The organism is Kocuria sp. KKT182 (genome assembly GCF_055635395.1).
Genome location: NZ_CM145757.1, coordinates 285,785 through 740,298 on the forward strand (window position 1 = coordinate 285,785; position 454,514 = coordinate 740,298).

The 454,514-nt window shown below is 73.3% G+C and carries 402 protein-coding genes, 6 tRNA genes, 4 pseudogenes and 1 riboswitch (2 of these 413 running past the window's edge); of the genes and pseudogenes, 222 read left to right on the forward strand and 190 right to left on the reverse strand.

Annotated elements, in window-relative coordinates:
- The 3 genes in view from dnaE to nrdR are tightly spaced (at most 58 nt apart) and all read left to right on the forward strand, a layout consistent with a single transcriptional unit that may run on beyond the window.
- Positions 1-200, forward strand: partial view of a DNA polymerase III subunit alpha gene (gene dnaE, locus ACZ2G1_RS01240; protein WP_017833675.1) — the 3' end only. 3,349 nt of this gene lie to the left of the window's left edge; only the last 200 of its 3,549 coding nucleotides appear in the window; the start codon falls outside the window, past its left edge; its stop codon occupies positions 198-200.
- A gap of 58 nt (positions 201-258) precedes the next feature.
- Positions 259-1,614 (forward strand): histidinol dehydrogenase, encoded by a 1,356-nt coding sequence (gene hisD, locus ACZ2G1_RS01245; RefSeq protein ID WP_470377355.1) that lies wholly within the window; start codon positions 259-261, stop codon positions 1,612-1,614.
- 7 nt (positions 1,615-1,621) lie between these two features.
- Positions 1,622-2,191: a transcriptional regulator NrdR gene (gene nrdR, locus ACZ2G1_RS01250; RefSeq protein WP_081994156.1), complete on the forward strand. Its 570-nt coding sequence runs from the start codon at positions 1,622-1,624 to the stop codon at positions 2,189-2,191.
- A 237-nt stretch (positions 2,192-2,428) separates the two neighbouring features.
- Here the strand turns inward: nrdR and ppgK are convergent, their stop codons facing one another.
- Both ppgK and map read right to left on the reverse strand, forming a co-directional pair.
- Positions 2,429-3,241: a polyphosphate--glucose phosphotransferase gene (ppgK, locus tag ACZ2G1_RS01255; protein WP_017834143.1), complete on the reverse strand. Its 813-nt coding sequence runs from the start codon at positions 3,239-3,241 to the stop codon at positions 2,429-2,431.
- 58 nt (positions 3,242-3,299) lie between these two features.
- Positions 3,300-4,199 (reverse strand): type I methionyl aminopeptidase, encoded by a 900-nt coding sequence (gene map / locus ACZ2G1_RS01260; protein ID WP_272027493.1) that lies wholly within the window; start codon positions 4,197-4,199, stop codon positions 3,300-3,302.
- A 131-nt stretch (positions 4,200-4,330) separates the two neighbouring features.
- On the opposite strand from map, the gene ACZ2G1_RS01265 reads away from it, so the two are divergent.
- On the forward strand, positions 4,331-4,507 hold the full coding sequence (locus tag ACZ2G1_RS01265; protein ID WP_017834145.1) for an SPOR domain-containing protein: 177 nt from the start codon (positions 4,331-4,333) through the stop codon (positions 4,505-4,507).
- 64 nt (positions 4,508-4,571) lie between these two features.
- Here ACZ2G1_RS01265 and panB read toward each other — a convergent pair whose 3' ends face one another.
- On the reverse strand, positions 4,572-5,408 hold the full coding sequence (gene panB / locus ACZ2G1_RS01270; RefSeq protein WP_470377356.1) for a 3-methyl-2-oxobutanoate hydroxymethyltransferase: 837 nt from the start codon (positions 5,406-5,408) through the stop codon (positions 4,572-4,574).
- A gap of 137 nt (positions 5,409-5,545) precedes the next feature.
- Between panB and glnA (ACZ2G1_RS01275) the strand changes: the two genes are divergently transcribed.
- A complete protein-coding gene (gene glnA / locus ACZ2G1_RS01275) occupies positions 5,546-6,886 on the forward strand; it encodes a type I glutamate--ammonia ligase (protein ID WP_017834147.1) in 1,341 nt (446 codons plus the stop codon).
- An 18-nt stretch (positions 6,887-6,904) separates the two neighbouring features.
- Positions 6,905-9,970 carry a bifunctional [glutamine synthetase] adenylyltransferase/[glutamine synthetase]-adenylyl-L-tyrosine phosphorylase gene (locus ACZ2G1_RS01280; RefSeq protein WP_229587776.1) on the forward strand — a complete coding sequence of 1,022 codons (3,066 nt, stop codon included), beginning with the start codon at positions 6,905-6,907 and terminating at the stop codon, positions 9,968-9,970.
- Positions 9,971-10,091: 121 nt separating this feature from the next.
- On the opposite strand, the gene glnA (ACZ2G1_RS01285) is transcribed toward ACZ2G1_RS01280, so the two are convergent.
- Positions 10,092-11,516 carry a type I glutamate--ammonia ligase gene (gene glnA / locus ACZ2G1_RS01285; RefSeq protein ID WP_017834149.1) on the reverse strand — a complete coding sequence of 475 codons (1,425 nt, stop codon included), beginning with the start codon at positions 11,514-11,516 and terminating at the stop codon, positions 10,092-10,094.
- A gap of 196 nt (positions 11,517-11,712) precedes the next feature.
- On the opposite strand from glnA (ACZ2G1_RS01285), the gene ACZ2G1_RS01290 reads away from it, so the two are divergent.
- The gene (locus tag ACZ2G1_RS01290) at positions 11,713-12,159 is read left to right on the forward strand and encodes an RDD family protein (RefSeq protein WP_109243797.1); all 447 of its coding nucleotides are present in this window, start codon (positions 11,713-11,715) and stop codon (positions 12,157-12,159) included.
- A 108-nt stretch (positions 12,160-12,267) separates the two neighbouring features.
- Here ACZ2G1_RS01290 and ACZ2G1_RS01295 read toward each other — a convergent pair whose 3' ends face one another.
- The 3 genes from ACZ2G1_RS01295 to lipB all read right to left on the reverse strand — a co-directional run bounded on the left by ACZ2G1_RS01295 (position 12,268) and on the right by lipB (position 14,971).
- On the reverse strand, positions 12,268-13,065 hold the full coding sequence (locus tag ACZ2G1_RS01295; protein ID WP_470377357.1) for a DUF4191 domain-containing protein: 798 nt from the start codon (positions 13,063-13,065) through the stop codon (positions 12,268-12,270).
- Between the two features lie 126 nt (positions 13,066-13,191).
- Positions 13,192-14,199, reverse strand: a complete 1,008-nt coding sequence (gene lipA / locus ACZ2G1_RS01300; protein ID WP_017834152.1) for a lipoyl synthase — start codon at positions 14,197-14,199, stop codon at positions 13,192-13,194.
- Positions 14,200-14,269: 70 nt separating this feature from the next.
- The gene (gene lipB, locus ACZ2G1_RS01305; protein WP_035924040.1) at positions 14,270-14,971 is read right to left on the reverse strand and encodes a lipoyl(octanoyl) transferase LipB; all 702 of its coding nucleotides are present in this window, start codon (positions 14,969-14,971) and stop codon (positions 14,270-14,272) included.
- Positions 14,972-15,066: 95 nt separating this feature from the next.
- Between lipB and ACZ2G1_RS01310 the strand changes: the two genes are divergently transcribed.
- Entirely contained in the window at positions 15,067-16,722 is a 1,656-nt protein-coding gene (locus ACZ2G1_RS01310) for a serine/threonine-protein kinase (RefSeq protein WP_470377358.1), read from the forward strand.
- A 49-nt stretch (positions 16,723-16,771) separates the two neighbouring features.
- Here the strand turns inward: ACZ2G1_RS01310 and ACZ2G1_RS01315 are convergent, their stop codons facing one another.
- From ACZ2G1_RS01315 to ACZ2G1_RS01330, 4 genes are all read right to left on the reverse strand, one after another.
- Complete coding sequence (locus tag ACZ2G1_RS01315; protein WP_035924038.1) at positions 16,772-17,119, reverse strand: hypothetical protein; 348 nt, start codon at positions 17,117-17,119, stop codon at positions 16,772-16,774.
- Between the two features lie 132 nt (positions 17,120-17,251).
- The gene (sucB, locus tag ACZ2G1_RS01320) at positions 17,252-19,546 is read right to left on the reverse strand and encodes a 2-oxoglutarate dehydrogenase, E2 component, dihydrolipoamide succinyltransferase (RefSeq protein ID WP_470377359.1); all 2,295 of its coding nucleotides are present in this window, start codon (positions 19,544-19,546) and stop codon (positions 17,252-17,254) included.
- 109 nt (positions 19,547-19,655) lie between these two features.
- Positions 19,656-21,023 carry a dihydrolipoyl dehydrogenase gene (gene lpdA, locus ACZ2G1_RS01325; RefSeq protein ID WP_017834157.1) on the reverse strand — a complete coding sequence of 456 codons (1,368 nt, stop codon included), beginning with the start codon at positions 21,021-21,023 and terminating at the stop codon, positions 19,656-19,658.
- A gap of 143 nt (positions 21,024-21,166) precedes the next feature.
- Positions 21,167-22,720, reverse strand: coding sequence for a leucyl aminopeptidase (locus tag ACZ2G1_RS01330; RefSeq protein ID WP_470377360.1), 1,554 nt, complete (start codon positions 22,718-22,720; stop codon positions 21,167-21,169).
- A gap of 267 nt (positions 22,721-22,987) precedes the next feature.
- Here ACZ2G1_RS01330 and ACZ2G1_RS01335 point away from each other — a divergent pair, with 267 nt between their 5' ends.
- The 4 genes from ACZ2G1_RS01335 to ACZ2G1_RS01350 all read left to right on the forward strand — a co-directional run bounded on the left by ACZ2G1_RS01335 (position 22,988) and on the right by ACZ2G1_RS01350 (position 28,547).
- Entirely contained in the window at positions 22,988-23,905 is a 918-nt protein-coding gene (locus ACZ2G1_RS01335) for a proteasome assembly chaperone family protein (RefSeq protein WP_017834159.1), read from the forward strand.
- 93 nt (positions 23,906-23,998) lie between these two features.
- Positions 23,999-25,294, forward strand: a complete 1,296-nt coding sequence (locus tag ACZ2G1_RS01340) for an MFS transporter (RefSeq protein WP_470377361.1) — start codon at positions 23,999-24,001, stop codon at positions 25,292-25,294.
- Positions 25,295-25,414: 120 nt separating this feature from the next.
- Positions 25,415-26,863, forward strand: coding sequence for a DUF4192 family protein (locus ACZ2G1_RS01345; protein ID WP_470377362.1), 1,449 nt, complete (start codon positions 25,415-25,417; stop codon positions 26,861-26,863).
- 187 nt (positions 26,864-27,050) lie between these two features.
- A complete protein-coding gene (locus ACZ2G1_RS01350; protein ID WP_031283343.1) occupies positions 27,051-28,547 on the forward strand; it encodes an RNA polymerase sigma factor in 1,497 nt (498 codons plus the stop codon).
- A 159-nt stretch (positions 28,548-28,706) separates the two neighbouring features.
- Here the strand turns inward: ACZ2G1_RS01350 and ACZ2G1_RS01355 are convergent, their stop codons facing one another.
- Complete coding sequence (locus ACZ2G1_RS01355; RefSeq protein WP_017834164.1) at positions 28,707-28,907, reverse strand: DUF7455 domain-containing protein; 201 nt, start codon at positions 28,905-28,907, stop codon at positions 28,707-28,709.
- A 266-nt stretch (positions 28,908-29,173) separates the two neighbouring features.
- On the opposite strand from ACZ2G1_RS01355, the gene ACZ2G1_RS01360 reads away from it, so the two are divergent.
- Together ACZ2G1_RS01360 and ACZ2G1_RS01365 are read left to right on the forward strand one after the other, a co-directional pair.
- Entirely contained in the window at positions 29,174-31,282 is a 2,109-nt protein-coding gene (locus ACZ2G1_RS01360) for a DNA gyrase/topoisomerase IV subunit B (RefSeq protein WP_095651741.1), read from the forward strand.
- Between the two features lie 94 nt (positions 31,283-31,376).
- Positions 31,377-32,429: a malate dehydrogenase gene (locus ACZ2G1_RS01365; RefSeq protein WP_017834166.1), complete on the forward strand. Its 1,053-nt coding sequence runs from the start codon at positions 31,377-31,379 to the stop codon at positions 32,427-32,429.
- 3 nt (positions 32,430-32,432) lie between these two features.
- Here the strand turns inward: ACZ2G1_RS01365 and ACZ2G1_RS01370 are convergent, their stop codons facing one another.
- Positions 32,433-34,934, reverse strand: coding sequence for a DNA gyrase/topoisomerase IV subunit A (locus ACZ2G1_RS01370; protein ID WP_017834167.1), 2,502 nt, complete (start codon positions 34,932-34,934; stop codon positions 32,433-32,435).
- Positions 34,935-35,061: 127 nt separating this feature from the next.
- Between ACZ2G1_RS01370 and ACZ2G1_RS01375 the strand changes: the two genes are divergently transcribed.
- From ACZ2G1_RS01375 to ACZ2G1_RS01390, 4 genes are read left to right on the forward strand one after another with little or no spacing between them, the layout of a single operon-like run.
- Entirely contained in the window at positions 35,062-37,758 is a 2,697-nt protein-coding gene (locus tag ACZ2G1_RS01375) for a bifunctional acetate--CoA ligase family protein/GNAT family N-acetyltransferase (RefSeq protein ID WP_017834168.1), read from the forward strand.
- Positions 37,759-37,773: 15 nt separating this feature from the next.
- On the forward strand, positions 37,774-39,369 hold the full coding sequence (locus tag ACZ2G1_RS01380; RefSeq protein ID WP_051063801.1) for a serine/threonine-protein kinase: 1,596 nt from the start codon (positions 37,774-37,776) through the stop codon (positions 39,367-39,369).
- Between the two features lie 46 nt (positions 39,370-39,415).
- Positions 39,416-40,126 carry a DUF5998 family protein gene (locus ACZ2G1_RS01385; RefSeq protein WP_035924032.1) on the forward strand — a complete coding sequence of 237 codons (711 nt, stop codon included), beginning with the start codon at positions 39,416-39,418 and terminating at the stop codon, positions 40,124-40,126.
- Between the two features lie 5 nt (positions 40,127-40,131).
- Positions 40,132-41,298: an alkaline phosphatase family protein gene (locus ACZ2G1_RS01390; RefSeq protein ID WP_109243803.1), complete on the forward strand. Its 1,167-nt coding sequence runs from the start codon at positions 40,132-40,134 to the stop codon at positions 41,296-41,298.
- 160 nt (positions 41,299-41,458) lie between these two features.
- Here ACZ2G1_RS01390 and ACZ2G1_RS01395 read toward each other — a convergent pair whose 3' ends face one another.
- Together ACZ2G1_RS01395 and sepH are read right to left on the reverse strand one after the other, a co-directional pair.
- Positions 41,459-42,190 (reverse strand): hypothetical protein, encoded by a 732-nt coding sequence (locus ACZ2G1_RS01395; protein WP_368827937.1) that lies wholly within the window; start codon positions 42,188-42,190, stop codon positions 41,459-41,461.
- A 157-nt stretch (positions 42,191-42,347) separates the two neighbouring features.
- Positions 42,348-43,781, reverse strand: coding sequence for a septation protein SepH (gene sepH / locus ACZ2G1_RS01400; RefSeq protein ID WP_470377363.1), 1,434 nt, complete (start codon positions 43,779-43,781; stop codon positions 42,348-42,350).
- Positions 43,782-44,080: 299 nt separating this feature from the next.
- On the opposite strand from sepH, the gene ACZ2G1_RS01405 reads away from it, so the two are divergent.
- Positions 44,081-44,380 (forward strand): DUF4193 domain-containing protein, encoded by a 300-nt coding sequence (locus ACZ2G1_RS01405; RefSeq protein WP_017834172.1) that lies wholly within the window; start codon positions 44,081-44,083, stop codon positions 44,378-44,380.
- 94 nt (positions 44,381-44,474) lie between these two features.
- On the opposite strand, the gene ACZ2G1_RS01410 is transcribed toward ACZ2G1_RS01405, so the two are convergent.
- Positions 44,475-44,996, reverse strand: coding sequence for a DUF3093 domain-containing protein (locus tag ACZ2G1_RS01410; RefSeq protein ID WP_017834173.1), 522 nt, complete (start codon positions 44,994-44,996; stop codon positions 44,475-44,477).
- 111 nt (positions 44,997-45,107) lie between these two features.
- On the opposite strand from ACZ2G1_RS01410, the gene dut reads away from it, so the two are divergent.
- The 4 genes from dut to ACZ2G1_RS01430 all read left to right on the forward strand — a co-directional run bounded on the left by dut (position 45,108) and on the right by ACZ2G1_RS01430 (position 47,469).
- A complete protein-coding gene (dut, locus tag ACZ2G1_RS01415) occupies positions 45,108-45,536 on the forward strand; it encodes a dUTP diphosphatase (protein ID WP_031283352.1) in 429 nt (142 codons plus the stop codon).
- A gap of 71 nt (positions 45,537-45,607) precedes the next feature.
- Complete coding sequence (locus tag ACZ2G1_RS01420) at positions 45,608-46,339, forward strand: DUF3710 domain-containing protein (RefSeq protein ID WP_031283353.1); 732 nt, start codon at positions 45,608-45,610, stop codon at positions 46,337-46,339.
- A 3-nt stretch (positions 46,340-46,342) separates the two neighbouring features.
- Positions 46,343-46,747: a single stranded DNA-binding domain-containing protein gene (locus tag ACZ2G1_RS01425; protein ID WP_232035311.1), complete on the forward strand. Its 405-nt coding sequence runs from the start codon at positions 46,343-46,345 to the stop codon at positions 46,745-46,747.
- The gene (locus ACZ2G1_RS01430; protein WP_017834177.1) at positions 46,744-47,469 is read left to right on the forward strand and encodes a DUF3159 domain-containing protein; all 726 of its coding nucleotides are present in this window, start codon (positions 46,744-46,746) and stop codon (positions 47,467-47,469) included. Before ACZ2G1_RS01425 ends, ACZ2G1_RS01430 begins: the two co-directional genes overlap by 4 nt.
- 15 nt (positions 47,470-47,484) lie before the next feature.
- Here ACZ2G1_RS01430 and ACZ2G1_RS01435 read toward each other — a convergent pair whose 3' ends face one another.
- Complete coding sequence (locus tag ACZ2G1_RS01435; protein ID WP_017834178.1) at positions 47,485-48,168, reverse strand: potassium channel family protein; 684 nt, start codon at positions 48,166-48,168, stop codon at positions 47,485-47,487.
- Positions 48,168-48,914 (reverse strand): potassium channel family protein, encoded by a 747-nt coding sequence (locus ACZ2G1_RS01440; RefSeq protein WP_017834179.1) that lies wholly within the window; start codon positions 48,912-48,914, stop codon positions 48,168-48,170. Before ACZ2G1_RS01440 ends, ACZ2G1_RS01435 begins: the two co-directional genes overlap by 1 nt.
- Positions 48,915-49,001: 87 nt before the next feature.
- Here ACZ2G1_RS01440 and ACZ2G1_RS01445 point away from each other — a divergent pair, with 87 nt between their 5' ends.
- From ACZ2G1_RS01445 to dxs, 4 genes are all read left to right on the forward strand, one after another.
- On the forward strand, positions 49,002-51,002 hold the full coding sequence (locus tag ACZ2G1_RS01445; RefSeq protein ID WP_017834180.1) for an APC family permease: 2,001 nt from the start codon (positions 49,002-49,004) through the stop codon (positions 51,000-51,002).
- The gene (locus tag ACZ2G1_RS01450) at positions 50,999-52,420 is read left to right on the forward strand and encodes a class I SAM-dependent RNA methyltransferase (protein WP_035924028.1); all 1,422 of its coding nucleotides are present in this window, start codon (positions 50,999-51,001) and stop codon (positions 52,418-52,420) included. The genes ACZ2G1_RS01445 and ACZ2G1_RS01450 overlap by 4 nt, the downstream gene beginning before the upstream one ends.
- A gap of 167 nt (positions 52,421-52,587) precedes the next feature.
- Positions 52,588-55,413, forward strand: a complete 2,826-nt coding sequence (locus ACZ2G1_RS01455; RefSeq protein WP_017834182.1) for an aconitate hydratase — start codon at positions 52,588-52,590, stop codon at positions 55,411-55,413.
- 167 nt (positions 55,414-55,580) lie between these two features.
- Entirely contained in the window at positions 55,581-57,620 is a 2,040-nt protein-coding gene (gene dxs, locus ACZ2G1_RS01460; RefSeq protein ID WP_470377364.1) for a 1-deoxy-D-xylulose-5-phosphate synthase, read from the forward strand.
- 7 nt (positions 57,621-57,627) lie between these two features.
- Here the strand turns inward: dxs and ACZ2G1_RS01465 are convergent, their stop codons facing one another.
- Positions 57,628-58,065: a Rieske (2Fe-2S) protein gene (locus ACZ2G1_RS01465; protein ID WP_470377365.1), complete on the reverse strand. Its 438-nt coding sequence runs from the start codon at positions 58,063-58,065 to the stop codon at positions 57,628-57,630.
- A gap of 246 nt (positions 58,066-58,311) precedes the next feature.
- Between ACZ2G1_RS01465 and ACZ2G1_RS01470 the strand changes: the two genes are divergently transcribed.
- On the forward strand, positions 58,312-58,755 hold the full coding sequence (locus ACZ2G1_RS01470; RefSeq protein WP_470377366.1) for a hypothetical protein: 444 nt from the start codon (positions 58,312-58,314) through the stop codon (positions 58,753-58,755).
- Positions 58,756-58,885: 130 nt separating this feature from the next.
- Here ACZ2G1_RS01470 and ACZ2G1_RS01475 read toward each other — a convergent pair whose 3' ends face one another.
- The 3 genes from ACZ2G1_RS01475 to msrB form a co-directional block, all read right to left on the reverse strand.
- The gene (locus tag ACZ2G1_RS01475) at positions 58,886-60,232 is read right to left on the reverse strand and encodes an HRDC domain-containing protein (RefSeq protein WP_470377367.1); all 1,347 of its coding nucleotides are present in this window, start codon (positions 60,230-60,232) and stop codon (positions 58,886-58,888) included.
- A gap of 52 nt (positions 60,233-60,284) precedes the next feature.
- A complete protein-coding gene (locus ACZ2G1_RS01480) occupies positions 60,285-60,953 on the reverse strand; it encodes a DUF3000 family protein (protein WP_470377368.1) in 669 nt (222 codons plus the stop codon).
- A gap of 103 nt (positions 60,954-61,056) precedes the next feature.
- On the reverse strand, positions 61,057-61,491 hold the full coding sequence (msrB, locus tag ACZ2G1_RS01485; RefSeq protein ID WP_017834188.1) for a peptide-methionine (R)-S-oxide reductase MsrB: 435 nt from the start codon (positions 61,489-61,491) through the stop codon (positions 61,057-61,059).
- A 168-nt stretch (positions 61,492-61,659) separates the two neighbouring features.
- On the opposite strand from msrB, the gene ACZ2G1_RS01490 reads away from it, so the two are divergent.
- On the forward strand, positions 61,660-62,973 hold the full coding sequence (locus tag ACZ2G1_RS01490; protein ID WP_470377369.1) for an alpha/beta hydrolase family protein: 1,314 nt from the start codon (positions 61,660-61,662) through the stop codon (positions 62,971-62,973).
- A 25-nt stretch (positions 62,974-62,998) separates the two neighbouring features.
- On the opposite strand, the gene ybaK is transcribed toward ACZ2G1_RS01490, so the two are convergent.
- Genes ybaK through ACZ2G1_RS01505 form a run of 3 tightly spaced genes read right to left on the reverse strand, consistent with a single transcriptional unit; the run spans position 62,999 to position 64,868 of the window.
- Positions 62,999-63,490 (reverse strand): Cys-tRNA(Pro) deacylase, encoded by a 492-nt coding sequence (ybaK, locus tag ACZ2G1_RS01495; RefSeq protein ID WP_115162582.1) that lies wholly within the window; start codon positions 63,488-63,490, stop codon positions 62,999-63,001.
- A 17-nt stretch (positions 63,491-63,507) separates the two neighbouring features.
- Positions 63,508-63,963 (reverse strand): SufE family protein, encoded by a 456-nt coding sequence (locus ACZ2G1_RS01500; RefSeq protein WP_035924019.1) that lies wholly within the window; start codon positions 63,961-63,963, stop codon positions 63,508-63,510.
- Positions 63,960-64,868, reverse strand: a complete 909-nt coding sequence (locus tag ACZ2G1_RS01505) for a sulfurtransferase (RefSeq protein ID WP_470377370.1) — start codon at positions 64,866-64,868, stop codon at positions 63,960-63,962. Before ACZ2G1_RS01505 ends, ACZ2G1_RS01500 begins: the two co-directional genes overlap by 4 nt.
- Positions 64,869-65,148: 280 nt before the next feature.
- On the opposite strand from ACZ2G1_RS01505, the gene zapE reads away from it, so the two are divergent.
- The gene (gene zapE / locus ACZ2G1_RS01510) at positions 65,149-66,210 is read left to right on the forward strand and encodes a cell division protein ZapE (protein WP_115162584.1); all 1,062 of its coding nucleotides are present in this window, start codon (positions 65,149-65,151) and stop codon (positions 66,208-66,210) included.
- A gap of 124 nt (positions 66,211-66,334) precedes the next feature.
- On the opposite strand, the gene ACZ2G1_RS01515 is transcribed toward zapE, so the two are convergent.
- A tRNA-Val gene (locus ACZ2G1_RS01515) sits at positions 66,335-66,406 on the reverse strand.
- Between the two features lie 298 nt (positions 66,407-66,704).
- On the opposite strand from ACZ2G1_RS01515, the gene ACZ2G1_RS01520 reads away from it, so the two are divergent.
- The 16 genes from ACZ2G1_RS01520 (at position 66,705) to hisF (ending at position 78,043) form a co-directional block, all read left to right on the forward strand.
- A tRNA-Gly gene (locus ACZ2G1_RS01520) sits at positions 66,705-66,777 on the forward strand.
- 60 nt (positions 66,778-66,837) lie between these two features.
- Positions 66,838-66,908 (forward strand) — tRNA-Cys (locus tag ACZ2G1_RS01525).
- A gap of 50 nt (positions 66,909-66,958) precedes the next feature.
- Positions 66,959-67,033 (forward strand) — tRNA-Val (locus ACZ2G1_RS01530).
- A 164-nt stretch (positions 67,034-67,197) separates the two neighbouring features.
- Entirely contained in the window at positions 67,198-68,052 is an 855-nt protein-coding gene (locus ACZ2G1_RS01535; protein ID WP_035924018.1) for a hypothetical protein, read from the forward strand.
- 74 nt (positions 68,053-68,126) lie between these two features.
- Positions 68,127-68,699 (forward strand): peptide deformylase, encoded by a 573-nt coding sequence (gene def, locus ACZ2G1_RS01540; protein WP_470377371.1) that lies wholly within the window; start codon positions 68,127-68,129, stop codon positions 68,697-68,699.
- Positions 68,700-68,732: 33 nt separating this feature from the next.
- Entirely contained in the window at positions 68,733-69,656 is a 924-nt protein-coding gene (gene fmt, locus ACZ2G1_RS01545; protein ID WP_470377372.1) for a methionyl-tRNA formyltransferase, read from the forward strand.
- Positions 69,653-71,242 (forward strand): RsmB/NOP family class I SAM-dependent RNA methyltransferase, encoded by a 1,590-nt coding sequence (locus tag ACZ2G1_RS01550; RefSeq protein WP_470377373.1) that lies wholly within the window; start codon positions 69,653-69,655, stop codon positions 71,240-71,242. Before fmt ends, ACZ2G1_RS01550 begins: the two co-directional genes overlap by 4 nt.
- Before the next feature lie 31 nt (positions 71,243-71,273).
- Positions 71,274-71,939, forward strand: coding sequence for a ribulose-phosphate 3-epimerase (rpe, locus tag ACZ2G1_RS01555; RefSeq protein WP_017833942.1), 666 nt, complete (start codon positions 71,274-71,276; stop codon positions 71,937-71,939).
- A gap of 55 nt (positions 71,940-71,994) precedes the next feature.
- Positions 71,995-72,158: riboswitch (FMN riboswitch) on the forward strand.
- 117 nt (positions 72,159-72,275) lie between these two features.
- Entirely contained in the window at positions 72,276-73,334 is a 1,059-nt protein-coding gene (ribD, locus tag ACZ2G1_RS01560) for a bifunctional diaminohydroxyphosphoribosylaminopyrimidine deaminase/5-amino-6-(5-phosphoribosylamino)uracil reductase RibD (RefSeq protein WP_035924014.1), read from the forward strand.
- Positions 73,335-73,410: 76 nt separating this feature from the next.
- Positions 73,411-74,088 carry a riboflavin synthase gene (locus ACZ2G1_RS01565; protein WP_017833944.1) on the forward strand — a complete coding sequence of 226 codons (678 nt, stop codon included), beginning with the start codon at positions 73,411-73,413 and terminating at the stop codon, positions 74,086-74,088.
- Entirely contained in the window at positions 74,088-74,762 is a 675-nt protein-coding gene (ribB, locus tag ACZ2G1_RS01570) for a 3,4-dihydroxy-2-butanone-4-phosphate synthase (protein ID WP_081994146.1), read from the forward strand. The genes ACZ2G1_RS01565 and ribB overlap by 1 nt, the downstream gene beginning before the upstream one ends.
- Positions 74,759-75,520, forward strand: coding sequence for a GTP cyclohydrolase II (locus ACZ2G1_RS01575; RefSeq protein ID WP_144836576.1), 762 nt, complete (start codon positions 74,759-74,761; stop codon positions 75,518-75,520). The genes ribB and ACZ2G1_RS01575 overlap by 4 nt, the downstream gene beginning before the upstream one ends.
- Positions 75,517-75,996, forward strand: coding sequence for a 6,7-dimethyl-8-ribityllumazine synthase (gene ribH, locus ACZ2G1_RS01580; RefSeq protein WP_109222602.1), 480 nt, complete (start codon positions 75,517-75,519; stop codon positions 75,994-75,996). Before ACZ2G1_RS01575 ends, ribH begins: the two co-directional genes overlap by 4 nt.
- Positions 75,997-76,066: 70 nt before the next feature.
- Complete coding sequence (locus tag ACZ2G1_RS01585) at positions 76,067-76,330, forward strand: phosphoribosyl-ATP diphosphatase (RefSeq protein WP_017833948.1); 264 nt, start codon at positions 76,067-76,069, stop codon at positions 76,328-76,330.
- Positions 76,331-76,390: 60 nt separating this feature from the next.
- The gene (hisG, locus tag ACZ2G1_RS01590) at positions 76,391-77,236 is read left to right on the forward strand and encodes an ATP phosphoribosyltransferase (RefSeq protein ID WP_115162587.1); all 846 of its coding nucleotides are present in this window, start codon (positions 76,391-76,393) and stop codon (positions 77,234-77,236) included.
- A 42-nt stretch (positions 77,237-77,278) separates the two neighbouring features.
- Complete coding sequence (hisF, locus tag ACZ2G1_RS01595; RefSeq protein WP_470377374.1) at positions 77,279-78,043, forward strand: imidazole glycerol phosphate synthase subunit HisF; 765 nt, start codon at positions 77,279-77,281, stop codon at positions 78,041-78,043.
- A gap of 444 nt (positions 78,044-78,487) precedes the next feature.
- Here the strand turns inward: hisF and ACZ2G1_RS01600 are convergent, their stop codons facing one another.
- Positions 78,488-78,694, reverse strand: coding sequence for a hypothetical protein (locus ACZ2G1_RS01600; RefSeq protein ID WP_136341564.1), 207 nt, complete (start codon positions 78,692-78,694; stop codon positions 78,488-78,490).
- Positions 78,695-78,867: 173 nt separating this feature from the next.
- On the opposite strand from ACZ2G1_RS01600, the gene ACZ2G1_RS01605 reads away from it, so the two are divergent.
- The gene (locus ACZ2G1_RS01605) at positions 78,868-79,374 is read left to right on the forward strand and encodes a helix-turn-helix domain-containing protein (protein WP_109243825.1); all 507 of its coding nucleotides are present in this window, start codon (positions 78,868-78,870) and stop codon (positions 79,372-79,374) included.
- Between the two features lie 4 nt (positions 79,375-79,378).
- Here the strand turns inward: ACZ2G1_RS01605 and ACZ2G1_RS01610 are convergent, their stop codons facing one another.
- Positions 79,379-79,885, reverse strand: coding sequence for a hypothetical protein (locus ACZ2G1_RS01610; protein ID WP_109243818.1), 507 nt, complete (start codon positions 79,883-79,885; stop codon positions 79,379-79,381).
- Positions 79,886-80,035: 150 nt separating this feature from the next.
- Between ACZ2G1_RS01610 and ACZ2G1_RS01615 the strand changes: the two genes are divergently transcribed.
- From ACZ2G1_RS01615 to ACZ2G1_RS01675, 13 genes are all read left to right on the forward strand, one after another.
- Positions 80,036-80,701, forward strand: coding sequence for a Pr6Pr family membrane protein (locus ACZ2G1_RS01615; RefSeq protein ID WP_017833954.1), 666 nt, complete (start codon positions 80,036-80,038; stop codon positions 80,699-80,701).
- Positions 80,667-82,157 (forward strand): AAA family ATPase, encoded by a 1,491-nt coding sequence (locus tag ACZ2G1_RS01620; RefSeq protein ID WP_470377375.1) that lies wholly within the window; start codon positions 80,667-80,669, stop codon positions 82,155-82,157. Before ACZ2G1_RS01615 ends, ACZ2G1_RS01620 begins: the two co-directional genes overlap by 35 nt.
- A gap of 78 nt (positions 82,158-82,235) precedes the next feature.
- A complete protein-coding gene (gene hisI / locus ACZ2G1_RS01625) occupies positions 82,236-82,616 on the forward strand; it encodes a phosphoribosyl-AMP cyclohydrolase (RefSeq protein ID WP_470377376.1) in 381 nt (126 codons plus the stop codon).
- 53 nt (positions 82,617-82,669) lie between these two features.
- On the forward strand, positions 82,670-84,268 hold the full coding sequence (locus ACZ2G1_RS01630; RefSeq protein ID WP_470377377.1) for an anthranilate synthase component I: 1,599 nt from the start codon (positions 82,670-82,672) through the stop codon (positions 84,266-84,268).
- Complete coding sequence (locus ACZ2G1_RS01635; RefSeq protein ID WP_470377378.1) at positions 84,261-84,860, forward strand: Trp biosynthesis-associated membrane protein; 600 nt, start codon at positions 84,261-84,263, stop codon at positions 84,858-84,860. Before ACZ2G1_RS01630 ends, ACZ2G1_RS01635 begins: the two co-directional genes overlap by 8 nt.
- Before the next feature lie 195 nt (positions 84,861-85,055).
- Positions 85,056-85,319, forward strand: a complete 264-nt coding sequence (locus tag ACZ2G1_RS01640) for an HGxxPAAW family protein (RefSeq protein WP_017833959.1) — start codon at positions 85,056-85,058, stop codon at positions 85,317-85,319.
- 149 nt (positions 85,320-85,468) lie between these two features.
- Positions 85,469-87,595, forward strand: coding sequence for a tryptophan synthase subunit beta (gene trpB / locus ACZ2G1_RS01645; protein ID WP_095651005.1), 2,127 nt, complete (start codon positions 85,469-85,471; stop codon positions 87,593-87,595).
- Between the two features lie 59 nt (positions 87,596-87,654).
- Entirely contained in the window at positions 87,655-88,446 is a 792-nt protein-coding gene (trpA, locus tag ACZ2G1_RS01650; protein ID WP_237740451.1) for a tryptophan synthase subunit alpha, read from the forward strand.
- A 77-nt stretch (positions 88,447-88,523) separates the two neighbouring features.
- A complete protein-coding gene (lgt, locus tag ACZ2G1_RS01655; protein WP_017833962.1) occupies positions 88,524-89,414 on the forward strand; it encodes a prolipoprotein diacylglyceryl transferase in 891 nt (296 codons plus the stop codon).
- A 303-nt stretch (positions 89,415-89,717) separates the two neighbouring features.
- Positions 89,718-94,388, forward strand: coding sequence for a glutamate synthase large subunit (gene gltB, locus ACZ2G1_RS01660; protein WP_109222607.1), 4,671 nt, complete (start codon positions 89,718-89,720; stop codon positions 94,386-94,388).
- Positions 94,381-95,844 carry a glutamate synthase subunit beta gene (locus ACZ2G1_RS01665; protein ID WP_031283259.1) on the forward strand — a complete coding sequence of 488 codons (1,464 nt, stop codon included), beginning with the start codon at positions 94,381-94,383 and terminating at the stop codon, positions 95,842-95,844. The genes gltB and ACZ2G1_RS01665 overlap by 8 nt, the downstream gene beginning before the upstream one ends.
- A 229-nt stretch (positions 95,845-96,073) precedes the next feature.
- Complete coding sequence (pyk, locus tag ACZ2G1_RS01670) at positions 96,074-97,552, forward strand: pyruvate kinase (RefSeq protein ID WP_109268782.1); 1,479 nt, start codon at positions 96,074-96,076, stop codon at positions 97,550-97,552.
- The gene (locus ACZ2G1_RS01675; protein WP_017832866.1) at positions 97,549-98,025 is read left to right on the forward strand and encodes a PaaI family thioesterase; all 477 of its coding nucleotides are present in this window, start codon (positions 97,549-97,551) and stop codon (positions 98,023-98,025) included. The genes pyk and ACZ2G1_RS01675 overlap by 4 nt, the downstream gene beginning before the upstream one ends.
- Before the next feature lie 49 nt (positions 98,026-98,074).
- Here ACZ2G1_RS01675 and ACZ2G1_RS01680 read toward each other — a convergent pair.
- Positions 98,075-98,158, reverse strand: a tRNA-Leu gene (locus tag ACZ2G1_RS01680).
- Positions 98,159-98,385: 227 nt separating this feature from the next.
- Between ACZ2G1_RS01680 and ACZ2G1_RS01685 the strand changes: the two genes are divergently transcribed.
- The 4 genes from ACZ2G1_RS01685 to rpsA all read left to right on the forward strand — a co-directional run bounded on the left by ACZ2G1_RS01685 (position 98,386) and on the right by rpsA (position 105,099).
- Positions 98,386-98,988 (forward strand): ANTAR domain-containing response regulator, encoded by a 603-nt coding sequence (locus ACZ2G1_RS01685; protein ID WP_031282683.1) that lies wholly within the window; start codon positions 98,386-98,388, stop codon positions 98,986-98,988.
- 84 nt (positions 98,989-99,072) lie between these two features.
- Positions 99,073-101,961: a DNA polymerase I gene (gene polA, locus ACZ2G1_RS01690; RefSeq protein WP_470377379.1), complete on the forward strand. Its 2,889-nt coding sequence runs from the start codon at positions 99,073-99,075 to the stop codon at positions 101,959-101,961.
- Between the two features lie 62 nt (positions 101,962-102,023).
- Positions 102,024-103,436 carry a GNAT family N-acetyltransferase gene (locus tag ACZ2G1_RS01695; RefSeq protein WP_095650999.1) on the forward strand — a complete coding sequence of 471 codons (1,413 nt, stop codon included), beginning with the start codon at positions 102,024-102,026 and terminating at the stop codon, positions 103,434-103,436.
- Positions 103,437-103,608: 172 nt separating this feature from the next.
- On the forward strand, positions 103,609-105,099 hold the full coding sequence (rpsA, locus tag ACZ2G1_RS01700; protein WP_035924005.1) for a 30S ribosomal protein S1: 1,491 nt from the start codon (positions 103,609-103,611) through the stop codon (positions 105,097-105,099).
- 114 nt (positions 105,100-105,213) lie between these two features.
- Here the strand turns inward: rpsA and ACZ2G1_RS01705 are convergent, their stop codons facing one another.
- Positions 105,214-105,933 carry an IMPACT family protein gene (locus ACZ2G1_RS01705; protein WP_144836585.1) on the reverse strand — a complete coding sequence of 240 codons (720 nt, stop codon included), beginning with the start codon at positions 105,931-105,933 and terminating at the stop codon, positions 105,214-105,216.
- A gap of 90 nt (positions 105,934-106,023) precedes the next feature.
- Here ACZ2G1_RS01705 and ACZ2G1_RS01710 point away from each other — a divergent pair, with 90 nt between their 5' ends.
- The 5 genes from ACZ2G1_RS01710 (at position 106,024) to ACZ2G1_RS01730 (ending at position 112,091) form a co-directional block, all read left to right on the forward strand.
- Positions 106,024-107,745 carry an alpha-amylase family protein gene (locus ACZ2G1_RS01710; RefSeq protein ID WP_470377380.1) on the forward strand — a complete coding sequence of 574 codons (1,722 nt, stop codon included), beginning with the start codon at positions 106,024-106,026 and terminating at the stop codon, positions 107,743-107,745.
- A 44-nt stretch (positions 107,746-107,789) separates the two neighbouring features.
- Positions 107,790-108,407 (forward strand): dephospho-CoA kinase, encoded by a 618-nt coding sequence (gene coaE, locus ACZ2G1_RS01715; RefSeq protein WP_035924002.1) that lies wholly within the window; start codon positions 107,790-107,792, stop codon positions 108,405-108,407.
- A gap of 137 nt (positions 108,408-108,544) precedes the next feature.
- The gene (locus ACZ2G1_RS01720; RefSeq protein WP_017832858.1) at positions 108,545-110,302 is read left to right on the forward strand and encodes a BCCT family transporter; all 1,758 of its coding nucleotides are present in this window, start codon (positions 108,545-108,547) and stop codon (positions 110,300-110,302) included.
- Between the two features lie 121 nt (positions 110,303-110,423).
- The gene (locus ACZ2G1_RS01725; RefSeq protein WP_017832857.1) at positions 110,424-110,693 is read left to right on the forward strand and encodes a hypothetical protein; all 270 of its coding nucleotides are present in this window, start codon (positions 110,424-110,426) and stop codon (positions 110,691-110,693) included.
- Positions 110,694-110,921: 228 nt separating this feature from the next.
- Positions 110,922-112,091 carry a hypothetical protein gene (locus ACZ2G1_RS01730; RefSeq protein ID WP_470377381.1) on the forward strand — a complete coding sequence of 390 codons (1,170 nt, stop codon included), beginning with the start codon at positions 110,922-110,924 and terminating at the stop codon, positions 112,089-112,091.
- Positions 112,092-112,194: 103 nt separating this feature from the next.
- Here the strand turns inward: ACZ2G1_RS01730 and ACZ2G1_RS01735 are convergent, their stop codons facing one another.
- From ACZ2G1_RS01735 to ACZ2G1_RS01745, 3 genes are read right to left on the reverse strand one after another with little or no spacing between them, the layout of a single operon-like run.
- Positions 112,195-113,253: a LacI family DNA-binding transcriptional regulator gene (locus ACZ2G1_RS01735; protein WP_470377382.1), complete on the reverse strand. Its 1,059-nt coding sequence runs from the start codon at positions 113,251-113,253 to the stop codon at positions 112,195-112,197.
- Positions 113,250-114,038 carry a TIM barrel protein gene (locus ACZ2G1_RS01740; RefSeq protein ID WP_109268789.1) on the reverse strand — a complete coding sequence of 263 codons (789 nt, stop codon included), beginning with the start codon at positions 114,036-114,038 and terminating at the stop codon, positions 113,250-113,252. The genes ACZ2G1_RS01735 and ACZ2G1_RS01740 overlap by 4 nt, the downstream gene beginning before the upstream one ends.
- On the reverse strand, positions 114,035-115,063 hold the full coding sequence (locus tag ACZ2G1_RS01745; protein ID WP_272027529.1) for a Gfo/Idh/MocA family oxidoreductase: 1,029 nt from the start codon (positions 115,061-115,063) through the stop codon (positions 114,035-114,037). The genes ACZ2G1_RS01740 and ACZ2G1_RS01745 overlap by 4 nt, the downstream gene beginning before the upstream one ends.
- A gap of 186 nt (positions 115,064-115,249) precedes the next feature.
- Here ACZ2G1_RS01745 and ACZ2G1_RS01750 point away from each other — a divergent pair, with 186 nt between their 5' ends.
- Both ACZ2G1_RS01750 and ACZ2G1_RS01755 read left to right on the forward strand, forming a co-directional pair.
- Complete coding sequence (locus tag ACZ2G1_RS01750; protein WP_272027530.1) at positions 115,250-115,549, forward strand: GntR family transcriptional regulator; 300 nt, start codon at positions 115,250-115,252, stop codon at positions 115,547-115,549.
- A 224-nt stretch (positions 115,550-115,773) separates the two neighbouring features.
- Positions 115,774-117,270, forward strand: coding sequence for a sugar porter family MFS transporter (locus ACZ2G1_RS01755; RefSeq protein WP_470377383.1), 1,497 nt, complete (start codon positions 115,774-115,776; stop codon positions 117,268-117,270).
- Between the two features lie 42 nt (positions 117,271-117,312).
- Here the strand turns inward: ACZ2G1_RS01755 and ACZ2G1_RS01760 are convergent, their stop codons facing one another.
- The 4 genes from ACZ2G1_RS01760 to ACZ2G1_RS01775 all read right to left on the reverse strand — a co-directional run bounded on the left by ACZ2G1_RS01760 (position 117,313) and on the right by ACZ2G1_RS01775 (position 122,721).
- On the reverse strand, positions 117,313-118,392 hold the full coding sequence (locus ACZ2G1_RS01760) for a tartrate dehydrogenase (RefSeq protein WP_470377384.1): 1,080 nt from the start codon (positions 118,390-118,392) through the stop codon (positions 117,313-117,315).
- A 53-nt stretch (positions 118,393-118,445) separates the two neighbouring features.
- Positions 118,446-119,390 (reverse strand): phosphoglycerate dehydrogenase, encoded by a 945-nt coding sequence (locus ACZ2G1_RS01765; RefSeq protein WP_470377385.1) that lies wholly within the window; start codon positions 119,388-119,390, stop codon positions 118,446-118,448.
- Between the two features lie 208 nt (positions 119,391-119,598).
- A complete protein-coding gene (locus ACZ2G1_RS01770) occupies positions 119,599-121,206 on the reverse strand; it encodes an SLC13 family permease (RefSeq protein WP_470377386.1) in 1,608 nt (535 codons plus the stop codon).
- A gap of 348 nt (positions 121,207-121,554) precedes the next feature.
- Positions 121,555-122,721 carry a mandelate racemase/muconate lactonizing enzyme family protein gene (locus ACZ2G1_RS01775; RefSeq protein WP_470377387.1) on the reverse strand — a complete coding sequence of 389 codons (1,167 nt, stop codon included), beginning with the start codon at positions 122,719-122,721 and terminating at the stop codon, positions 121,555-121,557.
- A 116-nt stretch (positions 122,722-122,837) separates the two neighbouring features.
- On the opposite strand from ACZ2G1_RS01775, the gene ACZ2G1_RS01780 reads away from it, so the two are divergent.
- From ACZ2G1_RS01780 to ACZ2G1_RS01795, 4 genes and pseudogenes are all read left to right on the forward strand, one after another.
- Complete coding sequence (locus ACZ2G1_RS01780; RefSeq protein WP_109243938.1) at positions 122,838-123,545, forward strand: GntR family transcriptional regulator; 708 nt, start codon at positions 122,838-122,840, stop codon at positions 123,543-123,545.
- Positions 123,546-124,120: 575 nt separating this feature from the next.
- Positions 124,121-125,140 carry a glycosyltransferase family 2 protein gene (locus ACZ2G1_RS01785; protein WP_272026889.1) on the forward strand — a complete coding sequence of 340 codons (1,020 nt, stop codon included), beginning with the start codon at positions 124,121-124,123 and terminating at the stop codon, positions 125,138-125,140.
- A 146-nt stretch (positions 125,141-125,286) separates the two neighbouring features.
- Positions 125,287-125,460: pseudogene (locus tag ACZ2G1_RS01790) on the forward strand (FRG domain-containing protein); the annotation flags it as partial.
- Between the two features lie 91 nt (positions 125,461-125,551).
- On the forward strand, positions 125,552-126,052 hold the full coding sequence (locus ACZ2G1_RS01795) for a hypothetical protein (RefSeq protein WP_272026888.1): 501 nt from the start codon (positions 125,552-125,554) through the stop codon (positions 126,050-126,052).
- A 151-nt stretch (positions 126,053-126,203) separates the two neighbouring features.
- Here the strand turns inward: ACZ2G1_RS01795 and ACZ2G1_RS01800 are convergent, their stop codons facing one another.
- Positions 126,204-127,085 carry a manganese catalase gene (locus tag ACZ2G1_RS01800; protein WP_470377388.1) on the reverse strand — a complete coding sequence of 294 codons (882 nt, stop codon included), beginning with the start codon at positions 127,083-127,085 and terminating at the stop codon, positions 126,204-126,206.
- A gap of 431 nt (positions 127,086-127,516) precedes the next feature.
- On the opposite strand from ACZ2G1_RS01800, the gene ACZ2G1_RS01805 reads away from it, so the two are divergent.
- Complete coding sequence (locus tag ACZ2G1_RS01805; RefSeq protein WP_470377389.1) at positions 127,517-128,356, forward strand: SDR family oxidoreductase; 840 nt, start codon at positions 127,517-127,519, stop codon at positions 128,354-128,356.
- A 251-nt stretch (positions 128,357-128,607) separates the two neighbouring features.
- On the opposite strand, the gene ACZ2G1_RS01810 is transcribed toward ACZ2G1_RS01805, so the two are convergent.
- Positions 128,608-128,832 carry a hypothetical protein gene (locus tag ACZ2G1_RS01810; RefSeq protein WP_470377390.1) on the reverse strand — a complete coding sequence of 75 codons (225 nt, stop codon included), beginning with the start codon at positions 128,830-128,832 and terminating at the stop codon, positions 128,608-128,610.
- 19 nt (positions 128,833-128,851) lie between these two features.
- On the reverse strand, positions 128,852-129,133 hold the full coding sequence (locus ACZ2G1_RS01815) for a hypothetical protein (RefSeq protein ID WP_470377391.1): 282 nt from the start codon (positions 129,131-129,133) through the stop codon (positions 128,852-128,854).
- 211 nt (positions 129,134-129,344) lie between these two features.
- On the opposite strand from ACZ2G1_RS01815, the gene ACZ2G1_RS01820 reads away from it, so the two are divergent.
- Positions 129,345-129,839 carry an NUDIX hydrolase gene (locus ACZ2G1_RS01820; RefSeq protein ID WP_426119192.1) on the forward strand — a complete coding sequence of 165 codons (495 nt, stop codon included), beginning with the start codon at positions 129,345-129,347 and terminating at the stop codon, positions 129,837-129,839.
- A gap of 346 nt (positions 129,840-130,185) precedes the next feature.
- A complete protein-coding gene (locus ACZ2G1_RS01825; RefSeq protein ID WP_470377392.1) occupies positions 130,186-131,532 on the forward strand; it encodes a vWA domain-containing protein in 1,347 nt (448 codons plus the stop codon).
- A gap of 84 nt (positions 131,533-131,616) precedes the next feature.
- Here the strand turns inward: ACZ2G1_RS01825 and ACZ2G1_RS01830 are convergent, their stop codons facing one another.
- Positions 131,617-132,837 (reverse strand): ROK family transcriptional regulator, encoded by a 1,221-nt coding sequence (locus ACZ2G1_RS01830; RefSeq protein WP_470377393.1) that lies wholly within the window; start codon positions 132,835-132,837, stop codon positions 131,617-131,619.
- A gap of 115 nt (positions 132,838-132,952) precedes the next feature.
- On the opposite strand from ACZ2G1_RS01830, the pseudogene ACZ2G1_RS01835 reads away from it, so the two are divergent.
- The 9 genes and pseudogenes from ACZ2G1_RS01835 to ACZ2G1_RS01875 all read left to right on the forward strand — a co-directional run bounded on the left by ACZ2G1_RS01835 (position 132,953) and on the right by ACZ2G1_RS01875 (position 142,316).
- Positions 132,953-134,461 (forward strand): annotated as a pseudogene (locus ACZ2G1_RS01835) (sugar ABC transporter ATP-binding protein).
- Positions 134,458-135,465: an ABC transporter permease gene (locus ACZ2G1_RS01840; RefSeq protein WP_470377394.1), complete on the forward strand. Its 1,008-nt coding sequence runs from the start codon at positions 134,458-134,460 to the stop codon at positions 135,463-135,465. Before ACZ2G1_RS01835 ends, ACZ2G1_RS01840 begins: the two are co-directional and overlap by 4 nt.
- Positions 135,462-136,559 carry an ABC transporter permease gene (locus ACZ2G1_RS01845; protein ID WP_017832833.1) on the forward strand — a complete coding sequence of 366 codons (1,098 nt, stop codon included), beginning with the start codon at positions 135,462-135,464 and terminating at the stop codon, positions 136,557-136,559. Before ACZ2G1_RS01840 ends, ACZ2G1_RS01845 begins: the two co-directional genes overlap by 4 nt.
- A complete protein-coding gene (locus ACZ2G1_RS01850) occupies positions 136,559-137,791 on the forward strand; it encodes a substrate-binding domain-containing protein (protein WP_035924109.1) in 1,233 nt (410 codons plus the stop codon). The genes ACZ2G1_RS01845 and ACZ2G1_RS01850 overlap by 1 nt, the downstream gene beginning before the upstream one ends.
- Before the next feature lie 100 nt (positions 137,792-137,891).
- Positions 137,892-138,761, forward strand: a complete 870-nt coding sequence (locus ACZ2G1_RS01855) for a sugar phosphate isomerase/epimerase family protein (RefSeq protein WP_136341063.1) — start codon at positions 137,892-137,894, stop codon at positions 138,759-138,761.
- The gene (locus ACZ2G1_RS01860) at positions 138,758-139,927 is read left to right on the forward strand and encodes a Gfo/Idh/MocA family protein (RefSeq protein ID WP_470377395.1); all 1,170 of its coding nucleotides are present in this window, start codon (positions 138,758-138,760) and stop codon (positions 139,925-139,927) included. Before ACZ2G1_RS01855 ends, ACZ2G1_RS01860 begins: the two co-directional genes overlap by 4 nt.
- Positions 139,928-139,973: 46 nt before the next feature.
- Positions 139,974-140,975, forward strand: coding sequence for a sugar phosphate isomerase/epimerase family protein (locus ACZ2G1_RS01865; protein WP_035923987.1), 1,002 nt, complete (start codon positions 139,974-139,976; stop codon positions 140,973-140,975).
- Between the two features lie 122 nt (positions 140,976-141,097).
- Positions 141,098-141,925: a DUF1206 domain-containing protein gene (locus tag ACZ2G1_RS01870; RefSeq protein ID WP_251356389.1), complete on the forward strand. Its 828-nt coding sequence runs from the start codon at positions 141,098-141,100 to the stop codon at positions 141,923-141,925.
- A 118-nt stretch (positions 141,926-142,043) separates the two neighbouring features.
- Complete coding sequence (locus tag ACZ2G1_RS01875; protein WP_017832827.1) at positions 142,044-142,316, forward strand: hypothetical protein; 273 nt, start codon at positions 142,044-142,046, stop codon at positions 142,314-142,316.
- Between the two features lie 24 nt (positions 142,317-142,340).
- Here ACZ2G1_RS01875 and ACZ2G1_RS01880 read toward each other — a convergent pair whose 3' ends face one another.
- Entirely contained in the window at positions 142,341-143,195 is an 855-nt protein-coding gene (locus tag ACZ2G1_RS01880; RefSeq protein WP_031282667.1) for an SDR family oxidoreductase, read from the reverse strand.
- A 200-nt stretch (positions 143,196-143,395) separates the two neighbouring features.
- On the opposite strand from ACZ2G1_RS01880, the gene uvrB reads away from it, so the two are divergent.
- The 3 genes and pseudogenes from uvrB (at position 143,396) to ACZ2G1_RS01895 (ending at position 148,630) form a co-directional block, all read left to right on the forward strand.
- Positions 143,396-145,516: an excinuclease ABC subunit UvrB gene (uvrB, locus tag ACZ2G1_RS01885; protein WP_126346355.1), complete on the forward strand. Its 2,121-nt coding sequence runs from the start codon at positions 143,396-143,398 to the stop codon at positions 145,514-145,516.
- A 363-nt stretch (positions 145,517-145,879) separates the two neighbouring features.
- Positions 145,880-146,791: pseudogene (locus ACZ2G1_RS01890) on the forward strand (TerC family protein); the annotation flags it as partial.
- A gap of 510 nt (positions 146,792-147,301) precedes the next feature.
- Complete coding sequence (locus tag ACZ2G1_RS01895) at positions 147,302-148,630, forward strand: TerC family protein (RefSeq protein ID WP_017832823.1); 1,329 nt, start codon at positions 147,302-147,304, stop codon at positions 148,628-148,630.
- A 112-nt stretch (positions 148,631-148,742) separates the two neighbouring features.
- Here the strand turns inward: ACZ2G1_RS01895 and ACZ2G1_RS01900 are convergent, their stop codons facing one another.
- Complete coding sequence (locus tag ACZ2G1_RS01900) at positions 148,743-151,355, reverse strand: DEAD/DEAH box helicase (RefSeq protein ID WP_017832822.1); 2,613 nt, start codon at positions 151,353-151,355, stop codon at positions 148,743-148,745.
- A 117-nt stretch (positions 151,356-151,472) separates the two neighbouring features.
- Between ACZ2G1_RS01900 and ACZ2G1_RS01905 the strand changes: the two genes are divergently transcribed.
- Positions 151,473-153,209, forward strand: coding sequence for a formate--tetrahydrofolate ligase (locus ACZ2G1_RS01905; RefSeq protein WP_470377396.1), 1,737 nt, complete (start codon positions 151,473-151,475; stop codon positions 153,207-153,209).
- Between the two features lie 96 nt (positions 153,210-153,305).
- Here ACZ2G1_RS01905 and ACZ2G1_RS01910 read toward each other — a convergent pair whose 3' ends face one another.
- From ACZ2G1_RS01910 to ACZ2G1_RS01930, 5 genes are read right to left on the reverse strand one after another with little or no spacing between them, the layout of a single operon-like run.
- A complete protein-coding gene (locus ACZ2G1_RS01910; protein ID WP_470377397.1) occupies positions 153,306-156,818 on the reverse strand; it encodes a DUF3376 domain-containing protein in 3,513 nt (1,170 codons plus the stop codon).
- Positions 156,808-158,106, reverse strand: coding sequence for a glycosyltransferase (locus ACZ2G1_RS01915; RefSeq protein ID WP_426119221.1), 1,299 nt, complete (start codon positions 158,104-158,106; stop codon positions 156,808-156,810). Before ACZ2G1_RS01915 ends, ACZ2G1_RS01910 begins: the two co-directional genes overlap by 11 nt.
- The gene (locus tag ACZ2G1_RS01920; protein ID WP_426119223.1) at positions 158,103-160,295 is read right to left on the reverse strand and encodes a glycosyltransferase; all 2,193 of its coding nucleotides are present in this window, start codon (positions 160,293-160,295) and stop codon (positions 158,103-158,105) included. Before ACZ2G1_RS01920 ends, ACZ2G1_RS01915 begins: the two co-directional genes overlap by 4 nt.
- 53 nt (positions 160,296-160,348) lie before the next feature.
- A complete protein-coding gene (locus tag ACZ2G1_RS01925) occupies positions 160,349-161,332 on the reverse strand; it encodes a bile acid:sodium symporter family protein (RefSeq protein WP_043738780.1) in 984 nt (327 codons plus the stop codon).
- Positions 161,326-161,985 carry an MBL fold metallo-hydrolase gene (locus ACZ2G1_RS01930; protein ID WP_017832815.1) on the reverse strand — a complete coding sequence of 220 codons (660 nt, stop codon included), beginning with the start codon at positions 161,983-161,985 and terminating at the stop codon, positions 161,326-161,328. Before ACZ2G1_RS01930 ends, ACZ2G1_RS01925 begins: the two co-directional genes overlap by 7 nt.
- Before the next feature lie 263 nt (positions 161,986-162,248).
- Here ACZ2G1_RS01930 and ACZ2G1_RS01935 point away from each other — a divergent pair, with 263 nt between their 5' ends.
- The 12 genes from ACZ2G1_RS01935 (at position 162,249) to secG (ending at position 177,210) form a co-directional block, all read left to right on the forward strand.
- The gene (locus tag ACZ2G1_RS01935) at positions 162,249-162,785 is read left to right on the forward strand and encodes a MarR family winged helix-turn-helix transcriptional regulator (RefSeq protein WP_470377398.1); all 537 of its coding nucleotides are present in this window, start codon (positions 162,249-162,251) and stop codon (positions 162,783-162,785) included.
- Complete coding sequence (locus tag ACZ2G1_RS01940) at positions 162,782-164,518, forward strand: MDR family MFS transporter (protein ID WP_470377399.1); 1,737 nt, start codon at positions 162,782-162,784, stop codon at positions 164,516-164,518. The genes ACZ2G1_RS01935 and ACZ2G1_RS01940 overlap by 4 nt, the downstream gene beginning before the upstream one ends.
- Before the next feature lie 44 nt (positions 164,519-164,562).
- Positions 164,563-167,568 (forward strand): excinuclease ABC subunit UvrA, encoded by a 3,006-nt coding sequence (gene uvrA, locus ACZ2G1_RS01945; protein WP_017832812.1) that lies wholly within the window; start codon positions 164,563-164,565, stop codon positions 167,566-167,568.
- Positions 167,565-168,260 carry an HAD hydrolase-like protein gene (locus ACZ2G1_RS01950; RefSeq protein ID WP_229586527.1) on the forward strand — a complete coding sequence of 232 codons (696 nt, stop codon included), beginning with the start codon at positions 167,565-167,567 and terminating at the stop codon, positions 168,258-168,260. The genes uvrA and ACZ2G1_RS01950 overlap by 4 nt, the downstream gene beginning before the upstream one ends.
- Positions 168,261-168,272: 12 nt before the next feature.
- Positions 168,273-170,321: an excinuclease ABC subunit UvrC gene (uvrC, locus tag ACZ2G1_RS01955; protein ID WP_470377400.1), complete on the forward strand. Its 2,049-nt coding sequence runs from the start codon at positions 168,273-168,275 to the stop codon at positions 170,319-170,321.
- A gap of 101 nt (positions 170,322-170,422) precedes the next feature.
- Complete coding sequence (rapZ, locus tag ACZ2G1_RS01960; RefSeq protein ID WP_126346345.1) at positions 170,423-171,349, forward strand: RNase adapter RapZ; 927 nt, start codon at positions 170,423-170,425, stop codon at positions 171,347-171,349.
- Positions 171,350-171,380: 31 nt separating this feature from the next.
- The gene (locus tag ACZ2G1_RS01965) at positions 171,381-172,460 is read left to right on the forward strand and encodes a gluconeogenesis factor YvcK family protein (RefSeq protein ID WP_017832808.1); all 1,080 of its coding nucleotides are present in this window, start codon (positions 171,381-171,383) and stop codon (positions 172,458-172,460) included.
- 50 nt (positions 172,461-172,510) lie between these two features.
- Positions 172,511-173,491, forward strand: coding sequence for a DNA-binding protein WhiA (gene whiA, locus ACZ2G1_RS01970; protein ID WP_470377401.1), 981 nt, complete (start codon positions 172,511-172,513; stop codon positions 173,489-173,491).
- A 230-nt stretch (positions 173,492-173,721) separates the two neighbouring features.
- Positions 173,722-174,726, forward strand: coding sequence for a type I glyceraldehyde-3-phosphate dehydrogenase (gene gap / locus ACZ2G1_RS01975; protein ID WP_031282661.1), 1,005 nt, complete (start codon positions 173,722-173,724; stop codon positions 174,724-174,726).
- A gap of 40 nt (positions 174,727-174,766) precedes the next feature.
- Positions 174,767-175,990, forward strand: a complete 1,224-nt coding sequence (locus ACZ2G1_RS01980; RefSeq protein ID WP_470377402.1) for a phosphoglycerate kinase — start codon at positions 174,767-174,769, stop codon at positions 175,988-175,990.
- Between the two features lie 79 nt (positions 175,991-176,069).
- A complete protein-coding gene (tpiA, locus tag ACZ2G1_RS01985) occupies positions 176,070-176,885 on the forward strand; it encodes a triose-phosphate isomerase (RefSeq protein ID WP_017832804.1) in 816 nt (271 codons plus the stop codon).
- 70 nt (positions 176,886-176,955) lie between these two features.
- On the forward strand, positions 176,956-177,210 hold the full coding sequence (gene secG / locus ACZ2G1_RS01990; protein ID WP_035923973.1) for a preprotein translocase subunit SecG: 255 nt from the start codon (positions 176,956-176,958) through the stop codon (positions 177,208-177,210).
- Positions 177,211-177,345: 135 nt separating this feature from the next.
- Here the strand turns inward: secG and ACZ2G1_RS01995 are convergent, their stop codons facing one another.
- The 8 genes from ACZ2G1_RS01995 to tkt all read right to left on the reverse strand — a co-directional run bounded on the left by ACZ2G1_RS01995 (position 177,346) and on the right by tkt (position 188,036).
- Positions 177,346-178,209, reverse strand: a complete 864-nt coding sequence (locus tag ACZ2G1_RS01995) for a hypothetical protein (RefSeq protein ID WP_470377403.1) — start codon at positions 178,207-178,209, stop codon at positions 177,346-177,348.
- A 34-nt stretch (positions 178,210-178,243) separates the two neighbouring features.
- Positions 178,244-179,323, reverse strand: coding sequence for a hypothetical protein (locus tag ACZ2G1_RS02000; RefSeq protein ID WP_470377404.1), 1,080 nt, complete (start codon positions 179,321-179,323; stop codon positions 178,244-178,246).
- Positions 179,324-179,513: 190 nt separating this feature from the next.
- On the reverse strand, positions 179,514-180,263 hold the full coding sequence (gene pgl / locus ACZ2G1_RS02005) for a 6-phosphogluconolactonase (RefSeq protein WP_470377405.1): 750 nt from the start codon (positions 180,261-180,263) through the stop codon (positions 179,514-179,516).
- Positions 180,260-181,393 carry a glucose-6-phosphate dehydrogenase assembly protein OpcA gene (locus ACZ2G1_RS02010; protein ID WP_109268939.1) on the reverse strand — a complete coding sequence of 378 codons (1,134 nt, stop codon included), beginning with the start codon at positions 181,391-181,393 and terminating at the stop codon, positions 180,260-180,262. Before ACZ2G1_RS02010 ends, pgl begins: the two co-directional genes overlap by 4 nt.
- Positions 181,390-182,901 (reverse strand): glucose-6-phosphate dehydrogenase, encoded by a 1,512-nt coding sequence (gene zwf / locus ACZ2G1_RS02015; RefSeq protein WP_017832799.1) that lies wholly within the window; start codon positions 182,899-182,901, stop codon positions 181,390-181,392. Before zwf ends, ACZ2G1_RS02010 begins: the two co-directional genes overlap by 4 nt.
- A 164-nt stretch (positions 182,902-183,065) precedes the next feature.
- Complete coding sequence (locus ACZ2G1_RS02020; protein WP_470377406.1) at positions 183,066-184,682, reverse strand: glucose-6-phosphate isomerase; 1,617 nt, start codon at positions 184,680-184,682, stop codon at positions 183,066-183,068.
- A gap of 56 nt (positions 184,683-184,738) precedes the next feature.
- Entirely contained in the window at positions 184,739-185,845 is a 1,107-nt protein-coding gene (gene tal / locus ACZ2G1_RS02025; protein ID WP_017832797.1) for a transaldolase, read from the reverse strand.
- A 55-nt stretch (positions 185,846-185,900) separates the two neighbouring features.
- Positions 185,901-188,036, reverse strand: coding sequence for a transketolase (tkt, locus tag ACZ2G1_RS02030; protein WP_470377407.1), 2,136 nt, complete (start codon positions 188,034-188,036; stop codon positions 185,901-185,903).
- A gap of 408 nt (positions 188,037-188,444) precedes the next feature.
- Between tkt and ACZ2G1_RS02035 the strand changes: the two genes are divergently transcribed.
- Entirely contained in the window at positions 188,445-189,341 is an 897-nt protein-coding gene (locus ACZ2G1_RS02035) for a heme o synthase (RefSeq protein WP_017832795.1), read from the forward strand.
- A gap of 71 nt (positions 189,342-189,412) precedes the next feature.
- On the forward strand, positions 189,413-190,330 hold the full coding sequence (locus ACZ2G1_RS02040; RefSeq protein ID WP_017832794.1) for a dihydrodipicolinate synthase family protein: 918 nt from the start codon (positions 189,413-189,415) through the stop codon (positions 190,328-190,330).
- A 5-nt stretch (positions 190,331-190,335) separates the two neighbouring features.
- Here the strand turns inward: ACZ2G1_RS02040 and ACZ2G1_RS02045 are convergent, their stop codons facing one another.
- The 3 genes from ACZ2G1_RS02045 to ACZ2G1_RS02055 form a co-directional block, all read right to left on the reverse strand.
- Entirely contained in the window at positions 190,336-191,361 is a 1,026-nt protein-coding gene (locus ACZ2G1_RS02045) for a COX15/CtaA family protein (protein WP_470377408.1), read from the reverse strand.
- Between the two features lie 119 nt (positions 191,362-191,480).
- The gene (locus tag ACZ2G1_RS02050; RefSeq protein WP_035923967.1) at positions 191,481-192,269 is read right to left on the reverse strand and encodes an ABC transporter permease; all 789 of its coding nucleotides are present in this window, start codon (positions 192,267-192,269) and stop codon (positions 191,481-191,483) included.
- Positions 192,266-193,273, reverse strand: a complete 1,008-nt coding sequence (locus tag ACZ2G1_RS02055) for an ABC transporter ATP-binding protein (protein WP_470377409.1) — start codon at positions 193,271-193,273, stop codon at positions 192,266-192,268. The genes ACZ2G1_RS02050 and ACZ2G1_RS02055 overlap by 4 nt, the downstream gene beginning before the upstream one ends.
- A 232-nt stretch (positions 193,274-193,505) precedes the next feature.
- On the opposite strand from ACZ2G1_RS02055, the gene ACZ2G1_RS02060 reads away from it, so the two are divergent.
- The 8 genes from ACZ2G1_RS02060 to ACZ2G1_RS02095 all read left to right on the forward strand — a co-directional run bounded on the left by ACZ2G1_RS02060 (position 193,506) and on the right by ACZ2G1_RS02095 (position 201,439).
- On the forward strand, positions 193,506-194,303 hold the full coding sequence (locus ACZ2G1_RS02060) for a helix-turn-helix transcriptional regulator (RefSeq protein WP_017832790.1): 798 nt from the start codon (positions 193,506-193,508) through the stop codon (positions 194,301-194,303).
- A complete protein-coding gene (gene sufB, locus ACZ2G1_RS02065) occupies positions 194,296-195,750 on the forward strand; it encodes a Fe-S cluster assembly protein SufB (protein WP_035923965.1) in 1,455 nt (484 codons plus the stop codon). The genes ACZ2G1_RS02060 and sufB overlap by 8 nt, the downstream gene beginning before the upstream one ends.
- 166 nt (positions 195,751-195,916) lie before the next feature.
- A complete protein-coding gene (gene sufD / locus ACZ2G1_RS02070; RefSeq protein WP_043739415.1) occupies positions 195,917-197,116 on the forward strand; it encodes a Fe-S cluster assembly protein SufD in 1,200 nt (399 codons plus the stop codon).
- A gap of 61 nt (positions 197,117-197,177) precedes the next feature.
- On the forward strand, positions 197,178-197,939 hold the full coding sequence (gene sufC / locus ACZ2G1_RS02075; RefSeq protein ID WP_017834303.1) for a Fe-S cluster assembly ATPase SufC: 762 nt from the start codon (positions 197,178-197,180) through the stop codon (positions 197,937-197,939).
- Between the two features lie 39 nt (positions 197,940-197,978).
- On the forward strand, positions 197,979-198,335 hold the full coding sequence (locus ACZ2G1_RS02080; RefSeq protein WP_035923963.1) for a metal-sulfur cluster assembly factor: 357 nt from the start codon (positions 197,979-197,981) through the stop codon (positions 198,333-198,335).
- Positions 198,336-198,468: 133 nt separating this feature from the next.
- Positions 198,469-199,260 (forward strand): ZIP family metal transporter, encoded by a 792-nt coding sequence (locus ACZ2G1_RS02085; RefSeq protein ID WP_095651528.1) that lies wholly within the window; start codon positions 198,469-198,471, stop codon positions 199,258-199,260.
- An 81-nt stretch (positions 199,261-199,341) separates the two neighbouring features.
- Complete coding sequence (locus ACZ2G1_RS02090; RefSeq protein WP_017834300.1) at positions 199,342-200,064, forward strand: NYN domain-containing protein; 723 nt, start codon at positions 199,342-199,344, stop codon at positions 200,062-200,064.
- Positions 200,065-200,749: 685 nt separating this feature from the next.
- On the forward strand, positions 200,750-201,439 hold the full coding sequence (locus ACZ2G1_RS02095; RefSeq protein ID WP_017834299.1) for a DUF6994 family protein: 690 nt from the start codon (positions 200,750-200,752) through the stop codon (positions 201,437-201,439).
- Positions 201,440-201,751: 312 nt separating this feature from the next.
- On the opposite strand, the gene ypfJ is transcribed toward ACZ2G1_RS02095, so the two are convergent.
- The 9 genes from ypfJ to ACZ2G1_RS02140 all read right to left on the reverse strand — a co-directional run bounded on the left by ypfJ (position 201,752) and on the right by ACZ2G1_RS02140 (position 210,474).
- The gene (gene ypfJ, locus ACZ2G1_RS02100) at positions 201,752-202,660 is read right to left on the reverse strand and encodes a KPN_02809 family neutral zinc metallopeptidase (protein WP_470377410.1); all 909 of its coding nucleotides are present in this window, start codon (positions 202,658-202,660) and stop codon (positions 201,752-201,754) included.
- A 43-nt stretch (positions 202,661-202,703) separates the two neighbouring features.
- Positions 202,704-203,315, reverse strand: coding sequence for an energy-coupling factor transporter transmembrane component T family protein (locus ACZ2G1_RS02105; RefSeq protein ID WP_035924101.1), 612 nt, complete (start codon positions 203,313-203,315; stop codon positions 202,704-202,706).
- Positions 203,312-204,049: an energy-coupling factor ABC transporter ATP-binding protein gene (locus tag ACZ2G1_RS02110; RefSeq protein ID WP_017834296.1), complete on the reverse strand. Its 738-nt coding sequence runs from the start codon at positions 204,047-204,049 to the stop codon at positions 203,312-203,314. The genes ACZ2G1_RS02105 and ACZ2G1_RS02110 overlap by 4 nt, the downstream gene beginning before the upstream one ends.
- 3 nt (positions 204,050-204,052) lie before the next feature.
- A complete protein-coding gene (locus ACZ2G1_RS02115; protein ID WP_017834295.1) occupies positions 204,053-204,676 on the reverse strand; it encodes a biotin transporter BioY in 624 nt (207 codons plus the stop codon).
- Positions 204,677-204,686: 10 nt separating this feature from the next.
- Positions 204,687-206,135, reverse strand: a complete 1,449-nt coding sequence (locus ACZ2G1_RS02120) for an AI-2E family transporter (RefSeq protein ID WP_017834294.1) — start codon at positions 206,133-206,135, stop codon at positions 204,687-204,689.
- Between the two features lie 130 nt (positions 206,136-206,265).
- Positions 206,266-207,360: a zinc-dependent alcohol dehydrogenase gene (locus tag ACZ2G1_RS02125; protein ID WP_095651525.1), complete on the reverse strand. Its 1,095-nt coding sequence runs from the start codon at positions 207,358-207,360 to the stop codon at positions 206,266-206,268.
- Complete coding sequence (locus ACZ2G1_RS02130; protein WP_017834292.1) at positions 207,357-208,373, reverse strand: Gfo/Idh/MocA family protein; 1,017 nt, start codon at positions 208,371-208,373, stop codon at positions 207,357-207,359. Before ACZ2G1_RS02130 ends, ACZ2G1_RS02125 begins: the two co-directional genes overlap by 4 nt.
- Positions 208,370-209,509, reverse strand: coding sequence for a glycosyltransferase (locus tag ACZ2G1_RS02135; RefSeq protein WP_470377411.1), 1,140 nt, complete (start codon positions 209,507-209,509; stop codon positions 208,370-208,372). The genes ACZ2G1_RS02130 and ACZ2G1_RS02135 overlap by 4 nt, the downstream gene beginning before the upstream one ends.
- Positions 209,506-210,474, reverse strand: coding sequence for a glucosyl-3-phosphoglycerate synthase (locus ACZ2G1_RS02140; RefSeq protein WP_017834290.1), 969 nt, complete (start codon positions 210,472-210,474; stop codon positions 209,506-209,508). The genes ACZ2G1_RS02135 and ACZ2G1_RS02140 overlap by 4 nt, the downstream gene beginning before the upstream one ends.
- A gap of 308 nt (positions 210,475-210,782) precedes the next feature.
- Here ACZ2G1_RS02140 and abc-f point away from each other — a divergent pair, with 308 nt between their 5' ends.
- Positions 210,783-212,381: a ribosomal protection-like ABC-F family protein gene (gene abc-f, locus ACZ2G1_RS02145; RefSeq protein ID WP_017834289.1), complete on the forward strand. Its 1,599-nt coding sequence runs from the start codon at positions 210,783-210,785 to the stop codon at positions 212,379-212,381.
- A gap of 21 nt (positions 212,382-212,402) precedes the next feature.
- Here abc-f and ACZ2G1_RS02150 read toward each other — a convergent pair whose 3' ends face one another.
- The 3 genes from ACZ2G1_RS02150 to ACZ2G1_RS02160 are packed head-to-tail and all read right to left on the reverse strand — an operon-like array spanning position 212,403 to position 214,213.
- On the reverse strand, positions 212,403-213,389 hold the full coding sequence (locus tag ACZ2G1_RS02150; RefSeq protein WP_126346334.1) for an SURF1 family cytochrome oxidase biogenesis protein: 987 nt from the start codon (positions 213,387-213,389) through the stop codon (positions 212,403-212,405).
- Positions 213,386-213,664 (reverse strand): hypothetical protein, encoded by a 279-nt coding sequence (locus ACZ2G1_RS02155; protein WP_126350125.1) that lies wholly within the window; start codon positions 213,662-213,664, stop codon positions 213,386-213,388. Before ACZ2G1_RS02155 ends, ACZ2G1_RS02150 begins: the two co-directional genes overlap by 4 nt.
- A gap of 54 nt (positions 213,665-213,718) precedes the next feature.
- Entirely contained in the window at positions 213,719-214,213 is a 495-nt protein-coding gene (locus ACZ2G1_RS02160; protein WP_470377412.1) for a DUF3099 domain-containing protein, read from the reverse strand.
- Positions 214,214-214,390: 177 nt separating this feature from the next.
- On the opposite strand from ACZ2G1_RS02160, the gene ACZ2G1_RS02165 reads away from it, so the two are divergent.
- The 3 genes from ACZ2G1_RS02165 to ACZ2G1_RS02175 all read left to right on the forward strand — a co-directional run bounded on the left by ACZ2G1_RS02165 (position 214,391) and on the right by ACZ2G1_RS02175 (position 216,649).
- Positions 214,391-215,119, forward strand: a complete 729-nt coding sequence (locus tag ACZ2G1_RS02165; RefSeq protein ID WP_470377413.1) for a beta-ketoacyl-ACP reductase — start codon at positions 214,391-214,393, stop codon at positions 215,117-215,119.
- 45 nt (positions 215,120-215,164) lie between these two features.
- On the forward strand, positions 215,165-215,923 hold the full coding sequence (locus ACZ2G1_RS02170; RefSeq protein WP_470377414.1) for an SDR family oxidoreductase: 759 nt from the start codon (positions 215,165-215,167) through the stop codon (positions 215,921-215,923).
- A gap of 216 nt (positions 215,924-216,139) precedes the next feature.
- A complete protein-coding gene (locus ACZ2G1_RS02175) occupies positions 216,140-216,649 on the forward strand; it encodes an SRPBCC family protein (protein WP_470377415.1) in 510 nt (169 codons plus the stop codon).
- 17 nt (positions 216,650-216,666) lie between these two features.
- Here ACZ2G1_RS02175 and ACZ2G1_RS02180 read toward each other — a convergent pair whose 3' ends face one another.
- Positions 216,667-217,059 carry a VOC family protein gene (locus tag ACZ2G1_RS02180; protein ID WP_017834359.1) on the reverse strand — a complete coding sequence of 131 codons (393 nt, stop codon included), beginning with the start codon at positions 217,057-217,059 and terminating at the stop codon, positions 216,667-216,669.
- A 37-nt stretch (positions 217,060-217,096) separates the two neighbouring features.
- Positions 217,097-217,513: a VOC family protein gene (locus ACZ2G1_RS02185; protein ID WP_035923955.1), complete on the reverse strand. Its 417-nt coding sequence runs from the start codon at positions 217,511-217,513 to the stop codon at positions 217,097-217,099.
- Positions 217,514-217,620: 107 nt separating this feature from the next.
- On the opposite strand from ACZ2G1_RS02185, the gene ACZ2G1_RS02190 reads away from it, so the two are divergent.
- Positions 217,621-218,175: a dihydrofolate reductase family protein gene (locus ACZ2G1_RS02190; RefSeq protein ID WP_470377416.1), complete on the forward strand. Its 555-nt coding sequence runs from the start codon at positions 217,621-217,623 to the stop codon at positions 218,173-218,175.
- On the opposite strand, the gene ACZ2G1_RS02195 is transcribed toward ACZ2G1_RS02190, so the two are convergent.
- Positions 218,133-218,957 (reverse strand): amidohydrolase family protein, encoded by an 825-nt coding sequence (locus tag ACZ2G1_RS02195; RefSeq protein ID WP_470377417.1) that lies wholly within the window; start codon positions 218,955-218,957, stop codon positions 218,133-218,135. The genes ACZ2G1_RS02190 and ACZ2G1_RS02195 overlap by 43 nt on opposite strands.
- Positions 218,958-219,070: 113 nt before the next feature.
- On the opposite strand from ACZ2G1_RS02195, the gene ACZ2G1_RS02200 reads away from it, so the two are divergent.
- Positions 219,071-219,481: a hypothetical protein gene (locus ACZ2G1_RS02200; RefSeq protein WP_470377418.1), complete on the forward strand. Its 411-nt coding sequence runs from the start codon at positions 219,071-219,073 to the stop codon at positions 219,479-219,481.
- A gap of 54 nt (positions 219,482-219,535) precedes the next feature.
- Here ACZ2G1_RS02200 and ACZ2G1_RS02205 read toward each other — a convergent pair whose 3' ends face one another.
- The 5 genes from ACZ2G1_RS02205 to ACZ2G1_RS02225 form a co-directional block, all read right to left on the reverse strand.
- Positions 219,536-219,811, reverse strand: a complete 276-nt coding sequence (locus ACZ2G1_RS02205; protein WP_095651514.1) for a helix-turn-helix domain-containing protein — start codon at positions 219,809-219,811, stop codon at positions 219,536-219,538.
- A 41-nt stretch (positions 219,812-219,852) separates the two neighbouring features.
- Entirely contained in the window at positions 219,853-220,518 is a 666-nt protein-coding gene (locus tag ACZ2G1_RS02210; RefSeq protein ID WP_017834353.1) for a response regulator, read from the reverse strand.
- The gene (locus tag ACZ2G1_RS02215; protein ID WP_470377419.1) at positions 220,515-222,314 is read right to left on the reverse strand and encodes a sensor histidine kinase; all 1,800 of its coding nucleotides are present in this window, start codon (positions 222,312-222,314) and stop codon (positions 220,515-220,517) included. The genes ACZ2G1_RS02210 and ACZ2G1_RS02215 overlap by 4 nt, the downstream gene beginning before the upstream one ends.
- Before the next feature lie 111 nt (positions 222,315-222,425).
- The gene (gene serB / locus ACZ2G1_RS02220) at positions 222,426-223,355 is read right to left on the reverse strand and encodes a phosphoserine phosphatase SerB (protein ID WP_017834351.1); all 930 of its coding nucleotides are present in this window, start codon (positions 223,353-223,355) and stop codon (positions 222,426-222,428) included.
- A 46-nt stretch (positions 223,356-223,401) separates the two neighbouring features.
- Positions 223,402-224,100: a FadR/GntR family transcriptional regulator gene (locus tag ACZ2G1_RS02225; protein ID WP_017834350.1), complete on the reverse strand. Its 699-nt coding sequence runs from the start codon at positions 224,098-224,100 to the stop codon at positions 223,402-223,404.
- 206 nt (positions 224,101-224,306) lie between these two features.
- Between ACZ2G1_RS02225 and ACZ2G1_RS02230 the strand changes: the two genes are divergently transcribed.
- The 11 genes from ACZ2G1_RS02230 to ACZ2G1_RS02280 all read left to right on the forward strand — a co-directional run bounded on the left by ACZ2G1_RS02230 (position 224,307) and on the right by ACZ2G1_RS02280 (position 236,039).
- Entirely contained in the window at positions 224,307-225,689 is a 1,383-nt protein-coding gene (locus ACZ2G1_RS02230; protein ID WP_470377420.1) for an SLC13 family permease, read from the forward strand.
- Positions 225,690-225,742: 53 nt separating this feature from the next.
- Positions 225,743-227,035: a CaiB/BaiF CoA transferase family protein gene (locus ACZ2G1_RS02235; protein ID WP_229586553.1), complete on the forward strand. Its 1,293-nt coding sequence runs from the start codon at positions 225,743-225,745 to the stop codon at positions 227,033-227,035.
- Positions 227,032-227,955: an enoyl-CoA hydratase/isomerase family protein gene (locus tag ACZ2G1_RS02240; protein WP_052132714.1), complete on the forward strand. Its 924-nt coding sequence runs from the start codon at positions 227,032-227,034 to the stop codon at positions 227,953-227,955. The genes ACZ2G1_RS02235 and ACZ2G1_RS02240 overlap by 4 nt, the downstream gene beginning before the upstream one ends.
- Before the next feature lie 60 nt (positions 227,956-228,015).
- The gene (locus tag ACZ2G1_RS02245) at positions 228,016-228,801 is read left to right on the forward strand and encodes an ABC transporter ATP-binding protein (protein ID WP_031283465.1); all 786 of its coding nucleotides are present in this window, start codon (positions 228,016-228,018) and stop codon (positions 228,799-228,801) included.
- Positions 228,802-228,810: 9 nt separating this feature from the next.
- Complete coding sequence (locus ACZ2G1_RS02250) at positions 228,811-229,680, forward strand: sulfite exporter TauE/SafE family protein (protein WP_051063812.1); 870 nt, start codon at positions 228,811-228,813, stop codon at positions 229,678-229,680.
- Between the two features lie 119 nt (positions 229,681-229,799).
- Positions 229,800-230,603 carry a TrmH family RNA methyltransferase gene (locus tag ACZ2G1_RS02255; protein ID WP_470377707.1) on the forward strand — a complete coding sequence of 268 codons (804 nt, stop codon included), beginning with the start codon at positions 229,800-229,802 and terminating at the stop codon, positions 230,601-230,603.
- A 127-nt stretch (positions 230,604-230,730) separates the two neighbouring features.
- Positions 230,731-231,285 carry an AMIN-like domain-containing (lipo)protein gene (locus ACZ2G1_RS02260; RefSeq protein ID WP_167508885.1) on the forward strand — a complete coding sequence of 185 codons (555 nt, stop codon included), beginning with the start codon at positions 230,731-230,733 and terminating at the stop codon, positions 231,283-231,285.
- Positions 231,286-231,511: 226 nt separating this feature from the next.
- The gene (locus ACZ2G1_RS02265) at positions 231,512-231,772 is read left to right on the forward strand and encodes a type B 50S ribosomal protein L31 (RefSeq protein WP_017834341.1); all 261 of its coding nucleotides are present in this window, start codon (positions 231,512-231,514) and stop codon (positions 231,770-231,772) included.
- A 133-nt stretch (positions 231,773-231,905) separates the two neighbouring features.
- The gene (locus tag ACZ2G1_RS02270; protein ID WP_095651509.1) at positions 231,906-232,970 is read left to right on the forward strand and encodes a lipoate--protein ligase family protein; all 1,065 of its coding nucleotides are present in this window, start codon (positions 231,906-231,908) and stop codon (positions 232,968-232,970) included.
- Between the two features lie 142 nt (positions 232,971-233,112).
- Positions 233,113-234,165 (forward strand): LCP family protein, encoded by a 1,053-nt coding sequence (locus tag ACZ2G1_RS02275; protein ID WP_144836095.1) that lies wholly within the window; start codon positions 233,113-233,115, stop codon positions 234,163-234,165.
- A 101-nt stretch (positions 234,166-234,266) separates the two neighbouring features.
- Positions 234,267-236,039, forward strand: coding sequence for a glycosyltransferase family 4 protein (locus ACZ2G1_RS02280; protein WP_426119280.1), 1,773 nt, complete (start codon positions 234,267-234,269; stop codon positions 236,037-236,039).
- A 13-nt stretch (positions 236,040-236,052) separates the two neighbouring features.
- Here the strand turns inward: ACZ2G1_RS02280 and ACZ2G1_RS02285 are convergent, their stop codons facing one another.
- From ACZ2G1_RS02285 to ACZ2G1_RS02295, 3 genes are all read right to left on the reverse strand, one after another.
- Positions 236,053-236,943: an oxygenase MpaB family protein gene (locus ACZ2G1_RS02285; RefSeq protein WP_272026894.1), complete on the reverse strand. Its 891-nt coding sequence runs from the start codon at positions 236,941-236,943 to the stop codon at positions 236,053-236,055.
- 143 nt (positions 236,944-237,086) lie between these two features.
- Positions 237,087-237,761 carry a hypothetical protein gene (locus ACZ2G1_RS02290; RefSeq protein ID WP_115162635.1) on the reverse strand — a complete coding sequence of 225 codons (675 nt, stop codon included), beginning with the start codon at positions 237,759-237,761 and terminating at the stop codon, positions 237,087-237,089.
- Between the two features lie 181 nt (positions 237,762-237,942).
- Positions 237,943-238,644: an SDR family oxidoreductase gene (locus ACZ2G1_RS02295; RefSeq protein ID WP_470377421.1), complete on the reverse strand. Its 702-nt coding sequence runs from the start codon at positions 238,642-238,644 to the stop codon at positions 237,943-237,945.
- 221 nt (positions 238,645-238,865) lie between these two features.
- Between ACZ2G1_RS02295 and ACZ2G1_RS02300 the strand changes: the two genes are divergently transcribed.
- Entirely contained in the window at positions 238,866-240,260 is a 1,395-nt protein-coding gene (locus tag ACZ2G1_RS02300; RefSeq protein WP_035923949.1) for an aldehyde dehydrogenase family protein, read from the forward strand.
- A 46-nt stretch (positions 240,261-240,306) separates the two neighbouring features.
- Here ACZ2G1_RS02300 and ACZ2G1_RS02305 read toward each other — a convergent pair whose 3' ends face one another.
- The 3 genes from ACZ2G1_RS02305 to ACZ2G1_RS02315 form a co-directional block, all read right to left on the reverse strand.
- Complete coding sequence (locus ACZ2G1_RS02305) at positions 240,307-241,014, reverse strand: AfsR/SARP family transcriptional regulator (RefSeq protein ID WP_470377422.1); 708 nt, start codon at positions 241,012-241,014, stop codon at positions 240,307-240,309.
- Positions 241,015-241,202: 188 nt separating this feature from the next.
- Positions 241,203-242,885 (reverse strand): ABC1 kinase family protein, encoded by a 1,683-nt coding sequence (locus ACZ2G1_RS02310; protein ID WP_017834333.1) that lies wholly within the window; start codon positions 242,883-242,885, stop codon positions 241,203-241,205.
- A complete protein-coding gene (locus tag ACZ2G1_RS02315) occupies positions 242,882-244,039 on the reverse strand; it encodes a hypothetical protein (RefSeq protein ID WP_017834332.1) in 1,158 nt (385 codons plus the stop codon). The genes ACZ2G1_RS02310 and ACZ2G1_RS02315 overlap by 4 nt, the downstream gene beginning before the upstream one ends.
- A gap of 191 nt (positions 244,040-244,230) precedes the next feature.
- Between ACZ2G1_RS02315 and ACZ2G1_RS02320 the strand changes: the two genes are divergently transcribed.
- Both ACZ2G1_RS02320 and ACZ2G1_RS02325 read left to right on the forward strand, forming a co-directional pair.
- Positions 244,231-245,655, forward strand: coding sequence for a hypothetical protein (locus ACZ2G1_RS02320; RefSeq protein WP_136341423.1), 1,425 nt, complete (start codon positions 244,231-244,233; stop codon positions 245,653-245,655).
- Between the two features lie 66 nt (positions 245,656-245,721).
- Positions 245,722-245,925, forward strand: a complete 204-nt coding sequence (locus ACZ2G1_RS02325) for a hypothetical protein (RefSeq protein WP_017834330.1) — start codon at positions 245,722-245,724, stop codon at positions 245,923-245,925.
- 112 nt (positions 245,926-246,037) lie between these two features.
- Here ACZ2G1_RS02325 and pepN read toward each other — a convergent pair whose 3' ends face one another.
- Entirely contained in the window at positions 246,038-248,662 is a 2,625-nt protein-coding gene (gene pepN, locus ACZ2G1_RS02330) for an aminopeptidase N (protein WP_035923946.1), read from the reverse strand.
- 139 nt (positions 248,663-248,801) lie between these two features.
- On the opposite strand from pepN, the gene ACZ2G1_RS02335 reads away from it, so the two are divergent.
- Complete coding sequence (locus ACZ2G1_RS02335; RefSeq protein WP_115162641.1) at positions 248,802-249,260, forward strand: DUF2243 domain-containing protein; 459 nt, start codon at positions 248,802-248,804, stop codon at positions 249,258-249,260.
- On the forward strand, positions 249,257-250,042 hold the full coding sequence (locus ACZ2G1_RS02340) for a cytochrome c oxidase assembly protein (RefSeq protein ID WP_115162642.1): 786 nt from the start codon (positions 249,257-249,259) through the stop codon (positions 250,040-250,042). The genes ACZ2G1_RS02335 and ACZ2G1_RS02340 overlap by 4 nt, the downstream gene beginning before the upstream one ends.
- Positions 250,043-250,049: 7 nt before the next feature.
- Here ACZ2G1_RS02340 and ACZ2G1_RS02345 read toward each other — a convergent pair whose 3' ends face one another.
- Both ACZ2G1_RS02345 and ACZ2G1_RS02350 read right to left on the reverse strand, forming a co-directional pair.
- On the reverse strand, positions 250,050-250,322 hold the full coding sequence (locus ACZ2G1_RS02345; RefSeq protein WP_115162643.1) for a hypothetical protein: 273 nt from the start codon (positions 250,320-250,322) through the stop codon (positions 250,050-250,052).
- Entirely contained in the window at positions 250,319-250,690 is a 372-nt protein-coding gene (locus ACZ2G1_RS02350) for a hypothetical protein (RefSeq protein WP_115162644.1), read from the reverse strand. The genes ACZ2G1_RS02345 and ACZ2G1_RS02350 overlap by 4 nt, the downstream gene beginning before the upstream one ends.
- A 213-nt stretch (positions 250,691-250,903) precedes the next feature.
- Between ACZ2G1_RS02350 and ACZ2G1_RS02355 the strand changes: the two genes are divergently transcribed.
- The 9 genes and pseudogenes from ACZ2G1_RS02355 (at position 250,904) to ACZ2G1_RS02395 (ending at position 261,563) form a co-directional block, all read left to right on the forward strand.
- Complete coding sequence (locus ACZ2G1_RS02355) at positions 250,904-252,541, forward strand: carbamoyltransferase family protein (protein WP_470377423.1); 1,638 nt, start codon at positions 250,904-250,906, stop codon at positions 252,539-252,541.
- Positions 252,538-254,181, forward strand: coding sequence for an HAD-IIIA family hydrolase (locus ACZ2G1_RS02360; RefSeq protein WP_172604867.1), 1,644 nt, complete (start codon positions 252,538-252,540; stop codon positions 254,179-254,181). Before ACZ2G1_RS02355 ends, ACZ2G1_RS02360 begins: the two co-directional genes overlap by 4 nt.
- A 2-nt stretch (positions 254,182-254,183) precedes the next feature.
- Positions 254,184-255,287 (forward strand): glycosyltransferase family 9 protein, encoded by a 1,104-nt coding sequence (locus ACZ2G1_RS02365; RefSeq protein WP_017834322.1) that lies wholly within the window; start codon positions 254,184-254,186, stop codon positions 255,285-255,287.
- On the forward strand, positions 255,275-256,234 hold the full coding sequence (locus ACZ2G1_RS02370; protein ID WP_470377424.1) for a glycosyltransferase: 960 nt from the start codon (positions 255,275-255,277) through the stop codon (positions 256,232-256,234). Before ACZ2G1_RS02365 ends, ACZ2G1_RS02370 begins: the two co-directional genes overlap by 13 nt.
- Positions 256,231-257,409 (forward strand): annotated as a pseudogene (locus tag ACZ2G1_RS02375) (glycosyltransferase); the annotation flags it as partial. The gene ACZ2G1_RS02370 and the pseudogene ACZ2G1_RS02375, both read left to right, overlap by 4 nt.
- 141 nt (positions 257,410-257,550) lie before the next feature.
- Positions 257,551-258,090 (forward strand): D-sedoheptulose-7-phosphate isomerase, encoded by a 540-nt coding sequence (locus ACZ2G1_RS02380; protein WP_431606357.1) that lies wholly within the window; start codon positions 257,551-257,553, stop codon positions 258,088-258,090.
- Positions 258,087-259,499, forward strand: coding sequence for a PfkB family carbohydrate kinase (locus tag ACZ2G1_RS02385; protein WP_470377425.1), 1,413 nt, complete (start codon positions 258,087-258,089; stop codon positions 259,497-259,499). Before ACZ2G1_RS02380 ends, ACZ2G1_RS02385 begins: the two co-directional genes overlap by 4 nt.
- Complete coding sequence (locus tag ACZ2G1_RS02390) at positions 259,489-260,484, forward strand: glycosyltransferase family 9 protein (protein WP_470377426.1); 996 nt, start codon at positions 259,489-259,491, stop codon at positions 260,482-260,484. The genes ACZ2G1_RS02385 and ACZ2G1_RS02390 overlap by 11 nt, the downstream gene beginning before the upstream one ends.
- Positions 260,485-260,552: 68 nt before the next feature.
- A complete protein-coding gene (locus ACZ2G1_RS02395) occupies positions 260,553-261,563 on the forward strand; it encodes an NAD-dependent epimerase/dehydratase family protein (protein ID WP_470377427.1) in 1,011 nt (336 codons plus the stop codon).
- 72 nt (positions 261,564-261,635) lie between these two features.
- On the opposite strand, the gene ACZ2G1_RS02400 is transcribed toward ACZ2G1_RS02395, so the two are convergent.
- Positions 261,636-262,568: a glycosyltransferase family 2 protein gene (locus tag ACZ2G1_RS02400; protein WP_017834316.1), complete on the reverse strand. Its 933-nt coding sequence runs from the start codon at positions 262,566-262,568 to the stop codon at positions 261,636-261,638.
- Complete coding sequence (locus ACZ2G1_RS02405; protein ID WP_017834315.1) at positions 262,565-263,455, reverse strand: glycosyltransferase family 2 protein; 891 nt, start codon at positions 263,453-263,455, stop codon at positions 262,565-262,567. Before ACZ2G1_RS02405 ends, ACZ2G1_RS02400 begins: the two co-directional genes overlap by 4 nt.
- A 234-nt stretch (positions 263,456-263,689) precedes the next feature.
- Here ACZ2G1_RS02405 and ACZ2G1_RS02410 point away from each other — a divergent pair, with 234 nt between their 5' ends.
- From ACZ2G1_RS02410 to ACZ2G1_RS02420, 3 genes are read left to right on the forward strand one after another with little or no spacing between them, the layout of a single operon-like run.
- Complete coding sequence (locus ACZ2G1_RS02410; RefSeq protein WP_017834314.1) at positions 263,690-265,324, forward strand: circularly permuted type 2 ATP-grasp protein; 1,635 nt, start codon at positions 263,690-263,692, stop codon at positions 265,322-265,324.
- The gene (locus tag ACZ2G1_RS02415) at positions 265,318-266,244 is read left to right on the forward strand and encodes an alpha-E domain-containing protein (protein WP_017834313.1); all 927 of its coding nucleotides are present in this window, start codon (positions 265,318-265,320) and stop codon (positions 266,242-266,244) included. The genes ACZ2G1_RS02410 and ACZ2G1_RS02415 overlap by 7 nt, the downstream gene beginning before the upstream one ends.
- The gene (locus ACZ2G1_RS02420; protein WP_017834312.1) at positions 266,241-267,095 is read left to right on the forward strand and encodes a transglutaminase family protein; all 855 of its coding nucleotides are present in this window, start codon (positions 266,241-266,243) and stop codon (positions 267,093-267,095) included. The genes ACZ2G1_RS02415 and ACZ2G1_RS02420 overlap by 4 nt, the downstream gene beginning before the upstream one ends.
- A gap of 59 nt (positions 267,096-267,154) precedes the next feature.
- On the opposite strand, the gene glgC is transcribed toward ACZ2G1_RS02420, so the two are convergent.
- Positions 267,155-268,399 (reverse strand): glucose-1-phosphate adenylyltransferase, encoded by a 1,245-nt coding sequence (gene glgC, locus ACZ2G1_RS02425; RefSeq protein ID WP_017834311.1) that lies wholly within the window; start codon positions 268,397-268,399, stop codon positions 267,155-267,157.
- A gap of 212 nt (positions 268,400-268,611) precedes the next feature.
- On the opposite strand from glgC, the gene glgA reads away from it, so the two are divergent.
- Positions 268,612-269,805: a glycogen synthase gene (glgA, locus tag ACZ2G1_RS02430; RefSeq protein WP_031283439.1), complete on the forward strand. Its 1,194-nt coding sequence runs from the start codon at positions 268,612-268,614 to the stop codon at positions 269,803-269,805.
- 446 nt (positions 269,806-270,251) lie between these two features.
- Positions 270,252-270,337: transfer RNA gene (locus tag ACZ2G1_RS02435), tRNA-Leu, on the forward strand.
- Between the two features lie 297 nt (positions 270,338-270,634).
- On the opposite strand, the gene ACZ2G1_RS02440 is transcribed toward ACZ2G1_RS02435, so the two are convergent.
- Together ACZ2G1_RS02440 and ACZ2G1_RS02445 are read right to left on the reverse strand one after the other, a co-directional pair.
- Positions 270,635-271,111 carry a VOC family protein gene (locus ACZ2G1_RS02440; RefSeq protein WP_426119297.1) on the reverse strand — a complete coding sequence of 159 codons (477 nt, stop codon included), beginning with the start codon at positions 271,109-271,111 and terminating at the stop codon, positions 270,635-270,637.
- 405 nt (positions 271,112-271,516) lie between these two features.
- A complete protein-coding gene (locus ACZ2G1_RS02445; RefSeq protein WP_058857733.1) occupies positions 271,517-272,743 on the reverse strand; it encodes an IS110 family RNA-guided transposase in 1,227 nt (408 codons plus the stop codon).
- 272 nt (positions 272,744-273,015) lie between these two features.
- Between ACZ2G1_RS02445 and ACZ2G1_RS02450 the strand changes: the two genes are divergently transcribed.
- On the forward strand, positions 273,016-273,942 hold the full coding sequence (locus tag ACZ2G1_RS02450; RefSeq protein ID WP_158279225.1) for an alpha/beta hydrolase: 927 nt from the start codon (positions 273,016-273,018) through the stop codon (positions 273,940-273,942).
- Positions 273,943-274,433: 491 nt separating this feature from the next.
- Here the strand turns inward: ACZ2G1_RS02450 and ACZ2G1_RS02455 are convergent, their stop codons facing one another.
- Both ACZ2G1_RS02455 and ACZ2G1_RS02460 read right to left on the reverse strand, forming a co-directional pair.
- Complete coding sequence (locus tag ACZ2G1_RS02455) at positions 274,434-274,856, reverse strand: hypothetical protein (RefSeq protein WP_095651125.1); 423 nt, start codon at positions 274,854-274,856, stop codon at positions 274,434-274,436.
- Between the two features lie 230 nt (positions 274,857-275,086).
- Positions 275,087-275,500: a hypothetical protein gene (locus tag ACZ2G1_RS02460; RefSeq protein WP_126346323.1), complete on the reverse strand. Its 414-nt coding sequence runs from the start codon at positions 275,498-275,500 to the stop codon at positions 275,087-275,089.
- 958 nt (positions 275,501-276,458) lie between these two features.
- Here ACZ2G1_RS02460 and ACZ2G1_RS02465 point away from each other — a divergent pair.
- The 4 genes from ACZ2G1_RS02465 (at position 276,459) to ACZ2G1_RS02480 (ending at position 280,690) form a co-directional block, all read left to right on the forward strand.
- The gene (locus ACZ2G1_RS02465) at positions 276,459-277,052 is read left to right on the forward strand and encodes a recombinase family protein (protein ID WP_095651130.1); all 594 of its coding nucleotides are present in this window, start codon (positions 276,459-276,461) and stop codon (positions 277,050-277,052) included.
- A 187-nt stretch (positions 277,053-277,239) separates the two neighbouring features.
- The gene (locus ACZ2G1_RS02470) at positions 277,240-278,448 is read left to right on the forward strand and encodes a heparan-alpha-glucosaminide N-acetyltransferase domain-containing protein (RefSeq protein WP_470377428.1); all 1,209 of its coding nucleotides are present in this window, start codon (positions 277,240-277,242) and stop codon (positions 278,446-278,448) included.
- 504 nt (positions 278,449-278,952) lie between these two features.
- Positions 278,953-280,053: an IS30 family transposase gene (locus ACZ2G1_RS02475; RefSeq protein ID WP_255219435.1), complete on the forward strand. Its 1,101-nt coding sequence runs from the start codon at positions 278,953-278,955 to the stop codon at positions 280,051-280,053.
- 70 nt (positions 280,054-280,123) lie between these two features.
- Positions 280,124-280,690: a hypothetical protein gene (locus ACZ2G1_RS02480; protein WP_126346322.1), complete on the forward strand. Its 567-nt coding sequence runs from the start codon at positions 280,124-280,126 to the stop codon at positions 280,688-280,690.
- Positions 280,691-280,795: 105 nt separating this feature from the next.
- Here ACZ2G1_RS02480 and ACZ2G1_RS02485 read toward each other — a convergent pair whose 3' ends face one another.
- From ACZ2G1_RS02485 to ACZ2G1_RS02495, 3 genes are all read right to left on the reverse strand, one after another.
- Entirely contained in the window at positions 280,796-281,023 is a 228-nt protein-coding gene (locus ACZ2G1_RS02485) for a hypothetical protein (protein ID WP_470377429.1), read from the reverse strand.
- Between the two features lie 30 nt (positions 281,024-281,053).
- Positions 281,054-281,503, reverse strand: a complete 450-nt coding sequence (locus ACZ2G1_RS02490) for a hypothetical protein (protein WP_109269358.1) — start codon at positions 281,501-281,503, stop codon at positions 281,054-281,056.
- Positions 281,504-281,666: 163 nt separating this feature from the next.
- Positions 281,667-282,164: a hypothetical protein gene (locus ACZ2G1_RS02495; protein WP_126346321.1), complete on the reverse strand. Its 498-nt coding sequence runs from the start codon at positions 282,162-282,164 to the stop codon at positions 281,667-281,669.
- A gap of 657 nt (positions 282,165-282,821) precedes the next feature.
- Here ACZ2G1_RS02495 and ACZ2G1_RS02500 point away from each other — a divergent pair.
- On the forward strand, positions 282,822-283,868 hold the full coding sequence (locus ACZ2G1_RS02500) for a serine hydrolase domain-containing protein (protein ID WP_470377430.1): 1,047 nt from the start codon (positions 282,822-282,824) through the stop codon (positions 283,866-283,868).
- Positions 283,869-283,972: 104 nt separating this feature from the next.
- Here ACZ2G1_RS02500 and ACZ2G1_RS02505 read toward each other — a convergent pair whose 3' ends face one another.
- The 4 genes from ACZ2G1_RS02505 to ACZ2G1_RS02520 form a co-directional block, all read right to left on the reverse strand.
- Positions 283,973-284,377 (reverse strand): hypothetical protein, encoded by a 405-nt coding sequence (locus tag ACZ2G1_RS02505; protein WP_470377431.1) that lies wholly within the window; start codon positions 284,375-284,377, stop codon positions 283,973-283,975.
- 104 nt (positions 284,378-284,481) lie between these two features.
- The gene (locus ACZ2G1_RS02510) at positions 284,482-285,219 is read right to left on the reverse strand and encodes a hypothetical protein (protein WP_470377432.1); all 738 of its coding nucleotides are present in this window, start codon (positions 285,217-285,219) and stop codon (positions 284,482-284,484) included.
- A gap of 53 nt (positions 285,220-285,272) precedes the next feature.
- Entirely contained in the window at positions 285,273-285,425 is a 153-nt protein-coding gene (locus ACZ2G1_RS02515; RefSeq protein ID WP_290467380.1) for a hypothetical protein, read from the reverse strand.
- A gap of 107 nt (positions 285,426-285,532) precedes the next feature.
- Positions 285,533-286,000: a hypothetical protein gene (locus ACZ2G1_RS02520; protein ID WP_470377433.1), complete on the reverse strand. Its 468-nt coding sequence runs from the start codon at positions 285,998-286,000 to the stop codon at positions 285,533-285,535.
- Between the two features lie 90 nt (positions 286,001-286,090).
- On the opposite strand from ACZ2G1_RS02520, the gene ACZ2G1_RS02525 reads away from it, so the two are divergent.
- Together ACZ2G1_RS02525 and ACZ2G1_RS02530 are read left to right on the forward strand one after the other, a co-directional pair.
- Positions 286,091-286,615: a flavodoxin domain-containing protein gene (locus ACZ2G1_RS02525; RefSeq protein ID WP_426119312.1), complete on the forward strand. Its 525-nt coding sequence runs from the start codon at positions 286,091-286,093 to the stop codon at positions 286,613-286,615.
- Positions 286,616-286,811: 196 nt separating this feature from the next.
- Positions 286,812-287,480, forward strand: a complete 669-nt coding sequence (locus tag ACZ2G1_RS02530; protein WP_470377434.1) for a GAP family protein — start codon at positions 286,812-286,814, stop codon at positions 287,478-287,480.
- Positions 287,481-287,782: 302 nt separating this feature from the next.
- On the opposite strand, the gene ACZ2G1_RS02535 is transcribed toward ACZ2G1_RS02530, so the two are convergent.
- Positions 287,783-288,298, reverse strand: coding sequence for a hypothetical protein (locus ACZ2G1_RS02535; protein WP_470377435.1), 516 nt, complete (start codon positions 288,296-288,298; stop codon positions 287,783-287,785).
- Positions 288,299-288,513: 215 nt separating this feature from the next.
- On the opposite strand from ACZ2G1_RS02535, the gene ACZ2G1_RS02540 reads away from it, so the two are divergent.
- Positions 288,514-289,077 carry a DinB family protein gene (locus tag ACZ2G1_RS02540; protein ID WP_368828395.1) on the forward strand — a complete coding sequence of 188 codons (564 nt, stop codon included), beginning with the start codon at positions 288,514-288,516 and terminating at the stop codon, positions 289,075-289,077.
- A 33-nt stretch (positions 289,078-289,110) separates the two neighbouring features.
- On the forward strand, positions 289,111-289,683 hold the full coding sequence (locus ACZ2G1_RS02545) for a mycothiol transferase (protein WP_470377436.1): 573 nt from the start codon (positions 289,111-289,113) through the stop codon (positions 289,681-289,683).
- 14 nt (positions 289,684-289,697) lie between these two features.
- On the opposite strand, the gene ACZ2G1_RS02550 is transcribed toward ACZ2G1_RS02545, so the two are convergent.
- A complete protein-coding gene (locus ACZ2G1_RS02550) occupies positions 289,698-289,907 on the reverse strand; it encodes a hypothetical protein (RefSeq protein ID WP_017833796.1) in 210 nt (69 codons plus the stop codon).
- Between the two features lie 94 nt (positions 289,908-290,001).
- The gene (locus ACZ2G1_RS02555) at positions 290,002-290,733 is read right to left on the reverse strand and encodes a DUF72 domain-containing protein (protein ID WP_470377437.1); all 732 of its coding nucleotides are present in this window, start codon (positions 290,731-290,733) and stop codon (positions 290,002-290,004) included.
- 176 nt (positions 290,734-290,909) lie between these two features.
- Here ACZ2G1_RS02555 and ACZ2G1_RS02560 point away from each other — a divergent pair, with 176 nt between their 5' ends.
- Positions 290,910-291,500, forward strand: coding sequence for a thymidine kinase (locus ACZ2G1_RS02560; RefSeq protein WP_017833798.1), 591 nt, complete (start codon positions 290,910-290,912; stop codon positions 291,498-291,500).
- A gap of 33 nt (positions 291,501-291,533) precedes the next feature.
- Here ACZ2G1_RS02560 and ACZ2G1_RS02565 read toward each other — a convergent pair whose 3' ends face one another.
- From ACZ2G1_RS02565 to ACZ2G1_RS02575, 3 genes are all read right to left on the reverse strand, one after another.
- Positions 291,534-292,031 carry a hypothetical protein gene (locus ACZ2G1_RS02565; protein ID WP_017833799.1) on the reverse strand — a complete coding sequence of 166 codons (498 nt, stop codon included), beginning with the start codon at positions 292,029-292,031 and terminating at the stop codon, positions 291,534-291,536.
- Between the two features lie 404 nt (positions 292,032-292,435).
- Positions 292,436-294,145, reverse strand: a complete 1,710-nt coding sequence (locus ACZ2G1_RS02570; RefSeq protein ID WP_470377438.1) for an MDR family MFS transporter — start codon at positions 294,143-294,145, stop codon at positions 292,436-292,438.
- On the reverse strand, positions 294,142-294,843 hold the full coding sequence (locus tag ACZ2G1_RS02575; protein ID WP_052132710.1) for a TetR/AcrR family transcriptional regulator: 702 nt from the start codon (positions 294,841-294,843) through the stop codon (positions 294,142-294,144). The genes ACZ2G1_RS02570 and ACZ2G1_RS02575 overlap by 4 nt, the downstream gene beginning before the upstream one ends.
- A 163-nt stretch (positions 294,844-295,006) precedes the next feature.
- Here ACZ2G1_RS02575 and ACZ2G1_RS02580 point away from each other — a divergent pair, with 163 nt between their 5' ends.
- Complete coding sequence (locus ACZ2G1_RS02580; protein WP_470377439.1) at positions 295,007-295,618, forward strand: deoxynucleotide monophosphate kinase family protein; 612 nt, start codon at positions 295,007-295,009, stop codon at positions 295,616-295,618.
- On the opposite strand, the gene ACZ2G1_RS02585 is transcribed toward ACZ2G1_RS02580, so the two are convergent.
- On the reverse strand, positions 295,593-296,486 hold the full coding sequence (locus ACZ2G1_RS02585) for an SDR family NAD(P)-dependent oxidoreductase (RefSeq protein WP_470377440.1): 894 nt from the start codon (positions 296,484-296,486) through the stop codon (positions 295,593-295,595). The genes ACZ2G1_RS02580 and ACZ2G1_RS02585 overlap by 26 nt on opposite strands.
- Before the next feature lie 146 nt (positions 296,487-296,632).
- Here ACZ2G1_RS02585 and ACZ2G1_RS02590 point away from each other — a divergent pair, with 146 nt between their 5' ends.
- The gene (locus tag ACZ2G1_RS02590) at positions 296,633-297,331 is read left to right on the forward strand and encodes a type 1 glutamine amidotransferase domain-containing protein (protein ID WP_144836100.1); all 699 of its coding nucleotides are present in this window, start codon (positions 296,633-296,635) and stop codon (positions 297,329-297,331) included.
- A gap of 43 nt (positions 297,332-297,374) precedes the next feature.
- Here the strand turns inward: ACZ2G1_RS02590 and ACZ2G1_RS02595 are convergent, their stop codons facing one another.
- Positions 297,375-297,578 carry a hypothetical protein gene (locus ACZ2G1_RS02595; protein WP_017833806.1) on the reverse strand — a complete coding sequence of 68 codons (204 nt, stop codon included), beginning with the start codon at positions 297,576-297,578 and terminating at the stop codon, positions 297,375-297,377.
- Between the two features lie 186 nt (positions 297,579-297,764).
- On the opposite strand from ACZ2G1_RS02595, the gene ACZ2G1_RS02600 reads away from it, so the two are divergent.
- Both ACZ2G1_RS02600 and ACZ2G1_RS02605 read left to right on the forward strand, forming a co-directional pair.
- The gene (locus ACZ2G1_RS02600; RefSeq protein ID WP_035923923.1) at positions 297,765-298,508 is read left to right on the forward strand and encodes an MBL fold metallo-hydrolase; all 744 of its coding nucleotides are present in this window, start codon (positions 297,765-297,767) and stop codon (positions 298,506-298,508) included.
- Between the two features lie 154 nt (positions 298,509-298,662).
- Positions 298,663-299,670, forward strand: coding sequence for a zinc-dependent alcohol dehydrogenase family protein (locus ACZ2G1_RS02605; protein WP_017833808.1), 1,008 nt, complete (start codon positions 298,663-298,665; stop codon positions 299,668-299,670).
- A gap of 42 nt (positions 299,671-299,712) precedes the next feature.
- On the opposite strand, the gene ACZ2G1_RS02610 is transcribed toward ACZ2G1_RS02605, so the two are convergent.
- Positions 299,713-300,891, reverse strand: a complete 1,179-nt coding sequence (locus tag ACZ2G1_RS02610) for a CAP domain-containing protein (protein ID WP_031283166.1) — start codon at positions 300,889-300,891, stop codon at positions 299,713-299,715.
- 322 nt (positions 300,892-301,213) lie between these two features.
- Between ACZ2G1_RS02610 and ACZ2G1_RS02615 the strand changes: the two genes are divergently transcribed.
- The 3 genes from ACZ2G1_RS02615 to ACZ2G1_RS02625 all read left to right on the forward strand — a co-directional run bounded on the left by ACZ2G1_RS02615 (position 301,214) and on the right by ACZ2G1_RS02625 (position 304,360).
- Positions 301,214-301,648, forward strand: coding sequence for a hypothetical protein (locus ACZ2G1_RS02615; RefSeq protein WP_017833810.1), 435 nt, complete (start codon positions 301,214-301,216; stop codon positions 301,646-301,648).
- Positions 301,649-301,686: 38 nt separating this feature from the next.
- On the forward strand, positions 301,687-303,024 hold the full coding sequence (locus tag ACZ2G1_RS02620; protein ID WP_017833811.1) for a M20/M25/M40 family metallo-hydrolase: 1,338 nt from the start codon (positions 301,687-301,689) through the stop codon (positions 303,022-303,024).
- A 79-nt stretch (positions 303,025-303,103) separates the two neighbouring features.
- Entirely contained in the window at positions 303,104-304,360 is a 1,257-nt protein-coding gene (locus tag ACZ2G1_RS02625; protein ID WP_470377441.1) for an acyl-CoA dehydrogenase family protein, read from the forward strand.
- 28 nt (positions 304,361-304,388) lie between these two features.
- On the opposite strand, the gene ACZ2G1_RS02630 is transcribed toward ACZ2G1_RS02625, so the two are convergent.
- Entirely contained in the window at positions 304,389-304,622 is a 234-nt protein-coding gene (locus tag ACZ2G1_RS02630) for a DUF5703 family protein (protein WP_035923920.1), read from the reverse strand.
- Between the two features lie 40 nt (positions 304,623-304,662).
- Here ACZ2G1_RS02630 and ACZ2G1_RS02635 point away from each other — a divergent pair, with 40 nt between their 5' ends.
- The 3 genes from ACZ2G1_RS02635 (at position 304,663) to mshC (ending at position 307,366) form a co-directional block, all read left to right on the forward strand.
- Positions 304,663-305,043 (forward strand): primosomal protein, encoded by a 381-nt coding sequence (locus ACZ2G1_RS02635; protein ID WP_181821094.1) that lies wholly within the window; start codon positions 304,663-304,665, stop codon positions 305,041-305,043.
- Between the two features lie 111 nt (positions 305,044-305,154).
- Positions 305,155-305,985 carry an undecaprenyl-diphosphate phosphatase gene (locus ACZ2G1_RS02640; protein WP_336649419.1) on the forward strand — a complete coding sequence of 277 codons (831 nt, stop codon included), beginning with the start codon at positions 305,155-305,157 and terminating at the stop codon, positions 305,983-305,985.
- 97 nt (positions 305,986-306,082) lie between these two features.
- Positions 306,083-307,366: a cysteine--1-D-myo-inosityl 2-amino-2-deoxy-alpha-D-glucopyranoside ligase gene (mshC, locus tag ACZ2G1_RS02645; protein ID WP_470377442.1), complete on the forward strand. Its 1,284-nt coding sequence runs from the start codon at positions 306,083-306,085 to the stop codon at positions 307,364-307,366.
- A gap of 130 nt (positions 307,367-307,496) precedes the next feature.
- On the opposite strand, the gene ACZ2G1_RS02650 is transcribed toward mshC, so the two are convergent.
- Entirely contained in the window at positions 307,497-308,405 is a 909-nt protein-coding gene (locus ACZ2G1_RS02650; RefSeq protein ID WP_017833504.1) for a PAC2 family protein, read from the reverse strand.
- 75 nt (positions 308,406-308,480) lie between these two features.
- Here ACZ2G1_RS02650 and ACZ2G1_RS02655 point away from each other — a divergent pair, with 75 nt between their 5' ends.
- The 16 genes from ACZ2G1_RS02655 to ACZ2G1_RS02730 all read left to right on the forward strand — a co-directional run bounded on the left by ACZ2G1_RS02655 (position 308,481) and on the right by ACZ2G1_RS02730 (position 327,698).
- On the forward strand, positions 308,481-309,191 hold the full coding sequence (locus ACZ2G1_RS02655) for an HAD family hydrolase (RefSeq protein ID WP_017833505.1): 711 nt from the start codon (positions 308,481-308,483) through the stop codon (positions 309,189-309,191).
- The gene (locus tag ACZ2G1_RS02660) at positions 309,188-310,321 is read left to right on the forward strand and encodes a site-2 protease family protein (RefSeq protein ID WP_109269371.1); all 1,134 of its coding nucleotides are present in this window, start codon (positions 309,188-309,190) and stop codon (positions 310,319-310,321) included. The genes ACZ2G1_RS02655 and ACZ2G1_RS02660 overlap by 4 nt, the downstream gene beginning before the upstream one ends.
- 124 nt (positions 310,322-310,445) lie before the next feature.
- Positions 310,446-311,573, forward strand: coding sequence for a tRNA (adenine-N1)-methyltransferase (locus ACZ2G1_RS02665; protein ID WP_017833507.1), 1,128 nt, complete (start codon positions 310,446-310,448; stop codon positions 311,571-311,573).
- On the forward strand, positions 311,570-313,372 hold the full coding sequence (gene arc / locus ACZ2G1_RS02670) for a proteasome ATPase (RefSeq protein WP_470377443.1): 1,803 nt from the start codon (positions 311,570-311,572) through the stop codon (positions 313,370-313,372). The genes ACZ2G1_RS02665 and arc overlap by 4 nt, the downstream gene beginning before the upstream one ends.
- The gene (dop, locus tag ACZ2G1_RS02675; RefSeq protein WP_470377444.1) at positions 313,369-315,006 is read left to right on the forward strand and encodes a depupylase/deamidase Dop; all 1,638 of its coding nucleotides are present in this window, start codon (positions 313,369-313,371) and stop codon (positions 315,004-315,006) included. Before arc ends, dop begins: the two co-directional genes overlap by 4 nt.
- A gap of 35 nt (positions 315,007-315,041) precedes the next feature.
- Positions 315,042-315,251: a ubiquitin-like protein Pup gene (locus tag ACZ2G1_RS02680; protein WP_470377445.1), complete on the forward strand. Its 210-nt coding sequence runs from the start codon at positions 315,042-315,044 to the stop codon at positions 315,249-315,251.
- Positions 315,252-315,256: 5 nt separating this feature from the next.
- Positions 315,257-316,702, forward strand: coding sequence for a Pup--protein ligase (gene pafA / locus ACZ2G1_RS02685; RefSeq protein ID WP_470377446.1), 1,446 nt, complete (start codon positions 315,257-315,259; stop codon positions 316,700-316,702).
- 124 nt (positions 316,703-316,826) lie between these two features.
- On the forward strand, positions 316,827-317,786 hold the full coding sequence (locus ACZ2G1_RS02690) for an FKBP-type peptidyl-prolyl cis-trans isomerase (protein WP_470377447.1): 960 nt from the start codon (positions 316,827-316,829) through the stop codon (positions 317,784-317,786).
- An 89-nt stretch (positions 317,787-317,875) separates the two neighbouring features.
- Positions 317,876-318,271 carry an FKBP-type peptidyl-prolyl cis-trans isomerase gene (locus ACZ2G1_RS02695; RefSeq protein WP_017833513.1) on the forward strand — a complete coding sequence of 132 codons (396 nt, stop codon included), beginning with the start codon at positions 317,876-317,878 and terminating at the stop codon, positions 318,269-318,271.
- An 11-nt stretch (positions 318,272-318,282) separates the two neighbouring features.
- A complete protein-coding gene (locus ACZ2G1_RS02700; RefSeq protein WP_017833514.1) occupies positions 318,283-320,358 on the forward strand; it encodes a helix-turn-helix transcriptional regulator in 2,076 nt (691 codons plus the stop codon).
- A gap of 23 nt (positions 320,359-320,381) precedes the next feature.
- On the forward strand, positions 320,382-320,750 hold the full coding sequence (locus ACZ2G1_RS02705) for a hypothetical protein (RefSeq protein ID WP_017833515.1): 369 nt from the start codon (positions 320,382-320,384) through the stop codon (positions 320,748-320,750).
- Positions 320,743-321,051, forward strand: a complete 309-nt coding sequence (tatA, locus tag ACZ2G1_RS02710; RefSeq protein ID WP_470377448.1) for a Sec-independent protein translocase subunit TatA — start codon at positions 320,743-320,745, stop codon at positions 321,049-321,051. The genes ACZ2G1_RS02705 and tatA overlap by 8 nt, the downstream gene beginning before the upstream one ends.
- 132 nt (positions 321,052-321,183) lie before the next feature.
- A complete protein-coding gene (tatC, locus tag ACZ2G1_RS02715) occupies positions 321,184-322,077 on the forward strand; it encodes a twin-arginine translocase subunit TatC (RefSeq protein WP_017833517.1) in 894 nt (297 codons plus the stop codon).
- A gap of 71 nt (positions 322,078-322,148) precedes the next feature.
- Positions 322,149-324,986 carry a DEAD/DEAH box helicase gene (locus tag ACZ2G1_RS02720; protein ID WP_017833518.1) on the forward strand — a complete coding sequence of 946 codons (2,838 nt, stop codon included), beginning with the start codon at positions 322,149-322,151 and terminating at the stop codon, positions 324,984-324,986.
- Between the two features lie 89 nt (positions 324,987-325,075).
- Positions 325,076-326,764 carry an amidohydrolase gene (locus ACZ2G1_RS02725; protein WP_017833519.1) on the forward strand — a complete coding sequence of 563 codons (1,689 nt, stop codon included), beginning with the start codon at positions 325,076-325,078 and terminating at the stop codon, positions 326,762-326,764.
- A 196-nt stretch (positions 326,765-326,960) separates the two neighbouring features.
- Positions 326,961-327,698, forward strand: a complete 738-nt coding sequence (locus tag ACZ2G1_RS02730) for a polyprenol monophosphomannose synthase (RefSeq protein ID WP_017833520.1) — start codon at positions 326,961-326,963, stop codon at positions 327,696-327,698.
- An 84-nt stretch (positions 327,699-327,782) separates the two neighbouring features.
- Here ACZ2G1_RS02730 and ACZ2G1_RS02735 read toward each other — a convergent pair whose 3' ends face one another.
- From ACZ2G1_RS02735 to ACZ2G1_RS02745, 3 genes are all read right to left on the reverse strand, one after another.
- Positions 327,783-328,118 (reverse strand): RNA polymerase-binding protein RbpA, encoded by a 336-nt coding sequence (locus ACZ2G1_RS02735; protein ID WP_031283042.1) that lies wholly within the window; start codon positions 328,116-328,118, stop codon positions 327,783-327,785.
- A 139-nt stretch (positions 328,119-328,257) separates the two neighbouring features.
- Positions 328,258-329,373 carry an SPFH domain-containing protein gene (locus ACZ2G1_RS02740; protein WP_017833522.1) on the reverse strand — a complete coding sequence of 372 codons (1,116 nt, stop codon included), beginning with the start codon at positions 329,371-329,373 and terminating at the stop codon, positions 328,258-328,260.
- Positions 329,374-329,437: 64 nt separating this feature from the next.
- Complete coding sequence (locus tag ACZ2G1_RS02745; RefSeq protein ID WP_017833523.1) at positions 329,438-329,929, reverse strand: NfeD family protein; 492 nt, start codon at positions 329,927-329,929, stop codon at positions 329,438-329,440.
- A 263-nt stretch (positions 329,930-330,192) separates the two neighbouring features.
- Here ACZ2G1_RS02745 and ACZ2G1_RS02750 point away from each other — a divergent pair, with 263 nt between their 5' ends.
- Entirely contained in the window at positions 330,193-330,567 is a 375-nt protein-coding gene (locus ACZ2G1_RS02750; protein ID WP_109222706.1) for a hypothetical protein, read from the forward strand.
- Positions 330,568-330,577: 10 nt separating this feature from the next.
- On the opposite strand, the gene ACZ2G1_RS02755 is transcribed toward ACZ2G1_RS02750, so the two are convergent.
- On the reverse strand, positions 330,578-331,999 hold the full coding sequence (locus ACZ2G1_RS02755; protein WP_197722630.1) for an alanine racemase: 1,422 nt from the start codon (positions 331,997-331,999) through the stop codon (positions 330,578-330,580).
- A gap of 806 nt (positions 332,000-332,805) precedes the next feature.
- Between ACZ2G1_RS02755 and ACZ2G1_RS02760 the strand changes: the two genes are divergently transcribed.
- The 5 genes from ACZ2G1_RS02760 to ACZ2G1_RS02780 all read left to right on the forward strand — a co-directional run bounded on the left by ACZ2G1_RS02760 (position 332,806) and on the right by ACZ2G1_RS02780 (position 336,906).
- Complete coding sequence (locus tag ACZ2G1_RS02760; RefSeq protein WP_251356356.1) at positions 332,806-333,942, forward strand: tyrosine-type recombinase/integrase; 1,137 nt, start codon at positions 332,806-332,808, stop codon at positions 333,940-333,942.
- Between the two features lie 3 nt (positions 333,943-333,945).
- Complete coding sequence (locus ACZ2G1_RS02765) at positions 333,946-334,278, forward strand: helix-turn-helix domain-containing protein (protein WP_062737342.1); 333 nt, start codon at positions 333,946-333,948, stop codon at positions 334,276-334,278.
- Positions 334,275-335,732, forward strand: coding sequence for a hypothetical protein (locus ACZ2G1_RS02770; RefSeq protein WP_470377449.1), 1,458 nt, complete (start codon positions 334,275-334,277; stop codon positions 335,730-335,732). Before ACZ2G1_RS02765 ends, ACZ2G1_RS02770 begins: the two co-directional genes overlap by 4 nt.
- Positions 335,733-336,160: 428 nt before the next feature.
- Entirely contained in the window at positions 336,161-336,577 is a 417-nt protein-coding gene (locus tag ACZ2G1_RS02775; protein WP_470377450.1) for a DUF3054 domain-containing protein, read from the forward strand.
- 50 nt (positions 336,578-336,627) lie between these two features.
- Positions 336,628-336,906: an Lrp/AsnC family transcriptional regulator gene (locus tag ACZ2G1_RS02780; RefSeq protein WP_017833527.1), complete on the forward strand. Its 279-nt coding sequence runs from the start codon at positions 336,628-336,630 to the stop codon at positions 336,904-336,906.
- A gap of 133 nt (positions 336,907-337,039) precedes the next feature.
- On the opposite strand, the gene trpD is transcribed toward ACZ2G1_RS02780, so the two are convergent.
- Positions 337,040-338,098, reverse strand: a complete 1,059-nt coding sequence (trpD, locus tag ACZ2G1_RS02785; RefSeq protein ID WP_470377451.1) for an anthranilate phosphoribosyltransferase — start codon at positions 338,096-338,098, stop codon at positions 337,040-337,042.
- A 249-nt stretch (positions 338,099-338,347) separates the two neighbouring features.
- Between trpD and ctaE the strand changes: the two genes are divergently transcribed.
- The 4 genes from ctaE (at position 338,348) to qcrB (ending at position 342,666) form a co-directional block, all read left to right on the forward strand.
- Entirely contained in the window at positions 338,348-338,986 is a 639-nt protein-coding gene (gene ctaE / locus ACZ2G1_RS02790; protein ID WP_031283044.1) for an aa3-type cytochrome oxidase subunit III, read from the forward strand.
- Between the two features lie 59 nt (positions 338,987-339,045).
- Positions 339,046-339,837, forward strand: coding sequence for a cytochrome bc1 complex diheme cytochrome c subunit (gene qcrC, locus ACZ2G1_RS02795; protein WP_017833530.1), 792 nt, complete (start codon positions 339,046-339,048; stop codon positions 339,835-339,837).
- A gap of 73 nt (positions 339,838-339,910) precedes the next feature.
- The gene (gene qcrA, locus ACZ2G1_RS02800; RefSeq protein ID WP_336649427.1) at positions 339,911-341,005 is read left to right on the forward strand and encodes a cytochrome bc1 complex Rieske iron-sulfur subunit; all 1,095 of its coding nucleotides are present in this window, start codon (positions 339,911-339,913) and stop codon (positions 341,003-341,005) included.
- Entirely contained in the window at positions 341,005-342,666 is a 1,662-nt protein-coding gene (qcrB, locus tag ACZ2G1_RS02805) for a cytochrome bc1 complex cytochrome b subunit (protein ID WP_470377452.1), read from the forward strand. The genes qcrA and qcrB overlap by 1 nt, the downstream gene beginning before the upstream one ends.
- Before the next feature lie 1,085 nt (positions 342,667-343,751).
- On the opposite strand, the gene ACZ2G1_RS02810 is transcribed toward qcrB, so the two are convergent.
- From ACZ2G1_RS02810 to ACZ2G1_RS02830, 5 genes are all read right to left on the reverse strand, one after another.
- A complete protein-coding gene (locus tag ACZ2G1_RS02810) occupies positions 343,752-344,156 on the reverse strand; it encodes a cytochrome c oxidase subunit 4 (RefSeq protein WP_017834559.1) in 405 nt (134 codons plus the stop codon).
- Positions 344,157-344,158: 2 nt separating this feature from the next.
- Entirely contained in the window at positions 344,159-345,871 is a 1,713-nt protein-coding gene (gene ctaD, locus ACZ2G1_RS02815) for an aa3-type cytochrome oxidase subunit I (protein WP_115155982.1), read from the reverse strand.
- A gap of 9 nt (positions 345,872-345,880) precedes the next feature.
- Positions 345,881-346,762, reverse strand: a complete 882-nt coding sequence (gene ctaC / locus ACZ2G1_RS02820) for an aa3-type cytochrome oxidase subunit II (RefSeq protein WP_031283271.1) — start codon at positions 346,760-346,762, stop codon at positions 345,881-345,883.
- A 250-nt stretch (positions 346,763-347,012) separates the two neighbouring features.
- Positions 347,013-347,384 carry a HesB/IscA family protein gene (locus tag ACZ2G1_RS02825; protein WP_017833990.1) on the reverse strand — a complete coding sequence of 124 codons (372 nt, stop codon included), beginning with the start codon at positions 347,382-347,384 and terminating at the stop codon, positions 347,013-347,015.
- 84 nt (positions 347,385-347,468) lie between these two features.
- A complete protein-coding gene (locus tag ACZ2G1_RS02830) occupies positions 347,469-348,890 on the reverse strand; it encodes a M20/M25/M40 family metallo-hydrolase (protein ID WP_470377453.1) in 1,422 nt (473 codons plus the stop codon).
- Between the two features lie 62 nt (positions 348,891-348,952).
- Here ACZ2G1_RS02830 and ACZ2G1_RS02835 point away from each other — a divergent pair, with 62 nt between their 5' ends.
- Positions 348,953-349,558 (forward strand): DUF3043 domain-containing protein, encoded by a 606-nt coding sequence (locus ACZ2G1_RS02835; RefSeq protein ID WP_031283270.1) that lies wholly within the window; start codon positions 348,953-348,955, stop codon positions 349,556-349,558.
- A 147-nt stretch (positions 349,559-349,705) separates the two neighbouring features.
- On the opposite strand, the gene ACZ2G1_RS02840 is transcribed toward ACZ2G1_RS02835, so the two are convergent.
- Positions 349,706-350,794 carry a quinone-dependent dihydroorotate dehydrogenase gene (locus ACZ2G1_RS02840; protein ID WP_095651086.1) on the reverse strand — a complete coding sequence of 363 codons (1,089 nt, stop codon included), beginning with the start codon at positions 350,792-350,794 and terminating at the stop codon, positions 349,706-349,708.
- Between the two features lie 96 nt (positions 350,795-350,890).
- On the opposite strand from ACZ2G1_RS02840, the gene ACZ2G1_RS02845 reads away from it, so the two are divergent.
- Complete coding sequence (locus ACZ2G1_RS02845; RefSeq protein ID WP_017833986.1) at positions 350,891-351,949, forward strand: alpha/beta hydrolase; 1,059 nt, start codon at positions 350,891-350,893, stop codon at positions 351,947-351,949.
- Here the strand turns inward: ACZ2G1_RS02845 and ACZ2G1_RS02850 are convergent.
- The 8 genes from ACZ2G1_RS02850 to ACZ2G1_RS02885 form a co-directional block, all read right to left on the reverse strand.
- Positions 351,901-352,695: an isoprenyl transferase gene (locus tag ACZ2G1_RS02850; RefSeq protein ID WP_470377454.1), complete on the reverse strand. Its 795-nt coding sequence runs from the start codon at positions 352,693-352,695 to the stop codon at positions 351,901-351,903. The two genes, ACZ2G1_RS02845 and ACZ2G1_RS02850, sit on opposite strands and share 49 nt — an antisense overlap.
- Before the next feature lie 2 nt (positions 352,696-352,697).
- Positions 352,698-353,450, reverse strand: coding sequence for a DNA repair protein RecO (gene recO / locus ACZ2G1_RS02855; protein ID WP_470377455.1), 753 nt, complete (start codon positions 353,448-353,450; stop codon positions 352,698-352,700).
- 126 nt (positions 353,451-353,576) lie between these two features.
- Complete coding sequence (gene leuA, locus ACZ2G1_RS02860; protein ID WP_017833983.1) at positions 353,577-355,322, reverse strand: 2-isopropylmalate synthase; 1,746 nt, start codon at positions 355,320-355,322, stop codon at positions 353,577-353,579.
- A 178-nt stretch (positions 355,323-355,500) separates the two neighbouring features.
- Complete coding sequence (locus tag ACZ2G1_RS02865) at positions 355,501-356,970, reverse strand: LCP family protein (protein ID WP_470377456.1); 1,470 nt, start codon at positions 356,968-356,970, stop codon at positions 355,501-355,503.
- Between the two features lie 153 nt (positions 356,971-357,123).
- Positions 357,124-358,200 (reverse strand): GTPase Era, encoded by a 1,077-nt coding sequence (locus tag ACZ2G1_RS02870; RefSeq protein ID WP_470377457.1) that lies wholly within the window; start codon positions 358,198-358,200, stop codon positions 357,124-357,126.
- Entirely contained in the window at positions 358,193-359,521 is a 1,329-nt protein-coding gene (locus ACZ2G1_RS02875; protein ID WP_341273785.1) for a hemolysin family protein, read from the reverse strand. The genes ACZ2G1_RS02870 and ACZ2G1_RS02875 overlap by 8 nt, the downstream gene beginning before the upstream one ends.
- A 9-nt stretch (positions 359,522-359,530) precedes the next feature.
- On the reverse strand, positions 359,531-360,037 hold the full coding sequence (ybeY, locus tag ACZ2G1_RS02880; protein WP_017833979.1) for an rRNA maturation RNase YbeY: 507 nt from the start codon (positions 360,035-360,037) through the stop codon (positions 359,531-359,533).
- Entirely contained in the window at positions 360,037-361,122 is a 1,086-nt protein-coding gene (locus tag ACZ2G1_RS02885; RefSeq protein ID WP_470377458.1) for a PhoH family protein, read from the reverse strand. Before ACZ2G1_RS02885 ends, ybeY begins: the two co-directional genes overlap by 1 nt.
- Positions 361,123-361,412: 290 nt before the next feature.
- On the opposite strand from ACZ2G1_RS02885, the gene ACZ2G1_RS02890 reads away from it, so the two are divergent.
- A complete protein-coding gene (locus tag ACZ2G1_RS02890) occupies positions 361,413-362,339 on the forward strand; it encodes a GerMN domain-containing protein (RefSeq protein WP_470377459.1) in 927 nt (308 codons plus the stop codon).
- 19 nt (positions 362,340-362,358) lie between these two features.
- Here the strand turns inward: ACZ2G1_RS02890 and ACZ2G1_RS02895 are convergent, their stop codons facing one another.
- The 3 genes from ACZ2G1_RS02895 to hrcA all read right to left on the reverse strand — a co-directional run bounded on the left by ACZ2G1_RS02895 (position 362,359) and on the right by hrcA (position 365,362).
- The gene (locus ACZ2G1_RS02895; RefSeq protein WP_017833976.1) at positions 362,359-363,135 is read right to left on the reverse strand and encodes a 16S rRNA (uracil(1498)-N(3))-methyltransferase; all 777 of its coding nucleotides are present in this window, start codon (positions 363,133-363,135) and stop codon (positions 362,359-362,361) included.
- Positions 363,132-364,283 (reverse strand): molecular chaperone DnaJ, encoded by a 1,152-nt coding sequence (dnaJ, locus tag ACZ2G1_RS02900; protein ID WP_017833975.1) that lies wholly within the window; start codon positions 364,281-364,283, stop codon positions 363,132-363,134. Before dnaJ ends, ACZ2G1_RS02895 begins: the two co-directional genes overlap by 4 nt.
- Positions 364,284-364,354: 71 nt before the next feature.
- Positions 364,355-365,362 carry a heat-inducible transcriptional repressor HrcA gene (hrcA, locus tag ACZ2G1_RS02905; protein WP_470377460.1) on the reverse strand — a complete coding sequence of 336 codons (1,008 nt, stop codon included), beginning with the start codon at positions 365,360-365,362 and terminating at the stop codon, positions 364,355-364,357.
- Between the two features lie 174 nt (positions 365,363-365,536).
- Here hrcA and ACZ2G1_RS02910 point away from each other — a divergent pair, with 174 nt between their 5' ends.
- Together ACZ2G1_RS02910 and ACZ2G1_RS02915 are read left to right on the forward strand one after the other, a co-directional pair.
- Positions 365,537-366,400: a DUF3097 domain-containing protein gene (locus tag ACZ2G1_RS02910; protein WP_017833973.1), complete on the forward strand. Its 864-nt coding sequence runs from the start codon at positions 365,537-365,539 to the stop codon at positions 366,398-366,400.
- Between the two features lie 155 nt (positions 366,401-366,555).
- Positions 366,556-367,020 carry a DUF4870 domain-containing protein gene (locus ACZ2G1_RS02915; RefSeq protein ID WP_109244398.1) on the forward strand — a complete coding sequence of 155 codons (465 nt, stop codon included), beginning with the start codon at positions 366,556-366,558 and terminating at the stop codon, positions 367,018-367,020.
- Positions 367,021-367,095: 75 nt separating this feature from the next.
- Here ACZ2G1_RS02915 and hemW read toward each other — a convergent pair whose 3' ends face one another.
- Positions 367,096-368,340 (reverse strand): radical SAM family heme chaperone HemW, encoded by a 1,245-nt coding sequence (gene hemW, locus ACZ2G1_RS02920; RefSeq protein WP_109244397.1) that lies wholly within the window; start codon positions 368,338-368,340, stop codon positions 367,096-367,098.
- Positions 368,340-370,196 carry a translation elongation factor 4 gene (lepA, locus tag ACZ2G1_RS02925; RefSeq protein ID WP_035928464.1) on the reverse strand — a complete coding sequence of 619 codons (1,857 nt, stop codon included), beginning with the start codon at positions 370,194-370,196 and terminating at the stop codon, positions 368,340-368,342. Before lepA ends, hemW begins: the two co-directional genes overlap by 1 nt.
- A gap of 169 nt (positions 370,197-370,365) precedes the next feature.
- Between lepA and ACZ2G1_RS02930 the strand changes: the two genes are divergently transcribed.
- Positions 370,366-370,941 carry a type II toxin-antitoxin system PemK/MazF family toxin gene (locus tag ACZ2G1_RS02930; protein WP_470377461.1) on the forward strand — a complete coding sequence of 192 codons (576 nt, stop codon included), beginning with the start codon at positions 370,366-370,368 and terminating at the stop codon, positions 370,939-370,941.
- Between the two features lie 200 nt (positions 370,942-371,141).
- Complete coding sequence (rpsT, locus tag ACZ2G1_RS02935) at positions 371,142-371,402, forward strand: 30S ribosomal protein S20 (RefSeq protein ID WP_017833968.1); 261 nt, start codon at positions 371,142-371,144, stop codon at positions 371,400-371,402.
- A gap of 114 nt (positions 371,403-371,516) precedes the next feature.
- Here rpsT and holA read toward each other — a convergent pair whose 3' ends face one another.
- On the reverse strand, positions 371,517-372,518 hold the full coding sequence (holA, locus tag ACZ2G1_RS02940; RefSeq protein WP_470377462.1) for a DNA polymerase III subunit delta: 1,002 nt from the start codon (positions 372,516-372,518) through the stop codon (positions 371,517-371,519).
- Between the two features lie 122 nt (positions 372,519-372,640).
- On the opposite strand from holA, the gene ACZ2G1_RS02945 reads away from it, so the two are divergent.
- The gene (locus ACZ2G1_RS02945) at positions 372,641-373,444 is read left to right on the forward strand and encodes a potassium channel family protein (RefSeq protein WP_470377463.1); all 804 of its coding nucleotides are present in this window, start codon (positions 372,641-372,643) and stop codon (positions 373,442-373,444) included.
- On the opposite strand, the gene ACZ2G1_RS02950 is transcribed toward ACZ2G1_RS02945, so the two are convergent.
- The 3 genes from ACZ2G1_RS02950 to leuS form a co-directional block, all read right to left on the reverse strand.
- Complete coding sequence (locus ACZ2G1_RS02950) at positions 373,441-376,023, reverse strand: ComEC/Rec2 family competence protein (RefSeq protein ID WP_272026787.1); 2,583 nt, start codon at positions 376,021-376,023, stop codon at positions 373,441-373,443. The two genes, ACZ2G1_RS02945 and ACZ2G1_RS02950, sit on opposite strands and share 4 nt — an antisense overlap.
- Positions 376,020-376,943, reverse strand: a complete 924-nt coding sequence (locus ACZ2G1_RS02955; RefSeq protein WP_470377464.1) for a ComEA family DNA-binding protein — start codon at positions 376,941-376,943, stop codon at positions 376,020-376,022. Before ACZ2G1_RS02955 ends, ACZ2G1_RS02950 begins: the two co-directional genes overlap by 4 nt.
- Before the next feature lie 374 nt (positions 376,944-377,317).
- Positions 377,318-379,810 carry a leucine--tRNA ligase gene (gene leuS, locus ACZ2G1_RS02960; RefSeq protein WP_095650971.1) on the reverse strand — a complete coding sequence of 831 codons (2,493 nt, stop codon included), beginning with the start codon at positions 379,808-379,810 and terminating at the stop codon, positions 377,318-377,320.
- A 221-nt stretch (positions 379,811-380,031) separates the two neighbouring features.
- Here leuS and ACZ2G1_RS02965 point away from each other — a divergent pair, with 221 nt between their 5' ends.
- The 5 genes from ACZ2G1_RS02965 to betT all read left to right on the forward strand — a co-directional run bounded on the left by ACZ2G1_RS02965 (position 380,032) and on the right by betT (position 386,010).
- Positions 380,032-381,189 carry an alpha/beta fold hydrolase gene (locus ACZ2G1_RS02965; RefSeq protein ID WP_115162680.1) on the forward strand — a complete coding sequence of 386 codons (1,158 nt, stop codon included), beginning with the start codon at positions 380,032-380,034 and terminating at the stop codon, positions 381,187-381,189.
- The gene (locus ACZ2G1_RS02970) at positions 381,186-382,307 is read left to right on the forward strand and encodes a glycosyltransferase family 4 protein (RefSeq protein ID WP_109244392.1); all 1,122 of its coding nucleotides are present in this window, start codon (positions 381,186-381,188) and stop codon (positions 382,305-382,307) included. Before ACZ2G1_RS02965 ends, ACZ2G1_RS02970 begins: the two co-directional genes overlap by 4 nt.
- A gap of 65 nt (positions 382,308-382,372) precedes the next feature.
- Positions 382,373-383,269 carry a LysR family transcriptional regulator gene (locus ACZ2G1_RS02975; protein WP_470377465.1) on the forward strand — a complete coding sequence of 299 codons (897 nt, stop codon included), beginning with the start codon at positions 382,373-382,375 and terminating at the stop codon, positions 383,267-383,269.
- 483 nt (positions 383,270-383,752) lie between these two features.
- On the forward strand, positions 383,753-383,893 hold the full coding sequence (locus ACZ2G1_RS02980) for a hypothetical protein (RefSeq protein ID WP_470377745.1): 141 nt from the start codon (positions 383,753-383,755) through the stop codon (positions 383,891-383,893).
- The gene (gene betT, locus ACZ2G1_RS02985; protein ID WP_470377708.1) at positions 383,890-386,010 is read left to right on the forward strand and encodes a choline BCCT transporter BetT; all 2,121 of its coding nucleotides are present in this window, start codon (positions 383,890-383,892) and stop codon (positions 386,008-386,010) included. The genes ACZ2G1_RS02980 and betT overlap by 4 nt, the downstream gene beginning before the upstream one ends.
- Positions 386,011-386,055: 45 nt before the next feature.
- Here betT and ACZ2G1_RS02990 read toward each other — a convergent pair whose 3' ends face one another.
- From ACZ2G1_RS02990 to ACZ2G1_RS03140, 31 genes are all read right to left on the reverse strand, one after another.
- The gene (locus ACZ2G1_RS02990; protein ID WP_109222642.1) at positions 386,056-387,537 is read right to left on the reverse strand and encodes a glutamate-cysteine ligase family protein; all 1,482 of its coding nucleotides are present in this window, start codon (positions 387,535-387,537) and stop codon (positions 386,056-386,058) included.
- A gap of 128 nt (positions 387,538-387,665) precedes the next feature.
- Entirely contained in the window at positions 387,666-389,780 is a 2,115-nt protein-coding gene (locus tag ACZ2G1_RS02995) for a primosomal protein N' family DNA-binding protein (protein ID WP_035928487.1), read from the reverse strand.
- A 2-nt stretch (positions 389,781-389,782) separates the two neighbouring features.
- Positions 389,783-390,988, reverse strand: coding sequence for a methionine adenosyltransferase (gene metK / locus ACZ2G1_RS03000; RefSeq protein ID WP_035928490.1), 1,206 nt, complete (start codon positions 390,986-390,988; stop codon positions 389,783-389,785).
- 70 nt (positions 390,989-391,058) lie between these two features.
- The gene (gene coaBC, locus ACZ2G1_RS03005) at positions 391,059-392,291 is read right to left on the reverse strand and encodes a bifunctional phosphopantothenoylcysteine decarboxylase/phosphopantothenate--cysteine ligase CoaBC (protein WP_017832310.1); all 1,233 of its coding nucleotides are present in this window, start codon (positions 392,289-392,291) and stop codon (positions 391,059-391,061) included.
- Positions 392,292-392,325: 34 nt separating this feature from the next.
- Positions 392,326-392,883, reverse strand: coding sequence for a DNA-directed RNA polymerase subunit omega (gene rpoZ / locus ACZ2G1_RS03010; RefSeq protein ID WP_017832309.1), 558 nt, complete (start codon positions 392,881-392,883; stop codon positions 392,326-392,328).
- Positions 392,884-392,912: 29 nt separating this feature from the next.
- Positions 392,913-393,512 carry a guanylate kinase gene (gmk, locus tag ACZ2G1_RS03015; RefSeq protein ID WP_031282390.1) on the reverse strand — a complete coding sequence of 200 codons (600 nt, stop codon included), beginning with the start codon at positions 393,510-393,512 and terminating at the stop codon, positions 392,913-392,915.
- A 68-nt stretch (positions 393,513-393,580) separates the two neighbouring features.
- Complete coding sequence (mihF, locus tag ACZ2G1_RS03020) at positions 393,581-393,895, reverse strand: integration host factor, actinobacterial type (protein WP_017832307.1); 315 nt, start codon at positions 393,893-393,895, stop codon at positions 393,581-393,583.
- Positions 393,896-394,071: 176 nt separating this feature from the next.
- Entirely contained in the window at positions 394,072-394,989 is a 918-nt protein-coding gene (pyrF, locus tag ACZ2G1_RS03025) for an orotidine-5'-phosphate decarboxylase (protein WP_470377466.1), read from the reverse strand.
- Positions 394,982-398,302, reverse strand: coding sequence for a carbamoyl-phosphate synthase large subunit (gene carB, locus ACZ2G1_RS03030; protein WP_035928498.1), 3,321 nt, complete (start codon positions 398,300-398,302; stop codon positions 394,982-394,984). Before carB ends, pyrF begins: the two co-directional genes overlap by 8 nt.
- Position 398,303: 1 nt before the next feature.
- Positions 398,304-399,560 (reverse strand): glutamine-hydrolyzing carbamoyl-phosphate synthase small subunit, encoded by a 1,257-nt coding sequence (gene carA, locus ACZ2G1_RS03035; RefSeq protein WP_017832304.1) that lies wholly within the window; start codon positions 399,558-399,560, stop codon positions 398,304-398,306.
- 61 nt (positions 399,561-399,621) lie between these two features.
- Positions 399,622-400,125: a PH-like domain-containing protein gene (locus ACZ2G1_RS03040; protein WP_017832303.1), complete on the reverse strand. Its 504-nt coding sequence runs from the start codon at positions 400,123-400,125 to the stop codon at positions 399,622-399,624.
- A gap of 40 nt (positions 400,126-400,165) precedes the next feature.
- A complete protein-coding gene (locus ACZ2G1_RS03045; RefSeq protein WP_470377467.1) occupies positions 400,166-401,482 on the reverse strand; it encodes a dihydroorotase in 1,317 nt (438 codons plus the stop codon).
- Positions 401,483-401,488: 6 nt separating this feature from the next.
- On the reverse strand, positions 401,489-402,487 hold the full coding sequence (locus ACZ2G1_RS03050) for an aspartate carbamoyltransferase catalytic subunit (RefSeq protein ID WP_017832301.1): 999 nt from the start codon (positions 402,485-402,487) through the stop codon (positions 401,489-401,491).
- Entirely contained in the window at positions 402,484-403,107 is a 624-nt protein-coding gene (pyrR, locus tag ACZ2G1_RS03055) for a bifunctional pyr operon transcriptional regulator/uracil phosphoribosyltransferase PyrR (RefSeq protein WP_017832300.1), read from the reverse strand. Before pyrR ends, ACZ2G1_RS03050 begins: the two co-directional genes overlap by 4 nt.
- Before the next feature lie 127 nt (positions 403,108-403,234).
- Complete coding sequence (locus ACZ2G1_RS03060) at positions 403,235-403,528, reverse strand: hypothetical protein (protein WP_470377468.1); 294 nt, start codon at positions 403,526-403,528, stop codon at positions 403,235-403,237.
- A complete protein-coding gene (locus ACZ2G1_RS03065; protein WP_470377469.1) occupies positions 403,525-403,902 on the reverse strand; it encodes an ATP-binding cassette domain-containing protein in 378 nt (125 codons plus the stop codon). The genes ACZ2G1_RS03060 and ACZ2G1_RS03065 overlap by 4 nt, the downstream gene beginning before the upstream one ends.
- A 74-nt stretch (positions 403,903-403,976) precedes the next feature.
- A complete protein-coding gene (gene nusB / locus ACZ2G1_RS03070) occupies positions 403,977-404,387 on the reverse strand; it encodes a transcription antitermination factor NusB (RefSeq protein ID WP_284563770.1) in 411 nt (136 codons plus the stop codon).
- On the reverse strand, positions 404,384-404,947 hold the full coding sequence (gene efp, locus ACZ2G1_RS03075; RefSeq protein WP_133410212.1) for an elongation factor P: 564 nt from the start codon (positions 404,945-404,947) through the stop codon (positions 404,384-404,386). Before efp ends, nusB begins: the two co-directional genes overlap by 4 nt.
- A gap of 77 nt (positions 404,948-405,024) precedes the next feature.
- Positions 405,025-406,140, reverse strand: a complete 1,116-nt coding sequence (gene aroB, locus ACZ2G1_RS03080) for a 3-dehydroquinate synthase (protein WP_470377470.1) — start codon at positions 406,138-406,140, stop codon at positions 405,025-405,027.
- A complete protein-coding gene (locus ACZ2G1_RS03085; protein WP_017832293.1) occupies positions 406,137-406,748 on the reverse strand; it encodes a shikimate kinase in 612 nt (203 codons plus the stop codon). Before ACZ2G1_RS03085 ends, aroB begins: the two co-directional genes overlap by 4 nt.
- Positions 406,745-408,073, reverse strand: coding sequence for a chorismate synthase (gene aroC / locus ACZ2G1_RS03090; protein WP_017832292.1), 1,329 nt, complete (start codon positions 408,071-408,073; stop codon positions 406,745-406,747). The genes ACZ2G1_RS03085 and aroC overlap by 4 nt, the downstream gene beginning before the upstream one ends.
- A 63-nt stretch (positions 408,074-408,136) precedes the next feature.
- Positions 408,137-409,051: a shikimate dehydrogenase gene (locus tag ACZ2G1_RS03095; RefSeq protein ID WP_419966979.1), complete on the reverse strand. Its 915-nt coding sequence runs from the start codon at positions 409,049-409,051 to the stop codon at positions 408,137-408,139.
- A complete protein-coding gene (locus ACZ2G1_RS03100) occupies positions 409,021-410,244 on the reverse strand; it encodes an endolytic transglycosylase MltG (RefSeq protein ID WP_052133031.1) in 1,224 nt (407 codons plus the stop codon). The genes ACZ2G1_RS03095 and ACZ2G1_RS03100 overlap by 31 nt, the downstream gene beginning before the upstream one ends.
- Positions 410,241-410,933: a Holliday junction resolvase RuvX gene (gene ruvX / locus ACZ2G1_RS03105; protein ID WP_470377471.1), complete on the reverse strand. Its 693-nt coding sequence runs from the start codon at positions 410,931-410,933 to the stop codon at positions 410,241-410,243. Before ruvX ends, ACZ2G1_RS03100 begins: the two co-directional genes overlap by 4 nt.
- Positions 410,930-413,626 (reverse strand): alanine--tRNA ligase, encoded by a 2,697-nt coding sequence (alaS, locus tag ACZ2G1_RS03110; RefSeq protein ID WP_336649439.1) that lies wholly within the window; start codon positions 413,624-413,626, stop codon positions 410,930-410,932. Before alaS ends, ruvX begins: the two co-directional genes overlap by 4 nt.
- Positions 413,626-413,997, reverse strand: coding sequence for a hypothetical protein (locus ACZ2G1_RS03115; RefSeq protein WP_109244404.1), 372 nt, complete (start codon positions 413,995-413,997; stop codon positions 413,626-413,628). Before ACZ2G1_RS03115 ends, alaS begins: the two co-directional genes overlap by 1 nt.
- Complete coding sequence (locus tag ACZ2G1_RS03120; RefSeq protein WP_031282383.1) at positions 413,994-414,422, reverse strand: DUF948 domain-containing protein; 429 nt, start codon at positions 414,420-414,422, stop codon at positions 413,994-413,996. Before ACZ2G1_RS03120 ends, ACZ2G1_RS03115 begins: the two co-directional genes overlap by 4 nt.
- A 194-nt stretch (positions 414,423-414,616) precedes the next feature.
- Positions 414,617-415,249 carry a 30S ribosomal protein S4 gene (gene rpsD / locus ACZ2G1_RS03125; protein WP_017832285.1) on the reverse strand — a complete coding sequence of 211 codons (633 nt, stop codon included), beginning with the start codon at positions 415,247-415,249 and terminating at the stop codon, positions 414,617-414,619.
- A 361-nt stretch (positions 415,250-415,610) separates the two neighbouring features.
- The gene (gene glpK, locus ACZ2G1_RS03130) at positions 415,611-417,134 is read right to left on the reverse strand and encodes a glycerol kinase GlpK (RefSeq protein ID WP_109244405.1); all 1,524 of its coding nucleotides are present in this window, start codon (positions 417,132-417,134) and stop codon (positions 415,611-415,613) included.
- Positions 417,135-417,193: 59 nt separating this feature from the next.
- Positions 417,194-417,976 (reverse strand): MIP/aquaporin family protein, encoded by a 783-nt coding sequence (locus ACZ2G1_RS03135; RefSeq protein WP_368795954.1) that lies wholly within the window; start codon positions 417,974-417,976, stop codon positions 417,194-417,196.
- A 112-nt stretch (positions 417,977-418,088) separates the two neighbouring features.
- Positions 418,089-419,888, reverse strand: coding sequence for a glycerol-3-phosphate dehydrogenase/oxidase (locus tag ACZ2G1_RS03140; protein WP_095650959.1), 1,800 nt, complete (start codon positions 419,886-419,888; stop codon positions 418,089-418,091).
- Positions 419,889-419,956: 68 nt separating this feature from the next.
- Between ACZ2G1_RS03140 and ACZ2G1_RS03145 the strand changes: the two genes are divergently transcribed.
- Positions 419,957-420,913: a sugar-binding transcriptional regulator gene (locus tag ACZ2G1_RS03145; RefSeq protein ID WP_470377472.1), complete on the forward strand. Its 957-nt coding sequence runs from the start codon at positions 419,957-419,959 to the stop codon at positions 420,911-420,913.
- A gap of 9 nt (positions 420,914-420,922) precedes the next feature.
- On the opposite strand, the gene ACZ2G1_RS03150 is transcribed toward ACZ2G1_RS03145, so the two are convergent.
- On the reverse strand, positions 420,923-422,395 hold the full coding sequence (locus ACZ2G1_RS03150; protein WP_229588369.1) for a replication-associated recombination protein A: 1,473 nt from the start codon (positions 422,393-422,395) through the stop codon (positions 420,923-420,925).
- Positions 422,396-422,576: 181 nt separating this feature from the next.
- Here ACZ2G1_RS03150 and ACZ2G1_RS03155 point away from each other — a divergent pair, with 181 nt between their 5' ends.
- Positions 422,577-423,881 carry a cation:proton antiporter domain-containing protein gene (locus tag ACZ2G1_RS03155; RefSeq protein WP_229588367.1) on the forward strand — a complete coding sequence of 435 codons (1,305 nt, stop codon included), beginning with the start codon at positions 422,577-422,579 and terminating at the stop codon, positions 423,879-423,881.
- A gap of 21 nt (positions 423,882-423,902) precedes the next feature.
- Here ACZ2G1_RS03155 and dtd read toward each other — a convergent pair whose 3' ends face one another.
- Positions 423,903-424,355: a D-aminoacyl-tRNA deacylase gene (gene dtd / locus ACZ2G1_RS03160; RefSeq protein WP_095650955.1), complete on the reverse strand. Its 453-nt coding sequence runs from the start codon at positions 424,353-424,355 to the stop codon at positions 423,903-423,905.
- 55 nt (positions 424,356-424,410) lie between these two features.
- On the opposite strand from dtd, the gene ACZ2G1_RS03165 reads away from it, so the two are divergent.
- Complete coding sequence (locus ACZ2G1_RS03165) at positions 424,411-425,010, forward strand: phosphatase PAP2 family protein (RefSeq protein WP_095650954.1); 600 nt, start codon at positions 424,411-424,413, stop codon at positions 425,008-425,010.
- A gap of 17 nt (positions 425,011-425,027) precedes the next feature.
- On the opposite strand, the gene ACZ2G1_RS03170 is transcribed toward ACZ2G1_RS03165, so the two are convergent.
- Entirely contained in the window at positions 425,028-425,654 is a 627-nt protein-coding gene (locus ACZ2G1_RS03170; protein ID WP_290467935.1) for a maleylpyruvate isomerase N-terminal domain-containing protein, read from the reverse strand.
- A 341-nt stretch (positions 425,655-425,995) separates the two neighbouring features.
- Here ACZ2G1_RS03170 and ACZ2G1_RS03175 point away from each other — a divergent pair, with 341 nt between their 5' ends.
- The 4 genes from ACZ2G1_RS03175 (at position 425,996) to ACZ2G1_RS03190 (ending at position 430,334) form a co-directional block, all read left to right on the forward strand.
- The gene (locus ACZ2G1_RS03175) at positions 425,996-426,424 is read left to right on the forward strand and encodes a hypothetical protein (protein ID WP_126346302.1); all 429 of its coding nucleotides are present in this window, start codon (positions 425,996-425,998) and stop codon (positions 426,422-426,424) included.
- Entirely contained in the window at positions 426,424-427,662 is a 1,239-nt protein-coding gene (locus tag ACZ2G1_RS03180) for a glutathionylspermidine synthase family protein (protein ID WP_095650952.1), read from the forward strand. The genes ACZ2G1_RS03175 and ACZ2G1_RS03180 overlap by 1 nt, the downstream gene beginning before the upstream one ends.
- Positions 427,659-428,951, forward strand: a complete 1,293-nt coding sequence (locus ACZ2G1_RS03185; protein ID WP_470377473.1) for an amino acid permease — start codon at positions 427,659-427,661, stop codon at positions 428,949-428,951. Before ACZ2G1_RS03180 ends, ACZ2G1_RS03185 begins: the two co-directional genes overlap by 4 nt.
- Positions 428,952-429,032: 81 nt before the next feature.
- Positions 429,033-430,334 (forward strand): winged helix-turn-helix domain-containing protein, encoded by a 1,302-nt coding sequence (locus ACZ2G1_RS03190; protein WP_470377474.1) that lies wholly within the window; start codon positions 429,033-429,035, stop codon positions 430,332-430,334.
- Between the two features lie 167 nt (positions 430,335-430,501).
- On the opposite strand, the gene aspS is transcribed toward ACZ2G1_RS03190, so the two are convergent.
- On the reverse strand, positions 430,502-432,304 hold the full coding sequence (aspS, locus tag ACZ2G1_RS03195) for an aspartate--tRNA ligase (protein ID WP_109222659.1): 1,803 nt from the start codon (positions 432,302-432,304) through the stop codon (positions 430,502-430,504).
- 144 nt (positions 432,305-432,448) lie between these two features.
- On the opposite strand from aspS, the gene ACZ2G1_RS03200 reads away from it, so the two are divergent.
- Complete coding sequence (locus ACZ2G1_RS03200; RefSeq protein WP_470377475.1) at positions 432,449-433,747, forward strand: APC family permease; 1,299 nt, start codon at positions 432,449-432,451, stop codon at positions 433,745-433,747.
- Between the two features lie 15 nt (positions 433,748-433,762).
- On the opposite strand, the gene hisS is transcribed toward ACZ2G1_RS03200, so the two are convergent.
- A complete protein-coding gene (gene hisS, locus ACZ2G1_RS03205; protein WP_470377476.1) occupies positions 433,763-435,118 on the reverse strand; it encodes a histidine--tRNA ligase in 1,356 nt (451 codons plus the stop codon).
- Positions 435,119-435,512: 394 nt separating this feature from the next.
- On the opposite strand from hisS, the gene ACZ2G1_RS03210 reads away from it, so the two are divergent.
- Both ACZ2G1_RS03210 and ACZ2G1_RS03215 read left to right on the forward strand, forming a co-directional pair.
- On the forward strand, positions 435,513-436,904 hold the full coding sequence (locus ACZ2G1_RS03210; RefSeq protein WP_470377709.1) for a DUF349 domain-containing protein: 1,392 nt from the start codon (positions 435,513-435,515) through the stop codon (positions 436,902-436,904).
- Between the two features lie 91 nt (positions 436,905-436,995).
- Complete coding sequence (locus tag ACZ2G1_RS03215; RefSeq protein ID WP_035928559.1) at positions 436,996-437,592, forward strand: type IV toxin-antitoxin system AbiEi family antitoxin; 597 nt, start codon at positions 436,996-436,998, stop codon at positions 437,590-437,592.
- Between the two features lie 18 nt (positions 437,593-437,610).
- Here ACZ2G1_RS03215 and ACZ2G1_RS03220 read toward each other — a convergent pair whose 3' ends face one another.
- The 10 genes from ACZ2G1_RS03220 to ACZ2G1_RS03265 form a co-directional block, all read right to left on the reverse strand.
- Entirely contained in the window at positions 437,611-439,935 is a 2,325-nt protein-coding gene (locus ACZ2G1_RS03220) for a RelA/SpoT family protein (RefSeq protein WP_414467488.1), read from the reverse strand.
- A gap of 212 nt (positions 439,936-440,147) precedes the next feature.
- Positions 440,148-441,167, reverse strand: a complete 1,020-nt coding sequence (gene secF / locus ACZ2G1_RS03225) for a protein translocase subunit SecF (protein ID WP_170122830.1) — start codon at positions 441,165-441,167, stop codon at positions 440,148-440,150.
- Positions 441,167-443,008, reverse strand: a complete 1,842-nt coding sequence (secD, locus tag ACZ2G1_RS03230) for a protein translocase subunit SecD (RefSeq protein ID WP_470377477.1) — start codon at positions 443,006-443,008, stop codon at positions 441,167-441,169. The genes secF and secD overlap by 1 nt, the downstream gene beginning before the upstream one ends.
- Before the next feature lie 90 nt (positions 443,009-443,098).
- On the reverse strand, positions 443,099-443,551 hold the full coding sequence (gene yajC / locus ACZ2G1_RS03235) for a preprotein translocase subunit YajC (RefSeq protein WP_035928567.1): 453 nt from the start codon (positions 443,549-443,551) through the stop codon (positions 443,099-443,101).
- Between the two features lie 106 nt (positions 443,552-443,657).
- Positions 443,658-444,755, reverse strand: coding sequence for a Holliday junction branch migration DNA helicase RuvB (ruvB, locus tag ACZ2G1_RS03240; protein ID WP_035928767.1), 1,098 nt, complete (start codon positions 444,753-444,755; stop codon positions 443,658-443,660).
- Between the two features lie 26 nt (positions 444,756-444,781).
- Positions 444,782-445,426 carry a Holliday junction branch migration protein RuvA gene (gene ruvA, locus ACZ2G1_RS03245; protein WP_017832261.1) on the reverse strand — a complete coding sequence of 215 codons (645 nt, stop codon included), beginning with the start codon at positions 445,424-445,426 and terminating at the stop codon, positions 444,782-444,784.
- 90 nt (positions 445,427-445,516) lie between these two features.
- The gene (gene ruvC, locus ACZ2G1_RS03250; protein WP_017832260.1) at positions 445,517-446,113 is read right to left on the reverse strand and encodes a crossover junction endodeoxyribonuclease RuvC; all 597 of its coding nucleotides are present in this window, start codon (positions 446,111-446,113) and stop codon (positions 445,517-445,519) included.
- Positions 446,114-446,139: 26 nt separating this feature from the next.
- Entirely contained in the window at positions 446,140-446,901 is a 762-nt protein-coding gene (locus ACZ2G1_RS03255) for a YebC/PmpR family DNA-binding transcriptional regulator (RefSeq protein ID WP_017832259.1), read from the reverse strand.
- A 141-nt stretch (positions 446,902-447,042) separates the two neighbouring features.
- Positions 447,043-447,720, reverse strand: a complete 678-nt coding sequence (locus tag ACZ2G1_RS03260) for a type 1 glutamine amidotransferase (RefSeq protein ID WP_095650975.1) — start codon at positions 447,718-447,720, stop codon at positions 447,043-447,045.
- A gap of 56 nt (positions 447,721-447,776) precedes the next feature.
- A complete protein-coding gene (locus ACZ2G1_RS03265; RefSeq protein ID WP_095650940.1) occupies positions 447,777-449,084 on the reverse strand; it encodes a Mur ligase family protein in 1,308 nt (435 codons plus the stop codon).
- Between the two features lie 162 nt (positions 449,085-449,246).
- Between ACZ2G1_RS03265 and ACZ2G1_RS03270 the strand changes: the two genes are divergently transcribed.
- On the forward strand, positions 449,247-449,549 hold the full coding sequence (locus ACZ2G1_RS03270; RefSeq protein WP_017832256.1) for a hypothetical protein: 303 nt from the start codon (positions 449,247-449,249) through the stop codon (positions 449,547-449,549).
- A gap of 76 nt (positions 449,550-449,625) precedes the next feature.
- Here the strand turns inward: ACZ2G1_RS03270 and ACZ2G1_RS03275 are convergent, their stop codons facing one another.
- On the reverse strand, positions 449,626-450,420 hold the full coding sequence (locus ACZ2G1_RS03275; protein WP_272026769.1) for a hypothetical protein: 795 nt from the start codon (positions 450,418-450,420) through the stop codon (positions 449,626-449,628).
- Positions 450,421-450,456: 36 nt separating this feature from the next.
- On the opposite strand from ACZ2G1_RS03275, the gene ACZ2G1_RS03280 reads away from it, so the two are divergent.
- Positions 450,457-450,849, forward strand: coding sequence for a VOC family protein (locus tag ACZ2G1_RS03280; RefSeq protein WP_126346298.1), 393 nt, complete (start codon positions 450,457-450,459; stop codon positions 450,847-450,849).
- 262 nt (positions 450,850-451,111) lie between these two features.
- Positions 451,112-451,654 (forward strand): hypothetical protein, encoded by a 543-nt coding sequence (locus ACZ2G1_RS03285; protein WP_109222669.1) that lies wholly within the window; start codon positions 451,112-451,114, stop codon positions 451,652-451,654.
- A gap of 37 nt (positions 451,655-451,691) precedes the next feature.
- Here the strand turns inward: ACZ2G1_RS03285 and ACZ2G1_RS03290 are convergent, their stop codons facing one another.
- Positions 451,692-453,224 carry an amino acid permease gene (locus ACZ2G1_RS03290; protein ID WP_232035299.1) on the reverse strand — a complete coding sequence of 511 codons (1,533 nt, stop codon included), beginning with the start codon at positions 453,222-453,224 and terminating at the stop codon, positions 451,692-451,694.
- A 42-nt stretch (positions 453,225-453,266) separates the two neighbouring features.
- On the reverse strand, positions 453,267-454,514 hold the 3' portion of the coding sequence (locus tag ACZ2G1_RS03295) for an aspartate ammonia-lyase (RefSeq protein ID WP_017832251.1). Its footprint extends 156 nt past the window's final position; only the last 1,248 of its 1,404 coding nucleotides appear in the window; the start codon falls outside the window, past its right edge — the gene reads right to left on this strand; its stop codon occupies positions 453,267-453,269.

Here is a 454,514-nt window from a genome sequence, read left to right on the forward strand (position 1 = left end):
TCCGCGCCACGGAGGAGACGGTCAAGGAGATCGGCGCGGTGCTGCGCAACCACCGCGGGGACTCCGAGGTGCGCATCCACCTCGAGACCCGCCAGAAGGTGCAGGTCCTGCGTCTGGGCCCCGATCTGCGGGTGAACCCCTCACCGGCGCTGTTCGGGGACCTCAAGGTGCTGCTCGGCCCGACCTGCCTGGAGGTGTAGCCCACCGGGCGGCTGAGCGCAAGGCCCGGCACCCGGCCGGGCGCCGCGGTGGAATACCATGGAGAGCGTGACTACTGCTGAGACGACCACGACTCCCGTCCTGCGAACGATCGACCTGCGCGGCCGGCACCTGTCCTGGTCCGAGCTGCGGGCGGCAGTGCCCCGGCAGAGCTCCACGTCGCTCGCCTCGGCGCAGCAGGCCGTGGAGGAGATCATCGCCGCGGTCCGCACCGAGGGCGCCGTCGCCCTGCGCCGCTACGCGCAGCGCTTCGACGGCGTGGCCCAGGACCGGCTGCGCGTCGACCCGGCGGAGATCCGGCGGGCGGTCGACGAGCTGGACCCGGCCGTGCGCCGGGGCCTGGAGACCGCCATCGAGCGCACCCGGGCCTTCGCGCAGGCGCAGCGCCCGGCCGACGCCCGCGTCGAGGTCGCGCCCGGCGCCGTGCTCGTGCACCGGTGGACGCCCCTGCGCCGGGCGGGGCTCTACGTGCCCGGCGGGCTGGCCGTCTACCCCTCGTCCGTGGTCATGAACGTCGTCCCGGCCCAGGCGGCCGGGGTCGGCTCCGTGGTGCTGTGCAGCCCGCCGCAGAAGGAGTTCGGGGGCCTGCCGCACCCCACGATCCTCGCGGCCGCGGGGCTGCTCGGGGTGGACGAGGTCTGGGCCATCGGCGGCGCCCAGTCGCTGGCCGCCATGGCCCACGGGGTCACGGACGGCGACGACGTCCTCGAGCCGGTCGACACCGTGACCGGTCCGGGCAACGTCTACGTCGCCACCGCCAAGCGCCTGCTCCGCTCCGTGGTCGGCGTGGACGCCGAGGCGGGGACCACCGAGATCGCCGTGCTGGCCGACGACACCGCCGTGCCGGCCTACGTGGCCGCCGACCTGATCTCCCAGGCCGAGCACGACCCCGCCGCCGGCGCGGTGCTGATCACCCACTCGCCCGGGCTCGCCGAGCGGGTCGCCGCGGAGCTCGCCGTCCAGGTCCCCGAGGCGAAGCACCGGGAGCGGATCACCACCGCCCTGTCCGGGCCGCAGTCCGGGATCGTGCTCACCGACGACCTCGACTCCTCGATCGCCGTGGCCGACGCCTACGCCGCCGAGCACCTCGAGATCCACACCGCCGACCCGCAGGAGGTGGCCGCCCGGGTGCGCAACGCGGGGGCGATCTTCCTGGGGCCCTACAGCCCCGTCCCGCTCGGCGACTACGCGGCGGGCTCGAACCACGTGCTGCCCACGGGCGGGACGGCGGTGCACGCCCAGGGCCTGTCCACCACCGCCTTCATGAAGGCGGTGCAGATCGTCGAGTACACCCAGGACGCGCTCGCCGTGATCGGGGAGGACATCGTGGCCGTCGCGCGCTCCGAGGACCTGCCCGCGCACGGCCGGGCCATCACGATCCGCACCGGGAGCTGATCCGACCGTGCACTGCCCGTTCTGCCGTCACACCGACTCCCGCGTCGTCGACAGCCGCACCACGGACGACGGGACGGCGATCCGCCGCCGCCGCCAGTGCTCCGAGTGCGGCCGGCGCTTCACCACGCTCGAGACCACGACCATCTCGGTCATCAAGCGCTCGGGCGTCACCGAGCCCTTCGACCGGCAGAAGATCGTCAACGGGGTGCGCAAGGCCTGCCAGGGGCGGCCGGTGAGCGAGGACGACCTCGCGATGCTCGCCCAGGAGGTCGAGGAGACGATCCGGGCGCTGGGCGCCGCGGAGATCGAGGCGCACGAGGTGGGGCTCGCGATCCTGGCCCCGCTCCGCCGGCTGGACGTCGTGGCGTACCTGCGCTTCGCCAGCGTCTACCAGGCCTTCGACGGCCTGGGGGACTTCGAGGAGGCGATCGACCTCCTGCGCCGGCAGCAGGCCGAGCAGACCGGGCAGCAGACCATCCCCGCCACCGTGGAGCCCATCGGCGCCGCCCGGAAGCGCAGCGGCCGGCGGCCGCGGGGCAAGGGCCTCGAGGGCGTGTCCCAGCCGAGGCTGCTCTGACGACCCGCCCGTGCGGTGCACCGGCTCCGGCCGCCACGTCCCGGCGTGTCCCTTGCCGCAGGCCGGATGAGGACCGTAGAGTGGGGTCCACAACAAGCTCCCGCCGGGGGCTGCGGAGGGGAAGCCGCGGCCCCCGGCGGGTTTTTTTCTGCCCCCGGCCGGATCGTTCCCGCCCGGTCACGACGCCGCCCGGTCACCTCCTCGCGGAGGTGACCGGGCGTCGTCGTCGGACCGGGCTCAGCTCTCGGGCGCGTGCGGGATGCCGGCCCACAGGGCGGCGCCCACGATCCCGGCGTTGTTGCGGAGCTCGGCGACCTTCACGGGCGTGCGCAGCTCGATGAAGGGGAGGAACTTCTCCGCCTTCTTCGACACCCCGCCGCCGACCACGAACAGGTTGGGCGAGAACAGGAACTCCACGTGGCTGAAGTAGCGCTGCAGGCGGGTGGTCGCCCACTTCTTCCACGGCATGTCCTCGCGCTCGCGCGCGGCGGCGGACGCCTTCGTCTCGGCGTCGTGGCCGTCGATCTCCAGGTGCCCCAGCTCGGCGTTCGGGACGAGCTTGCCGTTGAGGATCAGGGCGGAGCCGATCCCGGTGCCCAGGGTGATCACGATGACCAGACCCTTGACGCCCCGTCCGGCGCCGTAGACGGCCTCGGCCAGCCCCGCGGCGTCGGCGTCGTTGAGGGCCTCGACCGGACGGCCGAGCCGTTCGGTCATGAGGCCGTCGACGTCCGTGCCGATCCAGGACTTGTCGATGTTCGCCGCGGACAGGGCCACGCCCTCCTTGATGATCGCCGGGAAGACGATGCCCACGGGCGAGTCGGGGGCGGGAGCCTCGGGACGGGACTGCAGCTCCGCGACGATCTGCTGCATCACCTCCGCGACCTTCTCGGGGGTGGCCGGGCGGGGCGTGGCGATCCGGAAGCGCTCGCCGACGAGCTCGCCCGTGTCGAGGTCCACGATCCCGCCCTTGGTCCCGGTGCCGCCGAAGTCGATGCCGATGACGCGGCGGTTCGGGACGGCGGCGACGTCGCGGTCTGGTGTGGTCATGGGGCGGTCCTCTCGTGGGGCCGTGGTCGGATGATCAGTGGGCAGTCTACGGCAGGGCCTACGGAAGGGTGAGGACGTCCACCCCGTCCTCGGTGACGGCCATGGTGTGCTCGAACTGCGCGCTGCGCCGCCGGTCGCGCGTGGTCACGGTCCAGTCGTCGTCCCACTGCTCCCACTGGATCGTGCCCAGGGTCAGCATGGGCTCGATCGTGAAGACCATGCCCGGGACCATCGGGGTGGAGTAGGACGGCGCGGCGTCGTAGTGGGGGACGATCAGCCCGGAGTGGAACTCCCGGCCCACCCCGTGGCCGGTGAAGTCCCGCACCACGCCGTAGTCGAAGCGCCGGGCGTACTTCTCGATGACGCGGCCGATGACATTGATCTCCCGGCCCGGGCGGACGGCCTTGACGGCCCGGTTCAGGGCCTCCTCGGTGCGCTCGACCAGCAGGCGGGACTGCTCGTCGACCTCGCCCACCAGGAACATCCGGTTGGTGTCGCCGTGGAAGCCGTCCTTGTAGGCCGTGACGTCCAGGTTGATGATGTCGCCCTCCTCCAGCACCGTGGAGTCGGGGATGCCGTGGCAGATCACCTCGTTGAGGGACGTGCAGATGGACTTGGGGAAGCCCCGGTACCCCAGGCAGGAGGGGTAGGCCCCGTGGTCGCACAGGTACTCGTGGGCGATCCGGTCGAGCTCGTCCGTGGTCGTGCCCGGCACGGCGGCCCGGCCGGCCTCCTGCAGGGCGCGCGCCGCGATCCGGCCCGCCGCGCGGATGAGCTCGATCTCGTCCGGGGTGTAGACGTTGCCGCCGCGGCCCTCGTCCGGCTCCGCCCGGCCCACGTACTCGGGGCGGGGGATGGACGCCGGCACGGGCCGGCCGGGGGTCACGGCGCCGGGGGCGAGGGCGCCGACGGGGGCGGTGCCGCCGGGGGCGGGAGCGGTGAGGTTGTGCGTGGGCACGGGGGTCTGGACCTCCTGGATCGGGTGGGCCGGCCCCGTCCGGGCCGGTCCGGGCCTAGGATCTACCCTAGCGCGCCGGGCACGGGGCCGGTCCGGTCACCGGGGCCCGGCGGCCGTCGAGAGGAGAGGTCATGGCCGAGTACTGGTTTAACACCTACACCCACCAGGTCGAGGAGGGCCCGCAGTCGGACTACCGCAAGCTGCTCGGGCCCTACGCCACGCGCGAGGAGGCGCAGAACGCGCTGAAGCTCGCCGCGGAGCGCACCCGGCAGTGGGACGAGGAGGACCGCGCCTTCGAGGAGGGCTGATCCGCCGCGGGCGCAGCACCCCGACGGCCGGGGCGCCCCGGAACGGTGCGCCGGGCGCGGCGGCTCAGAAGCCGTGCTCCGGGGCCGGGAAGGCCCCCGAGCGCACGTCCTCGACGTAGCGGCCCACGGCGTCGGAGACCACCCCGTGCAGGTCCGCGTACTGCCGGACGAAGCGCGGCATCCGGCCCCGGCGCAGCCCCAGCATGTCCTGCCACACGAGCACCTGGCCGGTGGTCGCGGGCCCGGCCCCGATGCCCACGGTCGGGATCTCCAGGGCGGCGTCCACGGCCGCGGCGGCCTCCGCCGGGACCATCTCCATCACCAGGCAGAAGGCCCCGGCGGCCTCGAGGGCGCGGGCGTCCTCCACGAGCGTGCGCGCGGCGTCGCCGCGCCCCTGCACCCGGTACCCGCCCAGGGCGTGCTCGCTCTGCGGGGTGAAGCCGATGTGGGCCACGACGGGCACCCCGGCCTGGACCATGGCCCGGACGTGGGGGGCGAACCACGCCCCGCCCTCGAGCTTCACCGCGTGCGCGCAGCCCTCCTTGAGGAAGCGCACCGCGGTGGCCACCGCCTGCTCGGGGGAGGCCTCGTAGGAGCCGAAGGGCAGGTCCACCACCACGAACGCGCGCTCGACGGCGCCGGACACGGCACGGCACATCGGCAGCAGCTCGTCCACGGTGACGGGCAGGGTGCTGGAGTGGCCCAGGACGTTGTTGCCCGCGGAGTCCCCGACCAGCAGCGAGTCGACGCCGGCCGCGTCGAAGATCGCCGCCGTCAGGGCGTCGTAGCACGTGAGCATCGTGAACTTCTCGTCACGGCGCTTGGCCTCGCGCAGGTGGTGCGTGCGCACCCGGCGCACGTCCAGCGCGCCCGGTGCCGGACGGGGTGTCTCCTGGGTCATGGCCCCACCCTATCGGGCGCGCCCGTCCGCGCCGTCCGGTCCGGCGGGCGCGGCGGGACAGCGCGTTAGAGTGGGCGGGACAGCAGGCGTGCCCGGGCGGCACAGCACTCCCGGGCAGGAAGACGAGGAAGACAACCATGGACCGTCAGCAGGAGTTCGTCCTCAGGACCATCGAGGAGCGCGACGTGCGCTTCGTGCGCATGTGGTTCACGGACGTCGTCGGGAGCCTCAAGTCGGTGGCCCTGGCCCCCGCCGAGGTCGAGGCGGCCTTCGAGGAGGGGCTCGGCTTCGACGGCTCCTCCATCGAGGGCCTGTCGCGGGTCTCCGAGGCGGACATGCTCCTGCAGCCGGACCCGTCCACGTTCCAGATCCTGCCCTGGCGCAGCGAGACGGAGCCCACCGCCCGGATGTTCTGCAACATCCTCACCCCGGACGGCGAGCCCTCCTCCTCGGACCCGCGCGGGGTGCTCAAGCGGGTCCTGGAGAAGGCCTCGGACATGGGCTTCACCTGCTACACGGCGCCGGAGATCGAGTTCTACCTGCTGAAGTCCGCGGACCTCGACGCCGAGGGCCGGCCCACGCCCGTGGACCACGAGGGGTACTTCGACCACGTGCCGGGCGGCGTGGTGCAGGACTTCCGGCGCAAGGCCGTGAACATGCTGGAGGCCGTCGGGATCTCCGTCGAGTTCTCCCACCACGAGGCCGGCCCCGGGCAGAACGAGATCGACCTGCGCTACGCCGACGCCCTGCAGACGGCCGACAACATCATGACGTTCCGCACGGTCATCAAGGAGGTCGCGCTCTCGCAGGGGCTGTACGCGACCTTCATGCCCAAGCCGTTCACCGAGCACCCCGGCTCCGGCATGCACACCCACTTCTCGCTCTTCGAGGGGGACACCAACGCCTTCTTCGAGGCCGGGTCCGAGTTCCGCCTCTCCCGCACGGCCGGGCACTTCATCGCCGGCATCCTGCGTCACGCCCCCGAGTTCACGTCGGTGACCAACCAGTTCGTCAACTCCTACAAGCGGCTGTGGGGCGGGGGAGAGGCCCCCTCCTACCAGTCCTGGGGCCACAACAACCGCTCCGCGCTCGTGCGGGTGCCCCTGTCCAAGCCGGACAAGGTGCAGGCCGCGCGCATCGAGTACCGCGGCATCGACTCCGCCACGAACCCCTACCTCTCCTACGCCGCGCTGCTGGCCGCGGGTCTGCGGGGCATCGAGAACGAGTACGAGCTCCCGCCCGTGGAGCTGGACGACGTCGCGGCGATGAGCTCCGCGGAGCGCCGCGCCCTCGGCCACAACCCGCTGCCCTCGAGCCTGTACGACGCCATCCGGGAGACCGAGGAGTCGGAGTTCATGGCCGAGCTGCTCGGGGAGCAGGTCTACGACTACTTCCTGCGCAACAAGCGCCGCGACTGGAACGACTACCGCCGGGTCGTCACGCACTTCGAGCTCAAGAACAACCTCGGCATCCTCTGACCCCGGACGGACCGTCCCATGACACACCCTCCCCAGTCCGCGGCCCCGGCGGGCACCGTCCCGTCCGGCCGTCTCATCAAGGTCGGCTTCGCGGACACGGGCAACGCCCAGCGCTGGCTCGGCTTCCCGGAGCTCGCCGAGGTCGACCTCGACCGGCTGCTGGAGGGTCTGGCCCTGGCGGCCTCGCCCGATGTCGCCCTGCGGCTCACCGTCCGGCTCCTCGAGGGCTCCCCGGAGCTCGCCGAGCGGATCAACGCCGGCCCGGAGGCCTCCGAGGCCATGTTCCGGCTCCTGGGCTCCTCCGAGGCGCTCGGGGAGTTCCTGCTCCGGCGCCCCGAGCACCTGGACCTGCTCGCGGAGCCCGCCGCCGCCGAGCCGGCGGAGATCCCCGGCGAGCAGTTCCGCGACGCGCTGCTGACGGCGGTCGGCGCGGACCCCGCCGCGCGGACCCCGGTGGCCTCCGGGACCGGTGACGCCGCCTGCAGCGCCCTGCGCGCGGCCTACCGGCGGGAGCTGACGCGCATCGCGATCCGGGACGTCGGGGCCCTCTACCCCGCCGACCACATGCCCGCGGTGGGCCGCCAGCTCGCCGACCTGGCCGCCGCGGCCCTCGAGGGGGCGCTCGCCGTCTCCCGGGCGGAGGCGGCGGGGACCTGGGCCCCCGAGACCGTCGACCGGGTGCGGCTCGCCGTGATCGGGATGGGCAAGTGCGGCGCCCGGGAGCTCAACTACATCTCCGACGTCGACGTCGTCCACGTCATGGCCGTCGAGGACCCGGACGGCGCGGAGCCCCTGGACGGGGCGGAGGCCACCGTCATCGCCACGGCCCTCGCCACGGGCACCGCCCGGGCGCTCATGGCCCGCGGCGCGGAGCCCCCGCTGTGGGAGGTGGACGCCAACCTCCGGCCCGAGGGCAAGGACGGGCCGCTCGTGCGCACCCTGGACTCGCACGTGCGCTACTACGAGCGGTGGGCCGAGTCCTGGGAGTTCCAGGCCCTGCTCAAGGCCCGGCCCGTGGCCGGGGACCCGGAGCTCGGGGCGGCCTACCGCAAGGCCATCGAGCCTTTCGTGTGGCGCAGCTCCGGGCGCGAGGGCTTCGTCGAGTCCGTGCAGGCCATGCGTCGGCGGGTCACCGACAACATCCCGGCCGCCGAGGGCGAGCGCCAGATCAAGCTGGGCCCCGGCGGGCTGCGCGACGTCGAGTTCACCGTCCAGCTCCTCCAGCTGGTGCACGGGCGCACGGACGAGCGGGTCCGGACCCAGGCCACGACCGAGTCCCTGGCCGCGCTCTCCGAGGGCGGGTACATCGGCCGCCGGGACAGCGAGCAGTTCTCCGCCCACTACCGCTGGCTGCGCCTCCTGGAGCACCGCATCCAGCTGTTCCGGCTTCGCCGCACCCACCTCATGCCGCGGGGCGAGCAGGAGCTCACGGTCATCGCCCGCTCCCTGCGCGGCGCCGCGGACACCGCCCGCCCCTCCGGCGACTCGCTGCTCGAGGAGTGGCGCAAGGTCAAGCGCAGCGTCCGGGGGATGCACGAGCGGATCTTCTACCGGCCGCTGCTGGCCGCGCTCGCCCACCTGCCCGAGACCGACACCCAGCTCTCGGCGGAGTCGGTGCGGGACCGGCTCGCCGCGCTCGGCTACCGGGACCCGAAGGCCGCCGTGCGCCACATCGAGGCGCTCACCCGCGGCGTCAGCCGGCGGGCCGAGATCCTGCGCACCCTGCTGCCCGTGCTCCTGGCCTGGCTGGCCGACGGCGTCGACGCCGACGCCGGGCTGCTGGGCTTCCGGCGGCTCTCCGAGTCCCTCGGGACCACCCCATGGTTCCTGCGCCTGCTCCGCGACTCGAACGCCGCCGCCGAACGCCTGTGCCAGATCCTCTCCAGCTCCCGGTACGTCACCGACCTGCTGGAGAACTCTCCGGAGGCGACCGCCTGGCTCGGCCAGGACGACGAGCTGTGCCCGGTGTCCTTCGAGACGCTGTGGAGCGAGATCCGCGCCCAGATGGCCCGCCACCCCGACCCCGGGGAGGCCGTGCGGATGATCCGCCTCATCCGCCGCCGCGAGGAGCTGCGCGTGGCGCTCGCGGACACCTCCGGGCTGCTCGACGTCGAGCAGGTCGTGGCGGCGCTGTCCGACATCGACCGGGTCTGCGTCCTGGGCGCCCTGCACGTGGCCGAGCGGGAGGTCTACGACCGCGCCGGCCGGCTCGCCGACGTCCTCGTCGTCGCGATGGGCCGGCAGGGCGGGCGGGAGATCGGCTACGGCTCCGACGCCGACGTCATGTACGTCTACGCCCCGGTGGGGGACGCGGACCCCGCCGCGGCCCGGGAGCAGGCCGAGACCCTGTTGCAGCGGATGGTGCAGCTGCTCAAGGCGCCCTGCACGCCGCCCATCGTGGCGGAGCGCGTGCTGGAGATCGACAACGACCTGCGCCCCGAGGGCAAGCAGGGGCCCATGGTGCGCTCCGTCGAGTCCTACGCCGAGTACTACGCCCGGTGGGCGCAGACCTGGGAGTTCCAGGCGCTCACCCGGGCGCTGCCCCTGGCCGGCAGCGACGAGCTGGCCGACGCGTTCCGGCGGGTCGTGGACCCGCTGCGCTACCCGGCGGAGTTCACGGAGCGCCAGCTGCTGGAGATCCGGCGGATGAAGGCCCGCGTGGAGAACGAGCGGATGCCGCGCGGCGCGGACCCGGCCCGGCACCTGAAGCTGGGCCGCGGCGGGCTCTCGGACGTCGAGTGGCTCGTCCAGACGCTGCAGCTCCAGCACGGGCACCGCGTCCAGGGGCTGCGGACCACGAGCACCCTGCGGGCCCTGCACGCCGCCGAGGAGGCCGGTCTCGTGACCGCCGAGGACGCCCTGGCCCTGTCCGCCGCGTGGCGGCTGGCCACGGCCGTGCGCAACGGCAACGTCCTGCGGACCGGGCGCCGCTCCGACGCCCTGCCCGCCAAGCGGGCCGACCTCGAGGCGGTGGCCCGCTGGTGCGGGTACCCCCACGGTGGCGCCGGCCGGCTCGAGGAGGACTACCTGCGCACCACCCGCAAGGCCCGCGCCGTGTTCGAGCGGCTCTTCTACGGCCACTGACGGCGGCCATCGTCGGCGGCTACCGACGGCGTCGTCGTCGGACTGCCGGCGGCATGGGAAAGGCCCCGGACCTCTTCGTGGGGTCCGGGGCCTTCCCGGTGCGGTGGCCGATCCGTGCGGATCAGACGCCGTAGTACATCGAGAACTCCAGCGGGTGCGGGACCACGGACAGCGGCTTGAGCTCGAACTCGCGCTTGTACTCGATCCAGGACTGGATGGTGTCCTCGGTGAAGACGTCACCGGCGAGCAGGAACTCGTGGTCCGCCTCGAGGGCCAGCAGCGCCTCCTCGAGCGAGGCCGGGGCCTTCTTGATGTCCTTGGCCTCCTCGGCGGGCAGCTCGTAGAGGTCCTTGTCGATCGGGTCGGCCGGCTCGATGCGGTTGCGGATGCCGTCGAGGCCCGCCATCAGCTGGGCGGCGAACGCCAGGTACGGGTTGCACGAGGGGTCCGGGGCGCGGAACTCGAGGCGCTTGGCCTTCGGGTTGGTGCCCGTGATCGGGATGCGGATGCCGGCCGAGCGGTTGCCCTGCGAGTACACCATGTTGACCGGCGCCTCGAAGCCCTTGACCAGGCGACGGTAGGAGTTCACCGTCGGGTTGGTGAAGGCCAGCACGGCCGAGGAGTGCTCCAGGAGGCCGCCGATGTACCAACGCGCGATGTCGGACAGGCCCGCGTAGCCCTTCTCGTCGTAGAACAGCGGCTCGCTGCCCTTCCACAGGGACTGGTGGCAGTGCATCCCGGAGCCGTTGTCGTTGTAGACGGGCTTGGGCATGAACGTGGCCGACTTGCCGAAGGCGTCCGCGGTGTTCTTGATGACGTACTTGAACTTCTGCAGGTCGTCGGCCGCCCGGGTGAGCGTGCTGAACTTGTAGTTGATCTCGGCCTGGCCGGGAGCGCCCACCTCGTGGTGGGAGCGCTCGACCTCGAGGCCCACCTCGTCCAGGGCCACGCACATCGCGTCGCGCAGGTCGGCCTGCTTGTCGACCGGGGAGACCGGGAAGTAGCCGCCCTTGGTGGCGGTCTTGTTGCCCAGGTTGCCGCCCTCCTCCTTGCGCCCGGTGTTCCAGGCGGCCTCGTCGGAGTCGATGGCGTAGAAGGATCCCTGGGGCTGGATGTCGTAGCGGACGTCCTCGAAGATGAAGAACTCGGCCTCGGAGGCGAAGTTGGCGACGTCCGCGATGCCGGTCGACGCCATGTACGCCTCGGCGCGCTCGGCGACGCCGCGGGGGTCGCGGTGGTAGGGCTCCCCGGTGCGGGGGTTCACGATGGAGCAGGTGACCACGAGGGTCTTCTCGACGCGGAACGGGTCCACGAAGGCCGACGTCGGGTCCGGGATGAGCTGCATGTCGGACTCGGCGATGCCCTGGAAGCCCCGGATGGAGGAGCCGTCGAACAGCTGCCCGTGCTCGAAGAAGTCGTCGTCCACGGACTTGGCGGGGAGGTTGAAGTGCTGCTGCACGCCGGGCATGTCCGTGAACCGGACGTCGACGAAGACGATCTCCTCGTCCTTGATGAACGTGAGGACTTCCTCGGGTGTCTGGAACATGTGCTGTTCTCCTTGTTAGGTGGGCTGGACCGCCGTGCCGGGAATGCTCGTGCGGCGTCCGTTTCCGGGGACAACGCTACGGACCGGGCATGAAGCCCCCGTGTCCCGGGTGTTTCCTCGGTGTTACGCGGCGGACCTCCGGGGAGCCACGGTCTCCCGTCAGTCTAGGGGAGTCCCGCCCCGATACCCTGAGGGGATGATCGACAGACGTGACGTGGGCTCGTGGCTCGAGGGACCGGGGACCGGCCGGCAGCAGTACCCGGGGCAGCGCCTCGGGCGACCGGAGCAGGGGCCGGGCTCCGTGGGACGCGTGGGGCGGCGGATCGTGGCCCTGGTGGTGGACTGGTTCCTGTGCTGGGGCCTCGCCGAGTGGCTCGTGCCCCAGTGGAACGAGCAGGGCCTGATGACCCTGGCGTTCCTGTTCGTGCTCAACGTGCTGCTGGTCGGCGCGACCGGCCACACCCCCGGGCACCTGCTCCTGGGCCTCCAGGTGCAGGCGCTGGCGGGGCGGCCGGCAGGGTTCGCCCGCGCCGCTGTCCGCGCCCTCCTGCTGTGCCTCGTGATCCCGGCGGTCGTGTTCGACCCGGACCAGCGCGGCCTGCACGACCGGGCGGCGGAGACGATCCTCGTCCGCACGCGCTGAGCGCAGCGCCGGGCGCGGCACCCGGCACCACGACGACGGAGCCCCCCGCCTTCCGAGGAAGGCGGGGGGCTCCGTGCGTGTCGTGGTGCGTGTCGCGGGGCCTGCGGCTCAGCGGCCGCGCATGGCCCGGCGGTCCGGGCGGGCGCGCATCGGGTCCACGCCCTTGGGGATCGGCAGGCGGTTGCCCAGGGTGCTGATCCGCTTGTGCACGGTCTGCACCTCCTGCTGGGTGAGCTTCTTGTCGAGCTTCTTCATCCGCTTGGACAGCTCCCGCAGCGGGACCTGCCCCTCGCCCTTGCCGGTCTTGATGACGTGGATCGGCACGTTCTGGATCACGGGGCCGATCCGGCGGCGCTCCTTGGCGACGAGCTTGTCGACCCGCCCCGCGGGGCCCTCGGTCACGAGGACCACCCCGGGCCGGCCGATGGCCCGGAAGATGAGGTCGCGGGTGCGCGGGTCCATGGCGGCCGGCTGGTCCTCCACGATCCAGCCGCGACGCAGCGCGGACAGCGCGGCGCCGGCGGCCCCGGGCTGGTCCTCGATCCGGGCGAACGCGGCGCGCTCGGCCCGCCGGGACAGGTAGAAGGAGGCGGCCAGCAGGGCGAACGGCAGGCCGATGAGCAGCCCGGTGATCCAGTTGCCGAGGAGCGCGCCGATGAGCAGGAAGACCAGCAGCACCCCGAGGCCGATCAGCAGCATCCACCAGCCGATGTTGGGCTCGACCTCGCGGGTCATCTTGAAGACCTGCTTGATCTGGCCGAGGAACCCGGGCCCCTTGGTCGCCTTCCGCTGCTTCTTCGCCTCGCGCTTCTGCGCCCGGGTGAGCTTCCCGGACGGCTTGCCCGCCGGCTTCCCGGGGGAGGTGGATCGCGACGCGGGGCGCGACTTGGCGTGGGAAGGTGACACGGTGAGACCTCGTCCTGTGGTGCGGTGGCGGTGTTCCGGGGGACCCGCGGCGTCAGGGCGTCAGGGCGCCCGGCCGTGGTCCGTCCTCCAGTTTAGCGGGTGGGCGGGGCCACGCCCCGCCGGACCTCAGCGGAGTCGCTGGACGAGCGAGGAGGCCTCCTGGGAGGCGCTGCCGGTGTCCTCGATGTGCGCCAGGTGCTCCGGGATCGCCCGGCCCGACTTCTCCATGGCGCGGGCCCACAGCCGGCCGGCGCGGTAGGAGGAGCGGACCATGGGGCCGGCCATGACGCCCAGGAAGCCGATCTCCTCGGCCATCTCGGAGAGCTCCACGAACTCCTCGGGCTTGACCCACCGGTCGATCGGGTGGAACAGCGGGGAGGGGCGCAGGTACTGGGTGAGCGTGATGATGTCGCACCCGGCGTCGTTGAGGTCGCACAGCGCCTCGTAGATCTCCTGGTTCGTCTCGCCCATGCCGAGGATGAGGTTGGACTTGGTGATCATCCCGGCGTCCTTGCCCTGGGTGATGACGTCCAGGGAGCGCTCGTAGGTGAACGCGGGCCGGATCTGGCGGAAGATGCGCGGGACCGTCTCGACGTTGTGCGCGAAGACCTCCGGCGCGGCGTCGATGACCTGCTGCAGCCGGTCCGGCTTGCCCTGGAAGTCGGGGATCAGGATCTCCACACCGGTGTTCGGGTTCAGCGTGTGGATCGCGCGGATCGTCTCCGCGTAGAGCCAGGCGCCGCCGTCGTCGAGGTCGTCACGGGCCACGCCCGTCACGGTCGCGTAGCGCAGGCCCAGCTCCTTGACGGACTCGGCCACCTTGCGGGGCTCGGTGACGTCCAGCAGGTCCGGCTTGCCGGTGGCGATGTCGCAGAAGTCGCAGCGGCGGGTGCACTTGGATCCGCCGATCAGGAACGTGGCCTCCCGGTCCTCCCAGCACTCGTAGATGTTGGGACAGCCCGCCTCCTCGCACACGGTGTGCAGGCCCTTGCCGCGGGCCAGCGACTTCAGCTCCTGGAACTCGGGGCCCATCCGTGCGGTGTTCTTCAGCCAGGACGGCTTCTTCTCGATCGGCGTCTCGGCGTTGCGCGCCTCGACGCGCAGCAGGCGGCGGCCCTCGGGGGCAACGGTCATGGTCGGTCTCCTTGTCGAGATGTCGACGGTGGTGCGCTCACGGTCCCGGCGGTCCCGGGGGCGGCGCGGGTCAGCTGACGGCGGTGGGCCAGGGCAGCGGACCCGGGGTCCCTGACGGGACGAACTGTTCGCACAACTCGTCCCGGCGGGCGGATATTTCCTGCTCCACGCGCGCGACCACCGTCTCCGGGGTCACGAGCCGGCCCGTCTCCTGCGAGAGGCTCGTGACGGAGGCATCGGTGATGCCGCAGGGGATGATCCTGCCGAACGGCCGCAGGTCGTTGGAGCAGTTCAGGGCGAAGCCGTGCATGGTGGCCCGCTTGGAGACCTGCACGCCGATGGCGGCGATCTTGCGGTCCGGCCCGTGCTCGTCCGCGAGCACCCAGGCCCCGGAGCGTCCCGCCACGGTGGTGGCCTCCACCCCGAGGTCCGCGACGACGGCGATGATGATCTCCTCGAGCAGGCGCACGAAGCGCACGACGTCGATGGGCGTGGTCAGCCGGACGACGGGATAGCCCACGAGCATCCCCGGGCCGTGGTAGGTGAGCTTGCCCCCGCGTCCGATCTCCACGACCTCGGTCCCGTCGGTGGGGTACTCGTGGGGCTCGGCGCGCCGTCCAGCCGTGTAGACCGGGGGGTGCTCCAGCAGCAGCACGGTGTTGTCCCGCTCGCCCGCGACGACCTCCCGGTGCACGTTCTTCTGCAGCTCGAGCGCCGAGCGGTAGTCGACGAGGTGCGGGTCGAAGCCGAGCCGTTCGAAGCAGATGGACATGTCCCCAGCCTATCGCGCGGCGGGGACAACGCGCGCCGGACGGGGGCTGTGGACGGCGCCCACGGCCCGGGGCGACGGGCGGGCATGCTGGGGGCATGGAGCAGCGCCCCGCCGCGCACGGCGGCCACCACGAGCCCTCCCGGGCCCCGTCAGTCTCCGCCCGGACGCGGCTCGCCGCGGCCGTCCGGGACGACGGGGCGGGCCCCCTCCCCGGCACGCGGATCGAGGACACGCCTCCGCGGCTCCCGCCGGAGGACGGCCTGGAGCCGGTGCGCCGCCTGGGCGGCCGATCGTGGCTGGTGCGGGAGGCCCGGTCGGGGGAGCACTTCGTCCTGCGGCCCTGCCCGGAGGAGCCCGGACCGGAGCGCGACCGGTCGAGGGCCGCGCTCCGGTCGCTCGCGGTCGCCCTGGCAGGCCGGGACGAGGCCTGTCTCGTGGCCGTGCGCGGCCTGCTGGGCCCGGCGGCGGCACCGGTCGGGCTGGTCGAGGACTTCCTGCGGGGCGGCTCCGTCGCCGACCGGCTGGCCGAGCGCGGCCGGCTGACGCCCGCCGAGGCCGCCGCGGTGCTGCGGGACGCCGCGACCGGCCTGGCCGCCCTGCACGCCCTCGGCCGGTGCCACGGGGAGCTCTCCGCCCGGCAGGTCCTGTTCCGCGGCACCGTGGCCCCTCCGGAGAGCCCGGCTGCGGGCCCGGCGGCCGCGGACGGCGCGGGGCACGTCGCCGCGGTGCGCGCGGGCACCGCGGCGGGGAGCCCGGAGGAGGACGTCCGCGCTCTCGGGGCCCTCGGGTGGGCGGCGCTCACCGGGCGGGCCCCGGCCCGGGAGGCGCGGCGGGCGCCCCTGTCCCTGCTGTGCCCCGGCGCCCCGCCCGGCCTCGTGCGGGCGGTCGAGGCGGCCCTCGACCCCGACGTCTCGGCCCGGCCCACGGCGGCGGAACTGGCCGACCGGTTCGCGCGGGCCCAGGAGCCGGACCCCGGCGGGCGGCGGGTCGCCGCCGCCCGTCCGGAGCCGGTCCGGACGGGCGGCGGTCGCCGGGCCGCGCTCGTCGGGGCGGCGCTGCTGCTGGCCGCCGGGGGCGCGGTCCTGCTCCCCCTGGGCGGGGCCGGCCCGTCGCCGGAACCGGCGGCCGATCCGGCGAACACGCCGGCGGCCACGACGCCCCCGGCGCGGTTCCCCTCTGCGGCGCGGTCGGGCCCGGTGGCGCCGGGGTCCGTCGTCGACCCGCCGCAGGACTCCGTCGAGGACGCGGACCCCCGGCGGGCGCTGGGAGAGCTGGTGGCGCGGCGGGGAGAGGCCCTGCGCACCGGTGACGCCCGGCTGCTGGACGAGGTGTACGCCCCCGGCGCCCGGGCCGCGGCGGCGGACCGGGACACCATCGCCCGGGCGGACGGCGGTTTTCCCGGCCTCGTCCTCGAGGCCGAGAGCGTCCGCGACGGGCCGGCGGGGTCCGCGCCGCCGGGCGGGGTCGTGCTGGTGGCCGAGGTGCGGGTGGACGGCCACCGCGGCGGGCCGGGCACGGTCCCGTCCGTGGTGCCGGCCGGGGACGGGTGGGTGCAGACGGTCCTCGTCGAGCTGGTCCACGGGGAGCAGGGCTGGCGGCTGGCCGAGGTGGAACCTGCGGCGGGGGCGACGGCCCCGCCGGGAACCGGCTCGGACGGGCAGCCGCGGAACGGACGGGGGCCGGACGGGCAGGGGCCGGACGGGCAGGGGCCGGACGGACAGGAACCGGCACGGCCGGACCCCCGGGGCTGACGGGCAGCGCCGGGGGTCCGGTCCTCGATGGTGCGGTGGCGGGCGGGGCTCACCAGAGGGTGGCGACCGCCATGTTGATCAGCGCCAGCCCGCCCACGGCGTGGGCGAGACCGGTCGAGACCGTCTCCCCGCGCCTGGTCCTCCGCTGGCCCACGAAGGCGGCGACCGCCACGGCGAGGGCGACCAGCAGCTTCACGGCGACCTTGGCGTGGTTGACGTCGGCCTCGCCCATTTCGTGGACCGCCACGAGCAGGAGACCGGTCACCAGGCTCAGCAGCGAGGCGTGGAACTGGCCGGGGGACACCGTCGGTCGCTTCATGGTGTAGATCCAGGTGCCCACGATGATCGCGGCGCCGACGAGGTGCAGGAAGACGAGGAGTCCGGTCAGGAAGGTCATGCCGTCGAGCCTATCGGAGCGCCGCCGGCGGACGCCGAGAGGGCGTGCCCCTGTGACCAGGAACACGCCCTCTCGGCGTCCGCCGGCTCTCCGCAGGTGCTCAGCGGGGGCCGTGGACCGGCACGGGGCCGGTCAGAGGCCGACCTCGGACTCGAAGCGGCCCTCCTCCAGGCGCGCCTTGAGCGCCTGGAGGAAGCGGCCGGCGTCCGCGCCGTCGACCAGGCGGTGGTCGTAGGTCAGCGACAGGTAGCACATCTGGCGGATGGCGATGGTGTCGTTGCCGTCGGCGTCGGAGACCACCATGGGGCGCTTCACGATCGATCCTGTGCCGAGGATCGCGACCTGCGGCTGGTTGATGATCGGGGTGTCGAACAGGGCTCCGAACGACCCGAGGTTCGTGATCGTGAAGGTGCCGCCGGTGAGGTCGTCCGGCGTGATGTTGCCGTCCTTGGCCCGGGAGCCGAGGTCCGCGATCTGCTTGGCCAGGCCGCCGAGGTTGAGGTCGCCGGCGTTCTTGATGACCGGCACCAGCAGGCCCTTCGGGGTGTCCACCGCGATGGCGATGTTCTCCGAGCCGTTGTAGACGATCTCCTTCTCGGCCTCCTTGAAGGTGGCGTTGAGCTTCGGGTGGGCCTGCAGGGCCTCCGCCACGGCCTTGGCGAAGAACGGCAGGTAGGTGAGCTTGGCGCCCTCCCGCTCCTGGAACTTCGCCTTCGCCCGGCCGCGCAGCACGGCCACCCGGGTCATGTCGACCTCGGTCACCTGGGTCAGCTGAGCGGCCTCCTGCAGCGACTCGCGCATGCGCTGGGCGATCGTCATCCGGATCCGCGGGGCCTTCTCGGTGGTCCCGCGCTTGGCGTCCGCCTTCGGCGCGGCCGGGGCGGCCTCCTTCGCCGGGGCGGCCGCGGCCGTCTCGGCCGGGGCCTCGGCGGCCGGTGCGGCCGCGCTCTTCTGCTGCTCGGCGGCGGCGAGCACGTCCTGCTTGCGGATGCGGCCGCCCACACCGGTGCCGGTGAGCGCGGAGAGGTCCACGCCCTCCTTCTTGGCGAGCTTGCGCACCAGCGGGGTCACGTAGGACGAGTTGTCGCCCGTCGGCGCCTCCGCGTTCTCGGTGCGGGCGCCGTCGCGCTGGGCGGCGTCCTGCTGCTCGTCCCCGGAGGTGTCGGCCAGCACGGGCTCGTCGGTCTCGACCATGGCCTCGTCGCGGGACGGCGCCTTCTCCTGCTTCCCGGAGGAGGAACCCTCGTAGCCCTCGCCGCCGGCGGAGGACTGCTTCGCCGGCTTCTCCTCGGCGGAGGTGTCCGCGGCGGGCTTCTCGGCGGGCTTGTCCCCGGACGGGGCGGAGCCGGAGCCGATGACCGCCAGGACCTGGCCGACCTCGGCGTCCTCGTCCTCCTGCACCCGGATCTCCAGCAGGGTCCCGGCCACGGGGGAGGGGACCTCGGTGTCGACCTTGTCGGTGGAGACCTCCAGCAGCGGCTCGTCGACGGCGACCTCGTCACCGACCTGCTTGAGCCACCGGGTCACGGTGCCCTCGGTCACGGACTCGCCCAGGGCGGGCAGGGTGATCTCGCTGCCCTCGCCCGTCTGCTGGGCCTCGGCCTGCGGGGCCTGCTCCTGACCGGAGGACTCCTGGCCGGAGGACTTCTGCTCGGCGGCCTCGTCGGTCGCCTCGGGGGTCTCGGCCTCGGTCGCGGCGTCCTCGGCCTCCTGGGCGGAGGTGTCCGCGGCGGGCTTCTCGGCGGGCTTGTCCCCGGACGGGGTGGAGCCGGAGCCGATGACCGCCAGGACCTGGCCGACCTCGGCGTCCTCGTCCTCCTGCACCCGGATCTCCAGCAGGGTCCCGGCCACGGGGGAGGGGACCTCGGTGTCGACCTTGTCGGTGGAGACCTCCAGCAGCGGCTCGTCGACGGCGACCTCGTCACCGACCTGCTTGAGCCAACGGGTCACGGTGCCCTCGGTCACGGACTCGCCCAGGGCGGGCAGGGTGATCTCGCTGCCCTCGCCCGTCTGCTGGGCCTCGGCCTGCGGGGCTTGCTCCTGACCGGAGGACTCCTGGCCGGAGGACTTCTGCTCGGCGGCCTCGTCGGTCGCCTCGGGGGTCTCGGCCTCGGTCGCGGCGTCCTCGGCCTCCTGGGCGGAGGTGTCCGCGGCGGCACCGTCCTGGCCGGACCCGCCGCCGGAGCCCGAGCCGTCACCGATGACGACCAGCGGCGCGCCGACCTCGACGTCCTCGTCCTCCTCGACGAGGATCTCCTCGATCACGCCCGCCACGGGGGAGGGGATCTCGGTGTCGACCTTGTCGGTGGAGACCTCGACCAGGGGCTCGTCGACGGCGACCTCGTCACCGACCTGCTTGAGCCACCGGGTCACGGTGCCCTCGGTCACGGATTCGCCCAGTGCGGGCAGGTTTACGGTTTCTGACATGGTCCGACCGTCTCTCTTTCGGTGCCTTCGATGGTGCGGTCCGGGCGCCGGGCCCGGGTCCGGGGTAGTGGGGGAGGCCCCGCCCGGGAGGGGCGGGGCCTCGACGCGGTCAGCCGTGCAGCGGCGTGCCCGCGAGTGCCATGGCGGCCTCGCCGATGGCCTCGTTCTGGGTGGGGTGCGCGTGCACGAACGCGGCGACGTCCTCGGGGTAGGCCTCCCAGTTGACGATGAGCTGGCCCTCGCCGATCTGCTCGCTGATGCGCTTGCCGATGGCGTGGAAGCCGATGATCGGCCCGTCCTTCTCGCGCACCAGCTTGATGATGCCGCCGGTGCCCAGGATCGAGCTCTTGCCGTTGCCGGCGAGGTTGTACTCGGCGACCTCGACGTTGTCCTCGCCGAACTTCTCCTTCGCCTTCGGCTCGGTGTAGCCGACCGAGGCGATCTCCGGCTCGGTGAAGGTCACCTTGGGGATGTTCACGTCGTCGACGACGGCGGGGTTCAGGCCGGCGATCTCCTCGGCCACGAACCGCCCCTGCTGGTAGCCGCGGTGGGCGAGCTGGACCCCGGGGACGATGTCGCCGATCGCGTAGATGTTGCCGACGCCGGTGTGCAGGCGCTCGTTCGGGGTGACGAAGCCGCGGTCCATGGGGATGCCCTGCTCCTCGTAGCCCATGTCGGCGGTGTTCGGGCCGCGGCCCACGGCGACCAGCACGATGTCGGCCTCGAAGACCTTGCCGTCGGCCAGGGTGACCTTCGCCCCGTTGTCGTCCTGCTCGACCTTCTCGAAGAAGGTCCCGAGGCTGGACTTGATGCCGCGCTTCTTGAACTCCCGCTCGAGGATCTTGATGAGCGCGGGGTCCTCGTTGGCGACCAGGTGGGGGAGGCCCTCGATGACGGTGACGTCCACGCCGAAGGACTTCCACATGGAGGCGAACTCGCAGCCGATCACGCCGCCGCCGAGGACGATGGCGCTCTTGGGCACGAAGTCGATCTCCAGCGCCTCGGTGGAGGTCATGATCCGTCCGCCGATCTCGACGCCCAGGGTCTTGGAGATCGAGCCGGAGGCCAGCACGATGTGCTTGCCGGTGTAGGTGGTGCCGTCGACCTCGACGGTGTTCTCGCCCGTGAGCTTGCCGACGCCCTCGATGACCTTGATCTTGCGCATCTTCATCAGACCCGTGAGGCCCTTGAACTTGCCGGCGACGATCTTGTCCTTGTACTCCCGCACGGCCGCCATGTCGATGGAGTCCAGCGTGGTGTGGATGCCGTACTTGGAGCTCTCGCGGGCGTCCTCGGCCAGCTCGGCGGAGTGCAGGTACGCCTTGGTCGGGATGCACCCCCAGTGGAGGCACGTGCCCCCGAGCTTGTTCTTCTCCACCAGCGCCACGGTGAAGCCGAGCTGGACGGCCCGCAGCGCGGCGGCGTAGCCGGCACTCCCTCCGCCGAGGACGAGGATGTCGAATTCGTTGTCGGCCACGTGTTTGGCTCCCTTGCGCGTTGACGTCGTTCCGGGTGGGTCGCACCCGTCCCGTGACGGGTTCGTTTCGTACATACCTTAGCCCTACGCCGGAGGGAGCGACCAGGCGGGCGCTCCCTCCGGCGCAGGGGTGTCGCGGGACCTCAGCCGCGGTCGGCGGCCGCGTCCTCGAGCAGCCGCACGAGCGTGCGCACGCCCGCGCCGGTGCCCTCCGCCGGGGTGTAGCCGTAGGGCGATCCCTCGTTGAAGGAGGGGCCGGCGATGTCCACGTGCGCCCAGGGCACCCGTGCCCCGTCGGTGCCGCCGACGAACTCGCGCAGGAAGATCCCGGCGACGAGCATCCCGCCGTTCTTGTCCCCGATGTTCTTGAGGTCGGCGACCTTGGAGTCCAGGGACGGGCGCAGGTGCTCGGGCAGCGGCATGGGCCAGCCGTCCTCGCCGGCGGCGCGGGCGGCCTCGGCCACGGCGGTGCGCACCGTCTCGTCGCCCATGATCCCGAACGTCCGTGCGCCGAGGGCCACCATCTGCGCGCCGGTCAGCGTGGCGATGTCGACGACGGCGTCCGGGGCCTCCTCGCACGCGGCCACGAGACCGTCGGCCAGCACCAGGCGCCCCTCGGCGTCGGTGTTGAGCACCTCGACGGTGCGGCCGCCGCGGATGGTGATGACGTCGCCGGGGCGGGTGGCGGTCGACGAGGGCAGGTTCTCGGCCAGGCACAGCCACCCCGTGACCTTCACGGGCAGGCCCAGCTCGGCGGCGGTGAGGACGGTCGCGAGCACGGCGGCGGCGCCGGCCATGTCCGACTTCATGGTCATCATCGAGGCCGGGGGCTTGAGGGAGAGGCCGCCGGAGTCGAAGGTGATGCCCTTGCCCACGTAGGCGTAGTGCTTCGCGGCGCGCGCCGGGGCGTACTCCAGCTTGACGAGGCGCGGGCCGTGCACGGAGCCCTGTCCCACCCCCAGGAGCCCCCCGTAGCCGCCCTTGGCGAGCTCCTTCTCGGCGAGCACGGTCACGGAGACCTTGGTGCCCCTGGCGGCCCGGCGGGCGTAGTCCGCCACGGCCTCCGGGTACATGACGTTGGGGGAGAGGTCCACGAGGGTGCGGGCCGCGCGGACGCCGCGGCCCAGGGCGGCGGCGCGGTCGAGGCACCGGCCCAGCGCGGCGCGCGCCACGCCCGGGGCGTGCACGACGGCGGAGGCCAGCGGGTCCTGCACGGCACCGGCGGTCGCCGCGCGCTGGTGGGCGAAGGCGAAGGCGCCGAGGGCGGCGCCCTCGGCGACCGCCGCGGCGTCCTGCTCGGAGTCCACGGGCAGGGCGAGCACCGCGGAGTCGGTGCCGGCGAGCCGCCGCACGGCGGCGCCCACGGCCCGGCGCAGCACCTCGGCGCGCTCCGCGGTCCCGGCGGGCAGGGCGCCGACCCCGGTGAGGACCACCACGGTGAACGGCAGCCCGGACGGGGCCGGCACCACGGTCACCTCGTCGGCGGCACCCTTCACGCGCAGCGCCGCCGCGGCCTCCACCACGGGGGCGAGCCGTCGCTGCTCACCGGCGGGGAGCAGGACACGGCCCGAGCCGTCGCCGTCCTGTCCCTTCGCCACCCCGAGCACGAGCGCGTGGGCCGGCGTCCGGCCCAGGGCCTTGTGCGTGGCGGTGAGCTCGATGCCACGGGGTTCGAGCAGGTCCTGTACGTCGGGCATGGATCGTCCTTTCGCTGAGGTCTGGACCGGCGGGGCCGGTCCGGTCCGCGGTCGGCGGACCGGACCGGTCCAGCAGGCGTGCTGTCGATCCTATCCTCGGCCGGCGCGCCGCCGGGGCCCGGACGCACGGGGCGGGCCCCGCGGGATCGGCGGGGAATAACGCGGTGCCCGCGGACGGTTGACATGATCCGGGCCCGCCGTCGCAGGCGTGCTCCCACCGGTCTCCCCACGGACGCCCGGAACCGACCCACCCCAGGAGGAAGAGCTGTGCTGGACCCCACCTCGCTGTACCTGAGCAACCCCGCTCTGCTCGAGGACGCCCGGGTTCGCGGACTGCCGCTGATCGTCGCCCTGTCCGGCTACGCGGAGGCGGGGCACGTGGCCGTGCAGATCGAGCACACCATCACCGAGGCCCTCCCGCACGAGGTCGTGGCCCGTTTCGACCTGGACCAGCTCTACGACTACCGGGCCCGCCGCCCGCACGTGAGCTTCGTGGAGGACCACTTCGAGGGCTTCCAGACCCCCGAGCTGTCCCTCCGGCTCGTCACGGACGGTCTGGGGCGCAGCTTCGCGCTGCTGACGGGCCCCGAGCCGGATCTGCAGTGGAACCGGTTCACCGAGGCCGTCGTGGGCCTGGCCCGGCGGATGGACGTGTCCCTCGTGGCCATCGTCTCGGGAATCCCCATGCCCGTCCCGCACACCCGTCCGTTCATCGTCTCGGTGCACGGCAACCGGGCCGACCTGCTGCCCGCCGAGCACGCGTGGAAGCCGGTCGTGGAGATGAGCTCGTCGGCCGCGCAGCTCCTCGAGATCCGGCTGGGCGAGGCGGGGATCGACAACATCGGCTTCACCGTGCACGTCCCGCAGTACCTGGCCGAGGCGCACCTGCCGCACGCCGCCGTGGCCGCCCTCGAGCACATCAGCGCCGTGACCTCTCTGACCCTGCCCTCGGACGAGCTGCGCGAGGCGGCCCGCGAGATCGAGCGCCAGATCGACCAGCAGGTCGGCGCCTCGCCCGAGGTACAGGCGGTCGTGGCAGGACTGGAACAGCGCTACGATGACGTCGTCGACGCCTCGGTCCCGCGCTCCCTGCTGGTGGGGGACGAGTCCGAGCTCCCCGACGCCGACGAGATCGGCGCCGCGGCCGAGGCCTTCCTCGCCGCCCAGGAGGACGACCAGGACTGAGCCCGGCCGGCGCGCGGGGCGGTCCGGCGCCGTCCGGGGCGGTCCCGCCGTCCCGGGTCCCGGCCCGGTCCCGTCCCCCCGAGAGCGAAGTGCATGCCGTCCGACCGGTACCGGGCCCACGAGCCCGGCAAGGACTCCCGCCGCGCCTACCTGGTCTTCGCGGTCGGCACCTTCGCCTACTTCAGCGCCGTGGCGCAGCGCACCAGCTTCGGCGTGGCGTCGGTCGACGCGGCCGAGCGCTTCGGCACCGCGGCCTCCGCGCTGTCGATGTTCTCGCTCATGCAGGTCCTCGTCTACGCGGCGCTGCAGATCCCCGTCGGCGTGCTCGTGGACCGCTTCGGCTCCCGCGTCATGGTCGCCGCCGGGGCGCTGCTCATGACGGCCGGGCAGGTCCAGCTGGCCCTGGCCGACACGGTCGGCGAGGGCGTGGCCGCCCGCGTGCTCGTGGGCGCGGGCGACGCGACCACCTTCGTGTGCGTGATGCGCCTGATCCCCGCCTGGTTCTCCGCGCTGCGCGTGCCGCCACTGACCCAGTTCCTGGGCGTGGTCGGCAACCTCGGCCAGCTGGTGTCCGTCATCCCGTTCGCGTGGCTGCTCGAGCTCACCGGGTGGTTCCCGTCCTTCGCGGCGCTGGCCTCCCTCGCGCTGCTCGCCGCCGTGCTCGCCGCGACCCTGCTGCGCAACGCGCCCCCCGGGGTGGAGGTCCTGAACCCGGCGCTGGGCCTGCGGCGGACCGGCCGGGTGCTCCGGGAGAGCGTGGCCGAGCCCGGCACCCGGCTCGGCTTCTGGGTGCACTTCACCACCCAGTTCGCGGGCAACACGTTCGTGCTGATGTGGGGCTACCCCTATCTCGAGTACGCCCAGGACCTGTCGGACACCACGATCTCCCTGGTGATGACCTCCTTCGTGGTGACCAACCTGGCCGTGGCCCTCGGCCTCGGCGGGCTCTCCGCCCGCCACCCGCACCGCCGGGTGCGGCTGTCGCTGGGGGTGACCGCCATGATCTTCGCGGCGTGGACGGTCCTGCTGATCTGGCCCGGGACGGCCCCCGTCCCGGTGGTGCTGGCCGCCGTGTGCGTCATCGCGATCAGCATGCCGGCCTCCATGATCGCCTTCGACATCACCCGCAGCTTCAACCCGGCCCGCCGCTCGGGCACCGCCACGGGCATCGTCAACGTCGGTGGCTTCACGGCCTCGGTGCTGGCCATCTTCGTCACCGGTTTCGTGCTCGACGTGCTCCACGCCGCGGGCTTCCGCGACGAGCTGTACGCTCCCGACGCGTTCCGGGTCGCGATCGCGGCGCAGTTCCTGGTCGCTGCGGCGGGCGCCGCGGGCGTGCTGGCCACCGTCCGGCGGGTGCGCCGGCAGCACGGGCACGACGCCGCCTGACCGGCCGGCCGGTCCCGTCGGCACTGCACCGCGCCGGGCGCCGGGCCCCCGACCCGCCGGCCGTCCACAGACCGCGCCCCGGCGCGTGCCCCTGTACCGGCCGGTGCCCAGGCTGGGCGCATGAGACAGCACCCCATCCGAGACCCCTTCGTCCCCGTCGTCCGGTGCGCGGCCGACCTGCTCGCCGTCGTGCCGCACACGCTCGGCTACTGGCCCGCCGACTCCCTCGTCCTGTTCGCCGCCGGCGGCGGGACGGCAGGGGCGTGCGTGCGCGTCGACCTCCCGGCCGGCCCGTCCGACGAACGCCTCGGGGAGGCCTTCGTCGCCGAGCTCGCCGACCTCGTCGCCCACGACACCCTGAGCGACCGGGTCTTCGTCATCGTGTACACGTCGCCGCCGCCCGGGGACCCGTCCGGGGCCGCGGCGCCACCCGCCGCGGTGGACGGTGTGCTCGCCGTCGTGGACGAGGCCGCCCGACGCGCGGGGCGGGCGGTGGCGGCGCGCTGGATCGTGGCCGGCGACCGCTGGTGGCCGGCCGAGGACCCGGCCGACGTCCAGGACGTCGCGGACATCGAGGACAGCGCCGTCAACGCCGCGCTCGTGGCCTCGGGCAGCTCCTACGCGGCGGCCCCGCGGCTCGCCATGGACCAGGAGTACGGGGCGCTGCCCGCCGGCACCGCCCGTGCCGCCGGGCAGGCCGCGGTCCGCTGGGCACGGGCCGGTGCGGACGTATGGCACCACCTGGACCGCCTCGGGCCCGCACTGTCCGTCTGGACCGACGTGCTCGCCACGGTCCGGGGCGCGCCGGGGGATGCGGTGCCCGCGGTGCTGGACCACGACGACGACCTGCTCGGCTTCCTGGCCGCGAGCCTGGCCGACCCCGTGCTCGCAGACCTGCTCCTGGCCGCCTGCGCCACGGACGACCTCGACGGCGTCCTCGCGGCCGCCGCGATGTGGGCCGAGCTGTGCGACGACGTCGACGACCGGGTGGACGGACCCGACGCCCCGGGCGTTCCGATCGGACCGACCCGGGCGCCCCTCCCTCCGGGCGTCCCGCCGGTGCCCCGCCGACCGGCGGCCGGTCGCGGCGGCACCACGTCCGGCCCGGCCGCCGCCCGGGTGCCCGTGCCGGACGCGGGGGAGCTGGTCCGGCTCTCCCGCGTGCTCTCCGGCGAGTGGGCGGAGACCCCGCACTGGTCGCTGCTCGACACCCTCTACCGGGTGCTCCAGGTGCTCGGCTGGCTCCTGGAGCCCACGGGGCTGGGACCGGGGCCCGGACCGGAGCCCGGTGCGGGGGCGGCCGGCGGAGCGGCCGAGGACTCCGCGGGGACGGGCGACGCGGCGCGGACGGACGACGAGGCGCGGGGCCGGGCCGTGCTCGCGGGCGTGCTGGTCGAGCTCGCGCAGCTCAACCGGTTCCGGGCGCGCGGCTCCCACACCGCGCACTTCGTGCGCCGGGCCACGGCGCTGCTCCCCGGACACCCGCCCGCGCTGCGCGTGCTCCGCCTCGCCGACGCCCGGCCCGTGCCGCTCTGGGCCCGGGACCGTGCCACCGCCTGGCACTCCTGAGCCCCGCGCGACGAGCTTTTTCGGGTCCGTCCGGTCGAGCGGGAACAAATCCCGCCCACGGGTGGTTCCGGCTGTCAGGACCCTTCAAGCCCGCCGCGCCGGACACTGCCCGGCGCACGGACTTGACAGGGTCATAGGCGTGTTGCCCCGAGGGCGGACGCCGTGACCGCTCAACGAAAGGCTCTCAGTGTCACCTGCCGCCAGCAACAAGACGACGGACACCGCCGCCGAGACCCCGGGCACCGGGGACGCTCGGTCGCCGTCCGGCACCACGGGCACGTCGCCGCGGGCGAAGACCGCCGCTGCGAAGTCGACCGCGACCAAGAAGACCGTGGCCGCGAAGAAGACCACGGCGGCGAAGTCCACCGCCGCGAAGTCCACCGCTCCCAAGAGCGCCACCGCGGCCGCCTCGACGAAGTCCACCGCCGGCCGGTCGACCGCGACCAGGACCGCCGCGAGCAAGCCCCCGGCCGCACCGAAGGCCGCGGGCCGCAAGAAAGCCGCGGCCCCGGCGGACAAGGACGCCCTGGCCGTCGCCGGGGAGCCCGAGGAGGACGTCGTCGTCACCGACGACGCCGACATCGAGACCGCCCTGACCGACGAGGCCGGGGTGATCGAGCCCGACGTGGACGAGGACGCCGACGCGGAGGAGGAGGCCGCGCCCGAGGACGCGCCGGCCGTCCCAGCGCCCAAGGACGAGAAGACCTCCGGCTTCGTCATCACCAACAACGACGACGACGACGCCCCGGCCCAGCAGGTCGTCTCCGCCGGCGCCACCGCCGACCCGGTCAAGGACTACCTCAAGCAGATCGGCAAGGTCGCGCTGCTGAACGCCGAGCAGGAGGTGGACCTGGCGCTGCGGATCGAGGCCGGCCTGTACGCGGAGCACAAGCTCGCGGACGGGAAGGACAGCCTCGACCCGCAGACCCGCAAGGAGCTGCGCTGGGTCATCCACGACGGCAAGCGCGCCAAGAACCACCTGCTCGAGGCCAACCTGCGCCTGGTCGTCTCGCTCGCGAAGCGCTACACCGGTCGCGGCATGCTGTTCCTGGACCTCATCCAGGAGGGCAACCTCGGACTGATCCGCGCGGTCGAGAAGTTCGACTACACCAAGGGCTTCAAGTTCTCCACGTACGCCACCTGGTGGATCCGCCAGGCCATCACCCGTGCCATGGCCGACCAGGCCCGCACCATCCGCATCCCGGTGCACATGGTCGAGGTCATCAACAAGCTCGCCCGCGTCCAGCGCCAGATGCTGCAGGACCTCGGCAGGGAGCCGACCCCGGAGGAGCTGGCGAACGAGCTCGACATGACGCCCGAGAAGGTCGTCGAGGTGCAGAAGTACGGCCGTGAGCCGATCTCGCTGCACACCCCGCTGGGGGAGGACGGCGACTCGGAGTTCGGCGACCTCATCGAGGACTCCGAGGCCGTGGTCCCCGCGGACGCCGTGAGCTTCACGCTCCTGCAGGAGCAGCTGCACTCGGTCCTGGACACCCTCTCCGAGCGGGAGGCGGGGGTCGTGGCGATGCGCTTCGGCCTGACCGACGGCCAGCCCAAGACGCTCGACGAGATCGGCAAGGTCTACGGCGTGACGCGTGAGCGCATCCGGCAGATAGAGTCCAAGACGATGTCCAAGCTGCGCCACCCGTCCCGCTCGCAGGTGCTGCGCGACTACCTCGACTGACAGGCCGTCCCCGCGCCCGGAGATCCTCCGGGCGCGGGGCGACCACGTCCGGGACCCGCGCACCGCTCCGGTGACCGGGGCGAGGACCGGACACGCAGGAGGGCCCCGACACCAGGTGTCGGGGCCCTCCTGCGTCGACCGCCCTGGGCGGTCGCCCGGTCAGGAACCGATGCGCTCGGTCTCGTCCTGCCAGGTGGCGGCCAGCGGCCGCAGCTTCTGCTCGTTCTTGCGCGCGTGGTGAGCGCAGAACAGCAGCTCACCGCCCGTCGACTCGAGGATCACTCGGACGTAGGCCTGGGCGCCGCACGCGTCGCAGCGGTCGGTCGCATTGAGCTCTCGGCTCTCCAATGTTGCGTTCACGGGATCCTCCTCCTGGGTCGTACTCGTTGCACGGGGCACGGGGCCGCCGGTGCGGGTACCCGGGGTCTCGTGGACGCGTCGGGGTACTGCTCTATACAACCACGACCCTCGGACAATCGATTCCGGCGGAGGCCGTTTTTCGCCCCGGGCGTAGGTCACGGTGCCGGCCGGGGTCGCGTCCGCGTGACCCGCGCCCGGGCCTGCGGTGTCCGCCGCCGGGACTACAGTGGTGGGGAATCCCGCCGTCCCCCAGGAGTCGTATCCCCGTGACACCGTCCCGTTCCGAGTACAACGCCCGCCACCTCTCCGTCCTCGAGGGCCTCGAGGCCGTCCGGAAGCGGCCGGGCATGTACATCGGCTCCACCGACTCCCGCGGGCTGATGCACTGCATGTGGGAGATCATCGACAACTCCGTGGACGAGGCCCTCGCCGGCTTCGGCCACCAGATCACGGTGGTCCTGCACGCCGACGGCGCCGTGGAGGTCCACGACGACGGCCGCGGCATCCCCATCGACCTCGAGCCGCGCACCGGGCTGACCGGCGTGGAGGTCGTCTTCACCAAGCTGCACGCGGGCGGGAAGTTCGGCGGCGGCTCCTACAGCGCCTCCGGCGGCCTGCACGGCGTGGGCGCCTCGGTGGTCAACGCGCTCTCCGCCCGCCTGGACGTCCAGGTGGACCGCGGCGGGAAGACCTACCAGATGTCCTTCCGGCACGGCGAGCCCGGCCGCTTCGTGGACCAGGGCCGGCCCTCCCCGCACGCCCGGTTCGAGCCGTTCGTGGAGGGGTCGGTGCTCGACGTCGTCGGCAAGGCCAAGCGGGGCGTCACCGGCACCCGGATCCGGTACTGGGCGGACGAGCAGATCTTCACGGCGGACGCCCGGTTCAGCTACGAGGAGCTCGCCAAGCGGGCCCGCCAGACCTCGTTCCTGATCCCCGGGCTGCGCATCACCGTGCGCGACCAGCGGGGCCTGCCCGGCACACCGGGGGAGTTCGGGACCCACGAGGAGGTGTTCCAGCACGACGGCGGGATCTCCGAGTTCGTGGAGTACCTCGCCGCCGACAGCTCGGTCACCGACGTGTGGCGGTTCCAGGGCGAGGGCCGGTTCAAGGAGAACGTCCCGGTCCTGGACGAGAACGGCCGCTCCAAGCTCACGGAGCTGGACCGCACGTGCGAGGTCGACGTCGCCCTGCGCTGGGGCATCGGCTACGACACGTCCCTGCGCTCGTTCGTGAACATCATCGCGACCCCCAAGGGCGGCACCCACCAGGCCGGCTTCGAGGCGGCCCTGCTGAAGACGTTCCGGAAGCAGATCGAGGCCAACGCCCGCAAGCTCAAGGCCGGCAGCGACAAGATCGAGAAGGACGACGTCCTGGCCGGGCTCACGGCCGTGCTCACGGTGCGGCTGGCGGAGCCGCAGTTCGAGGGCCAGACCAAGGAGGTCCTGGGCACCCCGGCCGTGCGCCAGATCGTGAGCCGGGTGATCGAGAAGGAGCTGACCGCCAAGCTCACGGCCACCGGCCGCCACGACAAGCAGCAGGCCGGGCAGCTGCTCGAGAAGGTCGTGGCGGAGATGAAGTCCCGCATCTCCGCGCGGGTGCACAAGGAGACCCAGCGGCGCAAGAACGCCCTGGAGACCTCCTCGATGCCGGCCAAGCTCGTCGAGTGCCGCTCGAACGACGTGGAGCGCTCCGAGCTGTTCATCGTGGAGGGCGACTCCGCGCTCGGCACGGCGCGGCTGGCCCGGTCCTCCAACTACCAGGCGCTGCTGCCGATCCGCGGCAAGATCCTCAACGTGCAGAAGGCGTCCATCACGGACATGCTCGCCAACACGGAGTGCGCCGCGCTCATCCAGGTCATCGGCGCCGGCTCGGGGCGCACCTTCGACCTCACCGCCGCCCGCTACGGCAAGGTCATCATGATGACGGACGCCGACGTCGACGGCGCGCACATCCGCACCCTGCTGCTCACGCTGTTCTACCGCTACATGCGCCCGCTCGTGGAGGCCGGGCGGGTCTACGCGGCGGTGCCCCCGCTGCACCGGGTGGAGATCGTCAACGCCGGCGGCAAGGCCAACGAGATGGTCTACACGTACTCCGAGCGCGAGCTCACGGACCTGCTCGCCCGGCTCGAGGCGGAGGGGCGGCGGTACAAGGAGCCCATCCAGCGCTACAAGGGCCTGGGCGAGATGGACGCGGACCAGCTCGCGGAGACGACCATGGACGTCCGGCACCGGATGCTGCGCCGGATCCGGGTGGAGGACGCCGAGGCCGCCGAGCACGCCTTCTCCCTGCTCATGGGCTCCGAGGTGGCCCCGCGCAAGGACTTCATCATCGAGGGCGCCACGCACCTGGACCAGGAGCGCATCGACGCCTGAGCGCGCGGGACGGCGGGCGCACCGAGGGCCGGTGCCCTGGTGCGGCCGCTACGCTGGGCAGGGACGAGCGACCGTCCCCGAGGAAGGACCCCGCATGACCGCCACCGGCCCGCACACCCCGTCCCCCGCACCCGGCCGGCCCCGGCCGGTCACCGTCACCGTGACCGGTGCCGCGGGCCAGATCGGCTACGCCACCGTCTTCCGGGCCGCGGCGGGCGACCTCCTCGGCCCCGGCACCCCCGTCCGCCTGCACCTGCTCGAGCTCCCGCAGGCGCGGCGGGCCGCGGAGGGCACCGCCCTGGAGCTGCAGGACGGGGCGTTCCCGCTGCTCGACGGCGTGGAGGTCTTCGAGGACGCGGACGCCGCGTTCGACGGCGCCTCGGTGGGGCTGCTCATCGGGGCCCGCCCCCGGTCCCAGGGCATGGAGCGGGCCGACCTGCTCGAGGCCAACGCCGGGATCTTCTCGGTCCAGGGGCGGGCCGTCAACCGCGGCGCCGCCGAGGACTTCCGGGCCGTGGTGGTCGGCAACCCCGCCAACACCAACGCCTACATCGCCGCCTCGCACGCCCCGGACGTCCCGCGCGAGCGCTTCACCGCCCTCACCCGGCTCGACCACCACCGCGCGCTGGCCCAGCTCGCCGCGGCCACCGGGGCCCGCGTCGACGAGATCGACGGCGTGGCCGTGTGGGGCAACCACTCGGCGAGCCAGTACCCGGACCTGACCCACGCCACGGTCGGGGGCCGGCCGGCGCTCGAGGTGCTGGCCGGGGGAGGCCACGACCTCGCCTGGGTGGACGACACCTTCATCCCCCGGGTGGCGCGCCGCGGCGCGGAGATCATCGACGTGCGCGGCGGGTCCTCGGTGGCCTCGGCGGCCCACGCGGCCCTGTGCCACGTCCGCGACTGGGTCCTGGGCACCCCCGAGGGCACGTGGACGTCCATGGCGGTCGCGTCCGACGGCTCCTACGGCGTGCCGGAGGGACTCGTCAGCTCGTTCCCGGTGGTCTGCCGGGACGGCCGGGCCGCGATCGTGCCGGACCTCGAGCTGGACGAGTTCTCCCGCGCCCGCATCGACCGCTCCGTCCGGGAGCTCGAGGAGGAGCGGGCGGCGGTGGAGCAGATGGGGCTGCTCGGGCCCCGCCGCTGAGCCTCAGCCGTAGGCCGGGCCCACCGCGTCGATCACCTGGTCGGTGGGCACGCCCGAGCCGTCCCGGCGGCCGTGCTCGGTGGGCAGGGCCCGGGCCACGCCCGAGGCCGCGACCGCCTTGGCCGGTCCGTGCCCCACCCAGGCCAGGGCCAGTCCCGTCTCGCCCTTGAGGAACCGGTGCGCGCGCACCCCTCCGGTGGCCCGGCCCTTGGGCGGGTACTCCGAGAACGGGGTGACCTTCACCGAGTACTGCGACATGCCGGGCAGCACCTCGTCGGCGCGGGCGAGGGTCACGACCACGGGCGTCTCGTCCGCGGCGCGGACCGCCCCGAAGAAGACCACGGCGTCCCCCGCGACCAGCTTGACCCCGGCGACGCCGCCCGCGGTCCGGCCCTGGGGGCGCACCGCACCGGCCTCGAAGTGCAGCAGCTTCCCGTCCCGGGTCACGAACACCAGCTCGTCCTCCGCGGCGGCGGACTCGGCGAGGCCGACCACCTCGTCGTCGTCCTTGAGCGTGATGACCTCCCAGTCCTCGCGGTTGAGCGGATACTCGGGGCTGACCCGCTTGACCACGCCGTTGCGGGTGCCCAGGGCCAGCACCGCGTTGAGCGGCGCGAGCCCCACGAGCCGCTCCCCGCGGCCGAGGGTGAGGAAGTCCTTGACCGGGACGCCGTCGCCCAGCTTCGGGGTGCCCTCGAAGGCGGTCAGCACGGGCACGTCCATCACCTGGACGCGCAGCATGCGCCCGGTGGACGTGACCGCCCCGATCTCCCCGCGGGCGGTGGCGCGCACCGCGGAGACCAGGGCGTCGTGCTTGATCCGCCGGGGCGGGTCCACCAGCGGGACCTGGGAGGGCGTGCGGGCGAGCTGGCCCGAGGTGGACAGGAAGACCCAGCAGGGGTCGTCGGCGATCTCGAGCGCGAGCCCGCCCGCCGCCGTCCGCCCCGGTGCGGGGGCCGCCGCCGCGGCGACGGGCGCCGGCAGGGCCTCCGACTCGAGCAGCTCGGTGCGCCGGTCGTCGCCGTGGACCTCCGCGACCTCCGCGAGCTCCGCGGAGACCAGGGCCCGCAGCCGCGAGTCCGAGGCGAGGGTCTCCTCGAGCTCGGCGATCTCCCGGCGCAGCTCCTCCTGCTCCTTCTCGAGCTCGATCCGCGAGTACTTGGTCAGCTGCCGCAGCCGCAGCTCGAGGATGTGGTCGGCCTGCACGCGGCTGAGGTCGTACACGGCCATGAGCCGTTCCCGGGCCACGGCGGTCTCGTCGGAGGAGCGGATGATCTGGATGACCTCGTCGATGTCGACGATCGCCACGAGCAGGCCCTCGACCAGGTGCAGGCGGTCGCGCCGCTTGGCCAGCCGGAAGCCGGTGCGCCGCCGGACCACCGACAGCCGGTGCTCCACGTAGACCCGCAGCAGCTCGAGGAGGCCCATGGTGCGGGGCCGTCCGTCCACGAGGGCAACGTTGTTGATCCCGAAGGAGTCCTCCATGGGCGTGTACTTGTAGAGCTGCTGGAGGACCGCCTGCGGGTTGAAGCCGTTCTTGACCTCGATGACCAGCCGCAGGCCGTTCTTGCGGTCGGTCAGGTCCACGACGTCGGAGACGCCCTGGAGCTTCTTGGCCTGCGCCGCCTCCTTGATCTTCTCGGTGACCTTCTCGGGCCCCACCATGTAGGGCAGCTGGGTGACGACGATGCCCTGCTTGCGGGGGGAGATCTGCTCGACCGAGACCTTCGCGCGGGTCTTGAAGGAGCCGCGCCCGGTCCGGTAGGCGTCCCGGATCCCGTCGAGGCCCACGATCCGCCCGCCCGAGGGCAGGTCCGGGCCCGGCACGAAGCGCATGAGCTCCTCGAGCGTCGCCTCGGGGTGCTCCACGAGGTGCCGGGCGCCCGCGACGACCTCGCGCAGGTTGTGCGGGGCCATGTTCGTGGCCATGCCCACCGCGATGCCGGAGGAGCCGTTGACCAGCAGGTTGGGGAACGCCGCGGGCAGCACGCCCGGCTGGGTGAACTGGTTGTCGTAGTTGGGCACGAAGTCGACGACGTCCTCGTCGAGGTCGGCCGTCAGCGCCAGGGCGGCCGGGGCCATCCGGGCCTCGGTGTAGCGGGAGGCGGCGGGGCCGTCGTCGAGGGAGCCGAAGTTGCCGTGCCCGTCCACGAGCGGCAGGCGCATCGCGAAGGACTGGGCGAGCCGGACCATCGCGTCGTAGATGGCGGAGTCGCCGTGCGGGTGCAGCTTGCCCATCACCTCGCCCACGACGCGGGCGCTCTTGACGTGGCCGCGGTCCGGGCGCAGCCCCATCTGGTTCATCATGAACAGGATGCGCCGCTGCACGGGCTTGAGACCGTCCCGGGCGTCGGGCAGGGCGCGGGAGTAGATGACGGAGTACGAGTACTCGAGGAAGCTCGTCTCCATCTCGGAGGTCACGTCGATGTCGACGATGTTCTCCCGGAAGTCGGGGGGCAGCTCGTCCTCGGCGGACGGGCGGGAGGGCGCACGGCGGCGTGCCATCACAGCGGGGGGTCCTTCGGTCGTGGGTCGGTCCGGGGCGGGCCCGGCGGCTCGGCGTTCGAGATCGTGCGGGGACGCACCGGGACGCACCGTTGACGGTGCAGGTTTGTCTACTAGCCTGAAGTCTATGGTTCCAGAGACCGCGGACACGGACGACGCCGGGCAGTACCCCGAGTACTGGGAGGCCGACGTCATCCTCCGCGACGGCGCGACGGCGCAGCTGCGCCCGATCTCCCCGGAGGACAAGGACGCGCTCCTGGCCTTCCACCAGTCGCAGTCCGAGAACTCCATCTACCTGCGCTTCTTCTCCTACAAGCCCACCCTCTCCGCCCGGGAGCTGGAGCGGTTCACCCGCGTGGACCACCGGGACCGCGTCTGCTTCGTGCTGGTGCTGGCGGACCGGATCATCGGCGTGGGCCGCTACGACCGCACGGACCGGCACGACGACGCCGAGGTCGCGTTCATGATCTCGGACGCCCACCAGGGGCGGGGCATCGGCTCGATCCTGCTGGAGCACCTCGCCGCGGCCGCGCGCGAGAACGGGATCGACCACTTCTCCGCGGAGGTCCTGCCCGAGAACCGCAAGATGCTCCGCGTGTTCGCGGAGGCGGGCTACGAGCTCACCCGCAAGTTCGACGACGGCGTGGTGGTGGTCGGCTTCGACATCGACCCGACCGAGAAGTCGCTGGCCGTGATGGCCGCGCGGGAGCACCGCGCCGAGGCCCTCTCCATGGCCGACCTCCTCTCCCCGTCCTCGATCGCCGTGATCGGGGCGTCGCGGGACCCCGGCCACGCCGGGCACGCGCTGGTCGAGCACCTCGTCGCCTCCGGGTTCGCCGGCCGGCTCAGCGGGGTGAGCCCCACGCCCTTCGAGCGGGAGGGCATGACCCACGCCACCTCGATCGGGGAGGTCCCCGAGCCCGTGGACCTCGCCGTGGTCGCCGTGCCCGTCGACCAGGTGGCCGACGTCGTGGACCAGTGCGGCGCGGCGGGCGTGCGCGCCGTCGTGGTGGTCACGGGCGGGTACGCCGAGGCCGGCGCGGCGGGCCGGGCCCGGCAGACCGAGCTGGTGCGCCGCGCTCGCTCCTACGGGATGCGCGTGGTCGGCCCGGCGAGCCTGGGCCTCTACAGCACGGCCCCGGAGTCCCGCTTCAACGCCTCCATCCTGCCCACCGTGCCGCGGGAGGGCCCGCTGGGGCTGTTCAGCCAGTCCGGGGCCATCGGCATGATGCTCAACGCGGCCGCGCTGCGCCACGACGTGGGCGTGTCCACGTACCTCTCCGCCGGCAACCGGGCCGACGTCTCCGGCAACGACATGATGCAGTACTGGGAGGACGACGCCGCGACCCGCGCGTGCGGGCTCTACCTGCAGTCCGTGGGCAACCCGCGCAAGTTCTCCCGGATCGCCCGCCGGCTGTCCCTGACCAAGCCCGTGATCGTGGCCAAGAGCGAGGTCACCGGTCTCCGGCTGCCGCCCGGCCACACCGGGCGCACCACCCAGGCCCCGCCGGGGGCCCTGGACGCGATGTTCCGGCAGGCCGGCGTGATCCGCGCGGACACGAGCGAGCACCTCATGGACGTGGCCGGGATCCTCGCCGGCCAGCCCCTGCCCGCGGGCGCCCGCACGGCCCTCGTCTCCAACGCGCTGGCCCTGGGCCAGCTCATGGAGGACCGGTGCATGCAGCTGGGGCTGGACGTCGCGGTGACCCAGGCGGGGGTCCGGACCGCGGACGGCGGGGAGGACGCCCTCGAGGCGCTGCGGGCGGCCGTCGACAGCTGCCTCGGCGCCGAGGCCGTCGACTCCGCCGTGGTCACGCTGATGCCGATCCCGGGCGCCACGCCGGAGCGCGTGGCCGAGCTCGTGGGCCGGGTGGGGCGGGAGCACGGCAAGACCGTGGTGGTTGTCTTCACGGGCAGCACCGAGCCCGGAGCGGTCTCCGCCCTGCACCACGCCGAGGACGGACTGGACGTGCCCTGCTTCGACTCCCCGGGGGCGGCCCTGCGCGCGCTCGCCAAGGTCGTGGACTACACCCGGTGGCGCGCCCAGGACCAGGGCAGCCTCGCCGAGCCGAAGGGCATCGACGCGGAGGCGGCGGAGACCTTCGTGGAGAAGATCCTGCCCAGCGTCACCGGCGACGAGCTGCTCGAGCTGGACGGGGACCAGGCGCGGGAGCTGCTGGAGACCTACGGGGTGGGCCTGCTGCCCAGCGAGCGGTTCACCGATCCCGAGGACGCCCTGGCCGCCGCCGACCGGCTCGGCTACCCCGTGGCCCTCAAGACCACCGACCCCAACCTCCGGCACCGCCTGGACCTGGGCGGCGTGCAGCTCAACATCCAGGACGACGCGCAGCTGCGGGCGGCCATCGAGACCATGCACCGGGCGCTCGCCCCCTTCGGCACCTTCGACCTCGAGGTGCAGGCCATGGCCCCCACCGGCCAGTCGGTGGTGCTCCGGGCCATCGAGGACCCCCTGATCGGCCCCGTGGTCTCGTTCGGGATGGCGGGGGACGCGGTGAACCTCCTCGAGGACTGGGCCCACCGGGTCCCGCCGCTCACCGACCAGGACGTGCGGCGGATGGTCCGCGAGCCCAAGGCCTCGCGCAAGCTCTTCGGCCACCAGGGGGTCCCGGCCGCGGACGTCGACCGGCTCGAGGACCTCGTCGCCCGGGTGGCGCTGCTCAAGGACCGGCACCCCGAGATCGCCCGCGTGGAGCTGAACCCCGTGCTCGTCTCCAGCGGCTCCGTGACCGTGCTGGGGGCCTCGGTCGGCATCGGCAACGCCCGGCAGCGGACGGACAGCGCGCGCCGGGCCATGCGCAGCTAGGCGGGCCCGGACTTCGTGGCGGACACCATAGCCGGTCGGTACACCCTCATCGACCCCATCGCGCGCGGCGGCAGCGGCTCCGTGTGGCGGGCCTGGGACGGCCGGCTCCAGCAGCTGTGCGCGGCCAAGGTGCTGCGCCAGCGCGACTCCGCGGACCTGCTGCGCTTCGCGCGGGAGCAGTCGGTGAAGCTGGACCACCCGCACGTGCTCGCCCCCTACGGGTGGGCCGCGGAGGACGCGCACGTGGTCATCGCGATGCCCCTCGTGCACGGCGGCACCCTGGAGTCCGCGCTGCTCGACAACGGGGCCGCCTCGGTGGAGCTGACCGAGGAGGTTCTCGCCCAGCTGCTCCAGGCCCTGCAGTTCGTGCACGCCCAGGGCTGGGTGCACCGGGACGTGAAGCCGGGCAACCTCATGCTGGACAGCACCGGGACGGGCCGCCCCCACGTCCTCCTCTCCGACTTCGGCATCGCCGTGCGCGTCCAGGACGCCCGGCTGACCCGGACGGGCACCGTGGTGGGCACGCCCGGCTACCTGCCCCCGGAGGCCTACGAGCTCACCGACCCGAACCCCGCGCAGGACCTCTACGCGGCGGGCATCACCGCGCTGCGGATGCTCGACCCCTCGCTGGAGCCGCAGGAGAGCCTGGGGCCCAACGATGCGCGCGCCGTGGTGGGGGAGCAGGGCGACCTCGCGGAGCACCTCGCCGCCCTCCTCACCCCGGACCCCGCCCAGCGCCGCGACGCGGCCGTCACCGTGCTCCACGAGCTCACCGCGGGAGCGGCGAGACGGCGCTTCGACCCTGCCCGCACCCGGGACGGCGAGCCGTTCGAGGTCTTCGACGTCCTCGAGCCGCTGCCGGAGCCGTGGGCGAGCCGGGTGCTGACCGGGTGGGACGGCACGGAGGGGACGGACGGGACGACCGGCGCCGGGCTCGGCGGCGGAGCCGCCGCGGGCGCGGAGGCCGGCGGCCGGTTCCCGGACGGCCCCGACACCCTGGACGCCGGCTCCGGGAGCACCGACTCCGCCGGCACCGCTCCCGGCAGCACCGGGCAGCGGACGGCCGGGACCACGGTGGGCGGCGGCGGGCTGGCCGACGCCGGCGGCGCCGGCAGCGGGACGACCGGCAGTGGGAGAACCGGTGCCGGGGGAGTCGACACCGGGGGAGTCCACACCGGGTCGGGCGACGACGAGGTGCCGGACCCTGCCGGGTCCGGGCGCGACGGCTCCGGGCACGGCGGGTCCGGCGACGGCGACGGCGGGGGCACCGGGAACGACCCCGGCCGGGACCGGGCGGGCCGCCGGCCCGCCGGGGGGAGGGCCACGGAGGCGCTCCCGCGGCCGGCGCGGACCGGGCGGCGCCGCGGCGGCCGAGCCGTGACCGGCGTGTTCGTGGTCCTCGTGGGGATGACTGCGCTGCTGAGCGGATATCTGCTGCTCGATCCCCTGGGCTCCGCGGAGCGGGTGCCCGGTCCCGGGAGCTCGCCCACGGTCACGCGCAGCGCCGACACGACCCCGAGCCCGGCGCCGGAGGAGAGCCCCGTGGTGCTGGAACGGGTCTGCGAGGACGTGGGCGGCGGGGAGGAGCGGTGCTACTTCCGGGTGCCCTGAGGGCCCGTGTTGGGCACTGGCGCGGCCGTGGGGGAAAATGGCCCCCATGACGTATTCAGGTGAGCGCGGCCAGCGGCTGGTCGAGGACATCAACAAGGCCGGCTTCTACCCGCAGCTGGTGATCGACGTGGTCCAGGACTCCCTGGACGGCCGGTCCCCGGTCTCCCACCTCGTGCAGCTGGAGACCCACATCGACCGGACGGAGGTGCACCGCCACACCACCGTGCTGGTGCTCGCCGAGGACGTGCTGCACGTGACGCACGTGGACGACGAGGAGTTCGACGAGGGCGGCCGGGACGTGGTGGCACGGGTCTCCACGGAGACGGTCGGCATCTCGCAGATCCGCTCGGTCACGCTGAGCTACTCGTACTACCAGCCGGCCAACTACCGGCCGGACAGCCCGATCTCCGAGGTGACGCTCGCCATCGCGTGGACGGGCACCCTGCACGTGGACCTGGCGCCCGCACTGTGCGAGGACCCCCAGTGCCAGGCCGACCACGGCTACACCGGCACGGCCGCCCGGGAGGACATCGTGCTGCGGATCAGCGCGGAGGCCGACGGCCCGACCGCCGTGGAGGGCGCGCGGGAGTTCGCGCGCACACTGCGCCGGGCCAACCTCTCCCCGCTGACCGACGGCGCGCAGATCGCCCAGCCGGCCCACGGGCGCACGCCGGCTCCGCGGCGGGCGGCCGCCGCCACACCGCGCACCCGGTTCACCGACCGGTTCACCGGCCGGGACAGCGGCGCCGCCCGGTGAGGGCGGTGCAGGAGGTCCTGGCCGCGCTGCCCGCCGACCTGCCGGGGCCGCCGCGCTACGGCAGCCGCTCGGTCGCGGAGGTCATGTCCTCGGCCGCGGCGTCCCTGGGCGTGCCCGGCTTCCGGGACGCGCTGGGGCTGCCCGCCGCCCGGAGGGTCGTCGTCGTCATGGTGGACGGCCTGGGACGGGCCCAGCTGCGGGCCCGCGCCGGGCACGCCCCGGGCCTGGCCGGCGCGCAGGGCCTGGCCACCCTGGACGCGGCGTTCCCCACGACCACGGCGGCCTCGCTGGCGTCCCTCGGCACGGGCGCGGCCCCCGGGGCGCACGGACTCGTGGGCTACGACGTGCTGGACCCCGACCGGGACCGGGTCGTGAACCAGCTCGGCGGCTGGGACGCCGCCGTGGACCCCCGGGCGTGGCAGCCGCTGCCCACGGTGCTCGAGCGCGCCGCCGAGCACGTGGACGTGGTCACGGTCAGCCGGCAGCGCTTCGCCGGCTCCGGGCTCACCGACGCGGCCCTGCGCGGGGGCCGGTTCGTGGCCGCGGAGGGGCCGGCCGCGCGGGTCAGCACCGCACTCGACCAGCTCGCGGCGGGACGCGACGCCCTCATGTACTTCTACTGGGACGAGCTCGACCGCACCGGCCATGCCCGGGGCTGGGAGTCCTGGGAGTGGACGGCCCAGCTCGAGGAGCTCGACGCGTCGCTGCGCCGTCTGGTCGCGCGCGTGCCGGCCGGCACCACGGTGCTGGTGACCGGTGACCACGGCATGGTGGACGTCCCGCGGGACGCGCGCGTCGACTTCTCCGAGCTCCCGGGGCTGCTGGACGGTGTCCGGCACACGGCCGGCGAGCCCCGCGCGGTGCAGCTGCACCTGGAGCCGGACGCGACGGCGCAGGACGTCCGGGCGCTCGTGGCCGCCTGGCGGGAGCAGTTCGGGTCCCGCGTGTGGATCCTCTCCCGGGAGGCGGCCCTCGACGCGGGCTACTTCGGCCCGCCGGCGCTCGTGCGCGACGCGGTGCGCGGGCGCATCGGCGACCTCCTCGTGCTGGGGCGGGAGCCCCTGGCGCTGTTCGACCTGGGCCGGGTCCGCCCGAGCGTCCTGTCCATGGTCGGCCAGCACGGCTCGCTGACGCGCGCCGAGCGGGAGGTCCCGCTGCTGCGCCTGGCCTGAGCGCCCGCCCACCGCGAGCCGGCGCAGGGACGCCGCGACCGGGGTGCCGGGTCGGGTGGGCCGTCACGGGGCCGCCGCGCCGGATGAGCCGCCACGGGGCCGCCGCGCAGCGCGGCGATCCGGCTGCCGCGCCGGGTGGACCGCGGCCGGGGGATTGCGCTCAGGGTGCCGGCGAGGCGTCCTCGGCCGCGTCCTCCGTGGTGGCCCCCTCGGTCCCCGCCTCTGCGGCGGCCGGGCCGGCGTCCTCCTCGGCCGCGTCCTCCTCGTCCGGGTCGACGTCCTCCGCGCCGGCCTCGTCGTCCTTCGCGGGCGCTCCCGGGGTGGTCGGACCGGGATCCGCCGGGGCCGGTGCGGACGGGGCCGGCGCCGGGGGCGCGGGGACCACGGGCTGCGGCGGGACCGGGGCGGGCACCACGGGTTCGGGCACGACGGGCTCGGGGACCACGGGTGCCGGGGGGACGTACGGCGCCGGGGGCGCCACGGGCTCCGGGGCCGGGGGTGGCGGTGCCGGCTCCTCCGCCGAGGGGCTCGGCGTGGGGGAGGGCGTGCGCGAGCGCGACGGCGTGGGCGACGCGGTGGGCGTGCTGGTGCGCGTGGCGGACGGCGAGCTGGTCACCGCAGGGGCCGGGGTGAACTCGGCCTCCCGGCCGGCGCCGAAGAGGTCGCGACCGACGCCGCCCAGGTAGAGCGCACCCGCGCCGACCAGGACCACGAGCACGACCGCGCCGAGGACCAGCCCGGCGACGAACCGTCCCGGCCCGGAGCCGCGGACCAGCTCGGCCGGCGCCTCCGGAGCGGCGGAGGCGCCGCGGACACCGGGGTCGCCGGGGTCCGCGGCTGCGGCGTCGCGCTCGTCGTCCCCGAAGAGGTCGTCCTGGATGGAATTGCCCATGTCGTGCTGCCCCTGACGTGGTGTCGTCCGTCCGGGCCGCGCGCGGGATGGGGGAGCGCACGAGCCCGGAGGGACGGCGCGGAGCCGTCCCCTGCTGCGTGCACTCTAGCGTGTGCCGGGCCGGCGGCGCCGGACGGCGCGCACCGGCGCCGGGGGCTCAGTCGGACGAGCTGCCGAAGACGATCTCGTCCCAGCTGGGCACCGAGGACCGCGCGGGGCGCCGTGCCTTGGCGGTCTTGTTGCGCGGGCGGGGCCGTTCGGGCGCGGTCTCCTCGGCGGGGCCGGAGTCCTCGGGCTCCTCGCCGGGGACCGCGGGGGCCGGGCCGGCGGAGCGGTCGCCCCGGACGTCGTCGTCCCGGGAGCTCCCGGTCGCGGAGTCCTGGGTCGCGGAGCCCTGGGGCGCGGAGTCCTGGGCGGCGGAGTCCCCGGCCGCGGGCGCCTCGTCCCGGGAGGCGGCGGTGTCCGGTCGCGCCGCGGACCGCTCGGTGCCGTCGTCGACGCCCCGCTCCCGTCCGGCCTCCCGGAAGGTCTCCGAAGCCCTCTCCTGAACGGTGTCCCGGGCGCCGGCGCGAGCGGCGGGCGCAGCGGGCGCGGTGGGCTCGACGACGGGATCGTCGGCGGGCAGCACGGTGGCGGGCCCGTCCGTCCGGGGCGCGGGCTCACCGGCCGGTGCCGGCTCCGGTGCGGGACCCGGCTCGGGGAACCGGGTGGCCGGCTGGAAGGGGCGGTCGAAGACGGAGCTGTCCTCGGGTGCGGCCAGGGGGCGGGGCCGCCGCTCGACGTGCCCCATGCCGCGGCCCAGGATCTCGGCGAGGGCGTCGTCCCCCTCGGCGTCCTCCCCGATGCGCTGCCCGCGGCGGGCCTGCAGGACGTCGAGCAGGTCGTCGGCCTCCACGGCGGACCGGCGCAGCTGCGTGAGCTCGGGGTCGAGGCCCCCGTCCAGGACGCCGAGGCCCGTGCCGAGCGGCGTGTCCGGGGTGCCGGCCTCCGTGAGGGCCTCCGCCCACGCGTTCGTGGGACGGACGCTCTGGTTCGCCGGGTTGTAGAGCCACTCGGCCAGCGGCTCGTCGTGGGCGGGCGCGGCGGCGCTGTCGATCACGGAGAACCGGGCGACCACCGCCCACAGGTGGTCCTCCCGCTGCCAGGAGTCCCACTCGAGGGAGGAGGGGTCCACCCCGAGGTCGGCGGCCCGGTGGGCGACGGCGCGGCCCAGGGTGAGGGGTTCGCCCTCGAAGACGGAGTGGTAGCCGCGGTGCGCGGAGCGGTCCTCGATCTCGACCTTCTGGGCCTCGGTGGCGATGTGGGCGCGCTCGGCGAGGATCGGCCACTCGTAGCGGCGGACCCGGGAGGCCTCCCACCCGCTCTCGGCCACGATCTCCTCGACCGTGGCCCCGGAGCGGAACCGGGCCTGGATCTCACGCGGCCCGAACTGGCCCGTTCCCCGCTGGCGGGCGCCCGGCAGCCGCCGGGCGCGCTGGACGGCCAGGCGCAGCTCCTGGTCGATCCGCAACAGGTGGCGGGTGCCTGCCTCGTCCTCGACGACCAGGTGCTCACCGTCGTCGTGCACACCTGCCAGGCGCAACTGCTCCATGCTGTCATTCCTCCGGGTGGTTCTCGGGTGCGCTCGGGGTCGTCGAGCGGGCGCTGCGGGGCGGGTCCGTCGGTCGCGGCCGATGTGCCGGCCCGGACCCGCCCCCAATCCTACTGGCCGTCGCGCGCCCCGGCCGGAGGCCGCCCGCGGACGGGCCCGGCCGCGTGTTCGCGGGCCCGGGACGGGGTTGGATTTTTGCCCACGGATGGTGAACAATCTACGCGACACAGAGCCCGGAGGGCGGCGCACAGCCGTGCCGGAGCCCGCCCTCGGACCCCGCATTGGAGCGAAGACCGGACATGGCCACTGATTACGACGCGCCGCGCAAGCAGGAGGACGAGCTCAAGGAGGACTCGATCGAGGAGCTGCAGACGCGCCGCACCGATGCGCAGTCCGGCACCGTCGACGAGGACGAGGCGGCCGCGGCCGAGAGCTTCGAGCTGCCGGGCGCGGACCTCTCCAACGAGGAGCTGTCCGTCGTCGTGCTGCCGGCCCAGGAGGACGAGTTCACCTGCGGCTCGTGCTTCCTGGTGCGCCACCGCTCCCAGATCGCCGAGGAGCGGGGCGGGGTCAAGTACTGCGTCGAGTGCGTGGGCTGAGCCCCGCAGGGCCGAGCTCGTCCGGAGGACCGGAAGAACCCCGTCGCGACGGTCGTCGCGGCGGGGTTCTTCCGTGCGGTGGCGGCGGGCGCGCTCACGGGCGCGCGGACAGCACCTCGACGATCCGCTCCGGGTGCCGGGTGGAGGTGAGCCAGTACGGCGTGGGGTCCACGGGGTCGGTGATCCGGATCCGCACCACCGGGCCCACGGACGCCCGGAAGTTCATGAAGGCCCGCCCGTCCAGCTCGGGGCCGCGGACCCGGCGGACGTCGTCGCCGCGGAAGGCCTCGGCCTCGCCCACGAACCGTCGCTCGATGCGGGCCCGGCCGACCTGCAGGGACTCGTCGGTGACGACGATGGTGGTGCTGGAGGCGACGAGGGCCACGGCCGTGCCGCCGCCGACCACGACGGCCGCCGCTCCGGCCACCCACGGGTCGATGGGGGCGAGCGCGACGAGGGCGACGACGCCGGCGAAGAGCACGAGCAGCCACATCCACCACGCGGGGGTGAGCTTCTCCTGGTAGAGGATCTCGGCGCCGGGCCGCTCGGAGGAGGACCGGCGGGGTTCGCGGGGGCCGTCGGCCGGGGACGCACTGGAGGACGCAGGACGGGACATGCCTCTAGCGTCTCACGACTGCGCCCGGGGTCCGGCGCGTTAGAGTGGGGCACTGTGAACGACCAGTCGACAGGCCACCGGCCGCCGTCGGGCAACGGGCGCCCGCTCAGCATCGCGCTGCAGGCCCTCGACCCGGACCTTCCCCTGCCCGTGTACGCGAAGCCCGGAGACGCGGGCGCCGACCTGCGCTCGCGCGAGGACGTGGTCCTCGGCCCCGGTCAGCGGGCCCTGGTGCCCACGGGGGTGGCGATCGCGCTGCCCGAGGGGTACGCCGGATTCGTGCACCCCCGCTCGGGGCTGGCGGCCCGGCACGGGATCACGGTGGTCAACGCCCCGGGCACGGTGGACTCCGGCTACCGGGGCGAGATCATGGTCACCCTGCTCAACACGGACGGCGCCGAGCCCTTCACCGTCCGCCGCGGCGACCGCATCGCCCAGCTCGTCGTCCAGCGCGTCGAGCAGGCCGTCTTCGAGCTCGTCGACGTGCTGCCCGGCTCGGCGCGCGGCGGGACGGGGTTCGGCTCCAGCGGCACCGCCTGAATCCACGAGCAGACCCCCCACGAGCTCACGCCACGAGCCGGCACCGCGTGCCGGCGGAGGAGAACGACACCATGTTCGGTCGCAAGAAGAAGAAGGCCGCGGCGCAGGACGCCGCCCCGCAGCAGCCGGAGGCCGCGCCGAGCGCGGAGGACGCCGCGGCGGCGCGGCGGCGCGAGCCGCAGGGCCCGCTCGACGTCTCCCAGGTGGAGGACCGGGACGGCTACCTCGATCTCGGCGCCGTGCTCGTGCGTCCCCGCCCGGGGCTGGGGGTGCGGCTCGAGGTGGACGAGCGCACGCAGCGCCCCCGTGCCGTCGCCCTCGACCTCGACGGCGGCTCGGTCCAGGTCCAGGCGTTCGCCGCGCCCCGCTCCGAGGGGCTGTGGGACGAGGTCCGCCGCGAGCTGGTGCAGTCGCTGCGCTCGAGCAACGGCGAGCCGACGGTCGAGGAGGGCCCGTTCGGGCTCCAGGTCGTCACCCGCTTCCCCGCCACCGCCTCCGACGGGACCCGCGGCTTCCGCCTCGCCCGCTTCGTGGGCGTCGACGGGCCGCGCTGGTTCGTGCGGGCCGTGTTCACGGGCACCGCCGCGGTGACCGCGGAGTCGGCCGCGGCCCTCGACGAGGTCGTGCGCGAGCTCGTGGTGGTGCGCGGCGACCGGCCCATGCCCCCCCGGGAGCTGCTGACGCTGGTCGTGCCCGAGGACGCGGTCCGTTCCCCCGCCCCGGACACGGAGCCTGAGCCGGAGCCGGCGCCGGAGCCCGTGCGGCCGCCGCGGCGCGGACCCGAGATCACCGAGATCGGCTGAGCCGTGACGAGAACAGGCACCGGCGAGTTCCGGCCGACACCGGGAACGGGGTCCATCGACGTGGTCGCCGAGGCGCCCGTGTGCGCGGGCGACCTCGACCCCTCGACCGCCGCCGGGAGCCGGCGCCGGGTGATGGCGACCGGCCTCGTGGTGGAGGTGACCGTGCCCCCGGTGACCGGCGCGCAGAACTACACCGCCCTGCTCGCCCCGGACTGCCCGCAGGCGCCGGGGGACGAGGGCGTGACCGCCCCCCGGCCGCTGCGCCTCGTGTGGCACGGCCAGCGCACCGTGCCGGGCGTCACCGCGGGGACGCGGCTGCGCTGCGTGGGCGTGGTGAGCTTCCGGGACGGGCGCCCCTCGATGTTCAACCCGCGCTACGAGATCATCGCGAAGCAGGTCAGCAGATGACGGATCCCCAGGAGCCCGGCAGCGCCGCGGACGGGCCGGGGCGCGGCCACGACGTGGAGCGCTCGATGGCCGCCTACGCCGCGCGCTCGGGCATGCGCCGCAAGGACAACGGGCAGCTCGACGTGCTGCACGCCGTCGGCGGCTGGCGCGGTCTGGCCGAGACGATCCTGCCGGGCTTCGTGTTCCTCGCCGTGCTGCTCGTCGGCAACACCCTCGGGGTCGCGCTCGCCGCGTCCCTGGGCACGGCCGCCCTGTTCACCGTGCTGCGCCTGGTCCAGCGCCAGAGCCTGGTCCAGGCCGTGTCCGGGTTCGTGGGCGTGGGCGTCTGCGCGCTGTTCGCGCGGGCCACCGGCGAGGCGCTGGACTACTACGTCCCCGGCTTCTGGATCAACGCGGCCTGGTTCGCGGGCCTGGGCGCGTCCCTGCTCCTGCGCTGGCCGCTGCTCGGCGTCTTCTACGGCTACATCCGCGGGGAGGGCGCGCAGTGGCGCGACGTCCCGGTGCGCCGCCGCGCCTACCAGGTGGCCACGGTCATGCTCATGGCGATGTTCGCGGCCCGCCTGCTCGTGCAGGTGCCCCTGTACTTCGCGGAGAACCTCACCGGCCTGGGCGTGGCGCGGCTGGTCATGGGCGTGCCGCTGTACGCGCTGACCCTGTGGCTCGCCTGGCTCGTCTCCCGGCCCCCGGAGCAGATCGCCGCCCAGGAGCAGGACACCCCCTGAGGCCCCGGGCCGCGCTCAGCTCCGGTGCGGCTCGTGCCGGCCGGCCGTCGTGAACATCGCGCGCAGCTGCGCCTCGCCCTCCGTGGTGGAGACGAAGAACAGCTGGTCGGCGCCCTCCACCACGTCGTCCCCCGAGGGGGTGATGGGCACCCCGTCGCGCAGGATGGCCACGAGGGTCACGTCCGGCGGCCACGGCACCTGGGAGACCATCGTGGCGATGATGGGGTGCTCGTGCGGCACCGTGTAGGCGGAGAGGGTCGCCCCGCCCGTCTGCAGGGTCAGCAGGCGCACCACGTCGCCGACCTCGACCGCCTCCTCCACGAGCGCGGTCATCAGTCGCGGCGTGGACACGGCCACGTCCACCCCCCACGCGTCGTCGAAGAGCCACTCGTTCTTGGGGTTGTTGACCCGGCCCACCGTGCGGGGCACGCCGAACTCGCTGCGGGCCAGGAGGGAGACCACCAGGTTCGCCTTGTCGTCGCCCGTGGCGGCGACGACGACGTCGGTCTCCTCCAGCCCGCCCTCCCGCAGCGTGGAGAGCTCGCAGGCGTCGCCGATGATCCACTGGGCCCCGCGCAGGTCCGAGCGGCCGATGACCTCGGGCTTCTCGTCGAAGATCACCACCTCGTGCTGGTGGGACAGCAGCTCCCGGGCGATCGAGGCGCCCACGGCGCCCGCGCCCACGATGACCACGCGCATCAGGATCCTCCCCGGGAGGTGTCGTCGGAGCCGGGCGCGTCGTCGGACTCCCGGCGCAGGGAGTTGGCGAAGTCGAGCACGTCCGGGCCGGGCGGGCGGGACAGGACGCGGGACACGGCCTCGACGTCGTCGGTGCGCATCATGGCGTGCACCACGTCCCCCTGCTGGTAGCTCATGTCGGGACCCGGCAGCACGCCCTCCCCGAAGCGCGTCACGAACGCGATCCGCACCCCCGTGGCCTCCTGGATCGCGTCCAGGTGCAGCCCGGACCACGAGTCGTCCAGGGACAGCTCGCCCAGCTGCAGCCGTCCCGAGGCCTCGCGGAAGTCGGCCGTGATCGTCTGCTCGGGCAGGATCCGGCGCAGCGCCTGGTCGGCGCTCCAGCGCACGGCGGCGACGGTGGGGATCCCCAGCCGCTGGTAGAACTCCGCCCGGGAGGGGTCGTAGATGCGGGCCACCACGTGGCGGACCTTGAACGTCTCGCGCGCCACGCGCGCCGCGATGATGTTGGAGTTGTCCCCGCTCGAGACGGCCGCGAAGGCGTAGGCCTCCTCGATCCCGGCCCGGCGCAGCACCTCCTGGTCGAAGCCGAGGCCGGTGACCTTCTTGCCCTCGAAGGACTTGCGCAGCCGCCGGAAGGCGCGGTCGTCCTGGTCGATCACCGCCACGGTGTGCCCGGAGTCCTCGAGGGTGTGGGCGACCATCACGCCGACGCGCCCCACTCCCATGATCACGAAATGCGCCATGCCTCTCAGCCTAGGTCACCCCGGGGGGGCGCGGCCCGCACGGGGCGCGGCGGACAATCGGTGCGGGACGGACTACCGTGGGGAGCCGTGCAGAGCATTCCCCGGGCGCTGAGGCGAGCCCTCGTCGGCAAGCCCATCCACAACGAGCGGTTCAGCGACGCCGTGCTGCCCAAGCGCACGGCGCTGCCGGTGTTCTCGGCGGACGCCCTCTCCTCGGTGGCCTACGCCCCCGACGAGATCATCCTCACCCTCGCGCTCGCGGGGACCACCGCCGTGGCGGTCTCCCCGTGGGTGGGCCTGGCCGTGCTCGTGGTGCTCACCGTGGTGATCACCGCCTACCGGCAGAACGTGCGCGCCTACCCCTCCGGCGGCGGCGACTACGAGATCGTCTCCAAGAACCTCGGCCGCACCGCGGGGGTGGGCGTGGGCGCGGCCCTGATGGCCGACTACGCCCTCGTCGTGGCGGTGTCCATGGCCACCGCCGCCCAGTACGTCACCGCGGCGCTGCCCGCGCTCGCCGGGCGGCGGGTGGAGCTGGCCGTGGCCGGGATCCTCTTCGTGGGACTGCTCAACCTGCGCGGGCTGAAATTCATGGGCCGGGCCGCGGCCGTGCCCACCTACTTCTTCCTCGCGGTCCTGACCGCGCTGCTGCTCGTGGGCCTGGGCCAGGACCTCACCGGCTCCCTGGGGGACGCCCCCAGCGCCGGCCGGGAGGTCCTGCCGGCCGCCGGATTCGACGCGGGGCTGGCCGGTCTCGCGGGGGCCCTGCTGGTGCTGCGGGCCTTCTCGTCCGGGGCCGTGGCGCTGACCGGCGTGGAGACCATCACCAACTCGGTGCCCTACTTCCGCAAGCCCCGCGCCGCCAACGCCGCGGCCACCCTGGGCGTGCTCGGGGCGATCTCGGCGGCCCTGCTGGCCGGGGTGCTGTACCTCGCGGACCGCACGGACGTCGTGGTCGTCGGCGACCCGGAGGAGCAGCTGCTCGTCGACGGCCGGCTCCCCGGCCCCGACTTCTTCCAGGACCCCGTGCTGGGCCAGCTCGCGAAGACCGTCTTCGGCACCGACTCCCTGTGGTTCTTCGTGCTCGTGGCCGCGACGGTGGGCGTGCTGATCCTCGCCGCGAACACCGCCTTCTCCGGCTTCCCCACGCTGGCGTCCCGGCTGGCGCGGGACGCCTTCCTGCCCCGGCAGCTGCAGGCGCGCGGGGACCGCTTCGCGTTCACCAACGGCATCCTGCTGCTGCTGCTCGTCGCCGTGGTGCTCACCGTGGCGTTCGGGGCCAACGTCAACAGCCTCATCCAGCTCTACATCGTGGGCGTGTTCGTCTCCTTCACGCTCACCCAGGCCGGCATGGTCCGGCACTGGGCGCGCGTCCGGCGGATGCGCCCGCACCCCGGGGTCCGCCGCGAGCTGTTCGTGCGCCGGGCCGTGGCCCTGGTCGCCTTCGTGCTGTGCGCGGCGGTGCTCGTCGTCGTCCTCGTCACCAAGCTCACCCAGGGCGCGTGGATCACCATCGTGGCCATCGTGGTCCTCAGCGCGGTCATGGCGGGGGTCCGGCGGCACTACGACGCCGTGGACGCGGAGCTCGCGCTGCAGCCCGACTCCCCGGTCCGGGCCCTGCCCTCGCGGGTGCACGCCATCATCTACGTCTCCTCCGTCCGCAAGCCCCTCATGCGCGCCCTGGCCTACGCCCGGGCGTCCCGGCCCTCGACCCTCGAGGCCGTCGTCGTGGACACGAACGCCGCCGCCACCCGCCGGATCCTCGACGAGTGGCGCCGCCTCGAGATCCCGGTGCCCGTCACCGTGCTCCACGCGCCCTACCGGGACACCATCGGCCCGGTCCTCGACCACGTGCGCGGGGTGCGCCGCAAGTCGCCCCGGGACCTGGTCGTGGTGTACCTGCCCGAGTACGTCGTGCGGCACCGGTGGGAGCGGCTGCTGCACAACCAGGCCATCCGGCCGCTGCGGGCCCGCCTGCACCAGGAGCGCGGGGTCATGACGGCCTCCGTGCCCTGGCACCTGTCCTCCGCCTCCGGCCAGGACACGGGCCCCGAGTCCGCCCCCGAGCAGAGAGCGTCCCGCCCGTGACCCCGTCCCACCCCCCGGCCCCCGCCGAGCCCGCCGTGCCCGCCGTCCCCGTCGAGCTCGAGCTGCGCCTGGGCCCCGTCGCCCACGGCGGCCACACCGTGGCCCGCACCGGCGAGGGGCGCGTGGTGTTCGTCCGCCACGGCCTGCCCGGCGAGCTCGTCCGCGTCCGCCTCACCGACAGCGGCCCCGAGGCCCGGTTCTGGCGCGGCGACGTCGTGGCCGTCCTCGAGGCGGACCCCCACCGGCGGACCGAGCACGTGTGGGCCCCGGCCGACCCCCTGCTGACCTGGCGGCGCGGCGAGCCGCCCGTCGGCGGCGCGGAGTTCGGCCACGCCGAGCTGGAGGCCCAGCGCGCCCTCAAGGCCGCGGTGGTGACCGAGCAGCTCACCCGACTGGCCGGGCTCGAGACCGAGCTCGTCGTCGAGGCCGTGCCGGGGGAGGACCCGCAGGGCCTCGGCTGGCGCACCCGGGCGCACTTCGCGGTCGATCCCGCGGGGCGGATCGGGATGCACCCCCACCGCAGCGCGGCCGTCGTCCCGGTGGACGGCTTCCCGCTCGTGGTCCCCGCCATCGACGCCCTGCGGCTCGGGCGGCTCGACCTGCGCGGGGCGGAACGGGTCGACGTCGCGGCCCCCGCCGACGGCGGGACGCCGCTGGTGCACCTGAGCCTGGCCGCCGGGGCCGACCCGCACCGGCTGCGCCGCGAGCTGGCACGGCTCACCGCGGACCAGGACGTCTCCGTCACCGCCCGCGCCGAGGGGCAGCGCGAGCCCGAGACGTGGGCGGGCCGGCCGTCGGTCGCCGAACACGTGGGCCCGCACCGGTGGGAGGTCTCCGCCGAGGGGTTCTGGCAGATCCACCGCGCCGCCCCCGCCCTGCTGCACCGGGAGGTGCCCGCGGCCGCCGCGGCGCGCCCCGGGGAGCACGCCCTCGACCTCTACGCCGGCGCCGGACTGTTCACGGCCGCGCTCGCGGACGCCGTGGGGGAGACGGGCACGGTCCTGGCCGTCGAGGGCTCGCCGGTCACCAGCGCCGACGCCCGCCGCGCCTTCGCCGGCCGGCCGGGGGTCCGCGTCGAGCGCGGGAGCGTCGACAAGGTGCTCGCCCGGACCTGGCCGCAGGCGGCGCCGGCCCGTGGCCGCCGGCCGGCGCGGGGCGGCCGCCCGGCCCGGAGCGGCGCGGCCCGCCCCGACGTCGTGGTCCTGGACCCGCCCCGGGCGGGCGCCGGGCGGACCGTCGTGGACCAGCTCGTGGCGCTGGCCCCGCGCCGGATCGTCTACCTCGCGTGCGACCCGGCCACACTGGCGCGGGACCTGGGCCGGTTCCGCCGCGCCGGGTGGCACGTGCGGTCGGTGCGCGCCTTCGACATGTACCCCAACACCCATCACGTCGAGACGCTCGCGGTCCTGGAGCCCTGACGGACGCCGCCGTCCGCTGCGTGACGGCGACCGCCGGGAGTCGTTCGGAGTCACCGGGCTCACACGGGCTACACTGGCGGATGACTGTTCACGGGAGAACCTCCGGCCCTTCGCCGGTGTCCTCCCGCGGGCGTTTCCAAGACGGTGGCGAGAGGAGTTCCACGCATATGAGCACAGTGGACAGCTTCGGGGCCAAGGGCGTACTCGACGTCAAAGGCACCGAATACGAGATTTTCCGACTGAACACGCTGGAGGGTGCGCAGAAGCTCCCGTACAGCCTGAAGGTTCTGCTCGAGAACCTGTTGCGCACCGAGGACGGCGCCAACATCACCTCCGAGCACATCGAGGCCCTGGCCAACTGGGACCCCACGGCCGAGCCCAGCATCGAGATCCAGTTCACCCCGGGTCGCGTGATCATGCAGGACTTCACGGGCGTGCCCTGCATCGTGGACCTCGCGACGATGCGCGAGGCCATCGCGGACCTCGGCGGCGACCCCGCCCGCGTGAACCCGCTCGCCCCGGCCGAGCTCGTGATCGACCACTCCGTGCAGATCGACTCCTTCGGGACCTCGGACTCGATCGGGATCAACATGGACATCGAGTACCAGCGCAACGGGGAGCGCTACCAGTTCCTGCGCTGGGGCCAGACGGCGTTCGACGACTTCAAGGTCGTCCCCCCGGGCATGGGCATCGTCCACCAGGTCAACATCGAAAACCTGGCGCGCGTCGTGATGACCCGCGAGGTCGACGGCGTGCTGCGCGCCTACCCGGACACCTGCGTGGGCACCGACTCGCACACCACCATGGAGAACGGCCTGGGCGTGCTCGGCTGGGGCGTGGGCGGCATCGAGGCCGAGGCCGCGATGCTCGGCCAGCCCATCTCCATGCTCATCCCGCGCGTGGTCGGCTTCAAGCTGACCGGCCAGATCCCGTCCGGGGCCACCGCCACCGACGTGGTGCTGACCATCACCGAGATGCTCCGCGAGCACGGCGTGGTCGGCAAGTTCGTCGAGTTCTACGGCGAGGGCGTCGGCGCCGTGCCTCTGGCCAACCGCGCCACCATCGGCAACATGAGCCCCGAGTTCGGCTCCACCGCCGCGATCTTCCCGATCGACGACGTCACCCTCGAGTACCTGCGCCTGACCGGCCGCTCCGACGAGCAGATCGACCTCGTCGAGGCGTACGTCAAGGAACAGGGCATGTGGCACGACCCGTCCGAGGAGATCACCTTCTCGGAGTACCTCGAGCTGGACCTCTCCACCGTGGTCCCCTCGATCTCCGGGCCGAAGCGGCCGCAGGACCGCATCTCGCTCACCGACGCGAAGGCGCAGTTCCACGAGGACATCAAGAACTACGCCACGCACGTCGACGACAACGCCTCCGGCGACACCGTGGACGACGTCGCGGCGCAGTCCTTCCCGGCCTCGGACGCCCCCGGCTACACCGCGGACGACCACCAGTCGGAGGCGGACCGCCCGCGCGAGCACCACGCCTTCGCCGAGGACGGCCGCCCGAGCAAGCAGGTCCCCGTGACCATGCCCGACGGCCGCGAGTTCGAGCTCGACCACGGCGCGGTCTCGATCGCGTCGATCACCTCGTGCACCAACACCTCGAACCCGTCGGTCATGATGGCCGCCGCGGTGCTGGCGCGCAACGCCGTCGAGAAGGGGCTCAAGGCCAAGCCCTGGGTCAAGACCTCGATCGCCCCGGGCTCGAAGGTCGTCACCGACTACTACGAGAAGTCCGGTCTGGTGCCGGCGCTCGAGGAGCTCGGCTTCTTCATCGTGGGCTACGGCTGCACCACCTGCATCGGCAACTCCGGTCCCCTCGAGGACGAGATCTCCCAGGCCATCCAGGACAACGACCTGGCCGTGACCTCGGTGCTCTCCGGCAACCGCAACTTCGAGGGCCGCATCAACCCGGACGTGAAGATGAACTACCTGGCGTCCCCGCCGCTGGTCATCGCCTACGCCCTGGCCGGCAACATGGACTTCGACTTCGAGAGCGAGTCCCTGGGCCAGGACGCCGACGGCAACGAGGTGTACCTCAAGGACATCTGGCCGGACCCGGCCGAGGTGCAGAAGATCATCGACGCGTCCATCGACACGGAGATGTTCACCCGCGAGTACGGCACCATCTTCGACGGCGACGAGCGCTGGCAGAACCTGGACACCCCCACCGGAAAGACGTTCGAGTGGAACCCCGAGTCCACCTACGTCCGCAAGCCCCCGTACTTCGAGGGCATGACGATGGAGACGACCCCGGTCGAGGACATCACGGGCGCCCGCGTGCTGCTGAAGCTGGGCGACTCGGTCACGACCGACCACATCTCCCCGGCGGGCTCGTTCAAGTCCGACACCCCGGCCGGCAAGTACCTCATCGAGAACGGGGTCCAGCGCAAGGACTTCAACTCGTACGGCTCCCGCCGCGGCAACCACGAGGTCATGATCCGCGGCACCTTCGCCAACATCCGGATCAAGAACCAGCTCCTGGACGGCGTGGAGGGCGGCTACACCCGCGACTTCACGCAGGAGGGCGGCCCGCAGGCCGCCGTCTACGACGCCTCGATCAACTACCAGGAGGCCGGCGTCCCGCTGGTCGTGCTGGGCGGCAAGGAGTACGGCTCCGGGTCCTCCCGCGACTGGGCCGCGAAGGGCACCTCCCTGCTGGGCGTCAAGGCCGTCATCGCCGAGAGCTACGAGCGCATCCACCGCTCGAACCTCATCGGCATGGGCGTGCTCCCGCTGCAGTACCCGGCCGGGGAGTCCGCGGACTCCCTCGGCCTGGAGGGCACGGAGACCTTCGACATCCAGGGCGTGACCGGGCTCAACGAGGGCACCACCCCGAAGACGCTCAAGGTCACCGCCACGAAGGAGGACGGCTCCACCGTCGAGTTCGACGCGGTCCTGCGCATCGACACGCCGGGCGAGGCGGACTACTACCGCAACGGCGGCATCCTGCAGTACGTGCTCAGGAACATCGCGAAGTCCTGATCCCAGGGCGTTCGCAGCGCGCAGGGGCCCGGTCCGGGAACGGACCGGGCCCCTGCGCGTCGTCGGCCCTGTCGGGGCGAACGAGTAGGATCGGGGGAGCGCGCCGCCCCGGCCCCCCGGGACCGACGGCGCGAGCGACCACGACGCCGAGGACTGCGGGAGAAACCATGAGCGTGCTGGAGCGGGTGTCCGGGCCCGAGGACCTCGCGGGACTGAGCCGCGCGGAGCTGGGCCGGCTGGCCGAGGAGATCCGCGAGTTCCTCGTCACCCACGTCTCCGCGACGGGCGGCCACCTGGGACCCAACCTGGGCGTCGTCGAGCTGACCCTCGCGGTGCACCGGGTCTTCGACTCGCCCAAGGACTCCGTCGTCTTCGACACCGGGCACCAGTCCTACGTGCACAAGCTGCTCACCGGCCGCAAGAACTTCGAGACCCTGCGCCAGGAGGGCGGTCTCGCCGGCTACCCGGACCGGCGCGAGTCGGAGCACGACATCGTCGAGTCCTCCCACGCGTCCTCCTCCCTGTCCTGGGCCGACGGCATCTCGCGCGGCTACGCGATGACCGGTCAGCACGACCGGCACACGGTGGTGCTGGTGGGGGACGGGGCGCTCACCGGCGGGATGGCCTGGGAGGCCGTCAACAACATCGCCTCCGACCGCGACCGCAAGGTCGTCATCGTGGTCAACGACAACGGCCGCTCCTACGCCCCGACCGTCGGCGGCTTCGCCAACCACCTCGCGGAGCTCCAGGCCAGCGTGCAGCAGGGCGTGGACGCCGTGCGCACCGACCGCCGCTACGAGCAGACCCTCGAGACCGTGAAGGACCTGCTGAAGCACTCCGGCCCCGTCGGGGAGATGTTCTACCGCGGTCTGCACGGGATGAAGCAGGGCATCAAGGACGTCGTGGTGCCCCAGGGCATCTTCGAGGACCTCGGCATGAAGTACGTCGGCCCCGTCGACGGGCACGACCTCGAGGCCGTCGAGCAGGCCCTGGGCAACGCCAAGAACTACGGCGGACCGGTCATCGTGCACGCGATCACCGAGAAGGGCCACGGCTACGGGCCCGCCACCGCGAACGTGGACGACCAGTTCCACGCCGTGGGCGTCATCGACCCCGTCACCGGCCGCTCCACGGCCACGAGCTCCGAGCGCAGCTGGACGGCCGTGTTCCGCGACGAGATCGCCCGGATCGCCGACGAGCGCGAGGACGTCGTCGGCATCACCGGCGCCATGCTCATCCCCGTGGGGCTGCAGAAGATGCAGGCCGCCCACCCCGACCGGGTCGTGGACGTGGGCATCGCCGAGCAGCACGCCATCGCCATGGCCGCCGGCATGGCCTACGGCGGCCTCCACCCCGTGGTGGCCCTCTACGCGACGTTCCTCAACCGCGGCTTCGACCAGCTCCTCATGGACGTGGCGCTGCACCGGGCCGGCGTCACGGTCGTCCTCGACCGGGCCGGGGTCACCGGCCCGGACGGCCCCAGCCACCACGGCATGTGGGACCTCGCGCTGCTCCAGATCGTGCCCGGGCTCCACCTGGCCGCACCGCGCGACGAGCCCACCCTGACCGAGGAGCTGCGCGAGGCGGTGGCCGTCGACGACGCCCCCACCGTCATCCGGTACCCCAAGGGCGCCGTGGGCGCCCCCGTCCCGGCCGTCGAGCGGCTGGCGGACGGGGTGGACGTGCTCGCGCGCCGCGGCGGCGAGAGCGGGACCGAGGGCGCCCGCCGGGACGTCCTGCTCGTGTCCGTCGGCGCCATGAGCGCTCTGGCGCTGGACGTGGCCGACCGGCTCGAGGCCCACGGCGTCACCTCCACCGTGGTCGACCCCCGCTGGGTGCTGCCCGTGCCGGCCTCGGTCATCGAGCTCGCCGCCCAGCACCGGATCGTGGTGGTCGTCGAGGACGGCGTGCGCGCCGGCGGGATCGGCTCCCGGATCCGCCAGGAGATGCGGGCGGCGGGCGTCGACACCGCCCTCAACGAGGTGGGGCTGCCCACGGAGTTCCTCCTGCACGGCTCCCGCTCCCAGGTCCTCACGCGGGTCGGCCTGACCGCCCAGCGCGTCGCCCAGGACACGCTGGCCTCCGTGCTCGGCACCCGGGTGCCCTACGCGCGCCCGGTGCAGGGCGCGGCCGCCGGCCAGGGTGCCGTGCCCGACACGGCCGAGGACGCCCGCGGGGCGTCGCTGCCGCGGTCGCACCGGGGCTGAGCCCCGCTCAGCCGAGCAGGATCCGCCCGTCCGCCACGCTCGCGGGGTACGGCTCCAGCCCGGACTCGGCGGGTCCGGCCAGGACCTCGCCGGTCGTGAGGTCGAACTGCGAGGAGTGGCACGGGCAGACGTAGAGCTCCTCCTGCGGGGCCACCATGCACCCCTGGTGCGGGCACACGGGGGAGAACGCGACGACCGTGTCCGGGTCCGGGCGGCTCACGACGGCCTGTACGCCGTCCCGGTCGAACTTCACTGCTGAGCCCACCGGCAGGTCCTCGAGGGCGCCCGCGTCCACGGGGCCGGACGCTGCGGCGGCGGGGCCGCCGCCCGTCGACGGCGGGGCGTCGGCGGCGCACGCGGTGAGCGCCGCGGTCGAGCCGGCCCCGGCCAGGCCGAGGACCGCGCGCCGGGACGGGGCGGACGGGGTGGTCGGGCGCTCGGGCATCGGGGTCCTCTCGACGGCGGGGTGCGGGTCCGCCGTCAGTCTAGGCGCCGGGCCCCACCCCCGGGTGCTGCCTGCCCGAGGGCGCCCCGTGCGGTGATCGCTGTGAGCGGAGCCGCACGGGGCCGGTGTCCGCCGCGCCGGTTCATCAGTAGGATGATGAAGACATCAGTCAGCGGGACGGTCCGTGCACGACCGGCTCGTCCTCGGGCCCGGCCGCCGCGCCGGGACGGACGGAAGGACAGCACCATGATCAAGCGACTCATCTTCGTCACCGGATTCGGGGTCGGCTTCGTGGTCGGCTCGGCCTCGGGCCGCAAGAGCTACGAGGCCCTCAAGCAGAACGCCGTGAAGACGTGGCACGACCCCAAGGTCCAGGAGAAGGTCTCCGAGGGCACCGACTGGGTGAAGTCCGAGGTGCCCGTGGTCGGCGGGAAGCTGGCCGACAGCGCCAAGAAGGCGGCGGACACCGTGGGCACCAAGGCCGCCGACGCCTCCTCGTCCGTCAAGGAGAAGGTCTCCGGGTCCTCGGCCGGCACGGGATCCTCCAGCGGTGCCGCCGCCACGGGGGCTTCGACCGCCGGGACCTCGACCACCGGTTACGCCGACCTGCAGGACGCGAAGCCGGTGACCCCGGAGAGCCCCCTGGACCCGGCCGAGCCGCACCCGACCCCCGGCGACACGCAGCACTGACCCGCCGGCGCCCGCCCGCAGCACCGCTGCCGCAGGGCGCGGGCCGCGGGGCGAGCGGAGCCCGGCCCGCACAGGAGGAAGGGCCCCGGCCGTCGGCCGGGGCCCTTCCTCCGTCCCCGGAGGGAGCGGCTCACGCTGCGGGCTCGTCCTCGTCCCCGGCCGGCGGCTGGTCGCGCTCCACCTGGCGCGCCGCGCGCTTGCGGGCCCGCAGCTCCCGCCAGGCCGGGCCGAGGACCGGGGCCGTCAGCTCGACCTGCCACCGGCGCGCCCCGAGGTCCCGCAGGCGGTCCGCCACCGCCTGGTCGGTGGTGCTCTTCGGCGGCTGCCAGCAGAAGCGCCGCAGGTGCTCGGGGGTGAGCAGGTTCTCGGTCGGCAGCTCGTGCGCCTCGGCGAGCTCGGCCACGAGCGGCTTCAGGACCCGCAGCCGTGCTGCGGCCTCGGGGCGCTTGACCTCCCACGCCTTCACGGGCGGCAGGGCGTCGGACTTCACGGTGAAGGGGACGAGCTCCGTGGCCGTGCGGGCCTCGGCGATCGCCCGCAGCCACCGGGGCGCCTCCCGCGCCGCGAGCCGGCCGTGGAAGCCGGGGGTGTCGAGGAGCTGCGGCACGGTGCGCGGCATGGCGGCCGCGGCGGCGACCAGGGCGGCGTCGGGCAGCAGCCGGCCGGGGGCGACGTCCTTGTGCTGGGCGAGCCGCTCCCGCTCCTCCCACAGCCCGCGCAGCGCGGTGAGCTGGCGCCGGCCCTTCACCTTGTTGATCCCCGACGTCCGGCGCCACGGGTCCTGGCGCGGGGGAGCGGGCTCGGCGGTGCGCACGGCCTCGAACTCCTGGAGCGCCCAGTCCAGCTTGCCCCTCTCCCGCAGCAGCTCCTCCATGGCCCAGCGCAGCTGGATGAGCATCTCCACGTCGAGCGCGGCGTAGTTCAGCCAGTCCCTCGGCAGGGGCCGCTTCGACCAGTCCACGGCGGAGTGCTCCTTGGCCAGCGTGTAGCCCAGCAGCTCCTCCGTCTCCGCGGCCAGGCCCACGCGCCGGAGCCCGGCGATGCGCCCGCCCAGCTCGGTGTCGAAGAGCCGGTCCGGCTCCATGCCGAGGGCGCGCAGGGAGGGCAGGTCCTGGGTGGCAGCGTGCAGCACCCACTCGACGCCGGAGAGCGCCTCGCCCAGCACGGCCAGCGAACCGGTGGCCTCCGGGTCGATCAGCACGGTGCCCACGCCCTCGCGCCGCAGCTGCACGAGGAAGGCGCGCTGCCCGTAGCGGAAGCCCGACGCCCGCTCGGTGTCGATCGCCGCCGGGCCGGAGCCCGCGGCGACGGCGGCGGCGGCCCGCTCCAGTCCTGCCACGGTGTCGATGACGGGAGGGATCCCGTCGAACGGCGCCGCGAGGTGGACGCTGTCGGGGATCTCGAAGTCCTCGAAGCCGGCGACCACGGGGGTCGAGGGCTCGTCGGGCGCGGATCGGCGGTCGGCTGGGCTGGTCAAGGAGCGTCTTCGATTCTGTGTCGGCCCCGGCGGGGCGCGGTCGGTTCGGTGGTCAGCGGCGCGGGTGCAGCACGGTCACGCCCCGGGGGTACGGCGGCAGGCCCGCGAAGGTGCAGACCGTGTCCGCCCAGGCCGCCAGGTGCGGTGCCACGTCGGAGCCGTCGGGGGTCCAGGAGGCCCGCAGCTCGACGTCGGCCCCCTCCTCCTGGTCGCCGAGCAGACCGAAGCCCTCGGCGAGGACCCGGGACGCGGTGCCGCCCTCCCGAGAATATCCGGCCCGGTGGCGTTCCAGGGCCTCGAGGAGCCAGGTCCACGCGTTCGCGCCCGCCGTGTCGTCGCAGCCGATCTCGCGGCTCGCGGCCGCGCGGGCCCAGGTGACGATTCGGAACGGTCCGCCCCACGCCGTCGGCTCGGACGGGTCGTGCAGGAGCACGAAGCGTCCCGTGGCGAGCTCGTCCTCCGGGGCGCCGGGCGCCCGGTCCGGGACGGCGGCCGCGCCGGCGTCCCGCGCCGCTGCCGGACCGGCCGTGAGGGCCGGGGCGCGGGACGGTGCGGGCGGTCGCCGCACCTCGGCGCGCACCGCGGCCGCGAACGGCGCGAGGTGCGTCGGGGCCGGGATCGCCGTGAGCTCGACGCCCTCCCGGTGGCCGGTGCGGCGCAGCTGCTCGAGGGCGTCCTGGAAGTCCTGGTACACCTCGGTCAGGCCGTTCACCGCGCTCACACTGGAAGGGTAGGCCGTCGGGGCGTCCCGGCCCGTCGTGCCACGCCGCGAGCGCGCGATCGGCGTGGTCCCGGTCACCCCGGTCCCGTCCGGGCGGGACCGCTCAGGAGCCGGCGGGCACGAGGCGGACGGAGACGGAGTTGATGCAGTACCGGAGGTCCGTGGGGGTCGGGAAGCCCTCGCCGCCGAAGACGTGGCCCATGTGCGAGTCGCAGGCGGCGCACCGTACCTCCACCCGCTCCATGCCCAGGGCGGTGTCCTTGATGTAGCGGACCCGGTCCTCGGCCAGCGGCGCGTAGAAGGAGGGCCAGCCGCAGTGCGCGTCGAACTTGGTGTCGGAGCGGAAGAGCTCCGCCCCGCACGCGCGGCACTCGTAGACGCCCTCGGCCTTCGTCTCCCAGTACTCGCCGGTGAAGGGCCGCTCCGTGCCCGCCTCGCGCAGCACGTGGTACTCCTCCGGGGACAGGATGGAGCGCCAGTCCTCCTCGGTCCGTCCGGTGGCGTCGGGGCGGTCGCCGTGCCTGGTGGTCTCGCTCATGGTGTGGTCCTCCGGGATGTGGTCGGTGCTCCGGGCGGCGGTCCCCGCACGGGGCCCGCCCGGCGGTCCGCACGGGGCGGCGCGGGGCCTGCGGGGCGCGGACCGCCCGGCCAGCACAACGACGCGTCCCTCCCGGTTATGCCCGGGCTGCGTGGAAGACTGGGGGGCATGCCCCGTCGCCCCCTGCCGGTCCCCGCCGCCTTCGAGCCCCAGTCCGCGACGCAGTGGGCGCGCGGCGCCGTGGTGGGCGCGGCCGTCACGGTGGGGGCGGCGTCCCTGTCCTTCGGGCTCTCGAGCGCGGCGGCCGCCTACTTCGCGCGGCAGGTGGTGGTCCCGCCGAAGTACCGCTCCGAGGACCTGCACATCCTCGGCGTCACCCGTACCGGCGAGGACGGCGACCCGTCCGCGACGACGCTCGTGCGGCTCCCCGCCACGGTGGACACGACCGTGGCGGGGACCTACAGCCTGCGCTTCGACGCGGGCCGCGGTCACGCCCGGATCGGCGCCATCCGCTCCTACTCCCCCCGGGAGGGCACCGTGACCCGGGTGGTCGAGGAGGTCTACTCGGGGGACCTCTCCCGGGCGACCCGCGGCTTCTGGTCCGGGACGGTCTACCCGGACCCAGGGGCGGCGGGCCTGCCGTTCGAGGAGGTGGAGATCCCGATCGAGGTCGGGCCGGCGCCCTGCTGGGTGGTCCCCGCGGAGGGCGGGCCGACCCCGGAGGGTGAGCGGCCCCGGGTGCTCCCGGGTCCGTGGGCGATCATGGTGCACGGGCGCGGCGCCAACCGGATGGAGACGGTCCGTGCCGTGCCGGTGGCGCGGGAGCTCGGGCTGACCTCCCTGCTGATCTCCTACCGCAACGACCGGGAGGCGCCGCCCACGCACGACTTCCGGTACGGGCTGGGCTTCACGGAGTGGAAGGACGTGCAGACGGCGATCAGCTACGCGAAATCCCGCGGCGCCACCCAGATCGTGCTCTTCGGCTGGTCCATGGGCGGGGCGATCTCGCTGCAGACGGCTGACCTGTCCTTCTACCGGGACGACATCGCGGCCCTCGTGCTCACCGGCCCGGTGGTCGACTGGTTCGAGCTGATCGCCCACCACTCCCGCTCCCGCCGGATCCCCTCGGGGATCGGCCGGCTGGCCACGAACCTGATCTCCCACCCGGCGGGGCGGATGCTGACCGGTCTCGCCGCTCCGGTGGACCTCCAGGCCCTCGACTGGCTCTCCCGGTCCGAGCACCTGCGCACGCCCACCCTGGTGCTGCACTCCGTGGACGACGAGTTCGTCCCGGCCGCCAGCTCCCGCCGGCTCGCGGAGCTCAACCGGCTCGTGGAGTTCGTGCCCTTCGCCCGCGCCCGGCACACCAAGGAGTGGAACGTGGACCCGCAGCGCTGGGAGGACGCCGTGCGGCGCTGGCTGCCCGCCCGGCTGGCCCAGGACGCCAGGACCCTCGGGCCCGTGCGCGCGCAGCGGAGCTGAGGTCCGGTCCGGACCGCGGCGCGGGTCAGGAGCGCAGCGCGGCGGTGCGCCCGCCCGTGAGCCGCAGCAGCTCGGCCGGGGGCAGCTCGACGTCGAGCCCGCGCCGCCCGCCGGAGACGAGGACCGTGGGCCATGTCTCCGCGGAGTCGTCGAGCAGGGTGGGGGAGGGTGTCTTCTGCCCGAGGGGCGAGATCCCGCCCACCACGTAGCCGGTGCGCCGCTCCGCGAGCCGGGGCTCGGCCAGGGCGGCCCGCTTCCAGCCCAGGGCGGCCGCGGCCGCGCGCAGGGACAGCCGCGCGGAGACGGGCAGCACCGCGACCGCCCAGTCCCGCTCGTGCACGACCAGCAGCGTCTTGAACACCTGGTCCGGGTCGCGCCCCAGCGCGGCGGCGGCCTCCAGCCCGTAGGACGCGGCCGCAGGGTCGTGGGCGTACTCGTGCACGGTGAAGGCCACGCGCTCCCGCGCCAGGAGCGCGACGGCTGCGGTGGGGCCCGCACCGCGGGACGCCTTCGCCATGCCGGTGCCCCGGGGCCTCAGGCGTCCTGGAGCTCGCGGACGCGCCGCTTGATCCGGGCCAGCATCGCGGACATCCCGCGCATCCGCAGGGGCGAGACCAGCTGGGTGAGCCCGAAGCGCTCCGGCAGGTCGTCGGGGACGTCCAGGACCTGCTGGGCCGGGAGCCCGTCGAGGCCCTCGTGCAGGATCGAGGCGAAGCCGCGGGTGGTCGGGGCCTCCGCCGGGGCGGAGAAGAACAGCCGCACCGGGGCGCCGGGGCCGGGGACGGCGCCCTCCTCCCACTCGACGGTCAGGAACAGCGGCGACTGGCACTCGACCACCTGCTCGAGCTCCTCCGGGTGCTCGCCCAGGCGGTCCGGCAGCGCCGGCAGGGAGCGGGAGAAGTCGAGCAGCAGCTCGAGCTTGTCCTCCTGCGGCACGGCCGTGAAGTCCGCGACGAGCTCCTCGAGCTGGGCGGGCAGGGCCCCGCTCATCGGGCCGCCCCCGGGACCTCGCCGGGCTCCTCGCCGCGGACGATCGGCACGCGCACGGAGTTGCCCCACTCGGTCCAGGAGCCGTCGTAGTTGCGGACCCTGTCGTAGCCCAGCAGGTGCTTGAGCACGAACCACGTGTGGCTGGAGCGCTCGCCGATGCGGCAGTACGCGATGATGTCGTCGTCGGGGGAGAGCCCGACCTCGTCGCGGTAGATCGCCTCGAGCTCCTCGCGCGAGCGGAACGTGGCGTCCTCGGCGGCGGCCCGCGCCCACGGCACGGACGCCGCGGTCGGGATGTGCCCGCCGCGCAGCGTGCCCTCCTGGGGGTACTCGGGCATGTGCGTGCGCTCGCCCGTGTACTCCGGCAGGGACCGGACGTCGATCAGCGGCTGCTCGCCCAGGTGGGCCAGCACGTCCTCCTGGAAGGCGCGGATCGGGGCGTCGTCGCGCTCGACCACGGGGTAGTCGGCGCGCTCGGGCACGACCTTCTCCGTGGACAGCTCACGGCCCTCGGCGACCCACTTGTCCCGCCCGCCGTTCATGAGCCGCACGTCCGGGTGGCCGAACAGCTCGAACACCCACAGCGCGTAGGCGGCCCACCAGTTGGACTTGTCCCCGTAGACCACGATCGTGGTGTCGCGGGAGATGCCCTTGCGCGCCATGAGCTCGGCGAACTCCGCGGCGTCGACGTAGTCCCGGGTGTCGGGACGGTTCAGGTCGGTGTGCCAGTCGATCTTCACGGCGCCGGGCACGTGGCCGGTCTCGTAGAGCAGGACGTCCTCGTCCGACTCGACCACGACGACCCCGGGGTCGTCCAGGTGCTCGGCGACCCACTGGGTGGACACGAGTCGTTCGGGGTGCGCGTACTGCGCGAATTCTTCGTTGTTCTCCACGGCAACGCCCATGGGGACTCCTTCCGGGGTGGGGATCAGGGGAACGGGTCCTCGCGGACCGGCTTCCCCTCCAGGGTAGTGGTCCCGGCGGCGGACCGCCCCCGCCGGGGAGCCGCCGGGGCCCCGGCCCGGCCCTGCCGCGACCCCGTCGCGGCGGTGCCGCCGCCCTGATGACGCGGCGGGCGCGTCCCGGGCGACGGGGAGCCGGTAAAATCGCCGGAGCACGCGCGTGCGCCGCTCGGCGCGCCGAACCAGCGAACCGCCGGGCGCGGCGGACAGAGAGGTCTCCCAAGTGAGCATCCAGATCGAACACCTCACCGAGCGGCGCCCCCAGGTGTCGGCCGACGAACTGCTGTCGGCGTTCCGGCCCTCGGAGCGCTTCGGGGAGGTCTCGTTCGACACCTACCGCCCCGACCCGCAGCAGCCGTCCCAAGCGGAGGCGGTGCGGGAGCTGCGGAAGTTCGCGGAGTCCGTCAACCGCTCGACCGGCTCCGGCGGCGGGTTCTTCACGAGGCTCTTCGGCGGAGGCCCCCGCAAGGACGAGGTCCGGACGGGGATCTACCTCGACGGCGGCTTCGGGGTGGGCAAGACCCACCTGCTCGCGTCCCTGTGGCACGCGGTCCCCGGTCCCAAGGCGTTCGGCACCTTCGTGGAGTACACCAACCTCGTGGGGGCCCTGACCTTCCGCAAGGCCGTCGACGCCCTGAGCGCCTACAGCCTCGTGTGCATCGACGAGTTCGAGCTCGACGACCCCGGGGACACGGTCCTCATGTCCCGGCTGATGCGCGAGCTCGCCGACTCCGGCGTGCGGATCGCGGCGACGTCCAACACCCTGCCCGGATCGCTCGGCGAGGGCCGCTTCGCCGCGCAGGACTTCCAGCGGGAGATCCAGGTGCTGGCCGACCAGTTCGAGGTGCTGCGCATCGACGGCGAGGACTTCCGCCACCGGGGCCTGCCGCAGGCCCCGGCGCCGCTGTCCGACGGCGAGCTCGACCGGGCCGTGGAGGAGCACTTCCCGGGCCGCGTCGTGGCCGCCGACCGGTTCGCCGACCTCGTGGAGCACCTCGCGAGCGTGCACCCCTCCCGGTACCGCAAGCTCCTCGAGGGGATCGACGCCGTGGTCTGGCGCGACGTGCACACCATCGAGCAGCAGGCCGTCGCCCTGCGCTTCGTGGTGCTGGCGGACCGGCTCTACGACAAGAACCTGCCGATCATCGCCTCCGGCCGGCCCTTCGACGAGGTCTTCACGGCCGAGATGATGGCCGGCGGCTACCAGAAGAAGTACTTCCGCGCCGTCTCCCGCCTCACGGCGCTGGCCCGCGAGGGCATCCTCGGGGACGTCTCCGCGGTCTGAGCGCCCGCACCCCCTCCGGGCGCCGCGGCGCCCGGAGGGACGGGCCCGCGCGTCGTCAGGGCGCACCGACGACGACAGAGGGCCCCGGCTGGAATTCCAGCCGGGGCCCTCTGTGCACTGCTCGTGCGCGATACTGGGTTCGAACCAGTGACCTCTTCGGTGTGAACGAAGCGCGCTACCACTGCGCCAATCGCGCTCACTGCTCGAAAACCATAACCCACATCCCGGCCGCGGGCCAATTCGGGGGCGGGCACGGTCCGCCGGCACCCACCGCGCCGCGGCTCCCCGGGGGATTTGGCGTTTCGGAAAAGGGTCCCGTAAAGTCTCCACCTGTCAGGAACACCGACGGGTTCCGGCGAGCGGAGCGGCTACGAGGCCGCCCAGGACACCGATCCCGTCGACGCCTGCACGCCTCGGACCGGCGCGAACACCGCCGGAACGGTTGTGCTAGAGTTCCTGATCGGAAGATCGAGAGATCGACCGAAGCAAGACATGCGGACGTAGCTCAGCTGGTAGAGCACCACCTTGCCATGGTGGATGTCGCGGGTTCGACTCCCGTCGTCCGCTCGCAGTGATCGGCATGAACGATGTCGTGACCGACGGCCCTGTCCGCAAGGACCAGGTCCCGGTGGGGTGGCCGAGTGGTTAGGCAGCGGCCTGCAAAGCCGTCTACGCGGGTTCGAATCCCGTCTCCACCTCGGTGCACACCCACCACGCTTGACGGTCTCCCTCGGGAACCGCCGGTCGAGCGCGATTGGCGCAGCGGTAGCGCGCTTCCCTGACACGGAAGAGGTCACTGGTTCGATCCCAGTATCGCGCACCACCTGGAAGGCCCCGGCTCCACGAGCCGGGGCCTTCGTCGTGCCCGGACACGGCACCGCCCGGCGGGCGCCGTGTCCGAGGCGGTCGGTAGCCTGCGGGGCAGGACCCGGAGCACCGGGACCGCCCCGGGCCCCGGGGCGAGGCGAGGGAGAGGCGACGAGCAGCGTGACACAGCCCAGGCTGGCGGAACAGACCGAGTACGGGCGGATGTACGCGAGGTCCGTGGCGGACCAGGCGACCGTCCCCTCCATCACCACGGTCCTCTCCCGGGCCGCCACGGACCTGGACGGGTGGTACGGCTACTCCGCCGCGCAGGCCGCCGTGCGGGACGACCGGCTGCGCGCGGCCCTGGGCTCGCCGGCACAGCTGCGCGCCGTGGTGCGCGACGCGGCCAAGGCCGCCGAGCGGCACCGCGACGAGGCCGCGGCGCGCGGGGACCGCGTGCACACCTACGCCGAGCAGATCGCCCTGCGGGCCCTCGGCCGGCCCCACCGGGCCGCGGAGGCGCGGGCCGCGCTGGCCGAGCACGGCGAGGAGCGCTTCGCCTCGCGCTTCGACGAGTGGTGGGACCTCTACGCCCCCGAGCCGCTGGCCGTGGAGGTCACGGTGTGGAACTCCACCGTGGGCTACGCGGGGACCCTCGACCTCGTGGCCCGGATCGCGGGCAAGGTGTGCCTGATCGACTACAAGACGAAGGGCACGGACCGGGACGGGCGCGTGAAGTCCCTGGACCCCAAGGTCGTGACCCAGCTCGTGGCCGGGCTCAAGGCGGAGGAGTCCCTCGTGGACGCGGACGCCGGCACCTGGGAGCCGTGGGCGTACGGCGGCGCGGACCTGCTGCTGGGCGTGGCGGTCGGCGAGACGGAGGTCGTGCCCGTGCAGGCCGTCCCGGCGGTGCTCGAGCAGCACTGGTACAAGTTCTGCGCCCTGCACCGGCTGTGGACCCAGGAGACGGCCCTCGCCGCGGCCGGCCCCGCCCTGCGCCCCGTGCCGCCCCCGCCGCTGCGCGAGCAGGCGTAGGCCGGGAGCGCCCCGCGTGCCCGCGGGGGGACGGGCGGCCCGTAGACTTGCCGGGTCGAGAGCGAGGTCCCGCCATGTCCGTCCTGCCCATCCGCACCATCGGTGATCCCGTCCTGCGCACCCGCGCGGAGGAGGTCACGGCCTTCGACGACGCCCTGCGCCGGCTCGTCGCCGACATGCACGAGACGATGCTGGACGTCGGCGGCGTCGGCCTCGCCGCGCCCCAGGTGGGCGTCAGCGTGCGGCTGTTCACCTGGGCGGTCGAGGGCAGCGCGGGGCACGTGGTCAACCCGGTCCTGGAGGTGGGCGAGGAGCCCCAGGAGGGCGGCGAGGGCTGCCTCTCCGTCCCGGGACTGGCCTACGACACCCCGCGCCGGAACTGGGCCCGGGTCACCGGCCTCGACCAGCACGGCGCCCCCTTGACCGTCGAGGGCACCGGCCTGCTGGCGCGCTGCCTGCAGCACGAGACCGACCACCTGGACGGGCGGCTCTACGTCGACCGGCTGACCGGCGCCGAGAAGCGGGACGCGATGCGGGCCATCCGCGCCGCCGGCTACGACGGCGTGGTGCGCGGCGTGGCCGGGCAGCGCGCCGCGCACGTCGGAACCTCCTTCGGGGCCGGCTCCTTCGGCGCCGGCCCGGCCTGAATCCCGCCCCCGTCCCCACCCGTCAGGAGAGCCGTGAAGATCCTCTACGCCGGCACGCCGTCCGTCGCCGTGCCGCCCCTGGTCCACCTGGCCGAGCGGCCCGACGTCGAGATCGTGGCCGTCCTCACCCGCACCGACGCCCCCGTGGGGCGCAAGAGGGTGCTCACCCCCTCACCCGTGGCCGAGGAGGCCGGGCGGCGGGGGCTGCCCGTGCTCAAGGCCAACCGGGTGGACGCCGAGCTGACCGAGCGGATCCGGGGGCTGGGCGCGGACGTCGCCGCCGTCGTCGCCTACGGGGCCCTGGTCCCGCAGGCGGCCCTGGACGCCGTGCCGCACGGCTGGATCAACCTGCACTTCTCCCTGCTGCCGCAGTGGCGCGGCGCCGCCCCCGTCCAGCGGGCCCTGATGGCCGGGGACACGGTGGTCGGGGCCAGCACCTTCCTGCTGGAGGCCGGCCTGGACACCGGGCCCGTCCTCGGCACGATGACCGACGAGGTCCGTCCCGACGACACGGCCGGGACGGTCCTGGAGCGCCTGTCCCGCACCGCGGCGCCGCTGCTGGCGGACTCCCTGCGCGCCGTGGTCGACGGCTCCGCGCGCCCGGCCCCGCAGCAGGGCGACGTGACCCACGCCCCGAAGCTCACCGCCGAGGACGGGCGGGTCCGCTGGTCGGACCCCGCCGTGGCCGTGGCCCACCGGGTGCGCGGGGCGACCCCCGAGCCCGGGGCGTGGACCCGGCTCGACGAGCGCCGGCTCAAGCTCGACCTCGTGCTGCCCCGCCCCGACGTCCGGGACCTCGCCCCGGGCCGGTGCGTCCTGCGCGGGGACGCCGTGCTCGTGGGCACGGGCTCGTACGCCGTCCAGCTGACCCGGGTGCAGCCGGCGGGGAAGAAGACCATGGAGGCCACCGCCTGGGCGCGGGGCCGCAGCACGGAAGAGGAAGTGGTGTTCCAGTGAGCGGGCACGAGGACAGGCAGGGCGGCGACCGGCGGGGCGACCGCGACCGGCGACCGGGAGGCCCGCGGCGCAGCGCGAGGGGCCACGAGCGCAACCGGCGGGCGCAGTCCGACCGCTCCTTCTCCTCGGCGGCGCCCGCGGGGCGCACGCGGCGGGCCGACCCGGCCCGGCTGGCGGCGTTCGAGACCCTGCGCGCGGTGTCCGAGGAGGGTGCCTACGGCAACCTCGTGCTCCCCAAGCTGGTCCGGGCCCACCGCCTGGACCGGCGGGACGCGGGCTTCGCCACGGAGCTGGCCTACGGGGCGCTGCGCTGGCAGGGCACCTGGGACGCCGTGCTCGCCCGGTGCGTCGACCGGCCCCTGGGCGAGCTCGACGGCGCGGTGCTGGACGCCCTGCGCCTGGGCACCCACCAGCTGCTCGCGATGCGGGTGCCCGACCACGCGGCCCTCGACCAGACGGTGGGCCTCGTCCGGGCCGTCGTCGGCGCGGGCCCCGGCGGGCTCGTCAACGCGGTGCTGCGCAAGGTCGCGGCCCGGGACCTGCCCGCGTGGATCGCGGAGCTGACCGTCGAGGCCGTCGACGAGACCGCCCGCCTGGGCCTGGCCCACGCCCACCCGGCGTGGGTGGTCCGGGCCCTGCGCCAGGCGCTCACCGCCCACGGGCGGGACGCCGCCGAGCTCGAGGCGCTGCTCGAGGCGGACAACGCCGCCCCCGTGGTCAACCTCGTGGCCCTGCCCGGTCTCGGCGACCTCGACGAGGCCCTCGCCGCCGGCGCGGAGCAGGGGACGCTCGTCCCGGGCTCGGCGCTGAGCAGCGGCGGCGACCTGCACCGGCTCGCCTCCGTCCGGGAGGGCGGGGTCCGCGTCCAGGACGCCGGGTCCCAGCTCGTCGCCCGCGCCCTGCTCGCCGCCGGCCAGGACGCCGACGGCGTCGCCGGGGGCGGGCGCTGGCTGGACATGTGCGCCGGCCCGGGCGGGAAGGCGGCCCTGCTGGCGGCGCTCGCCGACCGGCAGGGGGCGCACCTGACGGCCAACGAGGTGGCCCCGCACCGGGCCGAGCTCGTGCGCCGGGCCCTGCGGCCGGTCCCGGAGCGCGCCTGGACGGTGCGCACGGGGGACGGGCGCGCCGCCGACGAGCTGCTCGGCGGCCGCCCCGTCGAGGAGGCCGGCTTCGACCGGGTCCTCGTCGACGCCCCGTGCACCGGCCTCGGGGCGCTGCGCCGCCGCCCGGAGTCGCGCTGGCGGCGCACCCCTCGCGACCTGGCGGAGCTCGGGCCGCTGCAGCGGGAGCTGCTGCACGCCGCCCTGGACGTCGCCCGCCCCGGCGGCCTGGTCGCCTACGCGACCTGCTCCCCGCACGCGGCCGAGACCCTCGCCGTGGTCCAGGACGTGCTGGCCCGCCGCGAGGACGCCGAGCTGGTCGACGCCCTGGCGCCGGTCCGGGCCGCGGCCCTGCCCGGCAGCCTCGACGGGGACCGCGACCCGTCCCGCCCGTGGGCGGGGGACGCCGGCCCCGCGACCGTCCAGCTGTGGCCGCACGTCCACGGCACGGACGCCATGTTCCTGGCCCTGCTGCGCAAGCGCTGAGCCCCCGACCGCCCGACCACCAGGAGTCCCCGTGCCCCGCACCTGCATCCACCCCTCGATCCTCTCCGCCGACTTCGTCAACCTCGAGACCGAGCTGGGCCGGATCGCCGCCGCCGACGCCGTGCACGTGGACGTCATGGACAACCACTTCGTCCCGAACCTGACGCTGGGCATGCCCCTCGTGGAACGGATCCTCGCCGTCAGCCCCCTCCCGCTGGACGTGCACCTGATGATCGAGGACGCGGACCGCTGGGCCGCGGGCTACGCCGAGCTCGGCTGCGAGTCGGTCACCTTCCACGCCGAGGCCGCGCGCGCCCCGCTGAAGCTGGCCCGCGAGCTGCGCGCCCACGGCGCCCGCGCCGGGATGGCCCTGCGCCCCGCGACCCCCGTGGAGCCGTACCTCGACCTGCTGCCCGAGCTGGACATGCTCCTGGTCATGACGGTGGAGCCCGGCTTCGGCGGCCAGGCCTTCCTCGACGTCACGCTGCCGAAGATCCGCCGGGCCGCCGAGGCGATCCGGGCCGGCGGGGGACGGGTGGCGCTGCAGGTGGACGGCGGGATCACCGAGGAGACCATCGTGCGGGCCGCGGAGGCCGGGGCCGACACGTTCGTGGCGGGCTCCGCCGTCTACGGCGCGGAGGACCCCGGGGCCGCGATCACGGCCCTGCGCGGGGCGGCCCGCTCCGCGCAGTCCTGAGCCGGCCGGCCGCGGGCCGCCGCGGGCACGCCCTGTGACATAATCGGGGCACGAACAACGTGTTCCGGGGTCGGTGGAAGTCCGAACCGGCGGTCACAGTCCGCGAACCGGACGACCACGTCCCTGCGGGCGCCCAGCGCCCGCACCGACGGGTCGCCCGGCCGAACCGGTGGAACTCCGGTACCGACAGTCACAGTCTGGATGGAAGGCAACACGTTCAACGGCCCTCGTGGCGTGCCGTCGACGGCACCCGCCACGGCGCCGTCCGGACCCGTGGGTCCCGACGGCGGCACCGTTGTCCTGCGCCCCGGTTCCGCCCCGGGAAAGGACGACGTGATGGACCCGCAGCACCGGACCGGCGACGACGCCGAGCGCTCGGTCATGCGGACCGCCCTGCACGCGGCGGCGCGCGGCCCGCGCGGGGCCAACCCCCTCGTCGGAGCCGTCCTCGTCGACGCCGAGGGGCGGATCCTGCACGTCGGCCACCACCGCGGGGCGGGCACCGTCCACGCCGAGGTCGACGTCCTGGAGCGCGCCGGGTCCGCCGGCACCGACCTCCGGGGCACCACCATGTACGTCACACTCGAGCCGTGCAACCACTGGGGCCGCACCGGCCCGTGCGCCGAGGCGATCGTGGAGGCCGGTGTGCCCCGCGTGGTCTACGGCGCCCCCGACCGCACCGCCGCCGCCGCCGGCGGAGCCGCCACCCTGCGCGCCGCGGGCCTCGAGGTCCGCTCGGGGCTGCTGGCCGAGGACGCCGAGCGGCTCAACGACCGCTGGGGCGAGACCGTGCGCGCCCAGCGCCCGTTCGTGACCCTGAAGGTCGCCCAGAGCCTCGACGCCCGGATCGCCGCCGCGGACGGGACCAGCCGGTGGATCACGTCGTCGTCGGCCCGCGAGCACGGGCACGACCTGCGCGCCCGCGCCGACGCGGTCCTCGTGGGCAGCGGCACGGTCCTGGCCGACGACCCCCGGCTCACCGCCCGCACCGGCGACGGCGGCGTGGTCCCGCGGCAGCCCCTGCGCGTGGCCATGGGCCTGCGCCCCGTGCCCCGGGACGCCGCGATCCGCGGGACCGACGGGCGGTTCCGGCACGTCGCCACCCACGACCCCCACTCCGCCCTGGCCGAGCTCTACGACGCCGGCGTGCGCCACGTGCTGATCGAGGGCGGGGCCACCGTCGCCGCCGGCTTCCTGCGCGCGGGGCTCGTCGACGAGCTCAGCCTCTACCAGGCGCCCCTCGTGCTCGGGGCGGGACGGCCCGCCTTCGAGGAGCTGGGCATCGGCACCCTCGCGGACGCCTCCCGGTGGCGGCTCGACCCCGCCGGCGGCGGGCCCGTGCAGCAGCTCGGCCCCGACCTGTGGATCCACCTGCGGCCCGTCCCGCCGGACTGAGCGGACCGCCGGCCCCGAAGACCGACAGACAGACAGACAGAGTCAGAGACCAGGACAGAGACAGAGGTAGCACCGCATGTTCACAGGAATCGTCGCCGGCCAGGGCACCGTGCGCTCGGTCGACCCCCGCCCCGACGGCACGAGCGCCCGCCTCCTCGTGGACGCCGGCCCGCTCGTGGCCGACCTGCCGCACGGCGGCTCCCTCGCCGTCAACGGGGTCTGCCTCACGGCCACGCGCACCGAGGAGATCGGCCCCGGGCAGTTCCTGGCCGACGTCATCGGCGAGACGCTCGTGCGCACCAACCTCGGGGCGCTGGCCGCCGGGGACACCGTGAACCTGGAGCGCTGCGTGCCCGCCGGCGGTCGGCTGGACGGGCACGTGGTCCAGGGCCACGTCGACGGCACGGGCACCGTCACGGTCCGCGAGGACCTGGGGGAGTGGGAGCGGGTCCGGGTCGCCGTGCCCGCCGAGCTCGCCCCGTTCCTCGCCGAGAAGGGGTCGATCGCCGTGGACGGCGTGTCCCTCACGGTGACGGCGGTCAGCTCCCCCGGCGCCGGGGAGCACTGGTTCGAGGTCGGGCTCATCCCGGCCACCCTCGCCGAGACCACCCTCGGACGCCGCCCCGTCGGCGCGTCCGTCAACCTCGAGGTCGACGTCCTCGCGAAGTACGCCCAGCGCCTGCTGGCCTTCGCCCGGACCGACAGCACCCCGGCGCCGGAGACGGCCCGGACCACGGCAGGAGAAGGAGCATGATGCGGACCAGCAGCACCCACGAGGGGACCGGCCGCGGGGGCGACGGGACGACCGGGGAGATCCGGCTCGACCCCGTGGGGGCGGCCGTCGAGGCCATGGCCCAGGGCCGGCCCGTCGTCGTCGTGGACGACGCCGACCGGGAGAACGAGGGCGACATCGTCTTCGCGGCCGAGCACGCCACGCCCGCGCTGATGGGCTTCACCATCCGGCACAGCTCCGGCGTCGTGTGCGTGCCCATGACCGGGGCGCGGGCCGACGCGATGCGGCTGCCCCCGATGGTCGACGTCAACGAGGACTCGAAGGGCACCGCCTACACCGTCACGTGCGACGCCCGCCTCGGGGTGAGCACCGGCATCAGCGCCGCCGACCGCGCGCTCACCGCCCGGGTGCTGGCCGACCCCGCCGCCGGGCCCGGGGACATCACCCGGCCCGGGCACGTGCTGCCCCTCCGGGCCGCCGAGGGCGGGGTCGCCGTGCGCCGCGGGCACACCGAGGCCGCCGTCGAGCTGTGCTCCCTCGCCGGGCTCGAGCCGGTCGGCGTGATCGCCGAGCTCGTCCACGACGAGGGCGAGATGATGCGGCTGCCCGCCCTGCGCGCCTTCGCCGACCGGCACGGCATCCCGCTCGTGAGCATCGAGGACCTGGCGGCGCAGCTGCAGGAGGACCGCCGATGAGGCCGGACGCCCCTCTGGTCAGCTCCGAGCCCGTGGTGGTGCCCACGCCCGAGGGCCGGTTCGAGGTCATCGGCTGGCAGCTGCCGGGCGGGCCCAGGGACGCGGTCGCCGAGCACCTCAGCCTCACCGCGCCCTCCTCGGACCGCGTGCCCGTGGGCCGGCCCCCGCTCGTGCGGCTGCACTCCGAGTGCCTCACGGGGGACGTCTTCGGCTCCTACCGGTGCGACTGCGGGCCCCAGCTGCACCTGGCGCTGCGCCGGATCTCCGACGACGGCGGCACCCTCATCTACCTGCGCAACCACGAGGGCCGGGGGATCGGGCTGGTGAACAAGCTGCGCGCCTACAAGCTCCAGGACGGCGGGGCGGACACGGTCGAGGCCAACGAGCTGCTCGGCCTGCCCGCCGACGCCCGGGACTACACCGCCGCGGCGGCCATCCTGCACCGGCTCGGGCTGACCCGGATCCGGCTGCTGAGCAACAACCCCGCCAAGGCCGAGCGCCTGGCCGACCTGGGGATCGAGGTGGTCGCCATGGTGCCGAACGAGGTGCCGGCCCGCCCGGAGAACCACGACTACCTCGTGACCAAGCGGGACCGCATGCGGCACCGCCTGCGCCACGTCGACGACCCCACCGCCCACCGCGGCCCTGCGGCGGAGCCCGGCGGCCGGGCCGACCGCAGCACCGACAGCACGACCGACCGCACGTACGACAGCACCACCGACAGCACCACCAACGGCACAGGAGACCACACCCCATGAGCGGACACGGCGCCCCCGACATCGACCTCAGCACCGACGACGCGAGCGGCCTGCGCGTCGCCGTCGTCGCCTCCAGCTGGCACACCGAGATCATGGACGGGCTGGTCGACGGCGCCCGCCGTGCGCTCGCCGACGCCGGCGTGCGGGACGCGCCGGTCGTGCGCGTGCCCGGCAGCTTCGAGCTGCCCGTCGCTGCGGCCCGCCTCGCCCCGGGCCTCGACGCCGTGGTGGCCCTCGGCGTGGTCGTGCGCGGCGGCACCCCGCACTTCGACTACGTGTGCTCGGCGGCCACGCAGGGCCTCACGGACGTGTCGGTGCGCACCGGCGTGCCCGTGGGCTTCGGCGTGCTCACGTGCGACACCGAGCAGCAGGGCCTGGACCGCGCCGGGCTCGAGGGCTCCCACGAGGACAAGGGCTACGAGGCCACGGCCGCCGCGGTGCGCACCGCGCTGCTGCTGCGCTCCCTCGGGGTCTGAGCCCCGTCCCGCGGGGCGTGCGGGCCCGCGCCGGTCCGGAGGCCGTCGCGGACCCATTACCCTGGTAGTCGTGAAAACCTTCGAGACCCTCTTCGCCGAGATCAGCGACAAAGCCGTGACCCGACCGGAGGGCTCCGGCACGGTCCGGGAGCTCGACACCGGCGTGCACGGCATCGGCAAGAAGGTCGTCGAGGAGGCCGCCGAGGTCTGGATGGCCTGCGAGTACGAGACCTCGGAGCAGGCCGCGGAGGAGATCTCGCAGCTGCTCTACCACGTGCAGGTGATGATGGTCGCGAAGGGTCTGCGGCTCGAGGACGTCTACCGCCACCTCTGAGCCCCCCGCCGCACCGTCCGTCCCCGCCCCACCGAACTCCCTGAGCCGAGAAGGAACCCCATGCTGCGTGTCGCAGTGCCCAACAAGGGCGCCCTGTCCGAGTCCTCCGTCACCATGCTCAAGGAGGCCGGCTACCGGCAGCGGCGGGACTCCCGCGAGCTGGTGCTCGTGGACCCCGAGAACAACGTCGAGTTCTTCTACCTGCGCCCCCGGGACATCGCGGTGTACGTGGGCGGGGGCATCCTCGACGTCGGGATCACCGGCCGGGACCTGCTCCTGGACTCCGGGGCCCACGCCGACGAGGACCTCGGGCTGGACTTCGCCCGCTCCACGTTCCGGTTCGCGGGCCCGGCGGGCGAGTTCTCCTCGATCGCCGAGCTGGCGGGCCGGCGGATCGCCACGAGCTACGACGGCCTGCTGCGCGACTACCTCGCCGAGCAGGGCGTGGAGGCCTCCGTGGTCCGCCTCGACGGCGCCGTGGAGTCCTCCATCCGGCTGGGCGTGGCGGACGCGATCGCCGACGTCGTGGAGACCGGCAACACCCTGCGCGCCGCGGGCCTGCAGGTCTTCGGCGACCCCATCATGACCTCCGAGGCGCTGCTCATCCGCAGCCGTGCGGCCGGGGAGCCCGAGGGCCTGGCCGTGCTCCGGCGGCGCCTGCAGGGCGTGCTCGTGGCCCGGCAGTACGTGCTGATGGACTACGACGTCGCCGAGGAGTACGTCGAGGCCGCCACCCGGATCACCCCCGGAATGGAGGGGCCCACCATCTCCCGGCTCGGCCGCGGCAACGCCTGGGCCGTGCGCGCCATGGTCCCCAAGTCCGAGACCAACAAGGTCATGGACGCCCTCTACGACGTCGGGGCCCGCGCCATCCTGGTCTCCCCGATCCAGGCCGCCCGGATCTGACCCCCTTCCCGCCCCATCCCCGCAGCCGAGGAGGTGCCGCCCGTGGGCGTTGCCGTACGTGTCATCCCCTGCCTGGACGTCGACGCCGGTCGAGTCGTCAAGGGCGTGAACTTCGAGAACCTGCGCGACGCCGGTGACCCGGTGGAGCTCGCCAAGCGCTACAACGAGGCCGGTGCGGACGAGCTGACGTTCCTCGACGTCACGGCCTCCTCGGCGGCCCGGGCCACGACCTTCGACGTGGTCTCCCACACGGCCGAGCAGGTCTTCATCCCGCTCACGGTGGGCGGCGGCGTCCGCGCGGTCGCCGACGTCGACCGGCTGCTGCGCTGCGGCGCGGACAAGGCGTCCATCAACACCGCCGCGGTCGCCCGGCCCGGCGTGATCGACGAGATCACCGGGCACTTCGGCAGCCAGGTGCTCGTCCTCTCCCTCGACGCCCGCCGCACGGGCAACACGCCCTCCGGCTTCGAGGTCACGACCCACGGGGGGCGCACGCTGACCGGTCTCGACGCCCTGGACTGGGCGCAGGAGGCCGAGGACCGCGGCGTGGGGGAGATCCTGCTCAACTCCATGGACGCGGACGGCACCCGGGCGGGCTTCGACCTGGAGATGATCCAAGCCGTGCGCGCCCGGGTGCACGTGCCCCTCATCGCCTCCGGCGGCGCGGGCGCCCCCGAGCACTTCCCGCCGGCGGTGGACGCGGGCGCGGACGCCGTGCTCGCCGCCTCGATCTTCCACTTCGGTCCCGTGCACGCGATCGCCGAGGTCAAGGACGCGCTGCGCGCGGCCGGCCACGAGGTCCGCTGAACGGCCCCGTGGTCCGGGACGGCCACCGGGCGTAGAGTCGACAGTGAGCTGACGACAGTCGCTCGACAGGCCGACCCGAAGGAGAGTCCACCGTGGGACTGAACAGCATCATCAGGAGCTTCACCGGACGTGCCGGGGGGACCGCCGGCCGTCCCGCCGGCGGACGCCGGGGCACCCGCGGAATGAACGCCGCCGGCCAGGCGGGCGCGGGCAGGAGCGGCCGCGGTCTGGGCGGCATGCTGCGCGGCCTCCTCAACCGCCGATAGCGCACCGAACCAGGAGCGGCCCCGGAACGGGGCCGCTCCTGCACGTGCCGAGGACATCCATGACCACGACCGAGCCGTCCGCCCCGGGCGAGAACTCCGGCCCCGCGGCGGACCCGGTCCGCCGGACGTCGTTCGCCACGAACGACGCCGACCGGGGCATCGCCGCCATGTCCGAGCTCTACACGGGTCTCGGCATGCGCCCACCCACCGACGCCTCGTTCGAGCTGCGCATGGCGGCGGCCTCGACGGGCCCGCTCCTGGCGCACCGGTTCCGGCTGTCCACCTCGGAGTCCTCCGGCACGGGCGACGTCTCGGGCACGTACTCGGTCGTGCACGTGCTGACCGGGCGGCTGACGGTCAGCTCCGGGAAGGAGCGCATCGGCACGACCCTGCCGTTCCTGCTGCCCCAGGGTCTGTACGGCGGCCGGTGGGACGGGCTGCTGGAGCTGAGCACCGTGGTCCTGGACGCCCGCTCGGTCGAGGCGATCGCGCGCAACCTGCTCGGCCGGCCGGACTTCGCGCTGCGCGGACACGGGCAGCACGCCCGTGTCCGCGCAGATGACGCGGTACTGGCTGGCCCAGGTCCGGCACTTCCACCGGGACCTGCTGCCCAACGCGGAGGCGCTGCGCACGCCCCTGGTGCGGGCCGAGGCGTTCCGGTCGCTGGCCGGTGCCCTGCTGCACTGCTTCCCGAACACCTTCCTGGCGCAGCCGGCGCCGTCGGAGAGCGCACGGGCGCTGCCGGCGCAGGTGCGCCGGGCGGTCGCCTTCGTCGACGAGCACCTGCACGAGGACGTCGGTCTCGCCGAGATCGCCGCGGCGGCACGGATGAGCCCCCGGGGGCTGCAGGCCGCGTTCCGCCGGGAGCTCGGGCGCACCCCCGTCGGCTACCTGCGGGAGGCCCGCCTGGACGCCGCCCAGCAGGAGCTGCTCCGGGCCGACCCGGCCGGGGGCGTGACGGTCGCGGCCGTCGCCGCCCGCTGGGGCTTCGGCCATCCCGGGCGCTTCGCGACCGCCTACCGGGCCCGGTTCGGGGAGCCGCCCGCCGCCACGCTGCGCCGCTGAGACCTCAGGCTCGGTCGCCGTCCCGGCAGGTCCCCTCCAACCAGTCCCGCACCGGGACGAGCGCCTCGTCGAGCGCCTGCCCGTCGAACCGCGCCGAGGGGTCCTCCGCCAGGTCCTCCCCGTAGGAGTCGACCAGCAGCTGCACCCGCGCGTAGTCCGCGGCCAGCGCCGGAGGAGCGGCCCCGCGCACGGCCTCGACCTCGTCCTCGACGTCCTGCACCTCCGCCACGGTCGGGCCCGCCGAGAGGCCGGCCGGCAGCAGCGCGAGCACCAGGATGTCGTCGGCGACCGCCGCGCACGCCTCCCGGCGGTCCGGATAGGCGCCCCACGTGACGTCCGTGGCGGGAGCGGTCGACGCAGCGGGGGAGGCCGGGGGCGCCGCGGCCGTGGGGGAGCCGGTCGGCGGGCCCGGGGCGCCGGGGCTCCCGCATCCGCACAGCACCGCGACGACGAGCGCGGCCACCGCCGTGCCGGGGGCGGCGCGCCGCCCCGTCGCCGCCCTGGGATGCATCGTCTCGGTCCCGCCCGCCGTCGCCGCTCTGGTCCTGCTCCCACCATAGGCGCCGCCGACCCGACCTGGCAGGGCCACGGGCGGGCGGGCACGGCCTGGGGGTGCCGGAACTCCTATCCTGGAGCCCGGAGGGCCGGGAGGAGGACGAACGTGCGAGTCGTCGTCGTCGCCGCCCGGGCCTGCGCCCTGGCCGTCGCGGTCTGGGCCCTGGTCTCGCGGGCGGACTGCGCCTTCGTGACGCGCACCTGCCTGGGGTCGAACCTGTTCAGCTACTTCACGGTCCACAGCGCCGTGCTGCTGATCCTGGCCGTGCTGCTGGCCCTCCTGCACACCGCCGCCGGGGCGCAGGAGCCGGGCTGGCTGACCGGGCTCCGGGCGATGGCCACCACCTACACCGTGGTCTCCGGGGCGGTGTTCGGGGTGCTGCTGGCCAACGCAGAGCTGTTCGGCCACCTCTTCCTCGTCCCGCTGTCCTCGCAGGTGCTGCACTTCGTGCTGCCGGTCTACGCCGTGGCCGACTTCCTGCTGTGCCCGGGCCGCCGGCGGCTGCGCTGGGCCGCCACCTGGGCGTCCACCGTGTTCCCGGCGCTGTGGGCCGTGTACACCCTGGTCCGCGGGCAGCTGGTGGGCTGGTACCCGTACTTCTTCCTCGACCCCGCCCTGGTGGGCGGCTATCGCGCGGTGGGCACCTACGCCCTCGGGCTGTCCGTGCTGATCCTCGCGGTGTCCTTCCTGACCGTCGCCGCCACCCGTCTGCCCACCGTCCCGGTAGGGTCGGCCCATGGACGACTCCTCTCCCGCCGGCCCGGTCCCTGATCCGGACGACGCCCAGCTCCTGCGCTCGGTCCGGCGCCTGGTGGACCGCCTCGCCGCCCTGCCGCCCGAGCGCGGGGACGAGCCCACGCCGCTCGGGCGGCACCTGTCCGCGGTGCTCGGCGCGGACGTGCGCACCCTGCCCGTGGTCTCGGAGGACTTCGCCCCGCACCGCCTGGCGGACGTCGACATCGCCCTCGCCGAGCTGGCGGGGGACGGGCCGGGCTCCCTCCTCGGCGTCAGCGGCGGCCGGAGCCGCGACGACCTCGGCCTCGCCGAGCTGCTCACGGCCCCGTACTCCGGGGCCGACATCGGCCCCGTCGACTACGCGACCCGGGCCACGGGCCCGGCCACCGAGCGGCAGGTCGTCGCGTTCGGCATCCGGTGCCTCACCGTGGACGGGGTGCCGGTGGCCGTGCTCCAGCGCATGCCCCGGCCCGAGTACGGCCGGTCGCAGGTGGTCCTGGAGGTGCTCGCCGCGGACCCCGCCGTCTGCGCCACGTTCCTCGCCCGGCTGCGGGCGCTGATGCTCGAGCGCAGCGTGCTGCGCGGCCAGGTGCTCTCGTTCGCCGCCACCGAGTACGGCAGCGAGGCCGGGGCCACGTTCCTGCCGCGCCCGCACGTGCCCGCCGACGAGATCGTGCTGCCCCCGGGCCTGCTGGAGCAGGTGGTGGGGCACGTCGTGGGCATCGGGGAGCACCGCGACGCGCTCCGGGCCGCGGGCCAGCACCTCAAGCGCGGGATCCTGCTCCACGGCCCGCCGGGGACCGGCAAGACCCTCACGGTCCGGCACCTGCTCTCCGTCACCCCGGGGACCACGGCGATCCTGCTGACCGGGTCGGGCCTGCACCTCATCGGGGCCGCCGCCGAGGTGGCCCGCACCTTCCAGCCGTCGATCGTGGTGCTCGAGGACGTCGACCTCGTGGCGATGGACCGGGACCTCGGGCCCGGGCCCCAGCCGATGCTCTTCGAGGTGCTCGACGCCCTGGACGGGCTCGACGGCGACGCCGACGTCGCGTTCGTCCTCACGACGAACCGCGTGGCCGTGCTGGAGCGGGCGCTCGCCGAGCGCCCCGGGCGCGTGGACCTCGCGGTCGAGGTGCCGCTGCCGGACGCGGACGCCCGGTCCCGGCTGTTCCGGCGGTACGCGGGGGAGCAGCGGTTCTCCGCCGCCGCCCTCGACGCCGCGGCGGTGCGCGCGGAGGGGACCACCGGCTCCTTCCCGAAGGAGCTGGTCCGCCGGGCCGTCCTCGCGGCGGCCGTCCGGGGCGAGGACGCGGCGGACGCGGACCTGTCCGCCGCCCTCGACGAGATCCTCTCCGGCCGGGAGGCGCTGACCCGCCGGCTGCTCGGCCACGCGGACACCGGGGGGTCCCCCGACGAGTACGAGGACACGGGCGAAGACACGGGCGAGGACACGGACGGGCTCCGGTGGTGCGCCCGGCCGGAGGCCCCCTGACGGCTCCGGCGCCCCCCGGCGGACGCCGGGGGGCGCCGGGGGCCGGGCCGCCCGGACAGGTCGATAGGATGGGTGGCGATGAGCGAGCAGACCCCCGACACCGGAACCGACGTCCTCGACCCCGCCGTGGCCCGGCGGCTCAAGCGCGACCCCTTGGGCCTCGTGGCCGCCGTGGTGCAGCAGCACGACACCCTCGAGGTGCTCATGCTGGGCTGGATGGACGACGAGGCCCTGCGCCGCACCCTCACGGAGGGCCGCGTGACGTTCTGGTCCCGCTCCCGCCAGGAGTACTGGCGCAAGGGCGACACGTCCGGGCACATCCAGGCCGTGCACAGCGTGAGCCTCGACTGCGACGGCGACGCCCTCCTCGTCCGGGTCGACCAGACCGGGGCGGCCTGCCACACCGGCACCCGCAGCTGCTTCGACGGCCGCGACCTCGGCGCCGTCGCCGCCGTCTGAGCCCCGCCACCCTCCTCCCTCCCGTCCGCCACCAGGAAGTCAGGTCGACACCCATGCAGGACCTGGGCAGCATCAGCCCCACGCTCGAGGAGTTCCGCGCGCTCGCCGCGGAGCGCCGCGTCATCCCCGTCCGCGTCAAGATCCTCGCGGACGCCATGACCCCGATCGGTCTCTACCGGGCCCTCGCCCTCGAGGACGGGGCGGCCCGGGCGGGCACGTTCCTCCTCGAGTCCGCCGCCGAGGGCGGCGTCTGGTCCCGCTACTCCTTCATCGGCGCCGACTCGCGGGCCACGCTCACCGCCCGGAACGGAGAGGCGCACTGGATCGGGCAGGCCCCGGCCGGCGCCCCCACCGGCGGCAATCCCGTCGAGGCGCTGCGGGACACCATGGCGCTGCTGCACACGGAGCGCTTCGAGGACGTCCCCCCGCTGACCTCCGGGCTCGTGGGCTTCGTCGGCTGGGAGGCCGTGCGCCGCTGGGAGAAGCTCCCGCACCCGCCGGAGGACGACCTGCGCATCCCCGAGCTGGCCATGAACCTGGTCTCGGACATCGCTGTCCACGACAACACGGACGGCACCGTGATGCTCGTGGCCAACGCGATCAACTTCGACGACACCGACGAGCGCGTCGACGAGGCCTGGGCCGACGCGGTGGACCGGGTGCACGCGATGCTGGAGCGGCTCGCCCGGCCCCTCGGCCACGGCACGGCCTCGACGCTCACCGGCAGCGACGAGATCCGGGGGGACCTGGAGTCCAAGGTCGACCAGAGCTGGGACCGCACCCTGTTCATGAACTCCATCGTGGAGGGCAAGAAGGCCATCGTGGACGGGGACATCTTCCAGGTGGTCGTCTCCCGGCGCTTCGAGACCGGGTGCACGGCCGACTCCCTCGACGTCTACCGCATGCTGCGCGCCATCAACCCCAGCCCGTACATGTACCTGTACAGCTTCGAGGACGCCGGCGGCCGTCCCTTCTCGATCGTCGGCTCCTCCCCGGAGGCGCTCGTGACCGTCACGGGGGACCAGGCGGTGACCCACCCCATCGCCGGGTCCCGCCCGCGCGGGCGCACGGTCGAGGAGGACCTGGCGCTGGAGCGGGACCTGCTCCAGGACGAGAAGGAGCGCTCCGAGCACCTCATGCTCGTGGACCTCGCGCGCAACGACATCTCCAAGATCGCCGTCCCGGGCTCGGTGGAGGTCACGGAGTTCATGGAGGTGGAGCGCTTCAGCCACATCATGCACCTGTGCTCCAACGTCGTCGGCCGGATGCGCCCGGACGCCACCGCCTACGACGTGCTCGCCGCGACGTTCCCCGCCGGCACCCTCTCCGGGGCGCCCAAGCCCCGGGCCCTGCGCCTGCTCGACGAGTACGAGCCCCTGCGCCGCGCCGTCTACGGCGGCGTGGTCGGCTACCTCGACTTCGCGGGGGACATGGACATGGCCATCGCCATCCGCACGGCCCTGCTCGTCGACGGCAAGGCCTACGTCCAGGCCGGCGGCGGGATCGTCGCCGACTCCGACCCCGAGACCGAGGCCCTCGAGTCCCTCAACAAGGCCACCGCACCGCTGCGGGCGGTGCTGCTCGCCGAGCGGCTGCACGCCCTGGACCTCGACCGGGTGGCCGTGCCGGAGACGGGCGCCGGGCGTGCCTGAGGCCCGCGGCTCCCGGCGGGCGGCGCTGTCCCGGCGGTCCACGGTGGTGCTCGCCACTCTGGTCGCCGCCCTGGCCGTGTTCGCCTGCTCGGCCGCCACCTGGGTCTCCGCCACGGTGCAGACCACGCTCGAGCCCGTGACCGTGGACGTCGCCGGGTCCGACGCCGCGCCGGCCGTCACCGCCCTCGGGCTCGTCGCGGCCGCCGGCGCCCTCACCACGGCGATCTCCGGCCGGGTGCTGCGCACCGTGGTGTCCGTGGTGGTCGTGCTCGCCGGCCTCGGCGCACTGGCCGCGTCCGTGGCCGTGCTGGCCGATCCGGCCGGGGCCGCGCAGACCGCCGTGGGCGAGGCCACCGGCATGATCAACGCCGGCGGCGACTTGGCCGTCACCGCCTGGCCCCCGCTCGCGGCGGCCGCCTCGGCGCTCGTGGCGCTGTGCGGCGCCTGGGCCCTCGTGGCCGGCCGCACCTGGACCGCGGCCCGGCGCTACGAGCGCTCCGGGGCGGACGGGCCCCCGGCCGGGACGGCCCGCTCCGGCGACGAGATCGACTCGTGGGACGCCCTCACCGAGGGCCGCGACCCCACCGCCTGAGCACCCTGCCCGCCCCGGGGCCCGGGCCCGCCGCGGCGGGGGAGCGGGCGCCCCGGGGCCCCGTGGGGCGTGCGCGGGCGCGGGCCGAGGGGTGGCACAATGGGACGGGACAGACTGTCAGCAACCGCCGCGCCCCGCCGGGGCCGTGCGCGCGGAGCCGGCCGGCTCCGGCAGGGAAATCGGGAGTGCAACAACATGGCAAACGGAAACGAGATCGTCCTCGACCACACCGGCTTCGTGGGGCACGGCAACACGCTGGCCGCGTGGGTGACCGTCGGCATCATGTCGGTGGGCGTCATCGTGGGCGTGGTGGGCTTCACGGTGGGCAGCACCGCCCTGCTGATCGCGGGCATCGTGCTGGTCGTCGTCGGGCTCGTCGCCGGCGCCGTGCTGAGCAGGATGGGCCACGGCAGCGGCTCCGAGCAGCGCAAGCACGAGGCGCGCCAGCACCAGGGCTGAGACCGGGGCCGGCACGGGCCGGCCCCGGGAGCGCGGCACGCGCACGGGCCGACCGGTCCCCGGAAGGGACCGGTCGCCGTCCCCGCCCGGTCCGGGCGCGGCCCACGAACGCACCAGCGCGGCCAGCGCCGCCGAGAGGACAGGAAACCATGTCGCAACAGAGCACCGGGACGGTCCTGGACGCCATCATCGAGGGCGTCCGGGCGGATCTCGCGGAGCGCCGTGAGCGCGTCGGCCTCGACGAGCTCCGCCGGGCCGCCGCGCAGCGGCCGCCGGCCCTGGACGCCGAGTCGGCGCTCCGGGGACCCAGCACGGACGCCGTGCAGGTCATCGCCGAGGTCAAGCGCTCGAGCCCCTCCAAGGGCGCGCTGGCCCCGATCGAGGACCCGGCGCGCCTGGCCGCGGCCTACGAGCACGGCGGGGCCTCGGTGATCTCCGTGCTGACGGAGCAGCGGCGCTTCAACGGCTCCCTGGCGGACCTCGACGCCGTGCGCGCGGCCGTGGGGGTGCCCGTGCTGCGCAAGGACTTCACGGTCGACGAGTACCAGATCTGGGAGGCGCGCGCCCACGGGGCCGACCTCGTCCTGCTGATCGTCGCCGCCCTCTCCGACGACGAGCTGCGCCGCTTCCTCGCGCTGACCCACGAGCTGGGCATGCACGCCCTGGTGGAGACGCACACGCCCGAGGAGATCGAGCGGGCGGTCGCCGTGGGCGCCCGCATCGTGGGCGTCAACGTCCGCAACCTCAAGACCCTCGACACCGACGTCGAGACCTTCGGCCGGCTCGCCGGCCTCCTGCCCCAGGACGCGGTGATCGTGGCCGAGTCCGGCGTCGAGGGCGAGGAGCAGATCGCCCTCTACGCCTCGCACGGTGCCAAGGCCGTCCTGGTCGGCGAGGCCCTCGTGCGCAGCGCCGAGCCCGCGTCCACCATCGCGGCCTTCCGCGCCGCCGGTGCCGCCGCGCGCGCCCGGCGGCACGTCCCCGAGGCCGAGGCGGAGGCCGTCGCCGCGGAGGCCGCCTCCCTGCGCGAGGCCCCCGGACCGTACTTCGGGGACTTCGGGGGCCGGTGGATGCCCGAGTCCCTCATCGCCGCGCTCGACGAGCTCACGGACGTGTTCGAGAAGGCGAAGGCCGACCCGGAGTTCACCGCGGAGTTCCAGCGGCTCTCCCGCGACTACTCGAACCGGCCCTCCCTGCTCACCGAGGCCCAGCGCTTCGCCGCCGAGGCCGGGTGCCGGATCTTCCTCAAGCGGGAGGACCTCAACCACACCGGCTCGCACAAGATCAACAACGTGCTCGGCCAGGCCCTGCTGGCGCGCCGGATGGGCAAGACCCGGCTGATCGCCGAGACCGGCGCCGGCCAGCACGGCGTGGCCTCGGCCACCGCCGCCGCCCTGTTCGGCATGGAGTGCGTGGTCTACATGGGCGAGGAGGACACCCGGCGCCAGGCCCTCAACGTCGCGCGCATGGAGCTGCTGGGAGCCACCGTGGTGCCCGTGACCAACGGCTCCCGCACGCTGAAGGACGCGATCAACGAGGCCCTGCGGGACTGGGTCGCCTCCGTCGAGCACACCCACTACCTGCTGGGCACCGCGGCGGGGCCGTACCCGTTCCCCGCGATGGTCCGCTACTTCCACGAGCAGATCGGCGAGGAGACCCGCGAGCAGATCCTGGCCCAGGCCGGGCGCCTCCCGGACGCCGTCGCGGCCTGCGTGGGCGGCGGGTCCAACGCGATCGGCATCTTCCACGGCTTCCTGGACGACCCCTCGGTGGAGCTCTACGGCCTCGAGGCCGGCGGGGACGGCGTGGAGTCCGGACGCCACGCCGCCACGATCTCGCTGGGCCGCCCCGGGGTGCTGCACGGCGCCCGGACCTACCTCATGCAGGACGAGGACGGGCAGACGCTCGAGTCCCACTCGATCTCCGCGGGCCTGGACTACCCGGCCGTGGGCCCCGAGCACTCCTACCTGCACGACATCGGGCGGGCGCGCTACGAGGCGATCACCGACGTGGAGGCGATGGAGTCCTTCCGGCTCCTGTGCCGCACCGAGGGCATCATCCCCGCCATCGAGACCTCCCACGCCCTGGCCGGCGCGCTGAAGATCGGCCGGCGCTGGGTGGAGGAGCTCGGGCCGGAGGCGGCCGCGGAGAAGATCATCGTGGTCTCCCTCTCCGGGCGCGGCGACAAGGACGTGGCGACCGCCGCGGAATGGTTCGGGATGCTACCGGACGACAGCGCCGAGGCCGAGCTCGGCGAGAAGGGCGAGCGACTGTGAGCACCACCCGACACGAGACCCCCGGGGCGGACCTCGCCTCCCGCCTCCTGCCGCCGGGCCTGAGCGCCGACCCCGGCTCGCGGCTCGCCGCGCGCATCGCCGAGTGCCGGGACCATGGCCGGCCGGCCCTCGTCGGCTACCTCCCCGCCGGCTTCCCGACCGTCGACGAGTCCATCGAGGCGGCCGTGGCCCTGGGCACCAGCGGCGCCGACGTCATCGAGATCGGCATCCCGTACTCGGACCCCGTCATGGACGGGCCGGTGATCCAGCACGCGACCACCACGGCCCTCGCCAACGGGTTCCGGGTGGCCGACGTGTTCCGCGTGGTCCGTGCCGTGGCCGAGCGGACCGACGCGGTGCCCGTGGTGATGACCTACTGGAACCCCGTCCTGCAGATGGGCGTCGACACGTTCGCCCGCCGGCTCGCCGAGGCCGGGGGAGCGGGGATGATCACCCCCGACCTGATCCCCGACGAGGCCCGGGAGTGGTTCGCCGCGTCCCAGGCCCACGGCCTGGACCGGATCTTCCTGGTGGCGCCCTCCTCCTCGCGGGAGCGGCTCGACCTGGTGGTCAAGGCCGCGAGCGGCTTCGTCTACGCGGTCTCCGTGATGGGCGTCACCGGCGCCCGGGACGCCGTCTCCGACGTCGCCGAGAAGCTCGTGGCGGACACCCGCGCCGCCGGGGCCCAGCACGTGTGCGTGGGCCTGGGCGTCTCCCGCCGGGAGCACGTCGAGGAGATCGGGGCCTATGCGGACGGCGTCATCGTGGGCACCGCCCTCGTGCAGGCGCTGGCCGACGGCGGCCCCGAGGCCGTGGGCGCGCTGGCCCGGGAACTGGCCGGGCGCGCCTGATAGCGTGACGTGGCGCCCCGCCCTCCTCCGGGCGGGGCCGCCCGTCCCGACGACCCCACGAGCCGAGGCCCCACCGCATGCTGCTGAGCGCCGTTCCCCCCGTGCCCGCCCTGATGAGCGCCCCGCTCCGGCAGGGCATTCCCTCCCCGGACTGGTCCGGCTTCTCGCTCGGCCCGCTGACCGTGCACGCCTACGCGCTGTGCATCCTCGCGGGCATCGCCGCGGCGCTGTGGCTGACCACGCGCCGCTGGGCGGCCCGGGGGCTGGACCCGGAGATCGTGTGGGACATCGTGATGTGGGCCGTTCCCGCCGGGATCGTGGGCGCCCGCGCCTACCACGTGCTCATCACCGACCCGGCAGGCTACTTCGGCCCGGGCGCCGACCCCGTCGACGCGCTGCGGATCTGGGAGGGCGGCCTCGGGATCATGGGGGCCGTGGCCTTCGGCGCGGCGGCCGCGTGGTGGGTGTGCCGCCGCAACAACGTCTCCCTGGCCGTCTTCGCCGACGCCGCGGCACCCGGCCTGCTCCTCGCGCAGGCGATCGGGCGCTGGGGCAACTGGTTCAACCAGGAGCTCTTCGGCCGGCCCACCACCCTGCCGTGGGGCCTCGAGATCGACCCCGGCAGCCCGAACTTCCCGGCCGGGCTGCCGGCCGACACGCTCTTCCACCCCACGTTCCTCTACGAGTCCCTGTGGAACCTGCTCGGCGTGGTGCTCCTGCTGGCCCTGGACCGGCGGTTCCGCCTGGACGGCGGCCGCCTCTTCGCGCTCTACCTGGTCCACTACGGCCTGGGCCGGATGCTCATCGAGCTGTTCCTGCGGATCGACCCGTCCCTCATGGTGCTGGGCCTGCGCGTGCACGTGTGGACCGCCCTGGGGCTCGTGCTGCTCGGGCTGGCCCTCTTCGCGGCGGTGGTGCTCCGCCGCCGCAGGGCCCGCGGCGCCGCGGTGGAGTCCTCGCGCGCCTGATACCGCACCGGGGGCCGCACCGGGGCTCCTGGCCGGAGAGTTTTCAGAGCTGTAACATCTGAGTGCTAGATTTTTCCAGCGCCTGACCGGCGGACGGGTGAACCACGTCCACCGCTCCGGTGCACGCCACGATCGTCCATCGTCGGACATTCCTGGAACGGGGCCCTTCCGCCGCCCGGCACCTCTTCGACCACTGCTCGAGGACGTCGGCGGCAGCTCACGATCCGGCGGCACCTCCCGACCGGAGCTCTGCCGCGGGGGCCGCTCCTGTTGACCGCATCCCATGGTGAGGAGACGTCAGTCATGACCTCTACCCCGGCCGGCACCCCCGGTGACACTTCCGCCCAGGGCGGCACGGACCCGCGTCCGGCCGATCCCGCCGAGACCGCGCAGGAGCAGCCGGAGTCCCCGTTCGAGCAGTTCTCCAACGCGCCCGAGGAGCAGGGCCTCTACCACCCGGACGAGGAGAAGGACGCGTGCGGCCTCGCCGTGGTCGCGACCCTCAACGGCGCCCCGAGCCACGAGATCGTCGACGCGGCGCTGACGGCACTGCGCAACCTGGAGCACCGCGGCGCCGTGGGCGGCGACGAGGGCACCGGTGACGGCGCCGGGCTGCTGACCCAGCTGCCGGACGCGTTCTTCCGCGCCGTGCTGGACTTCGAGCTGCCGCCCCTGGGCGGCTACGCCGTGGGCACCGCGTTCCTCCCGCACGGCGGGGAGAACGCGGAGCGGATCCAGGGCGCCCTCGAGGAGCTCGCGCGCTCCGAGGATTTGCAGGTCCTCGGCTGGCGGCCCGTCCCGATCGCCGAGTCCGTGGTGGGCCGGTCCGCGCGGGAAGTCATGCCCTACTTCGTGCAGCTGTTCGTGGCCGAGACCACGCCGGCCCCCGAGGACGAGGCCGCCCGGCGGCGCCTGGACCAGAAGGCGTTCCGGCTGCGCAAGCGCGCCCAGAACCGGTCCGGCGTCTACTTCCCCTCGCTGTCCTCGCGCACGATCGTCTACAAGGGCATGCTGACCACCCAGCAGCTCGAGCCCTTCTACCCGGACCTGTCCGACGAGCGGTTCACCACCGAGCTCGCGATCGTGCACTCCCGGTTCTCCACCAACACCTTCCCCTCGTGGCCGCTGGCCCAGCCCATGCGCACGCTCGCGCACAACGGCGAGATCAACACCGTCAAGGGCAACCGGAACTGGATGCGCGCCCGCCAGTCGCAGCTGAAGTCCCCGCTGCTGGGCCGCAACCCCGAGGAGCTGTTCCCGATCTGCTCGGAGGGCGCCTCCGACTCGCAGTCCCTGGACGAGGTCGCCGAGCTGCTCGTGCTCTCCGGCCGGCCGGTCACCCAGGCCATGATGATGATGATCCCGGAGGCCTGGGAGAACCACGAGACCATGGACCCCGCCCGCAAGGCGTTCTACCGCTACCACGCCTCCTTCATGGAGCCGTGGGACGGGCCCGCCGCGGTGGCCTTCACCGACGGCGTGCAGGTCGGGTCCCTGCTGGACCGCAACGGGCTGCGCCCCGGCCGGTTCTGGGTCACGGACGACGGCCTGGTCGTCTTCGCCTCGGAGGTCGGCGTCGTCGACGTCGGGGACCGCAAGATCGTGCGCAAGGGCCGCGTGTCCCCGGGCACGATGTTCCTCGTGGACACCGCGCAGGGCCGGATCGTCGAGGACGCCGAGATCAAGGCCCAGATCGCCTCCGCCGCCCCGTGGGAGGAGTGGGCCGACAGCAACATCGTCGACATCACGGACCTCCCCGAGCGCGAGCACATGATCCACCCGCGCTCCTCCATCACCCTGCGCCAGAAGACCTTCGGGTACACGCAGGAGGAGCTGAAGATGATCGTGGGGCCCATGGCGGCCAAGGGCGCCGAGCCCATCTACGCGATGGGCACCGACACCCCGATCGCCGTGCTCTCCGAGAAGTCCCGCACCCTGTTCGACTACTTCGTGCAGTCCTTCGCCCAGGTCACCAACCCCCCGCTGGACGCCATCCGCGAGGAGCTCGTGACGAGCCTGCGCGGCTCCGTGGGCCCCTCCGGCAACCTGCTGACCACCGAGCGGGTGCGCACCCGCCAGGTCGCGGTGGACTTCCCGGTCATCGACAACGACCAGCTGGACCAGTTCCTGCACCTGGAGGGCGAGGACGGGATGCCCGCGGCCCTCAAGGTGCGGGGCCTGTACCGCCCCGACGGCGGCGCGGAGTCCCTGCGCGCCCGGATCGCGGAGATCTGCGAGAAGGTCTCCGCGGCCGTGGCCCGCGGCGTCGAGTACGTGATCGTCTCCGACCGCGACTCCAACGGCGCGTGGGCCCCGATCCCGTCGCTGCTGCTCACCTCGGCCGTGCACCACCACCTCCTGCGCTCCGCGACCCGCACCAAGGTGGCGCTGGTCGTGGAGGCCGGCGACGTGCGCGAGGTCCACCACGTGGCGCTGCTCATCGGCTACGGCGCGTCCGCGGTGAACCCCTACCTGGCGATGGAGTCCGCGGAGGAGCTGGTCCGCTCGGGCGACCTCACCGGGATCACCACCGAGCACGCGGTGCACAACCTGATCAAGGCCCTGGGCAAGGGCGTGCAGAAGATCATGTCCAAGATGGGCATCTCCACGGTCTCCTCCTACTGCGGCGCCCAGGTCTTCGAGGCCCTCGGCCTGTCGCGCGAGCTCGTGGACGACTACTTCACCGGCACCCACACCCAGATCGGCGGCATCGGCCTCGACGTGATCGCGGAGGAGACGGCCTCCCGCCACCGCCGGGCGTACCCGGCGGACGGCGTGACCGAGCCCCACCGGGACCTCGAGACCGGCGGCGAGTACGACTGGCGCCGGGACGGCCCGCCGCACCTGTTCAACCCCCAGACCGTCTTCCGGCTGCAGCACGCCACCCGCACCGGCCGCTACGACATCTTCAAGTCCTACACGAAGCTCGTGGACGACCAGACGAAGAAGCTGCTGACCCTGCGCGGGCTGCTCGGCTTCACCGCGGACCGCAAGCCGGTGCCGCTCGAGGAGGTCGAGCCCGTCAGCTCGATCGTCAAGCGCTTCCAGACCGGGGCGATGAGCTACGGCTCCATCTCCCAGGAGGCGCACGAGACCCTGGCGATCGCGATGAACCGGCTCGGCGCGAAGTCCAACACCGGTGAGGGCGGCGAGGACGTCGACCGGCTGCTCGACCCGCAGCGGCGCTCGGCGATCAAGCAGGTGGCCTCCGGCCGGTTCGGCGTCACGAGCCTGTACCTGACCAACGCCGACGACATCCAGATCAAGATGGCCCAGGGCGCGAAGCCCGGCGAGGGCGGCCAGCTCATGGCCCAGAAGCTGTACCCGTGGATCGCCCGCACGCGCCACTCCACCCCGGGCGTGTCCCTGATCTCGCCGCCGCCGCACCACGACATCTACTCGATCGAGGACCTGGCGCAGCTGATCTACGACCTCAAGCGCTCCAACCCGCAGGCCCGGGTGCACGTCAAGCTGGTCTCCGAGATCGGCATCGGCACCGTGGCCTCGGGTGTCACCAAGGCCAAGGCGGACGTGGTGCTCGTCTCCGGGCACGACGGCGGCACGGGCGCGGCCCCGCTGAACTCCCTCAAGCACGCCGGCGCCCCCTGGGAGCTCGGCCTCGCCGAGACCCAGCAGACGCTGATGCTCAACGGGCTGCGGGACCGCGTGGTCGTCCAGGCGGACGGGCAGATGAAGACCGGCCGGGACGTGATCGTCGCCGCGCTGCTCGGCGCGGAGGAGTTCGGCTTCGCCACGGCGCCGCTGATCGTCGAGGGCTGCATCATGATGCGCAAGTGCCACCTGGACACCTGCCCGGTGGGCGTGGCCACCCAGAACCCGGAGCTGCGCAAGCGGTTCACGGGGCGGGCCGAGCACGTGGTGAACTTCTTCGAGTTCATCGCCGAGGAGGTCCGGGAGTACCTGGCCCAGCTCGGGTTCCGCTCGATCGAGGAGGCCGTCGGGCACGCCGAGGTCCTCGAGACCAAGGACGCCATCGACCACTGGAAGGCGCACGGGCTGGACCTCTCGCCGATCCTGCACTCCACGGTGCTCGAGCACCGGGGCGCGGCGGTGCGCAACATGCGCGGCCAGGACCACGAGCTGGAGAAGCACTTCGACAACGAGCTGATCCGGCTCTCCCGGGCCGCCCTGGAGAAGCGCGAGCCCGTGCGGATCCAGCAGCACATCATCAACACGGACCGTGCGGTCGGCACGATGCTCGGCCACGTGGTGACGCGGACGTTCGGCACGGACGTCCTCGCCCACGACACCATCGACGTGACGCTCACAGGCCAGGCCGGCCAGTCCCTCGGCGCGTTCCTCCCGCAGGGCATCACCCTGCGGCTCGAGGGCGACGCCAACGACTACAGCGGCAAGGGCCTGTCCGGGGGGCGGATCATCGTGCGCCCCGAGCGGGACGCGGTGTTCGAGGCCTCCGAGAACGTCATCGCGGGCAACGTGATCGGCTACGGCGCCACGAGCGGGGAGATCTTCCTGCGCGGCACCGTGGGCGAGCGGTTCCTGGTGCGCAACTCGGGCGCCACGGCGGTGGTCGAGGGCATCGGCGACCACGGCTGCGAGTACATGACCGGCGGCACCGCCCTGGTGCTCGGCCGCACGGGGCGCAACTTCGGCGCCGGCATGTCCGGCGGCGTGGCCTACGTCATCGACCTCGCCGAGACCTCGGTCAACAAGCAGGCGCGCGACGGCGGCGAGCTGCAGCTGCTGCCCCTGGACGAGGCGGACGCCGAAGTCGTGCTGGCGCTCATCACGAAGCACGCCGAGGAGACGGGCTCCGAGCTCGCGGACCGGCTCCTGGCCGACCCCGTGGCCACGCTCGGGCGTTTCACCAAGGTCCTGCCGCGGGAGTACGCCGCCGTGCAGGGCATCCGCGAAGAGGCCCGGACCCAGGGGCAGGACCCCGACGGCGACGAGGCCTGGCACAAGATCCTGGAGGTGACGACCCGTGGCTGATCCGCGCGGTTTCATGAAGGTGACCGAGCGCGTCGACCGCCCCAAGCGGCCGGTGCCCGTCCGGATCATGGACTGGAAGGAGGTCCAGGAGGCCCAGGACCGGGGGGTCCTGCAGAAGCAGGCCGGCCGGTGCATGGACTGCGGGATCCCCTTCTGCCACGAGGGCTGCCCCCTCGGCAACCTGATCCCCGAGTGGAACGACCTCGTGTGGCGGGGCCTCGACGCCGAGGCGGTCGAGCGCATGCACGCCACCAACAACTTCCCGGAGTTCACCGGGCGGGTCTGCCCGGCCCCGTGCGAGTCCTCGTGCGTGCTCGGCATCAACCAGCCGGCGGTGACCATCAAGCAGATCGAGTACTCGATCGGGGAGATGGGCTTCGACGAGGGCATCGTCAAGCCGTACGTGCCCCAGCGCCTGGTCGGCAAGACCGTGGCGGTCGTGGGCTCCGGGCCCGGCGGCCTCGCGGTCGCCCAGCAGCTGACCCAGGCCGGGTTCACGGTGGCGGTCTACGAGCGCGACGACCGCATCGGCGGGCTGCTGCGCTACGGCATCCCCGACTTCAAGATGGAGAAGGAGGTCCTCGACCGGCGCCTCGACGTGATGCGCGCCGAGGGCACCCGCTTCCGCCCCGGGGTGGAGATCGGCAAGGACATCACCTGGGACCAGCTCAAGCGCCGCTACGACGCCGTGGTGGTCGCCACCGGCGCCACCCGGCCGCGGGACCTCGAGATCCCGGGCCGGGACCTGGACGGCGTCCACTTCGCGATGGACTACCTGGTGCAGGGCAACCGCGTGGTGGCCGGGGACGAGGTCGAGGACCAGATCTCCGCGGCGGGCAAGCACGTCATCGTCCTGGGCGGCGGCGACACCGGCTCGGACTGCATCGGCACCGCCAACCGCCAGGGCGCGGCGTCGATCACGTCCCTGGCGATCGGGCGCAAGCCCGCCGCGGACCGCTCCGACGCCGACCCGTGGCCGATGATGCCCAAGGTCTTCGAGGTCTCGACCTCCCACGAGGAGGGCGGCGACCGCACCTACATGGCCTCCACCGTGGAGTTCGTGGGGGAGGGCGGCAGGCTCACCGGCCTGAAGGTCGCCGAGACCGAGTACCTGCCCGACGGCCGGCGCGCCCCCAAGGGCGGCACCGAGCGGGTGATCCCGGCGGACCTCGTCTTCCTGGCCCTGGGCTTCACCGGCAACGAGTCCGAGGACATCACCGAGCAGATCGGCGCCGAGCTGGACGGCCGGACCAACCTGGCCCGGGACGACCGGTACATGACCAGCGTGGACGGCGTCTTCGCGTGCGGCGACGCCGGCCGCGGCCAGTCCCTCGTCGTCTGGGCGATCGCCGAGGGCCGCGCCTGCGCGGCCGCCGTCGAACGGTTCCTCATGGGCTCGACCCGTCTGCCCGAGCCCGTGGCCCCGACCGACCGGGCCATCGACCTCACCCTGTAGGACGGCACCGGGCCCCACGGCCCGCGCCGTCGCACGTCCGGGGCGGGCCGACGGGCCGGGCGCCTCGACACCGGCGGCGGCGTTGGTAGGCTGGGAACGACCTCCCGCCCCAGGGCGGACATCCAGGCAGTGCGGCCGGGAGCTGCGTCGTGTCCTGCGCGACGGAGCCCCCGGCCGCAGTGCTGTGCGCGTCCTCCCCGGTGGCATCCCTCGACCCAAGGCGGCACACATGCGACGAGCAAAGATCGTGGCCACGATCGGCCCGGCCATCTCCTCGTACGAGAACCTCTCCCAGGCGATCCGGTCCGGCATGAACGTGGCCCGGCTCAACATGAGCCACGGCGACCACTCCGTGCACGACGCGTCCTACGAGAACCTGCGGCGCGCCTCGGCGGACGCCGGGCAGACGGTCGCGATCCTCGCGGACCTGCAGGGACCGAAGATCCGGCTCGGCCGCTTCGCGGACGGCCCGCACGAGCTGCTCCCCGGCGATGTGTTCTCCATCACCGTCGAGGACGTCGAGGGCACCGCGAGCCTGTGCTCCACCACGCACAAGGCCCTGCCGGGCGACGTCAACGTGGGCGACCCGCTGCTCATCGACGACGGCCGGGTCGCCCTGCGCGCCACCGCCGTCTCGGACACCACCGTCACCACCGAGGTGGTCGTGGGCGGGGCGGTGTCCAACAACAAGGGCATCAACCTTCCCGGCGTGGCCGTGAACGTCCCGGCCCTGTCGGAGAAGGACGAGGACGACCTGCGCTGGGCCCTGCGCCGCGGCGTGGACCTGATCGCCCTGTCCTTCGTGCGCGACGCCAAGGACATCGTGCGGGTGCACGAGATCATGGACGAGGAGGGCCGGCGGCTGCCGGTGATCGCCAAGATCGAGAAGCCGCAGGCGGTGGACGCCCTGCACGAGATCATCGACGCGTTCGACGGCATCATGGTGGCCCGCGGGGACCTCGGCGTGGAGCTGCCGCTGGAGCAGGTCCCGATCGTGCAGAAGCGCGCCATCGAGCTCGCCCGGCGCTGGGCCAAGCCCGTGATCGTCGCGACCCAGGTGCTCGAGTCGATGATCGACAGCCCCCGCCCCACCCGGGCCGAGGCCTCCGACTGCGCCAACGCCGTGCTCGACGGCGCCGACGCGGTCATGCTCTCCGGGGAGACCTCGGTGGGCAAGTACCCGATCGAGACGATCGAGACGATGGCCCGCATCATCGAGGCCATCGAGTCCCAGGCCCTCGAGCGCGTCCCGGCGCTGGGCACGGAGCCCCGAACCCGCGGTGGCGCGGTGACGCGGGCGGCGGTGACCATCGCCCGGCAGCTCGACGTCAGCTACCTCTGCACGTTCACCCAGTCCGGGGACTCCGCCCGCCGGCTCTCCCGGCTGCGCCCGGCCCACCCGATCCTGGCGTTCACCCCGGAGCCCCTCGTCACGGCGCTCATGTCCCTGCTGTGGGGCGTGCAGCCGATCCAGGTCGCGAAGGTCGACCACACCGACGAGATGACCCGGCAGGTCGACCTGCACCTCCAGGAGCAGGGCCTCGCGGGCAAGGACGACCTCGTGGTGATCTGCGCCGGCTCGCCCCCCGGGGTCGCCGGCACCACGAACCTCGTCAAGGTGCACCGCGTGGGCGACGTCGCCGACGCCGGGGAGCTGCTGGGCAGCGGTCAGCGGCGCGAGCGCGTGGGACCGTGGCGGGAGGGGTGAGCAGCCCCCCGGCCATGACCCCCGAGGAGCACTCCCGGGACCTGCGCGAGCACGGGGTCCCCGAGGAGCTGCACGCCGCCTTCCCCGGGCACGGGATGGGCGGTCTCGCCCGGGCGATGGGCATCCGGTTCACGGAGCTCACGCCCGGGCGGGCGGTCGCCACGATGCCGGTCGAGCCGAACACGCAGCCGGGCGGGATCCTGCACGGGGGAGCGCACTGCGTCCTCGCCGAGACGCTCGCCTCGACCGCGGCCAGCGTGCACGCCGGTCCGGGGCGGTACGCGGTGGGTGTCGACGTCAACGCGACGCACCAGCGCGGCGTGGCCTCCGGGACGGTCACCGGCACGTGCACGGCGCTGCACCTGGGCGCCACGCTCACCGTCCACGAGGTCGTGATGACCGACGAGCGGGGGCGGCGGCTGTCCACCGCCCGGGTCACCAACCTGGTGCGGGAGCGGGGCGCCGCGGGCTGACGGCACGGGGGCGGGACGAGAAGACCCCGGACCGAGAGGTCCGGGGTGCTGGTGCCCAAGGTGGGACTCGAACCCACACTCCAGGGGAACCGCATTTTGAGTGCGGCGCGTCTGCCAATTCCGCCACTTGGGCCTGCGGTCGCAGTCCGCGCCGCCTCGGGAGGGCGGCTCCTGCGCTCGACCACTCTACAACAGTTATAGGCTGGGGCTGATCGGACGGAACGCGCGGCGCCGGGCAGTCGGGCGCCGCCGGCCCCGCTGCCCGCGCGGCGCGGGCAACGACGCACCAGCAGCCAAGGAGTCAGCGTGACGGAGCAGCCGAACCCCTCCCCGGCGGAGGAGCCCGAGACCCGCGACGACCTGTCCGGCGAGGCGGCGGAGAACGACCTGCGCCCGGCCCGCCGGGTGGTGGTCGCCGAGGACGAGACCCTGATCCGCCTGGACATCGTGGAGATGCTCCAAGACGCGGGCTACGAGGTGGTCGCGGAGGCCGACAACGGCCAGCGCGCCGTGGAGCTCGCCCGCGAGCACCGCCCCGACCTCGTGCTCATGGACGTGAAGATGCCCGTCCTCGACGGGATCACCGCGGCGGAGCAGATCGCCTCGGACCGGATCGCCCCGGTGGTCCTGCTGACGGCCTTCAGCCAGCGGGAACTCGTGGAGCGCGCCCGCGAGGCGGGGGCCATGGCCTACGTGGTCAAGCCGTTCACGGTGGACGACCTCGTGCCCGCGATCGAGATCGCGATCTCCCGCGCCGAGGAGATCGCCGCGCTCGAGCGCGAGGTCTCGGACATGAAGGAGCAGTTCGCCACCCGCAAGCTCGTGGAGCGCGCGAAGTCGCTGCTGACCACCAAGATGGGCCTCACCGAGCCCGAGGCGTTCCGCTGGATCCAGAAGACCTCCATGGACCGCCGGCTCTCCATGCGGGAGGTCGCCGAGGCCATCATCAACCAGGTCGCCTGAGCGCACTGTCCGGCCGCGCCGGCTGACCCGCCGGGCCCCGGCGGACCGCCGGCCCCTGCTCCCGCCCGGCCCTAGGATGGGTCCGTGGAGAAAACGACGCAGCACACGCAGACCGACCCGAGCCCCGAGACCGCTGTCCGCACGGTGACCGTCGGGACCGACACCGACCACCCCGTCGACGTCGAGATCCCCCACCCGGTCTCCCGGCCCGAGCGGAAGCTGCTGCTGGTCGACGGTCACTCCCTGGCGTTCCGCGCGTTCTTCGCGCTGTCCCGCGCCGCGGAGTACGGCGGCGGGCCCGCCTTCGTGACCTCCGACGGCCGGCACACCGAGGCCGTCTACGGCTTCGTGAACACGCTCGTGAAGCTGATCCGCGAGCAGAGGCCCACCCACCTGGTGGTCTCCTTCGACCTCGACGGCCCCACCCTGCGCTCCCAGGAGTACGAGGAGTACAAGGGCGGGCGGGACGAGACGCCCGAGGAGTTCCACGGGCAGGTCCCGCAGATCCGCCGGATCCTCGACGCCCTGGGCGTGCCCGTGGTGACCGCCGAGGGCCACGAGGCCGACGACGTCCTCGCCACCCTCGCCCGCCGCGGCGCCGAGCAGGACTACGAGGTGCTGGTCTTCTCCGGGGACCGGGACGCCTTCCAGATGATCGACGAGCACGTCACGGTGGTCTACCCCGGGCGCACCCCGTCCGACCTCAAGCACATGGACGCCGCCGCCGTGGTGGAGAAGTACAAGGTGCCGCCCCAGCACTACCCGGACCTCGCGGCCCTGACCGGGGAGCAGGCCGACAACCTCCCCGGGATCCCCGGCGTGGGCGCGGGGTTCGCGGCCAAGTGGATCCTCGCCTACGGCGGCGTCGACGCGATCCTCGCGCACGCGGACCGCGTCAAGGGCAAGAAGGGCGAGGCGCTGCGCGAGCACCGCGCCGACGTCGAGCGCAACCGCCGGCTCAACCGTCTGATCACCGATCTCGCGCTGGACGTCGACCTCGCCGACGCCGGCCTGCCCGTGCCCGACGCCCAGGCGGTGGGGGAGGTCTTCGACGACCTCGAGTTCGGCGACGGCCTGCGCAACCGGCTCTTCGACGCCTTCGGGCGTCCCGCCGAGGAGGCGGCCCCGCCGGCCGACCTCGGCCTGGGCGAGGTGGAGCGCCCCGGCACCGCCGAGGACCTCGAGCAGTGGCTGGCCGGCGGGGAGGGCCCCGTGGTGCTGCACGCCCTGCACCGCGACGACGACCCCGTGCTGCCGGGAGCCCGCGAGCTCTCCGGGGCGGTCCTCGCCCGCGGCGGCCACCAGCCGTCCGCGCTGTTCCTGGACCTCGCGGCCGCCGACTCCGGCCTCGAGTCCGCACTGGCCCGCTGGCTGGCCGACGCGGACCGGCCCAAGATCGTGGACGGGCTCAAGGACGTCTGGAAGTCCCTCGCGGTGCGCGGCCTGCCGCTGGCCGGGGTCGTGGACGACCCCCAGCTCTCGGCCTACCTGCTGCAGCCGGCGCGGCGCAGCTACGAGCTCCCCGCGCTGCTCGAGGACCGGCTGGGCCTGGCGGTGGCCCCCGCCGCGGACGGCCCCGCCGCCGAGGGGCAGCAGCAGCTCGCCCTGGACGCCGAGCCCTGGCCCGCCCCGGCGGTGCTGCGGCGGGAGGCGGAGCTGGCGGTCGTCACCGTCCAGCTCTCCGAGCACCTGTTGGAGAAGCTGGCCGAGACCCACCAGACCGCCCTCCTCACGGACCTCGAGCTGCCCCTGGCCGTGGTGCTGGGCCGGATGGAGCTCGCCGGGATCGCCGTGGACCCCGAGGGGGTGCAGGTCCTGCTCGACGACTTCGCCCGGGTGATCGAGCAGGCGCAGCAGGAGGCGCACGCCCAGATCGCGGAGCCCGTGAACCTCGGCTCCACCAAGCAGCTGCAGCAGGTGATGTTCGAGGAGCTGGGGCTGCCGAAGACCAAGAAGATCAAGTCCGGCTTCACCACCGATGCCGACGCCGTGGCGGAGCTGCTCACCCGCACCGACCCGGACTCCAAGGGGCACCGCTTCCTCGCCGGCCTGCTGGCCTACCGGGACGCCAACAAGCTCCGCCAGACCGTCGAGGGCCTGCAGAAGGCCATCGCCGAGGACGGCCGCGTGCACACCACCTACATGCAGAACGTCGCCGCCACCGGCCGGCTGTCCTCCACCAACCCCAACCTGCAGAACATCCCCGTGCGCACCGAGGAGGGCCGCCGCATCCGCGGGCTGTTCGTGGTCGGGCGCCCGGAGGACGGGCGGGCCTACGAGCAGCTGCTCACCGCCGACTACTCCCAGATCGAGATGCGCATCATGGCGCACCTGTCCGGGGACGAGGCGCTGATCGAGGCGTTCCGCAGCGGCGAGGACCTGCACCGCTTCGTCGGCTCGAAGATCTTCGGCGTGGCCCCGGAGGAGGTCACCGCGCCCATGCGCTCCAAGGTCAAGGCCATGAGCTACGGGCTGGTCTACGGGCTGAGCTCCTTCGGGCTCTCCAAGCAGCTGCGGATCCCCGTCGACGAGGCCCGCACCCTGATGAGCGACTACTTCACCCGGTTCGGGGCGGTGCGCGACTACCTGCGCGGCGTCGTGGAGCAGGCCCGCGAGGACGGCTACACGGCCACGATCGACGGCCGCCGCCGGTACCTCCCGGACCTCTCCAGCGACAACCGGCAGCTGCGCTCCATGGCCGAGCGCGCCGCCCTCAACGCCCCCATCCAGGGCTCGGCCGCCGACATCATCAAGAAGGCGATGCTCGGGGTGGACCGGCGCTTCACCGACGAGGGCCTCGGCTCCCGGATGCTCCTGCAGGTCCACGACGAGCTCGTGGTGGAGGTCGTGCGCGGGGAGCGCGAGACCGTGGAGCGGGTGCTGCGCGAGGAGATGGGCGGCGCCGCCGAGCTGTCCGTGCCGCTGGAGGTCAACGTCGGCGCGGGCCGCTCCTGGCACGAGGCGGCCCACTGACCGGCCGGACCGGCGCCCCGGCCGGCCCGCTCCCCGAACCCACCGCGAACGAGGAACCCACCATGGACCCCCAGCACGACGCTCCGACGACACCGTCCACCCCCGGCACCGTGACCGAGTCCTACTCGGCCGGCGGGCACGACTACACCTTCGCGGAGTTCGGCGTGGGCCCCGGCGGCGTCGCGGCCAACCCGGCCGCCGTGGAGTGGGTGCGGGCCATCCGGCAGGGCTTCCACCAGGCGGAGCCGACCGACGAGACCCTCGAGCGCACCCTGTCCTGGATGCACGCCGAGCGGGTGCGACTGCGAGCGGCGTACCCGCACGCCGTGCCGGAGGCGGCGCTCCCCACCCGGCGGCCCGTGGCGACCTTCACCTCCTGGGAGGGCTCGCTCAACGCGGGCCGCGGCCGGCTGCTGCGGGCCCGGCTCATCTCCGAGGTCACCGTGCGGCCCACGCACAGCCGCCGCGGGCTGCTGCGCCGGCTCATGACGGGAGAGCTCGACCGCGCCCGGCGGGACGGCTACCCCGTGGCGCTGCTGACCGCGACCGAGGCCACCATCTACGGCCGGTTCGGCTTCGGCGCGGCCACGTTCAACCGCGAGGTCACCGTGGACGCCACGACCCGCCTGCAGCTCAAGGCCCCGACCGTGGGCAGCGTGGAGATGGCCGACGGCGAGGCGGTGCGCCAGCTCGCCCCCGTGCTCTTCCAGCGCTTCCACGAGAGCTCCCACGGGTCGGTGAGCCGGGTGGCCTACCACTGGCCCGAGTACACGGGGGAGTACGCCATCACCCCGCAGAAGGCGGACCCCGAGGTGCGCTGCGCCGTGCACTACGACGACGCGATGCGCCCGGACGGCTACGTGACCTACCGGTTCGAGCCCAACACCTCCTACCCGCTGACCCTGACGGTGCTCGACCTCGTGGGCGCCTCCCCGGACGTGTCGATCGCCCTGTGGGAGTTCGTGACCTCCCTGGACCTCGTGGACCAGGTCCGCTTCGGCCGCGCCCCCGTGGAGGACCCGCTGGTGTGGGCGATGGCGGACCGGGCCAAGTACCGCGTCACCGCGGAGTCCGACAAGGTGTGGGTGCGGGTCCTGGACCCCGCCGCCGCGCTGGAGGCCCGCCCGTACACCTTCCGCGGGCGGATCGTGATCTCCCTCGTGGACTCGATGGGCTACGCCGACGGCGTCTGGGCACTGGACACCAGCAGCGGCACGCCCGTGGTCGAGCGGCTGGGCGACCGGCCCCGCACCGCCGACGACGACGCCGGGCGGTCGGTCCCCGCGGTGGAGCTGCCCGACGGGGCCGACGTGGCGATGCGGGTGGACGTGCTCGGGTCCCTGTACCTCGGGGCGGTGAAGGCGAGCACCCTCGCGCAGGCGGGACTGATCGTGGCCCGGGACGAGGACTCGCTACGGGACCTGCAGGACTTCATGGAGACCCCGACCGCCCCGTACGGCGTCACACAGTTCTGAGCCCGCGCGGCACGGCGGGTCGCGTGTTGCGCCCCTTTTCCTCCGTCCGTAGACTGACCCGGTGCGTGCTCTGCACGTGCCCTGTCCAGCAATCCTTCGGAACGGCCGCGGTCCGGCCGGACAATCTCCGTTCCGACTGATCACAAACTATCCCCATCGGAGCCCCTACTACATGACCACCACCACCCCGCAGGTTGCCGTCAACGACATCGGGTCCGCCGAGGACTTCCTCGCCGCTGTCGACGCGACCATCAAGTACTTCAACGACGGCGACCTCGTCGAGGGCACCGTCGTCAAGGTCGACCGCGACGAGGTCCTTCTCGACATCGGCTACAAGACCGAGGGCGTCATCCCGTCCCGCGAGCTGTCCATCAAGCACGATGTCGACCCGGACGAGGTCGTGACCGTGGGTGATGAGGTCGAGGCTCTGGTCCTCACCAAGGAGGACAAGGAAGGCCGCTTGATCCTGTCCAAGAAGCGGGCTCAGTACGAGCGCGCCTGGGGCGACATCGAGAAGATCAAGGAGGACGACGGCGTCGTCACCGGCACCGTCATCGAGGTCGTCAAGGGCGGCCTCATCCTCGACATCGGCCTGCGCGGCTTCCTCCCCGCCTCCCTCGTCGAGATGCGCCGCGTGCGCGACCTCGCGCCGTACATCGGCCAGCAGATCGAGGCGAAGATCATCGAGCTGGACAAGAACCGCAACAACGTGGTCCTGTCCCGCCGTGCCTGGCTCGAGCAGACCCAGTCCGAGGTCCGCTCGAACTTCCTGCACAAGCTCGAGAAGGGCCAGGTCCGCACGGGCACGGTCTCCTCGATCGTCAACTTCGGTGCCTTCGTGGACCTGGGCGGCGTCGACGGCCTCGTGCACGTCTCCGAGCTGTCCTGGAAGCACATCGACCACCCCTCCGAGGTCGTCGAGGTCGGCCAGGAGGTCACCGTCGAGGTCCTGGACGTCGACATGGACCGCGAGCGCGTCTCCCTGTCGCTGAAGGCGACCCAGGAGGACCCGTGGCAGCTGTTCGCCCGCACCCACGCCCTCGGGCAGGTCGTGCCGGGCAAGGTCACCAAGCTCGTCCCCTTCGGCGCGTTCGTGCGCGTCGAGGACGGCATCGAGGGCCTGGTGCACATCTCCGAGCTGGCCCAGCGCCACGTGGACATGGCCGAGCAGGTCGTCTCCGTGGGCGACGAGCTGTTCGTCAAGGTCATCGACATCGACCTGGACCGCCGCCGCATCTCGCTGTCGCTCAAGCAGGCCAACGAGGGCGTGGACCCGGACTCCACCGAGTTCGACCCGGCCCAGTACGGCATGGCCGCCGAGTACGACGACCAGGGCAACTACAAGTACCCCGAGGGCTTCGATCCCGAGACCAACGAGTGGATCGAGGGCTACGAGACCCAGCGCGCCGCCTGGGAGCAGCAGTACGCCGACGCCCAGTCGCGCTGGGAGGCGCACAAGGAGCAGGTCCGGAAGTCGATCGCCGAGGACGCCGAGGCCGCCGCCGGCGGCACGACGAGCTCCTCGTCCTCGTCCTCCTCGTCCTCCTCCTCGTCCGCGCCGGCCCCGACCAGCTACTCCTCCGAGGCCCCGGCCGCCGACTCCGGCACCCTGGCCTCCGACGAGGCCCTGGCCGCTCTGCGCGAGAAGCTGACCGGAGCCTGATCCGACAGGCACCGCCAGGCCGTTCCGCACGGCGCTGACCACGACGGCCCCCACCCTTCGCAGGGCGGGGGCCGTCGTGCTGTTCCCGGGGCCGCCGGACCGGCCGGGCGCCGCTCAGGGCCGGCTGCCGGCGGGGGTGTCCACCCAGTCCGTGCCGACGGGCCGCAGGACACCGGCGCCGGCGGTCAGCGAGGCCACGCGGGAGTGCAGCGCGGCGACGGCCGCGTCGTCGTCGGGCAGGGCGAGGCCCAGCTCCGCGCCGGCCGCCCCGTAGGCGGTGTCCAGGACCGTGGTCCCGGCCGCGCGCAGCTCGTTCTCGATCCGGCCCGCGTCCGCGTGGGAGGCGGGGAGCCGGTAGAGCCGCTGCCGCCGGCGGACCACCAGGGACGCGCCGTCGAGGGCCTGGGACACGGCCTCGGAGTAGGCCCGGACCAGCCCGCCGGCGCCGAGCAGGGTGCCGCCGAACCAGCGGACCACCACGGCGCTCACGTCCGAGAGGTCGGTGACGTCCCGGCCGGCGGCGTCCGTGGCGGTGCGCCGCAGCACGAGGGCCTCGAGCATCGGCAGGCCCGCGGTGCCGGCGGGCTCGCCGTCGTCCGAGGAGCGCTGCACGTCCCGGTCCGGGCCCAGGACGAACGCCGAGCAGTGGTGGCGGGCGTCGTGGAATCCGCGCCGCAGCTCCTCGACCAGGGCCCGGGCCTCGGCCTCCGTGGACGCCCGCCGCAGCACCGCCAGGAAGCGGGAGCGCTTGATCTCCAGCTCGGCCACCGCCTCCGTGCCCGCGGCGAGCGTCGTGTACCGGGTCGCGCGGCTGAGCAGTGGGTCCGGGTCCATGCTCCCCACTCTAGGCCGGGCACCGCGCACCCTCGACGGGACCGGGACGGGGTGCTAGACAGGGGAGCAGCCGCGACCGAGGGAGCAGACATGCGCATCGCCGACACCTCCGACCTCTGGTGGAAGCAGGCGGTCGTGTACTGCGTGGACGTCGAGCGGTTCCTGGACACGGACGGCAACGGCGTCGGCGACATCGCCGGGCTGGCCGAGAGGGTGGACTACCTGGCGGAGCTCGGCGTCACCTGCCTGTGGCTCATGCCGTTCTACCCTTCACCGAACCGGGACGACGGCTACGACATCACCGACTTCTACGGCGTGGATCGGCGGCTGGGCAGCTTCGGCGACCTCGTGGAGCTCGTCCGCACCGCCCAGGACCGCGGTCTGCGGGTCATCGCCGACCTCGTGGTCAACCACACCTCCGACCAGCACCCGTGGTTCCAGGCCGCGCGCTCGAGCACGGACAGCCCGTACCGCGACTACTACGTGTGGCGGGCCGACGAGCCGCCGGACACCTCCGGGAAGGCCGTGTTCCCCGACCAGGAGGGCGGCATCTGGACCCGGGACGAGATCACCGGGCACTGGTACCTGCACCGCTTCTACCGCCACCAGCCCGACCTCAACCTCTCCCACCCCAAGGTGCGGGACGAGATCGCGAAGATCGTCGGGTTCTGGCTGCACCTGGGCCTCGACGGCTTCCGCGTGGACGGGATCCCCCAGCTGCTCACGCTGGCGCAGGGCGACGACTTCGAGAACCAGGGCGGGTTCACGGACCCGCACGGGTTCCTGCGCTCGCTGCGCAGGTTCGCCAACCGCCGCAACGGCCGGGCCGCCCTGCTGGGCGAGGTCAATCTGCCCTACCAGCAGCAGCTCGAGCTGTTCGGCACGGAGGACGCGGGGGAGCTGACCATGATCTTCGACTTCGTGGCCATGCAGAACCTCTACCTCTCGTTGGCCCGCCGGGACGCCGGGCCGCTGGCGACCGCCCTGAAGAACCGGCCCCGCATCCCGCAGGACGCCCAGTGGGCCAACTTCGTGCGCAACCACGACGAGCTCACCCTCGATCAGCTCTCCGCGTCCGAGCGGGAGGAGGTCTTCGCCGCCTTCGGGCCCGAGGAGCGCATGCAGATCTACGGCCGGGGCCTCACCCGGCGGCTGCCGCCCATGCTGGACGGGGACCGGCAGCGCATCCGGATGGTCTACTCGCTGCTCTTCTCCCTGCCGGGCACCCCGGTGCTGTACTACGGCGAGGAGATCGGCATGGGCGAGAATCTCGCCGCCGAGGGCCGCATGGCCGTCCGCACGCCCATGCAGTGGACCTCCGGGCGCAACGGGGGGTTCTCCTCCGCCGGCGCCGAGGACCTCTCCGGCCCCGTCGTCGAGGGGGAGTTCGGCCCCGCGGCCGTGAACGTGGCCGACGCCAAGCGGGACCCGGACTCCCTGCTGAACTTCGTCACCACCCTGGCCCGCCGCTACCGCGAGTGCACCGAGCTGGCCTGGGGGCCCGCCGAGGTCCTGGACCAGCCGCGGCGGGAGGTCCTCGCCCACCGGTGCTCGTGGGAGGGCTCCGGCATCGTGGCGCTGCACAACTTCTCCGCCGAGCCCACCACGGTGCCGCTGCGGCTGCCGGACGAGGAGGAGGGCACCGAGCTGCTGGACCTGCTGGGCAGCGGGACGTGCACCCTCGACGCCGACTCCTCGGCCGAGCTGGCCCTGGAGGGCTACGGGTACCGCTGGCTGCGGGTGCAGCGGGCGCACGGGCCCGGCACGCTGCCGGACGTCATGACCACCGTGGCCGGGGCCGGGGAGGCCTGAGCGCCCGGCGGGGCGCGGCCGGGACCGGCCGATAGCATGGTCCCATGCTGACCATCGGACTCACCGGCGGGATCGCCTCGGGCAAGTCCACGGTCTCCCGGCGGCTCATGGAGCTCGGGGCCACCGTGGTCGACGCCGACGCGATCGCCCGCGCCCTGCAGGAGCCGGGCCGGCCCGGCCTCGAGGGGATCGTGGAGGAGTTCGGACCCTCCGTGCTGACCCCGGACGGCCGCCTGGACCGGGCCGCGCTCGGCGCCCGCGTGTTCGCGGACCCGGAGGCGCGCGCCCGGCTCAACGCGATCATCCACCCCCTCGTCCGGGCGGAGGCCGAGCGGCTCGCGGCCGCGGCCGGGGAGGACGCCGTCCTGGTCGAGGACATCCCGCTGCTCGTGGAGACCGGCCAGCACGGGCGCTTCGACCTCGTCCTCACGGTCCAGGCCCCGGCAGAGGAGCGCGTGCGGCGGATGGTCGAGGACCGCGGCATGACGGAGGCCGACGCCCGCGCCCGGATCGCCGCCCAGGCCACCGACGAGGAGCGGGCAGCCGTCTCCAGCACCGTGCTGGTCAACGACGGCACCGTGCAGCGCCTGCGCGACCGCGTGGACGCGTGGTGGGAGTGGCACGTGGAGCCGCGCCTGGCGTCCACGCCGTCCCCGGAGTGAGCCTCCGCCTCAGGACGACCACGCGGTAGGGTCGTAGCAACCAGAACGCACCACCGATCCACACGACCGACGCACACAACCGAGACACGGCGGCCGTCCGCTCGTCCGAGGCCGAGGGCAGCCGGGGAAGCACGGCGATGCTGAACAGACTGCACGACTCCCTGCGACTGCGGACCAGTCCCACCATCTTCTTCGGCTCCGCGCTGGTGATCGCCGCGTTCGTGGTCCTGACGCTGGTGTTCACGGAGTTCATGGACGCTGTCTTCGCGGACGGCTCGACCTGGGTGATCGAACAGCTCGGCTGGTTCTACATCCTGGGTGTGACCGTCTTCCTGCTGTTCCTGATCTACCTCATGGTCAGCCGCTTCGGTCAGGTCCGGCTCGGGGCCGACGACGAACGGCCCCAGCACACCAACCTGTCCTGGTTCTCGATGCTCTTCGCCGCGGGCATCGGCACGATCCTGATGTTCTGGGCCGTCGCCGAACCGGTGAACCACTTCGCGAACCCGCCCCGGCAGGGCGTCGAGCCGGCCTCCATGGAGGCCGCCACCGAGGCGATGGGCTTCACGCTCTACCACTTCGGGCTGCACACCTGGACGATCTTCACCCTCCCGGCACTGGCCTTCGGCTACTTCATGTACAAGCGCAACCTCCCGCCGCGGGTGAGCTCCATGTTCCAGCCGCTGCTGGGGGAGCGCATCCACGGGCCGGTCGGGCGGCTCATCGACATCCTGGCCATCGTCGGCACCCTCTTCGGCGTGGCCGTCTCGATCGGGCTCGGCACCATGCAGATCAACAGCGGCCTGGCACGGCTCTTCGGCATCTCCGAGTCGGCGCTGTCGCAGATCCTCATCATCGCCGCCGTCAGCCTCGTCGCCTCGGTCTCCGTGGCCCTCGGCCTCGACCGGGGCATCAAGCGGCTGTCCAACACCAACATCCTCATCGCGATCGCCCTGCTGGTCTTCATCCTCGTCTCCGGGCCCACCGTGCTGATGCTCAAGGGCATGGTCGAGTCCGCCGGCACGTACCTGTCGATGCTCCCGGCGCTCGCCTTCTGGAACGACTCGCTCGCGGACACCGGGTGGCAGAGCGGCTGGACCGTCTTCTACTGGGCGTGGACCATCACGTGGTCCCCGTTCGTGGGCATCTTCATCGCCCGCATCTCCCGCGGCCGTACCATCCGCCAGTTCGTCTCCGGGGTGCTCGCCTTCCCCACGCTGTTCTCCGTCATCTGGTTCGGGATCTTCGGCATGGGCGTGTTCGACATCGAGCTCAACGGCGGGGGCGGGCTCGTGGAGGCCGTCGTCGACGAGGGCGACATCCCCGGCGCGATGTTCGTCTTCCTCGAGAACTTCCCGTTCTCCACCGTCACCTCCGCCGTGGGCGTGCTCATCGTGGTGCTGTTCTTCATCACCTCGATCGACTCGGCCGCCCTGGTCATGGACACCATGGGCAGCGGCCACGAGGAGGAGTCCCCGGTGCACCAGCGCGTGTTCTGGGTCGTCGCCATCGGCCTCATCGCCGCGATCCTGCTGACCGCCACCGGCGCCACCGGGCTCGCCGCCCTGCAGAACGTGGCGATCCTCATCGGCCTGCCGTTCTTCGTGCTCGGGTACGTGATGATCTACTCGCTGCTCCGGGCCCTGCGCGAGGACGCCGGGGAGGTGGGCGTCCTGCCCACCCGCCAGTGGCGCCGGGTGCTGCCGCCCGAGGAGTTCCGCCGCCGCACCTCCACCGGCGCCGAGGTGGACGAGGAGATCGTCGTGGCCCCGGACTACGTGCACGGCTCGGAGCCGGCCAACGCCCCGGCCATCGAGCACCCGGAGCAGCCCGACTACGTGCGGGAGTACCGCACGAGCACCGGCTCCCTCAAGCAGATCCGCGACGTCGAGTAGCCGCCCGCACACCAGGGACCGTACGGGCCCACCGGCGTCACACCCGCCGGTGGGCCCGGTCCGTGCCGGCACCCAGGCGCTAGACTGGTGATCACCATCACAGTCGGCAACGGGGGACGTCATGGCGCGGAACAGGCAGAACACCAACCGGGACGGCGAGCAGCAGCACCGCATCCTCGACCGGCTCAACGCCATCGCGATGCGCGTCTACGGGCCGGGGGACCGGCTGGCCCAGGCGCAGGAGGGCGAGAGGATGAGCGAGGCCGCCCAGACCTGGTACCAGGAGGTCCAGGAACACTTCTACGTGGAGAAGGACGAGCACGGCAACGAGTACCTCTACCACCGGGACGACTCCGGCGAGGGCACGAACACCGGCAGCTCGCGCAACTAGAACTCTCGCGAAGGGCGGGGAGCCTCCGGAGGCTCCCCGCCCTTCTGCGTGCGCTCTCCGGACGGGCGGAGGCGACGGGACGGCGCCGTGTCGGGTCAGCGCCCCGAGCCCTGGTCCCCGATAGGCTCCGAGAGCGCCGGAACACCCCTGCCCGGGACGCACCCGCCCCTGCACCGAGAGCGAGCACCTGTCGTGACACCGGATCCCCACCCCGTCTCCCGGACCGCCGTGACCGGAAGTCCGGTCGTCCACGTCCAGAGCGAGCAGCGGGAGGACCTGTTCTGGCGCGGCGCCGCGGTGGTCGGCCTGTTCTTCGTCGCGGCCATCGTCGCGCTCTTCATCGGCGTCCCCGTCTGGCTGATGATCGCGTTCTGGAACCCGTGGCTGCTGTTCACTCTGGTCTTCGTGGCGGCCGGGGTCCTGCTCCTGGTCAGGACGGTGGACCTGGTGCGCAGGGGAGCCTGGCACGCCCGCCACCGCTCGACCTATACCCTGCGCGAGACCGGCATCGAGACGACCGAGTGGAACACCTTCGGCGCCGACGCACCGGTCCGCCGGGCCATCCCCTGGGAGGCCGTGGCCTCCGTCGTGGCCTCCTACCGGATCCTGCGCCGCACGATCCTCGTCGAGAACGGCGGCGGAACACTGACCGAGACGGCCCCCGTCCTGCACATCCTGTTCGACCAGGACGGGAGCCGCCGGATCACGAGCGTCCCCTTCTCCTCGCACAAGGACCCCGCGGTCGACGTCTGGATCGCAGCGCTGCGGAAGCACGGCGTGGAACTGGGCTACACCGCCCGGCCGCTCTCGTGGAAGGGCGAGGCCTACCTCGGCCCCGAGGCCCAGCTCGAGCACCTCGCGACCACCGAAGAGGTCATCCCCTTCCCCGCCACCGGCGGGTGGCTGGACAACACGATCCGGCTGGAGAACCGCTGGCATCAGAACGCCGCGCAGGCCCAGGAGCAGGCGGAGCGCCGGGACCCCGCGCTGCAGGAGGCGCGTCAGCGGCCCACCGGCCGGCACTGGATCCTCGGTGCATGGTTCGCCGGCATGTACGCCCTGAGCGCCGGCTTCCTGCTGCCCTACCTCGTCCAGCACGGGTGGTTGCCCGCCGCCGTCTGGCCGCTGGAGCTCCTCGTGGTCCTGCCGGCGGCCGCGCTCTTCTTCCTGCCGCTGCGCCGTGGCCTGCGCTGGTTCCACGGGCTGGTGTGCTGGCTTCTGCTGGTGGTCATCTCCTTCTCGGTGCTGGTGGGCAGCGTGGAGATGGGGTCGGCTGCCGAGCGGACAGCGATGATCGGCTTCGGGCTGACCGTCCTCTCCGCGGCCCTGCTGTGGGCCCCGTACCTGCTCGTGCAGCGCAGCGTGCCCCGGCACGACCTCGTCTGGGGCCCCGTGTAGTCCGTTCATCGGGGGACAGGCGGGGTTCCTGATCGGTGCGGAAGGGCCCCGTCCCGCAAGTGCCGCCTGCCCGGTCCTGGGCCGGAGTGGCGAGGGAGCCGCCTCAGGGGGCAGCGGGGACGGGTGCGGTGCTGGTGCGGGTGACCAGCTGGGCGGGGAGCACCACGTGCTCGCCGGTCACCGCGGTGTTCTCAGCCGTCGCATCCAAGCGGCGCAGCGCCAGGTCCACGGCGGTGTGCGCGAGCAGGCAGGGGTCCTGGGCCAGGGTGGTGAGGTCGAGGTAGGGCAGGGACGCCTGCTCGGAGTCGTCGAAGCCGACCACCGACAGGTCCTCGGGCACGCACCGGCCCAGGACGCGGGCCTGGCTGATCACCCCGACGGCGCAGCGGTCGTTGAAGGCGATGACAGCGGTCGGCGCGGGGTCCTGGGCCAGGAGCCCGGTGATGGCGGTGGCGCCGCCGGCCTCCGAGGCGCCGCCGCGCACGATCAGCATCTCGTCGACCAGGCCCGCGGCGGCCATGGTGTCCTGGTAGCCGGCCCGGCGCCTCGCCCCGCCGGCCTCGCGGTCGGCGTCGATGTAGGCGATCCGCCGGTGCCCCAGGTCGAGGAGGTGCTCCACGGCCAGCACCGCGCCGCGGTGGTCGTCGGTGGCCACGCTGTCGAAGGCCGCCGCGTCGAAAGCCCGGGTGACGGAGACGACCGGCAGGGTCGCACTGATCTGCTCGAGGCGGGTCCGTGGCAGGGCGCTGCCCAGCAGGACCAGGGCCTCGCACCGGTCGCGCAGCAGGGCCTCCACCGCGGCGTCCTCCGCCCGGTGCGGTGTGACGGCCGAGAGCACGACGTCGTAGCCCCGCTGCTGGGCGGCGGTGTGGATACCGTCGAGGATCTCTCCGTGGAAGGGCTGCACGGGCTCGAAGGCCACCCCCAGCAGCCGGGAGCGGCCCTGGCGCAGCACCCGGGCACGTTCGTCGCGGCGGTAGCCCAGCTCGGCGGCGACCCGCAGGACGTGGGCCCGGGTCTCCTCGCTGGCGCCGGGGGCGTCGCGGAAGACGATGGAGACCAGGGGCTGGGAGACCCCGGCCGCCCGGGCGACGTCGCGCATGGTGACGCGGCGCCCGGACGGGTGGCCGGGGGCTTCCCGCCCCGGGGCGTCCGGGCTCACGGGCGGGGAACGGTGAAGGCGTCCCGGAATCGTCTCAGCGCCAGCTCGGGGTCGGCGGCGGCAAAGGCCTCCATCGCAATCACTCCTTCGTATCCGGCCTCGGCCAGGGCGGTGGCCACCCGGGGGAAGTGGATCTCCCCGGTGCCCGGCTCGCACCGCCCGGGGACGTCGGCCACCTGGATCTCCCCCACGTACGGGAGGGCCCTCCGGCACAGTTCTACCAGGTTCCCCTCCCCGATCTGGGCGTGGTAGAGGTCCAGGTTCAGCCGCAGGTGCGGACTGTCCACCGCCGCGACCAGCGCCAGGGTGTCCTCGGCCGCCCCGAAGGGCACCCCCGGGTGGTCGACGGCGCGGTTGAGGTTCTCCAGGGTGAAGACCCGCCCGTGGCGCTCGCCCAGGACGGCCAGCCGCTCCAGCGTGCGGGCCGCTGCCAGCCAGTCCGCCCCGGTGACCACCTCGTGTGGCACCACGGGGAGCCCCTGGGGGTCCAGGCCGGTGCCGTGGACGTTGAGCCGGGGGCAGTCGAGGACCTCGGCGGCGGCCAGCGAGTCCTCTGCGGTGCGCAGCAGTTCCGCCGCCCCGTCCGGGTCCACGAGGGCCCCGCGCACGTAGCCGGTCATCGACCCGAACCGGGCCCCGGTTGCGGCCAGGGCGGGCAGGTCCTTGGTGGTCCAGTCCCAGATTTCCACCTCGAACCCGGCCTCGTGCAGCCGGCGCACCCGCTGCTCGAACGGCAGGTCGACGAAGACCATCTCCGCGCTCGCCGCCAGGGTGAAGCCGCTCATCGGGTGGCTCCCACCGGGTCCAGGCTCACCGGGGCGCCGGTGCGGCAGGACTCGATGCAGCCCAGGGCGATCCGCAGCGCGTCCCGGGCCGCCTCCACGCCCGGACCCGGCGAGAGGTGTCCGAGGGCGGTGTCGGTGAAGGCCTGCAGCTCCGCGGTGTAGGCGCCGCGCATCGACTGGGTGTCGGCGCGGACGGTCTCGGCGGCGATGCCCTCCGGGCCGTAGTAGCGCATGCTCGAGGCCGCCAGGTCCCCGGCGGTGACCATGCCGGCGGAGCCGAAGGCCTCCGCCCGGGTGTCGTAGCCGTAGGCGGCCGAGAAGCTGGCCTCGGCGGTGGCGATCGCCCCGTTGTCGTAGCGGATGGTGACCACGGCGGTGTCCAGCAGCCCGGCGTCCTTGAAGTCCGGGGCCACGAGGGCGTCGGCCACCGCGTGGACCTGTACCGCCCGGGCGGCGGGGTTGAGGAAGTTCAGGGTGTCGAAGTCGTGGATCAGGGTCTCCAGGAAGATCGTCCACGGGGCCACCGCGCCGGGGTTCGCCAGTCCCGGGTCGCGGGTGGTCGAGCGCAGCAGCTGCGGGGAGCCGATGCGCCCGGCCTCGATGGTCGCCCGGGCCTGCGGGAATCCGTCGGCGAAGCGGCGGTTGAACCCGATCCGGAACAGCACTCCGTGGGTTTCGACGGCCTGGTGGACACGGTCGATCTCCTCCAGCGTCATCCCGGCCGGCTTCTCGCAGAAGATCGCCTTGCCGGCCGCGGCGACCTGCTCCACCAGCTCGGTGTGGAACCGGGCCGGTGCGGTGATCACCACCGCCTCCACCTCCGGGTCGGCCAGCAGCTCTGCGATGTCGGTGTAGGCCGCAGGCACGTACAACGCCTCCGCCAGGCGTGCCGCGGCGCCCTCGACGGGATCGGCGATCGCGACCAGTCGGGCGTTGGGCACGGTGCGGGTGATCAGCTCGGCATGGCTGGAACCGATCCGGCCGGCGCCGATCAGGCCGATGTTCAGGGTACGGGGCTCGGACACGGGATTCTCCTTCAGGTCAGGGTTGGAGCGCGGAAGGGGATGCCCGGGAACGGTGTCCTCAACATGTCCTGACAAACCCTTGGCAGAAACACTAGTACGTATTAGTGTGATCGCCAACACCTCTGCCGAACAAGTTTCCGGCAGCGCGTCGAAGGGCCGAGGCCCGGCCAGAAGAGGAGACCTTTCATGACCGCAACGCTGTCCCTGCCGATCGACAGGAACTCCCCGGTGCCCCTCTACCACCAACTCGCCCTCCTCCTGGAAGGGGTAATCCACAGCGGGGATCTGGCGCCGGGCACCAAGCTGGACAACGAGCTCGAGCTCGCGTCCCGACTGCGCATTGCCCGGGTCACCGTGCGCAGCGCTCTGCAGCATCTGGTCGAGGCCGGCCTGGTGGTACGCACCCCCGGATCCGGCACGCACGTCACCCCTCCCCACCGGTGGGCGCGCCCTCCGGCGCACTCCACGTCGCAGCAGTCGCTGTAGACGCTTCGCCACCGTCGCACCGGATGCCGGGTGCGGCAACCGACCGGAGGAGCCACGACCCCGCCCGGACGGCGAAGGGCATTCCGCCTGCACGCCCGCCGGCCCTCAGCGGCGTCCTGCCTTCTCGGCCGATCCCCGATCCACCCGCACGAACAACCCACCATCCGACCGGTGCCGCACACGGTTCGACCGTGCTTCACGAGGTCATCACCCAAGGAGTTCCCATGTCCCACCATTCTCCGAGCGACAGCCGGGTCGCCCTCCCGCCGTTGACCCAGGGGCCGCACCGGAAGCGGCTCGGACTGATCTCGGTCGTGGCCTGCCTGGGCGGGCTGCTGTTCGGCTACGACACCGGCGTGACCAACGGCGCCGAGGGGCCGATGGCCCAGGACCTGGGGCTGAACCTGCTCCAGCTGGGCGTGGTGATCAGCTCCCTCATCTTCGCCGCCGCCGTCGGCGCCCTGGTCTGGGGTCGGGTCTCGGATGCCTGGGGCCGGCGCCGGACGATCATCCTGCTGGCCGTGCTGTTCTTCCTCGGCACCGCCCTGGTGGTCCTCACCCCCACGCCTGCTGAGGAGGGAACGTTCTCCCTGACCGGGTACACGGTCCTGGTCTGCGGCCGGATCCTGATCGGCCTCGCCGTCGGCGGAGCCTCCACGGTCGTGCCGGTGTACCTGGCCGAGCTCGCCCCCTACGAGATCCGCGGATCGATCACCGGCCGCAACGAACTGGCGATCGTGTTCGGCCAGCTCTCCGCCTTCGTGATGAACGCGATCATCGCCGTCACCCTCGGCGACGTCGTGGAGGGCATCTGGCGGATCATGTTCGCCGTCTCCGCGCTGCCGGCGATCGGATTGTTCATCGGGATGCTGCGCATGCCCGAGTCCCCGCGCTGGCTCACCGAGAAGGGCCGGTACGACGAGGCTCTGGCGGTGCTGGAGACGGTCCGCCCGGCCGATCGCGCGAAGGCCGAGCTGCAGGAGATCGAGCGGATCGCCGCCATCGAGGTCCAGTCGCACCAGATCGGGCTGAAAGCGGTCCTGACGAACAAGTGGTTGCTGCGGATCATCCTGGTCGGTATCGGGGTGTCCATGACCCAGCAGCTGACCGGCATCAACTCCGTCATGTACTACGGCACTCGTATTCTGGAGGAGTCCGGGATGACAGCGCAGCAGGCCGTGCTGGCCAACATCGCCTTCGGTGTCGTGGCGGTGATCGGTGGCATCATCGCCCTGTACAACATGGACCGGCTCGACCGGCGCAAGACCTTCATCATCGGTTTGAGCCTCACCACGACCTGCCACCTGCTGATCGGGATCGCCGGCAATCTGCTTCCCGAGGGCCACCCGGCCCGCCCGATCGTGATCCTCGTCCTCGTGGTCGCCTTCGTGCTCTCGATGCAGACGTTCCTCAACGTCGCCGTCTGGGTGTGGCTGGCGGAGATCTTCCCGCTGCACATGCGGGGACTGGGCATCGGCATCTCGGTGTTCTTCGGCTGGACCATGAACGGTTTCCTGGCCCTGTTCTTCCCCTCCCTCGTTGCCGCGGTCGGGATCTCCGGCACGTTCTTCCTCTTCGCCGGCATCGGCGTGATCGCCCTGATCTTCGTGGCCACCCAGGTCCCCGAGACCCGGGCCCGCTCCCTGGAGGACCTCGAGGAGGACGTCTCCACCGGAGCGATCTACCAGGTCGCCGAGCCCGCCGACGCCCACCAGTCCTGAGCCCCACGGCGTGACCCGCGCGCAGGCCGTGGGGTGGGCGGGTCAGGGCGTGGTGATGGCTGCTGCGACGGCCTTGCCCAGCTCCTCGGTGGTGGACCTGCCGCCCATGTCGGGAGTCAGGGCCTGGGGCCTGCCGGCCAGCACCTCTTCCATGGCGGTGGTAACGGCGGCGGCGGCGTCGGCTTCGCCGAGGTGGTCCAGCATCATGGCGGCGGCCCAGATCTGTCCGACGGGGTTGGCGATGCCCTTGCCGGCGATGTCGGGGGCGGAGCCGTGGACGGGTTCGAAGAGGCTGGGGTGCTTGCGTTCGGGGTTGATGTTGCCGCTGGGGGCGATGCCGATGGTTCCGGTGCAGGCCGGTCCGAGGTCGGAGAGGATGTCGCCGAAGAGGTTGCTGGCCACGACCACGTCGAACCAGTCGGGGTGCATGACGAAGTTCGCGGTGAGGATGTCGATGTGGTACTTGTCCACGTCGATGTCGGGGTAGGCGGCGGCCATGGCTTCCACGCGCTCGTCCCAGTACGGCATGGTGATGGAGATGCCGTTGCTCTTCGTCGCCGAGGTCAGGTGCTTCTTGGGGCGGGTCCGGGCCAGGTCGAAGGCGTACTTGAGGATCCGGTCGACACCGGTGCGGGTCATCACGGTCTCCTGCATCACGGTTTCCCGCTCGGTGCCGTCGAACAGTCTCCCGCCGATGCTGGAGTACTCGCCTTCGGTGTTCTCGCGGACGACATAGAAGTCGACATCTCCGGGTGTGCGGCCGGCCAGCGGGCTGGGGACCCCGGCCAGGAGCTTGACCGGGCGCAGGCTGACGTACTGGTCGAAGTGGCGGCGGAACTGCAGGAGGCTGCCCCACAGCGAGACGTGGTCGGGGACGACCTCGGGCCAGCCGACGGCCCCGAAGAACATGGCGTCGAACTGGTTGAGCTGGTCGAACCACCCGTCGGGCAGCATCTTGCCGTGCTGGGAGTAGTAGGCCGCCGAGGCGAAGTCGAAGTGCTCGAACTCGAGATTCAGCTCGAAGGCGGCGGCGACCGTGTCCAGGACGCGCAGTCCTTCGGGCACGACCTCGGTGCCGATTCCGTCGCCGGGGATGACCGCAATGCGGTGGGTGTTCGACATCAGGATCTGTTCCTTGATCTGTGCTGGTGACGTTGCAGGGTTGACGGTGGGGCTCAGCGGTCCACCGGGTGGGCCGGTTCGCGGCCGGCGAGGACGTCGATGACGGCCTGGGCTGCGGCCAGCCCGGCGCGCGCGCGTGCTTCGACGGTCTGGCCGGCGAGGTGGGAGGTGATGATGACGTTCTCCAGGGCCCGCAGCGGGCTGTCCTGGGGGAGCGGTTCGGTCTCGAGCACGTCCAGGGCGGCGGCGGCGATGCTGCCGTCGCGCAGGGCGGCGGCCAGGGCGTTCTCGTCCACCAAGGAGCCGCGGGCGGTGTTGACCAGCACCGCGGTCGGCTTCATCGCCTGCAACCGCGGCGCGTCGATGAGCCGCCCGGTGGTGCCACCGGCCCGGGTGTGCAGGGACAGGTAGTCGGCGGTACGGATGACGGTGTCGAGGTCGGTGAACTCCAGCGACGGATCATCGGCGTCGGGGTGGGAGGTGCTGACCATGACGGTCATTCCCAGGGCGGCACCGAGCCGGGCGGTGGCCCGGCCGCTGGGCCCGTAGCCGATGATGCCCAGGGTGGCGCCCCGGAGCTCGTGGCCGGCGTCGCGGGGCCACCGGCCGGCCCGGACGGCGGTGGTGACGTCGGCCAGGCGGCGGGCGGCCATGATGATCAGCCCGATGGTCAGCTCGGCCACGGAGTGGTGGTTGGTGCCCGGGGCGTTGCACACCCGGATGCCGGCGGCGGTGGCGGCGGGCACGTCGATGGAGTCGTACCCGACGCCGCTGCGAGCCAGGACCTTCAGACTGTGGGCGTCGGTGAGCATGTCGGCGGTGACCGGTTCGCTGGCCAGGATGGCCCCGTCGATGCCGTCGAACAACACCGCCCGATCGCCGGGCTGTCGGGTTCCGGTGGAGGGGGAGTGCACGGGTTCGTGGCCGTGCCGGCGCAGGAGCCGGTCCACGTCGTCGCCGGGGACGAGGTAGTCGGTGGTGATCAGGATGCGTCCCACGATCGGGTGTCCTCCATGTGTGGTGTGGTGTGTGGTGTCTCAGTCATTCTCGGTGCGGTGCCCTGGGACGGGGAAGCTCGAGCGCGCCGTCCCGGCGACCTCGGCACCCGGGATGCCGGGCGCCGAGGTCACCGGTGACGGGATCACCGGTCGCTTTCCGGGCTGCCCTCGAGTGACGGCTGCACGGGTGCCGGGCCGGAATGGTGGGTCACTGGAAGGCCGCCGGGGTGGACATCAGATCGATGCCCCACAGGGACGGCAGGACGTAGAGCACCGCGGCGACGATGAGCAGGAGCGCGGCGATGTTCAACCAGAAGCCGGTCTTGACCATTTCCATGATCGTCACCTTCCCGGTGCCGAACAGGATCGCGTTCGGGGGTGTGCCCACCGGGAGCATGAAGGCGCAGTTGGCGGCCATGGCGCAGGGCACCATGAGGGCGAAGGGGTGGATGCCCAGAGCGATCGCGAACGCTGCCATGACCGGCAGGATCATGGTGGCGGTGGCCGCGTTCGAGGTGATCTCGGTCATGAACAGCACCAGGGCGGTGGCCAGCAGGATGATGAGGATGACGTCGACCCCGTCGAGGGCGCGCAGCTGCTCTCCGATCCATCCCGACAGGCCGGTCTCGACGAACCCCGCCGCGATGGCCAGGCCTCCGCCGAAGAGCAGGAGGATCCCCCACGGAATCTTCTTCGAGTCCTCCCACTGCATGATGCGCCTCTCGTCGGCACGGCGGGTGGGCAGGGTGAACAGGACCACGGTGGCGATGATCGCGATGATGCCGTCGCTGATGCCCGGGAGCACGTCCTCCCAGATGAAGGAGCGGGTCACCCACAGGAAGGCCACGCCCAGGAAGACCGCGAGCACGGCCTTCTCCTCGTGCGACATCGCGCCCAGTGCCTTCTTCTCACTGCGGATCAGCTCCGCACCGCCGGGAAGGTGCTTGAACCGCACCTTGAACGAGACGTTGGTGAGGAAGAACCAGGTGAAGGCCAGCAGGAGGATGACGATGGGAACCCCGAACATCATCCACTGGCCGAAGGAGATGGTCTCCCCGAACAGTTCCCCGGTCGTCGCGGCGAGAATCGCCAGGGGCGGGGTGCCGATGAGGGTGCCCAGGCCGCCGATGGTCGCCGCGTAGCCGATGCCGAAGACGATGGACTTCTCGAACTTCGGCAGTTCGGCTGCATGCTCCCCGCCGCGCAGCGTGTGGGCCGCCTGGTACACCACGGCCAGGCCGACGGGGATCATCATCATCGTGGCCGCGGTGTTGGAGACCCACATCGACAGGAAGGCGGTGGCGACCATGAAACCGAGCACGATGCGCTTCGGACTCGTGCCGATCGCCGAGACGATCGAGAGGGCGATGCGCTGGTGGAGGTTCCACTTCTCCATCGCGATCGCCAGGGTGAAGCCTCCGATGAACAAGAAGATGATGTCGTTGCCGTAGGCGGACACGACCGCGTCGCCCTCCAGGGCCCCGGTCAATGGCATGAGCACCACGGGCAGCAGGGAGGTCACCGGGATCGGGATCGCCTCGGTGATCCACCAGGTCGCCACCCACAGGGTGACGGCGAGGATCGCCTGCCCTTCCGGGGAGAGCCCTGCCGGGTTGAAGAACAGCATGGCCGCCACGAACAGTGCCGGGCCGAGGATCAGACCGGTGAGGCGTGCGGGCGTGTAGCCAGGCCCTGGGTTTCCGGGGCTCTGCGGCGATCCGGGACCCTTCGTCGCGTCCTGGGCCGGCGCCGGGCTGGTCTTGTCCTCGTCGGCGGCCGTCGGGGTGTGCCCCACCGACTGCCTGATTCTCGACAAGGTCAGGAGACGCTTGGTCTCTCGGTGCGAGGTCCACAGATTTCCCCATAGGGAATTCAAGGCAGATGTTGCCATGGCAGCACTTTCTGGGTTGGTTGACTCAGCAGGGTCGACTGCAGGAACACGGTGCGGATGTCGCATGGGTCGACATCGGTCGCGAACCACTGGAGGGTTGCGGGCGCTCTGCAGGAGGAGAAGAGCTGACGAGCTCGGTCGTGGGACCGGTACCCCTGGGCAGCAGTCACACAGAGGACTTGTTGGTGCGCCATTGATGGGGTGAAGCGATGGTGCCGTGATCGGCAGTTCCCGTCTCCGGGATCAGGCCGGGAACTGCCGATCTCGAGGTGATCAGTGGTGCAGAGCGCTCAGGACCTTGTAGAACTCGGCCTTGCCTTCCAGGCCGATGCCGGGGAGGTCACCGAGGGCCACGCGGCTGTTGACGACGACGGCGTCGTCGGTGAAGCCGCCGGTGGGCTGGAACTCCCCCGGGTAGGACTCGTTGCCGCCCAGCTTCAGGGCCGCGGCGATGTGCAGGGAGAACTGGTGACCGCCGTGGGGGATGCACCGGCGGGAGGACCAGCCGTGCTGGGCGAGCATGTCCAGCACGCGGCGGTACTCGGTCAGCCCGTAGCTCAGTGCGGGGTCGACCTGGATGTAGTCGCGGTCCGGGCGCATGCCGCCGTAGCGGATGAGGTTGCGGGCGTCGTGGACCGAGAACAGGTTCTCGCCGGTGGCGATCGGGTTGGTGTAGTGCTCCGACAGGGCCGCGTTGAGGGCGTAGTCCAGCGGGTCGCCGACCTCCTCGTACCAGAACAGGCCGTACTGGTCGATGGCCTTGCCGTACTCCAGAGCCGTCTGCAGGTCGAACCTGCCGTTGACGTCCACCGCCAGGCGGGACCCGTCACCGCCCAGGCACTCCAGGACCGCCTCGATGCGGGTGAGGTCATCTGCCAGGTCGGTGCCGCCGATCTTCATCTTCACCACGTCGTAGCCGGCGTCGAGGAATCCGCGCATCTCGTGCTGCAGGTCCTGCAGGGTCTTGCCCGGGGCGTAGTAGCCGCCGGCGGCGTAGACGAAGACGTCCTGGTCCGGGTCGCCGTCACCGTAGTGGTCGGAGATCCAGCGGTAGAGCGGGACCCCGGCGATCTTGGCGGCCAGGTCGTGCAGGGCCATGTCCACCACGCCCACGGCGACTGAGCGCTCCCCGTGGCCACCGGGCTTCTCGTTGCTCATCATCAGATCCCAGGCCTTCTCCGGGGAGAGCTCGCCGTGCTCGTCCAGGAGGTCCTCGGTCGGGGCGTTGAGCACGCGCGGGAGCATCCGCTCCTTCAGGATGCCCGTGGCGTTGTACCGGCCGTTGGAGTTGAAGCCGTAGCCGACCAGGGGCTTGCCGTCGACGACCACGTCACTGACCAGCGCGAGAACGGTGCAGTCCATCTTGCTGAAGTCGATGTACGCGTTGCGCATCGAGGAGCTGATCGGAATGGTGTCGACGTGGGCGGAGACGATTCTCATGGTCCTCTTCCTGACGGTAGATATCTTATAAGACGCTTATAAGATGTGCAGGACACTACACTGGGCGTGATGCAGGGCACAACCCCTGTGGAGAAGAACCCGGGAGCGATGCGGCCATGAGCACTACGAAGGTTTCCTCGAGCAAGGGGGCGATCGCCTACACCGAGCTGCGCCGCCGGATCCTCTCCGGCGATCTGGCTCCGGGGTCACGCCTGTCGCAGTACGACCTGGCCGAGGAGATGGGCATGAGCATCACGCCCCTGCGCGAGGCGGTGCGGCAGCTGGCCAGCGAGGACTGGGTGGAGGTGGACACCCACCGCGACGTGAGGGTGGCGCCGATGAGCGCCTCCGAAGCGCGCCAGCTCCTGGAGGTCCGTCTCTCCCTGGAGCCCTCCGCCACCGAGCTGGCCGCCCTCCGGCGCACCGACCAGGAGGTCGCCGTGATGCGGGCCGCGGCCGAGAAGCTCCTGCCCGTCACCCGCACCTGGGGTGAGGACGCCGTGACCGCCCACCGGGCGTTCCACCGGGCGATCTACCTCGCCTCGCACAACACCGTGATGATCCGGCTGCTGGACGATCTGTGGGACAAGTCCGACCGGTACCGGCGGATCGGACTGGAGCTCCCCGCCGGCGACGAGCCGCGCACCATCGACCTCAACCAGCACCACCGGCTCCTCGAGCTGGTGATCGCTGGAGATGGGCCTGCCGCTGCCGACCTGGCCCGCGCTCACATCCTCAACAGCCTCACGGCCTCTGTCACCGGCGCGCTGGAAGCCCGCGAGAGCGGCCCGCTCCAGCTGTCGTACCGCTCCTACGCCGGCTGACCCCTCAGCGGAAGGCCGCAGACGGCACGGGAGTGCCCCGGCGAAGCAGTCGTGCATCGTCCGGAAGGATGCCGACGGACCGCCGGTTCCTCGATGGACGACGAGGAGGACGTCCTGCTTCCGCGGCCGCAGGCGGTCCTGAGCCGGACCCGGCTGCGGGCACTCGGGCCGGCCTGGGAGGTGGTGCGGCGCACCGCACCCACGCACGCCCACCCGGTGGGGGCTCGGCGGCCGCCGGGCAACGTGCTGGCGGCCGTTCCGCTGTCGGTGCTCGACCGGGCCCGGGACCTCGTGGACGGTTCCCGCGGTTGCCTCCCGTGGACTGCCCGGGGCACTGTCGTGCGGCATCGTCGCGAGGTGCCGTGGGGATCGGGGAGCCGATTCCCGCATGATGCCTGGTCCGCCTGAGGGAACTGTGGTTAGGGTGAGGTGTGGTCGAGCAGCTGGCCCGCAGTGTGCCGCTGTCGATGGAGGAAGCTCCTGTGGACCACACCGTGCTCGTGCCGGCCGAGGCCGCCCGCCGCGATGAACCCTCTGCCGAGGCGACTCCGGGCCGCCTCCGCAGGACCGCTCCCATGTCCGGCCTCTTGGCCGATGCCCGGTATGTCCTGTCGCTGAAGTGGTCCGACGGCACCGGCCTGGACGAACTCGCCCACTACCTGGCCGAGGTCGTCACGTGGATGCCCGTCACCGTCGTCGACGGTTCCGCCGAGAAGCTCTTCGCAGCCCATCGCACGGCGCTGCCGGAGACGGTCGAGCACGTGCGCCCCGATCGGTGGCAGGGGGCCAACGGCAAGGTGGCGGGGGTGATGACCGGTGTCCGCCGGGCGGCCGAGGAACGGATCGTGGTGGCCGACGACGACGTGCGCCACACCCGGGGCACCCTGGAGCGCATCGTGGGGCTGCTGGGGGAGGCCGAGGTGGTCCGCCCGCAGAACTACTATCTGCAACTTCCCTGGCAGGCCCGCTGGGACACCGGACGGATCCTGCTCAACCGGGCTCTGGGCGGGGACTGGCCCGGCACCCTGGGCGTGCGCCGGTCGGCCCTGCTGGACGCGGGAGGCTACGACGGCTACGTCCTGTTCGAGAACCTCGAGCTCGTGCGCACCGTGCGGGCGGCCGGTGGGAGAGAGATCGTGGCCCTGGACGTGCTGGTGGGGAGGATGCCGCCCACCGTGTCCCACTTCCTCGGCCAGCGCGTCCGTCAGGCCTACGACGACTTCGCCCAACCCGCCCGTCTGCTCGCCGAGCTGTCGCTGCTGCCCCTGCTGGGCTGGGCGGTGCGGCGACCGGGGCGGTGCGCGGCCGGAGCCCTGGCCGTGTGCGGGGTGGCCGAGTTCGGCCGACGCCGGCACGGGGGAGCAGCGGTCTACCCGGGGGGCACGGTGCTGTGGGTTCCGCTGTGGGTGCTGGAGCGGTCGGTGTGCGTGTGGGCGGCCGTGGTCGTCCGGGCGCGCGGCGGGGTGTCCTACGCGGGGTCCCGGCTGCGCACCGCCGGGCACTCCCGAGCCGCCCTGCGCCGGCGCCTGCGCGGCCCGAGCAAGGACTGGCTGCTGGTCGACGCCGGCACCGGACGGGTGAGGGGGCGGCGGTGAGCGTGGGGACGGGGCCGGCGGGTGCGGGTCCGGTCGTCGAGATCGCCGAGGACGACCTGTACGGGCTGATCGCGACCCTGACCCACAACGACTGGCAGCCCTCGGGCGGGAGCCTGCGGATCAACGTGGTCTACCGCGGCCACGCGGTGGCCGACCGGGACCTGGACACCAGTCTCTTCCGGCTCCGGGGCACCTCGAGCGAGCAGATCGAGCCCCGCATCCTGCGGAACTTCCGCAAGTACGCCGCCCGGGACACCTCCCCGGGGGACTCCGACTGGAACTGGCTGTCCGTCGCCCAGCACCACGGGCTGCCCACGAGACTGCTGGACCGGTCGAACTCGCCCTACGTGGCCCTGCACTTCGCCACCGCGGACCCGCGCTGCTACGACCTCCCCCGGAGCGGTGTGGTGCGTGGACTACTCGGCGGTGCACGATCTGCTGCCGGCACCGCTGCGCGAGGAGATCACCGCGCACGCGGCGGGCCTGTTCACCACCGACATGCTGGGGCGGGTCGCGTACAGCATGGCCGACTTCGACCGGTTCCGGGACCAGCACGGGCGGGCGGTGCCGCTGTTCTTCGAACCTCCGTCGCTGGACGAGCGGATCGTGAACCAGGCCGCGGTGTTCTCCGCCATGTCCGCGGCCACGGCGTCCTTGCACGAATGGCTGGGCGAGCACCCCGAGCTCTGCCGGAAGGTCGTCATCCCGGCGGGTCTGAAGTGGCGGATCCGCGACCACCTCGACCAGGCGAACATGACCGAGCGCGTCCTCTTCCCCGGCCTCGACGGACTGTCCCGCTGGCTGACCCGCTACTACGGGCCGCGCCGGGAGCAGGGCGCCCGGGCGGAGCCGGCCTCACCGGCGATGGGCGACGAGCCGGAGCCGCTCCCGGGCTCAGCCCCGGCCGGCTGAGAGTGGACTTCTCGACCGGGCCCTGGGGTGGGGTCCCGTCGCCGGACCGGTGAGAAGCGGCTCCCCGCCCGTGGTGGGGAGCCGCTTCTCGTTGTTCCGTGGGAGCGAACGGTGTCCGTCGGTGGGCCTCAGGTGCGGGCTCAGCCGGCGGCTATTCCTTCTTGAGCTTGTCCTGGATGCTGCCGGCGGCCTTCTCGACCCGGTTGGGGACCTCGGTGGTGCCGTAGAACCGGGCGTCGGGGTGGGTGGGGGGCGGCATCGGCACCCCCGCCATGGGCTGGTCCTGGTAGCCGAACTGCCCGTTGCCGTCCGGCGTCGGCCCGGAGGCCCAGGACCCCTCCGCGGCGGCCGCGCCGTCGGAGAAGTTGTAGTAGTCGTAGGAGAACTCGGTGGCCTCCTTGGCCTGCGGGAAGTTCGAGGGCACCGGCATCTGCTCCAGCCCGTCGGCCTGCAGCTCCTTGACCGCGGCCATCCACTGGTTCTGATGCATGGTGTCCCGCGCCAGCAGGAACGAGAGCATGTCCCGGATCCCCTTGTCGTCGGTCATGTGGTAGAGCCGGGCGACCTGGGTGCGGCCCTGCATCTCGGCGTTGACGTTGGCGGTCATGTCCGCCAGCAGGTTCCCCGAGGCGGTGACGTAGGACCCGGACCACGGGTTGCCCATCGAGTCCACCGGCCGTGCCCCGGCCCCGGCCACGATCGCGTGCTGCAGGTCGGTGCCGCCGATCACCGCCGCAACCGCCGGGTCGCCCTGCACGGCGTCCTCGGTGATGCCCAGCGGGGCCTTCTCCAACAGCTGGGCGACCATCGTGGCGAGCATCTCGATGTGACCGAACTCCTCGGCGGCGGTGCCGAAGAGCAGGTCCCGGTACTTGCCCGGGATGTGGGCGTTCCAGGCCTGGAAGCTGTACTGCATGGCCACGGTGATCTCCCCGTACTGCCCGCCGATCACCTCCTGGAGCTTGCGCGCGTAGACCGCGTCCGGGGCCTCGGGGGTGGACTTGTACTGGAGCTTCTGCTGGTGCAAGAACATGCTGACCTCCGTCATCGGCTGCTGCGGCCGGCGGTGGCGCGGCACACCGCGCCCGTGATTCCCGGCTCTGATCTCCACGCTAGTGATCCGGCCCCCGAAAGGGAAGCCTGCTTATTGAATGGAGGGGGGTACCAGATGAGCTGAGGCCGGGCACCCTGGGTGGTTCCGCCCCAGGGTCTGGGGGCGGTGCGAGGTGGGAGTGGGGCAGGCCCGTGGGCGGGCAATCCGTTGGGGGTCAGCAGTTCGACCGGGCTGAGGGGTCTCGGGGCCCCGGGTCGTCCCTGCTGGTCGTCGTGCCCGGCCTGCGGCGCGGGACGGAGCACGACAACTCCGTCACGAGCATCTAAAGTGGACAGTGTGCTGATCATCGGGGCAGCCCGGTGAGCAGCGCGTGCACCGTCCGGACCACTCGACCACGGAAGGATCACGCCATGAGCCAGCCAGAGCAGCAGCAGGAGGTCCCCGGCGTCCAGGCCGCGATGACCCCCGTCCCGGACTGCGGCGAGCACAGCTACCGCGGCTCCGGCAAGCTCGCGGGCAAGGCGGCCATCATCACCGGCGGGGACAGCGGCATCGGCCGTGCCGCCGCGATCGCCTACGCCCGCGAGGGCGCCGACGTCCTGATCGCCTACCTCGAGGAGGACGACGACGCCCAGGACACCGCCCGCTGGATCGAGGAGGCCGGACGTCGCGCCGTCCTGGTCCGCGGAGACCTCTCGGACCCGGCCCACTGCCGGGCTGTCGTCGACAGGGCCGTGCAGGAGTTCGGCCGGATCGACGTGCTGGTCTCCAATGCCGCCTACCAGATGAGCCGCGACAGCCTCGACGAGATCAGCGACGAGGAGTGGGACTACACGTTCCGGCTCAACATCGGCGCCATGTTCCACCTCACCAAGGCCGCCGTGCCCCACATGCCTCCGGGCTCGGCGATCATCGGCAGCTCCTCGGTGCAGTCCGACCAGCCGTCCCCGCAGCTGGCGCCCTACGCGGCCACCAAGGCGGCGGTCGCGAACTTCTCCGCCGGGCTCGCGCAGATGCTGGGCGAGAAGGGCATCCGGGTCAACAGCGTGGCCCCGGGCCCGATCTGGACGCCGCTGATCCCGGCGACCATGCCCGCGGAGAAGGTGGGAGCCTTCGGCGACGACGTACCCCTGGGCCGTGCCGGCCAGCCCGCCGAGCTCGCGCCCGTCTACGTCCTGCTGGCCTCGGACGACGGCAGCTACATCTCCGGCTCGCGGGTCGCCATCACCGGCGGCAAGCCGATCCTCTGAGCCCGGGGCCACCGCGGAGCGGACAGCCGTGCCGACGGGATCCACCGGGACCTCGCCCACGACCGAACGGCACACGGGGGTGGGCCCGCCGGCCGGGAACCGGAATCCGCAACGCGGGGCATCCGAACGGGCTCCGGCTCCGAAGTCGACGGACGTCGTGTCGGGGAGCCGCCCCGAGGGGTGGGCCGGATGTCGTGCCCGGCGGGAGAACTCTTCGCCAGCACCGAACCGACCCGACCCGCCCGGGGTCGCTACTGCTCGTTGTCCGGACGAGGGGCGCGCTCGCGCTCCTCCACCGCGGAGCGCACCTCCGGGTCGTCGGCGTCGTCGACCCAGGGCTCGGTCTGGCGGTGCTCCTCCACGTGGTCGGGTTGGATGCCGGCCACCTCGTGCTTCATCTGGTCGTCCAGTTCCGCGCTGTGCTTGGTGTTGCCTCGCTCGGCCCTGTCGATCTCCTTGCAGGGATGGGACGGCATACTTCGGTGGGACGGCCCGTCAGGCGTTCCCGTCCTCCTCGAGCAGACCCCGCTGGGCGCGGTCGGCCGCTTCGGAGGCGTCTTCCGGCAGCGGGCCGGTGGCCGGTGGGACCTGCCCGGGCGCGTAGTCGGACAGCCCGGCGGCCACCCGCTCCTGTTCGGTGGCTGCGGCCAGTGCCTCGTCGTCGAGATGCTCGGGCATCCCGGCGTGGCCCTGGTGGATGGGGTCGGGCAGGGCGTCGCCCTCGGGCTCGATGACGTCGTCGAGGTCCGGGGCGTCGTCGTTGGGCGGGGTGGTCATGGAGCACCTCCTGTGCTGAGCCGTGCCTCCCACCCTAGTGACCTGACTCACGGAGCGGAACCACCCTGGGACCTGGGAGAGGAGCCTGTGGAGGTCCCGCACGTGCTCCTCCCGGGCTGCGTTGAGCAGTCGATCGTAGGCTGTTCGTGCGCATCGCCTGCGTGTTCCAGGCCGCAGGCGCCGATGCGTTCCCCGACATGAGGACAGCTTGATGACTGACGTCGCTCCGGACCGACCGGCGATGCTGCACCCCGTACCAGCCCAGCGTTCGATCGTCGTGATTCCGAGGGTGCACGACGGCTCCGGCGCCCGGACCCGCTACGGTCTGGTCCAGCCCGAACTGGACCCGGGCGGGCAGACGCTGATCTTCCCGCAGGGCCCGGTGGTCGACCCCGACGAACTGCGCGCCGGGGCCGCGCTGCTGCTCGAGGAGGAGTTCGGGCAGGGCATGTCCGCGGCGGTGATCGCTCCGCTGGGGATCCTCTACGCCGATCCGCGCAAGGAGGAGCGGATCGACGTGCTGCTCGCAGTGGCACGCCGGGCCGATGCCGAGTACGGCGAGGCACTGGAGCCGGCCGGCATCCCCGGGGTGGAGTGGGCCGATGAACAGCAGCTGCTCCAGCACCTGTGCTCCGGGCGGATCACGGACACCACCACCGCCTCAGCCCTGGCACTGCTGCAGGCCTGTGGCGAGTTCACCGGCTGACCGGCCCACCGACCCCGAGCCGCTCCCATGCGGCCAGGGCGCAGCCGGTCCGCCGCCGCAGCAGGTGCACGGACAGCGCCCCGAATCCCGTCCCGGCCCGCGGCGCGTTCGTCGTCCATCGGCCATGCCGGGGCCGCACGCGACGGCAGCGGCCCGTCGGTCCCCCGCTCCCGCAGCGGGACACCACCGTCCTCGACGGTTCTGCGGGTGCGTCCGTTCGACGGTGTCCCTCGTCCGCGGCATCCCGACCGGTGAGGCCTATAGTGTGCAATGGAAAACTTTGGATGACCGTGGAAGGGTCCCCGTGCGGAACAGTGTGTGCTCATCCCTGACAGCCGTCTGCGTCGTGGTGCTTCTGGCAGGGTGCGCCATCGGGGACGCGGGGAAACCGGGGGAGACCGCCACGCCGTCCACGACCGCGTCCTCGGCCGGCAGGGCGGAGACCGGGTCGGGGTCTGTGGAGCACGGGCTGGCCGCGGTGTCCTTCGAGGACGCCCCGCGGGAACTCACCGCCCTGGAGCGGTCCCTGCTCGTCGAACCCGGACCGCACGCCGAGGACGGGACCGACGATGAGGTGCTGGCCGCCGCCCGCGAGCGTGATCCGCGCACCGCCGGGGAGTGGAGCGCGGCGATCCTCGCGCAGATCCACGGCGACTACGCCGAGGACGTCAAGACGGTGGTGCGCTTCGACCCGGGCACCGGGGAGCGCGGCGCGGAGCCCACCGACGCCGTGACCGGACCGGTGGGCGACCGGAGCGTGGGCACGAACCACTTCGCGCTCGTCCTGGACGCCAGTGACTCGATGGCCGGGGACTCCGGCGACGGCTTGCGGATGGACGCGGCGCGCACGGCGCTGACCGGGTTCGTCGAGGAGCTGCCGGAGGGCAGCACGGTGAGCCTGCGGCTCTACGGGAACGCGGGGGACACTTCTGCGCCGGGGAAGAAGGAGTCGTGCACGACCACCGAGGTCGCCTACTCAGGTGACGCCGACGCCGCGGAGCTCGCGGACGTCCTCGCCGGAGTGCGGCCCACCGGCTACACCCCACTGGCCCGGGCCATCGAGGAGGCCGCCGCCGACTTTCCCGACGACGCGACCGACGGCATCGTCTACGTGGTGACCGACGGCGTGGAGACCTGCGGCGGCGACCCCGTGGCGGCTGCCGAGCGGCTGAGCGGGTCCGGTGTCGAGCCGGTGATCAACGTCATCGGCTTCCAGGCCGGTGACACCGACCAGCGGGCACTGGCCGACATCGCCGCCGCCGGGGGCGGCGAGTACACCCGCGCCGGCTCCCGGGCGGAGCTCGAGACCTACTGGCGGGAGCAGAACACGGCGATGGCCCGGGCCTGGAACGAGTGGCGCAACACCGAGCTGCGGGAGATCAACGAGGCGGGCAACGCCAACAAGCGGCTCGCCAATGAGGTCGGCAACCGCATCAAGCGGACCGCCAACGAGGAGGCCAACCAGGGCAAGCGCGTGGCCAACCTGCTCGGCGCCGACGTGGACGAACAGGTGCGCCGCGAGGTCTGGGACTTCTTCGACGAGCGGGGCGCGACGGTCTGGGACTGGGGCGACCGGACCCACCAGGCCAACTGGGGCGCCGCCGACGACCGGCACCAGCAGGACTGGCGGGCCGTCTACGACCGCGGTGAGGCCAAGTGGAGCGAGTACTACGAGCGCCTGCAGAAGGACTGACCCGCCGCGCGGACGGGTCCGGCCGGAGCCGGCCGCGACGGCGTGGGGCGAGAGCGCCGGAGGCGGCCCGGAGCGGCGACGGGCTCAGCTTGCGCCGAGGGCCGCGCACGCGGCCTCGATGGACTCCGGGGACAGGACGTGGTCGATGGCCAGCACCGCCGCCCCCATGACGCCGGCGCGCTCGCCGGCGACCGAGGGCGCCACACTCAGGTGCTCCGTGGCCAGGGGCAGGGACCGCCGGTAGACGACCTCCCGGATGCCGGCCAGCAGGTGCTCCCCGGCCTGGGCGAGGCTGCCGCCGATCACGATCACGGACGGGTTGATGAGGTTCACGCAGGTGGCCAGGACGTCGCCGATGTCCCGCCCCGCCTGGCGGATCGCCTGCACGGCCAGCGGGTCCCCGGAGCGGACGAGGTCGATCACGTCCTGGCTGGTGGACAGCGTGCCGGCGGTCTGCTCGTTGAGCGTCCGCACGAGGGCGGGAGCGCCGGCGAGCGCCTCGAGGCAGCCGGTGTTGCCGCAGCGGCAGAGCAGCTCGTCGCCGCGCGGCACCCGGACGTGGCCGAGGTCCCCCGCGGTGCCCTGGGCGCCGCGCTGGAGCGCGCCGCCGGAGATGATCCCCGCACCGATGCCCGTGGCCACCTTGACGAACATCAGCTCGGTGGTTGCGGGCCAGAAGAGGCTGCGCTCGCCCAGGGCCATGATGTTGACGTCGTTGTCCACCAGCACGGGCACGTCGTAGTGGGCCCGCACGAGGGCCGGGACGTCGACACGGTCCCACCCCGGCATGATGGGCGGGTTGATCGGCCGGCCCGTCTCGTGCTCCACGGGACCGGGCAGCCCGATGCCGATGGCGGCGAGGTCCGCGGCCGGGCGGTCCGCGCGCTCGAGCAGCGCTGTCACCGTGCGCACGAGCCAGCCCAGGACCGCGTCGGGGCCCTCGCCGATCGCGAGCGCCTGGCGCTCCTCGGCGAGCTCCCGGCCGGAGAGGTCCGCGAGGATCGCCCGGGCGTGCGTCGCCCCGACGTCCGCGCCGACCACCACCCGGGCGCCCGGGTTGAGGGCGAAGAGCGAGGGCGGGCGCCCCCCGGTGGAGGCGGCCCCGCCGTAGGGTGCGACGAGCCCCAGGGTCATGAGGGTGTCCACGCGGGACGCCACGGTGGAGCGGGCCAGCCCGGTCAGCTGGGCGAGCTCCGCCCGGGTCCTCGGGCGGCCGTCGCGCAGCAGCTGGAAGACTTCGCTCGCCCCCGGGGCGGGCGAGTCCAAGGAGCGCGGCGACGGCGCCGACGGAGGAGTCTGCAGCACTTTTTCAGTAGAGCATGCCCCCTTAGGGGGGTCAAGCACGTCACAAACGCACAGTGATGGAACAACTTTTGCAGGACTGTCCACAGAAGTCTGTGGTGCGTGTCACAGTGACCGCATGAACGAGCGCACGAGCTCCCCGGTGCTGGACGTCACCGGCCTGTCGAAGTCCTTCTTCGGGGTGCCGGTGCTCGAGGACGTGGACCTGCGGCTGCACGCCGGCGAGGTGCACGGGCTCGTCGGCGAGAACGGCGCCGGCAAGTCCACCCTGATGAAGGTGCTCGCCGGGGTGCACGAGCGGGACGCGGGCACCGTGCAGATCGGCGGCACCCCCGTCGAGTTCCACCACCCCACCCAGGCGCACGTGGCCGGGCTGTCGACGGTGTTCCAGGAGTTCAACCTGCTGCCCGACCGCACCGTGGCCGAGAACGTGTTCCTCGGCCGCGAGCCGCGCCGGGGCCTGCTCGTGGACCGGCGGGCCATGAACGCGAGGACGAGCGAGCTGCTCGAGGACCTGGGCATCACCAGCATCCGGCCGACCACGACCGTGAGCTCGCTGTCCGTGGCCCAGCAGCAGATCGTGGAGATCGCCAAGGCCATCAGCTACGACGCCCGCATCATCTCCATGGACGAGCCGACCGCGGCCCTCGCCGGCCCCGAGGTGGACCTGCTCTACGCGATCGTCCGCCGGCTCCGGGCGCGCGGCACCGCCATCCTGTAGGTGTCCCACCGGCTGAAGGAGATCTTCGACCTGTGCGACACCATCACCGTCCTCAAGGACGGCCGCGTGGTGGGCACCGAGCCCGCCTCCGCCATGGACGACGCCGCCCTGGTGCGGATGATGGTGGGCCGCCCGATCTCCGCCTACTTCCCGGAGGCGGTGCCCGGCACCGGGGTGGGGCGGGAGCTCCTGAGGATCGACGGCGGCGGCAACGACCAGCTCGACGGCATCGACCTGACGCTGCGCGCCGGGGAGATCGTGGGGGTCGCCGGGCTGCAGGGCTCCGGGCGGACGGAGCTGGTGGAGGCCGTCTTCGGCGTCCACCCCTTCACCCGCGGGTCCATGGCGCTGGACGGCAGGCCGTACACGGCCACCTCGCCCCGGCAGGCCGTCCGGCAGGGCGTGGCCCTGATCACGGAGGACCGCAAGTCCCAGGGGCTGAGCCTCGACCAGTCCATCCTGGACAACGCCCTGGGCGTGATCCGCTCCGTCTTCCCGCGGCGGACCGCCGCGGCCCGCAAGGACGTCCCCGGGGTCCTCTCCTCGCTGGAGGTCGTGGCCCGGGACCTGGACCAGGAGGTCCAGTACCTCTCGGGCGGGAACCAGCAGAAGGTCGTCCTCGCCAAGTGGCTGGCCGTGGACCCGCGGGTCGTGCTGCTCGACGAGCCCACCCGAGGGATCGACGTGGGCGCCAAGATCGCCGTCTACAACCTCATGCGCATGCTCGCCGCGGAGGGCAGGGCCATCCTCATGGTCTCCAGCGAACTGCCGGAGGTCCTCGGCATGTCCAGCCGGATCGTGGTCCTGCGCGACGGCCGGATCGCCGGTGAGCTCCCGCCGGACAGCACCGAGGAGCAGGTGCTGCGGCTGGCCACCGGCGCCCGCACGGACGGGGCGAGACCGTGAACGCGTTCTCGAGGCTCACGTCCACCCACATCGTCTACCTCGTGGTGCTGCTCACCGTCGTGGTCGGCACGGTGCTCGTGGGCGCCACCGGGCGCAGCTTCGTCAGCGCCGGCAACATCTCCGCGATCCTCACCGGGACCAGCGTCCTCGGCTTCATCGCGATCGGCCAGACGCTCGTGATCCTGGTGGGGAGCCTCGACCTGTCCGTGCCGTACGTCATCAGTCTCGCGAGCCTGCTCTCGGCCGGCCTCATGGCGAACCAGCCCGGGAACATCCTGCCCGGCGTGGCGCTGGCCCTGGTCGTCTCCGCGGGCATCGGCCTGGTCAACGGCCTGGTGGTGTCCGGGCTGAAGGTCCACGGGTTCATCGCCACGCTGGGCACCGGGCTCGTCGTCAGCGGCTACCTCGCCACCAACTACAAGGGCAGCTCGGGGCAGACCCCCGTGGCCTTCCGCCTCATCGGGGCCACGGGCATCGGCCCGGTCCCCATCTCCACGCTGATCATGCTGACCTGCGCGGGCGCGGTGCTGCTCATGCTGACCCGCAGCCGCCTGGGCCACCACATGTACGCGGTCGGCGGGGACATCCGGGTGGCCCGGATGTCCGGGATCCGGACCGCCACCCCGATCGTGGCCGCCCACGTCATCTGCTCCGTCATGGCCGGTCTCGCGGGGCTGCTGCTCGCGGCGCGGCTCGGGGTGGGCAGCCCCACGATCGGGTCCCAGGGCGGGTACGACCTGCTCTCCATCGCCGCCGTGGTCCTGGGCGGGACGCTCCTGGCGGGCGGCAAGGGATCGCTGGTGGGGACGCTGGGCGGGGTCCTCATCTTCGCGATGATCGACAACATCATGAGCGTGATGCAGATCAACCCGTTCCTGAAGGACGTGGTCCGCGGCATCGTCATCGTCGTCGCCGTGGCCGTCTACGCCCGGCGCCGGGTGGTCAGCCGGCCCGCGCGCTTCGACGACCGGAGCGGACGGACCGCGCAGGAGGTCACGGCATGAGCGCCACCGTCACGGACCGCACCGCGGTCCTGCAGCAGAACCGGTCACCGTGGCACGAGCGCGTGCTGCGCGGGCTGCGGACACCCGGCGGGGCCGTCTTCGTGCTCCTCCTGGTGCTGCTGGTCGCGGCCGTCGCCGTCAACCCGTCCTTCGGCGAACCGGGCTCGCTGATCCGGTTCGTCGGCCGCACGGCGCCGATCGCCATCGCGGCCATCGGGCAGTACTTCGTGATCGTCTCCGGGGAGTTCGACCTGTCCATGGGTTCGGTGGTCACCGCCCAGGTGTTCGTGGCCGGCAACCTCATCGGCCAGGACGACAGCCGGACGGTGCCCGTCCTGGTCCTGATGCTCGTCCTCGGCGCGCTCGTGGGCCTGGTCAACGGACTGGTCACCACGCTCCTGAAGGTGCCGAGCTTCATCGTCACCCTCGGCACCATGCTCGCCCTGCTCGGGCTGGTGCTCTACTGGACGGGCGGCGCCGCGACGGGGAACCCCGCGGACAGCTTCCGGCAGATCGGCCGCGGCGGCATCCAGGACGTCCCGGTCCTGGGGATCCTGCCCTACCCGGTGGTCCTGGTGACGGTCGTCGCGCTCGCCGCCCTCTGGCTCATGCGCCGGCCCTACGGCCGCACGCTCGTCGCCGTGGGCGACAACCCCCGGGCCGCCGCGCTGACCGGGGCCCGGGTCTGGTGGGTGCGCACCCGGGCGTTCATGCTCTCCTCCCTGGCCGCCACCGTGGCGGGGATCATCCTCGTCGGCTACGCCGGCGTGCACCCGTCCGTGGGGCGCGGCTACGAGTTCACGGCCATCACCGCCGTGGTCCTCGGCGGGGTCGTGCTGGGCGGCGGGCGCGGCTGGGTGCTCTCCGCGGCCGCCGGCGCCTTCGCCCTCGAGACCCTCTTCGCGCTCCTGAACTTCCTGGGGGTCCAGTCGACCTGGCGGGACACCGTCCAGGGCGCGATCATCATCCTCGCCGTCGCCGCCGGCACCCAGACCTGGAAGCGCCGCCGGCGCGGCCGGACCGCGGCGGCGCAGGAGCCGAGACGTGCCATCGCAGCACCGCCCACCCCGGGCACCGACGAGGAAGGAACATGATGCGCCGAAGCATCCAGTCAAGGATCACCGTGGTGGCAGCGGCAGCGCTGCTGGGACTGACCGCCTGCACCACCGACCAGTCGATGGAGGAGCCGCCGCCCGCCGAGACGGGGGGCGCGGAGGCCGCCGCCACGCCGGCCCCGGAGGGCGGTGACGAGTGGTTCGACCAGGCGGAGTACGACCGGCAGCTCGACCAGCGCTCCGCCTCCTTCGAGGGGGACCCGGAGCAGCCCTGGACGCAGTACATCGACGGGGAGACGACCGCCACCGGGGAGTTCGCCGCCGACGGCCCGCAGAAGGTGTGCTTCTCCAACGCCTCCATCTCCAACCCCTGGCGCCAGACCGGGTGGATCACCATGAACGAGCAGCTGAAGGTGCTCCAGGACTCCGGGGTGATCTCCGAGATGGAGACCCGCGACGCCCAGGACGACGACAACACGCAGATCGCCGACATCGACTACTTCATCGCCGAGGGCGAGTGCGACGGGTTCATCATCTCGCCGAACTCGACCGCCGCCCTGACGCCCGCCGTGGAGCGCGCGTGCGAGACCGGCAAACCGGTGGTGGTCTTCGACCGCGGGGTGGAGACCGACTGCGCGACGACGTTCATCCACCCCATCGGCGGCTTCGCCTGGGGCATCGACTCGGCGAACTTCCTGGTGGACAACCTGCAGGAGGGCGACAAGGTGGTGGCCCTGCGCATCCTCCCGGGCGTCGACGTCCTGGAGCAGCGCTGGGCCGCGGCCGAGCGGATCTTCGAGGAGAACGGGATCGAGGCGACCGACTACTTCACCGGCGCCGACCCCACCGAGATCAAGAAGATCATCTCCGACGAGCTCGCCACCGGGGACGTGCAGGGCGTGTGGATGGACGCCGGCGACGGCGCCGTCGCCGCCATCGAGGCGTTCGAGGACGCCGGCGCGGACTACCCGGTGATGACCGGCGAGGACGAGATGAGCTACCTGCGCAAGTGGGAGGACACCGGCCTGACCGGCCTCGCCCCGGTGTACTCGAACTTCCAGTGGCGCACCCCGCTGCTGGCGCTCGAGCAGATCTTCGCCGGCGAGGACGTCCCCGCCGAGTGGGTCCTGCCGCAGGAGCCGATCACCGAGGAGCAGCGGGCGGACTTCCTCGCCGACAACGAGGGGATGCCCGACGGCCACTACGCCAAGTTCGGCGGCGAGGACCTGCCGGGCTACCCCGACGTCTGGCGGGACCGCGTCATCCCCTGACCCGCCCGACCGCGCCCTGCCCGCCACCGGCCCGGCCCCGGGAGACCCCGGCGGCGGGCGGGGCGCCATCCAGCCCACCGCACCGAGAGGAGGCAGACCCGTGCAGCGCCCGATCGCCGTCAACACCTGGGTGTGGGAGTCCCCCCTCACCGACGCGAACCTGCCCCCGCTCCTGGCGAGGATCGCGGACATGGGCTTCGACGCCGTCGAGCTCCCGCTGGAGAACGTCGGCGACCTCTCGGCCGCGGTGGTGCGGGACGCCCTCGGCGGGCTCAGCCCGCTGCTCGTCGGCGCCATGGCGCCCGGGCGCGAGCTCGTCCTGGCGGACGACGCCGTGATCACCCGCACCCAGCACTATCTCAGCGCCTGCATCCGGCTGGCCCACGACATCGGCGCGCCGGCCGTGTGCGGGCCCTTCTACGCCCGCACGGGCCGGGTGTGGCGGATGGACGCGGCGGAGCGCGCGGACGCCTACGCGCAGCTGCGGCGCCGTCTCGCCCCGCTGGCCGCCGAGGCCGAGGCCGCCGGGGTGGTCCTCGGCATCGAACCGCTCAACCGCTACGAGACGTCCCTGCTCAACACCACCGCCCAGGCGCTCGAGGCCCTCGGGCCGCTGCTCGGCCACGGCGTGGGACTGGCCCTGGACACCTACCACCTGAACATCGAGGAGCGCTCCTCCGCCGACGCCGTCCGGGCGGCCGGCCGGCACCTCGTCCACGTCCAGGTCTGCGGCAACGACCGGGGAGCCCCCGGCGGGGACCAGACGGACTGGACGGGCATCTTCGACGCCCTGGACGCCGTCGGCTACACCGGCGCCCTCAGCATCGAGAGCTTCACCGCCCGCAACGCCAGCATCGCCACCGCCGCCTCGATCTGGCGGCCCCTGGCCGAGAGCCAGGACCAGCTCGCCGAGGACGGACTGGCGTTCCTGCGCTCGTGCGCCGCCCGGTCCCCAGGAGGACACCCATGACCACCACCGTGCCCGACCCCGCCGTTCCCCCCGCCCACGGGAGCGCCGCCCTGGGCGTCGCCGTGCTCGGCCACTCCTTCATGGGCAAGGCCCACTCCAACGCCTGGCGCAACGTCAACGCCTTCTACCCCACGCCCCGCGTGGCGCAGAAGGTGCTGGTGGGCCGGGACGCCGGGCACGTGGCCGAGGCCGCCCGGCGGTACGGCTGGGAGGAGAGCGGCACCGACTGGCGGTCGGTGCTGGAACGGGACGACGTCCACGTCGTCGACATCTGCACGCCCGGCCACCTGCACGCCGACATGGCCGTGGCCGCCCTCGAGGCCGGCAAGCACGTGCTCGTGGAGAAGCCGCTGGCCAACACGGTGGCCGAGGCCGAGCGGATGGCGGCCGCCGCGGCGGCCGCCCGGACCCGCGGCGTCCACTCCATGGTGGGCTTCAACTACCGCCGGGTGCCGGCCCTGGCGCTGGCCCGGCAGCTGATCGCGGACGGCCGCGTGGGCCTGGTCCGGCAGGTCCGGGTCAGCTACCTGCAGGACTGGCTCGCCGACGAGCACGCGCCCATGACCTGGCGCCTGCGCCGGGAGACCGCCGGGTCCGGGGCGCTCGGCGACCTCGCCTCCCACGCCGTCGACCAGGTGCGCTTCCTCCTGGACTCGCCGGTCACGTCCGTCTCCGGGACGCTCACCACGTTCGTCCCCACCCGGACGGGGGAGGACGGCCCCGAGCCGGTGACGGTCGACGACGCCGCCTGGGCCACCCTGCGCACCGCCTCCGGGGCGGTGGTCGGCCTGGAGGTCTCCCGCTGCGCCACCGGCCGCAAGAACGCCCTTGGGATCGAGGTCTACGGATCGCTGGGCGGGCTGCGCTTCGACCTCGAGCGGCTCAACGAGCTGCACCTGTTCGACGCCACCGCGCCGCCGGACACCCAGGGCAGCAGCCGGATCCTTGTCACCGAGGCCACCCACCCCTACGTGGGGGCGTGGTGGCCGGCCGGGCACGTCCTGGGCTGGGACCACACGTTCACCAGCCAGGCCGCCGAGCTCCTGCGGTCCATCGACACGGGGACCCCGGCCGCCCCCGGGTTCGAGGACGGCCTGGAGGTCCAGCGGGTGCTCGCCGCCGTGACGGACAGCGCGGCGCGCTCCGGCGCCACCGTCCACCTCTGACCCCGGACGAGCGGAGCACCGCTCTCCCCGACCCGAAGGACCGACGATGGGACACCACCCCTACACGCTGTTCACCGGCCAGTGGGCCGACCTCCCGCTCGAGGAGGTCGCCGAGCTGGCGGCCGGCTGGGGCTACGACGGCCTGGAGATCGCCGTCTCCGGCGAGCACCTCGACGCCTGGCGGTGGGACGACGACGCCTACGTCCAGGACCGGCTCGACATCCTCGAGCGCCACGGCCTCGGGGTCTGGGCCATCTCCAACCACCTCAAGGGCCAGGCGGTCTGCGACGACCCGATCGACTTCCGGCACGAGTCCATCGTGGGACCCCGGGTCTGGGGCGACGGCACGCCCGAGGGAGTGCGCACCCGCGCCGCCGAGGAGCTGCAGCACACCGCACGGCTCGCGCGGAGACTGGGCGTGGACACCGTGGTCGGCTTCACCGGGTCCTCCGTCTGGCAGTACGTGGCGATGTTCCCGCCCGTCTCCCAGGACGTGATCGACGCCGGGTACCAGGACTTCGCGGACCGGTGGAACCCCATCCTGGACGTCTTCGACGAGTGCGGGGTGCGCTTCGCCCACGAGGTCCACCCCTCCGAGATCGCCTACGACTACTGGTCCACGCACCGGGCGCTGGAGGCCATCGGCCACCGCCCGGCCTTCGGGCTGAACTGGGACCCCAGCCACTTCCTGTGGCAGCAGATCGACCCGGTGGCGTTCATCTCCGACTTCGCGGACCGGATCTACCACGTGGACTGCAAGGACACGAAGATGCGGACCGGCGGTGGGCGCAACGGCGTCCTGTCCTCGCACCTGCCCTGGGGCGACCCCCGCCGCGGCTGGGACTTCGTCTCGACCGGACGGGGGGACGTGCCGTGGGAGGACAGCTTCCGGGCCCTCACCGCCATCGGCTACGACGGACCGATCTCCGTGGAGTGGGAGGACGCCGGCATGGACCGCCTCCGGGGCGCCCCCGAGGCCCTGGCCTTCCTGAAGCGCTTCGACTTCGCCCCCTCCGGCGCCTCGTTCGACGCCGCCTTCCGGCAGTAGCCGGCCCGGGGCGGCACCCCGGCGGGCCCCGGTCCGGGGCGTACCCCGGTGTCAGCCGAACGGCGTCGTGGACACCGGCGGTCCGCAGGCGCACGATGGAGACCCACACCGCAGGAGGAACCATGGGCGAGGTCGGCCGGCAGGCCACGAGGGCGGCCGACGCCGCGGACGACGCGACGGACTCCCGCGGGTTCGTCCTCGCGGCCCGCGCCGGATACGTGGCGGCGGGTCTGCTGCACGTCATGATCGGGGTCATCGCGCTGCGCGTGGCCACCGGCGGCTCGGGCTCGGCGGACCAGTCGGGGGCGGTCGCCGCGCTCGCCGGCAGCCCGGGCGGCACCGTCCTGCTGTGGGCGTGCTTCCTCGGCTGCGCGGCGCTCGCCGTCTTCCTGTTCAGCGAGATCTTCTTCGGCGCGACGCAGCGCTCGGACCGGGACCGGCTCAAGCACCGCGTCAAGATGGGCGGCCAGGCGGTCGTCTACGGCGCCATCGGCGCCGTGTTCGGGACCTACGCCCTCGGCGGCACGAGCGACAGCAGCGGGTCCACCCAGTCGCTCAGCGCCCGGCTCATGGCGCACCCGGCCGGCACGGTCCTGCTGATCGTCGTGGGGCTGGGCCTCGTCGTCGCCGGCGCCTTCTTCGTCCACCGGGGCGTGACGAGGTCCTTCCGGGAGAACCTGAAGCGCCTGCCGCCGGGCACGGCCGGCAGGGCGGTCATGTGGCTGGGCACGGCCGGCTACGCGGCCAAGGGCGTGGCCCTGGCGGTGCTCGGGGTGCTCGTCGTCGTCGCCACGGTGCGCAGCGACCCGGAGCAGTCGTCGGGGCTGGACGGTGCGCTCAAGGCCCTCCAGGAGCAGCCCTTCGGGGCGTGGATCCTCGGGGCCGTGGCCCTGGGCCTCATCTGCTACGGGGTCTTCATGGTGGTCCGGGCCAGGTACCAGCGGATGTGACCGCGCCCTCCCGGCACGCCGTCCGGGGTGCCCGGGGCTGCCGGCCGACCGGCCTTCGCGGGGCGCGGCACGAGGAATAGAATGGTCCCATCCGCACCGCGGTCACCTGGGGGACGCCATGTCTGAAGAGCAGCACACCGTCAACGAGGACGCGCCGTCGTCGGGCTACCGCCTCCTGGACCGGTTGAACCAGATCGCGCTCAAGATCTACGGTGCGGCCGATCGCGTGGCGCCGGAGACCCACGGCGCCGGGGAGAGCGAACGGGCCCACGCCTGGTACGAGGAGTGCCAGAAGCACTTCGTGATCGAGCGGGACGAGCACGGCAACGAGTACCTCTACCACCGCGACGACTCCCGCGGCGGCCCCCGGGCCGGGACGTCCCGCAACTGACGGCCCCGCCCGCGGCACGGCGCGTCAGCGCATCGCGCGCAGCGCGTCCACCAGTGCCGTGGTGCGCCGGCCGAGCAGCCGCGACAGGTCCCCGGTGACCAGGTCCAGCGCGCCGTCCTCGATGTTGGCGTCCAGGGCCACCAGGAACCGCGCGGTGCTCTCGTCCACGCCGGTCCGCTCCAGCTCCGCCAGGTGCTGCTCGGGCGTGAGCCGCCGGTAGGTCACCTCCCGGTCCAGGACCTCGGTCAGCGCGGCGGCCAGCTCGTCGAAGCTCCACGCCACGTCCCCCGAGAGCTCGTAGGTCTGCCCCGCGTGGCCGTCCTGGGCGAGGACCGCGGCGATCGCCTCCGCGTAGTCCTCGCGGGTGGCGCTGGCCACCCGGCCGTCCCCGGCACTGGCCAGGACCACGCCGGTGGTCTCCGCGTGCCGCAGGGCCGGCTCGAAGTTCTCGGTGTACCAGCCGTTGCGCAGGATCGTGAACGGGAGCCCGGACGCGGCGATCGCCTCCTCCGTGGCCAGGTGCTCGTCGGCGAGCAGCAGCTTCCCGCGGTCGGCGCCGAGGGCGCTGGTGTAGACGAGGCGGGACACCCCGGCCCGGACGGCGGCGTCGACCGCGTTCCGGTGCTGGGGAACCCGGATCCCCACCTCGCTGCTGGAGATGAGCAGGACCGTGTCCGCCCCCGCGAACGCCTCGTCGAGGGTCGCGGGCTCGGTGTAGTCGGCCCGGACGGTGGCCAGGCCCAGCTCCCGGAGGGCGCCGAGCTTCTCCTCGTCGCGGCCGGCGGCCACGAGGTCCGGCAGCTGCACGTCCAGGCGCAGCAGGGAGCTGATGACGTGGCGGCCCAGCCGGCCGGTCGCGCCGGTGATGACGATGGACACGGTGTTCCTCCCGGTGGTGGCCCGGCCGCTGCCGACGGTGGCCGGCGGGGCCCGCCGGCACCCGCCCGGCGCGGCGGTGTGTCCTGTGCAACGGGCGGCGCCCGCGGCGTATTTCCGGCGTGCGGTCCCGGCGGCCGCGGGGCCGATCGCCTCCGGAGGAACCCGGCCTCCGTGTCCGGGGCGGCGCGTAGCCTGGTGCCATGAGCCTCGCCCAGAAGATCAACCGTGTCGTCGCCCCCTTCGAGGTCATCTCCGACTACGTGCCCGCCGGCGACCAGCCCCGGGCCATCGAGGAGCTCGCCGCGAGGATCGAGGCGGGGGAGAAGGACGTCGTGCTGCTCGGCGCCACCGGCACCGGCAAGTCCGCGACCGCCGCGTGGCTCATCGAGCGCGTCCAGCGGCCCACCCTCGTCATGGTGCAGAACAAGACGCTCGCCGCGCAGCTCGCCAACGAGCTGCGGGAGCTGCTGCCCAACAACGCCGTCGAGTACTTCGTGTCCTACTACGACTACTACCAGCCCGAGGCCTACGTGCCGCAGACGGACACCTTCATCGAGAAGGACTCCTCCATCAACGAGGAGGTCGAGCGGCTGCGGCACTCCGCGACCAACGCGCTGCTGACCCGCCGGGACGTCGTCGTGGTCGCCACCGTGTCCTGCATCTACGGCCTGGGCACCCCGGAGGAGTACGTGGCGCAGATGGTCACGCTGCGCCGGGGGGAGGAGATGGACCGCGACGAGCTGCTGCGCCGGTTCGTGAACATGCAGTACGCGCGCAACGACGTCGACTTCCACCGCGGCACGTTCCGCGTGCGCGGGGACACCGTGGAGATCATCCCCATGTACGAGGAGCACGCGGTCCGGGTCGAGTTCTTCGGCGACGAGATCGAGTCGATCTACACCCTGCACCCGCTCACCGGGGAGATCATCCGGGAGGAGACGGAGATGTACGTCTTCCCCGCCTCCCACTACGTGGCCGGCGCGGACCGGATGGCCACGGCCGTGAAGTCCATCGAGGACGAGCTCGCCGCGCGGCTCAAGGAGCTGGAGTCCCAGAACAAGCTCGTCGAGGCCCAGCGGCTGCGGATGCGCACCACGTACGACCTCGAGATGATGGAGCAGATGGGCTACTGCAATGGCATCGAGAACTACTCGCTGCACATCGACGGCCGCCCCCGCGGGTCCGCCCCGCACTGCCTCATCGACTACTTCCCGGACGACTTCCTGCTGGTGGTCGACGAGTCCCACGTGACGATCCCGCAGATCGGCGGCATGTACGAGGGCGACATGTCCCGCAAGCGCACCCTCGTGGAGCACGGCTTCCGGCTGCCCTCGGCGATGGACAACCGCCCGCTGAAGTGGGACGAGTTCCTGGGGCGCATCGGCCAGACCGTCTACCTCTCGGCCACTCCGGGCAAGTACGAGCTGTCCCAGGCGGACGGCTACGTGGAGCAGATCATCCGGCCCACCGGGCTGATCGACCCCGAGGTGGTCGTCAAGCCGACCAAGGGGCAGATCGACGACCTCCTCGACGAGATCAACGCGCGGGTCGAGCGGGACGAGCGCGTGCTCGTCACGACCCTCACCAAGCGCATGGCCGAGGACCTCACCGAGTACCTCATGGAGCACGGGGTCAAGGTCCAGTACCTGCACTCGGACGTGGACACCCTCCGCCGCGTGGAGCTGCTGCGCGAGCTGCGGATGGGCACGTTCGACGTCCTCGTGGGCATCAACCTGCTGCGCGAGGGCCTGGACCTGCCCGAGGTCTCCCTGGTGGCGATCCTCGACGCCGACAAGGAGGGCTTCCTGCGCTCCACGACGTCCCTCATCCAGACGATCGGCCGTGCCGCCCGCAACGTCTCCGGCCAGGTGCACATGTACGCGGACCGGATCACCGACTCGATGGCCACGGCCATCGAGGAGACGAACCGGCGCCGGGAGATCCAGGTCGCCTACAACACGGAGCACGGGATCGACCCGCAGCCGCTGCGGAAGAAGATCGCGGACATCACCGACCAGCTCCAGCGCGAGGAGGAGGACACCCGGGAGCTGCTCGCCCGCCGTGCCGCCGCCGGCAAGAAGACCGCGCCGACCGGGGCGAAGGGCGGGCGGGACGCCGTGGCGGCCGTGGAGGACAAGCTGCGCCGGGACGGGTTCGCGGCCGCGCCGGCGGAGGACCTCACGGACCTCATCGCGCAGATGACGGAGCAGATGCAGGCCGCGGCCGCCGAGCTGCAGTTCGAGCTCGCCGGGCGGATCCGCGACGAGCTCGCGGACCTCAAGAAGGAGCTGCGGCAGATGCAGCAGGCAGGGCACGCCTGAGCCCGCTCCGGCCGGGACCGGGACCCGGGGCCGCGTCCGTTCCCGGCGTTCTCCCAGGTTCGGGTAGAGTGCTCTCCGCGTAGGGGAGTATCCCTCAGCGCTGCGGTCGTCAGCACGCCGGGCAACGGAGCCGGGCCGGTCGCAGCGACCGCACCTCGGCACCCGGGCCTCCAGCCCGCCGGGGACGGTGGAGAGACTTGCGGCTCATCGTGATGCCCCGGTCCGCCCCGTTCCCCGGACGACGCCGGCCCGCGGGCTCACCCATCTCCAAGCGAAAGAACTCGCGTGCACACACAGCTACCTGCGTGGTTCGAGATCGGCTCCTTCGTCGTTCTCGGCTGCATCCTTCTCTTCGACCTGATCATGGTCGCCAAGCGCCCCCACGAGCCCTCCATGAAGGAGGCCGGCATCTGGGTGGGCGTCTACGTGGCCCTCGCCCTCGTCTTCGGCGCCCTGATGTTCGCCTTCGCGGGCGCCGAGCAGGGCACACAGTTCGTGGCGGGCTGGATCACGGAGTACAGCCTCAGCATCGACAACCTGTTCGTGTTCATCGTGATCATGACCCGGTTCGCGGTGCCGCGGAAGTACCAGCAGGAGGTGCTGATGGTGGGCATCATCATCGCGCTGGTCCTGCGCGGGATCTTCATCCTGCTGGGCGCCACGATCATCGCGAACTTCTCCTGGGTCTTCTACCTCTTCGGCGTCTTCCTGCTCTGGACGGCGTACCACCAGGCCAAGGACGACGGCGAGGACGAGTCGGAGGAGAACGGCCTCATCCGCAGGCTGCGCACCGTGGTCCCCATGACGGACCGGTACGACGGCAACAAGCTGCGCACCACCGTGGACGGCAAGAAGCTCTTCACCCCGATGCTCGTCGTCTTCGTGACCATCGGCGTGACCGACCTGATGTTCGCCTTCGACTCCATCCCGGCGATCTTCGGGCTGACCCAGAGCCCGTTCATCGTCTTCACGGCCAACATCTTCGCCCTCATGGGCCTGCGCCAGCTCTACTTCCTGCTCGGCGGGCTCATGGAGCGGCTCATCTACCTCAAGCACGGACTGTCGCTGATCCTGGCGTTCATCGGCGTCAAGCTCATCCTGCACGCCATGCACGAGAACGAGGTGCCCTTCATCAACGGCGGCGAGCACATCGGGTGGGCCCCCGAGATCCCCACCTTCGTGTCCCTGGGCGTGATCGTGGCCATCATCGTGGTCGCCACGGTCGCGTCGATGGTCAGCCCGAAGGGCCGGTCCGCCCACGCCGTCGCCGAGCTGCACCGGGCCATCGAGGTCTACCGGGGCATCCCGGAGGGCACCCCCACCCAGGAGATCCGCATCGTGCAGGCCGAGCTCGTGCAGAAGCACCGTGCGGCCCGCGGCGCCTCGGAACGCTCCGCCGTGGAGCTGCCCGACCTCCACGAGCACACGGGCAAGACCGCGGAGGAGCACCACAGCGAGAGCCGGCACCTGGAGCACGCGGAGCACCGGGAGGCCCGGCACTGAGCACCACCGCAGGCTGAGCGCCCGGGACCGTCCTCGACGGCCCGTGCGGGGAGGGGCCCGGTCCGCCGCACGGCGGACCGGGCCCCTGGCCGTGCCGGCCGGGACGTCCGTATAGACTGGGCCGAGCCTAGGGGAGTATCCCTCAGCGCTGTGGACGTCAGCACGTCGGGTGCCACAACCCGGCCGGACGCAGCGGTCGAGCCCAGCACTGGACCGGAACGGTCCGGCGGGAACGGCGGAGAGACTTACGGCTGTCCCGTACTCGACCCCGAAAGCAGAACCATGGAAGTCTCACTCACCGTCTGGATCGTCACCATCGCGGCCATCATCGGCCTGCTGCTCTTCGACTACGTGTTCCACGTGCGCAAGGCCCACGAACCGCAGCTCAAGGAAGCCGCGATCTGGTCCGCGATCTACGTGGGCATCGCCCTCCTCTTCGGCCTGTTCGTCCTCGTCCAGTGGGGCGGCCGGTACGCCGGCGAGTACTACGCCGGGTACATCACCGAGAAGGCGCTGTCGGTCGACAACCTCTTCGTCTTCCTCATCATCATCGCGTCCTTCAAGGTCCCGCGCGAGGACCAGCAGAAGGTCCTGCTGTTCGGCATCACGTTCGCCCTGATCGCCCGCACCGCCCTGATCTTCGTGGGCGCCGGGCTGATCAACCAGTTCGCCTGGATCTTCTACCTGTTCGGCCTCATCCTGCTGCTGACGGCCGGCTCCCTGATCAAGGGCGAGCTGTCCGAGTCCGCCCACGACGAGGCGGACAACTTCATCATCCGCACCGCCAAGCGCTTCATGCACACCTCCGACGAGTACGACGGCGACAAGCTGTTCACCATGGAGAACGGCAAGAAGGTCATGACGCCGATGCTGCTCGTGATGGTGGCCATCGGCGGCACCGACGTGCTCTTCGCGCTGGACTCCATCCCCGCGATCTTCGGCCTGACCCAGCAGACCTACCTGGTGTTCACCGCCGTGGCGTTCTCCCTCATGGGCCTGCGCCAGCTCTACTTCCTCATCGACGGTCTCCTGGACCGCCTCATCTACCTCTCCTGGGGCCTGGCGATCATCCTCGGCTTCATCGGCGTCAAGCTCATCCTGCACGCCCTGCACGAGAACAACCTGGGCTTCATCAACAACGGTGAGCACGTGGAGGTCGTCGAGGTCGGCATCAGCCTCTCGCTGACCGTCATCGTGGGGGTGCTGATCATCACCGTCCTGGCCTCCCTCTACAGCCCCAAGGGCCGGGCCCTGCGCGTGCTCAACGGCCTGCAGACCGTCGCCGAGAAGTACGTGACCCTGCCGCAGGACGCCCCCGCCGGGGAGCGCCAGAAGCTGGCGGAGAAGGCCGCGAAGTACCAGCGGCAGATGCCGAAGATCTCCGACAAGCACCGCCAGGAGCTGCTCGAGTCCGAGAAGCAGTTCCACGAGCTCCTGGACCGCGCCCGCGGCAAGCACCGCGAGTTCGAGCGCACCGGGGTGGGCCCGGAGCCGGACGCCGTGCCGGCCCCGGAGGCCGAGGCCCTCTCCGGTGCCCGGGCCGAGACCCAGGAGTCGGCCGGCACCACGACCCCGGACGCCCCCCGCGGCGGCGGCAGCTCCGCCGTCTGAGCCACCCCATCCCGGTGCCCCGCGCACCGGGAGCAGGAGCCCCCGGCGCGCACCGAGCAGGTGCGCACCGGGGGCTCCGTCGTCGTGGGAGGGACCGCCGGGCGGCCCCGGCTCAGCGGCCCGTCTCGGTGATGGGCCCCACGTTGTCCACGACCACCGCGGGGAAGCCGTCCTCGTCCGAGGCCCGCAGGTCGATGCGGGCGTTGATGCCCCAGTCGTGGTGGCCGTCCGGGTCGTCGAAGACCTGCACCACGGTCCAGAACCCCGGCAGGCCCTCGGGCTGCTCGTCGATCCGGATCAGCCCCGGCCCCCTCGACTGGGGGTCCGTGTAGATGTCCTCGTGCTCGCCGAAGTACGCGTCCATGGCGTCCGCCCACCGGTCCCGGTCCCAGCCGTGCTCGCCGTCGAGGGCGCCCAGGACCTTGTCCTTCTCGTCCGCGAACAGCTCGACGCGCTGGAACAGCGCGTTGCGCACCATGACCCGGAACGCCCGCGGGTTGGACGTGATCACGGGGGGCTGCTCGTCGATGAGCTCCTCGAGGGAGTCCGCGGAGGTGCCCATGGGGGACTCCTCCCCGGCGGCCAGCTTCTCCCACTCGTCGAGCAGCGAGTTGTCGGTCTGCCGGATGAGCTCGCCCAGCCACTCCACGAGGTCCTCGAGGTCCTCCCGGAGCAGGTCCAGGGGCACGGTCTGGCGCAGCGCCTTGTAGGCGTCGGAGAGGTAGCGCAGCAGGATGCCCTCGGAGCGGGCCAGGCCGTAGAACTGCACGTAGTCGCCGAACGTCATGGCGCGCTCGTACATGTCCCGCACCACGGACTTGGGCGTCAGCTCGAACTGCGCCACCCACGGGGCGCCGGTGCGGTACGTCTCGAACGCCTGGGTCAGCAGCTCCTCGAGCGGCTTGGCGTAGCTGACGTCCTCGAGCTCCTTCATCCGCTCGTCGTAGTCGAGGCCCTCGGCCTTCATCGACGCCACGGCCTCCCCGCGGGCCTTCTTCTCCTGCATGTTCAGGACCTGGCGGGGCTTCTCCAGGGTCGCCTCGATCACGGAGACGACGTCCAGGGCGTAGCCCGGGTCCTCCCGGTCCAGCAGGGTGAGGGCGGCGAGGGCGAAGGGGGACAGCGGCTGGTTGAGGGCGAAGTTCTCCTGCAGCTCCACGGTCAGCCTCCAGGTGCGGCCCTCCTCGTCGGGCTCCGGGAGCTTCTCGACGACGCCGGCGGCGCGCAGCTCCTTGAGGATGCCGATGGCCTGCTTCAGCAGGGCGCGCTGCCGCGGCCGCGTCTCGTGGTTGTGGGTCAGCAGGTGCCACGCCGCGAGCACCGGGTCCCCGGGGCGCTGCAGGAGGTTGAGCAGCATCGAGTGGGTCACCGTGAAGGACGAGGTCAGCGGTTCCGGATCGGAGGCGACCAGGGTCTCGAACGTCGGCTTCCCCCAGGACACGAAGCCCTGCGGCGGCTTCTTCCGCACCACCTGCCGCAGCTTCTTCTGGTCGTCGCCGAACTTGGCGTGGGCCTTCTTCATGGCCTTGTTGTTCTCGATGACGTGCTCGGGCGCCTGGACCACCACGGTGCCCGCCGTGTCGTAGCCGGCGCGCCCGGCCCGGCCGGCGATCTGGTGGAACTCGCGGGCGTTGAGCCGGCGGGTGCGCTCGCCGTCGAACTTGGACAGCGCCGTGATGACCACGGTGCGGATGGGCACGTTGATGCCCACCCCCAGGGTGTCGGTGCCGCAGATGACCTTGAGCAGCCCCGTCTGGGCGAGCTGCTCCACGAGGCGGCGGTACTTGGGCAGCATCCCGGCGTGGTGGACCCCGATGCCGTGGCGGACCAGCCGGTTGAGGGTCTTGCCGAAGCCGGCCGAGAAGCGGAACCCGGCGATGAGCTCGCCGATGCGCTCCTTCTCCTCCTTGGTCAGCACGTTGACGGACATCAGGTTCTGGGCCTGGTCCATGGCCTGCAGCTGGGAGAAGTGCACCACGTAGACCGGGGCCTGGTTGGTGCTCAGCAGCTCCTCGAGGGCCTCGTGGATGGGATCCTCGGACCAGTAGTGGTGCAGCGGGATGGGCCGCTCCGCGGAGGACACCGTCGTGGTCGGGCGGCCCGTGAGCTCCGTGATCCCCTCCTCGAAGCGGGAGACGTCTCCGAGCGTGGCGCTCATGACCAGGAACTGCGCCTGGGGCAGTTCCAGCAGCGGCACCTGCCACGCCCAGCCGCGCTGCGGGTCGGAGTAGAAGTGGAACTCGTCCATCACCACGGGCCCCACGTCCGCGTCCCGGCCCTCGCGCAGGGCGACGTTGGCGAGGATCTCCGCGGTGCAGCAGATGATGGGGGCCGCGGCGTTGACCGCGGAGTCCCCGGTGACCATGCCGACGTTCTCCGCGCCGAAGATCTCCACGAGCGAGAAGAACTTCTCGGACACGAGCGCCTTGATGGGGGCGGTGTAGTACGAGCGCTGCCCGGCGGCGAGACCCGCGTAGTGCGCCGCGACGGCCACCGTGGACTTCCCGGACCCGGTCGGGGTCGCGAGGATCACGTTGGACCCGCTCGCGAACTCGAGCACGGCCTCGTCCTGGGCGGGGTAGAGCTCCATGTCCCGGGAGGCGATCCAGCCGAGGAACCCCTCGTAGACCTCGTCCCCGGACAGGGCGTTGGTGGCGAAGTCGCCGCGGTAGTACGGGTGGCCCGGGGTGCCGAGCTCGGGGGAGAGGGCTTCGAGGAGTTTCATCGTCCTCCACTGTATCGGGACGGCGCGCCCCGGCCCGTGCCGGTTCCGCGCCGCCGGGGCCCGCGCGAGGACGGCGGGGCACTGGCCGGGACGCCCCGGGTCCAGCAGACTGGCCCCATGACGCACGTCACCGACCCGATGCCCTCGGACCTGGAGATCGCCCAGGCCGCCCGGCCCCGCCCCGTGAGCGAGATCGCGGCGGCCGCCGGGATCGCCGCCGACCGCCTGGAGCCCTACGGGCGCTTCGTGGCGAAGGTCGACCCGCGCCCGGACGAGGTGTCCACCCCCGAGGAGGCCGCCGCGCGCAAGCACGCCCGCGGCGTGCGGTACGTGGTGGTCACGTCGCTGACCCCCACGCCGCTCGGCGAGGGGAAGACGGCCACGGCGGTGGGCCTGGCCCAGGGCATGGCTGCCACCGGCCGCTCCGCCGCCCTGACCCTGCGCCAGCCGTCCATGGGGCCGACGTTCGGGATCAAGGGCGGGGCGGCGGGGGCGGGGTACGCCCAGCTGCTGCCGATGGACAAGCTGAACCTGCACCTGACCGGGGACTTCCACGCCGTGACGGCCGCCCACAACCTGCTGGCGGCGATGATCGACAACCACCTGCACCACGGCAACGCCCTGGGCCTGGACGCCCGCTCGATCACGTGGCGGCGGGTCCTCGACGTCAACGACCGGGCGCTGCGCACCGTGGTGGTGGGCCTCGGCGACCACCAGGACGGTGTCCCCCGCCAGACGGGCTTCGACATCACGGCCGCGTCCGAGATGATGGTGATCCTCTCGCTCGCCACGTCCTTCGCCGACCTGCGCCGGCGCCTGGGCCGGATCGTGGTGGGCGCCACGTACGACGGCGAGCCGGTCTCCGCCGAGGACCTCAAGGCCGCCGGGTCCATGGCGGTGCTGCTGCAGGACGCCTTCCAGCCGAACCTGCTGCAGACCCTCGAGGCGACCCCGGCGCTGGTCCACGCCGGGCCGTTCGGCAACATCGCGACCGGCAACTCCTCCGTGGTCGCCGACTACGTGGCCATGGCCCACGCCGACTACGTCATCACCGAGGCCGGGTTCGGCGCGGACATGGGCCTCGAGCGCCTGGTCAACGTCAAGGCCAGGGCCTCGGGGCTGACCCCGGACGCGGCGGTGCTCGTGACCACGGTGCGGGCGCTGAAGACCCACTCCGGCCGCTACAGCGTGCGCCCGGGCAGGGCGCTGCCGGCGGAGATGCTCCAGGAGAACCCCGGGGACGTGGAGGCGGGGGCGGCGAACCTGCTCCACCACCTGGCGATCGCCCGGTCCTTCGGGATCTCCCCGGTCGTGGCGATCAACGCGTTCCCCGGGGACCACCCCTCGGAGCACGAGGCGATCCGCCGGATCGCCCGGGCGACCGGGGCGGAGGTGGCCGTGTGCACGGCGGTGTCCGAGGGCGGCGCCGGGGCGGCCGAGCTCGCCGACGCCGTGGCCGCGGCGTGCGAGCACCCGGCCGGGTACACCCCGACCTACGGGCTCACCGAGTCCCTCGAGGACAAGCTCACCGCGGTCGCCACCCGGGTCTACGGCGCGGACGGCCTCGAGATCACCCCGGCCGCGGAGCACCAGCTGGCCCGCTACGAGGAGCTCGGCTACGGGGGGCTGCCGGTCGTCATCGCCAAGACCCACCTGTCCACCACGGCGGACCCGGCCCGCAAGGGAGCGCCCACCGGGTGGTCCCTGCCCGTCCGGGAGCTGCGCGCCGCCGTGGGCGCCGGGTACCTCTACGCGATCTGCGGGACGATGCGCACCATGCCGGGACTGGGCACCTCCCCGGCGGCCGAGCGGATCGGGATCGACGACGACGGGCGCGTCACCGGTCTCTTCTGAGGCCTGCCCCTCCGGGACCGGCCTCGTCCGGGACCGGCCTCGTCGCGGACCTGCCCGGTCCGGGACCCGCCCCGTTCCCGACCCGGAGTGGACGGCTCACCGGCGGGGCAGCAGCTCCTCACCGGGGCCGTGCCGCCGCAGCATGCCCTCGGCGGGCGCCCACCACAGGACGGCCGCCCAGGCGTAGGCGGCCCCGGCCACGGCCGCCAGGTCGGTCCACAGCGACCCGGGGCCGCCGGCCCAGGACCACAGCACCCAGGACGCGGCGCCGCCGACGGCCGCCGCGGCCGGGACGACGGCGAGGGCCCAGGCGGGCTGCACCCACCCCGCCAGGAGCAGGGCACCGACCGCCAGCAGCGCCACGGCCAGCGCGGCGGCCCGCGCTCCGGCGCCGTCCGGCACGAGCCCCGGGAGCCCGGCCAGGGCCGCCACGGCCCAGACCGCCACCGCGGCCGGCACCACGAGGACCGCCCGCCCCATCTCGTCCAGGCCCTCGCGGCTCGGCACGCGCACCGCGAGCACCGCGCTCAGGCGCTCCAGGGCGAGCACGCCGAGCACCAGCAGCAGGACCGCGGCCGCGCGCCCGGACGGCACGGCCGCCCCGAGCGGGAGCAGCAGGGACAGCGCGGCCGCACCCGCGAGGGCGGACCGCCGCAGCGCGCCGCCGCGGGCGGCGCCGACCTCCGCGGCAGTGACCGCCGGGACGGCCGATCCCGCAGGCTCCCCGGAGGCGGCCCCGGTGCGAGGAGGCGGCCGCTCCCCGGCGGCGTCCCGGACGGCCGACCACCGTCGCAGCGCGCGCCGCCCCGTCCGCAGGAGGGACAGCACGAGCGCCGCGGCGACCGCCGCGAGCAGGGCGGCACCGGGCCAGGACCACGCCCGTGCCTCCGCGGCGACCGGGCCCGCGGCCGGCCACAGCCCGGCCGTCAGCGCCACGGCGACCAGGGCGGCGCGCACCGGGGTCACCACCGCGGGCACGAGCACGAGCAGGGGCTGGAGCACCAGCAGCACGACCTCCCAGACGGGGCGGGGCAGGTCCGGGGTGCCCGCCAGGGCCCGCCCCAGCACGCGCACCCCGCGCGAGGCCAGCGAGAGGCGGTGCCCCGGGGCCAGCCGGTCCAGCCCGTCGGCGCTCGCGCCGACCACCGCCCGGCCGCGGGCGGGGCAGCCGTGCCCGGCGTCGCGCAGCAGGGCGTCCTGCAGGCCGGCCACGACCGGGTCGACCGCAGTACTGCTCCCGGCCGGGGAACCGCCGGGCGCGCCCGGCGGGGTCGTCGGGAGCGTCGAGGGTGTCGGGGGAGACGCCGGAGCGGCCACTGGCAGCCCGCGCAGGAACCCGGCGACCCCGGCCGCCGCGTCGAGGCGTCCCCACCACCAGTCGTGGGCCCGCCAGTCCGCGGCCAGGAACCCCCGGAAGTTCAGCAGTCCCGCACCGGCCAGCTTGGCACCCGCCGGCATCCGCTCCTCGGCGTCCGTGAGCAGGCGGGCGAGCTCCCGGCGATCGGCCCCCGGTGCGTCGAGGGCCTGCTGGAGGCGGCTCCGGGCGAGCGCCGCCCGGAGCGCGGGGAACGCGTCCGACGCCGCGGGGGCCTGGTCGCCGCGGATCTCCCCGTAGGCCACGGGGGACACCGCGGCGGGGATCCCGGCGGCGGCCAGGAGCGGGGGCAGGTCCGCCGCGGCCGGCGCCCTGTCCCCGGCGGGGAGCCTGGACCAGGGGGACGCCTCCCAGACCGCGCGGCGGGCCGCCCGGCCGGGGACGTCGGCGTCCAGGTGCTCGTCCACCGCGGCGCGCAGGCCTCGGAGCCCGTCCACGACCGCGTCGAGCTCGGCCCAGGAGGCGTCCGCCGGCCGGTGCCCCGCGCCTGCCGCGCCGAGCCAGGGGTCCACGGCCCCGGTGAGATCGGCCGCCGGGTCCGCGACGGCGGCCAGCACGGCGTGGAAGCGCCGGTCGCGCTCGTGGCGGGCGCGCGCCAGCACCCGGTAGGCGCGCTCGCGGGCGAGGGACCGGTCGAATCCCCCGGGCGGTCCGGCCGGCCCGTCGAGGCCCAGCTCCTCCAGCACGCGCACCCAGGACAGCACGCAGGCGGCGGCGTCGAACAGGGCCTGTGCCCCGCGCAGCACCGCGGCGGCGGCGGGGTCCTCCAGCGGGCCCCGGGAGAGGGCGTCGTAGCGCCGGAGCAGCTCCGCCCGCAGCGGGTCGAGCGCACGGGGCGGCCGGGCCCGCAGGGCGTCGCGCCGGGCCAGGGTCGAGGTGAGCTGCCACTGCGCCGGGCGGGTCAGGAGGCGGGACAGCAGGTCGGCGTCGGTCCGGGCCCGGTAGCGCAGGTAGGCCCGGCGCCGCTCCTCGAGGGAGGCCTCGTCCCAGCCCCCGATCAGCGCCGCGAGCGGGTGCAGGCGGCCGCCGGCCACGAGCTGGGCGTCCAGGTAGTCGGACAGGGCCAGGACCTCGTCGTCGTCCGACTCCCGCCGCGGCAGCCGGGAGACCGTGGCGGCGAGCGTGCCCACGAGCCGCGGCAGGTCGCGCACGAAGGGCACGGCACGCTCGCGGTGGGGCGGGTCCGGGTCGAGGTACAGCAGGGCCCGGTCGGCGTGCCGCAGGGACGTCCTGGTGCGCGCGGCCTCGAGGGCCCGGTCGATGGGGATGTTGTCGAACACCCCGCCGTCGACCACGTGGTAGGGCAGTTCCGCAGGGTCGCGGTGGGCGCCGAACGCGTGGCTCAGATCCGGGCGCCCGGCCGCCGGGCCCGGGGCGCCCCGCGGCCCCGGGGTCGGGGCGGACCACACCGAGGCCGGCTCGAAGGCGCCGGGGAAGGAGGACGTCGCTCGGGCGGCGTAGGCCAGCCGGGACAGCGCGGCCGCGGCCTGCGCGGGGGCCGTGTCCCGCCCCGGGATGTCGTTGTCCAGGGACGGACCGGGGGAGCCCGGCTCCGGGGAGGAGAAGTGGAAGTCGCTGCGCCCCTCCGCCGACGCGCTGTAGGGCGAGGGGTCGCTGTCCAGGACCGTCGCGGAGAGCTCGACCGTGACGTGCTCGGCCACCAGGTCCGGGTGGTGCTCCGGGCTGCCCCGGAGCGCCAGGAGCGCCTCCAGCAGCCGTGGCCACAGGTAGTCGTCGCCGCGCAGCAGGGAGTCCACGGGGTGCCGTCCGAGCGGGCGCAGCAGCCGGCCGAGGGCGCCGTGCTCCGCCCAGATCCGGCCGAGGGCGTCCAGGTCGGAGCCCGCGCGCTGGGCCACGGCGTGCACCACGCCGTTGAGCCCGCCGGCGCTGGCCCCGGCGAGGAGGTCGATGTCCACCCTGTCGTAGCCGGCGTCCGCGAGCAGCCGCGCGTACACCGCCGCCCGCTCCTCGAGCACCGGGTCCGGGGTCTCGGCGGGGTGCAGGAGGTAGGCGTGCAGCGCTCCGCGGCCGTCCCGGTGGATCCGGATGCGGCGCAGGAGGTCCAGTTCGGCCACCGCGCCGCCGATCCACACGGCGAGGCTCACGCCGCCGCGCATCGCGAGGGCGAGGCGGAGGGTGCGGCCGAACGCCGGCGCCTGCCCGGCCGTCGCCCCGGCCAGCCCCCGGGACGGCGGCAGGACGATCAGCGGCAGGCCCGAGGGCTCACTCGACAAGGGCCGCGAACGCCCGCGCCGGCCCGGGCCGGCGGGTCAGGTCGTGCCGGAGGTCCTCGAGCGCCCCCCGCCGCTCGTGGCCGTCGTCGAGCAGCCCGGCCACGGCGTCCCGCACCTCGGCGGTCGACAGGGCGTTGGGGTCGAGCACCGTCCCGAGCCCCGCCGCCTCGAGGGCCGCCGCGCCGGCGAACTGGTCCGTGGACATCGGCAGCAGCAGCAGGGGCACCCCGGCGGTGAGCGCCTCGGTCACGCTGTTGTTCCCTCCGTGGGAGACCGCGACGCTCGCGCGGCGCAGCAGGGTGACCTGCGGCAGGGTGCCGCGCACGAGCCAGGACTCCGGGACCGGGCCCAGTTCGGCGGGCCGGGTCGCCCCGGCCGCGAGGGCGACCCGCACGTCCAGGCCGCGGAGGGCCTCCGCGACGCGGGCGAGCACGTCCCCGCGCACGGACAGGAAGCTGCCGAGGCTGATGTAGACGATCGGGCGGTCCGAGCCGGCCAGCCACGCGGCCACCTCCGGGTCCTCGGCCTCCTCCCGGACGGCCGAGCCCAGGAACGTGTGCTCGGGCAGCGCCCGGGTCCGGTGCTCGTCGTGGAGCTCGCCCGGATAGTTGAGCAGGAGGTCGTCGCCGGTCTCCGCGAAGGCGTCGCCGCTCGCCGGGGTCCCGGGGGCGATCTGCTGCAGGGCCTCGTTCCACTGCTCCGTGAACTGGTCCCGCACCGAGGAGCACAGCCGGTGCAGCGCCTCCAGCTCGGCCGGGGACGGGCGCAGCCGGCCGGGCCAGGCGGGCGGGTGCCCGTAGACCTCGTCGGCCACCGTCAGGGCCGAGGGGTGGCCCAGGACCACGTCGGCGTGCCGGATCCCGGAGCCGGTCAGGGCCAGGCGCGCCGCGAAGGCGAGGTGGTCCACGACCACCTGGTCCGGCCGGACGCGGTCCACCACGTCCTGCACCCGCCGGGCGGTGCCGAGCGGGTCCCAGAGCAGGTCCTCGCGCCGGGCCCTGGCCTGGAAGGCCAGGGTCTCCGCGGGGCCGCGGCGGGTGGCGGCGAAGAACCCGCGCAGGGCGTCGTCCTCCCCGGGGGGCTGCTCCTCGGCCCGGATGACCCCGGGGTTGGAGCCGCGGCCCAGCGGCAGGATCTCGACCTCGAAGCCGAAGCCCCGGGCGATGGCGGCGGTCGCCGGACCGGTGGCCACGACCACCCGCTCCCCGGCGTCCCGCCACGCGGTGGCCAGGGTCGCGAGGGGGAACAGGTGGGAGGCGTAGTCCGGGCTGATCACGAGCAGGGTCACGGGGTGGGGCTCCTGTCGGCCGTGTGCGCCACGGCGTCGTCGTAGACGGAGGTGAGGGCGGTCGCCATCCCCTCGATGCTGAAGCGGTCGCGGACCATGGCGCGGGCCGCGTCGGCGGTGCGCTCCGCGTCGGGGCGCGCCGCCAGGTCGAGGGCCCGGGCCACGGCCCGGGCCAGCGCGGCGGGGTCGCCGGTGTCGACGAGGACGCCGGTGACGCCGTCGGCAACGAAGGTGGCCGGCCCGCCGGCGTCGGGCGCCACGACCGGCAGCCCGGTGGCGAGGGCCTCGACCAGCGCCACGCCGAACTCCTCCTTGAGGCTCGCGCAGACGTAGACGCCGGCGGGGGAGGACAGGCCTGGCCGGCCCCGGCGCACCGCGGCGAGCCAGGCGGCCACGGTGGCGTGGGGACGGTGGCCGGCCAGAAGCAGGCCGGCGGTAGCGGCCTCGGCCCGGGGGAGGGCGGCGTCGATCCGGGTGAGCTGCTCCCGCTCGTCGGCGGAGGGGGAGACGAGGTCCCCGCCCACGACGAGGAGGTTGCAGCGGCCCCGCAGCCCGGCGTCCCGGGCCCAGGCCTCGACGAGCGTGGCCGTGCCCTTCACACGGTGCAGGCGGCCCACCGTGACCACGAGCGGCAGCCCGCGCCGGGCGGCGGGCAGGGTCGCGAGCACGGTGTCGAGCTCCGCGAGGTGCGCTCCGGCACCGGTGCGCACCTGCTGGGCGGCACGGTCCACGGGACCCAGGTCGATGCCCTCCGGCACCACCGTGCACCGCCCGGGCTCGTCCAGGTCCACGTCGAGCAGCTCGCGGGCGTCCCGGGCCAGGTCCGGGCGGGGGAAGAGCACCAGGTGCTCCGCCCGCGCCGCGAGGTGGGCGAGCAGGCGTACGCGGAACCACAGGTGCTCCACGCCGTCGGCCGCGCCGAAGCCGGCCCGGGTCAGGGTGCCGGCGCGCTCGCGGGCGGCGACGAGCGCGTGCGGATCGGGGGCCATCGTGAGCACCCACGGGATGCCGAGCTCCGCGGCCACCGCCGCGGCCGCCATCGAGCCGACGTCGGCCATGCGCAGGTGCAGCACGTCCACGGGGCCGACCCGGCGCAGTACGCGCCGCAGCCCCCGTTCCGCGGCCACCCGCCGCGGCCAGGCGTCCGCCATGTGCACCGGGGGTCCGGTGAAGGGGACGACGCCGAAGACGTGCCCCGCCCCCGTCGGACGGGCCGTCGCCGCCCGGGCCTCGTCGTGGGTGCCGCGGGACACCGTGAGCACCCGGGCGACGCCCCCGGGACCCTCCGGGGCGCTGAGGGCGTCGCCCAGCTGGGCGAGCAGCGTGGCGATCCCGCCGTTGTCCCCCCGCCCGGAGAAGGTGAGGTCCCGGTCGATCTCCGCGTGCAGGAACGGCTGCAGGACTGTGAGCCCGTCCCGGCCGGTCGCCGGGTCGGGCTCCGCAGCGTCGTGGAGGTCGGCGAGGGCGAGCCGGGCCACGGCGGCCAGTGGCCCGGCCCCGTCGGCGCACGTCCCGGCGAGGTCCGTCAGGTCAGCCACGGACTCGGCGCCGGTCTGCCGGCGCTCCACCAGGGCCTCGAGGGCGGCCCCGCGGACGTCCTGGTCCTCGCCGGGACTGCCGGCCAGGGCGCGGAGGCGCGCGGCGGGCCCGGCCCCGGGGACGAGCCCCAGGGTCTCGGCGAGCCGTGTGCGGGGACCGGAATTGACGGTTCCCGCGAGCGCGTGCTCGAGGGCGGACCCGACCGCGTCCGGTGCCGCCGGGGCCCAGGCCTGGAGGGTGCGCTGGGCCAGCATGCCGGGGAAGCCGCCGCCGGTCACGAGGTCGGCGAGCGGGGCGACGGCGCGGGGGAGGGGGGCCCGGTCGGCGAGCACCCATGCGGTGTGCTCCCGCAGCCACGGCTCGTCGTCGAGGAGCGCGGTGAGGAGCGTGTCCGCCCGGGACCCGGGCACGGAGGCGAGGGCATGGACGGCGGCGATCGCCGCGACGTGGTCGTCGCGGCGGCGGATCTCCTCCGCGAGCACGGGCAGCGCCCCGGCTGGATCCTCCCGGGCCGCCTGCAGCAGGTCGTCGGCGCGGCGGATGCCTTCGAGGATCGAGGGGGCGCGGCGGACGGCCTCGAGGGCCTCGTGCGTCGCCGCGCCGGTGCGCTCTGCGCTCGTTGACGGGGCGCGGGGCGCGGCGAAGGTCATGGGCCTCACCGTAGCCGAGGCCCGGTGCCGCGCACAGCGGGTCGCGGGGATTCTCAGGCTCCTGGGAGCCGGCGCGCCGCCCGCGCGTCGGCACGGCGGCAGAGCAGGGCGAACAGGGCGCCCGAGAGGTTGTGCCAGACCGAGAACACCGCGGCAGGCAGGGCGGCGAGGGGGTTCATGTACTGGGCGGCGAGCCCGGCGGCCAGCCCCGAGTTCTGCATGCCCACCTCCACGGCGGTGGTGCGGCGCACGGCGATCGGCTGCCGCGTCACCGCCCCCACGAGGTGGCCGAGGACCAGGCCCAGGACGTTGTGCAGGGCCACGGCCGCGAGCACGAGCAGGCCCGCCTCCACGATCCGGTCGGCGCTGCCCGAGACGACGATGGCCACGATCACGGCGATGGCCGCCACCGACACCCACGGCAGGGCGGGCAGGGCGCGCTCGACCAGGCGGGGCGCGAGCAGTCGGACGGCGAGGCCCGCGACGACGGGCAGGAGGACGATCTTGGTGATCGACCATGCCATCGCCCCGCCGTCCACCGGCAGGTACTGCCCGGCCAGCCACAGGGTGAGCAGCGGGGTCAGCAGCGGTGCGAGCAGCGTGGAGATCGAGGTCATGGCGACGGACAGGGCCACGTCGCCGCGGGCGAGGTAGGCGACCACGTTGGAGGCCGTCCCCCCGGGCGCGCAGCCCACCAGGATCACGCCCGCGGCGAGCTCCGGCGGCAGCCGCAGCAGGAACACCACGAGCAGCGCCACGAGGGGCATGATCACGTACTGGGCCGCGACGCCGAGCAGCACCGGCAGTGGCCGCTTCGCCACGAGCGCGAAGTCCACGGGCCGCAGGGTCAGGCCCATGCCGAACATGACCACGCCCAGCAGGGGGTTGATCCACCCGGACAGGCCGCTCACGGCGCCGGGGGCGAGGAAGCCCACGAGCCCGCCCGCGAGGACGAGCACGGGGAAGAGCAGGACGGCGGTGTAGGCGCCGCGGTCGGGCGCGGCGGTGACGGCCGCCGCGGGCCCGGGACCTACCACCCGCGGGCCCGCCACTCCTCGAGGTGGGGGCGCTCCGCCCCGAGCGTGGTCGGCTTCCCGTGGCCGGGGTGGACCACGGTGTCGTCCTCGAAGCGCTCGAAGACGCGCTCGGTGACGTCGTCCATCAGCTGCCGGAAGTCTTCGGGGCTGTTCGTCTTGCCCACGCCGCCGGGGAAGAGGGAGTCGCCGGAGAAGATGTGCGCCGGGCCCTGCGGGTCGCGGTAGACCAGGGCGATCGAACCGGGGGTGTGCCCGCGCAGGCCGATGACCTCGAGGTCGAAGCCGTCGAACTCCGCCGTGTCGCCGTCCTCGAAGGTCAGGTCCATGGGCACGGCGATGTCGGACTCGTCGTCGGCGCCGCACGCCGTCATGGCCTCGGAGCGGGAGCGGACCTCCTCGAGGGCGCGGACGTGGTCCCAGTGCGAGTGGGTGGTGATGATGAGCTGGAGATTGCCGTAGGCCTGCGAGCAGTCGCCGTTGCCGGCGCCCACGAGGCCGGCGATGGCCCGGGCGTCGTCGGCCGCGTCGATGAGGACCTGCGTGCCCTCGTCCTTGGACGTGAGGAGGTAGACGTTGTTGTCCATCTCGCTCACGGAGATCCGGCGAATCGTGACCTCGGAGAGGTCGGTGACCTCCGTCTTCGTTGCGATCATGAGGACGAAGGTACTCCCGACTCCTGGCACTGGCCAATCGCGGGAGCGCCGGGGCGCCGGGCGGTGTGTCCGACGGCACGGGCGCCGGGGTTGGCTTCCCCACGCCGTCCGGATAAAGTTGCGTGAGGCAACAAAACATCAGGGCATCCGGTGGTACCACGCCCGCGTCGTCGTCGACGCGGGACCCCGCGAGAAGCGGGGCGTGCGGACCGGGTGCCCCTTCGTCGTTGTCCACCCCCGTCCCCGACCTCTGAGGAACCCCGTTGCCCGTCTCCCACGACACCGCCGTGGAGCTGGTGCGCGACCTGCTCGAGCTGCAGCGCGTCATGAAGCGCGTCACCAAGACCGACGCCGGCCCGCGCCGGCTCAACCCCACGGCGATCGCCCTGCTCTACTACCTCGACGGCAACGGGCCCCGCCGGGCCACCGTGATGGCCGCCGAGACAGGTCTCGGGCCCTCGGGGCTGAGCCGCCAGCTGGCCGTCCTCGAGGAGGAGGGCCACGTGGAGCGCACCCCCGACCCCGACGACGGGCGCGCCGCGCTGGTCGCCATCACCGAACGGGGCCGGGAGCAGGTCCGGGCCGTGCTGGAGCAGGACGCCCAGCGCCTCGCCGCGCGGCTCGAGGGCTGGGACGAGGAGCAGGCCCGCACCAGCCGCGGGGCCATCAACGAGATCACCACCGTCTTCCTGGACTCCCTCGGCGTGGAGCGCACCACGTCCTGCCGGGACCAGCCGGCCCGGGACCACGCAGACCGAGAGCACGCAGACCGAGAGCACGAGGAGCACACCGCACCATGACGTCACAGCAACCGACCACCGCACCGGGCGGGGGGACCGGCGCCTCCCACCAGGAGGTCATGCGGGCGCTCACGGGGATCCTCTCGGTGTTCTTCATGGCGATGGTCACCCTCACGATCATCGGCACGGCCCTGCCCGTGATCATGGCCGACCTCGGCGGGGACCAGACGTCCTTGTCCTGGACGGTCACCGGCACCCTCCTCGCCAACGCCGCGACCACGCCCGTCTGGGGCAAGCTCGCCGACCTCTTCGACAAGAAGAAGCTGCTGCAGCTGTCCATCGTGATCTTCGTGCTCGGCTCGGCCATGGCCGGGCTGGCGCCGACCATCGAGTTCCTCATCCTGGCCCGCGTGGTCCAGGGCGTGGCCATGGGCGGGATCATGGCCCTGGCCATGACCATCATGGGCACGATCATCCCGCCCCGGGAGCGCGGCCGCTACGCCGGCTACATGGGCGCCGTCATGGCCGTGGCCACCTCCGCCGGCCCGCTGCTCGGCGGGCTCATCGTGGACCTCTTCGGCTGGCGCTGGGTGTTCCTCATCCCCGCCCCGCTGGCGGTCCTGGCGGCCGTGCTCGTCCACCGCACCCTGCACATCCCGCCGCAGGCGCCCCGGAAGGTGAGCATCGACTGGCTCGGCATCGCGCTGCTGATCATCTCGGCCTCCGCGCTGCTGCTGTGGGTGTCCCTGGCCGGGCAGCCGGGCATGTTCGAGTGGGTCTCGGCGACCTCCGCGGCCCTCGTGGCCACCGCGCTCGTGGGCTCCGTGCTGTTCGTGCTCGTGGAGCAGCGCGCCGCCGAGCCGGTGCTGCCCATCCGCGTGGTCACCGAGCGCACCACCGCGCTGGCCATCCTCGCGGCCATCGCCACCGGCGCCGCCATGTTCGCCTCGACCACCTACCTCGGCCAGTACTTCCAGCTGGGCCAGGGCTTCAGCCCCACCATGGCCGGGATGCTCATGCTCCCGCAGGTGTTCGGCTCCCTCGTGGGCGCCACGGTCGCCGGGCAGCTGATCACCCGCTACGGGCGGTGGAAGATCATCCTGGTGGTCGCCGCCGTGCTGATGTCCACGGGCCTGTTCCTCGCCGCCACGCTCACGCACGACACCGCCCTGTGGGCCGTGAGCGTCTTCATCTTCCTCGTGGGCCTGGGCATCGGCGCTCTGAACCAGAACCTGGTCCTGGCGGTGCAGAACACCGTGGGGCTCAAGGACATGGGCGCGGCGTCCTCCTCGGTCGCGTTCTTCCGCACCATGGGCGGCGCCGTGGCGGTCGCCGTGTTCGGCGCCCTCATGAGCTCCCACCTGGCCCGGCAGCTCGCCGAGAGCACCCGGGCCCGCGGCGGGGACCCCGCCGCGGTGGACAGCTCCACGATGGATCTGGAGTCGCTGCCCGCCTCCGTCGAGGGCGTGGTGCGCGAGGCCTACGGCACGGGCACCGGTCTCGTCTTCCTGGTCGCCGCCGTCGCGTCCCTCGTGACCCTGCTCGCGGTGCTCCTCATCAAGGAGGTGCCGCTGCGGCGCACCGTGGACATCGTGGAGGTGGACCCCGCCACGGGCCGGCTGAAGGTCGTCACCCGCACCCTCGACGCCCGCGAGGTCCGCCGCCGGCAGCAGGAGTCCGCGGCCGGTGCGCACGCCGAGGAGACCGGTCCGGGCGCGGACGGCGCCACCGGCGGAGCGGCCCGGGACCGGGTCCGCGAGGACACCTCCACCGGCCCCGTGGACCGGGTGTGAACCCGCCCACGGACCCGGCCCCGATGTCCGGGCCCGGTACTAGAGTGGAAGGCGTGTCTGAGCCGATCCCCACGTCCACCCTGGTCCTGAACCCGTCGACCGATTCCTCCGAAGCCCTCGACGGGCCGGTGATCGCCGCCGGCGCCCGGAGCGCCCGCCGGTCCGACCTCACCGAGATCGTGGTGCAGGGCGCGCGCGAGCACAACCTCGACAACGTCTCGCTGACCGTGCCGCGGGACGCCATGGTCGTGTTCACGGGGCTCTCCGGCTCCGGGAAGTCGTCGCTGGCCTTCGACACGATCTTCGCCGAGGGCCAGCGCCGCTACGTCGAGTCCCTGTCCTCCTACGCCCGGATGTTCCTGGGCCGGGTGGACAAGCCGGACGTCGACTTCATCGAGGGCCTGTCCCCCGCGGTGTCCATCGACCAGAAGTCCACCTCCCGCAACCCGCGCTCCACCGTGGGCACGATCACCGAGATCTACGACTACATGCGCCTGCTGTGGGCGCGTGTCGGCCACCCGCACTGCCCCGAGTGCGGCGAGGCGATCAAGAAGCAGACCCCGCAGCAGATCGTGGACCAGCTCCTCGAGATGCCGGAGACGACCCGCTTCCAGGTGCTCGCGCCCGTGGTGCGCGAGCGCAAGGGCGAGTTCGTGGACCTCTTCCAGGAGCTCTCCGCGAAGGGCTTCTCCCGCGCCACCGTGGACGGCGAGACGGTCCAGCTCTCGGACCCGCCCAAGCTCAAGAAGCAGTACAAGCACACGATCGAGGTGGTCGTGGACCGGCTCGTGGTCAAGGAGGGCATCCGCCAGCGCCTGACCGACTCCGTCGAGACGGCGCTGGGCCTCGCCGAGGGGCGCGTCGTCGTCGAGCTCGTGCCCCGCTCGGACGAGGAGATCGCCCACCCGCTGGAGCTGCGCCGCCCGTTCTCCGAGAACCTCGCCTGCCCCAACGAGCACCCCCTGCAGGCCGACGAGATCGAGCCCCGCTCCTTCTCCTTCAACGCCCCGTTCGGCGCGTGCCCGGAGTGCGACGGCATCGGCTCGCGGCTCGAGGTCGACGAGGAGCTCGTGGTCCCCAACCCGGACCTCTCCCTCGTGGAGGGCGCGATCGCCCCGTGGTCGCTCGGCAAGGCCACGAGCGAGTACTGGAACCGCCTGCTCGCCGGCCTGGGCCAGGAGCTCGGCTTCGACCTGGTCACCCCGTGGGGGAAGCTGCCCGCCAAGGCGCGCAAGGCGATCCTCGAGGGCAAGGACTACCAGGTCACCGTGGCCTACCGGAACCGGTTCGGCCGGGAGCGCCGCTACACCCAGGGCTTCGAGGGCGTGATCGGCTACATCAAGCGCAAGCACGCGGAGACGGAGTCGGACAACGCCAAGGACCGCTACGAGCAGTACATGCGCCAGGTGGCGTGCCCGGCCTGCGACGGCGCCCGGCTGAACCCGACCATGCTCGCCGTGACCGTGGGCGGGAAGAACATCGCCGAGACCACCCGCATGCCCATGCGGGACGCCCACGCGTTCTTCCGGGACCTGGAGCTCAGCACCCGCGAGACGAAGATCGGCGAGCAGGTGCTCAAGGAGATCCAGGCGCGCCTGACGTTCCTCGTGGACGTGGGCCTGGACTACCTCAACCTGGAGCGCGCCGCCGCGACGCTGTCCGGCGGCGAGGCCCAGCGCATCCGCCTGGCCACCCAGATCGGGGCCGGGCTCGTGGGCGTGCTCTACGTCCTGGACGAGCCCTCGATCGGCCTGCACCAGCGGGACAACCGCCGGCTCATCGGGACCCTCACCAAGCTGCGGGACATGGGCAACACCCTGATCGTCGTCGAGCACGACGAGGACACCATCCGCGAGGCCGACTGGATCGTGGACGTCGGCCCCGGCGCCGGCGAGCGCGGCGGGCGCGTGGTGCACTCCGGGACCTACGCGGAGCTCCTCGCCAACGAGGAGTCCATCACGGCCGACTACCTCTCCGGCCGCCGGGCCATCCGGGTGCCGGCGCAGCGCCGGGCGATCGACCGCAAGCGGATGCTCAAGGTGGTGGGCGCGCGGGAGAACAACCTGCGCGGCATCGACGTCGCCTTCCCGCTCGGGGTGCTGACCGCGGTGACCGGGGTGTCCGGGTCCGGGAAGTCCACGCTGGTCAACGACATCCTCTACACGGCGCTGGCCAACAAGCTCAACGGGGCCAAGCAGGTCCCCGGCCGGCACAAGCGGATCGACGGCGTGGACCAGCTCGACAAGGTGGTGCACGTGGACCAGAGCCCGATCGGGCGGACCCCACGCTCCAACCCCGCCACGTACACGGGCGTGTTCGACCACATCCGCAAGCTCTTCGCCGAGACCCCGGAGGCGAAGGTGCGCGGCTACCAGGCCGGCCGGTTCTCCTTCAACGTCAAGGGCGGGCGCTGCGAGGCGTGCTCGGGCGACGGCACGATCAAGATCGAGATGAACTTCCTGCCGGACGTCTACGTCCCGTGCGAGGTGTGCAAGGGCGCCCGGTACAACCGGGAGACCCTCGAGGTGCACTACAAGGGCAAGACCATCGCCGAGGTCCTGGAGATGCCCATCGAGGAGGCCGCCGAGTTCTTCAAGGCGTTCGGCCCGATCGCCCGGCACCTCAACACCCTCGTGGACGTCGGCCTCGGCTACGTCCGCCTGGGCCAGCCCGCCACGACCCTGTCCGGCGGTGAGGCCCAACGCGTGAAGCTCGGCGCGGAGCTGCAGAAGCGCTCCAACGGCCGCTCCATCTACGTGCTGGACGAGCCCACCACCGGCCTGCACTTCGAGGACATCCGCAAGCTGCTGCTCGTGCTGCAGGGGCTCGTGGACAAGGGCAACACGGTGATGACCATCGAGCACAACCTGGACGTCATCAAGTCCGCCGACTGGATCGTGGACCTCGGCCCGGACGGCGGCTCCGGCGGCGGGCAGGTCGTGGCCGAGGGCACCCCCGAGCAGGTGGCCCGGAACACGAACAGCCACACCGGCCGGTTCCTGGCGGAGGTGCTCGCCGAGCGCCCCGTCCCGGCGGGGGCCGCCCGATGACCGCCCCCGTGGTGCTCTGGGACCTCGACGGCACCCTCCTGGACCCTGCCGGGGCGATCACCGGCGGCATCGCGCGGGCCCTGGCCGAGCACGGCCACGCCGTGCCCGAGGACCTGCGCCGGTTCGTGGGCCCGCCCGTGGGCTTCTCCCTGCGGACCTTCACCGACGTCCCGGAGGAGGACATCCCGGCGGTGGTCGCCACCTACCGGGCCCGCTACCGCACCGAGGGGCTCGCGCAGACCCGGATCTACCCGGGGGTGGAGGAGCTCCTGGAGCGCCTGCACGGGGCCGGCGTGCGGATGGCCGTGGCCACCCAGAAGCCCGAGCCCACCGCCGAGCTCGCCGTCGAGCGGTTCGGCCTCACCCGGTGGTTCGAGACCGTCTCGGGGGCCGCCGACGACGCCGCGGCCGCCCCGCGCGACGGACTGGCCCACGACAAGCCCGCCATCATCGGGGAGGCCCTGCGCCGGCTCGGCGTGACCGCCCCGGACCCCGCGCGCACGGTCATGATCGGGGACCGCCGCTACGACGCCGAGGGCGCGCTCGCCCACGGGATCGACTGCCTGGGCGTCGCCTGGGGCTTCGCCGACGAGGACGAGCTGGGGACCGGCTTCGCCGCCGTGGCCCGGGACGCCGCCGAGCTCGGGGAGCTCCTGGCCCGGTACACCGCCCCGGCCCCGACCGGCAGCTGAGGGGACCGGACCGTGGCCGATCCGGAGAGCTACCGCCCCGCCCGCCAGGACATCCCGACCGCCCCGGGGGTCTACCGCTTCCGCGACGAGTACGGGCGCGTGGTCTACGTGGGCAAGGCCAAGAACCTGCGCAACCGGCTGAGCTCCTACTTCGCGCCCCCGCACGCCCTGAGCCCCAAGACCCGCGCCATGGTCACCACCGCGGCCGGGGTCGAGTGGACCGTGGTGGGCAGCGAGCTGGAGTCCCTGCAGCTCGAGTACACGTGGATCAAGGAGATCAAGCCCCGGTTCAACATCGCCTATCGGGACGACAAGTCCTACCCCTACCTCGCCGTCACGATGGCCGAGTCCGTGCCGCGGGCCCAGGTGGTCCGGGGGGAGAAGAAGAAGGGCAACCGCTACTTCGGCCCCTACTCCCAGGCCTGGGCGATCCGCGAGACCCTCGACGCCCTGCTGCGGGTGTTCCCCGTGCGCACCTGCTCGAAGGGCGTCTACCGGCGCGCCGAGCAGTCCGGGCGCCCGTGCCTGCTGGGCTACATCGACAAGTGCTCCGCCCCGTGCGTGGGGCGGATCTCCGAGGAGGACCACTACGCCCTCGCGGAGGACCTGTGCCGGTTCATGGCCGGGCACGCGACCCCGTTCATCAAGGAGCTGCAGCGGCAGATGCAGGAGGCCGCCGCGGCCATGGACTTCGAAACCGCGGCCGCGCGCCGGGACGACATCGCCGCCCTGGAGAAGGCCTTCGAGCGCAACGCCGTGGTGCTCTCCGACAGCACCGACGCCGACTTCTTCGCGCTCGCCGAGGACGAGCTGGAGGCCGCCGTCCAGGTCTTCCACGTCCGGGGCGGCCGGATCCGCGGCCAGCGCGGCTGGGTCACCGAGAAGGTCGAGGAGGCCGACGGCGGACGCCTGCTGGAGCAGCTGCTCGAGCAGGTCTACGGCGACACCGCCGCGGACGCCGCCGAGAGCGCCCACGCCGCCGCGCCCCCGTCCTCGGGCGGATCGAAGCACCGGCCCTCCGCGGAGCTCGCCTACCGGGAGGACGCCATCCCGCGCACCGTGCTGCTCTCCGAGCCCGCCGACAGCACCGACCGGCTCGAGGAGTGGCTCTCGGGGCTGCGCGGATCGCGCGTGACGATCGCCGTGCCGCAGCGCGGGGAGAAGGCGCACCTGATGGAGACGGTGCAGGAGAACGCCCGGCAGGCACTGAAGCTGCACAAGTCCCGGCGGGCCGGCGACATCACCACCCGCTCCGCGTCCCTGCAGGAGCTGCAGGAGGCCCTCGACATCCCCGTGCCGCTGATGCGCATCGAGTGCTACGACATCTCGCACGTGCAGGGGACCAACGTCGTCGCCTCCATGGTCGTCTTCGAGGACGGGCTGCCCAAGAAGTCGGACTACCGGAAGTTCTCGGTCACCGGCGAGGCCGCCCGGGACGACACCGCGTCCATGCACGACGTCATCTCCCGGCGCTTCCGCCGCCACCTCGAGGAGCAGGCCGAGCGGGAGGCCGCCGGGCCGCGCACCGGGCAGGTGGACGCCGGAACCGAGGCCCCCGAGCGGGCGCGCTTCGCGTATCCGCCCAGCCTGGTGGTGGTCGACGGCGGGCCCCCGCAGGTCGCCGCCGCCGCCCGGGCGCTGCGCGAGCTCGGGATCGACGACGTCCACGTGGTGGGCCTGGCCAAGCGGCTCGAGGAGGTGTGGGTGCCGGACGACGAGTTCCCCGTGATCCTGCCGCGCGCGAGCCAGGGCCTCTACCTCCTCCAGCGGATCCGCGACGAGGCCCACCGCTTCGCCATCACCTTCCACCGCAAGAAGCGCTCCTCCGCCATGACGGTCTCCGTGCTCGACGAGCTGCCCGGGGTGGGCCCCGCCAAGCAGAAGGCCCTGCTCAAGCACTTCGGCTCCGTCAAGAAGCTCCGGGCGGCCCGGGTCGAGGAGCTGGAGCAGGTCCCCGGCTTCGGGCGGACCCTCGCCGAGAAGGTGGCCGCCGCGCTGCAGGCCTCCGACGACACCACCGCCCCGGCGGTCAACATGACCACCGGTGAGGTGCTGTCCTGAGCCCGGGCGCGCCGCCGGGGTCACGGCGGGGCCCCGCCGACTTCGTTAGGCTTGGGCGGGACCACCGGGCGCAGGCCACCACGACGGGAGACGGAGCGGACATGAGCGAGCACACCGCCGGAGCGGACGTCGGGACGGCGGACGGGACCGGCCACGCGAAACCGACCAGCTCGGAGCTGCTCGTCGTGACGGGCATGTCCGGGGCCGGGCGCAGCACGGCCGCGAACGCCCTCGAGGACCTCGGCTGGTACGTGGTCGACAACTTGCCGCCGCAGATGCTGCACACCCTCGCCGACCTCGTCTCCCGGACCCCGCAGGCCCTGCCCAAGCTGGCGGTCGTCATCGACGTGCGCGGCAAGGCCCTGTTCAGCGATATGAAGGAGACGCTGGCCGCCCTCGAGGCGTCCGACGTCGACTTCTCGGTGCTCTTCCTGGACGCCGCCGACGAGGTCCTGGTCTCCCGCTACGAGCACCAGCGCCGGCCCCACCCGCTGCAGGCCGGCGGCCGGATCCTCGACGGGATCCGCGCCGAGCGCGCCCTGCTGACGGACCTGCGGGAATCGGCCGACGTGGTCCTGGACACCTCCGCGTTCAACGTGCACGCCCTGTCCCGGGCCGTGGCCGACCTGTTCTCCACGAACGGGCCCGTGGTCCTGCGCCTGACCGTGCTCAGCTTCGGCTTCAAGTACGGGGTCCCCGCGGACGCCAACTACGTGGCCGACGTCCGGTTCATCCCCAACCCGCACTGGGTCCCGTCGCTGCGCCCCCGCACCGGCAAGGACGACGAGGTCCGGGACTACGTCTTCCAGGACGACGGCCCCCGGCAGTTCGTGGACCGGTTCGTCGCCATGCTCGAACCCGTCTTCGCGGGATACCGTACGGAGAACAAGCACTACGCCACCATCGCGATCGGCTGCACGGGCGGGAAACACCGCTCCGTGGCCGTGAGCGAGGAGGTGGCCCGCAGGCTCGCCAAGCTGCCGCTCGTGACGGTCAACATCCAGCACCGGGACATGGGCCGGGAGTGACCGGCTCGCCCTCACCGCGATGGGACCCCCGATGACCCTTCCTCCCACCGGCGCGTTCCCCCGGCTGCCCCTCAGCAGCGGCGCCGATGCCGACCCCCACCACTCGCCCGACCCCTCCGCCCGGCGGCCCGGCGGCGCCAGCCCCTCCGTGGTCGCCCTCGGCGGCGGGCACGGGCTCTCGGCGAACCTCGCCGCGCTGCGCCGGATCACCCCGGTGCTCACGGCGGTCGTGACGGTGGCCGACGACGGCGGCTCCTCCGGCCGGCTGCGCGACGAGCTCGGCGTCCTGCCCCCGGGGGACCTGCGGATGGCGCTCGCCGCGCTGTGCGACGACTCCGAGTGGGGCCGGACGTGGCGCGACGTCATGCAGCACCGGTTCAGCTCCTCGGAGGGGCGTACCACGACCCTCGACAACCACGCGCTGGGCAACCTGCTCATCGTCACGCTGTGGGAGCTGCTGGGGGACCCGGTGGCGGGGCTCGAGTGGGCGGGCGCCCTGCTGGGCGCCCGCGGCCGGGTGCTGCCGATGTCCACGCAGCCGCTGGTCATCGCCGGCGACGTCCCCGGCGCCCTGTCCGGCGGGAGCGCGAGCGGCTGCGCGGGCGAGGCCGGCACGGTCCGCACGATCACCGGGCAGGCGGTCCTGGCGAAGCAGGCCGACGTCTGCAACGTGCGGCTCGTGCCCCCGGACGCCCCGGCCTGCCCGCAGGCGGTCGAGGCGGTCGGGCTCGCCGACTGGGTGATCATGGGGCCGGGCTCGTGGCACACCTCCGTGCTGCCGCACCTGCTGCTGCCCGAGCTGCGGCAGGCGATCTGCGGCTCGCCGGCGCGCCGCTGCGTCACCCTGAACCTCTCACCGGACACCGAGACGCGCGGCAAGACCGCCGCCGACCACCTGCGGGTCCTGCACGACTACTGTCCCGAGCTGACCCTGGACGTGGTCCTCGCCGACCCCTCGGCCACCGAGGACGGCGCCGACCTCGAGGAGGTCGCCCGCGGCCTGGGCGCCGAGGTCTTCTACGCCGACGTCCGGGCGCACCCCGGCACCGCCGTGCACAACACGCTCCGGCTCGCGGCCGCCTACCAGGAGATCTTCGAGCGCCACCGCTGAGCCTGCCGCCCCACCCCCACACACCCCAGCATCCCCAGGAAAGGAACCGCGTGGCCCTGACGTCATCGGTGAAGGAAGAACTGTCCCGCCTCGAGATCAAGAGGTCCTCGGAGCGCCGCGCCGAGCTCTCCGCCCTGCTGCGCTTCGCGGGCGGGCTCCACATCGTCTCGGGACGCATCGTCGTCGAGGCGGAGGTGGACCTCGGCGCCACCGCGCGCCGGGTGCGCCGCGCCGTCCATGAGGTCTTCGGCCACGACAGCGAGATCGTGGTCGTCTCCGGCGGGGGACTGCGGCGCGGGAGCTCCTACGTGGTGCGCGTCGTCGAGGACGGCGAGGCCCTCGCCCGCCAGACGGGACTGCTCGACTCGCGCGGGCGCCCCGTGCGCGGGCTCCCGCCCGCCGTGGTCAACGGGGCCGTGGCCGACGCCGAAGCGGTGCTGCGCGGGGCCTTCCTGGCCCACGGCTCCCTCACGGAGCCCGGCCGCTCCGCCGCGATGGAGTTCACCTGCCCCGGCCCGGAGGCCGCCCTCGCGCTCGTGGGCGCGGCCCGCCGGCTCGGCGTCCTCGCGAAGGCCCGCGAGGTGCGCGGCGTGGACCGGGTGGTCGTGCGGGACGGGGATGCGATCGCCGCGCTGCTCACCCGGATGGGCGCCCACCAGACGCTCCTCCAGTGGGAGGACCGGCGGATGCGCAAGGAGGTGCGTGCCACGGCCAACCGCCTCGCCAACTTCGACGACGCCAACCTCCGCCGCTCCGCGCAGGCCGCCGTGGCCGCCGGCGCCCGGGTCGAGCGCGCCCTGGAGATCCTCGGCGACGAGGTCCCGGAGCACCTGCGGCAGGCGGGGGAGCTGCGGCTGTCCAACAAGCAGGCCAGCCTCGACGAGCTGGGCCGGCTCGCCGACCCCCCGCTCACCAAGGACGCCGTGGCGGGCCGGATCCGCCGGCTGCTGGCCATGGCGGACCGCCGGGCGGAGGAGCTGAACCTCCCGGGCACCGACGCCGGTGTCGCCGCGGAGGCCATGCCCTCCTGAGCGGGGCGCTCCGGCGGCGCTGCGCCGGCGCGGTCACTCCGGGGCCGCGCCGGGAGAGGGCTTTGGTCCCGCGTGGGTTTCCGAGGGTCCGCATCCCTCGATGTGGTTTTGTGTGGGTTTGGTGATGAATACCGGGTCAATCTTTCACGACCCCAAGACATCCCAGGGATAACCACGTAGAATGGGACCTGGTTCAACGATCCAGACCCCGACCAACACAGGAGTACCCAGTGACCATTCGAGTGGGCATCAACGGTTTCGGACGCATCGGACGCAACTTCCTCCGCGCGGCGCGCGAGCAGGGCGAGAACATCGAGGTCGTGGCCGTGAACGACCTCACGGACCCGGAGGCCCTGGTCCACCTCTTCAAGTACGACTCCATCATGGGCCGGTTCCCCGGCGAGGTGACGCTCAACGGCGACACCATGAGCGTCGACGGCCACGAGGTCAAGTTCCTCGCCGAGCCCGACCCCGCCAAGCTGCCCTGGGGCGAGCTCGGCGTGGACGTCGTCGTCGAGTCGACCGGCCGCTTCACCAACGGCTCCAAGGCCAAGGCCCACCTGGACGGCGGCGCCAAGAAGGTCGTCCTGTCCGCCCCCGGCAAGGAGATCGACGGCACGTTCGTGCCCGGCGTCAACCTCGACACCTACGACGCCGCGTCGATGAACATCGTCTCCGCGGCCTCCTGCACCACGAACTGCCTCGCGCCCATGGCGAAGGTCCTCAACGACGCGTTCGGCATCGAGCGGGGTCTGATGACCACCATCCACGCCTACACCGCGGACCAGAACCTGCAGGACGGCCCGCACAGCGACCTGCGCCGCGCCCGCGCCGCCGCCCTCAACATGGTGCCCACCACCACCGGCGCCGCCGCCGCCGTGGGCCTCGTGCTGCCCGAGCTCAAGGGCAAGCTGGACGGTTTCGCCGTGCGCGTGCCCGTGCCCACCGGCTCCGTCGTGGACCTCACCTTCGACGCCCAGAAGGAGGTCACCGTCGAGTCGGTCAACGCCGCCATGAAGGAGGCCGCCGAGGGCCCCATGAAGGGCATCGTCAAGTACACCGAGGACCCCATCGTCTCCTCGGACATCCAGGGCGACAGCATCTCCACGATCTTCGACGCCCCGCTGACGAAGGTCATCGGCAACCAGGTCAAGGTCATCGCCTGGTACGACAACGAGTGGGGCTACACCTCCCGCCTCGTCAACGTCGTCTCCCACGTCGGCGCGCAGCTCTGAGCCCGTCGCCGCGCGACGCCGCCGGGGTAGGGTGAGTGGCATGGCTCATGCACTTGACGAACTGATCGCCGACGGCGTCGCCGGGCGCCGCGTCCTGGTCCGCTCCGACCTCAACGTCCCCCTGGACGGCTCCACCGTGACCGACGACGGGCGCGTCCGCGCATCGCTGCCGGTCCTGAAGAAGCTGGCCGACGCCGGGGCCCGCGTCATCGTGATGGCGCACCTCGGCCGGCCCAAGGGGCAGGTCGACCCGAAGTACTCGATCGCGCCCGCCGCGCGGAAGCTGGCCGAGCTGGCCGACTTCCCCGTGGCGGTCGCCTCCGACGTCGTCGGGGAGGACGCCCGGGCCAAGGCCGAGGCCCTCGCCGACGGCGAGGTGCTCGTGATCGAGAACGTCCGCTTCGACCCCCGCGAGACCTCGAAGGACGACGCCGAGCGCGGTGCCTTCGCGGACGAGCTCGCCGCCCTGACGGGCGAGAACGGGGCCTACGTGGACGACGCCTTCGGTGCGGTGCACCGCAAGCACGCCTCCGTGTTCGACATCGCCCACCGGCTCCCGGCCTACCTGGGCGACCTCGTCAAGCGGGAGCTGGACGTGCTCACCAAGGTGGTCTCCGCCCCCGAGCGCCCCTTCGTGGTGGTCATGGGCGGGTCCAAGGTCTCCGACAAGCTCGCCGTGATCGAGAACCTCATCGGCAAGGCCGACTCGCTGCTCATCGGCGGCGGCATGGTCTTCACGTTCCTCGCCGCCCAGGGGCACTCCGTGGGCGGGTCGCTCCTGGAGCAGGACCAGATCGGGACGGTCAAGGACTACCTCGAGAAGGCCTCCGCGGCCGGCACCGAGATCGTCCTGCCCGTGGACATCGTCTACGCGGCGGAGTTCGCCGCGGACGCCGCGCACGAGGTGCGCCCGGTCGACGCCATCGAGGACGGGGAGATCGGCTCCACCGGTCTCGGCCTGGACATCGGCCCCGAGTCCGCGAAGCTGTTCGCCGAGCGGATCCGCGGCGCGAGGACCGTGTTCTGGAACGGCCCCGCGGGCGTGTTCGAGATGGAGGCCTTCGCCGGGGGCACCCGGGCGGTCGCCGAGGCCGTGGTGGCCTCGGACGCGATGAGCGTCATCGGCGGCGGCGACTCCGCCTCGGCCGTGCGCAACCTCGGGTTCTCCGACGACCAGTTCGGGCACATCTCCACCGGTGGCGGCGCCTCCCTCGAGTTCATCGAGGGCAAGGAGCTCCCCGGGGTCGTGGCCCTGGGCGCCTGACCCGCACGCTCCCCGCCGCCAAGCGCACCACTGCCGAACCGCACGACGAGCGGCGCACCCGCCGCGGACAGGAGTCCCCATGACCTCGCAGACCAACGGTCAGTTCGACCGCACGCCGCTGATCGCCGGCAACTGGAAGATGAACATGGATCACGCGCAGGCGATCACCCTGCTGCAGAAGCTGGCGTGGACCCTGGACGACGCCAAGCACGACTACTCCCGCGCCGAGGTGGCCGTCTTCCCGCCGTTCACCGACCTCCGCTCCGTCCAGAGCCTCGTGGACGGTGACGACCTGCGCGTCGTCTACGGCGCCCAGGACCTCTCCGACCAGGACTCCGGCGCCTACACCGGCGACATCTCCGGCCAGTTCCTGGCCAAGCTCGGCTGCACCTACGTGCTCGTGGGCCACTCCGAGCGCCGCACGATCCACGGCGAGTCCGACGAGCTGTGCAACGCCAAGATCGCCGCCGCCCACCGCCACGGCCTGGTCCCGGTGCTGTGCGTCGGCGAGGGCCTCGAGGTCCGGCAGGCCGGCGAGCACGTCGCCTTCACGCTCGAGCAGCTGCGCGGCTCCATCGCCGGCCTCGAGGCGGACCGGGTGGCCGAGCTCGTGGTGGCCTACGAGCCCGTCTGGGCGATCGGCACCGGCGAGGTCGCCGGTCCCGAGGACGCCCAGGAGATGGCCGCCGCCATCCGCGCCGAGCTGGCCGGGCTCTACGACGACGGGACCGCCGCGAAGACCCGCATCCTCTACGGCGGTTCCGCGAAGGCCGCCAACGCCGGCTCGATCCTCAAGGGCAAGGACGTGGACGGCGTCCTCGTCGGCGGCGCCAGCCTCGACGCCGAGGAGTTTGCTAGCATTGCCAGGTTCGAGCAGCACCTCGTGACCGACTGATCACGACCCCCTGACCGTCCGCGCCCGCCGGGCGCGGCTGCTCGACGGACACCCCCGAGGGAAGGCCCCAGTGGAAATTCTGCAGAACGTGCTCCTGGCGATCATCGTGCTCACGAGCCTTCTGGCCGTTCTCCTCGTCCTGCTCAACAAGGGCAAGGGCGGGGGCCTCTCCGACATGTTCGGCGGCGGCATGACCCAGTCCCTCAACACCTCGGGCGTGGCGCAGAAGAACCTGGTCCGCCTCACCACCACCACGGCCGTGGTCTGGGCCCTGTCCATCGCGGCCTACGCGCTGACCATGCGCTTCGCCGAGGTGGCCGTCTGAGCCGACGGCTGGTCGAACGACCCCCGGCCTCCCCGGTCGACCACGGACGTCCGTGCTCGGCCGGGGAAGCCGGGGGTCGTCCGCGCTGAGGGGCCGCCGCATGCCCCCGCTGGCGTGCGGTCACCGCGCCCCGGATCAGCGCCCGTACTGGACCCGCAACGAGGCGTCGTCGGGCAGCACCACCACCGTGCCCTCCTCGACGGACCACCCCTCGTGGAGGAAGAAGTACCGTTCCCCGCTGACGGTGAGCAGACGTAGCCCGTCGTAGCGGTACAGCGGGGCCTCGGCCGTGCCCAGCTCGTGCGTCGAGACCCCCGGGACGTCGAGGCCCAGTGGTTCCTGGCTGTAGACCTGCGCCCGGGGCAGCCACAGCAGGTTCACCTCGAGATCCTCCGCGAGCCCCCGTCCGCGGGCCTCCGCAAAGTTCGAGGTTCCCCAGAAGAGCAGCAGCGCCACGAGGACCAGGAGCAGCGTCGCCTCGACGGCCTGCTGCTCGGCGGGCCGTCGAGGGCCCTCGACGGCGGCGGCACAGCGGCGGATGCGGACGGCCCACGCGGCCACGAGCACGCCGGCGGTGACGAGGTACGGGGCGTACAGCGGGCTGTAGACGCGTTCGGCGAACAGCAGGACGACCATGAGGCCGATCAGGGCCCCTGCACCGAGCAGAGCCGCCCGCGGCAGTGCGGTCGCCCACCTGCCGGCCGCTCCCCGGTCGATGCGTCTCCGCAGCAGCCGGTCCAGCCAGACCCACAGCATCGCCAGCGCGACCAGCAGCAGCAGCGGCAGGTACAGCGCGCTGATGCTCAGCAGCGCGAAGTCCCGCGTGGTGTAGCCGAACAGGTTGACGTGCAGTCCCATCCACTCGGCCTGCGCCTTCGCGCGAGCCCAGCCGAAGTAGAACACCAGGGCCGTGACCACGGTGGCCGGCGGCCCGATGACCGACACGTAGCCCAGGACGTGCGACCACACGGAGCCGGTCGGGGCAGCGGTCTCCGTCATCGTTGCCGCCCGGTACCGCAGCCGCAGCGGCCCGTCAGGAGCCGGGGGCCGGACATGCCGTCGTGCCGGGGGCGTAGTCCAGGGCGACCGTGCTGAGGGCCGGGTCCTCGAGCACGTAGCCGGAGCCCGAGAGGGCCACCGGCAGCGAACCACCCGCCTCCGGGACCGGTGCCGGGGGCGCCACGAAGAACGGTCCGGTCGATGCCCACTGGATCGGCACGGGAGTCGGGCCCACGGTGACGAACTGCACGCTGCCCACGGGCAGGGCCCGGTCCTGCACGTTTCCGCGCAGGTGGACAGGAACGCCTCCGCACGGCGGCACGGGCACGGCGGACTCGCCGGCCTCGTCCGGCGCGGTCGCGAGCCCCGTGATGAACAGGGGGCAGGCGGTGCCCGGCGTGTCGACGAGCACGGGCACGTCCTCGGGGTGGTCCCGGTGGAACTGCACCAGACGCTGCAGCATGGCGACCGCCGCAACGTCGTGACAGCTCTGCGGCAGCGGCGCGGCAGCCAGTGCCGCCGCCCCCTGGGACCAGAGCGCCTCGTCGTTGGTCACGGCCGCCCGGCACAACAGGGAGGCGGCGTCCTGCGCGCTCGCGCCGGCCAGGCTGTCGTGGTCGCACGTGCCGGCGCGCAGGGCCACGTACCATCCCGGTTCTCCGGGACCGACGGGTCCGATCGGCAGACCGCCGATCACGGGAGCGACGCGAGGAGGGGCCGGGGTGCTGCCCTCGCCGCCGTTCCCGCCGCCGGGACGCGCACCGCCGTTGCCCTCGCCGCCGGGACGCGCACCGTCGGGACCCCCACCGCCGTTGCTCCCACCGCCGGGAGCGGCACCGTCGGGAGCGGCACCGTCGGATCGGTCGCGGTCGGAGCCGTCACGCCCGGGCCCGGCGGCGTCCTCGGAGCCGGGCTCGGCACTCGGAAGGTCCGTGGAGCCGTCCGAGGTCCGCGCGGAAAGGTCCGATTCCGGCTCGGTGGTCTGCTCGGCCGCAGGGGATCCGTTCGCCGGCTCGGCGCCGTCGTCGGGTCCGCCCCGGCCGCACGCCGTGAGCACCACGAGGACGCCGGCGGCCAGGACGGTGCCGACGCGGACGGGACGTGCCGGGAACACGACCTCACCGGCCGTCCGCGCTCGTCCGGATGTCGCCACAGGTACGCAGGATCTCCATGGTCATGGATCCCGTTCTCTTCGCCAGGCGCTCGGGTGCCGACTCTCATCGGTGAGCATGACGGCACAGGCGTCACTACGGCGTGACTACCGTCCGGTCACTCGGGGTGCTTCGCCCCGGCGGCCCGACGCGTCAGCCGTCGAGGGCGTCCTGCGTGACCAGCAGCAGCGTCTCCTCGGTCCCGCGCACCCCGGCCCCGGGCGTGCGTTCGATCGGGGCGCCGCCGCGGACGGCCGCGACCGCCCCTGCCTTGTCCGCCCCGGCCACGAGGAACCAGACCCGCTCCGCGCTGTTGATCATCGGCAGCGTCATGGTCACCCGCTCCGGCGGGGGCTTGGGGGAGTCTCGCACCCCCAGCACGGTGGCGTCCTGCTCGTGCATGTGCGGCAGCCCCGGGAACAGGGAGGCCACGTGGCCGTCGGGGCCCAGGCCCAGCAGCGAGAGGTCGAACCGGGGGTACGCCTCCGTCCGCTGCTCCGCGTCGGCCGCCGCCGCCAGCTCGCGCCGGTAGTCGAAGGCGGCGTCCTCGGCGGTGGCGAAGTCGTCGGCGCTGCCCATGTAGTGCACCCGGTCCGGGTTCAGGTCCAGGGCCCCGCCCACGGCCTCGACGGCCTGGACGCAGTTGCGCTCGGCGCTGTCGCCGGCCACGAAGCGCTCGTCCGACCACCACACGTCGACCCGGGTCCAGTCGACCTCGTCCCGGCGGGCGGAGGCGGCGAGGGCCGCGAGCACCGCGGCGCCCATGCTCCCGCCGGTGAGCACGAGGCTCGCCGCCCCGCGCTCCTCCTGCGCCGCCACGACCACGTCGAGAACCCGGTCCGCGGTGTCCGCGGCGAGCGACTGCTTGTCCGGGTGGGCGACGGTCTCCAGCTCGGCGCTCATGCGCGCTCCTCCCCGGGGGCCAGGACGGACGTCTCGGGTGCCGGGACGGATGCCTCGGCGGCCGGGACCGCACCGGAGTCCGGTTCCGCTGGCTCGTCGGCCGGGGCGTCGTCGGGCGTCGTCCGGTCCCGGTCGGGGAGGTGGCCGCCGTGCTCGGCGAGGAACCGTGCGGCGCCGGGGGTGAGCTCGCCGGCGGTGTCCACGATTTGGGCGATCCGCACGTCCCGCAGGCCGGTCGTGATCACCTCGCCGTAGACCTCGTCGGGGTCCAGGCGCCGGAGCTCCTCGGCGATGCAGGCGTTGAGGTCCCGCACGGGCATGGCGATCTGCTGGTCGGGCTGACCCGGCTGCCGCAGCATCGCCACGGACCGGCCCGGGCGCTCGAGCACGATCTCGCCGTCGTCCCGGACGAGGGTCACCCGGTCGAGGCGGCGGGGCCCGGGGCTGTTGACCAGCGTCACGTCGGCGTCGAGCCGGGTGCCCAGCCACGTGCCGAGCAGCACCACGCTGGGGGAGCGGCCGCACCCCTCCACGACGACCTCGCGCACGGGCGCGGGCTCCGCCTGGTCCAGGACCGCGGCCAGCTGGATCCGCCAGTTGGTCACCCGGGTCCAGGCCAGATCCGTGTCGCCGGGGACGTACCGGGTGCTCAGCTCGGCGAGCGCCTCGTAGGCGTCGTCGCTGCGCGCGGAGTCCGTGATCCGGCGGTGGGCGATCCCGGCGATGGACGAGGTGTGCGGCGAGGGCGGCGGCACCGTGTGCGCCCACCAGGCGACGATCGGCGCGTCCGGCAGCAGCAGCGCCGAGAACAGGGTCTCGGTGGGCTCGGCGAGCTCGCCGTAGCCGTGCAGCACGATGACTTCGGAGGCGCCCGCGTCACCGCCCATGCGCAGCTGGGCGTCGAGCCGGGTGCTCTCGGCCTGGGAGTGCGCCACGTGCACGAGGATCCGGCACGGGTGCTCGTGGCTCGCGAAGTTCGCGGCCTCCAGGGCGGCCTCGGAGTGCCCGGCCTGGGCGAGGATCACGAGCGTGAGGACCCGGCCGAGCGTCACGACGCCGTGCTGGTCCCGCAGCTGGCTCAGCTTCTTGTCGATGGCCGAGGTGGTGGTGTTCTCCATCGAAACGATCACGGTCGTCTCCAGACGCGTCCGTCGCGGGCCAGCAGCTCGTCGGCGGCGGCGGGTCCCCAGGACCCGGGCGCGTACGGCTCCGGCATGATCTCCTGCTCCGACCAGCACTGCTCGAAGGGGTCGAGGATCCGCCAGGACAGCTCGACCTCCTCGTGGTCGGGGAACAGCGGTGGTTCCCCGAGCAGCAGGTCGAGGATCAGGCGCTCGTAGGCCTCCGGGCTGGACTCGGTGAACGAGTGGCCGTAGCCGAAGTCCATCGTGACGTCCCGGATCTCCGACTGGGTCCCGGGCACTTTGGAGCCCAGCCGGATGGTCACGCCCTCGTCGGGCTGGATCCGGACCACGATGACGTTCTGTCCCAGGTCCTCGTGGCCGTTGTCCCCGAACAGCAGGTTGGGGGAGTTCTTGAACTGCACCGCGATCTCGGTCACCCGCCGGCCCAGGCGCTTGCCGGCGCGCAGGTAGAACGGCACGCCCGCCCACCGGCGGTTGTTGATGTCCACGCGCAGCGCCGCGTAGGTCTCGGTGCGGGAGTCGGCGGGGATGTCCTGCTCCTCGAGGAAGCCCCGCACGCGCTCACCGCCCTGCAGACCGGCCTCGTACTGGCCGAGCGCCGAGTGCGCCGCCCGGTCCTCGGGAACGACGACGGAGGCCAGGACCTTCGCCTTCTCGGCGCGCATGTGGTGGGCCTGGAAGGACAGCGGCTCCTCCATGGCGGTGAGGGCCAGCAGCTGCAGCAGGTGGTTCTGGATGACGTCGCGGGCCGCGCCCACGCCGTCGTAGTAGCCGGCGCGGGAGCCGATGCCGATGTCCTCGGCCATGGTGATCTGCACGTGGTCCACGAACTGCGCGTTCCACAGGGGCTCGAACATCTGGTTCGCGAAGCGCAGCGCCAGGATGTTCTGCACCGTCTCCTTGCCCAGGTAGTGGTCGATGCGGAACACCGAGTCCGCCGGGAACACCCGCTCCACGATGGCGTTGAGCTCCTGCGCGGACTCGAGGTCGTGGCCGAAGGGCTTCTCGATGACCACGCGGCGCCACCCGGAGGCGTTCTCGTGCTGGGCCAGGCCGTGGTCGGCGAGCTGCTGGCAGACCGTCTCGAACGCCTTCGGCGGGATCGAGAGGTAGAACGCGTGGTTGCCGCGCGTCCCGGAGTGCACGTCGAGCTCCTTGAGGGTCGACTTGAGCGCCTCGTAGGCCTTGTCCTCGTCGAACTCCCCGCGCACGAACCGGACGCCGGAGGCGAACTGGCGCCACACGTCCTCCTGGAAGGGGGTGCGGGCGTGCGCCTCGACGGACTCGCGCACCACCTCGCGGAACTGCTCGTGGGACCAGTCGCGGCGGCCGAAGCCGACGAGCGCGAAGGACGGCGGCAGCAGACCCCGGTTGACGAGGTCGTACATCGCCGGCAGCAGCTTCTTCTTCGCGAGGTCTCCCGTCACGCCGAAGAGCACGAGCGCCGACGGGGCGGCGACCCGGACGAGCCGCCTGTCCCTCGGGTCCCGCAGGGGATTGCGGGCGTTGTTGTCTGGCAACGGTACTCCTTCACGTCTCTGCGGGGCCGTGGCACCCACGGGGGCCTGCACGCGCAACGGTCGGCGCGGGAACGAACTCCCGCGCCGACCGTGGCGTGCTCCCATTCTAGGTCAGCGGTCCGGTCGCGCCGGCCGGGTCAGCCGCCGAGGGCGTCGACGGCCCGGCGCAGCCGGTCCACGCCGGCGGCGCGGTCCGCGAGCCGCAGCCGCAGCACGGGCCGCCCGTGGTCGGCGAGGACCTGGGCGTCCCCGTCGGCCTGGGCCGAGATCAGCTCGCCGAAGCTGAACGGGCTGTCCGGGATCTCGAGGTCCGTCTCCGAGGCGGCGGTGATCTGCAGGTACACGCCCTCCGCCGGTCCGCCCTTGTGGTACTGGCCGGTGGAGTGCAGGAACCGGGGGCCCCAGCCGAACGTCACGGGCCGGCCGGTGGCCCGGGCGAGGACGGGGCGGACGCTCTCCAGCTCGGCCCACGAGAGCCGGTCGAAGTACGCCTGCACGGACAGGTAGCCGGTCTCCGGCAGCTGCGCGAGCAGCTTGGCGAGCGCGTCCTCGACCGTCTGCGCCCCGTCGAGCAGCTCCTGCGCCCCGCGGATCTCCACGGGCCCGTCCACGACGTCCGCGGCCGTGGGCTGCGGCTTGTCCTCGAGCAGGGCGCGGGTGGCGTTCTTGGCGGACTCCACGTCGGGCTGGTCGTACGGGTTGATGCCGAGCAGCCGCCCGGCCGCCGCGGTGGCGACCTCCCACAGCATGAGCTGGGCGCCGAGGGAGCCGGAGACCCGCACGACGTCGCCCTCGGGGGCCTGCTCCTCGTCCACGCCGACGAGCTCCACGACGAGGACGTCGGAGGCCCCCGAGGAGGCCTCCGGGGCGTCGCCGGCGCCGACGACGACGGGCAGCACGCCCTTGCCCTCCTTGCCCGTGGACTCGGCGATCAGCTGCTCCGCCCAGTCGGCGAACCCGGCGATCCCGGAGCCCAGGTCCCGGAACACGAGCTTGTTGCGCAGCGGCTGCGTGCCGCCGAGCGCCGCGCCCAGGTGCAGGCCGGGGTTGTCCTCGACGTCCTCGCGCAGCACCTCGCCGGCCTCGTCGGCGTCGTCGAGCAGGGCCCCGACGTCCACGCCGGCCAGACCGGAGGGGACCAGGCCGAAGGCGGTGAGCGCCGAGAAGCGCCCGCCCACGGTCGGGTCGGCGGTGAAGACCCGGCGGTAGCCGGCCTCCCGTGCGGACGCCTCCATGGGCGAGCCGGGGTCGGTGACCACCACGATGCGCGAGGCGGCGTCGATGCCCGCGTCCTCGAACGCCCGGGCGAAGACCCGGCGCGCCGAGTCGGTCTCCACGGTGGAGCCGGACTTGGAGGAGACCACGATCGCGGTGCGCTCGAGGCGGTCGGCGAGGGCCGCGCCCACCATCTCCGGGTCCGTGGAGTCGAGCACGAACAGCTCGACCCCGGCGGTCCGGGTGATCACCTCGGGGGCCAGGGAGGACCCGCCCATGCCCGCCAGCACGAACCGGTCCACGCCCTCCGCCGCGAACTCCTCCCGCAGCGCGGTGATCTCGGCGACGAGCGGGCGGGAGACCTCGGCGGCCTCCACCCAGCCCAGCCGCTTGGCGGACTCGTCCTCGGCCGCAGCGCCCCACAGGGTGGGGTCCTGGGCGAAGAGCTTGGAGGCGAACCTGTCGCCCACCAGCGCGGGCACGTGCCGGTCGACGGCCTCGCGGGCGGCGCCGGAGGTCTGGACGGACAGGGAGCTCATGGGTTCTCCTTCGGGTGGGGCGGCACGGACGGTGCTCGGGTCAGGACGGGACGGGCTCAGCGGGCGTTGTCGAGGGCGGCGCGCACGGTGTCGAGCAGCTCCGCCCAGGAGTCCTCGAACTTGGTGAGCCCCTCCGCCTCGAGCTGGGCGACGACCTCGTCGTAGGAGATCCCCACGCCGGCGATCCGGTCCAGGAGCTCGTTGGACTCCGCGTAGGTGCCGGTGACGGTGTCCCCGGTGACCTCGGCGTGGTCGAACGTGGCCTCGAGGGTCTTCTCCGGCATGGTGTTCACGGTGTTCGGGGCCACCAGCCCGGTCACGTACAGGGTGTCCGGCAGGGACGGGTCCTTCACCCCGGTGGAGGCCCACAGCGGGCGCTGCGGGTTCGCCCCGGCCGAGGCCAGCCGCTCCCAGCGCTCGGTGGCCAGGGCGTCCTCGTAGATCTGGTAGGCGAGCCGGGCGTTGGCCAGACCGGCCTTGCTCTTGAGCGCGGCGGCCTCGTCGGTGCCGATCGCGTCCAGGCGCTTGTCGACCTCGGAGTCCACCCGGGAGACGAAGAAGGACGCCACGGAGTGGATGGTGGAGAGGTCCTTGCCGTTCTCGAGCGCCTGCTCCAGGCCCAGCTGGTAGGCGTTGATGACCGCGCGGTAGCGCTCGAGGGAGAAGATCAGCGTCACGTTGACGGAGATCCCCTCGGCGATGGTCGCGGTGATCGAGGGCAGGCCCGCCTCGGTGGCGGGGATCTTGATCAGCGCGTTGGGGCGGTCGATGGTCTGGGACAGGCGCTGGGCCATGGCGGCGGTCGCCTCGGCGTCCTGGGCCAGGCGGGGGTCCACCTCGATGGACACCCGCCCGTCCTCGCCCTGGGTGGCCTCGGCGATGGGGGCGAAGAGGTCGCAGGCGTCGCGCACGTCGTCGGTGGTGATGGCCAGCACGGCCTCGTCCACGTCCGTGCCGGCGGCGGCGAGCTGCTTGACCTGGTCCTCGTAGGCGTCGTGCTTGGCCAGCGCGGCGGCGAAGATCGTCGGGTTCGTGGTCACGCCCACGACGTCCTTCTCGTCGATCAGCCGCTGCAGCCCGCCGGAGGCAAGGCGTTCGCGGGAGAGGTCGTCGAGCCAGATCGAGACGCCGGCGTCGGAGAGCTTCTGGGTGGGGGTGGTCATGTGTCTGTCACTCCTCGTGCTCGGGGGAAGGTGGTCGGTCGGTGCGCGCCGGGGCTCAGCGGCCCACGGAGGCGGTGGCCTGCGCGGCGGTGAGGGACTCCTGGGCGGCGGCGGTGACGGCCTCGGCGGTGATGCCGAACTCGCGGTAGAGGGTCTCGTAGTCGGCGGACTCCCCGAAGTGCTCCAGGGACACGGCCCGCCCGTGCTCGCCGAGCAGGTCACGCCAGGACATGGCGATCCCGGCCTCCACCGACACGCGGGCCCGCACGGCCGCCGGGAGCACGGACTCGCGGTACTCGGCGTCCTGGGCGTCGAACCACTCCCGGCACGGCATGGACACCACGCGGGCGGCCACCCCCTGCGCCTTGAGCTGCTCGCGGGCCTCCACGGCCAGGGAGACCTCGGAGCCGGTGCCGATGAGGATCACGTCCGGGGTGGACTCGGTGTCGGCCAGGACGTAGCCGCCGCGGGCCACGCCCTCGGCGGAGGCGAACTTCTCCCCCTCGGCCTCGGGGTGCAGGTCCGTCCGGGCGAAGGTGGGCACGTTCTGGCGGGTCAGGGCGATGCCGGCCGGGCCGTGCCGGTTCTCCAGCATCGTCCGCCACGCGATCGCGGTCTCGTTGGCGTCGGCCGGGCGCACCACGTCCAGGCCCGGGATCGCGCGCAGCGCCGAGAGCTGCTCCACGGGCTGGTGGGTGGGTCCGTCCTCGCCGAGGCCGATGGAGTCGTGGGTCCACACGTAGATCGAGGGGACCTTCATCAGCGCGCCCAGGCGCACGGCCGGGCGCTGGTAGTCGGAGAAGATCAGGAACGTCCCGGAGAACGCCCGGGTCTGGGAGGACATGGTGATGCCGTTGACGATCGCCGCCGCGGCGTGCTCGCGGATGCCGAAGTGCAGCACCCGCCCGTAGGGGTTGCCGGTCCACTTCGCGGTGGAGCGGGCCTCGGGGATGAAGGAGGGCGCGGACTCGATGGTGGTGTTGTTGGAGCCGGCCAGGTCGGCCGATCCGCCCCACAGCTCGGGGAACGTGTCGGCGATCGCGTTGATCACCTTGCCGGAGGCCGAGCGGGTGGCCACGTCCTTGCCGGCCTCGAAGACGGGGAACGCGTCGGCGTAGTTCTCGGGCAGCTCCTCGGCGCGGATCCGGTCGTAGAGCTTCGCCCGCTCCGGGTTGGCCTCCCGCCAGGCCTGGAACTGCCGCTCCCACTCGTCGCGGACCTGCTTCATGCGGTCCTGGATGCCGCGGGTGTGGGCGATGACCTCGTCCTCCACCACGAAGGACTTCTCGGGGTCGAACCCGAGGATCTCCTTGGTCGCCGCGACCTCCTCGGCGCCGAGCTTGGAGCCGTGGATGCCGCCGGTGTTCTGCTTTCCCGGCGCCGGGTACCCGATGATCGTGCGCAGGGCGATCAGCGAGGGCTTGGCGGTCTCGGCCTTCGCAGCGCGGATCGCGGCGTAGAGCTCCTCGACGTCCTCGACGTAGTCCCCGGTCTTCGTCCAGTCCACCCGGGCCACGTCCCAGCCGTAGGCCTCGTAGCGCTTGAGGACGTCCTCGGTGAACGCCACGTCCGTGTCGTCCTCGATCGAGATGTGGTTCTGGTCGTAGATCACCACGAGGTTGCCCAGCTCCTGCACCCCGGCCAGCGAGGACGCCTCGGAGGTCACGCCCTCCTGGAGGTCGCCGTCGGAGGCGATCACGTACACGGTGTGGTCGAAGACGGACTGGCCCGCGGGGGCCTCGGGGTCGAACAGGCCGCGGGTGTAGCGCTGGGCGTAGGCGAAGCCCACGGCCGAGGCCAGGCCCTGGCCCAGCGGGCCGGTGGTGATCTCCACCCCGGTGGTGTGCCGGTACTCGGGGTGGCCCGGGGTCTTCGAGCCCCAGGTCCGCAGGGACTCGATGTCCTCGAGCTCCATGCCGTAGCCGGAGAGGAACAGCTGCAGGTACAGCGTCAGCGAGGTGTGCCCGGGGGAGAGGATGAAGCGGTCACGGCCCGTCCACCGGTCGTCGGTGGGGTCGTGGCGCATCACCTTCTGGAACAGCAGATACGCCGCGGGGGCCAGGGACATCGCCGTGCCGGGGTGGCCGTTGCCCACCTTCTCCACCGCGTCCGCGGCCAGCACCCGCACCGTGTCCACGGCACGCCGGTCCTGCTCGGTCCAGGTCAGCTTCTGATCGAGTTCGGTCGCCAAGATTCGGTGCCCTTTCCATTGGGGTCCGCTGCCGTGCGCAGCGGGTGCCGGTCGTGGACCGGCGGTTTGGGTCCAGCTTAGGTCACGCGCATTTCGGGCGTGTGACCGACGGCACCGGTTCCCGGGGCCCCGGACGTCTTTCCCGTCATGTCCGGAGCGGGAACGGACGCCGCCACGCGCTATGCTGTATAGGACCTTCTTCCGCGCCCGCGACCACCGCGCCGACCGCTCCTGCGTGCCGGCGACGCACCGTCTCCGGGCCGACCTCGCGCACGGAGCCGGGGGAACACCACCGCAACCGGGAGCAATGATTCTGTGAACTCACTCGAGACGTCGGGACCCGCAGGACGAGCCGTCCTCGGCAACGGGTACACGGGTGATGCGGCGGCTCCCCGCAGCGAGGGACGGATGACGGCCTCCCGGAAGGTGCGGGCCTACGTGGCCCTCATGAAGCCGCGGATCATCGAGCTGCTGCTCGTGGCGACCGTGCCGACCATGATCTTCGCCCAGCAGGGCATGCCGAACCTCTGGCTCATCCTCAACACCCTCGTGGGCGGCACGCTCGCGGCGGGTGCGGCCGGCGCCTTCAACTGCTACATCGATCGGGACGAGGACCGGGTGATGAAGCGCACGGCCAAGCGCCCGCTGGTCACCGGAGAGGTCACCGACCGCGAGGCCCTCGTCTTCGCGTGGGTCCTCACGGCCGTGTCGGTCGCCTGGCTCACGATCGGGGTCAATGTGCTCGCCGGCGCCCTGGGTGCGGCGGCCATCTTCCTCTACGCCGTCTTCTACTCGATCGTGCTCAAGCGCCGCACCGCCCAGAACATCGTCTGGGGCGGGGTCGCCGGGTGCATGCCGGTGCTGATCGGATGGGCCGCCGTGACGGGCGGCCTAGACTGGCCCGCGCTCGTGCTGTTCCTGTTCATCTTCCTGTGGACCCCGCCGCACTACTGGCCGCTGTCCATGAAGTACGCCGACGACTACTCCCGCGCCGGGGTCCCCATGCTGGGCGCCGTGGCCGGGGCCCGCACCGTGGGCAGCCAGGTGGTCCTCTACGCGTGGGCCACGGTGGTGTGCTCGCTGCTGCTCGTCCCCGTCGGCGGCGCCGGCTGGGTCTACGCCGTGACCGCCCTGGCCTCGGGCGCCTGGTTCGTGGGCCACAGCCACAAGCTGCACGCCCTCGCGGTGGCCGGCCGGCCCACGGACAAGCAGGCGATGCACGTCTTCCACGGCTCGATCGCCTACATCACCTTCGTGTTCCTCGCCCTGGCCGTCGACCCGTTCGTGGGCGGCCCCGTCCTCTGAGCCCGACGGGGCCGGCGGGCCCCGCGGCGCCCGCGTCCGGCCGGGGGACCGGCCGGACCTAGGATGGTCGCATGCTCAGCATGACCTTCACCGGGCTCGTCGCCTACCCGATCACACCCTTCCAGCAGGGTGGCCGCCTGGACCTGGAGTCCTTCGGGCGCTACGTCGGCCGGCTGTCCCGATCGGGCGTGGACGCCCTGGTGGTCCTGGGCAGCTCGGGCAGCTTCGCGTACCTCTCCGGGGAGGAGCGGGCCGAGGTCGTGGGCGTCGCCGTGGAGGCCGCCCGCGGCTCCGGGGTGCCGGTGGGGGCGGGGATCTCCGCGATGACCACCCGCGAGGTCCTCGAGATGGCCTACGCGGCGGAGAACGGCGGGGCGGACGGGCTCGTGCTCAACCCGCTGTCCTACATCCCGCTCGTCTCCCAGGAGATCGCCGACCAGGTGGAGACGGTCTCGGCGGCCGTGTCCCTGCCGCTGTGCATCTACAACAACCCGACGACGACGGGCTTCACGTACCCGGTGGAGCTCGCCGCCGAGCTGTCCTGGCTGGAGAACGTCAGCGCATTCAAGGACACCGCGGACTCCCCGGCGGACCTCGCCGCACGTCGGCACCGGTTCGCCGAGCTGGCGGAGCCGGGGACGGCCCACGGGGTCAGCGGGGAGCGGCTGCTCCACGAGGCGGCACCGGACGCCGCGGCCTGGCACTCCGGGATCGCCGCGGTGCTCCCGCGCCAGTACGCCGCCTTCCGGGCCGCGGTGGTCTCGGGCGACGACCGCGCGGTGCGCACCTGGCAGGCGGCGCTGACCCCGCTGATGGAGATCCTGCGCCAGGAGCGGCCCCTGAGCTCCCTGTACGCCCTGGCCGAGGTGTGCGGCGTCAGCACGGCCCCGCCGCGGCGGCCGCTGCTGCCGATCCCCTCGGCCAGCCGGCAGCGCCTGGCCCAGGCCGTCGAGGAGCTGCTCGACGAGGCGCCCGACGAGCGGGCCTGAGGGCCTCAGCCGCGGGACGGGGCCTCGGCCGGCTGCGCCCGGTCGGTGCTGCGCAGCACCGGGGCCGGGGTGCGGGTGACCGCGAAGCCCTTCTCCACGGTGCGGGCCGTGGCCCAGATCAGCACCGCGGAGCCCACCAGGTGCAGGGCCACGGCGACGATCGGCACGCCGTTGAAGTACTGGTAGTAGCCGATGAGCGCCTGCAGGACCAGCGCGGCCAGGAGCACGTTGAGGCCCGAGGCCAGCGGCACGGGCCACCGGTGCCGGCGGGCGAGCACGAGCCCGAGGACCACGGCCGCGACGATCAGGTACACGGGGACCGCGTGGGCGCGGGTGACGAGGTAGGCGTCGAACGCGTGCCGGGCGGTGGTGTCGTCCCCGGCGTGCGGGCCGGTGCCCGTGACCAGGGTGCCCAGGTAGAGGACCAGCGCGGTGAGCACCCCCAGGCTCACCATGAGCCCGCGGACGGTCCGCCGCTGCCCGTAGGCCTGGCCGGGGCGCTCGGCGTCCCGCACGGCAGGCAGGGAGCGCCGCCGGGTGCGGTTGACCAGCACCGTGGCCAGCGCGATCATCGCCCCGGAGATGAGGTAGTGGATGCCCACGATCCACGGGTTGAGCCCGGTGAGCACGGTGACCCCGCCGACCACGGCCTGCAGCGGGATGCCGAGACCCAGCAGCAGGGCGATCCGGAAGAGGTCGCGGTGCTCGTGGCGCAGCCGGAGCACGGCCAGGAACGTCAGCACCGCCACGGCGGCCAGCAGGAAGGTCAGCAGCCGGTTGCCGAACTCGATGAGGCCGTGCATGCCCATCTCGGGGGTGTTGGTCCAGGACTCGTCCGTGCACCGGGGCCAGGTGGGGCAGCCCAGGCCCGAGCCGGTCAGCCGGACGAGCCCGCCGGTGAGGATGAGCACGGAGTTCGCCACCAGCGACGCGACGGCGAGCCACCGCACCCACGGGGTGATCCGGCTCGGCAGCAGTCCACCGCCGTGCTCGCGGACGTCGACGTCGCTGGGGTCGCTGGCGCGGTTCATGAGTTCACTTCCGGACGGGGTCGGTGCGGCGGGGTCTCCGCGCCCAGTTTATCCGCCTCCGCGGCCCCCGGGTCCCGCCGGCCGGGACGGGCCCTCGGGGCCGGGTCCGGACCGGCGGCTCAGCTCCAGCGGAACCAGCGCACGGCCCCGGCCCAGGCGGCGGCGGCCCAGACGAGGAGCACCAGCACCGGCAGCGGCGTGGGCGCCCCGGTGAGGAACGTCTCGCGCAGGGCGGTGCCCAGCGCGCCGGAGGGGAGCACCTCCACCACCCAGGTGAGCCCCGCCGGCAGCGTGCTCGAGGGGAACAGGGTGCCGCCCACGGCGGCGAGCAGCACCCACACGAGGTTGGTGACGGCGAGGGTCGCCTCGGCGCGCACCGTGCCGGCGAGGAGCAGCCCCAGCCCGGTGAACGCCGCGGCGCCGAGCAGCAGCACCGGCACGGAGACGAGCACGGTGGCCGCGTCCGGGCGCCAGCCGAGGGCCGCGCCGAGCGCGGCCACCAGCACGTACTGCACCACGAGCACCGCGACGATCGCGAGCAGCTTGCCGGCGATCAGCCCGCCGCGGCCCAGGGGAGTGGTGGAGAGGAAGCGCAGGACCCCGTAGCGGCGGTCGAAGCCGGTCTGGATGCCCTGGCCCGAGAAGGCGTTGGAGAGCACGCACAGCGCCAGCACGCCCGGCACGGCGACGTCCACCCGGGAGGCGCCGGCCGGGACGGCGGCGTCCAGCAGGTCGGTGAGGGTCAGGGCCACGAGGGCCATGAGCGGCAGGATGACCAGCAGCAGCAGCTGCTCGCCGTTGCGCAGCACGGCCCGCGTCTCGTAGCGGGCCTGGGCGGCCACCCGGCGGGCCAGGGTGGCGGGCTCCGGGCGGGGGGCGGTGGCGGTGGGCAGGGCGGGGGCGGTCATCGGATCTCCCGTCCGGAGATGTCGAGGAAGACGTCCTCGAGGGTGCGCGGCTGGAGGGACAGGGACTCGGGCAGCGTGCCGGTCGCGGTGAACCACCGGGTCACGGTCTCGAGCATCGGGGGCGTGAGGGCGCCGGTGAGGGTCACGGTGCGGTCGGCGCGGTCCGCCCGGACGCCCTCGAACCCGGGGCCGTCCCACGGGAACGGCCCCGCGCGCAGCTGCTCCGGGGCCAGCGTCAGCACGAGCACGGCAGGGGCGTCGGCGCCGGGGGCCACCAGCTCCGCCACGGACCCCTGGGCCATGACCCGGCCGTGGTCCACGATGTAGACCTGGTCGGCGAGACGCTGGGCGTCGTCGAGCAGGTGCGTGGTGAGGATGATGCACACCCCCTCCCGGCGCAGCTGCTGGACGAGGTCGAAGACGATGTTGCGGGACTGCGGGTCCATCCCGGCCGAGGGCTCGTCGAGGAAGAGCACCTCCGGGTTGCCCGCGAGGGCCGCCGCCAGGGCCACGCGCTGGCGCTGGCCGCCGGAGAGCCGGCGGACCACGGTGCGGTCGAAGCTGCTGATGCCGAGCCGCTCCACGAGCTCGTCCATGTCCCGGGGGCTGCGGTAGAGGGACGCCACGTGCCGGAGCAGCTCCAGCGGGCGCACCGCCTGGGGGAGCCCGCCGTCCTGGAGCATCACGCCCACGCGGGCGCGCAGCGCCGGGCTGGCCCGCCACGGGTCCTGCCCCAGCAGCCGGACAGTGCCGCCCGTGGGCCGCTGCAGCCCCTGGGCGCACTCCAGGGTGGTCGTCTTGCCCGCGCCGTTGGGGCCCAGCAGCGCCGTGATCTCGCCGTGCCGCGCGGTGAGGGACAGGCCGTCGACGGCGTGCACCACGTCGGCGCGCGCCGCGCCCGGTCCGGCCGGGCGCCGGGAGCGGCGCCGGCGGACCGGGAACTCCTTCACGAGGCGCTCGATCGAGAGCGCGGGCGAGGACGCGGGGGGACTCTGGGCGGGCACCGGACCAGTGTAGTGCGGGCGCGCCCGCGGCCCGGCCCCCTTGGCCCCACCGCGCCCCGGGGTTATTATGAGTAAGTCGTGATTCTTGGACGGAGCCCGGTAAGGCTCCACTTACTGGTCAGACCGGAATGAATTACGACATACTCCGGTTGTGTATTAGAAGCGTCCCTTGCGGGTCGCGCGCTGCAGCACGAGAGCCTCCACCCCCGAGCAGGAAGCGAACGGTTCACCCATGACTCAGACCACGGACGCCCGGAGCAGGTCCCGCTCCGGCCCGCGGGCGGAGCAGGAGGAGAACACCCGCTCGCGCGTGCTCGGCGCCGTCCTGGAGCACGGTCCCGTCTCCGCCGCGGACCTCGGCGAGATGCTCGAGCTGACCCCGGCCGCCGTGCGCCGGCACCTGGACGCCCTCGAGCAGCAGCACTTCATCGAGGTCACCATGGTCCGCCGCCGCAGCGGGGGCGCCGGCCGCCCCGCGCGGCGCTACGTCGTCGCCCCCGAGGGCCACGCCAAACTCGGCGACGACTACCTCGAGATCGCGACCGACGCGCTGGAGTCCATCCGCCGCATCGCCGGCCCGGACGCCGTGCACGCCTTCATCCAGGAGCGCGTGGACCGTCTGGAGGCCTCCTACCGCCCCGAGGTCGAGGCCGCCGGGGACGACGTCGCCGACCGTCTGCCCGTCCTGGTGCGGCTGCTCAGCCGCGACGGGTTCGCCGCCTCCACCAACGAGGTGGCCGTCGGCCGCGGCGAGTCCCGCACCATCGTCTCGGCGCAGCTGTGCCAGGGGCACTGCCCCGTGCGCGAGCTGGCCGCCCGCTATCCGCAGTTCTGCGAGCTGGAGACCGAGCTCATCGCCCGGCTGCTCGGCACCGACGTCCGCCGGCTCTCGACCCAGGCCGCCGGCGCGCACGTGTGCACCACGCACGTGCCCCTCACGCGGCCGGGACCCGCCGCGGCACCGACTTCCGTGGACCGCACCGCGGCCCGCGCCACAGACCAGACAACAGAGGAAGGCCGTCATGACTGACCAGATCGCCAGCGGCAACGACACTGTCATCGCCGACATCCTGGAGAAGAACCCCGAGCTCGAGGGCATCGGCACCTACGAGTACGGCTGGGCCGACTCGGACGTGGCCGGCGCCTCCGCGCGCCGCGGTGTCGACGAGGACGTCGTCCGGGACATCTCCGCGAAGAAGAGTGAACCGCAGTGGATGACCGACCTGCGGCTGAAGGGCCTGAAGTTCTTCGACCGCAAGCCCATGCCCACGTGGGGTGCGGACCTGTCCGGGATCGACTTCGACAACATCAAGTACTTCGTGCGCTCCACGGAGAAGCAGGCCGCCACCTGGGAGGACCTGCCCGAGGACATCCGCAACACCTACGAGAAGCTCGGCATCCCCGAGGCCGAGCGCGGACGGCTCGTCTCCGGCGTGGCCGCCCAGTACGAGTCCGAGGTCGTCTACCACCAGATCCGCGAGGACCTGGAGGAGCAGGGCGTCATCTTCCTCGACACCGACACCGCGCTCAAGGAGCACCCGGAGCTCTTCGCGGAGTACTTCGGCACGGTCATCCCCGTGGGCGACAACAAGTTCGCGTCCCTGAACACGGCCGTGTGGTCCGGCGGCTCCTTCGTCTACGTCCCCAAGGGCGTGCACGTCGAGATCCCGCTGCAGGCCTACTTCCGCATCAACACGGAGAACATGGGCCAGTTCGAGCGGACGCTCATCATCGCGGACGAGGACTCCTACGTCCACTACATCGAGGGCTGCACCGCGCCGATCTACAAGACCGACTCGCTGCACTCCGCCGTCGTGGAGATCATCGTCAAGAAGAACGCCCGCGTGCGCTACACGACCATCCAGAACTGGTCGAACAACGTGTACAACCTCGTGACCAAGCGCGCGATCGCCCACGAGGGCGCCACCATGGAGTGGATCGACGGCAACATCGGCTCGAAGGTCACCCAGAAGTACCCGGCGGTCTACATGACCGGCGAGCACGCCCGCGGCGAGACCCTCTCGATCGCGTTCGCCGGCGAGGGGCAGCACCAGGACACCGGGTCCAAGATGGTGCACATCGCCCCGAACACGTCGTCGTCGATCGTCTCGAAGTCCGTGGCCCGCAACGGCGGCCGCGCCGCCTACCGCGGTCTCGTGCAGGTGCGCGAGGGCGCCCACGGCTCGAGGTCCAACGTGGTCTGCGACGCCCTGCTGGTGGACACGATCTCCCGCTCCGACACGTACCCGTACGTCGACATCCGCGAGGACGACGTCACCATGGGCCACGAGGCGACCGTCTCGCGCGTCTCCGAGGAGCAGCTGTTCTACCTCATGCAGCGCGGGATGGCCGAGGACGAGGCCATGGCGATGATCGTGCGCGGGTTCGTGGAGCCGATCGCCCGCGAGCTGCCCATGGAGTACGCGCTCGAACTCAACCGCCTCATCGAACTGCAGATGGAAGGATCCGTTGGCTGACATGTCCAAGCTGAACGAAACGATTCGCAACGCCACGGAGGCCGCCGCCTCCGCGGCCACCGCGGTGGCCGACAAGGCCGTCGGCGCGGCCAAGGACGCCTACGGCAACCTGGGCGAGAAGGTCGACGGGGTCCGCACCGGGGAGGGGCGCGTCGCCATCCCGGGCATGGACCTGGAGGGGGAGCGGCTGGCCCGCGACAAGGTCGAGAACGACACCCTGGTGCGGCACACCGCCCACGGCGACATCTCCGGCGTGCCCGACTCCTCGCGGGCCGGGCGGCGCACGTCCTACGACGTCGCCGACTTCCCGAAGCTCACCGGGCGGGAGGAGGACTTCCGGTTCACCCCGCTCAAGCGCCTCAAGGGGCTGCACGCCGACGCCCTGACCGGCCCCGCGCCCGCGGTGACCGTGGACTCGGACGCCGTGCGCGTCGAGACCGTGGGCCGGGACGACGCCCGCATCGGCAGCGCCGGGATCCCCGAGGACCGCGTCTCCGCGAACGCGTGGAGCAGCGTCACCGAGGCCACGGTGCTCACCGTGCCGCAGGAGACCGAGGTCGCCGCGCCCGTGCTCGTCGACATCCACGGCTCGGACGCCACCCCGGCGGCCCAGCACCTCGTGATCGACGCCCAGCCCTTCTCCAAGGCCCTCGTGGTCCTGCGCCACCACGGCAGCGCCGTGCTCTCGCAGAACGTCGAGTTCCGGGTCGCCGACTCCGCGAACCTCACCGTGGTGACCCTCCAGGAGTGGGACGACGACGCCGTGCACGCCTCCTCCCAGCAGGCGCGCCTCGGCCGGTCCGCGACCTTCAAGCACGTGCTCGTCAGCCTCGGCGGCGACCTCGTGCGGGTCACCCCGTCCACCCGCTTCGACGCCCCGGGCGGGTCCGTGGAGATGTACGGACTGACCTTCGTGGACGCCGGCCAGCACCTGGAGTCCCGGCTGTTCGTGGACCACTCCCAGCCCCACTGCACCTCGCGGGTGACCTACAAGTCCGCACTGCAGGGCGAGAACGCGCACGGCGTGTGGATCGGCGACGTCCTCATCCGCGCCACCGCGGAGGCCACCGACACCTACGAGCTCAACCGGAACCTGATCCTCAACGACGGCCCGCGGATGGACTCCGTGCCGAACCTGGAGATCGAGACCGGCCTCATCACCGGTGCGGGCCACGCCTCCACCACCGGCCAGCTGGACGACGAGCACCTGTACTACCTCATGTCCCGGGGCATCCCCGAGGACGAGGCGCGCCGGCTCGTGGTCCGCGGATTCCTCTTCGAGATCATCCAGCAGATCGGTGTCCCGGACATCGAGGAGCGGCTGCGCGGGTCCGTCCAGGACGAGCTCGCCTCCGCGAACTACTGATCCGCCGCGCCCGCACGCACCCTTCCGACCCCAGACTTTTTCGACCACAGGAGAACCATCCATGGCAACTCTCGAGATCAAGGACCTGCACGCGTCCGTCGTGCTCGACGACGAGACCACCAAGCCGATCCTCAAGGGCGTGAACCTGACCATCACCTCCGGTGAGGTCCACGCGATCATGGGCCCCAACGGCTCCGGCAAGTCCACGCTGGCCTCCACCATCGCCGGGCACCCCAAGTACGTCGTCGACTCCGGCGAGGTCCTCCTCGACGGCCAGAACGTCCTGGAGATGTCCGTGGACGAGCGCGCCCGCGCCGGGCTCTTCCTGGCCATGCAGTACCCGGTGGAGATCCCCGGCGTGACGACCTCCAACTTCCTGCGCACGGCCAAGACCGCGATCGACGGCGAGGCCCCCTCGCTGCGCACGTGGACCAAGGACGTCAAGGCCGCCATGGAGCAGCTGAAGATCAGCCCCGACATGATCCAGCGCAACGTCAACGAGGGCTTCTCCGGCGGCGAGAAGAAGCGCCACGAGATCCTCCAGCTCGAGCTGCTCAAGCCGAAGATCGCCCTGCTGGACGAGACCGACTCCGGGCTGGACGTGGACGCGCTCAAGGTCGTCTCCGAGGGCGTCAACCGCGCCCTGGAGACCAACGACATGGGCGTCATGCTCATCACCCACTACACCCGCATCCTGCGCTACATCAAGCCGCAGTTCGTGCACGTGTTCCACGACGGCCGCGTGGTGGACGAGGGCGGTCCCGAGCTCGCCGAGCGGCTCGAGAACGAGGGCTACGACCGCTACCTGGCCCCCGCCAAGTAAGCGGCTCCGACCCCACCAGCTTTCGAAAGGAGGCCAGCGATGGCCGACACCCCTGCTGAGACCACCGCCGACCCCGCGACCGCGGGCCGGCCCTCCGCCGAGGAGGTCGAGGAGGCGCTCAAGAACGTCATCGACCCCGAACTCGGCGTCAACATCGTGGACCTGGGCCTGCTCTACGGCTCCAAGTGGGCCGAGGACGGCGCCCTGGTCCTTGACATGACCCTGACCACGGCCGCGTGCCCGCTGCAGGACGTCATCGAGGAGCAGTGCGCGCAGAACCTCGACCCCATGGTGGACGAGTGGCGCGTCAACTGGGTCTGGATGCCGCCGTGGGGTCCCGACCGGATCACCGAGGACGGCCGCGACCAGATGCGGGCCCTGGGCTTCAACATCTGAGTCCTCCTCCGCACCGACGCTGCCCCGCCCACCTCGCAGGAGGTGGGCGGGGCGTCGTCGTGCCGCGCCCCGTTCTATAAGTAACCTTGCGAATTGTGGGTGCGCCGACGCCGCGCGCTCCTACACTGCCGTCATGGGCCAGACCTTGCTCTTCGGGATCGTCGCCTCGAGCGCGCTCGTCATCGGGGCGCTGGTGGGCGTGCGCTTCGAGCTCCCGAAGCGCCTGCTCGCCATCCTGCTGTCCTTCGCCGCGGGCGCGCTCATCACCGCGCTGGCCTTCGAGCTGTTCGAGGACGCCTACGAGCGGGGCGGAATCTGGCTCGCCGTCATCGGTCTCTTCGCCGGCGCCGTGGTCTTCACGGCGCTCAGCGCCCTCCTGGACCGCTGGGCGCAGCCGGGACCGGCCTCCGCGGACGCGGAGCAGCAGCAGGGCAGCGCCAAGCTGGACACCGACGCCGCCGCGGACGAGAAGGCGCCGACGGCCGCCTCCACCGGCGGCGCCGCGGGGCTCGCGCTGCTGGCCGCCGTCACCCTGGACGGCGTGCCCGAGAACGTGGCGCTGGGCGTCTCGCTCACCGAGGGCACGGGCGGCCTGGCCCTGCTCGCGGCGATCTTCGTGTCCAACCTGCCCGAGTCCCTGGTCGGCGCGGCGTCCATGCGCGAGCAGGGCATGCCCCGCGGCAAGGCCGTCCTGCTCTGGACGGTCTGCGCCGTGCTCCTGGTGGTGGCCGTGCTGATCGGCGCCGGTCCGCTGGCCGGCAGCGACCCCGAGACGATCTCCCTGCCGCTCGCCTTCGCCGCCGGCGCGGTGATCGCGTCCCTGGCCGACACCCTGATGCCGGAGGCCTACGAGCACGGCGGGCCGGCGGTGGCCCTGAGCACGGCGGCGGGCTTCGCCCTGTCCTTCGCCCTGTCCCTGGCCTGAGCACCGCTCGGCGCTCCCCGGGGGGCGTCACGCCGCGCGTCCCGTGCTCCGCTCGGGCCCGGTCCGTGGCAGAGTCGACGCGTGAACACCGACGAAAAGCGCATCGCCCTGCTCATCGACGCCGACAACGCACCGGCGGCCAAGATCGACGTGGTCCTCGCCGAGGTGGCCCGCCACGGCGCCGCGAACGTCCGGCGCGCCTACGGCAACTGGAAGAGCCCGCACCTGCAGCAGTGGGAGGCGGTGCTGCACGCGTACGCGATCCGGCCGATCCAGCAGTTCGCCTACAGCACCGGCAAGAACGCCTCGGACATGGCCATGGTGATCGACGCCATGGACCTCCTCTACGCCGGATCGGTCGACGGCTTCGCGATCGTCTCCAGCGACGCCGACTTCACCCCGCTGGTGATGCGGATCCTCACCGACGGGCACAAGGTCTACGGATTCGGCCAGCGGCAGACCCCGGAGCCGTTCATCAACGCCTGCTCGCAGTTCACCTACGTGGAGAGCCTGGGGGAGCCCGCCGAGGAGAAGCCCGGGGAGGCGCCGGCGGCCGCGCCGCAGCAGGCGCTGCGCGGGGACGCCCGGCTGGTCAGGATGCTGCGGAGCGCGGTGGACGCCGCCAGCGGCGACGACGGCTGGGCGCACCTCGGCGCCGTCGGCCAGCAGATCGGCAACCAGGCGTCCTTCGACTCCCGCAACTACGGGTACCGCAAGCTCAGCGACCTCATCGAGGCCACCGGCCTCTTCGACGTCCGCCGGCAGAACCCGGGCGTCCAGGTGCGGGACAGCCGCCGCCGCTGACCGACGACGGTGCACCCACCTCGGCAATCTCGCTACTCTTTAAGACACCGTCCACCAGATGAAATCCATATGCGGCGTGTGGTCGGCGGCACAGGCGCGCTTGTTTTGCTATTGTGATTGACAAGTGGAGCCTTCAGGTTCCTTTGTGGCCGATCGCTGTTAAGCGTGAACCGCGTACCGGGCAGGATATGAGCCCGCCGAGTGCGACAAGTCGAGGAATCGTCATGTCGGAATGCTCGAAGATCCATTACGCCAGCCGTCGGACTGCTGTGGTTGCGATGAAGGCAATAGCCCGCGGTTACGCAAATCGCGGCCTCGATGGCCCCAAAGGGGCGTACTTCTGCAGTTCGTGCCGGTGCTGGCATCTGACATCCAAGCCGGGGATGCAGACTCCGCCATGGGAGAGGCCAAAAGTCCGTCGCTGAACGCGGCACGTCCGTGCCACCAGCTTTAGGAACCCCACTAGTCGTCTACCCACCGTAAGCGCCCCAAAACCAAGCCGATGGTGTTGCGACCAAGCGAGACAGACGCTGTCGCATCTGCTCAGTATTCGTCCGGCGTCGACAAGGCTTCGGATTTCCGTGTTGAGGACGGGTCCGCGTGGCCGCGCAGGTTGCTATTGATGTAGGCCCCATGCCACTACTGTGACCCTTAACCGTGCATTTGCATCGAATGGGGGTACCACATGACCGCAGGCGTCGATACGTCCTTCGACTACCACTCAGACACTCCGGCCGGCAAGGATCCTGACTCCTTCAGCTCCACCCTTCGCAAGCATCACCAACTGCTGTGGAGCAAGGAGCTGCCCTCCGGCGCACGCTTCGACCTGGCACCTGAACCCCGCTCTTACCTCGCGCACCGATCCCCTTTGGGGGTCTTTCGTCTTTCCAGCGACGCCATCACCACCCGGCTGCGGAAACGGGCGTCCCGCGTCCTGCGCGACATCCCGGACAACGAGCTGCCTGAGTGGCGCGGCTACACAGCCGGAAGCACCCTGGTGTTCCCGGGTATCAGAATCGGTGGAAAGCAGAACATCAATGGTGCGCGTGGATTCAATGGCAAGATCGCCGACCGCTTCGACCTGACCTTGGAGTGCATTCGGCGTCACTACCTCCGTGAGCCGAGCCCCCTCGCAGATGTCCTGCACCGGTATGCAGATTTCTTCGCCCTGTTCGAGGACTTCTCCGGGTACGTCGAATTCTTCCTGCTTCAGGACCTCGTCGAGGAGGACGGCGAAACTATCCGGTTCTTCCACCGGTTCGAGGACTTCCGCACCCCGGCCGTACCGAAAAACGCTGACGAATACCTCAATTATCTGCGGCTCAGCAACGATTTCATCACCTCCCGTAACCGCAGGATCGACGCACAACCCTAGAGGCGCAACACGTGAACACCGAGCGGTCCGGTCCCTGCGGCGGAACGAGCCCCTCTCGCCGCCGAAGCCCTGCAATTTGAAGTCGTAGCATTTGGGCAAGCCAGGCCAACATGGAAAGAGTCGATGGCGCGCGACCAGCTCGGCAAGCCGAGTCAGGTGTACCGCCATCCGCGGTTCGACCAGTGCCGAGTCCCCACAGAGCTCGCATGTCCCCACCATCGGATTGGGGGTTTGCGATCACTGTGGGGAGTCGGCGCCCCGGGCGGCGCCGGAGTGGGGACTCGGTGTCCTAGGTGGCGTGACGGCCGGGTGTCAGACGGCCGGCGGGGCGTTCAGGTCGCGGGCGCTGAAGGTGTCGCAGGCGTTGATGTCGCCGGTGCGGTAGCCCGCGTAGAACCACAGCTGCCGCTGGGCGGAGGCGCCGTGGGTGAAGTTCTCGGGGCTGACCCGTCCCTGGGTGGTCTCCTGGATCCGGTCGTCGCCGATCGCGGAGGCGGCGTCGAGGGCCTGGTCGAGCTCCTCCTGGGAGATGTCGCCCAGGTCCACGGCCCCGGACGTGTCCCCGGCGGCGCCGCCGGCCCACAGCCCGGCCAGGCAGTCGGCCTGCAGCTCCACGCGCACGGCGCCGGACTCGGGGCCCTGCGGGTCCTGCTGGGCGTAGCCGAGGGTGCCGATCTGGTTCTGGATGTGGTGGCCGAACTCGTGGGCGAGCACGTACTCCTCGGCCAGCGGACCGCCCTCGGCGCCGAACTGGGTCTGCAGCTCGTCGAAGAACGCGATGTCGAGGTAGGCGGTCTCGTCCGCGGGGCAGTAGAACGGGCCCACGGCCGAGGACGCCGCGCCGCACCCGGTGTTGGTCTGGCCCTCGAACAGCTCCACGCCGGGCATCACGTACTGCTCGCCCGTGGCCTGCGGCAGGTAGTCCTCCCAGAACTGGTCGAGGCTCTGCGCGGTGGCGATCATCCGGCAGTCGGTGTACCGGTTGGCGTCCTCACCGGTCCGGCACCGCTCCGCCCGCTCCTGCTCCACGGAGGTCTGCGACCCGGTGTCCTGGCCGCCCCCGCCGGTGATCGCGTCGATGCCGTCCTGGCCGAAGAGCAGCCCCACGACGAGCAGCAGCAGTCCGCCGCCCAGTCCACCGCCCACGGCGATCCCGCGTCCTCGCCCGCCGCCGCTGCCGACGCGGGAGGCGTCCAGCTGGGAGCTGTTGTCGAAACTCATGGCTGAAGTGTAAGCCGTCTGATGGTGGCGCGGGTGCCGGCGCTCAGTCGAAGCCGCGGGCGGCGAGGGCCTCACCGGTCCGCTGGGCGTAGGCGACGGCGGAGATCACCGCCGGGGTCACCAGTCGCACGGGGTTCGGGCGCAGCCCACGGGCTCGCACGGCGTCCCGGAGCTCGCCCACGGCGCCCACGATGAAGGGGATCGAGCGCAGCATCAGGGAGATCGCCAGGCCGATGCGCTCGGGGTCCGCCCCGACCAGCCGCACCGGCGAGCACAGCCACACGACGCCGTCGAGGAGCTCCGGCAGGGGCGTGGTGTGCATCAGGACCCGGGTGAGCACGAGGAGGACGACGATCGTCAGCACCACGTCGGCGGCCATGGCCGGTCCCGAGGTCAGGACGTGGTAGACGGCCAGCAGGACCAGCACGGGCAGGGCGGGGGCGAGTCCCCGCCACCATTCGCGGGCGCCGATGCCCGCGGCGGAGCCCGCGACGAGAAGGAGCAGGGTCAGCGCGGCGGGGACCGGCCACGAGGGCGAGAGCACCACGGCCAGGGTCACGGCGACGATGCCGAGCCCCTTGACCCGGAGCGGGGCGCGGTGCAGGGGGCCGGTGCCGGGGGAGTAGCTGCCGAAGAGGTCCGGGCCCCGGCTCACGGGCGCGCCTCCCCGGGGAAGCCGTGCGCGCACCACCGTTCGTAGGCGGGAACGACCTCCTCGGGCGGGCCGTCCGCGACCAGGGCGCCCTCGTGCAGGACCAGGACGCGCGGGGCGGTCGCGGCCAGGCCGAGGTCGTGCGTGGAGATCAGCAGCTGGTGCGGGAGCCCGTCGAGCAGCCCCATGAGCCGCCCACGGTTGCGCAGGTCGAGGAGGGTGGTGGGCTCGTCGAGGACGAGCACCTCGGGCTCCACGGCCAGCACCGCCGCGAACGCCGCCAGCTGGCGCTCCCCGCCGGAGAGGTCGTAGATGCTGTGCTCGGCCCGGTGGCCGATGCCCGCGCGCTCGAGCAGCTCGAGGGCGGCGGTCCGTCGTCGGGCCCGGGGCACGCCGGCCCCGCGCAGGGACAGCTCGACGTCCTCGACCGGGGTCGGCATCACCAGCTGGGAGAGGGGGTCGGTGAACACGAAGCCCACCCGACGCCGGGCCGCGCGCACGTCCCGGGTCACGTCGGTGCCGTGCACCGTGACAGTGCCCGAGGACGGGCGGACGAGGCCGTTGAACAGCCGCAGGAGCGTGGACTTCCCGGATCCGTTGAGCCCGAGCACGGCCACCCGCCGCTCGCCCAGGCTCACGTCGAGGTCGCGCAGCAGGGTCAGCTCACCCGAGGCGGTGGGCACCGTGACGGTCACGCGGGAGCACACGAGGGCCGCGGCCCCGGGGGATCCGGGCACGGCTCAGCGCGTGCCCGCGATCCGGGGGAACGCCTTGTGCACGCCCACGGCGATGACCGCCGCGAGCACCACCTTGAGCAGGTCGCCGGGCCAGAACACGAGGTCGGCCAGGAACGCGTCCTGGAAGGGCAGGCGCGCGTTGACCACCAGGCCGAGGATGCCGCCGATCCGGATCACCACGAAACCGGCCAGGGCCGCGGCCACCAGCCGCAGGGTGTAGGTGCCGGTGCGCTCGTAGCGGGCGTTGGTGGCGCCGCCGTCGTTGGCCCGGCGGGCCGGGATCAGCCACTGGGCCACGTAGCCGGCCGCGGCCGCGGCGAACGGGAAGGCCAGGATGTAGCCCGCCGAGGGCCCGGCGAGCACGCCGAAGCCGCCGCGGAAGCCCGCGAACACCGGCACGCCGATCAGGCCCACCAGGACGTACAGCGCCACGGCCAGGAGCCCGCGGGTGCCGCCCAGGACCAGGCCGGTCAGGAACACGGCGAGGGTCTGCAGGGTCAGCGGCACCCCCGCCGCGCCCAGGGGGATCCCGGGGAGCACGGACAGGGCGGCCGTGAGGGCGGCGAACACGGCGATGTTCGCGAGGTCCTCGGCGGTGATGGTGCGGCGGCGCTCGACGTTGGTCATGGCACCCAGACTAGGGCTTGCGGGCCCCCGGGGCGGAACCGGTGTCCTCGTCCTGCGCGGGCCCCGCGCCGTCGGCGTCGTCGCGCTGCCGGACGGCGTCGCGCTCCGTGGCCCCGAAGCGTCCGCCCAGGGCCTGCTGGTAGCGCATCCGCTGGTACTTCCAGCGCTCGGCCATGGTGGCCTTGGCCTCGACGCGGTCCTTCGGGTTCACCGGGTCCGGGCCGAGCACCGGGTCGTCGCCGACCTGGTAGCGGTTGGACCAGACCTGGATGACGGCCCACGCCACGGCGGTGTACGGCACGGCCAGGATGGCGCCGAAGATGCCGCCGACCAGCGTGCCGACGGTCAGGGCGAGCAGCACCATGAGGGCGTGCAGGCTGAGGGTGCGGCCCATGATGATGGGCTGCAGGATGTTGCCCTCGATCTGGTTCACCGCGACGATCACCACGACCACCGCGAGGGCGATGACCGGCCCGTTGGTGACCAGGGCGACCAGGGCGGCGATGATGCCCGCGATGGTGGCGCCGACCACCGGGATGAACGCGGTGACGAACACGAGGACCGCGAGGGGGATCGCCAGGGGGACGCCCAGGACGAGCAGCGCGCCCCCGATGAGCACGGCGTCCACCGCCGCCACGAACGCCGTTCCGCGGACGTAGCCGCCGAGCACCTGCGCGCTGCGGTCCACGGACTCCGCGAGCTTGGCCCGGCGCTCGCCGCGGAACCAGCGCAGCGTGAAGTTCCACATCTTCTCGCCGTCCTTGAGGCAGAAGAAGAGCACCACGATCATCAGCACCAGGCCGGTCACGAACTCGGTGGCGGCGCCCAGGCCGCTGAGGGCGCCGCCCGCGAAGGAGCCGCTGGTGACGAAGTCCCCGGCCTGCTGGACGGCGGAGTCGATGGCGGCCGTGTCGACGGGGATCGGTCCGGACTGCACGAGGCGCTGCAGCTCCTCCCAGCCCTCCACCGCCGAGGCGGTGAGCGTGTCCCACTCGCTGCGCACGGCGAGCACGATGCCGGTGAGCACCCCGCCGACGAGTGCCAGGATCCCGAGGAAGGCGGCGAGGGTGGCCAGCAGGTTGGACCAGCCCTTGCGCTCGAGCCACTTCACGACCGGTCCCACGGCGGAGGCCAGGATGAGCGCGACGAGCACGGCGATGAGCACGACCTTGACCTGCAGCAGGATCCAGATCAGCCCGACCACCACGGCGGCGACGAGCAGGGTCTGGGCGGCGCGGGAACCGGCCCGGCCGAGGGAGTCCGCCCAGGGGCTGACGGCGGGGGCGAGGGCCTGGGTGGCCTCCTCGAAGCCAGCGGGCTCGACCCCGGGGCCCGTGGCGGGGGCCGCGCTGGTGCCGGGGTCGGCCTGACCGCCGAGGACGCGCTCGGCGTGCAGCGGCGCCGCACTCGAGCCTCCGGACGACGTGCTGTGCTGCTCGGGGCGTGGGGGATTTCCCATGCGGGCGCTCCTCGGGGCGTGGGTGGCGAAGGGAAGACGGGCACCGCGGACGGGACGACGGCGATCGAGCCAACACTAAGGCGACTGTGGAGGGCTGTCCAACGGTGCCCGCGCGCGTGGGCCGGAGGGCTCAGCGGGGGTCGTCGACGACGAAGACCGCGGTGAGCACGTGCCGGCGCCGCACGACCACGTCCTGCATCAGCGCGGGAGCCTCGTCGAAGGGCACGACGTCGCTGATCAGGTGCTCGCGGATCTCGCCGCCGTGGGCGGCCAGCAGGCGGATGGTCTCCGCGGACAGCCGCTGCCGGTCCCAGGTGTGGGCGAGACCGCGGGGGACCCGGCCGATCTGTGCGCAGCGCAGGCTCAGCCCGTTGTGGTGGAACTCCTCGCCCAGCCGCACCGCGTCCGCGCCCGCGGTGTAGAACGCCAGGTCGATGACGCTGCCCTGCGGCCGGACCGCGCGCAGCGCCGCGTGCAGGGCCTCGGGCTTGCCGCGGCACTGGAACACGAGGTCCGCGCCGTGGTCTCCCGGCCCGTGCCGCCAGCGGGTCTTGAGCACCCGGCCGGGGTCGTCGGCGAGGTCCAGGGGGAAGAAGCCCAGCCGCTCGGCGAGCGCCCGCCGTCGAGGGTCGGCGTCGGCGACGGCGACCTCGCGCGCGCCGAGGGCGCGGGCGAACAGGGCCGTCATGAGACCCACCGGGCCCGCGCCCGTGACCAGCACGAGCCGCCCGGCGACCCCGTCGCCGAGCCCGCGGACCGGTCCCGCGTCCGCCGCGGCGTGCAGCAGCCCGTTGGCGCAGATGGGGCCGAAGTGGGCGACGAACACGCCGAGCAGGGGGTCCAGCGTCTCCGGCAGCGGCACCAGGTGCTCGGTGAGCGGGTCGGCGACGTGGGCGGTGGCGTGGCCGTAGGCCGTGGCGAGCACGTCGCCGGCCCGGAACGCCGGCGTGCGGGAGCTCGCCACCCGGGCGACCTCCATGTAGCCCAGGCGGCGCACCGGGTAGCCCTGCTCCGCGGCACCGGGCCGGAACAGCCCGAGCTCGGTGTCGTGCCGGGAGTGCAGCCCCGGGTGGTCTCCCTTGACGAAGGCCAGCTCCGTGCCCGCGGACAGCCCTGTGGCGAGGGTCTCCAGCAGCACGCCGCCGTCCGGGACCGCGGGCAGCTCCTCCTCCACGATCTCGATCCGGTGCCGGGCGGGGACGACGAGGTTGCGGCGCGCTCTCACGGCTCACCCGCCGGTCCTGCGCGGTCCGGTCCCACGCGGTCCGGGTCCGCCAGGGCGACGGGCCGCCCGGTGCGCGCCGAGTCGGCGATCGCGCACGCGAGCCGGTGGGTGCGCAGCGCCTCGCCGTAGGGTGCGCGGGTGGACTCGCGCTCGCCGCGCACCGCCTCGAGGAACTCCCGGTCGACGGTCACCCTCGGGTCCTCGGCGGGGGTGTGCTCGGAGCGGTCCCGCGCGGCGTAGGCGGTGAGGCCCTGCTCCGAGAGCTCCAGGTAGAGCCCGCGGCTCACGGTGTGCAGGGCGGCGCGGTGCTTGACCGCGAGCGCCGACGTCGCGGCGAGCGTGGCGACGGCCCCGGAGCGGAAGCGCACGGTCGCGGCGGTGGCGTCGTCGACGTCGCCGTAGTCCTGCGGGGCCCCGTCCGGGGCCCTGCGGATCCCTGCGGCGTACACCTCGACGGCCTCGCCCAGCAGGAAGCGGGCGGTGTCCAGCACGTGGGTGAGCTGCTCCACGACCTGGCCGCCCGAGCGGTCCGTCCGCCCCCACCACGGCACGGGCGGTCGCTTGTCCAGCCAGTAGCCGTTGGCCAGCAGCGGGGGCGCCTCGGCGAGGAGCTCCCGGGCCAGCACGGCGGTGTCGAGGCAGCGCCAGTGGTAGCCGGTGCCCGTGACCACCCCGCTCTCCTCGACCCGGGCACCGATCTGCTCGGCGACGTCCAGGCCCAGTCCCACGGGCTTCTCCACGAACAGCGCCTTGCCGCGCTCCAGCGCGGCGAGCTCGGCGGGCCCGTGGGCGAACGGCGGCACGCAGACGTAGACGGCGTCGGCCGCCACGGCGTCGAGGGCCTGCGCGGGGTCGGTGAACGCGGGGACGTCGAGCTCAGCGGCCAGGGCGGTGGCGGCGGGCAGGTGCGCGTCCGTCACCCCGACCACGCGCGCCCCGCCGAGTCCGTGCAGCACGTCGACGTGGCGACGGGCCACGGATCCCGCCCCGACCAGGGTGATGCGCAGCGTCATGTCGGGTTCTCCTCCAGGAGCCGGTGGTACAGGTCCAGGTAGCGCCGGGCCATGCCCGCCGGCGTCCACTGCTCGGCGGCGTCCCGGCAGGTCCGCGGGTCGATGCTGTCCAGGTCCCGCAGGTGCTCGACCAGGTCGTCCTCCGCCGCGGCCAGGAACCCGGTGCGGCCGTGCTCCACCAGGGAGGGCAGCACCCCCAGGGGGGTCCCCACGACGGGCACCCCCCGGGACAGCGCCTCGACGACACCGGTGGCCCCGGGTTCGGCCCAGCGGTTGGGCGTCAGCAGGGCGCGGGCCGAGCGCAGCAGGCGCTCCTTGCGCTCGCCCGCCACCCCGCCCACCCAGGCCACCGACGTCCCGTCGACCAGGGGCCGGACCGCCTCGAGCCAGTACCGGACGTCGGGGTGGGAGCGCAGCGCCTCGTCGCCGTCGGCGAGGCGCCGCTCCAGCTCCTCGGGGTCGTCGATGCCGGCCACGGGCCCGGCCAGCACCAGCGGGATCCCCGCCCGCCGGCAGACGCGGGCGGCGGTGTCCTGGCCCTTGTCGGCGGTGATCCGGGCCAGCACCAGCGCGTGCTCGCCCCGGGGCGCGTCCACGGGCAGCCCCGGGGGCGCGGCCAGCGGCACCACCCCCAGCGTCTGCCGCCGCAGGTTGGCCGGCGCCCGCTCGAGCTGGGACGCGGAGACCGCCGCGAACCGGACCCGGCCCCGTCCGTCGAACGCCGAGTAGAACTCGGGGTGCTTGCGCAGGTCCCAGTGCAGGGTCTGCAGCACCGGTGGGGCCGCCGTGCCCATCGCGCCCAGCACGGACGGTCCCACGACCTCCAGGTGGTCGTGCACGAGGTCCCACCGCCGCGGTCCCCGCAGCGCGTCCACGAGGCCCTGCATGTGCGCGTGGGCGATGCCCGAGACCCGGTTGTAGGGCATCGCGATGGAGCGGAACGCGGGCTCGGGCAGGGGGCGCAGGTGGTCGTCGGCCTCGAGCGTGCTGGGGCCCACCGTGGCGAGGGTGACGTGCACGCCGGCGCGCCGGAGCTCCGGCACCAGGGTGGCGACCACCGTCTCGATCCCGCCGTAGCCGGACGGGGGCACGGGCAGCCAGGGGCCCGCGTTGACGAGCACCCGCAGCGCGCTCATGCGACGCGGCCGGCCGGCTGCGCCCGGTACTCGGGCACCTGCACCATGGGCGGGCGCTCGCGGACGCTGACGTCATGGACCTCGGCGAGGAAGCGCTCCCCCTGGCGCAGGAACTGCGTGAGGCGCCCGCTCTCGTCGGCGACGGGGGAGTCGCAGCGCAGCCGCGCCTGGACCGTCAGCTGGATCTGGGCGGCCATGCGGGCCAGGGCGGCGTCGGAGGAGTTCCGGTGGGACCGGACACCCAGGTCCACCTGCGCCATCGCGTCCAGGCCCACGGCCTCCAGCACGTCGATGAGCATCGCGATCTCCACCCCGTACCCGGAGACGAACGGCACCCGTTCGAGCAGGCTCCGGCGTCCCGCGTACTCCCCGGCCAGCGGCTGGACCAGCCCCGCCAGCTGCGGCCAGAACAGGTTCAGCAGCGGGCGGGCCACGAGCTCGGTGACGCGCCCACCGCCCGCCGGCATCACCGTGGCGCCGTCGTGCAGCGGGCGGTCGTAGCAGCTCTTGACGAACTGCACCCCCGGCTCGGTCAGCAGCGGCCCCAGCAGCCCCACGGCGAACTGGGGGTCGAACTCCCGCAGGTCCGAGTCCACGAACGCGAGCACGTCCCCGGTGGTCACGGCCAGGGACTTCCACAGCGCCTCGCCCTTGCCGGGGACGTTGCCGTGGGCGGGCAGGATGTCGGCCTGCCGGTGGACCCGGGCCCCGGCCGCCGCGGCGACCGCCCCCGTGCCGTCCGTCGAGTCGGAGTCGATGACGACGAGCTCGTCGATCAGCGCCACGTCCTCCATGAGCGTGCGCCGCAGCGCGGTGACGATCGCGCCCACGGTCTCGGCCTCGTTGCGGGCCGGGAGCACCACACTGACCGTGCTGCCGCGCTTCCGGCGGCAGAGCTGCTCCGCGGACCACTGGCTGCCGTGGTAGCTGCGGGTGGTGAACCACTGCTGGACGTCCTGTCGCATCCTGCCCGCTTCCGACGATGAGAAATACTGGAAGGAGACTGACCAGTTGACGTCGGACACTACCCAGCGACGGCCCCGCCGAGAAGAGCCCGCCCGGAGTCGGGCGATTGTGTCGGGCGAATGTGTCAGCCTCCGGGCCCGGGCCGCGCAGAAGATGCCCCGGAGAAGGCGCCCGTCCGGCACGTGAGCAAGAACGCGGACCCGGCCCGCTGCGCGGGGTGCCGCCGCGGAACGGGGACCGGTAGAATGGACAGGTTGCCCGGTCAGGGCACCCACTCCTCACCACTGCCTCCCGAAAGGTCTCCTCCGTGATCACTGTCCAGAACCTCGAACTGCGTGCCGGTGCGCGGCTGCTCATGGACGAGGTCAACTTCCGGGTGGACAAGGGGGACAAGATCGGCCTGGTCGGGCGCAACGGCGCCGGCAAGACCACGATGACCAAGGTCCTCGCCGGGGAGACCCTGCCCGCGGGCGGGACGGTCACGCGCACCGGGGCCATCGGCTACCTCCCGCAGGACCCCAAGGTCGAGGACATGGAGCAGCTGGCCCGGGACCGCATCCTCTCCGCCCGCAACCTCGCGGGCGTCGTCGCCCGCCTGCGCCAGGCGGAGCAGGACATGGCCTCCGAGGACGACGCCGTGCGCAGCAAGGCCATGCGCGGCTACGACCGGCTCGAGTCGGAGTTCCTCGCCGGCGGCGGCTACGCCGCGGAGTCCGAGGCCGCGACGATCACGTCCAACCTGGACCTGCCCGAGCGGATCCTCGACCAGCCGCTGCGCACCCTCTCCGGCGGGCAGCGCCGTCGCGTGGAGCTGGCCCGCATCCTGTTCTCGGACGCCGACATCATGCTCCTCGACGAGCCCACCAACCACCTGGACGCCGACTCCGTGGTGTGGCTGCGGGACTTCCTGAAGAACTTCCAGGGCGGGCTGCTGGTGATCAGCCACGACGTGGAGCTGATGGAGATGGTGGTCAACAAGGTCCTGTACCTGGACGCCAACCGCTGCGTCATCGACCTGTACAACATGGGCTGGAAGAACTACCTGCTGCAGCGCGAGCAGGACGCCCACCGCCGCAAGCGCGAGTACGCCAACGCGGAGAAGAAGGCCACCGCGCTGATGGACCAGGCCAACAAGATGCGCGCCAAGGCCAGCAAGGCCGTGGCCGCCCAGCAGATGATCAAGCGCGCCGAGCGGCTCATGAACGGCCTCGAGGGCGAGCGCCAGGCGGACAAGGTCGCGAACATCCGCTTCCCGAAGCCCGCCGACTGCGGCAAGACCCCGCTGACCGCCCGGGACCTGTCCAAGTCCTACGGCTCGCTCGAGATCTTCAACGACGTGGACCTGGCCATCGACCGGGGCTCCCGGGTGGTCATCCTCGGGTTCAACGGCGCCGGCAAGACCACGCTGCTTCGGATGCTGGCGGGCGAGGCCCAGCCGGACACCGGTGAGGTGGTCCCGGGGCACGGCCTCAAGCTCGGCTACTTCGCCCAGGAGCACGACACCCTGGACCCGGACCGGACGGTGCTGGAGAACATGCGCTCCGCCGCCCCGGACCTCGCCGACACGGAGGTCCGCAACGTCCTGGGCTCGTTCCTGTTCCAGGGCGACGACGTGTCCAAGCCGGCCGGGGTGCTCTCCGGCGGCGAGAAGACCCGCCTGGCGCTGGCGACCCTCGTGGCCTCCTCCGCCAACGTGCTGCTGCTCGACGAGCCGACCAACAACCTGGACCCGGCCTCCCGCCGGGAGATCCTCAACGCGCTGCGCACCTACGAGGGCGCGGTCGTGCTCGTCTCCCACGACGAGGGCGCGGTCGAGGCGCTGGACCCCGAGCGCGTGGTGATCCTGCCCGACGGCACCGAGGACCTGTGGAGCCAGGAGTACCAGGACCTCATCTCCCTCGCCTGACGGCGGGCGCCCCTCGCGACGTCAGTCGCGGGCGGCGGAGGTGTGCTCGCGCTCCAGGGCGTCCAGCATCGCGTCCTCCTCGTCCTCCCACGTGGGGCCGGAGCGCCGGCGCTGCGGCCGGGGGCGCATGAGCGACTTGAGGTGGGCCGGCATGTCGTCGGCCATCTCGAGCTGGCGGACGACGAGCTCCTCGTCGCCCTCGCCGATGTAGTTGCCGTCCTCGTCGTAGAACCGTGCGAGCCGGCGCTCCATCTCCTGGGCGAACTGGCGGTCCCAGGCGTCGTTGCGGGCCTGCTGCCGGGCGGCGTAGCCCCAGGCCACGAAGAACAGCGCCGCGAACGCGTACCACTGCAACGAGTAGGACAGGTGCGGCCCGGAGTCGATCTCCGGCTCCGGAGCCGGCGCGGGGGCCGCCGCGGGGGCCGGGTCCTCGGCGAAGACCTCGCCGTAGGCCGCCGTCCCGATCGGCCGGTCCCAGCGCTCGCGCAGCTCCTCGAGGTCGATCGAGGCGATCTGGCCCGCGGGGGCGCCGCGGCTGACGGCCGGCTCCCCGGGCTGGAGCCGGGCGGTGACCGTCACCCGGCCGGCGGGCGGGGCCGGCACCTCGTCCGGCATCCCGTTGGCCGCCTCACCCGTGGGGATCCAGCCGCGGTCGAGGACCACGACGTCCCCGTCCTGCGTGCGGAACGGGACGAGCACCTCGTAGCCGACGCGTCCGTCCTGCGGCCTGTTGCGGACCAGCACCTGGTCCTCGGGCAGGTACTCGCCCGTGAGCTCGACGGGGTGCCAGGTGAGGCGCTCGTCGTGGACGGCGAACTGCTCGGCGGCGGCCGCACCGGTCAGGGGCTCGGCGCGGTAGTTCTGCGTGATCTTGGCGTTCTCGCCGACCAGGTGGTCGTTGCGGTCCATCTGCCAGCCGCCCAGGTACACCGAGACCACGGCGGCGGCGCAGGCGAGAAGGAAGAAGCCGAGCCACTTGCCGCTGAGCAGGAAACGGTAGTCGTTCATCCCCGGGGCTCCTGCGCGGGGCCGGCGTCGGCGAGGGGGACGGTGTCCTTCCAGAAGCCGCGCGCGCCGAGGAACTGCTCGAGGTCGCCGCGGTGATCGGGGCACGCCAGCCACGTCTTGCGGCGCTCCGGGGCGTGGATGCGCGGGTTGTTCCAGCGGATCTGCCACGCGGCGTCCGCGCGGCAACCCTTGCGGGAGCACTGCGGGGTGTCGGGCCCGGCCGGGGGAGCGTCGGCGCCTCGCGGGGACAGCGATCCGAGCAGGTCGAACTCCACGGCGGTCGTGCTCCTCAGGGTCTTCGGCGGGTCCCGGTACGGCCCGCGGCGGGCTCAGGCCGCTCCGCGGCGCCGGGTGGTGTCGTCCTCGACAGTAGCGGAGTAAGCCGGGTCCCCGCTGGGAGCGGTCGTGCTCCCGCGGCCGTCCGGGACGGGGTCGTCCTCGCGGTGCCCGGCGACGAACTCGCCCTCGAGCACGAAGTCGATCGCCAGGGGCGGGGCCGGGGGCGGCGGCTCGGGGGCGGCGGCCAGCGCCGGCGCGGAGGGCGGCTCGTAGTACTGGCTCGTCCGGGCGGAGCGGTCGTTGCTGTTGGCCAGCAGCACCGCCATCCACGGCAGCACGGCCACGCCCAGGATCGCGACGCCGCGCACCCAGATGTTGTCGACCGCGACGAACACGATGAGGCACACGATGCGCAGGCCCATCTGGATGCTGTAGACCTTCATCCGGTGGCCCATGTCCTGGGTGTGCGGCTCCGCGGTGGCGGTGATGGAGTGGACGTCGTCCTGGCCGGCGGCCTCGCCGGCCGTGAGATAGCGCTTGCTCATGGTCCTCCCAACAGACGATCAAGTATCTCACCGGGGTCCGACATCGAGAAGGCGGTCCGCCGGGGACTACCGGCCGGTCGCCCGCGGCGACCGGTACGATTGGGGGGATTTCCGCGCGGACCGGCGCCGACCGGCGTGCCGCGGGCCCGCCACCCACGACCGAAAGGCCCCCTTCCCATGGCAGACGAGCAGCGCAGCCCGGCCCCCCGCACCGTCCTCGTGACCGGCGGCAACCGCGGGATCGGACGGGCCATCGCCCAGGCGTTCCAGGACGCCGGGGACAACGTGGCCGTGACCTACCGCTCCGGGGAGGCGCCCGAGGGCTTCTTCGCGGTGCAGGCCGACGTCACCGACTCCGCGTCGATCGACGCCGCGTACAAGGCCGTCGAGGCCGAGTTCGGCCCGGTCGAGGTGGTCGTGGCCAACGCCGGGATCACCCGGGACACCCTCCTGCTGCGGATGAAGGAGCAGGACTTCCAGGACGTCGTGGACACCAACCTCACCGGCGCGTTCCGCGTGGTGCAGCGCGCCGCCAAGGGGTTCATGCGCCTCAAGCGCGGGCGCGTGGTCCTCATCTCCTCCGTGGTCGGGCTCTACGGCTCGCCCGGGCAGGTCAACTACGCCGCGTCCAAGGCCGGCCTGGTCGGCATCGCCCGGTCGATCACCCGGGAGCTGGGCGGGCGCAACGTGACCGCCAACGTCGTCGCCCCCGGGTTCATCAACACGGAGATGACCGCGGCGCTGCCGGAGGACACCCAGACGAACTACCTCGCCTCGATCCCGGCCGGCCGGTTCGCCGAGCCGGAGGAGGTCGCCGCCGTGGTGCGCTGGATCGCCTCCGACGAGGCGAAGTACATCTCCGGCGCCGTCATCCCCGTGGACGGCGGCCTCGGCATGGGCCACTGAGCCCCGCCGCCCCCTGATCCCCGCACGTTCCACCGAAGGAGCACCATGAGTTCACTTGCAGGCAAGACCGCCGTCGTCACCGGGTCCTCGCGCGGCGTCGGCGCCGACACCGCGAAGCTGCTGGCCGCCGAGGGCGCCAACGTGGTCGTCAACTACCGGCAGAAGGCGCCCCGGGCCAACAAGGTCGTCAAGGAGATCGAGGCGGCCGGCGGGAAGGCCGTCGCCGTCCAGGCGGACATGACCGACCCCGAGGACGTCCGCAACCTGTTCTCCCGCGCCGTGGAGGCCTTCGGCGGGGTGGACGTGCTCGTGCTCAACGCCTCCGGGGGCATGGAGACGGACCTGGGGGAGGACTACGCGCTCAAGCTCAACCGGGACGCCCAGAACGACACCCTCAGCGCGGCCCTGGAGCACCTGCCCGAGGGCGGGCGCGTGGTCTTCGTGACCAGCCACCAGGCGCACTTCATCAACGACGTCGAGACGATGCCGGAGTACGTGGAGGTCGCCAGGTCCAAGCGCGCCGGTGAGGACGCCCTCACCGCCCGCATCCCCGAGCTGACCGGCAAGGGCATCACGTTCGTGGTGGTCTCCGGCGACATGATCGAGGGCACCGTGACCGCGACCCTGCTCAACCGGGCCCGTCCGGGGGCGCTCGAGGAGCGCCGCGAGGCCGCCGGCAAGCTCTACTCCGTGCAGGAGTTCGCCGAGGAGATCGCCCGCATGGTCACCGCGGACGTCCCCACCGGGCACGTCGAGCTCGTCGGCGGCGCCGACGACTTCCTGGCGAAGGCCGGTCGCCGCTAGGCCCACGGCCCCCGACGACGGCGGGGCGGGCGCCCTCCCGGGTGACCGCCCCGCCGCCGTCCCTGCCGCCACCGGAGCCCGCGGCGGCGTGAAACCGTCCGCAATGTGACGCCGTCCGCCCTCCGGGGGTGCTAATCATGGACTCCACGGCACGAGGCCGATCGCGCCTCGGCCAGGAGCACCTCCGCGCGGTGCGGAGCCGAGCGAGGAGCCACCATGACCCCACAGCCCACCGGACGCCTCGACCCCGGCGGTCACCTCGTCCTCACCCGCACGTTCCGCGCCCCCGTCGAGGAGGTCTGGGCCGCGGTGACGGACCCCGCCCGGCTGGCCCGGTGGTACGGGACGTGGAGCGGTGACCCGGCCACCGGGCGCGTCGAGGTGCTGCTGACGGTCGAGGACCTGGACGAGCCCGAGCCCCTGCTGATCCGCCGCTGCGACCCGCCCCGGCACCTGGCGCTCACCCTGGGCACGGCGGCCGACGCCTGGCGCGTGGACCTCGACCTCCAGGACGAGAACGGCACCACCGTCCTGCGGCTCACCCACCGGTACCCGGACCCCGACGAGGTGGAGTCGGTCGGGTCCGGCTGGGAGTACTACCTGGACCGGCTCGTGGCCGCCGAGACCGGCGGGGACCCGGACGCCGTCGACTTCGCCCGGGACTACCACCCCGCGATGTCCGGGCACTACCGGCCGCTCGCCGAGCAGCTCCGGGCCCGGGACTGATCCCCGCCGGACGGGTCTCACCCGGGGTGGGGGCTCGCGATCTGGATGAGGTTGCCGCAGGTGTCGTCGAGCACCGCGGTGGTGTACGGGCCCGAGACCGTGGGCTCCTGGACGAAGTGCACGCCGCGCTCGCGCAGCCGCTCGTACTCCGCCCGCACGTCCTTGACCCCGAAGCTCGTGAAAGGGATGCCGTCGGCCACGAGCGCGGCCTTGAACGGCCCCACGGCGGGGTGCTCGGAGGGCTCGAGCACCAGCTCGACGCCCTCGGGCGCCTGGGGCGAGACCAGGGTGAGCCAGCGGGCGCCGCCGGCGGGGACGTCGTGCTTGACCATGAAGCCGAGCTTGCCGGTGTAGAACAGCAGCGCCTGCTGCTGGTCGTCGACGAAGACGCTGGTGTGGGTGATGCGCATGGGACGCTCCTTCTCGGGTCGGGCGGCGCGGGGCGCGTCAGGAGCCGGCGTCGCCGACGCTGAACATCCAGTGGATGCCGAACCGGTCGGTGCACATCCCGAACAGACCGCCCCAGGGGGCCTCCTCGAGCGGCATCGTGACGGTCCCGCCCGCGCCCAGTGCCTCCCACCAGCCGCGCATCACGGACTCGTCGTCCCCGCTCACGGAGACCGAGACGTTCTCGCCGACGGCCAGGTCCATGCTGTTCGGGGTGTCGGCGGCCATCAGGACCATGCCGGTCCCGGTGGTGAGCATCGAGTGCATCACCTTGTCCTGCTCCGCGGGGTCGTCGCTGGCCCCGTACTCGCTGAACCGGCTGACCGACAGCTCCCCGCCGAACACCGAGCGGTAGAAGGTCATCGCCTCCTCTGCCGTGTCCCGGAACGAGAAGTAGGGATTGAGCAGCATGGGCATGGCCGGGCCTTCCGCGTCGATCGGTCGATGCTCCCATCATGACGCCGTCCGCGGCGCGGGGGAAGCAACCCTGGGAAGCCGCCGGAGGGGTGCGTAACCTGGTGCGCATGAGCAGAACGCAGTACTACGTGGCGGCCAGCGCCGACGGGTACATCGCCGACCGGGAGAACCACCTCGACTGGTTGCTGCAGTACGGCTTCGAGGCCTACCAGGAGCACTACGACGCGTTCCTGGCCGACGTCGGCGCGCTCGCGATGGGCGCGAGCACGTACGAGTTCGTCCTCGACCAGGGGAACTGGGCCTACGGCGACCTGCCGGTCTGGGTCTTCACCCACCGCGAGCTGCCGCGGCCGGCGGGGGCGAACCCGACCTTCGTCAGCGGACCGGTCGCGCTGCACGCCGAGGCCCTGGTGACCGCCGCGGGCGAGCGGAACCTGTGGGTGGTGGGCGGCGGGAAGCTCGCGGCCCAGTTCGCGGACGCCGGTCTGCTCGACGAGCTGTGGCTGACCTACATGCCGATCGTGCTGGGCGGAGGCCATCCCGTCCTCCCGACCGCGGCGGCGCGCGACCTGCGGCTCCAGCGCACCACCCACTTCGAGGGCGGCGCCGTGGAGCTGCGCTACGTACTGGAGGGCCCGGACCGGCAGGTGTGGCCGGAGTAGCCGCTCTGCGCCGGGCCCGGCGCCCGGGCCGGGGCCGCCGTGCGCGGCAGCCCGTACCAGGCCGCGGCGTTGTCGTGCAGCACGGCCGCCGCGGCGTCGGCGCCCAGGGCCTCGACGACCAGCGCGACGTCCGCGTCCCGGAACGGGCGCTCCGCCCGGGTGCTCGGCAGATCGGTGCCGAAGAGCAGGGCGGTCGGGTCCACGGCGTGGATCCGGCGCAGCGCGTCCGGCACGTCCAGGTCGACGCGCCCGAACCCCGTGGCCTTGACCTTCACGCCCTGCCCGACGAGCTCGAGCAGCCGCGGCAGACCCGCCGCGCTCATGCCCAGGTGGTCGACGCCGGCCCGCGGCAGGCGCCGCAGCACGGGCGCGAGGTGCTCCAGCGCGGCGGCGTCCGCGTAGAACTCGGCGTGCCACCCGGCGAGGTCGTGCACCCGCCGGGCGAGGCGCTCGATCCCGGCGGGGTCCGCGTCGGCGCCGCGGCGGAGGGTGAAGCGCACCGCCCGCACCCCGGCCCCGTGGAGCTCGCGCACCTGCTCGTCCGCGATGGTGGGCGGCAGCTGGGTCACGCCGACGAAGCCCGGGCCGAGCTGCGCCAGGGCCGCCCGCAGCCACCCCTGGGCGTGGCCCTGGAAGGAGCCGCTCACCACGACCCCGCCCGCCACGCCCAGCCCCCGGACCCTCCGCCGGTAGTCCTCGACCGTGAAGCTCGGCGGCAGGTACCCCTGGTTCGGCACCAGCGGGAACCGCGGGTCGACCACGTGCAGATGGGCGTCGACCATGCGGTCATTGTGCCCCGGGCCGGGGTCCGTGCGCGCGGTCGCCGGACCGGTCCGGCGGCGCGACCGGGGTGGCGTCCACCGTCGTTGCTTCCGCACACCTACACTGCATGCCTGTGACCACCATCGTCCTGCCCCCCGACCACGTGCTCCAGGCCGCCGAGGAGGCGCTCGACCGGGCCCGGCGCAGCTACGCCCGGAAGCTGCTGCGCCTGGTGGCCGCCGAGCTGGCGCGCCGGCACCCCGACGCGGTGCGCCTGGACGTGCTCAGCCACGACGGTGACCAGGAGTTCTTCGTCGACGCCCTGCGCGACGCCGAGGGCGACTACGTCTGGGGTGACCCGGGGCGGGTCGTGGTGGTGCGCGAGACGGCTGACGACGAGCTCGGCGGCACCGTCACGGTCGCCGCACGGGACGTGCGCGAGCTCGTGGGCCGCGCCCTGGACGCCTACGACGGACCGCTGGAGCGGCTGCTGCACCACGACGAGCGGAGCGGCACCTACTGGCTGGACCTGACCGTGCCCTGACCGGTGCCTTGGCGGCCCGGCCGGGCCGCGGCGACCGTGCCCGGACGGTGCGGATCACTCCTCGTAGGGGGGCCACAGACTGACCCCCAGCCGCACCTCGAGGCGGGCGATCGTGTACCCGTCCGGCCAGACGTGCCCGTCCAGGATCCGGGACAGCGCCGTGTGGTCCACACCGGTGAGCGCCCCGAGCTCCCGCAGCGTCCGGGACCCCGCGGCCGCCCGTAAATTCAGCGCGAACAGCCTCGCCCGCTCCGCCACCGGGTCGCCGCAGATCTCGTCCGGCCAGGAGAGACACTGGTCCTGTGGTTCCGGTCGCACCCTGCTCGCCATGGCGGGCAGTCTAGGGACCGGCCCTGAGCATGAACCTGGGATCAGGAGGCCGCGGGCCCGTAGCGGTGCTCCGGGCGGCCCGTGCTCCCGTAGCGGAGCTGGATCTCGACCGACCCGTCCTCGGCCAGTGCGGAGAGGTAGCGCTGGGCGGTGGCCCGGGAGATGCCGACCTTCCGGGCGATCTCCGCGGCCGAGAGGGGCACCCCGGCCTCCAGGGCCGCCAGGACCGAGCCCTCCGTCGCGGACCGGGTGCGCTCGCCGGGGGAGGCGGTCTCGCCCGGGTGCAGGGCGTGCAGGGCGCGGTCCACGGTCTCCTGCGTCAGCGCGTCCCGGTCGGTGAGCAGCCGGCGGTACCGGGCGTAGGCCCGCAGGGTGCGCGCCAGCCGCTCGTTCGGGAACGGCTTGATGAGGTAGGCGAGCGCGCCGCGGCGGACGGCGGTCCGCACGGAGGCCGGGTCGGCCGCCGCGGTGAGCATGATGACGTCCACGTCGAGGGCCCGCAGCAGGTCCAGGCCGAGTGCGTCGGGCAGGTAGACGTCCAGCAGCACGAGGTCGGGCTGGTGGGCGTGGACGGTGCGCATCGCCTGCTCGGCGGTGCCCACGGGGGTCAGGGCCGTGAAGCCCGGCACGGCGTTGACGAAGCCGGCGTGCAGCCGTCCCACGTGGAAGTCGTCGTCGACCACGAGGACCACCAGGTCGTCGCTCATCCTGCACCTCCTGATCTGCCGGCGGACCGTTCGCCGCCGACGTCGGCCCCGGGCCCGGGGTCGCGGACCACGGTACCGGGCAGGCGGGCGCAGAAGACGGCTCCCGGCCCGCCGGGGCGTCCGGGATCGGCCACCCACACCTCCCCGCCGCGCCGGCGGGCCAGCTCCCGGCTCAGGGACAGGCCGAAGCCCTGGCCGTGGACGTCGGGCAGCACGGCGAACGGCGCTGCGCCCTCGTCCCCGGATCCGCCGGCGGGAACGGCGGTGGACCAGCCCTGGGCGAAGATCGGCTCGGGGTCCGCCACGGGGAGCCCGTCGCCGGAGTCGGCCACGACGAGGTGCAGGGTGCCCTCCCCGCCGGTCCAGTCGTCGAGCAGCTCGACCTCGACCCATCGGTCTCCCGCCGCGCCCTGGACGGCGGCGCGGACGGCGTTGTCCACGAGGCTGCCGATCACGGTGGTGACGTCCTGCGGGTCCGTGATGCGGCCGCGGACGAGGGTGTCGGCGCCGATGCGCAGGCTCACGCCGCGCTCGGCGGCCTCGACGCTCTTGGCCCCCAGGAAGGCCTGCAGGTAGGGGTCGCGCAGCAGCTGGGCCCCCTCGGCGGGGTAGCTGAGGGGGCCGGTCTCGGTCACCTCGGCCACGTACCGGCGGGCCTCCTCGGCGTCGCCGATCGCGAGCAGCCCCGCGATGGTGTGCAGGCGGTTGGCGAACTCGTGGCGCTGGGCGCGCAGGGCGGTGCTGAGGGCGCCGACGGCGTCGAGCTGGCGGGTCAGGGACTGCAGCTCGGTGCGGTCCCGGATCAGGACCACCCAGCCCAGCGGGGGCAGGCCCGGGCGGTCGGGCCGGACGGCGCGGGCGGAGAGGATCAGCACGTGCCGGCCGACGACCTGCTCCACGGCCGGGGACGCGGGGGTCGCCGCGGCGAGCAGCGCCGCGAAGGACGCCGGCAGGCCCGCCTCGGCCAGCGGGGTCCCCACGAGCCGGGCGGGCTCCGTCACGCCCAGCAGCCGTCCCGCCTCGGCGTTGACCACGGTGATGCGGTGCTCGGGGGAGATGCCGATGACGCCTTCGTCGACCCCGCGCAGCACCGCCTCCTGGTCCTGGGCGAGCGTGGCGATCTCCTCGGGCTCCAGGCCGAGGGTGAGGCGCTTGAGCCGGCGCGCGATCGCCGCGGAGGCGGCCGCGCCGAGGCCGAGGGCGCCCACGGCGGTGGCGGCCACGGGGGTGATGTCCTCCCGCAGGGTGGCGAGCATGTCCGTGCGGGAGATCCCCACGCTCACGGCGCCCACCACGGCGTCGTCCGTTCCCGGGGCGTACACCGGGACCTTGGCCCGGGCGGAGCGCCCCAGGGTGCCGCGCTCCTGGCTCGTGACCTCCCGCCCGGCCAGGGCCTCGGTGGGGTCCGTGCTGACGGGCCGGCCCAGCTGCTCGGGATTGGGGTGGGAGAGCCGCAGCCCGGTGTCGTCGGTGATCACCACGAAGAGGGACTCCGTGCGGTCGCGGACCTCCTCCGCGGCGGTCTGCAGGGCGCCCCCGGACAGCACCTCCGGGTCGAGGTCCGCGGGACCGGCGTCGAGCAGGTCCGCCACGCCCGCGCGGACGTCGTCGTCGGCGGCCACCGACCGGGCGATGGACAGCGCCTGGCCCTCGGCGTCGCGGCCCAGCCGCTCGTAGGTCAGCCAGGCGTAGACGCCCCCGCACAGGGCGACGACGAGGGTCACCACGGCGAGGTGCAGCAGCATCATCCGGGCCAGGAAGCCGGGGCGCTGCCGGGGCGCACCGGGTGCCGTCACTGTCTCTCCTCGGGGCCGGGCGCGGTCTCGTGCTCGAGGGCCGCGCGTGCTGCATCCCACTCTACGACCCGGGTCGGCCGCCGGGAGCGGGGTCCCGGCGGGGGCGGGGGATCAGAGGTCGGCGAAGAACCGGACCGCGTCGAGGTTCGGCAGGTTGACCTGGGCGTCGGCGGCCGCGCGCAGGGCGGGCTTGGCGTTGTAGGCCACGCCGAGCCCGGCGGCCGTGAGCATGTCGAGGTCGTTGGCGCCGTCGCCCACGGCGATGACGTCCTCGGGGGCGACGTCGAGCTCCTCGGCCCAGGTCCGCAGGCACCGCTCCTTGACGGTGCGGTCCACGACCTCGCCGAGCACCCTGCCGGTGAGCGTGCCGTCGACGACCTCGAGGGTGTTGGCCGCGTGCCGGGTGAGCCGCAGCTGCTCGGCGAGCGGGGTGAGGACGCCCAGGAAGCCGCCGGAGACCGCCGCCACGGCGTGCCCCTCCCGCAGGAAGGCCTTGACGAGCACGTCCGCGCCGGGGGAGAGCCGGACCGCGGCCAGGACCTCGTCGAGCACGGACGCGGGCAGCCCGGCGAGGGTCTCGACGCGCGCGAGCAGGGACTCGGCGAAGTCCAGCTCCCCGAGCATGGCCGCCCGGGTCACGGCGGCGACCTCGGCCTCGCGCCCCGCGTGGGCGGCGAGCATGTCCACCACCTCCTGCTGGATGAGCGTGGAGTCGACGTCCATGATGAGCAGCTTCTTGCGCCCGGGATCGAAGAGGGTGGTCGGCACCACGTTGACGTCCACGCCCGGCAGCATCTGGGTCAGCGGGTCGGGGCGCAGGGCGGCGAGCAGGGCGGTCGCGTCGGAGCCGTGCACGAGCGCGGTGAAGGCGTTGTAGCCGGGGACCTCCGAGTCCGGCCCGGCCGAACCGGGGCCGGTGACCCGCACCGTGGAGAAGCGCTCGACCTCGGCGCCGGCGTCCTGCACGAGGGTGAGGATGCGCTCACGGGCCTCAGGGTCCGGATTCTGGGCAAACGCGATGACGGCGAGGTCGGTGGTCATGTGCGCCAGCTTATCGGCAGGCGCGGGCAACGGCCGACCGGGGCCCTCACTCGGGGCGGAGCACCGCGACGTCGGAGACGAGTTCGATGTGCTCGGCCATCGCGCGGGCCGCCCGCTCGGGCTCCCGGTCGCGGATGGCGTCCACGATCGTCCGGTGGGACTCCAGGGACCGTTCGGGGCGGCCCTGCTGGCTCAGGGACTCGATGCGGGTCTCCCGCACGAGTCCGGAGATCTCGGTCATCATCCGGGCCAGGACCGAGGAGTGGGCGGCGGCGGTGACCGCGGCGTGGAACAGCTCGTCGCCCTCCAGTCCGCGGCCGCCGCCGGCGATGTCCTGCGCCATGAGCGCCAGGGCGTGCTCGATGGCGGACAGGTCCTCGGGGGTGCGCCGGGCCGCGGCCAGGGCGGCGATCTTGGTCTCCACGGCGCTGCGGGCGTCGACGATGTCCGGCAGCCGATCGGCGTGCTCGCGCAGTCCCCGCAGCACCACGGCGCTGGAGGGCCGGTAGCGCAGCACCGCCCCGCTGCCGTGCTGCACGTCGATCACCCCGAGCACCTCCAGGGCCACCAGGGCCTGGGCGACGGTGGCCCGGGAGACGCCCAGGCTGTCGGCGAGGTCCCGCTCCGGGGGGAGCCGGTCGCCGGTCTCGAGCCGGTCCTGGATGACGTGGTCCAGCAGCCGCTCCACCACCTGCTCGTAGAGCCGAGGGCGTTCCACCCGGTCGATCCTGTTGGGCCCTGCCATGTCCGTCCTCCCCGGTCGCACGGCGCCGGAGCGTCCCGGCGGCGCGGCACCACCCAGTGGCGTCCGGCCCCTATGCTAGCCCAACGATTGACAAGGACCCCTAGTGTCCTATTGGCTAGTCCAAAACTGGCGGTGTGATCCACACCACTGTTCCCGCAGGAGCTCCACCCTCACCGGCGGGACCGTCCTCGTCCGAAGGAAGACCCATGGGCCCAGAAGTGCTCTCCATCATCATCCTGGCCGCGATGTTCGTCGTGGCCACCGTCCTGCCCGTCAACATGGGGGCGCTGGCCTTCGTGGGCGCGTTCGTGCTGGGGGTGTTCGTCCTCGGGATGGACACCGACCAGATCCTCGAGGCGTTCCCCGGCGGGCTGTTCCTCACCATCGTGGGGGTGACCTATCTGTTCGCCATCGCCCAGAAGAACGGCACCGTGGACCTGCTCGTGCAGGCGGCGGTGAAACTGGTGGGCAGCCGGGTCGCGCTGATCCCGTGGATCATGTTCTTCATCACTGCCGTGATCACCGCCGTGGGCGCCCTGTCCCCGGCCGCCGTGGCGATCATCGCCCCGATCGCGCTGAGCTTCGCCGCCAAGTACAAGATCAATCCCCTGATGATGGGCATGATGGTCATCCACGGCGCCCAGGGCGGCGGCTTCTCGCCGATCTCCGTCTACGGAGTGACCGTCAACGGCATCGTCGCCGGGGCCGGCCTGGACGTCAGCCCCACCGCGGTGTTCCTCTCCAGCCTGGTCTTCAACCTGCTGATCGCCGTGGGCCTGTTCGTGACCCTCGGTGGGCGCGGCCTCGTCTCGGCCCGCGCGGAGGACTTCGTGGAGCGGGCCTCCGAGGCCCGCCTGTCCCGCAGCCGGGTCGCCGCCGGGCACGCCGGGGACCGGGACGTGGACTTCAAGGGCTTCGGCTCGGGCATGTACGGTCCCCGTGACCCGGCCGGATCCTCCGAGCCCCCGGTCCGGCGCGAGGGCAGGGACGGACTGCTCCCGCAGGCCGCCACCATCCTGGGCCTGGTCGTACTGGCCGTCGTCGCCCTGGGCTTCGGCGTGGACGTGGGCTTCGCGGCCATCACCGTCGCCGTCGTCCTGGCCCTGGTCTCCCCGAAGGCTCAGAAGGGCGCGGTCAACAAGATCGACTGGTCCACCGTGCTCCTGCTCGGCGGCATGCTCACCTTCGTCGGCGTGCTGCAGGAGGCGGGCACCATCGAGTACGTCTCCAACGGCGTGGCCGGCCTGGGGATGCCGCTGCTGGCGGCGCTGCTGATCTGCTACATCGGCGCCGTCGTCTCCGCCTTCGCCTCTTCGACCGCCATCCTCGCCGCGCTCATCCCCCTGGCCGTGCCCTTCCTGCTCGCGGGCGAGGTCGGGGCCACCGGGCTGATCTGCGCCCTGGCCGTGGCCTCGACCATCGTCGACGTCTCCCCGTTCTCCACCAACGGCGCGCTCGTGCTGGCCAACGCCCCCGCTGACGTGGACCGCGACGTCTTCTACAAGAAGATCCTCGTCTACGCCACCGGCGTGGTCGTCATCGGCCCGCTGCTGGTCTGGGCCGTGATGGTCGCCCCCGGCTGGCTGTAGCCCGCAGCCACGCCCCGCCGATGCCCACCGACCCGATCACGGAGGAACCCGCCATGACCGACATCCAGCCCGCCACCGGCACCCCGCCCCGCACCGACCCCCAGGAGCCCTCGCCGTCCGGCGGCCCCCTGGCCGGCACCCTCGTCGTGGACCTGTCCCGTGCCCTCGCCGGCCCGCACGCGGCCATGATGCTCGCCGACCTGGGCGCGCGGGTCGTCAAGATCGAGAGCCCCGGCACGGGTGACGACACCCGCGGGTGGGGCCCGCCCTTCGTGGGACCCGAGGACGACCCGCAGGCCACGTACTTCCTGTCCTGCAACCGCAACAAGGAGTCCGTGGCCCTGGACCTCAAGTCCGAGGACGGCGGGCAGGTGCTCCGGGCGCTCGTGGAGCGCGCCGACGTCCTGGTGGAGAACTTCCGGCCCGGGGTGCTGGACCGGCTCGGCTTCTCCGTCGAGGAGCTGCACCGCCTGAACCCCCGCCTGGTGGTGCTCTCCATCACCGGCTTCGGCCACGACGGACCGGAGTCCCGGCGCTCCGGCTACGACCAGATCGTCCAGGGCGAGGCCGGGCTCATGTCGCTCACCGGTTCCGGCCCGGACGACCCCCAGCGGGTGGGCGTGCCCATCGCCGACCTGCTGGCCGGGATGAACGGCGCCTACGGCGTGCTGGCCGCCCTCTACGAGCGCGAGCGCACCGGGGCCGGGAAGGTCGTGCGCACCTCCCTGCTGTCCTCGGTGGTCGGGGTGCACGCCTTCCAGGGCACCCGCGCCACCGTGGCCCACGAGGTGCCGCGGGCCCAGGGCAACCACCACCCCTCCATCGCGCCCTACGGCCTGTTCGCCTGCCGCGGCGGGAAGGTGCAGATCAGCGTGGGCAGCGAGAAGCTGTGGCGCACCTTCGCCGGGGCCTTCGGGATCGACCCCGACCGGCCGGAGTTCGCGACCAACGCCGACCGCGTCCGCAACCGACCGGCCGTGATCGCCGCCGTCGAGGAGGCCTTCGCCGCGCACGGTCCCGAGGAGCTGCTGGAGCTGCTGGCCGGGATCGGCATCCCGGCCGGGAAGGTCCGGACCCTGGACGAGGTCTACGCCTGGGAACAGGTGCGCTCGCAGGGGCTGGTCGTGGGCGTCGACCACGAGGTCCTCGGTCCCGTCGAGCTGCCCGGACCCGCGGTGCGGTTCTTCGCCCCCGGCGACACGGACGAGACGACACGGCGGGACCACGCCGCCCCGCCCGTGCTCGACCAGCACGGTGCCTCCGTCCGCGACTGGCTCGCGGGCACCGCGACCGGGGCCGGCCCCACCGGGAACACCACCGACCCGAAGACGGAGGCCCTCCGATGACCGCTCAGCCCCTCCCCGAGATGTCCACCGGCGCCCTGGAGGTCCGGCGGGAAGGACCCGTGGCCTGGGTGGTCCTCGACCGCCCCGACCGGCGCAACGCGCTGTCCCCGGCGATGTGGGCGGCCCTGCCCGGCGTGCTGGAGAAGCTGGACGCCGACCCCGGCGTGCGGGTGATCGGGCTGCGCGGGGCGGGCGGGGTGTTCTCCGCCGGGGCCGACATCGCCGAGGTGTTCGAGTGCCTGGGGGAGCCCGGCACCGGGCTGCCCCGCGGCGGGCTGCTCACCGAGGCCGAGGCGGCCCTGGCCGCGGTGCACAAGCCCACCGTGGCGGCCCTGGAGGGGTACTGCATGGGCGGGGCCTGGATGCTGGCCGGCGCCTGCGACCTGCGCATCGCCACGGCCTCCCTGCGCATCGGACTGACCCCGGCCCGGATCGGCATCGTGTTCCCGGCCTCCGGGATCCAGCGTCTGGTCCGCCTGGTGGGCCCCGGCACGGCCTCCTACCTGCTGCTCACCGGCGACACCGTCACCGCCGCCGACGCCGAGCGGTGGGGCATGCTCACCCGCGTGGTGGAGGACGCCGGCTTCGAGTCGGCCCTGGAGCAGGTGGTCACGGACCTGGCGGGGCGGTCCCAGCTCTCCGTGCAGGCCCACAAGCACCTGATCGCGCTCGCCTCCCCGGACGAGGGCGAGGCGGCCGGGTTCGGCGCCGACGAGATCTCCGAGGCCCTGTTCCGGGAAGTCCTCGACGGACCCGACGCCCGCATCGGGCAGCGGGCGTTCCTGGCCAAGGAGACGCCCCGCTTCCGCTGGGCCGGGGAGGACTTCTGGGCCGCCCGCTCCGGCGCCGCCGGGAGGGGCAGGGAGCACCGCGCGTCGATCATCCGTGGGCGGTGGCCGCGCCGCTCCGCCCGTCCCTGACGGGGTGCGTGCCGCACCGGCACGCCGGTGCGGCGCTCCGCGTGTCCTAGAGTGGCGGGTATGAGTGCTGTGGTGGAGATGGTGGACGTCAGCGTGGTCCGCGGACAGAAGACCCTGCTGGATTCCGTGGACTGGGTCGTCAACGAGGGCGAGCGCTGGGTCATCCTCGGCCCCAACGGCGCCGGCAAGACCACCCTGCTGTCCATCGCGGCCGCCCGCCTGCACCCCTCCCGGGGCATGGTCGACATCCTGGACGAGATCCTCGGCGCGGTGGACGTGTTCGAGCTGCGCCCCCGCATCGGGCTGACCTCCGCCGTGCTCGCCACCCAGATCCCCGACGCCGAGTCCGTGCGCAACTGCGTGGTCACCGCCGCGTACGGGGTGACGGGGCGGTGGATCGAGAGCTACGACGACGCCGACGAGGCCCAGGCGCAGGAGCTCATGGCCGCGTGGGGGATCGAGCACCTGGCGGAGCGCCGCTTCGGCTCGCTCTCGGAGGGGGAGCGAAAGCGCGTCCTGATCGCCCGCGCCCTGATGACCGACCCCGAGCTGCTGCTGCTCGACGAGCCCGCCGCCGGCCTGGACGTGGGCGGGCGGGAGGACCTGGTGGCCCGGCTGGACGAGCTGGCCCGCGACGGGGCGTCCCCGGCGATCGTCATGGTCACCCACCACCTCGAAGAGGTGCCCGACGCCTTCACCCACGCGCTGCTGCTGCGCGAGGGCCGGGTGGTGGCCGCGGGCCCCGTCCGCACCGTCATGACGCAGAAGAACCTCTCCGAGACCTTCGGCCTCCCGCTGAAGCTGGTGAAGGTCGGCAACCGCTTCGCCGCGTTCGGCCGGTCCTGACCCGACGTGGTGCCCGACACGCTCGCAGCCCTCGCCGCGGACTTCCCGTTCGAGTGGTGGCAGGCCGCCCTCATCCTGCTCGCCGGCGTCGCCGCCGGACTGATCAACACCATCGTCGGCTCGGGCACCCTCGTCACCTTCCCCGTGCTCGTGACCATGGGCGTCCCGCCCGTGACCGCGTCCATGTCCAACGCGATGGGCCTGATCGCCGGCAACCTCACCGGCGCCTGGAACTACCGCCACGAGCTCGCGGGCGTGGAACGGACCCTGCTCAAGCTCATCCCCTGCTCCGCGCTCGGCGGGGTGATCGGCGCGTGGCTGCTGCTGCACCTGCCCGAGGAGGTCTTCGGCTACGCCGCGCCGGGGCTGATCGTCGTCGCCCTCCTGTTCGTGGTCTTCCAGCCGCGGCTCCAGGCTCTGGTGCGCCGGCGCAAGGACGAGCAGGCCGAGGCCGCCGCCGCGGCGGCCCGGGCCCGGGGGGAGACCCCCCGCACCCTCGACCCGGACCGGGCCCCGCAGCCCGCGTCCCTGTACGTCCTGGTGTTCCTGGCCGGGATCTACGGCGGGTACTTCGTGGCCGCCCAGGGCGTGCTGCTGCTCGGCATCCTGGGCGTCTTCCTGCTCGCCTCGCTGCAGGCCGCCAACGCCGTCAAGGTGGTGCTGGTGGCGGCGGTGAACATCGTCGCCGCCGTGTCCTACATCCTCTTCGCGTTCGACCGGATCAACTGGTGGGTGGTGCTGCTCATCGCCCTCAGCTCCACGGTGGGCGCCTGGGCGGGGGCCAAGATCGGCCGCCGGCTCTCCCCGGTCCTGCTGCGCACCGTGATCGTGGTGCTCGGCGTCGTGGCCCTCGTGAGCCTCGTGTCCCAGCTGCTCTGAGACCGGCCGGGCCCCGGACGGGCTCCGGCTACCATTCGGGGCGGACCCCCTCCGCGGCCCCGACCCCGCCCGCCTCGAACCCCGACCCCGAAGAGACCCCCGTGACCGACCTCCCCCAGATGATCCGCCTCGACAGCGCCGACGACCCCCGGGTGGCCGACTACGCCCGCCTGACCGACGTCCGGCTGCGGCGCAAGCTCGAGCCCGAGCGCGGCATGTACGTCGCCGAGTCCTCCAAGGTGCTCCGCCGGGCGCTCGCGGCCGGGCACACCCCTCGGTCCTTCTTCATGGCGGAGAAGTGGCTGGAGGACCTCGCGGACGTCCTCGCCGAGCACCCGGACGTGCCCCTGTACGTCGGCCCGGACGAGGTGCTCGAGCAGATCACCGGCTTCCACCTGCACCGCGGGGCGATCGCGGCCATGCAGCGCCCGGAGCCGGTGGAGCTGGAGCGGCTCCTGGCGTCGTCGCACCGGGTGGCGGTCCTCGAGGACATCGTCGACCACACCAACGTGGGGGCGATCTTCCGTTCGGCCGCCGCGCTGGACGTCGACGCCGTGCTCGTCACCCCGCGCTGCGCCGATCCCCTGTACCGGCGCTCCATCCGGGTCTCCATGGGCACCGTGTTCCAGGTCCCGTGGACCCGGCTGCAGCACTGGACGGCCGACCTGCAGCGGATCAAGGACGCGGGCTTCACCACTGCGGCGCTCGCCCTGAGCGACGACTCGATCACCCTCCAGGAGCTGTCGGCGCGCCGCGACGAGCGCCTGGCCCTGGTCCTCGGCACCGAGGGGGACGGGCTGAGCGCCGCCGCCGTCCACCACGCGGACCTCACCGTGCGGATCCCGATGTCCCACGGCGTGGACTCCCTCAACGTCGCCGCCGCCTCGGCCGTGGCCTTCTGGGAGACCCGGCCCTGCCGCTGACGCCCCGCCCCATAACGATTGCTGACCCAGTTCACCCTCACCTGGAGACTTAGCATTCGAAAAGGCGGATCATGGGAGCACCCGCTCGAGCCCACCGGGGCCCGAGGGGTCTTGGAGAAGGTGCATCATGAAGAAAGTCATCTCATGGCTGGCGGCACTCGTGCTGGCCATGGGGCTGGGGCTCATCGTCCCCGGCAGCGCGAACGCCGCGGCCCCGTACTGCGGCATCACGTGGGGATCGGGGGCCAAGGCCCGCAGCGGTGAGGCGACCACGCCCCGCTACCCCCACGTCACGGACGTCCGGGCGGGGCAGCACCGCTGCTTCGACCGGATGGTGATCGACCTCGACGGCAGGCTGCGGGGCTACGACGTGCGCTACGCCCGGTTCACGGGCATCGGCTCCGGCGACCCCATCCCCCTGCGGGGGACCGACCTGGTGATCACGGCCAACGCCCCCGCCTACGACGGCAGGGGCAGGCCCACCTACGAGTTCGACGACCGGCGGGAGCTCGTGGACGTCGCCGGCTACCGCACGTTCCGCCAGGTCGCGTGGGGCGGCAGCTACGAGGCCCGGACATCGGTCGGCCTCGGCGTGCGCGCGCGGCTGCCGTTCCGGGTGTTCGTCCTCGACGGGCCGGGCCGGGGGTCGCGGCTCGTCGTGGACGTCGCCCACCGGTGGTGAGGCGCCGCGGCCGGGGCAGCGGCGCGGGGGGGAACGGCAAGCACCGGGCCCCCCCGCGCCGCGGGACGGCGGGTGAATTTCCACCGGCGATCCGGTACGCTGGACCGCTGGTGCCCGATGCCCCCGCCCTTCCCGGACCGCGCGGACGGACGACGACGGCGCACCGCCCACCGAGCGAAACCGTGGCTGGCAAAATCCAGGCACCGACGACAAAGGTTTGAACCCCATGAAGACTGACATCCACCCGGACTACCACCCGGTCCTCTTCCGCGACCTGGCCTCCGGCAAGACGATCCTGACCCGTTCCACCGCCACCTCGAAGAAGACCGAGACGTGGGAGGACGGCAACGAGTACCCGATCATCGAGGTCGAGATCTCCTCGGAGTCCCACCCGTTCTACACCGGCAAGCAGCGCATCATGGACTCCGCCGGCCGCGTGGAGCGCTTCAACGCCCGCTTCAAGAACTTCGGCAAGTCCAGCAGCTGATCTCCGTCCCGCTCGCGGGGCCCCGCACGATCGCCCGCAGGCCCGGACCGCACCGGTCCGGGCCTGCGCCGTGCCCGCGGTCCCCGGCGTAGGCTGACCCGGGACCACCGGCACGGACGAGGGAAGGACACGGATGGCGCAGGAGCGACGGCACGGGGAGTACAAGGTGCTGGGCGGCAAGCTCGTGGTCGCGGACCTGGACGTGGTCGACGGGCGGCTGGCCGACGTCTCCGTGAACGGCGACTTCTTCCTCGAGCCCGACGAGGCCCTCGAGGACATCAACGCGGCGCTCACCGGGCTCAGCGAGCAGGCCTCCCCGCAGGAGATCGTCGCGGCGGTCGAGGCGGCCCTCGCGCCCGACGTCGTGCTGTTCGGCTTCTCCCCGCAGGCGATCGCCACCGCGGTCCGCCGGGCCCTGGCCCACGCCACGACGTGGGACGACCACGCGTGGGAGGTCATCCCGCCCACCGTCCGCCCCACCCTGGAGAACCTCGCGCTCGACGAGGTCCTCGCCCGCGAGGTGGGCGCGGGCCGGCGCCCGCCCGCCCTGCGCCTGTGGGACTGGGAGGAGCCGTCCGTGGTGATCGGGTCCTTCCAGTCCCTGCGCAACGAGGTGGACGCCGAGGGCGCCCGGCGGCACGGCGTCTCCGTGGTGCGCCGCGTCTCCGGGGGCGGGGCCATGTTCATGGAGGCGGGCAACTGCATCACCTACTCGCTGTACCTGCCGCAGACGCTCGTGGACGGGCTCAGCTTCTCGGAGTCCTACCCGTTCCTCGACCAGTGGGTCATGCAGGCGTTCCAGGAGATGGGCCTGGAGGCGTTCTACGTCCCGCTCAACGACATCGCCACCGAGCACGGCAAGATCGGCGGAGCGGCGCAGAAGCGCTTCGCGGGCGGCGGGATGGTCCACCACGTGACCATGAGCTACGACATCGACGCGCAGAAGATGACCGAGGTCCTGCGGATCGGCAAGGAGAAGCTCTCCGACAAGGGGCACCGCTCGGCGAAGAAGCGCGTGGACCCGCTGCGCCGGCAGACCGGCATGGCCCGCGCCGACGTCGTGGGCAAGCTCGTGGAGGTCTTCGCGGGCCGCTACGGCGCCGCGGAGGGCACCGTCCGGGACGCCGAGATCGCCGCCGCCCGCGAGCTCGTGCGCACCAAGTTCGCCACCTCGGAGTGGATCGCCCGGGTGCCCTGACCCGCCCGTGGCCCTTCTCCGCCCCCGGCTCTCCCAGCGACCTCCGGGCGACCTCCGAGCAGCGGCGGCCTAGCATGGGCGCACCGACCGGGGCAGGTGCCGCGACCGGCGTCCGCCCGACCCACCGAACGGGGAGCCTCTGATGACCGTCCACGACCGCGAATCCGCCCGCGACGCCGACCGTGGTGCCGAGCGCGCGGCGGCCGCCCCGCGCCGCCGCCCGGTCCGGCGCGTGCTGCTGGTGCTCCTGGGTCTCGTGCTGGTCGTCGCCCTGGTGGCCGCCGCGTTCGTCTGGAACCTGGGACGGACCTTCGACGCCCGCAAGCAGGTCGTGGACGACGCGTTCCCCGCCGAGAGCGGGCGCCCCGCCGCGGGCTCCGCCCAGGACCGGGGCACCACCGTGCTGCTGCTTGGCGCCGACAGCCAGCCCGGCGGGCGGGCGGACGTGGGCGTCGAGGGGGTGCGGGCGGACACCATCATGCTGGTGCACCTCCCCGAGGACGGCGGCGAGGCCTATGTCATCTCCGTGCTGCGGGACACGTGGGTTCCGATCCCCGGGGTGGGGGAGGCGAAGATCAACGCCGCCCTCGATCTCGGCGGCGTCCCGCTGATGGTCGGGACGGTCGAGGACCTCTTCGGCACCCGGATCGACCAGGTCGCCGAGGTGGACTTCGCCGGCTTCCAGGCCCTCACCGACGCCCTCGGCGGCGTGACCGTCGACGTGCCCCAGGACTTCGTGTCCAACGAGGGCATGACCTTCGAGCAGGGCCCCGAGCACATGGACGGGGAACGGGCGCTCGAGTTCGTCCGGGAGCGCAAGGCCTTCGAGGACGGGGACTTCCAGCGGGTGGAGAACCAGCGCAACTACGTCCAGTCCGCTCTCGAGCGGCTGCTCGGCCCGCAGACGCTGCTCAACCCGGTCCGGCTGCACACCGTGGTCAGCGACTTCTCGCCCTACCTGACGGTGAGCGAGGGGCTCGACGCGGCGTGGATCGCCGGGCTCGCCCCCGACCTGGCCGGTCTCTCCGCCGGGGACCTGCGGATGACCACGGCCCCCGATCAGGGCCTCGGCGTGTCCCCGGACGGGCAGTCCGTGGTCCTGCCCGACCTCGAGGCGATGGCGGGCATCGGCACGGCCGTCGCGGCGGACGATCTGGGCCCATATCTTGCTACGCTGAACCCTGACGATCAGTAGTTCCCCACCGGCCCCCGACCCGGCGAGAAACATCTTCCCCCGCCCGCAGCACGCCCCGTGATCGACCGGGACGGCCCCTCTTGACCCCCCGCGAGAAGGCCATGCCGCACACTCCCCGCCCCTTCAGTCCGGACGACGAGCCCGAGGCCTTCTGGCTGCCCGCGGCCCGGCTTCTCCCCGCCGCCGCGGCGCGACCCGCCGCCCGCGCCCTGCTGCGCAGTCCCTGGCCCGAGGCCGGGGCCGCCGTGGTCCGCGCCCTGGGCCCGGACCCGCGCGCGGAGCGGCAGCTCGAGCACCGGCTCGGCCGGGCCCGCCGCCGGCGTCCCGCGCCGGGCGCGGCCCGGCGCCTCGCCGAGGCCGCCCTGTCCGCGGGCCGCGTGGCCGAGGCGGACCGGTTCCTCGCGCTGGTGCCGCCCGGCACCAGCGACCTCGCCGGCACGCGGGCCCGCCGCCACCGTTACGTCGGCCGGATCTCGGAGGCCGTGGTCGAGCTCCGGCGCGCCGTGGCCGCCGGGCGAGCCACGCCGGGGGAGCGCCGCCGGCTGCTCCACTACGAGGACGACCTGCGGCTGCTCTCCGGCTGGCGTCCCGCGCTCACCCCGGTGGTCGGCTACCGGCCGGAGGCCGCCTCCGTGCTGCACGTGCTGGCCGAGGCCCCGCCGCGCGCCCTGGGCCGCCGCGCGCCGCGCCACCACTCCCTGCTGTCCGCGACCGTGGCCCAGGGCTGGACCGTGACCGCGGTGACCCGCCCCGGTCCCGTGCCCGCCGACGGCCGGTCGCACGGGCCGGCGCCCGAGGTGCTCGACGGCGTCTCCTACCACTGGATCCTGCCCGCCCGCAGCGCGCTGCTGCCCACGGCACGACTGCAGCAGGAGGCGCAGGCCCTGCTCGAACTGGCCCTGCGCGCCCGGCCCGCCGTGCTGCACACGACGAGCCGTCCCGGCAACGGCCTCGTGACCCGCGCGGTGGCCGAGGCCCTGGGCATCCCGTGGGTGTACGAGGTGCGCGAGCTGCCGGCCGACCGGTGGGCGGCCTCCCGTCCCGCCGAGGCCGTCACGAGCGAGCGCCACCGGCTCGACTGCGCCCGGGAGGCCGAGGTCCTGGCCGCCGCGGCCGACGTGGTGACCACGAGCCGTGCGATGGGCGAGCGGGTGCGGGCGCTGACGCGGGCCCTGCCGGCCGGCCCGGTCCCGGTCCGCGTGGCGCCCCCCGCCGTGGACGGCCCCTACCTGGCGGATCCCCGTCCCCTGCGGGAGGCGCGCCGGGTGCTCGGGCTGCCGGAGACGGCCCGGGTGGTGGGCGCGGTCGCGGACCTGGTGGAGCACGAGGGCCTCGACGACCTCCTGCGCGCCGCGGCCCTCGTGCGCGCCGACGTGCCGGAGCTGCTCGTGGTGGTCGTGGGCGCGGGCCCGGCGCGGCGGGAGCTCGAGCGCCTGGCCGCGGAGCTCGGCCTGGGCGACCGGGTCCGCTTCACGGGGCGGGTCCCGGACGAGCAGGTCGTGCAGTACCACCAGGCGTTCGACGTGTTCGTGGTCGCCCGCAAGGACCGCCCGGTCACCCGGGCCGCGGCCCCGACCGAGTCCGTCGAGGCCCTGGCCACCGGGACCCCCGTGGTCGCCTCGCGGCTGCCGGTGCTCGCCGAGACCGTGGCCGACGGCATCACCGGGATGCTCACCCCGCCGGAGGAGCCCGAGACCCTCGCCACGGTCCTGCGGATGATGCTCGAGTGCCCCGCCGTGCGCCGCTGCCTCGGCGGCGAGGGCCGGCGCCGGGTCCTGCCGGGACGGACGTGGCACGGCGTGGCCGCGGCGGCCGCGGAGGCCTACGACCACGTCACCGGGCGCGCCGGGACCGAGGAGGAGGCCTCGGCCTGAGCGCGGTGCGCCCTCAGAGCAGGCCGAGGCGCGCGAGGCGGCGGCGCGCGGCCGCCTCGCTCGGCCCCGTCTCCCCGAGGGCGCGGCCGACCACCGCCAGGGTGAGCCCGGCGGCGCTGCGCGTGGGCAGCGGCACGGGGCCCAGCCGCGGACGCTCGAGACCGAGCAGGTCCAGCCGGTCCCCGGGCAGCGAGTCCACGACGGCGGCGAACAGGGCCCGGTAGCCCGGCAGCAGCACGGGGTCCAGGGGAGGGCGGCGCAGGAACGCCACGACGTCGTCCACCCGCGGGCCTCCGGCGAGGCGGGGGCCGAAGGACCGGAGGCGCTCGTCCAGCTCGGCCTCGGAGCGCGGCGGCCGCTCCACGCCCATCAGCCGGCCCGCCACGGCCCACTCCCGCACGTAGGCGTCCGGCCCGCCCGGGATCGGCCCGCCCCACCGCTGGTGGGAGCGCAGGAACGCGTCCGTGAACGCCAGGTGGACCCACTCGGCGAGCTCGGGGTCGTTCGCGCAGTACGGGCGCCGCACGCCGTCGGCCCCGGTGTAGGTGCCGCGCACGCCGTCGTGGATCCGGCGGACGTGCGCCGAGGCCCGGTGCGCGGCGGTGGTGTCCCCGTAGGTGACGGTGAAGATCCACCGGATGGTCCCGGCGAGGCGCCCCAGGGGGTCGCTCCGGTAGTCCGAGTGCTCGACGACGCCGGCCAGCGCCCCCGGGTGCAGGGCCTGGGTGAGCAGGGCGCGCACGCCCGCGGGGATGGTCGCCATCGACCCGTGCACGGCCCACACCGCCGAACCGGGCCGGAAGTGCCCGGCGTCCTGGCCGTCGGCCAGCGCCAGCTCCCACTCCGGCACCCGGTCCGCCTGTCCGGCGAAGGTCGTGCGCAGCCTGTCCTGCAGCGGCGCCATCAGTCCCACGTCGAGCCCCTTCCGTCCCGGTGACCGGTCGGGCCCATCATGGCCGCCGCCTCCGACATCCGCGGCGGCGCGCCGCGCAGGACCGCGCCCGGATCCGCCACCGGGGCGGGGCCGCACCGGGCAGGGCCGGGAGCTCAGGGCCCTTCGGAGCCCCCGGGGACCAGTCCTGCCAGGGGCCCGCCCCGGAGGAAGCGCACGAGGGCGGGGGAGCGGGTGACCACCGTCTCCTGGTAGCGGCCCGGCAGCTCGGGGTCCTTGCCGATGACCAGCTGCTCGACGTCGTCGTCCAGGAACATCGCCATGGTGCCCCGCAGCAGCTCCAGCACCGCGTCGTCGCCGAGCAGGGCGCGCACGGCGCCGGGCAGCCGGACGGTGCGCGCACCGTCGAGGACCAGGTCTGCGAAGTCGGGCGTGTCGCCCTCGGACCACCGGGCCGTGGACGCGGCGGCGACCGCCCCGACGGCCTCGACCGCGAGGGTCACGACGATGGTCGCCTCCGTCAGCGCCGTCCGGACGTCCTCCGCGCGGCCCCGCTCGCGGTTCCGCCGCCAGCGGCTCGGACGGGTGCGGTCCACCACCAGGTACTCCAGCTGCAGCCTGCCCCGGCAGTCCTCCAGGAAGGAGACGGTGACGGTCTCGGCGGGGCAGTCCTCCCGGACGGCGGCGTAGGCCCGGCGCAGCAGGTCCTGCAGGTCGGTGGAGCCGCGGCCGAGCGTGCGCGCCGAGAGGCGCACGGGCCGGCCGTGCTCGTCGAGGCAGCGCACCGTGATCGGGACGCGTGCCACCGTGGTGTCGAGGGGGGAGTCCACGCTGACGTCAGGCCTTCCTGTGCGGTCGGGGAGAGGTCATCAGTCTAGATGCGCAGTCATGATCTGCCCGCGCCCGACTCGTCGCCCGTTGTGGGGACAACCGTGCTCTCACCAGCGGCGACGGCCGGGCCGGAGGCGTTTCCGCGGTCCGGTCCGGCCGTCCCTCCGTGCGCAGGGCCGATCAGGGCCAGGAGCCCTCCTCGGCGTGGGCGACGAACAGCTCGCGGATCTCGCACCCGCGGGGCTGGCCGAGGGCGAACAGGACGGCGTTGGCGACGTTCTCCGGATCGTTGAGCTGGGAGTCGTCCTGCGGCTTGTACTGCTCGTCCCGGTCGTCGAAGAAGTGCGTCTTCATGCCGCCCGGGATGAGCTGGGTGACGCCGACCTCGCCCTTGAGCTCCGCGGCGAGGGCCTGGGTGAAGCCCAGCACCCCGAACTTGGAGGCGCAGTACGCCGTCGCGTCCGAGACGCCCTTCAGCGCCAGGGTGGAGGCCACGGTGACGACCCGCCCCCGGGACTCCCGCAGGGCGGGCAGCGCCGCACGCACCGTGGACACGGTGCCGAACAGGTTGACCTGCACGACCTTCTCCCACTCGGTGCTCGCCACGTCCTCGAGCCGGCCGCAGCGGTCGATGCCGGCCGCGGTGACGACCGCGTCCAGACCGCCGGCGTCCGTCACGGCCCGGCGCACCGCCTCGGTCACCGCGGCGGTGTCCGCCACGTCGACCTCGTAGGCGGTGACGCCGGTGAGCGTGCTGATGTCCCGGTCCAGGACGATGGGGGTGCCGCCGTTGTCGCGGACCGCCTCCGCCACGGCGGCGCCGAGCCCGGAGGCACCGCCGGTGATCAGCACCCGGCCGGGATTGGTGGGCTGGAGACTCATGCAACTTCCTCTCTGCTGGACACGGCCGCGCCCACGGCCGGTGCCGCGGGCGGGCGTGCTGCTCCTCGTCGGAACAGGGGGCAGGCGCCGCGGGTGCGGCGGCCTGGCCCTGCTACCGTAGCCGCTCCCGAGCCGTTCATCAGTATGCTCATCAGGACGGCCCCCGGGGTGTCCGCACCCGCACGGCCGGAGGACGCCCGCCCGCACGGAGAAGGAGTTCCATGACCACCGCAGCACCCGCCACCGCCCCGACGACCGAGCTGACCGTGCAGGATCCGCGGGACGGGTCCACGGTCGGCACCCTGGCCGCCGCCACGGAGGAGGAGGTGCGGGCCGCGGTCGAGACCGCCCGCGCCGCCGCCCGGGACTGGGCCCGGACCGCCCCCGAGGAGCGCGGTAAGGCCCTGCGCGCGGCCGCCGACCGTCTGGCCGCCCACGCCCAGGAGCTCGCCGCGCTCAACGCCCGCGAGACCGGCAAGCCCGTCGAGGAGTCCCTGGGCGGGGTCATGGCAGGGGTCGGCACACTCCACCAGTACGCCGAGCTCGGCCCGGTGCACCGGGGCCACAGCCTGCGCGGCAGCGTGCTCGCGGCCGACTACACGGTCGCGGAGCCGCGCGGCGTCGTCGTCGCCCTCACCCCGTGGAACGACCCCGTGGCCGTGGCCGCGGGCCTGCTGGGCGCGGCGATCGTCACCGGCAACACCGTGGTGCACAAGCCGAGCGAACGGTGCCCCCACCTCGGAGCCCGCCTCGGGGAGATCCTCGCCGGGGTCCTGCCGGCCGGCGTGCTCGGCACCGTCACCGGAGGCGCCGCCGTGGGGCAGCTGCTCACGGCGCTGCCCGGCGTCGACGTCCTCGCCCACGTCGGCTCCACCGCCACGGGGGAGGCCATCGCCCGCGCGGCGGTCGGCACCGGCGCCCACGTGGTCCGGGAGAACGGCGGCAACGACGCCCTGGTGGTCGACGACGACGTCGACCCCGTCTGGGCCGCCGGGCAGGCCGCCCTCGGCGCGTTCGCGAACTCGGGCCAGATCTGCGTGGCGGTCGAGCGGATCTACGTCCACCGCGGCGTCGCCGAGCCGTTCCTCGAGGCGCTCGCCGAGGAGGCGCGCCGGCGCAACACCGACGGCACGCTCGCGCCGCTGGTCGACGAGCGGCTGCGCGAGGAGGTCCACCGCCAGGTCGCCGAGAGCGTCGCCCAGGGGGCGGTCGTGCTCGAGGGCGCCCAGGTCCCGGAGGGCCCCGGCGCGTTCTACCCGGCCACCGTGCTGCGCGGGTGCACCCCCGCGATGGCCGTGATGACCGAGGAGACGTTCGGGCCCGTGGCGCCGGTCCAGGTCGTCGACAGCTTCGACGAGGGGCTCCGGCTGGCCGCCGCCGACCGCTACGGGCTGGCCGCCACCGTGCTCACCGGCCGGATCGCCCACGCCCAGCGCGCCGTGGCCGAGCTGCCCGTGGGCACGCTCAAGGTCAACAACGTCTTCGGCGGCGCCCCGGGCGGTGCGGCGCAGCCGCGGCGGGCGTCCGGCGCGGGCTTCGGCTACGGCCCCGAGCTCCTCGACGAGATGACCCAGGTGAAGGTCGTGCACCTGGAGATGCCGCCCGAGGCCGGCTGAGCACTGGCCGCGGCCCCCGTGGGCCCGGGCCGCGGAACCCGGGTCCTCACCGCCGGCGCCGGGGCTCGAGCAGCCCCCGGACCCGGTCCGAGGGCTGCTCGCCCAGCTCCGCCGCGAGGGCCGAGCGGTACTCCTGGAACGCCCGCCGGGCCTCGGCCTCGTTGCCGAGAGCGAGGTGGGCGCGGAGCAGCAGGCGCACGGCGCTCTCGCGCAGGGGAGCGGCGTCTCGGACCGTCCGGGCCAGCGCGAGGGCGTGGTGGACCTCGCCGCGGAGGAGGCAGAGCTCGGCCCGCTCCTCCACGGCGTTGACGTAGAGCTCCTGCAGCCGGGCCTGCTCCTCGACCACCCAGTCGTCGTACCAGCCCGGCAGCAGCGCCACCCGGGGCCGGTCCAGCACCCAGGCGTCGTCCCGCTCGGCGGACCAGGACGCCACGGGGCGCACGACCAGCTCGAGCAGACGGTGCAGGTCCACGTCCACCGCCCCGGAGAGCGCGAGGTCGCCGCCGCGGCCCGCGAGGGCCCCCGGCACGCGCCGGGACAGGGTGAAGACGGCCGCGCGCAGACTGCCGAGCGCGTGGTCCTCCGGGCACTCCGGCCACAGCAGGCCGGCGAGGTAGTGCCGGGACCGGGGGCCGTGGACCGCCAGCGCCGCCAGGAGCCGCTGCTGCCGCGCCCCGGTGTGCACCGGGGCGCCCTGCACGGCGAGGTCCCAGCTCCCCAGCAGGTGCAGCGTGATCGGCCTCCGCTCGCCCATGATCCCGCTCCCCCCGGCTGACCAGGCACAACGTCCGCGCCCGGGTTCCACCGCCATGCTCTGCCGCGGGATGGGGGAAGTCAACGGGATGTCGTGCCCCGCCGCGAGTGCGTCCGTGCCGGGTCCCTGCCGGGTCCCCGCGCGGCGGGGGTCCGGGGCGGAGGCCGGGCCGGCCGCCCCGCCGGGGCTCAGAAGCGGCGGCGGACCCGGATGGTGTTGGCCAGGCGCCGGACCTTGGGCACGTTGGTGGAGAGCACGAGATAGCCGGTGAGCGTGCCCACGGTGGTCGCGCCGCCGGCGATCAGGGGGGTGTGGAACTTCCGCCACCGTTCCGGGTCGGACGCCAGGATGTGGGCCATGCCGTTGATGGACGCGGCGATCACCGCGCCGGCCACCACCTGGTGGCCGATCTTCTCGCCGCGCTTGAGCAGCGGCTCGAACTCGTCGGCGCGCAGGTGGACGTCGAAGCCGCCGCGCTCCAGCACCACGATGAGCCGCCGGAGGTACTCGGGGGCCTCCACGCCCATCTGCACCGCGTCCTGCAGGATGTCGCGCACCCGCTTGGCCAGGATCTCGGGGGAGAGCCGGTGCAGCACGAACCGCTGGGCGTACGGGGCGAGGACCGAGACGAGGTCGAACTCCGGGTCCAGGCCGGTGCCCACGGACTCCGCCGTGACGAGCATCCGCAGGAACAGGGCGGACTCGCGCGGCAGGTGCATCCGGTAGCGGCGCAGCATCCCGATGAGGTCGCCCATCAGGTGGCCCACCCGCACCTCGTGCAGGGGCTTGTTCGCGTAGCGGCGCAGCAGGATCGCCACGTCCCGCTCGAGGTCCTTCTTGTTGACGTCCAGCTCCTGCGAGGTCAGCCCCAGCAGCCCCGCGGCGACCCGCCGCGGGTTCTCCTGCACCACGCCGAGCATCAGGGTCACCAGGTGGTCCCGGAACTCGTCGGTGAGGGTGCCCATCATCCCGAAGTCGATGATCCCGATCCGCCCGCCGGTCTCCACGAAGAGGTTCCCGGGGTGCGGGTCCGCGTGGAAGAAGCCGTGCTCGAAGATCATCCGGCAGATGGCCTCGGTCGAGTCCACGGCCAGCAGGTGCCGGTCGAGCCCGGCGGCCTCGAGGGCGGGGTAGTCGTTGATCTTGATCCCGCGGATCCGCTCCATCGTGAGGATCCGGGAGGTCGAGGCCTCCCAGAAGATCTCCGGGACGTGCACCCGGGGGTCGCCCCTGAAGTTCTCGGCCATCCGCTGGGCGTTGCGGGCCTCCGTGAGGTAGTCCAGCTCGTCCCGCAGGGACTGGGCGAACTCGTCCGCCAGACCCACGAGGTCGAAGTGCTGCACCGCCGGCCAGTAGGTGGACAGCAGCTTGGCCAGCTCCGCGAGGATCTCGAGGTCGCGGTTGACCTCCTCGACGACGCCGGGGCGGCGCACCTTCACGACGACGTCCACCCCCTTGTAGACGGCCGCGTGCGCCTGGCCGATCGAGCCCGTGGCGAGCGGCACGGGGTCGATCTCGGCGAGGATCTCCTCGGCGGCGGAGTCGGGCTCCGACTCGATCATCGCCCGGATCCGCTCCGGCGGCACCGGGGGCGTGCTGTCCTGCAGCCGGGTCAGCTCCTGCACGTACCGCGGCGGCAGCAGGTCCGGCCGGGTCGAGACCACCTGGCCGAGCTTCACGAACGTGGGACCGAGCTCCTCGAGGGCCTGCCGCAGGTGGACCGGCTGGCTGTAGAGCTTGTCGGGGTCGATGAGCCGGACCCGGGCCAGCGGTGCGCGCCACTCCTCCTTGATCCCGCCGAGGGCGAAGCCGAAGCCGTGCTTCGAGAGGACCTCGAGGATCTGGAGGAAGCGTTCCCGGCGGCTGATCATCGGCGGGCCGCTCCGGTGCTCATCCGGGCGAGGTAGAAGGACATGAAGCCGGTCGCGACGGCCACGATGAAGCACAGCGCGCTCACCAGCGGTTCGATGCCGAGGAAGACCACGCCCACCCCGCCCAGCAGCACGGTCATGGCCAGCAGCGTCCACACGGCCACGTGCACCCGGCCGAGCACGCCGGTCCCCGGGCCGGCGGACGAGCGCTGAGCGGACACGTCGTCGTCGTGCCCGGCGCGCTCCGCGCCCCCGGACCCCGCCGCGGAGACGGCCAGGCCCTTGCGCCACTTCTTCGCGTTGCGCGAGCGGTCGGCCTCGGCCGGGACGTAGGCGTCCGGGACGGGGAAGCTGCCGCCGGGCGGCAGGAGCTCGGGGACGTCGTTGGGCAGCTGCTCGAACCACTCCGCGGGGATGTCCTCCGGACGCGCGGCCTGGAGGGTCATCGAGACCTCGAAGGCCGAGCCGCGGATGGTGCCCCACACCGCGGTGAGCTTCTCCTGCTGGAAGGCGTGGTCGATGATCGGGATGAACTGCTGGGACATCTGGGTGGAGAGCCGGCCCACCTGGCGGCGCTCGTAGAGCACGTCGACGATGTCCAGGGTCTGCCCGTGGTGGTTGCGGACCTTGTTCGTCTCCAGGGTCAGCATCACGCGGCCCTCCCCGGACGGGGGGATGACGCTGTGCAGGTACTCGGCGAACTCCTGCTCGTCCAGGACCTTGATCGACGGGCCCTGCGGCAGCACCGCGGCCTGCGCCGGGGGCGTGTTGAGCGGGAACAGCAGGTCCGGGGCCGCGATCGACAGCCGCGCCGCGGCGTCGACCTCCGCCTGCCCGTCCTGGCGCAGGACCGTGGCCTCCAGCTTCAGCGGCGCCACCGGCGTGTAGCCGGACGCGATGACCCGCGCGAGGTAGGGCCAGTACCGCTGCGCGTCCTGCTGGGCGAGGTGGCCGATCTTGTTGGGCCCGATCCGCACCGAGACGGTGTGGGGGTCGAAGGGGTTGTCCGGCTCCGGGACCAGCGCCGCGTTGCCCGTCCAGGTGCGCAGCTTGCCGAAGGACAGACCGCCGAACACCCGCATGATCTCGGTGTCGTAGAAGTTCTCCGTGACGATCTCCAGAGAGCCGCGGTCGTTGAGCGCGTAGTCGGTCATGGTCTCCCTCGATGGAGCTGGGGCATCAAGTCGTCAATAGCTTCTCACGATTCCCGTGACGCCCGGTCCACCGCCGGGCCCGTACGGTGTCCGCGCTGACTGGTGCAATGATGGCCGATCAGGACACCGGGCGGGCCCCGGTGACGCCCCGGGACGAGAGCCGGACCGGGACCCCCGAAGGAGGCGCGCGGATGCCCCAGGGCCAGGACCTCCCGCCCGAGCCGGACCGCCCGGCGGTGGACGTCGACGTGCTGCGCACGCTCTTCCTCAGCCCCGGCGACTGGATCCACCGGCGCGTGGAGTCCGTGCTGATGAGCCCCGACGGGGTCACCCGCCGGAAGGTCTCCCTCGACGTCGACCTCGCCGTGCGCGCCCCGTGGCCGGCCGACGGCGCCGGCCGGCTGCTGGTGCCCGTGACCATCCAGGCCAAGCAGCCCCTGCGCAACTTCGACGCCGTCTGCCAGGGCGACCCCGTCCCGGTCCTCAGCACCGAGGACAACGGGGCGCTCGCCGAGCTGCTGCTGCGCGGACTGATCCCGGAGCAGCTGCCGCTGGCCGAGGCGGCCGTCCTGGCGGACGACCACGTCCCGGCGATCGTGCACGCCCCCGAGCTGCTCGTGGAGGACGCCCTCGACGGGTTCTGGGCCTACTGCGAGCACCTGCGCGCCGTCGTCCAGGAGCTCGTCGACCGGGGGCGGCTGCCGGCGGAGGACGCCGAGCACTGGGAGGCCGACCTCGCCCTGTTCACCACCGTGGCCGACCAGCTGGCCCGCGGCTTCCTGCTGACCTTCGCGCTGCCCGCCGAGTTCGCGGGGCGCCGGCTCGTGCTCAAGTACTCGATGGACGAGCAGTACGCCGCCGGCCGGAGACCGCGCGCCCGGGACCGGCTGCGGCACTGCTGGATGCCCTGGGTGGGCCGGGTCGGCCTGCACGACCTCGCGTCCTGCCGCAGCTTCCACCTGGAGCTGACGGTGCCCCCGGAGGTCCGGCTGCACGAGTTCACGGTCCTCTCGCACGAGGGCGGGCGCCCCGGCGGGCCGGGCGGCTCGCACCGGGCGGTGGACCGGGTGCTCGCCGAGGACCGCGCCGTGCGGCGGTGGCCCGGGGCGGTGCGCGGCCACCTGGCGCTGCGGCCCACGTCCCGGTTCGACGACGCCTTCTGCGAGATGGTGATCCTGCCGGCCCGGCAGGGGATCACGGCGTTCGCCTCCGTGGCGGTCAGCCTCATCACCGCGGTCCTGCTGCTCGTGGGGCTCGTCGCCACCGTGCGGGAGCACGTCCTGGGGCCGGGCTGGCAGGTGCCCTCCGCGGCGGCCTCGATCGTGATGTCCGTGGTGGCGGTGCTGCTGTCCTGGATCAACCGGCAGCCCGAGCACGACATCTCCGTGCGCGTGATGCGCCCCCTGCGCTACGCGCTGAACCTGGAGGCGCTGGTCATGCTGATGCTCGCCGGCGCGGCCTCCGTCCCCTTCACCCCGGTGGCGGCCGCGGCGTACTGGTCGGTGCTCGTGCTGCTGCACGTGCTGTCCCTCGTGCTCGTGGCGCGCACCTGGTGGGTGCGGCGGTCCGTGGACCGGGGCTGGTTCACGTCCCGGGCGCGGCGGCACGGCCGATGACCGGCGGCGCTCTGTTCAGTGGGGCGGCGGCCTCCTACACTGGAGGTGTCACGGAAAGGATCCACCATGGCCTATGACGCCCGGACCGGTCCGCAGGCGCCCCAGCCGCGCCGCGAGCACCGCAACGACTCCAAGGTGAACCTGCTGCAGCTGGGCAACTCGTCGATGTCGCTCGGCCAGAGCCTCGACCGGCGGGTCTTCAAGTCCAACGAGGACGCCCAGCGCGCCGTCGACCGCGTGCTGCGCCGCTCGGGGCGCCCCGCCACCTGAGCCCGCGCCGCCCGGAACCGCCGGGTCCCCCGGACCGTCGCAGTCCCCCCGGTGCGCACCGGGGGGACTGCTGTTGCCCGGAGGACCCGGGGCCGGCCTCGGCGTGCGGGGGTCAGGGGCGCGCCGCCGCCTGCGCCCGCAGCGCCCGCAGCAGGTGGTCCCGCTCCTCGACCAGGATCCGGCGCAGGGCGGCGGGCGCCCCGGCGTGGTTGCTCAGCCACAGCTCCGTGCGGGCGAGCACCGGGTGGTGCTCGGGGTCGTGCCCCGGCTCGAGATCGGCGCCGGCGGGGTAGAGCCCCTGCACGATGCGGGTGGCCATCCCGATGGACCGGCGCGCCCACACCTCCTCCAGCATGGCGAAGTACCGCTCCCGGTACGGCTCCACCAGCTCCGCCGGGCCCAGCTGGAAGCCGGCGACCGTGGCGCTCAGCAGGTCGTTGGACAGCTCGTCACCGGTGATCGCGTCCCAGGCCTCCGCCTTGGCCCGGGGGAGCGGGCGGGCGGCGCGGGCCCGGGCCCAGCCGACCTGCCCGGTGCGGGTCCGGTCGGCGGCGCGCTCCCGTTCCAGGGCGGCGTCCAGGACGGGGTCCTCGCCGTGGCCGGTGGCCGCGAGCGCCGTCCACAGCGCCCAGCGCAGGTCCGAGCCCAGCCGCAGCCCGGGCAGCGCGTCCCGCCCGCCCAGGAGGTCGCGCAACCATCCGGCGTGGCTGCCGTCGCGCCGGGCCGTGCGGGCGGTGAGCCGGGCGAGGGCCAGCTGCCGGTCGCTGCCCGGATCCGCCCGGCGCAGCTCCCGGACGGCGGCGTCGAGCAGCCGGCCCCGAAGCCGGGCCCGCCGGGCGGTCGGGGTGAAGCGCTCGACGGCCTCCACGGCGTGGTCCACGGCGGTGGAGAACATTCCGGTCTGCGGCTCGGCGAAGCCGTGGTCCAGGACGGCGCCCACCCAGTCCCCGGGGTCGAGCTCGGCGTCCCGGGTGGCGTTCCACAGCCCCGACCACAGCTGGGCGCGGGCCATGTCGTCCTCCACGGAGGACAGGGAGCTCAGGGCCGTGGTGAGCGAGAGCGGGTCCAGGCGGGTCTTGGCGTAGGTGAGGTCCTCGTCGTTGACCACCAGCAGCGGCGCGGTCGAGCCCACGAGCTCGGGGACCTCCACGGAGGACTCGGCGGGCAGGTCCACGCTGACCGTGCCGGTGCGCACCAGGACGTCCCCGGGACCGCGCTCGTAGCCGCCGAGCAGCAGCCGGTGCGGGCGCAGCACCCCGGCGCCGGGGTCCTGGAGCAGCGCCGCGAAGGTGACGGTGCCGTCGTCGTCCCGGGCGAGGTCCAGGGCCAGCGAGGTGACGCCGGAGGTGCCCAGCCAGGACTCCGCCCAGCCGCGCACGTCCCGCCCGGAGGCCTCCTCGAGCACGGCCAGGAAGTCCTCCAGGGTGGTGGACCCGTAGGCGTGGCGGCGGAAGTAGGCGCGGCACGCGTCGACGAACGCGCCGTAGCCCACGAACGCCACGAGCTGCTTGAGCACCGCGGCGCCCTTGGCGTAGGTGATGCCGTCGAAGTTCTGCCGGGCGGCCTCGAGGTCGTGGATGTCGGCGACCACCGGGTGCGTGGTGGGCAGCTGGTCCTGCCGGTAGGCCCAGGCCTTCCGGCGGTCCGCGAACGCGATCCACGCCTCCTCGAAATCCGTGGCCTGCACCGACGCGTGCGCCCCCATGAACTCGGCGAAGGACTCCTTGAGCCACAGGTCATCCCACCACGTCATGGTGACGAGGTCCCCGAACCACATGTGGGACATCTCGTGCATGAGGGTGTTCGCCCGCCCCTGGTACTGGGCGCGGGTGGCCCCGTCCGGGAACAGGTACTCCTCGGTGAAGGTCACCAGCCCGGGGTTCTCCATGGCACCCAGGTTGTACTCGGGCACGAACGCCTGCTCGTACTTCCCGAACGGGTACGGGTAGCCGAACAGCTCGGTGAAGAACGTCAGTCCCTGCCGGGTGAGGTCGAACAGCTCGCGGGCGCCGGTGGCCGCGTCGAGGTGCTCGGCCAGCGAGGCGCGGCAGTACAGGGCCAGCGGCACGGACATGCGGCTGCCGTCCTCGAAGGAGTGCCGCCACTCGCCCGCCACCCGGTGGTACGGGCCCGCCAGCACCGTGGTGATGTACGTGGAGATCCGCTCCGTAGGGGCGAACTCGTGGCGCACCGCCCCGGGCCGCTCGGCCTCCGGAGCGGGGGACGCCGCCATGCGCACCCCGTTGGAGGAGACCTGCCAGCCGTCCGGGGCCAGGACCGTGAACCGGAAGGACGCCTTGAGGTCCGGCTGCTCGAAGTTCGCGAAGACCCGGCGGGCGTCCGCCGGCTCGTACTGGGTGTACAGGTAGACCCGGCCGTCGGCCGGGTCCACGAACCGGTGCATCCCCTCCCCGGAGCGGGAGTACAGCCCCCGCCCGGCCACCGTGACCTCGTTGGCCGCCTCGAGGGACGGCAGCCGGATCCGGGCGCCCTCCACGACGTCGTCCGGGTCCAGCTCCCGGCCGTTGACCGTCACCGACTCCACGGAGCGGCCGATGAAGTCCAGGAACGTCTGGGCGCCCTCCTCCGCGGCGAAGCGCACCGTGGTCACGGACCGGAACGAGTCCGCCTCCGGGTCCGGCGCGGTGGACAGGTCCAGCAGGACGTCGTAGCTCTCCACGGCGACGAGCTCGGAACGGTCGGCGGTCTCGCGGCGGGTCAGGTTGTCGTTGCGCACCGTGCCATTGAACCACCCGGGCCGGTCCGCCCGCCGGGCCCTGCCGTGCCGGGCCGCGGACAATCCGGGTCTGGACGGCCGGGCCCCGGGCGGCCGTAGGCTGGGCCGCAACCCCGCCCGCCCGCACCAGGAGGACACCATGGCCGACCAGGACCGCCGCACGGTGCTCGCCGGCGCGCTGCTGGGGGCGGGCACCGCCGCCTCCGTGGTGGACCTCGCCGTCTTCCACCTGCTCCTGCACTGGCACCACTTCTACGACCTCTCCACCACCGGTGTCGCCCTCGCCTCGGACGGAATCTTCCACGCCGTCGGCTGGTTCGTCACCGTGGGCTCCCTGTTCCTGCTGGCCGACATCCGCCGCCGCGGCGCCATGTCCTGGGGCCGCTGGACCGGGGGGCTGCTCGCGGGCCTCGGCGCGTTCCAGCTCCTCGACGGCGTGGTCCTGCACAAGGTCCTCCGGATCCACCAGATCCGCTACGACGTGGACCTGCTGGTCTACGACGCCGCCTGGATCGGCACGGCCGTGCTCGCGCTCGCCGCGGGACTCGTGCTCCTGCGCCGGACCCGCCCGCACCGGACCGCCCGCCCCCGCCGGTGACGCACGACCACGGGACCACCGGCTGGGCCCTCTTCGACGCGACGGTGCTCGCCCTGCTCGTCCTGGGCGCGGCCGGCTGGGTCGCGGGGCTGTGGGCGGCACGGCACCGCGGCCCGTGGCCGGCGCACCGCACGGTGCTGTGGTGCGCGGGGCTGCTCTGCGCCGGCACGGCGCTGGTCGGCCCCCTGGCCGAGGCCGCCCGCGCCGGCTTCACCGCCCACATGGCCGGGCACCTACTGCTGGGGATGGCCGCCCCGCTGCTGCTGGTGCTCGCCGCCCCGGTGACCCTGGCGCTGCGCGCGCTGCCCGTGGCCCGGGCCCGCGCCCTGTCCCGTCTCCTGCGCACGCCGCCCGTCCGGGCGCTGACCCGTCCGGTGGTGGCCGGGACGCTCAACGCGGGCGGCCTGTGGCTGCTCTACACCACCGGGCTCCACGGCCTGATGCACGCCTCCGTGGCCGTGCACGCGGCGGTGCACCTCCACGTCCTCCTCGCGGGCTGCGTCTTCACCGCCGCCGTGGTCGGGGTGGACCCGGACCCGCACCGGGGGTCCTTCCGGGTGCGGGCGGCGGTGCTGGTCGGCTTCGTGGCGGCCCACTCGGCGCTCGCCAAGCACCTGTACGGGCACCCTCCGGAGGGGGTGGGGGCGGCCGACGCCAGCGCGGGGGCGCAGCTCATGTACTACGGCGGGGACGTGGTGGACGTCGCCCTGATGGTGGTGCTCTTCGCCCAGTGGTACGCCGCCGGGCGGCCCCGCGCCGGGGCGGCCCGGCCCGTCTCCTGAGAACCGGTCACTCCCCGGGCGCCGCGTCCCGGCGGGCCTCCAGCTCGGCCACGAGCTCTTCGTGGCGGTCCTGGGTGACGGGGTGGGGGCCGTCGGCGTTCACCAGGTACTCGTGCTCGAGCTGGCAGACGACCCTGCTGTGCAGGACCTGCAGCTCCACGAGGGAGAGCGCGGAGAGCTCCGCGGGGAAATCACAGTCCGGGCTCAGGCACGTGTCGCAGTCCCGGGTGCCCCCGGCGCCGGTGCCGGCCGGGGACCGGACGACGTCGACGCCGCTCACGCCGCCACCCCGCCCGGTTCGGCGCCGTTCCAGCGCGCGGGCGCCGGCGCGTGCGCCCCGGCCGTGGGGCGGGCCGCCTCGGCGAGACCGAACGGCGCCGGACGGGTGAGCACCCGGACCGCGCCGCCGGACTCCGGGAGGGGGTCGTGGTCCAGGGACCAGCGCAGCAGGTCCAGACCGCCCGGGTCCACGTGCTGGGCGCCCGTGAGGTCCACGACGACGGCCGCACCGGGCACCAGGGTGCGGGCGCGGGCGACGAGCGGGGTCAGGACGCGGTGGTTGCGCTCGGTGAGATCGCCGGTGACCACCAGGTGCACGCACCGGGTGTCCAGCTCGATCTGCACGACGACGGACAGGGAGTGGTCCATGGAGGGGTCCTTCCACGACAGGACGTCACGGCCGGCTGCTCGACCCGTGCCATCGAGCCTAGACGCCCGTGACCTGGGTCACCAGTCGTTGCGCCGACTCGTTATCGGACGTGACGGTGCTGCGGGCCCTCCCGCCGAGCGGCCGGGGCGGCACCCGGGGGCGACACGAAACGTATATCAGCCGCCTGATCGTTCTGTGCCATACTCCCGTTCATGAACTACCTGGGCGTCAACGCGATCTTCCACGACCCCGCGGCGGCCCTCGTCGTGGACGGCACCGTGGTGGCCGCGGCGGAGGAGGAGCGCTTCTCCCGCCGCAAGCACGGCAAGCGCCCCGTGCCGTTCTCGGCGTGGGAGCTGCCCGAGCAGGCGATGCGCTGGTGCCTCGCCGAGGCCGGGCTCACGCCCGCCGACCTGGATGCCGTCGGCTACTCCTTCGACCCCGCGATCGCCGCCGAGATGCCGGACGACCCGTACGACCCCGTGCGCGTGGACTACGCCCGGCGCGCCGCCGGGTTCCTCGCCGAGGCGCTGCCGGGCCTGGACCGCGACAAGGTCCGGTTCGTGGAGCACCACGTGGCCCACGCCGCCTCCGCCGGGCTCGCCGCCCCCACGCGCACGAGCAGCGTCCTGGTGGTCGACGGCCGCGGCGAGGCGCACTCGCACCTGGCCGGCCGCTACCGGGACGGGGAGCTGGAGATCCTGCACCGCCAGGCCCTGCCCGAGTCCCTCGGCCTGCTCTACGAGTCCCTCACCGACCACCTGGGCTTCCTGCGCTCGAGCGACGAGTTCAAGGTCATGGCGCTCGCCTCCTACGGAGAGCCCCGCTTCCTGCCCGAGCTGCGCGAGATCGTCCGTGCCACGGGCGACGGCGGCTTCCGTGCCCAGGCCCCCGACTGGACCCGCTTCGCGCCCCGCCGGATCGACGACGGCACCTGGGGCGGCGACCACGCCGATCTCGCCGCCTCGGTCCAGGCCGTGGTCGAGGAGGTCCTGGTGGACCTGGCCACCTGGCTGCACGAGCAGACCGGGGACACGGTGCTCACCATGGCCGGCGGCACAGCCCTGAACTGCGTGGCCAATTCCCGGATCTGGCGCGAGACGCCCTTCGAGGAGGTCTGGGTCCAGCCCGCCTCCGGGGACTCCGGGACCGCCCTCGGCGCCGCCCTGCACCTGGCCCAGGAGGCCGGGGACCTCGGCGCGCCCCAGCCCACCGCGGCCCTCGGGCGCAGCTGGTCCGGCGAGGAGCTGGCGCAGTGGCTGAGCACCGCGCAGGTGCCCTTCACCACCCCGGAGGACCTCGCCGGCGAGGTCGCCGACATCCTCGCCGGCAACGGCGTGATCGCCTGGTTCGAGGGCCGCAGCGAGTTCGGGCCCCGGGCGCTGGGCCGCCGGTCCCTCCTGGCGAACCCGATCCACCCCGACAACCTCGAACGGCTCAACGACGTCAAGGGCCGCGAGCAGTTCCGGCCGGTGGCGCCCATGGTCCTCGAGGAGCGCGCCGCGGAGATCTTCGGCGGCGGGCCGCTGCCCAGCCCCTTCATGCTCTTCGTGCACGACGTGGCCCCCGAGTGGCGCGAGCGGATCCCCACGGTCACCCACGTGGACGGCACCGCCCGGATCCAGACGGTCACCGACGAGGACAACGCCGGGATCGCCGCGCTGCTGCGGGCCTTCGACGAGCGCACGGGCGTGCCCGTCGTCGTCAACACCTCGCTCAACACCGCCGGCCGGCCCATGGTCGACGACCCGCGCGACGCCCTCGAGCTCTTCGGCTCCGCTCCGGTGGCCGCGCTTGTGCTCGGCCCGCACCTGGTCCGCCGCGCCGCCTTCTTCGAGGGGGCCGAGTGACGGCCGCGCCCACGACCTACGCCGTGGTCGTCCCCTCGATGGGACGGCCGAGCCTGCAGTGGCTGCTGGACACCCTCGCCGCCCAGGACGTCGACGCGGACCACCCGGGACCGCTCGAGGTCGTGGTGGTGGACGACCGGCCCGGCGACGTGGAGCCGCTGCGGCCCAGCGTGCCCGGCACCGTGGCCTGGACCGTGCGCACCGTCCGCGGCTACGGGCGGGGCCCGGCCGCCGCGCGCAACCGCGGCTGGCGGGTCGCCCGCCGCTCGGGGGCGCAGTGGGTCGCCTTCCTCGACGACGACGTGGAGCTGCCGGCCGGCTGGGCGCAGCGTCTGGCCGAGGACCTCGCCGCGTGCGGCCCGGAGGTCGGCGCGACCCAGGGCCGGATCGACGTCCCCCTCCCGGGCTCCCGCCGGCCCACCGACTGGGAGCGCAACACCGCGTCCCTGCAGGACGCGGACTGGGCGACCGCGGACATGGCCTACCGCACGGCCGCGCTCGAGGCCGTCTCCGGCTTCGACGAGCGCTTCCCCCGGGCCTACCGGGAGGACGCCGACCTCGCGCTGCGCGTGCGCCGGGCCGGGTGGCAGCTGGTGCGCGGGCAGCGCCGGATCACCCACCCCGTGCGTCCCGCCGACGACCTCGTGAGCCTGCGCGTGCAGGCCGGCAACGCCGACGACGCCCTGATGCGCCGGCTGCACGGGCCCGACTGGCGCCGTGCGGCCGAGGCTCCCCCCGGGGGCTTCCGCTGGCACGCCGCGACGGTCGCCGCCCTGGGCGCCACGGGCGCGGGCGCCGGCGCGGCGCTCACCGCCACCGCCCTGGGACACCGGCCCGCCCGGCGCTCCGCCCTGGCCGCGGCCGGCGCCGGCGCCGCGGCGTGGGGCTGGCTGACCGGCCGGTTCGTGCTGCTGCGCACGGTCCCGGGGCCACGTCCCGGCGACCCCGAGTTCCTGCCCGAGCTCAGCCGCATGGTCCGCACCAGCGTCACGATCCCCGTGGCCGCCGTGCGGCACAAGGCGCGTGGCTGGTGGCGGCACCGGGGGACCGGGCCCTGGCCCGTCCCGGTGCGCGCCGTGCTCTTCGACCGGGACGGCACCCTGGTCCACGACGTGCCCTACAACGGCGACCCGGACGCGGTCGAGCTGGTCCCCGGGGCCCGGGAGGCGGTCGACGCCGTGCGCGCGGCCGGGCTGCGGGTGGGCGTGGTGTCCAACCAGTCCGGCATCGGCCGCGGCCTGCTGACCCGCGAGCAGGTCGACGCCGTCAACGCCCGCGTGGCCGAGCTGCTCGGCCCCTTCGACACCTGGCAGCTGTGCCCGCACGCCCCCGAGCAGGACTGCACGTGCCGCAAGCCCCGGCCCGGCATGGTGCTGGCCGCGGCCGCGGAGCTGGGGGTGGACCCCTCCGAGTGCGTGCTCGTCGGCGACATCGGCGCGGACGTGGAGGCCGCCCAGGCCGCCGGCGCGCGCAGCGTCCTGGTCCCCACGCCGGTGACCCGCGAGGAGGAGGTGGCGGCCGCCCCGGTGGTCGCCCGGACCCTGCGCGAGGCCGTCGCCGCCGTCCTGGCCCCCGCGGCGGACGGGGGGACGGCCGCCCGGCCCGACGCCCGCCCGGTCTCGGCCGGGGCCCGGGGCTGATCGTGGGCCGCACCCTCGCCGTCCGCCTCGACTCGGACGGGGACGTCCTGCTGACCGGGCCCGCGGTGCGGGCCCTGGCCCGGCTGGGGAACCCGGTGGACCTGCTGGCCTCCCCGTCCGGTGCCGCGGCCGCCCGCCTGCTGCCGGACGTGGACGAGGTCCTCGAGTACTCGGCGCCGTGGTCGGGCTTCCGGCCCCCGCCCGTGGACCGGGAGACGACCGAGGACCTGGTGGACGCCCTCGCCGCCCGCGGCTACGACCTCGCCGTGGTGTTCACGTCCTTCCACCAGAGCCCCCTGCCCATGGCGCTGCTGGCCCGGCTCGCCGGGATCGACCGCGTGGTCGCCACGAGCGAGGACTACCCCGGGTCGCTGCTGGACGTCCGGCACCGCCGCGCGGACCCGCCCGGCGGGGGCCACGAGGTCGAGGCGGCGTGTGCGCTCGCCGTCGCGGCGGGCGCCCCCGAGCCCGCCGCCGCCGACCTGCGCCTGGCCGTGCGCCGCCCGCTCCCGCAGCTCCCGGCCGAGGTGTCGGCGCTGCCGGACGGGTTCGTGGCGCTGCACCCCGGCGCCTCGGTCCCGTCCCGCGGGCTCACCGCCGAGCACGCCGGGGCCCTCGCGGCAGGACTCGCCGCGGCCGGGCGCCCGGTCGTCCTCACCGGCGGGCCGGGGGAGCGGGAGCTCACCGCGGCTGCCCGCGCCGCGGCCCGGGAGGCCGCCCCGGACGGCACGGTGCTGGACCTCGCCGGCCGGACCGACCTGCCCGGCCTGGCCGCCGTGCTGGACGCCGCCGCGTGCGTCGTCGTCGGCAACACCGGACCCGCGCACCTGGCCGCGGCCGTGGGCACCCCGGTGGTCTCCCTCTTCTCCCCGGTCGTGCCGCCCGAGCGCTGGGCGCCCTGGGGCGTGCCCGTCGTGCTGCTCGGGGACCAGGGCGCGGACTGCCGCGGCTCCCGCGCCCGCGACTGCCCCGTGCCCGGCCACCCGTGCCTGTCCTCCGTGCCCCCGGCGGCCGTGCTCGCGGCCGTCGAGGAGCTCGTGCACGGCGCTCCCGGGGCCCTCGCCACTGTTCCCGAACCGGAAGGAGGACGCGGGTGCGCATCCTGACCTGGCACGTCCACGGATCGTGGACGACATCGTTCGTGCACGGTCCCCACACCTATCTGCTGCCCGTCGTCGCCGACCGCGGCCCCGACGGCCGCGGCCGGGCCGAGACCTGGGACTGGCCGGCGGCCGCCGTCGAGTGCACGCCCGAGGAGCTGGCCGGCACCGCGTTCGACGTCGTCCTGCTGCAGCGGCCCCACGAGCTGGAGCTGCTCGAGCGGTGGACCGGGCGCCGGGCCGGGACCGACGTCCCGGCGGTCTACGTGGAGCACGACACCCCGCGCGGGCCCGCCGTGGCCACCCGCCACCCCCTGGCCGGGCGCTCCGACATCCCCGTGGTCCACGTGACGCACTTCAACCGGATGATGTGGGACAACGGGGACGCGCCCACCGAGGTCGTGGAGCACGGCGTCCTGGACCCCGGACCGCTCTACACGGGACGCACGGCCAGCCTGGCCGCCGTGGTCAACGAGCCCGTCCGGCGCGGGCGGATCGCGGGCACCGACCTGCTGACCGCGCTGGCCCGCGAGCTGCCCGTGGACGTGTACGGCATGGGGATGGACCAGCTCGCCGAGCAAGCGCCCCACATGGCCGGGCGGCTGCACGAGAACTATCCTCAGGAGAAGCTGCACGCGGCGCTCGGCGAGCACCGGGCCTACTACCACCCCTACCGGTGGACGAGCCTGGGCCTGGCGCTGCTGGAGGCGATGACCATCGGGATGCCGGTGCTCGGGCTCTCGACCACCGAGGCGCCCCGGGCGGTCCCGCCCGGGGCGGGGCTGCTCTCCAACGACCCGGAGGCCCTCGCCGCCCGCGCCCGGCACTGGCTGGACGATCCCGGTGCGGCGGCCGCCGCGGGCGCCGCCGCCCGCGAGCACGCCCTGGAACACTACGGCGCGGACCGCTTCCTCGCGGAGTGGGACCGCATCCTGGAGAAGGTGACAGCATGAGAATCGCAATGGTCTCCGAGCACGCCAGCCCGCTGGCCGCGCTCGGCGGGGTCGACGCCGGGGGGCAGAACGTCTACGTGGCCGCCCTCGCGGCGGGTCTCGCCCGGCTGGGCCACGACGTCGTCGTGTACACCCGCCGCGACGACGCCCGGCTGCCCGACGTGGTCGAGCTCGCCCCCGGGGCGCAGGTGGTCCACGTCCCGGCGGGCCCCCCGAGCCTCCTGCCCAAGGACGACCTCGCCCCGTACATGGACGAGTTCGGCCGCTGGCTCGCCCGCGACTGGGCCCACCGCGGGGTCCCCGACCTCGTGCACGCCCACTTCTGGATGTCCGGGATCGCGGCCCGCCGCGCCGCGGAGACGATGCAGATCCCGGTGGTGCAGACCTTCCACGCGCTCGGGGCCGTCAAGCGCCGCCACCAGGGCGCGGCCGACACCAGCCCCACCGGCCGGCTCGCGGCCGAGAACGAGCTCGTCGCCGCGGCGGACCTCGTCCTGGCCACCTGCCGGGACGAACAGGCCGAGCTCCTGGCCCTCGGCGGGGACCCCGCACGGATTGACGTGGTCCCGTGCGGCGTGGACCTCGACGCCTTCGTCCCCGTGCCGCCGCCCGCCGGCGACCGGCGGCCCCGGATCGTGGCGCTCGGCCGGCTCGTGGAGCGCAAGGGCGTGGACGTCGTCGTGCGCGCCCTCGCCGAGCTGCCGGACGCGGAGCTCGTCGTGGCCGGCGGCCCCGCCCGCGCCGAGCTGGACCGGGACCCCGAGGCCCTGCGGCTGCGGGCGCTGGCCCGGGAGCTCGGCGTGGCCGAGCGCGTGGAGCTGCTCGGCCGCGTGGACCACGACGACGCCGCCGCGCTGCTCGCCACCGCAGACGTCGTGGCCTGCACCCCCTGGTACGAGCCGTTCGGCATGGTCCCGCTCGAGGCGATGGCGTGCGCCCGCCCCGTGGTGGGCAGCGCCGTGGGCGGGCTGCTCGACAGCATCGAGGACGGCGTGACCGGCCTGCACGTGCCCCCGCGGGACGTCGCCGGGACCGCGGCCGCCCTGCGCACCCTGCTGGCGGACCCCGAGCTGGCCGCCCGCATGGGGCGCGCCGGGCGGGAGCGCGTGGAGCGGCTCTTCGGCTGGCGGCACGTGGCCCAGGAGACCGAGCGGTCCTACGCCCGCGTCGCCGCCCGGCACCGCCGGGAGCACCCGCCGCTGCTCCGGCAGACCGAGAACTGGCTCGGGGCCCACCTGGACGAGCTGTCGGTCGCCGCGGGCGAGGCCGCCCAGCACGCCGGCGTGGTGGACCGGTGGGGCGCCCGCCTGGCCGGGATGCTCACGCACGGCGGACGCGTGCTCGCCGTGGGCAACGGCGGCAGCGCCGCGGAGGCCCAGCACTTCACCGCCGAGCTCGTCGGCCGCTTCGTCGACGACCGGCGGCCGCTGTCCGCCGTGTGCCTGTCCGCGGAGACCTCGAGCCTGACCGCCATCGTCAACGACTACGGCGCGGAGGAGGTGTTCGCCCGCCAGGTCCAGGCGCACGGGCGGGCGGGCGACGTGCTCGTGGTGCTGTCCACCAGCGGCCGCAGCCCCAACGTCCTGGCGGCGGCCGACCGGGCGCGGGAGCACGGCCTGCACGTCTGGGCGCTCACCGGCCCCGGCCCCAATCCGCTGACCGAGCGGGCGGACGAGTCCCTGACCGTCGACGCGTCCAGCACCTCGGTGATCCAGGAGGTCCACCTCATGCTGCTCCACGCCGTGTGCGCCGCGGTCGACGCGCGCCTCGTCCCGCCTCCTGACGCCGGCCCGGCCGTGCGCGGGGTCTCCGGCGCCCGGGCCGACGGGGCGGCCGTCCGGGCGGGGGTCGCATGAGCCCCGTCCGCATCGTCGTGGTCGGCGACGCCCTCCTGGACCGGGACGTCGACGGCACGTCCACGCGCCTGAGCCCGGACGCCCCGGTGCCCGTGGTCGACGTCGGTGACGTCTTCGCGAGCCCCGGCGGCGCCGGCCTGGCGGCGCTGCTGTGCGCCCTGCCGCCCGCAGTGGGCCCCGTCCCGGTGGAGGTCACGGTGACCCTGCTGGCACCCGTGGCCGCCGACGCCGCCGGCCACGAGCTCGCCGCCGCCCTCGGGGAGGTGGCCCTCGAGCGCCTCGGCCACGAGGGCGGGACCCGCACCAAGACCCGCATCCGCAGCGACGGCCAGACGCTGGTGCGCGTGGACGAGGGCGGGCCCGGCACCCCGGTGGGCGTCTCGGCCTCGCACGTCTCCGCGGTCCTCGCGGGCGCGGACGCCGTCCTCGTGTCCGACTACGGGGGAGGCGTCACCCGCGACCCCGCCGTGCGCGCCGCCCTCGCGGAGCACGCCCGGACGGGCACGGTCGTCTGGGACCCCCACCCGCGCGGCGGGGAGCCGGTCCCCGGCTGCACCCTGGTCACCCCCAACGCGGCCGAGGCCGCCGCCGCCCTGGGCGCCCCCGCGTCGACCGGCGCCCGCCAGCTCGCGGGCACCCTGCGCGAGCGGTGGTCGGCCCGTGCCGTGGCGGTGACGGCCGGGGCCGAGGGCGCCCACCTCGCGACCGCCACGGGCACCGAGCTGGTGCCGGCCGCTCCCGTGCGCAACACCGATCCGTGCGGGGCGGGGGACCGCTTCGCCTCGACCGCGGCCCTGGCCCTCGGCGCGGGCACGGACGTGACCACGGCCGTGGAGTCCGCCGTCGAGGCGGCCGGGCAGTGGGTCGCCGCCGGCGGCGCCGCCACCTTCCGCACCCGCCGCGCCCAGGGCGCCCAGGGCCGCGCGCGCCTGCACCCCGGTGCGGAGCGGCTGCCCCGGGAGGTCCAGGACCTGCTGGTGGACGTGCGCGCCGCGGGCGGCACGGTCGTGGCCACGGGCGGCTGCTTCGACGTCCTGCACGCCGGACACATCGCCTCCCTCGACGCCGCGCGCCGGCTCGGCGACGCGCTGGTGGTGCTGCTGAACTCCGACGACTCCGTGCGCCGGCTCAAGGGCCCGGGCCGGCCGGTGGTCGGCCAGGAGGACCGCGCCCGCGTGCTGGCCGCCCTGCGCAGCGTCGACGCGGTCGTCGTCTTCGACGAGGACGACCCCCGCGCGGCCCTGTCCGTCCTGCGCCCCGACGTGTGGGTGAAGGGCGGCGACTACACTCCCGAGCAGCTTCCCGAGGCCGTGGACGTGCGCGGCTGGGGCGGGGAGGTCACCGTCCTGCCCTACCTCTCCGGGCGCTCCACCACGGCGATCCTCCAGCGGGCCGGCCGTGAGGGCTGAGCCCCGCGGCCCCCGCACCGTGGACCCGGGCGAGGTCGGACCGGGCGACGTGCTGGTGCTGCGCGCCCTCGGCCTGGGCGACGGCCTGACCGGCGTGGCGCCCCTGCGCGGGGTCCGGCGCATGCTGCCCCGGCACCGGCTGGTGCTGGCCGCGCCCGAGGGCATCGGCACCTGGCTGGCCGAGCTGGGCGTGGTGGACGCGGTCCTGCCCACGTCCGGGCTCGGCCCGCTCCCGCCGCTGTCCGGCGGGCACGTGGCGGTCAACCTGCACGGGCGCGGTCCGCGCAGCCACGAGCTGCTGCTCGCCACCGGCCCGGAGCGGCTCGTCGCCTTCGCCGCCGCCGGGCACGCCGGCCCCGCGTGGCGGGCCGACGAGCACGAGGTGCACCGGTGGTGCCGGCTGGTGCGCACGGCGGGGGGACCCTGCGGCCCCGAGGACCTGCTGCTGCGCGAGCACGCTCCGGCGCCCGACGGTGCCCCCGTGGTGATCCATCCGGGGGCCGCCTCCGGCGCCCGCCGCTGGCCCGCGGCCCGCTGGCGGACCGTGGCGGAGGCCCTGGCCGCGGACGGCCACCGGATCGTGGTCACCGGCTCCGCCGCCGAGGCGGAGCTGGCCGCGACCGTCACCGGCGGGCTTTCCTCGGCGGAGAACCGGTGCGGCCGGCTCTCCCTGCCGGAGCTGGCCGCCACGGTGGGGGGCGCCGCCGCGGTGCTCAGCGGCGACACGGGCGTCGCCCACGTGGCCACCGCCCTGGCCGTGCGCTCCGTGGTCCTCTTCGGCCCGACGCCGCCGGCCCGGTGGGGCCCCGCGGTGGACCCCGGGCTGCACACCGTGCTGTGGCACGGTGACCCGGCGGCCGCGACGTGGGGCGATCCGCACGCGGACGCCCTGGACGCCCGCCTCGCCGCCGTGACGGCCGACGAGGTCCTCGCCGCCGCCCGCGCCCAGCTCGCCCAGGGCGCCGGGGCCCCGGCCCGGCCCTGAGGCCCGCCGCCCACCACCCGGCCCGTTCGCCGAGCCGTTCCCATCCGACCCGATCCGTCAGGAGCATCGTGAATCCCACAACGAACGCGACCACCGCCGCGAGCGCGACCCGTCCGATCCGCCGGGCCGTGGTGACCGGGGGGACCGGCTTCCTGGGCAGCCACCTGTGCACCGAGCTGCGCCGCCGGGAGGTCGAGGTGGTGTGCCTCGACAACTTCCTCACCGGCTCCGCGGCCAACATCGGCCACCTCGTGGGCGACCCCGGCTTCCGGCTCGTCCAGTGCGACGTCACCGACTACGTGCACGTGCCCGGGGACGTGGACCTCGTCCTGCACTTCGCGTCCCCGGCGTCCCCGATCGACTACCTGAAGCTGCCCATCCACACGCTCAAGGTCGGCTCGATCGGCACCCACCACGCCCTGGGCCTGGCCAAGGACAAGGGCGCCCGGTTCGTGCTGGCCTCCACCTCCGAGGTGTACGGCGATCCGCAGGTGCACCCGCAGGCCGAGAGCTACTGGGGTCATGTCAACCCGGTGGGCCCGCGGGGGGTCTACGACGAGGCCAAGCGCTTCGCGGAGGCCCTGACGGTCGCCTATCGCGCCGAGCACGGGGTGGACACGGCCATCGTGCGGATCTTCAACACCTTCGGGCCCCGGATGCGGCCCTTCGACGGCCGGGCGATCCCCACGTTCATCCGCCAGGCCCTGGCCGGTGAGCCCCTCACCGTGGCCGGGGACGGCACCCAGACGCGCTCCGTCTGCTACGTCTCCGACCTCGTCCGCGGCATCCTCGCCCTGGCCGACAGCGGGCACAGCGGGCCCATGAACATCGGCAACCCGCACGAGCTGTCCGTGCTGCAGATCGCCCACGACGTCATCGCCGCGACCGGCACGTCCTCGGGGATCGAGTTCGTCGAGCGTCCCGTCGACGACCCCATGGTGCGCCGCCCGGACACCACGCTCGCGACCGAGGTCCTGGGCTGGGCCCCGGAGGTCCCGTGGCCGGTGGGGCTGGAGCGCACCGTCGAGTGGTTCCGGGAGGGCGCCGGCCTCCCGGAGACCGCCGTGCGGGCGCGCTGAGCGCGCGGGCCCGGCCGCGGCGGCCCGGCGGGGCGCTCCACCGGCCGCTCCGCCGTCCGGTCCGCCGGGCGCTCAGCTGACGTAGCGGCGCGCGGCGCTGGCGCGCTGCGACTCCTCCAGCGCCCGGAACCGCCGCTCGACGCGCTCGGGCAGGGGCCGCCGCTCGCGCAGCACCCACGGCGCACCGCGCAGGGCGTCGAGCAGGGCCAGCGCCGTGACCCGGTCCCGCGGGGCGGCGCCGACCACGTCCCGGGTCCGGCGCAGGGCCGCCCGCAGCGGGCGGCGCAGCCAGATGAACCACAGGGTGTTGCGCAGTCCGTGCCGGCGCCGCAGGTGCGGGTCCCGGACCGTGGAGGCCTGGTGGTGGACCACCACGTCGGGCAGGTGCACGAGCTCCCACCCCGCGGTCGCGAGGTCCGCCGCCAGGAGCTCCTCCTCGCCGCCGAGCCACAGCCGCTCGCTGAACCCGCCCACCTCGAGGAACGCGGCCCGGCGGACCACGGAGGCCCCCGCCAGGAAGCTGCCGAGGGCGGGGCCGGGCAGCCACGCGGGGCCCTCGACCGGTGAGTGCAGCAGCTCCGCGTTGATCGCGTCCTCCCGGGACCCGGGCTCCACGAGGATCCTGCCCGTGACCACGCCCAGCCGCGGGTGCGTCTCCAGCGCGTCGGCCGCCCGGCGCAGCGACCCGGGCTCCCACCAGGTGTCGTCGTCGCAGAAGGCCACGAACGGTGCGTCCACGCGCTCCAGCGCGACGTTGCGGCCCACGGCCCCGAGGTTGACGGGGCTCGCCACGAGCTCCGCCCAGGGGTGCCGCGCACGGATCGCGTCCGCGGTGCCGTCCCCGGAGCCGTTGTCGACGACCACCACGTGCGGCCGTTCCGGGAGCTCCCGCAGCCGGGCCAGGGCCAGCAGGGCCTCCTCCCGGCGGTTGTGGGTGATCATCACGACCGCCACGCGGGCGTCGGGGCCGGACGCGGGCGGGGGTGCGGGGGTGGTCTCGGTCATGGGCTCTCCTCCGGTGCGGCGGGGTCGGCGGGGGCGGGGCCGTGCAGCAGCGCGAGCGCGGCCTCCGTGGTCGGGGACACCCGGTGCCGGGCGCGCAGCGCCGCCGGGGTGCGGGGGAGGGCGCGGAGCAGACCGCGGCGCCCCGCGCGGCCGCCGCGCAGCGCCTTCCGCAGCTCGTGCGCCACGACATGCCAGGGCCGGCGCAGGAGCACGGTGAGCAGGTGGCTGCGGACGAGCGCGACCTGCCGGCGCTCGTCCGAGCCCCGGTGCGGCGAGGGGTGGTGGTGGGCGCGGATCTCCGGCACGTAGGACAGCCGCCAGCCGGCGTCGAACAGGTCGAGGGCGAGACGCTCCTCCTCGCCGGGGAAGCGCACGACGTCGTCGAAGCCGCCGGCCGCGAGGAACGCCGAGCGGCGCACGATCGCCCCGCACGCGACGAAGCCGAGCAGCGCCGGGCCGGGGGCCCCGGTGGGGATGCCCAGCGGGGACGCGGCGAGCACGGCGTTGAGGGGGTCCGGGCGCTCCTCGGGGCCCACGGCGATGGACCCGGCGATCAGGCCGAGCCGGGGATGGGCGTCGAACACGGCCGCGGCGCGGGCGAGCGCCCCGGGGGCCCACCACGAGTCGTCGTCGGCGAAGGCCACGTAGGGGGTGCGGGCGAGCCGGACGCCGACGGTCCGGGCCACGGCCCCGACGTTGCGTGGCAGCTCCAGCACCTGCACGTGCGGGTGGGCGGCGCGCACCGCCTCGGCGGAGCCGTCCGTGGAGGCGTTGTCCACGACGACGACGGGCCCCTCGTGCCGGCCCAGGTGCGCCACGAGCTCCTCCCGGCGGTTGCGGGTGGCCACGACCACCGTGACGCGGCACTGGGGGTCCGGGGCGTCCATCGTGTCCTTCCGTCGGGTCCGCCGCGCCGCGGCGGCGGTCGCGGTTGCGGTCGCGTGTCCGCCTCCCGGCGGACACGCCCTCCCATCGTAGGGGCACGTCCTCCGGCCCTCCGGCGCACGGCGCGTGACACAATCGGGAGGAGCCTCGGCCACCGGGTTACCGCTGCGAAATACGGCCCGTCCATACTGCACACACTGCCCGCCCCGACCCCGAAAGGCATGTGATCGCCCGACATGTCCGACCTGTTCGAGAACTACGCCGCCGACATGGCCGTGGCGGCGGCCTACGACGAGATGTACACGCCGGACCGGCAGGTCCGCCCCGGCTACGACCGCATCGGCGGTGTCCTCGACGACCTCTCGCTCAGCGACGTCAACACCCGCGCCGACTCCATGGCCCGCTCCTTCCTCGACCGGGGCGTGACCTTCGACTTCGCGGGTGAGGAGCGGCCCTTCCCGCTCGACATCGTGCCCCGGGTGATCACCGCCGGGGAGTGGGACGTCATCGAGCGCGGCGTGAAGCAGCGGGTCCGGGCACTGGAGTGCTTCCTCGACGACGTCTACGGGGAGCAGCGGGTCGTGGCCGACGGGATCGTGCCGAAGGCGCTGATCACCTCCTCCGCCCACTTCCACCGGAGCGTGTGGGGCTTCCGGCCCCCGGGCGGCGTCCGGATCCACGTGGCGGGCATCGACGTGGTCCGGGACCAGCAGGGCGTGTTCCGGGTCCTGGAGGACAACGTGCGCGTGCCCTCCGGGGTCTCCTACGTCATCGAGAACCGGCGGGCCATGACCAAGGGCCTCCCGGAGGCCTTCATGTCGCAGCCGATCCGCGCCGTGGAGGCCTATCCCCGGCACCTCTACAAGGCGCTGCGCGCCACGGCCCCGGAGGCCGCCGAGGACCCCGTGGTGGTGGTCCTCACCCCGGGCGTGTTCAACTCCGCCTACTTCGAGCACACCCTGCTGGCCGGGCTCATGGGGGTGGAGCTCGTGGAGGGCCGCGACCTCGTGGTCCGCGGCGACAAGGTCTACATGCGGACCACCGACGGCGAGCAGCGCGTGGACGTGATCTACAAGCGGATCGACGACGAGTTCGTCGACCCCCTGCACTTCCGCTCCGACTCCGCGCTCGGCTGCTCCGGACTCGTCAACGCGGCCCGCGCCGGGAACGTGACCATCGCCAACGCGATCGGCAACGGTGTGGCCGACGACAAGCTCACCTACTCCTACGTCCCCGACCTCATCCGGTACTACCTCGACGAGGAGCCGGTGCTGCCCAACGTGGACACCTACCGGCTGGAGGAGGACGAAGCCCGCGCCTGGGTGCTCGCGCACCTGGACGAGCTGGTCGTCAAGCCCGTGGACGGGTCCGGCGGCAAGGGCCTGGTCATCGGCCCCCAGGCCACCGCGGCGGAGCTCGAGGAGCTGCGGGCGAAGGTGCTGGCGGACCCGCGCGGGTGGATCGCCCAGCCGGTGCTGCAGCTGTCCACCGTGCCCACGTTCGCGGACGGGGAGTTCAGCCCCCGGCACGTGGACCTGCGGCCCTTCGCGGTCAACAGCGGCGAGGAGGTCTACGTGCTGCCCGGCGGGCTGACCCGGGTGGCCATGCAGAAGGGCTCACTGATCGTCAACTCCTCGCAGGGCGGCGGCTCGAAGGACACCTGGGTGCTCGGCCAGCCGCAGACCCAGGACCTCGACCCCGGCCAGGCCCCGCCCCCGGACGTCGACTCCTCGGTGCACACGTGGCCGGTCTCCGCGTCCTGGCAGGACGAGGGCGACAACGGCCAGCAGCAGCAGCAACAGCAACAGGCCGTGACCACCACCGCGGGCACCACCGCGACGACCCGCACCGGAGAGGGGCCCACATGCTGAGCCGCATTGCCGAGTCCCTGTTCTGGATCGGCCGCTACGTCGAGCGGGCCGACGGGGTGGCCCGGATCCTCGACGTCCACCTGGAGCGGATCACCCAGCTGCCCGTGGGCGAGCAGGAGGCCGAGGTGCGCCGGATCATGGCGGTGATGGGCGTGGAGCCCGGGGACGGCGACTACAGCGTCCGGTCGATGATCCACGAGCTCGCGTGGAACAAGGACTGCCTGACCTCCATCTCGGGCTCCCTGCACGCCGCCCGCGAGAACGCCCGCCGCGCCCGGGAGACCGTGTCCTCGGCCATGTGGGAGTCGCTCAACTCCACGTACTACGGCCTGGGCCAGCACCGCCGCGACGTCGTCGGCACCTTCCGCGTCTGCCACTGGACCATCGAGCGGATGGCCACCGTGCGCGGGCAGACCCAGATGACCATGTCCCACGACGAGTCCTGGATGTTCCTGTCCCTGGGCGCGGCGATCGAGCGGGCGGACATGACGTCCCGGCTGCTGTGGACCCGGTCCACGTCCACCTCCGGCATGTCGTGGGTGTCGATCCTGCACTGCGCCGGCGGGTACGAGGCCTTCCTGCGCACCCGCTACGGCACGTTCAGCGACGAGTCCGCGACCGAGTTCCTGCTCCTGGACCGGCTCTTCCCCCGCTCGATCCTGCACGCGCTGACCACGGCGGAGGAGATCCTCGTGGGCCTGGAGCCGGGTCTGCAGCGGGTCGGGTTCAAGGACGACGCCCGGCGGATCATCGGCGAGGCGCGCACGGCGCTGGAGTTCCACCACGCGGAGGACCTCATCGCGGTGCTGCCCGAGCACCTGAACAACGTCCAGGCCGCGTGCGCGAGGGCGTCGGAGGCCGTGAGCACCAAGTACTTCTCGCACGCCGTCGAGGCGTCCTGGTTCGGAGGCATGCTGTGACCCGGCTCAAGATCGACCACGTCACCCGCTACGACTACAACGACAACGTCTCGAAGTCCTACAACGAGGCCCGGATGACGCCCCTCTCGGACGACGAGCAGATCGTGCTCGAGGCGGAGCTGACGCTGAGCCCGGGGACCGCCACGGTCAGCAACTACCGGGACTACTGGGGCACCCGGGTCGCGGCCTTCGACATCCAGGGCCGGCACCGGCACCTGGAGGTCCGCTCCTCGGCCACGGTGGAGGTGCACCGGCGGCCCGGCGACGAGGTCGCCGACGGGCTGAGCTGGGAGGAGCTGGCGACCCCCGAGGTCCTCGACGCGGTCTCCGACCACGTGCCCCAGACCCCGCTCACCCGGCTCGGGCCCGAGTTGGAGAAGGTCGCCGAGGAGATCCGCAAGGAGGCGGCCGACCCGGCCGCGGCGGCCGCGGCGATCTTCCGGGGCATCGCCTCGCACATGCAGTACGTGCCGGGGGTCACCGGGGTGCACACGGACGCCGAGGCCGCCTGGCGGGAGGCCAAGGGCGTGTGCCAGGACCTCGCGCACGTGGCCATCGGCATGATGCGGCACATCGGGATCCCGGCCCGCTACGTCTCCGGGTACCTGCACCCGGACTACGAGGCGGGCATCGGTACGACCGTGCCGGGGGAGTCCCACGCGTGGGTGGAGTGGTGGAACGACCGCTGGTACGCCTACGACCCGACCAACCACACGCGGCTCACCGACTTCCACGTCACCGTGGCCCGGGGTCGCGACTACACCGACGTCACCCCGCTCAAGGGCATGGTCACCGGCGGCGGCGGCACCTCGGGGCTGCAGGTCCAGGTCGAGGTCACGCAGACCGCGTGACGACGGCGGGGCCGCCCACCTCCCCGAGGTGGGCGGCCCCGCCGTGACGGGTGGGACTCCTAGCTCTCGAAGCGGAAGTTCTTCGGGGCGACCGTCAGCCCGGAGGGCGTCACGGTCAGGCCGCGGGCCCGGTCCTGCTCCGCGTCCACGCCGACCTTCACGCCCGGGGGCACCACCACGTTCTTGTCGAGGATGCACCGCTCCACCACGGCACCCTCGCCGATCTGGACGTTGGGCAGCAGGATCGACTGGTTGACGGTGGCGTCGTTGTTGACCAGCACCTTCGGGGAGAGCACCGACTCGGTCACGCGCCCGCCGGTGACCAGGACGCCGCGCGAGAGGATCGAGTCCGTCGCGATGCCGCCCTCGCCCCTCGGGCCGCGCACGAGCTTCGCCGGCGGGGCCTGCATCTCGTTGGTGTAGAGCGGCCAGGCGTAGTTGTACAGGTTGAACACCGGCAGCGGGCGGATCAGGTCCATGTGGGAGTCGTAGTACGAGTCCAGGGTGCCGACGTCGCGCCAGTACTGCCGGTCCCGGTCCGTGGAGCCCGGGACGTCGTTGTTCGTGAAGTCGTAGACGGCGGCCTCGCCGCGGTCCGCGAACCACGGCATGATGTCCCCCCCCATGTCGTGGCTCGTGTCCTCCTTCGCCTCGTCGGCCCGCAGGGCCTCGACGAGCGCGTCGGTGTCGAAGACGTAGTTGCCCATCGAGGCGAAGAAGGCGTTGGGGTCGTCCGGCAGGGGGGCCGTGCTCTGGGGCTTCTCCACGAAGCGGGTGATCTTCGTGACGTCCTCGGGGTCCGTCTCGATCACGCCGAAGGACGTCACCATCTCCATCGGCTGGCGCACGCCCGCCACGGTGGCGCGGGCCCCGGACCGCACGTGGAAGTCCACCATGTCGGAGAAGTCCATCCGGTACACGTGGTCCGCGCCGACCACCACCACGATGTCCGGCTTCTCGTCGTCGATGAGGTTCATCGACTGGAAGATGGCGTTGGCGGAGCCCAGGAACCACTCCTTGCCGCGCCGCTGCTGGGCCGGCACGGTGACCACGTAGTTGCCCAGCTGGGCGGACAGGCGCCAGGTCTGGGTGACGTGCTGGTCCAGGGAGTGCGACTTGTACTGGGTGAGCACCACGACCTGGAGATAGCCGGAGTTCACGATGTTGGACAGCGCGAAGTCGATCAGCCGGTAGCCGCCCGCGAAGGGCACCGCGGGCTTGGCGCGGTCCTCGGTGAGCGGCATCAGGCGCTTGCCCTCGCCTCCGGCCAGGACGATCGCGAGAACCTTCTTACGGTGGGGCATGGGAACCTCTCTGTCTTCTTCGGCAATCGGGCGCAACATCTCCGCCTCGCGGTGCGGAACCACTCGACAGGCGCCTTCATTGTGTCTTAACAGCCGCGCAGGGGAGTGACCGCTCGCACAGGAGTCCTGATGTGTCTCCCGGAACGGCGCGCACGGATCCCGGCGCGCGATTCCCCGTGGCACCGTGCCGATCCTGCAGTACGCTCGGAACCGTGCGAGTAGATATCTTGTCCAAGGAGTTCCCGCCCGAGATCTACGGCGGCGCCGGAGTCCACGTGTCCGAGCTCTCGCGGGTCCTAGCCCCGCTCGTCGACCTGAGGGTGCGGTGCTTCGGTGCTCCGCGCGAGCCCCGGGTCAACGGCGTCGAGGTCCAGGCCTACCCCGTGCCCGCGGACCTGGCCGGCGCCAACGCCGCGATCCAGACGCTGGGGGTGGACCTCGCGATGATCGGCGACATCGCCGGCGCGGACCTGGTGCACTCCCACACATGGTACGCCAACATGGGCGGGCACCTCGCGTCGCTGATGTACGGCATCCCCCACGTCCTCTCCGCGCACTCCCTCGAGCCCCTGCGCCCGTGGAAGGCCGAGCAGCTCGGCGGCGGGTACGCGGTCTCCTCCTTCGTGGAGAAGACCGCCTACGAGGCCGCCGCGGCGATCATCGCCGTCTCCGACGGGATGCGCCAGGACATCCTCCGGTCCTATCCGGACGTCGACCCCGACCGGGTCCGGACGGTGCACAACGGCATCGACGTGAGCCAGTGGGTGCGCGACGAGGGCACCGACGTGCTCGAGTCCTACGGCATCGACCCGGCCAAGCCCTCCGTGGCGTTCGTGGGCCGTGTCACCCGGCAGAAGGGCGTGCCGTTCCTGCTGCGCGCCGCGGCCCTGCTGCCCGAGGACGTGCAGCTCGTGCTGTGCGCCGGCGCCGCCGACACCCCGGAGCTCGGGGCCGAGGTCAACGCGCTCATCGACGAGCTGAGGGCCACCCGGTCCGGGGTGGTGCTCATCGAGAAGATGCTGCCGCGCCGCGAGATCGTCCAGATCCTCTCCGGCGCCACGGCCTTCGCCTGCCCGTCCGTGTACGAGCCGCTCGGGATCGTCAACCTCGAGGCCATGGCCTGCGGCACCGCCGTGGTCGCCTCGGCCACGGGCGGCATTCCCGAGGTCGTCGTCGACGGGGAGACGGGCCGGCTGGTCGCCATCGAGCAGGCCCAGGACGGCACCGGCACGCCGGTCGATCCCGAGAAGTTCGTGGCCGACTTCGCCGCCGCGCTGACCGAGGTGGTCTCCGACCCGGTGCGCGCCCGGGAGATGGGCGCCGCCGGCCGGCGCCGCGCCGAGGAGCACTTCGCGTGGGAGTCCATCGCCGAGCGGACCCTGGAGGTCTACCGCTCCGTCCTCTGAGTCGCCGCGGCACCGCACGCCCTCGGCGGGCGGTGCCGGCGCCGGACGGTGAGAGGCGGCGGCCACCGTGGTCCCGTGGGAGAACGGGGCGGCGGCGGCCGCCGCCGGCACAGGTGAGGGGGGTCCCCGGCCGTGTCGAGGGTCCCTGGCACCGGCGGGGACGGGGGGCTCCCCGGTGGCGCGAACGCAACCCTCGAACGAGCATCGCCCCAGGTCAGCTGGAGAATCCTGGAGATGCTCAGCCACCATTCAACCGCATGGCGGGGCGCGGTGGAAGCCGGAAGTGCACTTACTCAGGGGTTTTCATCAAAATTTTCGGCGCGGTCGCGCTGCTCCTCCGGACAGCGGCGCCGATGTGAACGGCGGCCGCGCATGTGGTACCTTATTTTCTGTTGCGTTCAGGAGGAACGTCCGGAAACGGCACCACGTTCGCCCTGGATCCACTCGCGCGGGTGGCGGAATAGGCAGACGCGCTAGCTTGAGGTGCTAGTCCTCGTATTAGAGGGTGGGGGTTCAAGTCCCCCCTCGCGCACAGTGCGATGTCTCAGGACATCGGAAACACCCCGGACCTGTGGTCCGGGGTGTTTTTGTGTGTCCGGGGTGTTTTTCTGTGTGCGGGGGGTCGGGTGAAGGTCCTCGAGCCGCTGACGGACACCGACCACGGCTCCCCCCAGTTCACGATCCGCGACGGCGGCGGCAACCTGTGGACCATGGGCACCTGCCGCGGCGCATGAGCCGATGAGGACCGGCGCCCCGACTCGTGCTCCCCCCTGAGCCGTCCTGGCCTGCCGCAACGGGGGCTCGGCGGTTCCAGGCGCGCCCCCGTGTTTCAGGAAACGCCGGCGGCGGCCTCCAGGTCGGCGATGACGAGCTTGCGCATCGACAACATCGCGGCCATCACCCGCTGCGCCCGGCCCGGATCGGGATCGGCCAGCAGCTCGACGAGCCTGCGGGGCACCATTTGCCAGGACAGCCCGTACTTGTCCTTGAGCCACCCGCACATGCTCTCCTGCCCGCCGTCGGCGGTGAGAGCTTCCCAGTACCGGTCCACCTCCGCCTGATCGGCGCAGTCGATCTGGAACGACACCGCTTCGCTGAAGCTGAACTCGGGCCCGCCATTGAGCGCGGTGAACGGATGACCGTCGAGCTCGAACTCCACGGTCAGCACCATCTCGGCCGGCCGCGGCCCGGCCTCGCCGTAGTAGGTGATGTCGGTGATCCGGGAGTTGGGGAACACCGTGAGATAGAAGTTCGCTGCGTCCTGGGCTTCGGTGTCGAACCACAGGCAGGGCGTGAGAGTAGTCATGGTGGGATTGTCTGCTTCCGCGCCCGGCCTGGGGAAGGTACAGGGAAGACATGACGACGCCTCGTGCAGAAGAAACTCGAGGTGGCCCGAATGTCGACGCCGTACTAATACTGAGCAGATGGAACCATGGCGAGAAACCACCGGTCACCCATGCGACATGAGGCAGTTTGGTTGCGTGACACTTGGGGGTGCGATCGGACTTCCGGGGACCGGTGGTGCGGGAGGTGTGGTGGGTTGCTGACCCCCGTCTCAGGCTCTGCCGGGACATGCCATTGCCCGGCTCACTACGCTTGAAGCATCACATTGGGGCCTCGGTCGCGCCGGGGTGACGGCGGTGGACCTGCAGCGGTTGGTGGTCTGGCTCTGGGATGTGCGGGGATCGGGGGGGTGCCTCTATGGTTTCCGTCAAGCGGCCAGGGCCACCGGTGACGTGTTCTGGGGCTCGGTGGGGTCTTGGTAGAGGGTGCCGTCGCGCAGCATGGCGAACAGGACGTCGGTCCGTCGGCGGGCCAGGGCGATGATCGCCTGGTTGTGGCGTTTGCCCTGGGCGCGTTTCCGGTCGTAGTAGGCCCTCGAGGGTGGGTGGTTGAGTGAGGCGAAGGCCGAGAGGAACAGTGCCCGCTTCAGGCGTTTGTTGCCGCCCTTGGCGGCGTGCTCGCCGCGGATCGAGGTTCCCGACCTTCGGGTGACCGGGGCGATCCCGGCGTAGGAGGCCAAATGCCCGGCATCTCGGAAGTCCTTGCCGACGACCTCGGTGAGGATTCTCGCGGCGGTCCTGACCCCTATCCCGGGCATCGAGGTCAGGACCGGGCAAAGAGGGTGGGCCTCCACGAGGGCCTCGACCTGGGCGGCCACCGTGGCCCGTTGGTGGATCAGGCCGGCCAGCTGCCCGGCCAGGATCGGCACGACGGTGGCGGCGGCCTCGGTGCCGGCCACGACCACGGTCTGCTGCCCCAGAGCGTCGAAGATTTCCTCGGTGAGGGTCTCGGCCAGCCGGGGTGCGTGCTTCTTGAGCCTTGCCCGCACGTGGCCCCTGCCGGCCGCGGCGAGCTTGGCCGGGGTCGGGTAGCGGCTGAGCAGATCGGCGACCGCCGGGTGGGTCACCCGCGATCCCAGGACCCGTTCCAGGGCGGGGTGGATCTGGGTGAGCATGCCCCGTAGGCGGTTGGAGGTGGCGGTGATCTGGGTGGCGAGGTCGTCGTCGAAGCCGGCCAGCACGGCCAGTTCGGCGATCTGGGCCTCATCGACCTGGATGTCACGCAGGGTGTGCGGCATGGTCCGGGCGGCCTCGGCGATGATCAGTGCGTCGCGGGCGTCGGTCTTGGCCGTGCCCGGGTGCAGATCGGCGATCCGGCGCATCGCCAGCCCGGGCAGGTAGGCCACCTGTACGCCATCGGTGCCTTCGGCGACGGCCACCGGCAACGCCCCGATCGTGGCCGGCTGGTCCACGACCATCAGCACCGGCCCATGGGCCGCGGCCAGGTCGGTGAGGATGGCCCGCAGCCGGGTCTCGTCGTTAGGCAGGGCCTTGTCGTAGACCGTCTTCCCCGCAGCCGTCACCGCCACGGCGTGGTGGTCGGACTTGCCGACGTCGAGGCCGACGAACACCGCCGGTTGTGGTTGCTCTGACATGGCCGGGCCCCTTCTCATCCGCTGCTGTACGAGCATGCTGGCCGGCCGGATGGTGATCACGCTCGGCATCCACGTTACGAAGGCCCTAATCCAGCGGGCCCTGCCTCTATTAGCGATCCGCGATCACCGGACCGGTCCTCGGTGACTACACCCCCCGGATCATGGATGACTGGGGGCAAACGATCATGCCGAGGACCGGCCGGTCAGCACCCCTCCATCCTGTCGGACCGAGGAGTTGGGAAGAAGGTAACGGGGGCGTTGAGGTGCCAGCTGTGGTGGAGATCCGTTTTCGTTCCGAGGGTGCGGTGCTGGCCGGTCGTTTGTTCCTGCCTCCCGCGGCTGCGCCGGGGCCGGTGGTGGTCATGGCTCACGGCTTTTCCGCCACTGCTCACGGGATGGTCGCTGACCGCTACGCCCAGGCGTTCGCTGATCACGGTGTCGCGGCTTTCCTCTACGACCACCGAGGTGTGGGGCGAAGTCGGGGTGAGCCCCGAGGAGAGATCAATCCGTGGATCCAGGCCCGGGGCTATCGGGACGCCCTCGATGCCGTCTCTGCTTGTGACCGGGTGGACCCCCAGCGGGTGGCGTTGTGGGGGGACTCCTACAGCGCTGCCCAGGTGTTGGCGGTGGCCTGCGTGGACGAGCGGGTGCGCGCGGTGGTGGCTCAGACGCCGGCCTGCGGCCGGCATCCGGCGCCGCCGGACCCGGACGGGGCCCTGTATCGGGGAATGCGGGCCCGGCTCCTGGGCGGATCCGTGCGGGCCGAGCCGGAGCGGTGGCGCGGGCCGATGCCGGTGGTCTCCGCCGACCAGCTCTCGGCGCCTTCGGCGCTGAAGCCGTTGACCGCGCTGCGGTGGTTCCTGGAGTACGGGGCGCGATTCGGCACCGGGTGGGAGAACCAGGTGGTCCTCACCGCCCCGGAGGAACCGATGTGGCTACCGGTGCTGTGGGCCCAACATGTGCTGGTCCCGACCTGTTTTCTGCTGGCCCGTGACGATGAGATGCCCGGCTCGACGACGGCCGTGGCCAGGCAGGCCTTCGCCGCGCTGGGCGGTCCCAAGGAGGTGCACGAGCTCGAAGGCGGGCACTTCGGCCTGCTGTATCACCACGAGCCCGTCTTCGAGCGCTCCGTCGCGATCCAGACCCGGTTTCTGAGTTCGTGGCTGCATGACAGCGAGAGGCCCGGTGACCGCTACTGAGACCCCCGAGGGATCGAGTCGGTGCTGCTTCCCCGCGCTGGGCGTCCCGCCTCTGCCTTGCACCTCAGCGGCAGCACCACCGTAGTCGGTGACGGAATCGGGTGGAGTGCGTAGGGCGCCCGCGCTCCTGAGGCCGTGGACGCGAGACTTTCCGCCGGGGACGGATCCTATGATCGCCGCGGCGGGGTGTGACGGGGGCGGGGCGGCCCCCCGGCCACCCCGCCCCAGTTGCTTCTGCGCGGACCAGTCATCTGGCCAGCACCTCGGATCCCCCCGGAACCACGGTGCGGCCGGTCGACGCGCCAGAAGCTGGAGGATGGTCTGATGCAGATCACCTGTCCCCCTGATACGCCACGATGCTCGCTCCCGCCCCGTCCGGCAATTCCGGGGGGTGTGTTGGGGTTCACAACATGACACATCCATGTGCGGTTGCTAATAGGGGTGTTCCGGAGTGGGTGGCTGGTGCGAGAAAGGCTGGTCCGTGTACAGGATCAGCCGCAGACGTTTGAGATTTCGCCGTCGAGATCGTCGAGCACCCACTCCGAGAGCTGTCCGGCGGGCACGAGGAACGTGTCCTCGCCCAGCAGCTGCGCCTCCTGAGCCGAGAGGGGTTCCTTGACGGCCTCGCTGTCGTGGACTGCCAGTGCAGCTGCGTAGCCGGCGGCCAGCTCGGCGGCCCACTCCCGGTGGCCGGCGTAGCAGGGGTGCTCGGGATCGGGGCTGCACGCCTCGAGCCACCGTGCCGGCTCCCGCGGAACGGAGGCGGCGGGCATCGGGTGCTGGTGCAGGTCCCAGGTGACCTCGGCCCAGCGACCCACGGGAGTGGCCACCATGGGGTAGTAGGTGGCAACCCACTGGGTGGGAGTGAGGGGGTGCAGCTCAACGGCCAGAGCCCCAGAGACGGAGATGGTCATGCCTTCTTCCTGTTCGCAGGTGACGGATCGTCTGGCGGTGGCGGCCTGAGGCGCGGTCGCATCCCCGAGTCTGGGGGGCCCGATGGTGATGGCCCAGGGTAAGCACGGGGCCGACAACTATGGAAGCAGGCTGAGCAATGTGACAGCAGGCCGCCTTTCAAGCCCGGGGATGCCAGGCCTCTCACCTGGTCCGGATCCTGGCTGGAGGTCGCCGGTGGGCTGGGTCGGTGTCATGGCCCCGGGTGTGTCTGCTGTTCGGGTCTTTCGTCGCGGCCGTGGGTGACGTTGCGGAGCTCAGCAGAGGAGGGGGCGGTTGGTGTCGGGAGGGTTGCCGCCAGGTGCGGTGCGATGCGGGCCAGACGATCGAGGTATCCGTGGCCCTCAAGCTCGGTCAGCACCACGGGAACACGGATTTTGGGGGTACTGGATCGGGCGGCGAGATCAGCCAGGGCCAGTGCGTTCCCGGCTCCGGTGCAGGCCACGGCCCGCAGAACACGTCGTGCCTCGGCGCTGAGCCGGGGATCAGCGGCGGCCTCAAGAGTGAGAGCCTCCAGCGCCGGGCGCAATGCCTGGAAGACGGCGGCGCGGGCCGCTGGGCCCAGGGTGGAGGCGCCTGAGGTGTGGCGGGGTTGCTCAGTGTCCATCTGCTGCTCCTCCGGTCGCGGCCGGAGGGACGTCGTGGATTCACCAGGACGGTCATCGTCAGGGGCGTGTTGGCCACTGCCTGCTGCGGCTCATCCGTCCCTACCGGTGCGCCGGCCCCCTCGATGACCCAGTCCGTGACCTGTGGGACCGGCCACGTGCACCACCGAAGAGTTCTTGGACCCGGTCACCGTGAAGGAGAGCTGCCGCGCCCTGGCAAGCAGAAGAGACGTCCCCCGACGACTGATCACATGGTCACAGGACTTCTGCCCACCAAGGCGGCGGCATGATCACCGCCGAGGAGCCAGCCCCCCGACTGGCCTCCCTGGCGTGCTCCACGCCGGGCCGACCGGCCCCCCGACCGGCGGCCCTGCGTGATACCCCGAACCTACTCTCTAGTAGGAAGAAGATCCATCTTCATGTTGTCCCCATTTGCGCCACTATTCAGAGCCGCGTGAAGGGCCATGGGGTCCGAGGCGACGATGGTGTGGAAGGGACCTGCGAGGGGGGCATGCCCTGCGGGGCTTCCTGACCGATGCGGCGTCTCTTCTCGGGGGTGTATTGAGGATCCCCGCGGGCATGCGCAAGGCCGGGCCATGCGCCCGGCCTTACGGGTGGGAAATGTCTTTCACCACGAAGACAGTGTGGTCCTGGCGGTAGCCGTTGGCGAGAGGTTTGAGGATGTGGCGCTGGACGGGGCTGACGTGCTTGGTGTCGGAGCACTTCCTCCCCACAGTCACAGGCCGCGAACCGATCCGACCCATGACCTTGCCGATACCAAGCAGAGCAGCCTGAAGATTGAGGATGACAGTGGATCGCACGGCATGGGATGCCAGACGTCTCGTCGGTAAAATTTGCGTCCGCATGTTTCCGCGGTCGGGCATGTCTCGTATCTATGTACTTTATCAAGATCTCCAAAAATCGAGTACTCAACGTTAGTTACGAGACAGATGGGTGGACGTGGGCAAGCTGATTGGGTACGCGCGAGTTTCGACGCGGCAACAGGACGCAGACTGTCAAGTGCATGACCTCCTGGCCGCCGGCGTGCGGCGCGCTGATGTCTACATCGACCATGGAGTGTCTGGAGGACGCGCGTCACGCCCGCAGTTCGACCGTGCTGTGGTTGCGCTGGAGAAGGGCGACACATTGGTGATTACCACGCTGGATCGCCTGGGCCGGTCGACGCAGAACATGCTGACCTTCGCCGAGGCGCTGCGGGGGAGGGGTGCCGGTCTGCGGGTGCTCAACCTCGGTGGGGGAGACGTGGACACCGCGACACCGATGGGCTCCATGGTCTTTACCGTCATGGCCGCGCTGGTCCAAATGGAACTGGAGATCAAGCGAGAGCGGATCACCGACTCGGTGGCCAAGCGTCGGGCCGCCGGCAAGGACTTCGGCGGACGGCCCCAGACCTTCACCGACTCCCAGATCCGCAACGCCCTGCGCCTGATCGACGGCGGGGAGCCGGCGACCCAGGTCGCCCGGGACCTTGGGATGTCCCGCGCCACGCTCTACCGGCGGATCCGGGAGCTGCCGGTGCCGACCACCTTGTGAGCGAGCGGTCGTCAACGACTTGAATGCGGCGGAGGTCAGGTTGATGTGCACCGTAGGGTTCGCAGAATCTTATGGAACCTACAGGCTTTCGCAACGGCAACGACAGGTGCAGCAGAGATCCTGAGCACAGGATGGTCCCGGCGGCTGGGGCCGTAAATCCGGGTCCGCTCCGGAGATCGAGGCAATCATGAGTTGGACATCCAGAACGGAGGGGCCCGCCCTGGCGGGTGCCGCCGACGGTGCCCGCAGGTCCTCGAGATGGTGGGACGGCATCGACGCGGCCCGCGGGCTAGCGCTGCTCGGGTTGCTGGCGGTGCCTTTTATGCCCGCCGATGACCACGAGATCCAGGAGTCGACCTGGTCGGGCCTGCTCCTGTCGGGGGCTCCGGTGGCACTGTTTGTCCTGCTGGCCGGGGTGGGACTCGCCTTCGACTCCGGGGGACGATTTCCACACCGAGGCAGGTGGCTGGCCGCTGATCGGATGGGGATGGCCGTGCAGGCGATCCTCATGGCCGCTGTAGGCCTGGGGGCCGGGGCACTGATGCCCGAAGGTGCCCCGGCGGACAACATCTTGATCTACTACGCGGTTTTTCTCGTGCTGGCGATTCCGTTTCTGCACCTGTCGGCGACGGCGTTGTTCGTTTGCGCGGCACTCATGTGGATCGTGGGCCCGCTGCTGATGCAGGCCATGACCGAAGTCATGCCCGCGTATGCCCCCTCCACCCCCACCTCCGTCGACGGGGTGAGCGGGGCCGAGGGCAGGATCTCCCACCTGCTGTTCACCGGCAGTCACCCGATCCTGTCGTACATGACCTGTCTGCTGGTCGGGCTGGGCTTGGGGCGGATGCGACTGCGTGACACGGGGGTCCAGGTCCGGGTGCTGGTGGTGGGAGCATTACTGGTGATCTGCGCCCAGGCGGCCTTCGTGGTGTCCAACGCCTTCGACGGGTACGACCGATTGCTGACCAGCAACCGGACCAGCATGGAGGTGCGGGTGTGGGGCCCGGAGGTGTTGCCCACCGACTCGCCCTGGTGGCCGGCGCTCATTCCCGCGCCCACTGGCACCGCGTGGACGATCGCGGCCGGCCTGGGCGTGGGACTGCTGGTGCTGGGGAGCTTGCTGCTGGCCACCAGGAAGTTCGGGGCGTGGTTGCTGCCGCTGTCGGCACTGGGCGCGATGGGTCTTACCCTGTACACCGCCCACCTGGTGGCGCTGTCCTTCCAGGCCCACTACGACCAGCCTTCTCTGTGGTACCTCCTGCCCTTGGTAGTCGTAGCGCTGGTTGCCCGGACCTGGCAACGAGCAACACTCGGTCCGGGGCCGCTGGAGCGGGTAGTCAGCACCAGCGTGGAGGCGACCCGCCGTGCTGTGCTCCACCGCTCCCACCACAGGTGAACACCAGTCAGGGAAGACCTCCACTACGCCAGGCTTTACTTGGGGCCCGGTTAGCGGCGAACCGTGCTGCGGTAGAAGTTCCTGCTTGCGCTGGGATTCCGCCCGGCGAGTCGGGTGGCAAGGGGGCCTGGAGGCCGATGTTAGGCTTCGCGAACTCAATGGAAGTGATGTCATGCACACCAAAGTCCGAGTCGCAGCGATCGTCGTTCTCCTTCTCGCACTGGGCCTGTTCGCCATTACTGAATGGCTGCCCGCCCTCCTCTTTCTCCCCGCGGCAGGAGGTGCACTCCTGCTGAATGAGTCCGGGATGCTCACACCTGGGCGGCCCCGTAACGACAGGGACCGATCACGCTTCTAATCGTCGCGGGTGCATGGGCATCGGCACGTGCAGTTGAGGTTCCCCGGGTTCTTGCGGTGGTTGCAACACTGAGCGTTGGGGGTGGTGTTGTGGGTGGGTACTCGATCTTGATCAGGCCGGATCTGCTCCAGGTGTTTTGGGAGCGGATGCAGGCCGGGGAGTTCATCACCGGGGCGGTGGCAGCTATCCGTACAAGCCGGCGCACCGGGGCCCGGGTCCTGGAGGAGGCCGGTGGGGTGCGGCCACGCCGCGGACGCGACCTCAAGGGCCGGTGCCTGAGCTTCGCCGAGCGGGAGGAGATCGCCCTGTTGCGCGTTCAGGGACAGTCTTTGCGGCAGATCGGGGCGGCGATCGGCCGATCACCGTCGACGATCTCTCGAGAGCTGCGACGTAACGCCACCGCCCAAGGCGGCTATCGGGCCACGACAGCGCACGTGCTGGCCTATGAAAGAGCAGCGCGCCCGAAGCCAGCGAAGCTGCACACCCATCCCGAGGTGCGTGCGATCGTCGTGAGAGACCTCGCCAAGAAGTATTCGCCGGAGCAGATCGCTGGGCGCCTGCGACGAGAATTCCCCGACAAGCCGGAGATGTGGGTGTCGACCGAGACGATCTACCAGTCCCTCTACGTGCAGTCCCGTGGGGCCCTGAAACAGGAGCTGACCCGATACCTGCGCACCGGACGAGCTGTGCGCCGGCCCTGCCGCAAGGCCGGGCAACGCAAGAACCGGGTCCCGGACATGATCAACATCAGCGACCGGCCCGCTGAGGCCAAGGACCGCGCAGTGCCGGGCCATTGGGAGGGTGACCTGATCATTGGCAAGAACAATCAGAGCGCCATCGGAACCCTGGTGGAACGCACCACCAACTACACGATGCTTGTTCACCTGCCCGAGGGTTACAAACCCGAACAGGTCCGTGACGGGCTGGCCGCGAAGATCAAGACACTGCCGGAGGCGCTGCGACGGTCGCTGACCTGGGATCAAGGCACGGAAATGCGCGACTGGAAGCAGGTGCGGGTGGACGCCGGGATCGAGATCTTCTTCTGCGACCCACACTCGCCCTGGCAACGCGGTATCAACGAGAACACCAACGGCCTTTTGCGCCAATACTTCCCGAAAGGCGCCGACCTCTCAGCGTTCACTGCCGCAGAGCTCGACGCGGTCGCCGAGGAGCTCAACGACCGTCCCCGCAAACGCCTAGAGTTCCAGAAACCGATCGAAGTGATCGGCGACCTGCTGTTGCAATGACCACCAGAATCCGCCGTTCCCCTTTTGTGCGTCGTGGTTCCCGCCCGAACCGGCCGGTAGCGTCGTGAGCGTGACGAGTAGCGGCGACGCGGGGGCTCACGCCCGGCTGATGGACGGCTCTGCAGCGCCGACGGTGGGTCAGCTGGCAGTGCGCTCCATACCGGCTTCCTTGGTCGCTGTGGCCGGTCCTCCGCTGGTGGCTGTGGTCCTGCCTGGCGGAACGGGGGACGGATGGTGGTTCCTGGTCGTCTTCTTGCTCTTTGCGTTGGCCGGGCTGGTCCAGTATCTCGTGCAGCCGTCGCAGCCTCGACTGGACAAGCGGGTCAGTCAGGAGCGGTGGAAGTGGGCGCTTTCGTCGGTCATCAAGACCAGGGAGGTGCCGGTGGATCCGGGGGTGCGGGCTACCGCGGCGGCGGTTGCCTGCACCGAGCTCCAGATGTTCGTGGTGCTCATCTTCTTCGTCCTGGGAGTCGTCCTGGGCATGCTCATCCGTCCGGAAGCGCCGTGGTCGAGCTTTCTCGGTGCCCCGATAGGCATGGCGCTGGTGTCTGCCTTCCGGCTCCGCCGAAGCCTGATCTATCTCACGGTGCTGCACGCTCAGGCACGACCCGGCGGGCAGCAGTTTCAGCGTCAGTAGTTGAGGAAGCAGTGCGATACGAGGAGCGTCGCGGAGGCTGCCGCGGTTTCGATGATCTACGGGGTCCGCCGCCTTGGATGTGCGGTTCTTGATCTGGAGGGAGCGCTATTCGTCTCTCAAGCGCTGCTTCAGGCGTTCCAAGCGCTCTTGGTACTCCCGGTCTTGTTTCTTCATTCCTCGCCACACGATGACGAACATCGCGAAAGTGGTCAGAGCACTCACCACGGTGTTCCAAGAGCTTCCGCTGACGACGGTGATCATCACGGTGGTCGCCGCCAGGAGGCCACAGGCGATCGCGGGGGTGCCGCTGATCGGAGCTTTTCCGGTGGCCATGGTGCCTCCTGTCGGGTTTCCCTGTCAGCTTCAGGGGTGGGCTTGAGACGTGGCGTGCCGCCGGCGGACCCAGCGTGCAGTGGCCGCTGCCGCTGCGGCGGCGCCAGCAACGACCGCTGATGCCAGCAGCGCCAACACGCTCAGGAAGACGACCGTGCCGGCGATGTCGCGCAGGGCCTGTCCGGGCGGCAGGGCTCCCGGGGTGAACCAGCCGTTGTTCCACACCAGCACCGGGGTGCCCAGCAACGCGGCCAGCAGGTAGGCGGCCGGCCAGAACGCATACGTCTCCACCCGGTGCCCCTCACGCCAGCCGCGCACGAGAGCCCAGGGGACGCTGAGCAGCAACGGCCCGAGCATGGCGACGAGAGGGGCACCGATCACGGCCCCTCCACCCTTGGGGGCGGTGACGATGATCAGCCACAGGCCCGCGGCGAAAGCCAGCGCCAGCACCACCGCCCACAGCAGGATGCGCAGACCCAACCACAGCACCGCCCTCGGCCCGGGGCGCGGGGCAACCGGTGGCCGTGGGTGCTCAGATGCGTGCTCGTTCATCGGTTCTCCCCTCGTGGATGAAGTGGGCCACCGCCAGCAGGGCCGCAATGTCCGTCACGGGCGCGGAGTCCTCTCACAATCCCTAATGGGCTCAGCCACGGCGAAGTCCGTGCCCCCGGCCGGGATCGTGGGGTCGTTCCTCGGCGTGTAGGAGGGTGAGGAAGACCCAGCTGCGGCGGGCCCTGCTGATGAGAACGAGGGCGAACACGGTCAGCAGCCCGGCGATGAACCCCCAGAAGGACGACCAGCGCAGCACCCCGGTGAGGGCGAACGCCACCGCGGCATAAAAGACGAACGCCGCGAGTTCGATCCGCCAGATGGCCACCGCGCCAGCGGCGGCCCGCAACTGGGGGTCCTGCGGCACGGTGACGGTCGAGGAGGCACTGCCGAGGATCCACCCCACCCGATCACGGGCCACGTACTGGGTGGGACGCGGACCCGGTACGTGCGTGCGCCGGGAGACCGAGTTCACCAGCAGGATGTAGGCCAGGGACACGGCCGAGGTCCACAGGCCGCGTTGGTCCTCGCGCAGGACTCCGAACTGCCACCAGACCAGCAACGGCAGACCGACCACCAACAGAGCACCCACCCAGAGGCTGCCCCGAAGAACCCGCAAAGCCGAGGGGATCGGGGTGCTGTCGACCTGTGGAGACGCCCCCTCCTTCGTACGCCCGTCCTGGTCCATGGTGCCGAAGCTACCGCCTGGCACAGCCGGACGTCTCGACACAGAAGAGGGGGCCAGCCTCCGCAGTCGGGCGGATTCCTCACCGGAGGGCCGGCCGCAGAGCGCACAGCGGCGAGCTCGTCGTGCTTCCAAGCTGAGGCCACAGTTGCCGCGCCGGCGGCGAACCAGACGGTCAGGAGGGCGCCGTCGCCTCTCTAAATATGGCTGGCTACCAATCACTTCTCGGAAGTTCGGCGTTGCAGCGGGGGTTCATATGCCCGCCGCGCTGGTTCCCGTTGCGGACGCAGGTGTCTGCAGCGGTTCACGGCGGGATCGGTCGTCGTTTGGCGCTGAGGGGCCGAGCGCAGCGTCTTGGCGGACTCCGTCTGCGTCGTCTGTATGGTTTGGACGGTTTCGGTCTTGACACCGCAGCGACAGAATTTCAAGGTGGCGTCAGACCGTTGCGACGTCGGTGGAGTCGCGCATCTGGGGGATGCCATGCACAGCCATCCATCCGAGAACCACCCCGGTGATTCCGGGGCCCAGCCAGGGGGTACTCCTGAGTGGTTGGCGGAGGCGGTGATGACCATGATGCGCACCGGGCGCATCCCGGGACTGTCCCTGGTCGTGGTCGACTCACAGCGGTCGTTGTACGCCGGCGGGTTCGGAACTGCTGACCTGGCCACGGAGGCGCCCGCGACTCCGGCCACGGTGTATCTGTGGTTCTCCATGACCAAGATCGTGACCGCCACGGCCGCCATGACCCTGGTCGAGGACGGTCGCCTCGAGCTGGACGCCCCGGTGGCCGACTACGTGGACTGTCTGCGCGCCCCGCGTGCCTCCCAGCCCACGGTAGGGCAGCTGCTGACCCACACCGCGGGGTTGTCCAATCCTCTGCCGCTGCGATGGGTGCACCCGGCCGAGCAGGAGCCGCCGGCGGCCGAGGACCTGCTGCGGTCCGTGATGAGACGACCGCGCGCCTACCGCCACGCCCCGGGGCACAGGGCCCGATACACCAACGTCGGCTATCTTGCGCTGGGTCAGATCATCGAAGCCGTGAGCGGTATGCCGGTGACGTCCTATCTGCGGCAAGCCGTGCTGGATCCGGTGGGCATGACCAGCACCGGGTTCACCTACCGCCCGGAGGCACCAGCTGCCACCGGTTGTGTGCGCGCCCCGCGCGCCGCCGATCCGCTGCTGCGCCGTCTGCTCCCACCCGGGGTGGCCGGGACCCGTCACGGCGCCTACCTGGGCCTGCGGCCCTTCTACGTCGACGGAGCCGCCTACGGCGGTCTGGTCGGCGACGTGACGGATGCCGGACGTTTTCTGCGGCTGCACCTGGGTGATGGCCAGATCGACGGGCATCGCATCCTGTCCGCTGAGACGGCCCGATCGATGCGAGTGATCGAGCACCCGGGGAAGCCCTTCGACCACGGCATCGGCTGGTTCCGCCGCCCCACCCAGGAAACGGGGCAGTGGGTCGAGCACTTCGGGGCCGGCGCCGGATTCTGGAACGTCATGCGTCTTTACCCAGAACACGGCCTGGGCATCGTGGTCATGACCAACAGCACCACGAGCTACGACTTCGAGCCTCTCTTCTCCCTCCTCACGACCGCCTCCTGGTCGTAGCAGGCCGGGGGCACGTCCGTGAGGGGGGCCGTGGGCGTCCGTCGTGCGGCGGTGCCGGGCTCCCACGATCCGTGCGGGCGGACGGCGAGCGGCACCGTGACCGCTCAGGGGTTCGTGGTGATGTCCCCGCCGAGCTCGTCCCGGAGCTGCTGCAGCGGGGCCGCGTCCCTCGAGATGACGACCCAGTTGTCCGCGTGCAGGAAGGAGGCGCCCTGCTCGCTGCTGAGGGTGTCCAACAGCCCCTCCATGCGCTCCTCGGAGTCCGTGACGGCCATGGCCATGCGTCCGTTGGCGCAGTCCAGGTAGGTGGTCTCCGGGTCGGCCGGGGCGCGCAGCTGGTCCGTGCCCGGGCAGTCGATGCCGGCCCCGACGACGTCGTCGCGCAGCGCCGTCGCGTCCTCGTAGGCGGCCCCGCCGGCCACCATCGCCTGGATGTCGTCGGCGGTCGGCGCGCAGCCGGTCAGGGCGAGGGCGGAGAGAGCGAGCAGAGCGGGAACGGGTCGGCGCATGGGACGTCCTGTCGTCGAGGGGATCGGGTGGCGTGCTGGGGCCGGCGTGCGGACGGGGGCGGGCCCGGGTCCGGTGCGCGGTGCGCCGTCCGTCGGCGCCGCGCTCACGGGGCGGCCCCCTGCTCCGGACGGTGGTGCTCGTCGAGGACACGGGTGAGGACCCGGCCCGGGGTGTGCCGGTACTCGGGGTCGATGCGCTCGAGCACGGCGACGATCGCCTCGACGTCGTAGACCACGGACGGGTCACCGCCGTGGTGGCTCCAGCGGCGCTCGGCAACCCACGCCCACACGTGCACGGGCCGGCACCGCCGGCAGGTCCCGTGCTCCGCGGTGAGACAGTCGGGCCCCACCGGCTGGTTGAGCCCGGCGATCTCGGCGGGAGTGCGCCGGTGGCGCCCCACCACGGCCCAGAACCTCTCGTCGGGGATCCGGGAGAGGTCCGAGCTCAGACCGGCCAGGGCTTCTCGCGCCCGGACCACGTCGTAGTAGAAGTCCGGCCTCGACCAGGGCGGAACGCGGTGCCGGGCGCGCAGTGCCTCAACCACAGCCGCCTCCTGCGCCTCGGCGACCTCGGCCGCCGTCCGCGGCGACGGGTCCGCGGCCGAGCGCCAGAGGCCGTCGAACAGGGCCGCGCCCTCGGTGCAGGCCTGACGGACCAGCAGCGTGCCGACGTCCGGGGAGCGCCGCTGGGACCAGAGCGCCCCGGAGAGCCGCTCGTAGACCTGACCGTCGTCCAGGGTGAAGCTCCTCCGGTCGGCGGCCACGACCACACGGCGGGTGGTGGGCTCCCCGGTGGCTTCGGTGCGGGCGGGGATGACCACCGCGCGCGCACCGGGGTACACGGCACCGCCCTGGTTCAGCCTCCGCCGCTCGTCCACCGTCCGGTGACCCGGGCTCAGCGGACCGGCCGGCGCGGCCGGCTGCGGGACCCGGGGGCGCGACGAGCCCGCGACCCGGTCTCACCACGGCCCGGGGCGGGAGAGACGGCTGGGGCGCCGAACGGCACGAGGACCGGGTCGGTCTGCCGGGCGACGGGCTCAGCGGCCATGGTGGTGCTCCTCGTGGAGTCGGAGTCGGGGGTCGATGGGCGACGCGGGCGTCCGGCGCCTGCTGGGGGAACCGTAACAGCCGCCGCGCCCGGGGCGGCGGAGGTCGTCAGGCAACGGGCCGGCGGTCCTCCCCGGCGAGGGCGCTCATGCGGTCCCCGGCGGCGTCCATGCCCAGCGAGGCGAGCACCGCGAGCGCGGCCATCCACCGGCGCGGATGGGCCGCCCCGCCGGCGACCAGCCACCGCTCGAGCATCGCGTCGATCCGCAGCGAGGCGGCCTGGACCCCGCACGTCGCCGCGCCGAGACCCAGCAGCAGCGCCGCCCGCGCCGCCACCGGCAGCCGCTGCGCCGCGACAGGGCTCCCGTCGGCCAGGGGCCCGGCCTCGGCACCGGCAACGACAGAGTCCTCCCCACCGGTGTTCCGGGAGAGCACCCACCCTCCTGCGCCGGCGACCAGGACTCCCGGCACCACGACGTACGCGGCGCGCACCCGGGGCGACCAGCCGGACGGGGAGACCAGCGTCAGCGCTCCGGCAGCCGCGGAGCTGGTCAGGGACAGCACGAGATCGTTCATGGTTCTACGCTACGTCCCGCGTCCCCGGTCGTCACCCGGTCCGGCCGGTCGTCGGCCTACGCTGGGGGCAGGACCGAGAGGGAGGCGGAGATGCGGATTCTCGTCGCACATGCCAGCGCACACGGATCGACGGCAGAGATCGCCCGGCGGATCGCCGACGTGCTCCGGGACGAAGGCTCGTCGGTCGACGTCGGGCCCATGGAACAGCAGGACGGTCTCGGCGACTACGACGCCGTCGTGCTGGGCAGTGCCATCCACGACCAGGACTGGCTGCCGGTGGCCACCGCGTTCGTCCACCGCCACCAGGCCGTGCTGCGGACCCGGCCGGTGTGGCTGTTCAGCGTGGGAATGTCCGCGGCCCTGCCCCGGATCCTTCGCGAACCGGCCCGCCGCGCCCAGAACCGGCGGCTGGCCGCGTCCCTGCGGGAGGTGGTGCACCCGCGCGGGCACCTGCTGCTGTCCGGGGTAGCGCAGGCCGAGCAGCTGCCGGGCTGGGCCGGCCTCCTCCTCCGGGGGACCGGGGGGCGCTTCGGCGACCACCGGGACTGGCCCCGGATCGAGGCCTGGGCCCGCGACATCGCCGGGACGCTGAGGACGACCACCCGCGGCGGGTGATCCGCGGCCGCCCCCGCGACCTCCACCCTGGTGGAGAAGGACGTGCCCCCGAGGCCGGTGTTCCGATCGTCCGCGTCGCACGACGGGTGGGTCCGGGTGCCCGGGGTCCCAGCCCTCGTCGAGGGGAGCGGTCGGCTCGACCGCAGCCCCGGGCGTCAGCGGCCCGGTCGCGGGCACCCGTTCCCAGGAGGTCGTCGTGCCGGCAGCCGCAGCCGCGGGTCTCCCGATCGCGCTGGGACTGCTCGCCGCCTCCCTGCCCGTCGCCGTGATCGTGCTGATGCTCGTCACCAGCGGGACCCGGGGCGCGGTCACCGCGTTCCTGTCCGGCTGGATCGCCGGGATCGCCGTCGTAGCCGCCCTCACCGTGCTGGTCGTCGACACGACCCTGCCCCGCGACGATCCCGCGCCCTGGGTCGGCGTCCTGCGGGTGGTGCTCGGCGGCACGCTGCTGCTGCTGGGGGTCAAGCAGTGGCGGAGCCGGTCGCGCGAGGGGTCGCAATCGCCGCGGTGGATGACGGCGGTCGACACGATGACGCCCTCGAAGGCCCTGGCCGTGGCGTTCCTGCTGGTCACGGTGAACCCGAAGAACGCGGTGCTGGTCGTCTCGGGGGCGGCCGCGATCGCGACGGCCACGGCGTCCGTGGCGCACCAGGTGCTCGCGCTCCTGCTGTTCACGGGGGTCGCCAGCGCCGCGGTCGCCGCCCCGGTGCTGCTCCAAGTGGTCCTGGGGGACCGGGCCGCCACGGTGCTGGCGGCCGCGAAGGGGTGGATGACCGCCAACGGTTCCTGGGTGATGACCGTCGTGCTGGTCGTCATCGGCGCGGTGCTCCTCGGCAACGGTGTGAGCGGACTGCGGTCCGGCTGACCGTGACCGTGCCCCGGCCCACCCGCGGCGGCTGGGGGCGCCCGCCGGCCCGCCGAGCCCGCGGCGCTCGCGGCGCCGGCCCAGCTCGTGGGCGCTCACCGCCACGAGGGTCATCACGACCAGGGGCAGCACGAACGAGACCATCACGGAGCTGAACCCCTCCAGGGCGTCGTGCTCGGTGGCCGCCAGCAGCACGTACCCGGTGTAGTCGAAGTACAGGAGCAGGAACAGACCGCCCTCCCAGCGCGCCACGGGGAACCCGGTGAAGGCGTTGGGCAGCAGCGCCACCACGGCGGCCGGCATCACCGGGATGTCCAGGGCCACGGCCGCCGCCGGTACCGGCAGGCCGCTGTCGACGAGGATCGCCGGCACCCGAGCACCAGTCCGAGGTTCAGCAGGCAGCTGCCCACGACGTTGCCGATGGCGAGATCCCGCTGTCCTCGGCGGACCGCGACGACGGAGGCCGCCAGTTCGGGCAGGGACGTCCCGAGGGCGACCACCGTGAGCCCGACGACGAGGCCGCTGACGCCCAGGGCCGTGGCGACGTCGACCGCCCCCTCGACGAGGACCGTGGCCCCGGCCACCAGGAGTCCCACCCCCACCACGACGAGGACGAGCGAGACACCGGCCGAGGCCTCCCCGGCCGGTGGCCCGTCGACACCGGGTGCGGCGGGCGGCCGGTCCGGCGGAGGGTTCGGCGCCCCGGTGGGGGAGGCGGCGTCCCGGCGGCCGATCAGCACCGTGAGGACCCGGTGGACGACCACCGCCGCGAGCAGCACCGCGCCGTCCGTGCCGCTGTCCCGGCCGTCCAGGGACACGAGCGCAACGCCATGCAGAGCACGATGCGCCCCACGTCCAGGACCGTCATGGGCGCCGGTCCAGAGCCGCCGCCCGGGAGGACAGAGGCAGTGCGCGGCATCCGTCACAGCATGGGCGCTGCGCGGACGCGGACAGGATCTGTCCGCCACGGGGAGGACACTGGACCTGTCACCGGACGCTGCGCCGGAGGCGCCCCGATCAGGAGGGAACCGCCATGACCGACCTCGACGTCGCCGCCTGTGCCGCCGACCAGATCGACCGGCACTGGACCCACCAGCTGCGGCCCCGCCTCGCCGGCCTGACCGACGAGGAGTACTTCTTCGACCCCACCGGCGGGTCCGCGTGGACGGTCCATCCCCGGGCCGAGGAACGCACCCCGATGCAGACGGGCCGCGGGGAGCTCGTGCTGGACTTCGCCTTCCCCGAACCGGTGCCCGCGCCGTTCACGACCATCGCCTGGCGGCTGGCGCACGTCGTCGTCGGGGTCCTCGCCGCGCGCAGCCACGGGCACTTCGCCGGCCCCGAGGCGTCCTACCAGAGCTGGGCGTACGCCGGGACCGCGGAGGAGGCGCTGGCCCAGCTCGACCGCGAGTTCGCCCGCTGGACGGCCGGGGTGCACTCGCTGACGGACTCGGACCTGGCGCGCCCGTGCGGCCCGGTGGAGGGCCCGTACGCGGAGCTGCCGATGCTCGCCCTGGTGCTGCACATCAACCGCGAGCTGATCCACCACGGGGCGGAGCTCGCCCTGCTGCGCGACCTGTACGCCCACACCCGCTGAGCCCCGCGCCGCACGACACCTCAGGAGCCCACCGTGCCCTTCCTCACCCCCACCGTCACCGACGAGCGCGACGCCCTGGCGGCCTTCGCGAGCCAGCAGATCCGCCAGGTCGCCACCACCCTCCAGGGCCTCGACGCCGAGCAGCTGCGGGCGACGCCCTCGGCGAGCGCCATGAGCCTGGGCGCGCTGGCCCGGCACGTCCTGTTCATCGGCGGGCACGGTCCGTTCGCAGTGCTCACGGACCCCCACCGGACCTCCGGGGAGCCGCTGGACGAGGCCGGCTGGGCCGCCGGGGCGATCCTGCCGCAGGCCGTGCGCCCGGAGGACACCGCCGAGTCCCTGGGCGCGGCCCTGAACGCGCTGGCCGACCGCGTCGAGGCCGGGCTGCGCACCGCGGACCCGGAGGCCCGCATCCCCGTCCCGGACGCCCCGTGGTTCCCGCGGGACCTGGTGACGTGGCCCGCCCGGTGGGTGGCGCTGCACATGGTCGAGGAGAACGCCCGGCACGCCGGGCACGCCGACATCCTGCGCGAGTCCCTCGACGGGCGGACCGCCTACGAGCTCAACGCCCTCGCGGACGGGGAGACGTGGAGCCCGCAGGACTGACCGGCCGGGGGGGGCTACTCGTCGTCCGACGGGCGCCCGGTCCCCGCCTCCGGGTCCTCCGGCGGCGGGGCGTCGTCCTCGGCCTCCTCGGGGGGAGCGCCGGCGCGCCGGTTGCTCTCGTCGGTGGTGGCGGTCAGCCAGGTCTCGTCTCGGACGCCCAGTCCCTCCTGGCTCGTCTCCGCCCAGGCCTCGTCGCGGTCCGCGGGCTCGGGGTAGCGGTCCATCTCCGGCTCCTGTCCTGCTCGACGGTGATGGCCCGATCCTATGCCCGGGCCCGGCATCCCGCGCACGGCGTCCTGCGCCCGGCCGGGGATCTCCTCAGCCGCCCTCGAGGAGCCGGCGCAGCGTCAGGGCGTTGCGCACGGCGTGGCCGTCGCCGTCGTTGTTGAAGTACGCGTAGACCTCGCGGCCGCCGTGGTGCCACTCCCGGATCCGGTCCGCCCACCAGGCCAGGTCCTCGTCCGAGTAGGAGCCGGCGTAGAGGTGGTGGTGGTCGGGGCCGTGGAAGCGGACGTAGACGAACGGGGCGGTGGCCTCGAGCACGCAGGGCAGCCCGGCCCCGCTCATCACGCAGTACGCCGCGCCGTGGCGCCGGAGCAGCCCGAAGACCTCCGGGTGCACCCAGCTGTCGTGGCGGAACTCCACGGCGACGGGCAGCCAGTCGGGCAGCCCGGCCAGGAACCAGTCGAGGCGCGCGTCGTCGCGGGCCTGCGCCGGCGGAAGCTGGACGAGCAGCACGCCGCGCCGGTCCCGCAGCTCGTGCCAGGACTCGGCGATCCGCCGGCTCCAGGTCTCGGGCGCGTAGAGCTTCTTCGCGTCCGTCAGTCCGCGGGGGGCCTTCACCGTCATCCGGAAGCCCTCCGGCAGGCGCCGGTTCCAGCCGGCGAAGGTGCTGCTGCGCGGCCAGCGGTAGGAGCTGGCGTTGAGCTCCACGGTGGAGAAGGCCCGGGTGTAGATCTCCAGGCGCTTGGCCGGGGCCGTGCCGGGGGGATAGAGGACGTGCTCCCAGTGGTCGTAGCTCCACCCGGAGGTGCCGATGTGCCAGCCCATGGGCTCCAGGGTAGCGGCGGAGGGCGCCGGGTCCGGCCGTCGCGCCGGGCGCCGGCCGGCCGCGCGGCGGACGTAGGGTGTTCACCGGCACGCACGGCGCCCCCGCCGAGCACCCCGCACGATCCCAGGAGAACCCGCATGACCACCCTCGCCCCCCGGCCCGCCGGGACCCGCTGATGGCGAAGCTCTACTTCCGGCACGGGGCGATGAACTCCGGCAAGTCCACCGTGCTGATCCAGGCCGCGCACAACTACGAGGAGCGCGACCAGACGGTCCTCGTCGCCAAGCCCGCGATCGACTCGAAGGGCGCGGACACCGTGGTCTCACGGCTGGGGGAGTCCCGGCGGGTCGACCTGCTGCTGGCCCCGGAGGACGGGGCGCGCGAGCGCTTCCGGGCCGCCGTGCGGGAGCGCGGACCGGTGCACTGCCTGCTGGTGGACGAGGCGCAGTTCCTCGCCCCGGCCCAGGTCGACGACCTGCTGCGCATCGCGGTGCTCGACGGCGTCCCGGTGCTGGCCTACGGGCTGCGCACCGACTTCCGCACGGAGGCGTTCCCGGGCGCGGCGCGCCTGCTGGCCGTGGCCCACACGGTCGAGGAGCTGCGCACGATCTGCCGCTGCGGGTCGAAGGCGATGTTCAACGCCCGCACGGTGGACGGGGAGCCGGTCTTCGAGGGCGACCAGGTGGCCATCGACGGTGCGGCCGTGTCCTACGAGTCGATGTGCGCCGGCTGCTACCTGCGGCACTCGGACGGGCGCCTGGGCTGAGCCGGGGACCGGCGCGCCGGTCCCGAAACGGCGTCAGGGGGTGACGTCCCGGTCGTCCTCGCGGCCGTGCCGGTCGACGACCGCCCAGAACAGGTCCTCGGGGATCGCCTCGAGGTCGGGGTGCAGGGCGGCGAGCTCGTCGATGATGGCGGCCACGTCGTAGTGGGCGTGCACGTCGCCGCGCCGGGCGAGCCGGTTCGAGGCGATCAGGCCCTCGACGTAGGCGGTGTGGTCGGAGTCGGTGAACGTGCTCAGGACCGCGTCCGCCCACAGCTGCTCGAAGGCCGGGTGGCCCTCGGTGACGAGCCGGACCGGGGCGTGCGCGCCGTCGGGCTCGGCGGGGTCGGCCTCCGGGGCGTCCCGCACCGGTCCGGTGGTCTTGGCGAACCGGGTGCCGTCGTCGACCGTGACGGTCCGGTCGGTCTCGTCGACGACGGTGTGCCGCTCGGTGCGCAGGACGGGCCCGCCGCGGACCACCACGGCGCGGGTGCCGACGCCGGTGGCTCCGCCGACGTGGTGGTGCTGGCTCACGGCGACCTCCTGGGGTCTGCGCTGCGGGGGCGGCCGATCCGCCGAGTGCCTGATGCGCAGAACCTAGCAGGCGGCGCCGACCGCCGAAAGTTTCCGGGAACGCGGACGGCGCCGCCGGAGGGGCTCCGGCGGCGCCGAGGGCGCGGGGTGGACCGGGGCTCAGCCGCCGAGCAGCACCGCGCGGACCAGGTCGAAGAACATGCCGAGGATGGCCGTGAAGTTGGGGTTGAAGAACGCGTCGAACTCGCCGACCAGTCTGATCATGACAGTTCCTTCCGAGGGGGGTGGGTGGGGCCCGGGCCGGGCGCGGATCCGGCCCGGGCCCGAGCCTACCGGGGGTGTTCACAGAAGCACATGGCCTTTCGGCCAGTTCCCGCTCCGGGCCGGCCGGACGCCGGGACCCGTCAGGGGGCGGGAGTGCCGGTGGAGGACGCTCGGCGCGCGTCGTCGTGCGCCGCGGTCTCCTGCGCCGCGGTCTCCTGCGCCGCGGCCTCCATCGCGGCGGCCTTCTTCGCTGCGGCCTCGTGCGCGGCGGCCTCCGCGCCGCCGATGGCCTCGCCGCGGGCCACCATGCCGGCGGTGTCGGAGAGGGGGATCTGCTTGAGGAACACCGCGAGGACGAAGGCCAGCAGCATGAAGGGGATGAGGTACCAGAACACCGGGGCGAGGGAGTCTGCGTACGCGGTGACGATGCCCTCGCGGACGGGCTCGGGCAGCTGCGCCAGGGTCTGCGGGTCCAGGGTGGCGGTCGCCTCCCCGGCCTGGGCGGCGGAGGCGCCGGCGCCGGTGAAGACGGCCGTGAGCTGCTCCGAGAGGTTGTTGGTGAAGATCGCCCCGAAGATCGCCACGCCGAGGGCCGCGCCGACCTCGCGGAAGTAGTTGTTGGTGCTGGTGGCGGTGCCCACCATGGACGGGTCCACGGCGTTCTGCACCACGAGGACGATGACCTGCATGATCAGGCCCAGGCCCGCGCCGAGCACGAGGAGGTAGACGCAGATCAGCCAGATGGGCGTCTCGGCCGCCAGCGTGGTCATGGCGAGCATGGCCGAGGCCGTGACGAGCGTGCCCGCCGGCGGGTAGCCCTTGTACCGGCCGGTGCGGGAGATCCTGAGGCCGGACCAGATCGAGGTGCCCATCATCCCGACCATCATGGGGACCATGAGCAGCCCGGACTCCGCCGCCGAGGTGCCGGAGGACATCTGCAGGAACGTGGGCACGAACGCGATGGCGGCGAACATCCCCAGCCCCAGGGTGAGGCCGATCGCGGTGGCGTTGACGAACACCGGGTTGCGGAACAGGCCCAGGGGGATGATCGGGTCCTCGGCCCGGGTCTCGTTCCAGATGAACAGCGCCGTGGCCACGACCATGCCGCCCGCCCAGGCCCAGGTGGCGGCCGCGCCCCAGCCGTGCTCGGCGTTGCCGCCGAACTCGGTGAAGAAGATGAGACAGGTCGTCGCCACGGACAGCAGCAGGACGCCGGCCACGTCGATCCTGCGGGTCGCGCGCTTGTGCGGGAGGGTCAGGGTGAACCACGCGATGGCGAAGGCGGCGATGCCGATGGGGATGTTGATGTAGAAGGCCCACTGCCAGGTGAGGTGGTCCACGAAGTAGCCGCCGAGCAGCGGCCCCGCCACGGCGGAGAGCCCGAAGATGCCGCCGAGCGGGCCCATGTACTTGCCGCGCTCGGAGGCCGGGACGATGTCCGCGATGATCGCCTGGGAAAGGATCATCAGTCCTCCGCCGCCGAGCCCCTGCAGCGCGCGGAAGGTCACGAACTGCCAGAAACCGGTGGCCAGGGCGCAGCCCACCGACGCGAGGGTGAACAGGGCGATGGCGACCAGGAAGAGGTTGCGCCGGCCCAGGACGTCGCCGAACTTGCCGTAGACGGGCATCACGATGGTGGTGGCCAGCAGGTAGGCCGTGGTGATCCAGGCCTGGTGCTCCACGCCGCCCAGCTCCCCGACGATGGTCGGCATGGCGGTGGAGACGATCGTCTGGTCGAGGCTGGCGAGCATCATCCCGGCGATGAGGGCGGAGAAGATGATCCAGATCCGCTTCTGGGTCAGCACCAGCAGCGGGGCGTCCTGCGCGACCGCGGGCGGGGTGGTGGTCATGGGCTTCCTTCGGTGTCCGGGGACGGGTCAGAGGTGTCGGGGGGAGTGGCTGAGCGGGTGTCCGCGGCGGTGTCCGGCGTCGTCTGCGGGGCGGTGGCGCCGGGGGAGAGCAGGGCCCCGGCGAGGCGGACGTTGCGGGCCAGCAGCTCCGCGAACTCCTCCAGGGGCGGGGACTCGTCCGGGTCGGCGCCGGCCGGCCGGGTCTCGAGGAGCTCGTGGACGGTGTGCCCGGCGAGGTGGGAGACGACGGCGGCGGCCACGCCGGGGAACGGGTCCCGCTCCCCGCAGCCCTGCCGGCGCGCGATGAGCTCCGTCAGTTCGGCCAGCCGGCGTTCCATGGTCTCGGTGAGCCGCTGGAGCAGCACGGGCTCGCGGCGCAGGACGTCCAGCAGCAGGGTCCGGTCGTGGGGGCCCTCCAGCAGGGCGAAAGAGCGCACGACCAGCTCCTGCAGGGCGCTCAGCAGCGGGGCTCCGTCCGGGGCGGAGCCTCCGGCCACGAACTGCTCGCCGAAGGCCTCGAGCGGGTCCCGGACCGGGGTGCCCAGCACGGCGTCGTCCTTGGAGGCGAAGTAGTTGAAGAAGCTCCGCCGGGAGATCCCGACCTCCGCGCAGAGCTCGTCCACGGTGAACCCCGCCAGCCCGCGCTCGGCGGTCAACCGGCGCGCACCGGCGATGAGGGAGCGGCGGGTCCGGCGCATGCGCTGCTCCCGTGCGCCCGCCGTCACCGGAGGCGCCCGAGGTCGAATAGATGTTGCACTCACGACATCATAGTGCAACTTTGCGGCGGGTGGTGCCCCGTGCGCCGTCGTGCCCCCGTCCGTACGCTGGACCACGTCGGCGCACGACCGGAGGAGACCCGTCATGGCCCAGGAACCGGACCCCCGCCCGCGGCTGATCGGGCTGCACGGGCGCAAGCAGTCGGGCAAGGACACGTGCGGCGACCGCCTCGTGGACGCGCACGGCTACGCACGGGTGGCCTTCGCGGACCCGCTGCGGCTGTTCCTCACCGAGCTGGACCCCCTCGTGGGCGTCCGGGACGGCCGGCTCGTGCGGCTCGCCACGGTGCTGGCGGAGGCCGGCGGGGACTGGGGTCTGCTCAAGGACGAGGTGCGGGACCCGGTGCACCGGGAGATCCGGACGCTGCTGCAGAAGGTCGGCAACGAGGCCGGCAAGGCCGTCTTCGGGGAGACGGTGTGGGCGGACCGCGGGCTGGAGACCGCCCGCCGGCTGGGCGGGCCGGTCGTGTTCACGGACGTGCGCTTCGACGTCGAGGCAGAGGCCATCACGGCCGCGGGGGGCCGGGTGGTGCACGTGGTGCGCCCCGGGGCTCCCGCCCCGGACGACCCGCACCCCTCGGAGGCCGGCATCGACCCGCGCTGGATCACCGCCGTCCTCGTCAACGATGGGACGGTCGAGCAGCTCTGGGCGAAGGTCGACGCGCTGGCGCTCAGCCGGCCGGGTGCCCCGGGGTGAGCCCCACCAGCTCGGCGCTGCGCCGCCACAGGGCGTCCGCGAGCGCGACGTCGGCCGCGCGGGACGGGGCACGGGCGGGCCGCCTCTTCTCGAAGTAGCCCCCGGGGCGCCAGTCCTCGCCGGCGACGCCCTCCGCCAGCCACACCAGGGTCTCCGCGCCCCGTTCCGGGGTGATCATGAGCCGGCGGCCCAGACGGGTGCGATACAGGAACCGCAGGGGGGTGGTGGTGCCCGAGGCGAAGTTCGTCGCGACGCCCCCGGGGTGGAACGCCGCGGCGGCGAGGCCGTGCGGCCCGTGCCGGCGGTCGAGACCGCGGGTGAAGAGGATGTTGGCGAGCTTCGTGTCCCCGTAGGCCCCCTGCGGGGACCAGCGCCGGTCGTCGACGAGGACCTCCGGCGAGAGCCGGCCGATGCGGGCCGCCACGCTGGACGTGCTGAGCACCGCCGCGCCGTCCGCCACGAGCCGGTCGAGCAGCAGGTGGGTGAGCAGGAAGGGCGCCAGGTGATTGACCTGCCACGTCATCTCGTGCCCGTCGGGCGTCAGCTCGCGGCGGTCGAAGATCCCGCCGGCGTTGTTGACCAGCACGTCGATCCGCGGCACGGACTCCTGCAGCTCCCGGGCGAGCCGGCGCACGTCGTCGAGCCGCGCGAAGTCCGCGGTGAAGTGCTGGAGCCCGAGGGGCCCGGCCACCGCCGCGGTCTTCGCGCCCGATCGCCCGACGACGACGACGTCGTGGCCCCGCCCCGCCAGCTCGCGGGCGGCGGCGGCCCCGATGCCGTCGCTCGCGCCGGTGATCACGACCGTGCGCCGCCCCCTGCGCCGGTGGGCGTGCTGCTCGCGGTGCTGGTCCTCGTCGTGCTGGTCCATGGTGGCCTCCTCGGTCGAGCCGGAATCCCGGTCAGCATAGCGACGCACCCTGGGCCGCCGGACGGAATAAGCGCGCGGGCGGAGCCGTTGCGGCACGCACGACGGAAAACACCCGGACAGGCACCACAGCTGAGGAGCTGACCATCATGGCCCGTGTTCTGATGATCGTCTCGGCGGCCGACTCCCTCACCATGCGGGACGGCACCGAGCACCCCACCGGCTTCTGGGCGGAGGAGCTCGTCGTCGCCCACCGGGCGCTGCGCCGGGCCGGGCACACCGTCGACATCGCCACCCCCGGCGGTCGCCGGCCCACCGTGGACCGGGTCAGCCTCTCCCCGGACGTCACCGGGGGCCAGGAGCGGGCCGACGAGTTCCGCACCTACCTGGAGGAGATCGCCGCCGAGCTCGCCGCCCCCCGCGTCCTCGCCGAGGTCGACGAGCACGACTACGACGCCGTGGTCCTGCCCGGCGGCCACGGTCCCATGGCGGACCTCGTCCACGACCCCTCGCTCGGCCGGATCCTGGCCTCCTCGGACCGGACCGGCCGGCTCATCGCCCCGTTCTGCCACGGCCCGGCAGCCCTGCTCAGCGCCCAGGACGACGGGACCTTCCTCTTCGCGGGCCGCCGGCTGACCGCCTTCACCAACGAGGAGGAGCTCGGCGGCGGCACCGGGGAGAACACCCCCTGGTTCCTGGAGACCGTGCTCAGGGAGAAGGGGGCCGTCGTGGAGACCGGCCCCGCGTGGTCCAGCCACGTCATCCGCGACGCCAACCTGATCACCGGCCAGAACCCCCAGTCCAGCCAGGCCGTCGCCGACGTCCTCGTGGAGGCGCTCGCCGAGTGACCCCCGGCCGCAGAGGCACCGGCGGCGGTGGGAGCCGCCGGGCTCAGGCGCTGACGGGCGTCCTCCCGGCCAGGGCGAGGCCGCGGGCGGCGACCACCGCGTCCCGGAACTCCGGGAACGTGCGACGGACGGCGTGCCCGCCGCCGGCCGGGACGAAGGTCATGGCCCACCGGTTCCGGCGGAGCCGGTGGAAGGGCACGGCGACGATCTCCACGGAGGGCAGGGCATCGGGACGCTGAGCGTTCACAGCGGGACCTTTCGGGGGGTTCAGGTCGGGGGAGGGCGGGGCCTGCTCCGGGCGGACCGGGGGATCCGCGGACCGGGGCCCTGCGTGGGGCCCATGGTACCGGGCGCGCCGCCCGGCGGGGCGGTCGCCTGGCCGGTGTCGGCGCCCGGCAGGTATGATCAGCACACTGATCGAGTGAGGAGACCCATGTTCACCCCCGAAGTGGCCGACGGCGTCCACCGCATCACCCACGCCCACGTCAACTGCTACCTGGTCGAGGACGAGGACGGCGTCACGCTCGTGGACGCCGGCCTGCCGAGCATGTGGCCCATGCTGCTGGCGGGACTCGAGGAGCGCGGGCGGCGCCCCGACGAGGTCAGGGCGCTGGTGCTCACGCACGCGCACTTCGACCACGTGGGCTTCGCCCGGCGGGCGCAGGAGGAGTGGCGGCTGCCGGTGCACGGGCACCCTGCGGACGCGCGGCTGGCCGCCCACCCGTACCGGTACCGGCCCGAGCGCAACCGGTTCCTCTACCCCTTCACCCACCCGCGGTCCCTGCCGCTGCTCGGCCGCATGGCGGCGGCCGGGGCCCTCGCGGTCCGGGGCGTGCGGGAGCTGCGCCCGCTCGAGGCCGGGGCCGTCCTGCCGGTCCCGGGCCGGCCGGTGGTCGTCCACACCCCCGGCCACACGGACGGGCACTGCGTCCTGGACCTGCCCGGCCGGGGGACCGTGCTCAGCGGTGACGCGCTCGTGACGCTGGACCCCTACACCGGCCGGCGCGGCCCGCAGATCGTCGCCGGGGCCGCGACCCACGACTCCGCCGTGGCCCTCGCCTCCCTCGACGCGGTGGCCGCCACCGGGGCGCGCACCGTGCTGCCCGGTCACGGGGAGCGGTGGACGCAGGGCGCCGAGGCCGCGGCCCGGCACGCCCGCGCGGTGGGCGCCCACTGAGCGAGCCCGGCAGGGTCCGCGGATCGGGCCGGGAGCGGCCGTGGCCGTCGCGACCCCGCCCCACCGGGCATCCGAAGCGTGCTGATGACACTCCCGGGGGCGGCGGCTATCGTGGGCGGCGACCGACGACCCCACAGCGCCTGGAGGACCACCCGTGAAGCAACTGACCGTCTCCGCCCCCGGCGGCCTGGACCGGCTCGAGCTCGGGGAGGCCCCCGACCCGGGCGCGCCGGGCCCCGGCGAGGTCCGCGTCCGCGTGCACGCCAGCTCCCTGAACTACCACGACTACCTCGTGGTCTCCGGCGGGACGCGGACCGAGGACGGGAGGATCCCGCTGGCGGACGGCGCGGGCGTCGTCGAGGCCGTGGGGGAGGGCGTCGACGACCTCGCGGAGGGCGACGCCGTGGTCTCCTGCTTCTTCCCGCTCTGGCAGGACGGACCCCCCGTGGACGGGAACTTCCGGCGCGTCCCGGGAGACGGGCTCGACGGCTACGCCCGGGAGGCGGTGGTGCGTCCCGCCACGTGGTTCACGCGCGCCCCGGCCGGGTGGTCCCACGCCGAGGCCGCGACCATCACCACGGCCGGCGTCACCGCCTGGCGGGCGCTCGTGGTGGACGGCGGGCTCCGTGCGGGGGACGTGGTCCTGGCCCTGGGCACCGGCGGCGTCTCGGTCTACGCCACGCAGCTCGCCAAGGCCGTGGGCGCCACCGTGGTGGTCACGTCCTCCTCCGACGAGAAGCTCGAGCGCGTCCGGCGGCTCGGCGCGGACCACGTCATCAACTACCGCGAGACCCCCGAGTGGGGCCGCGCCGTCCAGGAGCTCACGGACGGGCGCGGCGCCGACCACGTGATCGAGGTCGGCGGCCCGGGCACCCTGGCGCAGTCGATCCGCGCCGTGCGGGTCGGCGGCCACATCTCCCTGATCGGCGTGCTCACCGGGGCGGCGGGCGACGTCCCCACGGCGCTGCTCATGGCGCGCCAGGCGCGCCTCCAAGGACTGCTGGTGGGCAGCCGCCGGGACCAGGCCGACTTCGTGCGCGCGCTCGAGGCGACCGGGCTGCGGCCGGTGATCGACCGCCGCCGCCCCCTCGCCGAGGCCGCCGACGCGTTCCGGGAGATGGAGTCGGCCCGGCACTTCGGCAAGATCGTGCTCGAGCACTGAGCCCGGCCGGTGCCCCGGGGGGCGCGCCCCGGGGCACCCGGGTCACCAGCCGGTGACCCACACCTGACCGGTGGCCGGGGACCAGTTCACCCTGTACCCGTTCGAGAAGCGCTGGTAGACGGTGGCCCCGGTGCGGATCTCGTCGGTGACCGGGTAGCCGTAGCCCCGCTCGAAGCCGGCGGCCTTCCAGGCGCGGCCGATGGCGCCGGTCTCGTGCACCGCACGCGCGCCGTGGGCCCGGGTCCACAGCACCTTGGTGAGCGCCCCGTCCCGGGAGAAGACCTGGTAGGAGGACCCGTCGGCCAGCCGGCGCTCCTCCGTGGTCGGGAAGCCGTAGCCGTTCTCCCGCCCCCCGGCCACGAACTTCTGGCCGATGACCGTGGCGTTCTCCACCCGGTGGGCGCCCGTGGCCGGGCTCCAGTACAGGGTGGACTTGCGCCCGTTCAGGGAGAACTCCTGGTAGACGCCTCCGGCGCGCAGCCCGCCGCGCTCCGCCGTCACGGGCTGACCGACGACCGCGGCGCCGCCCAGGGCGTGGTACTTCGCGCCGATGGCGCCGGCCACGCCGTAGCCTGCCGGGGGCTGGACGGGCGTCGACGTCTCGTAGGTGTAGGCCGGGGCCCCGTTCACGCGCGTAGAGGCGTCCGCGGGCGCGCCGCCGTTGGCGTACCCGTAGAGGTTGACGGTGGAGAGCACCTGCCAGGGCTGCCCGGAGTTCTCGAGCCGGCCGTCCGCGTAGGTGAGGCCGATGCCGATCACCTCGTGGCGCGGGTCCTTGATCGCCTTGTCGTGGGCGGCCGAGGACTTCCACCACGCCACCAGGGCGCGCACGTCCCGGTGGTGCTCCAGGGCGATCACCTCGTTGGCGCTGGTCCAGGGCCCGGTGCGCGGATCGGTGAGGAAGGTGGTGCTGTGCGAGAACTTCTCCTCGACGATCTGCCGGTCGGACTCCTTCTGCACCACCTGGGACAGCGTGGCGGAGTACTTGAGCGGCTTCACGCCGAGGGACTCGCGGTAGCGGTTGATCTCGTCGAGGATCAGCTGGGCGTCGGCCTGACGCGTGGCGGCGTCCACCGCGACAATGTCCTGCGCGGCGGCGTGGGCCGCCGGACCGGCCAGCAGCGAGGTGCCGGCGAGCGTGGTGACGCCGATGCCGGCGGAGAGGGCCAGAGCGGCCATGCGGCCGTGACGGCGCGCGGGGGCGCAGCGATGTTTCGCCATGGGTGCTTCTGCTTCCTGGTCTGTCTGCACGCACGGAGGAACTGGGGGGTTCCGTGCGGCGGGGGGCTATCGTCGTCCGGCCGGACGACGAGACAGATTGGGCTGGGGAAGGCGCCCAGGGAAAGGCTAGGGAATTCCCATTGCAAATAGGAAGTGTGTGAAATTGTTTCGTCTATCACAGGAGAATAACGACGACATCACGGAATGAACCGGACGGCCGGAATTCCCGTGGTTATGGTGAGCGGTTCACACCCCGTCCGCGCGGCGAACGCACCGGTGCCGGTGACGATAGGCTGGGAGCGCACGCCCGGAGAGGAGCCCGATGACCGTCCACGCCACCCGCGCCACCGGCGTCCGGGCCCCGTTGCGGCTGTGCCTCGTCCTCGCCGCCGCCGTCGGCCTGACCGGGTGCGGCCCCGACCTCGGGACGCCCGAGGGCACCACCCGGGCGTTCGTCGACGCGATGGCCGAGCGCGACTGGGACGGCGCCTGCGAGCTGCTGTCCCACGACTTCGTGCACCGGGCCACGGAGGGCAGCTCCCAGTACTGCGGGGTCCACCTCGAGCGGTGGCACCCGGACACCTCCCGCTACGAGACGCTCGCCGTCCAGGGCGAGGCCGTCGAGACCGCCGAGGGGTACCGGCTGGAGGTCGCCCCCGAGGACGCTCCCGGGGAGACTGAGGAGGTCGTCGTGGTCGAGGAGTCCGGACGCCTCGTGCTGCTGAGCTACCCCGGCCGCGACACCGCCGTCCGCTGAACCCCACCCGCCCACCAGGAACCCCAGGAAGGACCGCCATGACCGATCCTCAGACCGTTCCCGCCGCGGCGGCCGCGGCGTCGTCGCCCGAGGGCGAGACCGTCGAGATCTGCCGCAACCTCATCCGCATCGACACCTCCAACTACGGCAGCGGCGACGCCAAGGGGGAGCGGCGGGCCGCCGAGTACGTGGCCGGGCTGATCGAGGAGGTCGGTCTCGCCACGACCGTCCTGGAGTCGGCGCCCGGCCGCGCCAACGTCTTCGCCCGGATCGAGGGCACCGACCCCTCCGCCGACGCCCTGCTGGTGCACGGCCACCTGGACGTGGTGCCCGCGATCGCCGCGGACTGGTCCGTGGACCCGTTCGGGGGCGAGATCCGGGACGGCATGATCTGGGGCCGCGGCGCCGTGGACATGAAGGACATGGACGCCATGATGATCTCGGTCCTGCGCCACATGGTGCGCACCGGGGACCGGCCGCGGCGGGACATCGTCTTCGGCTTCTTCGCCGACGAGGAGGCCGGCATGGTGTACGGCTCGCACTGGATCGCGGAGCACCACCGCGGTCTCTTCGACGGCGTCACCGACGCTATCAGCGAGGTCGGCGGGTACTCGGCCACCATCGGCGGCCGGCGGGCCTACCTGCTGCAGACGGCGGAGAAGGGCCTCATGTGGTTGCGTCTCAACGCGCAGGGCACGGCCGGGCACGGCTCCCAGATCAACGACGACAACCCGGTCACCCGGCTCTCGAGGGCGCTGGCCAACATCGGCGAGCACCAGTGGCCCGTGGAGCTCACCAAGACCACCCGGGCGTTCCTGGACTCGGTCACCGAGCTGACGGGCGTGGAGTTCGACCCCCAGAACCCCCAGCGGCTGCTCGCCGAGCTCGGCTCCGTGGCACGGTTCGTGGGCGCGACACTGCAGACCACCGCGAACCCGACGATGCTCGAGGCGGGCTACAAGGTCAACGTCATCCCCGGCTCCGCCCAGGCGGGGCTGGACGTGCGCTATCTGCCGGGCCAGCGCGAGATCGTGCTGGCGAAGCTCGCGGAGCTCGCCGGGGACGGGGTGTCCTTCGAGTTCGAGTCGGACGACATCGCCCTCGAGGTGCCGTTCTCCGGCACCGTGGTCGACGCCATGGTCGACGCGCTGCACGCCGAGGACCCCGAGGCGGTCGTGCTGCCGTACATGCTCTCCGGCGGGACGGACAACAAGTCCCTGGACCCGCTCGGCATCACCGGCTACGGGTTCGTGCCGCTGCGCCTGCCCGACGAGCTCGACTTCCCGTCCATGTTCCACGGCGTGGACGAGCGCGTGCCCACGGACTCCCTGGAGTTCGGCTCCCGCGTGCTGCACCGGCTGCTGACCCGGTACTGACCGGCCACCGGCCCCTCCCACCCCGGTCCGCCCGACCGCCGGAGCACCCACGACCCCGACGACCGCCGACAGGAGCGAGATGCACCCCGCCACCGGACCGCAGCCCGCGACCGCACGACCCGCACCCGCACCTGCGGGAGCCGAGGCCCTCGAGGACCGGGCGGCCGGCGACCTGGTGCCCGAGACCCTGCTCCCGGACGACCTGCTGGCGACGTTCCGCGAGCGCGCCGCCGGCTACGACCGGGAGAACCGGTTCTTCGACGAGGACTTCGCGGACCTGGTGCGGATCGGCTATCCGCTGATGCTGGTGCCGCGGGACCGGGGCGGCCTCGGGTTCACGCTGCAGCAGGCGGTCGCCGCGCAGCGGCGGCTCGCCGCGGCCGCCCCCGCCACGGCGCTGGGCATCAACATGCACCACGTCCTGGTGGGCGTGGCGCACACCCTGCGCCTGCGCGGGGACGCCCGGGCCGAGCGGATCTTCGAGCTGGCCGCGGCCGGGGAGATCTTCGCCTTCGGCATCTCCGAGGCGGGCAACGACTCCGTGCTCTTCGACTCCGACACCACCGCGGTGGCCGTGGCGGACGGCTACCGGATCACGGGCACGAAGATCTTCACCTCGCTGTCCCCCGTGTGGACCCGGCTGATCGTCCACGCCCGCGACGACGCCGAGGAGGGCACGCCGCTGGTGTTCGGCCTCCTGGACCGGGCGGCGGAGGGCATCGAGGTCCTCGACGACTGGGACACCATGGGCATGCGAGCCTCGCAGTCCCGGACCACGGTGCTGCGCTCGGTGCCGATGCCCGCGGAGCAGGTGCTCACCCGCACCCCGGTGGGCCCGAACCCGGACCCGGTGGTGTGGGGCGTCTTCGGCTGCTTCGAGCTGCTGCTGGCCGCCGTCTACACCGGGATCGCGGACCGTGCGGTGGGGCTGGCCGTGGAGATCGCCGGCACCCGGCGGTCCCGCGGCGGGGGAGCGCCCCGTGCCGAGCGCCCCGACGTCCGCCGGCGGATCGCCGAGGCCGCGCTGCTGCGGGACGGGGTGGAGCTGCAGCTGCTCCGGCTGGCCGCGGACGTGGACGCCCTCGGCACCGCCGGCGCCCCGGACCACGGTCCCCGCTGGTTCCTGCTGTTCTCCGGGGTCAAGCACCGGGCCACCGAGGCGGCCCGCGGCGTCGTCGACCTCGCGATGCGCAGCTCGGGCGGGGCCCAGTACTCCCGGGGCGGGGAGCTGGAGCGGCTGTACCGGGACGTGCTCGCCGGGATCTACCACCCGTCCGACGACGAGTCCGTGCACGCGGCCGTGGCCAAGGCGCTGCTGGGCCCGATCGGGGGCTGAGCCCCGCCGGCAGGGGTGGGTCCCGGGCTCAGACGGTGCGCTCCACGCGCATCACCCGGCGGCGCAGCCAGTACTTGCGGGTCCCGCCGTAGAGCAGCACGGAACGGGTCAGCTCCCACTTGCCGTACTCGGCGTGCTCGCTGAGCCGGGCCCGCGCGTCGCCGAGCGGTTCGTGCGGCGCCACGGTCAGCAGGAGGTACTCGTAGCGCTGGTCGGCGTCCCTCGTGAGGGTGGCCGAGCTGGTCCGGACTTGTTCTCTCATCGGTCCCCATTCTGCACGGAATAGCGCTAACGTCTACTCCATGAGCAATGACCCTCGTGCCGCGTTGCAGGCCCTCGTGAGCGCCTTCGAAGAACACCTCGTCGCCGCGTCCAACCGGCGCAGCGACGACGACCCGGCCGTCGACGGCGCCTACATCGCCATCGCCGACGCCTTCGACGCCTACGAGGAGGCGCTCTACGACGCCTACGACGAGGTCACCCCGCTGACCGTCTTCGCGGAGGAGGACGACTCGGACGACGACTCCGACGACGACTCCGACGACGACGACGACTCCGACGAGGACGACTCGGAGGACGACGAGGAGCTCCTGGAGGACAACGAGATGCTCGACGAGGACCTCGTCGACGAGGAGGACTACGAGGACCTCGACGACGCCGACGGGGCACGCTCCGCCCGCTGAGCCCCGTCCCCCGAACCGCACCCGCAGGAACGGCCCGCACGGCGGGCCGTTCCTGCCGCGTGCGGGCCTGTCCCGCCGTCCCCGGCGCGGCGCGTGCCGTAGGGTGGCCGGGTGAATTGGATCGAAACCATCATTCTCGGCCTCGTCCAGGGCCTGACCGAGTTCCTCCCCGTGTCCTCCTCGGCGCACCTGCGCATCGTGGGCGAGCTGCTGCCCAACAGCGCCGACCCCGGCGCCGCGTTCACGGCCATCACGCAGCTGGGCACCGAGACCGCCGTGATCATCTACTTCTGGCGGGACATCGTCCGGATCCTCAAGCAGTGGGCCCTGTCCCTGGTGGGCCGCGTGGAGCGCTCGGACCCCGACGCCCGGATGGGGTGGCTGATCATCCTGGGCTCCCTGCCCATCGGCGTGCTCGGGCTGCTGCTGGAGGACTACATCGACACGGAGTTCCGCTCCCTGTGGATCACGGCCACGATGCTGGTGGTCTTCGGTGTGATCCTTGCGGTCGCGGACCGGGTGGGCCGGCAGGCCCGGCACCTGGACGACCTCACCGTCAAGCACGGCGTGCTCTTCGGGCTGGCGCAGGCGCTGGCCCTGATCCCGGGGGTCTCGCGGTCCGGCGGCACGATCACGGCGGGACTGCTGATGGGCTACACGCGCGAGGCCGCGGCCCGCTACGCGTTCCTGCTGGCCATCCCCGCGGTGTTCGCCTCGGGACTGTACAAGCTGGCGCAGTCCGTGGGACAGCCGCAGGCGGGGCCCTACGGCATGACCGAGACCCTCGTGGCCACGGGCATCGCGTTCGTGGTGGCGTACGTGATCATCGGCTGGTTCATGCACTACATCTCCAACCGCAGCTACACGATCTTCGTGTGGTACCGCATCGCCCTGGGCCTGGCCATCTTCGTGCTCCTGGGCCTCGGGGTGATCAGCGCCTGAGCCCTGCGTCACCTCCGGATCGGGGGCGGCGGCCGGTCCGGTAGGTTGGGTGAGGCCCCGCGGCCGTCGTCCGATCCCCGAACCACCCGAGGTGAGCATGAAAGCCTGGTCCGCCCGACCCGTTCCCGACCTCCCCGGCGAGGCGGCCCTGCCCGTCGTGCAGGACACCCGGCTGCGGCGGCGGGTGGAGCTGCCCCGGCAGGAGCGGGCGAGCCTCTACGTGTGCGGGATCACCCCGTACGACGCCACCCACATGGGGCACGCCGCCACGTACGTGGCCTTCGACCTGCTGCACCGCGCCTGGCTGGACGCGGGGACCCCGGTGGACTACGTGCAGAACGTCACCGACGTGGACGACCCGCTGCTCGAGCGGGCCGCGGCCACCGGCGTGGACTGGCGTGACCTGGCCGCCGAGCAGACCGAGCTGTTCCGCACCGACATGAGCGCGCTCAACGTCCTCCCGCCCCAGCACTACGTGGGCGCGACCGAGGCCGTCGGCTGGATCGTGCCGGCCGTCGAGCGCCTCGTGGCCCGCGACCTCGCCTACCGGGTGGCGGGCCGGGACGGCGAGCCGGACGGTGACGTCTACTTCGACGTCGAGGCCGCGGGCGCGCTGCCCACCGACGACGACGACGCGTGGGTGCTCGGCGACGTCTCCCACCTGACCCCCGAGCAGATGCTGCCGCTGTTCGCCGAGCGCGGCGGGGACCCCGAGCGCCCGGGCAAGCGGCACCGGCTGGACCCGCTGCTGTGGCGCGCGGAGCGCCCCGGAGAGCCCGCCTGGGACGGCGCGTCGCTGGGCCCGGGTCGGCCCGGCTGGCACATCGAGTGCTCGCTCATCGCCCTGGAGCACCTGCCCGCCCCGTTCACCGTCCAGGGCGGCGGCTCGGACCTCGTCTTCCCGCACCACGAGATGGGCGCCGGCCACTGCTGGGCGCTGACCGGCAGGCCCATGGCCCGGCACTTCCTGCACACCGGGATGGTCGGCCTCGACGGGGAGAAGATGTCCAAGTCCAAGGGCAACCTGGTGCTCGTCTCCGCGCTGCGGGCCCAGGGGGTCGATCCCGCCGTGATCCGCACCGCGATCCTCGCCCACCGCTACACCGACGACTGGTTCTGGACCGACCTCGTGCTGGCCGGCGCCGTCGCCCGCGTGGATGCGTGGCGCCGCGCCCTGGCCGTGGCCCCGGAGGGCAGCGCGGCCCCGCTGCTGCAGGCCGTGCGCACCGCCCTGTCCGACGAGCTGGACGCCCCCGCGGCGCTGGCGGCGCTGGACGCGTGGGCCGCCGACGCCCTGACCACCGGGACCCCGGGGCCCTGCGGGGCGGACGCCCGGCTGGTCCGGGACCTGGTGGACGCCCGGCTCGGCATCGAGCTCTGAGCCCGCCGGCGGGCCCGGTCCCGCCGGACGGCGCAGGAACGACACGGCGCAGGAACGACGGAGGGGCGGCACCCGGGACCGGGTGCCGCCCCTCCGTCGTCCGGTCCCCGTCACCGGGCGCCGGCGCCGCTCACTTCTCGTCGCGGCGGCGGCGCAGGTAGCGCTCGAACTCCTTGGCGATCGCGTCCCCGGTGGCCTCGGGCAGGTCCGTGGTGTCCTTGGCCTCCTCGAGCTGCTGGACGTAGGCGGCGATCTCGGGGTCGTCGGAGGCCAGCTCGTTGACCCCGCGCTCCCACGCCTCGGCGTCCTCGGCGATGGCGTCCAGGGGCAGGGTGATGCTGAGCAGCTCCTCGAGCTCCCGCAGCAGGGCCAGCTCGGCCTTCGGGGAGGGGGACTGCGCCACGTAGTGGGGCACCGCCGCCCACAGGCTGACCGTGGGGAACCCGCCCAGGGAGGCCATGTGGGAGAGCAGCCCCACGATCCCGGTGGGACCCTCGTACTGGGAGGAGTCGATGCCCAGCTCGTCCTGGAGCTCAGCGGTGTCCGAGGTCTTGGTCACCGGGATGGGCCGGGTGTGCGGCACGTCCGCGAGCAGCGCCCCGACCATCACCACGAAGTCGACGTCGAGCAGGGTCGCCTGCTCGAGCAGCTCCGCGGTGAAGGAGCGCCACCGGTAGGAGGGCTCCCAGCCGTGCAGCAGCACGAGGTCGAGGTTCGTGCCGGGCACGGTGGCGGTGGAGAGCCGGGTCGTGGGCCAGACGATCTTCACGTCGCCGGTCGCCCCGCGGCGCACGAGGGGCCGGGAGAACTGGTAGTCGTAGTAGTCGTCCGAGGTCACCTCGAAGACGTCCTTCGCCCCGTAGTGGGTGGCCAGGAACTGCACGGCGTCCGTGGCGGCGTCCCCGGCGTCGTTCCACCCCTCGAACGCGGCCACCAGCACGGTCACGCGCTCCTGGTCACCGTCCTCGCGGACCACGCCGAACGGCCCCGCCTGGGGGCGGGGGAACGTCTCGTCGAAGTTGTTGCTCACGGAACCCACACTACGCGCCGGGACATCGACGGCAAGAGGCCCCGGCACGAGGGGCCCCGTGTTGCGGCCACTACGATGGAGGCCATGTCCAGCCTCCCGTCCGCGTCCCCCGACGACCTCCTGCCCACCGCCGTGCTGTTCGACATGGACGGGACCCTGGTGGACACCGAGCCGTACTGGATCGAGGCCGAGATCGAGCTGGTCCGCTCCCACGGGGGCACCTGGACCGAGGCCGACGCCCTGGCCATGGTCGGCACCGGGCTGGAGGACGCCGCCGCCGTGTTCCAGCGGCAGGGGGTGCGCTTAGGTGTTCGGGAGATCGTGGACCGGCTCATCGGCCGGGTCGCGGCCCGCACCCGGGAGCGGGTCGTCTACAAGGAGGGGGCGCCGGAGCTGGTCGCCGCCCTGCGCGAGCGCGGCGTGCCCCTGGCCCTGGTCACCAGCAGCGAGGCGCCACTGGCCGAGGTCGTCCTCGACGCCTTCGGCGGCCCGGGCGTCTTCGACGTCGTCGTCACCGGCGACCTCGGCCACCCGGCGAAGCCGGCCCCCGACCCCTACCGGATCGGCGCCGCCGGTCTCGCCGAGCGCGCCGGCCGGCCGCTGGCGCGCGCCGGCATGGTGGCCGTCGAGGACTCCCGCACGGGCATCCGCTCCGCGACCGCCGCGGGGATCTTCACCGTGGGCGTGCCCAACATGGTCCCGCTCGACGACGCCGGCGCCGACCTCGTGCTGCCGAGCCTCGCCGGCGTGGGCCCCGAGGACCTCGGCCGCATCGTGGCCGGGGCCCGCGCGTGAGCCGCCCCCGCAGCGAGGGCATCCCCCTGGGCCGGATCGGCGGGGTGCCCATCACGCTCTCCTGGTCGTGGTTCGTGATCGCCGCGGTCACCGTGCTCCTCTACACCCCCGTGCTGATGACCGCCTACCCGCGGCTCGGCGCGCTCAACTACGCCGCGTCCCTGGGCTTCGCCCTGACCCTGGCCCTGTCCGTGCTGCTGCACGAACTGGCCCACGCCTGGACGGGCCGGGCCTTCGGCTGGCCCACCGGCCGGATCGTGCTCAGCCTGCTCGGCGGCCACACCCACTTCGGGGACGTGCGCAGCACCCCGCTGGCCTCCGCCGCGGTCTCGCTGGCCGGACCGGCCGTGAACCTCGCGCTCGGCCTGGCCGGCTGGACGCTGCTGCGCACCGGGGAGCCGTCGCCCACGCTCGGCTGGGTGCTGCTCGACCTCACCACGTGGGCGAACCTCATCGTCGGCGTCTTCAACGTGCTGCCGGGCCTGCCTCTGGACGGCGGCAGGGTGGTGGAGGCCCTGGTCTGGGCGGTCACCGGCCGGGAGCACCACGGCACGGTGGTGGCCGCCTGGACGGGCCGGCTGCTCGCCGTGGGCCTCGTCGTCGGGGCCGGGGTCACGGGCCTGTGGAACCAGCCCGTCGCCCTCGTGCTCGTCGTCCTCATCGCCGGCTTCATGTGGCAGGGCGCCGGGGCGTCCCTGCGCGGGGCGGCGGTCCTGTCCCGCGTGCACGGCGTCAGCGCCGCCGCGCTGGCCGAGCCCGCCGTGGCGGTGCCGGAGGGCGTCTCCCTGGCCCACACCGACCGGCTGGTCACCGACCACCTCGCCCGCGCCGCCGCCCCGGGCGGCCCGGTCCCGCACGTGCTGGCCGTCTCCCCGGACCGGCAGGTCGTCGGTCTGCTCCTGCCGGCCGCGGCCGACGCCGTGCCCCCGGCCCGGCGGGCCGACACCCCGCTGACGTCCGTGCTCCAGCACCTGCCCGCCGACGCCGTGCTCGACGCCGGGCTGCGCGAGGAGTCCCTGCTGCGGGCCGTCGCCGCCCGGGAGTACCCCCACTACGTGGTGACGGGACCCGACGGCGCCCTCGTGGGCGTGCTGCGCACCGCCGCCCTCGAGCGCCTGCTCGCCGGCTGACGCCGGGCCCCGCCCCGGCCCCCCGCGCCGCGGTGACACAATGGGGGAGGACCCCGGGCCGGCGGAGCCTCCGCCGGCCCCCGCACGACCAGACCAGACCACGCCCTGCCCCGAGAGTGAGCCGATGACCGGAACCGCTGACCACACCGCCGCCCCCGCCCCCGCGTCCCCGCGGGGCGCCGCCAACCGGCGCGGGCCCTTCCGGGCAGGGGAGCGCGTGCAGCTGACCGACGAGCGCGGCCGGATGAACACGGTCACGCTCGCGGACGACGGCGAGTTCCACTCCCACCGCGGCGTGCTCAGCCACGGCGAGCTCATCGGCCGCCCGGAGGGCACCGTGGTCGAGAACTCCGCCGGGTTCCGGTACCAGGCCCTGCGCCCGCTGCTCAAGGACTTCGTGCTGTCCATGCCGCGCGGCGCCGCGGTGGTCTACCCCAAGGACGCCGGCCAGATCGTCACGATGGCCGACATCTTCCCGGGCGCCCGGGTGGTCGAGGCCGGTGTCGGCTCCGGCGCGCTGTCCATCTCCCTGCTGCGCGCGGTGGGGGACGAGGGCCGGCTGCACTCCTTCGAGCGGCGGGCGGAGTTCGCCGACATCGCCCGCGGCAACGTGGAGACCATGTTCGGCGGCCCGCACCCCGCGTGGCAGATCAGCATCGGGGACCTCGCCGAGGAGCTCGGCGAGCACGAGGCGCCCGGCTCCGTGGATCGCGTGGTCCTCGACATGCTCGCCCCGTGGGAGTGCCTCGACGCCGTGGCCACGGCCCTGACCCCCGGCGGGGTCGTCATGTGCTACGTCGCGACCGTCACCCAGCTCTCCCGCACCGCCGAGGCGATGCGCGCCGACGGCCGCTTCACCGAGCCCGACGCCTCCGAGACCATGGTCCGCGGCTGGCACGTCGAGGGCCTGGCCGTGCGCCCGGACCACCGCATGGTCGCCCACACCGGCTTCCTGCTCTCCGCCCGCCGGCTGGCCGACGGCTCCGAGCGGCTGGCGCCCAAGCGGCGGGCCTCCAAGTCCGAGTACAGCGAGGAGGACCTGCAGGCCTGGACCCCCGTGGCCCTCGGCGAGCGGGACGTCACCGACAAGAAGCTGCGCCGCGCCGGCCGCGACGCCCTGGGCCTGGCCGAGCGCGCCGCCGGCGCGACCCCGCCGGCCGACGCCCCCGCCCGGGCCACGACACCGGCGGCCGCTCCGGCGGACCCCGCACCCGACGCCGCGCCCGAGCAGCCCCACGAGGAGCGCCCGTGAACGAGACCTCCCCGCAGCAGACCACCGGACCGGCCGGCACCGGGCCGGCGGACGCCGAGCAGACCCGCCGGGCCCTGACGAACGCCCAGCGGCAGGTCAACATCCTGCGCGACCAGAAGCGCGCCCTCGACAAGCAGCTCGCCGCCGCCGGCACCCAGAACCAGAAGCTCGTCCGGCTCCTCGACGCGACCCGCACCGAGATCGCCCAGCTCAAGCGCGCCCTCGAGAACGACCTGGTCCCGCCCCTGAGCCAGGGCACCGTGCTGCAGGTCAACCCCGGGCGCACCCCGGTCGGCGAGCAGACGGGCAGCGGTCCCGCCGTCACCGACCGCACCCTCGACGTCCTCGTGGCCGGGCGCCGCATGCGCGTGGCCCTGAGCCCGCTCGTGAGCTTCGCCGCCTGCGAACCGGGCCGCCAGGTCCTCCTCGACCAGAACTACACCGTCGGCGCCGTCCTCGACTACGAGCAGACCGGCGAGATCGCCACCGTCAAGGAGATCGTCGACCACGACCGCGTCCTCACCGTGGGACGCTCCGACGAGGAGCGCGTCCTGCTGCTCTCCGGGCTCCTGCGCCGGAGCCGCCCGGAGATCGGCGACGCGGTCTCCATCGACCACCGCACCGGCTTCGCCCTCGAGCCCATCGAGCGCTCCGACGTCGAGCAGCTCGTCCTCGAGGAGGTCCCCGCCGTCTCCTACGACGACATCGGCGGCCTCGGCCCCCAGATCGAGCAGATCCGCGACGCCGTCGAGCTGCCCTTCGTGCACCCCGAGCTCTACCGCGAGCACGGACTCACCCCGCCCAAGGGCATCCTGCTCTACGGGCCCCCGGGCAACGGCAAGACGCTCATCGCGAAGGCCGTGGCCCGCTCCCTCGCCGAGCGCGCCGCGGACCGCGCCGGGCGCGGAAAGGCCCTGGGCTACTTCCTCAACATCAAGGGCCCCGAGCTGCTGGACAAGTACGTGGGGGAGACCGAGCGCCAGATCCGCTCCATCTTCCTGCGCGCCCGCGAGCAGGCGGCCCGCGGCATCCCCGTGGTCGTGTTCTTCGACGAGATGGACTCCCTGTTCCGCACCCGCGGCTCCGGGCTGTCCTCGGACGTGGAGACCACCATCGTCCCGCAGCTGCTCACCGAGATCGACGGCGTGGAACGCCTGGACAACGTCATCGTCATCGGCGCCACGAACCGCGAGGACATGATCGACCCCGCCGTGCTGCGCCCGGGCCGGCTCGACGTGAAGATCCGCATCGACCGCCCGGACGCCGAGGGCGCCGCCGAGATCCTGCGGCTCTACGTCACCGAGGACCTGCCGCTGCGCCAGGACGAGGTCGACGTCGCCGGCTCCCGCGCCGGGGCCGTCGCCGCCCTCGTGGACGCCGCCGTGGCCCGGATGTACGAGAAGAGCCCCGGCACCCGGTTCCTGCACCTCAGCTACCGGGACGGCACCGAGGAGACCCTCCACTTCAGCGACTTCACCTCCGGGGCGGTCATCCGCAACGTGGTGGACCGGGCCAAGAAGCAGGCCATCAAGGACCTGCTCACCACCGGGGTCCGCGGCCTGGGCCGCGACCACCTGGTCCGCGCGGTGGACGAGGAGTTCCACGAGCAGCAGGACCTGCCCAACACCTCCAACCCGGAGGACTGGGCCCGCATCTCAGGCCGCCGCGGCGACACCATCACCGACCTGCGCGTGGTCCTGCACCGCGACCCGCACCCGGCCGGCCCCGGCGGGCGCCACGCCCCGGCGCCGACCGGACCGACGCCGGCCGGACCGGTCCCGGGGGAGGGGCCCGCGTGAGCGTCCGCCGCGTCATGGGCGCCGAGACCGAGTTCGGCGTGCTCGCCACCGGCAACCCGCACGCCAACGCCACCGTGCTCTCCAGCCAGGTGGTCACCACCTACGCCGCCCTCGTGCGGCGCCGCCTCGGCGCGTCCCGGACCGCCGCCGGGTGGGACTACCACGGCGAGACCCCCCTCGAGGACGCCCGCGGCTTCACCGTCCCCCGCGAGAAGGCCGACCCCTCACAGCTCACCGACGTCGCGCCCGTGCTCACGGCCGAGGAGGTCGCCGCCGAGGCCCTCCGGGAGATCGGGTCCCACGCCGAGTCCCTGGACTGGCGGCAGGTCGTGATGAACACCGTCCTGCCCAACGGCGCCCGCCTCTACGTGGACCACTCGCACCCCGAGTACTCCTCCCCGGAGGTCACCACCCCCCGCGACGCCGTCCTCTGGGACGCCGCCGGGGACCGGGTGGCCCTCGACGCGGTCCGGGCGATCGCCGCGAGCGCCGCCACGACCGGCCTCGACGTCGTGAACCTCTACAAGAACAACACCGACAACAAGTCCGTCTCCTACGGCGCCCACGAGAACTACCTCGTGCCCCGCGCCGTGCCCTTCGCCGCCCTCGCCGCCGGGCTGCTGCCCTTCTTCGCCTCCCGCCAGGTGGTGTGCGGCGCCGGTCGCGTCGGCATCGGGGACCGCGGCGGGCGCCCGGGCTTCCAGATCAGCCAGCGCGCCGACTTCTTCGAGCGCGAGGTCGGCCTCGAGACCACCGTCCACCGTCCCATCGTCAACACCCGCGACGAGCCCCACGCCGAGCGCACCCGCCACCGGCGCCTGCACGTCATCATCGGCGACGCCAACCTCTCCCACACCTCGAGCCTGCTGAAATTCGGCACCACCTCCCTGGTCCTCGGGCTGATCGAGGCCGGTGCCGCCCCGGACGTCGCCCTCGCCGATCCGGTGGCGGCCCTGCAGGCGATCAGCCACGACCCGGGGCTGACCACCACCGTCCTGCTCCGGGACGGCCGGCGGCTCACGGGCGTCCAGCTGCAGCGGCTCTACCTCGAGGCCGCCCGGGCGCACGAGCACGCGACCGGGGGCCCCGACCCGGACACCCGCGAGGTGCTCGAGCTGTGGGCGGAGGTCCTCGACGCCCTCGAGACGGACCCCCTGTCCCTCGCGGACCGCCTGGACTGGGTCGCCAAGCACGCCCTGCTGCTGGGCTACCGGGAGCGCGACGGCCTGGCCTGGGACGACCCGCGCCTGACGCTCATCGACCTGCAGTACGCGGACGTGCGCCCGGAGAAGGGCCTCCACCACCGGCTGGTCGCGGCCGGCCGGATGCGCACCCTCTTCACCGCCGAGGAGGTGGAGCGCGCCGCCGGCCTGCCCCCCGCCGACACCCGGGCGTGGTTCCGCGGCCGGCTGATGACCCGCTTCCCCGACGACGTCCTCACGGCCAACTGGGACTCGGTCTCGCTCACCCTGCCCGGCGTCCGCCGCGGCGCGCGGATCGCGATGCCCGAGCCGCTCGAGCTGACCCGCGAGGACGTCGACCCCCTGCTGAGCGCGGCACCCGACGCCGAGCACTTCGTCCGCGCCCTCGCCACCGCCCGACCCGCCCTCGTGCACACCGGCTCCCTCGGCTGAGCACCCCGACCACCATCCCCAGGAGGAACCCCGTCATGGCCCAGGAACGCATCTTCGGCACCGGCGCCCAGCGCCGCGAGGAGTCCGAGCTCCCCGAGCCCGGAGCCCCCGCCCCCACGGCACCCACCGTCCAGTCCCGGACCAGCGCTACCAGCGCCGACGACCTGCTCGCCGAGATCGACGGCGTGCTCGAGTCCAACGCCGAGGAGTTCGTGAAGGGCTTCGTCCAGAAGGGCGGCCAGTAGCCCCCATGGACCGCAGGATCTACGGGGTCGAGACCGAGTTCGGCCTCACCCACAGCGCCCCGGGCGCCCGTCCGCTCAGCCCGGAGGAGGCCGCGCGCACCCTCTTCCGCCCCGTGGTGGCCTGGGGCCGTTCCTCGAACGTGTTCCTGCCCAACGGCGGGCGCCTCTACCTGGACGTGGGCTCCCACCCCGAGTACGCCACCGCGGAGTGCGCCACGCTCGAGGACCTCGTCGCCCAGGACAAGGCCGGCGAGCTGATCGTCGACGACCTCCGGCGGCAGGCCCAGGACGCCCTGGCGGAACAGGGGGTGGGCGGGCAGCTGTACCTGTTCAAGAACAACGTGGACTCGCGCGGCAACTCCTACGGCTCGCACGAGAACTACCTGATCTCCCGGCGCACCGAGTTCGCCCGGCTCGTGCAGATCCTCATCCCCTTCCTCGTCACCCGCCAGCTGCTCGTCGGCGCCGGCAGGGTCCACCCCGCCGGGCCCGAGGACTTCGGCGCCGTCCGGATGGGCGACGACGCCGGGACGCCCAGCTACTCGTTCTCCCAGCGCGCCGACCACATCTGGGAGGGCTCCTCCTCGGCCACGACGCGCTCCCGGCCCCTCATCAACACCCGGGACGAGCCGCACGCCGACGCCGAGCACTACCGCCGGCTGCACGTCATCGTGGGCGACTCGACGATGTCCCAGACCACCACGGCGCTGCGGATCGGGACCACCGACCTCGTGCTGCGGATGATCGAGGCCGGGCAGATCCTGCCCGACCGCACCATGGCGGACCCCGTCCGGTCCCTGCGGGAGGTCTCCCACGACCTCACCGGCACCCGCCCGGTCCCGCTCGCCGACGGCACCCGCCGCTCCGCCCTGGACCTGCAGCACGAGCACCTGGAGTCCGTGCGCCGGTTCGTGGACCGCGAGGGGGCCCACCACGACCGCGTGCCGTGGGTGCTCGACCTGTGGGAGCGGGCCCTGGACGCCGTGGCCCGCCAGGACACCTCCGCGATCGACACCGAGATCGACTGGGCGATCAAGAAGAAGCTCCTCGACGGCTACGCCGCCCGCGACGACCTGGACCTCTCCGCGCCCCGGATGGCGCAGCTGGACCTCGCCTACCACGACACCGCCCCGGAGCGGGGGCTCTTCAACCTCCTGCAGCGCCGGGGACGGGCCGCGACCTTCGTCCCCGACGAGCGGGTCCAGGAGGCCGCCCGCACCCCGCCCGCCACGCGGGCCGCCGTGCGCGGCCGGTTCATCGAGGCGGTGCTCGCGTCCGGGCACGAGTACACCGTCGACTGGGTGCACCTGAAGGTCAACGACCGCGGCCGGCGCACGGTGCTGTGCAAGGACCCGTTCGCCGTGGAGCACCCGGAGGCCGACGCCCTGATCGCCGCCCTCGCCGAGCGCGACACCGCGGGACGGGCCCACGGGGACGCCCCCGTGGTCTGAGCCGCGCCGCGGGGGCGCCCCGTCCAGTCAACGCCCAGCGCCCTGCACTAGGCTGGCCGCCGTCCCGGCCCGAGCCGTCCGACCCCACCGCCCCCACCCGGGCCGACCCCTGAGGAAGACACCCGTGCGAAAGACCCTGACCACCTCCGGCGCCGCCCTGTCCCTGGCGCTCGTCCTCACGGGCTGCTCCGGGCCCGGCGTCGACTCCGTGGAGCTCAGCAACGAGCCGGACGCGGGCACGGCCCCGTCCGTCACGTTCGAGACCCCGCTCAACGCCGAGGAGGCCGGGGCGAAGGAGCTGCGCGAGGGCGACGGGGAGGAGCTCGCCGAGGGCGACACCATCCTCCTGCAGGCGGCGCTCTTCAAGGGCTCCGACGGCACGTCCATCGGCGAGACCTACTCCCGCGGCGCCGGCCAGGTGCTCCAGCTCGAGCAGGGCCTCCAGGAGTCGATCCCGGAGATGTACGACGCGCTCGTGGGCGCCAAGGAGGGCGCGATCATCGCGTACTCCTCCCCGGAGACCTCCGGGGCCGCCGGCGACGAGTCGACCTCCGTGGAGGTCTACGAGGTCGTCCGGAAGATCCCCACCGAGATCGAGGGCGACATGCAGGACAGCCCCAAGGGGCTGCCGGAGATCACCGAGAACGACGAGGGCGTGCCGGCCGTGGCGAAGCCGGAGGGCAGGGCCCCGAAGAAGCTCGTCTCCGAGTACCTCATCGAGGGCGACGGCGAGGAGGTCGCCGAGGGCGACACCGTCATCGCGCACTACGTGGGCGTCAAGTGGTCCGACGGCGAGACCTTCGACTCCTCCTACGAGAACGGCGCCCCCGCGTCCTTCCCGCTCGACAACGTCATCGAGGGCTGGCAGGAGGGCCTCGAGGGCAAGAAGGAGGGCTCCCGCGTGATCCTCTCCGTGCCCGTCGGCCAGGCCTACGGCACGGAGAAGGACCTGGGCGAGGACTCCGACTACCCGGCCGGCAGCCTGCTCTTCGTCGTCGACATCCTGGCGGCCGTGGACACCCCCGAGGCGCCGGCCGAGGACGAGGCCTCCGCCTCGCCGTCCCCCTCCGCGACCGAGGAGTAGCCCCCGGTCGGCTAAGGTGGCCCGGTGGGCCCCGAGGCCCCTCCGATCCCGACGACCACCCGTCGACGACCCGACGAACAGGAGCACCCATGTCCTTCGGAGAGCGCAAGCTCGACCGCAGCAAGCCCGAGATCGACTTCCCCGAGGGGGAGGCCCCGACCGAGCTCGTCAGCACCGACCTCGTGGAGGGCACCGGCGCCGAGGCGACCCCCGGCAAGCAGATCTCCTGCCACTACGTGGGCGTGACGTTCTCCGCCGGCGAGGAGTTCGACGCCTCCTGGAACCGCGGCCAGCCCCTCGACTTCACCGTGGGCATCGGCCAGGTCATCGAGGGCTGGGACAAGGGCCTGCTGGGCATGAAGGTCGGCGGCCGCCGCCGGCTGGAGATCCCCGCGGACCAGGCCTACGGCTCCAGGGGCGCCGGCGGGGTCATCGGCCCGGACGAGGCCCTGATCTTCGTGGTGGACCTCCTGGACGTGCGCTGAGGACCCACCGGATGGCAGCCCGATCGACGGAGCGGCTCCTCAACCTGCTCATCGCCCTGGTCTCCCGCGAACGCGGGTACACCCGCGCCGAGCTCCGAGAGGCCGTTCCGTCGTACGCGGAGTCCGCGTCCGACGAGGCGTTCGAGCGCATGTTCGAGCGCGACAAGGCGGAGCTGCGCGACCTCGGCTACCCCATCGAGGAGGTCTCCGAGGACCCCCTGTTCCCGGACGACACGCACGGCCACCGCTACCGGATCCCGCGCGGGTCCTTCACGCTGCCGCCGCTGCAGTTCACGGCGGAGGAGTCCGCGGTGCTCGCCCTGGCGGCCAACGCCTGGACGGACGCCTCCCTCGGGGAGCTCGCCCGCCGGGCCCTGCGCAAGCTCGAGCCCGCCATCGGCGGCCTGCCGGAGGACGACGCCCCGCCGCTGCTGCAGCCCACCCTCACCGCCCACGAGCCGTCCTTCGAGCCGCTGCTCTCGGCCGTGGTGCGACACCGCGAGGTCCGCTTCGACTACCTCGCCCGCAGCACCGACCAGCTCACCACCCGGCGGCTGCGGCCGTGGGGCATCGGCTCCCGCTACGGCAACTGGTACGTGGTCGGCTGGGACCTGGACCGCAAGGACTCCCGCACGTTCCGGCTGTCGCGGATCATGTCCGACGTCACGGTCACCCGCAAGGAGTTCGACCCGCCCGAGGGCTTCTCCATGAACGAGTCCCTGTCCCAGATGGTCTCCCACGCCCCCGCGCGCACCGTGGAGGTGCTGGCCCGGCCCGGCCACGCGCACATGCTGCGCCGGATGGCCGCCCGGCAGGAGCCCGGCGTCGGCGCCGGGGACGGCGTGGACCGGTGGGACCGGCTGCACATCCCCTTCGCGGAGACCGAGATCCTCGCCGAGGAGATCGCCGCGGCGGGCCCCGGCGTCGTCGTGCCCCGGGACGGGGACGGCACCGCCCCCACCATGCAGGCCGAGGTGCGCGCCGCGGTGGTGCGCCGGCTGCGGAGCGCCGAGTCCGCCGTGGCACGGTTCCGCGGCGTGCAGGTCGACTGGAACAACAAGTCCCGCAAGGGCACGCGCAACAAGCTCTCCACCGCGGACCACCTCTCGCGGCTGCTCGAGATCGTCCGCTGGGTCTACGCCCACCAGGGCGCGGAGCTCGAGGAGACCGCCCGCCGGTTCGGGATCACCGACCAGGAGCTGATCGCGGACCTCAACACCCTGTTCGTGTGCGGCAAGCCCGGGCACATGCCGGACCAGCTGATCGACGCGTCCTGGGACGACGGCCACGTCTACCTGTCCAACGCGGACGAGCTCTCCGACCCCGTGCGCCTCACGCAGCCGGAGGCCTCCGCGCTGCTCGTGGGGCTGCAGACGCTGCGCACCGTGCCCGGCGGGGACTCCGAGGCGGTCGCGTCCACGATCGCGAAGGTCGCCGGCGCCGCGGGGGACGCCGGGGTGCTCGCCAACGCGGTGGGCGCCCGCCCCATCACGGACACGCCCGCGCCCGCCCTCGCCGACGTCATGTCCGCGGTGCGCCGCGCCGTGGAGCAGCGCCGCCGGATCCGGATCGGCTACGTGGTCCCGTCCCGCGACGAGCTCACCGAGCGGGTCGTGGACCCGGTCCAGGTGTTCTCCTCCAACACCCACTGGTACGTGCGCGCCTGGTGCCTCGGCTCCGAGGGGATGCGCAACTTCCGGCTGGACCGGATCTCCGCCGTCGAGGACGCCGGGCCGGCGGGGGAGCGCCCCGCCGCCCAGGAGGCCGCCGCCGCGTCCCCGCCCGCCCCCGGCACCCCGGACACCGTGGAGGTCGTGCTCGTCACCGACCGGCGCAGCCGGTGGATCGCCGACCAGTACCACGCCACCCGCACGGCCGTGGTCCGGGTCCCCGGCGGGGCCCGCACCGGGCCGGCGGCGGACCACGAGGCCGCGCTCATCGGATTCCAGACGGCCGAGGCCGTGTGCGCGCTCGTCACCCGCTACGGCGGCCAGCTCGCGGTCATCGGGCCCGACGACGTCGTGGCGCAGGTGGAACTCTGGGTGAACTCTGCGCTCGGCGCCTACGGGGCGTCCGAGCCGGCCTGATCCGCCCGCCTATACTGGAGGGCATGCTCTGGTGGTCCTGGGTCCTGCTGTGGACGGTCCTCGTCCTGCTCGGCGCGGCGTTCCTCGGACTGATGCTGTGGCGGCTGGTGAAGACCTTCTTCGTCCTGCTCCGGGACACCGAGACGGTGGCCGGGGAGTTCGCCCAGCGGTGGGACGACGCGGCCGCCGGGGTGCAGCGCCCCGTCCGGGCCGCCCCGGACCCGGCCCTGTTCACACCGGTGGGGCAAGCCGTGGCCGACTACCGGGTCGGCCGTGACCAACGAGAAACCGCCCGTCTGAGACGCCGCATCGAGCGCAAGGACCGGATGGGCCAGCCGCAGCGGATCAGCGACCTCCGCCGGGCTGAACGGAAAGGAATGTTCCATGGGTAGGCTCTTCGACAGCCCCTTCATGATCCTGATCATCCTGCTGGTGATCCTGCTGCTGTTCGGCGCACCCAAGCTCCCGGGCATGGCCCGCAGCCTCGGCCAGTCGCTGCGCATCTTCAAGTCCGAGGTCAAGGAGATGAAGAAGGACGACCAGCCGGACGGCTCGGACGTGGTCATCGACGGCAAGGCCGTGGCGCCCGGCCGGGACGGCACCACCGACCGTGACCACGGCGCCACCGGCACCGCCTCCGGCACGGAGACCCCGCGCGACCCCGAGCAGCACCCCGGCCGCCCTCCGGCCTGACCCCCGGCCCCCTCTCCCGGCGTCCGCCGCCGCCCCGATCCGCCGCACCGGCCGGTCCGCGCCCCCGCCCGGGGAGCGGGCCGCCCGACCGGCCCCGCCGCCCCGGGCGGGCCCCGAGTCCCGAAGGTCCCCATGTCCTCGCAGTCCCCCCGCGGTCCGAAGAAGCGCCGGACCGCGCGCAAGGCCAATCCGCAGGCGCAGATGGCCCTGGCCGAGCACCTGCGGGAGCTGCGCAACCGGCTGATCAAGTCCGCGGTGGCCACCGTGGTGGGCATGGTCGGCGGGTTCTTCCTGTACATCCCGTTCATGGCCTACATCACGGAGCCCCTGCAGCGGCTGGCCTCCGCGGAGGGCAGCGAGGCCTCCATCAACTACTCCGCGGTGGGCTCGTCCTTCAACATCATGGTGGAGGTCTCCCTGGTGCTCGGCCTGGTCCTGGCCAGCCCCGTGTGGCTCTACCAGCTCTGGGCGTTCGTGACGCCGGCCCTGCACCGGACCGAACGGCGCTACGCGGTCGGCTTCCTGGCCGCGGCCGTCCCGCTCTTCCTGGGCGGGATCGCGGTCGCCGTGCTCACCCTGCCCACCGCCGTCTACGCCCTCACCGCGTTCACCCCGGCGGGCGGGACCAACTTCATCTCCGCGGACGTGTACTTGCGGTTCTTCCTCCAGCTGATCCTGACCTTCGGCGTCGCCTTCGTGCTGCCCGTGTTCCTGGTGGGCCTGAACATGCTGGGCGTGCTCTCCGGGCGCACGGTGCTCAAGAGCTGGCGGATCGTCGTGGTCCTCGTGATGGTGGTCTCCGCGATGGCCGCCCCGGGCCCCGACCCGATGACGATGTTCTACCTCGCCGTGCCGCTGCTCACGCTCTTCTTCGTGGCCGTCGGGCTGTGCCTGCTCCTCGACCGCCGGCGGGCCCGGAAGGAGGCCCGCCTCGCGGCGGGCACGGGGGCGTCGGCCGACGTCGCGACCCCCGCCGACGAGCTCGGCCGTCTCGGCCACGACCCCGAGGGCGGGTTCCGCACCTGACCCGCTCGGCCCGTCGCGAACGGGCCCCCGGTGGGCCCGGCCACGTCCGGGTCGAGCAGTAGGGTGGACGCATGTCCTCCTACGCCGACCGATACCTGGCCGCCAAGCAGCGGGCCGCCCACGCGAGGACCGAGCTCGCCGTGTTCCAGCACCGGCTCGAGTTCGAGATGGACGACTTCCAGACGACAGCCTGCGGTGCCCTCGAGGAGGGCCGGGGGGTGCTCGTCGCCGCGCCGACCGGCGCCGGCAAGACCGTGGTGGGGGAGTTCGCCGTCCACCTGGCCCTGTCCCGCGGGCAGAAGGCCTTCTACACCACGCCCATCAAGGCGCTCAGCAACCAGAAGTTCCACGAGTTCTCCCGGGCCTTCGGCGCCGAGCGGGTCGGCCTGCTCACCGGCGACACCTCGGTGAACTCCGAGGCGGACGTGGTGGTGATGACCACCGAGGTCCTGCGCAACATGCTGTACGCGGACTCGCCCACCCTGCTGAACCTGGGCTTCGTGATCATGGACGAGGTGCACTACCTCGCCGACCGCTTCCGGGGCGCCGTGTGGGAGGAGGTCATCATCCACCTCCCGGACAGTGTCCAGCTGGTGTCCCTGTCCGCGACCGTCTCCAACGCCGAGGAGTTCGGGGCCTGGCTGGACACGGTGCGCGGCGACACGGACGTGGTGGTCTCCGAGCACCGGCCCGTGCCGCTGTGGCAGCACGTCCAGGTGGGCGGGCGGCTGCTCGACCTGTTCCTGGACGACACCACGGTGGAGGAGGCCGCCGAGCGGCTCGAGGGGCCCGGCAGTGACGAGCCCGACGTCAACCCCGAGCTGCTCCAGCTCGCCCGCGCCGAGCACCCCCGCGGGGGCCGCCGGGGCGGCCGCGGGCCCGGGGGACGCTCCCGGGACCGGTTTTCCCGCCGCAACGGCGGCGAGGGCTTCCGGCCCAGCCCCGAGACGCGCCGGGTGTCCCGCCCGCAGCTGATCCGCCGCCTCGACGCCGAGGGCCTGCTGCCCGTCATCACCTTCATCTTCTCCCGGGTCGGGTGCGACGCCGCCGTGCAGCAGTGCGTCGCCGCGGACATCCGGCTGACCGGCGAGAAGGAGCAGCAGACCATCCGCGCCCGGGTGGCCGAGACCGCCGCCTCGCTCGAGGCCGCGGACCTCAACGTCCTCGGCTTCTACGAGTGGCGCGACGGCCTGCTGCGCGGCGTGGCCGCCCACCACGCGGGGATGCTGCCGGCGTTCAAGGAGCTCGTGGAGGAGCTGTTCGCCGAGGGGCTCGTCAAGGCCGTCTTCGCCACGGAGACCCTGGCCCTGGGCATCAACATGCCGGCCCGCTCCGTGGTGCTCGAGAAGCTCGACAAGTTCAACGGCGAGTCCCGGGTGGACATCACGCCGGGGGAGTACACCCAGCTCACCGGGCGCGCGGGGCGCCGGGGGATCGACGTCGAGGGCCACGCCGTGGTGCTGTGGCAGCCCGGGATGGACCCGCACGCAGTCGCCGGTCTCGCCTCCAAGCGCACCTACCCGCTGAACTCGAGCTTCCGGCCCACCTACAACATGTCCGTGAACCTGGTGGCCCAGTTCGGCGCCCACCGCTCCCGCAAGATCCTCGAGTCCTCCTTCGCCCAGTTCCAGGCGGACCGCTCCGTGGTGGGCCTGGCGCGCCGGGTCCGCTCCCAGGAGGAGTCCCTCAAGGGCTACGAGGAGGCCATGACCTGCCACCTCGGGGACTTCTCCGAGTACGCCGCCCTGCGCCGCGAGCTCAAGGACCTGGAGCGTGCCGAGGAGAAGGCCGGCTCCCGGCAGCGGCGCTCGGACGCCGTCGCGTCCTTGCACGACCTGCTGCCCGGGGACGTCGTGGAGATCCCGCGGGGGCGCAACGCCGGCTACGCCGTGATCCTGTCCACCGACCCCAACCGGGACGACCCCCGCCCCTCCATCCTCACCCTCGACCACCAGCTGCGCCGGGTGGGGGCCCAGGACCTGGACGGGCCGCTCGAGCCGGTCTCGCGGATCCGGATCCCCAAGCAGTTCACGGGCCGGACGCCCAAGGAGCGGCGCGACCTCGCCTCGTCCGTGCGCAACGCCCTGCACGAGCACCGGCCCCCGCGCGGCGGCGGCCGCGGGCACACCATCCAGTTCGACCGCGGCACCAGCGCCGCCGAGCGGCGCATCACGGAGGTCCGCAAGGCCCTGCGCGGCCACCCCTGCCACGGCTGCTCGGACCGCGAGAGCCACGCCCGCTGGGCCGAGCGCTGGTGGACGCTGCGCCGGGACACCGACGGGCTGCTGCGCCAGATCGAGAGCCGCACCAACACGATCGCCAAGACCTTCGACCGCGTCTCCGAGGTGCTGGGCTCCTTCGGCTACCTGGAGACCCTCCCGGACGGGGAGGTCCGGCCGACCCGCGCCGGCGAGCAGCTGCGGCGGATCTACGGGGACCGGGACCTGCTCCTCGCCCTGAGCCTGCGCGACGGCTTCCTCGACGACCTCGACCCCGCCGCCACCGCGGGGCTCGTGACCCTGCTCGTCTACCAGGCCAAGCGCGAGGAGCAGGGGATCCAGCCGGTCCTGCCGACCGCCGCCATGGACCGGGCCGCACAGACCGTGGTGCGCAACTGGTCCCTGCTCACCGACCGCGAGCAGGAGCACCACCTCCCGGCCACCGCGGAGCCGGAGTTCGGGCTCGTGGAGGCCATGCACCTATGGGCGCGCGGGGCGACCCTGAGCGCGGCCCTGTCCGGCACGGAGCTCGCCGCCGGCGACTTCGTGCGCTGGGCCAAGCAGGTGATCGACATGCTCGACCAGCTCGCCAAGATCGACCTGCTCGACGCCGGCACTCGCGCCCAGTGCCAGCGCGCGATCGCGCTGGTGCGCCGCGGCGTGGTGGCCCACTCCGCGTTCGAGGACTGAGCCGCGCCCTCCCGCCCCGCGCCGCCCCGTCCACCGGCACGACCGCCCCGCACGACCCCCGCGCACCACCGCCCCCGAACAGGAGACCCGTGAGCACCACCGTCCCCGCCCGTCCCGTCCTCTACCGCAACGGCTCCGTCTACAGCCCCGCGGACCCGTTCGCCACGGCCCTGCTGGTCGACGGCACCCGCGTGGCCTGGGTCGGCTCCGAGGAGGCGGCGCAGTCCCTGCAGGACTCCTCCATGGACGTGGTCGACCTCGACGGGCGGCTGTTGGCCCCGGGGTTCGTGGACTCCCACGTGCACGTGACCGAGACCGCCCTGGCGCTGTCCACCCTGGACCTCACGGCGGCCGGATCCCTGCACGAGGTGCTCGACGCCGTGGCCGGCGCCGCCCGCACGAGCACGGGCCCGGTCCTGGGCTCCGGCTGGGACGAGTCCGTGTGGCCGGAGCGCCGGGCGCCGACGGCGGAGGAGCTCGACCGGGCCGCCGGCGGGCGCGAGGTCTACCTGACCCGCATCGACGTCCACTCCGGGGTGGTGTCCTCGTCCCTGGCCCGGCGGCTGGGCCTGGCCGGGACCGACGGGTGGCTCGGCGACGGCCGCGTGGAGAACCTGGCCCACGACCGGGTGCGCGCGGCGGCCCTCGACTTCGACGCCGGGCGCCGCGCCGAGCTGCACCGGCTCGCCCTGCGGCACGCCGCGGCCCAGGGCTACGTGGCCCTCGTCGAGGCCAACGCCGAGCAGGTCGCCCCCTTCGAGGACCTCGTGCGGCTGACGGCCCTCGCCAACCACGGGGTCGGCGCCGAGGGCGCCACTCCTCGCGTGCTGCCCTACCGGGGGGAGCTCGTGGCCACGGCCCAGGAGGCGCTGGCGGTGGCGGAGCGGTTCGACACCGCCCTGGCGGACCTGCTCGGACGCCCCGTGGAGCGGCGGGAGTCGCTCGTGGGGCTCGCCGGGGACCTGTGCGTCGACGGCGCCCTGGGCTCCCGCACCGCCGCGCTGCGAGCCCCCTACGCCGACGCCCCCGGCGACCTGGGGGACCGCTACCTGGACGCCGCGGCCGTGGCCGCCCACCTCGCCGCGACCACGGAGGCCGGTCTGCAGGGCGGCTTCCACGTCATCGGGGACGCCGGGATGGACATCGTCCTCGACGGCCTCGACCGCGCCGAGGCGCTCGTGGGGGAGCGGGCCCTGCACAGCGCCGGCCACCGCCTGGAGCACGCCGAGATGATCGACCCGGAGGGCATCGAGCGGCTCGCCCACCACGCCGTGACCGTGTCCGTGCAACCGGGCTTCGACGCCGCCTGGGGCGGACCGGGCGGGCTCTACGAGCAGCGCCTCGGGGCCGACCGGGCGGCCGCGATGAACCCGATGGCCTCCTTCTACCGCGCCGGGGTCCCGGTGGCCCTCGGCAGCGACGCCCCCGTGGTGCCGCTGTCCCCGTGGGAGACCGTCCGCGCCTGCCTCCAGCACCACGACCCGGACCAGCGGATCTCCGCGCGGGCCGCGTTCCTCGCCTCCACCCGGGGCGCGTGGCGGGCCGCCCGGCACCCCGACCCCATGCAGGGCCAGCTCGCGCCCGGCACCCCGGCCACGTTCGCCGTGTGGGACGTCGAGGCCCTCATGGTGCAGCAGGCCGAGGGGACCGGCTCCGCCTGGAGCACCGACCCGCGCGCCCGCACCCCCCTGCTCCCCGCGCTCGACGGCGCGTCCCTGCCCGTGTGCCGCCAGACCGTGCTCGACGGCGTCGAGCTGTACCGCTCCGCCGGGTTCTGAGCCGCGGGGCGCCCGGCCACCCCGCGGCGTTCGGATCTTGGTCGCAGGCGCGGGGCAGGTTAGGCTGGGCAACTGCTGCCGGGTGGGCTCGCTCGTCCTTAGAAAACAGGCCGGCATCCCCTCAGGGCCGGACTGGTCCGAAGACGAGGGAGCCTGCCCTGTGGTGCGGCAGGCAGACCTCGAAAGGAACCACCCGGTGCGCGTACTGACCGTCATCCCCACCTACAACGAATACGAGTCCCTCCCGACCGTGATGGACCGGCTCCGCCAGGCCGTCCCGGACGGGCACGTGCTGGTGGTGGACGACAACAGCCCGGACGGGACCGGCCGTCTCGCCGACGAGATGTCCGCCGCGGACGGGAACATCCACGTCCTGCACCGCACCAGCAAGGAGGGCCTCGGCGCCGCGTACATCGCCGGCTTCCGCTGGGGCCTGGCCCGGGACTACGACGTCCTGGTCGAGATGGACGCCGACTGCTCCCACCAGCCCGAGCAGCTCCCGCTGCTGCTGGACGCCGTGGAGCGCGGCGCCGACCTGGCCATCGGCTCCCGCTACGTCCCCGGCGGGCGCACCGTGAACTGGCCCCTGCAGCGCCAGCTGCTCTCGCGCGGCGGCAACCTTTACGCCCGGACGCTCCTGGGCTCCCGGATCCACGACATCACCGCCGGCTACCGCGCCTTCCGCCGCGAGACCCTCGAACGGATCGGTCTCGAGACCGTCGACTCCAAGGGCTACTGCTTCCAGATCGATCTCGGCTGGCGCACCGAGCGGGCCGGCCTGAGCGTCGTCGAAGTGCCCATCACCTTCGTGGAGCGCGCCGAGGGCGAGTCCAAGATGAGCCCGGACGTGACCCGGGAGGCCGTCGTGCGCGTGGCCCAGTGGGGGCTCACAGCCCGCGCCAGGACCCTGGCGGGCAAGCTCACCCGCCGCTGAGCCTCTGACCGGCGCGCTGCCCGGCACATGCGGAGGGCCCCACCCGAACCGGGTGGGGCCCTCCGCATGTGCCGGGCGACAGGATCAGATCGCGTGCTTCTCCCGGTAGAACTCGACGCGCTGGGCCAGGATCTCCTCGAGCTCGTCCGTGCTGCGCCGCTCCAGGAGCATGTCCCAGTGCGTGCGCTGGTGCTTCTCGTTGGGGTTCACCGGCTTCTCGCCGTTGACGATGATCGCTTCCTTGCCGGTCTTCGACACCCACACCGGCGGGATCTCGGCCTCCGCCGCGAAGGTGACGGTGACCTTCTCGCCGTCCGCGGTGCGGTACTCGACGCGCTGGCGCGGGGCCGGCTCGACACCGGCCTCGGTCTCCATGGACTGGGAGCCCAGACGCATTCCCCTGAGGCTGCGGTCGCTCATTGTGGTGGTTCCTCCATAACTGACGGTGGCCACGGCAGTGGCGCACGCTCGGGCTGACGGCGGGTCGCACGGACCCGGGATCCGCTGGGTGCAACGCACGGGCTCCCGGGGTTGTTCCCCGGGGCCCGGGTCCGCCGCGTCAGCGGGCGGCCGGGCCGTCCTGCGGCGGCATCGGGTCGTCGAGGCGCACGGGGGCCTCCGGGTCGATGGTCGAGGGCCGGGGGATGGTGAACTCGTCCGGGTCGACGGTGGTGCGCTCCAGGTTGGGCTGCAGGTCCTCCTCCGTCACCCGGACGGCGTCCGGCTTCACGAGGGGCTCGTCCGCGGACTCGGGCTCCGGCATCTCGTCCGCGTCCGACCAGGTCCGGTCCGGGCCGTCCTCGTCCGGCCTGGAGAGGAAGTCGCCCACGCCCCGCAGGGCGTCGCCGAGCTCGGCGGGGATCATCCACACCTTGTTGGCGCTGCCCTCGGCGACCTTGGGCAGGGTCTGGATGTACTGGTAGGCCAGCAGCTTCTGGGTCGGCCGGGCCCGGTGGATCGAGTCGAAGACCTTCCGGATGGCCTGGGCCTCGCCGTCCGCGCGCAGGATCGCGGCCTTCGCCTCGCCCTCCGCGGACAGGATGGCCGCCTGCCGCTGGCCCTCGGCCATGAGGATCCGCGACTGCTTGTCGCCCTCGGCCGTGAGGATCACCGCGCGGCGCTCCCGCTCGGCGCGCATCTGCTTCTCCATCGAGTCCTGGATGGACGGCGGGGGAGTGATCTCCTTGATGTCCACCCGCGACACCCGGATGCCCCAGCGCCCCGTGGTGGAGTCCAGGACCCCGCGCAGCTCGGCGTTGATCTTGTCGCGGGAGGTCAGCGCCTCCTCGAGGTTCAGACCGCCCACCACGTTGCGCAGGGTCGCCGACGTCAGCTGGTCGGCGGCCTGGATGTAGTCGACGATCTCGTAGGTGGCGGCACGCGGATCCATGACCTGGAAGTAGACGACCGTGTCGATGCCGACCACCAGGTTGTCCTCCGTGATCACGGACTGCGCCGGGAAGGACTGGACCTGCTCGCGCAGGTCGATGAGGGGCAGGAGACGGTCCACGAACGGGATGAGGAAGTGCAGACCGGGGGTGAGGGTGCTCTGGTACTTGCCGAGTCGCTCGACGATCCCGGCCCGGGCCTGCGGGATGATCCGCACCGACCTCAGCAGGATGATGAAGACCAGGACGACCAGGATGGCGAGCAGGACGATGACGGCTAGGTCCACGGGTGCCTCTCTCGGTGGTGCCGCTCCGGGCGGCGTTCCCGCCGGGCCGGTGCGGTCTTGGGGGTCAGAAGGACGGGCGCGGCGCCGGCCCGCCGTCGGCGGCCGGCGCGGGGTACGGGGCCACGAGGACGGTGGCGCCCTCGATGTCGTGGACGAAGACGTCGGTGCCGGGGGGCAGCTGCTCGCCGGTGACCGAGCGGGCGCTCCAGGTGTCGCCCTCCAGGCGCACCAGCCCGCTGCGGCCGGTCACGGGGTCCAGGACCTGGCACGGGAGGCCGATGAGCCGGGCGGCGTTGGACGCGGTCCCGGGCGTGGACCGGTTGAGGCGGCGCAGGGCCACCGGCCGCACCGCGAAGATGAGCAGCACCGAGGCGAGGGCGAACGTCACCACCTGGAGCACGAAGTTGTCCGTCACCCAGCTCACCCCGAACGCCAGCAGCGCGGCGGCGGACATCATCAGGAAGAGGAAGTCCAGGGTGAGCATCTCGACGGCGGCCAGAGCGATCACGACGATCAGCCACAGGACCCACGAGTTCTCGACCAGCCACTCCCACATGTCCGTCCCCGGCCTTCCGAATCCGCGTCCGCGAGGGCACCCTCGCCTTAAGCCCATTCTGCCCCACGGGCCTGACAGGACGCTGGAGCGGCGTGGCGGCAGGGCCGTGGCCGGGGTCCCCGGAATAGGCGCTGTTCCGGGGGCGTTGGGGTCTCTACCGTGGTCGCACCGGACTCTCCCGGGACCGCGGGACGCCACCGTCCGTCGGTCCGGCCCGGTGCCGGTCCGCCCCACAGACCCCGGCACGCGGGAGGAGGAGATCCATGAAACTCATCACCTCGGTGGCGGTCTCCGCCGCCGGCGCCTGGCTCGCCGGGACGGCGACCGCCGTGGTCGGCCTCTCCGCGCTGCAGTCCCGGCTGCCCGCCCTGATCGCGCGGGGCGTTCCCGCCGAGCCCGACTTCGAGCGCGCGTTCGTCCTGCTCGGCACGGGCCGCTGCGCGCCCGGCGACGACCGGGCGGAGGTGCTGCGGGCCCGGCTCGAGGAGTCCTGCGGCCGGCCCGTCGTCTACGTGGACCTCACCGTCGCACCGGAGGCCTCCGCGCGCCGGGCCGCCCGCGCCCGGGAGCTGGCCCGGGACTTCCACGCCGACCTCGTGCTGGACCACGACGTCGAGGACCCGGCCGGTCGGTCCTGAACGGCGCCGGTCACCCGCCGGTGGTCGTCACCGGCAGCGGCGCGGTGGCGTCGAGCAGGTGGAAGGCCTCCGCGCTGAAGTCGATGGCCACCTCGTCCCCGGCGGCCGCCTCCGGCACCTCGGACAGGTCGAGGGTCAGGACCGTGCCGTGGTCGAGCAGCACCGGGACCTGCTTGCCGCCGACCGTGTAGGTCAGCTCGTTCTCCCGGGACGGGATGTGGTTGACGAGACCCACCTTCTTGGGCTCGGTGGTCGGCTCGGTGCACCCGTAGTCGATGCACCAGCCAGCGGGGAGCGTCTTGACCTGGCTCAGCTCCGTGGTCCAGGAGTAGAGGGTCGTCTCCGGCGGGCTGCTGGCGAAGAACATGCCGCCGACCCGTAGCAGGTCGTAGTAGAGGGAGTCGATCTCCTGGTCCAGCACGTCGCTGGCCCCCGCGTGGATCAGGGCGTCCTGCCCGAGGCCGGCGTCCCGGATCGCGGCCACCGCACCGTCGAAGCGGTTCTTCTGGGCCACCGTGGTGTTGGCCGTGTCGTTGCGCTCGATGGCGTCCTTGTCCTCCGCCGTGACGGTGGAGAAGTGCGTGGCGATGCCGGCGAGCTCCAGGTGCGGGGCGTCCTCGACGGCTCGGGCCAGGGGGAGCGCCTCCTCGGGCACGACGCCCTCGCGCCCCATTCCCGTGTCGACCCACAGGTGGACCTTCAGCGTCCCTCCCGTGGTGGACAGCACCTGTTCCGCCGCCTCGACCCAGGCGGGGTCCGTGGCGGCGACCTCCACGTCGTAGTGCATCAGCAGCGGGATGTCCTCGATCTGGGCGACGTAGAGCACCGCGATCTTGGCCTCGACGCCGGCCTCGCGCAGGGCGATGGCGTCGTCGAGCTTCGGCACGAAGATGTAGTCGACCTCGGCGGCGTCCTCGATGACCTTGCCGAACACGTCCACGGGCTCGCCGTTCTTGAGCACGGCGCCGAGCTGGACGTTCGACGGGAAGTCGGCCCGGATCGCCTCGGCGTTGCTGCGCACGGTCTCCGTGTTGACCGTGAGGAGGGGGATGTCCTGCGTGCCCTGCGTCGTGTAGGTGTAGGCGGTCTTCTCCCCGACGTCGCTCCCGCCGGAGGCGAAGGAGACCTCCACCGTGCCCGGGGTCCCGCGGGCCGGGGCCACGCAGGCGTGGCGCGCGGAGCGGTCGTCGAACTCGCACTCCACCTCCGTCTCGCCGAAGCGGACGGTGACCGGGCCGTCGGTGCCCCCGCCGGTGTCCGCCAGGACCAGGTTCCCGCCCTGCAGGCCGCCGTGCGAGGGGGAGAGGGCGACCGATCCGGAGGCGGTCGCGGGGGGCGCGTCCGAGGCGTCGTCCTGTCCGCAGCCGGCCAGGGCCAGCACCGACAGGGCCAGCACGGAGGTCACCAGCCGGCGCCCCCGGCCGTCCGTCACGATCACAGTGTTCCGTCGTCCCACGGATGTCCTCCCCTTGAACCAAGATTTTGCCGACGCGAATTCAGGTCGGCCACGGCGAGCGTATCGGCGGCCGGCCCCCGAGGCCGGGTCGACGGGGGAATCCCCCCACAAGTGGCCACAAAAGGAGGGCCGGGCGGCGCAACACGAGGACATCGGCACGCTGACGGCGTCGACAGGGGAGAGGCGCCGGTCTGTTCGGAGCGGGACGGCCGGTCCGCCGTGTCGTAACGGTGCTGCGAGCATCGGCGCGACGACGACGAGCGCGGGCTCGGTGCCAGTGTCCTGTCGGACGACTGTCAGGACGGGCGCGACCGAGCCCAGCACGAGCCCGGCGGCGGAGAGGCCCACGGCCCACCGGCCCGTCGTCGTCCGGGATCTCACGGCGGGTCGCTCCTGCCGGCCCCGGAGCCGCGTGATGAATCCGCGCTGCAGGACGGGGTCGTGTCGTCACGGAAGAGCCGAGCGTCCGGAGCTCACCGGAACAGCCGGAACGACGGCGTGCGCGGACACGGATGCTGAGCGCTGCCCCCCGGACAGCCTGCTCCGCAAAGCGCCGATAATCTACATTATGTAAAGTAGAAGGCGCCATGTTGGCGAAATGTGCGAATTCGCCAGCGAGGACGACTCTCCCGTCACCGAGCCAGCGTGATGAGTCTCTGGATGCGGTGTTGGCCCCGCGTGAAGCTTCGAGGCTTAGAAGGTGGTCGACGGGCCGTGCTCTGACCTGCGGTTTCTATGGGGGTTGACCGGATTTCGCGTTTCGTGCGAAGGTTTCGCGTATTATGCGAGATGATCCGCGGGGTCCGGCCGGTGCGGTGCCGGGCGTGCTGCGCTCCGGGACGGGCGTGCTCCACGAGGCCGAGACGGTCTGGATCGCGATGTTGGATGGCTGGGCGGCCCAGCAGTTCGCGCGGAATCTTTCCCCTGGCACGGTCGAGGCGCGGCGGGCGACGGTGCTGCGGTTTCGCCAGTTCGCCGACTGCTACCCGTGGGAGTGGACGGCGGGGACCGTGGACGAGTTCTTCCTGGAGCTGCGGGCGCTCAAGGGCGCGGCCCGCTCGACGGTTCTGGGGTATCAGAACGCGCTGCGGATGTTCCTGGAGTACCTCACGGACCCGGCCTACGGGTGGGCTGAGCAGTGCTGGGACCGGTTCGGGAATCACCCCGCGCAGGTCTTCCACGAGTGGAACACCGCCCGGCACGCCCAGGACACGGTCGGGTCCCCGGGCAAGCGCCCTTACACCCGGGACGAGCTCGAGGACCTCTTCGACTGCGCCGATGAGCGGGTGCTGCGCATCCGTCGGGCCGGGGCCAAGGGCTGGATTCCGGCGTTCCGTACGGCCACGATCATGAAGGTCGCCTACGCCTGGGGGCTGCGCCGCAATGAGGTGCGAAGCCTGGATCTGGTCGACTTCGCCACCAACCCGCAGGCGAGGCAGTTCGGCGGGGCCGGGATCGTCTACGTCCGGCACGGCAAGGCCATGCGCGGGTCCCCGCCCAAGCGCCGGGCCGTGCTGACCGTGCCGGAGTTCGGCTGGGCGGTTGATTGCGTGCGGCAATGGGCCGAGGACGTCCGTCCCCTTTACGCCCCGGCCGGGTCGACGGGCATGTGGCCCAGTGAGCGTGGCCAGGATGCGATCACGGCGGATTCGCTGAGCCGGGCGTTCACCGAGGTCAAGCGCGAGGCCGGCCTGGACGAGGACCTGGACTTCCACTCGCTGCGCCGCTCCTACGTCACCCACCTGGTCGAGATCGGCTATGACGCGTTCTTCATCCAGCAGCAGGTCGGCCACGAGCACGCCTCGACGACCTCCATCTACACCGGCCTGTCCCCCGACTACCGGGCCCGGGTCGTGGACCGGGCCATCGCCCGCATGGCGGAGGCGGCGACGAGCACCGACACCGACAAGGAGTCCTGAACGATGAAACGGCACGTGGAGTACACCTGGCGGCTACGAGAGATCATGGCCGCGCGCGGGATGAACAACCTCTCCGACCTGATCCCCCTCCTGCAGGACCGCGGGGTGAGTCTGTCGTCCTCCCAGATCTACCGGCTGATTGGGTCCAGGCCCGAGCGGATGAACCTGGCTCTGCTGGCGGCGTTGCTCGATGCCCTGGACTGCACCTTCGAGGAACTCTGCCCCACCACCGTCGTCGCCACCGAGACCCGCCACCGCCTGACCGGCACCGAGGCGGGCATCGCGAAGAAGGACGCCATCCGCCCGATCCGGGCCCGGATCCACCGACCCGAATGAGCAGGCCCGCCCACGGCGGTGGCTGCACCCGCTGCCACCGCACCGGGGTCAGGATCGTCACCATCTGGCCCGAGGGGCGGATCTGCCGGCGCTGCTACGAACGCGCCACCCGCATCCACGGCACCTGCCCCGGCTGCGCCCAGCGCCGGCTGTTGCCCGGACTCCTGGAAGGCGCCCCGGCCTGCACCGACTGCACCGGGATCCCGAGCAACTTCCGCTGCACCCGGTGCGGGCGCGAGGACGAACCCGTGCGCACCGGACTGTGCGCGCACTGCTGCCTCGCCGATGACCTCACCACCGTGCTCGATGACGGCACCGGCACCATCGCCGCACCGCTACGGCCCTTGTTCACCGCCCTGACCTCGCAGAAGAACGCACGCAGCGCCCGGATCTGGCTCACCGTCAACCCACAGGCCGAACAGCTGCTGCGGGACATCGCCCAGGGACATGTCCCCCTGACGCATGAGACCTTCCGGAACCACCCGTCAGCGGCCAAGGTCGCCTTCCTGCGCGCCCTGTGCATCGAGCACCAGCTGCTGGAGCCGGTGAACCTCGACATCGAAGGCTTCCACACCTGGCTGCAGACCAAGACCGGCGCCCTGCCCGACCCAGACGCACTGCTGATCAGCCAATACGCCCGCTGGACCCACCTGAATCGGATGCGCCACCTCGAGAGCACCGGGGCGCTGAAGAAGGGCACCTTCCTGGCCGCCAAGCAGTCCACCACCATGGCCATCGGCTTCCTGGACCACCTCAGGGCACGCGGGCACTGCCTGCAGGAATGCACCCAGCACGATGTGGACTCCTGGCTGGCCGAGGGGCCCACGACCCGCAGCACGGCCCGAAGCTTCGTCCGCTGGGCCATCGAGCACGGACACCTGCCAGCCGTGGAATTCCCTTACCGCACCGCGCAGACCACACCGGTCATCAGCCAGGCCCAACGCCTGGCGCACATCCGCGCCCTCGCCGACCCCTCAGCGCCGATCCCCGGAGCACAACGAGTCGCGGCCCTCTTCCTGTTGCTCTACGGCCAGCCCCTCACCCGCATCTCGCGCATGAGCCTGGACCAGGTCCACGACACCGGAGACCGGCTCACTGTGGCCTTCTCCAATGATCGGCTCGAGATCCCGCCCCCGTTCGACGAGATCGTTCGCGCCCACCTGAATGCCCTGCCGAACACGAACACCTCCGCGCACCGCCAGAACACCTGGCTCTTCCCCGGCACCCGGCCAGGACAGCACATGCACCAAAACTCGATCATGATGGCCCTGCGTGAGCGCGGCATCGAGATCCTCGGCGCCCGCAACGCCGCACTCCGGGCCCTGGTCCTGGAAATGCCCGCGCCCGTGGTGGCCGACGCCCTCCACTACAGCTACTCCGTCACCGACCGCCACCGCCGCGACGCCGGCGCAACCTTCACCGACTACATCACCAGCAGAAGCACCGGCCCCTGACCGCCAGACTCCCCCGCCCCGAACCGCCTTGCTCACTCAGAAAGTCGATCGAATACGCCAGTCTCGAACACGTAAGGCCAGCACTCGCGTGGAGCTAAGGCTCCCCTCCGGCCCGTTCCACCCGCTATGTACCACTCCCGAGCATCCCCTGTCGCACACACCTCCGCCGCTCGTCGCACCGACCGCTCCACCGGGACGCCGCGCCGCACGAGGATGTGGTACTCCTCAACCACCCCGCCGTCCCGCATTCCGTCACGAGTCCGGCACCCGAGGCGGCCCGGCGGCCCTCCCTGGCCTCCGGGCCCGGACCATCGACCCCTGGTGGAAGGTTGAGACTTTTTTCGCCCTCAGCCCTCAACCCTCAAGGTGCACCTGAGGCTTCGGGAGTCCCGGATCGCGACCCGCGGACACCGCACTAGACTGCCAGCATGCACACGTCCGCCCCCCTCACCGCCCGCCCCGAGGAACGCACCACGCACCCCGGCCCCTGGGCCGCGGCGCTGACCGTGGACGTGCTGCTCGTCCTGCTGTTCGCCGGCCTGGGCCGCAGCACCCACGCCCTGGACGCGGCCGGCCTCCTCATCACGGCGTGGCCGTTCCTGGCCGGGCTCTTCCTGGGCTGGGTCGGGTGGCGGGTGCACCGCGCCCCGTTCGCCGTCTGGCCGCGGGGCGTCGCGCTGTGGTCGACGACCGTGGCCGTGGGCATGGCTCTGCGCCTGCTCGTCGGCGAGGGCACGGCACCGAGCTTCGTCCTCGTCACGCTCGCGGTGCTCAGCGTCTTCCTGCTGGGCCCCCGCGCCCTGGTCTCGGGGCTGCGCGCGGCCCGCTCCCGCCGCCCGCGCTGACCCCTCCGTCCCGCCGGTCCTGCCGGCCCCGCTCCCGCGAAAGGTGCTCCATGCTCACCGCCATCGTCCTCATCAAGACCTCCGCCGACCGGATCCCCGAGGTCGCCGAGCAGATCTCGGACATCCCCGGCATCAGCGAGGTGTACTCCGTGACCGGCGACTGGGACCTCATCGCGATGGTGCGCGTGCACCGGCACGAGGATCTCGCGGACGTCATCGCCGACCGGCTCTCCAAGGTCGAGGGCGTCGTGGGCACGAACACCAACATCGCGTTCCGGACCTACAGCAAGCACGACCTGGAGGCGGCCTTCTCGCTCGGCATCGACTGACGGCCACCCGCCGTCCGGCCTCGTGCCACCCGGCCGGAGCCCGCGCGGCGGTCGGGCGCACGGACAGCAGGAGGCCGGCGGGGGAACGCCCCGCCGGCCTCCGTCGTCGTCGGCCCTCCGCCGGCGCGGCGCCTCAGCGTGCGGTGTGGGCGATCCAGCGGTCCAGGACGGCGCGGGCCGCGCCGCTGTCCACCGACTCCTCCGCGCGCCGCACCGCCGCGGCCATCCGGTCCTGGAAGGACCCCTCGGCACCGGTGTCGAAGGCCACGAGGCCGGCGGCGGAGTTGAGCAGCACGGCGTTGCGCACGTGCCCCTTCTCCCCCGCCAGGACCCGCTCGACCACGCCCGCGTTGTACCGGGCGTCCTGACCCCGGAGATCCTCGATCGTGGCCCGGGGCATGCCGAGGTCAAGCGGCTCGAGGTCGTGGTGGTCGACCCGCCCGTCCCGGACCTCCCAGACCTCGGAGGGCGCCGTCACGGTGAGCTCGTCGAGGCCGTCGCCGCCCCGAAAGACGAGGGCCCGGTCGCCGCGGGCCGCGAAGACGCCCGCGATCAGCGGCGCCAGCGAGCGGTCGGCCACGCCGACGGCCGAGGCCTCGACCCGCGCCGGGTTCGTGATCGGCCCCAGGAAGTTGAAGGCGGTGGCCACGCGCAGCTGAGCCCGGGCCGCCGCGGCGAAGCGCATCGACGGGTGGAAGGTCTGGGCGAAGAGGAACGTGATGCCCACGTGCTGGGCCGCGGACTCCACCATCTCGACCGGCAGGTCCAGCCGCACCCCGAGCGCCTCCAGGACGTCGGCGGAGCCGGACTTCGAGGACGACGCGCGGTTGCCGTGCTTGACGACCTTCGCCCCGGCGCCCGCGCACACGAGGGCGGACATCGTGGAGATGTTGACGCTGGAGAGCCGGTCGCCGCCGGTCCCCACGATGTCCAGGGCCGGGCCGGGGATGTCGACCGGCCGGGCGTTGCCCACCATGGCGTCGGCCAGCCCGGTCAGCTCCTCGACCGTCTCCCCCTTCGCCCGCAGGGCCACGAGGAAACCGGCGATGACGACGTCGGACACCTCGCCCGACATGATCGTGTCCATGGCCCAGTAGGCCTGGTCGCGGGTCAGGTCGGTGCCGGAGATCAGGGCGGTGATCAGGTCCGGCCACTCGAAGTGCGCGGCGGTCGTCGGTGTCGTCGTGTTCACGCCCCCGATCGTATCGCCCGCCGCCGGACCGGCCCGAACGGGCTCCCGGGCGTGGGATGTCCCTCGCCGAGGACTTGTGACACGGATCACATCGGGGTCCCGGAGGCCCCCGGATCCCCGGCCTCCCGCGCTCGGAAGCGCGAGGAGACGGCGCGCCTCGTCTGCGGGGGCCCTCGGCGCCCGGACACGCGAACCGCCCGACCCCGACCCTGGTTGGTCCACCGGGAGTTTTGGCGACATAATGTCTCTGTGACGACTGCAACCCATACCCCAGCCAAGCCGGTAGGCGGGTCGATCAACCGACCCAACCTCACCTCAGTGGGCACCATCGTGTGGCTCGCTTCCGAGCTGATGTTCTTCGCCGGCCTCTTTGCCATGTACTTCACCCTGCGCTCCACCGCACCGGAGCTCTGGGCCGAGGAGACCGCCAAGCTGAACGTCTGGCTTGCGCTCGCCAACACCATCGTCCTGGTGCTGAGCTCGGTGACCTGCCAGTTCGGCGTCTTCGCCGCCGAGCGCCTCCAGCCCCGTAGGGCCGGCGGGATCTTCCAGGTCACGCGCTGGGGCATGGTCGAGTGGTTCGCCCTGACCTTCATCATGGGCGCGATCTTCGTGGCGGTGCAGTCCTTCGAGTACGCCGAGCTGGTCGCCCACGGCATCAGCATCCCGGCCAACTCCTACGGCTCCGCCTTCTACATCACCACGGGCTTCCACGCCCTGCACGTGACGGGCGGTCTCATCGCGTTCCTGTTCATCATGGGGCGTGCCTTCATCGCCAAGCGCTTCGGGCACTTCGAGGCCACCTCGGCGATCGTCGTGTCCTACTACTGGCACTTCGTGGACGTCGTCTGGATCGTGCTGTTCCTCGTGATCTATTTCCTCAAGTAGGCCACGCGGTCCGGAGGACGCACCAAGCAAACCAACACCGAGTTAAAGGAACGTTTGACGTGAAGGCACTTTCGCAGCAGCGACGCCACCCTCTGGCCGTCCTGGTCCTGATGGTCCTGGCCCTGCTCCTCAGCGGTGGGCTCTACGCAGTCGCCACCACCACCAACGAGGCCAAGGCCCAGACCGAGTCCTACACCGCACAGGACATCGAGGAGGGCGAGAAGCTGTTCGTCGCGAACTGCTCCACCTGCCACGGCCTCGACGGCGCCGGGACCCCCTCCGGCCCGTCGCTCGTCGGCGTCGGTGCGGCCGCCGTCGACTTCCAGGTCGGCACCGGCCGCATGCCCATGCAGGCCAACGGTCCCCAGGCCGAGCAGAAGGCGGTCCAGTTCAACGACGAGCAGGTCCGTCAGTTCGCCGCCTACGTGGCGACCCTCGGCGCCGGCCCGGGCATCCCCGAGGAGCAGTACCTGGACGTCTCCCAGGGCAACGCCGCCAACGGTGCGAAGGTGTTCCTCGCGAACTGCGCCATGTGCCACAACGCCGCCGGTGCCGGCGGTGCGCTGACCCGCGGCAAGTACGCCCCCTCGGTGATGGACGTCGAGGAGAAGCACATCTACGAGGCCATGCAGACCGGCCCGCAGAACATGCCGGTGTTCAACGACGCGAACATCACCCCCGAGGAGAAGCGGGACGTCATCACCTACCTGAAGACCCTCGAGGACAACCCCAACCCCGGCGGCTTCGGGCTCGGCGCCCTCGGCCCGGTGTCGGAGGGCCTGTTCGTCTGGACCATCGGGCTCGCCGTCATCATCGGGTTCACCGTCTGGCTCACCTCGCGCTCCGCCTGACGGGCCGTGCCGGCAGCGGATGTCGGACCCCGAAGCTACGATCAACTGCACCAAGAGAAGAATGAGGGACCACATGGGAAGCCACAGTGACGGCACTCCCCACCAGTCGGGAACCGTTGCCACCACGGGCACCACGGCAATGGAGCGTTTCCCCGACCCCGGACTGCCCCCGCACCGCCCGCGCCTGACGGACATCGACTCCACGGCCGCCAAGCGCGCCGAACGGCAGGTCGTCCTGCTGTTCCTGATCTCGATCCTCGGATCGATCCTGTTCTTCGTCGGGTACTTCGGCGTCCGCGTCGACGGACCCATCTACGACGTCACGAACACCGCGCCCACGCAGGCCCTCCAGCTGCAGAACCTGCTGCTCGGCCTCGGCGTCGCCCTGGGCATGTTCGGCATCGGTCTCGGCGTGGTCCACTGGGCCCGCACGCTCATGCCCGACCACGAGCTGGTGGAGAACCGGCACGCGGTGCGCACGGAGGAGCAGCGCGCCGAGGCGCAGAGCATCCTGACCACGATCTACGACGAGTCCGGGATCAAGCGTCGGCCGCTGCTGCGCAACACCCTCATCGGCGCGGCCGTGCTCGCTCCCCTGCCGTTCGTCGGCCTGCTGCGGGACCTCGGCCCGACCGATCTGGACGTCCTCAAGGAGACCATCTGGGACGAGGGGATCCGTCTGGTGCGCGATCCCTCCGGCACGCCCATCAAGGCCTCGGACGTCACCCTCGGCTCCACGTTCCACGTGGTCCCCGAGAACCTGAGCGCCATCGGGCACAACGAGGGCTATCTCGACGAGAAGGCCAAGGCCGTGGTGCTGCTCATGCGCCTCGACCCGGACACCGTCAACGTCTCGCCCGAGCGGGCCGACTGGAACGTCGACGGCATCTTCGCCTACTCGAAGGTCTGCACCCACGTCGGCTGCCCGGTCGCGCTCTACGAGCAGCAGACCCACCACCTGCTGTGCCCGTGCCACCAGTCCACGTTCGACCTCGCGAACGAGTGCGAGGTCATCTTCGGGCCGGCTGCCCGGCCCCTTCCCCAGCTGCCGATCACTGTGGACGACGAGGGCTACCTCGTGGCCCGCAGCGACTTCCAGGAGCCGGTCGGTCCGACCTACTCGCAGCGCGGTACCCATGTCGAGGAGATGCAGGGTGAGGCGAACTGATGTCCACGTCCACTGATTACGAGTACAAGCCCCAGACGGGCACCGGCCGGATCGCGAACTTCGTCGACACCCGTGTCGGCATGTCGCCGATCGTCAAGGAGTTCGGCCGGAAGATCTTCCCGGACCACTGGTCCTTCATGTTCGGGGAGGTGGCGCTGTACACCTTCGTCATCCTTCTGCTCTCCGGCACGTTCCTGGCCCTGTGGTTCGAGCCGTCGATGGCGGCCCTGGAGTACGAGGGCTCCTACGTCCCGATGCAGGGCGTCGAGATGTCCGCGGCCTACGCCTCCTCGCTCGACATCTCGTTCGACATCCGCGGCGGGCTCTTCCTGCGCCAGATCCACCACTGGTCCGCGCTGGTCTTCGCCGCCGCCGTGTCCGTCCACATGCTGCGCGTGTTCTTCACGGGGGCCTTCCGCCGCCCGCGCGAGCTCAACTGGCTCGTCGGCGTCGCGCTCTTCCTGCTCGCGATCGTCGCCGGCTTCACCGGCTACTCGCTCCCCGACGACGTGCTCTCCGGCAACGGTCTGCGCATCGCCGACGCGATCCTGAAGGCACTCCCCATCGTGGGCGCCTACCTGTCGATGTTCCTGTTCGGCGGCGAGTTCCCCGGCCACGACATCATCGCGCGCCTCTACATCCTCCACGTGCTCGTGATCCCGGCGATCATCCTGATGCTGATCGTCGTCCACCTGTTCATGGTCGTGGTGCACAAGCACACCCAGTTCCCCGGCCCGGGCCGCACCGAGAACAACGTCGTCGGCTTCCCCGTGGGACCGATCTACGCGGCGAAGGCCGGCGGGTTCTTCTTCATCGTGTTCGGCATCATGGCCCTGATGGCGGGCACCACCACCATCAACGCGATCTGGAACTACGGTCCGTACGATCCCTCCCCGGTGCAGGCCGGTTCCCAGCCCGACTGGTACATGGGCTTCACCGACGGCGCCGTGCGCCTCATGCCCGGCACCTGGCCGTTCAACTGGGAGTGGACGTTCTGGGGCATGTCGATCCCGATGAACGTGCTGCTGCCGATGGCGCCGCTCGCGGTGCTCTTCGGGCTCATGGCCGCGTGGCCCTGGATCGAGCGCTGGGTCACGAAGGACGACCGGGAGCACCACATCCTCGACCGTCCCCGGAACGCTCCGTTCCGGACCGCCATGGGCGCCGCCGGCGTGACGTTCTACACGATCATGCTCATCGCGGCCAGCGGCGACCTCATCGCCACGCACTTCAACCTGGCCGTCAACGACGTCCTGTACTGGCTGCGCGCCCTGTACTTCCTGGGTCCGATCCTGGCCTTCATGATCACCCGCCGGATCTGCCTGGCGCTGCAGCGCAAGGACCGGGAGATCGTCCTCCACGGCCGGGAGACCGGACGGGTGCAGCAGCTCCCCCACGGTGAGTTCATCGAGGTGCACGAGCCGCTCGACGAGTACAAGCGGTACCGACTGGTCAACATGCCCGACTACCAGGTCGAGCCGGCCCAGCCGAACGCGAAGGGCAAGATCACGGCCGGCGAGAAGACGCGGGAGCGGATCAGCCGCTTCTTCTTCGAGGACCGTGTCGCCCCCGTCACCCCCGCCGAGCTCGAGGCGGCGCACCATCACCACGAGGCCGACGCCCTCACCACGGGTTCCCAGGACCGGGAGCTCGTGCGCTGAGCAGGCAGCACGCCTGACAGGGCCCCGAGAGGAACATTCCTCTCGGGGCCCTGTCGCATCTGTGGATCCGTCGTCGGCGCTCGGACACAGCTGAGACATGACCGCATGACTCCTCCGACGGCCCTCAGCGCCGTTCTGTCGGGACAGGACCTGCGAACCGCATTCTCCCGGGTCTGCTGCCCCGGAGGCCCGCAGGACCGCGTCCACGCCCTCCTGGCGGGACGCTGCGGCCGCAAGCGACCGGTACCAGCCCGGGACCGTCGGAGCCCGCCCTCGGACCGGCACCGGTCGATGCACCGGGCCGGGCGTGGAGATGCGCGATGGCCACCGCGCGGTCGGTGAGAGCCCGTGCCGGGGCGGCCCGGACGACCGGGGGCGGTTGTCGCCGCCGTGCTCGCCAGGCGTCTCCGAGGCGTCTCCGGCGGCCCCCAGGCCCGGCGGGCTGGTCCGGCACCGGACGGACGCGGGAGGACGCTCCGTGTCCTCTGGCATCGCGGAGCCTGCGGCGCGGCGGTGACGACCCGGTCAGCGTCGAGAACGGTCCCGCGCGGAACACCGAGCCGCTCGAGGCGCACCATGACCAGGCAGAGGACGCAGTACGGACGGTCGCCAGGGTGCACCGCCCAGGGATGGTCCTGCGCCTCGACCTTCGACCGGTGCACCACGTGCCATCCGGCATCGTCCGTCCGATCGCGCCGGAACCCCTGAACGGCGCACCGGAGCCTCTGGATGACGCACCGGGCCGCTCAGGGCGGAGTGACCGGGCCGCTGCTCCGGACCGTGTCGTCGAGGTCGCGGGCGGCAGAGGGCCCCGGTTCCCGGGAACCCGGCCCTGACTCCACCCGAGGCTCTGCCTCGGGCCCTGGGGCACCAGGCACCCGTCGCACGGAGCGTCGTCGCCGGCCTGCTCAAGGGCCTGCCGCGGCAGCGGCTCCCCGGCCGTCGGCCGCGTCCCCGAGGACGCTGTGGCCCGCCCAGGTCTCCCCCGGGACGGGCCACGGCCGCCCGCAGCGCGGGGACGCGAAAGGCCCCGGACACCTGGGGTGTCCGGGGCCTTGTCGACGGTCGGCGTTCAGCCGCCCGTGTCAGTGGGCGTGGTCGCCGCGGGAGTACTCGAAGATCAGACCGACCAGGCCGAGCACCGCCAGAGGGGCGGCGAGGCCGAGGATCCACCAGCCCATGGCCAGCGCCGTGAACGCGAGGGCGCAGCCGGTGCCGAGCAGCAGGGGCCACCAGCTCCACGGGGAGAAGTGTCCGTACTCGCCGGCGGACTCGACGATCTCGCCGTCGAGCTTGTCCTCGGGGAGGACGCCACCGGTGTTGCGGTTCACGAGCCACAGGTAGACGGCCAGCATGAAGGACATGGCGCCGACGGCCAGCAGCGCCGGGAACCCGACGAGCTCGTCGAACCGCGTGAGAAAGCCGTAGACCACGGCCACCAGGAGGCTGAAGCCCCCGATGAGGATGAACAGTTTGATGGAGAGTTTCATGCTCAGCCCTTCCGCGTGGCGATGGCGCCGTCGTCGACCGGGGACTGCTGCGGGGACTCCGCGGCCAGCTCCGGGTGGTGCAGGTCAAGCGCGGGCCGTTCGGAGCGGATGCGCGGCAGCGAGGTGAAGTTGTGGCGCGGTGGGGGGCAGGAGGTCGCCCACTCCAGCGATCCGCCGAAGCCCCACGGGTCATCCACCTCGACCTTGGTGCCGTTGCGCCAGGTCGTGTAGACGTTCCAGAACCACGGGATCATCGACACGCCGAGAAGCATGGCTCCGACGGTGGAGATCTGGTTCATCCAGGTGAAGTCGTCCTCCGGCAGGTAGTCCGCGTAGCGGCGCGGCATGCCGGACACGCCCAGCCAGTGCTGGATGAGGAAGGTCATGTGGAAGCCGAGGAACAGCAGCCAGAAGTGGATCTTGCCGATCCGCTCGTTGAGCATCTTGCCGGTGAACTTGGGCCACCAGAAGTAGAAGCCGGCGAACATGCCGAACACCACGGTGCCGAAGATGACGTAGTGGAAGTGGGCGACCACGAAGTAGGAGTCGGAGACCTGGAAGTCCAGCGGCGGGGCAGCGAGGATCACCCCGGTCAGGCCGCCGAAGAGGAAGGTGAACATGAACCCCAGGACCCACAGCATGGGGGTCTCGAAGGTGATCGAGCCCTGCCACATGGTGCCGATCCAGTTGAAGAACTTCACCCCGGTGGGTACGGCGATCATCATGGTCATGAACGCGAAGAAGCTCAAGAACACGGCTCCGGTCACGTACATGTGGTGGGCCCACACGGTCACCGACAGCGCGGCGATGGTGATGGTCGCGAACACGAGGCCCTTGTAGCCGAACAGCGGCTTGCGGGAGAACACCGGGATGATCTCGGAGACGATGCCGAAGAACGGCAGCGCGAGCACGTACACCTCGGGGTGGCCGAAGAACCAGAAGAGGTGCTGCCACAGCACCGCTCCCCCGTTGGCCGGGTCGAAGATGTGCCCGCCCAGGGTCCGGTCCATGCCCAGCGCGAACAGCGCGGCGGCCAGCGGCGGGAACACCATGATCACGAGCAGCGAGGTGATGAGCGTGTTCCAGGTGAACAGGCCCATCCGCCACACGGTCATGCCGGGGGCGCGCATCGCGATGATCGTGGTGATGAAGTTGACGCCGCCCATGATCGTGCCGAAGCCGGACAGGGCGAGGCCGAAGACCCAGAGGTCACCACCGGCGCCGGGCGAGAACGAGGAGTTGCTCAGCGGCGTGTACGCGAACCAGCCGAAGGAGGCCGCGCCCTGCGGGGTGAGAAACCCGGCGGTGGCGATCAGCGAGCCGAACAGGAAGAACCAGAACGCCAGGGCGTTGAGCCGCGGGAACGCGACGTCGGGGGCGCCGATCTGCAGCGGGACGATGACGTTGGCGAAGCCGACGAACAGCGGGGTGCCGAACATCAGCAGCATCAGCGTGCCGTGCATGGTGAACAGCTGGTTGTACTGCTCCTTGGTCTCCAGGATCTGCATGCCCGGCTCGAAGAGCTCGGCGCGGATCAGCAGCGCCATGACGCCGGCGATGCAGAAGAAGGCGAACGAGGAGATCAGGTACATGTACCCGATCGTCTTGTGGTCGGTGGACGTGATCCAGTTGACGACCATCCGTCCCTTGGACCGGGGCACCACGCGCGGAGCGACAGTGGCTGCCTCGTCCCGTGAATACTCGAGTGTGGACACCGGTACTCCTTAGTTGTTAAAAGATTCTTGCTGCTGGTCGTCCGCGCCCGGGTAGGAGTCGCGGCTGTACTCCTCGCCCAGGGCCCCGGTCTGGCCGGCGTCGCGCAAGGACTGGATGTGGGCGTCGTACTCGGCCTGGCTGACCACGTTGACGTTGAACAGCATCTCCGAGTGGTACTCGCCGCAGAACTCGGCGCACTTGCCGAAGTACTCGCCCTCACGGCCCGTGGTGATGCTGATGTTGTTGGTGCGTCCCGGGAACATGTCCGCCTTCTCGAGGAACGCGGGGACCCAGAAGGAGTGGATGACGTCGCGGGAGGTGACCTGCAGCTCGACGTCGCTGTCGACGGGCAGGTACAGGGTAGGCACCCGCTCGGGGACGCCCTCCTCGCCGTCGAGGTGGCCCTGGATGCCGGTGTCCCAGACGTCGTCGGTCAGGTAGTTGAAGTCCCAGGCCCACTGCTTGCCGTAGACCTGGACGGTCACGTCCGGGTTGTCGTGCTGGGCCGTGATCTCGGCCTGGGTCCGCTCGGTGAAGAAGAACAGGGACATGATCAGGGCGATCGGGACGATCGTGTAGAAGACCTCGAGCGGGGCGTGGTACGCCACCTGGCGCGGGTAGCCGGTCTCGTTCTTGCGCCGGCGGTAGGCGATCATGCACCAGAGCATGAGGCCCCAGGTCACCAGTCCCACGACGAGGGCCGCGATCCAGGACCCGACCCACAGGTCGAGGATCATGTCGGCGTTGTCGGTGGTGCCACGCTCGGTGGGCATCCAGCCGAGCTTCGCCTCTTCCGAGCAACCCGTCAGCGCGGTTGCTGCCAGGACTGCTACCGCAGACACCTTCGCCGTGCGGCGCCGGAGGCTGTCGGTTCGTGTGTGCGAACTCACAGACGGCCCTTCCTCTTCTTCTCGTGCTCGTCGTCTGCGCGCCGAAGGCCCCGATTCGAAGAGCCCGGACACAGTCAGGTGGAATGTTTCCCTCCGAGCTTACCCCGTGTCGCTGACATCTGGTGACACAGTGTCAGCTTCCGCGCGGCGCTCGGAGGCCCCTCTTGGAGCTGTCCGCGGGACCCCCCGGAAACGCCGGGAGGCCCGCCGTCCGGACGGACGACGGGCCTCTCGGGAGGAGCGGACGGACTCAGTGGAAGGAGTCGCCGCAGGCGCAGGAACCCCCGGCGTTGGGGTTGTCGATCGAGAACCCCTGCTTGGAGATCGTGTCCTCGAAGTCGACCGTGGAGCCCTCGAGGTAGGGCACGCTCATCTTGTCCACGATGACCTCGACGCCGCCGAAGTCCCGCACGGAGTCCCCGTCCAGGATGCGCTCGTCGAAGTACAGCTGGTAGATGAGGCCCGAGCAGCCGCCGGGCTGGACCGCCACGCGCAGCCGGAGGTCGGTGCGGCCCTCCTGCTCGAGCAGGGCGCGGACCTTCTGGGACGCGACGTCGGTCAGCTGGACGCCGTGGGTGGGCAGGCCGTCCACTGCGGCGCCGTTCTCGGTCGTGACGCTCATGATGCTCACTTTCTGTGGAGGGGTGCCGCACGGGGTCGGACCGGCGGCGGGTCTGTCACGGGCACAACGGATGGGCGATCGGGTTCATTCCCGGATCCGCCGCCCGGGGCGGGCGGCGTCGTCGAGGGCGAGCAGCATCAGCGTCTCCGCGACCACCGCGCGCTCGAACTCCGCCAGGTGCAGCGACTCGTTGGCGCTGTGCGCCCGGGAGTCCGGGTCCTCGACGCCCGTGATGAGGATGCCGGTCTCAGGATAGACCTCCAGGAGGTCCGCGGTGAAGGGGATGGAGCCGCCGATCCCCGTCTCCACGGCGGGCCGGCCCCACGCCTCCCCCAGCGCCCACCGGGCGATCCGCGCGGACTCGGAGCTCATGTCGGTGCGGAAAGACTGTCCCGTCTCCTCGAGCTCGAAGCGCACGTGCGCCCCGAACGGCGCGTGCTCCTCCACGTGGCGCCGGAGGGCCTCCGCGGCCTCGGCGGGGTCCTGGCCCGGCGCCGTGCGCAGGCTCAGCTTCGCGCGGGCGGATGCGGCGATGGTGTTGGCGGCGGTGTCCACGGGCGTGACGTCCATGCCCGTGACCGACAGCGCGGGCTGCGTCCAGAGCCGGGAGGCGATCGAACCGCGCCCGGCCAGCCGGACGCCCTCCAGGACCGCCGCGTCGGCCCGGAACCGCTCCTCGTCGTAGACCAGGTCGGTGCGGTCCTCGGCGAGCAGCCCCTCGACGGCGACCGCGCCGTCGTCGTCGTGCAGGGTCGCGATGAGCCGGGCCAGCAGCGTGGGCGCGTCCAGGACCGGGCCGCCGTACATGCCCGAGTGCACGGCGTGCTCGAGCACGGACAGCTCCACGACGGCGCCGACCATCCCGCGCAGGCTCGTGGTCAGGGCGGGCACGCCGACCTCCCAGTTGGCGGAGTCCGCGATGACGATGACGTCCGCGGCCAGCCGTTCCCGGTGGGCCTCCAGGAAGTCCCGGAAGGACGGGGAGCCGGCCTCCTCCTCCCCCTCCACGAAGACGGTCACGCCGAGGCCGAAGTCGTCGCCGCGGTGGGCGGTCGCGGCGCGCAGGGCGGCGGCGTGGGCCATCACCCCGGCCTTGTCGTCGGCCGCGCCCCGCCCGTACAGGCGGCCGTCGCGCTCCTCGGCGACGAACGGTTCGGAGTCCCACAGCTCGCGCCGGCCCGGGGGCTGGACGTCGTGGTGGGCGTAGAGCAGCACGGTCGGCCGGCCGGGCGCGGGCCGGCGGTGGGCGACGACGGCGGGGTGTCCCGGCCCGTCGCCCAGGGGCACGCGCAGGATCTCCACCTCCTCCAGGCCGGCGTCCGCGAGCACGCCGGCCACGGCCACCGCACTGCGCTCGAGCTGCGCGGCGTCGAAGGACTCCCAGGCGATGCCGGGGATCGCGACCAGCTCGACGAGCTGCTCGAGGGTCCGCGGCATGTCCGCGCGCACGGCCGCGCGCACGGTGTTGACGGGGACGGGGACGGTCGGGGCACAGGGCTCGCTCATGGCACCCACCCTATGTCCGGGGCCCGGCGGGGACCGGCAGGTCCGTCGGCTATCCTTGACGGGTGTTTGGACGCAAGAAGGAAGCAGACCGCGCAGGGTCCACGTCGGTGACCGCTGCGGCCGCCCCGACGGAACCGGTGGCCGCCCCGCGGCAGACCCCGGGCAAGGGCCGGCCCACGCCCAGCCGCCGGCAGCAGGAGGCGGCCCGGCGCCGGCCCCTGGTCCCGGAGGACCGCAAGGCCGCGAAGGCGCAGTCCCGCGACGCCGCGCGCGAGCAGCGGATGCGGGCTCAGGCCGGCATGGCGGCCGGGGACGAGCGGTTCCTCGGGCCGCGGGACCGCGGCCCGCAGCGCCGGTTCGCGCGGGACTGGGTGGACTCCCGGATCAACGTGGGCGAGTACCTCATGGTCGTGGCGCTGCTCGCGCTCGTCATCCTGTTCTTCCCCGTCCAGGACGTGGCCACCTACGGCGTCTACCTCATCTGGGCGCTGATGATCCTGGGCATCGTGGACGCCGTGCTGTCGACGGCCCGGATGAAGAAGGCCATGCAGGCGAAGTTCGGGACCGTGGAGCGCGGCGTGCGCTGGTACGCCGCGATGCGCTCCTTCACGATGCGCCGCCTCCGCCTGCCCAAGCCCCAGGTCGCCCGCGGGGAGCGCCCCTCCTGAGCCCCGGTCGGCCCGCGCCCGGCGCAGGGCCCGGCCGCGACAGGACTGCCCCCGGACCGCACGGTCCGGGGGCAGTCCCGATCCCGACGACGGGACGGCCGTCGGCGGCGCCCCGTCGTAACGGGAGCCGTCAGCCCCGGTGAGCCGTCAGCTCCAGGCGCGGCCCGCCCGGCGCGCCAGGCCCTGGTTGATGCGGCGCGCCCAGAAGGGTCCCTCGTAGAGGAAGGCGGTGTAGCCCTGCACGAGAGTCGCGCCGGCGTCGAGGCGCTCCTGGACGTCCTCCGCCGTGGTCACCCCGCCCACGGAGACCAGCACCAGCCGGTCCCCCACGCGCTCGCGCAGCAGCCGCAGCACCTCGAGGGAGCGCCGCCGCAGCGGGGCCCCGGAGAGCCCGCCGGCCCCATGGGCCTCGATCTCGGCGGGGTCGGAGACCAGCCCCAGCCCGGTCCGGGCGATGGTCGTGTTGGTGGCCACGATGCCGTCCAGGCCCAGGTCGAGGGCCAGGTCCGCGACGGCCAGCACGTCCTCGTCCGACAGGTCCGGGGCGATCTTCACGAGCAGCGGGACGTGCCGGTCCGCGGCCTCGTCGGCCGCGCGGCCCACCGCGCCGAGCAGCGGCCGCAGGCTCTCGATCTCCTGCAGCTGGCGCAGGCCCGGGGTGTTGGGCGAGGACACGTTGACCACGAGGTAGTCCGCGAGGGGGGCGAGGACCCGGGCGCTCTGCAGGTAGTCGTCCACCGCGTCCTCCAGCGGCACCGCCTTGGTCTTGCCGATGTTGACGCCGAGCACCGGACGGGCGCGGTCGCGGTGGTCCGCCTCGAGCTCGCGGCGCGCCTGCGCGAGGCGCGGGGCCACGGCCGCCGCACCCTCGTTGTTGAAGCCCATCCGGTTGATCACGGCCCGGTCCCGGACGAGCCGGAACAGACGGGGCCGGGGGTTGCCCGGCTGCGCCTGGGCGGTCACGGTGCCGATCTCGACGTGCCCGAAGCCGAGGTCGGTGAGGGCGCCGATCCCCTCGCCGCCCTTGTCGAAACCGGCCGCCAGCCCGAACGGGGACGGGAACCGCAGGCCCAGCGCCTCCACCTCGAGCGCGGGATCGGGCCGGGTGTAGACCCGCAGCGCGGTGCTGATCCGGGCGGCGCGCGCCGCCCGGATCCCGAGGAACCCGACCCGGTGGGCCCGTTCGGGGTCCATCCGGGAGAAGACAGCCGTGAAGAACGTAGGGTAGAAGCGCATGGTCCCAGTCTTCCACAGGGCACTCCTCCGGCCGGGCGGCCGCGGAGGGGCTTGACGGACCGGCGCCCCGACGGGCCGCCCGCACGAGGTGAGGGCATGGGTGCTCCCCCGGACCCGTGGGTCCCCGACGTGCTGGGACCCGGCTTCCGCGCGCGGACCGTGGACCTGGACCCCGGCTCCGCCCCCCACTCCACCGCCACGGTGGTCCGCTACCGGCCGGGGGACGTCCCGCTCGTGCCGGGCCGACTGCGCGGGGCCGTGCTGTACCTGCACGGCTGGTCCGACTACTTCTTCAACGCCGAGCTGGCCCGGACGTGCGCGGCCGCGGGCTACGCGTTCTACGCCCTGGACCTGCACGGCTACGGCCGGAACCTCACCGACGAGGTGCTCGCCGTGGAGGAGGGCCGCCCGGGCCACACCACGGACCTCGCGGACTACGACGACGACATCGCCGCGGCGCTCGGCGTGATGGCCGAGGACGGTCTGCCCGGTCCGCGGGGGCGGCTCGTGCTGATGGGCCACTCGACCGGGGGTCTCACCGCGGCGATGTGGGCCTCACGGCACCCCGACCGGCTCGACGGACTGGCCCTCAACGCCCCCTGGATCGGCAGCCACGGCTCCGACGCCGTGGGCGCCGTCCTGCGCCCCCTGGTGGCCCGGCTCGCCGAGCAGCGCCCGGACGTCCCGGTGCGGGCCCGGCTGCGCAGCCACTACTACCGGGTGATCAGCGAGCACGCGGAGGGCGAGTGGCCGATCGACGCCCGGTGGCGGCCCGAGACCAGCTTCGACATCACCCCGGGGTGGCTCAACGCTGTCCTTCAGGCTCAGGGTGAAGTGGCGAAGGGTTTGAACCTTCACCTTCCAGTGCTGGTGCAGACCTCGGCCCGCTCGTGCATCCGCCCCTGGTGGAGCGAGCGGATGCGCTCGGCCGACACCGTGCTGGACGTCCGGCAGATCCGCCGGCACGCGCCCGATCTGGGCACCGACGTGACGCTGCGCTCCTACGAGGGCGCCGTCCACGACGTGCACCTCTCCCGGCAGGCCGTGCGCCGGGCCGCGCAGAGGGATCTCGCCGCCTGGCTGCGCGGTCTGCGACGGCGCCGGCCTCAGGCGGAGGCGCCGGGGCCGGCGACGCGGTCGACGGCTCCGCCGTAGCGCCGGTCCCGCCGGGCGTAGACCTCCACGGCCTCCCACAGGGTGCGGCGGTCGACGTCCGGCCAGAGCACGTCCTGGAAGACGAGCTCGGCGTAGGCGGACTGCCACAGGAGGAAGTTGGAGATCCGCTGCTCCCCCGAGGAGCGCAGGAAGAGGTCGACGTCCGGCAGGTCGGGCTCGTCGAGGTAGCGCTGGACGGTCTTCTCGTCGATGCTCCGCGGGTTCAGGACGCCCGCCCGGGCGTCGGCGGCGATGGCGGCCGCGGCGTCGGCGATCTCGGCCCGCCCCCCGTAGTTCACGCACATGGTGAGGGTGACGACGTCGTTGTCGCGGGTGGCCCGCTCGGCCTCCTCCAGGCGGTTGATGACCGAGCGCCACAGGCGGGGCTTGCGCCCGGCCCACCGGATCCGGATGCCCCACTCCTGGAAGGTGGGCAGCTGGCGCTCCATGACGTCGGCGGTGTAGTTCATCAGGAACGTCACCTCGTCCAGGGAGCGCTTCCAGTTCTCGGTGGAGAACGCGTAGGCGCTGACGTACGGGATGCCCATCCCGATGGCCCCGGCCATCACCTCGATCAGGGCCGCCTCTCCCGCCTTGTGGCCCTCGTTGCGCGGCAGCCCGCGCTGGTTCGCCCAGCGCCCGTTCCCGTCCATGACCACGGCCACGTGCTGCGGCACGAACTGCCGCGGGATCGGCGGGGCGCTGGCGCCGCTGGGATGGGCGGGCGGGGCGGCAAAGCCGGGCATGGTCAGCTCCGTTCCACGAGGTTCAGGGACCGGACGGCCCTCTCCAGGTGCCACTGTACGTAGGTGGCCACGATCCCGGCGGCGGCCCGGGCCGTGCGGGGCTCCACGGCGTCGATCCGCTCCCACGCCCCGGTGAGCAGGGCGGAGAGGTGCTCGACGGTCGCGGGGTCGGGGGCGGCGGCCCCCGGCGGGCGGCAGGCCGGGCAGACGGCGCCGCCGAGCGGGGCCGAGAACGCCTCGTGCGGTCCGGGGGCGCCGCACCGGGCGCAGTCGGTGAAGCTCGGGGCCCACCCGGCCGTGGACACGGCGCGCAGCAGGTAGGAGTCCAGGACGGCCCCGGGTTCGTGCAGCCCGCGGGCCAGGGCGGACAGGGCGCCGACGAGCAGCCGGTACTGCTGGGCCGCGGACTCGTCGTCGTTCTCCGTGAACTTCTCCGCGGCCTCGGTCATGGCCGCGGCGGCGGTGTACTTGGCGTAGTCGGCGGCGATGACCGACCCGTAGCCGCGCTTGCCCAGCGCCTGGGAGACGATGCCGAGGTTGCGACCGGTGACCAGCTGCAGCTCGGCGACGTTGAACGGCTCGAGCCGGGAGCCGAAGCGGGAGGTCGTGCGCCGCACGCCCTTGGCCACGGCCCGGACCTGCCCGTGGTCCCGGGTCAGGAGCACGACGATCCGGTCGGCCTCGCCGAGCTTGTAGGTGCGCAGCACGACGGCGTCGTCCCGGTAGCTGCGTGATGCGAACGTCGTCCTGGCCACCGCATCATTGTCCCACGCGGGGCGGACGGCGCAGGCCGACGGCGCAGCGGGACGGGCCGGGCGGGACGACGACGGCGGGCCGCCCCACGTCCGGGGCGGCCCGCCGTCGCACGGTACGCCGGGCGCTCAGCCCTGGGCGTCCCGCACGGCCCGGTTGACCGCCGAGACGAGGGCCTTCAGGGACGCGCGGGTGGTGTTCGCGTCGATGCCGACGCCCCACAGGACGCGGTCCCCCACGGCGGCCTCGACGTAGCTGGCCGCCTGGGCGTCGCCGCCGGCCGAGAGGGCGTGCTCGCTGTAGTCGAGCACGCGCACGTCCACGCCCTCGGACGCGAGGATCGTCTGCAGCGCCTCGATGGGGCCGTTGCCCTGCGCCGTGCGGTGGTGCTGGACGCCGTCGACGTCCAGGCCGATCTCGAGGGTGCTCTCCCCGTCCTCCTCGGAGGTCGTGGTGATGTTGGTGATCCGGTACCGGCCCCAGCGCCCGGCGTCCCCGTCCTGGACGGTGGGCAGGTACTCGTCCGCGAACACCTTCCACAGCTCCGCGCCGGAGACCTCCCCGCCGGAGGTGTCGGTGTGCTCCTGCACCACGCGGGAGAACTCGATCTGCGCCCGCCGCGGCAGGTCCAGCCCGTGCTCGTTGGCGAGCAGGTAGGCGACCCCGCCCTTGCCGGACTGCGAGTTCACCCGGATGACGGCCTCGTAGGTGCGGCCCAGGTCCTTGGGGTCGATGGGCAGGTAGGGCACGGCCCACACCAGCTCGTCGACGCCCCGGCCCTGCTCCTGCGCGTCCCGGGCCATCCGGTCGAAGCCCTTCTTGATGGCGTCCTGGTGGGAGCCGGAGAACGCCGTGAACACGAGGTCCCCGCCGTAGGGGGCCCGCTCGGGGACGGGCAGCTGGTTGCAGTACTCGACGGTCCGGCGGATGTCGTCGATGTCGGAGAAGTCGATCTGCGGGTCCACGCCCTGGGTCAGCAGGTTCAGGCCCAGGGTCACCAGGTCCACGTTGCCGGTCCGCTCACCGTTGCCGAACAGGCAGCCCTCGATGCGGTCGGCGCCGGCCAGGTAGCCCAGCTCGGCCGCCGCCACGCCGGTGCCGCGGTCGTTGTGGGGGTGCAGGGAGACCACGGTGGCGTCCCGGTTGTAGAGGTTGCGGCACATCCACTCGATGGAGTCGGCGTAGACGTTGGGGGTGGCCATCTCCACGGTGGCGGGCAGGTTGAGGATCATCTCCCGGTCCCCGCCGATCTCGAAGGTCTCGGCCACGGCGTTGGCGATGCGCGCCGCGAACTCGAGCTCGGTGCCGGTGTAGGACTCCGGGGAGTACTCGTAGGTCACGGACGTGTTCTTCAGCTGCTCCTCGTACTTCAGGCACAGCCGCGCCCCCGTGAGGGCGATGTCCACGATCCCGTCCATGTCCTGGTCGAAGACCACGCGCCGCTGCAGGGTGGAGGTCGCGTTGTAGAGGTGCACGATCGCCTTGTCGGCGCCGTCGATGGCCTCGTAGGTGCGCTCGATGAGGTGCTCGCGGGACTGGGTCAGGACCTGGATCGTGACGTCGTCGGGGATCCGGTCCTCCTCGATGAGCCGGCGCACGAAGTCGAAGTCGGTCTGGGAGGCGGAGGGGAACCCGACCTCGATCTCCTTGTAGCCCATCCGCACGAGCAGCTCGAACATCTTGAGCTTGCGGTCGGAGTTCATGGGGTCGATCAGCGCCTGGTTGCCGTCCCGCAGGTCCACGGCGCACCACCGGGGCGCCTCGGTGATCACCCGGTCCGGCCAGGTGCGGTCGGAGAGGTCGAACGGGAACTGCTGCTGGTACGGCACGTACTTGTGGATCGGCATGCCGGAGGGCTGCTGGTAGTTGCGCATGGAAGGGGCCTGTTCTGCTCGAGACGTCTGCGGGTGGCCGGGCATCAAGAACTCCGCAACGGGAGGCCGGCCATCCAGTCCTCGGGTCAGGCCCCGTTGCGGCACGTAAGGAGGAGGAGCGTCCCGGTCCGCATGTGTTCAACCTATCACGGGGTGTCCGGCGCGCCGGGTCGCGTTCTCACCAGTCGCCGGCCGCCTGCTGGCAGGTGTACTGCTCCGCGGTCTGACCGTTGAGGTCCCCGGGCAGCCCCGCCCCGAGCTCGAGCCGGTCCCCCTCGCGGAAGTCCTGGCCCACCGACACGAACACCCCCACCACGTCGGTGGTCGGCACGATCTGCGAGGAGGGGACGCCGAGCAGCTCGGCGACCTCGACGGCCGCCTCGTACCACCCCGCGCCGAAGAAGATCTGCGTGCCCGGCAGCTCGGTGGCCTGCGGGCCGGACTCGACGGCCGTGTAGCCCTCGTCCTCGAGCACGTCGGCGATGTCCGCGTCCCGGCCGTCGACGCCGGAGACGTTGGCGACCGTGAGCGGGACCGTGGCCGGGTCGACCGTGGGGGCCGGGACGGCGGCGTCGGGCGACGGGGTCGCGGAGGAGGTCGGCTCGTCGGCCGGCTCCGCGGAGGGCGACGTGAGCGGCCGGTCCTCGCGCAGCGCCTCGAAGAGGTGCTCGGCCGGGTCCGCGTCGAGCTGGAGCCGGTTGGGGTCCAGCGCGTAGGGCTCGGTGGGCGCCGTCACGAAGACCATGCTGCCCAGGTCGATCCCCCGGACCGCCGTGCCGAGCCCGACCACCGTCGGGACGGAGCCGAGCCCCTCGTCGACGTGCAGGTTGCGGGTGGCGACGTCGGCGATCTCGTAGAGCTTCGGCAGGTCCGACAGCGTCCCCTCGTCCTTGATCTTGCGGGCCATGGACGCGAGGAACGACTGCTGGGAGCGGATCCGGCTCGTGTCCCCGCCGTCGCCGAAGGCGGCGCGGCTGCGCAGGAACGCCAGGGCCTGCTCGCCCTCGACGGAGGAGACGCCGGCGGGCAGCTCCAGCCCCGACTTCGGGTCGTCGACGGCGTCGTTGACGCACACCTCGACGCCGCCCACGGTCGAGGACAGCTCCTTGACGGCGTTGAAGTCGGCGAGCATGAAGTGGTCGATCCTGAGGCCGGTCATCTGGTTGACGGTCGCGACCGTGCACCCGGGGCCGCCGTTGGCGATCGCCGAGTTCAGCATCGCGTTCTCCTCCGCCGGGTGGACCTCGCCGGACTCGGGGTCCGTGCAGCGCGGGATGTCCGCGACCAGGTCGCGCGGCAGGGACACCACGGTCACACCGCTGCGGTCCTCGCTCACGTGCACCAGCATCATGACGTCGGTCAGGCCGGCGCCGGCGCTGTCCTCGTCGTCGCCGTACCTGTCGTTGCCCTCGCCGTCACGGGTGTCGGTGCCCATCACGAGGATGTCGAGCGGGCCGGCCTCGGGCCCGGTCCCGTCGCCGAGGTCGAGCGGGGAGGTGTCCAGGTTGGACTGCAGCCGCCAGGTCGCGGCCACGCCGGCCCCGAGGACCGCGAGCAGGACGACGACCAGCCCGACGGCGGCCCAGCGCTTCCGGGACCATCGGCGGGCGCGGTGGCGTCCGTGGGCGGCGGGGGGCGTAGAGGACACGGTGACTCTCTCCTGGCGGGCCCTGGGCGCGGGGTCCGGGGTCGGGGGGACGGCGCCCGGCCGGGGCGCCGGGTGTCATGCTAGTCGCCCGCCCCGGGACTCGGGGCGGGCGACGCGGCGGGGTGGGGGCGCGATCCGGGGGCGCCGGGTGGCTCAGAAGCCCAGGCGGGACAGCTGCTTGGGGTCGCGCTGCCACTCCTTGGCGATCTTCACGTGCAGGTCGAGGTAGACCTTCGTGCCCAGCAGCGCCTCGATGGCGGTCCGGGACCGGGTGCCGATCTCGCGCAGCCGCGCGCCGCCCTTGCCGATGATGATGGCCTTCTGCGACGACCGCTCGACGTAGACGTTGACCCGCACGTCGAGCAGCGGCCGGTCCGCGGGGCGGCCCTCGCGGGCCACCATCTCCTCGACCACGACCGCGAGGGAGTGCGGCAGCTCGTCCCGCACCCCCTCCAGGGCGGCCTCCCGGACGAGCTCGGCGACCATCGTCATCTCGGGCTCGTCGGTCAGCTCGCCGTCGGGGTACAGGGCCGGGGACTCCGGCATCCTGCCGATGAGCAGCCCGGCGAGGGCGTCGACCTGGAAGCCGTCCACGGCGGAGACGGGGATGACCTCGGCCCAGCCCGGGTCGTCGGCGTCGGGACGGGGCGCGTGCGCGGCCGCGGAGCGGTGGCGGGGCTTGCGGGCGGCACGCTCGGCGCGCTCGGCGCGGACCCGGTGCTCGGCCTCCATGACGGAGCGGCCCAGCTCGGTGACCGCCAGCAGCTGCTCGGCGAGCTCGGCGCGGGAGACGGTGTCCGTCTTCGTGACGATCGCCACGACCGGCTTGTTGCCGGAGGCCGCGAGCTGCTGGGCGATGAACCGGTCCCCGGGGCCGATCTTCTCGTCGGCGGGCACGCAGAAGCCGATGACGTCGACCTCCGCGAGGGTGTCCGCCACGAGGTCGTTGAGCCGCTCGCCGAGCAGCGTCCGCGGCCGGTGCAGGCCCGGGGTGTCCACGAGCACGAGCTGGCCCTCGGGCCGGTGCACGATGCCCCGGATGGTGTGCCGCGTGGTCTGCGGCCGGCTCGAGGTGATCGCGACCTTCTGCCCGACCAGGGCGTTGGTGAGCGTGGACTTCCCGGCGTTGGGGCGGCCGACCAGCACGGCGAAGCCGGCGCGGAACGGGACCGGCTCCCCGGTGGTGGCCTCGCCGGCCCGAGGGGGCACGGCGGGTGTGGGCTCAGACATGGTGGTGGGTCTCCTCCTCGGACTCCTGGGCGGCGGGCTCCACGGCCGTGGAGCCCGGGGGGACCCAGTCGGGGTCCCGGCGGACCTCGAGCTGGCCCACCCGGTTGCGCCGGCCCTCCAGGGTGACGGCCTCGAGGACGATGCCCTCGACGGTGGCGCGGGAGCCCACGATGGGCACCCGGCCGGTGGACTTGGCGAGCAGGCCGCCGGCCGTGTCCACCTCGTCGTCCTCGAGGTCGAGGCCGAACAGGTCGCCCAGGTCCTCGACGCTGAGCCGGGCGGAGATCCGGTAGCGGCCGTCGCCGAGCTCGGCGACCTCGGGCTTCTCCCGGTCGTACTCGTCGACGATCTCGCCGAGCAGCTCCTCGATGAGGTCCTCGAGGGTCACCAGCCCGGCGGTGCCGCCGTACTCGTCGACGACGATCGCCACGTGGATCGACTCGAGCTGCATCTCGCGCAGCAGCTCGTTGACCTTCTTCGACTCGGGCACGTAGCGGACCTCGCGGGCGAGCTCGGAGAGCCCGGTGAGCCGCAGCCCGGTGCCCAGCCGGTGCACCCGCTCGGCGAGGTCCTTCTGGTACAGGATGCCGAGGACGTCGTCGGCGCTCTCGCCGATCACCGGGATGCGGGAGTAGCCGGAGCGGAAGAAGAGGTTCAGGGCGTTGTCCACGGTGTCGTCGTCGTCGACGGAGACCATGTCGGTGCGGGGCACCATGACGGCCCGGACGTTGGTGTCGTCGAGGTCGAAGACCGAGTGCAGCAGCTCCGCCTCGTTGTCCTCGATGAGGGCCTGGCCCGTGGACCGGTCCACGAACTCGAGCAGCTCCTCCTCGGTGAGGTAGCCGGGGGCGATGTTCCCGGCGTCCCGGGTGCCCGAGGAGCCCAGCCGCACGAGCATCCCGGGGACCGGCCCGAGCACGATGCGCAGCAGGCGCACCAGGCCGGCGGTGGCCCGGACGGTGCCGGCGGCGTGGCTGCGCCCGACCTGGCGCGGGGAGACCCCGGTGAGGACGAAGCCCACGGCGGCCATCACCACGGTGGCCAGGAGGCCGGCGAGCCAGACGTCGTCGAGGCCGTCGAACATCGCGAGGGCCACCGCTACGGCGGAGGCCGTCTCGAACCACACGCTCCAGAAGCGCAGGGCCTGCAGGTGCGCGGTGGGCGTGGCCAGGATCCTGGCGGCGGAGGAGTCGGGGGCGTCCCGGGCGATGGCCTCGGCGTCCGCGCGGGGCAGGTAGGTGAGGCCCGTCTCGGCGGCCGTGAGGACGAACGCCGTGCCCAGGAACACGATCGCCGCGACGACCAGGACGGCAGTGGTCATCATGGGGCGCTACTCCATGGTCTCGACCGGCGCGGGCCGGCCGAGGAAGTCGGTGAGCAGGTCCCGCTGGAGGGCGAACATGATCTGCCGCTCCTCGGGCTCGGCGTGGTCGTGCCCCAGCAGGTGCAGGATCCCGTGGGTGGTGAGCAGGCACAGCTCGTCCGCGACGGAGTGACCGCCGGCCTCGGCCTGCCGGCGGGCGACCGGGGGGCACAGCACGATGTCGCCCAGGGTGCCCTCCGCGGGCTCCTCCGGGGTCCCCGGGCGCATCTCGTCCATGGGGAAGGAGAGCACGTCCGTGGGGCCGGGCAGGTCCATCCACTCGACGTGCAGGCGGGCCATCTCGTCCTCGTCGACCACCGCGATGGACAGCTCCGCGTCGGGGTGGACGTGCAGGCGCTCCAGGACGTGGTCCGCGAGCCGGCCCAGCAGCTCGACGTCGACCGCCTCCCAGGCCGCGCGCTCCCCGGCGGGGACGTCCTGCGGGTCGACCTGCAGGTCGAACTCGACGGCCATCAGGCCTCCGCCCCGTCCGCGTCCGGGGCCGCCGGCGCGGCGTCGCGGGCGGCGCGGGCGTCGTCCTTGCGCCGGCGCCGTTCGTTGCGGTGCCGGTTGGTCGTGTCGAACGCGTCGTAGGCGCTGACGATCCGGCCCACCAGCTCGTGGCGCACCACGTCCTCCGCGGTCATCTCCGTGAACGCGACGTCCGGGACGCCGCTGAGCACGTGCTGGACCTGGCGCAGCCCCGAGGACGCGCTGCCCGGCAGGTCCACCTGGGTGACGTCCCCGGTGACGACCATCTTGGAGCCGAAGCCGAGCCGGGTGAGGAACATCTTCATCTGCTCGGGCGTGGTGTTCTGCGCCTCGTCGAGGATGATGAACGCGTCGTTGAGGGTGCGGCCGCGCATGTAGGCGAGGGGGGCGACCTCGATGGTGCCCGCCTCCAGGAGGCGGGGGATCGAGTCCGGGTCCATCATGTCGTGCAGCGCGTCGTAGAGCGGGCGCAGGTACGGGTCGATCTTCTCGCTGAGCGTCCCGGGCAGGAAGCCCAGCCGCTCCCCCGCCTCCACGGCGGGGCGCGTGAGGATGATCCGGGACACCTCCTTGGCCTGCAGCGCCTGGACGGCCTTGGCCATGGCCAGGTAGGTCTTGCCGGTGCCGGCGGGACCGATGCCGAAGACCACGGTGTGCTCGTCGATGGCGTCCACGTAGGTCTTCTGGTGCAGCGTCTTGGGGCGGATCTTGCGGCCGCGGCCGGAGAGGATGTTCTGGGTCAGGGCGCCGCTGGGGCGGGCGGTGAGGTCCCTGCCGATCAGTTCGAGCAGCTGGGTGATGACCTGGGGGGTGACCGCGGTCTCGCGGCCGGCCAGGACCTTCAGCTCGTCGAAGAGGGTGGCGACGATCTGCACGGGCTCGCTGGGGCCCTCGATGCCGAGCTCGAGACCGCGCGGGCTGGTCGTGAGGCCGGGGAACGCCGTCTCCACCTGGCGCAGGGTGTCGTCCCCGGAGCCGAGGCACCGGACCATCGTCTCGCGGTCGGGGAAGGTGATGACGGTGCGGGCCGTCAGGGGGTGCGTGGTGCCGGGCAGCGTCTCAGTCATGGGTCCGGCCGCGCGGGCCGTGCTCTCGCTCTCTCGTGGGTCGCCGTGGTAGGGGCGGCGGACGGGACTCGTCCTCTCCCCAGGGTACCGCGCGGCTCCGGCACCGGAGGTCGCCGGCCGCACATTGCGATTTGGTATCGGTCACGCCCGCCGGGGCTCCTCGGCTGGGGGCGTCCACGGGCCCTGTGCTGGAATGGTCCGGTCCTCCGGCAGGGGGACGGGTGCGGCCTCCCCCGGTGCCGGCACCGCCCCCCCACCCGATCCCGGAAAGCCGAGGTGCGCGTCCCCCCATGGCCACTGCCCGTTCCCGGCCCCGGTCCGCCCGCGGCCGGCTCCCCGTGCTCGCCCTGTCCGCCGTGGGCGTCCTGGTCCTCGGCGCGTGCGGCACCGGTCCGGAGCCCGCCCTCGAGGGCACGGTCAGCGCGTCGGGCGCCGCGCCGGCCGCGTCCACCACGGCGAGCACCGCGGACGGCCGGGTGGCCACCACGAAGCTGCCCGTCTACTGGGTGGGCCGCGCGGACGGCGAGGAGCGGCTGTTCCGCGAGTTCCGGGACGCCTCCGAGGCGGCCGCGGCCGTGGACCCCATCGCGGCGGCGGCGGCGCTGATGACCGGGGCGACCCCGGAGGACCCGGACTACCGGACGCTGTGGTCCCCGGTGGACCGGGTGGGCGCCTCGACGTCCCCGGGCGGGACCATCACCGTGGACCTGCCGTCCGAGGCCTTCCGCCCGGACCTGGACGACCGCGAGGTCCGGCTGGCCCTCCAGCAGCTCGCGCACACCGTGACCGCCACGGCGGCCACGGCGGGTCTGCTGCCGGAGGGCTCCGCGGCCGAGGTCGTGGTGCTCGTGGACGGCCGGCCCGACGAGGAGGTCTTCGGCTCCGTGCGCCTCGACGGCCCTCTCCGCCCCGACGAGGCGCTGGAGGCCCCGCTGTGGCTCGACGAGCCCCGGCAGGACGAACGGTCCGAGGGGACCCTCACCCTCTCGGGACGGGCGCTGGACGAGGTGCGGGACTGCCGGTGGACCGTGGCCGGACCGGACGGGGAGCGCGTCTCGAGCGGCGCGGCGGACGAGGTCCCGCGGGGCGACGGGACCGCCGGGTTCCGGGCCGAGCTCGAGCTGGCGCCGGGCCCCTACGTGGTGACGGTCGTCGGGCGGGACGCCGAGGGCGGGACCGTGCGCGACGACAAGGACGTGGAGGTCGTCCCCGGCTGAACCGGCCGCCCGGGACTCATCAGGTCCCGGACGCCCAGCGGCCGAGCGCGGCGCTGAGCACCGCCAGCGCGGCCGGTCCCGCCGTGGAGCTGCGCAGCACCTCCGGGCCGAGCCGGACCGCGAGGGCCCCCACCCCGGCCAGGACCTCGCGCTCCGCCGGCGCGACGCCCCCCTCGGGCCCCACCACCAGGACGATCCGCTCGGCCCCCGCCCACGGGGCGCCGGCGGCGCCGGCCAGGTCGGCGAGGGAGTCGTGCGCCTCCTCGTGCAGGACGAGGCCGCGGGTCCCCGGCTCCCCGAGCAGGCGGGCGAGCTCGCGGGTGGTGGACAGGGGCAGCACCTCGGGCCAGGCGGCCCGCCGCGACTGCTTGGCGGCCGCCGCGACGGTGTGCACCCACTTCTCGTGGCTCTTGGCGGCGCGCTCCTTCTTCCACCGCACGATCGAGCGGTCGGCCTGCCAGGGCACCACGGCGTCGACGCCCAGCTCGGTGGCCGTCTCCACGGCCAGCAGGTCCCGGTCGCCCTTCGCGAGGGCCTGGGCGAGGACCAGCCGGGGCGTGCGGGCGGGCTCGGTGGTCACCGAGACCACGCCGACCTCCATGCTGTCCCGGTCCCCCGCGCGCAGCTCCCCGGTGGCCCGGGTCCCCGCGCCGTCGACGAGCTCGAGCCGCTCACCGGGCGCGAGCCGGCGCACGGTGACGGCGTGCCGGGCCTCCGGGCCGGTGACGGTGAGCGCCGCCCCGGGGCCGAGACCGGCGAGCCGGCCCGGCTCGACCTTGAAGACCGGCAGGCTCACAGGTCGGAGAACCGGTCCTTGAGCCGGGAGAAGAAGCCGCCGGAGCCGGCCGGGGAGTTCAGGGTGGTGCCGGTGGACTGGTCCTCGCCGCGCAGCCGGGACAGCTGCTCGAGCAGCTCGCGCTGCTCGTCGTCGAGCGCCGTGGGGGTCTCGACCTCGAGGTGGACGAACAGCTCGCCCCGGCCGCCGCCGCGCAGCCGGGTGGCCCCGAGCTCGTGCAGGGTGACGGTGTGGCCGGTCTGCGTGCCGGGGGCGACGGGCACCTCGCGCTCGCCGTCGAAGGTCTCGAGGGTGACGGTGGTGCCGAGGGCCGCGGAGGTCATGGGCACCCGGACGCGGGCGTGCAGGTCGTCGCCCTGGCGCTCGAACGTGGGGTCGGGATCGACCTTGAGCTCGACGTAGAGGTCGCCGTTCGGCCCGCCGGCGGTGCCGGCCTCGCCCTGCCCCGAGAGGCGGATCCGGTTGCCGGTCGAGACGCCGGCGGGGATCTTGACGGTCAGCGGGCGGCGGTCGCGCACGCGGCCCTCGCCGTAGCACTCGTGGCACGGGTGCTTGATGACGGTGCCGAAGCCCTGGCAGGTGGCGCACGGCGCCGCCGTGACCACGGTGCCGAGGATCGACTGGACCTGGCGCTGCACCTGGCCGGATCCGTGGCAGACGTCGCAGGTCTCGGGCTGGGTGCCCGCCTGGCAGCAGGTGCCGTCGCAGGTGGGGCAGACCACGGCGGTGTCCACGGTGATCTTCTTCTCCGTGCCGAAGACCGCGTCCCGGAGGGTGACCCGGACGTTGATCAGGGCGTCCTGGCCCTGGCGGGTGCGGGAGGCGGGTCCGCGCCGGCCGGAGCCGGCGCCGCCGGCGCCCTGGAAGAAGGTGTCGAAGATGTCGGCGAAGCCGAACCCCGTGCCGGGGAAGCCCCCGCCGAAGCCGGTGTCGGTGCCGTTCTCGTTGCCGGTCGCGTCGTAGACGCGCCGCTTCTCGGGGTCGGAGAGGACGTCGTTGGCGTGGGAGAGGCGCTTGAAGTCCTCGGCGGCCTCCGGGCCGGGGTTGACGTCGGGGTGCAGCCGGCGGGCCTTCTTGCGGTAGGCCTTCTTGATCTCTTCCTGGCTGGCGTCCCGGGACACGCCCAGGGTCTCGTAGTGATCGCTCACCGTGGTCCGTTCTGTCGAGAGGTCTGTGGTGGGTTTCGCTGGTGGGCCCCGGGGACGGGGCCCGCGGGGGCTCAGCCCCCGAGGATACGGGAGAGGTAGCGGGCGACGGCGCGCACGGCGGCCATCGTGGACGGGTAGTCCATGCGCATGGGGCCCACGACCCCCACCTTGGACTGCGGCCCGTAGCCGGTGGCGACGACGGCGGCCTCGGACAGGGGGCCCTCGGCGTTCTCCGTGCCGATCCGCACGGCCACCCCGCGGGCGTCCTGCTCCATCTCGGAGAGCAGCCGGAGCATCACCACCTGCTCCTCGAGGGCCTCGAGGACCGGGCCGATGCTCAGGTGGAAGTCCCCGGTGGAGCGGGCGAGGTTGGCGGTGCCGGCCATGACCATGCGGTGCTCGGCCCCGCCCGCCGCGAGGGCGCCGACGGCCTCCGCCACGGCGGCGGCGGCCGGCTGCAGCGGCGGGGCGGTGGCCGCGGTCATCACGGCCAGGGCGTCCGGCACCGCGGTCAGGCAGCGCCCGACCACGGCGGCCAGCACCCGGGCGCGCAGCTCGAGCAGCTGGGACTCCTCGAGCGGGGCCCGCAGCACGGCGACGCGCTGCGCCACCCGGCCGTTGGTGGGGATGAGCACCACGAGCACCCGGCCGGCGCCGAGGTCCACGACCTCGACGTGGCGCACGGTGACCCCGGAGGCGTGCGGGTACTGCACGACCGCGACCTGCTGGGTGAGCTGCGCGAGCAGCCGCACGGTGCGCTCCATGACGTCGTCGATGTCCGCGGCGTCGTCCAGCAGCCGCTGGATGGCCCGCCGTTCCGGGCCCGAGAGCGGCTTGACGGCCGCGATCTGGTCGACGAACGTGCGGTAGCCCTTGTCCGTGGGGATCCGGCCCGAGCTCGTGTGGGGGGCCGTGATCAGGCCCTCCTCCTCGAGCGCGGCCATGTCGTTGCGAACGGTGGCCGAGGAGACGCCGAGCCGGTGCCGGTCCACGAGGGCCTTGGAGCCGACCGGCTCGCGGAAGTGCACGTAGTCCTCCACGATGGCCTGCAGGATCTGCAGTCGTCTCGGATGGTTCACGTCGCTCCTCCCCGGTTCGTCCACGCCCCCGAAGATGCCCTGGCACTCGGGTGGCCACAGTGCCAACGGCGTCCAGTGTAGCCCCCGTGTCCGACGGCCGGTCGCCCCCGCGGTTTGGTACGCTTCCGGCTGATCCGCGCCGGACGCGCGGCACCGCGACCCGGGAGGACGACCATGAGCCACCACGGCTGGGGGCCGCGCAGCCTCGACGACGACGCCCTCGCCCGCCGCCGGCCGGTCTCCGCGGAGGTCCCGGTCGCCCCGGGGATGCTCCTGGAGGACGTCACGACCGGCTGGGTCGGCGCGGTCGTGTCCCTGGAGACCATCGGCGGGATGCGCGTGCTGGGGCTCGAGGACCGGAGGGGGCGGGTCAAGGCGTTCCCCCTGGGGCCGGGGTTCCTGCTCGAGGGCGAGCCCGTGGTCGTCGTCGAGCCCCGCCGGGCCCCCGCGGCGCGCAAGCCCTCCCGCACGCGCTCGGGCTCCGTGGCCGTCGAAGGGCTGCGCGCGAGCACCGCCAAGGCCTCCCGGGTGTGGGTCGAGGGCTACCACGACGCCGAACTGGTGGCCAAGGTGTGGGGCCACGACCTGGCGGTCGAGGGCATCGTCGTGGAGCCGCTGCACGGCATCGACGACCTGCCCGCCGCCGTGCGGGAGTTCGGGCCGGGCCCCGGGCGGCGGCTCGGCATCCTCGTCGACCACCTCGTGGCCGGCTCCAAGGAGTCGAGGATCGCCGCGGAGACCATGCGCCTGCCCGGCGCAGCGGGCAACGTCCTGGTGCTGGGCCACCCGTACGTCGACATCTGGCAGGCGGTCAGGCCGCGCACCCTCGGCATCGACGCCTGGCCCGTGGTCCCGCGGGGCACGGACTGGAAGACCGGCACCGCCGCCGCCCTCGGGTGGCCGCACCGCACCCCCGGCGACCTCGGCCGGGCCTGGCAGCACATCCTGTCCCGCGTGGACAGCTACGCCGACCTCGAGCCGTCCCTGCTGGGCCGGGTCGAGGAGCTCATCGACTTCCTCACCGCCCCCGGGGCCTGACCCGGCGCCCCGCGTGCACGGGCAACGCCCAGCAGATCGTCACAAAGGCACACGTGCGCGGGGCCGATCCTCCGCCCTCCGGGCCGGTCGGTAGGATGGTCGTGTCCCACCCACCGTCCGCGGCCCCGCCGCGGTCCCACCGCCGAAGGACATCCGTGCCCGTGCAGACCGACCCCCGACCGAGCCGCGACGACGCCGGGGCCCCGTTCGAGGGCCTCTCCCCCGTGGCCCAGCCGCTGACCGTCACCGAGGACCACCAGTGGGCGACCCTGGCGCACTTCGGCGGCGTCATCGGCTTCCTCCCCTCGTTCCTCGTCCACCGCGTCTTCCGCGGGCGCGGCCCGTTCACGGAGCAGGAGTCGATGGAGGCCATGAACTTCACCCTGCTGCCGACCCTCGTGGTGGTCACCGGGATCCTGTTCGCCCCGGTGCCGTTCATCGGCTGGTTCTTCGCGCTCGCCGCCGCCGCCGCGTGGCTGCTGCTCGCCGTCGGCTCCCTGATCGGCGGGGTCCGGGTCAACCGCGGCGAACCGCACCTCTACCGCTTCAACACCCGGCTCTACGACCGGCTCGTCGAGCGCCTCCGCGAGCGGTCCCGGGGGCGCGCCGCGCGCGGCTGATCCCGGTCCGCGCCGGGGACGTCCCTGACGGACGCATCCGTTCCTCGTGCGGGCGCCCCGGCCGGGGTGCCCCCGTCAGGCGAGCAGCCGCCGCACCACGGCGTCGCCGAGGAGCCGGCCCCGCAGGGTCAGCACCAGCGAGCCGCGCAGCGCCGCCGCGGGCTCCACCAGCCCGTCGGCGATCAGCCCGGCCACCGCGGTCCGCCCGCCGCCGGCCAGGGCGGTCGTGGGCAGGCCGTCGCGGATCCTGGCCTCCAGCATCACCCGCTCGAGGTGGCGGGTGTCCGCGTCGAGGATCTCGCGCCCGGCCGCCGGCGACTGCCCGGCGCGCACCCGGTTCGTGTAGGGCACGGGGTGCTTGAGGTTCCACCAGCGCGTCCCGCCCACGTGCGAGTGCGCCCCGGGCCCGATCCCCCACCAGTCCTGGTTGCGCCAGTAGGCGAGGTTGTGCCGGCTGCGGTGGGCACCGGCGTCCGCGCCCTCGGCGGGCCGGGCCCAGTTGCTCACCTCGTACCACTCGAAGCCGGCCTCGGCGAGGACCCGGTCCGCGAGCTCGTACTTGTCGGCCTGGTCGTCCTCGTCGATCGGCGGGACCTCCCCGCGCCGCATCCGCGCCGCGAGCTTCGTGCCGTGCTCGATGATCAGCGAGTACGCGGAGACGTGGTCGGGCTCGTAGCCCACCGCCGTGCGCACCGAGTGCTCCCAGTCGGCCAGGGACTCCCCCGGGGTGCCGTAGATGAGGTCCACGCTGACGCCCAGGCCGGCCTCGCGCGCCCACCGCACGGCCCGCGGCACGTTGTCCGGGTCGTGCGTGCGGTCCAGGACGGCGAGCACGTGCGGGACGGCCGACTGCATCCCGAAGGACACCCGGGTCACCCCCGCCGCCGCGAGCACCGCGAGGGACTCCGGCGTCACGGAGTCCGGGTTGGCCTCGGTGGTCACCTCCGCGCCCGCCGCGAGCCCGAAGCTCTCCGCGGCCTGCGCCAGGACCGCGGCGAGGTCCTCGGCGGGCAGCAGCGTGGGGGTGCCGCCGCCGAAGAACACGCTGTGCAGCGGGCGGGGGGCCACCCCGGAGTCCTCCAGCACCCGGCGCGCCCAGCGGACCTCCGCCGCGGCGTCCCCGGCGTAGGCGTCCTGGGACACCCCCGCCCCGAGCTCCACGGCCGTGTAGGTGTTGAAGTCGCAGTAGCCGCACCGGACCGCGCAGAACGGCACGTGCACGTAGAGGCTGAGCGTGCGGTCGGCGGAGCCCACCGCGGCGGAGGGCGGCAGCAGTCCGTCGAGCGGGCCCGGCAGGCCCTCCGGCTGGGCGGGGGCCACTACTTCTTCTTGTCCTTCGCCCCGGACTCGTCGGAGGACAGCGCCGCGACGAACGCCTCCTGGGGGACCTCCACCCGGCCGACCATCTTCATCCGCTTCTTGCCCTCCTTCTGCTTCTCGAGCAGCTTGCGCTTGCGCGAGATGTCGCCGCCGTAGCACTTGGAGAGCACGTCCTTGCGGATCGCCCGGATGTTCTCGCGGGCGATCACCCGGGAGCCGATGGCCGCCTGGATGGGCACCTCGAACTGCTGCCGCGGGATGAGCTCGCGCAGCTTGCCGGTCATCATCACCCCGTAGGCGTACGCCTTGTCCCGGTGGGTGATCGCGCTGAAGGCGTCCACCGGCTCGCCCTGCAGGAGGATGTCGACCTTCACGAGGTCCGCGGCCTCCTCGCCCTCGGCCTTCCAGTCCAGGGACGCGTAGCCCTTGGTGCGGGACTTGAGCTGGTCGAAGAAGTCGAAGACGATCTCGGCCAGGGGCAGCCGGTAGCGCAGCTCCACCCGGTCCTCGGAGAGGTAGTCCATGCCCTTGAGCTGACCGCGCTTGGACTGGCACAGCTCCATGATCGCGCCGATGAACTCGGACGGGGCCAGCACCGTCGCGGCCACCATGGGCTCGCGGATCTCGGCGATCTTGCCCTCGGGGAACTCGGAGGGGTTCGTGACCGCGCGCTCGGTGCGGTCCTCGAGGGTGACGTTGTAGCTCACGGAGGGCGCCGTGGAGATCAGGTCCAGGTTGAACTCGCGCTCGAGGCGCTCCCGGACGATCTCGAGGTGGAGCAGGCCCAGGAACCCGCACCGGAAGCCGAAGCCCAGGGCCGCGGAGTTCTCGGGCTCGTAGACCAGGGCGGCGTCGTTGAGCTGGAGCTTGTCCAGGGCGTCGCGCAGGACCGGGTAGTCGGAGCCGTCGATGGGGAACAGCCCCGAGAAGACCATCGGCTTGGGGTCCTCGTAGCCGCCCAGGTTCTCGGCCGCCGGCCGCTGGTGGTTGGTCACGGTGTCCCCCACCCGGGACTGGCGCACGTCCTTGACCCCGGTGATGAGGTAGCCCACCTCGCCCACGCCGAGCCCCTCCGTGGGCTTCGGCTCGGGCGAGATGACCCCGATCTCCAGCAGCTCGTGCTGCGCGCCGGTGGACATCATCCGGATCCGCTCCCGCGGGGTCAGCTTGCCGTCGACCACGCGGATGTAGGTGACCACGCCGCGGTAGGTGTCGTAGACGGAGTCGAAGATCATGGCCCGCGAGGGCGCGTCCGCGTCCCCCTGCGGGGCGGGGACCAGCTCCACGATCCGGTCGAGCAGCGCCTCGACGCCCTCACCGGTCTTCCCGGAGACCCGCAGCACGTCCTCGGGGTCCACGCCGATGAGGTTGCCGAGCTCCTGGGCGTACTTCTCCGGCTGGGCCGCGGGCAGGTCGATCTTGTTCAGCACCGGGATGATCGTGAGGTCGTTCTCCATGGCCAGGTACAGGTTCGCCAGGGTCTGCGCCTCGATGCCCTGCGCGGCGTCCACCAGCAGCAGCGCGCCCTCGCAGGCGGCCAGGGAACGGGAGACCTCGTAGGTGAAGTCCACGTGGCCCGGGGTGTCGATCATGTTCAGCGCGTAGTCCGTGCCCCCCACGTTCCAGGGCATCCGCACCGCCTGGGACTTGATGGTGATCCCGCGCTCGCGCTCGATGTCCATCCGGTCCAGGTACTGGGCCTTCATCTCCCGCGTGGTGACCACGCCGGTGGCCTGCAGCATCCGGTCCGCGAGCGTGGACTTCCCGTGGTCGATGTGGGCGATGATGCAGAAGTTTCGGAGGATCGACGGGTCGGTCGAGGCGGGAACCGGGGCATTGACGGCCAGCGGTGACACGGGCGGTCCTTTCTCCGGGAGAACGTCGCTTCCGGCAGGTCCTGGGGCTACCGGCGGGTGGACCGCGCCGGGGATTCAACTGTCCAGTTTCCCACGTTCGGTCATGGAGAGCCATTTCGGCCCGCGGGGGCCCCGGCCGCGCCGGAGGGCCCCTGGCTAGAGTGGTCGCATGAAGCTCAACCTCGGCACCCTGACCCGGCTCGCCGCCCGCGCCGTGGACGCCTACCAGCGCTCCGGGCGGCGCCGCCCGGAGCCCTCCCGGCCGGGCCGGCGCACCGCCGCGCCGTCCGCGCGGCCCCGGCCCACCGTGCCGTCCCGGGCCGGCGACGGCCGCCCCGCGGGGCTCTCCCGCCCCTACCCCGGGGACTGGACGGGTCCGGTGCGGCCCGTCTACCGGCCGCTGTCCGACGGCGAGGCCGACCCCGGCGAGATCGTGTGGACCTGGGTGCCCTTCGAGGAGGACCACCGCCGCGGCAAGGACCGGCCCGTGCTGGTCGTGGACCGGGCCGGGGACCACCTGCTGTGCCTGATGCTCACCTCCCGGGACCGCAGCAATGGGCTGGCGCAGGACCCGGACTACGTGGACGTCGGGACGGGGCCGTGGGACCCGCGGGGCCGGCCGTCCGAGGTCAAGCTCGACCGCGTGGTCCAGGTGCTGCCCGTCGACGTCCGGCGCGAGGGCGCGGTCCTGCCCGAGCCCCTCTTCGACCGGGTGGCCGGGCGGCTCCACGGCCTGCGCGGCTGAGCGGGCGGGCCGGGACGGCCCGTGTCGGCGCCGCCCGGCGGCGGGGCGCGGTCTGCTAGACTTTTCTGCTGTGTGTCCGCGCTGGTCGTCGGGCACTGCAGGACGGTCGCCACACGGGCGTCCCCACTCCCACTCAGTCACATGGCTGTCCTGTTTGCCCTCACTGACCGAATTCCGCACCCATCGCCAAGGAGTTATACGTGGCCAACATCAAGTCCCAGAAGAAGCGCAACCTCACCAACGAGAAGTCGCGCCTGCGCAACAACGCGTACAAGTCCGAGCTGAAGACGCTGGTCCGCCGCGTCGACGAGGCCGTCGGCGCCTCCGACAAGGAGACTGCCCAGGACGCCCTGCGCGTCGTCTCCCGAAAGCTCGACAAGGCCGTCAGCAAGGGCGTCCTGCACAAGAACAACGCGGCCAACAAGAAGTCCGGCCTGGCCAAGCTGGTCGCCAAGATCTGATCCCGGTTCCCCGCGGACCGCGCCCGCCGCTCCGGTGGGCCGCACGGAGGCCCCGTCCCGCTCAGGGACGGGGCCTCCGTCGTCCCCGGGCCCGTCCGGCCCGGGGACCGCCGCTCAGCGGCGGCCGGACAGGGCGATGGTGGTGATCGCCCGCTCCACCGCGTAGGCGGGGTCCCGCCCCTCGCCCTTGACCTGGGCGTCGGCCTCGGCCAGCGCCCGCAGCGCCCGCACGAGGTCCTCCTCGGAGAAGCGCCGGGACTCCTCCTGCGCCCGCTCCACCATCCACGGGGCCGCCCCGATCCGCTGGGCGAGCTGACCCGCGCCGCCGCGGGTCCCGTGCACCTGGGCGATCGTGCGCAGCTTCGCGGCCAGCGCCCCGACCATCGGGACGGGGTCCACCCCGGTGTCGAGGGCCTGTCGCCACAGCTTGAGGGCGCTCTCGGCGCGTCCGGCCAGCGCGGCGTCCGCGACCTTGAACGCGGTGGCCTCCACGCGCCCGCCGTAGTACGTCTCCACGTCGTCGAAGCTGATGCTCTCGGGCCCGTCGGACAGCAGCTGGGCGCACGCGGCGGCCAGCTCGGCCGTGCTGCTGCCCACGGCGGCGGCGAGCGCGCGGGCGGCGTCGGGGTCGATGCGGCGCCGGTGGGTGCGGAACTCGGTGACGATGAAGTCGGTCTTGTCGCGGTCGTTCTTGAGGGGCTTGCACTCCACGACGGCGGCGCCGGCGGCCTTGAGGGCGTCGAGGAGCTTCTTGCCGCGGTTGCCGCCGCTGTGCTCCCAGAGCACGACGACGTCCGGGTCGGGGGCCTGGACGTAGGCGAGGCCGTCGGCGAGGCAGTCGTCGTTCATGGCGGCGAGGTTGCTGACGTGGATGAGCTTCGCGTCGTCGAACAGGGAGGGGCTGGCGAGCGCGGCGAGCTGTCCGGGGGCGTAGGCGGCGGCGTCGACGGTGGAGAGCTCGACGGGGCCGCGACGGTCCTTGAGGGCGGTGCGGACGCGGTCGCGGGCGCGGGCGGCGAGGTAGTCCTCGGGGCCGGTGAGCAGGATGAGCGGGGTGGGCTCGACGTCGCGCCAGGTGGGTCCGGCGGTGGGTGCGGGGCGCCTCGGTGGGGTCATGGCCGCGTCCTCCTGTGGTGGCGGCCGGACGGGGCCGCCTGCTGGGTGGGGTGGTCTCCAGCTTCCCACGTCCGGGGGACATGTGGTGGCGTGGTCCCGGGTGGTGGGGTCATGATCGTGGCATGCGGAGGGGTCGCGGGGAACGGGTGGCCGGGCGGGTGCTGACGGGGGCCGCCGTCGTGTTCCTGGTGGCGTGGGCGTGGCCCATCCTGGATCCGGGGCTGGAGCCGCGGCTCGTGCTGGCGTGCCGGGTGGTGCTGGGCGCGGTGTGGGCGCTGTTCGTCGGGGACTACGTGGTGCGCCTGGTGCGGGCCGGGGACCGGCGGGAGTTCGTCTCCCGCCATCTGCTGGATCTGCTGGTGCTGGTCTTCCCGGTGTTCCGGCAGCTGGAGCTGGTGCGGCTGGTCGCCCTGGTGCTCGTCGTCAACCGGCGGGCCTCGGCGGACCTGCGGGGGCGGGTGGCCGTGCACCTGGCCGGCGGGGCGCTGCTGCTGGGCGTGGTCGGCTCGCTGGCCGTGCTGGACGCCGAGCGGGGCGCTCCCGGGGCGGGCATCACGAGTTTCGGGGACGCCGCCTGGTGGACGGTCACGACGATGAGCACGGTGGGCCATGGGGACCTGTACCCGGTCACCGTGCTGGGCCGGGGTGTGGCGGTGGTCCTGATGCTGGGCGGTGTGGGGGTGCTGGGTCTGGTCACGGCTCTGCTGGCCTCCTGGCTGGTGGAGGCGGTGGCCGCCCGCGGGGGCCGTGACCCGGCCGCGGAGGTCGCGGCGCTGCGGGCGCAGGTGGCGGAGCTGACCGAGCAGGTGCGCCGGCGGGAGGAGCGCGGGCCGGGCCCCCCCCCGGACCGGGGGGCGGGGGGCGAGGACCCGCCGGGGCCCGGGACGGCGGTCCGGGGGCCGGCGGATCAGGGGCCGGCGGCCTAAGGCTCGGCGGGGACGGCACGGAGCCGGCCGCCCTCGCGCAGGATGTAGGCGCTGCCGTGCTCGTCCGTGCGCACGAGGGGGATCCCCCGGGTGCGCAGGTGGTCGAGGATCCGGGGGTGGGGGTGGCCGTAGTCGTTGTCCCGGCCGGCGGAGACGACGGCCAGCCGGGGACCGGCCGCGTCGATGACGGCGGTGCCGCCGTTGCGGGCGCCGTGGTGGGAGACCTTGAGCACGTCGACGTCGACGAGCGGCCCGGCGGTGCGCAGGAGGGCGCGTGCGCCCTCCTCCTCGAGGTCCCCGGTGAGCAGCCAGGAGGTGGACCCGCCGTCCTCGCCGGTGAGCTCGGCACGCAGCACGAGGGAGGCGTTGTTCTCGTCGGCGGAGGACGGGTCGCTCCAGCGCCCCGGCGCGGTCGGTGCCGGGGCGAGGACGGTCAGGCGCAGTCCGCCCAGCGTCCGGGTTTCCCCCGGGGCCGGCCGGCGGGCCGGGGTGCCGGGCAGCGCGTCGGTCAGCCCGTCCGGCGGTGCCGCGGCCGCCGTGGCGTACCAGACCTCGCCGATCCGCCCGTGCCGGGCGAGGGCGGGCAGGCCTCCGGTGTGGTCGGCGTGGGCGTGGCTGAGGACCACGAGGTCCAGGTGCTCCACCCCGCTGCGCCGCAGGCACCGTGCCAGGGCCTGCGGGTCGGGGCCGGTGTCCACGAGGACGGCACGGCCCGGTGCGGTGCGCAGGAGGACGGCGTCCCCCTGGCCCACGTCGCACAGCACGGCCTCCCAGGCCGGCGGCGGACGTCGGGCGTCCACGGCGGCGCGCAGGGCCAGCGCCGCGAGGACGAGCAGCACGGCCGCGGCGGCCGCGATCCGCCGCCGCCGGCGCCGGCGGGACCGCTCCCGCCAGTGCTCCTCCGGGACGGGGACCGGCGCGGGGCCCTCGTGCACGGTCCCGGACGTCGGCCGGGGGCGCCGGCGGCGCACGTCGAGGGCGTGCACGGCGAGCAGGAGCGCCGCGCTCGCCAGGGTCATCAGCAGCACGCCCGGCAGACCCTGGGGCCACGGGGCCAGTGCCCCGGGGGCCCCGGCCAGCGCCCGGGCGGTGCCGGCGACGAGGCGCGCCCCCAGTGCGCCGGCGCCCAGGGGCAGCACGGCCGCCGCGGCGCCCGCCCCGTCGGGCAGGTTCAGCAGGAGCAGTCCCGCGAGGCCGCAGACGGTCACCACCGGCACCAGCGGGGCGGCGAGGACGTTGGCCGGCAACGAGTACACGGGCACGGCGGGCTGGAGGAGCACGAGCACGGGGGCACACCACAGCTGGGCGGCCGCGGGGATCGCGACCGCCACGGCGAGCACCTCCGGGACCCGGGAGCCCAGCCACCGGGTCAGGGGCCGCCCGCTCACCACGATCCCCGCGGTGGCCAGCACCGAGAGGACGAAGCCGTACTCGGCGGCGAGCGCCGGCCGGACGACGACGAGGGCGATCACGGCGCCCGCAAGAGTGGCCAGGGAGACGGCGGTGCGCCCCGTGAGGAGGCTGAGGGCGGCGAGTCCGCCCATCACGGCGGCGCGCAGCACGGACGGGTCCGGACCGACGAGGAGCACGAACGCCGCCAGGGCGCCGAGGCCGGCGGCCAGGCAGGTGCGCCGCCCCGCGCCGAGGGACAGCGCGGCGTGCCCGGCCAGGGCCGTGACGAGGGCGCAGTTCGCGCCGGAGACGGCCGTCAGGTGGGTCAGTCCGGTGTCCCGCATGGCCTGGTCGAGCTCCGGGCCGATCCCGGCGCGCTCGCCGAAGGTCATCCCGGGCAGCAGCCCCGCGGCGTCGGGGCCCAGTCCTGCGGTGCCCGCCACGAAGCGCTCCCGGACCTGCTCCCGCCGGCCGGGCTCCCGTGCCGGGAGGACCGCCGGCGGGGCGGCGGCGCGCAGCACCGGGGGTCCGGGGGACGGGGCCCCGGCGGTGAGCACGGCGGTGATCCGCTGCCCCGGGACCAGCCCGGCCCAGGCGGGCCCGTCCGCGAAGACCGTGACGTCGACGTCGGCGGGTCCGCCGCGGCCCTCGTGGGTGACCTGTTCGAGGCGCAGCCCCAGGACCACGCCGGTGCGGTCCTCGTCCTCGTGGCCGGTCCCGGGGGCGGGCGCCGTCCACCGCCGGGGCGGCTCGGCCACCTCCGCCGTGACGGCCACCGTCCCGGCCCCGGCGAGTGCTGCCCCGAGCGGGCCGTGGGCGGTCTCGCGCTGGGCGGCCGTGGTGCTCAGCAGCACGGCCGTGACGGCGAGGGCGCTCAGGGCCACGGCCGACCACGGCAGGGCCCGCCACAGCCCGGGGGCGCGGGGCCGCCCGGACGGGGGCTCCTCCCGCCGGAGGGCGCGGGCCACGACGAGGACCAGGGCGGCGCCGAGCACCAGCGCCGCCGGGTAGAGCGCCCCGGCGGCCGCGACCCGTGCCGGGGGCAGGTGCGCGGCGAGCAGACCGGTGAGCCACGCGCCCAGTGCGGCGGGGACGAGCCGCAGGTCCCAGGTGCGGCCCGGCGCGCGGGCGTCGCGGTGCTCCTGGTGCTCCAGGGCCCCGGCCCACCACTCGGCGGGGCGCCTCACACGCTCACCAGCGGCCCGAGCGACTCCATCAGGGCGGGGCCGATCCCCGGCACGGCGTCGAGGTCGGCGACGGCGGCGAATCCGCCGTGCTGCTGCCGGAACTCCACGATCCGTCCGGCCAGCACGGGCCCGACCCGCGGGAGGGTCTCGAGCTCGGCCGCGGTGGCCGTGTTGAGGTTCAGCGTCCCGCCCGGGGCGGCGCCCTCCGGTGCCCCGGTCCCGGGCGGTGCTCCCGAGACCCCGGGCGGCACCGCCGCTCCCGGCGCCGCTGCGGCTCCGGGCGCCGGAGCTCCGGGAGCAGGGACGGGAGCGGTCTCGGTGTCGGGGACGAGCACCTGCTGGCCGTCCGTGACGGGGGCGGCCAGGTTCACGGACTCCGTCACGGCGGCATCGGTGAGGCCTCCGGCGGCCTCGACCGCGTCGACGACACGGGCCCCGGGCTCGAGGGACACGACGCCGGGGCGGGCCACCTCTCCGGTCACGTGCACGTGCAGCGTCGACCCCGCCGCGGGCGGCTGGGCCGCGGCGGACCCCGGCGGGCCCGTCCCGGGTCCGGTCGCCGCGCCTGTTCCCGCACCGGCCACGGCTCCGTCCCCGGCCCCTCGCCCGGTGTCGCCCCCGCCGTGCCGGCCAGGGTCCTGCCCGGTGTCCTGCCCTTGGTCGCCGCCCAGCTCCGCCTCGGCGAGGACGGGCCGCCCGGCGGTCTCCGGCACGTCCCCGCCGTCCTTCCCGGGCCCCAGCACCGTCCAGCTCAGCCAGGCGAGCGCGGCCAGGGCGATCAGCAGCAGCGAGGCCGGGACCCGGGTCCGGGCGGCGACCGGCCGACGGTGGGCGGGAGCGGCCCCCGATGCCCCGTCCTGGGGCGACGGCGCCCGGCCGGGACCGGTGGCCTCGCCCCGGGCCTCGGCCAGCAGCGACACCAGCCGTTCGGCGGGCTCCTGAGCACCGGGTGCCGGAGCACCGGGTGCCGGGGCACGGCCGGGCCTGGCCCCGGCAGCCGTCGCGCCGGACGCGGAAGGCGCAGGCGGGACGACGGGCGCGGGCGGGGTGGGGTTCGCTCGCCGTCGGGCGCGCGGCACGGTACCGGTCATGGCCCCAGCCCACCCCGGCCGGCCGGTCCCACGCGCCGAACGGGGCCCCGCTGGGGACGCGCGCGGGCCCGGAGCAGGACTGTGGAGCCCGGACACCGGCCTGAACACCGGTCCGGGCACCGGCCCCCGGGTGCGGGGCGGGGGCTCGGGCCGGGGGCCGGGAGCGGCGGGGCGTCGTCGTGCTCCCGTGCGGGAGCGGCGGCTCAGGCCACGATGTTGACGAGCTTGGGCGCGCGCACGATCACCTTGCGGATCTCGGCGTCACCCAGCTGGCGGCGGATCGTCTCCGAGCCCAGGGCGAGCTCGCGCAGGGCGTCCTCGCCGATGTCGGCGGGCACCTCGAGCCGGTCCCGGACCTTGCCCTTGATCTGCACCACGGCGGTGACGGTGTCGTCCACCAGCAGCTCCGGGTCGACCGCGGGCCAGCCGGCGACGACGACGGAGCCCTCGTGGCCCAGCGCGTGCCACATGTCCTCGGCCGTGTACGGGGCGACCAGCGACAGCAGGACCGCGACCGCCTCGACGGCCTCGCGCACGGCGGGGTCGGCGGGCCCGCAGCCGGAGTCGATGGCCTTGCGGACCACGTTCACCAGCTCCATGGTCTTGGCGATCACCACGTTGAACTTCGCGGCGTCGAGCAGCTGGGCGGCGTCGTCGACGGCCCGGTGGGTGGCCCGGCGCACGGTCAGGTCCCCGTCGGCCGGGTCGGCCCCGGGGTCGCCGGTCACGTCCTGGGCCAGGCGCCAGGCCCGGGCCAGGAACTTCTGGGAGCCCTGCGGGGAGACGTCGGCCCAGTCCACGTCGTCCTCCGGCGGGGAGGCGAAGACCATGGTCAGGCGCACGGCGTCCACGCCGAACCGGTCGAGCTGCTCGCCCAGGTCCACGCCGTTGCCCAGGGACTTGGACATCGCCCGGCCCCCGTTGAGCACCTGGCCCTGGTTCAGCAGCGCCTTGAACGGCTCGGTGAAGTCCACGAGCCCCAGGTCGAAGAGCACCTTGGTGAAGAACCGGGAGTAGAGCAGGTGCAGGATCGCGTGCTCCACGCCGCCCACGTACTGGTCCACGGGCAGCCACTTGCGGGTCTGCTCGAGGTCGAACGCCGCGGTCTCGTCGTTCGGGGAGGCGAAGCGCAGGTAGTACCAGGAGGAGTCCACGAACGTGTCCATGGTGTCGGTGTCGCGCAGGGCGGGGCCGTCGCAGGAGGGGCAGTTCACGTGCACCCAGGACTCGGCCGCCGCGAGAGGGGACCGGCCCTTGGGCGCGAGCTGCTCGCCGCGCAGGTCGTCGGGCAGCCGCACCGGCAGCTGCTCCTCGGGCACCGGCACCTCGCCGCAGGCCCCGCAGTGCACGATCGGGATGGGCGCCCCCCAGAAGCGCTGGCGGGACAGCAGCCAGTCGCGCAGCCGGAAGTTGACCTGGCGGTTGCCCGTCCCGGCGGCCTCGACCAGGCCGATGGCGCGCTCGATGGCCTCGGTCTTCTCCAGCCCGGAGAGCTCGCCCGAGTTGATCAGGGTGCCCTCGCCCGTGGTGGCGGTCCCGGTGACGGCGGGGTCCTCCTCGCCGGTGTCGAGCACCGCGCGCACGGGCAGGTCGAAGGTGCGGGCGAAGTCGAGGTCGCGCTGGTCGTGGGCGGGCACGGCCATGATCGCGCCCGTGCCGTAGTCGGCCAGCACGTAGTCCGCGGCCCACACGGGCAGCTTCTCGCCGTTGAGCGGGTTGACGGCGTGGCGGCCCAGGAACACCCCGGTCTTCTGCCGGTCGGTGGCCTGGCGCTCGATGTCGGACAGCGCCTTGACCTGCTCCCGGTAGGCGGCCAGCTCCGCCGCGTGCTCCGGGGCGACGATCTGCCCTGCCAGCTCGGCGTCCGCGGCGACCACGAAGAACGTGGCGCCGTAGAGCGTGTCGGGGCGGGTCGTGAACACGGTGACCTCGCGGTCCGTGCCGCCCTCGCCGGCGCCCTCGATGGCGAAGCGCACGTGGGCTCCCTCGGAGCGCCCGATCCAGTTGCGCTGCATGGCCAGCACCCGCTCGGGCCAGTGGCCCTCGAGCGCGGCCATGTCGTCGAGCAGCCGGTCGGCGTAGTCGGTGATCTTGAAGTACCACTGGTTCAGGGCCTTCTTCGTCACCGGGGTGTGGCAGCGCTCGCACGCCCCGTTGACGACCTGCTCGTTGGCCAGCACCGTCTGGTCCTTGGGGCACCAGTTGACCGGCGAGTTCTTCCGGTACGCCAGGCCCTTGCGGTGGAACTGCAGGAACAGCCACTGCGTCCACCGGTAGTACTCGGGGTCGGAGGTGTGGATCTCCCGGGACCAGTCCGCGCTGATCGCGTAGCGCTGGAAGGAGGCCTTCTGCGTCTCGATGTTGGCGTAGGTCCACTCCGCCGGGTGGGCGTCGCGCTTGATCGCCGCGTTCTCCGCCGGCAGCCCGAAGGAGTCCCAGCCGATCGGGTGCAGCACGTCGTAGCCGCGCTGACGCCAGTACCGGGCCACCACGTCCCCCATCGCGAAGGCCTCCGCGTGCCCCATGTGCAGGTCGCCCGAGGGGTAGGGGAACATGTCCAGGACGTAGCGGCGCTCCCGCGAGCCGTCGTCGACGGGCGCGTAGACCTGCTGCTCCGCCCAGAACGACGGCCACGCCGCCTCGATGGCACGGAAGTCGTACCCGGTGGTCTCGGTCGTGTGCTGCTGTTCGGTCACGGTCCTCGCCTTCGCGGTCGTGGACCGCCGCCGGCCCCGGAACGGGCGGCGCGCGGTCGCGTGTGCGGCACCCGGGCATCACGGATGCCCGGCGGTGCGCCGACGGTGGTGGAATCCGTCCCATCCTAGCCCAGCGCCGCCCGGCCTCCCGGCCCGCAGGGGCTAGCATCGACAGCGGGCCGGGACGCACCGGGCGCCTGCCGGGCCCGCAGGGAGGAACCATGGCGGCAGCGGCCGGCGCACGGCACGGCGCGGCGGACGGCGGCGGGCCCACCGGCACGGGCCGCGACGCCGACGTTCCGGGCAGCGCGGTGCAGAACCCCTGGGCCGAGCGGCGCAGCATGGTCCTGGACGGGCACAAGGTGCGCTACTGGTTCTACGACGTCGACCGGGCCCCCAAGCCGCTGCTCGTGCTGGTCCACGGCTTCCGCGGCGACCACCACGGCCTGCAGCTGGTCGCCGACCGGCTCCGCGAGCGCTACCACGTGGTCGTCCCCGATCTGCCCGGCTTCGGCCGCTCCGAGCCCTTCCCCGACCGGCCCCACGACATCGCCGGGTACGCGGAGTTCCTGCGCGGCTTCGTGGAGACCCTCACCGACGGCGCGGTGCACGACGGCGCCCCGCACGGGGTCGCCGTGCTGGGCCACTCCTTCGGCTCGGTGGTCGCCGCGCACTTCGCCGCCGCGCACCCGGCGATGGTCGAGCGGCTGGTGCTCGTCAACCCGATCTGCGAACCCGCGCTGGAGGGCGAGCAGGCGCTGCTGAGCCGCCTGACGGTGGGCTACTACCGGCTGGGCCGGGCTCTGCCCCGGCGGCTGGGCCGGCGGCTGCTCTCCAGCTGGCTCGTCACGGACGCGATGAGCGGGGTGATGACCAAGTCGCAGGACCCCCGGGTGCGCGGCTACGTGCGCCACCAGCACCGCGCCTACTTCTCGTCCTTCGCGGACCGGGACGTGCTGCTGGAGGCCTACGAGGCCTCCGTCTCGCACACCGTCGCGGAGGTCGCGATGCAGCTGAGCATGCCGACCCTGCTGGTCGTGGGCGCCCAGGACGAGCTGGGCTCGCTCGCCGCGCAGCGGACCATGGCCTCCTGGATCCCCCGGCACCGCCTCGAGGTCCTCGACGGCGTGGGCCACCTCATCCACTACGAGGCCCCCGGGCGCACCGCCGAGCTCGTCCACGACTTCCTCTCCTCCCCCGCCCCCGAGCCGGTCCCCGGCCCGCCCCCCGGACCGGACGGCGGGCCGCCCGCGCTGCACGCGCAGGCGCCCCCCGTCGACGCCCCCGCCCCCGACACCGCCCCGTTCACCGGTCTGCAGCGCATCGTGCGCCGCGGGCACCGGGCCCGCCGGGACCAGCAGGCAGGACGCCGCCGGTGAGACTGCTCCTGGACGCCCGCTACACCCGTCTCGACCGCCACGACGGGATCAGCCGCTACGGGGCGAGCCTGGCCGAGGCCGTGGCCGGTCTCGCCGGCGCGACCCCAGGGCTGGACGTGGCCCTGCTCGTCAGCGACCCCCGCCAGCTCGCCCTGCTGCCGGGGCTCCCCCACGTCACCGGGCCCTCCCCCGTGTCGGCCGCCGAGGCCGCCACGGCGCTGGTGCTCAACCGGTACGCGCCCGACGTCGTGTTCTCCCCCATGCAGACCATGGGCTCCGCGGGCCGCCGGCACGGGCTGATCCTCACCCTGCACGACCTCATCTACTACGACCACCCCCAGCCGCCCGGGGACCTGCCCGCCGCCGTGCGCGCGGGCTGGCGGCTCTACCACCGGGCCTGGTGGCCCCAGCGGGTCCTGCTGGACCGCGCCGACGCCGTGGTGACCGTCTCGGACACCACCCGCGAGCTCATCGCCGCCCACCGGCTCACCCGCCGCCCCGTGCACGTGGTGCCCAACGCCCCCCAGCCCGGTTCCGTGCTCCCCACCGGGCAGGCCCTGGCACGGCTGCCCCGGCGCGGCCGGAAGCTGCTCTACATGGGCTCCTTCCTGCCGTACAAGAACGTGGAGACCCTGCTGCGCGCGGCCGGCCGGCTCCCGGACCACGAGCTGCACCTGCTCTCCCGGATCTCCCCCGCCCGCCGCGCCCAGCTGGAGGCCCTCGTCCCGGACGGGGCGCGGGTCGTCTTCCACGACGGGGTGGACGAGACCGAGTACGCCGCCCTGCTCGCCGAAGCGGCCGCCCTGGTGCACGCGTCCCGGGCCGAGGGCTACGGGCTGCCGCTCGTGGAGGCGCTCGCTGCGGGCACGCCCGTCGTGTGCAGCGACCTGCCGATCTTCCGGGAGGTCGCCGGGGGCGCCGCCGGCTACGCCGCGCCCGACGACGACGCCGGGTTCGCCGCCGCCGTGCGCGCCCTCGAGGACCCTGCCCGGGCCCGCGCCCGGGTGCTGGCCGGGCTCGAGCGGGCCCGGGCCTACTCGTGGGAGAACTCCGCGCGCGAGCTGCTGGCGGTCGCCCGCGGCGTCCACGAGTCCCGCTCCCGGCACCGCTCCCCCTGACCGGACCGTCCGAACGGAGTCCACGAGCCCCCGCGGGTCCTCCGTCCCGCGGCTACGCTGGACCGGTGGAGACGAGACAGCTGGAGGCCTTCCTCGCGGTGGTGGGGACCGGCACCTTCGCCGGTGCGGCCGACGAACTGGGCACGGTGCAGTCGAGCGTCAGCACCAGGGTCCGGGCCCTGGAGCAGGATCTCGGCGTCCGGCTGTTCGACCGGTCCCGCCGCACCGCCCGGCTGACCACGGCCGGGCTGGTGCTCGCCGAGGAGGCGCCGGCCTGGCTGCACCTCGGACAGGACCTGCGCCAGCACGTGCTCGAGGCCGACGGCGGCCGGCGCGGCTCCTTGCGGATCGGCACGATCAACCCCATCAGCCATCTGGACCTGCCGGGGATGCTGGCCGGGTTCTCCGCCGAGCACCCGCACGTGCAGGTCTCGCTGAGAACCGATCCGGCCGGCTCCGAGGGGCTGCTGGCGCGGTTGCGGGTCCACGAGCTGGACCTCGCCGTGGTGTCCCTGCCCGCCCGTGCCGTGGTGCACGACCTGGTGACCGCCCCGCTGGCCTCGGGCGCGCTCGTGCTCATCACGCCCTCCGGGCACCCCCTGGCCGCGGACGCCGCCTCCCCGCCCACCCTGGCCGAGCTGAGCGAGCACCCCTGGATCGACACTGCGGCGGGCCAGGCCGTGCGGCACATCGTCGACAGCGCCTTCTCCGCCGCGGGACTGGTCCGCCGGCGGGCGGTGGAGCTCTCGGACCTGACGGCCGTGCCGGACTTCGTGGCCTCCGGCAGCGGCATCGCCATGGTTCCCCGCTTCGTCGTGACCGGCCGATCGGACGTGCGGATCGTGGACTACACCGGTCCCCGCCTGGAGTGGAGCACGGTCCTGGTCCACCGCCCGGGCCGGATCTCCCAGGTCGCCCAGCGGTTCTGGGACCACAGCCTGCAGCACCCCGCTCCCGCCTGACCCTTCCGGGCCGCCGCGCGGACCCAGGGGCCCGTCGTCGTTCCATCGCGGTTGCCGATGATGTCGATCGCCTCTGATCGTTGGACGCGCGGGGAACTCGGCGGGCATCCTGGAGGCACGCCCCATGCCGACCCGGAGGACCTCCCGGGCCCGCTCCCCTCGCCGTGCTCCGGCGCGCGCCGACCGACCCCGGGCGGCCCCGGCGGACGGGAAGCGCCCCGTGGCCCCTGAGCGCACCTCCCCCGCACGACGACGGCGCCACGGCCCGCACCGTTGCCGGCCACGGCACCACGCCGGACCGGGCACCCTCCGCAGCCGGCGGACCCGGAACCCGGGGGCCTGCCACCGCCGCCGCACGAGCACGGCCACCAGCGGCAAGGAGCGCAGCAGGCCGGTGCGTCGTCTCCGAGAGGTCCTCGCCCGGTCGCCGGCGCACCGCGCCGCGCCACCCGGACAGCCCCACCCGAGGAAAGGACCGATCGAGTGACGGAAGCAGACGACGACCAGCGGCCGGAGCCCGAGCCGTCGAGGGCGATGGTCGAGCGGGACCGGGTCGGCACGGCCGTGCGCCGCCGTTCACGCCTTCCCCACGAGGAGCTCCCCCGATCTCCAGCACCGAGCTGAGCAAGGGCCCGGCCGAGCTCGCCGAGGACCGCGAGCCCCGCGTCAACTGGCGGGTCTTCGTCACGTCCTCCCTGGTCGTCCTCGCGTTCTCGGTCTGGGCGATGGCCGCCCCGCACCACGCCGCGAGCGCCATGCGGGACGTCGTCGGCTGGATCGCGACCAATCTCGGCTGGTTCTACGTCCTCACGGTGACCCTGGTGATCCTCTTCGTCCTCTGGGTCGCCTTCTCCAAGGAGGGCAGCGTCCGGCTGGGCCCGGACCACTCCCGCCCGCAGTACGGGCTCTTCACCTGGGTCGCGATGCTCTTCGCCGCCGGCGTGGGCATCGACATGCTCTTCTACTCGGTGACCGGACCGATCACCCAGTTCGTCGCTCCCCCCGCGGCCGACCCCCGCTCCGCCGAGGCCGCCCAGGACGCCGTGGTCTGGACGATGTTCCACTACGGCGTGGCCGGGTGGTCGATGTACGCCCTGCTGGGCATGGCCATGGGCTACTTCGCCTACCGCTGGGGCATGCCGCTCTCCATCCGGGCCGCCCTGTACCCGCTGCTCGGCCGGCGCGTCCGCGGGACCACCGGCGACGTCATCGACGTCTTCGCCCTGGTGGGCACCGTGTTCGGCGTGGCGACCTCGATGGGCATCGGGGTCGTGCTCCTGAACGTCGGTTTTGCCTGGCTCTTCGGGCTACCGGAAGGCCTGGCGCTGCAGATCGCCCTCGTGCTGGTGGCCGTCGTCATGACGGTCGCGGCCTGCACCTCCGGGGTGGACCGGGGCATCCGGGTCATCTCCGAGCTCAACCTCTGGAGCGCGGGCGCGATGATGCTCTACATCCTCGTCACCGGCGAGACCGCCTTCCTGCTCAACGCCATGGTCGAGAACATCGGCCGCTTCGTCTTCACCCTGCCCGAGCGCACGGTGCAGACCTTCGCCTACGTGGAGGGCGGCTCGGAGTGGATGGGCGGCTGGACCCTGTTCTTCTGGGCCTTCTGGCTGGCGTGGGGACCGTTCGTCGGACTGTTCCTCGCCCGCATCTCACGGGGCAGGACGCTGCGGGAGTTCGTCGTCGCGGCCATCACCGCACCCGTGCTCTGCGACTTCTTCATCGTGACCGTCTTCGGCAACTCCGCCATGCACGAGGTGCTCAGCGGCAACACCGAGTTCGCCCGGCTGGCCGTGGAGAGCCCGGAGCAGGGCTGGTACGCACTGCTCGAGATGTTCCCCGGCGCGGCGTTCCTGATCGGGCTGGCGACCCTGTCCGGGCTGCTGTTCTACCTGACGAGCGCCAACTCGGGTGCGATGGTGATGTCGAACTTCTCCTCGACCATCCCCGACCCGGCGCAGGACGGGCCGAAGTGGCTGCGGATCTTCTGGGCGCTGCTGACCGCGGTGCTCACCATCGCCATGCTCGTGGCCGGGGGCGTCACCACCATGGAGCACGCCACGCTGATCTTCGCGCTGCCGGTGACGGTCATCGCCTTCCTCGTGATGGCCTCCTTCTCGAAGGTGCTGCGGATGGAGCGGGCCGAGCGCGAGGGCCGGACCCTGCGCCGGCGCTTCGACGCGGTCCACGGCGGCCTGGTCCCCGAGAAGACGTGGCGGCAGCGCCTGGCCCGCCTGCGGTCCTATCCCTCGCAGAAGGCCGTCGCCCAGTTCGTCGGGCGCGTCGTGCGACCCGCGCTCCAGGACGTCGCCGACGAGTTCCGCGACCTGGGCCACCAGGCGGAGCTGCGCACGACCCCGAACACCGGGACCGGCATCGACGAGCACGCGCTCGTCGTGAACATGGCCGACCACCGGGACTTCCACTACCAGGTGGCGGCCGTCCGGGCGCCGGTGCCGATGATCGGGGCCCGCAGCATGTCCCGGGAGACGGACGTCTACTACCGGCTCGAGGTGTTCACCCAGACCGGCAGCGAGGGCTACGACCTGATGGGGCTGACCCAGCAGCAACTGATCAACGACGTCCTGGACCGCTACGAAGCCCACCTGTCATTCCTGCGGTACTCCACGGAGCACGCCTACGCCTCGGTCCTGACGCCCCCGCAGCCCGCCGCGGCCGATGCGGTCCCGCCGCCGGTCCCTGCGCGGGCCGAGGACGTGGAGCCCATCGGCACCTGAGCCCCGCACCGGCGCAGGGGCCCGCCCGCGGCGCCCGCGTGGCCCCTAGGGCACCGACCAGGTGTGCACCGGCTCGTTCTCGTCCATGTGCTCGGCGTAGGCCTCCAGCATCCGGCGCAGGGCGGTGGGCCGGTCCGCGCCGTGGCGCTCGAAGTGCTCGACCGCCCGGGTCTGCCACACCGCGCCGTTGACCCCCGAGACGCACCGGCCCTCGATGATCCCCAGGTAGCGCTCGCGCACCTCCGGAGCCACCCCCCACTCCTCGAGACCCTGGTGGGCCAGCGGGAGGAGGTGGCGCAGGACGAGCTCGTCGGCGCTGACCTCCCCGAAGCCGGGCCAGTACAGCCGGGCGTCGATGCCGTCCCGGGCGGCGCGGGTGAAGTTCTCGGCGCAGGCCGGGAAGCTCATCCGGGTCCACACCGGCCGCTCCTGCCGGGCCAGCACGCGCGCGGCCCCGTAGTAGAACGCGGCGTTGGCCATCACGTCGGTGATCGTCGGGCCCGCGGGCAGCACCCGGTTCTCCACCCGCAGGTGCGGCCGGCCGCCCACGACGTCGTAGATCGGCCGGTTCCAGCGGTAGACCGTCCCGTTGTGCAGCCGCAGCTCCGAGAGGTCCGGGGCGATCCCGGCCCGCAGCTTCGCGGCCGGGTCCTCCTCGGAGCTCTCGGCCAGCAGCGCCGGGAACCAGCGGACGTTCTCCTCGAACAGGTCGAAGATCGAGGTGATCCACCGCTCGCCGAAGAACACCCGGGGACGCACCCCCTGGTTCTTCAGCTCCACCGGGCGGGTGTCCGTGGCCTGGGTGAACAGCGCGATCCGGGTCTCGGCGTGCAGCCGCCGGCCGTAGAAGAACGGGCTGTTCGCGCCGAGGGCGATCTGCGGGGCGGACAGCGCCTGGGCGGCGTTCCAGTGCGCCGCGAACTGGGCGGGGGCGACCTGCAGGTGCAGCTGGACGCTGGTGCACGCCGACTCGGGGGCGATCGAGTCGCACCAGGTGTCGACCCGCTCGCCGGTGGGCCCCTCGATCTCGAGGCGGATGTCCTCCCCGCGCGCCACGAAGATGGAGTCGTTGAGCGCCGTGTAGCGGTTGTTGTCGCTGATCCACTCCTGCTCGTAGTGCTCGGGGCGCAGGGTGGGCAGGATGCCGATCGTCACGATCCGTGAGCCGACCCCGCGGGCCGCGGCGTCCGCGGCGTTGAGCGAGGCGCGCAGGTCCTCCTCGAGCTCGAGGGCGGCCCGTCCGGGCAGCGGGCGGGGAGGCACGTTGAGCTCGATGTTGTACCGCGCCAGCTCGGTCTGGTACCCGGGGTCGGCGATCGCGGCGAGCACCTCGTCGTTGTGGAAGTGCGGGTCGAAGCTCCCGTCGACGAGGTTGAGCTCGATCTCCAGCCCCGTCATGGGCCGGTCGAACTCGAACGAGGCGCGGGCGAGCATCTGCTCGAACACGTCGAGGTCCGCACGGACCTTCTCCCGGTAGCGCTGGCGCTGCTCGCGCGTGTAGCTGCGGGAACTGACCTCTTCGCCCACGGTGGCCTCCGACTCCCGGCCGCGGCGCGGCCCCAGGACACCAACCAACCACACCGCGGCCCGTGCGCCAACACCCGGGCGCACCCGCCGCTGCGCCGACCACGGGTGCGCCTGGGCCGGCGCGGTCCTCAGAGCAGGTCGGTGACGTCGCAGCGCACGTGCACCGGGGCGTGCTTGCGCAGCGCGGAGGCCTTCGACCGGGCGGCCCGCAGCCGGCGGGTGACCTCCCCGGCCACGCCGTAGCCGAAGAACAGCAGCGCCCGGTGCGGGGCCGGCTCCCCCTCAGGCCCGGGCTCGTGGTCCTCCAGGGGGGCGGGCCCGATGACCCGCACGGCGGGTGGCAGCTCGAGGTCGGCCAGGAACGCCGCGACCGCCGCGGCCGGGCCCGTCACGGCCGCCGAGCGCACGGCCGGGGGCAGGCCCAGGGACTGGCGCTCCACCAGCTCGCGCTCGGCGTACCCGGCCGGGTCCCACCGCACGAGCGCGCCCACGGCGGCCTCGTGCTCCGCGGTGACCACCACGATCCCGCCGTCCCGGGCGCGGCGCACCAGCGCGGCGGCGTTGAACCACCGGCGCAGCGTCTGCTCCGCGGCGCGCAGGGCGGGGCGCATCAGCATCCGGTTGCCGTCCAGCAGCAGGGCGGCCGCGTAGCCGCCCTCCGCGACCGGCTCGGCGCCCGGGGTGGCCACGACGAGAGCGGGCGTGCCGGGGACGTCCGCGCGCACCGCGTCGCCCGAGGACGCCACGACGGGCACCTTCGGGAACGCCCGCCCCAGCTCCTCGGCGGTGCGCAGCGCCCCGACGGTGACCAGGCGCATCCGGGGGGACCCGCAGGCGGCGCAGGACCAGGCGTGCGCCGAGCGGCCGCACCAGCCGCACCGGGGCACCCCGCGCCGGGACACGACCCCGAGAGGCCCGTCGCAGGCGGTGCAGCGGGCGGGCTCCCGGCAGCGCTCGCACGCCAGGTGCGGGGCGTAGCCGGCGCGGGCGACCTGGACCAGGACGGGGCCCCGCTCGAGGGCCTCGCGGGCCGCCCGGTAGGCCGTCTCGGGCAGCCGGGCCCGGGAGGCCAGCGGGTCCCGGGCGGCGTGGAAGGAGTCGGCGGTGGAGACGATCCGCGGGGCGTGGACGCGCAGCACGTCCCGCGCGGGAGCGATCCGGCGGGCCCACCCGGAGACGACGAGGCGCTGGGCCTCGGGGCTGACCGCGTGACCGGCGAACAGCGCCGCGCACCCGCTGCGCCCGGCGCGCAGCAGCAGCACGTCCCGGACGTGCTGGTAGGGGGCGCGCTGCTCCACGAGGTTCTCGTCGCCGTCGTCGAAGCACGCCACGAGGCCGAGGTCGTCCACGGGGGCGTACGCGGCGGAGCGGGTGCCGAGGACCACCCGCACCTGCCCGGTGGCCGCGGCCAGGAACGCCCGGTAGCGGGGCGTGGGCCCGTCCTCGGCGTGCAGGCGCACCAGGTGCTCCCCGCCGATCTCGTCCGCGACCGAGCGCTCGAGCCGCGCCAGCGCCTTCTGGTCCGCGACGACGGCGACCGCCCCGCGCCCGGCCCGCCACGCCGCGCCGATCGCGGCGGCCAGGACGTCCGTCCAGTCGTGGGCGGGATGGGCGGGGAGCACCTCGACGACGGCCCGCGGGGAGGCCCCCGCCGCCAGCTCCGCCAGGAACTGCGCACCGCCGGCGTAGTCCGCCAGCGCGGCGTCGTGGGAGGGACCCGGGGCGTGCGGGGACAGCCCGGTCGAGTGGCCGGGCACCTCGGCCAGCCGCTGCTCGACCTCCTTCTCCACGCGGGCGACGCGGGGCGGGACGGCCACCCGGACGACGTCCGCGGCCGTGCCGGCCGAGCGGGCGGCGACGTCCTCGGCCAGCCGCGCGATCTCCGGGGCGAGCACGGGCAGCGGGGACAGCACCCGGCGCAGGGGCTGGATCCGGTGCATGACCTCGGACTCGCCCGTGCGCTCGAGCACGAAGCCCGTCAGCTCCTGCCCGCCGAAGCCGACCTTGACGCGGGCGCCCGGCACCGCCGCCCCGGCCAGCTCGGCCGGCACGAGGTAGTCGAACGGGCGGTCCAGGTGCGGGACGTGGGTGTCCAGCAGCACCCGGGCCACGGGGTCGTGCTCGGCCGGCAGCACCGCGCCCACGCCCTTCGCGTCCTCGCGCGGGGGCCGGGGCGGGAAGCCCGAGAGGAGCGACAGCTGCCGCGGGCCCTCCGCGGCGTCCCCGGCGCCCTCCGGGTCCACGGTCAGACCCCGGCGGCCGACCGCAGGTCCGCGACGCGGTCGGTGCGCTCCCAGGTGAACTCGGGCTCGGAGCGGCCGAAGTGCCCGTGCGCGGCGGTGCGCGCGTAGATGGGGCGCTTGAGATCGAGGTCCTCGATGATGGCCAGCGGCCGCAGGTCGAAGACCTCACGGATGGCGTGCTCGATCCGGGTGGGGGCGACCTTCTCGGTGCCGAAGGTCTCGACGTAGAGCCCGACGGGGGCGGCGCGCCCGATCGCGTACGCGACCTGGACCTCCACGCGGTCGGCGAGGCCGGCCGCCACCACGTTCTTGGCCACCCAGCGCATCGCGTAGGCGGCGGAGCGGTCCACCTTCGAGGGGTCCTTGCCGGAGAAGGCGCCCCCGCCGTGGCGGGCCATGCCGCCGTAGGTGTCCACGATGATCTTGCGGCCGGTCAGACCGGCGTCCCCCACGGGCCCGCCGCGCACGAAGTTGCCGGCCGGGTTGATGATCACCTGGGTGCCGGAGAGGTCCAGCCCGGACTCCTCGAGCACGGGGCTGATCACGCTGCGGCGCAGGTCGGAGGCGAGCTGGTCGAGGTCGTAGCCCTCGACGTGCTGGGCGGAGACCACCACGGTGTCCACGGCCACGGGGCGGTCGCCGTCGTAGCCGAGGGTGACCTGGGTCTTGCCGTCGGGGCGCAGACCCGGCAGCACGGCGGTCTTGCGCACGCGGGTGAGCTGCTCGGAGAGGCGGTGGGCGATGTGGATCGGCGCCGGCATCAGCACCTCGGTCTCGTTGGAGGCGTAGCCGAACATGATGCCCTGGTCCCCGGCACCCTGGGCGTCGCGGGCGTCGCGGGCGGTGCCCTCGCGGACCTCGAGGGACTGGAACACGCCCTCGTAGATCTCCGGGGACTGCTCCCCGACGCTGATGGACACCCCGCAGAACTCGCCGTCGAAGCCGTGCACCGAGGAGTTGTAGCCGATGTCGAGCAGCGTCTTGCGCACCACGTTGGGGATCTCCACGTAGCCGCGGGTCTTCACCTCGCCGGCGACGTGCACCAGCCCGGTGGTCACCATGGTCTCGACCGCCACGGAGGACTCGGGGTCCTGGCGCAGGAGGTCGTCCAGGATGGAGTCGCTGATCTGGTCGCAGATCTTGTCGGGGTGTCCCTCCGTGACGGACTCGGAGGTGAACAGTCTCAGGTGCTGGGTCGTCTCGCTCACGGGAGACCACACTACCGGGCGCCCCGGACGGCGCAGCGCCGCACCGGTCGGCGCCGCCGGCCCGGGCGGGTCAGGCTCCGGCGCGGACGCCGGCCAGTTCCTGGGCGATCCGCGCCACGAGCCCGCGGGCCACGTCCGTCTTGGAGCCCTCGAGCACCTGCTCGGGGGCCCCGGCCGCGCTGAGCACGGTCAGGGTGGTGGTGTCCTGGCCGAAGACGAGGTTCTCGCCCACGTGGTTGACGGCCAGCAGGTCGCAGCCCTTGCGCACGAGCTTCCGGCGCCCGAACGTCAGGGGGTCGGTCTCGGCGTCCCCGGTCTCGGCGGCGAAGCCGACGAGGAGCTGGCGGCGCCGGGCGGTGTTGCGCAGGTCCACGAGCTCCTTGAGGATGTCGGGGTTGCGCACCAGCTCGAGCACGGGGTTGGACCCGTCCTCGGCCTTCTTCAGCTTGGCGTCGGCGATCCGGGCCGGGCGGTAGTCGGCCACCGCGGCGGCCATCACCACGACGTCGGCCCGCGCCGCGGCGCGCACGCAGGCGCGGCGCAGCTGCTCGGCGGTGCCGGCGTGCACGACCTCGACGCCGGCGGGCACCGGCGTCTCGAGGTGGGCGGCCACGAGGGTGACCGCGGCACCGGCGTCCCGGGCGGCGGCGGCGATCGCCACGCCCTGCTTGCCGGAGGAGCGGTTGCCCAGGAAACGGACGGGGTCCAGCGGCTCGCGGGTGCCGCCCGCGCTCACGAGCACCCGCGTGCCGGCCAGCGGGCCGTCGGGGGCGCCGCCGTCCCCGGCCAGGCGAAGCGCGGCGTCGCGGACGACCTCGGGCTCGGGCAGCCGGCCGGGGCCCGAGTCGGGGCCGGTGAGCCGGCCGTCGGCGGGCTCCAGGACGGTGTGCCCGTGGGCGCGCAGCTGCGCGACGTTGGCCTGCACGGCCGGGTTGAGCCACATCTCGGTGTGCATCGCCGGGGCGAACAGCACCGGGGCGCGCGTGGCGAGCAGCGTGGTGGTCAGCAGGTCGTCGGCGTGCCCGTGGGCGGCGCGCGCCAGCAGGTCGGCGGTCGCCGGGGCGACGACGACGAGGTCGGCGGCCTGGCCCTGGTGGACGTGGTTGACCTCGTCCACGCGGTCGAAGACGTCCGTGCTGACCCGCTGGCCCGAGAGCGCCTCCCAGGTGGGGGCGCCGACGAAGCGCAGCGCGGCCTCGGTGGGGACGGGCACCACCGTGTGGCCGCTCTCGGTGAACAGGCGCAGGAGCAGCGCCGCCTTGTACGCGGCGATGCCCCCGCCGATGCCGAGGACGATCCTCACGCCGCCGCGCCCCGTCGTCGGGGTGCCGGCCGGCTCACAGGTCCTGGAGGTCCCCGGGCTCGCGCCCCGGCTCCTCCGGAGCGGCGTCCGCCGCGTCGCCGGCGCCGTCGGAGGCGTTGTCGGCGGCGATGGCCGCGCCGCTGCCGGGCAGGTCGCCCAGCGGCTCGGCGGGGCTGTCGTCGCCCGAGGAGAAGTCCACCGAGGTGCCGCCGGAGAAGGCGGCGTCCGCGGAGAAGTCCACGGCGCTCTCCTCGGTGCCCTGGGCGAAGAAGTCGGCGCCGAAGACGTCGGCGGCGAGGTCGGCCTCCGTGGTGAGCTGGCCGTTCTCGGCGAACCCGGCGTGCTCGACCGGGCGACCCTCGATGAGGCCCTCGTCGATCTCGCGGAAGGCGATCGACAGCGGCTTCTCGTTGAGCTGGGTGTCCACGAGGGGACCGACGTACTCGAAGAGGCCCTCGTGCAGCTGCGAGTAGTAGGCATTGATCTGCCGGGCCCGCCGGGCGCCGAAGATCACGAGTCCGTACTTGGAGTCAGACTTCTTCAGCAGGGCGTCGATCGGCGGGTTGATGATGCCTTCGGTGTGGGTAGACAAGCGATTGCTCCAGACGGGGTGGACGGGTCTCAGGATGCCGGCTCGGGGTCGACCCCCATGAGCTGCACGAGTTCGGCGGCGGCGCGCTCGACCCGGTCGTTGATCACGGTGTGGTCGAACTCCGGCTCTGCCGCGAGCTCCAGTTTAGCGGTTTCCAGCCGGACCCGCTGTTCGGCCGCCGTCTCGGTGCCCCGGCCGACGAGCCGGGCGACCATCTCGTCCCAGCTGGGCGGGGCGAGGAACACGAAGTTGGCCTCCGGCATGGTGTTGCGGATCTGGCGGGCGCCCTGCAGGTCGATCTCGAGCAGGACGCTGAGCCCGCGCTCGAGGGCCCGCTCCACGGTGGAGCGCAGCGTGCCGTAGCGGTGCGAGTTGTGCACCACGGCCCACTCCAGCAGCTGCCCGTCGCGGGCCATGGCGTCGAACTCCTCGTCGGAGACGAAGAAGTAGTGGGTGCCGTCGACCTCCCCGGGGCGGGGGTCCCGGGTGGTCGCGGACACGGACAGCCACACCTGCGGGTAGTGGTCCCGGACGTAGGTCGAGACCGTGCCCTTGCCCACGGCCGTGGGTCCGGCGAGCACGGTCAGGGACGGGCGCGCGGCGCGGGGCGCGTCGAGGCTCACGGGCATCCTCCTGGGACTGGGGTGTTTCCCCCAATCTAGCGGATCGCGCCCGGGGCCTCCGCGCCCCGCCCGGCTCAGCGGTCCAGGTGCTCGATGAGCGCCCTGCGCTGGTGCACGCCGAGCCCGCGCAGCCGCCGGGTGCGGGCGATGCCGATCTCGTCCATGATGGCCGCGGAGCGGACCTTGCCGATGCCGGGGGTGGCCTCGAGCAGGTCCGAGACCTTCAGCCGGCTCACGGCCTCGTCCCGGTCCGCGCGGTCGAGGATCTCGGCGACCGTCATGCGGCGCTCGCGCAGCCCCTTCTTCACGTCGGCGCGCGCCGTCCGTGCCCGGGTCGCCTTCTCCCTCGCGGCGGCTCGCTCCTCGTCGGTCAACGGACGCAGTGCCATGTGGTTCCTCCTCGTCGCCACGGACTGCAGCCCCCGTCCCACGAGAGGACGGACAGCCCGTTTGCTAAAGAAACTACATGAAGAACGATGCTTCGCAAGGCGACACGACCGTGGTGTGACCAGGGGTGTCGTCGCCGGGGAGCCGGCGGGAGGAGGCGCGGGACCACCGCGGGGGCTCAGTCCAGGGCTGCCGCCAGCTCCCCTGCCGAGCGCAGGACCGCCTCCCGCAGCGCCGGCACCTCCGGTCCCCGGCGCAGGATCGCCCGGCTCGAGGCCGCGAGCACCTGCCCGGCCGCGGCGCCGAACACGGCCGGGAGCTCGTCGGCGCGGGCGCCCTGCGCGCCGTAGCCGGGGGCGAGCAGCGGCCCGCGCACCGCCGTCAGGTCGATGCCGAGCTCGGTCAGCGCGCTGCCGACCGTGGCGCCCACCACGAGCCCGCAGGAGCCGAGACCGGCCCGGGCGGCCGGCTCTCCCCCGGAACCGCGGAGCCGGTCGTTCTCGGCGGCCGCCGCGGCGCACACGGAGCCGGCGACGGACTCCCGGCCCCCGACGTGCTGGACGGAGCGACCCTCGGGGTTGGAGGTCAGCGCCAGCACGAACGTGCCGCGGCCGGTGCGGGCCGCCAGGTCGAGGGCCGGGCGCAGCGACTCGAAGCCGAGGTAGGGGCTCAGGGTCACGGCGTCCGCCGCGAGCGGGGACCCCTCCCCCAGCCACGCGGCCGCGTAGGCCTCCATCGTGGAGCCGATGTCCCCGCGCTTGGCGTCGGCGACCGTCAGCAGCTCCGCCGAGCGCGCCTGCGCGAGCAGCTCCTCGAGCACGGCGAAGCCGGCGGCGCCGTAGGGCTCGAACAGCGCCACCTGGGGCTTGATCGCGGCGGCGTGCCCGGCGGCGGCCTCCAGGACCGTGAGCGCGAACCGGCGCAGGCCCTCGGCGGAGCGGGGCAGGCCCCACGCGTCCAGCAGGCCGGGGTGCGGGTCGATGCCCACGCACAGGGGCCCGTGCTCGTCCATCGCGGCGCCCAGCCGCGCGCCGAAGGGCGCCCGGCCGGGCGCCGGGGTCACGGGGCCGGGCGCCGGGGCGGTGTCCTCAGGCACGCACGGCCTCGGGCTCGCCAGCGCGCAGGAGGACCTCCAGGCGCTGCTCGTGCTCCTGCAGGCTCGTCACGTCCCACGAGTAGGAGCGCAGCGCGGTGACGGCCTGCAGGGCGGCGCCCAGCACGGAGACCGTGGTCATCAGGGGCACGCCCACGCTGGTGGCCGCGGCGCGGATCTCGTAGCCGTCGCCGCGGGCGGCACCGCCGGCCGGGGTGTTGAAGATCAGGTCGATCTCCCCGTCGGCGATGAGGTCCACGATGGTCCGCTCCCCGGGGGCCGTCTCGCGGATCTTGCGGACCACGGTGGACTCGATGCCGTTGCGGCGCAGCACGTCCGCGGTGCCGCCGGTGGCGAGGATCTCGAAGCCGAGGTCGCGGAACATCCGCACGTAGGCGATCGAGGAGCGCTTGTCCTTGTTGGCCACGGACACGAACATCCGCCCGGACGTGGGCAGGGACACGTTCGCCGCCGCCTGCGCCTTGGCGAAGGCGGTGTCGAAGTACTTGTCCAGGCCCATGACCTCGCCGGTGGAGCGCATCTCCGGGCCGAGCAGGGAGTCGACCACCGCCCCCTCGGCGGTGCGGAAGCGCGCGAAGGGCAGGACGGCCTCCTTCACGGCCACGGGGGCCGAGGCGGGCAGCGTGGACCCGTCGATCCGCTGCGGCAGGTGGCCCTGGGCCCGCAGCTGGGCGATGGTGGTGCCGGTGCCGATGAGGGCGGCGGCCTTGGCCAGCTGCACGCCCGTGGCCTTGGAGACGAACGGCACGGTGCGGGAGGCCCGCGGGTTGGCCTCGATGACGTAGAGGATGTCGGAGGCCACGGCGAACTGGATGTTGATGAGCCCGCACACGCCCACGCCGCGGGCGATGGCCAGGGTGGCCTCGCGCACGCGCTCGACCACGTCCGGGCCGAGGGTGATGGACGGCAGGGTGCACGCGGAGTCCCCGGAGTGGATGCCGGCCTCCTCGAGGTGCTCCATCACGCCGCCCACGTAGAGGTCCGTCCCGTCGTAGAGGGCGTCCACGTCGATCTCGATGGCGTCCTCGAGGAACTTGTCGATCAGCGCGGGCCGCGAGGCGGAGACCTCGGTGGCGTTCTGCAGGTAGCGGGCCAGGGCCGGCTCGTCGTAGACGATCTCCATGCCGCGGCCGCCGAGCACGTACGAGGGGCGCACGAGCACCGGGTAGCCGATGTCGTCCGCGATCCGCTTGGCGGCCTCGAAGGTGGACGCCGTGCCGTTCTTCGGCTGGCGCAGCCCGGCCTCGGCGAGCACCCGGGCGAACTCCCCGCGGTCCTCGGCGAGGTCGATGGCCTCCGGGGTGGTGCCGAGGATCGGCACGCCCGCGGCCTTGAGCTGGGCGGCGAGCTTGAGCGGGGTCTGCCCGCCCAGCTGCACGAACACCCCGAGCAGCCCGCCGGTGCGCCGCTCCGTCTCGACGACCTCCATGACGTCCTCGAAGGTCAGCGGTTCGAAGTACAGCCGCGTGGAGACGTCGTAGTCGGTGGAGACGGTCTCCGGGTTGCAGTTGACCATCACGGTCTCGTGCCCGGCCTCGCGCAGCACCATGGAGGCGTGCACGCACGAGTAGTCGAACTCGATGCCCTGCCCGATCCGGTTCGGCCCGGAGCCGAGGATCATGATGGAGGGGCGCTCGTGCCGGCCGACCTCGCTCTCCTCGTCGTAGGAGGAGTAGTGGTACGGGGTGAACGCCTCGAACTCCGCCGCGCACGTGTCGACGGTCTTGAACACGGGGCGGATGCCCAGCGCGTGGCGCACGCCGCGGACCACGTCCTCGGCCAGGTGGGCGAGCTCGCCGATCTGGGCGTCGGAGAAGCCGTGCCGCTTGGCCAGGCGCAGGGTGCGCACCGTGAGGTCGGCGTCCTGGCGCACCACGTCCGCGACCTCGTTGAGCAGCACCAGCTGGTCGAGGAACCAGGGGTCGATGCCCGTGGCCTCGTAGAGCCGCTCCACGGACGCGCCGGCCAGCAGGGCCTGCTGGACCTGCTGGATCCGCTCGGTGGTGGGCGTGCGGGTGGCGTCGACGAGCCGCGCCAGGGCGTCGTCGTCGAGCTCGGGGCGCACGAACGAGAAGCTGGAGCCCTTCTGCTCGAGGGAGCGCATGGCCTTCTGCAGCGCCTCGGTGAAGTTGCGCCCGATCGCCATGGCCTCGCCGACCGACTTCATGGTGGTGGTCAGCGTGGGGTCCGCGGCGGGGAACTTCTCGAACGCGAAGCGCGGGATCTTCACGACGACGTAGTCCAGCGTCGGCTCGAAGGACGCGGGGGTCTTGCGGGTGATGTCGTTGGGGATCTCGTCGAGGGTGTAGCCCAGCGACAGCTTCGTGGCGATCTTGGCGATCGGGAAGCCCGTGGCCTTGGAGGCGAGGGCCGAGGAGCGGGAGACGCGCGGGTTCATCTCGATGACGACGACGCGGCCGGTGTCCGGCTCGATCGCGAACTGGATGTTGCACCCACCGGTGTCCACGCCGACCTCGCGGATCACGGCGATCGCGATGTCCCGCAGGTTCTGGTACTCGCGGTCGGTCAGCGTCATGGCCGGGGCCACGGTGATCGAGTCCCCGGTGTGCACGCCCACGGGGTCGAAGTTCTCGATGGAGCACACGACCACGACGTTGTCGTTCTTGTCGCGCATCATCTCCAGCTCGTACTCCTTCCAGCCGAGGATGGACTCCTCGAGGAGCACCTCGGAGGTGGGGCTGTACTGGATGCCGGCGCCGGCGATGCGGTGCAGGTCCTCCTCGTCGTAGGCCAGGCCCGAGCCGAGGCCGCCCATCGTGAAGGACGGGCGGACCACCATGGGGTAGCCCAGCTCCTGGGCGGCGGCCAGGGCCTCGGGCATGGAGTGCACGATGACGGAGCGGGCGGACTCGGCGCCGCAGCGCTCCACCACGCCCTTGAACTTCTCGCGGTCCTCGCCCAGGTTGATGGCCTCGACGTTGGCGCCGATCAGCTCCACCCCGTACTTGTCGAGCACCCCGTTGGCGTCGAGGGCGATCGCCGTGTTGAGCGCCGTCTGCCCGCCCAGGGTGGGCAGCAGGGCGTCGGGCCGCTCCTTGGCGATGATCTTCTCCACCACCTCGGGGGTGATGGGCTCCACGTAGGTCGCGTCGGCGAACTCGGGGTCGGTCATGATGGTCGCCGGGTTGGAGTTCACGAGGATGACCCGCAGGCCCTCCTCCTTGAGCACCCGGAGGGCCTGCGTGCCCGAGTAGTCGAACTCGGCGGCCTGTCCGATGACGATCGGCCCGGAGCCGATGACCAGAACGCTGGTGAGATCTGTCCTGCGCGGCATGTCAGTTCTGCCCTTCTTCCTGTGCGTTCGGGGTGTCCTCGGGGCTCTGGGCGCCCTGGGCGCCGCCGGGGACGGCGTTGTCGACGGTCGGGTCGGCGCGGCCGTCCCGGTGGCTGTCCATCAGCTCGATAAACCGGCCGAAGAGGTAGGAGGCGTCGTGCGGGCCGGCGGCGGCCTCCGGGTGGTACTGCACCGAGAACGCGGGCAGGTCGAGGCAGTTGAGGCCCTCCACCACGTCGTCGTTGAGGCACACGTGGCTGACCTCGACGCGGCCGAACTCGCCCAGGGGCGCCTCGACCGGGCCGTCGAGGGGCGCGTCCACGGCGAAGCCGTGGTTGTGGGCGGTGATCTCCACGCGCCCGGTCCGCCGGTCCAGGACCGGCTGGTTGATCCCGCGGTGGCCGAAGACCAGCTTGTAGGTGCCGAAGCCCAGGGCCCGGCCGAGCAGCTGGTTGCCGAAGCAGATGCCGAAGAACGGGATCCCGGCGCGCAGCACCTCCCGCAGCGTCTCGATCTGCCGCTCGGCGGTGGCGGGGTCGCCGGGGCCGTTGGAGAAGAACACCCCGCGCGGGGCCAGGGCCCGGATCTGCTCGAAGCCGGTGTCGGCGGGCACCACGTGCACCCGCACCCCGCGCTCGGCGAAGCGGTGCGGGGTCATCGACTTGATGCCGAGGTCCACCGCCACCAGCTCGTGCAGGACCTCGCCGGTCCAGCCGTGCTCGGCGGGCTCCACGACGTAGGCCTCGGGGGCGGAGACGGTCTCGGCGAGCCGGCGGCCCTCCATCCGCTCGGCGGCGCCGACCTCGGCGACGAGCTCGGCGTCGGGGCGCAGCGCGGCGTCCCCGGAGAAGATCCCGCCGCGCATCGCGCCGCGGTCCCGCAGGTGGCGGGTGATGGCCCGGGTGTCGACGTCCTGGATGCCGACGACGCCCTGGGCCACCAGCTGCTCGTCGAGGGACCCCTCGGAGCGCCAGTTGGACGGGCGGCGGGCGGCGTCGCGCACGACGTAGCCGGACACCCAGATCCGCCGGGACTCGGCGTCGGCGGCGTTGACGCCGGTGTTGCCGATGTGCGGGGCGGTCTGCACGACGAGCTGGCCGGCGTAGGACGGGTCGGTGATGGTCTCCTGGTAGCCGGTCATGCCGGTGGAGAACACGGCCTCGCCGAGGGCGGTGCCGAGGGCGCCGTAGGCGCGGCCGCGGAAGACGCGGCCGTCCTCCAGCACGAGCACGGCGGGGTCAGTGGTGATCGAGCTCAAGGTCGTCCTCACGTTCGGGTCTGTGGGTCGGGAAGGCGGGGCGGCGGGTGCCGCCGGCGGGTCAGGAGTGCGGTGCCGGGACGATCGCCTCCACGGCGTCGAGGAGGCGCTGCTTGTCCTCGGCCCGCTGGGTGCGGAAGCCGGTGTCCACCACGGTGGAGCCCAGCCGCCAGGTCAGCACGGCGAGCCCGTCCCGCTCCACGAACTTGCCGACCATGCCGGAGCTGGTGCCCACGGCCACGAGGTCGGCGGCGGGGACGAACAGGCCCGGGGCGCCCTGCCGGTCCAGGAGCACGCCGTCGTCGTGGACCAGGGCCGTCGCCCGGGCGCGCACGCCCAGTCCGTGGGCCGCGATCCGCTCGAGCGGGGCGCCGGTCTCCGTGGTGCTCACGTACATGCCCGGGACCACGAGCCGGGGCTCGCGCTCCTCGATCCCCTCGGGCGGCGCGGCCGGCGCCGCGATCCCCGACTGGCGTCGCACGCGCGTGCGCCAGCCCCGGCGGAGCAGGGCGAAGAGCACGGCGAGGACGATGACCGTGACGAGCACGGTGCTGAGCTGGTCCATGGGACGGGGGCCTCCGGGCGGTGGAAGGTGGTCGGCGCGGTCAGGCGGCGGGGGTCGGGGCGGGGGTGTTGAGGGCCCCGTCGAGGACGGTGGGGTGGCCGCGGAAGAAGGTGGCGCGGACCGTGCCGGGCAGCTCCATGCCGCGGTAGGGGCTGTTGCGGCCCTTGGACGCGTGCCGGGCGGGGTCCACCACGGTGGTCGCGGCCGGGTCCCACAGGGTGAGGTGAGCGGGCTCGCCCTCCTCGAGCGGCCGGCCCTGGCCGGCGAGGCGCCCGATCCGGGCGGGGGTCGCCGAGGTGATCCGGGCGACGTCGCGCCAGGTCAGCAGGCCGGTGTCGACGAGGCTGAGCTGGACCACGGACAGCGCGGTCTCGAGCCCGGTCATCCCGTTGGCCGCGCAGGACCACTCGCACTCCTTGTCCTCGGCGGGGTGCGGGGCGTGGTCGGTGCCGATCACGTCGATGGTGCCGTCGGCCACGGCCGCGCGCAGGGCGTGCACGTCCTCGTCCGTGCGCAGCGGCGGGTTGACCTTGAACACCGGGTCGAAGCTGCGGACCCGCTCGTCGGTGAGCAGCAGGTGGTGCGGGGTGGCCTCGGCGGTGACGTCGATGCCGCGCTGCTTGGCCCAGCGGACGATGTCCACGGAGCCCCTGGTCGAGAGGTGGCAGATGTGCACGCGGGAGCCGACGTGCTCGGCGAGCAGCACGTCGCGGGCGATGATGGCCTCCTCCGCGACGGCGGGCCAGCCCGTCAGCCCGAGCTCGGCGGACACGGCGCCCTCGTTCATCTGGGCGCCCTCCGTCAGCCGCGGCTCCTGGGCGTGCTGGGCCACGACGCCGTCGAAGCCCTTGACGTACTCCAGGGCCCGGCGCATGAGCACCGGGTCGTGCACGCACATGCCGTCGTCGGAGAACATCCGCACGCCCGCGCGGGACTCGGCCATCGCCATGATCTCGGACAGCCGCTCGCCCTTCAGACCCACGGTCACGGCGCCCACGGGACGGACCTCGACCCAGCCCGCGGAGCGGCCCAGCTCGTGCACCTGCTCCACCACACCGGCGGTGTCCGCCACGGGATCGGAGTTGGCCATCGCGAAGACCGCGGTGTAGCCGCCGAGCGCGGCCGCCCGGGTGCCGGTCTCGACGGTCTCGGCGTCCTCCCGGCCGGGCTCGCGCAGGTGCGTGTGGATGTCCACGAGCCCGGGCAGGGCCACGAGCCCGGCGGCGTCGAGGATCCGGGCGTCGCCCGCGTCCGCGGCGAGGTCGGGGCCGATGCGCCGGATCACGCCGTCCTCGACGAGGATGTCGGCGGTCTGCTCGCCGAGCAGCTGGGCGCCCTGGATGAGGTACGAGGTCACGAGAGGTCAGCGCTCCTGGGGGTGCGGGGTGGAGGTGGGGTCGAGGTCGTCGCCGGAGAGCAGCAGGTAGAGCACCGACATCCGCACGGAGACGCCGTTGCGCACCTGGTCCAGGACCGTGGAGCGCGGGGAGTCCGCCGCGGCGGAGGAGATCTCCAGCCCGCGGTTCATGGGTCCCGGGTGCATGATCGCCGTGGCGGCCCCGGCGGCGTCGAGGGCGGCGACCCGCTCGGGGGTCAGCCCCCACTCCCGGGCGTACTCCTGGGCGGTCGGGAAGAACGCGGCGTGCATCCGCTCCCGCTGCACGCGCAGCATCATCACCGCGTCCGGGGCGGGGTCCAGGGCCTCGTCGAGGGAGAAGACCACTCGGCAAGGCCAGTCCGCGATGCCGACGGGCAGCAGGGTGGGCGGGGCCACGAACGTGACCCGGGCGCCCAGGGTGGTGAACAGCCACAGGTCGGAGCGGGCCACCCGGGAGTGCAGGACGTCGCCGACGATCACCACGTGCATGCCCTCGAGGTCGAGCCCGCGGGTGCTCTCGCGGCCCTCGGTGCGGGCACGGTGCTGGCGCAGGGTCATGGCGTCGAGCAGGGCCTGCGTGGGGTGCTCGTGGGTGCCGTCGCCGGCGTTGACCACCGCGGCGTCGATCCAGTCGGACTCCGCGAGCTGCTGCGGGGAGCCGGAGGCCGAGTGCCGGATCACCACGGCGTCGGCGCTCATCGCCGCGAGGGTCTGGGCGGTGTCCTTGAGGGACTCCCCCTTCGAGACCGAGGAGCCTTTCGCGGAGAAGTTGAGGACGTCCGCGGACAGGCGCTTGGCGGCCGTCTCGAAGGAGATGCGGGTGCGGGTCGAGTCCTCGAAGAAGAGGTTGACCACGGTGCGGCCCCGCAGCGCGGGGAGCTTCTTGACGGAGCGCTGGCCCACGGCGGCCATCTGGTCCGCGGTGTCCAGGAACGTCAGGGCGGCGTCGTAGGAGAGGTCCTTCGTGGACAGCAGGTGCCTCATGCGCCGGTTCCCGGCACGGTGGTCTCGATGACCACGCAGTCGGCGTTCTCCGCCGCGCGGGGCTCGGGGTCGGTCTCGGCCAGCCGGACCCGGACCTTCTCCTGGGAGGAGGTGGGCAGGTTCTTGCCCACGTGGTCGGCGCGGATGGGCAGCTCCCGGTGGCCGCGGTCGACGAGCACAGCGAGGCGGACCACGCGGGGCCGGCCGACGTCCACGAGGGCGTCGAGGGCGGCGCGCACGGTGCGCCCGGAGTACAGGACGTCGTCGACGAGGACCACGGTGCGCCCGTCGATGCCCTGCACGGGGATGCGGGTCGGCTGGGGGGCGCGGGCGGGGTTCTTGCGGAGGTCGTCGCGGAACATCGTGACATCGAGCTGGCCGAGGCTCGCGGCGGCGTCGAAGCCGGTGTCGGAGGCGGCGATCTTGGCGGCGATCCGCTGGGCCAGCGGATAGCCGCGGCGCGGGATGCCGAGCAGGACGAGGTCCGAGCTGCCCCTGTTGGCCTCGAGGATCTCGTGGGCGATGCGCGTCAGGGCGCGGTCGATGTCGGCTGCCGAGAGGATGACGCGCGCGGCGGCGGGTCCCGTCGAGGGACCGGCCGCGGAGGTGTCGTCGTTCATGGGTGCCGCCTCCTTCCCCGCCTCACAGGACGGACTTAAAGGTTGCTTGCTCGCCCCAAACTAGCACAGCGGCCCTGACGCCCCGGGCCCGGTGTGACGCCCGCCTCCCCCGGCGACCCCGCCCGGGCTAGGCGCTGTGGTCGACCCGCTCCCACCGGGCGGCGGTGACCGCGGCCGAGCCGAGGGCGACGAGCGCGACGCCCAGGACGCCACCCGGACCGGCGCCGGCGGCGTCCGGGCCGGCCGTCCCGGCGAGGAGGGCGGGCACGGCCCAGGGGAACCACGCGCCGTGGCCGACCGCGGCGAGCACCTGAGCCACGAGGACGGTGAGGGCCACGGCCCCGGCGGTGGCCCAGGGCACGCGGGAGCGGCGCAGCTTCAGCGCCTCCGCCCCGAGGGCGGCCGCCGGCTCACCGGTCACCGGGGCGCTCCTGCCGGTGCTGCGCTCCCACCAGGCGCAGGAAGTAGGCCTCGAGGTCCTCGCGGACAACCGCGAGGCCGGTGGGGGGGGCACGCCGCCGTGGACGAGGGCGGCGGCCACGGCGTCCGGGCGGTCCGCGGCGCCGGCGTCGCCGAGCACGGCTGCGGGCCCCGCGCGGTGCGCGTCGCCGCGCCCGCGGCCGAGGGCCGGACCATGCCGAGGACCGTCCGCATGACGGTGGTCTTGCCGGCGCCGTTGAGGCCCAGCAGCGCGTAGACCTCCCCCGGGCGGACCTCGAGGGTGACGCGGTCGACCGCGCGCACGGTCCCGTAGTGCTTCGAGACGCCCTGCAGGCGCAGCGCGGGAGCTGTCATGCGGACCTTTCCGGGACGCACGGTCGTGGTCCCGGAATGGTAGCGCGCGCCCCGGGCGGGGTCCGGCGGCCCCGTCAGCCGAGCAGGGTCGGCTTCATCTGCTGCAGCCGGCCCAGCAGACCGTTGACGAAGCGCGGGGAGTCGTCGCCCGCGAGCTCCTTGGCGAGGCTCACGGCCTCGGCCACGGCGACCCCGTCCGGGACGTCGTCGTTGAACAGCAGCTCCCAGGCCCCCACGCGCAGCACGTTGCGGTCCACCGCGGGCATCCGCTCGAGGGTCCAGCCCTGGGAGTACGTCTCGAGGTACTCGTCGAGCTCACCGCGGCGCATCGTGACGCCGAGCACGAGCTCCTCGGCGTACGGGGAGACCTGCGAGTCGCTGTGCATCCGGCGCCGCTCCATGACCTCGCGGACGTCCTCGGAACGCTGCTCGGCCTCGAAGAGGATCTCCACGGCGCGCCGGCGCGCCTTGCCCCGGGCGCTCACTCGTTGACGCGGCCCAGGTAGTCACCCGTGCGGGTGTCGACCTTGACCTTGGTGCCCTGCTCGAGGAACAGCGGCACCTGGATCTGGTAGCCGGTCTCCACGGTGGCGGGCTTGGTGCCGCCGGTGGAGCGGTCGCCCTGCAGGCCCGGCTCGGTGTAGGTGATCTCGAGGACCACGGACGCGGGCAGCTCGATGTAGAGCGGGGCCCCCTCGTGCAGCGCGATGGTCGCGTTGAGGTTCTCGAGCATGAAGTTGGCGGCGTCGCCCACCACCTCACCGGGAACGGTGATCTGGTCGTAGGTCTTGTTGTCCATGAAGACGTAGTCGGCGCCGTCCTGGTACAGGTACTGGTACTCGCTGCGGTCCACCGTGGCGGTCTCGATCTTCGCGCCGGCGTTGAAGGTCTTGTCGACGACCTTCCCGGAGGTGATGTTGCGCATCTTGGTGCGCACGAACGCCCCGCCCTTGCCCGGCTTCACGTGCTGGAACTCGATCACGTTCCAGAGGTTGCCCTCCAGCTTCAGGACGGTGCCGTTCTTGATGTCGTTGGTCGTAGCCACAGGTTCTCTCTCTGGTTGTCTGCGAAGTCGGCAGGTCGGCGCGGACAGGGGGGTGTCGTCCCGGACCGCGGACCAGTCTAGCTGGGCGCGCCCTCGGCGATCTCCTGGTAGCTCGCGAAGAGGATCGCGGGGTCGGGGACCTCGAGCACGCGGGGCCGGCCGACGGCGTCGAGGACGACGAAGCGCAGCAGGTTCCCGCGCGTCTTCTTGTCCCGCTTCATGACCTCGAGCAGCCGCGGCCACTGGTCCCACCGGTACGCGGTCGGCAGGCCGAGGGAGGCGAGGATGCTGCGGTGGCGCTCGACGACGTCGTTGGCCAGGTTCCCGGCGGTGCGGGCGAGCTCGGCGGCGAAGACCAGCCCCACCGAGACCGCGGCGCCGTGGCGCCACTGGTAGCGCTCGTTGTGCTCGATCGCGTGGCCGAGGGTGTGCCCGTAGTTGAGCATCTCCCGGCGGCCGGCCTCGCGCAGGTCGCCGGAGACGATCTCGGCCTTGACCCGGATGCTGCGCTCCACGAGCTCGCGGACCACCTCGGACTGCGAGTCGCGCACCGCCTCCGGGTGGGCCTCGATGAGCTCGAGGATCCGCTCGTCGGCGATGAAGCCGCACTTGACGACCTCCGCCATGCCGGTGAGCAGCTCGTTTTCGGGCAGCGTCCGCAGCGTGTCGAGGTCGCACAGCACGGCCGCGGGCGGGTGGAAGGCGCCCACGAGGTTCTTGCCCTCGGCCGTGTTGATCCCGGTCTTGCCGCCCACGGCGGCGTCGACCATGCCGAGCAGGGTGGTGGGCACGTGCACCACGCGCACACCGCGCAGCCACGTGGCGGCCACGAACCCCGCGAGGTCGGAGACCGCTCCCCCGCCCACGGACACGATCGCGTCCGAGCGGGTGAAGTCGTTCTGCCCGAGGACCTGCCAGCAGAAGGACGCCACCTGGACGTGCTTGCCCTCCTCGGCGTCGGGGATCTCGGCGGTGAACGCCTGGTAGCCCTGTCCGCGCAGCTCCTCCATGACCACGTCGCCGGTGCTGCGCAGCGACCGCGGGTGGATGACGAGCACGCGCTGGACCCGGTCGCCGAGCACGCGGGGGACCTCGCCGAGCAGCCCGTGGCCGACGAGGACGTCGTAGTTCTCGGCCGGGCGCTCCCCGGTGACGGGGATGGTCGTGACGGTGCGGGGAGCGGACTCGCTCATGCCTGGGCCTCCTGGGTGCTGTCGGTGGTGCCGCCGGCGCTCCGTGCGGAGCGCAGGCGGGTGAGCTCCGCCTCGAGGTCGGCGCCGATCTCGGCGACGGGCCGGTTGCCGCGGCCGTCGAGGGTGATGTCGGCGAGCTCCTCGTAGCAGGCGCGCCGGGACTCGTAGAGCTCCTGCCAGCGCCGCTCCGGGTCCGGCTGGAGCATGGGGCGGGTCCGGTTGCCGCTGATCCGGGGCAGCACGGTCTCGGTGTCCACCTCGAGGTAGGCGACGAGCTCGTGGCGCAGCAGCTCGCGGGTGGACGGTGTCATGGGGGCGCCGCCGCCCACGGAGAAGATCGCGTTGGCGTGGTCCGGGTCCCGCAGGATCTCGGCCACGGTGTCCGCCTCGAGGTCGCGGAAGTACTTCTCGCCGTGCTCCGCGAAGATCTTCGAGATCACCCCGTACCGGGAGACGATGACCTGGTCGGCGTCCACGAAGTCGTAGCCGTAGAACTTGGACATGTGCAGGGCCAGGAAGGACTTCCCGGCGGCCATGGGCCCGATGAGCACCACGGGCCGCTGCGGGGTCTCGGCGGCGTCGGCCGGGGCGGGGAACTGCGCGTTCACGCCTGGGCCTCCCCGGGCTCGGCGGGCGCGGCCGCATCTGCGGGGGCCCCGGTCTCGGCGGGGGCCACGAGGGGGTCGCCCATGTGGTCGTCGCGCGCCGCGGCGGCGTCGTCCCCGAAGGCCCCGAGCTCGCCGGCGGAGTGCAGGGACTCCGGGATCGCGGCGAGGTAGGCGTCCTTGTTGCGGGCGGTCTCGGTGATCGAGTCCCCGCCGAACTTCTCCGTCACGGCGTCGGCGAGCACGAGGGCGACCATCGCCTCGGCGACCACCCCGGCGGCGGGCACGGCGCAGACGTCCGAGCGCTGGTGGTGGGCGCGGGCGGCCTCGCCGGTGGCGACGTCGACGGTGCGCAGCGCCTTCGGCACGGTGGCGATGGGCTTCATGGCCGCGCGCACGCGCAGGACGTCACCGATGGACATGCCGCCCTCGATCCCGCCGGCGCGGTTGCTCACGCGGCGCACCGCGCCGTCGGCGCCGCGGGAGATCTCGTCGTGGGCCTCGGAGCCGGGCCGGGCGGCGGTCAGGAAGCCGTCCCCGACCTCGACGCCCTTGATGGCCTGGATGCCCATCAGGGCCCCGGCCAGGCGCGAGTCGAGCCGCCGGTCCCAGTGCACGTACGAGCCGAGCCCCGGGGGCAGCCCGTAGGCGAGGACCTCGACGACGCCGCCGAGGGTCTCCCCGTCCTTGTGGGCGGCGTCCACCGCCGTCACCATGGCCTCCGCCGTGGCGGGGTCGAAGCAGCGCAGGGGGTCGGCGTCGAGGCCGGGGACGTCGGAGGGCAGCGGGCGCGCGGCGTCCACCGGGGCGCTGACGGCGCCCACGGCCGTGGTGTGGGAGACGAGCTGCACGCCCACGGCCTCGAGGATCTTCGCGGCGACGGCGCCGAGGGCCACGCGCGTGGCCGTCTCCCGGGCGCTGGCGCGCTCGAGCACGGGCCGCGCCTCGTCGAAGCCGTACTTCTGCATGCCGGTGAGGTCCGCGTGGCCGGGGCGGGGGCGGGTGAGGGGGGCGTTGCGGGCGCGGCCCGCGAGCACCTCCGGGTCCACGGGGTCCGCGGACATCACCTCGCGCCACTTGGGCCACTCGGTGTTGGCGATCTCGATCGCCACCGGCCCGCCCTGGGTCACGCCGTGGCGCACGCCGCCGAGCAGGCGCACCTGATCCTGCTCGAACTTCATCCGCGCGCCGCGCCCGTAGCCGAGCCGGCGGCGGGCCAGGGCGTCGCGGACGTCCTGGCTGGTCAGGCTCACCCCAGCCGGGACGCCCTCGATGATCCCGACGAGCGCCTCGCCGTGCGACTCGCCGGCCGTGAGCCAACGCAACATAACAACTCTTTCCGTTCGGGGTCTCGGCGACAGGGCCCCGCGGGGCGCGGCCGCCGACAGGTCTCAGGTGCGGGGCAGGGACGGGGCGGCGAGGATGGGCCGCCCCACGGCCGCGCACATCGCGGCGACCACGTCCTGCTCGCGGGGCAGGGGTGTGCCCGGATCGCGGCCGGTGAACAGGCGGATCTGGTCCACCGCCTGGAAGATCAGCATATCGAGTCCCGGGGCCACCGCTCCCCCGGCCCGGGACCAGGCCGCGGCCACCGCCGACGGCCACGGGTCGTAGGCGGCGTCCAGGAGGACGCCCGTGGTGGTCGGGGCGGCGGCCTCCAGCTGCGCCGCCAGCTCGTCCGCGCCGTGCGGGGGGAGGGTGGAGACGACCACGTCGTACGCGGCCAGGAGGCCCGGCGCCTCGTCCCACGCCCGCAGGTGCACGGGGATCCCGAGCCGGCGCCCCGCCTCGACGGCGCGCCCGGCGCGGGTGGCGGAGCGCACGAAGACGTCCACGGAGGCGGCCCCGAGCCGCTGCGCGGCGGCGACGGCGGCCGTGGCCGTGCCGCCCCCGCCGAGGACGGCGGCCCGGGGGACGGCCGGCACGGTGCCCGCCGCGAGCACCGCGCCCACGATGCCGGTGACGTCGGTGTTGTGGCCGAGCACCGTCCCGTCCGGGCGGAAGAGCAGGGTGTTGACCGCGCCCACCGCCGCCCCGAGGACCGTGAGCTCGTCCGCGCACGCGGCGGCCACCGACTTCAGGGGCATCGTCACCGACAGCCCGCGCCAGGCGGGATCGGACCGGCGGGCGTCGACGAACGGCGGGAGCTGCTCCTCGACCAGGTCGTGGGCGTCGTAGTGCACGTCCTCGCCCAGCACCGCGTACGCGGCGCGGTGCAGGTCCGGGGACCTCGAGTGGCCGATGGGGTGGCCCACCACGGCGGCGCGGGCGGGACTCACCCGCACCGGCCCTCGTTCTCGCTGCACCACTGGTTGTACTCCTCCACGTACCCCAGGTGCTCCGCGTAGGTCTCGGCGAACTTCGTCTCGCCCGTGTCCAGGTCCACGGTCACCCAGAAGTAGTAGTCGTTGTCCTGCGGGTCGGCGGCCGCCGCGATGGCGGCGTCGCCCGGGGAGCCGATGGGGCCCACCGGCAGGCCGGGGTTGGCGAAGGTGTTGTACCGGTTGGACTCGTCGCGGCGCTCCTCCTCCGAGAAGTCGTAGCTGCGGCGGTCGAGGCCGTAGGTCACGGACGCGTCGGACTGGATGAACCCGGAGGTCTCGCCGTCGGGGTTCTCGAGCCGGTTCTCGATCGCGCCGGCCACCACGTCGTAGTGCTCGGGCTGGACCTCGAACTCGATGATCGAGCCGATGGTGAGCACCTCGAAGATCTGGTCCTCGTCGCTGATGCCGTTGTCGTCGAGGGTCGTGCGGGTGCGGTCCACCATCGTCTGCAGGATCTGCTCCGCCGTGGCGTCCAGCGGGAACCGGTACTCGCCCGGGTGCAGCCAGCCCTCGAGGGTGGGGAAGCGGTCCGGGATCCCGAACGTCGCCGTGTCCTCCCGGTAGGCCTCGAACTCGGAGACGGGGATGCCGGTGGACTCGCTGAGGACCCCGAACACGTCGGTCATGCGCAGGGTCCGGTTGACCGCCGCGTAGTGGGTGGCCTCGTCCTCCTCCATGAGCGCGTCCACGGCGGCCTCCGAGCTCATCTCCGTGCGCAGCTCGTACTCGCCCGGCTGGATGAACTGCTCGGCGTGCTCCTCCTGGTAGGTCTCGACGAACGTCTCGGCGTCCGCCACGATCCCCTGCGCCTCGAGGGCCACGGCGATCTGGCCGGTGGTGGCGCCGTCGGCCACGGAGAAGGTCACGGGGTCCTTGCCGTCGCCGCGGTAGTCGCGGACCTCGAACCACCGGAAGGTGGAGCCGAGCACGGACACCGTGATCAGCGCGGCGAGCAGGAACAGGGCGATGGCCGTGGTCAGTGAGACGCGGCCGCGGCGCCGGCGCCGCTTGACCTGCTCGGGGGTGAGCTCCTCGTGCTCGAAGACGCCGCGCAGGCCCGTGGAGGGCTCCCTCGAGGACGGGGCGTCCAGGAGGCTGCCCAGACCGCCGCCGGACGACTCCCGGGGCGCCTCGGGTCGGCGGGGCGCCGACTGGTCGTACGGATCGTCGCTCACGAATGCTCTCCGTCCGGATCGGTGGTCGTCAACGGTGCCGTCCGCGCCCGGTCGGGCGCTCCGGCGGTGTCCTCGGCGGTGTCCTCGGCCGTGTTCCCGGCTCCGGTGGACGACTCCCCGCGGCGGGCCGCGGCCGGACCCTGCCCGTCGCGGTCACCCCCATTATGCGGGACGGCGGGTGCCGCGGCGCCGGGGACCGGCGGGTCCACCGGCGCGCCGGGCTCCGCCCCGGTCGCCCTGGCCCGGTCCACGGCGCTCTGCAGGATGGTGGCCGCGGCCACCTGGTCGACCTTGTCCATGTGGTCGCGGCGGGCGACCCCGGCCTCCAGCAGCGCCCGGTGGGCGTCCACGGTGCTGAGGCGCTCGTCGACCAGCCGCACCGGCACGTCGCGGCCCTTCACGCGCAGCCGCCGCACGAGGGCCTCCGCGTAGTCGCGCGCCATCGCGGTCGAGGCGTTCTCCCCGCCGTCGAGGCTGCGGGGCAGCCCCACGTAGACGGCGACGACGTCGTGCTCCTGGACCAGACCGGCCAGCAGCTTCACGTCGAAGCCCTTCCGGGGGTCGGGGTCGCGCCGCAGCGTGGTAAGCGGCGTGGCGAGGATGCCGTCGGGGTCGCACAGGGCGACCCCGACGCGGACGAGGCCGACGTCGACCCCCATCCGCCGTCCCCGGGCGTAGGCGTCGCTCACGCGGCGGCGCCGCCCGTCGCCCGGGCGATGTCGGCCAGCACCGCGTCCAGGGCGGCCCCCGTTTTGGCCGGGTCCTGCCCGCCGCCCTGGGCGATGTCGTCCTTGCCGCCGCCGCCGCCGCCGAGGACCTTGGCGGCCGTGCGCACGAGCCGGCCGGCCTGCACCCCGGCCGCGCGGGCGCCCTCGGTGGTCGCCACGAGGACCAGGGGACGGCCCTTGGCCGTGCCCGTGACGGCGACGACGAACGGCTCCGCCGTCATCCGGCCGCGCAGGTCGAGGGCGAGCGAGCGGACGTCGTCGGCCCCGGAGACCTCGCCCATGTCGTGGGTCAGGACCTTTACGGCGCCGACCTCCCGCACGCCGTCGAGCAGGGCGCCGGCCTGCGCCTGGAGCTTCTCCCGGCGCAGGACCGCGAGCTCCTTCTCGGCCGACTTCAGCTTCTCGAGGGTGCCCGCCAGGCGCTCGGGCAGCTCCGCGGAGGACTGCACCTTGAGCATGCCGGTGAGCTGGTGCACGAGGGTCCGCTCGGCCGCGAGGTGGCGGAACGAGTCCAGGCCCACGAGCGCCTCGACGCGGCGGTTGCCCGAGCCCACGGACTGCTCGGTGAGCAGGGTGAGGGAGCCGATCTGGGCGGTGCCGCCCACGTGCGTGCCGCCGCACAGCTCCCGGGACCAGGGTCCGTTCAGCTCGACCACGCGCACCCGGTCCCCGTACTTCTCGCCGAACAGGGACATGGCGCCCATGGCCTTGGCCTCGTCGAGGGCCATCTCCTGCGTGACGACCTCGTGGTTGGCGTGGATCGCCGCGTTGGAGACCTCCTCGATCTCCCGGCGCTGGGCCTCGGCGAGCCCCTCGCCCCACGCGAAGTCGAAGCGCAGGTACCCCTCCTTGTTGAAGGAACCGCGCTGGACGGCCTCGGGGCCGAGGATGTCGTGCAGGGCCGCGTGGACGATGTGGGTGCCGGTGTGGGCGGCCTCGGCGGCGCGCCGGCGGGCGACGTCCACCTGGGCGAGCACCGTGGCCCCGGAAAGGGCCTCGCCCTCGCGCACGACCGCCTGGTGCACGGACAGCCCCTTCACGGGCTGCTGGACGTCGGTGACCTCGAGCACGAAGCCGTCGCCGCTGATGGTGCCCCGGTCGGCGGCCTGGCCGCCGGCCTCGGCGTAGAACGGCGTCTCGTCGAGGACGACCTCGACGTGCTCCCCGGCCGACGCGGCGGGGATGGTCACGCCGTCCTGCAGCAGGGCGCGCAGCACGGTCTCGTGGCCGAGCCGGGTGTAGCCGGTGAACACCGAGCCGCCCTCGTCGACGAGCCGGCGGAACACCGAGAGGTCGGCGTGGGCGCCCTTCTTGGCGCGGGCGTCCTGCTGGGCGCGGTGGCGCTGCTCCTCCATGAGACCGCGGAACGCCGTCTCGTCCACCTGGACCCCGGCCTCCGCGGCCATCTCGAGGGTCAGGTCGATGGGGAAGCCGTAGGTGTCGTGCAGGGCGAAGGCCTCCGCGCCGGAGACGGCCTGGCCCTGGCGCCGGGCGCCGGCCACGGCCTCGTTGAGCCGGGTGGTGCCGGACTCGATGGTCTTCAGGAACGCCCGCTCCTCGGCGTAGGCGATCCGGGAGATCCGCTCGAAGTCCTCGGCCACGTAGGGGTAGACGCCGCGCATGGCGTCCCGGGAGGCGGGCAGCAGCACGGGCAGGCAGGGCTCGGTGACGCCCATCAGGCGCATCGCGCGGATCGCGCGGCGCAGCAGGCGGCGCAGGATGTACCCGCGGCCCTCGTTGGACGGGCTCACGCCGTCGGCGATGAGCATCAGCGAGGAGCGGACGTGGTCGGCGACCACGCGCATCCGCACGTCGTCGTCGTAGCCCTCCTCCCCCGGCTTCTCGGAGCCGTGGTACCGCTTCCCCGAGAGCTCGGACGCCCTGTCCAGGACGGGGCGGACCTGGTCGGTCTCGTAGAAGTTCTCGACGCCCTGCAGCAGCATGGCGAGGCGCTCGACGCCGAGGCCGGTGTCGATGTTCTGCTCGGGGAGGTCGCCCAGGATCTCGTAGTCCTTGCCCGAGCCCTCACCGCGCTGGTACTGCATGAAGACGAGGTTCCAGATCTCGATGTACCGGTCGTCGTCGACGGCCGGGCCGCCCTCCCGGCCGTACCGGGGGCCGCGGTCGTAGAAGATCTCCGAGTCGGGGCCCGCGGGGCCGGGCTGGCCGGTGTCCCAGTAGTTCTCGTCCCGGCCCAGCCGCTGGATCCGCTCGGCGGGCACCCCCACGGTGTCCTTCCAGAGCGTGTAGGACTCCTCGTCGCCCTCGTAGACGGTCACCCACAGCCGGTCCGGGTCCAGACCGAAGCCGCCCTTCTCGAGCGGGCTGGTGAGCAGCTCCCACGCCATGGGGATGGCCCGCTCCTTGAAGTAGTCGCCGAAGGAGAAGTTGCCGGCCATCTGGAAGAACGTGCCGTGCCGGGCGGTCTTGCCCACCTCGTCGATGTCGAGGGTGCGGATGCACTTCTGGATGGACGTGGCGCGCCGGTAGGGGGCGGTCTCCTGGCCGAGGAAGTACGGGATGAACGGGACCATGCCCGCGATCGTGAACATGGCACCCGGCTGGGAGGAGATCAGCGAGGCGGAGGGCACCACGGTGTGGCCCTGGCCTTCGAAGTAGTCCAGCCAGCGCTTGGTGATTTCCTGAGAGAGCATTACCGGTGCTTTCCTTCGCGTTCGGTCGAGGGGTCGGTGGGCTCCGCCGCGGCCCCGGCCGCGCCGGGGGCGGCGGTGCCGTCCAGCACCGGCGGGGCGGTGCGGCCGGCGGCGAGACGGCCGGCCTGCGGCCGGGGGGCGGCGACGCCGAAGGACTCGCGCAGCTCGGCTTCGCGCTCGTCCATGCCCGCGCGCACGGTGGCGGCGAAGCGGTAGAGCCGGGAGCGCCAGTCCCCGGGGCGGGGCGCGCGCGCGGCGCCGCTGCCGCCCGGCACGGAGAGGTCCTGGCCGGGTGACCGGGCGAGGCGGGTGGCGGCGGCGCCGAGCACGCCGCCGGCGGCCACGAGGGCGAGCCGGCCCCAGAAGCTCATGGCCGGTCCTCCCCCGGGGCGCCGGGGGCCTGCTCGTCGGCGGCCCCGAAGCGGTCGGCCCGGTGGGAGCCGTGCGGGGCGGTGTCGCCCGTGAACGCCCGGCGGACGCCGTGCGAGAACGCGGCGACCTTGATCAGCGGCTGGCCCACGGTGGAGGCCACCAGGGAGGACAGCGCGGAGACGTTCGCGGAGGCGTCGGAGACGTTGGTCGTGATCCCGTCCACCTTCTCGAGCTGCGAGTTGGTGGTCGAGACGGTGCGGGTGACCTCGTCGATGAGGGGGACGGTCTCGTTGTTGAGCGAGCGGATCGTCAGCCGCAGCTCGTCGAAGACCTTGCCGAGCTTGAGGATCGGCACCGCGAGCAGGAGCACCAGCACGGCGAACACCCCCGCGGCGAGCAGTCCTGCGATTTCTCCACCGGTCATGGGGCGGCGCGCTCCTTGCTGGTCGGGTCGGGGGGCCGGGGCGGCAGGACCGCCCGGGCGTGCGGGGACGGGCACCGGCGCGGTGCCCGGGGATCAACTGTACCGAACGGAAGAGCCCGCGGCGCAGGCGCCGCGGGCTCTCCGCAGGGAAGGCCCTGCCCCCGGGGGGGTCCCGGCGGCAGGAGCCCGCAGGATCAGGCCATGCGGGCGTAGTACTCCACCACGAGCTGCTCCTCGCAGGTCACGGGGACCTCGGCGCGCTTGGGCTTGCGGACCAGCTTGGCCTGCAGCTTCTCGATCTGCACGTCGAGGTAGCCCGGGGTGTCGGGCAGCACGGCCTGGTGCGCGCCGGCGGCGGCGACCTGGAAGGGCACCATCTTCTCCGACTTGGCGTGCACGTGGATCAGCTGACCCTCCTTGACCTGGTAGGAGGGGCGGTCCACCCGCTCGCCGTCAACCAGGATGTGGCGGTGCACGACCATCTGGCGGGCCTGGGCCATGGTCCGGGCGAAGCCGGAGCGCAGGACCAGGGCGTCCAGGCGGGACTCCAGCAGGGCGACCAGGTTCTCACCGGTCTGCCCCTCCTGGCGCTTGGCCTCGACGTAGGCGATGTGCATCTGCTTCTCGCGGATGTTGTACTGCGCCCGGAGACGCTGCTTCTCGCGCAGCCGGACGGCGTAGTCCGAGTCTGCCTTCCGGCGGGCACGGCCGTGCTCGCCGGGGCCGTAGGGACGGCGCTCGAAGTACTTCTCGGCCTTCGGGGTCAGGGCGATCCCGAGGGCGCGGGACTTGCGCACCTGGCGGCGCGCACGCGTGTTGTTAGCCACGTTTACCTTTCACAATGCGGTGCCCTCCCCCGTCCGGCGTGCGGTGCGGGGGGAGCGTGTTCTGTTCGGTCCGGCCTCCGAGGACGGGATCGGTCCCGCCGGAGAGGTGAGGATCAGCCGCAATCCTCCTGTCCTGCAAGCGCCGTGGCCGCGCGCCGCGCACCGTGGTTGAGGCGGTGCGCCGGTCGTGCGGGAGCACGGGCCTTGCCGGCCGACGTCCTACTATAGCGTGTGCGGGGCCGTGGCGCGCCCCGGGGTGCTCGCGGTGCGGGCCGGCCCCCGTCCCGGTCCCGGCGCGCCGGAGCGCCGCCCGGGAGTCCCGGACGGCGCTCCGGCGCACGAGCCCTCGGCGCGGACGCGGTCAGTCGACGTCCTCGTCCACCCAGTCGAAGGTCTTGGTGACGGCCTTCTGCCAGTTGCGGAACAGCCGGCCGCGCTCGGCGTCCTCCATCTGCGGCTCCCAGCGCTTGTTCTCGGCCCAGTTCGCGGTGACCTCCTCCGTCCCGGACCAGAAGCCGACGGCGATGCCCGCGGCGTAGGCGGCGCCGAGGGCCGTGGTCTCGGTGACCTCCGGGCGGATCACCGGGACCCCGAGCTGGTCCGCCTGGAACTGCATGAGCAGCTCGTTGGCGGTCATCCCGCCGTCCACCTTGAGCTCGGTGATGTCCACCCCGGCGTCGGCGTTCATCGCCTCGACCACCTCGCGGGACTGGTAGGCCGTGGCCTCCAGGGCGGCCCGGGCGATGTGGGCCTTGTTGACGTAGCGAGTCAGGCCCACCAGGGCGCCGCGGGCGTCCGAGCGCCAGTACGGGGCGAACAGGCCGCTGAAGGCCGGGACGAAGTAGGCCCCGCCGTTGTCCTCGACCGACGCGGCCAGGGACTCGACCTGCGGTGCTGAGGAGAGGATGCCCAGGTTGTCGCGCAGCCACTGGACCAGGGACCCGGTCACGGCGATGGAGCCCTCCAGGGCGTAGACGGCGTCCTGGTCGCCGATCTTGTAGCACACCGTGCTCAGCAGCCCGTTCTCCGAGTGCACCACCTCGGTGCCCACGTTCATCAGCACGAAGCTGCCTGTGCCGTAGGTGTTCTTGCCCATGCCCTTCTCGAAGCACGCCTGCCCGAACATCGCGGCCTGCTGGTCGCCGAGGATGCCGGCGATCGGCACGTCCTTGAGGAAGCCGCGGGTGCGGCCCTTGCCGTAGACCTCGGAGGAGGAGCGGATCTCGGGCAGCATCGACGTGGGGATGCCCATGTCGGCGCAGATCTCCTCGTTCCAGTCGAGGGTCGCCAGGTTCATCAGCATGGTGCGCGAGGCGTTGGTGACGTCGGTGACGTGCACCCCGCCGTCCACGCCGCCCGTCATGTTCCACACCAGCCAGGAGTCGGTGTTGCCCATGAGCAGGTCCCCGCGCTCGGCCCGCTCCCGGGCGCCGTCCACGTTGTCCAGGATCCACTTGACCTTCGGGCCCGAGAAGTAGCTGGCCAGGGGCAGGCCCACCCGGTCCTTGTACCGGTCCGGGCCGACCTCCCCGCCGAGCTCCTCGGCGATCTTCTGGGTGCGGGTGTCCTGCCAGACGATGGCGTTGTAGACGGGCTCCCCGGTGGTGCGGTCCCAGACCACGGTGGTCTCGCGCTGGTTGGTGATGCCCACGGCGGCCAGGTCCCGGGCGTTGATCTCGGCGGAGGCCTCGGCGTCGGCGACGACCTTGCGGACGTTGCGCCAGATCTCCATGGGGTCGTGCTCCACCCAGCCGGCGCGCGGGAAGATCTGCTCGTGCTCGAGCTGACCGGTGCTGACGATCGTGCCCCGGTGGTCGAAGATGATCGCGCGGGAGCTCGTGGTGCCCTGGTCGATGGCCATGACGTACTTGGTGTCGGTGCTCATGGGTGGTCCCTCACTTCGTTGTGGTGTCGTGGACGGGTCGGTCGGTGGTGGTGCGGGCGTCAGGCGGGAACGTTGGCGTACAGCTGGTAGAAGCCGCCGGCGAGCACGGCGCCGATGAGCGGGCCCACGACCGGGACCCAGGCGTAGGCCCAGTCGCTGGAGCCCTTCCCGCGGATGGGCAGCACGGCGTGGGCGATGCGCGGACCGAGGTCACGGGCGGGGTTGATGGCGTAGCCCGTGGGCCCGCCGAGGCTCGCGCCGATGCCGACCACGAGCAGCGCCACGGCCAGCGGCCCGATCTCCGAGGGCGTGTTGCCGAAGAGCAGGATCACGATGACGAGGACGAACGTGCCGATCACCTCGGTGACCACGTTCCAGCCGTAGGAGCGCACGGCGGGGCCGGTGGAGAACACGGCCAGCTTGGTCTCCGCGTCGATGTCCTCGTCGAAGTGCTTCTTGTAGGCGAGGAAGGCCAGCACGGCGCCCAGGAAGGCGCCGACCAGCTCTCCGGCGAAGTAGACGAGCGTGCTGACGAGGGTGACGGCCACCCCGGGGGCGTACTCCTCGGCGCCGCTGGCCCACAGGCCCACGGTCACGGCGGGGTTGATGTGGGCACCGGACTGCCAGGCGACGTAGACGCCGGCGAACACGGCCAGGCCCCAGCCGAAGTTGATCATCAGGAACCCGCCGCCGAGTCCCTTGGTCCTCGGCAGCACGGCGTTGGCGACCACGCCGGCGCCGAGCAGGATCAGCATCGCGGTGCCCGCGACCTCGGACCAGAAGACGGTGGACAGGGAGATGGGCACGGTGGGCGCGACGGCCTGTACCACTGCGTTCGACATCGACAGCACTGCGACTCCTCAGGTGGTGCGGATTGGATGGACCGGCCGCCCGTCGGGGACGGCCGGTGGGGGGTGGGGTCGGGGGACGGGGCTCGGTGGGACGGGTGGGTGCTCAGGCCTCGGAGGGGCGCACGAGTTCCAGGACGTCGGGGGCCGCTGCCCGTGCGGCGGCGGCGGCGGTGTCGTCCGGGGTTCTCGCGGCCTCGTCCTCCGCCGCGCAGCGGAGCCGGTAGGCCTCGACCTCGGCCCCCCGCCGCCGGTCGTCCCAGCCGAGGGCCTCGGCCGCGAGGTCCGCGATCTCCTCGACCGCGTCGAGCCCGTGGCGGGCCTGCTCCCACGTGAGCCGGGTGCGCGTGTCGAAGATGTCCTCGAGGTGCAGCGCGCCCTCGTGGGTGCAGGCGTGCACGATCTCCGCCCGCAGGTAGGCCGGGGCCCCCTCCAGGGGGCGGCCCAGGTCGGGGCGGTCCTCCACGAGCTCGGCGATCTCGGTGATCGCCGACCCGTAGCGGCCGAGCAGGTGCTGCACCCGCTCCTCGTTCCAGTCGTGCCGGGCGCCCAGGCTGCCGGCCTGGTGGCTGAGCGCGAGATAGCCCTCGGCGCCCAGCAGCGGAGTGCGGTCGGTGACCGAGGGCACGGCCTTGGCCCGCTCCTCGCCCAGGGCGAGGTCCACGGCGTCCTCGGCCATCACCCGGTAGGTGGTGAGCTTGCCCCCGGCGATCGTGATCAGCCCGGGGGCGACCTCGGTCACGGTGTGCTCGCGGGAGATCTTCGTGGACTGCGCGTCCCCGCCGCCCTTCTTCGTCCCGGGCTGCAGCAGCGGCCGCAGCCCGGCGTACGTGCCGATCACGTCCTCGCGGGTGAGCGGCCGGTCGAGGACCACGTTGGCGTGGTCGATGACGTAGTCGATGTCCTCCGCGGTGGCCACCGGGTTGACGAGGTCCTGGTGGTAGGGGGTGTCGGTGGTGCCGATGATCCAGTACCGCGCCCACGGGATGATGAAGAGCACGGACTTCTCGGTCTGCAGGATCAGCCCGCTCTCGCCGCGGATCCGCTCGCGGGGCACGATGATGTGGATGCCCTTGGAGGCGAGCACCTTCAGCCCGCCCTCGGCGTGGGCCAGGTCCTGGGTCTGCTCGGTCCAGACCCCGGTGGCGGCGATGACGGTCTTCGCCCGCACCGTGTGCTCCGCCCCCGTCTCGAGGTCGCGCACGGTGGCGCCGACCACCCGGCCGGTCTCGTCCGTGGGGAAGGACACGGCCCGCGTGCGGTTGGCGGCGAGCGCGCCGTAGCGCACGGCGGTGCGCACGATGGTGACGACGAGGCGGGCGTCGTCGACCTGGCCGTCCCAGTACTTGACGGCGCCGACCATGGAGCCGGGCTTGATGTCGGGGAAGACCCGCTGGACGCCCTTGAAGCTGTAGTGCCGCTGGTAGGGCAGGGTCGCGACCTTGGCGCCGATGTGGGCGAGGGCGTCGTAGAGGCCGATCCCGGCGGTGACGTAGGGCCGCTCCCAGAAGCGGTGGGTCAGCGGGTAGAGGAAGGGCACGGGCTTGACGAGGTGGGGGGCGAGGAAGTCCAGGAGCAGCTCGCGCTCGCGCAGCGCCTCGGAGACGAGCTTGAAGTCGAGCTGCTGGAGGTAGCGCAGGCCGCCGTGGACGAGCTTGGAGGACCACTGCGAGGTGCCGCCGGCCCAGTCCTGGGCCTCGACGATGCCGGTGCGCAGTCCGCGGGTCACGGCGTCCAGGGCGATGCCGGCGCCGGTGATGCCGCCTCCGACCACGAGGACGTCGAGCTCGGGGCCGTCGGAGAACTCGGCGAGTGCGCGGTCCCGTTCGGCGCTGGAGAGGGTGGGGTGGGCCATGGTGGGGAACTCCTCGGGGCGGGTGGTTGCGGTCGGGAAGGTGCTCTGCATCACACTCTGTCCTGGGTTGCACCTATGCTCAAAGCAAATGAACGGACGTGCAGGGAAGGGAGGGTCACATGCACGGTGATGCCGAGCTCCACCACGCGGCGGAGCTGTACTACGTGCAGGGCATGACGATGGAGGCGGTGGCGGACCGCTTCGGGGTCTCCCGCCCCACGGTCTCGCGGATGCTGCAGGCCGCCCGGGAGCGGGGCATCGTGCGGATCAGCCTCGCGGCTCCCCCGGACGCGGGACACGACCTGTCCCACCGGCTCCGGGAGGCCTTCGGGGTGACGGTGCACGTGGCGGGCACGCCGCGCACGGCCACGGAGCCGCAGCGGCTGGAGTCCGTGGCCCGGGCCGCGGCGGGGCTGCTGGGCGACTGGTTCGGGGACGGGATGACGCTGGCGGTCGCCTGGGGGATCACGACCTCCGCGATCGGGGGCCACCTGCAGCCGAAGGCCACGCGGGACGCGGTGGTCGTGCAGATGAACGGCGCGGTCAGCGCCCGTTCCACGGGGACGGCGCAGTCCTCGGCGCTGCTCGGGCAGATGTCGGCGGCCTTCGGGGCCGCGCTGCTGCCCTTCCCCGCCCCCGCGTTCTTCGACCAGGAGGAGACGCGGCGGCTGATGTGGCAGGAGTCCTCGGTGCGGCGGGTGCTGGCGGTGCGCAACGCGGCGGACCTGGCGGTGTTCAGCGTGGGGGCCTTCCGCGGTCCGATGATCTCCCAGGTGTACACCAGCGGCTACCTGCCGGAGGACGCGCTCCGGGAGCTGTCCGCGCACCGGGTGGTCGGCGACGTGTGCACGGTCTTCCTGCGGGAGGACGGGACCTACGCCGACATCGACTACAACCGGCGGGCGAGCGGGCCCACGCCCATGGAGCTGCGGCGGATCCCGCGCCGGCTGTGCGTGGTGGCGGGGGACCACAAGGTGCCGGGCGTGGTGGGCGCCCTGCGGGCGGGCGTGGTCACGGACCTGCTCATCGACGAGCGCACGGCCGCGTCGGTGGTGCGCCACCTGTTCGGCCGCTGAGCCCGGCGGTCACCGGCCCCGGACGATGCCCCGCAGGATCTCGAGGCGGTGGGCGATCTCGCGCTCGCGGCCGTGCTCGGTGGGCCGGTAGTAGTCGGTGCCCACGAGCTCGTCGGGCGGGTACTGCTGGGCGGCCACGCCGTTGGGCTCGTCGTGGGAGTAGACGTAGCCCCGGCCGTGGCCGAGCTGGCCCGCGCCGGGGTAGTGGGCGTCGCGCAGGTGGAGCGGGACGGGTCCGGCTCGGCCGGCGCGGACGTCTGCGATCGCCTCGTTGATCGCGGTGTAGGCGGCGTTGGACTTCGGGGCGGTCGCCAGGTGCGCCACGGCCTGGGCCAGCGGGATCCGCCCCTCGGGCATGCCGATGAGCTGCACGGCGTCGGCGGCCGCCACCGCGGTCTGCAGGGCGGTCGGGTCGGCGGTGCCGATGTCCTCGGAGGCGGAGATGATGAGCCGGCGGGCGATGAACCGCGGGTCCTCCCCCGCCTCGATCATCCGGGCCAGGTAGTGCATCGCGGCGTCGACGTCGGAGCCGCGGATCGACTTGATGAACGCGCTGACCACGTCGTAGTGCTGGTCGCCGTTCTTGTCGTAGCGCACCGCCGCCCGGTCGAGGGCCTCCTCGGCGTGCTCCCGGGTGATCACCGGCACCGGCCGCGCGCGGTCCCCGCCGTCGTCCCCGTCCGTATCCCCGCCGGTGTCCCCGTCCGTGTCGTGGTCGTCCGGCTGCTCCGAGAACGCGACCCCGGCGGCGGCCTCGAGGGAGGTCAGGGCCTTGCGGGCGTCCCCGCCGCACAGGTCCAGGAGGTGCTCGCGGGCCTCCGCGGTGAGCTCCACCTCGCCGTTCAGTCCCCGGGGGTCGGCGACGGCCCGGTCCAGCAGCGCCCCGATGTCGGCGCGCTCCAGCGGCTGCAGCGTGAGCAGCAGCGAGCGCGAGAGCAGCGGCGAGATCACCGAGAAGGACGGGTTCTCCGTGGTGGCCGCGACCAGCACCACCCACTGGTTCTCCACCCCGGGCAGCAGCGCGTCCTGCTGGGCCTTGGTGAAGCGGTGGATCTCGTCGAGGAACAGCACCGTGGTGCGCCCGTGCAGGTCCCGGTCCGTGAGCGCCTCGTCCATCACCTTCCGCACGTCCTTGACGCCGGCGGTGATCGCGGAGAGCTCCACGAACTTCCGGGACACGCCCCGGGCGATCACGTGGGCCAGGGTGGTCTTGCCCGTGCCCGGGGGGCCCCACAGGATGATCGACGACGGTCCCGCCGGGCCCCGGTCCTCCCCCGCCAGCACCTGCAGCGGGGAGCCGGGCTTGAGCAGGTGCTGCTGGCCCACGATCTCGTCGAGGCGGCGCGGGCGCATCCGCACCGCCAGCGGCGCCCGGGAGCGCCGCGCCCGGCCGGCCGGGCGGGCGGCACGGTCCGCCCCGTCCCCGGCGGCGCGGGGACCGGGGTCGGGGGCGTCGAGGTCGTCGAAGAGGGAGCCGGTCACCCCCTCAGGCTAGCGGCTGCACCCGTCGCGGCCTGTCGGACGAGGGGGCACAGGGCGTACGATCAGCACGCTGATCACGTCGGTGCCGGCGGCGGGCGCGCTCCGCCCGGCGACGGCCACGACCGCTGCGGCGCGGGGTCCACCGGGGATCCCGCCCGGCCGTTCCAGGAATGAGGTACCGGTGTTCGAGGCCCCGAGTCTGCTCTTCGCCGCCGCCGGGCTCGCCGTGTTCGCGGCCGCCCTGCTGCCCCGCCTGCTCGTGCGGGCCCCCGTGTCGATGCCCATGGTGTTCCTGGCCGCCGGGGCGGTGATCTTCGCCCTGGCCGACACCCTGCCCGACCCGGACCCGGTGGCCCACAGCGCCGTCACCCTGCACCTGAGCGAGATCTGCGTGATCGTCTCGCTGATGGGCGCCGGGCTGGCCCTGGACCGACCGCTGGGCTTCCGGCGCTGGGCCACGACCTGGCGGCTGCTGGGGATCGCCATGCCCCTGAGCCTGCTCGGGGCGGCCCTGCTGGGCTGGTCGGTGCTGGGGCTGAGCGCGGCCGGGGCCGTGCTCGTGGCCGCGGCGCTGGCCCCCACCGATCCGGTCCTGGCCTCCGAGGTGCAGGTCGGGGAGCCCTCGGAGTCGCAGGAGGACCTCGAGGGCGAGGACGAGGTCCGTTTCGGGCTCACCTCCGAGGCGGGGCTCAACGACGGCCTGGCCTTCCCGTTCGTCTACCTCGCCATCGCCCTGAGCGTGGTGGGCACCGCTCCCGGCGCGTGGCTGCCGCACTTCCTGAGCGTGGACGTGGCCTGGCGGATCGCGGTCGGCTGTCTCGCCGGGGTCCTCGTGGGCCTGCTCCTGCGGCGGCTCTTCTTCCGCTCCCGGCTCGACAGCGTCCGCACGACCGCGCAGACCGAGGGGTTCGTGGCCCTGGCCGCCACCTTCCTCACCTACGGTCTGACCGAGATGGTCGAGGGCTACGGGTTCATCGCCGTGTTCGTGTGCGCCGTGACCATCCGGGCGGGCGAGCGGGTGCACGGCGCCCACGGCGTGCTGCACAGCTACATCGAGCAGCTCGAGCGGCTGCTCACCGTGGTGGTGCTCGTGCTCCTGGGCGGCGCCGTGGCCCGGGGGCTGTTCGCCGGGCTCAGCTGGCGGGAGGTGCTCGTCGCGGCGGCCTTCCTGCTGCTGGTGCGCCCCCTCGCCGGCTGGATCAGTCTGCTCGGCGGCCGGACGGGACCGTGGGAGCGCGGCGTGCTCGCCTTCTTCGGCGTGCGCGGCATCGGCTCGATCTACTACCTCGCCTACGCCCTGTCCGAGGGCGAGTTCGCCGCCGAGGACCAGGCCCTGTGGCGCATCGTGGGGCTGGTGGTCGTCGGCTCGGTCCTGCTGCACGGGGTCACCGCGGGGCCCGTCATCGCGGCCCTCGACCGCGCCCGGGAGCGGAAGGCCCGCGAGGAGACGGGCTCCGAGGAGGCCGCTCCCCGCACGGCGATCTGACGGCCCGCGCCGGCCCCGGTCTCAGCCCCGCCGGGGCCGTTCCAGCTCGGCGCTGTCCAGGACCAGGGTGAACGGGCCGTCGTTGACGAGCTCCACCTGCATCGCCGCCCCGAAGCGGCCGGTCGCCACGCGCGCGCCGAGCTCCCGCAGCGCGGCGACGTACGCCTCGAACACGGGCTCCGAGACGGGGCCGGGGGCGGCGGCCGACCACGAGGGGCGCCGGCCCCGGCGGGCGTCGCCGTAGAGGGTGAACTGGCTGACGGCGAGCACCGGGGCGCCGAGGTCGGCGCAGGACCGCTCGCCCTCCAGCAGCCGCAGCGTCCAGGTCTTCTCGGCGAGCTTCGCGGCCGTCGCGGCGTCGTCGTCGTGGGTCACGCCCACCAGGGCCAGCAGCCCCGGCTCCTCGACGGCCCCCACGACCTCTCCTCCGACGGTCACGGCGGCCCGGGACACTCTCTGCAGAACGATGCGCATGGGCCCCAGTCCACCACAGGACCGGGCGCACCCGGGGCCCCGCTAGCCTCGTCCCATGACCACCGCGCGCAGCACGCCCCGACCGAGCACCCTGGTGGCCGAGGTGTTCGCGCCCGCCCCGCTGGTGCTGTCCCTGCTGGTGCTCGCCGGCTGGTCGGGGGCCGGGTGGTCCGGGGCCCTGTGGGGTCTGGGGACGGCGGTGGTCGTGGCGTCGCTGCCGATGCTCGTGCTGCGGGTGCTGGCCCGGCGCGGGCGGGTGGACGGGCACTTCGTGCGCGCCCGGGCCCAGCGGCTGCCGGTCTACGCCGCCACGGGGGTGCTCACGGCGCTCGTGGTGGTCGCCGAGCTCGCGCTGGGCGCCCCTCCGGTGGTGCCGGTGACCACGGCGTTCGTGCTGCTGGGCCTGCTGGTGCTGCTGGTCGTGACCCTGTGGTGGAAGGTCTCCGCCCACGTGGCGATGGCCGCGTGCTGGGCCGTGGGGCTCGGCGTCCTCAGCGCCCCGTGGGCGGCGCTGGCCGCGGCGCCGGTGCCGGTCGCGGTGGCCGTCTCGCGGGTGCGCACCGGGGACCACACCCCGGCGCAGACGGTCGTCGGGGCCCTGATCGGCGTGCTCGTCGCGCTGGTCTGGGCGTCGGCCGCGCGCACGGTGCTCTGACCGGCGCCCGGGCCGGTTCAGCCCAGGACCGAGAAGCCCGGAGGCAGCGGCCGCCGGCCCGTGAGCGCCAGCAGGACCCCGGGCAGGTGCCCGCCGTGGGCGGCGAGCTCCAGCGCCGTCCGTCCGGCGTCGGCCAGGACGTGCTCGGGGGGTCTCCGGTCCAGCCCGCAGGCCCCGGCGACGTCCAGGCCGTGGACCGCCAGCTCGAACGTGCGGGTGGGCACGTAGGCGCGCAGCCGGGTGCCGCCTACCAGGGTGCGGATCAGCGGGTCCTCGTCGACGGGCACCTGCGCCAGGGCGTCCCGGGCCCGGTCCAGCGAGGCCCGGACGGTGGCGGCCGGGTGCCGGCCGAGCTCGCGGCCGGCGGCGACGCCCCGGGCCTCGACCTCAGCGGGGTCCGTGGCCGCGGCGGAGAGCGCGTAGTACTGGGCCGTGCCGGTGCAGGTCTCGTCGTCGGCGGGGACCGTGAGATAGGTGCCGAGCGTGACGAGCGCGCGGTGGGTGTGCCCCACGAGCGCCCGGACGTCCCAGGCGCCCAGGCCCGGCCGGGTCCAGTGGTGCGGGCGGATCTCCCCGACGAGGTCGGCGAACCAGGCCCCGGCGTCGAGGAGGGCGGTGCGGGCGGCGGCGGGATCACGGCTCATGGGCTCCCCTGGGTGCTCGGCGCGGGGGCGGGTCCGGTCGGCGGGATCCGGCCCCGGAGGTGCCCGAAGCCTACTGCGCGGCGACGGCGGAAGGGCCGATGTTGCGCCTGGTTGCGCCCGCACATCCGGCGGCGGGGCGCCGGCGGCGCGCGGGGTCCGGGACACGGGCCGGGGCGGGGCGCCCGGACGGGGCCGGGACGTCGTACGCTCGGAGGACCCCGCACGGGCGGGCCGGGTGCACCGGCGCCGCCGTGCGGACCGTGCCGGCCGGCCCCGCGCCCCGACCGGCGCCACCGCAGTCCTCGACCGCCCCGTCCCGTCCTCGTCCCGGAAGGCCCCGCATGCCGCCCCGCCCCTCCTCACGGACCATGGCCGCCGCCTCGATCGGCGCCCTGACGATCGCCCTGACCGGCTGCGGGCAGGAGGCCCAGGACGTGCAGGAGGTGGACTCGGACTACGCCCAGATCTGCGTCGAGGACCCGGACGGGGAGGGCGGCGCCGAGCCCGTGCGGGTCGACGACGACGAGTGCGACGACGACCGCGGGCCGCGGGTGGGCGGCTTCTTCCCGATGTGGGTGCTCATGAGCTCCGCCCGGGCCACGGCCGTCCCCGCCGTGGGCTCGCCGGTGTCGTCCGCGGCGGGCTGGAGCACCGGCCGGCCGCCGGGCTCGGCCACCGTGGCCCGCGGTCTGCCCCGCGACGGGGCCGCCGTGGGCAAGAGCGGCGTCTCGCGCGGCTTCGGCGGGTCCAAGAGCGGCTGGGGCTCCTGATGCGGCGCATCGACGGCCTGGCGCCGCGCCCCGGCTGGGAGCGCACCGTCCGCGCCGAGGGGCTCACCTACGCCCGCACCGAGCGGCCCGACGGCCGGTCCTTCTCGTACTGGAACGAGACGGCCGCCTACGTCTTCTCCCCCGACGAGGTGGACGAGCTGGAGTCCGTCACGGACGAGCTGCACCGGATGTGCGCCGAGGCCGCCCGGTACCTGGCCACCGGCGCGCTGGGCACGCTGGGCCTGTCGGAGGCGGCCTTCGAGCTGGCCCAGCACTCCCTCCGGCTGCGGGAGCCCTCGGTCTACGGCCGCTTCGACCTGGCCTGGGACGGGACGGGCCCGCCGAAGATGCTCGAGCTCAACGGCGACACCCCCACCGGGCTGGTCGAGGGGGCGATCTGCCAGTGGAGCCGCATGGAGGCGCTGTTCCCGGGCCTGGGCGAGGACCACCCGGAGTTCGACCAGCTCAACGGGCTGTGGCCCATGCTCGTGGACCGGTGGCGGCAGCGGCTGCCGTACTCGGCCACGAAGACCCTGCACGTGGCCTACACCCGGGAGGAGGAGTCCGGGGAGGACGCGGCCAACGCCGCCGTCATCGCGAACACCGCGGTCGAGGCCGGCTACCGGGCCGTCCTGCTGCCCGTCGAGGACGTCCGCTACGACACCGGGTCCGGCGGCTGGGTGCACGCGACCGGGGACGTGGACGACCCCGTGGTGGTCGGCCCGATCGAGGAGATCTTCGCCCTGCACCCGTGGGAGCACATGGTCGACGACGGCCCCGGGGCGTTCGTGCTCGACGACCCCACCCGGATGCACCACTGGTACGAGCCGGCGTGGAAGATGTTCCAGTCCAACAAGCTCCTGCTCGTGGCCTTGTGGCGGTGCTTCCCCGGGCACGAGAACCTGCTGGCCGCCCACCCGGACGGGCCCGGCGAGCTGCGGGAGTGGGTGCGCAAGCCCGTGTTCGGCCGCGAGGGGGACGGCATCGAGATGCACGCCCGCAACGTGCGGATCCGCTCCGAGCACCCCCACCCGTCCCCGCTGGACGTGTGGCAGGCCTACACGCCCATCCGGAACTTCCCGGGCTCCGACGGCGCCCCCAACCACCCGGTCATCGGCTCGTGGGTGGTGGGCGAGGCGGGCGCGGCCGGCATCGGCATCCGCGAGTCGGACGGCCCGCTGACCGACTACTACTGCCGGTTCGTGCCCAACGTCATCGACAAGAAGGGTCTGCTGTGACCGCCCACCTGCTCCCCCGGTCGATCTCCACCACGACCTCCGCGGTCATCGGGTCCACCTCGATCGCCCCGCTGTACTCGGCCGTGGTCACGGTGGGCCTGATCCACGCCCTGGTCGGCGTCTGGACGCCCGTGGTGCTGGTCGGCGCCGTGCTCCCCATGGTGGTCGTCTCGGTCTGCTTCGCCCGCCTGGACGCCCTCTACGAGGACCAGGGCACCGTCTACCGATGGGCCCGGGAGGCCTACGGCGCGTTCGCCGGATTCCTGGGCGGGTGGGGGCTGTGGCTCTCGGCGACCCTCGTGCTCGCCTCCCTCGCCTGGGTCACGGCCGACTCCGCCCTGTTCGCCCTCGGGATCGGCGCCGGGCCCTGGACCACCACCGCCGTGGCCGCCCTGCTCATGGCGGCCTTCGCGGCGGTGTCCGCCACGGGGATCAGGGTCTCGGCCGCCGTGCAGTGGGTCCTGGCCGTCCTGCAGCTGATCGGGGTGGGCGTGCTGGTGTGGGCGGTGCGCACCGCGCCGGCCCTGCCGCCCGGCACGGGCGAGGACGGGGAGTGGACCGGCTTCTACGGCACCGCGGAGCTCGCCGTCGGCACCGGGGTCTCGGCCGGGGACGTGGCGGCCGCCGTGCTGCTGGCCCTGTTCCTGTACTGGGGGTGGGACTCCACGTTCTCGCTCACCGAGGAGTCCACCACGCAGCGGGCCCCGCGGGTCTCGGCGTGGGTCGCGCTGGGCGTGGTGGCGGCCGCCTACGCCGCCATCGGCTGGGCCTACGCCCCGGGGTCCTCGGTGGCCTCTCCGCTGCTGGCCGCGCTCGTGGCGGTCTCGGCGGGGGCGTCCATCGGCACCACGATGATCCCCACCTCCCGCGGCCTGATGTCCATGGCGCGCGGAGGGCACCTGCCGCGCCGCTTCCGGTCCCTGTCCTTCGCCACCTGGACCACCGCCGCCGTCGCCGCCGCCTGGATGGCGTTCTCCGGGCCGCTCTTCGACGACTCGATCGGCATCATCTCGGTGCTCGTGGCCCTCTACTACGGCCTGGCCTGCGCCGCGGTGGCGAAGCTCGGGCGGACCGCCGCGGCGCGGGCGCTCGGCGTGCTGGGCGCCGCGCTCATGGCCGTCGCCCTCGTGCTGACGGGCGCGGAGTACGCGCTGACCGCCTCGTGGGTGTGGGTGGGCCTGGTGCTCGCGCTGCTCGTGGTCCCGCTGTGGTTCCTCCTGGGCCGGGGCCGCGAGCCGCTGCCGGGCGCCCACGAGCGCACCCCGCACCTGGAGAGCCTGCTCGACTGACCCCCTCGCCGGCTGCTGCCCTGCCGGACCGCTGGTGCCCGGACCACCATGCCCCGGCCGCAGTCGTGCGCGCGGCCGCGAATGCCGTCGACTCCGCACGCCGGTCTCGGTATCGTCGTCCGGGTGACCCGCACGATCAGCTCGGCCCAGGCGCGCCGCGTCGCGATCGCCGCCCAGGGCCTGGACCGCACCCGGCCCCCGGTGGTGACGATGCGGCACGTCACGAGCACCGTGGAGCGCATCGGGCTGCTGCAGATCGACTCGGTCAACGTCCTCGCCCGGGCGCACCTGCTGCCGCTGCTCGCCCGGCTCGGGCCGTACGACACCGCCCTGCTCGATCGGGCAGCGGGCCGGGCGCCGCGCCGCCTCGTCGAGGCCTGGGCGCATGAGGCCTGCTACCTGCCCGTCGCCACCTTCCCGCTCGTCGCCTGGACCCGCCGGCGCTGGGCCGGCATGGACCCCGACGCGCTGGAGGCGCGCCACCCGGGCGTGCTCGAGCTCGTCCGTGCCGTCGTCGCCGAACGCGGCCCGCTCACGGCCCGGGAGGTCGAGGCGTTCGTCGACGCCCGCCACGCGCAGCGCGCCGAGGAGGGCTGGGGCTGGCGGTGGAGCGCCGCCAGGACCGCCCTGGAGATCCTCTTCGACGCCGGGCAGCTCGGCGCCGCGCGCCGCAACGCACAGTTCGAGCGGGTCTACGACCTCGCCGAGCGCGTCCTGCCCCCGCACGTCCGTGGGCAGCCGCCGCCGGACCCGGACGACGCCGTCCGCGAGCTCGTCCGCATCTCCACCCGCGCCCACGGCATCGGGACCGTCCGGTGCTTCGCCGACTACTTCCGCCTCGGGCAGCGCGTCACCCGCCGCGCTGTCGACGAGCTCGTCGACAGCGGCGAGCTGCTGCCCGTCACGGTCGCCGGCTGGGACCGCCCGGCGTGGCTGCACGCCGACGCCGGCGTGCCGCGCCGCACGGGCGCCCGTGCCCTGCTGGCCCCCTTCGATCCGCTCGTCTTCGAGCGTCGTCGGCTCCTGGAGCTGTTCGGGATGCACTACCGCATCGGGATCTACACCCCCGCCTCCCGGCGCACCCACGGCTACTACGTGCTGCCGTTCCTGCTCGGCGAGTCCCTCGTCGCCCGGGTCGACCTCAAGTACGACCGGGACCGCGGCGTCCTCCTGGTCCGCTCCGCCTTCGCCGAGGAGCCGGGTCCCGACGCCGCCGCGGCAACGAGGTGGCCGACGCGCTCCGTCGTCGTCGGGGAGCTGGCGGCCGAGCTGGCGACGACCGCGACGTGGCTGGGCGCGGACACCGTCGCCGTGGACGAGGACGCGAGAGGGGAACTGATCGGTCCGCTGCGGGGAGAGCTCCGCCGACCGGGTCCGCGCTGAGGCCCGAGGATCCGTCCCGACGACGATCGCGGTGGGCGCGGGCTGGATCGGCCTGCGGCGGGGGCTCGGCACCGCTGTGCTGCCGCCGGACCGAGCACCGGCGCACCGAAAGCACATCGGGCCGGGTCCGCCCGGAGCGGGCGGACCCGGCCCGATGGGGCCCTGGCCTAGTGCGCGGCCGCCTTCTCGGCCTTCAGGTCCTCGTCCTGCTTCGCCCCCGGCCTGGCGTCCACCCCGGCCTCCCGGCGCTGCTGCGGGGTGATCGGCGCCGGCGCGGCGGTCAGCGGGTCGAAGCCGTTGCCGGTCTTCGGGAACGCGATGACCTCGCGGATGGAGTCGGTCCCGGCCAGCAGGGCGACCACGCGGTCCCAGCCGAAGGCGATGCCGCCGTGCGGGGGCGCGCCGTACTTGAAGCCCTCGAGCAGGAACCCGAACTTCTCGTCGGCCTCCTCCCGGCCGATGCCCATGACCTCGAAGACCCGCCGCTGCACGTCCTGCTGGTGGATGCGGATCGAGCCGCCGCCGATCTCGTTGCCGTTGCACACGATGTCGTAGGCGTAGGCCAGGGCGTGCTCGGGGTCCTCGTCGAAGGTGTCCAGGAACTCGGGCTTGGGCGAGGTGAACGCGTGGTGCACGGCGGTCCACTGGCCGGCGCCGACGGCGACGTCGCCGGACTCGACGGCCTCGGCCGCGGACTCGAACAGGGGCGCGTCCACGATCCACACGAACGCCCAGGCGTCCTCGTCGATCAGACCGGTGCGGTGGCCGATCTCCACCCGGGCCGCGCCCAGCAGCGCGCGGGAGGATTTCTTCTCGCCGGCGGCGAAGAAGATGCAGTCCCCGGGCCGCGCGCCGGTCGCGGCGGCGAGGCCCTCGCGCTCGGCCTCGGTGATGTTCTTGGCCACCGGTCCCGTCAGGGTGCCGTCCTCGCCGACGAGGACGTAGGCCAGGCCCTTGGCCCCGCGCTGCTTGGCCCACTCCTGCCAGGCGTCCAGGGTGCGGCGCGGCTGGGACGCCCCGCCGGGCATGACCACGGCGCCCACGTAGGGGGCCTTGAACACGCGGAAGGTGGTGTCCTGGAAGTACTCGGTCAGCTCGGTGAGCTCGAGGCCGAAGCGCAGGTCCGGCTTGTCGGAGCCGTACTTCGCCATCGCCTCCGCGTAGGTCATCCGGCGGATGGGGGTGGGGATCTCCACGTCGATGAGCTTCCACAGCGCGGCCACGATCCGCTCGCCGAGGGCGATGACGTCGTCCTGCTCCACGAAGGAGGCCTCGATGTCGAGCTGGGTGAACTCGGGCTGTCGGTCGGCGCGGAAGTCCTCGTCCCGGTAGCAGCGTGCGATCTGGTAGTACTTCTCGATCCCGCCGACCTGCAGCAGCTGCTTGAACAGCTGCGGGGACTGCGGCAGGGCGTACCAGGAGCCCGGGGCCAGGCGGGCCGGGACCACGAAGTCGCGGGCGCCCTCGGGGGTGGAGCGGGTCAGCGTGGGCGTCTCCACCTCGGTGAACCCGTCCTGGTGCAGCATCTCGCGGGCCACCCGGTTGGCGTCGGAGCGCAGGCGCATGATACGGGCCGGCTCCGGGCGGCGCAGGTCCAGGTAGCGGTGCCGCAGGCGGGCGTCCTCGCCGACCTCCACGTGCTCGTCGATCTGGAAGGGCAGCGCGGCGGCGGTGTTGAGCACGGTCACGGTCTCGGCCATGACCTCGACCTCGCCGGTGGACAGCGCCGGGTTCTCGTTGCCCTCGGGGCGGCGCTCCACGGTGCCGGTGACCTGCAGGACGAACTCGTTGCGCAGGTGGTGGAAGTCCGCCTCGTCGCGCACCACGATCTGGGCGACCCCGGAGGCGTCGCGCAGGTCCAGGAAGGCCACCCCTCCGTGGTCGCGGCGCCGGCCGACCCAGCCGGCCAGCGTGACGGTCTCTCCGATGTGCTCGGCGCGCAGGGCGCCGAGGTTGTGGGTGCGCAGCACTGAAAAACCCTTCGTTGTTCGGGAGGTGCGGACGGGGCCGCGCCCATCGCGCGTTTCCCGGGGATTCACCGGGTGCCCCTACTCTCGTTCCGTGCACGAGTTTACAGCCCGGGCCTCCGCCGCCAGGACGACGACAGGACGACCATGAGCACCTCCCCCGGCCACCCGGCCCTCGCCCGCCGCCTGGGCACCCTCGACGCGACGGTGATCGGGGTGGGCTCGATGGTCGGCGCCGGGGTGTTCGTGGCCTTCGCCCCGGCCGCGGGGTTCGCCGGCCCGTGGCTGCCGCTGGCGCTGCTGCTGGCCGCGGTGGTCGCCTGGTGCAACGCGACCTCCACCGCCCAGCTGGCCGCCGTCCACCCCGCCTCCGGCGGCACGTACGTGTACGCGAACCGTCAGCTGGGCCCGTGGCCGGGCTTCGTGGCCGGCTGGGGCTTCGTGACCGGCAAGACCGCGTCCGCGGCGGCGATGGCGCTGACCTTCGGCCTCTACGCCGCGGAGCTCACAGGGGCCGACGACGCCGGGGCGCGGCTGCTCGCCGTGGCCGCCGTCCTCGGTCTCACGGCGGTGAACCTGGGCGGGGTCACCCGCACCGCCCGGCTGACGAAGCTGCTGGTCGCCCCGGTGCTGGTGGTCCTGCTGGCCGTGGTCGTGCTGCTGTTCTCGGGCACCGGCCCCACTGCGGGCGGGGCTCCTGCGGGGGACGGCCCCGGGTGGGACGGGACCGGCTGGGGCGTGCTGCCGGCGGCGGGCACCCTGTTCTTCGCCTTCGCCGGCTACGCCCGGGTCGCCACCATGGGCGAGGAGGTCCGGGACCCGGCCCGCACCATCCCCCGGGCCGTGCTGGGGGCGCTGGCGTTCACGCTGCTCCTCTACGGGCTGCTCGGCCTCGGGCTGCTGCGCTTCCTCGGCGTCGACCGGCTCGCGGTGTCGGCCGCCCCACTCCTGACGGTGGTGCGCGAGGCCGGCTGGGCGGCGGGGCCGACGACCGCGGGCGCCGTCGTCGTCACCGCGGCCGCCGCCCTGGCCACGCTGGGGGCGCTGCTGGCGCTGGTCGCCGGGATCTCGCGCACGGCCCTGGCCATGGCCCGCGAGCGGGACCTCCCGGGGCCGCTGGGCGCGGTGTCGCAGCGGCACCGGGTGCCGTGGGCGGCGGAGCTGGCCGTGGCCGGGCTCGTGGTGGTGCTCGTGCTGGTCGGCGACGTCCGCACGGTCATCGGCTTCTCGAGCTTCGGCGTGCTCGTCTACTACGCGCTGGCGAACCTCTCCGCGCTCACCCTCCGGCAGCGCCCGGGGTGGGCGCCCCGGGCGGTCAACGCGCTCGGCCTGGCCGGCTGCCTGGTGCTGGCGTTCACGCTGCCGTGGCAGTCCGTGCTCACGATGCTCGGCGTCTTCGCCGTGGGCCTGGCCGGACGCGCCCTGGTCCTGTCCCGGCGGCCCTGACCTCCCCCGCGCCGGTCAGGAGCCCGCGGCGCGCACGACCGGGCGCAGGTCCTCGGCCGGCGGGGACCAGGAGGCCGGGTCGGCGGAGACCTGCTCGCCGGAGCGGATGTCCTTGACCTCGTGGGCGAGCGAGCCGTCCTCGCCGCGGACCGTGAACCACACGTAGGGGATGCCGCGGCGCTCGGCGTACTTGATCTGCTTGCCGAACTTGGCGGCGCTCGCCGAGACCTCGCACGCGATGCCGCGCTCGCGCAGCTGCTGGGCCACGTCCTGGGCCGGGGACCAGGACTCCTCGTCCACCAGGGAGATCAGCACCGCGGTGGGGACCTTGCGGGAGGGCGCGGCCATCCCCTGGGACAGCATGCGGGTGACCAGCCGGGTGACGCCCACGGACAGGCCCACGCCGGGGTAGGTCTTCTTGCCGGTGGACGCGAGGGACTCGTAGCGCCCGCCGGAGCACACGGAGCCCAGCTGCTCGTGGCCCACCAGCACGGTCTCGTAGACGGTGCCGGTGTAGTAGTCGAGGCCGCGGGCGATCGAGAGGTCGGCGACCACCGTGCCGGGGGCGCGCCGGGAGGCCTCCCCCACGACCTCGGCGAGCTCGCGCAGCCCCTCCTCGAGCAGCTGGGTGTTCACCCCCAGCGCGCGGACCTGCTCCACGAAGGAGGTGTCCTCGGTGCGGATCGCCGCCAGCTGCAGCGCGGCCTGCGCCTGCTCGGGGGTGGCGCCGACCTCGTCGCACAGGGCCTGGGCGACCCGCTCGGGGCCGATCTTCTCGAGCTTGTCGATGTTGCGCAGCACCCCGGCGGTGTCCTGCAGCCCGATGCCCTGGTAGAACCCCTCGGCGAGCTTGCGGTTGTTCACGCGCAGCACGAACGGCGGGATGGGCAGCTTCGACAGGGCGTCGATCATCACGAGCGCGAGCTCCACGTCGTAGCGGAACGGCAGCGCGCCGTCGCCCACCACGTCGATGTCCGCCTGGGTGAACTCGCGGGCCCGGCCCTCCTGGGGGCGCTCGCCGCGCCACACCTTCTGGATCTGGTAGCGGCGGAACGGGAAGGCGAGGTGCCCGCCGTTCTCCACCACGTACCGGGCGAAGGGCACGGTGAGGTCGAAGTGCAGCGCCAGCTGGTCGTCACCGCGCTCGGCAGGGGCGTCCTCGTCCTCCTGCAGCCGGGAGACGACGTAGACCTCCTTGTCGATCTCGCCCTTGCGCAGCAGCTGGCCGACCGTCTCGACGGCGCGGGTCTCGATCGAGGAGAAGCCGTGCAGCTCGAAGCTCTCCCGCAGGAGGTCGAGGACGTGCAGCTCGACCAGACGCTCCTCCGGAAGCCATTCGGGGAAACCGGACAGGGAGGTCTTGCGGGCCATGGGGACGTGCTCCTCGGGTGGATTCGGCGGCGGGACGGGTGGACGGCCGGCCCGGACGGGCCCGACGGTTCCGCACTCATCCTAGGGATCCCCGCGCGCCCGGCCCAAAGCCCCGCCCGGTCCGGCCCCGGATCAGCCCCGGTCCCGTGCCCTGCCCCCTCGCCCTGCCCGTCCCGAACCCCGCCGGGCCCGGCGCGGGGGCACCGGAGGGCTCCCGGCGGCCGGAGCAGGCGGCCTCGGTAGTATGGGGAGGACGATTGTCCGAAGCCGGGCGACGACGCGGGGCACGCTCCCGGGGTCGGCGCCCGGCGAGAGCGAAAGAGTTCCAGCGGTGACAGAACGTCTCGAATCCGACGACCAGCCCACGCCCCGCCCCGTCCCCGCCCCGGGACCCGTGCCGAAGCCGGGGGTCCCCCGGCCGGGCGCCCCCGCGGCGCCGGCGCAGGCCTCCCCCGGCCCGGCTCCCACGCCCGCGGCCGTCCCGGCGGCCCCGGCCGCGGCCCCGGCGGCGCCGGCGCTCGCCTCCCCGGAGTCCGTGGCCCGCGCCCGGGCCTTCGGGCGCGTCACGGAGGACGGGCACGTCTACGTGGTCGTCGACGGCGAGGAGGTCCTCTGCGGCCAGTTCCCGGACGCGACCGAGGACGAGGCGCTGGGCTACTTCGCCCGGAAGTTCGACGACGTCGAGGCGCAGGTGGCGCTGCTCGAGCAGCGGGTGGCCGCGGGCGCGCCCTCGTCCGACATGCAGAGCACCGTGGACCACCTCGCCGAGCAGGTCGGCCAGCGCAAGATGCTCGGGGACGTCAAGGCCCTCGAGTCCCGGCTGGAGGCCCTGCGCCCGGCGATCCGGGAGCTCGAGGCCGCCGAGCGCGCCGCCCACGAGGCGCAGCGCGCCCAGAACGTCGCGGCGCGGGAGGCGATCGTGGCGGAGGCGGAGCAGATCGCCGCCCAGGACCCGCAGCGCACGCAGTGGAAGCAGTCCTCGGCCCGGATGGCAGAGCTCTTCGACCAGTGGAAGACCCACCAGAAGTCCGGCATCCGTCTGGGCCGGGCCGCAGAGGACGCCCTGTGGAAGCGGTTCCGCACGGCGCGCACCACGTTCGACCGGCACCGCCGTGCGTTCTTCTCGCAGCTGGACGCCGACAACTCCGAGGCGAAGAAGGCCAAGGAGGCCCTCATCGCCGAGGCGGAGGCCCTGTCCGGCTCCACCGACTGGGGCGCCACGGCCGCGGAGTACCGCCGTCTGATGGACCGGTGGAAGGAGTCCAAGCGTGCCTCCAAGAAGGACGACGACGCCCTGTGGGCGCGGTTCCGCGCCGCCCAGGACACCTTCTTCGCGGCGCGCAAGGCCGACAACGACCGGATCGACGAGGAGTTCGAGGGCAACCTCGCCGTGAAGGAGCAGCTGCTCGCCGAGGCGAAGGCGCTGCTGCCGATCACGGACCTCAAGGCCGCCAAGCGCGCCCTGGGCGACATCCTGGACCGGTGGGAGCAGGCGGGGAAGGTCCCGCGCGCCCACATGCGCCGGGTCGAGGCCGAGCTGCGCACCGTGGAGGACGCCGTGCGCCAGGTCGAGGACGAGAAGTGGCAGCGCTCCAACCCGGAGACGAAGGCACGGTCCAACTCGATGCTCACCCAGCTCGAGTCGAAGATCGAGGACCAGGAGGACGCGCTGGCCCGGGCGCAGGCCACCGGGGACACCAAGCGCGCGGCCAAGCTGGAGGGCGAGCTCGCCACCAGCCGCCAGTGGCTCGAGACGCTGCGCCGTTCGGCGGCCGACCTGCGCTGACCCGGGACGCACCGGAGGGCCCCGCGGCCGCGCTGTCCACAGCGCGCCGCGGGGCCTTTCCCGTGCCGCGGCCGTGGACGAGAGTGGGCCCATGGACGCCCCGCCCTGGCACCCCGACACCCTGTTCCTGCCCGCACGGCCGTTCTCGCGCGCCGAGCTCTCGGCCCTCGTCACGGACGGGGTGCTCGTGCCCGTGGTGCTGGAGGCGCACGTGCTGCGCGGGCGCCCGGTGACCCGGGCGGTGAAGGTCGCGGCGCTCGAGGCGCAGCTGCCGCCCCACCTGCTGCGGCGCGGGGTGCTGGGGCGGCTCTCCGCCGCGTGGTTCTACGACTGCGCCGGGCGCCCCAGCATCCTGCCGGTGCTGCTGGACAAGCTGCGCCGCACCACGATGTCCCCCGTGCCGGAGGGCCTGGCGCTGCACCAGGTCACGCTGGGCGGCTACGACGTCCACGACGCCGGGCCGGTGCACGTCACCACGCCGCTGCGCACCGCGGTGGACCTGGCCCTGCACGTGCCGGGGAAGGAGGGGACCGCGGCCCTGGAGAAGCTCATGCACGCCCCGCACCTGCACTGCCCGCCCCCGCTGGTGCAGGCCGCGCTCGAGAGCTTCGAGCGGATGCCCGGCCGACAGGCGGCGCTGCTGCGGGTCCGCCGCGCCGCCCGGGCCGTCGGCCGCCCCCTGCGCTGACGGGGGCGGCCGGGCGGCTCACCGGCCGGAGGGCTCCGAGATGGGGCGGTTGCCCGAGGTGCGGTAGACGTCGTAGACCCCGTCGATCCGGCGGACCTGGTTGAGCACGTGGTCCAGGTAGCGGGGGTCGCCCATCTCGAAGGCGAAGCGGGAGATCGCCAGCCGCGACTTCGAGGTGTGCACGGACGCGGAGAGGATGTTGACGTGGTTCTCGGAGAGCACCCGGGTGACGTCCGAGAGCAGGGACCTGCGGTCCAGGGCCTCCACCTGGATCTCGACCAGGAAGACGCTGGACTGGGTGGGCGCCCACTCGACCTCGACCACCCGCTCGGTGGAGGTGAGGGCGAGCATGTTGGCGCAGTCCTTACGGTGCACGGAGATCCCGGTGCCGCGGGTGACGAAGCCCATGATCTCGTCCGGCGGCACCGGGGTGCAGCAGCGGGCCAGCTTGACGTAGACGTCCGAGGCGCCCTGGACCGTCACCCCCGAGTCGGACACGCGCGGGCGCACCGGCTGGGTGGCGATGGTGGTCTCCGCGAAGTCCTCCTCCGCGCCGTCGGCACCGCCGAGGTCGCCCACGATCTTCGCGACCACGTCCTGGGCGCTGACCACGTCGGAGCCGATCGCCTCGTAGAGGGAGCTGATGTCGGTGCGGTGGAAGTCCTGCGCCACCGCAAGCAGGGACTCCTGGGTGAGCGTGCGCTGCAGGGGCAGGTGGTGCTTGCGCAGGGCGCGGGTGAGCGCGTCCTTGCCCTTCTCGATGGCCTCCTCGCGGCGCTCCTTGGAGAACCACTGGCGGATCTTGTTGCGCGCCCGCGGGGACTGCACGAACTTCAGCCAGTCCTGGGACGGTCCGGCGTGCTCGGACTTGGAGGTGAGCACCTCCACCCAGTCCCCGTGCTGGAGCTCCGAGGACAGCGGCACGAGCTTGCCGTTGACCCGGGCCCCGATGGTCTTGTGCCCCACCTCGGTGTGCACGGCGTAGGCGAAGTCCACGGGCGTGGAGCCGGCGGGCAGGGCCATGACCTCGCCCTTGGGGGTGAAGACGTACACCTCGGACGTGTTGATCTGGTAGCGCAGGGAGTCCAGGAACTCGGAGGAGTCCTGGGTCTCCTCCTGCCAGGACACGAGCGAGCTCAGCCAGGCGAGGTCCCCCTCCATGGCCTTCGGGGTCGCGGAGTTCGCCTGGTTGGCCTGGTCCTTGTACTTCCAGTGCGCGGCCACGCCGTACTCGGCGCGGCGGTGCATCTCGTGGGTGCGGATCTGGATCTCCACGGGGCGCCCGTCCGGGCCGATCACCGTGGTGTGCAGTGACTGGTACATGTTGAACTTCGGCATGGCGATGTAGTCCTTGAACCGCCCCGGCAGCGGCCGCCACCGCGCGTGCAGGGCGCCCAGGGCCGCGTAGCACTCGCGCACCGTGCTCACCAGGACCCGGACCGCCTGCAGGTCCTGGATCTCGTCGAAGTCCTTCCCGCGCACGATCATCTTCTGGTAGATCGAGTAGTAGTGCTTGGGGCGGCCGGTGATGGTCGCCTCGATGCCGGCCTCGGAGAGGTCCAGGGCGATCCGCTCGCGGATCTTGGCCAGCGACCGCTCGCGCTGGGGCTGGCGCTCCCCCACCATCCGCACGATCTCCTCGTAGACCTTGGGGTAGAGCGCCGCGAAGGCGAGGTCCTCGAGCTCCCACTTGATGGTGTTCATCCCGAGCCGGTGGGCCAGCGGGGCGAAGATCTCGAGGGTCTCGCGCGCCTTCTTCGAGGAGGAGGTCTGGGAGACGAAGCGCCAGGTGCGGGCGTTGTGCAGGCGGTCGGCGAGCTTGATGACGAGCACGCGGATGTCCTTGGCCATCGCCACGATCATCTTGCGCACGGTCTCGGCCTGCGCGGCGTCCCCGTACTGGACCTTGTCCAGCTTCGTCACGCCGTCCACGAGGGCGGCGACCTCGTCGCCGAACTCGGCGCGCAGCTGCTCCAGGGTGTAGTCCGTGTCCTCGACCGTGTCGTGGAGCAGGGCGGCCACCAGGGTGGCGCCCGTCATACCGAGCTCCGCGAGGATCGTGGTCACGGCCACGGGGTGGGTGATGTAGGGGTCGCCGCTCTTGCGCTTCTGGCCCTCGTGGCACTTCTCGGCGACCTTGAAGGCGCGCTGGAGGACCTCGAGGTCCTCCTCGGGGTGGGTGGCGCGCACGGTGTGCAGCAGCGGCTCGAGGATCGGCGAGTGGTCCATGGGCCGGCCGGAGAGGTAGGACAGGCTCGAGCGGGTGCGGTCGCTGCGGCCCGGGAACACGGCCCGGCCCAGCATCGGCCGGGACGCGGGCACCACGTAGTGGGTGCCGGCCATGTCCGAGCGGCGCGGCGGCGTCGGTGCGGCGCTCTGGCCCGTGGGGACGGCCCCGTCGTCGGACGAGCTCATGGCCGGGACTTCCTTCCCAATCGATGCACGCGGGGCGGCGGCCGTGCGGCCGCCGCCCCTGTCCTCGTCCCCGGTCCGGGTCCGACGTGTGCTGCTGTGGCGGTCCGCACCTGCACGGCCCGCCCTACGGTGGCTACAGTCTAGTGCGCGAGCGCCTCCTCGGCGGCACGCTCGGCGGACGCCCCCGCACGGGCCTCCTGCTCCTGGATGGCGGGCTCCCCGCGGCGCAGCAGCGCGTAGAGGGGCGCGGCCACGAACAGGGTGGCGGCGGTGCCCACGATGATCCCGACGAACAGGGACAGGGACAGGTCCTTGAGGGTGCCCGCGCCCAGGACGAGCCAGCCGATGAACAGGATCGAGCCCACCGGCAGGATGCCGACCACGGAGGTGTTGATCGAGCGCACGAGCGTCTGGTTGACGGCGAGGTTCACCTGGTCGGAGTACTTCCGTCCGGCCCGCTCCGGCGGGGCCGTGCCGTCGAGCAGGCCCTCGGTGTTCTCCCGGACCTTGTCGAAGACCACCACGGAGTCGTAGAGCGAGTAGCTGAGCACCGTGAGGAAGCCGATCACCGCCGAGGGGGTGACCTCGAAGCCCACGAGCGAGTAGATCCCGGCGGTGATCGCGACCGAGGCGAGCATGCCGGCGATCGCCGAGACGGACATCTTCCAGGTACGGAAGTACAGGGCCATCAGGGCGGTGGCCAGGACCACGAAGACCACCAGGCCCTGCAGTGCCTGGCTGGTGACGCCGGCGCCCCAGGTGGGCCCCACGAAGTTGGAGGTGACCTCCTGCTCGCTCACGCCGTAGGCCTCGACCAGGGCGTCCTTGACGGCGAGCGTCTGGTCGTCGTCGAGCTGCTCGGTGCGCACCCGGACGGTCTCCGGGGCGATGTTGGTGACCTCGACCTCCGCGGCGTCCGAGGAATCGGCGACGGCCTGCTGGCCGGTCTCGATGTCCGGGTCGGCCACGGCGGACACGGTGAACTCGGACCCGCCGGTGAAGTCGATGCCGAGGTTGAAGCCACCCTTGGCGACGGGCACGAGCAGGGAGAGCAGCACGAGGACGCCCACGATCGCGAGCCACCGCTCGGCCCGGCCCACGAAGGGGTAGGAGGTGCGCCCGCTGTGCAGGGCGTTGCCGAAATCTGCGAACCGGGACATCAGGCGTTCTCCTCGGGGGTGCGGGCGGCGGACGACGGCGCGCCGACCGGCGCGCCGTCCGGTGCTACCGCGGACGGGGGGTCCTGCGGCGCGGTCCGTCCCGCGCGCCGGCGCCGCTCGGCGATGGTCAGCCCGTCGTGCTCCGCCGAGGGCTCGCGCAGCCGTCCGGCGCCCCGGTACAGGGGCACCGCGTCGAGGGCCTCGGGGCTGAGCCCCGAGTGCTTCCCGCCGCCGCCGAAGTAGCGGGTGCGGGCGAGCATGACCATCACCGGGTGCGTGAACAGGAAGACGACGAGGAGGTCGGCGATCGCGGTCAGCCCGAGGGTGAAGGCGAAGCCGCGCACGTTGCCCACGGCCACGAAGTACAGCACCGCCGCGGCCAGCAGGTTCACGGCCTTGGACGCGAGCACGGTCTGGCGGGCGCGCTGCCAGCCGTGGTCGACCGCCGCGGGGATGGAGCGGCCGCTGCGGATCTCGTCGCGGATGCGCTCGAAGTAGACGATGAACGAGTCGGCGGTCTGGCCGATCGCCACGATCAGGCCCGCCACGCCGGCCAGGGACAGCCGGTAGTTCGCGGACCAGCCCAGCAGCGTGATCGCCAGCCAGGTGAGCACGCCCGCGACCACGAGCGAGCTGATGGTCACCAGTCCCAGCAGCCGGTACTGGAAGAGCGAGTACACGCACACGAGCACCAGGCCGATGATCCCGGCGATGATGCCCATCCGCAGCTGGTCGGCGCCCAGGGTCGCGGAGATCTGCTGCTCGGACTGGATGTCGAAGCTCATGGGCAGCGCGCCGTACTTGAGCTGCTCGGCCAGGAACTGCGCCTGCTCCTCCGTGAACTGACCCGTGATCTGGGCCTGGCCGTCGGAGATCACGGCGTTCATCGACGGGGCGGAGACCACCTGGCCGTCGAGCAGGATCGCGAACTGGCTGCGGGGGTCGCCGGGCGTGGCGCTGCCGATGCCGTAGAGCCGCTCGGAGAGCTCCCGGAAGGTGTCCGTGGCCTCGGGGCCGAACTGCAGGTTCACGGCGAACTGGTTCAGGGAGACCCCGGTGGAGTTCTGCGCCGTCCCGTAGGACGCGTCCTCGATCCCGGTGCCCTGGATCTCGACCGGGCCCAGGAGGTACTTGGTGCCGGTCTCGGGCTCGCAGGCGATGGTCGGGGCGTCGGCGTCCTGGGCCTCCCGCTCCTCGGGGGACTGCGGCACGGTGCAGTCGGCCTCCTCGAACTCCCGGAACAGGTCCGGGGTGATCCAGTTCGGGTCGGAGGCGTCGGTGGGCTCGGCCGTGGGCTCGGGCACCTCGTCGTCGGCGACGCGCTGGTCCTCGGGCACCGGCTCCGCCGCGGCGGTGGTGAGCACGGGGCGGAAGTTCATCTGCGCCGAGGTCTGGATGAGCTCGCGGGTCTGGGCGGAGGGCACGCCGGGCATGGAGACCACGATGTTGTTGCCGGACTGGGTGGCGATCTCCGCCTCCGCCACGCCCGAGCCGTCGACGCGCTGGCGGATGATCTCGACGGCCTGGTCCAGCTGCTCGGCGGTGATCTCCTGGCCGGCGTCCTCCCCCTGCAGGGAGGGGGAGAGGATCATCTGCGTCCCGCCCTCCAGGTCCAGGGCCAGCTTGGGGCCCCAGCCGGTGCGGTCGGTGCCCGCGCCCCAGGCCAGGAGCCCGGCCAGCAGGGCGAGCAGCACGGCCAGCCCGATCAGGGACCGCCGGGCGGTCGAGAGGGCGGCCCGCACCCCCGAGCGCGCCGGCGCGGTCGAGCCGCCCCGCCCGGACGGGCCGTCCGGGGCGGCGGGCCCCGGGTCAGCGGGGGTCTTGCGTGTGGTCAGTGCCATGGTCTTCCTTACGAACGACGGCCCGGTGAGGCCGGGCCTGTGCATGGGAACGGGCCGACCAGTGGTCGGCCCGTCGTCCCGTGTGGGGGGTCAGTCGTTGCGCTGCCCGGGCTCGCGCCGGGCGTCGTCGTCGAGGGGTTCGACCGGGGTCGATCCCGCGCCGGGGGCGCCGGGCTCGACCACCGACGGCGCCGCCTCGGTCTCGGCGGCGGGGGCCGCCTCGTCCTCGACGACCGTGGTGACGGTCTGCAGGTGCACGGTCACGGCGGTGCCCGGGGCGATCTCGAGGACCACCTTGTTGGTGTCCCGGTCGATCGAGCGCACGGTGCCGTAGAGGCCGTAGTTCGTCATGACCTCGGTGCCGGGGCCCATGGCCGCCTGCTTCTCCTTGACCTGGGCCACGGCCTTCTTCTGTCGGCGCATGGGCAGCCAGAGCAGGAGCACCATGGCCACGAGCATCAGGGGCAGCAGCCAGGCCGTGCTGCCTCCCGTGGGCTGGGCGGCCTGGGCGGGGAGGGACTGGACGAGGAGGAGCGGGCTCACGGACTTCCGTTCGATCGGTGGTGGGTGTCCTCACCATGGTAGGTGATCCGGCCCGTCAGCGTCCTGGACGGCACCCGGGAGGCAGCCCCCGGGTCTGCGGCCGCGCTCAGTCCTCGAACAGCGGCGGGACGTCCTCGGCGGCCGGGGCCGCGGCCGTGCCGCCGAAGGCGGCCCGCAGCCCGGGGTCCTTGAACGCCGCGTGCTCGGGCGGGCGCAGGCCCAGGTGGTCCCAGGCGGCGGCCATCGCGATCCGGCCCCGGGGGGTCCGGCCGAGCAGGCCCTCGCGGACCAGGTAGGGCTCGGCCACGGTCTCGACCGTCTCCGTCTCCTCCCCCACGGCGATCGCCAGGGTGGACAGGCCCACCGGCCCGCCGCCGAACTTCGTCACGAGCGCCTCGAGCACCGAGCGGTCCAGCCGGTCGAGGCCGCGGGTGTCCACCTCGTACATGTCGAGGGCCGCGGAGGAGGTGCGGGCGTCGATCCGCTGGATGCCGTGCACCAGCGCCCAGTCCCGCACCCGGCGCAGCAGCCGGTTGGCGATGCGCGGGGTGCCCCGGGAGCGGGAGGCGACCTCGGCGAAGCCCTCCGCGGTCATCGCGAGGTCCATGAGACCGGCGGAGCGGCGCAGCACGAGCTCGAGCTCCTCCACGGAGTAGAACTCGAGGTGGCCGGTGAAGCCGAAGCGGTCGCGCAGCGGGCCCGGCAGCAGGCCGGCCCGCGTGGTGGCGCCCACCAGGGTGAACGGCGGCAGGTCCAGCGGGATGGAGGTGGCGCCGGCGCCCTTGCCCACCACGATGTCCACCCGGAAGTCCTCCATGGCCATGTAGAGCATCTCCTCGGCGGGCCGGGACATGCGGTGGATCTCGTCGAGGAACAGCACCTCCCCCTCGGTCAGGGAGGACAGGATCGCGGCGAGGTCGCCGGCGTGCTGGATGGCCGGGCCGGAGGAGATCCGCAGGGGCGCGCCCATCTCCTCGGCGATGATCATGGCCAGGGTCGTCTTGCCCAGCCCGGGAGGACCGGAGAGCAGGACGTGGTCGGCGGAGCGGCCCCGCAGCCGCGAGGCCTCGAGCACCAGGGACAGCTGCTGGCGCACCCGCTTCTGCCCCACGAACTCGTCGAGGTTCGCGGGCCGCAGCGCCGACTCGAGCTGCTTCTCGTCGGGCTCGTCCTCCCCCGAGACCAGCCGGTCCCGGGAGTTCACGGCGGCGCCGTCGTCGCGGGCCACGCTCAGGCTCCTCGCTCCGCCGGGACCCGGGGCCCGGCCTTGGCCGCGCCGAGCCACCCGAGCACGGTGCGCAGGATCGCGGGCACGTCACCGGAGGCGGCGAGCTCCTCCCGGCCGGAGAGAGCGTCGGCGATGCCCCGGGCGGCGTCCTTCTCGTTCCAGCCCAGGCCCACGAGGGCCTCGAGCACCTGCTCCCGCCACGGCTCCATCGGGGCGGCGGCGGCCGGCTGGGCGGGACGGTCCGGGACGATGAGCTTGTCGGCCAGCTCCAGCACGATCCGGCGGGCGCCCTTGGGGCCGATGCCGGGGACGGTGGTGAACGCCTTGGCGTCCCCCTGCGCGATGGCGCGGTGGACGGCGTCCGGGCCGAGCACGGAGAGCACCGCCAGCGCCGTGCGGGGGCCCACGCCGCTCACGCCGAGCATGATCTCGAAGACCTCGCGCTCGGCGGGGCTGCGGAAGCCGAAGAGCAGCGGGGACTCGTCCTTGCGGGCCACGTACGCCGTGTCGAGCCGGACCTCCCCGCCGATCCGCAGGCCGGACAGGGTCTCCGGCGTCGCCTGCACCTGGACGCCGAACCCGCCTACCGCCACGACGGCGGTGGTGAGGCCGACGTGCTCGACCTGTCCCGTGATGGACGCGATCACCGCGCAACTCCTTCCCGTGCCCGGCGGGGGCCGTGCACGGTCGATCGAACAGATCTACGAATGACGACCACTCTAGCAGTGGGCGCCGGCTCAGCGGCGCCCGCCCCGCTTGGCACGGTGCTCCGCCTCGGCCCAGGCCCGCTGGGCGGGGGTCATGCCGGAGCGGGCGGCGGCCAGGGGGCGGGCGCCCTGGTGCGTCTCGGTCCGGGCGGTGGCGTCCACGCCCGTGCCGCCGCCGCGCCAGCCGTGGCAGATGGCGATGGCCAGGGCGTCGGCCGCGTCGGCGGGCCGGGGCGCCTCGTCGAGCCGGAGGATGCGCATCACCATGCGGGCCACGGACGCCTTGTCGGCCCGCCCCTCCCCCGTCACCGCGGCCTTGACCTCGGACGGGGTGTGCCAGGCCACCGGCACGCCGTGGCGGGCGGCCGAGGCGATCACGGCGCCGGAGGCGTGGGCCGTGCCGATGACGGTGTTCACGTTGGTCTGGGCGAACACCCGCTCGAGGGCGAGGGCGTCGGGCCGGTAGCGCTCGATCCACCGCTCGGTGGCCTCCCAGATCCGCAGCACACGCACGTCCAGCGGGTCGGCGGCGTCCGTGCCGGCCACCCCGACGTCCACGAAGGACGCGGTGCGGTTGCCGGCCATGTCGATCAGGCCGAACCCGCACCGCGTCAGTCCGGGGTCCACCCCGAGGATCCGCTGCGTCGCCGTGGTCAGTCCTCGGAGTCGAGCTGGGCCAGGACCTCGGCGGGGATGTCCGCGTTGGCGTAGACGTTCTGCACGTCGTCGAGCTCCTCGACGGCGTCGACCAGGCGCAGGAACTTCCGGGCGCCCTCGGCGTCGAGCTCCACGAGCATGCTCGGGCGGAACTGCGGGTCGTCGTTGTTGTACTCGAGCCCGGCCTCGTCGAGGGCCGCGCGGATCGCGGGCAGGTCGGTGGCCTCGGAGACGACCTCGAAGACGTCCTCCTGCTCCACGACCTCGTCGGCGCCGGCGTCCAGGACGGCCATGAGGACGTCGTCCTCGGTCAGCCCCTCGGTGCGGGTGACCTCCACGACGCCCTTGCGCTCGAAGAGGAACGCCACGGAGCCGGAGTCGGCCATGGTGCCGCCGTTGCGGGTCACGGCCACGCGCACCTCGGAGGCGGCGCGGTTCTTGTTGTCGGTGAGGCACTCGATGTACAGCGCCGTGCCCTGCGGCCCACGGGCCTCGTAGAGGATCTCGGTGTAGTCGACGACCTCACCGGTCAGGCCGGCGCCGCGCTTGACGGCGCGGTCGATGTTCGCGACCGGCACCGAGTTCTTCTTGGCCTTGGACACGGCGAGGTCCAGCGCCGGGTTGCCCGCGGTGTCGGGCCCGCCCATGCGCGCGGCCACCTCGATGCCCTTGATGTACTTGGCGAAGGCCTTCGCCCGCTTGGCGTCGATCGCGGCCTTCTTGTGCTTGGTCGTGGCCCACTTGGAGTGTCCTGACATGCGTCCCTCCTCGGGAAGTCGTTCGCGGTCGGCCGGGACGCGTCGTGCGTCGTCCCGGCACGGCCCGCCCCGGCGATGGCCGGGACGGGCCGGAGAAGTCCCGGTCCATTCTACCGGGTGCGCGCCGCCCCGGCCGGGGCCCTAGCGGGGCCGGGCCTGCGCGACCTCCCGGGCCCGCTCAGCCAGGGTGTCGTCCAGCGGTGCGGCGTCGAAGACGCCGCACCGGCGCTCCACCGCGGCGCGGATCAGGTGGTCGGCCACGGCGGGGTTCTTGGGCAGCATCGACCCGTGCAGGTAGGAGCCCACCACGTGGTGCACGCGGGCGCCCTCGGTACCGTCCTCCCCGTTGTTGCCCGCGCCCTTCACCACCCGTCCCAGCGGCGTCTGGTCCGGGCCGAGCCGGGTGACCCCGGAGTGGTTCTCGTAGCCGACGACGGTCCCGAACTCCGGGGACTCCAGCACGATGTTGCCGATCAGGCGCGTGGGTCCGCCCACGGTGGTCAGGTCGAGGATGCCGATGCCGGGCAGGGTCTCGCCGGCGCCGGTGCGGAACTCGTGGCCGAAGAGCTGGTAGAGGCCGCAGATCGCGAGCATCGGCACGCCGTCGGCGGCCATGGCCCGCAGCTCGGGGGCGATCCGCTGCAGGTCCTCCTGGACCCGGAACTGCCCCGAGTCCTGGCCCCCGCCGCCCACCAGCAGGTCGGCGTCGGGCGGGAAGGGGTCCCCGGGGTTGTGGTCGCTCAGCCGCACGGCGAAGCCGTACTTCTCCAGCCGGCGCTTGAGGGTGAGGGTGTTGCCCCAGTCCCCGTAGATGTTCATGTCCCGGGGGTAGAGCTGGACGAGGTGGACGGTGCGGTCGGTCACGGGGGCTCCGCTCAGATCTCGGCGACCTCGGCCACGCGGGACAGCTCCCGGCGCAGCTCGAGCATGGACGTGTAGGTGCAGAAGACGCGCATCGGCCGGTCCCCGGCCCCGGCGACGAAGCGCCGCAGGGCGTCGCCGAGGCCCGGGACCACCTCGCGCACCGCGACCTCGTCGTAGTCCAGGCGCAGGGCCATGTCCCACGCCCGGGTGCCGGAGACCACGTCCACGCCGCCGGAGCGCAGGGAGTGGAAGTCCACGTCCCACAGCCAGGAGACGTCGCGGCCGTCGGCGTACTCGTCGTTGATGGCGACCATCGTGGCGTAGTCGCCCGGCCGGGCCGAGGCCAGGGAGAGGCGGAAGCCGGCGGGGTTCTTCACGAGCAGCAGCTGCAGCGGCCGGCCGTCCACGGTGATGGTCTCCCCGCGGCCGAAGGCGGGGGTGACGCGGGAGAGCTCGTCCACCAGCGCGGCGCGGTCCGCGTCGGGGCCGGCCACGGCGAGCGCCAGCGCCAGCGCGGCCGCCGCGTTGTACATGTTGTAGACGCCGTAGAGCTCCACGGTGGTCTCGACGGCCTCCCCGCCCACCGTGAGCCGGACCCGGTTCGCCTCGAAGGACGTCAGCTCCACGTCGGCGGCCGGCCGGGGCGCCAGCTCCGCCTCGTGGTCGGCCTCGGCGTCGGGTCCGCCGGCCGAGCGCATGTCGTCGTCGGAGGGGAACATGGGCCGCAGCGGGGCGGACAGCCCGAACCAGCGGGTCTGCGTGCCCTCGGGGACGTGCTCCGCGAGGGACACGATCCGGGGGTCCTCCCGGTTGAGGACCACGGTGCCCGTGGTGGCCGCCGCGATCTGGGCGAGCATCCGCCGGGTGGTGTCGATCTCGCCGAAGCGGTCGAGCTGGTCGCGCATCACGTTGAGCAGCAGCGCGTGGCGGGGCTTGACCTGCTTGACGAAGTGCACGGCGTGCGCCTCGTCGAGCTCGAGCACGGCGACGTCCGCGTCGAGCCGGCCGGTGAGGCTCATCTCCCCGAGCAGGGCGGCGGCCACGCCGCGCACGAAGTTGGAGCCGGTGCGGTTGGTGAAGACCTTGTAGCCCTGCGAGCGCAGCAGCTGGACGGCCATCTTGGTGGTGGTCGTCTTGCCGTTGGTGCCGCTGATGAGCACCACGCCGTGCGGCAGCTTCGCGAGCTCCTCGGCCACGAACCCGGGGTGCAGCCGCTCCATCACGAGGCCGGGGAAGGCGGAGCCTCCGCCGCGCAGGGTGGTCAGGTACCGGATGCCTTGGCCGAGCAGGCGCACGTGGGGTCTGGACATGCGCTCCATCCTATGGTCTGCGCCCCGGCGGCGGCGGGCACCCGGGTGCCCCGGGGGCGGGCGGTCCGCGCGTCCCTCCAGGCCGCAGGGGGGACGGGCGACGACGACGCACGACACGGTGTCGCCGCGGGGTGCTGTGGACGGGCGGCGCACCGGCCGTAGGGTCGGACCATGAACGCCGCCGGCCCCGCCGCCCCTCCGTCCGTCCCGCCTCGCCGGATGCCGCCCTGGTGGGTGGTCCTGGCGTGTCTCGGCGGTCTCCTGGTGCTGGGCGGGGCACTGCTGGTGCTGCTCCACCCGGCGGAGGCGTCGTTCGGGTGGTTCGCGGACGCCCCGCCGGGCGACGCGGCGTTCCCGGCCATGACCCTGGTGACCCCGGAGGCCACGGCGGGGTGGGCCGGTGTGGTGGCCGGGCTCGTCCTGTGGGCCTTCTGCGCCGGCTGGCTCGTGGGCCGGCGCGCCTCGCGGCGGTGACCGGAGGGTCGAGGACCTCGGCCGCGCCGTGCCCTCAGGTCAGGCCCGGTCCACGAGGTCCTCGACGGCGGCCGCCTCAAGCAGGGCGGCCCGGCTGCTCCGGTCCCTGCGGCGGAGGGTCCAGCGGTGCGTCGACGGCGTGGAGCTCGTTGCTGAGGCCGGTGCCGTCGAGGCCGTCCAGCGGGGTGATGTCCACGACGATGCCCGTCTGCACGTCGAGGTGCACGCGGTAGACCGTGGCGAGGTCGCCGCTGGTGAGGGTCGGGTCCTCACGGCCGTACTCGTGGATCCGGCTGGCGGCACTGTCCAGCAGAGGGCAGCACCCGCACCGCGGGGTGTAGCCGTTCTCCCGGTCCTCGGCGGCCCCGAGCAGCGGCCGGCAGGCGGCCGACCAGGTGAGGCGGCCCCGCAGTGTCGTGGCGACGACCTCGCCGACGTCCACTCCCCGGCTCAGCTCGGCGGGGTCGAGCATGGCCGTCCACCGGTAGTCCTGCCACATCGGATCACCGTGGTCGAAGTGCCAGTCCTCCGGGCGCCGGGCGACCAGACCGTCCGGGCGCAGCACCACCTCCGGCTCCGGCGACGGCGGTGACGGAACGGCGCACGTGTCGTCGTCGTCGCAGGTCATCAGGCTCACCGCCGCACCGTAGGGGGGCCCTTCGGCGACCTCGACGCCCCCGGGCGAGCGGACGACCACACGGCCGAGGCGCCGGTCGAGCCAGGCCTCGACCGGTTCGCCGTCCGGAGTGCTCCCGGCGTCCCGCTGCCGCCGGTGGGTGAAGTGCACGGTGGTGAACCGCCACGGCGAGCTGCGCGCCAGTGCGCGGAAGTCGTCGGCCGTGGGGACCTCGGGCAGGGAGTCACCGCTCATGCGACCGAGTAGAGCACATCCCGGTACTGTCGGACCATGACCGGGCAGGAGCTGTTCCCCATCATCAACTGTGCGGATCTGGTCGGCACCGGGGCCTTCTACGAAGAGGTGTTCCACGCCGTGCAGACGTACCGGTTCCCCGGGACGGGAGAGCCGGTCTTCCTCGTCCTGCGGGTGGGAGACGGTCAGCTGGGCCTGGGCGTCGGCACCACGGCGGCGCTGTACGGTGACACGCCGCTTCCCGCTACCGGCCACGCGGTGGACCTGTGCGTCTACGTCGAGGACCTTCCGGCCGTCCTCGACGCCGCCCGCCGGGCCGGTGCGGCCGTGCCTGTCGATGCGGAGGCCATGCCGTGGGGCGAGACCGTCGCCTACGTCCGTGATCCCGAGGGCACGATGCTGCTGGTCGTCCAGTCCGGTGCGGGCTGAAGCGCCCCGGGCTCCTGCCCACGGGCCGGCCCCGGGTCCGGAGAACACCACCGACGAGTCCGCAGAGGAGGCAACGCCAGTGGATCGCGACGTCGACCCGGTTCCCCCGGAGGGGTCGGGCCCTTCCCCGCACGTGCGCGCGGAGCCTTCCTCGAGGGCCCCTGCCGCGCCCCGGCCCGCTGCCGGAGCCGACGCGCAGCGGCGGGAGGTCAAGGCCGCCCTGGCCCGGCGGACAGCTCCGCTGTGGCCGGTCCACGCGGCAGTGCGGCCGACGACGACGGCGCCGACCCGGCGTGACCGGCAGCAGGTGCTCCGGCGGGCCGGACTGGAGCTGCAGCACCACGCGCTGGTGCTGCGCCGGATCACCACCGCCTACGCCGTGGCCGTGGCCGGGCCGCACTTCGAGGCCGGGTGGACCGTCGCCGACGTCCTGCACGCCCTGGACTGGACCCCGCAGGGCGTGCGCTACACCCACGACTCGGTGACCGGGATCGAGAACCCAGGCGCCTGGTTCGCCGCCCGCCTGCGCACCTGGACCCACCAGGACGGCACCCCGATGCGCTCTCCGGACCAGCGCGCCGCGGCGGAGGCCGAGCAGCGCCGCGCCGAGGCGGTGGCGGCCGCCCGACGCCACGCCTCCCCTCGGCCCCGGCAGCAGACCGCCGGGACGGACACCGGGGCCGCGGAGCCGGCCGTCGAGCCGCCGGGGACGACGGACCCGGATCGGCGGCCCTTCCGGGTGCGCTGGGCCGCCCAGATCGCCGCAGGCCGGGCGGAGGCGAGCCGGGGGGCCGGACGTCCGTGAGCCGGGGGCGCGGATGCCGCGCCCCCGGGGCGGGGTCCTACCGGACGGGCGGCCCCGTCTCCTCGGAGGCCGCCGGGGCGGTCCGGGCGACGGCGGCGTGGGCCGCGGCGATCTCGTGCACCCGGTCCCGGCACCGGTACCAGCCGAGGACCAGCAGCGGCACGAGCAGCAGCAGGGAGGCGACGGTCCAGGTCCCGATCGGGGAGTCGAAGGCCATCAGCACGACGACGGTCACGAGGAACGCCAGGGTCAGCCAGCCGGTGAAGGGCGCGCCGGGGAGCCGGAAGCCGGGGCGCTCCGCCCTGCCCTGCCGGGACCAGGAGACGAGCCGGAGGTGGCAGAGCATGATCATCGCCCAGGCGCTGATGATGCCGACCGAGGCGAGGTTCAGCACGATCTCGAAGGCCTGGGCCGGCACGAGGGCGTTGAGCACCACGCCCAGCACGGCCACCGCCGCCGTCAGCACGATGCCGCCGTACGGGACGCCGGCCCGGTTCATCCGTCCCGCGAAGCGGGGGGCCGATCCGGCCAGGGACATCGAGCGGAGGATCCGGCCCGTGGAGTAGAGCCCGGCGTTGAGCGAGGACAGGGCCGCGGTGAGCACCACGAGGTTCATCACGGTGTCCATGCCGGCCACGCCGATGGAGCCGAAGAACGTCACGAACGGGCTCTCCCCGGCCTTGTAGGCGGTGTAGGGCAGGAGCAGGGACAGCAGGGTCAGCGACCCGACGTAGAAGACCGCGATGCGCACGATCACCGTGTTCACGGCGCGCGGCATGACCTTCTCGGGGTGCTCCGTCTCACCGGCCGCGGTGCCGATCAGCTCGATGGACGCGTAGGCGAAGACCACGCCCTGGATCACGACGACCGCCGGCAGCAGACCGTTGGGCAGGAGCCCGCCGTTCTGGCCGATGAGGGACAGGCCCACCTCCTGGCCGTCGGCCGGGGTGCCGAAGAGCACGAGCCAGATCCCGACCACCAGGAAGGCGGAGAGCGCGGCCACCTTGATGAGGGCGAACCAGAACTCGAGCTCGCCGAAGACCTTGACCGAGACGAGGTTCAGCCCAAGGACGAGCAGCAGGGCGGCCAGGGCGTACTGCCACTGGGGGACGTCCCCGATGGGAGCCCAGTACCGGGCGAAGAACTTCATGTACAGCGCCACGGCGGTGATGTCCACGATCGCGGTCATGGCCCAGTTGAGCCAGTACAGCCAGCCGGTGAAGAACGCCGCCTTCTCGCCGTAGAACTCCCGGGCGTAGGAGACGAAGGAGCCCGAGGACGGGCGGCGCACGACGAGCTCGCCCAGGGCGCGCAGGATGAGGAACGCGAAGAAGCCGCAGACCGCGTAGACGAGCACAAGGGCGGGCCCGGCGCTGGCCAGCCGCCCGCCGGCGCCCATGAACAGGCCGGTGCCGATGGCGCCGCCGATCGCGATCATCTGGATCTGCCGGGGCTTGAGCCCCTTGTGGTAGCCCTCGTCCTCCGCGTGGAGCACGTCGAGGGCGGCGGTCGGCGGCTGGGCCGGGGTGGCGTGGCGCCGGTCCGGGTGGTGGACGGACACAGGGGGCATGGCTCGGTCTCCTGGGTGGTGGCGGAAGAGCTCGTGGACGGGTCAGACGGTGAGGTTGGCGAGGCGCTCCGGGCGCAGGATGCGGCCCAGCTCCTCGGCGGTCAGCAGACCGCGCTCGCGCACCAGCTCCGCGACGCCGGCGCCCGTGACCAGGGCCTCCTGGGCGATCGCGGTGGCCGTGGCATAGCCCAGGTGAGGGTTCAGCGCGGTCACCAGGCCGATGGAGTGCTCCACCGACGCGCGCAGGTGCTCCTCGTTGGCGGTGATGCCGCGCACGCAGCGCTCCGTGAGCGTGGTGCAGGCCGCCCGGAGGTGGGCGACGCTCTTGTGCAGGCTGTGGACGATGATCGGCTCGAAGGCGTTGAGCTGCAGCTGTCCGCTCTCGGCGGCCATGGTGATCGTGACGTCGTTGCCGATGACCTCGTAGGCGACCTGGCTGACGACCTCCGGGATCACCGGGTTGATCTTGCCCGGCATGATCGAGGAGCCGGACTGCACGGCGGGCAGGGTGATCTCGCCCAGCCCCGCCCGGGGCCCGGAGGAGAGCAGCCGCAGGTCGTTGCAGATCTTGGACAGCTTCACGGCCACCCGCTTGAGCACCCCGGACAGGTGCACGAAGGACCCGACGTCCTGGGTGGCCTCCACGAGGTCGACGGCGGTGACCAGCGGCAGGCCGGTCACGGCGGCCAGGTGGCGGCAGGCCGCGGCGGCGTAGCCGTCCGGGGCGTTGAGCCCGGTGCCGATCGCCGTCGCCCCGAGGTTGATCTCGTGGACCAGCAGGCTCGCCTCGGCGAGGCGCTGGCGGTCCTCCCGGATCATCACGGCGTAGGTGCCGAACTCCTGGCCCAGGGTCATGGGCACGGCGTCCTGCAGCTGGGTGCGGCCCATCTTCACGACGGTGCGGAACTCGCGGGCCTTCGCCGCGAAGGCGTCCTCCAGCACCTCCAGGGCCGCGAGCAGCTCCTGCACGCCGGTGATCGTGGCGATCTTCACAGCCGTGGGGTACGCGTCGTTGGTGGACTGCGACAGGTTGACGTGGTCGTTGGGGTGCAGCCGGGAGTACTCCCCCTTCCCGGCGCCCAGCAGCTCCAGGGCCCGGTTGGCGATCACCTCGTTGGCGTTCATGTTGGAGGAGGTGCCGGCGCCGCCCTGGATCACGTCCACGCGGAACTGCTCGTGGAGGCGCCCGTCCAGGATCTCCTGGCAGGCCGCCACGACGGCGTCGGCCCGGGCGGTGTCGAGCAGCCCGAGCTCGTGGTTGGCGCGGGCGGCGGCGAGCTTCACGGCCGC

Excerpts from the sequence above, each read along its gene's own strand:
- ACZ2G1_RS02305 (WP_470377422.1), bottom strand. The coding sequence starts at position 241,014 with ATGGGCGAGCGGAGGCCGATCACGCTGCACCTGCTGGGGAGCTGGGAC.
- ACZ2G1_RS02040 (WP_017832794.1), top strand. The coding sequence starts at position 189,413 with ATGCTCAGCATGACCTTCACCGGGCTCGTCGCCTACCCGATCACACCC.
- ACZ2G1_RS02165 (WP_470377413.1), top strand. The coding sequence starts at position 214,391 with ATGGCAGACGAGCAGCGCAGCCCGGCCCCCCGCACCGTCCTCGTGACC.
- ACZ2G1_RS01760 (WP_470377384.1), bottom strand. The coding sequence starts at position 118,392 with ATGTCGAACACCCACCGCATTGCGGTCATCCCCGGCGACGGAATCGGC.
- ACZ2G1_RS02460 (WP_126346323.1), bottom strand. The coding sequence starts at position 275,500 with ATGGACACTGAGCAACCCCGCCACACCTCAGGCGCCTCCACCCTGGGC.
- ACZ2G1_RS01850 (WP_035924109.1), top strand. The coding sequence starts at position 136,559 with ATGCGCCGAAGCATCCAGTCAAGGATCACCGTGGTGGCAGCGGCAGCG.
- glnA (WP_017834147.1), top strand. The coding sequence starts at position 5,546 with ATGGACCGTCAGCAGGAGTTCGTCCTCAGGACCATCGAGGAGCGCGAC.
- ACZ2G1_RS03290 (WP_232035299.1), bottom strand. The coding sequence starts at position 453,224 with ATGCCCCCTGTGTCCGTCCACCACCCGGACCGGCGCCACGCCACCCCG.
- ACZ2G1_RS02875 (WP_341273785.1), bottom strand. The coding sequence starts at position 359,521 with ATGACCACTGCCGTCCTGGTCGTCGCGGCGATCGTGTTCCTGGGCACG.
- def (WP_470377371.1), top strand. The coding sequence starts at position 68,127 with ATGTCCGTCCTGCCCATCCGCACCATCGGTGATCCCGTCCTGCGCACC.
- ACZ2G1_RS01755 (WP_470377383.1), top strand. The coding sequence starts at position 115,774 with ATGTCCCACCATTCTCCGAGCGACAGCCGGGTCGCCCTCCCGCCGTTG.
- ACZ2G1_RS02505 (WP_470377431.1), bottom strand. The coding sequence starts at position 284,377 with ATGCGCCGACCCGTTCCCGCTCTGCTCGCTCTCTCCGCCCTCGCCCTG.
- ACZ2G1_RS01605 (WP_109243825.1), top strand. The coding sequence starts at position 78,868 with ATGACGCGGTACTGGCTGGCCCAGGTCCGGCACTTCCACCGGGACCTG.
- sucB (WP_470377359.1), bottom strand. The coding sequence starts at position 19,546 with ATGTCAGAAACCGTAAACCTGCCCGCACTGGGCGAATCCGTGACCGAG.
- ACZ2G1_RS02765 (WP_062737342.1), top strand. The coding sequence starts at position 333,946 with ATGAAACGGCACGTGGAGTACACCTGGCGGCTACGAGAGATCATGGCC.
- ACZ2G1_RS02405 (WP_017834315.1), bottom strand. The coding sequence starts at position 263,455 with ATGGACGCCCCGGACCCCCAGTGCCGCGTCACGGTGGTCGTGGCCACC.
- ACZ2G1_RS02195 (WP_470377417.1), bottom strand. The coding sequence starts at position 218,957 with ATGGTCGACGCCCATCTGCACGTGGTCGACCCGCGGTTCCCGCTGGTG.
- ACZ2G1_RS02775 (WP_470377450.1), top strand. The coding sequence starts at position 336,161 with ATGCACACGTCCGCCCCCCTCACCGCCCGCCCCGAGGAACGCACCACG.
- ACZ2G1_RS02350 (WP_115162644.1), bottom strand. The coding sequence starts at position 250,690 with ATGGACCACTCCCTGTCCGTCGTCGTGCAGATCGAGCTGGACACCCGG.
- ACZ2G1_RS01395 (WP_368827937.1), bottom strand. The coding sequence starts at position 42,190 with ATGGGCAATTCCATCCAGGACGACCTCTTCGGGGACGACGAGCGCGAC.
- ACZ2G1_RS02580 (WP_470377439.1), top strand. The coding sequence starts at position 295,007 with ATGGCCCAGGAACCGGACCCCCGCCCGCGGCTGATCGGGCTGCACGGG.
- aroC (WP_017832292.1), bottom strand. The coding sequence starts at position 408,073 with ATGTTGCGTTGGCTCACGGCCGGCGAGTCGCACGGCGAGGCGCTCGTC.
- ACZ2G1_RS02890 (WP_470377459.1), top strand. The coding sequence starts at position 361,413 with ATGGCCACTGCCCGTTCCCGGCCCCGGTCCGCCCGCGGCCGGCTCCCC.
- ACZ2G1_RS01750 (WP_272027530.1), top strand. The coding sequence starts at position 115,250 with ATGACCGCAACGCTGTCCCTGCCGATCGACAGGAACTCCCCGGTGCCC.
- ACZ2G1_RS02240 (WP_052132714.1), top strand. The coding sequence starts at position 227,032 with ATGACCGCTCAGCCCCTCCCCGAGATGTCCACCGGCGCCCTGGAGGTC.
- ybeY (WP_017833979.1), bottom strand. The coding sequence starts at position 360,037 with ATGGCCGTCGAGTTCGACCTGCAGGTCGACCCGCAGGACGTCCCCGCC.
- ACZ2G1_RS01820 (WP_426119192.1), top strand. The coding sequence starts at position 129,345 with ATGACTGACGTCGCTCCGGACCGACCGGCGATGCTGCACCCCGTACCA.
- ACZ2G1_RS01940 (WP_470377399.1), top strand. The coding sequence starts at position 162,782 with ATGACGTCACAGCAACCGACCACCGCACCGGGCGGGGGGACCGGCGCC.
- rpsA (WP_035924005.1), top strand. The coding sequence starts at position 103,609 with ATGACCACCACCACCCCGCAGGTTGCCGTCAACGACATCGGGTCCGCC.
- ACZ2G1_RS02520 (WP_470377433.1), bottom strand. The coding sequence starts at position 286,000 with ATGAACGATCTCGTGCTGTCCCTGACCAGCTCCGCGGCTGCCGGAGCG.
- ACZ2G1_RS02135 (WP_470377411.1), bottom strand. The coding sequence starts at position 209,509 with ATGAGCGCGCTGCGGGTGCTCGTCAACGCGGGCCCCTGGCTGCCCGTG.
- ACZ2G1_RS01800 (WP_470377388.1), bottom strand. The coding sequence starts at position 127,085 with ATGTTCTTGCACCAGCAGAAGCTCCAGTACAAGTCCACCCCCGAGGCC.
- ACZ2G1_RS02235 (WP_229586553.1), top strand. The coding sequence starts at position 225,743 with ATGACCGACATCCAGCCCGCCACCGGCACCCCGCCCCGCACCGACCCC.
- ACZ2G1_RS01900 (WP_017832822.1), bottom strand. The coding sequence starts at position 151,355 with ATGAAACTCCTCGAAGCCCTCTCCCCCGAGCTCGGCACCCCGGGCCAC.
- ACZ2G1_RS02175 (WP_470377415.1), top strand. The coding sequence starts at position 216,140 with ATGACCCCACAGCCCACCGGACGCCTCGACCCCGGCGGTCACCTCGTC.
- ACZ2G1_RS02280 (WP_426119280.1), top strand. The coding sequence starts at position 234,267 with ATGCCGCACACTCCCCGCCCCTTCAGTCCGGACGACGAGCCCGAGGCC.
- ACZ2G1_RS02225 (WP_017834350.1), bottom strand. The coding sequence starts at position 224,100 with ATGGCAGGGCCCAACAGGATCGACCGGGTGGAACGCCCTCGGCTCTAC.
- ACZ2G1_RS02050 (WP_035923967.1), bottom strand. The coding sequence starts at position 192,269 with ATGACCGCCCCCGCCCTGCCCACCGCCACCGCCCCCCGCCCGGAGCCC.
- uvrB (WP_126346355.1), top strand. The coding sequence starts at position 143,396 with ATGAGCCTCGCCCAGAAGATCAACCGTGTCGTCGCCCCCTTCGAGGTC.
- ACZ2G1_RS02485 (WP_470377429.1), bottom strand. The coding sequence starts at position 281,023 with ATGGCCACCGGAAAAGCTCCGATCAGCGGCACCCCCGCGATCGCCTGT.
- ACZ2G1_RS01695 (WP_095650999.1), top strand. The coding sequence starts at position 102,024 with ATGGACCCCCAGCACGACGCTCCGACGACACCGTCCACCCCCGGCACC.
- lgt (WP_017833962.1), top strand. The coding sequence starts at position 88,524 with ATGCTGCTGAGCGCCGTTCCCCCCGTGCCCGCCCTGATGAGCGCCCCG.
- ACZ2G1_RS01435 (WP_017834178.1), bottom strand. The coding sequence starts at position 48,168 with ATGCGCGTGGTCATCGTGGGCGCGGGCGCCGTGGGCGCCTCGATCGCC.
- ACZ2G1_RS02700 (WP_017833514.1), top strand. The coding sequence starts at position 318,283 with ATGGCAGCCCGATCGACGGAGCGGCTCCTCAACCTGCTCATCGCCCTG.
- ACZ2G1_RS02665 (WP_017833507.1), top strand. The coding sequence starts at position 310,446 with ATGACCGGAACCGCTGACCACACCGCCGCCCCCGCCCCCGCGTCCCCG.
- ACZ2G1_RS02610 (WP_031283166.1), bottom strand. The coding sequence starts at position 300,891 with ATGGCGAAACATCGCTGCGCCCCCGCGCGCCGTCACGGCCGCATGGCC.
- ACZ2G1_RS02745 (WP_017833523.1), bottom strand. The coding sequence starts at position 329,929 with ATGTGGGAGTGGCTGGTCGAGAACTCGTGGGTCCTGTGGCTGATCGTC.
- ACZ2G1_RS01805 (WP_470377389.1), top strand. The coding sequence starts at position 127,517 with ATGAGCCAGCCAGAGCAGCAGCAGGAGGTCCCCGGCGTCCAGGCCGCG.
- mihF (WP_017832307.1), bottom strand. The coding sequence starts at position 393,895 with ATGGCACTGCGTCCGTTGACCGACGAGGAGCGAGCCGCCGCGAGGGAG.
- gltB (WP_109222607.1), top strand. The coding sequence starts at position 89,718 with ATGACCTCTACCCCGGCCGGCACCCCCGGTGACACTTCCGCCCAGGGC.
- qcrA (WP_336649427.1), top strand. The coding sequence starts at position 339,911 with ATGGGAAGCCACAGTGACGGCACTCCCCACCAGTCGGGAACCGTTGCC.
- ACZ2G1_RS03115 (WP_109244404.1), bottom strand. The coding sequence starts at position 413,997 with ATGAGCTTCTGGGGCCGGCTCGCCCTCGTGGCCGCCGGCGGCGTGCTC.
- hisD (WP_470377355.1), top strand. The coding sequence starts at position 259 with ATGGAGAGCGTGACTACTGCTGAGACGACCACGACTCCCGTCCTGCGA.
- ACZ2G1_RS02870 (WP_470377457.1), bottom strand. The coding sequence starts at position 358,200 with ATGTCTGAGCCCACACCCGCCGTGCCCCCTCGGGCCGGCGAGGCCACC.
- ACZ2G1_RS02500 (WP_470377430.1), top strand. The coding sequence starts at position 282,822 with ATGACCATGATGCGCACCGGGCGCATCCCGGGACTGTCCCTGGTCGTG.
- ACZ2G1_RS02930 (WP_470377461.1), top strand. The coding sequence starts at position 370,366 with ATGAAGCTCAACCTCGGCACCCTGACCCGGCTCGCCGCCCGCGCCGTG.
- ACZ2G1_RS02540 (WP_368828395.1), top strand. The coding sequence starts at position 288,514 with ATGACCGACCTCGACGTCGCCGCCTGTGCCGCCGACCAGATCGACCGG.
- ACZ2G1_RS02400 (WP_017834316.1), bottom strand. The coding sequence starts at position 262,568 with ATGACCGAGACCACCCCCGCACCCCCGCCCGCGTCCGGCCCCGACGCC.
- holA (WP_470377462.1), bottom strand. The coding sequence starts at position 372,518 with ATGACCCCACCGAGGCGCCCCGCACCCACCGCCGGACCCACCTGGCGC.
- ACZ2G1_RS02570 (WP_470377438.1), bottom strand. The coding sequence starts at position 294,145 with ATGACCACCACCCCGCCCGCGGTCGCGCAGGACGCCCCGCTGCTGGTG.
- ACZ2G1_RS01705 (WP_144836585.1), bottom strand. The coding sequence starts at position 105,933 with ATGGACCCGGACCCACTGCTCAGCCGCGCGACCCGGTACACGACGCTC.
- ACZ2G1_RS02910 (WP_017833973.1), top strand. The coding sequence starts at position 365,537 with ATGAGCCACCACGGCTGGGGGCCGCGCAGCCTCGACGACGACGCCCTC.
- ACZ2G1_RS02255 (WP_470377707.1), top strand. The coding sequence starts at position 229,800 with ATGATCCGCCTCGACAGCGCCGACGACCCCCGGGTGGCCGACTACGCC.
- ACZ2G1_RS03170 (WP_290467935.1), bottom strand. The coding sequence starts at position 425,654 with ATGAGCCGTGATCCCGCCGCCGCCCGCACCGCCCTCCTCGACGCCGGG.
- tatC (WP_017833517.1), top strand. The coding sequence starts at position 321,184 with ATGTCCTCGCAGTCCCCCCGCGGTCCGAAGAAGCGCCGGACCGCGCGC.
- ACZ2G1_RS02325 (WP_017834330.1), top strand. The coding sequence starts at position 245,722 with ATGGCCTATGACGCCCGGACCGGTCCGCAGGCGCCCCAGCCGCGCCGC.
- ACZ2G1_RS02760 (WP_251356356.1), top strand. The coding sequence starts at position 332,806 with ATGCGAGATGATCCGCGGGGTCCGGCCGGTGCGGTGCCGGGCGTGCTG.
- ACZ2G1_RS02060 (WP_017832790.1), top strand. The coding sequence starts at position 193,506 with ATGACTCAGACCACGGACGCCCGGAGCAGGTCCCGCTCCGGCCCGCGG.
- ACZ2G1_RS02130 (WP_017834292.1), bottom strand. The coding sequence starts at position 208,373 with ATGACGCTGCGCATCACCCTGGTCGGGGCGGGATCCGTGGCCCGTCGC.
- ACZ2G1_RS01865 (WP_035923987.1), top strand. The coding sequence starts at position 139,974 with ATGGGACACCACCCCTACACGCTGTTCACCGGCCAGTGGGCCGACCTC.
- ACZ2G1_RS02445 (WP_058857733.1), bottom strand. The coding sequence starts at position 272,743 with ATGTCAGAGCAACCACAACCGGCGGTGTTCGTCGGCCTCGACGTCGGC.
- pafA (WP_470377446.1), top strand. The coding sequence starts at position 315,257 with ATGGACCGCAGGATCTACGGGGTCGAGACCGAGTTCGGCCTCACCCAC.
- ACZ2G1_RS02830 (WP_470377453.1), bottom strand. The coding sequence starts at position 348,890 with ATGAGCGAGCCCTGTGCCCCGACCGTCCCCGTCCCCGTCAACACCGTG.
- ACZ2G1_RS02585 (WP_470377440.1), bottom strand. The coding sequence starts at position 296,486 with ATGGACCAGCACGACGAGGACCAGCACCGCGAGCAGCACGCCCACCGG.
- ACZ2G1_RS03065 (WP_470377469.1), bottom strand. The coding sequence starts at position 403,902 with ATGACAGCTCCCGCGCTGCGCCTGCAGGGCGTCTCGAAGCACTACGGG.
- ACZ2G1_RS02385 (WP_470377425.1), top strand. The coding sequence starts at position 258,087 with ATGAGCCCCGTCCGCATCGTCGTGGTCGGCGACGCCCTCCTGGACCGG.
- ACZ2G1_RS01920 (WP_426119223.1), bottom strand. The coding sequence starts at position 160,295 with ATGACCTTCGCCGCGCCCCGCGCCCCGTCAACGAGCGCAGAGCGCACC.
- ACZ2G1_RS01405 (WP_017834172.1), top strand. The coding sequence starts at position 44,081 with ATGGCCACTGATTACGACGCGCCGCGCAAGCAGGAGGACGAGCTCAAG.
- ACZ2G1_RS01385 (WP_035924032.1), top strand. The coding sequence starts at position 39,416 with ATGACGTATTCAGGTGAGCGCGGCCAGCGGCTGGTCGAGGACATCAAC.
- ACZ2G1_RS01440 (WP_017834179.1), bottom strand. The coding sequence starts at position 48,914 with ATGGCGCATTTCGTGATCATGGGAGTGGGGCGCGTCGGCGTGATGGTC.
- sufB (WP_035923965.1), top strand. The coding sequence starts at position 194,296 with ATGACTGACCAGATCGCCAGCGGCAACGACACTGTCATCGCCGACATC.
- ACZ2G1_RS01470 (WP_470377366.1), top strand. The coding sequence starts at position 58,312 with ATGATCAAGCGACTCATCTTCGTCACCGGATTCGGGGTCGGCTTCGTG.
- ACZ2G1_RS03265 (WP_095650940.1), bottom strand. The coding sequence starts at position 449,084 with ATGGAGCGCATGTCCAGACCCCACGTGCGCCTGCTCGGCCAAGGCATC.
- ACZ2G1_RS01505 (WP_470377370.1), bottom strand. The coding sequence starts at position 64,868 with ATGGGCGTTGCCGTGGAGAACAACGAAGAATTCGCGCAGTACGCGCAC.
- tatA (WP_470377448.1), top strand. The coding sequence starts at position 320,743 with ATGGGTAGGCTCTTCGACAGCCCCTTCATGATCCTGATCATCCTGCTG.
- alaS (WP_336649439.1), bottom strand. The coding sequence starts at position 413,626 with ATGCTCTCTCAGGAAATCACCAAGCGCTGGCTGGACTACTTCGAAGGC.
- ACZ2G1_RS02575 (WP_052132710.1), bottom strand. The coding sequence starts at position 294,843 with ATGCGCCGGACCCGCCGCTCCCTCATCGCCGGTGCGCGCCGGTTGACC.
- ACZ2G1_RS02455 (WP_095651125.1), bottom strand. The coding sequence starts at position 274,856 with ATGACCATCTCCGTCTCTGGGGCTCTGGCCGTTGAGCTGCACCCCCTC.
- ACZ2G1_RS02285 (WP_272026894.1), bottom strand. The coding sequence starts at position 236,943 with ATGGCGCCGCTGCAGGACAGGCTGCGCACGACCTTCGCCGGACAGGCG.
- ACZ2G1_RS02120 (WP_017834294.1), bottom strand. The coding sequence starts at position 206,135 with ATGGGAAATCCCCCACGCCCCGAGCAGCACAGCACGTCGTCCGGAGGC.
- ACZ2G1_RS02625 (WP_470377441.1), top strand. The coding sequence starts at position 303,104 with ATGCACCCCGCCACCGGACCGCAGCCCGCGACCGCACGACCCGCACCC.
- carB (WP_035928498.1), bottom strand. The coding sequence starts at position 398,302 with ATGCCGCGCAGGACAGATCTCACCAGCGTTCTGGTCATCGGCTCCGGG.
- ACZ2G1_RS02635 (WP_181821094.1), top strand. The coding sequence starts at position 304,663 with ATGAGCAATGACCCTCGTGCCGCGTTGCAGGCCCTCGTGAGCGCCTTC.
- ACZ2G1_RS01875 (WP_017832827.1), top strand. The coding sequence starts at position 142,044 with ATGTCTGAAGAGCAGCACACCGTCAACGAGGACGCGCCGTCGTCGGGC.
- ACZ2G1_RS03180 (WP_095650952.1), top strand. The coding sequence starts at position 426,424 with ATGCGGCGCATCGACGGCCTGGCGCCGCGCCCCGGCTGGGAGCGCACC.
- hisI (WP_470377376.1), top strand. The coding sequence starts at position 82,236 with ATGAGCGAGCAGACCCCCGACACCGGAACCGACGTCCTCGACCCCGCC.
- ACZ2G1_RS02525 (WP_426119312.1), top strand. The coding sequence starts at position 286,091 with ATGCGGATTCTCGTCGCACATGCCAGCGCACACGGATCGACGGCAGAG.
- ACZ2G1_RS02630 (WP_035923920.1), bottom strand. The coding sequence starts at position 304,622 with ATGAGAGAACAAGTCCGGACCAGCTCGGCCACCCTCACGAGGGACGCC.
- ACZ2G1_RS02260 (WP_167508885.1), top strand. The coding sequence starts at position 230,731 with ATGAAGAAAGTCATCTCATGGCTGGCGGCACTCGTGCTGGCCATGGGG.
- ACZ2G1_RS01490 (WP_470377369.1), top strand. The coding sequence starts at position 61,660 with ATGCCCCGTCGCCCCCTGCCGGTCCCCGCCGCCTTCGAGCCCCAGTCC.
- ACZ2G1_RS02440 (WP_426119297.1), bottom strand. The coding sequence starts at position 271,111 with ATGACTACTCTCACGCCCTGCCTGTGGTTCGACACCGAAGCCCAGGAC.
- ACZ2G1_RS03165 (WP_095650954.1), top strand. The coding sequence starts at position 424,411 with ATGACCACCGCGCGCAGCACGCCCCGACCGAGCACCCTGGTGGCCGAG.
- ACZ2G1_RS02380 (WP_431606357.1), top strand. The coding sequence starts at position 257,551 with ATGCTCACGCACGGCGGACGCGTGCTCGCCGTGGGCAACGGCGGCAGC.
- secD (WP_470377477.1), bottom strand. The coding sequence starts at position 443,008 with ATGGCACTGACCACACGCAAGACCCCCGCTGACCCGGGGCCCGCCGCC.
- sufC (WP_017834303.1), top strand. The coding sequence starts at position 197,178 with ATGGCAACTCTCGAGATCAAGGACCTGCACGCGTCCGTCGTGCTCGAC.
- ACZ2G1_RS02335 (WP_115162641.1), top strand. The coding sequence starts at position 248,802 with ATGGCCGACCAGGACCGCCGCACGGTGCTCGCCGGCGCGCTGCTGGGG.
- aroB (WP_470377470.1), bottom strand. The coding sequence starts at position 406,140 with ATGAGCGAGTCCGCTCCCCGCACCGTCACGACCATCCCCGTCACCGGG.
- ACZ2G1_RS02190 (WP_470377416.1), top strand. The coding sequence starts at position 217,621 with ATGAGCAGAACGCAGTACTACGTGGCGGCCAGCGCCGACGGGTACATC.
- ACZ2G1_RS02275 (WP_144836095.1), top strand. The coding sequence starts at position 233,113 with ATGACCGTCCACGACCGCGAATCCGCCCGCGACGCCGACCGTGGTGCC.
- ACZ2G1_RS02245 (WP_031283465.1), top strand. The coding sequence starts at position 228,016 with ATGAGTGCTGTGGTGGAGATGGTGGACGTCAGCGTGGTCCGCGGACAG.
- ACZ2G1_RS01980 (WP_470377402.1), top strand. The coding sequence starts at position 174,767 with ATGGCTCATGCACTTGACGAACTGATCGCCGACGGCGTCGCCGGGCGC.
- dtd (WP_095650955.1), bottom strand. The coding sequence starts at position 424,355 with ATGCGCATCGTTCTGCAGAGAGTGTCCCGGGCCGCCGTGACCGTCGGA.
- ACZ2G1_RS02750 (WP_109222706.1), top strand. The coding sequence starts at position 330,193 with ATGAAACTCATCACCTCGGTGGCGGTCTCCGCCGCCGGCGCCTGGCTC.
- ACZ2G1_RS01365 (WP_017834166.1), top strand. The coding sequence starts at position 31,377 with ATGACCGCCACCGGCCCGCACACCCCGTCCCCCGCACCCGGCCGGCCC.
- hisG (WP_115162587.1), top strand. The coding sequence starts at position 76,391 with ATGCTGCGTGTCGCAGTGCCCAACAAGGGCGCCCTGTCCGAGTCCTCC.
- ACZ2G1_RS01455 (WP_017834182.1), top strand. The coding sequence starts at position 52,588 with ATGAGCACAGTGGACAGCTTCGGGGCCAAGGGCGTACTCGACGTCAAA.
- ACZ2G1_RS02020 (WP_470377406.1), bottom strand. The coding sequence starts at position 184,682 with ATGAGCTCCCTGTCCGTCCAGACCTCCGGCGCCGCCCGCGAGGCCGTC.
- ACZ2G1_RS02825 (WP_017833990.1), bottom strand. The coding sequence starts at position 347,384 with ATGAGCGTCACGACCGAGAACGGCGCCGCAGTGGACGGCCTGCCCACC.
- ACZ2G1_RS01630 (WP_470377377.1), top strand. The coding sequence starts at position 82,670 with ATGCAGGACCTGGGCAGCATCAGCCCCACGCTCGAGGAGTTCCGCGCG.
- ACZ2G1_RS01465 (WP_470377365.1), bottom strand. The coding sequence starts at position 58,065 with ATGCCCGAGCGCCCGACCACCCCGTCCGCCCCGTCCCGGCGCGCGGTC.
- ACZ2G1_RS01565 (WP_017833944.1), top strand. The coding sequence starts at position 73,411 with ATGTTCACAGGAATCGTCGCCGGCCAGGGCACCGTGCGCTCGGTCGAC.
- ACZ2G1_RS02885 (WP_470377458.1), bottom strand. The coding sequence starts at position 361,122 with ATGACTGAGACGCTGCCCGGCACCACGCACCCCCTGACGGCCCGCACC.
- ACZ2G1_RS03135 (WP_368795954.1), bottom strand. The coding sequence starts at position 417,976 with ATGTCGAACGCAGTGGTACAGGCCGTCGCGCCCACCGTGCCCATCTCC.
- ACZ2G1_RS02355 (WP_470377423.1), top strand. The coding sequence starts at position 250,904 with ATGAACTACCTGGGCGTCAACGCGATCTTCCACGACCCCGCGGCGGCC.
- ACZ2G1_RS01620 (WP_470377375.1), top strand. The coding sequence starts at position 80,667 with ATGGACGACTCCTCTCCCGCCGGCCCGGTCCCTGATCCGGACGACGCC.
- ACZ2G1_RS02705 (WP_017833515.1), top strand. The coding sequence starts at position 320,382 with ATGCTCTGGTGGTCCTGGGTCCTGCTGTGGACGGTCCTCGTCCTGCTC.
- msrB (WP_017834188.1), bottom strand. The coding sequence starts at position 61,491 with ATGAGCGAGACCACCAGGCACGGCGACCGCCCCGACGCCACCGGACGG.
- ribB (WP_081994146.1), top strand. The coding sequence starts at position 74,088 with ATGCGGACCAGCAGCACCCACGAGGGGACCGGCCGCGGGGGCGACGGG.
- ACZ2G1_RS01810 (WP_470377390.1), bottom strand. The coding sequence starts at position 128,832 with ATGCCGTCCCATCCCTGCAAGGAGATCGACAGGGCCGAGCGAGGCAAC.
- coaE (WP_035924002.1), top strand. The coding sequence starts at position 107,790 with ATGCTGACCATCGGACTCACCGGCGGGATCGCCTCGGGCAAGTCCACG.
- ACZ2G1_RS02475 (WP_255219435.1), top strand. The coding sequence starts at position 278,953 with ATGCAGGCCGGGGAGTTCATCACCGGGGCGGTGGCAGCTATCCGTACA.
- ACZ2G1_RS01340 (WP_470377361.1), top strand. The coding sequence starts at position 23,999 with ATGCCGTCCGACCGGTACCGGGCCCACGAGCCCGGCAAGGACTCCCGC.
- ACZ2G1_RS01775 (WP_470377387.1), bottom strand. The coding sequence starts at position 122,721 with ATGAGAATCGTCTCCGCCCACGTCGACACCATTCCGATCAGCTCCTCG.
- ACZ2G1_RS02780 (WP_017833527.1), top strand. The coding sequence starts at position 336,628 with ATGCTCACCGCCATCGTCCTCATCAAGACCTCCGCCGACCGGATCCCC.
- ACZ2G1_RS02160 (WP_470377412.1), bottom strand. The coding sequence starts at position 214,213 with ATGAGCAAGCGCTATCTCACGGCCGGCGAGGCCGCCGGCCAGGACGAC.
- pyrR (WP_017832300.1), bottom strand. The coding sequence starts at position 403,107 with ATGAACGACGACACCTCCGCGGCCGGTCCCTCGACGGGACCCGCCGCC.
- serB (WP_017834351.1), bottom strand. The coding sequence starts at position 223,355 with ATGACCACCGACCTCGCCGTCATCGCGTTTGCCCAGAATCCGGACCCT.
- dxs (WP_470377364.1), top strand. The coding sequence starts at position 55,581 with ATGAGCGTGCTGGAGCGGGTGTCCGGGCCCGAGGACCTCGCGGGACTG.
- ribD (WP_035924014.1), top strand. The coding sequence starts at position 72,276 with ATGGACCCGCAGCACCGGACCGGCGACGACGCCGAGCGCTCGGTCATG.
- ACZ2G1_RS01780 (WP_109243938.1), top strand. The coding sequence starts at position 122,838 with ATGAGCACTACGAAGGTTTCCTCGAGCAAGGGGGCGATCGCCTACACC.
- ACZ2G1_RS01860 (WP_470377395.1), top strand. The coding sequence starts at position 138,758 with ATGACCACCACCGTGCCCGACCCCGCCGTTCCCCCCGCCCACGGGAGC.
- ACZ2G1_RS01430 (WP_017834177.1), top strand. The coding sequence starts at position 46,744 with ATGACGGATCCCCAGGAGCCCGGCAGCGCCGCGGACGGGCCGGGGCGC.
- leuA (WP_017833983.1), bottom strand. The coding sequence starts at position 355,322 with ATGCGCAACTACCAGCAGCCCTCCGGCATGCCGATCCACAAGTACGTG.
- trpB (WP_095651005.1), top strand. The coding sequence starts at position 85,469 with ATGTCGCAACAGAGCACCGGGACGGTCCTGGACGCCATCATCGAGGGC.
- ACZ2G1_RS03220 (WP_414467488.1), bottom strand. The coding sequence starts at position 439,935 with ATGGCCGGCACCCACTACGTGGTGCCCGCGTCCCGGCCGATGCTGGGC.
- ACZ2G1_RS02035 (WP_017832795.1), top strand. The coding sequence starts at position 188,445 with ATGACGGCCTCCCGGAAGGTGCGGGCCTACGTGGCCCTCATGAAGCCG.
- ACZ2G1_RS02965 (WP_115162680.1), top strand. The coding sequence starts at position 380,032 with ATGGCGGCAGCGGCCGGCGCACGGCACGGCGCGGCGGACGGCGGCGGG.
- ACZ2G1_RS01310 (WP_470377358.1), top strand. The coding sequence starts at position 15,067 with ATGGAGCAGCGCCCCGCCGCGCACGGCGGCCACCACGAGCCCTCCCGG.
- ACZ2G1_RS01905 (WP_470377396.1), top strand. The coding sequence starts at position 151,473 with ATGACGCACGTCACCGACCCGATGCCCTCGGACCTGGAGATCGCCCAG.
- ACZ2G1_RS03145 (WP_470377472.1), top strand. The coding sequence starts at position 419,957 with ATGCACGGTGATGCCGAGCTCCACCACGCGGCGGAGCTGTACTACGTG.
- ACZ2G1_RS01845 (WP_017832833.1), top strand. The coding sequence starts at position 135,462 with ATGAGCGCCACCGTCACGGACCGCACCGCGGTCCTGCAGCAGAACCGG.
- ACZ2G1_RS03255 (WP_017832259.1), bottom strand. The coding sequence starts at position 446,901 with ATGTCAGGACACTCCAAGTGGGCCACGACCAAGCACAAGAAGGCCGCG.
- ACZ2G1_RS02180 (WP_017834359.1), bottom strand. The coding sequence starts at position 217,059 with ATGCGCATCACCCACACCAGCGTCTTCGTCGACGACCAGCAGCAGGCG.
- ACZ2G1_RS02810 (WP_017834559.1), bottom strand. The coding sequence starts at position 344,156 with ATGAAACTCTCCATCAAACTGTTCATCCTCATCGGGGGCTTCAGCCTC.
- secF (WP_170122830.1), bottom strand. The coding sequence starts at position 441,167 with ATGTCCCGGTTCGCAGATTTCGGCAACGCCCTGCACAGCGGGCGCACC.
- ACZ2G1_RS01610 (WP_109243818.1), bottom strand. The coding sequence starts at position 79,885 with ATGCATCCCAGGGCGGCGACGGGGCGGCGCGCCGCCCCCGGCACGGCG.
- ACZ2G1_RS01370 (WP_017834167.1), bottom strand. The coding sequence starts at position 34,934 with ATGGCACGCCGCCGTGCGCCCTCCCGCCCGTCCGCCGAGGACGAGCTG.
- tal (WP_017832797.1), bottom strand. The coding sequence starts at position 185,845 with ATGACCACCCCCACCCAGAAGCTCTCCGACGCCGGCGTCTCGATCTGG.
- ACZ2G1_RS02205 (WP_095651514.1), bottom strand. The coding sequence starts at position 219,811 with ATGGCGAGCAGGGTGCGACCGGAACCACAGGACCAGTGTCTCTCCTGG.
- ACZ2G1_RS02590 (WP_144836100.1), top strand. The coding sequence starts at position 296,633 with ATGGCCCGTGTTCTGATGATCGTCTCGGCGGCCGACTCCCTCACCATG.
- ACZ2G1_RS01720 (WP_017832858.1), top strand. The coding sequence starts at position 108,545 with ATGCTGAACAGACTGCACGACTCCCTGCGACTGCGGACCAGTCCCACC.
- ACZ2G1_RS03120 (WP_031282383.1), bottom strand. The coding sequence starts at position 414,422 with ATGACCGGTGGAGAAATCGCAGGACTGCTCGCCGCGGGGGTGTTCGCC.
- ACZ2G1_RS02840 (WP_095651086.1), bottom strand. The coding sequence starts at position 350,794 with ATGCGCTTCTACCCTACGTTCTTCACGGCTGTCTTCTCCCGGATGGAC.
- ACZ2G1_RS01375 (WP_017834168.1), top strand. The coding sequence starts at position 35,062 with ATGGTTCCAGAGACCGCGGACACGGACGACGCCGGGCAGTACCCCGAG.
- ACZ2G1_RS01410 (WP_017834173.1), bottom strand. The coding sequence starts at position 44,996 with ATGTCCCGTCCTGCGTCCTCCAGTGCGTCCCCGGCCGACGGCCCCCGC.
- ACZ2G1_RS01290 (WP_109243797.1), top strand. The coding sequence starts at position 11,713 with ATGATCGACAGACGTGACGTGGGCTCGTGGCTCGAGGGACCGGGGACC.
- ypfJ (WP_470377410.1), bottom strand. The coding sequence starts at position 202,660 with ATGAGTTTCGACAACAGCTCCCAGCTGGACGCCTCCCGCGTCGGCAGC.
- glnA (WP_017834149.1), bottom strand. The coding sequence starts at position 11,516 with ATGTTCCAGACACCCGAGGAAGTCCTCACGTTCATCAAGGACGAGGAG.
- mshC (WP_470377442.1), top strand. The coding sequence starts at position 306,083 with ATGAAAGCCTGGTCCGCCCGACCCGTTCCCGACCTCCCCGGCGAGGCG.
- glpK (WP_109244405.1), bottom strand. The coding sequence starts at position 417,134 with ATGAGCACCGACACCAAGTACGTCATGGCCATCGACCAGGGCACCACG.
- gmk (WP_031282390.1), bottom strand. The coding sequence starts at position 393,512 with ATGCCCGTGAGCCTCGACGCGCCCCGCGCCGCGCGCCCGTCCCTGACC.
- ACZ2G1_RS02550 (WP_017833796.1), bottom strand. The coding sequence starts at position 289,907 with ATGGACCGCTACCCCGAGCCCGCGGACCGCGACGAGGCCTGGGCGGAG.
- sepH (WP_470377363.1), bottom strand. The coding sequence starts at position 43,781 with ATGGAGCAGTTGCGCCTGGCAGGTGTGCACGACGACGGTGAGCACCTG.
- lipB (WP_035924040.1), bottom strand. The coding sequence starts at position 14,971 with ATGTCCATCTGCTTCGAACGGCTCGGCTTCGACCCGCACCTCGTCGAC.
- ACZ2G1_RS03050 (WP_017832301.1), bottom strand. The coding sequence starts at position 402,487 with ATGAGGCACCTGCTGTCCACGAAGGACCTCTCCTACGACGCCGCCCTG.
- ACZ2G1_RS02295 (WP_470377421.1), bottom strand. The coding sequence starts at position 238,644 with ATGAGTCTCCAGCCCACCAATCCCGGCCGGGTGCTGATCACCGGCGGT.
- ACZ2G1_RS01265 (WP_017834145.1), top strand. The coding sequence starts at position 4,331 with ATGGCCGAGTACTGGTTTAACACCTACACCCACCAGGTCGAGGAGGGC.
- qcrB (WP_470377452.1), top strand. The coding sequence starts at position 341,005 with ATGTCCACGTCCACTGATTACGAGTACAAGCCCCAGACGGGCACCGGC.
- glgC (WP_017834311.1), bottom strand. The coding sequence starts at position 268,399 with ATGCCCCACCGTAAGAAGGTTCTCGCGATCGTCCTGGCCGGAGGCGAG.
- ACZ2G1_RS02620 (WP_017833811.1), top strand. The coding sequence starts at position 301,687 with ATGACCGATCCTCAGACCGTTCCCGCCGCGGCGGCCGCGGCGTCGTCG.
- ACZ2G1_RS03260 (WP_095650975.1), bottom strand. The coding sequence starts at position 447,720 with ATGAACATCTACGGGGACTGGGGCAACACCCTCACCCTCAAGCGCCGG.
- ACZ2G1_RS02140 (WP_017834290.1), bottom strand. The coding sequence starts at position 210,474 with ATGCGACAGGACGTCCAGCAGTGGTTCACCACCCGCAGCTACCACGGC.
- ACZ2G1_RS02680 (WP_470377445.1), top strand. The coding sequence starts at position 315,042 with ATGGCCCAGGAACGCATCTTCGGCACCGGCGCCCAGCGCCGCGAGGAG.
- ACZ2G1_RS03140 (WP_095650959.1), bottom strand. The coding sequence starts at position 419,888 with ATGCAGAGCACCTTCCCGACCGCAACCACCCGCCCCGAGGAGTTCCCC.
- ACZ2G1_RS02210 (WP_017834353.1), bottom strand. The coding sequence starts at position 220,518 with ATGAGCGACGACCTGGTGGTCCTCGTGGTCGACGACGACTTCCACGTG.
- ACZ2G1_RS02410 (WP_017834314.1), top strand. The coding sequence starts at position 263,690 with ATGTCCGACCTGTTCGAGAACTACGCCGCCGACATGGCCGTGGCGGCG.
- ACZ2G1_RS02045 (WP_470377408.1), bottom strand. The coding sequence starts at position 191,361 with ATGAACCGCGCCAGCGACCCCAGCGACGTCGACGTCCGCGAGCACGGC.
- ACZ2G1_RS02470 (WP_470377428.1), top strand. The coding sequence starts at position 277,240 with ATGAGTTGGACATCCAGAACGGAGGGGCCCGCCCTGGCGGGTGCCGCC.
- ACZ2G1_RS02320 (WP_136341423.1), top strand. The coding sequence starts at position 244,231 with ATGCCCCAGGGCCAGGACCTCCCGCCCGAGCCGGACCGCCCGGCGGTG.
- ACZ2G1_RS02770 (WP_470377449.1), top strand. The coding sequence starts at position 334,275 with ATGAGCAGGCCCGCCCACGGCGGTGGCTGCACCCGCTGCCACCGCACC.
- ppgK (WP_017834143.1), bottom strand. The coding sequence starts at position 3,241 with ATGACCACACCAGACCGCGACGTCGCCGCCGTCCCGAACCGCCGCGTC.
- ACZ2G1_RS02300 (WP_035923949.1), top strand. The coding sequence starts at position 238,866 with ATGACCACCGCAGCACCCGCCACCGCCCCGACGACCGAGCTGACCGTG.
- ACZ2G1_RS02185 (WP_035923955.1), bottom strand. The coding sequence starts at position 217,513 with ATGCCCATGCTGCTCAATCCCTACTTCTCGTTCCGGGACACGGCAGAG.
- ACZ2G1_RS03200 (WP_470377475.1), top strand. The coding sequence starts at position 432,449 with ATGAGCACCTCCCCCGGCCACCCGGCCCTCGCCCGCCGCCTGGGCACC.
- ACZ2G1_RS01930 (WP_017832815.1), bottom strand. The coding sequence starts at position 161,985 with ATGATCGCAACGAAGACGGAGGTCACCGACCTCTCCGAGGTCACGATT.
- ybaK (WP_115162582.1), bottom strand. The coding sequence starts at position 63,490 with ATGGCGAAGGCGTCCCGCGGTGCGGGCCCCACCGCAGCCGTCGCGCTC.
- ACZ2G1_RS01895 (WP_017832823.1), top strand. The coding sequence starts at position 147,302 with ATGGAAGTCTCACTCACCGTCTGGATCGTCACCATCGCGGCCATCATC.
- ACZ2G1_RS01345 (WP_470377362.1), top strand. The coding sequence starts at position 25,415 with ATGAGACAGCACCCCATCCGAGACCCCTTCGTCCCCGTCGTCCGGTGC.
- ACZ2G1_RS01640 (WP_017833959.1), top strand. The coding sequence starts at position 85,056 with ATGGCAAACGGAAACGAGATCGTCCTCGACCACACCGGCTTCGTGGGG.
- ACZ2G1_RS02085 (WP_095651528.1), top strand. The coding sequence starts at position 198,469 with ATGGGCCAGACCTTGCTCTTCGGGATCGTCGCCTCGAGCGCGCTCGTC.
- ACZ2G1_RS02230 (WP_470377420.1), top strand. The coding sequence starts at position 224,307 with ATGGGCCCAGAAGTGCTCTCCATCATCATCCTGGCCGCGATGTTCGTC.
- ACZ2G1_RS01575 (WP_144836576.1), top strand. The coding sequence starts at position 74,759 with ATGAGGCCGGACGCCCCTCTGGTCAGCTCCGAGCCCGTGGTGGTGCCC.
- ACZ2G1_RS02095 (WP_017834299.1), top strand. The coding sequence starts at position 200,750 with ATGACCGCAGGCGTCGATACGTCCTTCGACTACCACTCAGACACTCCG.
- ACZ2G1_RS02080 (WP_035923963.1), top strand. The coding sequence starts at position 197,979 with ATGGCCGACACCCCTGCTGAGACCACCGCCGACCCCGCGACCGCGGGC.
- ribH (WP_109222602.1), top strand. The coding sequence starts at position 75,517 with ATGAGCGGACACGGCGCCCCCGACATCGACCTCAGCACCGACGACGCG.
- ACZ2G1_RS02945 (WP_470377463.1), top strand. The coding sequence starts at position 372,641 with ATGCGGAGGGGTCGCGGGGAACGGGTGGCCGGGCGGGTGCTGACGGGG.
- rapZ (WP_126346345.1), top strand. The coding sequence starts at position 170,423 with ATGAGCGAGCACACCGCCGGAGCGGACGTCGGGACGGCGGACGGGACC.
- ACZ2G1_RS02515 (WP_290467380.1), bottom strand. The coding sequence starts at position 285,425 with ATGGCCGCTGAGCCCGTCGCCCGGCAGACCGACCCGGTCCTCGTGCCG.
- ACZ2G1_RS02720 (WP_017833518.1), top strand. The coding sequence starts at position 322,149 with ATGTCCTCCTACGCCGACCGATACCTGGCCGCCAAGCAGCGGGCCGCC.
- ACZ2G1_RS03040 (WP_017832303.1), bottom strand. The coding sequence starts at position 400,125 with ATGGACCAGCTCAGCACCGTGCTCGTCACGGTCATCGTCCTCGCCGTG.
- ACZ2G1_RS01420 (WP_031283353.1), top strand. The coding sequence starts at position 45,608 with ATGTTCGGTCGCAAGAAGAAGAAGGCCGCGGCGCAGGACGCCGCCCCG.
- ACZ2G1_RS02150 (WP_126346334.1), bottom strand. The coding sequence starts at position 213,389 with ATGAACGACTACCGTTTCCTGCTCAGCGGCAAGTGGCTCGGCTTCTTC.
- ACZ2G1_RS02560 (WP_017833798.1), top strand. The coding sequence starts at position 290,910 with ATGGCGAAGCTCTACTTCCGGCACGGGGCGATGAACTCCGGCAAGTCC.
- ACZ2G1_RS01965 (WP_017832808.1), top strand. The coding sequence starts at position 171,381 with ATGACCCTTCCTCCCACCGGCGCGTTCCCCCGGCTGCCCCTCAGCAGC.
- ACZ2G1_RS02415 (WP_017834313.1), top strand. The coding sequence starts at position 265,318 with ATGCTGAGCCGCATTGCCGAGTCCCTGTTCTGGATCGGCCGCTACGTC.
- panB (WP_470377356.1), bottom strand. The coding sequence starts at position 5,408 with ATGACCCAGGAGACACCCCGTCCGGCACCGGGCGCGCTGGACGTGCGC.
- ACZ2G1_RS02555 (WP_470377437.1), bottom strand. The coding sequence starts at position 290,733 with ATGGGCTGGCACATCGGCACCTCCGGGTGGAGCTACGACCACTGGGAG.
- ACZ2G1_RS02115 (WP_017834295.1), bottom strand. The coding sequence starts at position 204,676 with ATGACCAACGTCGAGCGCCGCCGCACCATCACCGCCGAGGACCTCGCG.
- hisS (WP_470377476.1), bottom strand. The coding sequence starts at position 435,118 with ATGGCCCGCAAGACCTCCCTGTCCGGTTTCCCCGAATGGCTTCCGGAG.
- tpiA (WP_017832804.1), top strand. The coding sequence starts at position 176,070 with ATGACCTCGCAGACCAACGGTCAGTTCGACCGCACGCCGCTGATCGCC.
- ACZ2G1_RS01950 (WP_229586527.1), top strand. The coding sequence starts at position 167,565 with ATGACCGCCCCCGTGGTGCTCTGGGACCTCGACGGCACCCTCCTGGAC.
- ACZ2G1_RS02655 (WP_017833505.1), top strand. The coding sequence starts at position 308,481 with ATGTCCAGCCTCCCGTCCGCGTCCCCCGACGACCTCCTGCCCACCGCC.
- sufD (WP_043739415.1), top strand. The coding sequence starts at position 195,917 with ATGGACCTGGAGGGGGAGCGGCTGGCCCGCGACAAGGTCGAGAACGAC.
- ACZ2G1_RS03190 (WP_470377474.1), top strand. The coding sequence starts at position 429,033 with ATGCCGTCGACTCCGCACGCCGGTCTCGGTATCGTCGTCCGGGTGACC.
- ACZ2G1_RS01995 (WP_470377403.1), bottom strand. The coding sequence starts at position 178,209 with ATGACGGAGACCGCTGCCCCGACCGGCTCCGTGTGGTCGCACGTCCTG.
- ACZ2G1_RS01815 (WP_470377391.1), bottom strand. The coding sequence starts at position 129,133 with ATGACCACCCCGCCCAACGACGACGCCCCGGACCTCGACGACGTCATC.
- ACZ2G1_RS02735 (WP_031283042.1), bottom strand. The coding sequence starts at position 328,118 with ATGAGCGACCGCAGCCTCAGGGGAATGCGTCTGGGCTCCCAGTCCATG.
- ACZ2G1_RS02270 (WP_095651509.1), top strand. The coding sequence starts at position 231,906 with ATGGCGCAGGAGCGACGGCACGGGGAGTACAAGGTGCTGGGCGGCAAG.
- ACZ2G1_RS03275 (WP_272026769.1), bottom strand. The coding sequence starts at position 450,420 with ATGAGCGGTGACTCCCTGCCCGAGGTCCCCACGGCCGACGACTTCCGC.
- ACZ2G1_RS02170 (WP_470377414.1), top strand. The coding sequence starts at position 215,165 with ATGAGTTCACTTGCAGGCAAGACCGCCGTCGTCACCGGGTCCTCGCGC.
- ACZ2G1_RS02850 (WP_470377454.1), bottom strand. The coding sequence starts at position 352,695 with ATGCCCGGCTTTGCCGCCCCGCCCGCCCATCCCAGCGGCGCCAGCGCC.
- ACZ2G1_RS01870 (WP_251356389.1), top strand. The coding sequence starts at position 141,098 with ATGGGCGAGGTCGGCCGGCAGGCCACGAGGGCGGCCGACGCCGCGGAC.
- ACZ2G1_RS02845 (WP_017833986.1), top strand. The coding sequence starts at position 350,891 with ATGGGTGCTCCCCCGGACCCGTGGGTCCCCGACGTGCTGGGACCCGGC.
- ACZ2G1_RS02615 (WP_017833810.1), top strand. The coding sequence starts at position 301,214 with ATGACCGTCCACGCCACCCGCGCCACCGGCGTCCGGGCCCCGTTGCGG.
- ACZ2G1_RS01785 (WP_272026889.1), top strand. The coding sequence starts at position 124,121 with ATGTCCGGCCTCTTGGCCGATGCCCGGTATGTCCTGTCGCTGAAGTGG.
- pyk (WP_109268782.1), top strand. The coding sequence starts at position 96,074 with ATGCGACGAGCAAAGATCGTGGCCACGATCGGCCCGGCCATCTCCTCG.
- pgl (WP_470377405.1), bottom strand. The coding sequence starts at position 180,263 with ATGAGCGCCGAGCTGGAGACCGTCGCCCACCCGGACAAGCAGTCGCTC.
- ACZ2G1_RS03215 (WP_035928559.1), top strand. The coding sequence starts at position 436,996 with ATGGACGCCCCGCCCTGGCACCCCGACACCCTGTTCCTGCCCGCACGG.
- ACZ2G1_RS02265 (WP_017834341.1), top strand. The coding sequence starts at position 231,512 with ATGAAGACTGACATCCACCCGGACTACCACCCGGTCCTCTTCCGCGAC.
- lipA (WP_017834152.1), bottom strand. The coding sequence starts at position 14,199 with ATGACCGTTGCCCCCGAGGGCCGCCGCCTGCTGCGCGTCGAGGCGCGC.
- ACZ2G1_RS03175 (WP_126346302.1), top strand. The coding sequence starts at position 425,996 with ATGCCGCCCCGCCCCTCCTCACGGACCATGGCCGCCGCCTCGATCGGC.
- ACZ2G1_RS03280 (WP_126346298.1), top strand. The coding sequence starts at position 450,457 with ATGACCGGGCAGGAGCTGTTCCCCATCATCAACTGTGCGGATCTGGTC.
- ACZ2G1_RS01725 (WP_017832857.1), top strand. The coding sequence starts at position 110,424 with ATGGCGCGGAACAGGCAGAACACCAACCGGGACGGCGAGCAGCAGCAC.
- ACZ2G1_RS02695 (WP_017833513.1), top strand. The coding sequence starts at position 317,876 with ATGTCCTTCGGAGAGCGCAAGCTCGACCGCAGCAAGCCCGAGATCGAC.
- ACZ2G1_RS02315 (WP_017834332.1), bottom strand. The coding sequence starts at position 244,039 with ATGACCGACTACGCGCTCAACGACCGCGGCTCTCTGGAGATCGTCACG.
- ACZ2G1_RS01740 (WP_109268789.1), bottom strand. The coding sequence starts at position 114,038 with ATGAGCGGCTTCACCCTGGCGGCGAGCGCGGAGATGGTCTTCGTCGAC.
- ACZ2G1_RS01330 (WP_470377360.1), bottom strand. The coding sequence starts at position 22,720 with ATGCCCGACGTACAGGACCTGCTCGAACCCCGTGGCATCGAGCTCACC.
- ACZ2G1_RS02600 (WP_035923923.1), top strand. The coding sequence starts at position 297,765 with ATGTTCACCCCCGAAGTGGCCGACGGCGTCCACCGCATCACCCACGCC.
- ACZ2G1_RS01315 (WP_035924038.1), bottom strand. The coding sequence starts at position 17,119 with ATGACCTTCCTGACCGGACTCCTCGTCTTCCTGCACCTCGTCGGCGCC.
- ACZ2G1_RS01500 (WP_035924019.1), bottom strand. The coding sequence starts at position 63,963 with ATGAGCGGGGCCCTGCCCGCCCAGCTCGAGGAGCTCGTCGCGGACTTC.
- ACZ2G1_RS02310 (WP_017834333.1), bottom strand. The coding sequence starts at position 242,885 with ATGATCAGCCGCCGGGAACGCTTCCTCCAGATCCTCGAGGTCCTCTCG.
- ACZ2G1_RS01710 (WP_470377380.1), top strand. The coding sequence starts at position 106,024 with ATGCGCATCGCCGACACCTCCGACCTCTGGTGGAAGCAGGCGGTCGTG.
- ACZ2G1_RS01280 (WP_229587776.1), top strand. The coding sequence starts at position 6,905 with ATGACACACCCTCCCCAGTCCGCGGCCCCGGCGGGCACCGTCCCGTCC.
- ACZ2G1_RS03270 (WP_017832256.1), top strand. The coding sequence starts at position 449,247 with ATGAACGCCGCCGGCCCCGCCGCCCCTCCGTCCGTCCCGCCTCGCCGG.